This is a genomic window from Nonomuraea helvata (genome assembly GCF_039535785.1).
GTDB classification, from domain to species: domain Bacteria; phylum Actinomycetota; class Actinomycetes; order Streptosporangiales; family Streptosporangiaceae; genus Nonomuraea; species Nonomuraea helvata.
The window spans coordinates 221724-666509 of sequence record NZ_BAAAXV010000012.1 but is presented as its reverse complement, the minus strand read 5'-3'; the positions used below and the strand labels follow the sequence as shown (position 1 = coordinate 666509).

The 444786-nt window shown below is 69.3% G+C and carries 447 protein-coding genes, 4 tRNA genes, 20 pseudogenes and 1 riboswitch (2 of these 472 running past the window's edge); of the genes and pseudogenes, 232 read left to right on the top strand and 239 right to left on the bottom strand.

Annotated elements, in window-relative coordinates; translation table 11 throughout:
- Positions 1 to 405, top strand: partial view of a GNAT family N-acetyltransferase gene (locus ABD830_RS53475; RefSeq protein WP_345003335.1) — the 3' portion only. 174 nt of this gene lie to the left of the window's left edge; 405 of the gene's 579 nt are visible here — the last part of the coding sequence; its start codon lies beyond the left edge, outside the window; it ends in the stop codon at positions 403 to 405.
- 33 nt (positions 406 to 438) lie between these two features.
- On the opposite strand, the pseudogene ABD830_RS53470 reads toward ABD830_RS53475, so the two are convergent.
- Positions 439 to 872: pseudogene (locus ABD830_RS53470) on the bottom strand (SDR family oxidoreductase).
- Between ABD830_RS53470 and ABD830_RS53465 the strand changes: the two are divergent.
- On the top strand, positions 816 to 1259 hold the full coding sequence (locus tag ABD830_RS53465) for a PQQ-dependent sugar dehydrogenase (RefSeq protein ID WP_345003479.1): 444 nt from the start codon (positions 816 to 818) through the stop codon (positions 1257 to 1259). The pseudogene ABD830_RS53470 and the gene ABD830_RS53465 overlap by 57 nt on opposite strands.
- 172 nt (positions 1260 to 1431) lie before the next feature.
- Here the strand turns inward: ABD830_RS53465 and ABD830_RS53460 are convergent, their stop codons facing one another.
- Positions 1432 to 1842, bottom strand: a complete 411-nt coding sequence (locus ABD830_RS53460) for a phosphotransferase (protein ID WP_345003334.1) — start codon at positions 1840 to 1842, stop codon at positions 1432 to 1434.
- Positions 1843 to 3212: 1370 nt separating this feature from the next.
- Here ABD830_RS53460 and ABD830_RS53455 point away from each other — a divergent pair.
- The 7 genes and pseudogenes from ABD830_RS53455 to ABD830_RS53435 all read left to right on the top strand — a co-directional run bounded on the left by ABD830_RS53455 (position 3213) and on the right by ABD830_RS53435 (position 8079).
- Positions 3213 to 3851 carry a hypothetical protein gene (locus ABD830_RS53455; RefSeq protein WP_345003333.1) on the top strand — a complete coding sequence of 213 codons (639 nt, stop codon included), beginning with the start codon at positions 3213 to 3215 and terminating at the stop codon, positions 3849 to 3851.
- A gap of 161 nt (positions 3852 to 4012) precedes the next feature.
- A pseudogene (locus ABD830_RS54625) lies at positions 4013 to 4240 on the top strand (DUF2278 family protein); the annotation flags it as partial.
- Between the two features lie 121 nt (positions 4241 to 4361).
- Positions 4362 to 4541 carry a DUF2278 family protein gene (locus tag ABD830_RS54620; protein ID WP_378520874.1) on the top strand — a complete coding sequence of 60 codons (180 nt, stop codon included), beginning with the start codon at positions 4362 to 4364 and terminating at the stop codon, positions 4539 to 4541.
- A 568-nt stretch (positions 4542 to 5109) separates the two neighbouring features.
- The gene (locus ABD830_RS53450) at positions 5110 to 5982 is read left to right on the top strand and encodes an SDR family NAD(P)-dependent oxidoreductase (protein ID WP_345003332.1); all 873 of its coding nucleotides are present in this window, start codon (positions 5110 to 5112) and stop codon (positions 5980 to 5982) included.
- Between the two features lie 19 nt (positions 5983 to 6001).
- Entirely contained in the window at positions 6002 to 6475 is a 474-nt protein-coding gene (locus tag ABD830_RS53445) for a MerR family transcriptional regulator (protein WP_345003331.1), read from the top strand.
- 293 nt (positions 6476 to 6768) lie between these two features.
- Positions 6769 to 6927, top strand: coding sequence for a hypothetical protein (locus tag ABD830_RS53440; protein WP_345003330.1), 159 nt, complete (start codon positions 6769 to 6771; stop codon positions 6925 to 6927).
- 852 nt (positions 6928 to 7779) lie between these two features.
- Positions 7780 to 8079: a DUF4193 domain-containing protein gene (locus ABD830_RS53435; RefSeq protein WP_345003329.1), complete on the top strand. Its 300-nt coding sequence runs from the start codon at positions 7780 to 7782 to the stop codon at positions 8077 to 8079.
- Between the two features lie 104 nt (positions 8080 to 8183).
- Here the strand turns inward: ABD830_RS53435 and ABD830_RS53430 are convergent, their stop codons facing one another.
- The 5 genes from ABD830_RS53430 to ABD830_RS53410 all read right to left on the bottom strand — a co-directional run bounded on the left by ABD830_RS53430 (position 8184) and on the right by ABD830_RS53410 (position 13805).
- Positions 8184 to 8777, bottom strand: coding sequence for a CAP domain-containing protein (locus tag ABD830_RS53430; protein ID WP_345003328.1), 594 nt, complete (start codon positions 8775 to 8777; stop codon positions 8184 to 8186).
- A 546-nt stretch (positions 8778 to 9323) separates the two neighbouring features.
- Positions 9324 to 10250: a sulfotransferase domain-containing protein gene (locus ABD830_RS53425; protein ID WP_345003326.1), complete on the bottom strand. Its 927-nt coding sequence runs from the start codon at positions 10248 to 10250 to the stop codon at positions 9324 to 9326.
- A gap of 297 nt (positions 10251 to 10547) precedes the next feature.
- Positions 10548 to 11099 (bottom strand): EF-hand domain-containing protein, encoded by a 552-nt coding sequence (locus ABD830_RS53420; RefSeq protein WP_345003325.1) that lies wholly within the window; start codon positions 11097 to 11099, stop codon positions 10548 to 10550.
- A gap of 134 nt (positions 11100 to 11233) precedes the next feature.
- Positions 11234 to 13546 (bottom strand): molybdopterin-dependent oxidoreductase, encoded by a 2313-nt coding sequence (locus ABD830_RS53415; protein ID WP_345003324.1) that lies wholly within the window; start codon positions 13544 to 13546, stop codon positions 11234 to 11236.
- Between the two features lie 70 nt (positions 13547 to 13616).
- Positions 13617 to 13805 carry a hypothetical protein gene (locus ABD830_RS53410; protein ID WP_345003323.1) on the bottom strand — a complete coding sequence of 63 codons (189 nt, stop codon included), beginning with the start codon at positions 13803 to 13805 and terminating at the stop codon, positions 13617 to 13619.
- 1177 nt (positions 13806 to 14982) lie between these two features.
- Between ABD830_RS53410 and ABD830_RS53405 the strand changes: the two genes are divergently transcribed.
- Together ABD830_RS53405 and ABD830_RS53400 are read left to right on the top strand one after the other, a co-directional pair.
- Complete coding sequence (locus ABD830_RS53405) at positions 14983 to 17577, top strand: RICIN domain-containing protein (RefSeq protein ID WP_345003321.1); 2595 nt, start codon at positions 14983 to 14985, stop codon at positions 17575 to 17577.
- Between the two features lie 121 nt (positions 17578 to 17698).
- Positions 17699 to 17965, top strand: a complete 267-nt coding sequence (locus tag ABD830_RS53400; protein ID WP_345003320.1) for a hypothetical protein — start codon at positions 17699 to 17701, stop codon at positions 17963 to 17965.
- Here the strand turns inward: ABD830_RS53400 and ABD830_RS53395 are convergent.
- Positions 17917 to 19434 carry a non-reducing end alpha-L-arabinofuranosidase family hydrolase gene (locus ABD830_RS53395; RefSeq protein WP_345003478.1) on the bottom strand — a complete coding sequence of 506 codons (1518 nt, stop codon included), beginning with the start codon at positions 19432 to 19434 and terminating at the stop codon, positions 17917 to 17919. The two genes, ABD830_RS53400 and ABD830_RS53395, sit on opposite strands and share 49 nt — an antisense overlap.
- A gap of 516 nt (positions 19435 to 19950) precedes the next feature.
- On the opposite strand from ABD830_RS53395, the gene ABD830_RS53390 reads away from it, so the two are divergent.
- Positions 19951 to 20412: a group II truncated hemoglobin gene (locus ABD830_RS53390; protein WP_345003477.1), complete on the top strand. Its 462-nt coding sequence runs from the start codon at positions 19951 to 19953 to the stop codon at positions 20410 to 20412.
- A gap of 219 nt (positions 20413 to 20631) precedes the next feature.
- Here ABD830_RS53390 and ABD830_RS53385 read toward each other — a convergent pair whose 3' ends face one another.
- The 3 genes from ABD830_RS53385 to ABD830_RS53375 are packed head-to-tail and all read right to left on the bottom strand — an operon-like array spanning position 20632 to position 23059.
- Positions 20632 to 21942, bottom strand: coding sequence for an FAD-binding oxidoreductase (locus tag ABD830_RS53385; RefSeq protein WP_345003319.1), 1311 nt, complete (start codon positions 21940 to 21942; stop codon positions 20632 to 20634).
- Positions 21943 to 21981: 39 nt separating this feature from the next.
- A complete protein-coding gene (locus ABD830_RS53380) occupies positions 21982 to 22386 on the bottom strand; it encodes a DUF4267 domain-containing protein (protein ID WP_345003318.1) in 405 nt (134 codons plus the stop codon).
- Between the two features lie 34 nt (positions 22387 to 22420).
- On the bottom strand, positions 22421 to 23059 hold the full coding sequence (locus ABD830_RS53375) for a hemerythrin domain-containing protein (protein WP_345003317.1): 639 nt from the start codon (positions 23057 to 23059) through the stop codon (positions 22421 to 22423).
- A gap of 102 nt (positions 23060 to 23161) precedes the next feature.
- On the opposite strand from ABD830_RS53375, the gene ABD830_RS53370 reads away from it, so the two are divergent.
- Positions 23162 to 26395 (top strand): ATP-binding protein, encoded by a 3234-nt coding sequence (locus tag ABD830_RS53370; RefSeq protein ID WP_345003316.1) that lies wholly within the window; start codon positions 23162 to 23164, stop codon positions 26393 to 26395.
- A 126-nt stretch (positions 26396 to 26521) separates the two neighbouring features.
- Here ABD830_RS53370 and ABD830_RS53365 read toward each other — a convergent pair whose 3' ends face one another.
- The 3 genes from ABD830_RS53365 to ABD830_RS53355 all read right to left on the bottom strand — a co-directional run bounded on the left by ABD830_RS53365 (position 26522) and on the right by ABD830_RS53355 (position 29497).
- On the bottom strand, positions 26522 to 26824 hold the full coding sequence (locus tag ABD830_RS53365) for a hypothetical protein (protein WP_345003315.1): 303 nt from the start codon (positions 26822 to 26824) through the stop codon (positions 26522 to 26524).
- A gap of 125 nt (positions 26825 to 26949) precedes the next feature.
- On the bottom strand, positions 26950 to 27945 hold the full coding sequence (locus ABD830_RS53360; protein WP_345003314.1) for a LacI family DNA-binding transcriptional regulator: 996 nt from the start codon (positions 27943 to 27945) through the stop codon (positions 26950 to 26952).
- Between the two features lie 706 nt (positions 27946 to 28651).
- Positions 28652 to 29497 (bottom strand): hypothetical protein, encoded by an 846-nt coding sequence (locus ABD830_RS53355; protein WP_345003312.1) that lies wholly within the window; start codon positions 29495 to 29497, stop codon positions 28652 to 28654.
- Positions 29498 to 29584: 87 nt separating this feature from the next.
- On the opposite strand from ABD830_RS53355, the gene ABD830_RS53350 reads away from it, so the two are divergent.
- Positions 29585 to 30613 carry an NAD-dependent epimerase/dehydratase family protein gene (locus ABD830_RS53350; protein ID WP_345003311.1) on the top strand — a complete coding sequence of 343 codons (1029 nt, stop codon included), beginning with the start codon at positions 29585 to 29587 and terminating at the stop codon, positions 30611 to 30613.
- A 482-nt stretch (positions 30614 to 31095) separates the two neighbouring features.
- Here ABD830_RS53350 and ABD830_RS53345 read toward each other — a convergent pair whose 3' ends face one another.
- Positions 31096 to 31284, bottom strand: a complete 189-nt coding sequence (locus ABD830_RS53345) for a hypothetical protein (protein ID WP_345003310.1) — start codon at positions 31282 to 31284, stop codon at positions 31096 to 31098.
- A gap of 188 nt (positions 31285 to 31472) precedes the next feature.
- On the opposite strand from ABD830_RS53345, the gene ABD830_RS53340 reads away from it, so the two are divergent.
- The 3 genes from ABD830_RS53340 to ABD830_RS53330 all read left to right on the top strand — a co-directional run bounded on the left by ABD830_RS53340 (position 31473) and on the right by ABD830_RS53330 (position 35024).
- Entirely contained in the window at positions 31473 to 32030 is a 558-nt protein-coding gene (locus ABD830_RS53340) for an ABC transporter ATP-binding protein (protein ID WP_345003308.1), read from the top strand.
- Complete coding sequence (locus tag ABD830_RS53335; RefSeq protein WP_345003307.1) at positions 32027 to 34357, top strand: YhgE/Pip family protein; 2331 nt, start codon at positions 32027 to 32029, stop codon at positions 34355 to 34357. Before ABD830_RS53340 ends, ABD830_RS53335 begins: the two co-directional genes overlap by 4 nt.
- Before the next feature lie 67 nt (positions 34358 to 34424).
- Positions 34425 to 35024, top strand: a complete 600-nt coding sequence (locus ABD830_RS53330) for a TetR/AcrR family transcriptional regulator (protein WP_345003305.1) — start codon at positions 34425 to 34427, stop codon at positions 35022 to 35024.
- Positions 35025 to 35089: 65 nt separating this feature from the next.
- On the opposite strand, the gene ABD830_RS53325 is transcribed toward ABD830_RS53330, so the two are convergent.
- From ABD830_RS53325 to ABD830_RS54615, 4 genes are all read right to left on the bottom strand, one after another.
- Positions 35090 to 35728 (bottom strand): response regulator, encoded by a 639-nt coding sequence (locus ABD830_RS53325; protein WP_345003304.1) that lies wholly within the window; start codon positions 35726 to 35728, stop codon positions 35090 to 35092.
- Position 35729: 1 nt separating this feature from the next.
- Entirely contained in the window at positions 35730 to 36911 is a 1182-nt protein-coding gene (locus ABD830_RS53320; protein ID WP_345003303.1) for a sensor histidine kinase, read from the bottom strand.
- A gap of 193 nt (positions 36912 to 37104) precedes the next feature.
- Positions 37105 to 38502 carry an alpha/beta fold hydrolase gene (locus tag ABD830_RS53315; RefSeq protein ID WP_345003302.1) on the bottom strand — a complete coding sequence of 466 codons (1398 nt, stop codon included), beginning with the start codon at positions 38500 to 38502 and terminating at the stop codon, positions 37105 to 37107.
- The gene (locus tag ABD830_RS54615) at positions 38402 to 38929 is read right to left on the bottom strand and encodes a hypothetical protein (RefSeq protein ID WP_378520875.1); all 528 of its coding nucleotides are present in this window, start codon (positions 38927 to 38929) and stop codon (positions 38402 to 38404) included. The genes ABD830_RS53315 and ABD830_RS54615 overlap by 101 nt, the downstream gene beginning before the upstream one ends.
- Between ABD830_RS54615 and ABD830_RS53310 the strand changes: the two genes are divergently transcribed.
- The 6 genes from ABD830_RS53310 (at position 38825) to ABD830_RS53285 (ending at position 43414) form a co-directional block, all read left to right on the top strand.
- The gene (locus ABD830_RS53310; RefSeq protein ID WP_345003301.1) at positions 38825 to 39046 is read left to right on the top strand and encodes a hypothetical protein; all 222 of its coding nucleotides are present in this window, start codon (positions 38825 to 38827) and stop codon (positions 39044 to 39046) included. The two genes, ABD830_RS54615 and ABD830_RS53310, sit on opposite strands and share 105 nt — an antisense overlap.
- Before the next feature lie 299 nt (positions 39047 to 39345).
- A complete protein-coding gene (locus ABD830_RS53305; protein ID WP_345003300.1) occupies positions 39346 to 39885 on the top strand; it encodes an AAA family ATPase in 540 nt (179 codons plus the stop codon).
- Between the two features lie 699 nt (positions 39886 to 40584).
- Complete coding sequence (locus ABD830_RS53300; RefSeq protein ID WP_345003299.1) at positions 40585 to 41358, top strand: methyltransferase domain-containing protein; 774 nt, start codon at positions 40585 to 40587, stop codon at positions 41356 to 41358.
- Between the two features lie 132 nt (positions 41359 to 41490).
- Positions 41491 to 41766, top strand: coding sequence for a DUF4158 domain-containing protein (locus ABD830_RS53295; protein WP_345003298.1), 276 nt, complete (start codon positions 41491 to 41493; stop codon positions 41764 to 41766).
- A gap of 47 nt (positions 41767 to 41813) precedes the next feature.
- Positions 41814 to 42614, top strand: a complete 801-nt coding sequence (locus ABD830_RS54610) for a DUF4158 domain-containing protein (protein ID WP_378520876.1) — start codon at positions 41814 to 41816, stop codon at positions 42612 to 42614.
- 2 nt (positions 42615 to 42616) lie between these two features.
- Positions 42617 to 43414 carry a maleylpyruvate isomerase N-terminal domain-containing protein gene (locus ABD830_RS53285; RefSeq protein WP_345003476.1) on the top strand — a complete coding sequence of 266 codons (798 nt, stop codon included), beginning with the start codon at positions 42617 to 42619 and terminating at the stop codon, positions 43412 to 43414.
- Positions 43415 to 43587: 173 nt separating this feature from the next.
- On the opposite strand, the pseudogene ABD830_RS53280 reads toward ABD830_RS53285, so the two are convergent.
- A pseudogene (locus tag ABD830_RS53280) lies at positions 43588 to 43902 on the bottom strand (Tn3 family transposase); the annotation flags it as partial.
- A gap of 114 nt (positions 43903 to 44016) precedes the next feature.
- Positions 44017 to 44232 (bottom strand): hypothetical protein, encoded by a 216-nt coding sequence (locus ABD830_RS53275; protein WP_345003295.1) that lies wholly within the window; start codon positions 44230 to 44232, stop codon positions 44017 to 44019.
- A gap of 258 nt (positions 44233 to 44490) precedes the next feature.
- Between ABD830_RS53275 and ABD830_RS53270 the strand changes: the two genes are divergently transcribed.
- From ABD830_RS53270 to ABD830_RS53255, 3 genes are all read left to right on the top strand, one after another.
- Positions 44491 to 44907: a WD40 repeat domain-containing protein gene (locus ABD830_RS53270; RefSeq protein WP_345003294.1), complete on the top strand. Its 417-nt coding sequence runs from the start codon at positions 44491 to 44493 to the stop codon at positions 44905 to 44907.
- Positions 44908 to 45338: 431 nt separating this feature from the next.
- Entirely contained in the window at positions 45339 to 46331 is a 993-nt protein-coding gene (locus ABD830_RS53260; RefSeq protein WP_345003293.1) for an L-threonylcarbamoyladenylate synthase, read from the top strand.
- A gap of 302 nt (positions 46332 to 46633) precedes the next feature.
- Positions 46634 to 46819 (top strand): hypothetical protein, encoded by a 186-nt coding sequence (locus ABD830_RS53255; RefSeq protein ID WP_345003291.1) that lies wholly within the window; start codon positions 46634 to 46636, stop codon positions 46817 to 46819.
- 87 nt (positions 46820 to 46906) lie between these two features.
- Here ABD830_RS53255 and ABD830_RS53250 read toward each other — a convergent pair whose 3' ends face one another.
- Positions 46907 to 47380, bottom strand: a complete 474-nt coding sequence (locus tag ABD830_RS53250; RefSeq protein ID WP_345003290.1) for an STAS domain-containing protein — start codon at positions 47378 to 47380, stop codon at positions 46907 to 46909.
- A gap of 756 nt (positions 47381 to 48136) precedes the next feature.
- On the opposite strand from ABD830_RS53250, the gene ABD830_RS53245 reads away from it, so the two are divergent.
- From ABD830_RS53245 to ABD830_RS53215, 7 genes are all read left to right on the top strand, one after another.
- Entirely contained in the window at positions 48137 to 50986 is a 2850-nt protein-coding gene (locus ABD830_RS53245; RefSeq protein ID WP_345003289.1) for a glycosyl hydrolase family 95 catalytic domain-containing protein, read from the top strand.
- 409 nt (positions 50987 to 51395) lie between these two features.
- Complete coding sequence (locus ABD830_RS53240) at positions 51396 to 52391, top strand: LacI family DNA-binding transcriptional regulator (RefSeq protein ID WP_345003288.1); 996 nt, start codon at positions 51396 to 51398, stop codon at positions 52389 to 52391.
- 122 nt (positions 52392 to 52513) lie between these two features.
- Positions 52514 to 54850, top strand: a complete 2337-nt coding sequence (locus ABD830_RS53235) for a glycoside hydrolase family 2 protein (protein WP_345003287.1) — start codon at positions 52514 to 52516, stop codon at positions 54848 to 54850.
- Positions 54840 to 55751, top strand: a complete 912-nt coding sequence (locus ABD830_RS53230; RefSeq protein WP_185070310.1) for an ABC transporter permease — start codon at positions 54840 to 54842, stop codon at positions 55749 to 55751. The genes ABD830_RS53235 and ABD830_RS53230 overlap by 11 nt, the downstream gene beginning before the upstream one ends.
- A 2-nt stretch (positions 55752 to 55753) precedes the next feature.
- Positions 55754 to 56632, top strand: a complete 879-nt coding sequence (locus tag ABD830_RS53225) for a carbohydrate ABC transporter permease (protein WP_345003286.1) — start codon at positions 55754 to 55756, stop codon at positions 56630 to 56632.
- Positions 56633 to 56666: 34 nt separating this feature from the next.
- Positions 56667 to 58298: a type 2 periplasmic-binding domain-containing protein gene (locus tag ABD830_RS53220; RefSeq protein ID WP_345003285.1), complete on the top strand. Its 1632-nt coding sequence runs from the start codon at positions 56667 to 56669 to the stop codon at positions 58296 to 58298.
- Entirely contained in the window at positions 58295 to 60553 is a 2259-nt protein-coding gene (locus ABD830_RS53215) for a glycoside hydrolase family 95 protein (protein ID WP_345003283.1), read from the top strand. Before ABD830_RS53220 ends, ABD830_RS53215 begins: the two co-directional genes overlap by 4 nt.
- 109 nt (positions 60554 to 60662) lie before the next feature.
- Here ABD830_RS53215 and ABD830_RS53210 read toward each other — a convergent pair whose 3' ends face one another.
- The 5 genes from ABD830_RS53210 to ABD830_RS53190 are packed head-to-tail and all read right to left on the bottom strand — an operon-like array spanning position 60663 to position 67240.
- Positions 60663 to 62081 (bottom strand): cellulase family glycosylhydrolase, encoded by a 1419-nt coding sequence (locus tag ABD830_RS53210; RefSeq protein ID WP_345003282.1) that lies wholly within the window; start codon positions 62079 to 62081, stop codon positions 60663 to 60665.
- Positions 62082 to 62101: 20 nt separating this feature from the next.
- Complete coding sequence (locus ABD830_RS53205) at positions 62102 to 62953, bottom strand: ABC transporter ATP-binding protein (RefSeq protein WP_345003281.1); 852 nt, start codon at positions 62951 to 62953, stop codon at positions 62102 to 62104.
- A complete protein-coding gene (locus tag ABD830_RS53200) occupies positions 62950 to 64674 on the bottom strand; it encodes a dipeptide/oligopeptide/nickel ABC transporter permease/ATP-binding protein (RefSeq protein ID WP_345003280.1) in 1725 nt (574 codons plus the stop codon). Before ABD830_RS53200 ends, ABD830_RS53205 begins: the two co-directional genes overlap by 4 nt.
- Complete coding sequence (locus ABD830_RS53195; protein ID WP_345003279.1) at positions 64671 to 65663, bottom strand: ABC transporter permease; 993 nt, start codon at positions 65661 to 65663, stop codon at positions 64671 to 64673. The genes ABD830_RS53200 and ABD830_RS53195 overlap by 4 nt, the downstream gene beginning before the upstream one ends.
- 11 nt (positions 65664 to 65674) lie before the next feature.
- A complete protein-coding gene (locus ABD830_RS53190) occupies positions 65675 to 67240 on the bottom strand; it encodes an ABC transporter substrate-binding protein (RefSeq protein ID WP_345003278.1) in 1566 nt (521 codons plus the stop codon).
- Positions 67241 to 67499: 259 nt separating this feature from the next.
- Between ABD830_RS53190 and ABD830_RS53185 the strand changes: the two genes are divergently transcribed.
- The 3 genes from ABD830_RS53185 to ABD830_RS53175 are packed head-to-tail and all read left to right on the top strand — an operon-like array spanning position 67500 to position 71972.
- Positions 67500 to 68663, top strand: a complete 1164-nt coding sequence (locus ABD830_RS53185) for an ROK family transcriptional regulator (RefSeq protein ID WP_345003277.1) — start codon at positions 67500 to 67502, stop codon at positions 68661 to 68663.
- A gap of 31 nt (positions 68664 to 68694) precedes the next feature.
- Positions 68695 to 71133 (top strand): glycoside hydrolase family 2 protein, encoded by a 2439-nt coding sequence (locus ABD830_RS53180; protein ID WP_345003276.1) that lies wholly within the window; start codon positions 68695 to 68697, stop codon positions 71131 to 71133.
- Positions 71130 to 71972 (top strand): LacI family DNA-binding transcriptional regulator, encoded by an 843-nt coding sequence (locus ABD830_RS53175; RefSeq protein WP_345003275.1) that lies wholly within the window; start codon positions 71130 to 71132, stop codon positions 71970 to 71972. The genes ABD830_RS53180 and ABD830_RS53175 overlap by 4 nt, the downstream gene beginning before the upstream one ends.
- On the opposite strand, the gene ABD830_RS53170 is transcribed toward ABD830_RS53175, so the two are convergent.
- Positions 71959 to 72945, bottom strand: coding sequence for an ROK family protein (locus tag ABD830_RS53170; RefSeq protein WP_345003274.1), 987 nt, complete (start codon positions 72943 to 72945; stop codon positions 71959 to 71961). The two genes, ABD830_RS53175 and ABD830_RS53170, sit on opposite strands and share 14 nt — an antisense overlap.
- A gap of 166 nt (positions 72946 to 73111) precedes the next feature.
- On the opposite strand from ABD830_RS53170, the gene ABD830_RS54605 reads away from it, so the two are divergent.
- Together ABD830_RS54605 and ABD830_RS54600 are read left to right on the top strand one after the other, a co-directional pair.
- The gene (locus ABD830_RS54605; protein WP_425567282.1) at positions 73112 to 73429 is read left to right on the top strand and encodes a transposase domain-containing protein; all 318 of its coding nucleotides are present in this window, start codon (positions 73112 to 73114) and stop codon (positions 73427 to 73429) included.
- Positions 73321 to 73647, top strand: a pseudogene (locus ABD830_RS54600) (site-specific integrase); the annotation flags it as partial. The gene ABD830_RS54605 and the pseudogene ABD830_RS54600, both read left to right, overlap by 109 nt.
- Before the next feature lie 35 nt (positions 73648 to 73682).
- On the opposite strand, the gene ABD830_RS53160 reads toward ABD830_RS54600, so the two are convergent.
- Positions 73683 to 74900 (bottom strand): poly(ethylene terephthalate) hydrolase family protein, encoded by a 1218-nt coding sequence (locus tag ABD830_RS53160; protein WP_345003273.1) that lies wholly within the window; start codon positions 74898 to 74900, stop codon positions 73683 to 73685.
- 516 nt (positions 74901 to 75416) lie between these two features.
- Between ABD830_RS53160 and ABD830_RS53155 the strand changes: the two genes are divergently transcribed.
- Positions 75417 to 75545 (top strand): hypothetical protein, encoded by a 129-nt coding sequence (locus tag ABD830_RS53155; protein WP_345003272.1) that lies wholly within the window; start codon positions 75417 to 75419, stop codon positions 75543 to 75545.
- Positions 75546 to 75684: 139 nt separating this feature from the next.
- Positions 75685 to 76464 carry a neutral zinc metallopeptidase gene (locus tag ABD830_RS53150; RefSeq protein ID WP_345003271.1) on the top strand — a complete coding sequence of 260 codons (780 nt, stop codon included), beginning with the start codon at positions 75685 to 75687 and terminating at the stop codon, positions 76462 to 76464.
- Between the two features lie 358 nt (positions 76465 to 76822).
- Here ABD830_RS53150 and ABD830_RS53145 read toward each other — a convergent pair whose 3' ends face one another.
- Together ABD830_RS53145 and ABD830_RS53140 are read right to left on the bottom strand one after the other, a co-directional pair.
- On the bottom strand, positions 76823 to 77515 hold the full coding sequence (locus ABD830_RS53145; RefSeq protein ID WP_345003270.1) for a hypothetical protein: 693 nt from the start codon (positions 77513 to 77515) through the stop codon (positions 76823 to 76825).
- Between the two features lie 3 nt (positions 77516 to 77518).
- The gene (locus ABD830_RS53140; protein WP_345003269.1) at positions 77519 to 77785 is read right to left on the bottom strand and encodes a hypothetical protein; all 267 of its coding nucleotides are present in this window, start codon (positions 77783 to 77785) and stop codon (positions 77519 to 77521) included.
- 268 nt (positions 77786 to 78053) lie between these two features.
- Here ABD830_RS53140 and ABD830_RS53135 point away from each other — a divergent pair, with 268 nt between their 5' ends.
- From ABD830_RS53135 to ABD830_RS53125, 3 genes are read left to right on the top strand one after another with little or no spacing between them, the layout of a single operon-like run.
- On the top strand, positions 78054 to 78353 hold the full coding sequence (locus ABD830_RS53135; RefSeq protein ID WP_345003268.1) for a YciI family protein: 300 nt from the start codon (positions 78054 to 78056) through the stop codon (positions 78351 to 78353).
- Entirely contained in the window at positions 78350 to 78511 is a 162-nt protein-coding gene (locus ABD830_RS53130) for a hypothetical protein (protein WP_345003267.1), read from the top strand. Before ABD830_RS53135 ends, ABD830_RS53130 begins: the two co-directional genes overlap by 4 nt.
- Before the next feature lie 31 nt (positions 78512 to 78542).
- The gene (locus tag ABD830_RS53125; protein ID WP_345003266.1) at positions 78543 to 79133 is read left to right on the top strand and encodes a dihydrofolate reductase family protein; all 591 of its coding nucleotides are present in this window, start codon (positions 78543 to 78545) and stop codon (positions 79131 to 79133) included.
- Between the two features lie 147 nt (positions 79134 to 79280).
- Here the strand turns inward: ABD830_RS53125 and ABD830_RS53120 are convergent, their stop codons facing one another.
- The gene (locus ABD830_RS53120) at positions 79281 to 79508 is read right to left on the bottom strand and encodes a hypothetical protein (protein ID WP_345003265.1); all 228 of its coding nucleotides are present in this window, start codon (positions 79506 to 79508) and stop codon (positions 79281 to 79283) included.
- A gap of 200 nt (positions 79509 to 79708) precedes the next feature.
- Between ABD830_RS53120 and ABD830_RS53115 the strand changes: the two genes are divergently transcribed.
- Both ABD830_RS53115 and ABD830_RS53110 read left to right on the top strand, forming a co-directional pair.
- The gene (locus ABD830_RS53115; RefSeq protein ID WP_344987792.1) at positions 79709 to 80167 is read left to right on the top strand and encodes a hypothetical protein; all 459 of its coding nucleotides are present in this window, start codon (positions 79709 to 79711) and stop codon (positions 80165 to 80167) included.
- Between the two features lie 184 nt (positions 80168 to 80351).
- Complete coding sequence (locus tag ABD830_RS53110; protein ID WP_344987790.1) at positions 80352 to 81896, top strand: ISKra4 family transposase; 1545 nt, start codon at positions 80352 to 80354, stop codon at positions 81894 to 81896.
- A 13-nt stretch (positions 81897 to 81909) separates the two neighbouring features.
- On the opposite strand, the gene ABD830_RS53105 is transcribed toward ABD830_RS53110, so the two are convergent.
- A complete protein-coding gene (locus ABD830_RS53105; RefSeq protein ID WP_345003475.1) occupies positions 81910 to 82461 on the bottom strand; it encodes a PHP domain-containing protein in 552 nt (183 codons plus the stop codon).
- Positions 82462 to 82745: 284 nt separating this feature from the next.
- Between ABD830_RS53105 and ABD830_RS53100 the strand changes: the two genes are divergently transcribed.
- From ABD830_RS53100 to ABD830_RS53090, 3 genes are all read left to right on the top strand, one after another.
- Entirely contained in the window at positions 82746 to 83231 is a 486-nt protein-coding gene (locus tag ABD830_RS53100) for a hypothetical protein (RefSeq protein ID WP_345003264.1), read from the top strand.
- Between the two features lie 182 nt (positions 83232 to 83413).
- Positions 83414 to 83992, top strand: a complete 579-nt coding sequence (locus tag ABD830_RS53095; protein ID WP_345003263.1) for a recombinase family protein — start codon at positions 83414 to 83416, stop codon at positions 83990 to 83992.
- Positions 83993 to 84046: 54 nt separating this feature from the next.
- On the top strand, positions 84047 to 84169 hold the full coding sequence (locus ABD830_RS53090) for a hypothetical protein (protein WP_345003262.1): 123 nt from the start codon (positions 84047 to 84049) through the stop codon (positions 84167 to 84169).
- Between the two features lie 49 nt (positions 84170 to 84218).
- On the opposite strand, the gene ABD830_RS53085 is transcribed toward ABD830_RS53090, so the two are convergent.
- A complete protein-coding gene (locus tag ABD830_RS53085) occupies positions 84219 to 84455 on the bottom strand; it encodes a hypothetical protein (RefSeq protein ID WP_345003261.1) in 237 nt (78 codons plus the stop codon).
- 290 nt (positions 84456 to 84745) lie between these two features.
- Here ABD830_RS53085 and ABD830_RS53080 point away from each other — a divergent pair, with 290 nt between their 5' ends.
- On the top strand, positions 84746 to 85294 hold the full coding sequence (locus ABD830_RS53080; protein ID WP_345003260.1) for an RNA polymerase sigma factor: 549 nt from the start codon (positions 84746 to 84748) through the stop codon (positions 85292 to 85294).
- Positions 85291 to 86247 (top strand): CU044_5270 family protein, encoded by a 957-nt coding sequence (locus ABD830_RS53075; RefSeq protein ID WP_345003259.1) that lies wholly within the window; start codon positions 85291 to 85293, stop codon positions 86245 to 86247. The genes ABD830_RS53080 and ABD830_RS53075 overlap by 4 nt, the downstream gene beginning before the upstream one ends.
- Positions 86248 to 86582: 335 nt before the next feature.
- Here ABD830_RS53075 and ABD830_RS53070 read toward each other — a convergent pair whose 3' ends face one another.
- The 4 genes from ABD830_RS53070 to ABD830_RS53055 form a co-directional block, all read right to left on the bottom strand.
- Positions 86583 to 87569, bottom strand: a complete 987-nt coding sequence (locus ABD830_RS53070; protein WP_345003258.1) for a recombinase family protein — start codon at positions 87567 to 87569, stop codon at positions 86583 to 86585.
- Between the two features lie 458 nt (positions 87570 to 88027).
- Complete coding sequence (locus ABD830_RS53065) at positions 88028 to 88267, bottom strand: helix-turn-helix domain-containing protein (RefSeq protein WP_345003257.1); 240 nt, start codon at positions 88265 to 88267, stop codon at positions 88028 to 88030.
- A 98-nt stretch (positions 88268 to 88365) separates the two neighbouring features.
- Entirely contained in the window at positions 88366 to 88665 is a 300-nt protein-coding gene (locus tag ABD830_RS53060; protein WP_345003256.1) for an ArsR/SmtB family transcription factor, read from the bottom strand.
- On the bottom strand, positions 88607 to 89353 hold the full coding sequence (locus ABD830_RS53055) for a transcriptional regulator (protein WP_345003255.1): 747 nt from the start codon (positions 89351 to 89353) through the stop codon (positions 88607 to 88609). Before ABD830_RS53055 ends, ABD830_RS53060 begins: the two co-directional genes overlap by 59 nt.
- Positions 89354 to 89408: 55 nt before the next feature.
- On the opposite strand from ABD830_RS53055, the gene speB reads away from it, so the two are divergent.
- Positions 89409 to 90497 carry an agmatinase gene (gene speB / locus ABD830_RS53050; RefSeq protein ID WP_345003254.1) on the top strand — a complete coding sequence of 363 codons (1089 nt, stop codon included), beginning with the start codon at positions 89409 to 89411 and terminating at the stop codon, positions 90495 to 90497.
- Positions 90498 to 90646: 149 nt separating this feature from the next.
- Here the strand turns inward: speB and ABD830_RS53045 are convergent.
- A pseudogene (locus tag ABD830_RS53045) lies at positions 90647 to 90811 on the bottom strand (Tn3 family transposase); the annotation flags it as partial.
- Positions 90812 to 90914: 103 nt separating this feature from the next.
- Here ABD830_RS53045 and ABD830_RS53040 point away from each other — a divergent pair.
- The gene (locus tag ABD830_RS53040; RefSeq protein ID WP_345003253.1) at positions 90915 to 91466 is read left to right on the top strand and encodes a S1 RNA-binding domain-containing protein; all 552 of its coding nucleotides are present in this window, start codon (positions 90915 to 90917) and stop codon (positions 91464 to 91466) included.
- Positions 91467 to 91535: 69 nt separating this feature from the next.
- Here ABD830_RS53040 and ABD830_RS53035 read toward each other — a convergent pair whose 3' ends face one another.
- Genes ABD830_RS53035 through ABD830_RS53025 form a run of 3 tightly spaced genes read right to left on the bottom strand, consistent with a single transcriptional unit; the run spans position 91536 to position 95342 of the window.
- Positions 91536 to 91961, bottom strand: coding sequence for a DUF6262 family protein (locus ABD830_RS53035; RefSeq protein WP_345003251.1), 426 nt, complete (start codon positions 91959 to 91961; stop codon positions 91536 to 91538).
- The gene (locus tag ABD830_RS53030) at positions 91951 to 94119 is read right to left on the bottom strand and encodes a tyrosine-type recombinase/integrase (protein WP_345003474.1); all 2169 of its coding nucleotides are present in this window, start codon (positions 94117 to 94119) and stop codon (positions 91951 to 91953) included. The genes ABD830_RS53035 and ABD830_RS53030 overlap by 11 nt, the downstream gene beginning before the upstream one ends.
- Complete coding sequence (locus ABD830_RS53025) at positions 94119 to 95342, bottom strand: tyrosine-type recombinase/integrase (protein ID WP_345003250.1); 1224 nt, start codon at positions 95340 to 95342, stop codon at positions 94119 to 94121. The genes ABD830_RS53030 and ABD830_RS53025 overlap by 1 nt, the downstream gene beginning before the upstream one ends.
- 109 nt (positions 95343 to 95451) lie before the next feature.
- Here ABD830_RS53025 and ABD830_RS53020 point away from each other — a divergent pair, with 109 nt between their 5' ends.
- The gene (locus ABD830_RS53020; RefSeq protein ID WP_345003249.1) at positions 95452 to 96990 is read left to right on the top strand and encodes a hypothetical protein; all 1539 of its coding nucleotides are present in this window, start codon (positions 95452 to 95454) and stop codon (positions 96988 to 96990) included.
- Between the two features lie 237 nt (positions 96991 to 97227).
- Here ABD830_RS53020 and ABD830_RS53015 read toward each other — a convergent pair whose 3' ends face one another.
- The 3 genes from ABD830_RS53015 to ABD830_RS53005 are packed head-to-tail and all read right to left on the bottom strand — an operon-like array spanning position 97228 to position 99585.
- Positions 97228 to 98412 carry a cytochrome P450 gene (locus ABD830_RS53015; protein ID WP_345003248.1) on the bottom strand — a complete coding sequence of 395 codons (1185 nt, stop codon included), beginning with the start codon at positions 98410 to 98412 and terminating at the stop codon, positions 97228 to 97230.
- Between the two features lie 34 nt (positions 98413 to 98446).
- Positions 98447 to 98845, bottom strand: coding sequence for a hypothetical protein (locus ABD830_RS53010; protein WP_345003247.1), 399 nt, complete (start codon positions 98843 to 98845; stop codon positions 98447 to 98449).
- Positions 98842 to 99585, bottom strand: a complete 744-nt coding sequence (locus tag ABD830_RS53005) for an SDR family oxidoreductase (protein WP_345003246.1) — start codon at positions 99583 to 99585, stop codon at positions 98842 to 98844. The genes ABD830_RS53010 and ABD830_RS53005 overlap by 4 nt, the downstream gene beginning before the upstream one ends.
- A 268-nt stretch (positions 99586 to 99853) precedes the next feature.
- On the opposite strand from ABD830_RS53005, the gene ABD830_RS53000 reads away from it, so the two are divergent.
- Positions 99854 to 103021 carry a Tn3 family transposase gene (locus ABD830_RS53000; protein WP_345003245.1) on the top strand — a complete coding sequence of 1056 codons (3168 nt, stop codon included), beginning with the start codon at positions 99854 to 99856 and terminating at the stop codon, positions 103019 to 103021.
- A gap of 60 nt (positions 103022 to 103081) precedes the next feature.
- On the opposite strand, the gene ABD830_RS52995 is transcribed toward ABD830_RS53000, so the two are convergent.
- Positions 103082 to 104674 carry a carboxylesterase/lipase family protein gene (locus ABD830_RS52995; protein WP_345003244.1) on the bottom strand — a complete coding sequence of 531 codons (1593 nt, stop codon included), beginning with the start codon at positions 104672 to 104674 and terminating at the stop codon, positions 103082 to 103084.
- 32 nt (positions 104675 to 104706) lie between these two features.
- Positions 104707 to 104940 (bottom strand): hypothetical protein, encoded by a 234-nt coding sequence (locus ABD830_RS52990; RefSeq protein WP_345003243.1) that lies wholly within the window; start codon positions 104938 to 104940, stop codon positions 104707 to 104709.
- Positions 104941 to 105032: 92 nt separating this feature from the next.
- On the opposite strand from ABD830_RS52990, the gene ABD830_RS52985 reads away from it, so the two are divergent.
- Positions 105033 to 105674: a TetR/AcrR family transcriptional regulator gene (locus ABD830_RS52985; RefSeq protein WP_345003242.1), complete on the top strand. Its 642-nt coding sequence runs from the start codon at positions 105033 to 105035 to the stop codon at positions 105672 to 105674.
- Positions 105675 to 105922: 248 nt separating this feature from the next.
- Positions 105923 to 106858 (top strand): tyrosine-type recombinase/integrase, encoded by a 936-nt coding sequence (locus ABD830_RS52980; RefSeq protein WP_345003241.1) that lies wholly within the window; start codon positions 105923 to 105925, stop codon positions 106856 to 106858.
- Between the two features lie 50 nt (positions 106859 to 106908).
- Here the strand turns inward: ABD830_RS52980 and ABD830_RS52975 are convergent, their stop codons facing one another.
- The 5 genes from ABD830_RS52975 to ABD830_RS52950 form a co-directional block, all read right to left on the bottom strand.
- Entirely contained in the window at positions 106909 to 107808 is a 900-nt protein-coding gene (locus tag ABD830_RS52975) for an RNA polymerase sigma-70 factor (protein WP_345003240.1), read from the bottom strand.
- A 273-nt stretch (positions 107809 to 108081) separates the two neighbouring features.
- Positions 108082 to 111237, bottom strand: coding sequence for a Tn3 family transposase (locus ABD830_RS52970; protein ID WP_345003239.1), 3156 nt, complete (start codon positions 111235 to 111237; stop codon positions 108082 to 108084).
- 387 nt (positions 111238 to 111624) lie between these two features.
- Positions 111625 to 112929, bottom strand: a complete 1305-nt coding sequence (locus ABD830_RS52965) for an IS256 family transposase (RefSeq protein ID WP_345003238.1) — start codon at positions 112927 to 112929, stop codon at positions 111625 to 111627.
- 39 nt (positions 112930 to 112968) lie between these two features.
- Positions 112969 to 114351: an IS256 family transposase gene (locus ABD830_RS52960; RefSeq protein ID WP_425567281.1), complete on the bottom strand. Its 1383-nt coding sequence runs from the start codon at positions 114349 to 114351 to the stop codon at positions 112969 to 112971.
- Between the two features lie 1004 nt (positions 114352 to 115355).
- On the bottom strand, positions 115356 to 115676 hold the full coding sequence (locus ABD830_RS52950) for a hypothetical protein (RefSeq protein WP_345003237.1): 321 nt from the start codon (positions 115674 to 115676) through the stop codon (positions 115356 to 115358).
- A gap of 235 nt (positions 115677 to 115911) precedes the next feature.
- Here ABD830_RS52950 and ABD830_RS52945 point away from each other — a divergent pair, with 235 nt between their 5' ends.
- Both ABD830_RS52945 and ABD830_RS52940 read left to right on the top strand, forming a co-directional pair.
- Complete coding sequence (locus ABD830_RS52945) at positions 115912 to 116565, top strand: heavy metal-binding domain-containing protein (protein WP_345003236.1); 654 nt, start codon at positions 115912 to 115914, stop codon at positions 116563 to 116565.
- Complete coding sequence (locus ABD830_RS52940; protein WP_345003235.1) at positions 116565 to 116942, top strand: hypothetical protein; 378 nt, start codon at positions 116565 to 116567, stop codon at positions 116940 to 116942. Before ABD830_RS52945 ends, ABD830_RS52940 begins: the two co-directional genes overlap by 1 nt.
- A 384-nt stretch (positions 116943 to 117326) precedes the next feature.
- Here the strand turns inward: ABD830_RS52940 and ABD830_RS52935 are convergent, their stop codons facing one another.
- Positions 117327 to 117818: a recombinase family protein gene (locus ABD830_RS52935; RefSeq protein ID WP_345003234.1), complete on the bottom strand. Its 492-nt coding sequence runs from the start codon at positions 117816 to 117818 to the stop codon at positions 117327 to 117329.
- A 190-nt stretch (positions 117819 to 118008) separates the two neighbouring features.
- Between ABD830_RS52935 and ABD830_RS52930 the strand changes: the two genes are divergently transcribed.
- The gene (locus tag ABD830_RS52930; RefSeq protein WP_345003233.1) at positions 118009 to 118200 is read left to right on the top strand and encodes a hypothetical protein; all 192 of its coding nucleotides are present in this window, start codon (positions 118009 to 118011) and stop codon (positions 118198 to 118200) included.
- A 73-nt stretch (positions 118201 to 118273) separates the two neighbouring features.
- Here the strand turns inward: ABD830_RS52930 and ABD830_RS52925 are convergent, their stop codons facing one another.
- On the bottom strand, positions 118274 to 119281 hold the full coding sequence (locus tag ABD830_RS52925) for a LacI family DNA-binding transcriptional regulator (protein WP_345003232.1): 1008 nt from the start codon (positions 119279 to 119281) through the stop codon (positions 118274 to 118276).
- 177 nt (positions 119282 to 119458) lie between these two features.
- Between ABD830_RS52925 and ABD830_RS52920 the strand changes: the two genes are divergently transcribed.
- Positions 119459 to 122398: a glycoside hydrolase family 2 TIM barrel-domain containing protein gene (locus tag ABD830_RS52920; protein ID WP_345003231.1), complete on the top strand. Its 2940-nt coding sequence runs from the start codon at positions 119459 to 119461 to the stop codon at positions 122396 to 122398.
- Positions 122399 to 122456: 58 nt separating this feature from the next.
- Here ABD830_RS52920 and ABD830_RS52915 read toward each other — a convergent pair whose 3' ends face one another.
- The 9 genes from ABD830_RS52915 to ABD830_RS52875 form a co-directional block, all read right to left on the bottom strand.
- Positions 122457 to 124151 (bottom strand): cellulase family glycosylhydrolase, encoded by a 1695-nt coding sequence (locus ABD830_RS52915; protein WP_345003230.1) that lies wholly within the window; start codon positions 124149 to 124151, stop codon positions 122457 to 122459.
- Positions 124152 to 124243: 92 nt separating this feature from the next.
- On the bottom strand, positions 124244 to 125710 hold the full coding sequence (locus ABD830_RS52910) for a glycoside hydrolase family 43 protein (RefSeq protein ID WP_345003229.1): 1467 nt from the start codon (positions 125708 to 125710) through the stop codon (positions 124244 to 124246).
- Positions 125711 to 125724: 14 nt separating this feature from the next.
- Entirely contained in the window at positions 125725 to 126630 is a 906-nt protein-coding gene (locus ABD830_RS52905; protein ID WP_345003228.1) for a glycoside hydrolase family 36 N-terminal domain-containing protein, read from the bottom strand.
- On the bottom strand, positions 126627 to 128609 hold the full coding sequence (locus tag ABD830_RS52900) for a beta-galactosidase (RefSeq protein WP_345003227.1): 1983 nt from the start codon (positions 128607 to 128609) through the stop codon (positions 126627 to 126629). The genes ABD830_RS52905 and ABD830_RS52900 overlap by 4 nt, the downstream gene beginning before the upstream one ends.
- Positions 128610 to 128705: 96 nt before the next feature.
- Positions 128706 to 129743, bottom strand: a complete 1038-nt coding sequence (locus ABD830_RS52895; protein ID WP_345003226.1) for a LacI family DNA-binding transcriptional regulator — start codon at positions 129741 to 129743, stop codon at positions 128706 to 128708.
- A 4-nt stretch (positions 129744 to 129747) separates the two neighbouring features.
- Positions 129748 to 130647 (bottom strand): carbohydrate ABC transporter permease, encoded by a 900-nt coding sequence (locus ABD830_RS52890; RefSeq protein WP_345003225.1) that lies wholly within the window; start codon positions 130645 to 130647, stop codon positions 129748 to 129750.
- On the bottom strand, positions 130644 to 131504 hold the full coding sequence (locus ABD830_RS52885; protein ID WP_345003223.1) for an ABC transporter permease: 861 nt from the start codon (positions 131502 to 131504) through the stop codon (positions 130644 to 130646). The genes ABD830_RS52890 and ABD830_RS52885 overlap by 4 nt, the downstream gene beginning before the upstream one ends.
- A gap of 35 nt (positions 131505 to 131539) precedes the next feature.
- Entirely contained in the window at positions 131540 to 132484 is a 945-nt protein-coding gene (locus ABD830_RS52880; protein WP_345003222.1) for a type 2 periplasmic-binding domain-containing protein, read from the bottom strand.
- The gene (locus ABD830_RS52875) at positions 132469 to 133041 is read right to left on the bottom strand and encodes a twin-arginine translocation signal domain-containing protein (protein WP_345003221.1); all 573 of its coding nucleotides are present in this window, start codon (positions 133039 to 133041) and stop codon (positions 132469 to 132471) included. The genes ABD830_RS52880 and ABD830_RS52875 overlap by 16 nt, the downstream gene beginning before the upstream one ends.
- Before the next feature lie 275 nt (positions 133042 to 133316).
- On the opposite strand from ABD830_RS52875, the gene ABD830_RS52870 reads away from it, so the two are divergent.
- From ABD830_RS52870 to ABD830_RS52855, 4 genes are all read left to right on the top strand, one after another.
- Positions 133317 to 135935 carry a glycoside hydrolase family 3 C-terminal domain-containing protein gene (locus tag ABD830_RS52870; RefSeq protein ID WP_345003219.1) on the top strand — a complete coding sequence of 873 codons (2619 nt, stop codon included), beginning with the start codon at positions 133317 to 133319 and terminating at the stop codon, positions 135933 to 135935.
- 197 nt (positions 135936 to 136132) lie between these two features.
- The gene (locus ABD830_RS52865; protein ID WP_345003218.1) at positions 136133 to 136981 is read left to right on the top strand and encodes a hypothetical protein; all 849 of its coding nucleotides are present in this window, start codon (positions 136133 to 136135) and stop codon (positions 136979 to 136981) included.
- Positions 136978 to 137385, top strand: coding sequence for a beta propeller repeat protein (locus ABD830_RS52860; RefSeq protein ID WP_345003217.1), 408 nt, complete (start codon positions 136978 to 136980; stop codon positions 137383 to 137385). Before ABD830_RS52865 ends, ABD830_RS52860 begins: the two co-directional genes overlap by 4 nt.
- A complete protein-coding gene (locus tag ABD830_RS52855) occupies positions 137382 to 138593 on the top strand; it encodes an alpha-L-fucosidase (RefSeq protein ID WP_345003215.1) in 1212 nt (403 codons plus the stop codon). Before ABD830_RS52860 ends, ABD830_RS52855 begins: the two co-directional genes overlap by 4 nt.
- A gap of 307 nt (positions 138594 to 138900) precedes the next feature.
- On the opposite strand, the gene ABD830_RS52850 is transcribed toward ABD830_RS52855, so the two are convergent.
- Positions 138901 to 139080 (bottom strand): hypothetical protein, encoded by a 180-nt coding sequence (locus ABD830_RS52850; RefSeq protein WP_345003214.1) that lies wholly within the window; start codon positions 139078 to 139080, stop codon positions 138901 to 138903.
- On the opposite strand from ABD830_RS52850, the gene ABD830_RS52845 reads away from it, so the two are divergent.
- Positions 139079 to 139540 (top strand): tyrosine-type recombinase/integrase, encoded by a 462-nt coding sequence (locus tag ABD830_RS52845; RefSeq protein WP_345003213.1) that lies wholly within the window; start codon positions 139079 to 139081, stop codon positions 139538 to 139540. The genes ABD830_RS52850 and ABD830_RS52845 overlap by 2 nt on opposite strands.
- Positions 139541 to 139626: 86 nt before the next feature.
- Here the strand turns inward: ABD830_RS52845 and ABD830_RS52840 are convergent, their stop codons facing one another.
- Complete coding sequence (locus tag ABD830_RS52840) at positions 139627 to 139860, bottom strand: hypothetical protein (protein ID WP_345003212.1); 234 nt, start codon at positions 139858 to 139860, stop codon at positions 139627 to 139629.
- Between the two features lie 11 nt (positions 139861 to 139871).
- Here ABD830_RS52840 and ABD830_RS54595 point away from each other — a divergent pair.
- Positions 139872 to 139970 (top strand): annotated as a pseudogene (locus ABD830_RS54595) (hypothetical protein); the annotation flags it as partial.
- A gap of 131 nt (positions 139971 to 140101) precedes the next feature.
- Here the strand turns inward: ABD830_RS54595 and ABD830_RS52830 are convergent.
- The 5 genes from ABD830_RS52830 to ABD830_RS52810 form a co-directional block, all read right to left on the bottom strand.
- Positions 140102 to 141925: a glycoside hydrolase family 127 protein gene (locus ABD830_RS52830; protein ID WP_345003473.1), complete on the bottom strand. Its 1824-nt coding sequence runs from the start codon at positions 141923 to 141925 to the stop codon at positions 140102 to 140104.
- 58 nt (positions 141926 to 141983) lie between these two features.
- Complete coding sequence (locus tag ABD830_RS52825; protein WP_345003211.1) at positions 141984 to 142112, bottom strand: hypothetical protein; 129 nt, start codon at positions 142110 to 142112, stop codon at positions 141984 to 141986.
- 413 nt (positions 142113 to 142525) lie between these two features.
- Complete coding sequence (locus ABD830_RS52820) at positions 142526 to 143761, bottom strand: GDSL-type esterase/lipase family protein (RefSeq protein WP_345003210.1); 1236 nt, start codon at positions 143759 to 143761, stop codon at positions 142526 to 142528.
- Between the two features lie 297 nt (positions 143762 to 144058).
- The gene (locus ABD830_RS52815; protein WP_345003209.1) at positions 144059 to 144406 is read right to left on the bottom strand and encodes a hypothetical protein; all 348 of its coding nucleotides are present in this window, start codon (positions 144404 to 144406) and stop codon (positions 144059 to 144061) included.
- A gap of 21 nt (positions 144407 to 144427) precedes the next feature.
- Entirely contained in the window at positions 144428 to 144970 is a 543-nt protein-coding gene (locus tag ABD830_RS52810) for an HNH endonuclease family protein (protein ID WP_345003208.1), read from the bottom strand.
- Between the two features lie 448 nt (positions 144971 to 145418).
- On the opposite strand from ABD830_RS52810, the gene ABD830_RS52805 reads away from it, so the two are divergent.
- The 6 genes from ABD830_RS52805 (at position 145419) to ABD830_RS52780 (ending at position 152618) form a co-directional block, all read left to right on the top strand.
- Positions 145419 to 148448, top strand: coding sequence for a Tn3 family transposase (locus ABD830_RS52805; protein ID WP_345003207.1), 3030 nt, complete (start codon positions 145419 to 145421; stop codon positions 148446 to 148448).
- Positions 148449 to 148717: 269 nt separating this feature from the next.
- Positions 148718 to 149248: a PadR family transcriptional regulator gene (locus tag ABD830_RS52800; RefSeq protein ID WP_345003206.1), complete on the top strand. Its 531-nt coding sequence runs from the start codon at positions 148718 to 148720 to the stop codon at positions 149246 to 149248.
- A 93-nt stretch (positions 149249 to 149341) separates the two neighbouring features.
- The gene (locus tag ABD830_RS52795; RefSeq protein WP_345003205.1) at positions 149342 to 150358 is read left to right on the top strand and encodes an alpha/beta hydrolase; all 1017 of its coding nucleotides are present in this window, start codon (positions 149342 to 149344) and stop codon (positions 150356 to 150358) included.
- Complete coding sequence (locus tag ABD830_RS52790; protein ID WP_345003203.1) at positions 150355 to 150801, top strand: nitroreductase family deazaflavin-dependent oxidoreductase; 447 nt, start codon at positions 150355 to 150357, stop codon at positions 150799 to 150801. Before ABD830_RS52795 ends, ABD830_RS52790 begins: the two co-directional genes overlap by 4 nt.
- A gap of 316 nt (positions 150802 to 151117) precedes the next feature.
- Positions 151118 to 151987, top strand: a complete 870-nt coding sequence (locus ABD830_RS52785; protein ID WP_345003202.1) for a recombinase family protein — start codon at positions 151118 to 151120, stop codon at positions 151985 to 151987.
- A 160-nt stretch (positions 151988 to 152147) separates the two neighbouring features.
- Positions 152148 to 152618 (top strand): hypothetical protein, encoded by a 471-nt coding sequence (locus ABD830_RS52780; RefSeq protein WP_345003201.1) that lies wholly within the window; start codon positions 152148 to 152150, stop codon positions 152616 to 152618.
- 28 nt (positions 152619 to 152646) lie between these two features.
- Here the strand turns inward: ABD830_RS52780 and ABD830_RS52775 are convergent, their stop codons facing one another.
- Both ABD830_RS52775 and ABD830_RS52770 read right to left on the bottom strand, forming a co-directional pair.
- A complete protein-coding gene (locus ABD830_RS52775) occupies positions 152647 to 152940 on the bottom strand; it encodes a helix-turn-helix transcriptional regulator (RefSeq protein ID WP_345003200.1) in 294 nt (97 codons plus the stop codon).
- 446 nt (positions 152941 to 153386) lie between these two features.
- Positions 153387 to 153599 carry a helix-turn-helix domain-containing protein gene (locus ABD830_RS52770; RefSeq protein ID WP_345003199.1) on the bottom strand — a complete coding sequence of 71 codons (213 nt, stop codon included), beginning with the start codon at positions 153597 to 153599 and terminating at the stop codon, positions 153387 to 153389.
- A 48-nt stretch (positions 153600 to 153647) separates the two neighbouring features.
- Between ABD830_RS52770 and ABD830_RS52765 the strand changes: the two genes are divergently transcribed.
- Both ABD830_RS52765 and ABD830_RS52760 read left to right on the top strand, forming a co-directional pair.
- Entirely contained in the window at positions 153648 to 154052 is a 405-nt protein-coding gene (locus tag ABD830_RS52765) for a hypothetical protein (RefSeq protein WP_345003198.1), read from the top strand.
- Complete coding sequence (locus ABD830_RS52760) at positions 154049 to 155716, top strand: carboxylesterase/lipase family protein (protein ID WP_345003197.1); 1668 nt, start codon at positions 154049 to 154051, stop codon at positions 155714 to 155716. The genes ABD830_RS52765 and ABD830_RS52760 overlap by 4 nt, the downstream gene beginning before the upstream one ends.
- Before the next feature lie 154 nt (positions 155717 to 155870).
- Here the strand turns inward: ABD830_RS52760 and ABD830_RS52755 are convergent, their stop codons facing one another.
- From ABD830_RS52755 to ABD830_RS52740, 4 genes are read right to left on the bottom strand one after another with little or no spacing between them, the layout of a single operon-like run.
- The gene (locus ABD830_RS52755; protein WP_345003196.1) at positions 155871 to 156371 is read right to left on the bottom strand and encodes a GNAT family N-acetyltransferase; all 501 of its coding nucleotides are present in this window, start codon (positions 156369 to 156371) and stop codon (positions 155871 to 155873) included.
- The gene (locus tag ABD830_RS52750) at positions 156368 to 156790 is read right to left on the bottom strand and encodes an arsenate reductase ArsC (protein WP_345003195.1); all 423 of its coding nucleotides are present in this window, start codon (positions 156788 to 156790) and stop codon (positions 156368 to 156370) included. Before ABD830_RS52750 ends, ABD830_RS52755 begins: the two co-directional genes overlap by 4 nt.
- Positions 156787 to 157551, bottom strand: a complete 765-nt coding sequence (locus ABD830_RS52745) for an aquaporin (protein ID WP_345003194.1) — start codon at positions 157549 to 157551, stop codon at positions 156787 to 156789. Before ABD830_RS52745 ends, ABD830_RS52750 begins: the two co-directional genes overlap by 4 nt.
- A complete protein-coding gene (locus tag ABD830_RS52740) occupies positions 157548 to 157931 on the bottom strand; it encodes an ArsR/SmtB family transcription factor (protein WP_345003193.1) in 384 nt (127 codons plus the stop codon). The genes ABD830_RS52745 and ABD830_RS52740 overlap by 4 nt, the downstream gene beginning before the upstream one ends.
- A gap of 88 nt (positions 157932 to 158019) precedes the next feature.
- Here ABD830_RS52740 and ABD830_RS52735 point away from each other — a divergent pair, with 88 nt between their 5' ends.
- The 3 genes from ABD830_RS52735 to ABD830_RS52725 all read left to right on the top strand — a co-directional run bounded on the left by ABD830_RS52735 (position 158020) and on the right by ABD830_RS52725 (position 160560).
- On the top strand, positions 158020 to 158493 hold the full coding sequence (locus tag ABD830_RS52735) for an ArsI/CadI family heavy metal resistance metalloenzyme (protein WP_345003192.1): 474 nt from the start codon (positions 158020 to 158022) through the stop codon (positions 158491 to 158493).
- A gap of 346 nt (positions 158494 to 158839) precedes the next feature.
- Positions 158840 to 159613, top strand: a complete 774-nt coding sequence (locus tag ABD830_RS52730; RefSeq protein WP_345003191.1) for a class I SAM-dependent methyltransferase — start codon at positions 158840 to 158842, stop codon at positions 159611 to 159613.
- A gap of 452 nt (positions 159614 to 160065) precedes the next feature.
- Positions 160066 to 160560: a site-specific integrase gene (locus ABD830_RS52725; RefSeq protein ID WP_345003190.1), complete on the top strand. Its 495-nt coding sequence runs from the start codon at positions 160066 to 160068 to the stop codon at positions 160558 to 160560.
- Here ABD830_RS52725 and ABD830_RS52720 read toward each other — a convergent pair.
- From ABD830_RS52720 to ABD830_RS52695, 6 genes are read right to left on the bottom strand one after another with little or no spacing between them, the layout of a single operon-like run.
- Entirely contained in the window at positions 160557 to 161258 is a 702-nt protein-coding gene (locus ABD830_RS52720) for a beta/alpha barrel domain-containing protein (RefSeq protein WP_345003188.1), read from the bottom strand. The genes ABD830_RS52725 and ABD830_RS52720 overlap by 4 nt on opposite strands.
- 9 nt (positions 161259 to 161267) lie before the next feature.
- Positions 161268 to 162017, bottom strand: a complete 750-nt coding sequence (locus ABD830_RS52715) for a cyclase family protein (protein WP_345003187.1) — start codon at positions 162015 to 162017, stop codon at positions 161268 to 161270.
- Entirely contained in the window at positions 162014 to 162988 is a 975-nt protein-coding gene (pdxA, locus tag ABD830_RS52710; RefSeq protein ID WP_345003186.1) for a 4-hydroxythreonine-4-phosphate dehydrogenase PdxA, read from the bottom strand. Before pdxA ends, ABD830_RS52715 begins: the two co-directional genes overlap by 4 nt.
- Positions 162985 to 164121, bottom strand: a complete 1137-nt coding sequence (locus tag ABD830_RS52705; protein ID WP_345003185.1) for a four-carbon acid sugar kinase family protein — start codon at positions 164119 to 164121, stop codon at positions 162985 to 162987. Before ABD830_RS52705 ends, pdxA begins: the two co-directional genes overlap by 4 nt.
- The gene (locus tag ABD830_RS52700) at positions 164118 to 164534 is read right to left on the bottom strand and encodes a thioesterase family protein (protein ID WP_345003184.1); all 417 of its coding nucleotides are present in this window, start codon (positions 164532 to 164534) and stop codon (positions 164118 to 164120) included. The genes ABD830_RS52705 and ABD830_RS52700 overlap by 4 nt, the downstream gene beginning before the upstream one ends.
- A gap of 27 nt (positions 164535 to 164561) precedes the next feature.
- Positions 164562 to 164936, bottom strand: coding sequence for a cupin domain-containing protein (locus tag ABD830_RS52695; protein ID WP_345003183.1), 375 nt, complete (start codon positions 164934 to 164936; stop codon positions 164562 to 164564).
- A 99-nt stretch (positions 164937 to 165035) separates the two neighbouring features.
- Here ABD830_RS52695 and ABD830_RS52690 point away from each other — a divergent pair, with 99 nt between their 5' ends.
- Both ABD830_RS52690 and ABD830_RS52685 read left to right on the top strand, forming a co-directional pair.
- A complete protein-coding gene (locus ABD830_RS52690) occupies positions 165036 to 165971 on the top strand; it encodes a LysR family transcriptional regulator (RefSeq protein ID WP_345003182.1) in 936 nt (311 codons plus the stop codon).
- 41 nt (positions 165972 to 166012) lie between these two features.
- Entirely contained in the window at positions 166013 to 166222 is a 210-nt protein-coding gene (locus tag ABD830_RS52685) for a hypothetical protein (protein ID WP_345003181.1), read from the top strand.
- A gap of 18 nt (positions 166223 to 166240) precedes the next feature.
- Here ABD830_RS52685 and ABD830_RS52680 read toward each other — a convergent pair whose 3' ends face one another.
- Positions 166241 to 167602, bottom strand: coding sequence for an FAD-dependent oxidoreductase (locus ABD830_RS52680; RefSeq protein ID WP_345003180.1), 1362 nt, complete (start codon positions 167600 to 167602; stop codon positions 166241 to 166243).
- 47 nt (positions 167603 to 167649) lie between these two features.
- A complete protein-coding gene (locus ABD830_RS52675; RefSeq protein ID WP_345003179.1) occupies positions 167650 to 168285 on the bottom strand; it encodes a PadR family transcriptional regulator in 636 nt (211 codons plus the stop codon).
- Between the two features lie 329 nt (positions 168286 to 168614).
- Between ABD830_RS52675 and ABD830_RS52665 the strand changes: the two are divergent.
- From ABD830_RS52665 to ABD830_RS54590, 3 genes and pseudogenes are all read left to right on the top strand, one after another.
- A pseudogene (locus ABD830_RS52665) lies at positions 168615 to 169944 on the top strand (DUF4158 domain-containing protein).
- On the top strand, positions 169856 to 170293 hold the full coding sequence (locus ABD830_RS52660; RefSeq protein WP_345003176.1) for a Tn3 family transposase: 438 nt from the start codon (positions 169856 to 169858) through the stop codon (positions 170291 to 170293). The pseudogene ABD830_RS52665 and the gene ABD830_RS52660 overlap by 89 nt, the downstream one beginning before the upstream one ends.
- A gap of 6 nt (positions 170294 to 170299) precedes the next feature.
- Positions 170300 to 170440, top strand: a pseudogene (locus ABD830_RS54590) (Tn3 family transposase); the annotation flags it as partial.
- 2 nt (positions 170441 to 170442) lie between these two features.
- On the opposite strand, the gene ABD830_RS52655 reads toward ABD830_RS54590, so the two are convergent.
- Positions 170443 to 170832 carry a hypothetical protein gene (locus ABD830_RS52655; protein WP_345003486.1) on the bottom strand — a complete coding sequence of 130 codons (390 nt, stop codon included), beginning with the start codon at positions 170830 to 170832 and terminating at the stop codon, positions 170443 to 170445.
- On the opposite strand from ABD830_RS52655, the gene ABD830_RS52650 reads away from it, so the two are divergent.
- Complete coding sequence (locus ABD830_RS52650; RefSeq protein ID WP_378520905.1) at positions 170756 to 171307, top strand: DUF4158 domain-containing protein; 552 nt, start codon at positions 170756 to 170758, stop codon at positions 171305 to 171307. The genes ABD830_RS52655 and ABD830_RS52650 overlap by 77 nt on opposite strands.
- A 374-nt stretch (positions 171308 to 171681) precedes the next feature.
- On the opposite strand, the gene ABD830_RS52645 is transcribed toward ABD830_RS52650, so the two are convergent.
- Genes ABD830_RS52645 through ABD830_RS52635 form a run of 3 tightly spaced genes read right to left on the bottom strand, consistent with a single transcriptional unit; the run spans position 171682 to position 174038 of the window.
- The gene (locus ABD830_RS52645) at positions 171682 to 172647 is read right to left on the bottom strand and encodes an NAD(P)-dependent alcohol dehydrogenase (RefSeq protein ID WP_345003174.1); all 966 of its coding nucleotides are present in this window, start codon (positions 172645 to 172647) and stop codon (positions 171682 to 171684) included.
- A 24-nt stretch (positions 172648 to 172671) separates the two neighbouring features.
- A complete protein-coding gene (locus ABD830_RS52640; RefSeq protein WP_345003173.1) occupies positions 172672 to 173703 on the bottom strand; it encodes a permease prefix domain 1-containing protein in 1032 nt (343 codons plus the stop codon).
- Positions 173700 to 174038 carry a PadR family transcriptional regulator gene (locus ABD830_RS52635; protein ID WP_218156036.1) on the bottom strand — a complete coding sequence of 113 codons (339 nt, stop codon included), beginning with the start codon at positions 174036 to 174038 and terminating at the stop codon, positions 173700 to 173702. The genes ABD830_RS52640 and ABD830_RS52635 overlap by 4 nt, the downstream gene beginning before the upstream one ends.
- A 338-nt stretch (positions 174039 to 174376) precedes the next feature.
- Between ABD830_RS52635 and ABD830_RS52630 the strand changes: the two genes are divergently transcribed.
- Positions 174377 to 175300, top strand: a complete 924-nt coding sequence (locus ABD830_RS52630) for a recombinase family protein (protein WP_345003172.1) — start codon at positions 174377 to 174379, stop codon at positions 175298 to 175300.
- A gap of 221 nt (positions 175301 to 175521) precedes the next feature.
- Positions 175522 to 175917, top strand: coding sequence for a hypothetical protein (locus ABD830_RS52625; protein WP_345003171.1), 396 nt, complete (start codon positions 175522 to 175524; stop codon positions 175915 to 175917).
- On the opposite strand, the gene ABD830_RS52620 is transcribed toward ABD830_RS52625, so the two are convergent.
- Positions 175903 to 176502 carry an SMI1/KNR4 family protein gene (locus tag ABD830_RS52620; RefSeq protein WP_345003170.1) on the bottom strand — a complete coding sequence of 200 codons (600 nt, stop codon included), beginning with the start codon at positions 176500 to 176502 and terminating at the stop codon, positions 175903 to 175905. The two genes, ABD830_RS52625 and ABD830_RS52620, sit on opposite strands and share 15 nt — an antisense overlap.
- Positions 176503 to 176914: 412 nt before the next feature.
- On the opposite strand from ABD830_RS52620, the gene ABD830_RS52615 reads away from it, so the two are divergent.
- Both ABD830_RS52615 and ABD830_RS52610 read left to right on the top strand, forming a co-directional pair.
- A complete protein-coding gene (locus tag ABD830_RS52615; RefSeq protein ID WP_345003169.1) occupies positions 176915 to 177457 on the top strand; it encodes an MFS transporter in 543 nt (180 codons plus the stop codon).
- A gap of 371 nt (positions 177458 to 177828) precedes the next feature.
- Complete coding sequence (locus ABD830_RS52610; protein WP_345003168.1) at positions 177829 to 178167, top strand: WYL domain-containing protein; 339 nt, start codon at positions 177829 to 177831, stop codon at positions 178165 to 178167.
- A 163-nt stretch (positions 178168 to 178330) separates the two neighbouring features.
- Here ABD830_RS52610 and ABD830_RS52605 read toward each other — a convergent pair.
- Positions 178331 to 178540: pseudogene (locus ABD830_RS52605) on the bottom strand (M55 family metallopeptidase); the annotation flags it as partial.
- A 152-nt stretch (positions 178541 to 178692) separates the two neighbouring features.
- Entirely contained in the window at positions 178693 to 179724 is a 1032-nt protein-coding gene (locus ABD830_RS52600) for an NAD(P)H-dependent flavin oxidoreductase (RefSeq protein WP_345003167.1), read from the bottom strand.
- 160 nt (positions 179725 to 179884) lie between these two features.
- On the opposite strand from ABD830_RS52600, the gene ABD830_RS52595 reads away from it, so the two are divergent.
- Positions 179885 to 180169 carry a winged helix-turn-helix transcriptional regulator gene (locus tag ABD830_RS52595; RefSeq protein WP_345003166.1) on the top strand — a complete coding sequence of 95 codons (285 nt, stop codon included), beginning with the start codon at positions 179885 to 179887 and terminating at the stop codon, positions 180167 to 180169.
- Positions 180170 to 180802: 633 nt separating this feature from the next.
- Here ABD830_RS52595 and ABD830_RS52590 read toward each other — a convergent pair.
- The 4 genes and pseudogenes from ABD830_RS52590 to ABD830_RS52575 all read right to left on the bottom strand — a co-directional run bounded on the left by ABD830_RS52590 (position 180803) and on the right by ABD830_RS52575 (position 184788).
- A complete protein-coding gene (locus tag ABD830_RS52590) occupies positions 180803 to 181669 on the bottom strand; it encodes an oxidoreductase (protein ID WP_345003165.1) in 867 nt (288 codons plus the stop codon).
- A 255-nt stretch (positions 181670 to 181924) separates the two neighbouring features.
- Positions 181925 to 182280 (bottom strand): annotated as a pseudogene (locus ABD830_RS52585) (Tn3 family transposase).
- Positions 182281 to 182800: 520 nt separating this feature from the next.
- Positions 182801 to 184300, bottom strand: coding sequence for an MFS transporter (locus tag ABD830_RS52580; protein ID WP_345003164.1), 1500 nt, complete (start codon positions 184298 to 184300; stop codon positions 182801 to 182803).
- Complete coding sequence (locus ABD830_RS52575; protein ID WP_345003163.1) at positions 184300 to 184788, bottom strand: DUF2231 domain-containing protein; 489 nt, start codon at positions 184786 to 184788, stop codon at positions 184300 to 184302. Before ABD830_RS52575 ends, ABD830_RS52580 begins: the two co-directional genes overlap by 1 nt.
- A 104-nt stretch (positions 184789 to 184892) precedes the next feature.
- Here ABD830_RS52575 and ABD830_RS52570 point away from each other — a divergent pair, with 104 nt between their 5' ends.
- The 3 genes and pseudogenes from ABD830_RS52570 to ABD830_RS52560 all read left to right on the top strand — a co-directional run bounded on the left by ABD830_RS52570 (position 184893) and on the right by ABD830_RS52560 (position 188509).
- Positions 184893 to 185786 (top strand): LysR family transcriptional regulator, encoded by an 894-nt coding sequence (locus tag ABD830_RS52570; protein WP_345003162.1) that lies wholly within the window; start codon positions 184893 to 184895, stop codon positions 185784 to 185786.
- A gap of 243 nt (positions 185787 to 186029) precedes the next feature.
- A pseudogene (locus ABD830_RS52565) lies at positions 186030 to 186405 on the top strand (Tn3 family transposase).
- A 139-nt stretch (positions 186406 to 186544) separates the two neighbouring features.
- Positions 186545 to 188509 (top strand): glycoside hydrolase family 71 protein, encoded by a 1965-nt coding sequence (locus tag ABD830_RS52560; RefSeq protein ID WP_345003160.1) that lies wholly within the window; start codon positions 186545 to 186547, stop codon positions 188507 to 188509.
- Positions 188510 to 189166: 657 nt separating this feature from the next.
- Here the strand turns inward: ABD830_RS52560 and ABD830_RS52555 are convergent.
- The 5 genes and pseudogenes from ABD830_RS52555 to ABD830_RS52535 form a co-directional block, all read right to left on the bottom strand.
- A pseudogene (locus ABD830_RS52555) lies at positions 189167 to 189388 on the bottom strand (transposase); the annotation flags it as partial.
- Positions 189389 to 189556: 168 nt separating this feature from the next.
- On the bottom strand, positions 189557 to 189922 hold the full coding sequence (locus ABD830_RS52550; protein ID WP_345003159.1) for a hypothetical protein: 366 nt from the start codon (positions 189920 to 189922) through the stop codon (positions 189557 to 189559).
- Positions 189883 to 190995 (bottom strand): DUF418 domain-containing protein, encoded by a 1113-nt coding sequence (locus ABD830_RS52545; protein WP_345003158.1) that lies wholly within the window; start codon positions 190993 to 190995, stop codon positions 189883 to 189885. Before ABD830_RS52545 ends, ABD830_RS52550 begins: the two co-directional genes overlap by 40 nt.
- Positions 190996 to 191773: 778 nt before the next feature.
- Positions 191774 to 194809 carry an NACHT and WD40 repeat domain-containing protein gene (locus tag ABD830_RS52540; protein WP_345003157.1) on the bottom strand — a complete coding sequence of 1012 codons (3036 nt, stop codon included), beginning with the start codon at positions 194807 to 194809 and terminating at the stop codon, positions 191774 to 191776.
- A 269-nt stretch (positions 194810 to 195078) separates the two neighbouring features.
- Positions 195079 to 195966, bottom strand: coding sequence for an IS5 family transposase (locus ABD830_RS52535; RefSeq protein ID WP_378521066.1), 888 nt, complete (start codon positions 195964 to 195966; stop codon positions 195079 to 195081).
- Between the two features lie 186 nt (positions 195967 to 196152).
- On the opposite strand from ABD830_RS52535, the pseudogene ABD830_RS52530 reads away from it, so the two are divergent.
- The 3 genes and pseudogenes from ABD830_RS52530 to ABD830_RS52525 form a co-directional block, all read left to right on the top strand.
- A pseudogene (locus ABD830_RS52530) lies at positions 196153 to 196719 on the top strand (transposase family protein); the annotation flags it as partial.
- 235 nt (positions 196720 to 196954) lie between these two features.
- The gene (locus tag ABD830_RS54660; RefSeq protein WP_486348601.1) at positions 196955 to 197071 is read left to right on the top strand and encodes a GNAT family N-acetyltransferase; all 117 of its coding nucleotides are present in this window, start codon (positions 196955 to 196957) and stop codon (positions 197069 to 197071) included.
- Between the two features lie 148 nt (positions 197072 to 197219).
- Positions 197220 to 198929, top strand: a complete 1710-nt coding sequence (locus ABD830_RS52525; RefSeq protein ID WP_345003155.1) for a lectin — start codon at positions 197220 to 197222, stop codon at positions 198927 to 198929.
- A 41-nt stretch (positions 198930 to 198970) separates the two neighbouring features.
- On the opposite strand, the gene ABD830_RS54585 is transcribed toward ABD830_RS52525, so the two are convergent.
- From ABD830_RS54585 to ABD830_RS52515, 3 genes and pseudogenes are all read right to left on the bottom strand, one after another.
- Entirely contained in the window at positions 198971 to 199336 is a 366-nt protein-coding gene (locus ABD830_RS54585; RefSeq protein WP_425567275.1) for an alpha-galactosidase, read from the bottom strand.
- Between the two features lie 23 nt (positions 199337 to 199359).
- A pseudogene (locus ABD830_RS54580) lies at positions 199360 to 199494 on the bottom strand (alpha-galactosidase); the annotation flags it as partial.
- A 96-nt stretch (positions 199495 to 199590) separates the two neighbouring features.
- The gene (locus ABD830_RS52515; RefSeq protein ID WP_345003152.1) at positions 199591 to 200643 is read right to left on the bottom strand and encodes a LacI family DNA-binding transcriptional regulator; all 1053 of its coding nucleotides are present in this window, start codon (positions 200641 to 200643) and stop codon (positions 199591 to 199593) included.
- 486 nt (positions 200644 to 201129) lie between these two features.
- On the opposite strand from ABD830_RS52515, the gene ABD830_RS52510 reads away from it, so the two are divergent.
- From ABD830_RS52510 to ABD830_RS52500, 3 genes are all read left to right on the top strand, one after another.
- Complete coding sequence (locus tag ABD830_RS52510; RefSeq protein WP_345003151.1) at positions 201130 to 202320, top strand: coiled-coil domain-containing protein; 1191 nt, start codon at positions 201130 to 201132, stop codon at positions 202318 to 202320.
- Positions 202321 to 202486: 166 nt separating this feature from the next.
- Positions 202487 to 202759 (top strand): hypothetical protein, encoded by a 273-nt coding sequence (locus tag ABD830_RS52505; protein ID WP_345003150.1) that lies wholly within the window; start codon positions 202487 to 202489, stop codon positions 202757 to 202759.
- Positions 202756 to 203826 carry an FAD-dependent oxidoreductase gene (locus ABD830_RS52500; RefSeq protein WP_345003149.1) on the top strand — a complete coding sequence of 357 codons (1071 nt, stop codon included), beginning with the start codon at positions 202756 to 202758 and terminating at the stop codon, positions 203824 to 203826. The genes ABD830_RS52505 and ABD830_RS52500 overlap by 4 nt, the downstream gene beginning before the upstream one ends.
- Positions 203827 to 204282: 456 nt before the next feature.
- Here ABD830_RS52500 and ABD830_RS52495 read toward each other — a convergent pair whose 3' ends face one another.
- The gene (locus ABD830_RS52495) at positions 204283 to 204966 is read right to left on the bottom strand and encodes a GbsR/MarR family transcriptional regulator (RefSeq protein WP_345003148.1); all 684 of its coding nucleotides are present in this window, start codon (positions 204964 to 204966) and stop codon (positions 204283 to 204285) included.
- Between the two features lie 150 nt (positions 204967 to 205116).
- Here ABD830_RS52495 and ABD830_RS52490 point away from each other — a divergent pair, with 150 nt between their 5' ends.
- The 6 genes and pseudogenes from ABD830_RS52490 to ABD830_RS52470 all read left to right on the top strand — a co-directional run bounded on the left by ABD830_RS52490 (position 205117) and on the right by ABD830_RS52470 (position 209136).
- Positions 205117 to 206322 (top strand): cytochrome P450, encoded by a 1206-nt coding sequence (locus tag ABD830_RS52490; RefSeq protein ID WP_345003147.1) that lies wholly within the window; start codon positions 205117 to 205119, stop codon positions 206320 to 206322.
- A gap of 5 nt (positions 206323 to 206327) precedes the next feature.
- Positions 206328 to 207272 carry an ATP-binding cassette domain-containing protein gene (locus tag ABD830_RS52485; protein ID WP_345003146.1) on the top strand — a complete coding sequence of 315 codons (945 nt, stop codon included), beginning with the start codon at positions 206328 to 206330 and terminating at the stop codon, positions 207270 to 207272.
- Positions 207269 to 208027, top strand: coding sequence for an ABC transporter permease (locus tag ABD830_RS52480; RefSeq protein ID WP_345003145.1), 759 nt, complete (start codon positions 207269 to 207271; stop codon positions 208025 to 208027). Before ABD830_RS52485 ends, ABD830_RS52480 begins: the two co-directional genes overlap by 4 nt.
- Before the next feature lie 356 nt (positions 208028 to 208383).
- Positions 208384 to 208689 (top strand): Rossmann-fold NAD(P)-binding domain-containing protein, encoded by a 306-nt coding sequence (locus ABD830_RS52475; RefSeq protein WP_345003144.1) that lies wholly within the window; start codon positions 208384 to 208386, stop codon positions 208687 to 208689.
- Positions 208598 to 208834: pseudogene (locus tag ABD830_RS54575) on the top strand (hypothetical protein); the annotation flags it as partial. The gene ABD830_RS52475 and the pseudogene ABD830_RS54575, both read left to right, overlap by 92 nt.
- The gene (locus ABD830_RS52470) at positions 208825 to 209136 is read left to right on the top strand and encodes a darcynin family protein (RefSeq protein ID WP_345003143.1); all 312 of its coding nucleotides are present in this window, start codon (positions 208825 to 208827) and stop codon (positions 209134 to 209136) included. The pseudogene ABD830_RS54575 and the gene ABD830_RS52470, both read left to right, overlap by 10 nt.
- 107 nt (positions 209137 to 209243) lie before the next feature.
- On the opposite strand, the gene ABD830_RS52465 is transcribed toward ABD830_RS52470, so the two are convergent.
- Positions 209244 to 209639 carry a VOC family protein gene (locus tag ABD830_RS52465; protein WP_345003142.1) on the bottom strand — a complete coding sequence of 132 codons (396 nt, stop codon included), beginning with the start codon at positions 209637 to 209639 and terminating at the stop codon, positions 209244 to 209246.
- Positions 209640 to 210016: 377 nt separating this feature from the next.
- Positions 210017 to 210223, bottom strand: a complete 207-nt coding sequence (locus ABD830_RS52460) for a hypothetical protein (protein WP_345003141.1) — start codon at positions 210221 to 210223, stop codon at positions 210017 to 210019.
- Positions 210224 to 210283: 60 nt separating this feature from the next.
- Between ABD830_RS52460 and bla the strand changes: the two genes are divergently transcribed.
- Positions 210284 to 211303: a class A beta-lactamase gene (gene bla / locus ABD830_RS52455; RefSeq protein WP_345003140.1), complete on the top strand. Its 1020-nt coding sequence runs from the start codon at positions 210284 to 210286 to the stop codon at positions 211301 to 211303.
- A gap of 426 nt (positions 211304 to 211729) precedes the next feature.
- On the opposite strand, the gene ABD830_RS52450 is transcribed toward bla, so the two are convergent.
- Positions 211730 to 212326: a TetR/AcrR family transcriptional regulator gene (locus tag ABD830_RS52450; RefSeq protein ID WP_345003139.1), complete on the bottom strand. Its 597-nt coding sequence runs from the start codon at positions 212324 to 212326 to the stop codon at positions 211730 to 211732.
- A 66-nt stretch (positions 212327 to 212392) separates the two neighbouring features.
- Here ABD830_RS52450 and ABD830_RS52445 point away from each other — a divergent pair, with 66 nt between their 5' ends.
- From ABD830_RS52445 to ABD830_RS52435, 3 genes are all read left to right on the top strand, one after another.
- Positions 212393 to 213307 carry an NAD-dependent epimerase/dehydratase family protein gene (locus tag ABD830_RS52445; RefSeq protein WP_345003138.1) on the top strand — a complete coding sequence of 305 codons (915 nt, stop codon included), beginning with the start codon at positions 212393 to 212395 and terminating at the stop codon, positions 213305 to 213307.
- Positions 213308 to 213357: 50 nt separating this feature from the next.
- Entirely contained in the window at positions 213358 to 213441 is an 84-nt protein-coding gene (locus ABD830_RS52440) for a hypothetical protein (protein WP_425567280.1), read from the top strand.
- 174 nt (positions 213442 to 213615) lie between these two features.
- The gene (locus ABD830_RS52435; RefSeq protein ID WP_345003137.1) at positions 213616 to 214680 is read left to right on the top strand and encodes an LLM class flavin-dependent oxidoreductase; all 1065 of its coding nucleotides are present in this window, start codon (positions 213616 to 213618) and stop codon (positions 214678 to 214680) included.
- An 88-nt stretch (positions 214681 to 214768) separates the two neighbouring features.
- On the opposite strand, the gene ABD830_RS52430 is transcribed toward ABD830_RS52435, so the two are convergent.
- Entirely contained in the window at positions 214769 to 214972 is a 204-nt protein-coding gene (locus ABD830_RS52430) for a helix-turn-helix domain-containing protein (protein WP_345003135.1), read from the bottom strand.
- A 22-nt stretch (positions 214973 to 214994) separates the two neighbouring features.
- Positions 214995 to 215162 (bottom strand): hypothetical protein, encoded by a 168-nt coding sequence (locus ABD830_RS52425; RefSeq protein ID WP_345003134.1) that lies wholly within the window; start codon positions 215160 to 215162, stop codon positions 214995 to 214997.
- A gap of 405 nt (positions 215163 to 215567) precedes the next feature.
- Between ABD830_RS52425 and ABD830_RS52420 the strand changes: the two genes are divergently transcribed.
- Both ABD830_RS52420 and ABD830_RS52415 read left to right on the top strand, forming a co-directional pair.
- Positions 215568 to 217403, top strand: a complete 1836-nt coding sequence (locus ABD830_RS52420) for an ABC transporter ATP-binding protein (protein ID WP_345003133.1) — start codon at positions 215568 to 215570, stop codon at positions 217401 to 217403.
- Entirely contained in the window at positions 217400 to 219172 is a 1773-nt protein-coding gene (locus tag ABD830_RS52415; RefSeq protein ID WP_345003132.1) for an ABC transporter ATP-binding protein, read from the top strand. Before ABD830_RS52420 ends, ABD830_RS52415 begins: the two co-directional genes overlap by 4 nt.
- A 110-nt stretch (positions 219173 to 219282) precedes the next feature.
- Here the strand turns inward: ABD830_RS52415 and ABD830_RS52410 are convergent, their stop codons facing one another.
- The 5 genes from ABD830_RS52410 to ABD830_RS52390 form a co-directional block, all read right to left on the bottom strand.
- A complete protein-coding gene (locus ABD830_RS52410; protein ID WP_345003472.1) occupies positions 219283 to 219735 on the bottom strand; it encodes a GtrA family protein in 453 nt (150 codons plus the stop codon).
- A gap of 245 nt (positions 219736 to 219980) precedes the next feature.
- Positions 219981 to 221126, bottom strand: a complete 1146-nt coding sequence (locus ABD830_RS52405) for an RNA polymerase sigma factor (RefSeq protein WP_345003131.1) — start codon at positions 221124 to 221126, stop codon at positions 219981 to 219983.
- On the bottom strand, positions 221123 to 221530 hold the full coding sequence (locus tag ABD830_RS52400) for a YciI family protein (RefSeq protein WP_345003130.1): 408 nt from the start codon (positions 221528 to 221530) through the stop codon (positions 221123 to 221125). Before ABD830_RS52400 ends, ABD830_RS52405 begins: the two co-directional genes overlap by 4 nt.
- Before the next feature lie 177 nt (positions 221531 to 221707).
- On the bottom strand, positions 221708 to 222208 hold the full coding sequence (locus ABD830_RS52395; RefSeq protein ID WP_345003129.1) for a pyridoxamine 5'-phosphate oxidase family protein: 501 nt from the start codon (positions 222206 to 222208) through the stop codon (positions 221708 to 221710).
- 77 nt (positions 222209 to 222285) lie between these two features.
- Entirely contained in the window at positions 222286 to 222711 is a 426-nt protein-coding gene (locus ABD830_RS52390; RefSeq protein ID WP_345003471.1) for a VOC family protein, read from the bottom strand.
- Between the two features lie 184 nt (positions 222712 to 222895).
- Here ABD830_RS52390 and ABD830_RS52385 point away from each other — a divergent pair, with 184 nt between their 5' ends.
- Together ABD830_RS52385 and ABD830_RS52380 are read left to right on the top strand one after the other, a co-directional pair.
- Positions 222896 to 223786, top strand: a complete 891-nt coding sequence (locus ABD830_RS52385) for an alpha/beta hydrolase (RefSeq protein ID WP_345003128.1) — start codon at positions 222896 to 222898, stop codon at positions 223784 to 223786.
- Positions 223773 to 223985 (top strand): hypothetical protein, encoded by a 213-nt coding sequence (locus ABD830_RS52380; RefSeq protein WP_345003127.1) that lies wholly within the window; start codon positions 223773 to 223775, stop codon positions 223983 to 223985. Before ABD830_RS52385 ends, ABD830_RS52380 begins: the two co-directional genes overlap by 14 nt.
- A 42-nt stretch (positions 223986 to 224027) precedes the next feature.
- On the opposite strand, the gene ABD830_RS52375 is transcribed toward ABD830_RS52380, so the two are convergent.
- Positions 224028 to 224924, bottom strand: a complete 897-nt coding sequence (locus ABD830_RS52375; protein WP_345003125.1) for an AraC family transcriptional regulator — start codon at positions 224922 to 224924, stop codon at positions 224028 to 224030.
- A gap of 100 nt (positions 224925 to 225024) precedes the next feature.
- Here ABD830_RS52375 and ABD830_RS52370 point away from each other — a divergent pair, with 100 nt between their 5' ends.
- A complete protein-coding gene (locus ABD830_RS52370) occupies positions 225025 to 225816 on the top strand; it encodes a phytanoyl-CoA dioxygenase family protein (RefSeq protein ID WP_345003124.1) in 792 nt (263 codons plus the stop codon).
- 174 nt (positions 225817 to 225990) lie between these two features.
- On the opposite strand, the gene ABD830_RS52365 is transcribed toward ABD830_RS52370, so the two are convergent.
- Together ABD830_RS52365 and ABD830_RS52360 are read right to left on the bottom strand one after the other, a co-directional pair.
- Positions 225991 to 226341, bottom strand: coding sequence for a GNAT family N-acetyltransferase (locus ABD830_RS52365; protein ID WP_345003123.1), 351 nt, complete (start codon positions 226339 to 226341; stop codon positions 225991 to 225993).
- 196 nt (positions 226342 to 226537) lie between these two features.
- The gene (locus tag ABD830_RS52360) at positions 226538 to 226990 is read right to left on the bottom strand and encodes a hypothetical protein (protein ID WP_345003122.1); all 453 of its coding nucleotides are present in this window, start codon (positions 226988 to 226990) and stop codon (positions 226538 to 226540) included.
- Between the two features lie 404 nt (positions 226991 to 227394).
- Between ABD830_RS52360 and ABD830_RS52355 the strand changes: the two genes are divergently transcribed.
- The gene (locus tag ABD830_RS52355) at positions 227395 to 227865 is read left to right on the top strand and encodes a MarR family winged helix-turn-helix transcriptional regulator (RefSeq protein ID WP_345003121.1); all 471 of its coding nucleotides are present in this window, start codon (positions 227395 to 227397) and stop codon (positions 227863 to 227865) included.
- A 216-nt stretch (positions 227866 to 228081) separates the two neighbouring features.
- On the opposite strand, the gene ABD830_RS52350 is transcribed toward ABD830_RS52355, so the two are convergent.
- The 5 genes from ABD830_RS52350 to ABD830_RS52330 all read right to left on the bottom strand — a co-directional run bounded on the left by ABD830_RS52350 (position 228082) and on the right by ABD830_RS52330 (position 233956).
- Positions 228082 to 229710: a multicopper oxidase family protein gene (locus ABD830_RS52350; RefSeq protein WP_345003120.1), complete on the bottom strand. Its 1629-nt coding sequence runs from the start codon at positions 229708 to 229710 to the stop codon at positions 228082 to 228084.
- Positions 229703 to 230083: a hypothetical protein gene (locus ABD830_RS52345; protein ID WP_345003119.1), complete on the bottom strand. Its 381-nt coding sequence runs from the start codon at positions 230081 to 230083 to the stop codon at positions 229703 to 229705. The genes ABD830_RS52350 and ABD830_RS52345 overlap by 8 nt, the downstream gene beginning before the upstream one ends.
- A gap of 284 nt (positions 230084 to 230367) precedes the next feature.
- Positions 230368 to 231021 carry a response regulator transcription factor gene (locus ABD830_RS52340; protein ID WP_345003117.1) on the bottom strand — a complete coding sequence of 218 codons (654 nt, stop codon included), beginning with the start codon at positions 231019 to 231021 and terminating at the stop codon, positions 230368 to 230370.
- Positions 231018 to 232280, bottom strand: coding sequence for a sensor histidine kinase (locus ABD830_RS52335; protein WP_345003116.1), 1263 nt, complete (start codon positions 232278 to 232280; stop codon positions 231018 to 231020). The genes ABD830_RS52340 and ABD830_RS52335 overlap by 4 nt, the downstream gene beginning before the upstream one ends.
- A 71-nt stretch (positions 232281 to 232351) precedes the next feature.
- Entirely contained in the window at positions 232352 to 233956 is a 1605-nt protein-coding gene (locus tag ABD830_RS52330) for an FAD-binding oxidoreductase (protein ID WP_345003115.1), read from the bottom strand.
- A 251-nt stretch (positions 233957 to 234207) separates the two neighbouring features.
- Here ABD830_RS52330 and ABD830_RS52325 point away from each other — a divergent pair, with 251 nt between their 5' ends.
- From ABD830_RS52325 to ABD830_RS52300, 6 genes are all read left to right on the top strand, one after another.
- The gene (locus ABD830_RS52325; RefSeq protein ID WP_345003114.1) at positions 234208 to 234642 is read left to right on the top strand and encodes an ester cyclase; all 435 of its coding nucleotides are present in this window, start codon (positions 234208 to 234210) and stop codon (positions 234640 to 234642) included.
- A gap of 350 nt (positions 234643 to 234992) precedes the next feature.
- Positions 234993 to 236258, top strand: coding sequence for an FAD-dependent monooxygenase (locus ABD830_RS52320; RefSeq protein ID WP_345003113.1), 1266 nt, complete (start codon positions 234993 to 234995; stop codon positions 236256 to 236258).
- 73 nt (positions 236259 to 236331) lie between these two features.
- A complete protein-coding gene (locus ABD830_RS52315; protein WP_345003112.1) occupies positions 236332 to 236724 on the top strand; it encodes a GntR family transcriptional regulator in 393 nt (130 codons plus the stop codon).
- Positions 236721 to 237566 (top strand): ABC transporter ATP-binding protein, encoded by an 846-nt coding sequence (locus ABD830_RS52310; protein ID WP_345003111.1) that lies wholly within the window; start codon positions 236721 to 236723, stop codon positions 237564 to 237566. Before ABD830_RS52315 ends, ABD830_RS52310 begins: the two co-directional genes overlap by 4 nt.
- The gene (locus ABD830_RS52305) at positions 237563 to 238525 is read left to right on the top strand and encodes a hypothetical protein (RefSeq protein WP_345003110.1); all 963 of its coding nucleotides are present in this window, start codon (positions 237563 to 237565) and stop codon (positions 238523 to 238525) included. The genes ABD830_RS52310 and ABD830_RS52305 overlap by 4 nt, the downstream gene beginning before the upstream one ends.
- Positions 238526 to 238933: 408 nt before the next feature.
- Positions 238934 to 239680 (top strand): class I SAM-dependent methyltransferase, encoded by a 747-nt coding sequence (locus ABD830_RS52300; RefSeq protein ID WP_345003109.1) that lies wholly within the window; start codon positions 238934 to 238936, stop codon positions 239678 to 239680.
- Positions 239681 to 239704: 24 nt separating this feature from the next.
- On the opposite strand, the gene ABD830_RS52295 is transcribed toward ABD830_RS52300, so the two are convergent.
- Both ABD830_RS52295 and ABD830_RS52290 read right to left on the bottom strand, forming a co-directional pair.
- Positions 239705 to 240133, bottom strand: coding sequence for a transposase (locus ABD830_RS52295; protein WP_345003108.1), 429 nt, complete (start codon positions 240131 to 240133; stop codon positions 239705 to 239707).
- A gap of 154 nt (positions 240134 to 240287) precedes the next feature.
- A complete protein-coding gene (locus tag ABD830_RS52290; RefSeq protein ID WP_345003107.1) occupies positions 240288 to 240962 on the bottom strand; it encodes a hypothetical protein in 675 nt (224 codons plus the stop codon).
- 273 nt (positions 240963 to 241235) lie between these two features.
- On the opposite strand from ABD830_RS52290, the gene ABD830_RS54570 reads away from it, so the two are divergent.
- The gene (locus ABD830_RS54570) at positions 241236 to 241751 is read left to right on the top strand and encodes a transposase (RefSeq protein ID WP_378520934.1); all 516 of its coding nucleotides are present in this window, start codon (positions 241236 to 241238) and stop codon (positions 241749 to 241751) included.
- A gap of 46 nt (positions 241752 to 241797) precedes the next feature.
- Complete coding sequence (locus tag ABD830_RS52285; protein WP_345003106.1) at positions 241798 to 242376, top strand: dihydrofolate reductase family protein; 579 nt, start codon at positions 241798 to 241800, stop codon at positions 242374 to 242376.
- On the opposite strand, the gene ABD830_RS52280 is transcribed toward ABD830_RS52285, so the two are convergent.
- The 3 genes from ABD830_RS52280 to ABD830_RS52270 form a co-directional block, all read right to left on the bottom strand.
- Positions 242358 to 242984 carry a helix-turn-helix domain-containing protein gene (locus ABD830_RS52280; protein WP_345003105.1) on the bottom strand — a complete coding sequence of 209 codons (627 nt, stop codon included), beginning with the start codon at positions 242982 to 242984 and terminating at the stop codon, positions 242358 to 242360. The two genes, ABD830_RS52285 and ABD830_RS52280, sit on opposite strands and share 19 nt — an antisense overlap.
- 126 nt (positions 242985 to 243110) lie before the next feature.
- Positions 243111 to 243743, bottom strand: coding sequence for a cysteine hydrolase family protein (locus tag ABD830_RS52275; RefSeq protein ID WP_345003104.1), 633 nt, complete (start codon positions 243741 to 243743; stop codon positions 243111 to 243113).
- A gap of 132 nt (positions 243744 to 243875) precedes the next feature.
- Positions 243876 to 244232, bottom strand: coding sequence for a hypothetical protein (locus ABD830_RS52270; RefSeq protein ID WP_345003103.1), 357 nt, complete (start codon positions 244230 to 244232; stop codon positions 243876 to 243878).
- 127 nt (positions 244233 to 244359) lie between these two features.
- Between ABD830_RS52270 and ABD830_RS52265 the strand changes: the two genes are divergently transcribed.
- From ABD830_RS52265 to ABD830_RS52255, 3 genes are all read left to right on the top strand, one after another.
- Positions 244360 to 244998, top strand: a complete 639-nt coding sequence (locus ABD830_RS52265; protein ID WP_345003102.1) for a LysR family transcriptional regulator — start codon at positions 244360 to 244362, stop codon at positions 244996 to 244998.
- Between the two features lie 93 nt (positions 244999 to 245091).
- Positions 245092 to 246645 (top strand): serine hydrolase domain-containing protein, encoded by a 1554-nt coding sequence (locus ABD830_RS52260; RefSeq protein ID WP_345003101.1) that lies wholly within the window; start codon positions 245092 to 245094, stop codon positions 246643 to 246645.
- 162 nt (positions 246646 to 246807) lie between these two features.
- Positions 246808 to 247593, top strand: coding sequence for a MerR family transcriptional regulator (locus ABD830_RS52255; protein ID WP_345003100.1), 786 nt, complete (start codon positions 246808 to 246810; stop codon positions 247591 to 247593).
- Positions 247594 to 248169: 576 nt separating this feature from the next.
- Here ABD830_RS52255 and ABD830_RS52250 read toward each other — a convergent pair.
- Together ABD830_RS52250 and ABD830_RS52245 are read right to left on the bottom strand one after the other, a co-directional pair.
- Positions 248170 to 249123: a CU044_5270 family protein gene (locus ABD830_RS52250; protein ID WP_345003099.1), complete on the bottom strand. Its 954-nt coding sequence runs from the start codon at positions 249121 to 249123 to the stop codon at positions 248170 to 248172.
- Positions 249116 to 249715, bottom strand: a complete 600-nt coding sequence (locus ABD830_RS52245) for an RNA polymerase sigma factor (protein ID WP_345003098.1) — start codon at positions 249713 to 249715, stop codon at positions 249116 to 249118. Before ABD830_RS52245 ends, ABD830_RS52250 begins: the two co-directional genes overlap by 8 nt.
- A gap of 79 nt (positions 249716 to 249794) precedes the next feature.
- Between ABD830_RS52245 and ABD830_RS52240 the strand changes: the two genes are divergently transcribed.
- The 5 genes from ABD830_RS52240 to ABD830_RS52220 all read left to right on the top strand — a co-directional run bounded on the left by ABD830_RS52240 (position 249795) and on the right by ABD830_RS52220 (position 254215).
- The gene (locus ABD830_RS52240) at positions 249795 to 250334 is read left to right on the top strand and encodes a TetR family transcriptional regulator (protein ID WP_345003096.1); all 540 of its coding nucleotides are present in this window, start codon (positions 249795 to 249797) and stop codon (positions 250332 to 250334) included.
- A gap of 123 nt (positions 250335 to 250457) precedes the next feature.
- Positions 250458 to 251342, top strand: a complete 885-nt coding sequence (locus tag ABD830_RS52235; protein WP_345003095.1) for a DUF2268 domain-containing putative Zn-dependent protease — start codon at positions 250458 to 250460, stop codon at positions 251340 to 251342.
- A gap of 10 nt (positions 251343 to 251352) precedes the next feature.
- Positions 251353 to 252111: a MerR family transcriptional regulator gene (locus ABD830_RS52230; protein WP_345003094.1), complete on the top strand. Its 759-nt coding sequence runs from the start codon at positions 251353 to 251355 to the stop codon at positions 252109 to 252111.
- A gap of 208 nt (positions 252112 to 252319) precedes the next feature.
- Positions 252320 to 253795 carry an MFS transporter gene (locus ABD830_RS52225; RefSeq protein ID WP_345003093.1) on the top strand — a complete coding sequence of 492 codons (1476 nt, stop codon included), beginning with the start codon at positions 252320 to 252322 and terminating at the stop codon, positions 253793 to 253795.
- A 30-nt stretch (positions 253796 to 253825) separates the two neighbouring features.
- Positions 253826 to 254215, top strand: a complete 390-nt coding sequence (locus tag ABD830_RS52220; RefSeq protein WP_345003092.1) for a cupin — start codon at positions 253826 to 253828, stop codon at positions 254213 to 254215.
- Here ABD830_RS52220 and ABD830_RS52215 read toward each other — a convergent pair.
- The 4 genes from ABD830_RS52215 to ABD830_RS52200 form a co-directional block, all read right to left on the bottom strand.
- On the bottom strand, positions 254212 to 254790 hold the full coding sequence (locus tag ABD830_RS52215; protein WP_345003091.1) for a TetR/AcrR family transcriptional regulator: 579 nt from the start codon (positions 254788 to 254790) through the stop codon (positions 254212 to 254214). The two genes, ABD830_RS52220 and ABD830_RS52215, sit on opposite strands and share 4 nt — an antisense overlap.
- Before the next feature lie 80 nt (positions 254791 to 254870).
- A complete protein-coding gene (locus tag ABD830_RS52210) occupies positions 254871 to 255101 on the bottom strand; it encodes a DUF6289 family protein (RefSeq protein WP_345003090.1) in 231 nt (76 codons plus the stop codon).
- 134 nt (positions 255102 to 255235) lie between these two features.
- Positions 255236 to 256141, bottom strand: a complete 906-nt coding sequence (locus ABD830_RS52205) for an LLM class flavin-dependent oxidoreductase (protein WP_345003089.1) — start codon at positions 256139 to 256141, stop codon at positions 255236 to 255238.
- Between the two features lie 82 nt (positions 256142 to 256223).
- Positions 256224 to 257318 (bottom strand): NAD(P)/FAD-dependent oxidoreductase, encoded by a 1095-nt coding sequence (locus ABD830_RS52200; RefSeq protein WP_345003088.1) that lies wholly within the window; start codon positions 257316 to 257318, stop codon positions 256224 to 256226.
- Between the two features lie 157 nt (positions 257319 to 257475).
- Between ABD830_RS52200 and ABD830_RS52195 the strand changes: the two genes are divergently transcribed.
- The 3 genes from ABD830_RS52195 to ABD830_RS52185 all read left to right on the top strand — a co-directional run bounded on the left by ABD830_RS52195 (position 257476) and on the right by ABD830_RS52185 (position 260901).
- On the top strand, positions 257476 to 257886 hold the full coding sequence (locus tag ABD830_RS52195; protein WP_345003087.1) for a VOC family protein: 411 nt from the start codon (positions 257476 to 257478) through the stop codon (positions 257884 to 257886).
- Positions 257887 to 258057: 171 nt separating this feature from the next.
- The gene (locus tag ABD830_RS52190; protein WP_345003086.1) at positions 258058 to 258414 is read left to right on the top strand and encodes a VOC family protein; all 357 of its coding nucleotides are present in this window, start codon (positions 258058 to 258060) and stop codon (positions 258412 to 258414) included.
- A gap of 96 nt (positions 258415 to 258510) precedes the next feature.
- On the top strand, positions 258511 to 260901 hold the full coding sequence (locus ABD830_RS52185; protein ID WP_345003085.1) for an ATP-binding cassette domain-containing protein: 2391 nt from the start codon (positions 258511 to 258513) through the stop codon (positions 260899 to 260901).
- Positions 260902 to 260909: 8 nt separating this feature from the next.
- Here ABD830_RS52185 and ABD830_RS52180 read toward each other — a convergent pair whose 3' ends face one another.
- A complete protein-coding gene (locus tag ABD830_RS52180; RefSeq protein WP_345003084.1) occupies positions 260910 to 261476 on the bottom strand; it encodes an MmyB family transcriptional regulator in 567 nt (188 codons plus the stop codon).
- Between the two features lie 179 nt (positions 261477 to 261655).
- Between ABD830_RS52180 and ABD830_RS54565 the strand changes: the two are divergent.
- A pseudogene (locus tag ABD830_RS54565) lies at positions 261656 to 262016 on the top strand (cyclophilin-like fold protein).
- A gap of 467 nt (positions 262017 to 262483) precedes the next feature.
- Here ABD830_RS54565 and ABD830_RS52160 read toward each other — a convergent pair.
- Positions 262484 to 262906 carry a MerR family transcriptional regulator gene (locus ABD830_RS52160; RefSeq protein WP_345003081.1) on the bottom strand — a complete coding sequence of 141 codons (423 nt, stop codon included), beginning with the start codon at positions 262904 to 262906 and terminating at the stop codon, positions 262484 to 262486.
- A gap of 83 nt (positions 262907 to 262989) precedes the next feature.
- Between ABD830_RS52160 and ABD830_RS52155 the strand changes: the two genes are divergently transcribed.
- On the top strand, positions 262990 to 263610 hold the full coding sequence (locus tag ABD830_RS52155; protein ID WP_345003080.1) for a class I SAM-dependent methyltransferase: 621 nt from the start codon (positions 262990 to 262992) through the stop codon (positions 263608 to 263610).
- A gap of 18 nt (positions 263611 to 263628) precedes the next feature.
- Here ABD830_RS52155 and ABD830_RS52150 read toward each other — a convergent pair whose 3' ends face one another.
- Positions 263629 to 264180 carry a TetR/AcrR family transcriptional regulator gene (locus ABD830_RS52150; protein WP_345003079.1) on the bottom strand — a complete coding sequence of 184 codons (552 nt, stop codon included), beginning with the start codon at positions 264178 to 264180 and terminating at the stop codon, positions 263629 to 263631.
- Between the two features lie 97 nt (positions 264181 to 264277).
- Between ABD830_RS52150 and ABD830_RS52145 the strand changes: the two genes are divergently transcribed.
- Positions 264278 to 265018 carry an SDR family oxidoreductase gene (locus ABD830_RS52145; protein ID WP_345003078.1) on the top strand — a complete coding sequence of 247 codons (741 nt, stop codon included), beginning with the start codon at positions 264278 to 264280 and terminating at the stop codon, positions 265016 to 265018.
- Between the two features lie 19 nt (positions 265019 to 265037).
- On the opposite strand, the gene ABD830_RS52140 is transcribed toward ABD830_RS52145, so the two are convergent.
- On the bottom strand, positions 265038 to 265709 hold the full coding sequence (locus ABD830_RS52140; RefSeq protein ID WP_345003077.1) for a response regulator: 672 nt from the start codon (positions 265707 to 265709) through the stop codon (positions 265038 to 265040).
- A complete protein-coding gene (locus ABD830_RS52135) occupies positions 265694 to 266920 on the bottom strand; it encodes a sensor histidine kinase (protein ID WP_345003470.1) in 1227 nt (408 codons plus the stop codon). The genes ABD830_RS52140 and ABD830_RS52135 overlap by 16 nt, the downstream gene beginning before the upstream one ends.
- 165 nt (positions 266921 to 267085) lie before the next feature.
- On the opposite strand from ABD830_RS52135, the gene ABD830_RS52130 reads away from it, so the two are divergent.
- The 3 genes from ABD830_RS52130 (at position 267086) to ABD830_RS52120 (ending at position 270928) form a co-directional block, all read left to right on the top strand.
- On the top strand, positions 267086 to 268039 hold the full coding sequence (locus tag ABD830_RS52130) for an ABC transporter ATP-binding protein (RefSeq protein WP_345003076.1): 954 nt from the start codon (positions 267086 to 267088) through the stop codon (positions 268037 to 268039).
- Complete coding sequence (locus tag ABD830_RS52125) at positions 268036 to 270297, top strand: alpha/beta fold hydrolase (protein WP_345003074.1); 2262 nt, start codon at positions 268036 to 268038, stop codon at positions 270295 to 270297. The genes ABD830_RS52130 and ABD830_RS52125 overlap by 4 nt, the downstream gene beginning before the upstream one ends.
- Before the next feature lie 106 nt (positions 270298 to 270403).
- Positions 270404 to 270928 carry a pyridoxamine 5'-phosphate oxidase family protein gene (locus ABD830_RS52120; protein WP_345003073.1) on the top strand — a complete coding sequence of 175 codons (525 nt, stop codon included), beginning with the start codon at positions 270404 to 270406 and terminating at the stop codon, positions 270926 to 270928.
- Here ABD830_RS52120 and ABD830_RS52115 read toward each other — a convergent pair.
- Positions 270889 to 271689: a pyridoxal-dependent decarboxylase gene (locus tag ABD830_RS52115; RefSeq protein ID WP_345003469.1), complete on the bottom strand. Its 801-nt coding sequence runs from the start codon at positions 271687 to 271689 to the stop codon at positions 270889 to 270891. The two genes, ABD830_RS52120 and ABD830_RS52115, sit on opposite strands and share 40 nt — an antisense overlap.
- On the opposite strand from ABD830_RS52115, the pseudogene ABD830_RS52110 reads away from it, so the two are divergent.
- From ABD830_RS52110 to ABD830_RS52100, 3 genes and pseudogenes are all read left to right on the top strand, one after another.
- A pseudogene (locus ABD830_RS52110) lies at positions 271609 to 271815 on the top strand (DJ-1/PfpI family protein); the annotation flags it as partial. The gene ABD830_RS52115 and the pseudogene ABD830_RS52110 overlap by 81 nt on opposite strands.
- Positions 271816 to 271869: 54 nt before the next feature.
- Entirely contained in the window at positions 271870 to 272292 is a 423-nt protein-coding gene (locus ABD830_RS52105) for a GlxA family transcriptional regulator (protein ID WP_345003468.1), read from the top strand.
- 134 nt (positions 272293 to 272426) lie between these two features.
- Positions 272427 to 273623, top strand: a complete 1197-nt coding sequence (locus ABD830_RS52100) for an FAD-dependent monooxygenase (RefSeq protein ID WP_345003072.1) — start codon at positions 272427 to 272429, stop codon at positions 273621 to 273623.
- A 127-nt stretch (positions 273624 to 273750) separates the two neighbouring features.
- On the opposite strand, the gene ABD830_RS52095 is transcribed toward ABD830_RS52100, so the two are convergent.
- Together ABD830_RS52095 and ABD830_RS52090 are read right to left on the bottom strand one after the other, a co-directional pair.
- A complete protein-coding gene (locus ABD830_RS52095) occupies positions 273751 to 274608 on the bottom strand; it encodes an SMP-30/gluconolactonase/LRE family protein (protein WP_345003071.1) in 858 nt (285 codons plus the stop codon).
- A gap of 14 nt (positions 274609 to 274622) precedes the next feature.
- On the bottom strand, positions 274623 to 275018 hold the full coding sequence (locus tag ABD830_RS52090; RefSeq protein ID WP_345003070.1) for a type 1 glutamine amidotransferase family protein: 396 nt from the start codon (positions 275016 to 275018) through the stop codon (positions 274623 to 274625).
- Between the two features lie 55 nt (positions 275019 to 275073).
- Here ABD830_RS52090 and ABD830_RS52085 point away from each other — a divergent pair, with 55 nt between their 5' ends.
- On the top strand, positions 275074 to 275700 hold the full coding sequence (locus tag ABD830_RS52085) for a TMEM175 family protein (protein ID WP_345003069.1): 627 nt from the start codon (positions 275074 to 275076) through the stop codon (positions 275698 to 275700).
- Positions 275701 to 276153: 453 nt separating this feature from the next.
- Positions 276154 to 277668, top strand: a complete 1515-nt coding sequence (locus tag ABD830_RS52080; protein WP_345003068.1) for an alpha/beta fold hydrolase — start codon at positions 276154 to 276156, stop codon at positions 277666 to 277668.
- Between the two features lie 491 nt (positions 277669 to 278159).
- On the opposite strand, the gene ABD830_RS52075 is transcribed toward ABD830_RS52080, so the two are convergent.
- A complete protein-coding gene (locus ABD830_RS52075) occupies positions 278160 to 279035 on the bottom strand; it encodes a MurR/RpiR family transcriptional regulator (protein WP_345003067.1) in 876 nt (291 codons plus the stop codon).
- Positions 279036 to 279261: 226 nt separating this feature from the next.
- Positions 279262 to 279888, bottom strand: a complete 627-nt coding sequence (locus tag ABD830_RS52070) for a TetR/AcrR family transcriptional regulator (RefSeq protein ID WP_345003066.1) — start codon at positions 279886 to 279888, stop codon at positions 279262 to 279264.
- Between the two features lie 93 nt (positions 279889 to 279981).
- On the opposite strand from ABD830_RS52070, the gene ABD830_RS52065 reads away from it, so the two are divergent.
- Complete coding sequence (locus ABD830_RS52065; RefSeq protein WP_345003065.1) at positions 279982 to 280656, top strand: hypothetical protein; 675 nt, start codon at positions 279982 to 279984, stop codon at positions 280654 to 280656.
- Here ABD830_RS52065 and ABD830_RS52060 read toward each other — a convergent pair.
- Genes ABD830_RS52060 through ABD830_RS52055 form a run of 3 tightly spaced genes read right to left on the bottom strand, consistent with a single transcriptional unit; the run spans position 280636 to position 281432 of the window.
- Positions 280636 to 280926, bottom strand: coding sequence for a hypothetical protein (locus ABD830_RS52060; RefSeq protein WP_345003064.1), 291 nt, complete (start codon positions 280924 to 280926; stop codon positions 280636 to 280638). The genes ABD830_RS52065 and ABD830_RS52060 overlap by 21 nt on opposite strands.
- A complete protein-coding gene (locus ABD830_RS54560; protein WP_378520928.1) occupies positions 280853 to 281101 on the bottom strand; it encodes a hypothetical protein in 249 nt (82 codons plus the stop codon). The genes ABD830_RS52060 and ABD830_RS54560 overlap by 74 nt, the downstream gene beginning before the upstream one ends.
- Positions 281070 to 281432: a VOC family protein gene (locus tag ABD830_RS52055; protein ID WP_345003063.1), complete on the bottom strand. Its 363-nt coding sequence runs from the start codon at positions 281430 to 281432 to the stop codon at positions 281070 to 281072. The genes ABD830_RS54560 and ABD830_RS52055 overlap by 32 nt, the downstream gene beginning before the upstream one ends.
- A 93-nt stretch (positions 281433 to 281525) precedes the next feature.
- Here ABD830_RS52055 and ABD830_RS52050 point away from each other — a divergent pair, with 93 nt between their 5' ends.
- Entirely contained in the window at positions 281526 to 282515 is a 990-nt protein-coding gene (locus tag ABD830_RS52050; RefSeq protein WP_345003062.1) for a helix-turn-helix transcriptional regulator, read from the top strand.
- Positions 282516 to 282645: 130 nt separating this feature from the next.
- On the opposite strand, the gene ABD830_RS52045 is transcribed toward ABD830_RS52050, so the two are convergent.
- The 5 genes from ABD830_RS52045 to ABD830_RS52025 all read right to left on the bottom strand — a co-directional run bounded on the left by ABD830_RS52045 (position 282646) and on the right by ABD830_RS52025 (position 287526).
- Entirely contained in the window at positions 282646 to 284097 is a 1452-nt protein-coding gene (locus ABD830_RS52045; protein ID WP_345003061.1) for an amidase, read from the bottom strand.
- A 636-nt stretch (positions 284098 to 284733) separates the two neighbouring features.
- Positions 284734 to 285231, bottom strand: coding sequence for an ATP-binding protein (locus ABD830_RS52040; protein ID WP_345003059.1), 498 nt, complete (start codon positions 285229 to 285231; stop codon positions 284734 to 284736).
- A gap of 46 nt (positions 285232 to 285277) precedes the next feature.
- Entirely contained in the window at positions 285278 to 285652 is a 375-nt protein-coding gene (locus tag ABD830_RS52035; RefSeq protein ID WP_345003058.1) for an STAS domain-containing protein, read from the bottom strand.
- A gap of 283 nt (positions 285653 to 285935) precedes the next feature.
- The gene (locus tag ABD830_RS52030; protein ID WP_345003057.1) at positions 285936 to 286886 is read right to left on the bottom strand and encodes a helix-turn-helix transcriptional regulator; all 951 of its coding nucleotides are present in this window, start codon (positions 286884 to 286886) and stop codon (positions 285936 to 285938) included.
- A gap of 157 nt (positions 286887 to 287043) precedes the next feature.
- Positions 287044 to 287526: an RrF2 family transcriptional regulator gene (locus ABD830_RS52025; RefSeq protein WP_345003056.1), complete on the bottom strand. Its 483-nt coding sequence runs from the start codon at positions 287524 to 287526 to the stop codon at positions 287044 to 287046.
- Positions 287527 to 287616: 90 nt separating this feature from the next.
- Here ABD830_RS52025 and ABD830_RS52020 point away from each other — a divergent pair, with 90 nt between their 5' ends.
- The 3 genes from ABD830_RS52020 (at position 287617) to rox (ending at position 291288) form a co-directional block, all read left to right on the top strand.
- Complete coding sequence (locus tag ABD830_RS52020) at positions 287617 to 288816, top strand: MFS transporter (RefSeq protein ID WP_345003055.1); 1200 nt, start codon at positions 287617 to 287619, stop codon at positions 288814 to 288816.
- Positions 288813 to 289355 (top strand): GNAT family N-acetyltransferase, encoded by a 543-nt coding sequence (locus ABD830_RS52015; RefSeq protein ID WP_345003054.1) that lies wholly within the window; start codon positions 288813 to 288815, stop codon positions 289353 to 289355. Before ABD830_RS52020 ends, ABD830_RS52015 begins: the two co-directional genes overlap by 4 nt.
- A gap of 445 nt (positions 289356 to 289800) precedes the next feature.
- Positions 289801 to 291288 (top strand): rifampin monooxygenase, encoded by a 1488-nt coding sequence (gene rox / locus ABD830_RS52010; protein ID WP_345003053.1) that lies wholly within the window; start codon positions 289801 to 289803, stop codon positions 291286 to 291288.
- 132 nt (positions 291289 to 291420) lie between these two features.
- Here rox and ABD830_RS52005 read toward each other — a convergent pair whose 3' ends face one another.
- A complete protein-coding gene (locus tag ABD830_RS52005) occupies positions 291421 to 292242 on the bottom strand; it encodes an NAD(P)H-binding protein (RefSeq protein ID WP_345003052.1) in 822 nt (273 codons plus the stop codon).
- 66 nt (positions 292243 to 292308) lie between these two features.
- Positions 292309 to 293718 (bottom strand): MFS transporter, encoded by a 1410-nt coding sequence (locus tag ABD830_RS52000; RefSeq protein WP_345003051.1) that lies wholly within the window; start codon positions 293716 to 293718, stop codon positions 292309 to 292311.
- 137 nt (positions 293719 to 293855) lie between these two features.
- On the opposite strand from ABD830_RS52000, the gene ABD830_RS51995 reads away from it, so the two are divergent.
- Positions 293856 to 294290 (top strand): MarR family winged helix-turn-helix transcriptional regulator, encoded by a 435-nt coding sequence (locus ABD830_RS51995; protein WP_345003050.1) that lies wholly within the window; start codon positions 293856 to 293858, stop codon positions 294288 to 294290.
- 17 nt (positions 294291 to 294307) lie between these two features.
- Here ABD830_RS51995 and ABD830_RS51990 read toward each other — a convergent pair whose 3' ends face one another.
- The 3 genes from ABD830_RS51990 to ABD830_RS51980 form a co-directional block, all read right to left on the bottom strand.
- Complete coding sequence (locus ABD830_RS51990) at positions 294308 to 294706, bottom strand: RidA family protein (protein WP_345003049.1); 399 nt, start codon at positions 294704 to 294706, stop codon at positions 294308 to 294310.
- Between the two features lie 11 nt (positions 294707 to 294717).
- Positions 294718 to 297660: an aminotransferase class III-fold pyridoxal phosphate-dependent enzyme gene (locus ABD830_RS51985; protein WP_345003048.1), complete on the bottom strand. Its 2943-nt coding sequence runs from the start codon at positions 297658 to 297660 to the stop codon at positions 294718 to 294720.
- A gap of 117 nt (positions 297661 to 297777) precedes the next feature.
- Complete coding sequence (locus ABD830_RS51980) at positions 297778 to 298212, bottom strand: Lrp/AsnC family transcriptional regulator (RefSeq protein WP_345003047.1); 435 nt, start codon at positions 298210 to 298212, stop codon at positions 297778 to 297780.
- Between the two features lie 139 nt (positions 298213 to 298351).
- On the opposite strand from ABD830_RS51980, the gene ABD830_RS51975 reads away from it, so the two are divergent.
- Together ABD830_RS51975 and ABD830_RS51970 are read left to right on the top strand one after the other, a co-directional pair.
- On the top strand, positions 298352 to 299869 hold the full coding sequence (locus ABD830_RS51975; protein ID WP_345003046.1) for an alpha-N-arabinofuranosidase: 1518 nt from the start codon (positions 298352 to 298354) through the stop codon (positions 299867 to 299869).
- Between the two features lie 354 nt (positions 299870 to 300223).
- Entirely contained in the window at positions 300224 to 301642 is a 1419-nt protein-coding gene (locus ABD830_RS51970; protein WP_345003045.1) for an amidase, read from the top strand.
- 112 nt (positions 301643 to 301754) lie between these two features.
- Here ABD830_RS51970 and ABD830_RS51965 read toward each other — a convergent pair whose 3' ends face one another.
- On the bottom strand, positions 301755 to 302471 hold the full coding sequence (locus tag ABD830_RS51965; RefSeq protein ID WP_345003044.1) for an aspartate/glutamate racemase family protein: 717 nt from the start codon (positions 302469 to 302471) through the stop codon (positions 301755 to 301757).
- A 76-nt stretch (positions 302472 to 302547) separates the two neighbouring features.
- On the opposite strand from ABD830_RS51965, the gene ABD830_RS51960 reads away from it, so the two are divergent.
- From ABD830_RS51960 to ABD830_RS51950, 3 genes are all read left to right on the top strand, one after another.
- Complete coding sequence (locus ABD830_RS51960) at positions 302548 to 303507, top strand: LysR family transcriptional regulator (RefSeq protein ID WP_345003043.1); 960 nt, start codon at positions 302548 to 302550, stop codon at positions 303505 to 303507.
- A gap of 85 nt (positions 303508 to 303592) precedes the next feature.
- Complete coding sequence (locus ABD830_RS51955) at positions 303593 to 304435, top strand: alpha/beta fold hydrolase (protein WP_345003042.1); 843 nt, start codon at positions 303593 to 303595, stop codon at positions 304433 to 304435.
- Between the two features lie 12 nt (positions 304436 to 304447).
- Positions 304448 to 305671 (top strand): FAD-dependent monooxygenase, encoded by a 1224-nt coding sequence (locus tag ABD830_RS51950; RefSeq protein WP_345003041.1) that lies wholly within the window; start codon positions 304448 to 304450, stop codon positions 305669 to 305671.
- Positions 305672 to 305726: 55 nt separating this feature from the next.
- Here ABD830_RS51950 and ABD830_RS51945 read toward each other — a convergent pair whose 3' ends face one another.
- From ABD830_RS51945 to ABD830_RS51925, 5 genes are all read right to left on the bottom strand, one after another.
- Positions 305727 to 306284: a hypothetical protein gene (locus ABD830_RS51945; RefSeq protein WP_345003040.1), complete on the bottom strand. Its 558-nt coding sequence runs from the start codon at positions 306282 to 306284 to the stop codon at positions 305727 to 305729.
- A 91-nt stretch (positions 306285 to 306375) separates the two neighbouring features.
- Positions 306376 to 307308, bottom strand: a complete 933-nt coding sequence (locus tag ABD830_RS51940) for a MerR family transcriptional regulator (RefSeq protein ID WP_345003039.1) — start codon at positions 307306 to 307308, stop codon at positions 306376 to 306378.
- 520 nt (positions 307309 to 307828) lie between these two features.
- On the bottom strand, positions 307829 to 308314 hold the full coding sequence (locus ABD830_RS51935) for a hypothetical protein (protein WP_345003038.1): 486 nt from the start codon (positions 308312 to 308314) through the stop codon (positions 307829 to 307831).
- A 275-nt stretch (positions 308315 to 308589) separates the two neighbouring features.
- Positions 308590 to 309060 carry a hypothetical protein gene (locus ABD830_RS51930; protein ID WP_345003037.1) on the bottom strand — a complete coding sequence of 157 codons (471 nt, stop codon included), beginning with the start codon at positions 309058 to 309060 and terminating at the stop codon, positions 308590 to 308592.
- 155 nt (positions 309061 to 309215) lie between these two features.
- The gene (locus ABD830_RS51925) at positions 309216 to 309608 is read right to left on the bottom strand and encodes a hypothetical protein (protein ID WP_345003036.1); all 393 of its coding nucleotides are present in this window, start codon (positions 309606 to 309608) and stop codon (positions 309216 to 309218) included.
- Between the two features lie 104 nt (positions 309609 to 309712).
- On the opposite strand from ABD830_RS51925, the gene ABD830_RS51920 reads away from it, so the two are divergent.
- From ABD830_RS51920 to ABD830_RS51910, 3 genes are read left to right on the top strand one after another with little or no spacing between them, the layout of a single operon-like run.
- A complete protein-coding gene (locus ABD830_RS51920; protein WP_345003035.1) occupies positions 309713 to 310339 on the top strand; it encodes a TetR/AcrR family transcriptional regulator in 627 nt (208 codons plus the stop codon).
- Positions 310336 to 311013: a VC0807 family protein gene (locus ABD830_RS51915; protein WP_345003034.1), complete on the top strand. Its 678-nt coding sequence runs from the start codon at positions 310336 to 310338 to the stop codon at positions 311011 to 311013. Before ABD830_RS51920 ends, ABD830_RS51915 begins: the two co-directional genes overlap by 4 nt.
- 5 nt (positions 311014 to 311018) lie before the next feature.
- The gene (locus ABD830_RS51910) at positions 311019 to 311738 is read left to right on the top strand and encodes an SDR family NAD(P)-dependent oxidoreductase (protein ID WP_345003467.1); all 720 of its coding nucleotides are present in this window, start codon (positions 311019 to 311021) and stop codon (positions 311736 to 311738) included.
- Between the two features lie 80 nt (positions 311739 to 311818).
- Here the strand turns inward: ABD830_RS51910 and ABD830_RS51905 are convergent, their stop codons facing one another.
- Positions 311819 to 311956 (bottom strand): hypothetical protein, encoded by a 138-nt coding sequence (locus ABD830_RS51905; RefSeq protein WP_345003033.1) that lies wholly within the window; start codon positions 311954 to 311956, stop codon positions 311819 to 311821.
- On the opposite strand from ABD830_RS51905, the pseudogene ABD830_RS51900 reads away from it, so the two are divergent.
- From ABD830_RS51900 to ABD830_RS51885, 4 genes and pseudogenes are all read left to right on the top strand, one after another.
- Positions 311955 to 312158 (top strand): annotated as a pseudogene (locus tag ABD830_RS51900) (DJ-1/PfpI family protein); the annotation flags it as partial. The gene ABD830_RS51905 and the pseudogene ABD830_RS51900 overlap by 2 nt on opposite strands.
- A gap of 164 nt (positions 312159 to 312322) precedes the next feature.
- Complete coding sequence (locus ABD830_RS51895) at positions 312323 to 312529, top strand: helix-turn-helix domain-containing protein (protein WP_345003466.1); 207 nt, start codon at positions 312323 to 312325, stop codon at positions 312527 to 312529.
- A 13-nt stretch (positions 312530 to 312542) separates the two neighbouring features.
- A complete protein-coding gene (locus ABD830_RS51890) occupies positions 312543 to 313529 on the top strand; it encodes an NAD(P)H-dependent flavin oxidoreductase (protein ID WP_345003465.1) in 987 nt (328 codons plus the stop codon).
- An 87-nt stretch (positions 313530 to 313616) separates the two neighbouring features.
- The gene (locus ABD830_RS51885) at positions 313617 to 314201 is read left to right on the top strand and encodes a hypothetical protein (RefSeq protein WP_345003032.1); all 585 of its coding nucleotides are present in this window, start codon (positions 313617 to 313619) and stop codon (positions 314199 to 314201) included.
- Here the strand turns inward: ABD830_RS51885 and ABD830_RS51880 are convergent.
- Positions 314191 to 315411, bottom strand: a complete 1221-nt coding sequence (locus ABD830_RS51880) for a cytochrome P450 (RefSeq protein ID WP_345003030.1) — start codon at positions 315409 to 315411, stop codon at positions 314191 to 314193. The two genes, ABD830_RS51885 and ABD830_RS51880, sit on opposite strands and share 11 nt — an antisense overlap.
- Before the next feature lie 81 nt (positions 315412 to 315492).
- On the opposite strand from ABD830_RS51880, the gene ABD830_RS51875 reads away from it, so the two are divergent.
- Entirely contained in the window at positions 315493 to 316068 is a 576-nt protein-coding gene (locus tag ABD830_RS51875) for a TetR family transcriptional regulator (RefSeq protein WP_345003029.1), read from the top strand.
- An 11-nt stretch (positions 316069 to 316079) separates the two neighbouring features.
- Here ABD830_RS51875 and ABD830_RS51870 read toward each other — a convergent pair whose 3' ends face one another.
- Both ABD830_RS51870 and ABD830_RS51865 read right to left on the bottom strand, forming a co-directional pair.
- Positions 316080 to 316619 (bottom strand): hypothetical protein, encoded by a 540-nt coding sequence (locus tag ABD830_RS51870; RefSeq protein WP_345003028.1) that lies wholly within the window; start codon positions 316617 to 316619, stop codon positions 316080 to 316082.
- An 87-nt stretch (positions 316620 to 316706) separates the two neighbouring features.
- Positions 316707 to 317039: pseudogene (locus ABD830_RS51865) on the bottom strand (STAS domain-containing protein); the annotation flags it as partial.
- Positions 317040 to 317167: 128 nt separating this feature from the next.
- Here ABD830_RS51865 and ABD830_RS51860 point away from each other — a divergent pair.
- Positions 317168 to 317605 (top strand): helix-turn-helix domain-containing protein, encoded by a 438-nt coding sequence (locus ABD830_RS51860; protein ID WP_345003027.1) that lies wholly within the window; start codon positions 317168 to 317170, stop codon positions 317603 to 317605.
- Between the two features lie 137 nt (positions 317606 to 317742).
- Positions 317743 to 318909 (top strand): erythromycin esterase family protein, encoded by a 1167-nt coding sequence (locus ABD830_RS51855; protein WP_345003026.1) that lies wholly within the window; start codon positions 317743 to 317745, stop codon positions 318907 to 318909.
- A gap of 43 nt (positions 318910 to 318952) precedes the next feature.
- On the opposite strand, the gene ABD830_RS51850 is transcribed toward ABD830_RS51855, so the two are convergent.
- From ABD830_RS51850 to ABD830_RS51840, 3 genes are all read right to left on the bottom strand, one after another.
- Complete coding sequence (locus tag ABD830_RS51850) at positions 318953 to 319369, bottom strand: DUF6223 family protein (RefSeq protein ID WP_345003025.1); 417 nt, start codon at positions 319367 to 319369, stop codon at positions 318953 to 318955.
- Positions 319370 to 319558: 189 nt separating this feature from the next.
- Entirely contained in the window at positions 319559 to 320359 is an 801-nt protein-coding gene (locus ABD830_RS51845; protein WP_345003024.1) for a sulfotransferase family protein, read from the bottom strand.
- 20 nt (positions 320360 to 320379) lie between these two features.
- Complete coding sequence (locus tag ABD830_RS51840; protein WP_345003023.1) at positions 320380 to 320781, bottom strand: DUF6223 family protein; 402 nt, start codon at positions 320779 to 320781, stop codon at positions 320380 to 320382.
- Between the two features lie 272 nt (positions 320782 to 321053).
- Here ABD830_RS51840 and ABD830_RS51835 point away from each other — a divergent pair, with 272 nt between their 5' ends.
- Together ABD830_RS51835 and ABD830_RS51830 are read left to right on the top strand one after the other, a co-directional pair.
- Complete coding sequence (locus ABD830_RS51835; protein ID WP_345003022.1) at positions 321054 to 322310, top strand: sensor histidine kinase; 1257 nt, start codon at positions 321054 to 321056, stop codon at positions 322308 to 322310.
- Complete coding sequence (locus tag ABD830_RS51830) at positions 322307 to 323005, top strand: response regulator transcription factor (protein WP_345003021.1); 699 nt, start codon at positions 322307 to 322309, stop codon at positions 323003 to 323005. The genes ABD830_RS51835 and ABD830_RS51830 overlap by 4 nt, the downstream gene beginning before the upstream one ends.
- Before the next feature lie 40 nt (positions 323006 to 323045).
- Here ABD830_RS51830 and ABD830_RS51825 read toward each other — a convergent pair whose 3' ends face one another.
- The 5 genes from ABD830_RS51825 to ABD830_RS51805 all read right to left on the bottom strand — a co-directional run bounded on the left by ABD830_RS51825 (position 323046) and on the right by ABD830_RS51805 (position 324490).
- On the bottom strand, positions 323046 to 323867 hold the full coding sequence (locus ABD830_RS51825; RefSeq protein WP_345003020.1) for a nitroreductase/quinone reductase family protein: 822 nt from the start codon (positions 323865 to 323867) through the stop codon (positions 323046 to 323048).
- A gap of 227 nt (positions 323868 to 324094) precedes the next feature.
- Positions 324095 to 324165, bottom strand: a tRNA-Cys gene (locus ABD830_RS51820).
- A 69-nt stretch (positions 324166 to 324234) separates the two neighbouring features.
- Positions 324235 to 324309 (bottom strand) — tRNA-Arg (locus ABD830_RS51815).
- A gap of 17 nt (positions 324310 to 324326) precedes the next feature.
- Positions 324327 to 324399 (bottom strand) — tRNA-Glu (locus ABD830_RS51810).
- 20 nt (positions 324400 to 324419) lie between these two features.
- Positions 324420 to 324490 (bottom strand) — tRNA-Ala (locus tag ABD830_RS51805).
- A 227-nt stretch (positions 324491 to 324717) separates the two neighbouring features.
- Between ABD830_RS51805 and ABD830_RS51800 the strand changes: the two genes are divergently transcribed.
- Complete coding sequence (locus tag ABD830_RS51800; RefSeq protein ID WP_345003019.1) at positions 324718 to 325470, top strand: MerR family transcriptional regulator; 753 nt, start codon at positions 324718 to 324720, stop codon at positions 325468 to 325470.
- Here ABD830_RS51800 and ABD830_RS51795 read toward each other — a convergent pair.
- Positions 325454 to 326161 carry a TetR/AcrR family transcriptional regulator gene (locus ABD830_RS51795; protein ID WP_345003018.1) on the bottom strand — a complete coding sequence of 236 codons (708 nt, stop codon included), beginning with the start codon at positions 326159 to 326161 and terminating at the stop codon, positions 325454 to 325456. The genes ABD830_RS51800 and ABD830_RS51795 overlap by 17 nt on opposite strands.
- 95 nt (positions 326162 to 326256) lie before the next feature.
- Here ABD830_RS51795 and ABD830_RS51790 point away from each other — a divergent pair, with 95 nt between their 5' ends.
- Positions 326257 to 327333, top strand: coding sequence for an FAD-dependent oxidoreductase (locus ABD830_RS51790; protein WP_345003017.1), 1077 nt, complete (start codon positions 326257 to 326259; stop codon positions 327331 to 327333).
- Positions 327334 to 327349: 16 nt separating this feature from the next.
- On the opposite strand, the gene ABD830_RS51785 is transcribed toward ABD830_RS51790, so the two are convergent.
- Positions 327350 to 328231, bottom strand: a complete 882-nt coding sequence (locus ABD830_RS51785; RefSeq protein WP_345003016.1) for a LysR family transcriptional regulator — start codon at positions 328229 to 328231, stop codon at positions 327350 to 327352.
- Positions 328232 to 328323: 92 nt separating this feature from the next.
- Here ABD830_RS51785 and ABD830_RS51780 point away from each other — a divergent pair, with 92 nt between their 5' ends.
- The gene (locus ABD830_RS51780) at positions 328324 to 328689 is read left to right on the top strand and encodes a YybH family protein (RefSeq protein WP_345003015.1); all 366 of its coding nucleotides are present in this window, start codon (positions 328324 to 328326) and stop codon (positions 328687 to 328689) included.
- A gap of 54 nt (positions 328690 to 328743) precedes the next feature.
- On the opposite strand, the gene ABD830_RS51775 is transcribed toward ABD830_RS51780, so the two are convergent.
- From ABD830_RS51775 to ABD830_RS51765, 3 genes are read right to left on the bottom strand one after another with little or no spacing between them, the layout of a single operon-like run.
- Positions 328744 to 329139: a DUF742 domain-containing protein gene (locus ABD830_RS51775; protein ID WP_345003014.1), complete on the bottom strand. Its 396-nt coding sequence runs from the start codon at positions 329137 to 329139 to the stop codon at positions 328744 to 328746.
- Between the two features lie 6 nt (positions 329140 to 329145).
- Positions 329146 to 329544, bottom strand: coding sequence for a roadblock/LC7 domain-containing protein (locus tag ABD830_RS51770; protein ID WP_345003013.1), 399 nt, complete (start codon positions 329542 to 329544; stop codon positions 329146 to 329148).
- Entirely contained in the window at positions 329541 to 332219 is a 2679-nt protein-coding gene (locus ABD830_RS51765) for a sensor histidine kinase (protein ID WP_345003012.1), read from the bottom strand. The genes ABD830_RS51770 and ABD830_RS51765 overlap by 4 nt, the downstream gene beginning before the upstream one ends.
- A 378-nt stretch (positions 332220 to 332597) precedes the next feature.
- On the opposite strand from ABD830_RS51765, the gene ABD830_RS51760 reads away from it, so the two are divergent.
- Positions 332598 to 333587 (top strand): ABC transporter substrate-binding protein, encoded by a 990-nt coding sequence (locus ABD830_RS51760; protein WP_345003011.1) that lies wholly within the window; start codon positions 332598 to 332600, stop codon positions 333585 to 333587.
- Here the strand turns inward: ABD830_RS51760 and ABD830_RS51755 are convergent.
- Both ABD830_RS51755 and ABD830_RS51750 read right to left on the bottom strand, forming a co-directional pair.
- Positions 333584 to 334591, bottom strand: coding sequence for a nitrilase-related carbon-nitrogen hydrolase (locus ABD830_RS51755; protein ID WP_345003010.1), 1008 nt, complete (start codon positions 334589 to 334591; stop codon positions 333584 to 333586). The two genes, ABD830_RS51760 and ABD830_RS51755, sit on opposite strands and share 4 nt — an antisense overlap.
- Positions 334588 to 335385: a DUF1838 family protein gene (locus ABD830_RS51750; protein WP_345003008.1), complete on the bottom strand. Its 798-nt coding sequence runs from the start codon at positions 335383 to 335385 to the stop codon at positions 334588 to 334590. Before ABD830_RS51750 ends, ABD830_RS51755 begins: the two co-directional genes overlap by 4 nt.
- A gap of 304 nt (positions 335386 to 335689) precedes the next feature.
- On the opposite strand from ABD830_RS51750, the gene ABD830_RS51745 reads away from it, so the two are divergent.
- Genes ABD830_RS51745 through ABD830_RS51730 form a run of 4 tightly spaced genes read left to right on the top strand, consistent with a single transcriptional unit; the run spans position 335690 to position 337758 of the window.
- Positions 335690 to 336328: a TetR/AcrR family transcriptional regulator gene (locus tag ABD830_RS51745; RefSeq protein WP_345003007.1), complete on the top strand. Its 639-nt coding sequence runs from the start codon at positions 335690 to 335692 to the stop codon at positions 336326 to 336328.
- Positions 336329 to 336331: 3 nt separating this feature from the next.
- Entirely contained in the window at positions 336332 to 336622 is a 291-nt protein-coding gene (locus tag ABD830_RS51740) for a DUF6204 family protein (protein WP_345003006.1), read from the top strand.
- 27 nt (positions 336623 to 336649) lie between these two features.
- Positions 336650 to 337216: a helix-turn-helix domain-containing protein gene (locus ABD830_RS51735; RefSeq protein ID WP_345003005.1), complete on the top strand. Its 567-nt coding sequence runs from the start codon at positions 336650 to 336652 to the stop codon at positions 337214 to 337216.
- 14 nt (positions 337217 to 337230) lie between these two features.
- Entirely contained in the window at positions 337231 to 337758 is a 528-nt protein-coding gene (locus ABD830_RS51730; RefSeq protein WP_345003004.1) for a GNAT family N-acetyltransferase, read from the top strand.
- Here ABD830_RS51730 and ABD830_RS51725 read toward each other — a convergent pair.
- Positions 337742 to 338581, bottom strand: a complete 840-nt coding sequence (locus tag ABD830_RS51725; protein WP_345003003.1) for a MurR/RpiR family transcriptional regulator — start codon at positions 338579 to 338581, stop codon at positions 337742 to 337744. The genes ABD830_RS51730 and ABD830_RS51725 overlap by 17 nt on opposite strands.
- A 65-nt stretch (positions 338582 to 338646) precedes the next feature.
- On the opposite strand from ABD830_RS51725, the gene thrC reads away from it, so the two are divergent.
- From thrC to ABD830_RS51675, 10 genes are all read left to right on the top strand, one after another.
- Positions 338647 to 339711, top strand: coding sequence for a threonine synthase (gene thrC, locus ABD830_RS51720; protein WP_345003002.1), 1065 nt, complete (start codon positions 338647 to 338649; stop codon positions 339709 to 339711).
- 129 nt (positions 339712 to 339840) lie between these two features.
- Positions 339841 to 340467: a biotin transporter BioY gene (locus ABD830_RS51715; protein ID WP_345003001.1), complete on the top strand. Its 627-nt coding sequence runs from the start codon at positions 339841 to 339843 to the stop codon at positions 340465 to 340467.
- Positions 340458 to 341825, top strand: coding sequence for a class I adenylate-forming enzyme family protein (locus ABD830_RS51710; RefSeq protein ID WP_345003000.1), 1368 nt, complete (start codon positions 340458 to 340460; stop codon positions 341823 to 341825). Before ABD830_RS51715 ends, ABD830_RS51710 begins: the two co-directional genes overlap by 10 nt.
- 1 nt (position 341826) lies before the next feature.
- Positions 341827 to 342996 (top strand): thiolase family protein, encoded by a 1170-nt coding sequence (locus ABD830_RS51705; protein WP_345002999.1) that lies wholly within the window; start codon positions 341827 to 341829, stop codon positions 342994 to 342996.
- 31 nt (positions 342997 to 343027) lie between these two features.
- Positions 343028 to 343702: an energy-coupling factor ABC transporter ATP-binding protein gene (locus ABD830_RS51700; protein WP_345002998.1), complete on the top strand. Its 675-nt coding sequence runs from the start codon at positions 343028 to 343030 to the stop codon at positions 343700 to 343702.
- Complete coding sequence (locus tag ABD830_RS51695) at positions 343699 to 344304, top strand: energy-coupling factor transporter transmembrane component T family protein (protein WP_345002997.1); 606 nt, start codon at positions 343699 to 343701, stop codon at positions 344302 to 344304. Before ABD830_RS51700 ends, ABD830_RS51695 begins: the two co-directional genes overlap by 4 nt.
- Positions 344305 to 344354: 50 nt before the next feature.
- On the top strand, positions 344355 to 344699 hold the full coding sequence (locus tag ABD830_RS51690) for an ArsR/SmtB family transcription factor (protein ID WP_345002996.1): 345 nt from the start codon (positions 344355 to 344357) through the stop codon (positions 344697 to 344699).
- Positions 344699 to 345310: an SRPBCC family protein gene (locus ABD830_RS51685; protein ID WP_345002995.1), complete on the top strand. Its 612-nt coding sequence runs from the start codon at positions 344699 to 344701 to the stop codon at positions 345308 to 345310. Before ABD830_RS51690 ends, ABD830_RS51685 begins: the two co-directional genes overlap by 1 nt.
- Before the next feature lie 745 nt (positions 345311 to 346055).
- Positions 346056 to 346514: an SGNH/GDSL hydrolase family protein gene (locus ABD830_RS51680; protein WP_345002994.1), complete on the top strand. Its 459-nt coding sequence runs from the start codon at positions 346056 to 346058 to the stop codon at positions 346512 to 346514.
- A gap of 32 nt (positions 346515 to 346546) precedes the next feature.
- Positions 346547 to 347182: an NAD(P)-dependent oxidoreductase gene (locus ABD830_RS51675; RefSeq protein ID WP_345002993.1), complete on the top strand. Its 636-nt coding sequence runs from the start codon at positions 346547 to 346549 to the stop codon at positions 347180 to 347182.
- 3 nt (positions 347183 to 347185) lie between these two features.
- Here ABD830_RS51675 and ABD830_RS51670 read toward each other — a convergent pair whose 3' ends face one another.
- Entirely contained in the window at positions 347186 to 348376 is a 1191-nt protein-coding gene (locus ABD830_RS51670) for an SWIM zinc finger family protein (protein ID WP_345002992.1), read from the bottom strand.
- Positions 348373 to 351342, bottom strand: a complete 2970-nt coding sequence (locus ABD830_RS51665) for a DEAD/DEAH box helicase (RefSeq protein ID WP_345003463.1) — start codon at positions 351340 to 351342, stop codon at positions 348373 to 348375. The genes ABD830_RS51670 and ABD830_RS51665 overlap by 4 nt, the downstream gene beginning before the upstream one ends.
- Positions 351343 to 351453: 111 nt before the next feature.
- Between ABD830_RS51665 and ABD830_RS51660 the strand changes: the two genes are divergently transcribed.
- The 4 genes from ABD830_RS51660 (at position 351454) to ABD830_RS51645 (ending at position 354275) form a co-directional block, all read left to right on the top strand.
- Positions 351454 to 352071, top strand: coding sequence for a DedA family protein (locus tag ABD830_RS51660; protein ID WP_345002991.1), 618 nt, complete (start codon positions 351454 to 351456; stop codon positions 352069 to 352071).
- Positions 352055 to 353140 (top strand): sensor histidine kinase, encoded by a 1086-nt coding sequence (locus tag ABD830_RS51655; protein ID WP_345002990.1) that lies wholly within the window; start codon positions 352055 to 352057, stop codon positions 353138 to 353140. The genes ABD830_RS51660 and ABD830_RS51655 overlap by 17 nt, the downstream gene beginning before the upstream one ends.
- Complete coding sequence (locus ABD830_RS51650; RefSeq protein WP_345002989.1) at positions 353131 to 353775, top strand: response regulator; 645 nt, start codon at positions 353131 to 353133, stop codon at positions 353773 to 353775. Before ABD830_RS51655 ends, ABD830_RS51650 begins: the two co-directional genes overlap by 10 nt.
- 98 nt (positions 353776 to 353873) lie before the next feature.
- Positions 353874 to 354275, top strand: coding sequence for a hypothetical protein (locus ABD830_RS51645; RefSeq protein WP_345002986.1), 402 nt, complete (start codon positions 353874 to 353876; stop codon positions 354273 to 354275).
- A gap of 145 nt (positions 354276 to 354420) precedes the next feature.
- Here ABD830_RS51645 and ABD830_RS51640 read toward each other — a convergent pair whose 3' ends face one another.
- The gene (locus ABD830_RS51640; protein WP_345002985.1) at positions 354421 to 355299 is read right to left on the bottom strand and encodes an MBL fold metallo-hydrolase; all 879 of its coding nucleotides are present in this window, start codon (positions 355297 to 355299) and stop codon (positions 354421 to 354423) included.
- Between the two features lie 13 nt (positions 355300 to 355312).
- Positions 355313 to 355375: riboswitch (guanidine-III (ykkC-III) riboswitch) on the bottom strand.
- Positions 355376 to 355533: 158 nt separating this feature from the next.
- On the opposite strand from ABD830_RS51640, the gene ABD830_RS51635 reads away from it, so the two are divergent.
- A complete protein-coding gene (locus tag ABD830_RS51635) occupies positions 355534 to 356520 on the top strand; it encodes an alpha/beta hydrolase (protein ID WP_345002984.1) in 987 nt (328 codons plus the stop codon).
- 603 nt (positions 356521 to 357123) lie between these two features.
- Here ABD830_RS51635 and ABD830_RS51630 read toward each other — a convergent pair.
- Complete coding sequence (locus ABD830_RS51630; protein WP_345002983.1) at positions 357124 to 357870, bottom strand: dienelactone hydrolase family protein; 747 nt, start codon at positions 357868 to 357870, stop codon at positions 357124 to 357126.
- A 367-nt stretch (positions 357871 to 358237) separates the two neighbouring features.
- Positions 358238 to 358801, bottom strand: coding sequence for a dihydrofolate reductase family protein (locus tag ABD830_RS51625; RefSeq protein ID WP_345002982.1), 564 nt, complete (start codon positions 358799 to 358801; stop codon positions 358238 to 358240).
- Between the two features lie 146 nt (positions 358802 to 358947).
- Between ABD830_RS51625 and ABD830_RS51620 the strand changes: the two genes are divergently transcribed.
- Positions 358948 to 359094, top strand: a complete 147-nt coding sequence (locus ABD830_RS51620) for a hypothetical protein (protein WP_345002981.1) — start codon at positions 358948 to 358950, stop codon at positions 359092 to 359094.
- A gap of 276 nt (positions 359095 to 359370) precedes the next feature.
- Here the strand turns inward: ABD830_RS51620 and ABD830_RS51615 are convergent, their stop codons facing one another.
- From ABD830_RS51615 to ABD830_RS51600, 4 genes are all read right to left on the bottom strand, one after another.
- Positions 359371 to 359727, bottom strand: a complete 357-nt coding sequence (locus ABD830_RS51615; RefSeq protein WP_345002980.1) for an ArsR/SmtB family transcription factor — start codon at positions 359725 to 359727, stop codon at positions 359371 to 359373.
- Complete coding sequence (locus ABD830_RS51610; protein ID WP_345002979.1) at positions 359724 to 360638, bottom strand: ketopantoate reductase family protein; 915 nt, start codon at positions 360636 to 360638, stop codon at positions 359724 to 359726. Before ABD830_RS51610 ends, ABD830_RS51615 begins: the two co-directional genes overlap by 4 nt.
- A gap of 237 nt (positions 360639 to 360875) precedes the next feature.
- Entirely contained in the window at positions 360876 to 361013 is a 138-nt protein-coding gene (locus ABD830_RS51605) for a hypothetical protein (protein WP_345002978.1), read from the bottom strand.
- A gap of 197 nt (positions 361014 to 361210) precedes the next feature.
- The gene (locus ABD830_RS51600) at positions 361211 to 361780 is read right to left on the bottom strand and encodes a TetR/AcrR family transcriptional regulator (protein WP_345002977.1); all 570 of its coding nucleotides are present in this window, start codon (positions 361778 to 361780) and stop codon (positions 361211 to 361213) included.
- 90 nt (positions 361781 to 361870) lie between these two features.
- Here ABD830_RS51600 and ABD830_RS51595 point away from each other — a divergent pair, with 90 nt between their 5' ends.
- On the top strand, positions 361871 to 362836 hold the full coding sequence (locus tag ABD830_RS51595) for a ketopantoate reductase family protein (protein ID WP_345002976.1): 966 nt from the start codon (positions 361871 to 361873) through the stop codon (positions 362834 to 362836).
- A gap of 420 nt (positions 362837 to 363256) precedes the next feature.
- Here ABD830_RS51595 and ABD830_RS51590 read toward each other — a convergent pair whose 3' ends face one another.
- Together ABD830_RS51590 and ABD830_RS51585 are read right to left on the bottom strand one after the other, a co-directional pair.
- Positions 363257 to 363985: a response regulator gene (locus ABD830_RS51590; RefSeq protein WP_345002975.1), complete on the bottom strand. Its 729-nt coding sequence runs from the start codon at positions 363983 to 363985 to the stop codon at positions 363257 to 363259.
- Complete coding sequence (locus tag ABD830_RS51585; protein WP_345002974.1) at positions 363982 to 365184, bottom strand: sensor histidine kinase; 1203 nt, start codon at positions 365182 to 365184, stop codon at positions 363982 to 363984. The genes ABD830_RS51590 and ABD830_RS51585 overlap by 4 nt, the downstream gene beginning before the upstream one ends.
- 86 nt (positions 365185 to 365270) lie before the next feature.
- Between ABD830_RS51585 and ABD830_RS51580 the strand changes: the two genes are divergently transcribed.
- The 3 genes from ABD830_RS51580 (at position 365271) to ABD830_RS51570 (ending at position 366788) form a co-directional block, all read left to right on the top strand.
- Positions 365271 to 365396: a hypothetical protein gene (locus ABD830_RS51580; RefSeq protein ID WP_345002973.1), complete on the top strand. Its 126-nt coding sequence runs from the start codon at positions 365271 to 365273 to the stop codon at positions 365394 to 365396.
- Positions 365393 to 366208 carry a hypothetical protein gene (locus tag ABD830_RS51575; protein ID WP_345002972.1) on the top strand — a complete coding sequence of 272 codons (816 nt, stop codon included), beginning with the start codon at positions 365393 to 365395 and terminating at the stop codon, positions 366206 to 366208. The genes ABD830_RS51580 and ABD830_RS51575 overlap by 4 nt, the downstream gene beginning before the upstream one ends.
- A gap of 94 nt (positions 366209 to 366302) precedes the next feature.
- Positions 366303 to 366788: an enediyne antibiotic chromoprotein gene (locus tag ABD830_RS51570; protein ID WP_345002971.1), complete on the top strand. Its 486-nt coding sequence runs from the start codon at positions 366303 to 366305 to the stop codon at positions 366786 to 366788.
- 39 nt (positions 366789 to 366827) lie between these two features.
- Here ABD830_RS51570 and ABD830_RS51565 read toward each other — a convergent pair whose 3' ends face one another.
- Complete coding sequence (locus ABD830_RS51565; RefSeq protein WP_345002970.1) at positions 366828 to 367766, bottom strand: hypothetical protein; 939 nt, start codon at positions 367764 to 367766, stop codon at positions 366828 to 366830.
- Between the two features lie 217 nt (positions 367767 to 367983).
- Positions 367984 to 370089 carry an MFS transporter gene (locus ABD830_RS54555; RefSeq protein WP_378520767.1) on the bottom strand — a complete coding sequence of 702 codons (2106 nt, stop codon included), beginning with the start codon at positions 370087 to 370089 and terminating at the stop codon, positions 367984 to 367986.
- A 250-nt stretch (positions 370090 to 370339) separates the two neighbouring features.
- Here ABD830_RS54555 and ABD830_RS51550 point away from each other — a divergent pair, with 250 nt between their 5' ends.
- The gene (locus tag ABD830_RS51550; RefSeq protein WP_345002969.1) at positions 370340 to 370840 is read left to right on the top strand and encodes a MarR family winged helix-turn-helix transcriptional regulator; all 501 of its coding nucleotides are present in this window, start codon (positions 370340 to 370342) and stop codon (positions 370838 to 370840) included.
- Between the two features lie 66 nt (positions 370841 to 370906).
- Here the strand turns inward: ABD830_RS51550 and ABD830_RS51545 are convergent, their stop codons facing one another.
- Positions 370907 to 371458 (bottom strand): aldo/keto reductase, encoded by a 552-nt coding sequence (locus ABD830_RS51545; RefSeq protein ID WP_345002968.1) that lies wholly within the window; start codon positions 371456 to 371458, stop codon positions 370907 to 370909.
- A gap of 73 nt (positions 371459 to 371531) precedes the next feature.
- Between ABD830_RS51545 and sigJ the strand changes: the two genes are divergently transcribed.
- Positions 371532 to 372467, top strand: a complete 936-nt coding sequence (gene sigJ, locus ABD830_RS51540; protein ID WP_345002967.1) for an RNA polymerase sigma factor SigJ — start codon at positions 371532 to 371534, stop codon at positions 372465 to 372467.
- 12 nt (positions 372468 to 372479) lie between these two features.
- Here the strand turns inward: sigJ and ABD830_RS51535 are convergent, their stop codons facing one another.
- Together ABD830_RS51535 and ABD830_RS51530 are read right to left on the bottom strand one after the other, a co-directional pair.
- Positions 372480 to 373103 carry a TMEM175 family protein gene (locus ABD830_RS51535; RefSeq protein ID WP_345002966.1) on the bottom strand — a complete coding sequence of 208 codons (624 nt, stop codon included), beginning with the start codon at positions 373101 to 373103 and terminating at the stop codon, positions 372480 to 372482.
- Position 373104: 1 nt separating this feature from the next.
- Entirely contained in the window at positions 373105 to 373989 is an 885-nt protein-coding gene (locus ABD830_RS51530) for an FAD-dependent monooxygenase (protein ID WP_345002965.1), read from the bottom strand.
- Positions 373990 to 374106: 117 nt separating this feature from the next.
- On the opposite strand from ABD830_RS51530, the gene ABD830_RS51525 reads away from it, so the two are divergent.
- Positions 374107 to 374928: a phosphotransferase family protein gene (locus tag ABD830_RS51525; RefSeq protein WP_345002964.1), complete on the top strand. Its 822-nt coding sequence runs from the start codon at positions 374107 to 374109 to the stop codon at positions 374926 to 374928.
- 38 nt (positions 374929 to 374966) lie between these two features.
- Here the strand turns inward: ABD830_RS51525 and ABD830_RS51520 are convergent, their stop codons facing one another.
- Positions 374967 to 375491 carry a PadR family transcriptional regulator gene (locus ABD830_RS51520; RefSeq protein WP_345002963.1) on the bottom strand — a complete coding sequence of 175 codons (525 nt, stop codon included), beginning with the start codon at positions 375489 to 375491 and terminating at the stop codon, positions 374967 to 374969.
- Between the two features lie 47 nt (positions 375492 to 375538).
- On the opposite strand from ABD830_RS51520, the gene ABD830_RS51515 reads away from it, so the two are divergent.
- Positions 375539 to 377029: an FAD-dependent monooxygenase gene (locus ABD830_RS51515; RefSeq protein ID WP_345002962.1), complete on the top strand. Its 1491-nt coding sequence runs from the start codon at positions 375539 to 375541 to the stop codon at positions 377027 to 377029.
- Between the two features lie 9 nt (positions 377030 to 377038).
- Here ABD830_RS51515 and ABD830_RS51510 read toward each other — a convergent pair whose 3' ends face one another.
- The 5 genes from ABD830_RS51510 to ABD830_RS51490 all read right to left on the bottom strand — a co-directional run bounded on the left by ABD830_RS51510 (position 377039) and on the right by ABD830_RS51490 (position 381236).
- On the bottom strand, positions 377039 to 377644 hold the full coding sequence (locus tag ABD830_RS51510) for a response regulator transcription factor (protein ID WP_345002961.1): 606 nt from the start codon (positions 377642 to 377644) through the stop codon (positions 377039 to 377041).
- Entirely contained in the window at positions 377641 to 378843 is a 1203-nt protein-coding gene (locus ABD830_RS51505) for a sensor histidine kinase (protein ID WP_345002960.1), read from the bottom strand. Before ABD830_RS51505 ends, ABD830_RS51510 begins: the two co-directional genes overlap by 4 nt.
- Complete coding sequence (locus ABD830_RS51500) at positions 378840 to 379853, bottom strand: sensor histidine kinase (RefSeq protein ID WP_345002959.1); 1014 nt, start codon at positions 379851 to 379853, stop codon at positions 378840 to 378842. The genes ABD830_RS51505 and ABD830_RS51500 overlap by 4 nt, the downstream gene beginning before the upstream one ends.
- A gap of 211 nt (positions 379854 to 380064) precedes the next feature.
- Positions 380065 to 380565 (bottom strand): SRPBCC family protein, encoded by a 501-nt coding sequence (locus tag ABD830_RS51495; protein ID WP_345002957.1) that lies wholly within the window; start codon positions 380563 to 380565, stop codon positions 380065 to 380067.
- A 143-nt stretch (positions 380566 to 380708) separates the two neighbouring features.
- The gene (locus ABD830_RS51490) at positions 380709 to 381236 is read right to left on the bottom strand and encodes a winged helix-turn-helix transcriptional regulator (RefSeq protein ID WP_345002956.1); all 528 of its coding nucleotides are present in this window, start codon (positions 381234 to 381236) and stop codon (positions 380709 to 380711) included.
- A 69-nt stretch (positions 381237 to 381305) separates the two neighbouring features.
- Between ABD830_RS51490 and ABD830_RS51485 the strand changes: the two genes are divergently transcribed.
- The 3 genes from ABD830_RS51485 (at position 381306) to ABD830_RS51475 (ending at position 383713) form a co-directional block, all read left to right on the top strand.
- Complete coding sequence (locus ABD830_RS51485) at positions 381306 to 381905, top strand: dihydrofolate reductase family protein (protein ID WP_345002955.1); 600 nt, start codon at positions 381306 to 381308, stop codon at positions 381903 to 381905.
- Positions 381899 to 382705: an MBL fold metallo-hydrolase gene (locus ABD830_RS51480; protein ID WP_345002954.1), complete on the top strand. Its 807-nt coding sequence runs from the start codon at positions 381899 to 381901 to the stop codon at positions 382703 to 382705. Before ABD830_RS51485 ends, ABD830_RS51480 begins: the two co-directional genes overlap by 7 nt.
- A 120-nt stretch (positions 382706 to 382825) precedes the next feature.
- Entirely contained in the window at positions 382826 to 383713 is an 888-nt protein-coding gene (locus ABD830_RS51475; RefSeq protein WP_378521066.1) for an IS5 family transposase, read from the top strand.
- A gap of 8 nt (positions 383714 to 383721) precedes the next feature.
- Here the strand turns inward: ABD830_RS51475 and ABD830_RS51470 are convergent, their stop codons facing one another.
- Together ABD830_RS51470 and ABD830_RS51465 are read right to left on the bottom strand one after the other, a co-directional pair.
- Positions 383722 to 384819 (bottom strand): winged helix DNA-binding domain-containing protein, encoded by a 1098-nt coding sequence (locus ABD830_RS51470; protein WP_345002953.1) that lies wholly within the window; start codon positions 384817 to 384819, stop codon positions 383722 to 383724.
- A 62-nt stretch (positions 384820 to 384881) separates the two neighbouring features.
- A complete protein-coding gene (locus tag ABD830_RS51465; RefSeq protein WP_345002952.1) occupies positions 384882 to 386012 on the bottom strand; it encodes an epoxide hydrolase family protein in 1131 nt (376 codons plus the stop codon).
- Between the two features lie 62 nt (positions 386013 to 386074).
- Here ABD830_RS51465 and ABD830_RS51460 point away from each other — a divergent pair, with 62 nt between their 5' ends.
- Positions 386075 to 387061, top strand: a complete 987-nt coding sequence (locus ABD830_RS51460; RefSeq protein WP_345002950.1) for a helix-turn-helix transcriptional regulator — start codon at positions 386075 to 386077, stop codon at positions 387059 to 387061.
- A gap of 206 nt (positions 387062 to 387267) precedes the next feature.
- On the opposite strand, the gene ABD830_RS51455 is transcribed toward ABD830_RS51460, so the two are convergent.
- Positions 387268 to 388512 carry a hypothetical protein gene (locus tag ABD830_RS51455; RefSeq protein WP_345002949.1) on the bottom strand — a complete coding sequence of 415 codons (1245 nt, stop codon included), beginning with the start codon at positions 388510 to 388512 and terminating at the stop codon, positions 387268 to 387270.
- A gap of 7 nt (positions 388513 to 388519) precedes the next feature.
- The gene (locus tag ABD830_RS51450) at positions 388520 to 388999 is read right to left on the bottom strand and encodes an SRPBCC family protein (protein WP_345002948.1); all 480 of its coding nucleotides are present in this window, start codon (positions 388997 to 388999) and stop codon (positions 388520 to 388522) included.
- Between the two features lie 24 nt (positions 389000 to 389023).
- Here ABD830_RS51450 and ABD830_RS51445 point away from each other — a divergent pair, with 24 nt between their 5' ends.
- Positions 389024 to 390523, top strand: coding sequence for an MFS transporter (locus ABD830_RS51445; RefSeq protein WP_345002947.1), 1500 nt, complete (start codon positions 389024 to 389026; stop codon positions 390521 to 390523).
- Between the two features lie 7 nt (positions 390524 to 390530).
- Here the strand turns inward: ABD830_RS51445 and ABD830_RS51440 are convergent, their stop codons facing one another.
- Positions 390531 to 391103, bottom strand: coding sequence for a TetR/AcrR family transcriptional regulator (locus ABD830_RS51440; protein ID WP_345002946.1), 573 nt, complete (start codon positions 391101 to 391103; stop codon positions 390531 to 390533).
- 71 nt (positions 391104 to 391174) lie between these two features.
- On the opposite strand from ABD830_RS51440, the gene ABD830_RS51435 reads away from it, so the two are divergent.
- Complete coding sequence (locus ABD830_RS51435) at positions 391175 to 391672, top strand: FBP domain-containing protein (RefSeq protein ID WP_345002945.1); 498 nt, start codon at positions 391175 to 391177, stop codon at positions 391670 to 391672.
- A 4-nt stretch (positions 391673 to 391676) separates the two neighbouring features.
- Here the strand turns inward: ABD830_RS51435 and ABD830_RS51430 are convergent, their stop codons facing one another.
- Positions 391677 to 392093: a DUF6010 family protein gene (locus ABD830_RS51430; protein WP_345002944.1), complete on the bottom strand. Its 417-nt coding sequence runs from the start codon at positions 392091 to 392093 to the stop codon at positions 391677 to 391679.
- Positions 392094 to 392215: 122 nt separating this feature from the next.
- Between ABD830_RS51430 and ABD830_RS51425 the strand changes: the two genes are divergently transcribed.
- Complete coding sequence (locus ABD830_RS51425) at positions 392216 to 393166, top strand: GlxA family transcriptional regulator (RefSeq protein ID WP_345002943.1); 951 nt, start codon at positions 392216 to 392218, stop codon at positions 393164 to 393166.
- Positions 393167 to 393270: 104 nt separating this feature from the next.
- Here ABD830_RS51425 and ABD830_RS51420 read toward each other — a convergent pair whose 3' ends face one another.
- Positions 393271 to 394185: an NADP-dependent oxidoreductase gene (locus ABD830_RS51420; protein ID WP_345002942.1), complete on the bottom strand. Its 915-nt coding sequence runs from the start codon at positions 394183 to 394185 to the stop codon at positions 393271 to 393273.
- Positions 394186 to 394300: 115 nt separating this feature from the next.
- Between ABD830_RS51420 and ABD830_RS51415 the strand changes: the two genes are divergently transcribed.
- Positions 394301 to 394684 (top strand): winged helix-turn-helix transcriptional regulator, encoded by a 384-nt coding sequence (locus ABD830_RS51415; protein ID WP_345002941.1) that lies wholly within the window; start codon positions 394301 to 394303, stop codon positions 394682 to 394684.
- A 28-nt stretch (positions 394685 to 394712) separates the two neighbouring features.
- Here the strand turns inward: ABD830_RS51415 and ABD830_RS51410 are convergent, their stop codons facing one another.
- The 9 genes from ABD830_RS51410 to ABD830_RS51370 all read right to left on the bottom strand — a co-directional run bounded on the left by ABD830_RS51410 (position 394713) and on the right by ABD830_RS51370 (position 403391).
- Positions 394713 to 396044, bottom strand: a complete 1332-nt coding sequence (locus tag ABD830_RS51410) for a serine hydrolase domain-containing protein (RefSeq protein ID WP_345002940.1) — start codon at positions 396042 to 396044, stop codon at positions 394713 to 394715.
- Between the two features lie 51 nt (positions 396045 to 396095).
- Positions 396096 to 397310: a cytochrome P450 gene (locus tag ABD830_RS51405; RefSeq protein WP_345002938.1), complete on the bottom strand. Its 1215-nt coding sequence runs from the start codon at positions 397308 to 397310 to the stop codon at positions 396096 to 396098.
- 942 nt (positions 397311 to 398252) lie between these two features.
- On the bottom strand, positions 398253 to 398987 hold the full coding sequence (locus ABD830_RS51400; protein WP_345002937.1) for a chorismate mutase: 735 nt from the start codon (positions 398985 to 398987) through the stop codon (positions 398253 to 398255).
- A gap of 38 nt (positions 398988 to 399025) precedes the next feature.
- Entirely contained in the window at positions 399026 to 399544 is a 519-nt protein-coding gene (locus ABD830_RS51395; RefSeq protein ID WP_345002936.1) for a hypothetical protein, read from the bottom strand.
- Positions 399541 to 400368 (bottom strand): MerR family transcriptional regulator, encoded by an 828-nt coding sequence (locus tag ABD830_RS51390; RefSeq protein WP_345002935.1) that lies wholly within the window; start codon positions 400366 to 400368, stop codon positions 399541 to 399543. Before ABD830_RS51390 ends, ABD830_RS51395 begins: the two co-directional genes overlap by 4 nt.
- A 49-nt stretch (positions 400369 to 400417) precedes the next feature.
- Positions 400418 to 400762 (bottom strand): histone-like nucleoid-structuring protein Lsr2, encoded by a 345-nt coding sequence (locus tag ABD830_RS51385; protein ID WP_345002933.1) that lies wholly within the window; start codon positions 400760 to 400762, stop codon positions 400418 to 400420.
- Positions 400763 to 401098: 336 nt separating this feature from the next.
- A complete protein-coding gene (locus ABD830_RS51380) occupies positions 401099 to 401374 on the bottom strand; it encodes a hypothetical protein (protein WP_345002932.1) in 276 nt (91 codons plus the stop codon).
- Positions 401375 to 402002: 628 nt separating this feature from the next.
- Complete coding sequence (locus ABD830_RS51375; protein WP_345002931.1) at positions 402003 to 402542, bottom strand: hypothetical protein; 540 nt, start codon at positions 402540 to 402542, stop codon at positions 402003 to 402005.
- A 261-nt stretch (positions 402543 to 402803) separates the two neighbouring features.
- Positions 402804 to 403391 carry a TetR/AcrR family transcriptional regulator gene (locus ABD830_RS51370; RefSeq protein ID WP_345002930.1) on the bottom strand — a complete coding sequence of 196 codons (588 nt, stop codon included), beginning with the start codon at positions 403389 to 403391 and terminating at the stop codon, positions 402804 to 402806.
- Between the two features lie 95 nt (positions 403392 to 403486).
- Here ABD830_RS51370 and ABD830_RS51365 point away from each other — a divergent pair, with 95 nt between their 5' ends.
- Positions 403487 to 404527 (top strand): NAD(P)-dependent alcohol dehydrogenase, encoded by a 1041-nt coding sequence (locus tag ABD830_RS51365; RefSeq protein WP_345002929.1) that lies wholly within the window; start codon positions 403487 to 403489, stop codon positions 404525 to 404527.
- A 181-nt stretch (positions 404528 to 404708) separates the two neighbouring features.
- Here ABD830_RS51365 and ABD830_RS51360 read toward each other — a convergent pair whose 3' ends face one another.
- Positions 404709 to 405350 (bottom strand): TetR/AcrR family transcriptional regulator C-terminal domain-containing protein, encoded by a 642-nt coding sequence (locus ABD830_RS51360; protein ID WP_345002928.1) that lies wholly within the window; start codon positions 405348 to 405350, stop codon positions 404709 to 404711.
- 112 nt (positions 405351 to 405462) lie between these two features.
- Here ABD830_RS51360 and ABD830_RS51355 point away from each other — a divergent pair, with 112 nt between their 5' ends.
- Together ABD830_RS51355 and ABD830_RS51350 are read left to right on the top strand one after the other, a co-directional pair.
- Positions 405463 to 405906, top strand: coding sequence for a hypothetical protein (locus ABD830_RS51355; protein WP_345002927.1), 444 nt, complete (start codon positions 405463 to 405465; stop codon positions 405904 to 405906).
- A 76-nt stretch (positions 405907 to 405982) separates the two neighbouring features.
- Complete coding sequence (locus ABD830_RS51350; protein ID WP_345002926.1) at positions 405983 to 406747, top strand: NAD(P)-binding domain-containing protein; 765 nt, start codon at positions 405983 to 405985, stop codon at positions 406745 to 406747.
- A 76-nt stretch (positions 406748 to 406823) separates the two neighbouring features.
- Here the strand turns inward: ABD830_RS51350 and ABD830_RS51345 are convergent, their stop codons facing one another.
- Positions 406824 to 407315 (bottom strand): hypothetical protein, encoded by a 492-nt coding sequence (locus tag ABD830_RS51345; protein WP_345002925.1) that lies wholly within the window; start codon positions 407313 to 407315, stop codon positions 406824 to 406826.
- Between the two features lie 233 nt (positions 407316 to 407548).
- Between ABD830_RS51345 and recD2 the strand changes: the two genes are divergently transcribed.
- The 3 genes from recD2 (at position 407549) to ABD830_RS51330 (ending at position 411581) form a co-directional block, all read left to right on the top strand.
- A complete protein-coding gene (gene recD2 / locus ABD830_RS51340) occupies positions 407549 to 409753 on the top strand; it encodes an SF1B family DNA helicase RecD2 (protein WP_345002924.1) in 2205 nt (734 codons plus the stop codon).
- 122 nt (positions 409754 to 409875) lie between these two features.
- Positions 409876 to 411084 (top strand): L,D-transpeptidase, encoded by a 1209-nt coding sequence (locus tag ABD830_RS51335; RefSeq protein ID WP_345002923.1) that lies wholly within the window; start codon positions 409876 to 409878, stop codon positions 411082 to 411084.
- On the top strand, positions 411084 to 411581 hold the full coding sequence (locus tag ABD830_RS51330) for a GNAT family N-acetyltransferase (protein ID WP_345002922.1): 498 nt from the start codon (positions 411084 to 411086) through the stop codon (positions 411579 to 411581). Before ABD830_RS51335 ends, ABD830_RS51330 begins: the two co-directional genes overlap by 1 nt.
- Before the next feature lie 59 nt (positions 411582 to 411640).
- Here ABD830_RS51330 and ABD830_RS51325 read toward each other — a convergent pair whose 3' ends face one another.
- Together ABD830_RS51325 and ABD830_RS51320 are read right to left on the bottom strand one after the other, a co-directional pair.
- Positions 411641 to 412369 (bottom strand): phytanoyl-CoA dioxygenase family protein, encoded by a 729-nt coding sequence (locus tag ABD830_RS51325; RefSeq protein ID WP_345002921.1) that lies wholly within the window; start codon positions 412367 to 412369, stop codon positions 411641 to 411643.
- An 80-nt stretch (positions 412370 to 412449) separates the two neighbouring features.
- Positions 412450 to 413595 carry an FAD-dependent monooxygenase gene (locus ABD830_RS51320; protein ID WP_345002919.1) on the bottom strand — a complete coding sequence of 382 codons (1146 nt, stop codon included), beginning with the start codon at positions 413593 to 413595 and terminating at the stop codon, positions 412450 to 412452.
- A 60-nt stretch (positions 413596 to 413655) separates the two neighbouring features.
- Between ABD830_RS51320 and ABD830_RS51315 the strand changes: the two genes are divergently transcribed.
- Positions 413656 to 414240 (top strand): TetR/AcrR family transcriptional regulator, encoded by a 585-nt coding sequence (locus tag ABD830_RS51315; RefSeq protein WP_345002918.1) that lies wholly within the window; start codon positions 413656 to 413658, stop codon positions 414238 to 414240.
- Positions 414241 to 414373: 133 nt separating this feature from the next.
- Positions 414374 to 414700 carry a hypothetical protein gene (locus ABD830_RS51310; protein ID WP_345002917.1) on the top strand — a complete coding sequence of 109 codons (327 nt, stop codon included), beginning with the start codon at positions 414374 to 414376 and terminating at the stop codon, positions 414698 to 414700.
- Positions 414701 to 414800: 100 nt separating this feature from the next.
- Here the strand turns inward: ABD830_RS51310 and ABD830_RS51305 are convergent, their stop codons facing one another.
- On the bottom strand, positions 414801 to 415397 hold the full coding sequence (locus tag ABD830_RS51305) for a TetR/AcrR family transcriptional regulator (RefSeq protein ID WP_345002916.1): 597 nt from the start codon (positions 415395 to 415397) through the stop codon (positions 414801 to 414803).
- A gap of 81 nt (positions 415398 to 415478) precedes the next feature.
- On the opposite strand from ABD830_RS51305, the gene ABD830_RS51300 reads away from it, so the two are divergent.
- Positions 415479 to 415757: a putative quinol monooxygenase gene (locus tag ABD830_RS51300; protein ID WP_345002915.1), complete on the top strand. Its 279-nt coding sequence runs from the start codon at positions 415479 to 415481 to the stop codon at positions 415755 to 415757.
- 72 nt (positions 415758 to 415829) lie between these two features.
- Here the strand turns inward: ABD830_RS51300 and ABD830_RS51295 are convergent, their stop codons facing one another.
- Positions 415830 to 416102 carry an aromatic-ring hydroxylase C-terminal domain-containing protein gene (locus tag ABD830_RS51295; protein WP_345002914.1) on the bottom strand — a complete coding sequence of 91 codons (273 nt, stop codon included), beginning with the start codon at positions 416100 to 416102 and terminating at the stop codon, positions 415830 to 415832.
- 41 nt (positions 416103 to 416143) lie between these two features.
- Positions 416144 to 417121 (bottom strand): radical SAM protein, encoded by a 978-nt coding sequence (locus ABD830_RS51290; protein ID WP_345002913.1) that lies wholly within the window; start codon positions 417119 to 417121, stop codon positions 416144 to 416146.
- Between the two features lie 107 nt (positions 417122 to 417228).
- Between ABD830_RS51290 and ABD830_RS51285 the strand changes: the two genes are divergently transcribed.
- The 6 genes from ABD830_RS51285 (at position 417229) to ABD830_RS51260 (ending at position 420405) form a co-directional block, all read left to right on the top strand.
- Positions 417229 to 417552, top strand: a complete 324-nt coding sequence (locus tag ABD830_RS51285; RefSeq protein ID WP_345002912.1) for a DMT family transporter — start codon at positions 417229 to 417231, stop codon at positions 417550 to 417552.
- Complete coding sequence (locus ABD830_RS51280) at positions 417549 to 418142, top strand: TetR/AcrR family transcriptional regulator (protein ID WP_345002911.1); 594 nt, start codon at positions 417549 to 417551, stop codon at positions 418140 to 418142. The genes ABD830_RS51285 and ABD830_RS51280 overlap by 4 nt, the downstream gene beginning before the upstream one ends.
- A gap of 20 nt (positions 418143 to 418162) precedes the next feature.
- Positions 418163 to 418717, top strand: a complete 555-nt coding sequence (locus ABD830_RS51275; protein WP_345002910.1) for a GNAT family N-acetyltransferase — start codon at positions 418163 to 418165, stop codon at positions 418715 to 418717.
- Entirely contained in the window at positions 418714 to 419016 is a 303-nt protein-coding gene (locus tag ABD830_RS51270) for a DUF952 domain-containing protein (protein WP_345002909.1), read from the top strand. The genes ABD830_RS51275 and ABD830_RS51270 overlap by 4 nt, the downstream gene beginning before the upstream one ends.
- 71 nt (positions 419017 to 419087) lie before the next feature.
- A complete protein-coding gene (locus ABD830_RS51265; protein ID WP_345002908.1) occupies positions 419088 to 419462 on the top strand; it encodes a nuclear transport factor 2 family protein in 375 nt (124 codons plus the stop codon).
- A gap of 676 nt (positions 419463 to 420138) precedes the next feature.
- Complete coding sequence (locus tag ABD830_RS51260; protein WP_345002907.1) at positions 420139 to 420405, top strand: hypothetical protein; 267 nt, start codon at positions 420139 to 420141, stop codon at positions 420403 to 420405.
- Between the two features lie 257 nt (positions 420406 to 420662).
- Here the strand turns inward: ABD830_RS51260 and ABD830_RS51255 are convergent, their stop codons facing one another.
- Entirely contained in the window at positions 420663 to 421574 is a 912-nt protein-coding gene (locus tag ABD830_RS51255; RefSeq protein WP_345002906.1) for a M1 family metallopeptidase, read from the bottom strand.
- A gap of 354 nt (positions 421575 to 421928) precedes the next feature.
- The gene (locus tag ABD830_RS51250) at positions 421929 to 425786 is read right to left on the bottom strand and encodes a Pls/PosA family non-ribosomal peptide synthetase (protein WP_345002905.1); all 3858 of its coding nucleotides are present in this window, start codon (positions 425784 to 425786) and stop codon (positions 421929 to 421931) included.
- 403 nt (positions 425787 to 426189) lie between these two features.
- Here ABD830_RS51250 and ABD830_RS51245 point away from each other — a divergent pair, with 403 nt between their 5' ends.
- The 4 genes from ABD830_RS51245 to ABD830_RS51230 all read left to right on the top strand — a co-directional run bounded on the left by ABD830_RS51245 (position 426190) and on the right by ABD830_RS51230 (position 430959).
- Positions 426190 to 427905 (top strand): enoyl-CoA hydratase-related protein, encoded by a 1716-nt coding sequence (locus tag ABD830_RS51245; RefSeq protein WP_345002904.1) that lies wholly within the window; start codon positions 426190 to 426192, stop codon positions 427903 to 427905.
- A 16-nt stretch (positions 427906 to 427921) separates the two neighbouring features.
- Positions 427922 to 429451, top strand: coding sequence for a helix-turn-helix domain-containing protein (locus ABD830_RS51240; protein WP_345002903.1), 1530 nt, complete (start codon positions 427922 to 427924; stop codon positions 429449 to 429451).
- A gap of 81 nt (positions 429452 to 429532) precedes the next feature.
- Complete coding sequence (locus tag ABD830_RS51235) at positions 429533 to 430627, top strand: tyrosine-type recombinase/integrase (protein ID WP_345002902.1); 1095 nt, start codon at positions 429533 to 429535, stop codon at positions 430625 to 430627.
- 80 nt (positions 430628 to 430707) lie between these two features.
- A complete protein-coding gene (locus tag ABD830_RS51230; protein WP_345002901.1) occupies positions 430708 to 430959 on the top strand; it encodes a helix-turn-helix domain-containing protein in 252 nt (83 codons plus the stop codon).
- A gap of 215 nt (positions 430960 to 431174) precedes the next feature.
- Here ABD830_RS51230 and ABD830_RS51225 read toward each other — a convergent pair whose 3' ends face one another.
- Positions 431175 to 431840 carry an RICIN domain-containing protein gene (locus ABD830_RS51225; RefSeq protein WP_345002900.1) on the bottom strand — a complete coding sequence of 222 codons (666 nt, stop codon included), beginning with the start codon at positions 431838 to 431840 and terminating at the stop codon, positions 431175 to 431177.
- Between the two features lie 60 nt (positions 431841 to 431900).
- The gene (locus ABD830_RS51220) at positions 431901 to 432152 is read right to left on the bottom strand and encodes a DUF4242 domain-containing protein (RefSeq protein WP_345002898.1); all 252 of its coding nucleotides are present in this window, start codon (positions 432150 to 432152) and stop codon (positions 431901 to 431903) included.
- Between the two features lie 556 nt (positions 432153 to 432708).
- Here ABD830_RS51220 and ABD830_RS51215 point away from each other — a divergent pair.
- Genes ABD830_RS51215 through ABD830_RS51205 form a run of 3 tightly spaced genes read left to right on the top strand, consistent with a single transcriptional unit; the run spans position 432709 to position 435228 of the window.
- Positions 432709 to 433377 carry a HEAT repeat domain-containing protein gene (locus tag ABD830_RS51215; protein ID WP_378521067.1) on the top strand — a complete coding sequence of 223 codons (669 nt, stop codon included), beginning with the start codon at positions 432709 to 432711 and terminating at the stop codon, positions 433375 to 433377.
- 7 nt (positions 433378 to 433384) lie between these two features.
- Positions 433385 to 434392, top strand: a complete 1008-nt coding sequence (locus ABD830_RS51210) for a HEAT repeat domain-containing protein (protein WP_345002897.1) — start codon at positions 433385 to 433387, stop codon at positions 434390 to 434392.
- Complete coding sequence (locus tag ABD830_RS51205; protein ID WP_345002896.1) at positions 434389 to 435228, top strand: alpha/beta fold hydrolase; 840 nt, start codon at positions 434389 to 434391, stop codon at positions 435226 to 435228. Before ABD830_RS51210 ends, ABD830_RS51205 begins: the two co-directional genes overlap by 4 nt.
- A 118-nt stretch (positions 435229 to 435346) precedes the next feature.
- On the opposite strand, the pseudogene ABD830_RS51200 reads toward ABD830_RS51205, so the two are convergent.
- Positions 435347 to 435564, bottom strand: a pseudogene (locus tag ABD830_RS51200) (response regulator); the annotation flags it as partial.
- Here ABD830_RS51200 and ABD830_RS51195 point away from each other — a divergent pair.
- Complete coding sequence (locus ABD830_RS51195) at positions 435548 to 435946, top strand: Tn3 family transposase (protein ID WP_345002895.1); 399 nt, start codon at positions 435548 to 435550, stop codon at positions 435944 to 435946. The pseudogene ABD830_RS51200 and the gene ABD830_RS51195 overlap by 17 nt on opposite strands.
- 154 nt (positions 435947 to 436100) lie before the next feature.
- Here ABD830_RS51195 and ABD830_RS51190 read toward each other — a convergent pair whose 3' ends face one another.
- From ABD830_RS51190 to ABD830_RS51170, 5 genes are all read right to left on the bottom strand, one after another.
- Entirely contained in the window at positions 436101 to 436421 is a 321-nt protein-coding gene (locus ABD830_RS51190; protein WP_345002894.1) for a hypothetical protein, read from the bottom strand.
- Entirely contained in the window at positions 436415 to 436738 is a 324-nt protein-coding gene (locus ABD830_RS51185; protein WP_345003461.1) for a hypothetical protein, read from the bottom strand. The genes ABD830_RS51190 and ABD830_RS51185 overlap by 7 nt, the downstream gene beginning before the upstream one ends.
- A gap of 153 nt (positions 436739 to 436891) precedes the next feature.
- Entirely contained in the window at positions 436892 to 437374 is a 483-nt protein-coding gene (locus ABD830_RS51180; RefSeq protein ID WP_345002893.1) for a hypothetical protein, read from the bottom strand.
- Positions 437371 to 437895, bottom strand: coding sequence for an RNA polymerase sigma factor (locus ABD830_RS51175; RefSeq protein ID WP_345002892.1), 525 nt, complete (start codon positions 437893 to 437895; stop codon positions 437371 to 437373). The genes ABD830_RS51180 and ABD830_RS51175 overlap by 4 nt, the downstream gene beginning before the upstream one ends.
- Positions 437896 to 438420: 525 nt before the next feature.
- A complete protein-coding gene (locus ABD830_RS51170) occupies positions 438421 to 438825 on the bottom strand; it encodes a LysR substrate-binding domain-containing protein (protein ID WP_345002891.1) in 405 nt (134 codons plus the stop codon).
- Here ABD830_RS51170 and ABD830_RS51165 point away from each other — a divergent pair.
- Together ABD830_RS51165 and ABD830_RS51160 are read left to right on the top strand one after the other, a co-directional pair.
- Positions 438809 to 439321 carry an aromatic-ring hydroxylase C-terminal domain-containing protein gene (locus ABD830_RS51165; RefSeq protein ID WP_345002890.1) on the top strand — a complete coding sequence of 171 codons (513 nt, stop codon included), beginning with the start codon at positions 438809 to 438811 and terminating at the stop codon, positions 439319 to 439321. The genes ABD830_RS51170 and ABD830_RS51165 overlap by 17 nt on opposite strands.
- Before the next feature lie 18 nt (positions 439322 to 439339).
- Positions 439340 to 439741, top strand: coding sequence for a VOC family protein (locus ABD830_RS51160; RefSeq protein ID WP_345002889.1), 402 nt, complete (start codon positions 439340 to 439342; stop codon positions 439739 to 439741).
- Between the two features lie 32 nt (positions 439742 to 439773).
- On the opposite strand, the gene ABD830_RS51155 is transcribed toward ABD830_RS51160, so the two are convergent.
- A complete protein-coding gene (locus ABD830_RS51155) occupies positions 439774 to 442464 on the bottom strand; it encodes an ATP-binding protein (RefSeq protein WP_345002888.1) in 2691 nt (896 codons plus the stop codon).
- Positions 442465 to 442787: 323 nt separating this feature from the next.
- On the opposite strand from ABD830_RS51155, the gene ABD830_RS51150 reads away from it, so the two are divergent.
- Entirely contained in the window at positions 442788 to 443282 is a 495-nt protein-coding gene (locus ABD830_RS51150) for an ATP-binding protein (protein WP_345002887.1), read from the top strand.
- Positions 443283 to 443465: 183 nt separating this feature from the next.
- Here ABD830_RS51150 and ABD830_RS51145 read toward each other — a convergent pair whose 3' ends face one another.
- Positions 443466 to 444786, bottom strand: partial view of an ATP-binding protein gene (locus tag ABD830_RS51145; protein WP_345002886.1) — the 3' portion only. It continues 1019 nt past the right edge of the window; only the last 1321 of its 2340 coding nucleotides appear in the window; its start codon lies beyond the right edge, outside the window; its stop codon occupies positions 443466 to 443468.

Below are 444786 nucleotides of genomic sequence, written 5' to 3'. Positions count from 1 at the left end.
CTGTGGCAGGTTCGGCTCGACCAGATGGCCGCCGATCCCCGCCACGCGCGGTGGATGGCGCGGCAGGCGGTGACCGGGCCTGAAGGTGTCGTCATCGGTCATGCCGGATTTCACGGACCGCCCGATGAGGCGGGCATGGTGGAGATCGGCTACGCCGTCGCTCCTGGCTTCCGCCGCCAGGGCTATGGCCGAGCCATCCTGATCGAGCTGTTGCGCCGGGCCGCGGCCGAACCGGAGGTCAAGACCGTACGGGCGACGATCAGTCCCGACAATGTGGCGTCCCTGGCCACGATCGCCGGCTTCGGCTTCGTCCAGGTCGGCGAAGATTGGGACGAAGAGGAAGGTCTCGGACTCATCTTCGAAGTCCCCGCCAACCGCAGCCGCCAGGCGCGACCAACCCGGTGAAGGTTCCCGGTCACAGCAGGACCCTGGGTGGGGTCAGCGGGCGACGTAGCCGCCATCGACCGGGAGGGCGACGCCGATCACGAAGCTCGCGCCCGGGCTGCACAGCCACAGGACGGCCTGGGCGATCTCCTCGGCGGTGCCGAGCCGGTTGATGGGCATGTCGGCCTCGGCAAGGTCGAGCTCGCCCTTGGCGATCATGTCGGTGACCATCGGAGTGTCGATGGTGCCCGGGCAGACCGCGTTGATGCGGACGCCGCGCGGCGCGTACTTAGGGCGGCGCTGGTGGTCAGGCCGATGATGCCGTGCTTGGAGGCGTGGTAGGAAGCACGGCCGGGGATGCCGACCAGGCCGCCGGGGGAGGAGCGGTTGACGATCGCACCGCTGCCCTGCTCGCGCATGTGCCGTAGTTGGTGCTTCATGCTCGCCCACACGCCGCGCAGTTTGATGGCATTGACCCGGTCGAACACCTCGATCGCCTCGTCGGCGGCGTCGCTGGGCGGGATCTGGATGCCGGCGACCGCACCGTCGCCCAGGACATGAACGTGCTCGCAGGCAAGATCGTGCGCATGACGCCGGAAGGAAGGGTCTTCTCGGACAACTCGTTCCCCGCTTCCCTGGTCTACAGCTCCGGCCACCGCAACCCTCAAGGCCTCGCCTGGGACGAGCTCAACGTCATCCGGCCAGGCGGCAACTACGGCTGGCCCGAAGTCGAAGGCATCGCCAACCGGAACGGCTTCACCGACCAGCAATGGCCACCGGCCGAGGCGAGCCCCAGCGGCATGGATATCACGAACGGGAGCATCTACTCGGCCGACCTGCGTGGCAGGCACCTACGGCAGATCCCGCTTGACTGATAGCTGGCCATGATCATATCTATCGCTAATTTCTGCACTCAGACTCCTCGCGGGCCTACCCTGCGACTCGCCATCCCTTTGGCCTGGGGCTCGCAAGGTAGGTCTGCAGCCCGTTGCCAACGACCGTTCAACCTGACCTTGCGATTTCGGAGGCGGCGGGCTGCGCACGCGTTCATGTATCCGGGAAGTCGGCCAGTTCGTTCACGGCCGTCTCGAGCGCGGCGTCAACGCCATGTTTCATCATGTTCTGGTAGACCGGGTCTCCTGCTGCCGCAACGCGTCGGATACCTTCGGCCGAGGCGCTGACCCGCTGGCGGACGATGTCGATGAACTGCCCGACCGGTCCGCTCCAGCCGTAGGTGTCGAGAAACAGCCGCAGTCTTCGGGGTCTGTCGGCGAACGCGGTGAAGCCTTCCGCCGTCACGACGTCGCGGGCGTGCAGTGGCACCCAGGCGAAGGCGGTGAAGGCAAGGTCCCACTCCGGTGTGACCGGTGCGGCGAAGTCCCAGTCGAAGAAGCCGACAAGGCGTCCATCGGCCCAGGCCGCGTTGTAGGGGGCGGCATCGTTGTGGCCGACGATCATGCCGGGCCGCCAGGTCCCTCCCTCGCGCCAGACCGCGTCCGCAGGAGGGACGAAGGTCGTCACGGCGGCGTGGAAGTCGCGAAGCCAACGGCCCACCTGGCAAAGCGCGTCCTCGCTGTGTACCCAACTGGGCCACGGCCGTGTAGTCCCGACCGTTTCACCGGGTACGAAAGAGAGCACTTCTCGGCCCTGATCGTCGAATCCTCGTGCTCGTGGAGCTCCCTCGAAGCCGACAGCTTCCAGGTGTTGGAGTAGTGCGTGCACGGAGGGCGTCCATCGACCGGGGACACGGCGGACGGTGTCACCGATCCGAACCGCTCCGCCGGCGTTCCCCCCGAGAAGGCGTTGTTCCTCGAACATGGTTCCATCCTGGCGTACGGAGTGACCCGATTCTGAGTGAGACAGCCCTCGCCACATCGACTGCGACCTCACAGCATCCTCCTGATGCAGGGTTTGTCCGAACGTGGCACGGTTGTTCGCAAGGTAGCAGCCGGGCGGCCTCGGCGTGCCCTGTCGATCGGCTTCTCGTTCTCGGCACGACGCGTCCGCTTGTCTCGCCAGGGTATTGAGCGTCTTGCAGCGCCCAGCCGCCTCGTCGCAGTGTGCCTGAGCCCGATGGACGCGCAAGCGGCGCTTGTTCCTGGCTGGCGAAATCGGGGCCGGCCTACAGCACTGACGCGCTTGGAGGGCTGCTGCGTCAGCTGACGGACTGAAAGGGCGAACCGGTTCTGCGGGAGAGCTGCTGGCCGACTGTGAACAGCACGCGTGGGTGGCCGCCGCTGTTGGCAGGAGCCGAGCTGAGGCGAGATCCCGTCAGCTTTAATTAATCTACAATGTAAAGGCGTCCGGTTTATGCAAAATCCTAGCCCCCAAAATCATCAAGGGCACGGGCTTCGCCCGTACATCACCCAAAACAGGCCTGTCCGAGCTGTCGCGCCGAACGACGGTCTCTTCTCGCAGGTCAGAGCGAAATGATCTTTTAAGGCACGTCAGGCACGTTGGCTGGCATTGAGGGCATGTTGCATCGGTGGGGGAGCCGATGTCGGCGCGGGGGCTGGCTTAGTCGGCGAGTGCGTCGCCGCCCAAAGTCCGGGTCGCGGCGGGGACCCGGACGAGGAGCGGACGAGGAGCGGCAGCGCCGGGCCTGGCGCAGCCGGACGAGGTCATCGAGGGTCGGCCATGCCACGATCGAGGACGTGGAGATCCGGGTGGTGGCGCTGATCTGCACGTGCGATCTCGCTGGACTTAACGCCATGCTGAGCCGCATCGTCAGTGCGTGCCAGCCGGGCGTTCGCAACCGCCGCAAGCCGCCCGGACCATTGCAAGCCGGGCTCAATCCCTGCGCAAGGCGGCGCCCTTAGTGTCGTAGCGTGTTCAAACGACTGGTCCTCGGCGCCGCTCTCACTGCGGCTGCGACACTGACGCTCGCCTCTGCCGGCCCCGCCTTCGCCGCTTCCGCCTCGGCTGGGACGCCTGCGCCCGGCAAGGTGGCGAACAAGCTGTTCCGCGCCTGGCTGGCCGCCGACCGCGCGGCCGCGGCGAAGGCGGCCACCCCCTCTGCGGTCAAGACGATCTTCACTTATGTCTACCGGGCGCCCGATCGCTTCGACGGCTGCTCCAGCAACGTGTGCCGGTTCGTGCATACAAGCGTGCGCGTGCCCGGCGGGCTTGACGGCATCGCGATGGTGGTTACCGGCTCGAAGGTCAGCAAGGTCTACCTGTCGCGCCGCATCACCGAGCCGCCCATCGTGGCCAAGCATCTCTTCGCGGCCTGGAAGCGGGGCGACGAGTACGGCGGGCTCGAGGTCGCCACTTCCGCCACGGTGCGGAAGCTGTTCAAGGTCACGTACGACCCGCGCGGCGTCACCCATTTCTTCCAGGGCTGCAGCAAGGAGCCGCAGGGTTACTCGTGTGCCTACTCCTATGAGGGTGGTGCGATGTTGATGCATGTACGCGGCTCCAGGAACGCCGGCTACGAGGTTCGCTCGATCTCCTACCTGGCTGACTGAGGGGAGAACAGCGTCAGGGGCTTGCCAGGGCGACTTCAGGCGGCGATACGCGATCGAAGACCTGCCCGGACGACTGGTTTCGACGATAGGCGTCCGATGCCGCGATCTGGCGGTTAGCCTCTCTGCCCGGGTACGCCGCGTCAACCGGACCGGCACGGGACGTGATCGTCGTTCTGGAGGAGTGGACTTATGCCCCTGTAATCCTATGGTGTGCTGGCCGGGCGCGCGGTCGACCGGCGTCGCGAAGGGGGGCAGACACCCCGCATTACCAGATCCACGTCACCGACGCCGCAGGGACCGATTACAGGGTGGCGGTGGACATGCAATCGCAGCAGGCCCCCTCCGAGCTGCTGTACCTGGCGGCCGAGGACTTCCGCCACCCCGTCGTTCAGCTGCTTCCGGCCGCCGGCAGCGGGTGGACGTCGCTGGCGTCCGCGCCCGGCGGGTTGCCTTTGATTTCATCCGCGGCAACCTGTTCGACCCTGCCGCGATGCGGCCGCTGCCGCCCGACTGCCCGGGGCCGACAACGACCTGGCCGACCGGCTCGACCACTTCGTGCAGCGGGCGATCAGCGACCCCGACGCGCAGGTGTTCGTGTTTGGCGAGCGGTGGGGTCCCGAACCCAGCGCCCCGGACAGGTCTTCGGGTGCGGACCAGGCCAACCGTGAAGGGTGGACCATCGTTTTCTGACGTCCCGCAACGAAGGGCAGGCGCCCCCGTCCCTCAACGCCGGGCGGGGGTGTTCGTTGTCTGGTGGCCCGTTGTGGTCGGCGCATGCCGCCCTCAAGGGCGGCGACCTTCGCCAGGCCGACCACCGAGGGCCCCTTGCTGTGCCGCGCCACCTCATCTCTGGGCCTCCCTTTATATGCAGTTATCTTGGGTTCTTAGCCTCTGTGGTCTTGTCAGGTACGTGAGGCGTTGGCTGCGTTGCACGGCATGTGCTCCCGGGGGAGGGAGGGAGGCCCATGCAGGCGATCGGGCCGGCCGTGTCTGTGAGCGTGTCAGCGCGACACCGGCTGGACATCAGAGCGGTCCGCGACCTAACGACCGTAAGCGTTCAGTGATGGTGGCCGCGACGCCGCGTAAGGCGTAGGAGGACAAGATCGTCCTGGACGGCATCGGCCTGCGCCGCACGCTGTGGGGCCTGCGGGCCCGCTACGACGTCATGTTTGGGAGCTTCGTGGCCCTCGGCATCATCGTTGCACCGCCGGAAAGCCTGCTTGCCTTCGAGCGCGCTCGAATGTCTATCTTCGCCGTCATGACTACGACAAACGGGACCAAGACCTGGATCATCACCGGTGCGAGCTCCGGGCTCGGCCTGGCGTTGGCCGAGGCGGCGCTGGCCGCGGGCGAGCAGGTGGTCGGCACGGCGCGGCGGGCCGGCCGGTTCGACGCGCTCCGGGCTCAGTACGGTGACCGGCTGCTGCCGGTCGAGCACGACGTGCGCGACACGGACGCGGCCGCGGCGGTCGTACGGCGCGCGCTCGACGCATTCGGGCACGTCGACGTACTTGTCAACAATGCCGGAGCCGGGCAGGTGGGCGCCGCGGAGGAGGTCACGGACGCGCACTTGCGCGACATGCTCGAGCAGCACCTCTTTGGCCCGGCCGCCTACGTGCGCGCGGTGCTGCCGCACATGCGTGCGCGTCGTTCCGGTGCGATCGTGCAGATGAGCAGTCAGGGCGGCCGGATGTCCTTCCCCGCCGTCGGCAGCTACTCGGCCGGCAAGTTCGCCCTTGAAGGCTGGTCGGAGGCGCTGGCGGGCGAGGTCGCGCCGTTCGGCGTCCGCGTCCTCATCGCCGAGCCCAGCCGCTTCCGCACCGCCTTCAATTCCGCCGAGGTACTCAACACTGTGGACCAGCACCCGATCTATGACGAGGTGCTCGGCGCCGTCCGCGCGAACATGGCCGAGGCCGACGGCATCCAGGAGGGCGACCCGGCACGCGCCGCCTCGGCCATCCGCGACATGCTCGACACGCCCGACGCGCCGCTCAGGCTTCCGCTCGGCGCCGAGGCCGTGCGCAATCTCACCCGCAGCTACAGGAACGCGCTCAGCGACGTCGAGAAGTGGGCGTATGTAAGCCAGACGGCCGACTTTCCCGGCATGCCGCCGGCGCTACGCGCGTTCTGAGCTCCGTACCCTGTCGACCATGGCCACCGAAGATCTGATCGAGCGCATCCTCGCCGCCGACGAAGAACCGTCCGCGTCGGTCATCGATGCGCTGCACGAAATCCTCGACGACACCACGATCGAGACCTCGGCGACGCCCAAGAGTGTCGCCGAGGCCGCCCGCCTGATCGGCCTGTCCCCCCACACCCTCCGCTACTACGAGCAGGAGGGACTCCTGCGGCCGGCACGCAACGCCTCCGGTTACCGCGAATACTCGGCGTTCGACCTGCGCCGCCTCATCTTCCTCACCCGGATGCGGCTGTCGGGAATGACCATGCAGGATCTCAAGCGCTACATCGCCCTCGTCGAGCATGGCCCGAGCACCATTTCGGAACGTCGGCGCATCATGCTCGACCAACGCGACCGCATCGTGCGACAGATCCGCGAACTCACTCTCGCCCTGGAGACGACCGAATACAAGATCCGCGTCTACGACGGGCACCCAGAAGGCTGACCGGCGGCCGGGGTGACCGCGCAACAGGCCCTGACGAGCCTTCTCAGGCGCTCCTGGACCGGTCCGGTCTCTTCACAACAGGTCCACAGGCCCCGGATCCTCACTGTGGCGAACGTGCCTGACAACCCTGGGTAACGTGTCAGGCACGTCTGTTGGAGCGCATTTGCCTGACGTGCCTGACGCTTCAAAAAGACCGAGGATAAATGCAGCTGCCGCAGAGTCTGGAGCGACGTCTGGAGGAGAGGTGAACGACCAGCTGTGTGGTCTGGGCATCAGGTTGCCGGCGCGCTCGTGTGCCTCTGCCGCCAGCCGATGTCGACCCGGCACCGGCCTGGCCCGGCACCGGCCTGGCCCGGCTGTTCGGCCGGCACTCCGGCGAGGTGCTCGAGTCCGCAACCGCCGAGCTGCCCGGCAGGCAGCGGACGCTGCACCAGTTGCGGAGCGGCACTTGAGCCGACGCGCCCGCCTACGGCTGATACGAACCACGGCTGGTGCTGAGGGGGCCGATGCCGTCCGCCTCGTCTGGCAGGTGCGTCACGGCATGTAAGGCTGCGCAGCCTGGAGTGTGAACCTGCGTGACGATCACCCCGTTATCCACCCAAAGCACCACGGCCATGCTTTCGGCGTTCCTGGGCGTCGCCTTGCAGGAGAAACACCAGCGCCTTTCCGTCTGGGGCCGATCAGCAGTCACGGCCACCGCCACCATGCGCGATCCGGAATATCACGGCCCCACGCTACGATCACCGCGCCCATGCTCGGGCCCGTTAGTGCTGCGGCCCTGCGATCGCGGCTTTGCGGCGTGTTGGCTCATCGGGAATGGGACGGCATTGGCGCGTCAGAGACGCGTGGGCGTTTCAGGGTCGGGTAGGGCTCCGCTCGTGCGATGCCCAGCGTGCGGCAGGGCGCTTCCTTCGTGCGGGCCGGCCGCCCTGACGACGGCGACGATAGCGGAGACCACCGATAACGCCTCTACTGCCGAATCGCGCGGATCTTGCCATTCCGAACGTAGCGGAGCTGGCTGACAAGCGACGGGCTCCTGTGCGCGCGGTGGTCAGATCCACACCATCACCGACTCCGAGGCCAGTACAGCAAGGGTAGGCGTCTACATCGACGGCACAGCTGACGCGCTGGCCGCCGACTGCGCCCTGGCTCCTACGGATTGCCGGTCTCCCTGACAGGTCCCTAGCGCCCGGAGTCGGAAGGTTCGTTGTGGATTCGTGCGGGCACGGATGGGAATCTCCCAGCGGGTCGGGCAGCAAGACAGGCGGCCCCGCGAAGACATTGAGATGAGGCGGATGAACAGCATGGCGACCGACTACGACAGCCCACGTAAGATCGACGACGGCTCCGGGGAGGAGAGCCTCCAAGAACTCCAGACTCGCCGCGCCGACACGTCGTCCGGCAGCATCGACGTCGACGAGACCGACCTGGCCGAGTCGCTCGAACTGCCTGGCGCGGATCTGTCGAATGAAGAGCTGTCCGTGCGGGTGATTCCGCCTCAGGCGGATGAGTTCACCTGCTCGAGCTGCTTCCTGGTGCACCACCGTAGCCAGCGCGCCTCTGAACGGAACGGTCAGCAGGTCTGCCTGGAGTGCGCCGCCTGACCGGGACGACGATGAGGCCACGGCCGCGCCGCCCATGGCCGCTTCCGGATGCACTCCAACGGCGATCCTGTGGACACCGAGGCGGCCGTCGGCACGTCGCCGGCCTATCGCTGGCAACGCCCGAAGTCGACAACGTACGTCCCGCCGCCTGCGGCCCCCGCGCCGGCCGGATCCGCCGACCCGGCCGCGACCCCGATGCCGAGGTCTGTCAGCGTCGGGCTCAGGACGATCTGGCGGTGGCCGTACGTGCTGATGTTCACCCACCAGTTGACGGCGGCCCGCGCGGTTCCGTAGCCGGTGCCCCAGCCGGTGTAGGTGGTCTCGGAGTAGGCCCACGACACCGGGTTCGGGCAGTAACCCGCGCCGGTGATACGGCTGTACGGCGTAGAACCGGTCTGCGGGTTGGTGTGCGAGTCGGCGCCGGGCCGCCACCACTTCAGGCTCGCCGCCGCAGCGGCGTGCGATCTCGCCGCCGAGTCGAGCGAGCTGTTGCGGGTGAGCGCGGCCAGCCCGACCTTGGCGCGTTCGGCGTCGATGAGGCAGTGCACCGCCTGGCCGACCATGGCGAGGTTGCTGCTGGTCGGAGCCACGTCGTAGTACGCTGCCGCGGCGGCGCACCCCGGCGCGGCCGCGTACGCCGGGGCGGCGCTCACGAACGGGACGGCCATTAAGGCTGCCAGAGCTACGGTGCGCATCATAGTGATCTCCTTCGGCGATGGGATGCTCATGCCCTTCTAGCTAAAGGGCGGCCCCCGGGTGCGTACATGAGTAGCCCCTTACTCAGCCGCAGCGATGGGCCGGCCACCGTCTCCAGCGTTGTCGTGGCCAGTCCGCCGAGCAGTTCCGCGGACTTTGCCGGGTGATTATGTTCGCGACAACGGACCGCGTGTGCTCGCCAGTTTCGACCGCGATCTTGGGCCTGGAGTCGGGCCCGTTGTTCGTGAGAGCTGACCGCACTCACCGGCCCGAGGTCATTCGCACCGAGGAGGGGCGGGGCGGCGGCGCAGTGTCGGCGGCCATCCGGATCTGGCCGCTGGCGGCAAGGAAGAAGGCGCTATGACCATCACAGAGTGTGACCAGATTCGCTAGCCGACGCGCTGCCACCCTGCCCCGATCGCCGAATCCGGCGTCGGTTGAGGCGCAGACCCCTGATGTTGGTCCCGAGCGCGGATCGGCAGTTATGGGCGGCGGGCGGCGCTGACGATCAGCTTTGGGTAGTGCGGGGATACCGCCGGACGGGGATCTCAGTCGATCGGCTCGCGATGCACCCACTCGACGAGATCGTCGGACGCGAGCGCCCGCACGCGCGCGGCGTACCGGGCGAGGTCGGCGTCGTCGAGGAGGTCGCGCCACTGGCCGCTCGTGCCGCGGCTGAAGAACGCGGTGGGATCGATCCAGTGCTCCGGACCGCCGGCGGGGACGGTCGTGTCGGCCCTGTTGCGCATCGACTCGAACGTCGCCGCCTGGACCAGGCGGGGCCATCGGTGTTCGTCGACGTCGATGCCGAGGCGGGCGGCCATCTGCCGCATCTGCCCCTCCAGGTCGGCCTTGAGGTCGTCGTAGTGCACGTACATGATGTCGAGATCGTCGGCGGCGTCCCGGAACGTCTGCAGGTGCTCTACAGTGCGCCGCAGCGACGACCCGACCTGCGTCGATGGCGTCTCGTCGTCGACCCACTGCCAGAAGCGGTCCCGCTCGCCGTCGGGGCGCGGCCGCGGTGGCCGCAATGGTCCGAGCTCGATACCGTCGATCGCGGCCGCCCGTTTGCGTTGGCTGAGGAACGCGCCGATGTCGGTGTTGTCGATATGGCGGTCGATCGACAGCCCCACGTCGCGCGGGTCCCGCCCGACGCAGATGTACGTGACCGTCGGATCGTTGGGTATCCCGTCGAGCGGCGTGTGGGTCTTGATGAACCGGCGGTGCGTCTGGGCTTCCAGGTCAGCGAACACGTCTGTGCGGGCGCGAGTCACCATGTCGATCCACGGCGAGAGCGTGTCCAACGGGAGCGGGAGCTCCGGTTCCTGCAGTATGAGCAGGGCGCAGATCATCTGCGTCCACGTCGTCCCGCACTTTGGCGGGGTGCTGATGATGATGTCGCCGGGGCGGAGCTCGAAGCCGTCCCAGCGGTTGCTGTCGTACATACTCGTCTCGTAGCGGCGCACGGCCGTCATCCTTGCAGCGGATCCGATCCCGTGAGGCCCAGATGATTCACCGCACGACATCCTGCCGGTAGCCGGTTGCGAGCGCTCTCAGTGTTCTCGGCGAACCAAGCGTCGATGTCGTTCTGCGAGCAGGAGGCGAGAGTGTGGCCGCGGTTATCGAGACAGCCGAGGAACGAGGTGGCGGATCTGACCTGATCGCCGGCTGAAGAGGCGTCGTTAGGGGCTGCCTGGCCTGGGGTCTTCACGCCGCACGCCCACACCGGCAGTGGTGTGGGCGTCGCGGGTCCCGGGCCGCATCATGGGCCGTCAGCCGGCGACCCTGCCGAACAGGTGGTTGGCGGGAGCGTCCGGGTCGTTGCCGTAGAAGAACTCCGTGACCGCCTGGTGGAATTCAGCGCGGTCCAGCACACCAGAGCCGTCTTGGTCCAAAGCGGCGAAGACCGCGGCGCAGTCCTCGCCGGGAACGCCGCCGACCGAGTCGAACATCTGCTGGAACTCCGCCTGGTCGATCTTGTCGTCTCCGTTGAGGTCGGCGAGGTCGAAGAAGCAGTTGGTCACCGGCTCGATCTGTTCCGGGTACAGGGCGGGGTCGGTCAGGACCCGCCTGAACCCTTCGGTCATCTCCCGCAGATCGACCTTCCCGTCACCGTCGTGATCCATCGGGGCGATCACGTTCGTCCAGAACCCGTCCATCCTCTCGGTGAGCAGGCGGGCGGTCTCGGAGTCCGGCGCGGCGCCGCGGGCGGCGATGTAACGCTCGCTCATCATTCGGACGTCCCGCTGGGTGATGAACCCGTCGCCGTCGACATCGGCGCCCCTGAACCATCGGCCGTACTTGAGGTTTTGAAGTGCAGTCACAATTACGCAAAGTATTCTATTGATTACGCAGGCGCAAGTGAGCGGGTAGACCGTTCTTCGGCGGTCAAGGCCAGCCTGTACGCGCTGGACGATGTGCAGGCGGAAACTTGCTCGAAGAGGCAGCAGGTTGCGTGTCAATGCTCGAGGTGTGGTGGGGTGAAGGCGAGCACATCGAGATCAGGGCCGCCGTAGAGCTCAACGTCGACCAGCGCACTGAGAGCACTCGGTCCTTGGGACAGGCGCGAGCACGGCCGATCCGCCGTGAGGACGTTGGGATTGCCGTGGCGGTCCAATGTTCCGCTCAGGCCTGGCTGGACCGGATCCCACCACGCTCCGGTGGATAGTTGTACGACGCCTGGCATGACGTCGTCCGATAGGACTGCGCCCGCGAGACAGCTACCTCGGTCGTTGTAGACGCGTACGATCATGCCGTTCTCGATGCCGCGCGACGCGGCGTCCAACGGATTGATCGCCACGGGCTCACGGCCACGGATCTTTGAATTGAGGCTGTGGCCACCGTTGTCGTACTGGCTGTGCAGGCGTGAGGCGGGCTGATTCGAGATCAAATGCAGCGGGAATCGGCCCGACAGATCGGCGCCAAGCCACTCCACTGGTTCGAACCACATCGGATGCCCGGCACAGTCGTCGTAGCCGAATGAGTCGATCTCCTCGGAGAAGATCTCGATCCGGCCCGACGGCGTCGGCAGGGGAAAACGCTGGGGATCTGAGCGGAGCGCCTCGAAGCTACCGGGAAACGGTCCGGTCAACGCCGGCAGCTCAGCGGTGGAGCTTCGCCAGAAGTCGTCGAAGCTCGGTAAGGCGGCATCGTCGTCGAGCTTGGCGCTCGTCTGCTCGTACAGGTGTCGGACCCATTCGATCTCGGAGCGCGACTGCGTGAACTCCTGCTCGTATCCGAGCCGGGAGGCCAAAGCGGTGAAGATGTGGTGGTCGGTGCGCGACTCTCCCGCCGGCTCGCGGACCTTAGGCATCGCGACGAGGTGAGGATCCGAGAATCCGGCGGCGAAGTCGTCGCGCTCCAAGCTGGTGGCGACGGGAAGGACGATGTCCGCGAACTTGGCCGTGGTGTTCCACCAGGCTTCGTGAACCACCACCGTGTCAGGGGTTTGCCAGGCTCGGGCCAGCCGATGGAGATCCTGGTGGTGGTGGAACGGGTTCCCCCCGCACCAGTAGATCAGGCGAAGCTCCGGCAACGTGAAGCGCCGGCCGTCGTAGTCGATGGTCTTACCCGGATGCAGCAGCGTGTCAGCGATCCTTGCGACAGGGATGAAATCCGGGACAGGGTTGGAAACCCCGGGGACGGACGCCACGAAGGGGCGGCCTCTGGCAACGCCGGTCGCGTCCATCGTCGCGTAACCTGCACCCCAGCCGCAGCCAGACCGACCCATCGAGCCTGCCATGGCGGCCAGCACAACAGACATCCAGATCGGCTGTTCGCCGTGGTCTGCCCGCTGCACCGCGTAGTTGACCATGATGAGAGAACGTCGCGCGGTAAGGCGGCGAGCGAGGTCGATGATCGCGTCGCGACTGATACCCGTGATCCTCGCTGCCCAGGCAGCGTCCTTGGGGACGCCATCGTGCTCACCGGCCACGTAGGAGGCGAAGCGGTCGAACCCGACGCAGCACCGGCGAAGGAAGTCCTCATCGTGCCACCCGTTGACCAGCATCGTGTGGGCGATGCCAAGCATCGCGGCGGTGTCGGTGTTGGGGATGGCGGGCAGCCACTCGGCGTCGAGGAAGCCGGCGACGTCGCTGCGTATGGGGCTGACGTTCACGAACCGCACCCCGGCCTCACGGCACTGTCGCTGCAGGTTCTCCGTCTGGTGCCTGGCCAGCCCACCCGGGTTGATCTGGCTGTTCTTGAGGGCCAGCCCTCCAAACGCCACCACAAGCTCACAGTTGTCGGCTATCTCGTCCCACATCGGCATCCGCGACTGGTAGCTCCACGGATGCCCGCCGATCACATGGGGAAGGATGACCTCCAACGCCGCAGTGCTGTAGGTGTTGCGAGAATCGGTGAATCCCCCGCCCAGCGCCAGGAACCGGTGGAGTTGACTCTGCGCGTTGTGGAACACGCCCGCACTCGCCCAGCCGTAGGACCCGCCGAACACCGCGCTGTCTCCGTGCTGTGAACGCACTCGACGGAGTTCATCGCTCACCAGCGTGATCGCGTCGTCCCAGCTCACCTCCACGAAGGCGTCCGCGCCTCTGGCCGCGTCGCGGATACGCGGCTCGCCGTTGAGCCAGCCCTTGCGCACCGCGGGGCGCAGCACGCGAGCGCCGTCGTCGGCAGCTGTCACCATTCCGGGGCCGATAGGCGAGGGCACGGGGTCCTCGCCCCTCGGCTCAATTCGTACTAATCGACCGGAATCGACCACTGCGATGAAACTGCCCCAGTGCGTCGCAACCGACATGCGTCGTTCCACCATGCATCAACTCCATCCCTGAAGTTCCCCCTGCTTTCGACCGGCGGTTGCTTGCGTCGCAGGGGCCTCCACTTCAGTCGACGGCCCGCAGGACGGAGATTTCCCCTATGCCCTGCTGCTCAACCCCGTCAGTGCGCACCGGCTCGCTCGGCGACCTCCGGCTCGTGATCGACACCTTGCCCGCGTTCTTCCCTGTGGCGATCGTCAGCTTGGCGGCGATCTCGGGAACCGGCAGGCCCTTGATCCCGGCGGGATCGGCCATTCACCCCTCCCTTGCGGAGGCGGTTTCCGGTTCGGCTCTTCGGCTGCGTTCGGATCCTCAGCATGCCTGCTGTCTGTCACCTGCGCGCCCTCATTCCCGTACACCGAGCGCTACGCGAACTCCTGTGCCAACTGAAAGCACTCCAGCAAGAGCCCTCAGCCAGCAGGCTTCTGATCTCCCGGAATCAGACAGCATCGGACACAGAAACCTACGTGTCCTGTGAAACGTTGAAGGCCAGGATCTGGCGGCCCCGCCAGCACATACGTCGAAGACGAGGCAGGGAGGGCAGACATGCCCGAGCTCCATGGGTCTGACGCTGCGGACGTGGCAAGGAAGGTGAGTTCAGGGGCCGCCCGCCTCGGCGCAACATCATGTGGGGCATGACGAGCATCCGAACGAAAAGTCCCGTTAGCGTCCCTGGTGACGGCCGCCTCCACGGCCCTCCGCTCGCCGGGTAGCCAATCCAGGATGCTTGACCGCATGCGCGCTGCGCCGTTCCCTCCCGGCGGCGGTTCGGACACCGGCCTCCGCATCAGCAGGCCGAGTCCCGCGCGTTCGACCAAGCCCCACTGCCCGATGACATCGAATCGATTTGCTGGAGATGTCCGACGCAGTTTGGATATTCCTGCCGCATGCGCTTCCGGTTCTCGATCTCGAAACCGCTGACACATCCTATGTACGAGGCATCTGACGCGGGCTGAAAGTTACATAACCTCGGAGTCGCCGACTGTGAAATGGCGGTAGTGGAACCGTATGGCCAAAGTGATCCCATCTCTGCGGAACTGTGAGCCTTGACAGGAGGGACCCGGGGGCGTACGTCTGATGTCCGGCCATGCCGTCGAATCGATACGACTCTCCCCTTACCAGGAGACAGTGTGCCCCCATCAAGCCGTCGGTTATCGCAGACGAACGGCGACGGCCTGAACAGCCGGCAGTGGCGCCTGCAGGGGGACAGCACGATCACCGCGAGCGTGACGGACGGACGCCTGGACGCCGCCGCTGGATGGCGTCCCGGGCCGGCGACCGGACCGAGAAGCACATCACCCAAGGGATTCACCCGAAAGGATTACCCATGAAGCGGAGCGATCCCTCCTCCCGTCCTCGACGTTCGGTGAGCAGGTGGCCCGCTGTGATGGCGGTCTTCCTGGTCGCGATGTTTGGGACTCAGCCGGCTGCGGTGGCACAGCAGTCTGCGCCGTCGGAGTCCACCGCGACGGTTGCCGCCGCCGCTGGGGACATCGACGGCTTCACCGCGGGCAATGCCGCGATCGCCTCGGTTGATCTCGCCGGGACGTGGAGCTTCACCCCGGCGGGCCGGTCGACGACGTCGATCAAGGTGCCCGGAGGCGGCTGGTACAAGCAGGGTTTCACCGATGTGTCCCAGGCGGTGTACTCGCGTACGGTGACGGTGCCGGACTCAGGGCAGCCGCAGTCGACGTGGATCGAGTTCGGCGCCGTGAACCACCAGGCGACCTTGTCGGTGGACGGCCGGGTGGTCGCGACGCAGACCACGGCCTTCACCCCATCGAAGTTCGACATCAGCGCCTACGCCGCCCCGGGCACCACTCATACGATCACCGTTGACGTGAAGGGCCGCGGCGCGCTGAAGAACCCGGCGAACGGCAAGTACATCGTGCCCGTGGCCGCCGACTGGTCCGAGGCGGTCCCGCAGGGCATCTTCCGCTCCGCGTTCCTGCGGGTGTATCCGGCCGTGTACGTCAGTGACACGTTCATCCGCACGTCGGTAGCGAATCAGACCCTCGGCTACGACGTGTGGGTGACCAACACCTCGAGCAGCGCTCGATCGGTGACGGTGACCGGCGAGCTCTCCTCGGACGGCGGCGGGACGTTCAGTTACCCGGTGCCGACGGCCCGCACCGTGACCGTGGGGGCGCGGTCGACGGCCAAGGTCACGGTCGATTCCCTCCCGTGGGACCTCGGCAGCACCTCGTACTGGTGGCCGAACGTCCCATACCGATCGGGGTATCGAGCCCAGCTTCACCGTCTTAAGGTTCGCGCGGCGACCGACGACGGCCGGACAAGTGACGCGACGTACCGGTTCGGGTTCCGGGAGACCACACAGAACGGCGAGTACTACTACATCAACGGCGTCCGGGTGAACTTCCGTGGTGACAACCTGCAGGGTGCGGACTACGACCGGGTCGACAACGGGGGCAAGGGCGACGCTTACGACACGCTGCCCGGCTTCCTCCCGCCTTCGGCGAGCAACGGCGGCTGGCCGCAGGCCGTGGACAACTACCAGCGGCTCAACTACAACGTGGTGCGCATCCACCAGGAGCCGGCCAGCCCGTACATGCTCGACGTGGCCGACGAGATGGGTCTGATGATCATCGACGAGACCGGCATCCGCGGCAGCGCCCAGGACTTCGTCGCAGGGCACGACCACATGGTCGCGCACGCCCGCGCACTCACGTTGCGGGACCGCAATCATCCCGCCGTCATCCGCTGGAGCCAGGCCAACGAACCGACCTTCGGCAATGACTCCGAGCAGTTCGAGCAGGATCTCTACGCGGCGATGAACGGCAACGACGGCACCCGCCCGGTCAGCCTCGACGCCGCGCCCGGCGCCGACTCGCCCAGCAGGTACCCGAACATGAGGTACTCCAACTTCGCGGTCTTCTCGCACTACCTCGACGGCGTCGGACAGTACGGTGAGCGGGTGGCGCCCGTCACCGGCCGACCCGACGGCGAGGGCGAGTACATCTGGAACAAGTGCAACACCAAGCAGGGCTTCATGTGGTTCGCCACGGCGACGGCCGCCAAGCGTGCCAAGGACGCCGCCGACCTGCGCCCGTACACGCTGCTGTCCGCGTGGGCCAGTGTCGTGCCCGGCGTTCGTACCACGGACTTCGTGCCGGAGGAGGGCGGCCGCGCCGTCTACGGCGCGGACAACCTGCCCGATCCCTGGAGCAACCCCCAGATCCAGCGCGTCCAAGCCGCGTTCAATCCGGTCGCGGCGATCGACCTGCCCTACTGGTCGGCGTCCGGGATCTCCGACGCCAACGGCACCTTCCCGCTGCCGCAGGCCGTGAGCACCTACCCCCAGAACACCTCCGTGACCCGCGACATCACCGTCTTCAACGACGACCTCCGCAGCACCTCAGTCGGATTCTCCTGGTCGGCGCGGCTTGACCGGCCCGAGGGCACCGTAATCGCGTCGGGGCAGACCACACTGAACATCCCGCTCGGCTCACGGGTCACCCAGCCGATCACCTTCACCACACCTACCGGCGGCTCACGGGTGTACCTGATACTGACGACCACCAAGTCGGGTGCCACGACGTTCACCGACGCGGTCGAGTACTTCAATCTCGGGTCCGGTTCGGGCGGCCCGGTGTCGGGCGCGGCCTACCGTATTGTCAACCGCAACAGCGGCAAGCCGCTCGCCGTGGCCGGCGGCTCTTCCGCCGACGGCGCCAAGGCCGTACAGCAGTCCGGCTCCGCCGCGTGGACCGTCACCAGCGGTCAGGGCGGTGCGTACACCCTGCGCTACGTCCCCACCGGCAAGGTCCTCGACGTCAACGGCGGCAGTACGACCGAAGGGCTGCAACTACAGCAGTGGACCTCCAACGGCGGCGCCAACCAGCTGTGGTACCTGCGCTCCACCGGCGACGGCTATTACACGATCGTCAGCTACAGCAGCGGGCTGTTGGCAGACGTGTACGGCGCGTCGACCTCCGACGGTGCCCAGGTCGTGCAGTGGACCTCCAACGGCGGCGCCAACCAGCAATGGCAGTTGGTCCCGGCCTGAGACCACCTGGGGCGGCCAGACGGCTGCGGGAGTGTTATGGCTTCGCGTCTTGATCAAGAATGCTGCCAGGAGGCTCTGACCTGGTCTTTCTCGTTACTTTGGGCAATGGCGGCTCAACGGCGTGGGCGGCGGCCGCTACCAGATCATCGACCGCGGCACCGGCACCGCGCTGGACGGCGCGGGCAACGCGACCGTCGGTCCGGACGTCGTGTGGATGCCGAACGGCAGCACGAGCAATCACGGGACCATCACCGTCGCCTGGCGGCACGAAGACCATCGGGCCGGCACCCCACCCGCGAGGGTGGGGTGCCGGCCCGGCGGGGTTGGCGCGTCAGGCGGTCAGCGCTGGAGCGTCAGCACGCCCGGCCGCCAGGGCAGGGAGTTGTAGGCCGTGCCGTCGGAGCGCGGGTCGCGGCCCTGGTAGAGGAGTTGGAGGTTGCAGGGGTCGATGGTCTTGGTCTGGTCGGGGTTGGTGCGCACCAGGTCGCCGTGGCTGATGTCGTTGGTCCACGTCGCGCCGCTGTTGGCCTTGCCGGCGAACGGGTTGCTCTCGGTCGCGGCCTGCGGGGTCCAGGAACCACTCAGGCTGGTTGCCGTGAACGAGCGGAAGTAACGCCCGTTCGCGCCCATGGCCTCCACGAGCATCAGGTACTGGTTCTGGTCCTTGACCTTGTAGACCTCGACCGCCTCGAACAGGTTCGCCGTCGTGTCGCTCATGATCGTCGTGTAGGACGTGCCGAAGCTGCCCGGGAAGTTCCCGATCGGCATGCTGGCACGGTAGATGTTCCCGTTGTCACCGGCGAAGAACAGGTACATGTTCGTGCCGTCGCCGATCAGCGTCTGGTCCAGGGCGCCGCCGCCGGGGATGTTCCCCGAGAAGAGTTCCTGCGGCGCGGACCACCCGTTCGCGTTGGTGGGGTCGCTTGAGGTCCGGTAGCTGAACGTGGTCGGACCCCACTGGTAGGTGAGCACCCAGATGTTCTTCGGGGCGAAGTAGAACAACGTGGGCGCGACGGTGCCGAGATTCATCGTGTTCTGCGGGGCCGAGGCCATGTCCGACCAGTTCGTGAACGGCCCGAAGTTCATCGAGCCGTAGTGCTGCCCAGCCGAGTCGACTGTCGACCCGTAGACCACGTGCTTGCCGTTGTAGACGACGTTGGTGAAGTCCTTGAGCGAAACCCAGCCCGCCTTCGGCGTCGCCAGCGCGCCCGTCGAGGACCAGCGGTACGTCGACGGAAGAGAACACGTCCCCGGCGTGGTGCCGCCCACACGGACCAGTTGCCACTGCTGGTTCGAGCCGTTCCAGTCGCCGTACTGCACGACGGCCGCCCCGTCCGCGGTCGACAGGCCCGTCACTTCCACGGCCTTGCCGCTGTTGCGGTTGATCAGCCGGACATAGCCGCCATCGGAGTCCACGAGCCGGAACTGCTGGTTGGTGCTGTTGTTGTCCGTCCACTGCTGGACCTTCGCGCCGTCCGCGGTCGACCAGCCGTCGACGTCGAGCACCTTGCCGGAGTTCTTCGACTTCAACCGGTAGTAGCCGCCCCCGGAGTCCACGAACTGCCACTGCTGGTTCGCCCCGTCGTGGCGCGCCCACTGCTCGATCACCGCCCCGTCGGCCGTGGAGGCAGCCGTGACATCCATCGCCTTGCCGCTGTTGCGGTTAACCAGCACGTACCAGGCGTTCGTGTCGACGGTCGCCGCCGACGCCGCACCGGGGGTGAGCACGAGCGCCGACGCAGCGGCTAAAACGATCGTGACCGCGGTGATCAGGACGGACGTGAAACGGCTGCGTCGAACGCGACCCGCATGCCGGCGCACCGCCGGCGGTGACACGCCCGCTCCGGCCGAAACCATCGAACTCAAGGCGATTCTCCTTCGGTGTCAGCGCCCGCGTGAGGCGCGTTATGCGTCGCAGAAGAGCCCGTTCCCAACTCCGGGTTTGGTCGCCATGGGAGGCTGCCGTTGTTGCACTCCGACTCGCCGTGGGACGTCATGGAAGCTTCTCGTCAAGGACGATGTTAGCGCTAACATTCGTACCGCAAAACGGCTCGCACCAATCAGGATATGGAGGGGAAGGGTGACCACCTGTCGCTCGTGAGGCTGCCAGATTATTTAGGGACATTCAAGAGGTAACCGTCGACGAACTCCGGTCCGCCCGCACCGAGCGAATGTTCGTTCCCAACAAGACCGAGCGAACCGAATTGCGCTCCTCGACACTTCCCGGTCTCAATTGGGTGTGCTCCGCCAGCTCCTCCGGACGATCGCGTCGCGGTCCCCCTGGCAACACGGGCGGGGGAAATCGTGGGCCGAGGTAGAGGATACGCGGTAGGCTTCGGGAGCGATCTTCGATTCGACGCAGGGCTGGTGGCGATGACCAGTTTGTACGCGCACGCTGGCGGCGATGAGGGCTTGCACCGCTTGGAAGAGATCTTCTACGCCAAGGTGCTCGCGGACCCGCTGCTCCAGGCGCTCTTCCCCGAGGCCAAGCCGCACCACGTGCGGAACTTGAGCTGGTTCACAGCCGAATCTTTCGGCGGTCCCGACCGGTTCACCCGCGACCTGGGGTTCAAGCACATCATCGACGTGCACCGGCACCTGCGGATCACTGAGGAGCAACGGAAGCGTTTCGTCGATCTCTACATGGAGGCTGTCGACGAGGCTGAGCTGCCGGCTGACCCCGCCTTTCGGAAGGCGGTACGCGAGCACGTGGAGTTTGGCTCTCTGGTCGCTATGCAGAACTCCCATGCCGAAAACGACGCCGACCTGTATCCCTTGCACGAAGTCCCGCGCTGGACGTGGGCTGGAGACGATCAGCAAGAACCGGCCCCGTAGGACCATCGGCGCGCTGGATCGGGCAGCTGGGCGTGCTCACGCAGGGGCGACGGCCGGCCACGCTGAACATCGCCACGGTGCACCGGATACCTCTCATTGTGCGAGTCCTTCCTGTGCGGGTGTGCCCTTCACAGTGCTCGCGGCGACATCTGTCACGCGGGTTCGGTGCGGCCCCGCCGCCCCGGTGGGCGGAGGGGCCGTGATCTGCTGGGAACCGATCTATCCGAGCACCGGGTAGTTCGCGCGGAACACGTTGTGCGGGTCACGGGCCCGCTTGATCTCCCGCAGCCGCGCGAGCGTGCTGCCGGAGAAGGACTTCGCCGCCGTGTCGCCGGGGGACAGCACCGTGTACGGCTTGCGGCCGCTGATGTAGGCCTCCAGGTCGGCCACGACCTCGGCCTGCTTGGCGCGCGTCGCATCGGCCGTGTGCGGCAGGCCCAGACCCAGCAGGCCGAGCAGGTACGGCTCGGCCACCGCGCCGCTCGCCCCGGCCCCGCCGCCCGGCTCGGCGAGCGCCCCGCCCAGGTGCCTGATCTGCACGTTGATGAGCGGTTCGACCGGCTTGGCCAGCAAGAGCTCCACCGCGGCCGCGTCCAGGCCGGTGAGCAGCTCCGCACGCGCGATGGACGGGGCCGGATCGATGGGCTCGGCGGCGATGCCACCCAGGTCGGCGACCGGGACGACGCCGCGGCTGTCGGAGATCGCGCCCTCGATCTTGTCGATGCGCGCCAGCAGGTCCTCCCCTTGAGCCGCCTCACCCAGGTAGGCCAGATCCAGCGTCACCATCGGCGACGCGCCGGGTGGCTGGAGCCGGTTGATCCAGACACTGAGCTCACGCGGCGCCTCGGCGGTGATCTCCAGGAACGCGTCGTACACCTCCCTGGTGCGGTGCTCCGGCCAGATCACGCGCCCGCCGTACAGGACCGGCACCGGATACAGCTCGAGTTCGAGGGCGGTCACCACCGCGAAGTCCCCACCGCCGCCGCGCAGCGCCCAGAACAGCTCGGGATCGGACTCGGCGCTCACCCGCCCCGGCTCGCCATCGGCGTCCACGATGTCGATGGCCCGCACGCTGTCGGAGGCGAAGCCGTACCTGCGGCTGAACCAGCCCACCCCACCGCCCAGGGTGTAGCCGGTCACGCTGACCCCCGGCGCGCTGCCGGCCAGACCGGTCAGACCCAGCGGACCGGCCGCCGCCAGCACCTGCCCCCACCTCACGCCCGCACCCACCCGGACCACACGCTCCCGCGCGTGTACCTCCACCTCGTCCAGCAGGCCGGTACGCAACAGGATCAGGCCGTCCACATCACCCGAGGCGCCATGCCCGCTCGGCTGCGCGGTCACCGTCATACCCGCCCGCCGCGCGTAACGCACGAGCGCCGCCACGTCATCGGCATCCGCGGCCTCCACCACGGCCGCCACCGGCTGCCTGACGGTCAGATTCCACGCGGCGGCCGCCTGCTCGAAGCCGTCGTCACCGGCCAGGAGCACGCGCCCCTTCAGGACACCACGCAAACCGTTGATCGTCATCGTCGTCTCCCTTTCTCGAGTTCTCAGAAAATGCGGACGTCAGGCGGGCTGCGCGGCGGTCGCCGGGGTGGTCCTGGTCTCGCGGAGGGTCAGCAACCCCGTGACCGCGATCAGCGCCGCGGTCAGGCCGTGGATGCCGAGAGCGGCGGCCGTGGATCCGTGGTGGGCCAGGACGTTGACCATGTCGCCGAACGGGGCGACGGCCACCATCAGCAGGACCCAGCCCAACGGGCGGCGGTGGCCCGTCACTAGCAGGATGCCCATGGCCAGGCCCATCGCGATCTCGCGGCTGCCCTTCACGATGGAGAAGCCGCTGCCGTCAGAGGGCCAGTTCGCCAGCCCCGGGAAGGTGGTCCCGAGGGGCAGGACGAAGGACAACCCGAGGTAGAGGGTGAACAGGACGACGACGGCGGCCAGGACGGTGTTGAGCTTCTTCAGCGACATGGTCGTTCTCCTTGTATGTACGGACGGGCAGGGTTCAGCCGCGGACACGGCGGATGTGGCGGGCGTAGCGGGGGCGGCCGATGACGTGCCAGATGACGCGGACCGGGCCGGGAAGGCCGCTGAGGACGATGGCGCGCTCGGCCGGGTTCGCGTCCTCCAGGACGGCGCCGAGGAGCGTGAACAGGGTGAGCTTGGGCGTGTTGTTCACCAGGTGGTCGCCCAGGGAGGCCCACTCCTGTTGGGTGATGTGCTTGGCCGCGAGCGGGAGGAGGGTGGCCTCCTCGTCGTCGAGGTGTTCCAGCAGGACCGCGCGGTGCTCGCAGAGGGCGGCCGCCAGGGTGTCGCGTTCGTCGGCGCCCGCGCTGGCCTCCCAGGCGGGGAGCGCGGCGTCCAGCCTGCTCAGGGTGACCGCGACGCGCTCGTGCTGGGCCTGCATGCGCAGGACGATGTCGGCCTCCAGGTCCACCCGGGAAAGGAGTGGCGGCCACAGCAGCTCGTCCTCGCCCTCGTGATGGTTGTGCAGGCCCATCCGGTAGACGCGGAAGTGGTCGGCGATCACCTTGGCGCGAGCGGTGTCACCCGGGGCGACGGCCGCCACGAGCTCCACCAGCAGCCGTGACTCACGGCGGAGCACGCGGTGGACGATCTCCATGTCCCGGGTGTTGACGCTCATCTGTTCCCGCCCCTTCATCGGTTGCGATGTGTTCAGGCTGCTCCTGGGTGTTTGGAGGGGATTTGGAGGGGACTTGGAACGTCCACGTAAGATGTGCGGATCATGGTCTTCATCCGGGTGCTGGGCTCTTTCGTGGCCGAGGTCGGCGGCGAGCCCGTTCCCTTGGGCGGGCCGCGGCAGCGGGGCGTGCTGGCGTTGCTGGTGGCGGCGCGTGGGCAGGTCGTGCCGGTCGACCGGATGATCGAGGATCTGTGGCACGGGGAGCCGCCCGCGCGGGCGCTGATGTCCCTGCAGGCGTACGTGTCCAACCTGCGTCGGTTGCTGGAGCCCGGACGTCCGCCACGCACGCCGGCCCGGCTGCTGGTGAGCGCGTCGCCCGGTTATGCGCTGCGGCTGCCACCGGAGGCGGTGGACGCGTGGCGGTTCGAGGGCCTGCTGGGCCAAGCGCGTATGGTCACGGACCCGCGCGCCGTCCAGGCTCGGCTCGCCGAGGCGTTGGGGCTGTGGCAGGGACCGGCGTTCGCCGAGGTCGCCGACGAGCCGTGGGCCGCCGCCGAGACGGCCCGGCTGAACGAGTTGCGCCTGGTTGCCACCGAGCTGCACGTCGCGGCGGGTCTGCGCATCGGCGACCCCGTTGCGGTGGTTCCCGAGGCCGAGCGGCTCACCCGCGACGAGCCCCTCCGCGAGGAAGGCTGGCGGCTGCACGCCCTGGCACTGTGGAGCAGCGGCCGCCAAGCCGACGCGCTGGCGACGCTCCGCCGCGCCCGCGGCATCCTCGCCGAGGAGCTCGGGCTCGACCCTGGCCCGGACCTGACGGCGTTGGAGGAGGCGATCCTCACCCAGCGCACAGACGTCCTACGCGCGACCGTGCCCCCGCCCCCGCTGACCGCCCCGCTGCCGCAGGTGGCCCCTCTCCCGGGGGTGGCTCCGACCGTCGAGGCGCCGTTCGTCGGACGCGAGGCACAGCTGTCGGCACTGGTCACGGCCGCCACCGGGGCTGCCACCGACGGAGCCCGTATCGCCCTTGTCACCGGCGAGGCCGGGCTCGGCAAGTCGGCGCTGCTGGAACACCTCGGCAGGCGGCTCGAACGTGACGGGTGGCTGGTCGTCACCGGCCGCTGCCCCGAGGTCGACAGCGCGCCGCCCGCGTGGGCCTGGACTGAGGCGCTGAGAGCCGTCGCCGCGTCCAGGTCCCCGGGCGAGTTCGCGGACGACCTCGCGCCGCTGCTCACCGACACCGGGCCGGTGAACGCCGACGCCACCGCTGGACGGTTCCGCCTGCGCCAAGCCGTGTGGAAGTGGCTCGCGGCGGTCGCCACGGAACGCCCGGTCGCCGTCGTGCTGGACGACCTGCACTGGGCGGACGCCGCCACGCTGGAACTGCTCGGCGGCGGCCTCGGCATGCGGGCCCCGATCCTGGTCGTCGCCGCGTACCGCGCGGACGAGAGCGGGCACCTCACCGAAACGCTGGCCTCCCTCGCGCGCGCCACGCCCCTGCGCCTGGCGCTGCCGGGGCTGAACGACGAGGCCGTCGGGGAGCTCGTACGGGCCGAATGCGAGGCCGACGAGGAGACCATCGCAGGGATCGCCGAGCGCACCGGCGGCAACCCGTTCTACGTGCGCGAAAGCGCCCGGCTGCTGAACGGTGAAGGCGCGCTGGTCGCCCTCTCCGAGGTCCCCGAAGGCGTACGGGACGTCCTGCGCCGACGGCTCGCGCGGCTGCCCGAGGGAGGCGTGTCCGTCCTCCGGCTGGCCGCGGTCGCAGGCCGGGAAAGCTCCGTGGACGTCCTGGTAAAGGCCGCCGACACCGACGAGGACGGGGTGATGGACGCGCTGGACGCGGGCGTCATCGCCGGGCTCCTCGACGAGCCCGGCCCAGGCCTCATCCGCTTCGTCCACGCCCTCGTCAGGGACACGCTCATCGCCGACGTCAGCAGATTGCGTGCTACCCGGATGCACGCCCGGATCGCCGCCGCTCTTGAAGGCACCGACGACATCGCGGCGCTGGCCCACCACTACGCGCGCGCCGGCTCACCGAAGGCCGTCGGCTACTGCGTCCAGGCCGCCGAGCGTGCCGAGGCCCGCTACGCCCACGACGTGGCGGCCGACCTCCTCACCGACGCCGTCATCAACTCGACCGGACCGGACGAACGCGTCGAACTGCTCGGCAGGCTGCTGCGCGCGCAGATCCGGGCGGGAGCCGTCGCAGCCGCCCGCGAGACGCGCCGTGAAGCCGTGGAGTACGCAGAGTCCCTGGGCCGCGACGACCTGATGATCGCCGCATTCACCGCGTGGACAGAGCCGACCTTCTGGCAGGCCCGTACGTACGGCACGGTAGACCGGCCCATCGTCGACCGCCTGAGGCGCCTGCTGAAGCGCGAACTGACCCCTTCGGTGCGGTCCCGGCTCCTGACGGCGTACGCCAACGAACTGATCGGCGAGGACGACCCGACCGTTCTGGAGGCAGCGCAGGAGGCACTCGACCTCGCCACCGGACCCCGACTGCGGGCCGCGGCGCTCCAGATCCTGGCCGAAGTCCACGGCGACGCCGAGCTCTGCCGGGAACTCGTTGAGATCGGCACCGAGCACGACCTGCCGGTCTACCGCGTCACCGGGCTGATCAACTATGCCGCCGTCGTCGCCGCCGCCAACGACCCGGTGAGCACGCACCAGGTGATCACCCAGGCCCTGGAACTCGCGCGCACCTACCGAATGCGCGAGGCGATCGCCGCCGCCGAGATCGTGCTGGCGAGCCTGGCGCTCATCGAAGGCCGATTCGCCGACGCCGAACTCCTTTACATCAAGGCCGACGAAGGCATGCGGCGCGCCGGATCGCTGCACGCCACGGGCTTTCTCCAACTCGCCCTGGCCACGATCTGGCTGAACGACGGCACGCTCGGCGCGCACCTGGACGACGTTCGCGCCCTCCACGCCGCGCTCGGCCCCATGACCTCCGACCTGCTCGCGCTCGCCCTCCACGCCAACGGCCTGGACGCCGAAGCCCGCCAGGTTCGCGCGTCACCCAGCCCGATCCGCCCCGACTTCTTCTTCACCTTCTTCACAACGTTGCGCGCGATGGCCATCGTCGCCTTGAACGACCGCGACGCCGCCGAAGAGATCTACGCGACGCTGCTTCCGCATCGCAACGGCCCCCCGGCGGGCGCCACGAGCCTGTCGGTGGCGGTGCGCCCGGTCGCCCACACTCTCGGTGAACTGGCCGTCCTCCTCGGCCGCGACCACGAGGCCGCCGCCCACTTCACCCAGGCCGCCACCATCGCCGACCAATGGAACGCACCCCACTGGGCCGCCGAGGCCCGGTCGCGAACGACCACCTAGCCTCTGCCCACGGCGCCGCACATCTGTGACACAGAACCTGCATTATCTGTCACATGGGCGGCCTTGGGGCCGTGTCCGCCCAGCTCGGCGTCTGCCGCCACGACGGCGACCCGGCTACATCATGTGTCACATCGCCTGCCCGGAGGACGTCCGTGTCCGTCGTGTCCTTCCCCGGCCCGCCGGCACCGACACGCTCTGGCTCAACCGCGGGACCGGCTCGCCGGTCAGGTGGATCTCGGCGGTCAGGTCGCCCTCGAAGTCCGCGCCGCCGTCGTTGGCCAGCTCAGTGGCCACCTCGATGACGGCGTCGCCGTCCAGCAGGCGTCGGGTGGTGACGAAGGTGCCGTACCAGGCGATGCGAGCGCGCTCGGCCACGATCAGCGCGGCGTCGCGATAGACGCCGCGGCCGACGTAGAAACCGGTCTCCATGAAATACGGGATGCCGAAGGAATGCGGCAGGCCGACGTCGTAGAAGTCTCGTCGTCAAAGTCTTCGGCGAGCGCGCCGACGGGGTCACCATAGGCCAACTTCTACGCCCTGTTGATGAGTGTGCGTCAGGCGGATTCGCGCCACAGCATGCGCGGGCGCACCGTTCGCCGCATCGGTGGCAGTTCGGCGAAGTCGGCGGCGGCCAGCGCGTCGGCGATGTCCAGGGCGTTGGTCACCAGCGCGTGGCGATCGATGGAGACCGTGGTCAGCGTCGGGTGCACGGCCTCGCCCAGGGTGAGACCGTCGATGCCGCAGATCCGCACCTGGCCGGGCACGTCGATGCCGAGGGCGTGCGAGGCCTGCACCGCGCCGATCGCCATGAGGTCGTTGAAGACCAGCACCGCGTCCATGTCCGGATGGGCGCGGACGAGCTCGGCGAACGCCTGGCCGCCGCCGGCCATGGACTCCTCGTCGAACGCGATTCTCTTCGCCGACTCGGGACCGGCGAACTCCGCGAAGTACCCGCACCGCGGCGAGGGAACGTAGGTGGGGGAGTTGCGCAGGGAATAGGCGGAGTCGATCATGCCGATGCGCCGCGCGCCCGCGCCCCGCAGGGCCTCGATCGCCTCGCGCACGCCTTCGCGCATGTCGACTTCGACGGAGTGCATGCCGGGCAGGCAGCCGGTCCGCTCGAGCATCACGAGCGGGAGACCACGGCCGGCCTTGACGAGGTCGCCATCGTCCTGGCCGAAGTGCCCGATGAACAAGTCCACCTGACCGGAGAGCATGTCGAGCGCGCTCGCCTCGTCCTCCGTCTCCGTGGAGGCCATCACCACGTGCCAGCCGCGCTCGGCGGCGGTGCTGAGCAGGTCGCCGGCGATCTCGGTGAAGTACGGGTTACGGAAGGAGGCCACCAGATAGCCCATCGCGCGGGTCTTCTTCCGCACGACCAGATTGCGGGCGAACCGGCTCGGCCGGTATCCGAGCCGCTGGCAGGCTTCCAGTACGCGCTGCTTGGTCTGTTCGCTGATCTCTCCCATGTCGTTGATGGCCCGGGTCACAGTCTGCCGGGAGACCCCCGCGGCCTGGGCAACATCGTTGATCGTCACACGTTTCGCCATCTGGCCGTCCTAGGTTCGTTGCTTGAGTTGTTCACGGCGCTGATTCCCGTCCCTGCAACCTGTGTCCACGACCTCAAGGCGAGACTGCGCCCCAGTGCTCTCACTGTCCTGCCAGGTAGTGGGGGAGCGCGCGGATCCCATCCATCATCTTCCATGGGCCGGTAGAACATTGTCTTTCAGTGAAGCAGTCCGAAACGTCTCATCCTTCGAGCCAGGCGCAGGTCGCCTGAAGCCCCGTGCCAGATCGGCAGTAGCGCCGAGCACGGGCAGGCGCGGTTCGGAAGGCCCGCGTAACAGTGCGGTGACCTTTCGATCGGCGGCTGAGGAAGTCACCACGCGCTCGTTTCATCCGAGGGCTGCTCAGGTACGAAACCGCAGGAGCGGGGGCTGCAGTCAGCCTCGTGATCGTGCCGCCACCGACGGGTGCCGCGTTCGGTCGCTCGGGCGAGGTGGACCAGGCGGCGTTGTCGGCTTCTGGAGAGGGTGGATGGGAGCGCGGCGAAGGTCTGGGGGTCAGTACTGGCAGAGACCGTTGATCGAGTGATCTGCATTCGCCTGTGCGGGCAGATCCGCGGTCACTTCGTGTGGTCGCCGGCCGGGCTGAAGCGCGCGATCGGCCCGCTCGTGCTGGGCCGCGACGATCTCATCCGCGAGGGTTCGCCGCAGCCCTGCACCCTGGGCCCGTGCGCACTTACCGCCGCCCTCGTCAGCCTTCGCCGTACGCCTCGGCGAACACCGAGAGCGCGACGTCTGGCTGGCAAGCGGCCACGATCCTGATGTCCGGCTGCCCAAGAGCCTCTATGGCGTGCTCACGGCAGGCCGATACGGGCTGGTGACCGAAGTCAGGGTGCCAGAGTTCCACAATCGGCTCCGAGGCGCAGTCGTCGGTCCCGCAGGCGAGGTCCTCGCGGATCACCAGGGACGAATGGCTGTTCACGGCCGCGTACGCGTCAGCAGTCAACGCCGCGAGCAGCCCGTTCGCACGCGCCGCGGTGCGCTCGACAGGCGAGGGAGCACCCACCGCCACCGCATGCGCGTCCACCAGCGCCATGTCGAAGACGTCGAGGCGTTGCGCCGGCGATGTCTGCTCGATCTCGTCGAGCCGGTTGCGAAGGGCGGCTAGGCGTGGCGCTTGTTCTGATGTCTCCTCTGATGCCATGAGTACGGCACGGACACACTGCGCGAACTGGTCTCCGCGGCGCTTCCACCAGGTGAGCTTGCGCTGTCGTTCATCACTCAGCCCGGCCAGCCCCGGCCACTTGCGCCGGGCGCCTTGCCTGGTCATCCCGGCCGCGTCCCCGATCGCGGGATAGTCGGCGCCGTACTGTGCCGCCGACAGCGCGGCGGACGCCGCAAGTTGGTCCGCGCTGTCGCGGATCGCCAGCAATGAGGTCAGCGTGGCCAGCCACATCTGCCGCACGTCCGCGTCCGGCGCATCGGAGCCAGGCCCCGCATCCGGTTTGAGCTGCAACATTTCCCGCACCGCGGTCCACGCAAGCTGCTCAACGGCGGTGGTCAAATCGGCGCGTTGCGCGTCGGACGTGTCTCGCACGGCGACCCCTTGACAACATTTGTTTACGACACCACCATGATGCGGGCGACAACATCTGTTGTCAACGGGCGACCAGAAGGTAGAAACATGAGATTACTGGTCATTGGCGGAACGTCGTTCGTCGGACGCACCATCGTGGGCGACGCCCTCGGCCGGGGACACGAGATCACGACCTTCAACCGCGGGCTGACCGGCAAGGACATCGACGGCGTCGAGGCGCTTCGCGGCGACCGGTCCACAGACGAGGGTGTCCAGGTACTCGCCGGGCGGAGCTTCGATGCGGTCATCGACCCGGGCGGCCAGGTGCCGGCGCACGTCCTGCGCACCGCACAGGCAATGGCCGGCTGCGCCCCCTTCTACGCGTTCGTCTCGACCACCGGCGTCTACCAGGCCTGGAACACTGCTTCGCTGGACGAGTCGGCCGCGACCTGGCCTGGCGTCCCGGACCAGGACGGCGACCCTGCCGACCTCGAGAAATTGCGCGTTCACAAACGCGGCTGCGAACTGGCGGTCGAGCAGACCTACGGGCTTGACGCCAGCCTGGTCGCGCGCGCCGGGTCGATCGTGGGACCGCACGACAACCTGGGCCAGCTGCCGTGGTGGCTCACCAGAATCGCCGAGGGCGGCCGGGTGATCGCGCCCGGCGACCCGGGGCGCGGCCTGCAACTCATCGACGTGCGTGATCTCTCGGCCTTCGTCCTGGACCAGGTCGAGGCGCAGGCAGGCGGCATCCACAATGTCGTCCCGGACGGGCCGAACACCACGATGGGCCGGCTGGTCGGCGGCTGTGTGCAGGCAACTGGTTCGGACGCCGACCCTGTGTGGGTGGATGAGGGTTTCCTGCTATCGCAAGGGGTGCTGCCATGGGCCGAGCTTCCCCTGTGGATCCCGGACGTACCGGACACCGCCGGTTTCTGGGCCGTGTCCGGCGCTTCAGCGAAAGCAGCAGGACTGCGCACCCGCCCGTTCGGCGACTCCGTCCGAGACACCTGGCAGTGGCTGCGGTCAGGCGGTGAGGTCCGCACCGCGCCCGGCGCCCCGCCACTCGGCCTCGCCGGCGAGAAGGAACAGCAGGTGCTGGCCGCATGGGACGCCCGACTGTCCGAAGGCAACTGAGCTCCCCAGTCGGAGGCCGGCCGTCCGGAACGGGCGACGCGAGAACTGCGCCGCCCACCACGGCGAGGAGATCGGCCGGCTGAACGCCGCACCGGTCCGGCTACCTGGCCGAGCTCGCCAAACCGTCGCCGGCCGGCCGCCAGCGCAAGCGCGCCGCGATGCGGAACGAGCGGGCGGGGTCGGCGACGCGGATGATGTCGCCGACGGCGGCCTCGTGCAGCAGCGTGATGAAGCCCGCGCGGCCTGATGCGGCTACGCGGTGATCCCCAGGGGGGCTACTGGAGGGCGCTGGGGCTTCAAGGTCCTCGACCACGAGACCGGCCACATCTTCGGGCTTCCCGATCTCTATGCCTTCGCGGGGGAGACCCACGGGGCGGTACCAAGCCGGCCGTCGTCCGTACCGGTCCCACGACGGCTTATGTCGCCGAATCGCGCAGGGCCGAAGGGCTCGACTCCACCGCGTGCTCCTCCGGCGTACTGATCTACAAGGTCGACTCCGCGACGCCGACCGGAAACGGGCCCCTGCGCGTCCTGGACGCCACGCCCGGCTCCACGCCGGGGTCCGGCTGCGCGCCGCTCGACGACGCCGCCCACCAGCCGGCGCAGTCCTTCACGGACGCGACGGCCGGCGTTCGCATCGACGTCGTGAGCTCGCCGAACGGAACAGACATCGTCCGCATGCGCCGGACGTAGAGAACCGATAGCCCCGAGGCGAGGGGAACGACCGCGCTCTGAGGCGTCGTGGCGGGCCTGCACCTGTGCTTGAAGGTGACGAATGCCACCACATCTCCTGGAGCGCGGTCTTCTGCCTGGGTCTATCTTTGTACTGACTGGTCAGTACAAAGATAGAGGAGTCGAGTTGATCATTGCGGAGGGGCTGGCGGTCGAAGGCGTGTATCCGCAGGTCTCGTTGAAGGCCGGGGCCGGCACGCTCACGGTGGTCGCGGGTTCGGCGGGAAGCGGGCGGACGAGCCTGCTGTTGACGCTGGCCGGGCGGATGAAGCCCACGAAAGGCACTCTGAACGTCGCCGGGCACGTCAGGCGCCGCGCCATCCGCAAAGCCGTGGCGCTGGCGCTGGTCGACGGCGTGACCGATCTGGACCGGTCGCTGACGGCCGGGGAACACCTGGGGGAGCGGCGGCGCCGGCCGGACCAGGAGGTTCTGGAGCGGGTCGGGCTGGCGGGCCAGGAGCGGGTGCCGGCGCGGGAACTGGACCGGGAGCAGCAGGTGCGGCTGGGCGTCGCGCTCGCGCTGCTGGACGAGCCGGAGGTGATCGTCGCTGACAACGTGGACGCGGGGCTGCCCGCCGAGCGGCAGCAGGCGCTGTGGGACCTGCTGCGCGACCTGGACCAGACGGTGGTGGCCGCCTGCGTGGCGCCGCCCGCCCGCTTCGACCAGCTCGTGGAGCTGTCGTGAAGGGCCTGTTGCGGTCGCGGCTGACACGGGCGGCGCTGGCGGCGGTGGTGTTGCTGCCGCTCCTGTACGCGGGATTGTATTTGTGGTCGTTCTGGGACCCGCAGGGCAATCTGGAACGTGTGCCGGTCGCGCTGGTCGTCGAGGACCAACCGGCCCAAGCCGCGGGGAAGACCCTGCACGCGGGCCGCGACCTGGCCTCCGAGCTGCTGAAGCGCGACGTGTTCGGCTGGCACGAGGCCACCGCGCGGGAAGCGGCCGACGGGGTCGCGGACGGCACCTTCTATCTGTCGCTGACCGTGCCCGCCGATTTCAGCGCCAAGCTGGCCTCACCCGCCGACGATGACGCCGCTCCGAGCCCGGCGCGGCTCGGGCTGCGCGTGGACACGGGCCGCAGCTACGTCATGGGCAGCGTCTCGGACGCGGTGTTCAACGAGGTACGGGCGGCGGCCGAGCGCACGGCGATCCACGACTACTTCGACAACGTCTTCGTCTCGATCGGCGACATCCACGACAAGACGACGGAGGCCGCCGACGGCGCGGACAAGCTGCACGACGGCGCCGTGCGACTCGGTGACGGCGTCTCCCGGCTCAGCAGCGGCCTGGGCACGGCCGAGAACGGCGCTCGGCGGCTCTCCGCCGGCCTGGGCAGCGCCAACACCGCCACGGTCCGACTGCGTGACGGCTCGGCCCAGGTCACGCGGGGCCTCACGCAGGCGCAGCAGGCGATCGGGCAACTGCGCGACGGCCTGAACAAGCTCCACACGCAGGGAACTGCTCCGCTCAGCTCCGGCGCGAGGCAGGCATACCAGCAGGTCCACGCTCAGACCCGCACGATCAACCAGCTCGCCGACACGTACGTCCCCGTCCTGGACGAATGGGGCCCAAAGATCTCCGAGGCCGCCGAGGCGGTCGCCGCCGCCGCCGACAAGGTCGCCGCCGGCGGCGGACCGACCGGCGCCGCTTCGACGAGTGCGGACAGCGTCCGCGTGGCGAACGCCCAGGCGAGCAGCGCGGCCGACAGCGCCAGGGAGGCGAGCTCGCAGGCACAGGCCGCGATCGACCGCCTCGGCGCGGACGCCGACCCCCAGGTGCGCGAACTGCTGCGGAACACGGCAGCCGCCGCGCGACGGGCCGCCGCTGAAGCGGACCGAGCCAAGGACGCCGCCCGGACGAGCGCAGGCAGCGGTACGGGAAGCGACGCCGACGCCGTCGCGGACCTGAGGAACCAGGCGCGGGAGCTGGCGAAGCAGGCTCGCGAGATCGCGGCCGCGGCGCCCGGGCTCGGCTCCAGGCTGGACCACGCCAGGGACCAGCTCAACGCCCTGGACGCAGGCCTGGGCAAGCTGGCCGGCGGCACCGCGAAGGTGCACGCGAGCCTCGGCGCGGCCGCTACCGGCGTGGACCGGCTCTACCAGGGCGCGACCGCGCTGGCCGATGGTTCCCGCCAGGTCACCGACGGTATCGGCCGGCTGAACGGCGGGCTGGTCAGGCTGAGCGACGGCGCGAGCGAGTTGCGCACCGGCGTGGATCGGCTCCACGACGGCGCGGGCCAGGTGGACAAGGGCGTGACCAAGCTCGCCGAGGGATCGAAGGAGCTGGCGGGCGGGCTCGGCGACGGCGCCGCCCGGATACCCGACTACGACAAGGAGCAGCGCGACGCCCGCGCGGACGTGATGAGCGACCCGGTCCGGCTGGCCAAGACCGTCGACAACGAGGTGCCCAACTACGGCACCGGCTTCGCGCCGTTCTTCCTGCCGCTGTCGCTCTGGGTCGGTGCGATGATCGCGTACATGGTGCTGAAACCGCTGAACCAGCGGCGGCTGGCGGGCACCACGGGCGCGGTGCGGATCGCACTGGCGGGCTGGCTGCCGGGGGCGGCGCTCGGGGCGGCGCAGGTGGGCGTGCTGGTGGCGGTGCTGCGCTTCGGGCTCGGGCTGCAGGCCGCGCACTGGGCCGGGGTCATCGGGCTGCTGCTGCTCGCGGCGGCCGCTTCCATGGCGGTCGTGCAGGCGGTGAACGCGCTGCTCGGCCCGCCCGGGCGGGTCGTGGCGCTGGCGCTGCTGATGCTGCAGCTCACCTCCGCCGCCGGGACGTACCCGATCGAGACGTCGCCCGGGTTCTTCCAGACGATCTCGCCGTGGCTGCCGATGAGCTGGACGGTGTCGGCATTGCGCAGGCTGATCAGCGGTGGCGATCCGACCGTGGTGTGGCAGGCTTGCGGCGTGCTGTCGGCTTTCCTCGTACTCGGGCTCGCGCTCACCACGCTCGCCGTGGAGCGTGGCCGCATCTGGTCCGTCAAGCGCTTGCACCCGGAGCTGGCACTGTGAGCGAGCGGAGCGAGCGAACCAATAGGCACAGCAGCGTTTCGCTCACAGGCCTGACGAAGGAGGGCCTGTGAGCGAGGGGAGCGAGCGCATCGCCAGACGCGGGAGCCGGCAGGACACACGGCTGAAGGTGTTCAGGTCGGCTGTGGAGCTGATCGCCGAGCTGGGGTACGCGGCCACCACGGTCGATGCCATCGCCGAGCGGGCCGGGGTGGCCAAGGGCACCGTGTTCTACAACTTCGGCAGCAAGGAGGGGCTGTTCGAGGCGCTGCTGGAGCACTCGATCAGCAAGCTCGCCGAGGCGCTGGCCGGCGCCGACACCGGGGAGAGCGCGCTGGACGCGCTCGACTCGGTGGTGCTCGGCCAGCTCAGGTTCTTCGAGGAGCACGGGGCCTTCGCGCGGGTGCTGCTGGCCGAGATGTGGCGCACGGTGTGGCAGGAGGCGGTGGCACGGCTGCGCCAGAGCGCGCTCAGCGTTTACGCGAACGTGCTGCGCAGGGCCGTCGCGAACGGCGAGATCCGGGCCGACCTGGACGTGGAGACGGCGGCGACGGCCGTGTTCGGCATGGTCCTGACGGTTGCCATCGAGCGTCGCGCCCTGTATCCGGACCGGCCGATCGAGCGGACTCACGCGACACTGGTCGAACTCCTGCACGGCCGCATCAAGTAGGCCCGTTCAGCCACGATGATCCGTCACGTGGTTGCCGCTGCCGCGTGCTCGGCCGCATGCAGGGGTCAGAGGCGATGCCGGTGGGCGTAGATCACGGCGTGTACGCGGGTGCGCAGGCGGAGCTTGGCGAGGATGCGGTTGACGTGCGTCTTGACCGTGCCCTCCTCGATCCAGAGTTCTCGGGCGATCTCGGCGTTGCTGAGCCCTTGCGCCAGGTGGTGGAGCACTTCCCGCTCGCGGGCGGTGAGTTGGTCGTACGCCGGGGTGACCGGTTTGGGGCTGAGGGCGGCGAAGCGGTGGATCAGCCGTCTGGTCACCTGGGGATCGATGAGTCCGTGGCCCTGGTGGGCCGCGCGGACGGCGTCGAGCAGCAGGCGCGGGTCTGTGTCCTTGAGCAGGAATCCGGCAGCTCCTGCTTGGAGCGCGCCGAACAGGTACTCGTCGAGGTCGAACGTGGTCAGGGCGATGATCGTGGGTACGGTACCCGCGCCGGTGAGGGTTTCGATGGCGGCCAGGCCGTCCATGAGCGGCATGCGGATGTCCATGATGACGACGTCGGGTCGATGCCGGTGCGCCGCGCGCACGGCCTGGGATCCGTCGCCCGCCTCGGCGACCACTTCGATGTCCGGCTCGGCGTCGAGGACGAGCCGCAGCGCGGAGCGGACCTCGGGCTGGTCGTCGGCGATCAGTGTCCGGATCGTCATGTCATCCTCCGCTGTGGGTGGGCAGGACGGCCTCGACGCGCCAGCCGTGCGGGGGGCGGGGGCCGATGTCGAGCCGTCCGCCGAGCAGGTGGGCGCGTTCCCGCATGCCGCGCAGGCCGCTCCCGGCCAAAGGGCGGCTGGACGGCGGGCGGTCCTGGCCATCGTCCTCGACGATGATCGTCACGGTGTCCAGGTCCTGGTGGATCCGCACGTCCACGCGGGTCGCGGCGGCGTGCCGCACCGCGTTGGTCAGGGCTTCCTGGGCGAGGCGGTAGCCGGCGTGGTCGACCAGGGCGGGTAGGGTGCCGGCCGCTCCGTGCCGGTCGATCGTGACGTGAACGCGGCAGCCGGGGGCCGACAGCCGGTCGGCGAGTGCGGGTACGTCGGCGAGGGTGACGCCGGTGGGCCGGTGTTCGTCGCGCAACGCCGCCAGGAGCAGGCGTACGTCGCGTAACGCGGAGGCGGACAGATCCGCCACCGTGCCGAGGGCGCGTACGGCCGGTGGAGGCGCGTCGGGCAGGACGTGGCGGGCGGCGTTCGCCTGCATGCGGATCGCGGTCAGGTGGTGGCCGACGGCGTCGTGGATCTCCCTGGCGATCCAGGCCCGTTCCTCGGCCACGACCCGGGCCGCCTGGGCCTGGTGCAGCAGAACCTGTTGCTCGGCGCGTTCCCGGTGCAGGCGCAACGCGTATCCGACAGCGATCGGCGCGACGGCGATCAGCACGCCCTGCGCCAAGGGTGTGGGGCTGACCCGGACGGGAAAGCCGGGCGGCCAGGCGCCGCCCGGGAGCGGGGTGGCGAACAAGACCGGCGTCAGGGTCGATGCCACGGACAGGAGAAGCAGGACAGGGGCTTGCCGTGGCCGATGATAGGTGGCCGAGCAGAGCGCGACGGCCGCCACCAGCCGCCCCGGCCATCCAGGCACCCCCGTGCCGAGCAGTGCCACCGCTACCGAGACGAGCGCCACGCCCACCGGGAACCGGCGCCGCAGCGCCAGCGGCGCGGCCACGCCCACGCTGAAGGCGGCCAGCACCAGGGGAATGCCCACGCCCGGCCCACCTGGCACAGGCGGCGCGGTGACTCCTCCACTCGCCCCGCTCAGGTCCCACAGTGCCCGCTCCCAGCTCGCCGCCGCGTAGACGGCGATCGCGGAGGCGAGCGCCAGCAGGGCATCCGCAGCCATCGACGGGATGCCTGGGATCACCGGCAGAAGCCGCCACCTTCGCGGGCGGCGGCTCCCGTCCGCCGGCCGGCGGGTGGGCTGCGGAAGGCGACGGGTGCCCGCAGGCATGCGGAACGTCCGGAGCCGGCCTCTGTGCTCAAATGGCATGCAGCTCACCCTGGGCCACACCCGCCTGCCAGGGCAAACCTGGGCATCAGCATTCGGTCCCGGGAGCAGGGAGGATCCTGTCGACGAAGTAGGCGTTCACCTTCTCCGTGACGCAGGCGTTGCCAGAGAGGTAGATCTCGTGGCCCGGCCCGTCATGGTAGATCGTCCGGCTTCCCCGTACCTGGCGGACGACCCGCTCGGTGCCCGGGAAGTCAACCCAGGTGCCCGCGCCGAGCAGCGGCGGCACGGTCTCGGGCAGCGGCCCGGTGGGGAAGGTCACCGGCGATGGATAGCCGAGGCAGCGAAGTCTGGTCACCGTCGTGCCACCCGTCCCGGTGTTGGGCGCGACGGCGCGCAGCCGCTTCATGACAGCCTTCAGCGCGGCATAGTTGGCAGGTCGCGGCATGTCCTGACACGCGATGACGTCCGGGCTCGGTCCACCGAGCGCGGGGAAGGCGGCGAACTTGGACGCGTCGCCACGTCCGGCGGCGGCGATGGCCTCGGCGATGGCCGGCCACCGCTCGGGTCCTTGGGAGATCAGCGCTTGTCCGAGGTAGTCCTGCAGTTTGACGCCGTCGAAGCCGCCGGGCTGGAGCGGCGCACGGTCCGCCTGCGCCACCAGATCCTGCCACAGGCGCGGTACGTCCTTGCCCCGCAGCACGCAGGAGGGCTCGTCCGCGCACCACGCGATGAATCGCCGCAGCCGCCGCTCGCTGTCGCGCGCCCGGGCCGCGTTCTCCTTTTCCGGATCGCTCATGTTGCCTGTCCCGTCCAGGACCATGGTCCGGATGCGCTTCGGGAACAGGTGAGCGTACGCCTGCCCGAAGGTGCCGCCGTACGAGCCCATGAAGAGATTGATCTTTGACTCGCTGAGGGCGCGTCTGATCGCCTCCATGTCGCGGGCGTGCGTGACCGAGCCGATGCTGTCGAACAGCTGGGGATCGGGATCGTGGCAAGGGGCGGCGTCCGCCCGGTTGCCAGCCGCGATTCTGTCGAATCCCGCCTGATCGTCAGGCAGCTCGGGATCGGTCTTGCTCTTGATCTGGCAGGGCAGGGGCGTGCTGTAGCCGTTGGTGTAGCCGCGCGGGTCCCAGGTGACGATGTCCATGCTCTGCCGGAGCTGCGTGAACGCGGTCGACACGCCTGGCACGTCGCGAAGGTAGGCGATCCCCGGTGCGCCCGCGCCGAAGTTGGCCAGCACCGTCCCCTTGGCCGGGCGGGATCCGGTGGCGGCCAGCAGGCCCAGCTTGAGCTCGATCGTGCGGCCGCCGGGCTTCGACCAGTCCACCGGAACCCGCATTGTGGCGCAGCGCATGCCCATGGCGCCGCCACCTCCCGGGCAGTCAGCCCAGCTCAGAGTGCCTTCCCTGGCAGCGGCTGTGGCGGCAGACTGGCAGAAGGCCACCAGCGTGACTGCCGCCGCCAGAGCGCGTGTGATGTTCATGTGCCGAGCCTGTCGCGGACCAGCCTACGGATGCGTCACACCTTCGATAGACATTTCCGGCGCGACCGGTCGCTCGGAAAGCCAGGCCGTCCCCGGCTTGCATGTCTCCATGCACCGGGCGCTCCATGTGCATGGCCCACCGATCCGGAGCCTCCGCCCGGCACCCCTCTCGCGACTCATGGGTACGGTCAGCAGCCGATCTCCCGCCGATGCGGCCGCCGCGGTGGTTGAGGAACACCGCGGTAGTGCCGGCGCCATTCCAGTCGGCGCGGGCGTGGAGCCAGTCCTGAAGTGCCTGGCGTAGGTCGGAGTGGACGGGCAGATGGCGGATCTTGCCGCTATCGCGGCCCTTGCCGCAGATCCGCAACTCGCCTTTACGGGCCGAGAGACGGACGTCGGCCAGGTCGAGGCCGACGACTTCGGCGATGCGCACCCCGGCGAAGTAGGGCAGCAGGGACAGCGTCTTGTCGCGCGGGCCGGCGACCGTGGACCAAATGCCGGCGATTCCGAAGCTGGCGCCCCACTGCGCCTCGGTGATCGCTGAGCCGAACCCTGCACGGTGAACAGAGCTCCGGCTAGGCCGACCCGCCTCATCGACCGCAATCACCTGAGGGCGCCTTACGAGCGCGACGCCAGGCTGCGTCCGTCACACCACGTCCGCCAAGACGCCTTCCAGAGGCGCTAGACGTCCACCGTCAAGCCTGGCGTGTGATGTCTTCACCGCTGGCGTCCGCAGCGGCCCTCAGCCGGTTGCTCTATGCGAGCGGGTCCTTGCGTGCCCCTGGTGACGGCGACCCGAGCGCCGAGCCCTCAATGCCGGCGGCGACCCTGTACCGTCGTACGGTGCTCACTGGCTCACCGAACACGGTCTTGATCGTGATCCGCGGCAACTCCGGATCCGGCAAGTCCACTGTGGCCCGGACCGTGCGGGAAACGTACGGCCAGCGCGGCATGGCCCTCATCGGTCAGGACATGGTACGCCGCGAGATCCTGCGCGAGCTCGACGAGCCTGGCGGCGTGAACATCGGGCTGCTCGACGTCATGTGCCGCCACGCCCTGAACGCCGGCCATCACGTCATCCTCGAGGGCATCCTCGCCCGGAGCCGCTACGGAGAGATGTTGCAAGCGCTGTTTCGCGATCATCGAGGCACAAGCCGTGGCTATTACCTGGACGCTTCCTGGGAAGAGACGCTCCGCAGACACGAGACGCGGCCTCAGCACACCCGGTTCGGCCCCGATGACATGCGGCAGTGGTACCTCGAGCAGGACATCCTCCCCGGCGCAACGGAGACGATCATCAACGAGAGCAGCACACTGCCCGAGACCGTCGGGCTGATTCTCCAGGACACCGGTCTAGTGGCTGGCGAGGCGACCCGCCTGTGAGCAGCCGGGCTGCCGGCCCTGAGCAAAGCTGTCGAACGGCTCCCACTCGCGCGGCCAGCGCCGAGACGGTCCGTGGTGGGCGGCCTGGCTTCAGCATGACGTCCTCCAGCGCCTGGACCGAAGGCTGGATGGCAGCCACCACCAAGACATGACGCCGGAAGCCAGATGCCCTGCGGGAACAGAGGCACGCCACGGACCGCCGCTCTCGGCTGTTCCAGCAAGGTCTGCTTGCGTGGACGCTCTTGCCGAGCGGCGATGGCACCACGCGACCCGCAGCGCGCACACACCGGCAGCTGCTTTTGACGTCACCACAGGCGACGAGCAGCTGTCTATGAGGGCGATGGCGCGTTCTTCAGACGCCGCACAGTCTGCATTCTGGAACCGGTCCGGGGTGGGGCCCCACACCGTGCGCCTGCGGTCGGCGCGTTTTTGGCGTACTTCGACCGCATTCGTTTTGTAGTGGCGCGGTGCCAAAATCTGGTCCGATCCACCAGGCCCGGAGGCCGTCTGGTTTCATTCCATGTCGCGCTGACACAGCACGCGGAAGGTCGTGAGGATGTAGGCATGAGTTCATCGCAGCCCCTCGCTCACCCCGGGTCCGAGCCGGACACAACCTCAGGCGGGGCGGTGAATACTGCCGGTGCGGGGTCCGGCCCCCCATCGCCGCACACCCCTGGGTCTGCCCCGGGTCACCGCTACTTGCTCGACAACGCCCGGGTGGAGGCGGGCGAGCGGTTCACCTGGCTGGCCGAGCTGTTCGACGGTGTCACACGGGGACACTTCGACCGGCTCGGAGTGAAGGCGGGCTGGCGCTGCTGGGAAGTCGGTGCCGGAGGCCCCAGCATTCCCGAGGCACTCGCCACGGCCGTCGGACCAACCGGTTACGTGCTGGCCACGGACATCAATCCGGCCTGGTTGGACCCGCACGGCGGGTACGAGGTGCTCCGGCACGACATCGTCGGGGACCCGCCGCCGCAGCCAGGCACGTTCGACCTGGTACACGCCCGGCTCGTGCTCGTCCACGTGCCCGACCGGGCCCGGGCGTTGGCGACAATGGTGGCGGCGCTGCGCCCCGGTGGCTGGCTGTTGGTCGAGGACGCCGATACCGAGCTGCAGCCGCTGGCCTGCCTCGATGAGGTTGGCCCGGCACAGCAGCGCGCCAACCGGCTGCGGCGCGCTGTCCGGGAGTTGATGACCCGCCGCGGCGCTGACCTGCGTTACGGCCGTACGCTGCCGCGGGTGTTGCGTGCGGCCGGCCTGGTCGATGTCACGGCGGCCGGCTGCTTCCCGGTCGGCGGGGTAGCCTGCGACCGGCTGGAGACCGCGACGGTGCGCATGGTCCGCGCCGAGTTGCTCGCCGCTGGGTTGGCCAACGACGCCGAGATCGACGCGCATCTGGCGGCTATCGATGCCGGCGAGCTCGACCTCACCCTCGCGCCGCTGATCTCGGTATGGGGACGCCGCCCAGGATAAGGCCTCGGGGATCAACGGAGCAGCTGTTAGCGCTAAGGTCCGATCGGGCCGCCTACCACGGTGATCGTCTTCGGGGCGGGGTTTCGGCGGAAGATCGTATGAGCGGGTCGGCCGGGGATTACCGTCGGCCGCGTGCCGGTGGAGTTTCTGACTGATGAGCAGGCCGAGGCGTACGGACGGTTCGTTGAGGAGCCGACGCGCCCGGAGATGGAGCGGTTCTGCTACCTCGATGACGTGGAGGGGAGGTTGATCGGGAAGCGGCGGGGTGAACACAGCCGGCTGGGCTTCTCGTTGCAGATGTGCACCGTCCGGTACCTGGGGCTGTTCCTGGAGGGCCGCTGGACGTGCCGTGGCCAATGGTCGCGTACGTGGCCGAACACCTGGGCGTCGAGGACCCCTCGGTGGTGAAGCGGTAGACCGAGCGGCAGACGACGGCGTACGAGCACGCCTGGAAGATCCGGGACGCCTACGGCTACCACCAGTTCGAGGAGGCGGAGTGGGGCCGGGATTTCCGCACGTTCCTGCACGGGCGGGCGTGGACGCACGCCGAGGGGCAGGTGGCGCTGTTCAACCAGGCGGTTGGGTGGCTGCGGCGCCACCAGGTGCTGCTATCCGGGGTGCCGGTGCCGACCCGGCAGGTTGCCGAGGTGCGGGCGGTCGCGGAGAAGCGGCTGCACGCCACGGTGGCGAACGCGACCAGGCGGGCGGACAGCGCGCTGCCCGGGGCCTGGTGGCAGGTGCCGGAGGGACGCCGGGTGTCGGAGCTGGAGCGGCTGCGCCGGCCGCCGACGCGGACGACGGGCACGAGCATGGCGAAGGCGCTGGAGCGGGTGGACGAGATCTCCGCATTCCGGCTGGGCCGGGTGAAGGTGGACCTGGTGCCGCCGAACCGGCTGGCGACGCTGGCCGGGGTCGGGCTGGGCCTCCGAGGAGGACGGCGAGGACGCCAAGGGCTGACCCGGACACCGGTGCGCCGGTCAGCACCACGGCCCGGCGTCGTCGCCGTGCTCACCGGCCTCCCGTCCGGTCGGTGCCTCAGCTGCCGCACGCGCAGCCGGCGGCGGCCTTCGCCTCGGCCGGGCTCTGGGCCGGGTCGAGGGCTTCCTCGTCCCGGGTGCAGCAGGCGGTGGTACCGCAGCAGGCCTCCGGTGCGCTGTCGGCGCTCCTTTCTCCGCGGTGGTGAGGGTCCGCCCGCGACGGCGGCTGTGAAAATCGCTGTCCGATTGTCGGAACGCAGTGATAGAGATTCGGGGTGACAATGACGCTCGAGTTCCCCGTTCTGCTGCGACTGATCGACGAACGGTCGACTGCCTTCCGCGCCGCGGTCGGCTCCGCGCCCAGCCTCGACGCACAGGTGCCGACCTGCCCCGAGTGGACGCTGTTCGATCTGGCGCAGCACATCGGCGAGGGGCGCCGCGACTGGGCCGCCACCGTCGCCGCAGGGCCCGCTCCGGCCAAGTCCGCAGCGGAGGGCGCCCCGGCTGCGCCTCGGGAGCGCGAGGCCCTGCTGGCCTGGTTGGCGGAGTCCACGGAGCAACTGCTGGACGCATTGCGGAAGGCCGGCCCGGACCGCGGTTGCTGGACGTGGTGGGGGACGTCGCAGTCGCCGCAGACCTCCGGTGCCGTAGCTCGGCACCAGCTCCAGCAGATGGCAGTGCACACGTACGACGCCCAGATCACCGTAGGTGCCCCGCGGCCGCTGCCGGACGAGGTGGCGCTCGACGGTGTCGACGAGTTCCTGTCCACCTGCGTCGCAACGACAAGTGCCTGGCCGCACAAGCCCGCTGCCCTCGACTTCCACGCCTCCGAGGGCCGCTCCTGGCGCCTCTCGCTCTCCGCCGACGGCGCACGGACCGTTCGCCTCCCCGGGCCCGGCACCATGCTGGCCACCGCTGCCGGCCAGGACCCGAACGCGCCTGCCGCCTTCTTCTCCGCTCGGGGCACGGCCAGCGAGCTGGTCCTCATCCTGTACGACCGTATCCCGATCGACTCCCTGCAGCTCGACGGCGACCGACGTCTCTTCGCGCAGCTCAGCGCCTGGGACCCGGATGAGTAGGACGTGACGATGCGCCACCTCGTACGCCCCGGGGCATGCCTCCCGCCAACGGCTACAACCACGCCGTGGTGGCCTCGGGGCCGCGGGTGGAGCAGACCGTCACGGCTGCGAAGCGGCTGACCAAGGCGGCGGCTAACAAGCTGATCGGTGCGCCTGGTCGGCACCTGACGCCGTCAGTTCTCAGCGCCGTCCTCGTCGTCATCGAGTCCCGCCGCGTCCGGGTCGCGCAGCGGGCGCAGGGTGCCGCCCGCCGGCTGGGTGGTGGTGAAGCCGTAGCGGCCCAGGACGTTGAGGTTCTTGTGCTTGAGCGGGGACAGCCGGGCCACGTCCTCGTCACGGATCTCATGACCCTCCGCGCGAAGCTGGACGACGGCGGCGTCGATGTAGCGGGTCGTCCAGAGCACCACGGCGTTCAGGATCAGGCCGAGTGAGCCGAGCTGGTCCTCTATCCCGTCCCGGTACGGCTGGTGGATGGTGCCCACTCCACCATCCATCGCATCATCCACGGCCAGAGACCTCCAGGTAGGGAGATCACACACCGAAACCGGATGTCACGCTTCGATCAAGATCATTCTAAGTGCCAACGGCTGTTCCTGGGTTCCTCAACCCCGGTGTTGGTCCGCCTCCCCCCTCGCGGTAGCCCGCAGCTCATTCGCCCGCGTCTCATCCATGTTGCCCAGCAGCCCATCGACCGGCTCCGGGGCCATCCTCGTCAGCAGTATGCTCGCCGGCGCCCCACCCATCCTCGCCAGCAGCTCGACCGCCAGCTCCAGGTCCATCGCCGCCACTCGCTCGGACGTGCTCCCGCCGACGTTCATCAGACGCTCGTTAGATGAACACCCAGACGCCGGCGCCGATGCCCCTCCGAGCCCATGGCCTTCTCGTGGCTCGCGATCGCCTGAATCCTATTTGGGGCGGGGACGCTTCGGAGAGCAGAGCGCTGCGCCGGGGTTGTTGTTCCCCGATGGGGCACCGGAGCCGTCCTGCAGCTGACCGGCACCGCGCGCATCCGACTGGGGTCCTGCGCGTGCCGCCAAGCCTGGGACGTCCTGAGCGGCGAGCAGGTCGGCGCGGACTTGCCGGGACTTGAGTCTCCCGTCGGCGGCATCGCGATCACCGAGGTGGAGGGCCGCGCCGTGGTGCTGGCCGGCGACGGCCCCGGGCTACGCATCTGGGACCTCGCAGCCCAGGAGCCGATCGGGGCGCCGCTGACCGGGCACATCGGCAAAATCGAGCGCGTGGTCACGGCGACCGTGGGCGGCCGCGCAATCGCCCTGACCGGGGGCTACCCCGATCCCAACGATCCGCGTAGGGCCACGACCCTCGTGTGGGACCTGGCGCGCGGAGAGCAGATCGGCGAGCCGCTCACCGGCTACCTCGAATCGGTCACCGAGGTCGCGGGCACGCCGGCCGCCGTCACGCGGAGGTCGGACGGCACCGTCCCGTTCGGTCATCGGATCCACCTGTGGGACCTGACGCCGACAGCCCGCTGATCAGAGCCCCCTCCGGCGGCGGAGTGAGACGGTCGGGTCGGAGGCGACGGTGCCGGACAGTTCGGGCTGGGAGCGCAGCATGGTGATGCCGGCACGGCAGTCTCCGCCGAGCGCCAGGGGAGGGCCAGATCGGTGATGATCTTTGCGGGGTCGTGGACGGCGCGGCTGGGCCGCCGCCGCTCCAGCCGCTCGGATAGGGCTTTGTCCAGTCCGGTGATGCGCAGCGTCTGCACCAGCAGCAGACCTCCGCCTGCCTTGCCGTGGGAGCAGGCCCGAACGGCTGGGCAAGCAGGGCCACGGTGCGTAGGCGCGGGGTAGGGCTGGGCACGGCTGGGTGGCGGCGCTGCTAGCCGTCCTACCTCGCTGGGTGGGGCACCGGTTCGTCATCGTGCGCGGAATGCAACGGCAGAAACAGTGGGAGGATGGTGAGGGTGACGGCAAGACCTGGTGACATGGACAGCGCGGCCATCGACAGGGCGGCCGGGGTGCTGCGCGGCGGAGGTCTGGTGGCCTTCCCGACCGAGACCGTCTACGGTCTGGGCGCCAACGCCGCCGACGGCGCCGCCGTCGCGCGCGTCTTCCAGGTCAAGGGGCGTCCGCCTTCCCACCCGCTGATCGTCCACCTCGGCGGCGCGGGGCAGCTGGGCGATTGGGTCGAGGAGGTGCCCGCCACCGCGCGGCTGCTGGCCGAGCGTTTCTGGCCGGGGCCGCTGACGCTGGTCCTGCGGCGCGGCCGCCGAGTGCCCTTGGAAGCGACGGGCGGCCTGGAGACGGTGGCCGTGCGTGTGCCCGCCCATCCTGTCGCGCTCGCGCTGCTGGCGGCCTTCGGCGGCGGCATCGCGGCCCCGTCGGCCAACCGCTTCGGCTCGGTCAGCCCCACCACGGCTGGCCACGTCCGCGCCGAGCTCGGTGATGCCGTCGACGTCGTGCTGGACGGCGGGCCCTGTCAGGTCGGCGTCGAGTCGACCATCGTTGACGCCACGGGCGAGGCTCTGAGCATCCTTCGGCCCGGCGGAGTGACGCGCGAAGACCTCGAAGCGGCGCTGGGGCGCCAGCTTGCGGTCCCGGTGACGAGCCACGTCCGGGTGCCCGGCCAGCATCCCTCGCACTACGCCCCGCGTGCCCGGGTCGTCCTGGTCGCGCCAGAGAAGGTGGTCGCCGAAGCGGAACTCGCGCAGGAGTCGGGGCATCGGGTGGGCGTCCTGCTTCCTCCCGCCTTCGCCGACACCGAGGTGAAGGCGCACGCCGTGGTGGCGGTCCCCGCTTCGATTCCCGCCTACGCGCGCGGGCTATACGCCTTCCTGCGCGAACTCGACCAGCGAGGATGTGACCTCATCATCGCGTCCCCTCCGGCGGAGCAGGGGCTGGGCACCGCGATCGCCAACCGGCTGCGCCGGGCCGCAGGACCTCGGCCTGCCGCGTGATCGGCACCGACGCCACCCCTCTGTATGACAATGACCGGCCGGGCAGACGTGGACAGCCCCTCGCCCGTCAGTCCAGCTTCCGGCGCGAGGTGTCCGGTGACTCTTCTTCGGCCTCTGCGCCACGCTGCACCGCGTCAGGGCCTACGACGGTACCGGCGAACAGGTCGATGAGCCGTTGCACGGGAACGGTGTTCTGGCTGGGATGACGCAGATGACGGCCCGGGAACGATCACATAGCGGTTACGGCGGCCCTCGCGTACCCGCTCCACATAGCCCTCCTGCACCAGATCGTTGATGATCCCGTGCGCGGCGCGTTCGGTGACGCCGATCGTTTCCAGCAGCGCACCGCGGTGCCTCCACCGATCGCCGCCCATGGTTACGGGCTGTGGGTGATCGCCCGGTTATCCGACCAGGTCCTCATCGACCATTCCGAAGGCGGATGCCCCCTGCGCCTGCGTTTCACCCGGCGCCTTCCCCGCATCAACTGACGCGCTGCCCTGGGCCGCGCCGCCGTGACAGGTGTTGCTACGAGCGGTGCTGCGGTCGGCGGCGGGTGGCTCGCGGCCCCTGGTGTGTCAATCGCGAGCGGGCCAGGCCGGGGCTTGCGTCAGATCGCTGTAAGGGGGGAACAGATCCACCAGCTGGGTGACCGTGAGCAGCCGGGCCAGGCTGCCCTGCACACCGATCAGCCGCAGCGCCCCGCCACGTTTCTCGGCCCGGCTCTGGGCGTCGATGAGGACCCACAGGCCATGGGAGTCACAAAACTCCAGCTGCGCGGTATCGACCACGATGCGCGGCCGGGAAGCGGTCAACAGCCCATCCAGCGCGTGCAGCAGGGCGGGATGGGTCTGGTGATCCAGCTCTTCCTCCAACTCCAGGAGGGCGAAGCGGGGACGCTGCTTGATAGTGATCGTTAACTGTGTCATGCCTTTCGGATGCCGAGCGGGCGCGTTCCTGGCGCTCGAAGCCTGGCGCGGCCGGCGTCCGCCGTCACAGGTCTCAGGTCGTATCCCGGCCCGGTGCATGCGCAGGTCTTCGCCTTCGGTCATCTTCCGCCTTGATAGCCATACCCGCTTTGCGAGTCGACCGGTAGGCCGAGTGCCCGGCACCTGGTGGTCGCCCTTGGGCCGGTGCACCCCATTGACGGGACAGGGGTCTTCGCGCCCGCGCCTGCTCGGCCCGGGCCGCCTGCTGAGGCTCCATCCGCTCGGCGCGCTCGCGCAGCGCCGCCAGAACCTGCCTGCGTGCGCCCACCCACAGGGTCATCTCGTCCCCCGACCTCCTCTACGCGCATCCCAACCCCAGCCCCTGCGACCAAAATCGTTAGTCAGCAGGCTCTTACAGAGGTGGGACGATTTCTGCTGGCCACCGGCTGCGTTCACGGATGACAGGCGGAAGTAACGCGCGAACCCGAGCTCGCCGCAACCGTCCTGACACCTGGTCTTCTGCCGGTGAAAATTTCACGAATGGTCCAGAGAAAACGCCGGTCATCCGCAGGATCCGAGGCCGGGTTGCGCGGCATCGCGAGTCCCCCTTGACGCCAGACATTGGACGTCATACGTTTCGGCGAACCTATTCCTTGTCGGATGCCTTATCGCGTTGACGAACCACATCGTTTCAATCAGGTCCGGGTCGACGTTCTACCGCGTGCCCCACATCACGGTGTTTCGTCGAACGGCACCCGGTGCGGAGCGATGAACCAGCCGTGGCGGCACGGGCGGCATTAGGCAAAACCATCACCTACCTCGCCATCAGGAGTTTCGATGAGCACGCCGATGAACCGTCGACACTTCATCGCCACCACTGTGGCCACCGCCGGCGCTGCCGGGCTGCCTCCGGCAATCTTCAATGGCCGAGCGGCTGCTGCCGTGCCGCCGCAGCTGACGCTGCCGCAACGCGGCATCTACGATACGGCCGCCGCGGCAGGTTGGACCGATGCCTTCCTGACCGGCAACGGTGAGTACGGGGCCATGCTCTACGGTGCGCCCAGTCTGGAGAAGGTGGTCTTCACCCATCATCGGTTCGTGCTGCCCAACGGCACCCGTAACGTGACTCCGCCGGTGCTGTCGGGCCGATTGGCGGGGGTCAGGGACAAGGCGCTTGCCGGCGACTTCAACGGTGCCACCAGTGACTTCACCTCCGGCTGGTCGTTGCGCTGGACCCAGACCTTCCATCCGGGTTATGAGCTGCAGATCAGCGCCCCAGGGGTGACGACGGTCAACGACTACGCCCGGATCACCGATTTCAGGACCGGTGAGGTCACCTCGACGTGGACCGACGGTTACGGTACGTGGAGCCGCCGGGCTTTCGCTTCTCGAGCCGACGGGGTCATCGTCCACGAGCTCACTCCCGCGCCGGGCCGGACGATCGACACCACGCTGAGCGTCAACACAGGCCTGAGCGGCGTGCCGGGGTCGGTCGGCTTCACCACCCTGGCCACGGTCGCCAACGGTGATGGCTACCTGAACCTGCGGGGCAGATACCCCGCCGGGCAGGGGGCTTTCGGCTATGAGGGCGTCACCCGGGTGATCGCGACCGGCGGTTCGGTACGGGTGAGCGGGTCGGCCATCGTGGTGGCCTCGGCGACCAAGCTCGTGCTGCTGACCAAACTCGACCGCTACGAGTCGTCCACCGCGTGGGACGCGAAACCGCTGCACACGGCGCTGGCCGCGCTGAGCGCCGACTACACGGGCTTGCTCACGCGGCATACTGCCCTGCACACCGCGCTGTACGACCGTTCACGCCTCGACCTGAACGTCAGCGCCGCCGATCGGCAATTGTCGACCAGCGAGTTGATCGCGCGGCAGAATGCCAACCGCAATGTCATCGACCTCGCGTTGTTGGAGCGGATGTACGACTCCGGCCGTTACCTGTTCCTCAGTTCCAGCGGCATCCTGCCGCCCCGGCTGACCGGCCTGTGGACGGGCGCCTGGGACGCGGCATGGGCCGGCGACTTCACCACCGACGCCAACGTCAACTTCCAGGTCGCAGGCGGCAACATCCTGTCCCTCACCGAAGCCATGGACGGCTACTTCAACCTGATTCTCGGCCAGATCAACGACTGGCGCACCAACGCCAGAAACCTCTACGGCGCTCGCGGCCTGCTCGCTCCCTCCCGGACCGACGGCGAGTACGGCAAGATGCTGCACTTCGACGGCGGGTTCCCCGGGCACACCTGGATTGGCGGCGCCGACTGGCTGCTCTATCCGCTGCTCGAGTACTACCAGGTCACCGGTGACGCCACCTTCTATCGCACCAAGCTCGCTCCGGTCCTGATCGAGCTCGCGTCGTTCTACGAGGACTTCCTCACCCGCACCGACGCCAACGGCAAGGTCATCTTCGTGCCGTGCTTCTCCATGGAGAACAGCCCCGGCAACACGGGCAGGCAGTTGTCGATCAATGCGACCGGCGAGATCGCCGCGGGCAAGCACGCGCTGCAGGCCGCCATCGAGGCTGCTAACTTCCTCGGCACCGAGCAGGGCCCAGGCCAAGGCGTGCAACGCTGGACCGCCTTGCTGGCCAAGATGCCCGATTACCGGATCAACGGCGACGGGGCGCTCGCGGAATGGTCGTGGCCCAGCCTGAGCGACCGATACAACCACCGTCACGTACAGCACATGTACCCGCTCTGGCCGCTGCACGAGATCAACCCCGAAGACAAACCCGACCTGATCCGCTACGCGAGCCGCGCCCTGGATCTGCGAGGGGACGAGGCAGGGGAGGCTCACGGCGCCATCCACCGCAGCCTCGCCCGAGCCCGGCTCAAGGACGGCGCCGGCGTGTACACCAACGTGCGGAAGATTCTGGGCAACAACATGATCTTCCGGTCGTTGATGACCTCGCACAACCCGAACCTGGCGATCTACAACGCCGATGCCGCCAATTCGCTGCCCGCGATTCTCGCCGAGGCATTGATCTACACGAGGCCCGGCATCCTAGAGTTGCTGCCCGCCCTGCCCGATCAGTTCGCCAAGGGCACGATCACCGGGGTGCGCGGCCGCAACCGCATCCGGATCGAGTCCCTCACATGGGACATCGGCGCCCGGACCGTCACCGCCACCGTCGTCTCCGACATCACCCAGACCGTAACGCTCATCTCCCGGCGCGGGATCGCTTCCGTTTCCACCGGTGCGAGCGTCGCCGCCTCGCCGTTGGGCAGCTACGCCAGGCAGGTGTCACTCACCGCAGGTACGACTACCCAGATCACCGTCGAGTTGGGCGCCGGCGGCCCGTCCACCGGCGTCGTCCGCCTGGTCAACCGCAACAGCGGTAAGGTGCTTGACGTCTCGGGCGCCTCCACCGCCGACGGCGCCGCCATCGTCCAATGGCGCTGGAACGGCGGGCCCAACCAGCAGTGGCGGATGTTGCAGAACTCCGACGGCTCCTTACGGCTGTCCGGTGTCGGCAGCGGCAAGGTCCTCAGCAGCCCGAACGCCAACCAGGGCGCCGCACTCGTCCAGGCGACCGATAACAACGGCGCGAACCAGCAGTGGAAACTCCTTCCCGCAGCCACAAGCGGCTACTACCGACTCGTCAACATCGGCAACGGATTGTGCGCGGACGTCGAAGGGGGCTCCACAACCGACGGCGCCCGAATCATCCAATGGCCTGGCAACAACGGCGCCAACCAGGAATGGCAGATCGTCACCATATGACACCCCGGAGCCCACCCACGCGTTCCGTCGCACTACCTCGCTGCCGAGGCTGTCACTTCAGGTGTGTAAAGATCATTTCTTTACTTGATTCGGCCTGGATAGGCGATGTCGAGTTCGATGGTGCCGCGCGCCGGCCGATTGTGCGCTCTCCCTCGATCAGGCGGGCGGGTGCTGGGCGAGTTCTTGAGCGGGCGATCGGCTGCTCGCCGAGATCGCGGTGCCCGACACCGGGGGGCACTACGGGTGGACGACCGTCGCCCCGGATCTGGACTCGGCACCTGACGGCGTTCACGACCTTCGGATCGGCCTGCACGGGGACGTCAGGCTCGCCGCATTCCGCTTCTGCTCCTGAGCTTCGTATGACCGGCTCTTCACTACGATCAGCTTCAGTACGGACCTGAGGATGGCGATGGCGAAGCGTGTGACGATCAACGATGTGGCCCAGGCTGCAGGGGTTTCCCGGCAGACCGTGACCCGCGCGATCAACGGAATGGGAGAGATCAACGAGCAGACGAAACAGCGTGTCCTGGAGGCGTGCGAGCGCCTCGGCTACCGGCCGAGCCGGTTCGCCCGCAATCTCGTCGCCAGGAAGAAGACCCGCGCGATCGGCTACCTGGTCGCCTCGTTCCGCAACCCGTACTACACCGAGATCGCCGGGGACCTGCTCAACGCAGCCGCGGCTCGGGGCTGGCACGTGCTGATGGCCTCGACGGAGACGGAGGAGGAGTCGGCGGCCATGGAGATGCTGGCGGGGGAGGTGGACTTGTTCATGGGCCACTTCTTCCTGCCGGACGACGACCTCGCGCAGGTCTGCCGGGGAGTTCCGCTGGTCATGGTGGATCGCCTGATGGACCGGTCCGGCATGCACTCGGTGGAGATCGATCTGCGTGAGGGTGTACGGCATGCGATCGAGGCGCTGCGAGCCAGGGGCGTACGGCACCTCGGGATGATCGATTCCGACTTCACCATGCGGGACTCGCCGACCTACCATCCCTCGCTCCGGCGGGAGTGGTTCGAGGAGCTGGCGGGCGCCGAGTCGGCACGAATGATCACGGTCGGGGAGGAGTCGCTGGCCGGTGGCGGGAAGGCCTTCGCCGAGCTCGTGGCCGCCCACCCGGAAGTGGATGCCGTGCTCGTCTACAACGACCTCATGGCCATCGGCGCCGTGCAGGCCTCGCACGCGCTCGGCATCGAGGTGCCCGGGCGGGTCAGGATCTGCGGTATAGACGGGCTGAGCCTGGGCGAGGCGGTGCTCCCGCGGCTGACGACGTTGTCGATGGGGCGTGAGGCCGTGGTGAAAGCCGCGCTGGACATCGCCGAAGAGCTCGCCGCGGCCGACTTCGCTCCGCTGCCGCCCATGCGTCGGGTTGTCAACCCGTGTCTGATCTGGCGCGAATCCGCCTGACGAAGTTCCCCATTGACATGGAGCCACCCCGCTCCGTAGCGTGACGTTTCCAACAGATGTCGTGAGCGTTCACGGCCGTGACGTGAACGTTCACGCTCCCTTCTCTCCGAGAGCGCGCCATCGTGCCTTCCACCTGCAAGAGCCTGATCAACCGGTCATGGAAGTTCACCTACGGAGACCCGTCCGGCGCCACCGAGCCCGGCTATGACGACAGCGACTGGTACGACGTCGGCCTGCCGCACTCCTTCGGCCAGCCGTACTTCATGGAAGCCGGCTTTTATGTGGGTCGTGGCGTCTACCGGCGGGACTTCGTCGTCGAGCACCCGGACAAGCGCGTCGCCCTGGAGTTCCAGGGCGTGTTCCAGGACGCCGAGGTCTATGTCAACGGCCACCGCGTCGGCCGGCACCTGGGCGGCTACACCGCTTTCGAGATGGACATCTCCGAGGCGGTCCGGCCCGGGATGAACCAGCTCACCGTACGGGTGAGCAACGAGTGGAACCCGCGTCTGGCGCCGCGGGCGGGAGAGCACGTCTTCAACGGCGGGATCTACCGCGACGTGTCGCTGATCGTCAGTGAGAAGGCCCGCTTCGCCTGGTACGGCACGGCGGTCACCACCGACGGCAACCGCGTCGAGATCGCCACCGAACTCGTCAACGACGGGGACACCCCCTTCGAGGGGCAGCTCGACGCCGTGGTGAGCCTGGACGACGTCGAGCTAGCGACTGTTAGCGCTCACATCAGCCTGGATGCGGGCGAGGCCACTACCCACCGGACGCAGCTGCTGCTCGACGAAGTCCGGCAGTGGCACCCTGCCACCCCGGTCCTCTACCAGCTCGACCAGCGACTGAGCAACGGTGAGCAGGCGAGCACGACCTTCGGGTTCAGGACCGTCGAGTTCACCACCGACGGCGGCTTCTTCCTCAACGGCGAGCACTACCTCATCAACGGCGCCAACGTCCACCAGGACCACGCCGGCTGGAGCGACGCGGTGAGCCACGCCGGCATCCGCCGCGACGTCGCGATGATCAAGGAGTGCGGCATGAACTTCATCCGCGGCTCTCACTATCCCCATCATGAGCAGTTCGCCGCCGAATGCGACCGGCAGGGCCTGCTGTTCTGGTCGGAGCTGCACTTCTGGGGCGTCGGCGGCCACGACGCGGAGGGCTACTGGAACGCCAGCGCCTACCCGCCGCACGAGGAGGACCGCGCCGAGTTCGAGGAGAGCTGCCTGCGCGCGCTCACCGAGATGATCCGTGTCAACCGCAACCACCCCAGCATCATCGTCTGGAGCGTCAGCAACGAGCCCTTCTTCACCGACGCGGAGGTGATGCCGGCGGCCAAGAAGCTCATCACCCGCCTGGTGGACCTGGCTCACCAGCTCGACCCGACCAGGCCTGCCGCGGTCGGCGGCGCGCAGCGGGGCGGCTTCGACGAGCTCGGCGACCTGGCCGGCTACAACGGCGACGGCGCGGCCCTCTTCCACCAGCCGCCCTGGCCCAGCCTGGTCACCGAGTACGGCAGCGCCATCGAGAACCGGCCCGGCGTCTACGGTCCGCGCTACACCGACGGCGTCGAGATCGACCACCCCTGGCGGGCCGGGATCGCGCTGTGGTGCGCCTTCCACCACGGCAGCATCATCACCGACATGAGCCGGATGGGCTTCATCGACTACTTCCGCGTGCCGCTGCGCTCCTACTACTGGTACCGCAACAAGCTGCGCGGCATCGAGCCCCCCGTCTGGCCGAGCGAGGGCACCGCGCGAGCCTTACGGCTGAGCTCCGACACCGAGACGATCGGCACGGACGGCACCGACGACGCCTACCTCCGGGTCGAACTCGTCGACGAGAGCGGCGCGGTCATCTCCGACGAACGCACGGTGACCATCGAGGTCTTGGAGGGCGGCGGCCTCTTCCCGACCGGCACCTCGATCGAGCTGCCCGTCGTGGACGGGATCGGGGCGATCGAGTTCCGTTCCCACTATGCCGGGGTCAACGTCCTGCGCGCGAGCGCCGAGGGTCTGGAGCCCGCCACCCTCACGATCCTGGCGACCGGTGGCCCCGAGTGGACCGGTCAGCCGCGCAAACTGCCCTCTGGGCCGCCGAGCCGGCGCTATCGGCCCGGCAGCGAGCGGCTGCTGTCGGCCAACCGGCCGGTGTTCAGCAGCGGATCACCCGCTCATAACGTCACCGACTACAGCACCGAGCACGGCTGGAGCGGCGAGTGGGTCCGCGTCGACCTGGAGGGTGCGTGGCGGCTACGGCGGATCGAAGTCCGGTTCGGTGAGGGGGCCGACGTACCGTTCGTCATCGAAACCGACGACGGCGCCCAGGTGGCGGCCGGTCTGACCGGAGGCGGCCCGGCCCGCGTGGAACTGGACGCCCTGCTCGCCCACGAGGTGTCGGTGCGCTTCCCCGCCGGGCCGGCGGAACTGATCGAGGTGAGGGTGTATGGCCACTAGCACGCGCCTGCGGCGCATCCGCCGGAACTGGCAGCTCTACCTGCTCGTCGCGGTGCCGGTGGCCTATTTCGCGATCTTCAAGTACATCCCGATGGCCAACGCGGTCATCGCCTTCAAGGACTACAGCGTCCTGGACGGCATCTGGGGCAGCGAGTGGGTCGGCTTCCGGCACTTCCGCGCCTTCTTCGACAACCCGGTCTTCTGGACGCTGGTCAGCAACACCTTCATCCTGTCGGCCTACTTCCTCCTCGCCAGCTTCCCGATCCCGATCATCCTGGCGCTGGCGCTCAACGAGGTCCGGCGCGGGTTCTTCCAGCGGACCGTGCAGCTGGTCACCTACGCGCCGTACTTCATCTCGACGGTCGTGGTCGTCTCCATGACGATCCTCATCCTGTCGCCCAGTGTCGGGCTCGCCAATGACGCGCTGGGGCTGTTCGGCATCCCCTCGATCGACTTCCTCGGCAATCCTGACTACTTCCGGCACATCTACGTGTGGAGCGACATCTGGCAGACCGCCGGTTACTCCGCCGTCGTCTACATGGCCGCGCTGTCCGGAGTCGATCCCGGGCTGTACGAAGCCGCCCGGGTGGACGGCGCCTCCCGCCTGCAGAAGATCATCCACGTCGACCTGCCGGGCATCATGCCGACCGCGGCCATCATCCTGATCCTCGGCGTCGGCAACATCATGGCGGTCGGCTTCGAGAAGGCGTTCCTGCTGCAGAACCCGCTGAACCTGAGCAAGTCGGAGATCATCGCCACCTACACCTACAAGACCGGCCTGCTCAACGCCGACTTCAGCCAGGCCACCGCGGTCGGCCTGTTCAACTCCGCCGTCAACCTCGTCCTGCTCATCGTCGTGAACAGGGTCGCCAAGCGCGTCTCCGGATCGGGGCTCTGGTAACCATGGTCAGGGAATCGCGGACGGACCGGCTGTTCATGGTCGGTGTCTACGTGCTGCTCGCCACCTTCCTGGCGGTCGTGCTGCTGCCGCTGCTCTACATCCTGGCCAGTTCCCTCAGCGATCCGAACGCGGTCAGCTCCGGCCGGGTCACCTTCTGGCCGGTGGACTTCACCCTGCGCGGCTTCCAGGTGGCACTGTCCGATCCGCAGATCCTCGTCGGTTTCGGCAACTCGCTCTTCTACACGGCCGTGGGAACGTTCGTCAGCGTCAGCCTCACGCTCATGCTGGCCTATCCGCTGTCCCGCAGGGATTTCGTCGGAGGCGGGCTCCTCACCCGGCTGATCGTCTTCACGATGCTGTTCGGCGGCGGCCTCATCCCCACCTACCTGGTCGTCAAGTCTCTCGGCATGATCGACACGCGGTGGGCGCTGATCGTCCCGAACGCGATCGCCGTCTGGCAGGTGATCATCGCGCGCACCTACCTGCGCCACTCCATCCCCCGCGAGTTGTTCGAGGCCGCCGAGATCGACGGCGCCAGCCACTTCAGGGTCCTCTGGTCGATCGTGCTGCCCCTGGCCAAGCCCATGATCGCGGTGATCGCCCTGGTCTACGCGATCAGCAACTGGAACTCCTACTTCGACGCTCTGCTCTATCTCAAGAGCGACGACCTCTATCCGCTGCAGCTCGTGCTGCGCAACATCCTCATCCTCAACACCCAGAGCAACGGCATGGACGTCGCCACCGCCATGGAGCGCCAGCAACTCGCCGATCTGCTCAAGTACTCGCTCATCGTGATCTCGACCGTACCCGTGCTCCTCATCTACCCCTTTGTCGCCCGGCACTTCACCAAGGGCCTCATGATCGGCTCCGTCAAGGGCTGACGCACCCCCCACCTACAGACATCGAGGTATCACCGTGTCCGTCAGAGTCGTCGTCGCAGCACTCACCGCCGGTTTCCTGGCCCTGGCCGCCTGCTCCGCCGAGAAGCCCAAGCAGGAGCAGAAGGCCGGCACCATCAAGATTTTCGCCCAGCAGAACGCCGACCAGCACCTGAGCAACAGCCCGTTCACCAAGCGGGTGCAGCAGAAGCTCGGGGTGACCCTCACCTTCGAGACCACCACCTGGGACAGCGCCGCCGCCAAGGAGAAGCGCCAGATCTCGCTGGCCAGCGGCGATCTCCCCGACGTCTACATGCTCATCCCGTGGGTCGACGCGTTCTCCCCGGCCGAGCTGATCCGCATGGGCAAGCAGGGCGTGCTCGTGCCGCTCAACGACCTGATCGACAAGTACGCCCCCAACGTCAAGAAGGCGCTGGAGTCGATGCCCGACTTCAAGCGGCTGGCGACCGCGCCCGACGGGAAGATCTACGGCATGCCGCAGTGGAACGACTGCTTCCACTGCTCCTATCCCTCCAAGTTCTGGATGAACTCGGCCTGGCTGAAGAAGCTCGGACTCAAGCAGCCCACGACCCCCGACGAGCTGCGCGAGGTGCTGAAGGCGTTCAAGGCCAAGGATCCCAACGGCAACGGCAAGGCCGATGAGATCCCGCTGAGCGCGAACACCGCCAACCCGCTCCTGCCGTACCTCATGAACGCCTTCGTCTACGACCCGCAGGCCACCGGCGCGTACGGCTCCACGCTGGCGGTCAACGCCGGCAAGGTGCAACTGCAGGCCGTGCAGCCCGGCTGGCGCGAGGGCCTGCGCTACATCGCGGGGCTGTACAAGGACGGCCTGATCGACCAGGCGGCCTTCACCCAGAACGGGGACGCGATGAAGGCCAAGGGCGACAAGGCCGGGGCGAGCGTCGTCGGCGCGGCGACGGTACACCACCCGGCCCAGCTGGTCACCCTGGGCCAGAAGGACCGCCGCGACAGGGACTACGACGCCGTGGCCCCGCTGACCGGCCCGTCCGGCGCGCAGTATGCCACCTACATCCTGCCCAGCCTGCCCGGCGCCTCCTTCGTCATCACCTCCAAGGCGAGCGAGGCGACCCAGATCGCCGCGATCAAGCTGCTGGACTACCTGTTCACCGACGAGGGACACGTCCTGGGCCAGGTCGGCGAGGAGGGCAAGGACTGGGCCAAGGCGGGCCCCGGCGACGTCGCGCTCGACGAGAGCCTCAAGCCGTCGTTCAAGACGCTGACGCAGCCCGAGGGCGCGCCGAAGAGGGAGGGCGCCTGGGGGCCGATGGCGGAGTACGACAACACCAAGGAGTTCCGCAACGCCCAGGTGACATCGACCGACATCTACGACCAGGCGGGCTACGAGCGCCGCCTCTTCAAGGCCGCCGAGCTGTACGCGGGCAAGGAGCCCAAGGACCAGGTCTTCCCGATCTGGCACACCAAGATCGCGCCGGAGGAGGCAGGCGAGCTGGCCACTCTGCAGACCAACATCGACAACTACGTCAACCAGTTCAGCCTGCAGTTCGTCACGGGCCAGAAGAACATCGACGACGACTCCGCCTGGCAGGCTTACCTCGACGGGCTCAACGGCCTGAGCCTGACCCGCTACCTCCAGATCCAGCAGAAGGCATACGACGCGCTGTGACGACCAGACATCTCCTCCGGCTCTCCACACCCGCCGCCCACTTCCACGACGGTTTCCCGCTCGGCAACGGCCGGTTGGGCGCGATGGCGTACGGCGGGCCGGAGGTGGAGCGTTTCGACCTCAACCTCGACACCTTCTGGTCGGGCGGTCCCCAGCCGCCCCCGGAGGGTCCTTCTCCTGCCGGGCTGCTGCCAGAGCTGCGTGCCGCGATCGCCGCGGGCGACTTCGAGCGCGCCGACGAGCTGGGCCGCCGGATGCAGTCCGGCGGCTGGACCCAGGCCTACCAGCCGCTGGGCTTCATCGAGTGGCGTCATACCGCCGCCGGTGAGCCCTCCGGCTACCGCCGAGAGCTCGACCTCGCCCGTGCGGTGACCACGGTGAACGGTCTACTGACCAGCTTCGTCTCCGCCCCCGCCGGGGTGCTGGTCGCGTCGGCTCGCGGGCCGCTCGAACTGCCCGAGTTCACCTCACCGCACCCGGTCGAGGTGATCCGCGACGGAGAGTGGCTTACCATCACCGGCCGGGCGCCCGCGAACGTGCTGCCCGACTACATCAACCGGGAGCCCGCCGTCGTCTACGGCGCGGACGCGCCCGACGGCGATGGCACGGTCGCCGCCGGCATGGGCTTCGCCGTCGTCATCGCGGTCCAGAGCACCGGATCCGGCGAGGTGCGGATGGTCGCCGCGGCCGCCGACGGCTTCCGCGGCCATGCCGTACGGCCCAGCGCCGACACCGCCGAGCTGGCCCGCCGGGCACGCGCGCAGGTCGAGGCGGCACTGTCCCGGAGCACGGCGGAGCTGCTGGCCGAGCACGAGGCCGACTACCGCGGCTACTTCGACCGGGTTGACCTGTCGCTGCCCGACGAGCGCGCCGAGCTCTACTACCATTTCGGCCGCTACCTGCTGATCTCCAGCTCCCGTCCCGGCACCCAACCGGCCAACCTGCAGGGCATCTGGAACGCCGACGTGCGGCCCGGCTGGAGCAGCAACTACACCACCAACATCAACGTCCAGATGAACTACTGGCCCGCCGAGCCCGCCGGCCTGCCCGACCTGCACCAGCCGCTGTTCGAGCTGATCGGCGGCCTGCTCGATACCGGCCAGGACGCGGCCCGGCACTACTACGGCGCCGCCGGAGCCACCACTCACCACAACACCGACCTGTGGCGCTTCAGCGCCCCGGTCAACGGCGATCCGCAGTGGGCCAACTGGTCCTCCGGCCTGCTCTGGCTCACCGCCCACCTCTGGGACCACCTCGAGTACGGCGGAGCACCCGAGCTGCTCCTGCCCGCTCTGCGCAGCGTCACCTCCTTCGCGCTGGACTTGCTGGTTCCCGACGCCCACGGCAACCTGGTGATGAGCCCGTCGACCTCGCCGGAACACCATTTCCTCACCGACGCAGGCAATCCGGCGGCCATCTCGGCGGGCGCGGCCATGGACCAGGAGCTCGTCCGCGAGGTCCTGACCCGTTACTGCTCGCTGGCCGACGACGAGCTCGCCGTACGCGCGGGGAAGGCGCTGTCACAGCTGCGTCCGGTCGCGATCGACGGCGAACTGCTGGAGTGGTATGACCGGCGGCCCTCCCAGGAGCCCGGCCACCGCCACCTGTCCCACCTCTACGGCCTCTACCCCGGCACCCGGATCACCGAGTCGGGGACGCCGGACGACTTCGAGGCGGTACGGCAGGCGCTGGCCACCCGGCTGCACCACGGCAGTGGACACACCGGCTGGAGCCAGGCGTGGATCCTGTGCCTGGCCGCCCGGCTGCGCGACCCGGAACTGGCCGAGCGCTCGATCGCGATCCTGCTCGACGAGCTGGGCTCCGTCTCGCTGCTGGACCTGCATCCCCACGGCGGCCGGCCGTCGGGCTACATCTTCCAGATCGACGGCAACTTCGGCGCTGTCGCGGGGATGACCGAGTTGCTCGTGCAGAGCCACGAAGGCGCGGTCAGCCTGCTGAAGACGCTGCCGGGGAGCTGGGACACGGGATCGGTGCGCGGCATCCGCTGCCGCGGCGGGCACACCGCCTCCGTGGCCTGGTCCGCGGGCATGCTCACGTCGGCGGCGATCACCGCCGGGTCGGACGGACGGCTCGTCGTCGAGGTACCCGGCGACACTCCGCCGCTGACCGTCACGTGCGGCGAGCGAGCGGTCCCGGCCCGGGAGGTCTCCGGCGCGCTCGCGGGGCGCCGGCGCATGACCTGGGACGCGACGGCGCTCACCCGCTACACGCTCGTCCCCGAGGGTTCCCTGTGAACGCGCGCGCGATCGCGAGCACGGCGGCATGCGCCGCCGTGCTCGCCTCCCGCCGCCAAGGGCTGGGCCTCGGCACGTCAGCCGAGGCCCAGCCGGCTGGCAGTCATGATCAGGCGTAGGGATCCTGGGTCAGCAGGTGCGCCTTGTACCCCTCGCCGATTCCCGGCTCAGGCGTTCCGTTCCAGTCCTTGATGAGCACACCTCCTTGGGTGCAGCCCCACGGGTTCCACGTCCAGGCGAGGTACGACAGGCCGTGCGTGTCGGCCCACTTGGTGAGCGCGTCGACGTAGTCGTAGCCGCAGTTGTCCGCGCCCATCTCGCCGATCACCACGGGCACCTGCGCCGCGAGCGGGGCTATCTCCGTGTTCCAGCAGTCGACGGCGGCACACCGGTTGAAGCTGTAGGAGTGCCAGGAGGCGACCAGGTTGCCGGTGGGGTCGTGCGGCTTGTACTGCGTCCACTCGCGAAGGTCGTTGGTCCACTCGAGCCCGCCGACCATGACGATGTTCGTGGCTCCGGTCGATCGGACGGCGTCGAGCATGCTCTGCATGCCCGCGACCTCATAGCTGAAGCCGGCGCAGGTGCCTCCGTCGCGCAGGCACCGCCAGCCCGCCTCTCTGTCGACGGTGCCGAATTCCGGCCACGGCTCGTTGAACAGGTCGAAGACCACCGCGTTGTTGCCCTTGAAGGCGTTGGCCACGCCGGTCCAGAATCGCGGGGCGTTGCGAGCGGACGGGATCGGCTTCTGGCAGGTCGCGGTCACGTCCTTGCACGCCCAGTCGACGCCGGTGAACTCTCCCCAGGTCCAGTGGAGGTCGAGGATGGGCGTGATGCCGTTGGCGACCAGGAGGTTCACGTAGTCCTTGACCTGCTGCTGGTATGCGGCGCCGCTGGGCGAACCGTTGGTGCCGAGCCAGCACTCCTCGTTCAGCGGGATGCGGAGGGCGTGGATGTTCCAGGTCTTCATCGCGTTGACGGAGGTCTGGTCGACCGGCCCGCCGTCCCACATCCCCTTGCCCTGCACGCAGGCGAACTCGCCGCTCGAGCGGTTCACGCCCAGCAGCCGGTACGGCTTGCCCTGCGCAGTAACGATCTTGTTGCCCTGGACGTGCAGCTGCGGAGCCGGCGTCTTGGGCGGGTCGATGATGGTGCCGTCGCACTTCACCCCGTTGACGGAGATAGAGGCGGGTACGGGATTGGCGTCGCTCCACGAACCGTTGAAGCCGAGGCCCACCGAGCCCTTGGTCGCAACCTCGCTGTTCCAGCTCAGGCTCTTGGCGGTGACGTGGGTGCCGGACTGGGACCAGTCGGCGCTCCAGCCCTGATTGACGCGCTGGCCGGCGGCGGGGAAGTCGAACTCCAGAGTCCACGTTGTCAGGCGGTCACCCAGGTTGGTGAAGGAGACTTCGGCTCCGAATCCACTTCCCCATTGGCCGGTGACGGTGTATTTGGCCGTGCAGCCGGTGGCGGCGGTCGCCGCCGGGCCGGTGACGAGCCCGGCGACGGTGAGGGCGGCAGTCGCCACCACGGATAAGATCGTGCGAACTTTCATCGGGGGGTGTCCTCTCTGTGGTCGTACGGCGGTGCGGAGCCGGCGGCGACCACGTCCGCCGGGTCGAAATCGAAGGTGCGGCCGCGCGCGTCCGGGTCGGGTGAGGCGGCGGCCAGCAGCTTGGTGTAAGGGTGGCGCGGATCGAGGATCACCTCATCGGCCGGCCCCCGCTCCACGACCCGCCCTCGGTAGAGCACGAGCATGTCGTCGGCGAAGTGCCGCGCGGTGGCCAGGTCATGGGTGATGTAGAGGATGGCGAGATCCTCCTCCTGCTGCAGCCGGGCCAGCAGGTTGAGCACGTCGAGCCGGATGGAGACGTCCAGCATGGACACCGGCTCGTCGGCCACGATCACCTTCGCGCCGGGTGCGAGGGCGCGGGCGATGGCCACCCGCTGGCGTTGCCCGCCGGAAAGCTCGTGGGGGCGGCGCTGCGCCAGCTCCTCCGCCGGCAGGTTGACGCGCTCCAGCAACCGCGCGACCTCCTGCCGGGTCTCGGCCCGTGTCCGCGCCCGGCCGTGCAGTCTCAGCGGCCGGGCCAGGTGGTGTTCGACGGTGTGGAAGGGGTTGAGCGAGGCGAAGGGGTCCTGGAACACCATCTGCACGTGGTCGCGGTAGTCGCCGCTGCCTGCGCCGTTCAGGACGACCGTGCCGGACGTGGGTCGCTCCAGGCGGGCGATGATCCTGGCGACCGTGGATTTGCCCGAGCCCGACTCGCCGACGAGTGCGGTGGTGCGGCCGGGTGTGAGCGTGAAGGAGACATGGTCCACCGCCCGCAGCCGCGTACGGCGCATGCCGTCGCCGCGCACGCGGTAGTCCTTGACCAGGTCCGCTACCTCGAGAGTGGTCACCGGGCACCTCCCGATCGCACGAAGGCGCCGCGGTCGCCGGTGAGGCTGGGGAAGGAGCCGAGCAGGCGCCGGGTGTAGGGGTGGCGTGGCTGCTTGTGGATCTCCTCGGCGCTCGCGCACTCGACGATCTCGCCGTGCAGCATGATCGCGATTCTGTCGCTCACCTCCAGGAGGAGGGGGAGGTCGTGCGTGATGAACACGACCGCGAAGCCCAGCTCGTCCCGCAAGCGCAGGATCTCTTTGAGGATGCCGCGCTGGACGACGACGTCGAGGGCGCTCGTCGGCTCGTCCATGATCATGATCTGGGGTTCGAGGAGGAGCGCCATGCCGATCATGACCCGTTGCCGCATGCCTCCGGAGAGCTCGTGCGGGTAGGAGCGCAGCCACCTAGGGTCCACCCTGACCAGCTCCAGCGCCGTGGCGCAGCGGGCCCGGCGCTCGGCCGCCGACAGTCGGGGCAGGTGGGTGGTGAGCACGTCCTCCAGCTGGGCGCCGACGGTCATGACGGGGTTGAGCGAGTCCATCGCCCCCTGGAACACCATGGAGAGCTTCGCCCATCTGAAGGTACGCAGCTCGTGCGGCGGCAAGGCGAGGACGTCGACGGCTGTGCCGGCGCGGTCGTGGAAGGCGACCGTGCCGGAGGTGATCTCCGCCGGCGGCCGGTGGAGCCGGCTGATCGCATAGGCGAGGGTGGTCTTGCCGCTGCCCGACTCGCCCGCCAGGCCCAGGATCTCGCCTCGCCGTACCGTCAGCGAGATGTCCTTGACGGCCTGTACGGGCCGTTCGCCCCGGTAGGTCACCGACAGGTTGGCCACGGTGAGAACGGCGTCGTCGGCGGCCTGGTCGACACGCCCCGCCTCCTGGCGGCGCGTATCCGCCAGGCGGGCGGCCGGAATCCGGAGCTTCGGGTTGATGATCTCGTCGATGCTGAAGTTGATCAGCGCCAGGCCGCAACCGAGCAGGGCGATGATGATGCCGGGCGGCGCGAACCACCACCACGCGCCGAGTTGCAGCGCGAAGCCGTTCTGCGCGTAGTAGAGCATGGTCCCGAGCGTGGCGGAGTTGGATGCGCCCAGGCCGAGGAAGGACAGGCCGGCTTCGCTGAGAATCGCGGCGATGACCGCGAACACGAACTGGGAGGCCAGCAGGGGCAGGAGGTTCGGGAGGATCTCCACGCCGATGATGCGCCACGGCCGCTCCTTGGCCACGCGGGCGGCCAGGACGTACTCCCTGTTGCGCAACGACAGCGTCTGCGCGCGGAGCACGCGAGCCGAGCCGGCCCAGCTGGTGATCGCGAGCACCAGCGCGATCGTCCACCAGCCGCGTTGCTCCGCCGGGACGAAAGCGGAGATCACGATCACCAGCGGGAGCCCGGGGATCACCAGCATCACGTTGGACAGCAGCGAGAAGGCCTCGTCCACCAGACCACCGGCGTAGGCGCCGACGATGCCGAAGAGCGCCGACAGCAGTGTGGCCATGACGCCCACGAGCGCGCCGATGACGAGCGAGCCCCGGGTGGCGTAGGTGATCTGGGACAGCACGTCCTGGCCGGTCTGGGTGGTGCCCAGCAGGTGCTCCCCGCCCGGCGGCGTCAGCCCCATGTCGTTGATCGCGTCCGGGTCGCCGGCGAGGAGCGGTCCGACCACGCCGATGGCGGCGATGACCCCGATCAGGATCAGTCCGATCACGAATTTCGGGTCCCGCCGGCTGATTGCCGTCATGTGGCCGCCCCCGCTCGCGTCCGCGGATCGACGATGCTGTAGAGCAGGTCGACCACCAGGTTGGCGCCGAGGACGGCGACCGTGATGACCAGGAAGATGCCCTGCATGAGCGCGTAGTCGTTGTTCTCAACAGCCTGCAGGAGCTTGGAGCCGATGCCCGGATAGGAGAAGACCTGCTCGGTGACGACCGAGCCGGCCACCACGAACCCCAGTGAGATGGCGAATCCGGCGATGGAGGGCAGTGCCGCGTTGCGGGCCGCGTACCAGACCATGATGCGCCGGTTGCGCAGTCCTTTGGCGACAGCCGTACGGACGTAGTCCTCCGCCATCGTCGAGACCATCATGTTGCGCATGCCCAGCAGCCAGCCGCCGATCGAGGAGATCACGATTGTCGCGGCGGGGAGGATGCCGTAGTACACGGCCGAGGCGAGGAACTCGCCGCTCCAGCCGGGGGTGAGGTTGACGTCGTAACCACCCAGCAGCGGGAACCAGCCGAGCGCGGAGGAGAAGACGGCGACCAGGACGAGGGCCAGCCAGAAGTACGGCACGGCCGACAGCACCGTGGTCGCGGGCACCAGCGAGTCCAGCCAGGTGCCCCGGCGCCAGCCCACCAGCGCTCCCAGCGTGATGCCGGTCAGCACTGACAGCACGGTCGCCAGGCCGACCAGGACGACGGTCCAGGGCAGCGATGCGGCGATGACCTCGGAAACGGGAGCCGGGAAGGAGCTCACGGATATGCCGAAGTCGCCGCGGGCCATGTTCCTCAGGTAGAGCAGGTACTGGGTGAACAGCGGCTCGCCGGTGTCGGTGCCGAGCATCAGCTCGTAAGCGCGGCGCGCGGCGGGGTCGACTCCGCCGCGCTGCTGCGCCTTGGCCAGCAGGATGGTGACCGGGTCACCGGGCATCATGCGGGGGATGAGGAAGTTCAGGGTCACCGCCGTCCAGAGGGCGACCAGGTAGAAGGCGATCTTGCGCAGGTAGTACAGCATCGGTCACGCGCTCATTTCCCGGTGGGCTTGAGCCGTCGGAAGATCTCCGAGTTATCCGGCGACTGCCAGGCGGCCGGGAAGGCGTAGAGATCTTCCTTGGTCGGCCAGCCGGTGAACTTGGTGGCGTTGTAGACGCTGATCGTGCCCTGGGTGAGCAGCGGGATGTACGGCATGGCCTGTTCGATGCGGGTCTGGATGGTGTCGAACTGCGGCTGCCGTGCGGCGGTGTCCTTCGGGTCGATCTTCTTGAGCGCGGCGATGGCGGCGTCGACCTGGGGATCGGTGAAGCGGCTGACGTTCGTGCCGGCCTGCTTGCCGACCTTCTCGGTGGTGTCGGAGCCGTAGAAGTAGCTGTAGACGTAGAACGGGTCGGCGGCCGGGCCCTGGGAGAGGGAGTCGATGATCAGCTCGTAGTCGCCGCGCCCGCGGGCGTCGGACCATTCGTTGAAGGACAGCTGCTGCGCGGTCACCTTGATGCCGGCCTTCTTGAGCTGCTGGGAAAGCGCGTTGACCGCGGTGATGTAGTCGGTCCAGCCGGAGACGGTCTTGAGGGTCAGCTGCAAGGGCTTGCCGTCCTTGGCGTAGATGCCGTCGGCCCCCTTGGCGTAACCGGCGCCCTCCAGGATCTGCTGGGCCCTGGCCTCGTCGGGCTGCATCGGCGCGACCTTGTTCTGCAGCCGACCGGAGATGAACGCCTGGTCTCGTTCCAGCAGGGCAAGGCTGGGCGAGATCTCGCTGGAGGTGTTCTCGAAAGCCAGCGCGTTGAGCTGGGTCCGGTTGACGGCGTAGTAGATCGCCTGGCGGACGGCGGGGTCGGTCTGCGGTCCCTTGCAACCGAGGTCCGGGTTGCTGCAGGTGTCCAGCACCATTTGGTTCACCGGAGTGATGATGACCTTGTAGCCGGGGTAGGCCTGCTCGGCGTTCTTGACATTCGGCACGGGCCCGGTCTGCCAGTCGATCTGGCCGGCCCTGATCGCCGCTGCTCCGGCCTGGTTGCCTGACAGCGACAGGACGCGGACGCGCTTGATCGCGGGTTCCCCGCCCCAATGGCTCGGGTTGGCCTTCACCGTGTATGCCTGCGGCTTGACGTCGTCCTCAAGGTAGGGCCCGGTGGCGACGGGGTTGCGCATCTGGGCGGTCGTGGGGTCGGCCACGGACTTCCACACGTGCTCAGGCACGATGTAGATGCGGCCGAGAAGCTGCGGACCGTCCACGAACGACGGCTCGTCGAACTTGACCGATACGTGGGTGTCGTCCACCGCGGTCGCCTTGCCGCGGTAGCCGGTGGTGTTCAACGCCTTGTTCTTGGCGAGCAGGTCGAGCGTGAAGACCACGTCCCTGGAGGTGAACGGCTGGCCGTCGGACCATTTCACGCCTTGGCGGAGCGTGATCGACAGTTGCGTGCCATCGGCGTTCCACGAGAACTTCTGGCCCAGCCGTGGCTGGGGGGGATCGGCCCGAGCGGTGTTGTAGAAGAAGAGGGGCTCGTAGATCGGCCCGGTCGACGGGCTGCCCGGGGTGAAGGGATTGAAGTTGACCTGCATGTCGCCGGTGGCGCCCGTGTAGATCACGAGCATCGGCGGTGCCCCCGTGGCCGCCGGTGCCCCGGTCGATCCTCGCGGTGAGCTGCCGGACGAGGAACATCCGGTGATGGCTAAGGCCAACGCGGCCAGCCCGGCCCCGGCTCTCATGGTTAGTGCATTCCTCACCGACATCACGCGGAGTCCTCTCGAGCGGTGATGTAATTGTCGGCGCGCCGATTCCGATTGTTAACTCAGCAACTTAAGTAAGTCAACAGCGTCTGTACCCTCGCAGTGTCGAGCGGATGGAGGGCCCATGAACGCAGCAGCCAAGACCAAGCCGCATGCGAGCAGCAAGGCTGTGGTCCTGGACGCCATCAGAGCCGCGGGTACGATCAGCCGGGCCGGCCTGGTCGGAGCCACCGGGTTCACCGGCCCGACGATCACTGCCGTGGTCCGCAAGCTCATCGAGGAGGGCCTGGTCGTCGAGTCCGGCCGCGCGGAATCCACGGGTGGCAAGCGGCGGATCCTGCTCCGACTCGATCACTCGGCCAGGTACGCGGTTGGCGTGCACCTCGATCACGGCGGCATGGTCTACGTCCTGACGGATCTCGCCGGCGCCGTCGTCACCCGGATGGCCAAGCCGGGAGTGGGAGTGGAAGAGCCACGCGCCGCGGTGGAGGCCATGGCCCGGGAGATCTCCGGGCTGATCGACAGCGCCGGTGTGGAGCGCCATCGCGTGCTGGGAGTCGGGGTGGTCTTCGCGGATGCGGGATTCCCCCTCTCCGAGTCGCTCGAGCAGGCGACCGGTCTGCCCGTGGTGCTCGACAACGACGCCACGGCCGCGGCCCTGGGCGAGCACTGGGCCGGCGGATTCGGGGGTGCTTCCGCCGCCGCCGCGCTCTATCTGGGCACCAGGATCAGCGCGGGCCTGGTGATCAACGGCATCACCTATCGCGGTCCCGGCGGGAAGGCGGGCGACCTCGCGCATGTCTGTGTCGAAGCGGACGGTCCGAGGTGCCGGTGCGGTGCCCGAGGCTGCCTCGATGTGCTGGCCGGTCCCGCCGCGGTCGTCGCGGCGGCCCGTGCGGACCTGCTCGTCCCCATGCTCCGCTCGCGAGAGCCTTCGGTGGCGGCGGACTTCGCCGCCCTCAGTCGCTCGGCGCGCAGGGGCGAGCCGAGGGCGCTGGCCTTGCTGGAACGCTCCGCCCGCTACATCGCGGCGGCGGCCAGGACGCTCTCCGCGATCATGGATCTCCAGGTGCTCGTGCTGACGGGCCCTGGATTCTCCATCGCGGGTTCGGTCTATCTCCCGGTGATAGAGAAGGAACTGTCGCCCGCGGTGGACGTGCGGCTCTCGCGGCTGGCCGCCACGGCCTCGGCTGTGGGTGCGGCGGCGCTGGTGCTCGAGTCGGAGCTGGTACCTCTCAGCCTGGGGGCCCGGTTGCCCGAGAATCTGAGCTCGGAGGCGATCCATTGACTTTCTTTAATTCACTACGTAAGAAAGGTGCGTGACTTTAGTTGAGGGCTGGCGGCTGCGCGCCGTGGACGGGCCGGTGCCGAAGTCCATCGCAGGCCGGGAGGTGGACGCCCGCGTACCGGGCAGCACACACCTCGATCTGCTCGAAGCGGGACTGATCCCGGATCCCTATCTCGACCGGAACGAAACACTCCTCTCCTGGATGCATCACACCGACTGGTGTTACTCCACCACCTTCCAGTCGACATCCGCCCGCCCGGGCGAGCGGGTGGACCTCGTCTTCGACGGGATCGACACGGTGGCGAGCGTCCACTTCAACGGCGAACTCCTCGGACATACCGCCAACATGCACCGCGGCTTCCGCTTCGACGTGGCCGGCCTCCTGCGTGACGGCCCGAACGAGCTGGTGGTCAACCTCCGCTCGGCGCTGCGCCACGCCGAGGAACTGGAGGCGAGACTGGGCCGACGCCAGCGCGCATACCCCCACCCCTACAACGCGATCCGCAAGATGGCCTGCTCGTTCGGCTGGGACTGGGGCCCCGATCTGCAGACGGCGGGCATCTGGAAGCCGGTGCGCCTGGAACGCTGGGACAGCGCCCGTCTGGCGCAGGTACGCCCGCTGGTGACGGTGGACGAGGATGGCACCGGACGCGTCGAGGTCCACGTGCGGCTCGATCGAGCCAGAGACGACGCCTACACCTTGGTGGCCAGGGTGGGCGGCCACGAAGCCCGGACCACCGCGTCCGGGGAATCGGCCGTGCTGACCGTGCTCGTGCCTCAGGCCCGGCTGTGGTGGCCGGCCGGCCACGGCGATCAGCCGCTGTACGAGCTGACCGTCACCCTGCTGGACCGCGACAACCCGGTGGACGAGGTACGGCGGCGCCTCGGGTTCCGCACGATTACCGTGCACACCGAACCGGACGAGGTCGGCACGCCGTTCACCTTCGTCGTCAACGGCAAGCCGATCTTCGCCAAGGGCGCCAACTGGATCCCCGACGACCATTTCCTCACCCGCATCACCCGCGAGCGGATCGCCCAGCGCGTCGACCAGGCCGTCGGCGCGCACATGAACATGCTGCGGGTCTGGGGCGGCGGCATCTACGAGAGTGACGACTTCTATGACGTCTGCGACGAACGCGGCATCCTGGTCTGGCAGGACTTCCCCTTCGCCTGCGCCTTCTACGCCGAGGAAGAGCCGCTGTGGAGCGAGGTCGACGCCGAGGCGCGCGAGAACGTCGCACGACTGACCAGCCACCCTTCACTCGCGCTGTGGTGCGGCAACAACGAGAACCTGGTGGCGTACACCGACTGGCCCGGCTGGCGTGACAGCCTGGAGGGCCGCACCTGGGGGCAGGCCTACTACACCGAACTGCTGCCCGGGATCGTGGCCGAGCTGGATCCCACCCGGCCGTACGCGCCCGGCAGCCCGTTCAGCCCCGGCACCCTGCCGCCCAACGATCCCGACCATGGCACCCGGCACGAGTGGGCGGTGTGGAACGTCGTGGACTACGTCCATTACCGCGACCACATTCCCCGCTTCTGCGCTGAGTTCGGGTTCCAGGGCCCGCCGGCCTCGGCCACGGTGGCCCGCTGGATCCACGACGAGCCGCTGACGCCGGCTTCCCCGGTGTTCCTGCAGCACCAGAAGGCCGTCAACGGCGACCACAACCTCGATCGGGGGCTGCGCCCGCACCTGCCCGTCCCCGGCACGTTCGCCGACTGGCACTGGGCGACGCAGCTCAACCAGGCAAGAGCGGTGGCGCTGGGTGTCGAGCACTTCCGCTCCTGGTGGCCCCGGACGGCCGGTGCGCTGGTGTGGCAGCTCAACGACTGCTGGCCGGCCATCTCGTGGTCCGCGGTGGATTACGAGGGGCGGGCCAAGCCGCTCTACTTCGCCCTCAGGCACGCCTTCGCGCCCCGCCTGCTGACCCTCCAGCCCAGAGACGGTCGCTGGGTCCTGGTCGCCGTCAATGACCATGACGAGCCATGGCGGACCGTGGCGACTGCATCCCGCCAGACGTTCGACGGCGAGGAACTGGCCGGACGGCAGCTGGAGCTCGCCGTACCGCCTCGATCGGTCGCGCCGGTCGAGCTGCCGGGTGAGCTCCTGAAGCCGGATGACCAGACCAGGGAGGTGCTCACGATCGTGACAGGCGAGGGCACGCGTCTGTGCCATCTGTTCGCCGAGGACCGCGATGTCGCCTACGATCCGCGGCCGTTGACCGGCACTGTTCAGCCTGTCGACGGCGGCTACCGTGTCGAGGCGCGAGCCACCTCCTTCGCACGTGACGTCGCCCTGCTGGCAGACAGGGTGATACCCGACGCCGTGGTCGACGAGATGCTGGTGTCGTTACCGGCGGGGGCGTCGCAAGTCTTCCTCGTGCGCACGCGTTCGGTGCTGGAGTGGCCGGATCAACTGGCCGCCCCAGAGGTGCTGACCAGCGCCAACGGGTTGAGTGCGGTGACATGAGCATCGCCGACGCGGTTGGCCTCGTCCTGGCAAGACCTTCCCGGCTCCTGGGCGCCGAGCCGTTCTTCATGGAGTTCATCGCGGGCATCGAAGAGCGGCTCGCAGAACACGACCGGTCTGTGCTGCTGCACGTCGTGACCACACACGAACAGGAAGTGGCGGCATACCGCCGATGGGCCGCCCACCGCACCGTCGACGCCGTCGTGCTGGTGAACAGGGCCGTTCACGACACCAGGCCTGCCGCCCTGCGGGAGCTGGGCATACCCGTCGTGGTGGCGGGCGAACCGGCCGGTGACGCCCCCACCGTGCGGACCAACGACGAGGGCGCGGTTCACCAAGCCGTCTCCCATCTGGATGATCTCGGTCATCGCCGGATCGCACGGATCAGCGGTCCGAACACCCTGCTCCACACCCGGACCCGCACCAGGGCACTGCTCCAGGCCGCGGGTGCGGCAGGTATCGAAGCGATCGTCGAGGAGGGAGACTATTCGGAGGAGTCGGGCGCCAAGCTGACGGAGATGTTGCTGAACCGGCCGGATCCTCCCACAGCGATTGTCTACGACAACGACCTGATGGCGGTCGCGGGGCTCAACGCCGCAAAAGAGCTGGGTGTCCGGGTGCCCCACGAGCTCAGCCTGATGGCCTGGGACGACTCCAGCCTGTCCCGGCTCACCTCGCCCGCGCTCACCGCCATGAGTCTGGACGTCCACCTCTTCGGGCAGATGGTGGCGGATTCGACGCTGGATCTCATCGCAGGAGCACCTGCGGCGGATCGATGGTGCCCGACTGCCACCCTCGTCACCCGGGAGACCAGCGCGCCCGCCCTCACCGCGAGGTGAAGAGGCTCTGGAGGCTCACGGCAGCGGCGCCGCGTGCCCATTCCTCGAACGGCAACGGCCGGATGACCAGCGGACACTTTCCAGCGGCGCCGAATGCCTGCGCGGTGAAGGTCTCCCTGATGTGTTCCTCGAACAGGTCGTACGCGGCCAGCCCCTCGCCGGTGACGACGACCTTCTGCGGGCCGACCAGGTTCACCATTGCCGCGAGACCTCGCCCGATGGCTCGCCCGGCGATCGCGAAGACCTCCCGTACAGCCGGATGCCCGGCATGGGCCAGATCAACGGCTCCGGGAAGATCGATCCCTATGTCGCGGGTCACCGCCCGCGCCTGCGTGACGATCGCCGGTTCGGAGGCGATCGCCTCCAGGCAGCCCCGCCCCCCGCAATAGCAGGCCGGTCCGGAGGCTGAGACCGGGATATGCCCGATCTCGCCTGCGACACCGTATCCACCCGTGACCAGAGCGCCGTTGATCACCAGGCCGCAGCCGATGCCAACCCCTACGGTCACGACGGCGAACGTGGTCGTGCCGACCCCCTCGCCAAACCACTGCTCGGCCACGGCGAGGGCATTGACGTCGTTCTCGACCGTCACCGTCAACCCGGTGGCAGTGGCGGCGAGGTCGGCAAGCGGTACGTCCTGCCACCCCATGAAGGGGCTGTAGCGAACCAGGCCGCTCGCCTGGTCCACGTCGCCGGCGACCGAGATGCCCAGGCAGTGTGTCTGCTCGCCTCCACCGGCCAGATCGGTCACGACCTGCGCAACGGCCTCCACCACGGCGGGCACATCCTTGGTCGCGAGGGGCAGGTGCCTCGCGCTCCGAACCTGAGCGCGAAGGTCGGTGAGCACCGCGATCAGCTCGGTCTCAGTGATCTTCACACCGACGAAGTGCTCCCGGTCGGCCCGGACGGCCAAGGGCGCGACCGGACGCCCCAGACGGGCGCCGGTGCGGCCATCGCTCGGGAGTTCGTCCAAGTATCCGGCCTCCAGGATGGGTCTGGCGACCTGGGTGACCGCTGCGGACGAAAGTCCGGTGATTTTCGCGATGTCTCTTCGGGAGATCGGCCCGTGGATAAGAACCGTGGTGAAGACCGCGGTCGCGGCGGGCGTGGTAGTCACCGGATGTGGGCGCATATGAGTCATAAGGCTATCCCTGCTAGCCCAGCTCACCCGGCAGGTGCCGTTCGAAATGGTCGACGAGGTGCCGGCCGAGACGGGTGGGATGCAGGCACGGGTGCGGGCGCTGCCGTCGCGGGTGGTGGTCTACCTGCTGCTGGCCGGATGTCTGTCCGCGGAGTCGGGGTATCAATCGCGGCGCCGGGACGCGCCGGAAGCGGGCGGGAGACGGGCGTGGACGACGACGGACAGGCGCTGTCGGCACCGGCGGTGGGGGAGCGGCCGCCTATTTTCGCGCTTCCAGAAAATGGCGGCACGCATACCGTCGCCGACTTCACGTTGAGCGCCCGGACCCAGGCGCGGATCGCCGACGGCGTGCCGGCCAACACCCGCCGCGCCTACGCCCGCCAGTGGGCGCTCTTCACCGCCTGGTGCGCTGCCCACGGCCGGATCGCGCTGCCCGCCACCCCCCACACGCTGGCCGAATACACCTCCCAGCTGTGTGAGGCCGGACGGGCCCCGGCCAGCATTGAGCAGGCCATCGCCGCGGTGCGCACCATGCACCGCCTGGCCGGGCACAGGTCATCATGTTGTGGTCACGGGCTGGTACACGTCAGGGACGGGGTGGACGGGGCACCGTTGCCGAGAAAGCCGAACGTGGTCGTGCCGGAGGCCGGGATCGAGGCGTTGTACGAGGTGTTCGACACCGTCACCGCGGAACTGTTGCCGCTCAGGGTGCCGTTCCACAGTTGGGAGATCGACTGACCGCTGCTCAGCGTCCATCTGACGGTCCACCCGTTGACCGCCGAGTTGCCTGCCTTCACTGTGACCTCGCCCTGGTAGCCGCCCGACCACGAGTTCACAGTGCGGTAGTTCGCGGTGCAGGCGCCTGTGGGCTGGGGTGATGGGCTGGTGGAGGGCGAGGGTGACGGGCTGGGTGACGGGCTGGGTGACGGGCTGGGTGACGGCGACGGCGTGTACGGGCACTTGTTGCGGTACATGGAGATGCCGGTGGGATCCATCAGCGGGCACAGGAACTGGGTGTACCGCGTGTCGTTGTCGACGAAGATCTTCAGCCAGGGGATCAGCACCCGCATCTCGGTGGTGTTCGCCCGTGTCGCGAACAGGTGGTCCACACCGGTTATCTCTACCCAGGCGCTAGGTGTCGTGGCGGGAATAGTGGTGTATATCCCGTTCAGATAGGCCTGTGTGACCGTCGTGTCCCGCTGTCCTGAGATGAACATCGTCGGTACCCGGTCGTTGGACAGATTGTAGTTCCCCACAGGGGAGCCGGGCGCGAGTCCGACCGCGGCTTTCAGCGCGGGGCGCCGGAGTGCCGCAGTGAGGACGCCGCCGCCTCCCGCGGAGTGGCCGATGATCGACAACCGGTTGGGGTCGACCCGGTCGCGCACGGAACTGCGCTGCGTGAGGTAGTCAAGCGCGGCGAGGAGTTGAGTCGCCCGGGCATCCGCGCTGTCGGTGCGGCTGACGGTCTCGATTCCGATCACGACGAATCCGAAGGATGCCAGCCAGTGACCCATCCAGGCCTCTTCGACGGAGAACAGGGCGGAGTAGCCGGGCACGATCGCGACTCCGCCGAAAGTCTGGCTGGTGTCCGTCGGGTAGTAGATCACTCCACTGCCGAAGCCGTTCCCCGGCACGGTCATCTGCGCGGTGGCGAAGGTCCCCCTGGTGGCCGCCACGCTGCTCAAGGTCGGGTCGGGGCCCCGCTGGTAGGGATTGTCGTCGGCCGATGCCGCTCGAGTCGCGACGGTCATCGCGAGCAGTCCGAGGAGGGCCACCACTGTGGCCATGACGCGTTTGGTCAACCACGCTCGAGAGCCAGGCTGCGGTCGCGGCCCGCCGACAGCATCAGGTGCCGGTGACTCACTCACACGTCGTCGCACTTATGTTCCTCCACTCATGCACTTTCGGCGCCGTCCCCCGGCGTCGAGGAATCCGCGGTCAATGACCGGTGCCGGTGACCTGGCTGCGTTCTGGTCATGGTTCAGCGCATCTCGGGGGGTCGAGTGTCCGGCCATCGCCAAGGCGTTCGTCAGGAGAAAGTGCAGGGGCCCGTTCAGGGGAGTACGGGCGCCGCCCTGCGCCAGCTTTTGTTAGCGCTCACATGCATCCTCTGCCGAGTCCCCTCTCCTCGGATGACTGAGGCGGTGTGACAGAGCAAATACGAGGAGAAAGCCGCTGTCAACGGGTGTCGGGTGCCGGTAGCGACAGCGTGCGGGGTTGAGGGCGCTTATCTGGGATATCGGGATTAATGCACCTTGACGACGAGAGCCTGTGGTGAAAATTTCACCACCGCACCTCGGATCATGGCCGGTCTCCGCAACCTGGCCATCGGCCTGGCCCGCCTGATCGGCCGGACCGACATCGCCGCCGCCACCGACCACTACCGCAGCCACCCCGCCGACGGCCTCCAGCTACTCGGTCTTACAACATGAGAACGCTTCGACCCTGGGTCCGCCGGTGAGGGCTTAGCCGTTTCGTTCGGCGGGCGGCGTGCGTCGCGGATCAATGGCTCCAGCTCCAGGCCGGTGCCGATATGGTGCTCCAACTCCGCGAGCCCTATTCTCACCCATCGTGAAGCCCCTCAAGATCGCGGCACTCGCCTGCGCCCTCCTCACCCCCTTGACCGTCACGGCGGCCGCGCACGCCTCGGCGTATCCCGTGAAGAACCCCGTGCTCGTCAAGAACGCGTTATATCAGGCCGGGCCGCTGCCCACCACGACCTGTAACGACCTGCCGGACGAGCCCATGACGCCCGCCGAGGCCCGTACCTACATCAACGAGGCCCTGCGCTGCCTGGAGAACACGTGGGGACAGCACCTGAAGAAGGCCGGCCTGCCCTATGAGCCGGTCAAGGTGCGGTACGTGACCCGCCTGCCCAAGAACTACTGCGCGTCCGAGGACGGCGAGACGATCCAGCCGTCCACGGTGTGGTACTGCGACTGGGACCGCACGCTGTCCTTCAAGATCGGCAAGTACTGGCTCCTCGGGCCAATGACCGGCCTCGACCTCTTCAACACGATCGCCGTCACCTACGGTTACCACGTGCAGAAGCAGGCCGGTCTCTACGACGCCGGCGAGGACCTCAGAGCCGGCAGTAAGGCCGAGCACCTCGAGCAGGGGCGGCGCATGTACCAGCAGGTCGAATGCCTGGGCGCGGCCTTTACCAAGAGTGGCTGGCCGCTGCCGGGCAAGACCGCGCGGGATTGGGAGAGGGTCGCGTCGTCCTTCTACCGCGACTCCGCCGAGTACGGCAAGGCCGCCAACCGCAAGCGGTGGGTCAAGGCCGGTTTCCGCACCGCCGACCCGGCCTCCTGCAACACCTGGGCGGCAGCCTCGTCCAAGGTCTCCTGACGCGATCGACCCCGGTCTGGCCGGCCAGAATGTCCTGGTCGCCGCAGGGGCGGGCGGCATCGGCACGGCGATCAGTCGGGTGCTCGCCACCCATGGCGCCCGCGTGGCGATCCGCTACCTCGAGCGGGCCGCCACACCGCCGACCTGCCCAACATGCCGTACGGACCCCCAGATAGGGGTTCTCGACACCGAGACGACGGGGTCGACTGTGTGGTGACGACGGTCGTGACTGGGGCGGTGCCGGGCGCGGGCAAGCGATCGCTCTGCCGGTCGTTGGGAGCCTCTGTCAGTCCTTCGCGGTGAGGCAGGAGACATGGGTGACGGAGAGTCGGGTCGCCGTCACCCGGGCGTCGGGATGCTACGCGGGCGGCTGGAGGACGGTGACCACGTGGGTGGTGCTCGCTGGCTCGATGGTCGAGTTGCCGAGCAAGTTGACTGTGTACATGTGTTCGCCGGCCCCGTCGGCGCCGAAGGTTCCACTGAAATCGAGTCGCTCGCCGACGTTGCCCGTCGCCGGTCCGGTCGCGGTGAGCGTCGGCTGGTACCTGGCCACCGTGACGGTCACCGAGGAGCCGCTACCCCGGAACCATGAGTTGCCCAGCCAGTACACCTGATACTTGAACGCCCCGGTGGACGGCGGGGCGTCGGTGAATTGGTAGGTCCCGTCCGCCGCCGTGGTGATCTCCTGGAACGGCCTGGAGGTGCCGTCGGGGAGCCGGCGGTACAGCTCGAGCGTCTGTATGCCGGGTGGCAGTCCGCTGCTCAGCGTGAGTCGTCCGCTGAAAGTCGACTGCTTGAGCGCGGTCACCTTGGAGGGAGCCGTCAAGGTCAGCGTGGAGGAGTGGTAGGGCGAGGGAGGCAACCGCCAGAGGTGCATCCGCCCGGTGCCGGGCTCTTTCAAAACCGCGAAGGTGAGTGTGCCGTAGAACTCGATGCTGCCCGCCACCACCGCCTTACCCTGGTGGGCGGCTGTGTAGATGACCTCCGCGGTGGTCGTGTCGTACACCACGATCTCCGCCGCGTCGCCCGCGGAGGAGTTCCAGCCGCCCACGACCTAGGCGCCGTCCGGGCTGGCCGCGACGGCGGTGGGGGAGCCGTGCTCGCCGCTGTCGTAGGCGCGGGTCTTGGCATTGGTCGTCGTGTCCCAGGCGTCGAAGCGGTGAGTGTCGGCCAGCGCCGACAGCGCCGCTGACCCGTAGTCGGCGAGGGCGAGGTCCCGCAGGGACGTGTCAGCGCGGATCTCACCGCGCGGGGTGGCCGGGGTGGTGCTGACGTCATACACCCTGATCGAGGCGGGGTCCGCTCCCGGCTCTCCCGCCACCAGAGTGCTCCCGGCGACGGCGACCAGCGGAGGCTGCGTCGTGCGTGAAGCTATATCAGCTCGCCATGATCGAACCGGAGAAGGCGGAAAGCCCCAGCACCCAGGCCACGACCGCACCATCGGGGGGACACGGAGCTGATCGGGAAATCAGGGGTTATTTCTTAATTGGGCGGCGTTGCGCCGCCCAATTCGGGCGGGCGGTGGCGTCTACCCGGTTGGAGGCGGTCCCAGTCCGGGGCGCGCCCGGACACAGGACAGGACCGGGATTATGGCCAAGTACGTTTTCTCCTTCCGCGTGCCTGCCGAGTACGCGCCCCACGCCGGGACGCCGGCCGAGTGGCAGGCCTGGTTCGGCGGGCTGGGCTCGGCCCTCGTGGACGTCGGCAACGCGGTGACCGATTACGCCTCGCTCGGGGAGGTCGGCGGCAGCGGCTCCCGGATGGTCGCCTACTCGGTGGTGTCCGCCGAGGACATGGACTCCGCGCTGGCGCTGGCCAAGGACGTCCCGGTGATGCGGGTCGGCAGCGGGGTCGAGGTCGGCCCCGTGATGGAAGCCGCCGGGTCGTGAGCGACGCCATGACCGCATCGACGGCGCCGCCGGAGGGGTCGTTCCTGGCGACCGGGCGCGGCAAGGTCACGCTGGCGCTGCTGACGTTCCTGGACGTCGAGGACGGCTCGATCGTGAACGTCGTGCTGCCGACCACCCGTACGCATCTAGGCCAGTGATAGCCGACAACATTGTCAAAGGAGCACGGAAATGGGAAAGATCGTCATCAGCTCAAATGTCACACTCGATGGAGTGGTCCAAGACCCGGACGGCCAGGAAGGCTTCGAGGGGGGTGGCTGGTTCCACCAGTTCGTGGGGGGCAAGGATCTCGAAGACTGGGCCGCCCGCGAGACTGAGGAAGCGCTGGATGCCGAGGCGCTACTGCTGGGCAGGCGGAGCAGTGAGTGGTTCGCGTCCCGGATGCCATCGTTCGGTGCCCGCGTAAGCCGCAGGTGGGCGGACAGAATGAACAGCATTCCCAAGTACGTCGTGTCGTCGACTCTCGAAGATCCTCAGTGGAGCAACGCCACGGTCCTCAACGGCGATGCGGTAAAGGAGATTTCGGAGCTGAAGCGGAAAGTGGACGGGGAAATCCTGGTCTACGGCAGCTATCAGCTCGTGCGCATACTGACAGAACAGAACCTGGCCGATGAACTGCGGCTGGTAGTTTTCCCGGTCGTGCTGGGAACCGGCCTGCGTATCTTCGACGAGACCAGCGACAAGACGCCGCTGCACCTGGTCAACACACGAAAGATGGGTGACGGCCTGGTGTTCTGCACCTACGAATTCGTGCAAGGCTAGCGGGTAAACCCTTCCAGGGCAGCGTGCAGTTCCTCCTTAGCTTAATGGGTGTTGAACAACCTCTGATCTTGGCTGGAGCTGCGTGTTGAGCGCGGAGATTCTGGGCTCTGGCCCACTCTCTCCGCGCCGGGAGCCCCCATACTCGTGTCAGTCCGCCCGGCCCCAGATGCCCAGCAGGTCCTTGCCCGGGCGGAAGCCGTGCGCCTCCGCCATGTGCGCCGCCTCCTTGAACCCTTGGGCCACAGCCGACGGCATATGCGCGTCGCTCCCGAACGTCACCGCCTGCCCGCCCTCCTCGCGCCACCAGCGCAGGATGGTCGAGTGCAGCGGCAGGCGCGTGCTGATCTCCAGAGCTCTGCCCGACTCCGCCGTCACGCGCAGCGCGTGCCGAAACTCCTCCTCGAACTTCAGCAGATCGAACGGCCCGGCCTGCTCCGTCGGCCAGTAACGGATCGGATAGTCGATGGGTGCGGCTCTCCCTCAGTGAGTGCCTGAGCTGGGCTTTTGTAGACATGACTGTTTGATCCGGGAACCGCCTTTTACTGTGAGTGCAGACCCGTGAGGCGGTGGTGGCCATGAGCTCGTTGCTCGAGGAACTGGCACGGCGCGAAGCCGCTGCCCGCCGGCGAATCGAGGAGATCCGCGAGCAGATCGCCGCGCTCACCTCACAGATGCAGGACGAGCAGGACCGCTTGTCACGGCTGACGATCACACGGGAGACCGTCGAGGAAATCCTGGGCGAAGCGGCCCAGCTGCTCGATGAGCCCAAGGGACAGGCCGAGGCCGCCGACGCGGCCGGCACCGCGCCGTCGGCACAGCCGCCGGTGCTGGGTGTGGTTACGGTGCCGCACTGGCAACCCGGCATGAATACGGCGGTGCTGCCGCGCGCGTACCGGGACGCGGTGGAGATCATGGCCGATGCCGGGCGGGCGATACGGGCCGGGCAGATCGCGGTGGCGATGGGACTGCCGGATGAGGCCGCCAAGCGGGAAGGGCTGCGCTCTAAGCTGAAGCGGCTGGTGGAACGCGGCTAGGCGAAGGAAGAAGGGCCGGGACTGTTCACGGTGACCGATCCGGTGGCCCGTGAGATGGCCGGGCAGGATGGCGTGGCGTCACGGGACGCAATCGCGTCGTCACCGGGCGGGTGATTGTGGCGGGGCTCTCCCGCCGTCAGGTTCGAAGGTGCCACCCAATCGACCCCGACGAAGGAAGAGCCCTGTGCAGGCACCGTACGACACCGAGGCCACCGCTGACGTCTTTGCGAAGGCGAAGAACACATTCAACTGGCTCATCGGACACCTCACCGACGCGCAGACCGGGACGCTTGCCCATAACCGGCTGGAGGAGACCATCACCGAGCAGGGCCGGGAGCTGCAGCGCCTGCTGCTGCAGGCCCACCTTGACCTGCGCGCGCTGCGCGAGCTGGAGCAGGTACGCCACGCCCGTCACCAGGACGTCGGCGCTGCCGGGGTGATCGGCGCGGACGGGGTGCCGCGGCGGCGGGTGGAGCTCGGGCACCACCGCCTGCTCGCCACGGTGACCGGGACGGTGACGGTCACCCGGTGCGCGTGGCGGGCCCCGGGCGTCGGCAACGTTTATCCGGCGGACGCGGCGTTATCGCTGCCGGCGGTGCGACACTCGGCCGGGCTGGCGAAGCTCGCGGTCATCGAGACGGTGCGCGGCTCGTTCGACGCCGCCCTGGCGGCGATCACCACACGGTGCGGTCAGGTGATCGGCAAACGGCAGATCGAGCAGCTGGTCGCCCAGGCCGCGGCTGACGTCGACGCCTTCTACGCCGCGCGGACCGTGCTGCCGTGCACGGCGTCCACGGTGCTGGCGATCAGCGTGGACGGCAAAGGCATCGCGATGCGCCCCGAAGCGCTGCGGCCCGCGACCGCGAAGGCCGCCGCCCGCGCCCGAGCCACGTTCCGGACGCGGCTGGCGGCCGGGGAGAAACCGGCGCGCAAACGGATGGCGACGCTAGGGGTGGTCTACGACGCCGAACCGGCGCCGCGGCGGCCGCACGATGTGATCGCCGTCCCGGGCGGGCGATCCGGCCGGCGTCTGTCACGGGCCCGGCCGAACGCGACGCGCAAGTGGCTGTGTGGCTCGGTCATCACCGGCCCCGGCCCTGTGATCGCCAAGGTGTTCGACCATGCCGAGGCCCGTGATCCCGCGCACGCCCGTCCCTGGGTCGTGCTCGTCGACGGGGCCCGCCACCAGCTCGACCTGATCATCGCCGAAGCCGCCCGGCGCCGCATCCGCGTCCACATCGTGATCGATTTCGTGCACGTGCTGGAGAAGTTATGGGCTGCTGCGTGGAGTTTGCACCCGCCCGCGGCGCCGGCCGCGGAGGACTGGGTCGCCGGGCATGCCCTGGCCCTGCTGGCCGGGCACACCGGCCAGGTCATCAGCACGCTGACCGCGCAGGCCGCCACAGCCGGCGCGCAGCACCGTGACGGCATCGACGCGTGCATCCGCTATCTGTCCAACAACGCCGAGCATCTGCGGTATGACCAGGCGCTGGAAGCGGGATGGCCAATCGCGACCGGGGTGGTCGAGGGCGCGTGCCGTCATCTGATCGCCGACAGGTTCGACCTGGCCGGGGCGCGGTGGGGCCTGGCCGGGGCCGAGGCGGTGCTGAAGCTCCGCGCGCTGGTCGCCAACGGTCATCTGGAGGAGTACTGGACTTTCCATCTCGCCCGGCAACACGAGCGCGTCCATCAGACCGGCTACCAGGACGGATACGCCCTTACGGCTTGATCGCTTCAGTCACTCAGGAGGAGCCGCACCCATAGTCGATGTGCGCCAGTGCTGTGAACACCTCGCTCTGCTCGATCAGCCGGGGAATCTCCGCCAGATAGTCGCGCATGACCTCCGCCGCAGGTCGCTGCGCGAACTGCCCCGGAGGCTCGGTGAACCTGCCCCCGCTCGGGAGGCAGTGCAGCGACCCGATCAGCCGATCGAACTGCCCGACCGCGAGCAGCTTCCCGATCTCCTCGGCATGCCAGTGCGGCTCCCCCAGCTCCATGCCACTCAGGATCCGCAGCTCTGGGAAGCGCTCCCGGCACCTTTCGATCGCCTCCAGGTATCCAGCCGCGTCGAACCGCGGCGGAGTCAGCTCGCCATCCGGCGAGCACATGGTCGCCAGATGGTCATCCGGGTGCAACACGTCGAGGTTGACCATCCACACGGTGTGGTCGACGTGCTCGGTGAAGGCGATCGCGGGCAGGCCGAGCTCTACTGCCTTCTCACAGGTGCGTTCCATCGAGCCCAGCGGCGCGTCCCAGGACCACTCGCTGTGCACGTGACTGTCCGCAGGCAACATCACGAAGCTCACCTCTCGTCGACCGCAAGATCACCGCACAGCGTACGCGGTGGCGACGAGGGCGAGAGGCCTGGGCGAGGGCACATGATTCCGCAATTCCCGACATGGGGTCTTGGGACTATCCGGCCGGAATTGAACGATAAGCCTCCGCCACAGGTCAGGCAGGGTTGCGAAGGGGGCGTGGGGTGGATGGGGGCGCCCACGATGCGACACGCCTGTCCTATCTGTAGGTCATCGGCCTGGAAACGACCGCTACGATCGGGAGAAGATCACGAGGAGACTGGTTGAGCGACAGTGGGGCCGCCGATGCTGAGGACGAGGCCGGCGAGGCAGCGGCTGCGCCGCCTCCGTTCGAGCCGGTGCGGGTGGTGCCGACTCGGCCGGATGGCTGGCCTGACTGGCTCGGTCGTAGGCCGATCAGCTCTGTCGACCGGGACAGGATCCTGAAGGATCTGACTGCCGATCAGGAAGAGTTGGACGCTGTCAAGCGGCGGGACGGCCTGCGTCTCGCACCGCTGTTCTCGTCGGTGACGATCGAAGGGTTCGGCGGGCAGGGTGATCCACGGAAAGTGGCCCGGCTGCGAGCCGCCATCAACGCGGCGTGCCGGGTCGCGGCGGGGGGTCGGCGGACCAGTTATCACGCGACCGGTGAGCGCATCACGATCGGGATCGCGGGGCCGGACGCGCGTGAGCGGATCGCGGTGCTGCGTCGGCAGCTTGCCAAGATCGGCGGTAGCCGCGGCTGGACGATCACCGAAGATCTGAACTGACCCAGTTCTCACGGTGAGTGAGGGTGGTGACTGTGTGTGGGTCGCAGAAATGAACGTTATCAAGACGCGAGCAGTCGATCTTGCCGCTTCCGCGACGCCCCAGGTCGATCATTCTCAAAAGCCGTGCCCGAAAACAACGTCTCACTACGGAACAAGGTCACCGTTTATGACACACTTCTCGGATGAGCAAGATCGGCTATGGGCGGGTCAGCACTCGCGACCAGAATCCCGACAGTCAGCGCGACGCGCTGGCGGCTGCGGGGTGTGACCGTGTCTTCATCGACAAGGCGTCCGGCAAGCTTGACCGGCGGCCCGAGTTGGACAAGGCCCTGGACTACCTGCGGCCGGGTGACACCTTCGTCATCACGCGCTTGTCCCGAGCGGCCCGTTCTTTGAGGCACTTGCTGGACCTGGCGGCCGACTTGCGCGGGCGTGAGGTCGACCTGCTGGTGCTCAAGCAGGGCATCGATACCTCCACCCCGACCGGGCGGCTGCAGTTTCACATGTTCGGCGCGTTCGATGAGTTCCTGCGTGAGCTCATCGTCGAGGGCACACTCGAAGGGCTGGCCTCTGCGCGAGCTCGCGGCCGTGTCGGTGGCCGGCCGCGGGCGCTGGACGCCGATGGAATCGAGATGGCCCGAGCGCTGTATGAGATGAAGAGTCAAGACGGAAAGCGCAAGTACACCGTCCAGCAGATCGCGGACCGGCTCGGCGTCGGCCGCGCCACCATTTACCGGAATCTCGACGCCGAGCCCACGTAAGGGCCCAGTCAGGCGCCGAACCACCAACCTCCGCCTCAACAGAGGAGTCCAGACATGAGCACGATGGAGGAACCGGACCTCGGCAGCATCATCGCGGTCAATTGGAGTTATCCCAACCAGGTGATCTGGGAGCACGTGTCCGGGGCTGAGGAACCCAGGAACAGCAGTTGGCGCTGAGAATGATCTTGAGCGAAATGTTGACGTCCGGCTTCGGCGTGTGATCGCCCTACCTGGAGGCCTCTGGCCCGTGGATGATGCCTTCGACAGCGCCAGATGAGTAGGGCAGGGCGAGTCCGTTCAGGACGGCGGCGTGGTCGCGTTCGAGACCGTTGGCGAACGTGTGCAGGTAAGGCAAGTCGTCAGCGCGGATGGTGGCGATCCAGGCGTCAAGACGCTCGCCGTGCCGCCCGGTCAGGTTCTCGATGCTGGACGGCATGTAGTCGACGACCCGCAGGTAGATCAACGGGCGGATCTTTCAGACGATCTGGCGGCGGCTCGCAGGGCCGTACCCGGATCGAGGCGTTGCCGGTGGTCGGGCCGGGCGGCAAGAGTGATCTGGACCGGTTGAAGAAACCGGCGCGGCGTGCCCCGGCATCCTGGACGCCCTGCGCGAGTACATGACCACCCTTGACCGCCGCGCGGCCGAATTCGCGAAGCCCGCGAGATCCTCGCCCGCACCGCAGAGGGGGTGTAGAGATCCCAGCACTCCTGGACATCTCTGGATGAACGAGAAGTCAGAGGAAAGGGGTAGCTGTGCCGGAAGCGGACGATGAATTCGCCGCGTTATGGGACGCGCACTATGACGATGTTCTGGGCTATGCCGCCCGCCGAGTCGACCACGAGACGGCGCGTGACCTCGCAGCGGAGACGTTCCTGATCGCCTGGCGGCGTAGGGCCGACATCCCCATGGACCGGCCGTTCCCATGGCTGCTCCACGTGACCATGAACGTCCTTGCCAACGCGGCGCGCGGGCATCGGCGGCGAAACCGCCTGTGGTGGCGGATGCGCGAGGACCGTGGCCTGAACGAACCGGTCGCCGACGTCGCGACCAGGGTGGTGGAAGACGGCCGCATCGGTACGGCCCTGCGGCGCCTTTCGCCCCGCGACCGCGAGGTCCTCCAGCTCATCGGCTGGGAGGAACTCGACGTCAATGACGCGGCAGTCGTCATGGGCTGCTCGGCGAAGACCTTCTCGGTCCGTCTGCACCGAGCCCGCCGCCGCCTGTCGGACGTTCTCGCCGAACTGGATGCCGAAGGCCAAAGCCGGCCCATCCCGACCCTGCAGAGGAGCTCGCAGTCATGAACGACGACATCCAGGAGATCCGGCGACTGCTCGCGCCAGCCAACCCAAGCCCACGCGGCGTCCTCGCCGGCGCCGGCGAGGACGCCATCGGTCGCACCGCCTTCAACCACATCACGCGCGCCAAGTCGGTCAGGCGTGGATTCCTGTCTCGCCGTGCCACCGTGCGGCTCGTTACTATCGGCGGTCTGGCGCTCGTGCTCGCGGCCGGAACGACGGTGGCTCAGGACCTCGTTCCCGCAGGTCCGGTAGCGAACGCACAGGTCGTACTCACCCAGGCGGCCAACGTCGCCCAGCAGCGGACCTTCACCGCCCCCCGCCCGGAGCAATGGGTCTATACCGAGACGCAATACAAGAGACTGGGTAACCCCGGCAAGGGCGAGGTGCTGACGGCGGAGTCGCCGCTGAGGACCGAGCTCGACCGGCTGTGGATCCGGGCGGACGGCAAGCGCCTCGCTACCTTGGTGGACGGAAAGGTGCAGGTCTCGCCCACCGGGGGCGGAGTGCCGCCCGTCGACTACGCGTCGGTGGCGGCCCTTCCGCGCGACCCGGACAAGCTGCTCGCCTGGGCTCGCGAGAACGGAGGACCTATCGCGGAACCCGACGTCAGGCCGTACAAAGTGCTCTTCGGGTTGATGTTGAGCAACGGGGTGCTGCCTCCAGACCTGGAGGCTGCCACGTACCGTGCCCTTGCACTGATCCCCGGTATCGAGGTGGACCAGGCCGCCGTGGACGACACGGATCGCCCCGTGGTGTCCATCTCCATCACGGTCGAAGGTTATCTGAAGGAGGAGATCCTCCTCGACCGGACCACGTACGCCTACCGGGGGCATCGCACCACGGTCATCAAGGACCACACGTTCCCGGAAGGCGGGACGTACAAGGCGGGCACCGTCGAGAGCTACTCGGTCCGCCTGGCGACCGGAATCGTCGACCACTCCGGCCAACGCCCCTGACTTGAGCCCCCCGGGTGTGACGTGCCACGGTCACCCCGGGGGTTCCTCGCTCGCTCAGCGCGGGTGCGCACCCGCCTCCGGCCCAGATCCACCAGGTTAGAGCCGGTGTCCAGTTGAGTGATGCAACGACGCCGGCTCCTCACGTACTCCTGGGCGATGGCGGTGGCTGGTGCTGTGTGCCCCAGTCCCAAGCTGCTCGGCTCCCTGCTCAGCAACAACGTCGTCCCGCCGGCCCAGGAGGCCGCCGTCTACCAGGCGATGGCCAAGGTCACGAGATCCTGCTGGACCCAAACCACCTACACATACCTGGGTGCGCGCGACGTCGCCATCGCCGACTACACATCCCGGGGGATGTCGTCGGCGTCCTGGAGGCTGGCGAAGTCGGCGTGCGCCTGGGCGACGGCCTCGGGGTAGGCCTCGTGCTTCTCGTGCTCGGCGAGCGCTCGGTAGATGCTCGCGACGCTGGGGGCCAGGCCCTTGCGTTTGCCGGTGGGGATGATCAGGTCGGGCTGGATCTGCTCGACCGATTCCCCGTTCGCCCGGCGGCGGAGCACGGTGTGCAGCATGTCGTCGGTGATGACGGGCGGCCGGCCGCCATGCTTGCCCTTGCGGGCCGCCGCGTCGAGTCCTTCGAGGGTCGACTCGCGGACGTTCTCCCGTTCGGTCTCGGCCATCGCCGCGAAGAACGCGAACAGCAGGCGGCCGGGCCCGCTGGGGTCGTACATCCCGGGCAGGGGCCCGGCGAGCATCTCCAGGACCAGGCCGTGCGCGGTGAGGTGATCGGCCAGGGCGGTGAGTTCGGCTGCATCGCGGCCCAGGCGCTTCATCTCGTAGACGGTGAAGATGACCCGGCAGTGCGGGGCGTGGGCCTTGATCTGGCGGGCCAGCGCGAGCGCGGCCTCGAACTGTGGCCGGACGCGCACCCGGGTGCTGATCTTCTCGGAGAAGATCTTCTCGCGGCCGATGCCGTGCGCCGATAGCGCGTCCAGTTGCGATTGCAGCTCCTGGGTGAGCGAGCTGCACCGTGCGTACCCGATGCGGATGTCGGCGGTCGGAGCGTCCGGTGCGAGGGCGAGCGGAGGCGGGGTTCCGGGGCGCCACGGTTGGCCGGGTCCGCGGTCGGCGGGGGTCGGCACACGCAGGAGCTTGGCGAGCCGACCCACCTTGGTGAAGCGGCCGGTGTGGTAGGTGCCGGCGACCGCGCCGGAGCGCGCGCGGCACGGCGAGCCGGGCTCGGCCGTGCAGCGCGGGCAGGGGTGCCGCTCGACCTCGTCGGCATCGCGGTCGGCATCGCTGGGGGATGTCTCTTGAGGGGCCGTCATGCCCATGGATACTGTCACAAACGTTTCTCAGAAGTGCCCGAACCCATCTTTGCGTGAGAACGAGTTCTGCGAACCGAACCGGGGCTTCGCGATCTCCGCGCAGCTCTTTTTGATCTTGCTCTGGGAATGGATTTCGTTTACGAGAAATCCGGGTTGCTATTCCCGGCAGGGGGAGATGACCCTGCCTGCCAGGCCTCGCTGTAGTCCTGGGGAAATTTCCAACGGATTTGCCTGACCTGCGACGATGTGCGGCTCTGTGACTGCGGTATCGGTTCGCCTACGGTGTGATCATGAGCGACGACAAGCCGGAGTTTGGGTACGGCGCGGGCGGTCGGCCGCTGTGGACCGTGCGGGATCGGGACGTTGAGGATTTCATGGGGTCCCGGTAGTAACGGCCGCGGAAACAACGGATACCGCTGACCAGCAGGGGTGTGTGCTCTGGGCTGTGGTCAGCCTTCCTAACTGACTTGTTCGCGGCTGGTGCTCTCGCGGTGTTTGCGCAGTTCCCGATACAGCGTGGAGCGGCTTACCCCGAGTTCGGCGGCGACCTGTTCGGGGATCGCGCCCTCCTTGATCCGCTGGGCGGCTCCGGCGCGGGTGGTCGCGTTGAGTTTCGCCGGCCGCCCGGTCGGCAGTCCGCGGGCCTGCTTGGCGGCGCGGGCACCGGCGGCGCGCTCCAGCATGTAGATCCGTTCCATTTGCGCGAACATCGCCAGTCGGGGACGGGCTTACGACACAGCGGTCACGCTGGTCGGCGCCATCCCGCATTCGGCAATGGGGGCATTGAGGAGAGGGGTTATGCGACCGGAACCCGGTGGGCCAGTTGGTCGCCGAGAGAGCTACGGCGGTACAGGACCTGTCGTCCTTGGCGCGCCCGGGTGACCAGGCCCGTGGCGTACAGCACGCGAAGGTGCTGGGACACGGCGCTCGGGGTGACGCCGATGCGGCGGGCGATCTCGGTCGTCGCCAGTGGTTCCTGGAGGATGCGAAGCAGTGTGGCTCTGGGCGCGCCGAGCAGGGAGGCGAGAGCCGTTGCGTCAGGGGGCGATGTCGGGGCCCAGAGCGTCGCTACTGCACGGCTGGGGTATGCCAGCACCGGTGGATCGTCCGGGTGGATGGGGGGGCGCCGGCTTGTGTGCGAAGACGGACGGTATCAGCAGTAGCCCTCGACCGGCGGCCGTGATGCGGTGCTCGCCGGTCACCTCGTCGATGTGCAGCACTCCGTCATGCCAGCGCAGGTTTGGGTGCATGTCGCTGAAGAGCAGGCGCGCGCCTCCTTTGGCCAGTTGCCGCGCGCGGTAGGTCATGTCGGCTTCCAGCGTGAGCCGTATCTGCGGCCACATCGGTTTGATGGCGCGTTCCCAGTAGCGGCCCAGAACTTCGCAGAGGGTGGCCGTGAGCCTGACGACCTTCGCGTCGGTGGCAGTGGCGTCGCGAAGAGCTTCGGGGAGCGGTCCTGGCGCGTGTGGGGCCAGCAGGTCGCGTCGGACCAGATCGAGGGAGGTTTGGCGGGCGATGGCCAGTTCGTCGTCGAAGGCCGGGGCGAAGCGTTCTGGTCGTGGGGTCAGGAAGTCGGGAAGGAGGTGGCGCCTGCCGACCAGGGACGTCAGCAGTTCCGTGTCGAGCGTGCCGAGCCTGGGGAGTACGGACCTGTGCCACGGCAGATGCAGGGCGGACAGACCCGGATCACGTAGCACCCGCAGGCTGAGCACGGTCTCCTGCAAGGGCGAGACGGCAAACCGGGTGTCGGCGAGGTCCTCGACACCGAGCACGAAGCTGATCATTAAGCCGTAGGCTACATCTTTTGCCCCGTACGCGGCGCTGCCGTGGACTTGACCAATGACACACGAAACCCAAGAGCAACACATTGCGATGGCCCACGGGCAACCGATCGTCACGGGCGCGGCACGTGGCGTCGATGTCGTGACAGTCGGTGATCGACCCGCTCTTCCCCCTGGCATGCGGGCCCAACTCAATGCGGGCTCATTGATGGGCGTGCCGACGTTCGGCCTGCGGCCCCACCTGACCGAACCGGAGGAACTCGACGCGTGGAAGCCTGATGTCGCTGTGATCGGCGCGCCATGGGACGACAACACGACCAACCGCCCTGGCGCTCGTTTCGGTCCCCGGGCGCTGCGCGCCAACGCCTACGATGCGGGCAGCTACCACCTCGATCTGCAGGTCGAGATCTTCGACCACCTTCACGTCGTCGACTACGGTGACGCGATTGTCTCACCTGGCATGTGGGATCTTTCGCGTGATGCCATCTACCGTCGGGTATCGGATGTGGTGAGCCGCGGCATCATCCCCGTAGTGATTGGGGGTGACCACTCGGTGACGTGGCCGAGCGGGATGGCGGTCGGCGCGCATCACGGCCACGGCCGCATCGGGATGATCCACTTTGACGCGCACGCTGACACGGCTGACATTCTGCGCGGCAACCTCGCCAGTCACGGAACTCCGATGAGGCGGCTGATCGAGTCCGGAGCGATCGCCGGAAGAGACTTTGTACAGGTGGGGCTTCGGGGTTACTGGCCACCGGCCGATGTACAGGAGTGGATGCGCGAGCAGGGTATGCGCCATCACACGATGCAGGAGATCTGGGAGCGCGGCATCAAGGAGGTGATGGACGATGTCATCGCCGAAGCGATCGACGGCACGGATGGTGTCTACGTCTCGATTGACATCGACGTGCTGGACCCGGGGTTCGCCCCGGGGACGGGGACGCCCGAGCCTGGTGGTCTCGCGCCGGTCGACCTGCTCAGAGCCGTTCGTCGGATCGCTGTGGAGACCAACGTGGTCGCGCTCGACGTCACCGAGGTCTGTCCTCCGTACGACCACGCCGACCTGACGGTCAACAACGCCCATCGGCTGATCTGGGAGACACTCGCCGGCCTGGCCTACAAGCGTGCCCGACGAACTGAGTAACCCCATGAGCGACGGCATCCTGTCGATCGTTCCTCCAGCAGACCGACCTGGAATTCTGCTGTTGACGCCGGCAGAAAGAGGCGGCGGGACCTGTTGTCTGCGGCGCGCGGGGGGCCACAGTGCCTACGACTGGCGCGGGCGGCGCGCCCTCAGCGGCCGATACCCGGTCGGGTCGAGCTTGGCCAGCTCGGTGTCGACCTCGATTTGATGGTGCCGAAGAAGTTCACGTTCTCGCTGTGGGCCGGGGAGATGTGCGCGAGGACCTCGTCGTCGATCGCCCGGCCTTCGGCGCGCATCTGCGCGATGGCCAGGCCGTAGTACTCGGTAGTTCATGTCGTATCCGGCGTTGCGATCATGAAGATGACTGCCATTGCAGGTTGATCGCTTGCGGTCGCGTCCGCATGAGAACGTGGAGGCATGCACCAGCCTGCTCTCAGCAACTCGGAGAAGACCTTCCTGGGCACGTTGCGCCAGGGTCAGCGCATCGAAGGAAAGGTGATCGAGATCGCTGACTTCGGCGTCACCTTTGTTGATATCGGCGGATTCACCGCGATGATCAACATTCCTGAGCTGTCGTGGCGTTACCTCAATCACCCCGGTGACGTCGTTTCCGTCGGACAGCAGGTCACCGCCGAGATTCTTGACGTGGATATCGAACGCGGGCGGGTGGCGCTGTCACTGAAGGCGCTGCAGGATGATCCGTTGACTGAGCTTGAGCGGCAGATCGGCTCGCTTGTCAGTGGACCGGTCACCAAGATCGTGCCGTTCGGGGTCTTCGTTCGCGTCGAGGACAGAGACGACGGCTTCGAGGGTCTCGTGCAGAACACAGAGCTCGCGGGCAACCAGGTGGAGGTGGGCGACATCCTTATGGTGAGGATCAGTCTCGTCGATGTTCCCCGGCGGCGGATCGGCCTGACGCTTGCGCAGACTCCAGCTGGTCTCAGTGATGCCGACGACGACCCTGCGTGACTTTGCGCGATCGATGCTGACTGCTGTTCGGATGTCTGGTCACCGAGTGGAAGCAGCCGGCCCGGGTCGTTATTTGCCGGGAGCGGAGCCTGTTTCTCGCAGCCCCAGACGTCTGCGCAGTTCAAGGTTCTCACCGTGTGCGGCTTCCAAGGCTCGTTTGAGTGCGGAGACTTCGTCGCGGTGACGGCGCTTGAGGTCGGTGAGTTGGGCGGTGAGGGTGCGGACCACGCTGCTGGGCTGGTCAGGGTCGACTTGCTGAGATCGGATTGCGGGAGGCGTCCCTCGCTGTTGGTCTCGGAGTTGCTCAACGCGCTGGCGGATCTCGGCGTTGCGATAGAGGAAGTCGAGAGAGACTCCTGCGGCCTGAGCCAGGCCGCGGAAGGTGATCGAGTCACCTCGGCGGATCATGTCACGCAGCCCTTGCTCGGCGCACTGGATGGCGCCGGCCTTCTTGGCCGCGGCGGCTCTGCGCAGGTTGTCGGGGTTACCGCGCATTGTCACGGGTCTCCTCTGCTTTGGCGGCGCGGGCGTCGGTGCGCGCCGAGACACCGGCGCCGCGAACGGCCTGGGTGGTGCTGTCGGCGAGGCGAGGCTGCTCGAGCTTGACGATGATCCGTCCGAGGGCGTCGTGTTCTTGGAGCCGTCCGGCGAGCCAGATGTTGTCGGCGCCCATCGGTTGGCCGGTGCGGGCCTGGAAGGCCTGCTGCCGCTCGGTGATGAGCTGTTCGGTGCGGTGCCGCTGGTTGTGGAGCTCGGGCAAGAAGGTGGCGTCACTGGTGAACTTTTCGCAGGTCAAGCAGGCGTTGCCCTTCTCACAGACCTGGCGGGGAGGCAACAGGCACCAGCCATTGGGCAGGATCCGGTCGGTGCGCTTGTCCAGTTCCAGCATGTCGTAGAGGTCACGTGGGTCGGTCTGCAGGTCGCGGCCGTCGGCGGTGACCTTGCGGTAGCGCAGGAACTCGGCCTCGTGCGTGGCGGCGAGGGTTTCGGCGTACTCCATGGTCATGGTTGGAGACAGGTGGCCCATGTAGCGCTGCACGACGTGCAGCGGGACTCCGGCGTTGAGCAGGCTGGTGGCCTTGGTGTGGCGGAAGCGGTGGGTTCGGTTGAAGTCGACCAGTCGCCCGGCGCTGTCGCGGATGTCGAGTCGTTGGGCGAAGTCGACGACTTTCTGGTGGATGGCCTCGACGGTGTAGGGCTTGTCGGCGTGTCGGTTCATCTTGTGTGCGAGAAACAGGTACTTCGGCCTCGTGCCGGGCGCCCAGCGGGGCGCCAGGTGGATGTCGGCCCACTGCTGCTGTTCGCGGATGATCGCCACGATCTCGGCGTCAACGAGCATGGTGTCCGGGGCCTGCTCGATCTTCGTCTGCTGGTAGCGGAGCTTAGCGACGAACGCTCCGTCGGCGGCGTCCTGTTCGCTGGGTGGGGAGAGCTGGTCGAGCGGGAACAGCGGGTCGCGGTCGAGCATGCGGATCTCACTGATCCGGCGGCCGGTTCGGGCCACCAACATCATGATTCGCATGATCTGCTCGTCGTCGAATCCACCGTCGTCCTCAGCTGCGCCGAGTAGGTGAAGGTTCGTCATGATCTGGGAGAAGGCGGTGTCGTCGATGACCTCCCGGCGTTCTGGCCGGACCTTGGCCCGGCCTTTCTCCCCGTGCCGCCACAAAATGGCATGGTAGGGGCCGAGTGCGAGCCAGCCTGGTTCGTCCAGGACCCGGGCGGCGGTCTCGCGGTGGTCGGTCATGAACGCGTAGAACTTCTCAATATCGGTGAGGATGTCGTTCACCCGCAGTGGGGACAGCGGCTTGCCGAGGTTCGCGCCGGTGCTGGCGGTCTGAGCGCGGACGTGGGCGAGGTAGTCCAGCATGAACGCTCTGACCGCAGCCGGATCGTCGCGCAGGCAGGGCGGTGGAGCGGCCTGCTGCGCGGTGATCCAGTCGCCGAAGACCTGCAACCCCGATCGGCGAGTGCGGATCGTGCTCCATGTCAGGTCACCGGTCTCCAGCGAGATCTTGAAATACCACTGGGTGGCGCGGCGGAACCAGAGCGGCTGGAGTTGCTGGAAGTAGATGCTGTAGTCGCCCTGCGGTTCGTGCTCGCGCCGCGGGATCTGCGGGTCGAGCCCAGGGTCCCAGACCTCGCGCTGCCACCAGGGCCGCTGATCGTAGGCGGTCCAGAGCATCTGGTAGCACCGTCGCAGCAGCCTGGCGGTGTTGAGCAGCCAGTGCTTGCCGGGCAGACGTCCCTTGTGGCGCGCCCAGGTCGCGGCGAGCGTTTGTTCCCACTCCCGCGGTGTCGCCGTCATCAACGACCCGCGCAGCTCCGGATGATCCTTAACCGTAGCGGCCAGCCAGCGAATCAGCGAGCTGAGCGCCCCGACCGGGACGCGGCCGCCGAGTTCGACGATGCGCCAGCAGCACCAGGCCATCTCTCGGTCCATCGGCTCGGACAGTTGCCCGAACCACAGCCGGAAATTCTGATGGCGGCCGCTGATGGAAAACCCCGCCGCCTCCTCGTGTCCCAGGTCGACCGAGGCCAGCTCGATCGTGCGGAATCGGGCGGGAATCGCCGCCCACAACACCTCCAGGACCTCGCTGTGGAAACAGCCAGAGGTGTCTCGCATGTTCTCCAGCAGCAGTTTGGATCCCATCAGCACGGCCCGATCTGAGTGTCGTCAGCCGTTGCCGCGCGCCAGCCGGCGGTGAGTCTGGTCCAGTCGGCGACGGCCCGCAGCTCGGCATCGTCGGTGACGTGTGCGTAGGTGTTTAGCGTGGTCTGGACGTCGGCATGTCCGAGCCGACGGCTGACCACGTGCACCGGCACCCCCGAAAGCAGCAGCGCCGTCGCGTGGGTGTGCCGGAACCAGTGCGGCGTCCACCCGTCGGGGACCTGCCCCGCCAGCTCACGGCGCAGCCGGTCCACCAGGTCGTAGACGCTGTCAGGTTTCCAGGGGGCAAAGCGCGGCTCGCGCTCCAGGTTCACGAACACGCAGGTGCTGTCGAAGTCGTCGGTGACCAGGTCGGCGCCGGCCTCGCAGAGCTGCCACACGTACTCGCCATAAAGCCGGTCGAGGTCGTCGGAGATGAACAACCGCCGGTAGCCGCTCTTGGCCCGCACCTGGTGCGCATGCTCGCGCGGGACGACCTCGAGAAACGGGGTGTCGCCGCAGCCGGTGTGCCAGTCCCGGTGCTGCAGCCCCAGCGCCTCGCCCAGCCGCAGCCCGGTTTCTGCAAGCAGACACCACAGCAGCCGGTTGCGGACCGAGCCGCGCCATTCCCGGACGTCATCGTCCCAGCTCGCGGACACCTCACAGATCCGCTCGATCTGCCCGGGGGTCAACGTCGGCGGCACCGAGCGACGCCGCCGGACCCGGATCACCGTCCGGCGACGGCCGGATCGCCGCGCGATGTGCTCCAGCAGAGGTTTGTAGGCGGTCCCGCCTCCGTGCACAACCCGGTGCAGGTCGGCGCCGACGCTGACCCCGTTGAGCAGGTGATAGCCGTAGAAGGAGACCACGGCCCGCAGCCGGACCTCGATCGTGGACTCGGCAAACCGGGACGGGCGCGGCTCGATCGACGCGACATGCGGGCCGTTCCTGGTCCGAAGCCAGGTCAAGAAGGCGCCGAAGTCCTGTAGCGCCACCTGCGTCCAGCCAAGCTCGAACTGCCCGAGATAGTCCCACCACAGGGCCAGCGCCCGCGCGTAGGACTTCACGGTGTTCGGCGAGCACCGCTGAGTCCGCAGGTACTCCAGGTACTCCTCTGCGGGCCCGACCGGCAGATGATCGCTGCCCAGCACCGTCCACGTCCGCTCCCCACTCGGCAGCGCCACACGCTGTGCCCGGCAGAGACCAGCGACTGTTCCCGTCGTCACCTTGCGTAGCGTAGAGACGTCAGATAGTCCGTACGTGAGGAACGGCGAGACCTCCTGAAAAGCCACTTACGCTGCGTTACAGACGGCTTCTTCCCGCCCCAGATAACAGGTGACTACCGAGTTGGTCAGCAAGGTCAGGCACCACGCCTGCTCGGTCTGCGCGGCCAGGTGGCGGTGCCGGATCGCCCCCTCATGCGCGTACTGGAACAGGTCCGCATCAGTGCAGGTCAGGCAAATCCGTTGGAAATTTCCCCAGGACTACAGCGAGGCCTACGTGTGCCGGACCTGCGAGGAAAAGGCGCTGCTGACCCGCGGGACCTGCCCTGGCTGCCGAGTCGATCGGGCGTTACCCGGCCGCACCACCGATGGAGCGTCGATCTGCGGGGACTGCGCGGGGATCACCCGCAGCTACCTCTGCGACCGGTGCGGCTACGAAGGGCCGCTACACACCGGGCGGCTCTGCACCCGATGCACCCTGTCCGACCTGGTCCACGGCTTCTTCGACGACGGCACCGGCCGGATCAACCCAGCGTTGAGCACGCTTGCGGACAAACTGATCGCCTCGCCCAACCCCAAGTCCACCTGGATGTGGTTGCGCCGTCCCCACGTCCACAACCTCATCAGCGACCTGGCCACCGGAGCCCTCCCGCTTACCCACGAAGCCCTTCACGAGCTTCCGAACTGGCGGACCGTCGCCCACCTGCGCGACCTTCTCATGGCCGCCGGAGCCCTGCCCGTGATCGACAAGCTGCTACTCCACCACCAGACCTGGCTGACCCACCGCCTCAACGAACTCCACGACGATCCCCATCAGCGCCTTCTCCGCACCTTCGCGACCTGGCACCAACTCCCGCAGCTCCGCGCCAAGGCCGCCGTCAAGCCACTGACCTCAGGATCTCGAAGAGCCGCCGGCGAGCAGTTTCAAGCGGCGCGCATCTTTCTGACCTGGCTCGATACAACTGGACGGTCTTTAACCTGCTGCGAGCAGGCCGATCTCGACGCCTGGCACGCCGCTCACGGTCCTCGCCAATCCCACACACTGCGGACGTTTCTACGCTGGGCCATGGACACAGGGCACATACCAAAGCTGCGGTTGCCCGTCCTGGAGAACTCGAAGGCCACTCCCATGTCCCAACAGCACAGACTCCGGTTGATCCGCCGAGCGGTCACCCACGACGAGCTCCCTCTGACCACCCGAGTCGCAGCCTGCCTCGTGCTCCTCTACGCCCAGCCCGTCACCCGCCTCGTCAGGCTCACCGTCGACGACCTCATCCAGGACCAGGACGAACTCCTCCTTAAGCTCGGAGACCCGCCCACTCCCGTGCCCGAACCCTTCGCCAACCTGCTTCGAGAACTGGCCGACGACCGGCCCCACCTCAACACCGCGACCAACCCCGACGCGCGCTGGCTGTTCCCCGGCCGGCGAGCCGACCAGCCCGCCCATGCCGGCACCATCCGCGAGCACCTCCGACTCGCCGGCTTCGCCGCCGGAACGGCCAGAGTCTCCGCGCTCCGCCAGCTCGTCCTGCAAGCCCCCGCACCAGTGATCGCCAACTCCCTGGGCTTCCACCACAAGACCACCACCCGGATCGCCGCAGACGCCGGAGGATCCTGGACTCACTACGCCCCCAGCGACCACGCCCAGTGATCAACTGAACGAGCAACCCAACGAATACCGATCACTCGATCAACGACTCCTGCCAGTCTCAACCCCGGTGTCCCCCGGCCCATGGTCCGGAGCTGTTCGTAGACGGCGAAGGCAGCGGCGCGAGCAGCCGGTCGGCGTCGTCCACATCCGCGACGCCTACCTGGCCCGCAAGTGTCCAACCACCACGACCGCAGCCGACCTCGCCTACCGTCCTGGTCGATGATGATTTTCATGTGATCACCAGGTCACCGGGAGGGAGAGCACGCCGTTGACGGGTGCCAGCTCGCGGTAGCGCAGCTCCTCATGCGGCACGGCGAGCCGTAGCGTGGGAAAGCGGCGCAGGAGGGCCGGCAGGGCGACGCGGAGCTCCATGCGTGCCAGCTGCTGGCCGAGGCATTGGTGGATGCCATGCCCGAAGGCGACGTGCGCGCTGGGGCGGCGGGTGACGTCGAAGGTGTCGGGCTCGGCCATCAGCGCCGGGTCACGGTTGGCCGAGGGCAGGGAGACCGCCACCCGCTCGCCCTCGTGGATCACCTGGCCGGCGAGGGTGAACTCCTCAGTCGCGGTACGGATGGCGCCGTTGTTGACGATCGACAGGTAGCGCAGCATCTCCTCGATCGCGCCGTTGACCACCTCGGGCTCCTCCCGCACCAGCGCGAGCTGGTCGGGGTGACGCAGCAGGAGCAGGGTGCCAAGGCCGAGCATGTTGGCCGTGGTCTCGTGCCCGGCGATCAGCAGGAGATTGCCGATGCCGATCAGGTCGTCGTCGCTGAGCTCGCCGCCGTGCTCCCGGACCAGCATGCCGAGGATGTCCGCGCCGGGATTCTCGCGATGGGCGGCCACCAGGCCGCCCATGTAGGTGTGCATCTCAATGGCGTTGGCGAACTGCTCCTCCATTGTCAGACTGAGGTCGAGCATGGTGTCGCTGTGCCGTTGGAAGTCCGCGCGGTCCTCATACGGGACGCCGAGCAGCTCGCAGATCACCAGTGACGGCAGCGGCAGCGCGAAGGCGGTCATCAGGTCCACCGGCCCCCCGGCCTTTTCCATCCGATCCAGGGCTTTGTCGACGAGCTCGACGAAGCGGGGGCGGAACGCATTGATCCGCCGGACGGTGAACTCGCCGGTCAACAGCCGCCTGACGCGGGTGTGGTCAGGCGGGTCCATGGCCACCAGGAAGCCGGCCTGCTCACCGATCAACTTCCTCAGCTTGGCATCCGGGCGGCTGCTCAGGTGCGAGCAGGCCAGCGCTTCGCGGGCGGCGCCGTACCCGGTGACCAGCCGGACGTCCACCACGTCGCCGGTCGGCAGGAGCGCCTGGGAGGCCGAGACGGGATCGGTTTCACGTCGCCGGGCCATCTCCGGGTCGGGGCTGAACGGGCAGGCCGCGTCCCTGCGGATCGGCAACGGAACGTTTTCGGGCATAGCAAAGACGCCTTTCTGCGGAAATTTCGAGGAATTACGCCTTTTCGAGCCGGCTGGTGAGCGGAAGCAGCACCAGCGGGATCACGACGGCTGCCGTGAGTGCGGTCAGCAACGGCACGCGCTCGCCGGGTGTGAGATGGTGCAGCAGCTGGATGTGGATCGCCAGGTGCGGCGCGGCAAACACCAGGTACACGGCAAGCGCCGTACGGGCCATGCTCCGCCGTACGATGAAGACGCTCACGCCCAGCACCACCGACGTGGCCAGGCTCATCGCGCCGTAGTCCATCATCAGATGCGCGTTGTACGGCATGCGCATCCCCACCCAGGGGATGTCGAAGAACGAGCGGGGGAACAACAGCGCCCAGCCCCCCACGGCGAACTGCGCCACGGCCAGGAAGGCCAGGCCCGCGCGCAGCCAGGTGTGGGCACTCATGCGGCGAGGAACTGGTCGAAGGTGATCCGTCCGTCGGCGTGCTCAGGGGTCAGATGTCCCCCTTCGCGGTAGCCGCGGATGCCGACCCCGGGCATTGGCACCGACACCACCGGCCGGCGGCTGGAGCGCGAGCGAGCGTACGCGCGGGCCAGATCGGCGGCGGGGCGCACCTCGGGCCCGCCCATGTCTGGCACCCGGCCGGCTGGCGGCGCACCGGCCAGCGCGGCCAGGCGGGCGGCCACCTCGCCGGCGTCGACGGGCTGGAAGCTGACCCCGCTGGGCATCACGATCACCGGAAGCCACCGCTGGCTCGTGCACATCCAGACGATGAGCTCGTGGAACTGGGTCGTACGCTGGATCGTCCACGGCAGGCCGGAGCGCTCCACGAGCTGCTCACAGGCCAACTTCGCCCGATAGTAAGACACGTCCACCCGGCCGACGCCGACGATGGACACGTACATCAGATGCGGGCGCCCGGCTCGCACCGCCACCTGGATGAGGTTGCGCGTGCCATCGATGTCCGCACGGCCGTTCCCGGTCGCGCAGTGGACAATCACACCGACGCCGTTGACCGCCTCCTCCAGGCCCTCACCAGTGAGCAGGTCACCGCGGCACGTCTGCTCGTGCGATGGCGGCTTGCGGCTCAGCACGCGGACGGCATGACCGGCCGACAAAAGCTGTGGAACGAGCGCGCGGCCGAGCCGGCCGGTACCGCCCGTCACCAGGATCTGGTTCGTCACGGGTAGAAACCCCCACCGAGAGCGCGATGCCGGGGTGTTCCGGCCTCGCGCGGCTGTCAGGTCACCGCCTCACGCCGGGTCCTGGCGCTCGCGGTCACCCATTAAGAACCGGATAGGCCCCCGGAATGTGACAACGGGGGTGAGGAACCGGCGGACAGCCGTTGGCGCTGAGAACGATCAAGACGCACTCACGGGTGAAACATCCTCACTTGTAACGCATCGATCACTATGAGTTGATCCCCGCCGATATGGTCCTACCGTGCGGGCTATGCCTGCGGAATTTCTGTCTGCCGAGCACAGGGCTGCCTACGTCTCGTTCATCGAGGTGCCGTCGCTGTCAGACCTGGAGAAGTTCTTCTTCCTGGACAGCTTCGACCGGAATGTGATCGCGCAGTCGAGAGCCGATTCTCACCGGCTGGGCGTCGCCGTCCAGATCGGGACCGTCCGGTACAAGGGGCTGTTTCTGGAGGATCCGCTCGCGGTGCCCTGGCCGGTGGTGGACTACCTGGCCGAGCAGCTGGGCATCGGTGACGCGTCGCAGGTCAAGAAGTACGCCGAGCGGCCCAAGACGACGTACGAGCACGCGTGGATGATCCGGGACGCCTACGGCTACCACACCTTCGATGACACCGATAGCTGGAGCGAGCGGCAGCTGACGCGCCAGTTCCGGACCTTCCTGCACGGCCGGGCGTGGACGCACGCCGAGGGGCCGGTGGCGTTGTTCGAGCAGTCGGTGGCGTGGCTGCGGCGGCATCGGGTGCTGCTGCCCGGGGTGACCGTGCTGGAACGGCTGGTGGGCAGCGTGCGGGAACGAGCCGACGTCCGCATGTACACCGTGGTGGCCAAGCAGGTGCGCCGTGCCGATCCGGATCTGCCGGCCGCGTTGTCGGGTCTGCTGGTGGTGCCGGAGGGATCGCGCGTCTCGGAGTTGGAGAAGCTGCGGCAGGCGCCCAAGCGCACGTCAGGGACGGAGATGGTGCGGGCGCTGCAGCGGGTGGACAATCTCGCCGGCTTCGGGCTGGGCCTGGTGGCGGTGTCGAAGGTGCCGGTTCGGCGGATGAAGACGCTGGCCAAGTACGGGGCGGGCAGTAAGGCGCCGGCCCTGGACCGGCTGGTCGAGCCGCGCCGGACGGCGACGCTGCTGGCGGTCACCCGGAGCCTGGAGGCCGAGGCGATCGACGACACCCTCGATCTGTTCGCGCTACTGATGACCACTCGGTTGATCAGCCCGGCCCGCCGTAAGTCCGCCGACGAGCGGCTGCGGATGCTGCCCCGGCTGGAGCGGGCCTCCAAGCTGGTGGCCAAGGCCAGCCGGGTGCTGGTCGACCGGCTCGACCTGGTCGGCCAGGAGGGCGTCGACCTCGATGTGGTGGCGATGTGGGCCGCGGTGGCCGAAATCGCCGGTGCCAGCAAGGAGCAGGTGCGCGCGGCGCTGGACATGGTGGAGGAGCTGGTCCCCGAGTCCGACGGCGCGGCGGAGGCGGCGATGCGGGCCGCGCTGGTGGAGAAGTACAACACCGTGCGTCCGTTTCTGCGGCTGCTTGGCGAGTCCAAGGCGCTGGCTGCGGCACCGGGCGGGCGGCGCGTGCTGGCCGCCGTGCGCCGGCTGCCGGAGCTGTCGCGACGGCAGGTCAGTAAAAGGCCGCTGCTGCCCAAGGAGATCGACGCCGCGCTGGTGACCGCGTCGTGGAAGCGGGCGGTGTATGCCAACCCGGACCTGCCGCAGGGCTCGGTGGATCGTGACGCGTACGTGGTGTGCGTGCTGGAGCATCTGCTGCGGGCCCTGACGATCCGGGATGTGTTCGCCTCGCCGTCGCTACGATGGGCCGACCCGCGCGCGCATCTGCTGGCCGGGGCGCAGTGGGAGGCGATCGCCGAGGACGTGCTGGCTTCCCTGTCGCTCACCGATCCCGTCCAGAAGCATCTGAACGACAAGGTCCTGGCCCTGGACGCGGCCTGGAAGCAGATGGCCGCCCGACTGGAGGAGGCGGGCGAGGACGCGCTGGTCTCGGTGGTGACCCCGGCCGGCGGCGGGCGGGCCCGGCTGTCGGTGGAGAAACTCGGCGCGCTCGGCGAGAGCGAGTCCCTGGCATGGCTTCGAGCCGCCTGCCAGGCCATGCTGCCCCGCATCGACCTGCCCGAGCTGCTGCTGGAGGTGCACGCCTGGACCGGGTTCCTGGACGCCTACGTGCACCTGGCCGACATCTCCACCCGCATGAACGACCTGCCCAGATCGCTGGTGGCGCTATTGATCAGTGAGGCGTGCAACGTCGGATTGACGCCCGTGATCAAGGCCGGGGATGAGGCGCTGACCCGTGGTCGGCTGTCCCACGTGGATCAGAACTATGTGCGCGCCGAGACGCACGCCGCGGCCAACGCGATCCTGATCGAGCACCAGGGCAAGGTGCCTATCGTCACGGCGTGGGGCGGCGGCCTGCTGGCCTCGGTGGACGGGCTGCGGTTCGTCGTCCCGGTCAAGACCATCAACGCCGGGCCCTCGCCCAAGTACTACGGCTACAAACGCGGTATCACCTGGCTCAACGCAGTCAATGATCAAGTGGCGGGGATCGGGCAGATGGTCGTACCGGGCACCCCACGCGATTCTCTCTACATCCTGGACTGCCTGATCAACCTGGACGCCGGGCCGAAACCCGAGGTGGTCACGACCGACCAGGCCAGCGACAGCGACATGGTGTTCGGGATCTTCTCCATGCTCGGCTACCGGTTCGCGCCCCGCTTCGCCGATCTGGGCGACCAGCGGTTCTGGCGCGCCGAGCTGCCCGACGGCACCACCAGCGCATACGGGGTGCTGGAGGCGATCGCCCGGAACAAGCTGAACCCCAAGAAGGTGATCACCCAGTGGCCAGACATGCTCCGCGTCGCCGGATCGCTGGTGACCAACCAGGTACGCGCCTACGACCTGCTGCGCATGTTCGCCCGCCAAGGTTCTCCGACACCGCTGGGGCAGGCGTTCGCCGAGTACGGCCGCATCGACAAGACGATGCACCTACTGAGCATGCTGGACCCGATGGATTCCAGCTACCGCCGGAGCCTGGGCAAGCAGTTGTCGGTCCAGGAGTCCCGACACCGCCTGGCCCGCAAGATCTGCCACGGCAACTCCGGCCGGATCCGACAGGCATATCGGGAAGGCCAGGAGGATCAACTCGCGGCGCTTGGACTTGTCGTCAATGCCGTCGTGTTGTGGAACTCACGGTATCTGTCGGCGATCGTGGACCAGTTGCGCGCCCAGGGTGTGCCGGTCAAGGACGAGGACGTGGCCCGGCTGTCCCCGCTGGGCCACGCCCACCTCAACTGCCTGGGCCGCTACGCGATCGCCTCCTCGGCCCCGGACAAGGGCCTGCGGCCGCTCGGCGCGGCGGCACTGCCCGAGGCCAGTGCCGCCAGCACCACTGTCGTGGACGATGACGGTGTCTGAACCGCTGACCGATGACCTTCTAAAGGACAGCCCAGTTCATGGGCTGGAGCTGCAGCTCTTTCACTTGCGCGTGTCCCAGAAGCGGCAGTGGTGTTCGGTGGAGCCGTCGCCATTGCTTCGGGCCGAGGAAAGGAAGCGGACATGGTTCGCGCTCTTGCTGGTCAGGGGCTTCCATCGGGGCAGGCTCGGGTCGTTGGGATCGCCGGTGGCGGCGAAGCGGGTCCAGTGGGCGATCATCTGGTCGGCCAGGCGGCGTTGGCTTGTCGAGAGGGGCTGGTCGGTGGCGGCGCCGGGGCCGTCGAAGAGGTAGGGCAGTTCCCCGCCGTGGTAAGCGCCCAGGGGGAAGGCGGCAGGGACGGGAAACCCGGCCGGTCTGGGAGCAGTGCGGTCGGCGAACTCGTATTGGTAGACGGGGGTCTTGCGGGCGAGCAGGCGGTTGCCCACCCGGGTGGGGCAGGTCCAGCCGCGGTCGGTGGCGATGGCAGCCCACGCCAGAGAGGGGGAGGCGTGTGTGCTGACGGGATATCTGGCCGCGACCCGCGGGGCGTCCTTGCCGAAGGCGGTGCGCAGGAACTGCTGATAGGTCTGCTGGCTCAGGGGCTGGCCGGGACCGTCGAAGTACATGGCCACGAAGTATCGAGCCTCGTGCGCGGTGGTGCCGACCATGAGCGGCACCGGGTGGATGCGCCCCTCGGCCACTGCCCGGCGCGGGTCGAGCGGCAGCGTGTCACTTCCGTACGAGGGCGCCCAGGTGGCGGGAATCTTCTGCTGCGCGGCGAGCAGGGCCGCCACCGGGGCCCGGCGCAGGCAGGCCATCGTCTGAGCTGCGTCGGTGCATCCGATCTGCCCGGCGGCGGCCGCGGCGATCTGTTCGCCGGACTGCCGTGAGGGCCACACGGTGTCGCCGCCGGCGGGGTCGATGCCCATCTGGCGCATCGAGCAGCTGCCGCTTTGGATGATCGCCTTGTCGAACAGCCCCGCCGCTGCGGGGGACGTCAGCTGGGCGCAGGTGCTGAACGCGCCCGCGGACTCGCCGAACAGGGTGATGTTGCGCGGGTCGCCGCCGAAGGCCGCCGCGTTGTGCCGTATCCAGCGCAGCGCGGCCTGCTGGTCGAGCAGGCCGAACGCGCCCGAGCCGGGCAGGGCGGGGTGGCCGAGGAAGCCGAAGATGCCCAGCCGGTAATTGACGGTCACGACGACCACGCCCGCTTCCGCCAGCCGCCGGGCGTCGTAGTCGCCGCCGGCGCCCTGGGTGAAACCCCCACCGTGCAGCCAGACCATCACCGGCAGCCGCCGCCCGGCGGGCACGGCCCCGGGGGCGGTGACGTTCAGGTACAGGCAGTCCTCGGTGGTGCTGGCCGGGTTGGAGTCGGCGGGATTGGCGTTCTGCGGGCAGCGCGGGGCCGTGCGGGTGCCGTCCTTGACGCCTTTCCACGCTTGGACGGGCTGCGGCGGCTGCCAGCGCAGCGTTCCGGTCGGTGGCGCGGCATAGGGGATGGCGTTGAACCGCTGCAGGTCCCGGCCGATGTGGGCGCCGGCGACGGTGCCGGACGAGGTGTGCGCGACAAGCCGGCGCGGGCTCGATGCCGTACCGGTGGTGCTCGCGCAGGCCGCGATGACGGACAGGCCGGCTACCGCCGTGACCAGTCGCATGCGCGCAGCCCTCCGCGTTATCGCTCGGAGTGTCATCGGCGCACCGCCCGATACGCCGCCAGGAGCAGGAACACGGCTCCGACGGTTCCCAGGACAAGATCGGCCCAGCCGGGAACGCCGACGGCACGCAGGATGCCGGCCACCCCGAAACTCGTGCCCCACTGCGCCTCGGTGATCGCCGAGCCGAACCCCTGCACGGCGAACAGGGCTCCGGCCAGCCACAGCGCCTTGTCGACTGTTCGGTTGCGTGTTTGCGAACGACTCATGTGGTCCCCCTTTGTTCTGATGCGTACGCATCAAATAAACCGGAAAAGTTGATATGATGCAACCGCATCGAAACGATGACGGAAGGAACGCCATGCCCAAGCAGGTCGACTACGAGACGCGACGCCGCGACATCGCCGAAGCGGTCTGCGACCTGATCGACCGGCACGGCCCCGAAGGCGCGACCCTCCGGGACGTGGCGCAACAGGCCGGCGTGTCCATGGGAGCGGTGCAGCGCTGCTTCGCCACCAAGGACGAGATGCTCGCCTTCGCCCTGCACCACATCACCGAACGCATCACCGCGCAGGGCCAGGATGAGATCGGCGCCTCCGCCGCCAAGGAGTCGGCGGTGACCCTGCTCACCGCCACCCTGCGTACGCTCGCCCTGATCGAGCCGCACCAGCGACGCGACGCCAGGATCCTGGTGGCATTCACCGCCCACGCCACGGCCATCCCATCCCTAGCGGAAATCCTGCGCGAAGCCCACGCCAAAACGCGAAACCTGCTGGCTTGGCTGATCCGTTATGGCCAGCGAACCGGCGAGTTCCGCGACGACCTCGACGCCGACCTGGAGGCCGAGACCCTCCTGCCACTCGTCGAAGGGCTTACCTCGCTCGCCCTGCTCGGGCACCGCCCCACCGTGCCCGCCCAGGACATGCTGACCCGCCGTATCGACGGCCTGCTCCTGCAGCCATCCCGGCCAAACCGACCGGCCTCATCGACCGCGAGCGCGTGAAGGCGCCTGGCGAGCGCGACGCCAGCGCTGCGCCCGTCACACCACGTACGCCCCGACCTTCAGCCGGTGGCTCTGTGTGAGCGGTGCCTTGCGATATGAATCAGCAGGATGGAAGTGTTGCGGGATAACTGTTGTTATCGGGCAAGATAGCGATGACGGGCGTGGCGCGAGCTGGGCGACCGCCGTTCGGCGGGGACGCTTCGTTTCCCGGTTATCTGGCAACCCGGCCGATGGTGGAGGTCGATACGGTGGATTCGGTCATCGCCGAGCAACTCGGCCGCGCCCACCCGCTCTCCCGCCATCTCGACGACTTCCTCACTGACCTGGCCAACGCCGGCGCCTCCGTGCACACCCGGCGCGCCTACCGCGGCGACCTGATCGCCTTCGCCGCCCACCACGGAGAGGAGATCGCCGCGCTGACCGCGACGCCGATCCGCGCCTACCTAGCCGAGCTCGCCGACCTGTCGCCGGCCAGCCGCAAGCGCAAGCGCGCCGCGATCGCCTCCTTCACCAAGTGGGCGGTCCGCCACGACCTGCTGCAGGCCAACCCGGTGGACCGGATCGACACCGTCAAGGTGCCCAAGACGCTGCCGCGCCCGGCCAGCGCGGCCGACCTTGTCAAGGCCTTCGCGGCGATCTGCTCGCGGTGGCCGCGCAAGGACGTGCCGCTGGACCGGTTGCGCGACCGGGTGCTGTTCGAGACCGCCTACGTCTGCGGCGCCCGCGCCTCCGAAGTGTGCGGTCTCTACGTCGAAGACCTGGACCTGCGGCTGGACGACGAGCATGTCCGGGTCCACGGCAAGGGCGGCAGCGTACGCACCGTCCTGCTGGACGACCGCGGCTACGTCGCCCTGCTCAAGCTCTACCTTGCCCGCGCCGGCTACACCGCCGGGCCGCTTTTCCGCGCGACCATCAACGGCCGCGGCGGACCGCTGTCCTACGACGCCGCCCACCACCGCTGGCAGACCTACTGCGCCGCCGCCAGGGTCGACATCGACATCCACCAGCTGCGCCACGCCCACGCCACCGAACTCATCAACGCCGGCGTCTCCATCGAGGCCGTCCGCCGCCGCCTCGGCCACGCCTCCACCGAGACCACCCAGCTGTACGCGTTGCTCGACGACAAGGTCGCCGACGCCGAGATCCGTGCCGCACGCCGACGCCGGGATTGGGCGACGAGCTAAGGAAGCTCCGCAACCAGGAGCAGCCGCACTCACTGCAATCAAGATCCTTCTCAGCGCCAACGGCTGTCCGCCGGTTCCTCGACCCCGGACAACCAGAGTTTGTCCGGATTGGCGATGATGCGAATCCCGCTGATCCGGCCGTCCGACGTCTCCGGCACCAGCACGCCGACCAGTTCCTCGCCAGCCCGGGCCAGCAGCCCCAGTGCGCCGTTCACCTCCGTAGCCGACAGCCTCACCCCCTGACCGGCGATGCTCAACGATCCCACCAGGTAGCGCGCCACCTGGGAGACGCCGGAGATGGGCCGCCGGGCAGCGCCGACCCTGCCGCCACCGTCCACCCACACGGTCACGTCCTCGGCCAGCACCTTCTCCAACCCTGGCAGGTCCCCCTGTTCCGCGGCTGCCAGGAAGCTCTCCACCAGGTCGCGGGGGCAAGCCTGGTCCACCCGGCGATCGGAACTGCCACGCGCCTCGGCCAGGCGCCGGCGAGCTCGGGTGTACAGCTGCCGGGAGTTCGCCTCGGACGAGTCGATGACCTCGGCCACCTCCCGATGGCTGTAGTCGAAGGCTTCACGCAGGACGAACACCGCGCGCTCCAACGGGTTGAGCCTTTCCAGCAGTACCAGGAAGGCCAGCGAGACGAGCTCCCGCTGCTCGGCGCTTTCCAGCGGGCCCAGAGCGCCGCCCGCGGTCAGCACCGGCTCCGGCAGCCAGAAACCGACATAGCTCTCCCGGCGCGCACGCGCGGACGCCAACCGGTTCACACACAGGTTGGTGGCGACCTTGGCCAGCCACGCCCACGGCGACTCGACAGCGCTCGCCTGATGCCAACGCAGGAAGGCGTCCTGGACGACGTCCTCGGCCTCCTCAGTCGAACCCAGCATCCGATAGGCCAACCCGAACAGCTTCGAGCGGTGCCGCTCGAACTCCTCAACCGCATCAACTGCCACGCCCACCAGCCTCCCAGGTCGCCTTGCGGGCCCGGTCGCCTGGATGGCATGAGCGGCGTCGCTCTCCCTGCTGGCAGCGATCGGGGACGCGGTGTGCGAGTCGTGCGGTTCGTTGAGCGGAGCCGCGCGGCGGTGTGGAACAGATGCTGGGATACAGGCCCGAGCGGGTCGTGGAGGCCACCCTCGGCGCACCCTCCTCCGCCGAGCACGCCAAGGCCTACGAGAAGTCTCAGACCCCAGCCCCGGTAGTCAGCGCCCACGGCGCGCTGATCGTCACAGCTCCGGGTCGTCGGCGGCGGTGGGGTCGCGCAGCTCCCGCAACCGGCCGGGCAGTTCCGGCCGGTTGAACGGGTACGTCCCGTGGAAATTGATGTGTTCCCACTGCAGCGGCGACAAGGCAGCCCTGATCTCCGGGCCGATCTTCATGCCACCGGCGGCGAGTTTCTTCACCGCGGCGTCGATGTACAGGCTGTTCCAGAAAATGATCGCGTTCAAACCGAGGCCGAGCGCGCCGAGTTGGTCCTCCATACCGCGTTCATAACCCCTGCGCAGCTGGCCGTGGTGGGCGAAGAACACCGCCCGCGCCAGGCCGTTGCGGCCCTCCCCGACGTTCAGCTGGGCGCCCATCATCCTGCGGTAGTCCTCCAGGTGGGCGACGTGCAGCAGGTGCATCGACTTGAAAATTCGGCCGTAGTGGGCGAACGCGTGGCCGAGGCCGGTGGTGCGGCCGTCGGCCGTCATCATCTTGATCAGGTCGTAGGCGCGGACCTTGTTGGTCACCAATGATCCGGCGACCTGGAGCATCTGCGGCCAGTGCTGTTTGATCAAAGCGATGTTGACCCGGCGCAGGTTCAGCTCGGTCAACCGTCCGTACCCGGCGGCCGCCGGGGTGGTGCGCTTGTCGGCCGCTCCGACGTCGGCGGGGTCGATCCACCACTGCTGAGCGTCGCTGATGTCGGCGATCCGGGGCGCGAACTGGTAGCCGCAGATCGCGAACAACCCGAACACGATGTCGGAATACGACGCCGTATCCGTCGTCAGGACCTCCGGCTGCTCCTTGGCGTCCAGCCGGTGCAAAGCGTCCAGGATGAACAGCGAGTCCCGCATCGTCCCCGGCACCAGCAACCCGCCCAGGCCCATCACCCGATCGGAGACGACCGCCAGCCACGTCGCGCCCTTGGACCGTTTGGACTGGCCGAAGTAGTGCGGGTTCGGCCGCCCGTACAGGGAGCGGACCGGGACCACGAACCGCAGCCCGTCGGCCGAGGCGACCAGCCCGCCGCCCCAGTCCTCGCGGGCGATGTCGATGCCGGCCTGCTTCTCGATAAGCTTCCCCGACGCCAAGCCCATGCCCTCGTGGTGGAAGTAGCCCTTCTCCGCGCTGATCAGCCGATGGATGCCCAGCACCGGGTCGCCGGGCTTGGCCACCGGCCCCAAGCCGAGGTTGCAGGAGCGCGCCACCATCAGCGCGGTCAGGCTGATGTCCAGATCCGCACGCCGCGACGTCGAACCGGAGATGTGGGTGAACGCGTCGAACATGCCGGTGTGGCCGTGGACCTCCAGCAGCAACTCCGGATAGTCGATGCGCGGCAGCATGTTCATCACCGCGTCATGCACCGCCTGGTAGGCCTCCGGTAGCGGGGCGGCCTCCAGCCGGGCCAGGTTCAGCCGGCCGTCCTTGATCGTGATGGCGGGGTTGGCGTCCAGGCTGTCGGCCAGCTCGCGATAGATCCCGCCCAGGTCGCCGGACAGTTTCCGGAGATGCTCGGCCGGGTCTGCGGGAAGGCCGAGTGCGGTCAGGATGCTCGGCGCGTGCACGCTCCATAGGGCGTCCGGGATCAGCTTGGCCCGCGGGTCGCCGGACTTGTCCGCGCCGACGGCGTACACATCCTTGCAGCGCAGAGCCGACCACAGCGCCTCCAGGACACAGAAGGTGTAGGCGTGCCGGTCGATCAGCCGGTCGCCGAGCTCGGGATTGTCATACACCAGCCGCCGCCACGACCCCGCCACCAGATCCTTATGCGCCTCGATGTGCTGCACCCCGGCATGCTTGCCGTACGCCAGCACGCGAGGCAGACCTCGCAATGCCGCGATCACGCCGGCACCGGCGTCGGTACCGCCCCAGGGGATCGTGTCAGCCAGCAGCTCGACGAACCCGCGCACCGAGGCGAACCGGTTCGTCAGCTCCGCCCGCCACGCCAGATCCTCATCCTCACCCGCCGGAGGCACCAACTCCTTGATCACCGCGAGCGCCGCCTCCAACTGCTCGATCGGCACCACCGACGCGATCCGTGCGATCATCTCCGACGCGGTCGTCTCCCGCACCACCGGCCCCGGCCCGGCGCTCTCCCCAACCACCTGGTCGTCGGGCTGCGGGGACTGTTCCTGCTGGGTCATCGGGGTGTCCAGCGCCGCTCGCAGCGCCGACTCGGCCTGCAGCGCGGCCTTGCGCAACTTGGGCAGAGACTTCAGCTTGGCGTTCTTCTCATCCCGGCTCGCCCTCGCCAGCAACTTCGTGGACATCAGTAGATCGAACAGCAGCAGGGCGTCATCGACGGACACACCCTCCAGATGCCGCATCGTCGCCAGCAACGTCGCGACCCGCCGGCTCCCCTTCAACTGCCCGATCTTCGGTGCCTTCGCCGACATCCCGTAGGCGGCCAGCTCCGTCAGCTTCACCGGAGCGACCCCACCCACGTCGACCGCGCCCGCACCGAACGCCCACACCGCCACCGACCGGTTCAACGCCTCCTTCATCCCCGCCCCGGACAACAGCGCCACCGCTGTGCGCATCCACTCCAACGGCGAGACCTTCTTGCCCGTCGGCACGACCAGGGTCTCCAGCAGTTCCCGCCGCATCTCCACCGGCGTCTGCTCCACCAGATGGTCGTTGACCGCAGCCAACTGTTCCGCCCGCACGTTCGTGACCAGCGCCGCCAGCGTCGTGATCCCCGGCAGCAACACCCGGTTCTCGATCAGCCACACCACCGCCCGGTCGAACAGCTCCCGCCGCGAATCCCGCGTCTGCGCCGCCCGCGACGCCACGAACACCCGCAGCTCCGCCTCCGCGTCCACGAACTCCCGCAACTCCAACAGCTTGCGGATCTCCCGCGCGTGCTCATGCTGGGTCGGCAGCCGCTCCGCGTAGTTCTTGATACACGAAGGGTCCGCCACCCCAAGCTGTTCGGCGACGTAGTCGACCGCCACATGCGGGACATCGCCAGGGTCGGCCAGGAACGTGCCGAGCATCCGCGCCGTCCCCCACTGCAGACCCCAGCCGAGCCGGTTGTGCGGGCCGCGCTTCTTCGCCACCTCCGCCAACGCGTCCGCGTCCAGGTAGAAGAACCGCTCCAGATCCTCCGGCGACGGATCCGTCAAGAACCGCCGGTAGCGGGCCCTCTGCTCCTCTGACAAGTACTGAAACGACATAAGCCGCGACGGTATGAGATCAATGACCGTCTACCAGACGGTACGCCCAAACCGAGATCAACCCGTCCGCGACGCCTCGGCCCGCAACCCCCTGACCTGCGGCGGAGGCTTACCGTTCAATTCCGGCCGGGTAGTCCCAAGACCCCGACATAGACGGCCTCAGCAGGACTCTCATGCTTCATGAAGCGGCGCACATCGAGCATTGACACGACATCTACGCATCCGCTGACATTCTCTTCCGCGCTCAACACTGCGGGTGGTGGAGAAGATGAGCTTGTCACTTCAAGTGTGTAAAGATCCTTTCTGGGTGATGGAGAACCCTCTTTACCTGATCCGTCCTGGGTAGGCGGGACTGTCTAGATAACGGTGTTTCTCGATCTTGATTAGTTATCGGGTGGTCGGGGTCAGCCGGCCGTCGAAGGTGATGGCGAAGGCGTTGAGGCCGGCTTTCCAGCGGGTGATCCAGCGTTTGCGCCCCTTGCCTGTCGGGTCCAGGCTCATGATCGCCATGTAGACGCACTTGAGCGCGGCCTGCTCGTTCGGGAAGTGGCCGCGGACCTTGACCCCCCGCCGGATCCGGGCGTTGACCGACTCGATGGCGTTGGTCGAGCAGATCACCCGGCGGATCTCGGTGTCGAAATTGAGGAAGGGCACGAACTCGGCCCAGGCGTCCTCCCACAACTTCACGATCGCCGGATACTTACCGCCCCAGAGCTCGGCGAACTCCAAGAAGCGCTCGAGCGCGGCGGCCTCGGTCGGGGCGGTGTAAACGGGCTTGAGCGCCTTGGCGACGGCGTCCCAGTGCTGGCGGGCGGCATAGCGGAACGACGCCCGCAGCAAGTGCACCACGCACGTCTGCACGACCGCCTGCGGCCAGACACTTTCGATGGCCTGCGGCAGTCCCTTCAGCCCGTCGCAGACCACCATCAGCGCATCACCGACGCCGCGGTTCTTGATCTCAGTCAGCACGTGCAGCCAGAACTTGGCGCCCTCGCCGCCGTCGCCGGCCCACAACCCGAGGATGTCGCGCTCGCCGTCGACGGTGACGGCCAGGGCGATGTAGATCGGCCGGTTGGCGACCTGGCCCTCGCGCAGCTTCACGTGGATGGCGTCGATGAAGATCACCGGGTAGACCGGGTCGAGCGGCCGGTTCTGCCACTCGGCCATGCCGTCCAGCACCTTGTCGGTGATGGTGGAGATGGTCTGCTTGGATACCTCGGCGCCATAGACCTCGGCCAAATGCGCGGAGATCTCCCCGGTGGTCAGGCCCTTGGCGGCCAGCGAGATGACCATCTCATCGACGCCGGACAGGCGCCGCTGCCGCTTGCGCACGATCTTCGGCTCGAAGCTGGCGTCGCGATCGCGCGGCACGCTGATCTCGACCGGGCCGACGTCGGTGAGCACGGTCTTGGACCGGCTGCCGTTGCGGGTGTTGCCGGTCTCGTTGCCGGAGCGTTCGTGCTTATCGTGGCCGAGATGGTCGGTGATCTCGCCCTCCAGGGCGGACTCCAGGACCAGCTTGGTCAGCCGGCCCAGTAGCCCGTTCTCACCGACCAGCTCCATGCCCTCGGCACGAGCTTGATCGACCAGCCGGGCAACCAGCTCCCGATCCGTCGAGTCTTCCGGCTTCTTGCGCGCCACCGCGGCGTCCTCCAGGTCGATCTCCGTCGATGCCTGGATCACAGTACTCATCAGGGGTGTCCTCCATGATCAGGAGTTACACCGTTGTTCTTACAGTCCCGGGTAGGCGAGATCGAGTTCGATGAGTGCTTCTCTCCAGCCGATGGTGCGTTGCCCCTCGATGAGGCGGGCGGTGCTGGGCGAGTTCTTGATCTTGCCGGTTTTCTCCTTGTGGGAGGCGCGTTCGCGGGCGCGTTTGTCCTCGATGTTGATGATGGCCAGCCACAGCAGCTTGACCACGGCGTCGTCGCCGGGGAAGTGCCCGCGGGCCTTGGTGACCTTGCGCAGTTGGTAGTTCAGGGACTCGATGCCGTTGGTGGTGTAGAGCAGCTTGCGCACCGCGGGGGAGAAGGCGAAAAACGGGGTGAACCGGTCCCAGGCGGCCTCGAACACGCGGGCCGCTTGCGGGTATTTCGTGCCCCAATCGGAGGCGGTGAAGTCGGCCAGGGCGTCGAAGGCGGCCTCGGCGCTTGGCGCGGTGTAGATCTTCTTCAGTTCGGCGGCCACCCCCGCGCGGTCGCGGCGGGCCACCGGCCGTAGCGCATTCCTGATCATGTGAACGACGCAGGTTTGCACGGTGGTGTACGGGAACGCCGCGTGGATGGCGTCTTCGAAGCCGGCCAGGCCGTCGGTGCAGGCGATGAGGATGTCGCGCACGCCGCGGTTGCGCAGATCGGTCATCACCGCGTTCCAGAATCGGGACGACTCGCCGGCGGTGGCATGGTCGAGCGGGGTCTTGGCCAGCCAGATGCCCAGGACGTGCTTTTCGCCGTCGGCGTCGATGCCGATGGCCAGGTAGGCGGGTTTGGCCTGCACGCTGTGGTTGTCGCGCACTTTGACCACGATGGCGTCCAGGAACACCACCGGGTAGATCGCCTCCAGTGGCCGTGCCTGCCAGGCGCGGACTTCTTCCAGCACGGCGTCGGTGATGTTGGAGATAGCCTCGTGCGACAGTTCGACCTCATAAATCTGGCGCAGGTGGTGCTGGATGTCGCGCACGCTCATGCCGTGCGCGTACAGGCTGATGATCATGTCGTCCAGGCCGCCGGAGATGCGGCCGGCGCGTTTGGGCACCAGCACCGGCTCGAAGGTGCCGGCCCGATCGCGTGGCACGGCCAGCCGGACCGGGCCGACCCCGGTCTGCACGGTTTTGCCGATCTTGCCGTTACGTGAGTTGCCCGTCCCGTGGCCGACCGGATCGTGCTTGCCATAGCCCAGATGGCTCGACAGCTCGGCCTCCAGCGCGCGTTCCAGCACCGCTTTGACCAGCTCGCCCAGCATCGAGCCCTCGCCGGTCAGGCGCAGCCCGCCCTTGCCGTCTTTCGATCGCTCCAGCAGCAGGTCCAGCACCTGATCGCCGAGCAACTCCCGCAGCGGCACCTGACCTTCAAGAAGGGGGGATTTTTCCCCGCCATGATGAGCAGCCCGTGCCAAGCCTCCCGCCTGCTCGTGGTCTGGTGTGAAAGTGGTACTCAGAGCCGATGATCCCCGCGTGTTCGTCATGATGGACGCTCCCCCCGAAGCGTTAAGATGATCTACCTTGGCTCATTTACCCATAGTGATCGTTTCCACACTTAGAGTGATACCCCCGAGAAGATCAGGCGCGGTAGTGGCGGGAGGCGGTGCCGGCGCTGACGTCGAGGATGGCGGAGATCTCGTGCCAGGTGGCGCCCGCGGAGCGGTCTGCGGCGACGGCTGCGGCCATGATGGTGCGGGCCTGGCTGAGCAGGGGCAGGGCTGCGGTGGTGTAGCCGGCGATGGGACCTTTGGTCCAACCGGTCTGCTGGATCGGGCTTGCCAGGTCTTCTTCCCGCAGGCTGAATGAGCTGGTTGGTGGTGTGGGCCAGGCGTTCGGCTTGCTGGCGGAGGTGTTGTCGCCGGTGGCGGACCGAGGCCTTGCCAGGCAGCCAGGAGGGTTTCCTGTAGAACGTCCTCCGCGTCGGACAACGACCCGAGCATCCGGTAGCAGTGCACCCTCAGCTCCCGCCGGTACGGCTCGATCAGATCCCGGAAAGCGTCATCGTCCCCGGCCCGCGCCCTGGCGATCAGGTCGGCTGCCACCATCCTTACATCACCCTCTTCCCACGCCTGCCACGCCCACATCTCATCCAGACGCCAGCCTGGACCCGAACTGGGCGGCCGGCGGCTTGCCAGTTCGCGGCACCCGGTCCGGAGCGCTCACCCACTAGCCTCAGCCGACGCGGCACAAGCACTCATGGTGGCTTGTCCGCGGCCAGCAGCGCGTAGCAAGATCAGGCGGCGGCCAGCTCCAGAGTGCGAAGTCGATCTCTTTGAGCACCGGGTTGAACGCGGCGGGGGATAACCGCTAGTTCGTCGGTGGCGTAAGCACCGAACCGGGTGATGTGGGATCTCTGGTAGGGCGACAGGTCGGCGGTGATGGTCCAGTCCAAGCCGTCCCCCCGAGGCGCTCGCCGAGCTCACGAGCCTGCTCGCGCGTGGCGGCGGCAATCGCTGAGCCGCGTTTCCTGGTCCTTCTCGGTGGCAACGGCGGAGGCGGACAGGAGCGTCGCACCAGCAAGGCTGCCCCAGAGAGCGGCCGAGCCGTGGGAGGCAAGAGCGGTGATCACCGCCGGGGAGACGGCGAGGCCGAAGCCCGTGGAGAGCTGGAAGCGGGCCAGGGCGCGTCCCAGGACATGCGCCGGGGCAAGCGCGGTGACTAGTGCGAGCCGGAACGACGCGGACCGGCCATGACGAGCCCGCCGTGACCTGCGGCCGCTGTCCACCTGCCCCGTCTTCACGGATGCCCACCATGAATGGTCGCTCACGTCCTGGTCGCGCTCTGAAAGGGCGGCCGGCCCGGTACCTTTCAAGGATTTTTGAGATCATCACCGACGCCGGCGCCAACTTCGGGACGACACCGGCCTGACCATGATCCAGTACGACTACGTAAGCGGCTGATCAATGATCGTTCCTCGTGGATCGGCCTCACCGCCACCGAGTCGATCACCTGGTCGGTGCGCCAGCAGCGCCACCTTGACCACCGCCCGGCATCAGCCGGCCCCCGGTGCCAGAAGCCGTAGCTCGCCACCACTCACCCAGTTAACCGAGGCGATGTACCATGCTCGCGACCTGGCCATGGCCCGGATGGAGGCCGAGGCCGATCAGCTGGGAGCTGACGGGATCGTCGCAGTGCGTCTTGCGGTGGAGTTTCGTGAATTCGGGGAGCACATCGCGGAATTTGTGGCGATCGGCACCGCGGTCAAGGCGGATGAGCCCGGCCAATGGCGCAACAACAAGGGGCAGCCCTTCACCTCCGACCTGTCGGGCCAGGACTTCTGGACGCTCATCCGCGCAGGCTACGCTCCGCTCGGCATGGTGATGGGGACCTGCGTCTGCCACATCGCTCACCGCCGGATCGGCGCCTTGTTGGGTACCACCGGGCGGAACGTGGAGATCCCAGAGTACACGCAGGCCCTCTACAACGCCCGCGAACTGGCGATGGCCCGCATGCAGGCCGAAGCGAAGGAGCTGAACGCGGAGGGGATCGTGGGTGCCACGCTCGATCACCATCACCACAACTGGGGCTCGCACACGACGGAGTTCTTCGCCATCGGCACCGCCATCCGGCCGCTCCGGCCCGATCACGTGATCGAGCGCCCCCAGCTCGTCCTCCCGCTGGACCGCTGATGGACCTGCACCTGGTCGCCGCCGCGCTCCGCCGCGACACGTCCGATCTCAACCTCTACGCCGGGGTGCTGCTGAACACGCTCCGCGAGGCACTGCCACCCGACTGCGTCACCGTGGAGCGAGGGCGTTGGGGCCTCCGCCGGGTCCGGGCGCTCGCCGTACGGCTCAATGAGCGGGTGCTGACCCTCACTGCGAGCGACCCCGGGCTGGTGGCCGTGATCAGACACGAGGTCCGCGGCGTCATGCTCTCCCGCCGCACGGTCGCGCTCGACACCTGGATCGAGGAACTGAGCAGGCAACTCATTCAGCGGGCCGAGTTGGACGCGGCCGCCGCGGCGGCGCTGAGGAGGCTCGTGGACCCGCAGGATTTCGGCTAGAGACTGTGGTGACCCCTGCTACGACCCGCGAGGACATCCTCAGAGCCGCCGACATCTACCTGGACGGAGGCCGAGCGCGCCAAAGGCCGACCTGGGGCCTGAACACCATCGCCTCCTTCCACACCCACGGCGCCCCACCCATCACCCCCCAGTGAGACCGGGGGCGACGGACTCGGTGGCGGTGCACCACATCGCCAGGCGACGACGTCAGCAGTGCGCCATGAACCCCGGCCCTGGGGGCAACGGTGCGCCGTCAACCCCCCCCGTCATGACTCCGATCGAACGAACCCGGGGTTGAGGAACCGGCGGACAGCCGTTATCGATGAGAATGATCTTGCTAGGGCGCCCCAGGCCGGAATTGGAATGCGGGTGAATAGTTGCTGGTCAGCGTCCCGCGAGTGCCGCGTAGGCGGTGGAGCGGCCGATTTTGAGGGTGCGGGCGGCCTCGGCGATCGCGATACCATCGTCGACCAGGCGGCGTAGTGTGACCAACTCGGCGGGGCCGATGACGCGCGGTCGCCCGGTCTTCTTCTTGCCGGGCAGCATGGCACCGGTGGCCTCGCGGCGCTTGGCGGCGGCTGTCCCCTCGGCCTGGCGCTCGGCGCGCAGCTCCAGCTCGTATTCCGCGGCTGCGGCCAGGACCGCAAACATGAACCGGCCCTCTTTGGTGGCCAGATCGAGTTCTCCGTCAGTGACACCACGGTGATGCCGCGGTCGCGCAGCTCGTTGACGGTAGTCAGCACGTGCCCCGCTGAGCGGCCCCACCGATCGGACTTCCAGAACTTCAGTGTGCCCCCCGGCCTGCGGCAGCGCCAGGAGCGCCTCCCACGCCGGTCGCGTGACACCAGTAGCCGCCGCTCCTCTGATCGACCTCAACAATCCAGTTCAGACAGTCCCAGCAGACTCACCCTCACGGCCTTGTAGCGATCACTAGCGGCTCGACACCGCACATGATCACTTAAGGCCGTCTTGCTGTCCGCGAGAGGATGAAGAACAAGCTGACCTGGGGTTTCGCCTCGCGTCAGGGGAGAGCTACTCTCGTCCATCCGAGCAAGCAGCAGTTCTCATGGTGGATCTCGAGATGGTCAATCACACTCAGAGGATGAGCGCGGAAGGTAGTCAGTATGCCTTCGTGATCCAGACGAGGGACGACCTCGACCGATCGTGGTCATGGATCATGGATCACGGCAACGGGGACAAACTGGTGGCGGGACGCGGCATGGTGGATGATGTCTCGGGAACCCCGCAAGACTTCTGAACCGACTCCGTGGGCACGCACCTCTGCGCCCCTGCTGTCATCGGCGGGCGGTAGGCGGGGTCGCGTTACGAGTTCAGCTCCTCGGCGGTGCCGTACTCTTGCGGATGGTGAGAACGGTGGCGATCTCCAGCCCGACCTGGCGAACCGGTTCACCGCGGCCGAGGGTGAACGCCAGGTCGGTGGCAGCGCTCGCCATCTCGAACAACGGCTGGTGGACCGTCGTCAGAGGCGGGTCGGCCCAGTCTGAGACGACGATGTCGTCGAAGCCCACCACGCTCAATTCGCCCGGGATCGACAAGCCCAGCTCCCGAGCGGCGCGATAGACCCCGAACGCCTGCATGTCGTTGGAGGCGAAGATCGCAGTCGGCCGGTCAGGGCGGGAAAGCAGTTCGAGGGCCGCGGCGTAGCCGTGCTCGCGCGTGAGGAACGTGCGGACCACCAGCGAAGAATCCGCGGCGACGTCGGCTTCGGCCATCGCCGAGAAATATCCGGCCATGCGCGCCTGGCAGAACGGATAGTCCGGCCCATTGATCATCGCGATGCGCCGGTGGCCCAGGTCGAGCAGGTGCCGGGTGGCCGAGTGGCCGCCCCGCCAGTTGGTGGTGCCCACGAAGGGGACGTCATCCGGCAGCTCGCCGGCCGGGTTGATGACGACGAACGGGATGTCCTTTGCCTTCAGCTTCGCCTGCTCGGGCGCCGAGATCTCGGAGACGAACAGGACGAAGCCGGGGCGGCGGCCGATCGTCTCGTCGATGGAGGTGGCGGGTGAGGAGTCGGGGCCCAGCTGCGACACCAGGACGCCGATCCGGTTCTGGCGCGCCACCCGTTCGACCCCGCGGATGATGTCCACGGCCCACGTGCCCTCCATCTCGCGGAAGACGATCTCCACGGTGCTGCCCCGGCTGCCGGAAGGGCGGCGGTAGCCGTACTTGTTGATCAGACCCTCGACCCGGGCACGGGTCTCCACCGAGACGCCCGAGCGGCCGTTGAGCACCTTCGACACGGTGGGGATCGAGACGCCCGCGGATTCAGCGATGAACGCGATGGTGACCGCGGGCGGCCCCGAGGGATTGTCGGTCACGTTCGCCTTTCCGCCGCCATGGTGTGTCCATGGAAACTATAGAGCAACTCCGAGGAAACTTTCTCAGCCCGTCCGGCCTGCCAAAGGCCGAGCGTAGAGCCGGTTCCGTGCCTTGCCGCAACATGCGTTCGATACTACGGTTTCGCGCGAAACTTTATAACTGGAAGAGGAAAGCGCGTGTACCTTGAAGACTTCTCCCCAGGTTATGGCAAGCTCGCGCCGCGAGCCGTCCTCGCTTCTGACGCCCCGCGGCTCGACCTGAACGGTGACTGGGCATTCCGCTTCTCTCCCATCGGCCTCGGCGAGCCGGACGGCTTCCCCTGTCCCGACTTCGACGACGAGCAGTGGGATCGGCTCGCCGTCCCTTCGCACTGGCAGCTCCACGGGTACGGCAAGCCCGCCTACCTGAACATCCCCTACCCGATTCCGATAGATCCGCCGTTCGTCCCGGACGAGAACCAGACCGGCGACTATCGCCGCGTCTTCGAGCTGCCCGAAGAATGGGGTGACACCCCTGCCGTGCTCCGCTTCGAGGGTGTGGACTCGTGCGCGCGGGTCTGGCTCAACGGGGTGGAGCTTGGGGTGACCAGGGGCAGCCGCCTGTCGACGGAGTTCGACGCCACGAAGGCGCTGTGCCCGGGCCGCAACGTCCTGGCCGTCCGGGTCCATCAGTATTCCTCTGGCACCTATCTGGAGGATCAGGACACCTGGCGGCTGTCCGGGATCTTCCGGGACGTAGCGCTGCTTGCGCGGCCCGTCGGCGGAATCCAGGACGTCTTCGTGCACGCCGACTACTCCGATGGAGGCGGGCGGGTGCGATTCGACGTGGCGGCGGACGGGCCTGTCGAGGTCGGCATCCCCCTGCTCGGGGTGGAGGCCGCCGCCGCCACGCAGACGTTCGTCTTCGACCGGGTACGGCCCTGGAGCGCGGAGGATCCCTTCCTCTACGAGGCCGTCATCGCCACCCCGAGCGAGCGGGTACGCGTGCGGTTCGGCTTCCGCACGGTCGAGATCAACGGAGACGGCGTGCTGACGGTGAACGGCCGGCGGATCGTGCTGCGCGGTGTCAACCGGCATGAATTCGACCCCGATCACGGGCGCGCGGTGAGCCTGGAGCTGATGCGCCGCGACGTGGAGCTGATGAAGCAGCACAACGTCAACGCCGTCCGCACCTCGCACTACCCGCCCCACCCCGCTTTCCTGGACATCTGTGACGAGCTGGGCCTGTGGGTCGTGCTGGAGTGCGACCTGGAGACGCACGGGTTCGAGCAGCCGCGGCCGGAGCTCTGGACCGGCAACCCCTCAGACGATCCGCGGTGGCGCGCGGCCTACCTGGACCGCATCCAGCGAACCGTCGAACGCGACAAGAACCACCCCAGCGTCATCATCTGGTCGCTCGGCAACGAGGCGGGCGACGGGGACAACCTCAAGGCCATGGCTGACTGGATCCACGAGCGCGACCCGTCGCGGCCGGTCCACTACGAGGCCGACCGGCTGGCCCGATACGTCGATGTCTATGGCGAGATGTATCGCACCCCCGCCGTCGTGCGCCGCATCGGCCAGGGCGCGCTGCGGCCAGGGGAGCTGTTCTATCCGCTCACCGAGGGGGCGGGTGACCCGGCGGATGACCGGCGCAACCGCATGCCGTTCATCCTCACGGAGTTCGCGCACGCGATGGGCAACGGCCCGGGCGGCCTGGCGGAGTACATGCGGCTGTGCGAGGAGTTCCCGCGGGTCCAGGGCGGGTTCGTGTGGGAGTGGATCGATCAGGGTCTGCGCACCACCGACGCTCAGGGCAGCGAGTACTTCGCCTACGGCGGCGACTTCGGAGAGGAACTGCACGACGCGAACTACATCTGCGACGGCCTCATGTTCCCCGACCGCACACCGTCCCCGGGCATGCTGGAGTACCAGAAGGTCAACGAGCCCGTCGTCATCGAGCCCGGCCGCCCCGGACACGTCACGATCCGCAACCGTTACGCCTTCCTGGACCTGTCCCACCTGCGCTTCACCCATTCCCAGGGTGAGCTCGCGGTGCCGCCCGCCGGACCGGGGGAACGCGTCGAGGTCCCCGTCCCTGACGGCGTGACCATCCAGGCCGAACTGGCGGAATCCACCGCTTGGGCGCCCAAGGGCCACGTCGTGGCCTGGGGCCAGCTCCCGCCTGCCGCGCCCGCTCCTGCTGTTCTCGCAGAGGCACGGCGGGCCGCCAGGCAGTCCGCCGAGCACGTCCACCTCGGCCCCGCGCGTTTCGACCGGCGAACGGGGAGCCTGGTCGGCCTCGGCGACCGACCGCTGCATGGCCCGCGGCTGGCACTGTGGCGCGCGCCCACGGACAACGACCGCTCATGGGGGCAGGGCGACGCCGAGTACTGGAAGGCCCGCGGCCTGGATCGGCTGCTGCACAGGACCGTCTCCATCGAGGCAGGCGACGCGGGCCTGACCGTCGTGGTCCGCAGTTCGGCGGCCAATTCCGGCTGCGGCTACCTCAGCACGTACCGCTGGGACAGCGACGGGGAGCGCCTGAGGCTGCGGGTGCACGCCGAGCCGGTCGGCTACTGGCCGGAGCGGAGGTTCTCCTTCGACGAGGAGATGGTGGACCACAACCTGCCGGAGGAGGAGCGCGAGGAGCTTCTCCGGCGCCACAGAGCGCCATCCCTGGCGCGGATCGGTCTCGTGTGGCACCTTCCTGAGGAATGGTCGCGGGTCCGGTGGTTCGGAGCCGGGCCCGGTGAGGCGTATCCCGACTCCCGGCAGGCGGCGCGGATCGACCACTTCCACGCCACGGTCGACGAGCTGCAGACGCCGTACGTCCGCCCGCAGGACAACGGCACCCGCGCCGACGTGCGGTGGGCCGAGATCACCGACCCGGCGGGCACGGGAATCCGCATCGAGGGTGAGCCGCTGTTCAGCCTCGCCGCCCGGCGCTGGAGCGACCGGCAGCTCGCGGCGGCCCGGCACCAGAGCGACCTGGTCCCCGAGCCGCTGATCTACCTGCACACCGACCACGTCGTCCACGGTGTCGGATCCGGGGCGGTCGGTCCCGGCGTCCTTCCCCGGTACCGGCTCGACGTCCGGGCCGCCGACTTCGCCTTCATCCTGTCGGCGACGTCCTGAACAGAAAGCCACCGCCCCCTGCGCATGCGCGGGGGGCGGTGGCATCAGATCAGAAGAGTCAGGACGCGATGCCGGTGACCGTGTCGCCGGACCTGGTCACCTGGTAGGTGACCTTCGCGCCACTCCAGAAGTGGAACGTGAGCGTCAGGGGCGCGCCCTCGCGCATGACGCCAAGGAAGTCCTTGAGGAGGCGGATGGAGTCGCCGGCGTAGTCGGGGGAGTAGGTCCTGCCGTACTCCTTGTAGGACGTCCAGTCGTGGGGTGCGGCGTTGGTGCCGTCGGCGTACGTGGCCTCCATCGTGGCGACCCGGTCACCGTTGAACCGGGTGGGGATGGTCAGCGACTCCGTGGTGCCGCTCGCGTTCGACAGGACCGGCGTGTCGTAGCTGATCACATAGATCTTCCACGGGATTCCCGAGGAGAACCGGGCCTGGATCGTCGCGTTGACGCCGTGGGACCGGTCGCCTGCCAGCCGGGTGAGGGCCTCCGCCGTGAGCGTGAGCTGGTCGCCGGAGACCGTGTAGTCCCGGCCCGGGTGAAGCCTGGTGGCGCCCTGCCAGAGCCCGCGGAACGAGGTCCCGTTCAGGTTCAGGGTGAGCGTCCGGGCTTCGATCGCGCCCGACTTCGGCAAGAAGATCGAGTCACTGGAAGTGGTGCCGGAACGGGTGGTGAAGCTCGACTTGATCTGGGCGAACAGGCCGGGGTCCGTCCACTCCCGCAGGGTCTGCCGGTTGAGGTGCTGGCCGTTGTCCCACCACATCGTGGTGAGCTTGTTGATCCGCGCCTGGTGACCCAGCAGCTCGAAGAACTTCAGTTTCTCGCCCTGCTGGACGGCGTTCGGGTCCACGTCGAAGCTGAGCAGGCCGTATTCACCGACGATCACCGGGATGCCGCGGTCGACGAAGGTCTTGGCCGACCGGTCGAAGTAGCCGATCAGGTCCTGCTGGGTCGTCTCGTCGAGGGTGGTGACTCCGGCGATGTTCACGCTGAACGGCCAGTAGCCGTAGAAGTGGACGGTCGCGGCCAGGTTCTTGTCGTTCAGCGCGGTGATCTCGCTGGCGAGTCCGTCCAGGTACTTCTGGTCCGCGCTGGTGTGCACGGTGGGCAGGACGAGGATCCGATCGGCGTTGCGGCCGCCCGAGCCGCGGACGATGGCGTGGAAGGAGCGGTTGAGCTCGGCGAGGAGGCTCATCTTCGCCTCGTCGGTGGCGTTGTCGAACTGCGGCTCGTTGACGCTCTCGAAGAGCACCTTGCTCGGCGCGTCACGGAATGCGCCGGCGATCTGGGTCCACGAGGCGTCGAAGCGGGCCATCACCTCGTCGTGGTTGGTGGGCATCTTGGAGATCCACTGCCACGAGTCGTGGTGGACGTTGATCAGGACGTAGAGGCCGGAGGCGAGCGCCAGGTCGACGACCTCCTTCACCCGGTTCATCCACTTCGCGTCGATGGTGTACGGCGCGGTGGCGGACTGGTGGTCGGTCCAGGTGACGGGGATGCGGACGCTACGGAAGCCCTGGGCACGGATGGTGTCGAACAGGGCCTTGGTGGCCGGCGGGTTGCCCCATGAGGTCTCGTCGGGGAACGCGTCCAGCGTGTTGCCCAGGTTCCAGCCGGGCTGCATCGCCGCCACGACGTCCATCGCGCTGCGGACGCCCTTGTCGGCCGAGGCCGCGGTGGGGCTGCTGACCAGCCCCACTACGCTGATCAGCGCGATGAGGAGGCTCGCCGCGCGCGAGAGGGGGGTTTTCCTCATTTCTTCCCTTCCATGAGTCGCCACTGCGTCTGCTGCGCCGTGGGGTGGATGCGGTGGTGAGCAGCTTCGGATCCTGGTTCGGCGCCGCCCATTCATGGCCTGCCCTCGTAGTCGAACCAGTCGAAATGCACGGCGCCGGTCGCGGCGTACATGCCGACCACCCGACCGGTGAAGCCGCCCGCCACCTCGGTGGAGAGGTACCGGCCGTCGAGGGAGGCGAGCACGGTGAGGGCGCCGGCCTCGGTCTCGACGCCGAACGAGAGTGCGTCGGGCGCGGAGCGCGGGCCGTGCGGCGGCAGCGGTTCGTCCGTCTGGACAGCCAGCACCAGCGAGCCGGCGGGCGCCGGATGCCCGGCCACCACCGTCCGCACCGAACCGACGCGGGCGACTACCCGCACCTGCCCGTCTCCAGCCTCGATCTCGTAGTGGTGTCCCTCGTCGAGCCGGACGGCCAGGCCGCCACGGCCCTGTGCGGGGTCGATCATGGTGCGGGCGCGCCACCTCAGGTGCTGCGGGCGGCGGCCGAGGAAGGTCACGTCGGGCTCGTCCAAGGAGGCGCCGCGGGCGCGGAGCGTCAGCCAGCCGGCCCGCTCCTTCGTGGTGCAGAGCTCCGCCGGGCGGCTCCGCACCGAGATCCAGCACGCCTGGAGCTCGGTCAGGTCGAAGTCGTCCCTGTTCGATGCGTTCGGCACGCCGGGCACGAGCTCGCCGATGACAGGCCAGCCGTCCACCCAGGTCACTGGGGCGAGGAAGGTCTCGCGGCCCAGGACGTGCCAGCCAGGAGTGCCCCCGCCGGGCCGTACCCCGAGAAGGACCATCCACCAGGATCCGTCGGGAGCCTGGACGAGATCCGCGTGGCCGGTGTTCTGCACCGGGTGTGTGGTGCTGCGGTGCGTCAGGATCGGGTTGCCGGGGCAGGGCTCGAACGGCCCGTCGGGCGCGGGACCGCGGGCGATCGACACCCCGTGGCCCCGCTCGGTGCCACCCTCGGCGATAAGCAGGTACCAGTACTCGCCGATCCGGTAGAGGTGCGGCGCCTCCGGGGCGGCGGCGCCAGGGGTGCCGGACCAGAGCTTGTGCGGCTCTCCGAACGTCTCGCCCGTCCGCGGATCGATGCGCACCTGCCCGACCCCGGCGAACGTGCACCAGCACGTGCCGTCCTCGTCCCAGGCCAGATCGGGGTCGATTCCGGGGACGCCGGGCAGCCGGATCGGGTCCGACCATGGTCCGGCGGGGTCGGTGGCGGTGTACAGCATGTTGTTGAGGCCCTCGGCGGTCACGATGGTGACGATCAGCCAGAACCGCCCGTCGTGGTAGCGGATCGTGGGCGCGTAGACCCCGGCCGACGAGGGGGTTTCAGCCGACAGGCGCAGCTGGCTCGGCCGATCCAGGACGTTGCCGATCTGCGTCCACCGCACCAGGTCGCGGGAGTGGAAGACGGGCACGCCGGGGAAGTACTCGAAGCTGGAGCAGACGACGTAGTAGTCGTCGCCGGCACGGCAGATGCTCGGGTCCGGATGGAACCCGGCGACGACTGGACTGGGGGTAAGGTCTGACACCCCGTGCGGTCCTTTCATAGGAGGCGGAGCAGCACTGCTGACGGAGCGGTGGGCAGGGTCACGGTGAGCTGCGGACCCTGCCCGATCACCGCCTTGCTGCTGGAGGGATAGAGCAGTTCCGCGCGGTGCGGGTACGGCAGGCGGAGGGTGGCTTCGGCCCCACGCCGCCAGACGGCGAGATAGGTGGCCGTCGGGGCCTGCATGGCGAGCGCGACCCACGGGTCGTCCCAGCCGGGGAGGCCGAGTGGCCAGGAGGGTACGCCCTGCGGCAGGTCGGCCCGGATGGCCTTGTAGACGGCGACGGCCTCGTGGACGAGGGCGCGGGCGTCGGGATCGAGGTCCGCGAGGCGGCCGGACAGGTGGATCCGGCCGAGGAGCGCGCTGATCATGGTGAAGGCCACCTCATCCAGCGAGTCCTCGGGCTGCGGATAGGCCCAGACGGCGCCCTGCGAGGTGAGGCGCAGCGGCCTGCGTTGCCACCGGTATTCGGCGAGCCAGTCGTTGTCGGCCCACAGCAGGTCCGTGGAGTCCACGGCGAGACCACCGACCACGAGCGAGGTGACTGACTCCAGGATCAGCGTGTGCTCGCCTTCGTTCCGAAGGATCGCCTCGCTGCGAAGCACAGGCAGACTGTCCGGCGACCGGTAGATCACCTCTGCGGCAAGACCGCTCTCCGGGTCGTGCAGCTCGACGGTGAGCACGTCGTCGGTGGCGTGGTGCCGCCGGTAGCGCATCCGCGCGCCGATGGCGGTGTCGATGAGCCGGTGGCTGGACCAGTGGTGGCCGTGCCCGGTCGCGATCACCTCCAGCAGGGGCAGCGTCGCTCGGTGGCGCTCGCCGCCGGGCGGGCCGACGTAGGTCAGGCGAGCGTCACTGATCTCGAGTCGTAGGGCGTCATGGCCCCAAGTGATGCTGGTCACTGGCTCTTCCCATGCTTCAGTACGGCGCAGCCGCCTGGTGGCAGCTCGTCCACGGGAGCGCCCGTCAGCAGGTCGTGGGCGGGCTCGGGCAGGCTGACGGCGTAGGCGTCGTGGTTCAGGACGAACTGCCACCGGGTGCCGTCCGGAGCGTGCCGGGTGACGGATTCGAGGCCGGGAAGTTCGGGGTTGACCCCGGTCTCGTCGAGAAGTCCGCCGATCAGCACGGCGTACGGCGGATCGTCGAGACGCGTCGAGAGGTACCATCCCCGGCCCGCGCCGAAGTGATGGCGCGTCAGCGCGGGCTTCCCTGCGAGCATGCCGTGGGTGTAGGTGACCAACGCCTCGGCGCCTTCAGTGCGCAGGGACTCGCTCCAGATGGTGCCGTGTGTGCCGTCCGACAGGACGATCCGCTCGTCCCGCCGTAGCGGCCGGTGTTCCTCGACGCGAATGCCCAGCGCTTCGCGCAGCGGCATGGCGGGGTAGCCGCCGAGGCGGGCATGGAGGCGGTCGTCGACGAACCCGTTGCAGTATTGGACGAGCAGCGTCCCGCCGTCTGCGACGTAGCGGCGCAGGTTCGCGGCACCGGCGTCGGTGAGCAGGAACAGGGCTGGAGCGACGACGAGCCGGTAACGGCTGAGGTCGTGTTCGGGGTGGGCGAAGTCGACCGTGGCGCCGGCGTCCCACAGTGCCCGGTGGGCGCGGCGCAGGGTCGCGTGATAGTCGAGGTCCGCCGACGGCAGGCCGTCGGCCTCCAGCGCCCACCAGGCGTCCGAGTCGTGCAGCACGGCCACCTGCGCGGTGACCACCGACCCCGCGAGCTCGCCAAGACGTGCGACGGCCTCTCCGGCCGCCTGGACCTCACGGAAGATCCTGCTGTCCGCGCCTGCGTGGGGGAGCATCGCCGAATGCCACTGCTCGGCCCCGGCACGGGACTGCCGCCACTGGAAGAACAGTGCGCCCTCCGAGCCGCGGGCGATGTGGCCGAGCGTGTGACGCAGGATCTCGCCCGGCTCCTTGCCCAGAATGCGGTCGCCGTCGTAGACGGTGCTGGTGCCCTGCTCCATCAGCAGCCAGGGACGGCCGCCCGCGAAGGAGCGGGCGCGGTCGGCGCCGAAGGCGGTGTCCGCGGCGGCGTCCAGACCCGGCGCGCTCGGGTAGTGGTCGATGGTGACCAGGTCGACCTCCCGGCCCAAGGCCCAAAGGTCAAGGTTCTGATAGCCCGGGAGCATCATGTTGGTCGTCACCGGTCGGCCGCTGCGAGCGCGGATCGCGTCGCGCTGTTCCCGGTACGCGGCGAGGACCGTGTCGGACCAGAAGCGCCGGAAGTCCAGGGCTTGGCCGGGATTGCGGTGCCACTGGGTGACCCGCGGAGGCAGCACCTGCTCCCAGGCGCTGTAGCGCTGGCTCCAGAAGGTCGTGCCCCACGCCTCGTTGAGCGCCTCAAGTGAGTCGTGGCGGGCACGCAACCAGTCCCGGAAGGCGACGGCGGTGTGGTCGCACCAGCAGAGCGTGGTGTACTCGTTGTGCACGTGCCACATCGCGACCGCCGGGTGGTCGCCGTAGCGCTCGGCGAGGGCCGTGGCGATGCGCACCGCAGCGTTGCGGTAGGCAGGGGCGGCCAGACAGTAGGTGTCGCGGCTGCCGTGGGTGAGCCGGGTGCCGTCCGGTGCGACCGGCAGGGCGTCCGGGTGGGCCAGGGTGAACCACGGTGGCGGGGAGGCGGTGGGGGTGGCCAGGTCCACGGCCACGCCGTTGGCGTGGAGCCGGTCGAGATGGGCGTCGAGCCAGGCGAAGTCGTAACGGCCCTCCTCCGGCTCCAGCAGAGCCCAGGAGAAGACGCCCACGGTGGCCAGGTTGACCCTGGCGCGGCGCATCAGCGTGTCGTCTTCCTTCCAGACCGGTTCGTCCCACTGCTCGGGGTTGTAGTCGCCGCCGAAGGCGAGGCCGCCGAGCCGGTCGATCAGGTGGCGGGTCGTCATGCCTGATCCTTTCGGATCGGAAGCCGGGCTCCGTCGCGGAAGTGCGGGGACATAGAGTGCTCCTGGTTCCTCGGGTCTGAGGCGGCTGGGATGAGCTCACCGGGGACGGCTCTGCTGCGGGGCCGGGCCGGTGCTCTCCCGGATGGTCAGGGCGGGGGCGAGCAGCACCAGTTCGTCCGTGGGCTGCTCGCCGCGCATGGACGTGGTGATCCGGGACACGACCTGCTCGACAGCGATCCGGCCGAGCTCCTTCGCCGGGCCGGTCACCGCTGTGAGGGCCGGTGCCTGCTGCTCAGCCAGGTGCTCGGGGCACAGGGCGATCACCGACGCGTCCTCGGGAACGGTGCGCCCGCTGGTGCGCAGGAGGCTGATCAGCGGCCCGATGGCTCCCTCGTTCTGCACTACGAAGCCGGTCGTGTGAGGCCTATCGGACAGGATGCGGCCGAGCGTACCTGCGGTGCCCTCATAGGTTCCCTCGCAAGTACGGTGCAGGAAACGCAGACCGCGCTCCTTCGCACGCGCGCGGAACCCTGCGAGGGTGCGCTCGGCGTATCCCGCGTGCCGCCGGTAGATACCTGAGCCGTAACCGATGAAGGCGACGTCACGGTGGCCCAGGTCGGCCAGATGATCGGCGCACAGCGCGCCGGCGGCGGAGAAGTCGTGGTCGACGCAGGACAGCCCTCGGGGGTCGTCGGGCAGGCCGATGAGCGCCGCCTGGGTCCGCAGGTCTCCCAGCGTCGGGATGCGCTTGTCATCCAGCTCGACGTCCATGAGGATGACGCCGTCGGCCAGGCCGCTCGTCGCGAGGCGGCGGATACCGTCGGGGCCCTCGTCGTTGGTGATCAGCAGGACGTCGTAGCCATGCTTGCGGGCGGCCACGGTGACGGAGGTGGCTATCTCCAGCATGATCGGCACGTACACGTCGGTGCGGAGCGGCACTGCCAGGGCCATGATGTGCGAGCGCTTGCCCGCCAGTGCCCGGGCACCCGCGTTCGGGTGATACCCGAGCTCGCGCACGGAACGCTCGACGCGCCGCCGGATCTCGGCGGAGACCCGGCGCTTACCGCTGAGCGCATAGCTGACCGTGCTCGGGGAGACGCCCGCCGCCTTGGCCACATCGGCGATGGTCACCATTGGTTCAGCCCTTGATGGCGCCGGTCAGGACGCCGGTGCGGAAGTGCTTCTGCACGAAGGGGTAGACGATCACGAGCGGCACCAGGGTCAGGACCACCACGGCCATCTGCAGCGAAAGCGGGGCGGTCTGCGCGTGCTCCATGCCGAAGCCGGAGTTGACCGAGCCGGGCATGCCGACGCCGCGGTTGACGTAGGTCAGCAGCACGTACTGCAGCGGCCACTTCTCACTTTCGGTCGGCATGTAGAGCATGACGTTGAAGAAGGAGTTCCAGTAGCCGACTGCGTAGAACAGGGAGATCACCGCGGTCACCGCCCGCGAGGTGGGCAGGACGATCGACCAGAGGATCCGCCACTCGCTGCCGCCGTCGATCCGGGCCGCGTCGATCAGCTCGGCCGCGGTGCTCGAGTAGAAGGAACGCAGGATCAGGATGTTGAAGACCGAGACCGCGCCGGGCAGGATCAGCGCCCACCACTGCCCGTAGCCGCCCAGCCCGGTCACCACCAGGAAGGTCGGGATGAGGCCGCCGCTGACGAACATCGTGATGATCAGCAGCACCAGGATGAACCGGTGCCCGAACGAGTTTGACCGCGACAGGCCGTAGGCGCACAGGATCGAGACCACCATCGAGATCGCCGTGCCGACAATAGTGATGCCGAAGCTCACCAGGAGGGCGGTGCGGACAGTGGAGTCGGTCAGCATCTCCTCGTACGCCTCGAAGGTGAGACCGTCGGGCCAGATCACCAGGCCGCCGGCCCGGTTGATGGCGCCTTTGGTCGACAGGCTGGTCAGCACGACGATCCAGAGCGGGACCAGCACCATGAGCAGCACCCCGCCGAGGGTGAGGCCCTTGGCCGACTGGCCGGCCGGGGCCGGCGGCTCCTGCCAACTTGGTCGTTGCGTCATTTCCGGTACAACCCGTCCTCGCCGAAGGAGTGCGCCAGCTTGTTGGCGCCCCAGATGAGCAGGAGCGAGATCACGCTCTTGAAGAGCCCCGCCGCCGCGCCGAAGCTGTAGTTCGTCGTGGCGATGCCGTAGTAGAAGGCGTACGTGTCGAGCACCTCGGCGGCGTCGTGGCCGACCGCCTCACGCTGGATGAGGAACTGCTCGAAGCCGACGGACAGCGCTCCGCCCAGGCGAAGCACCAGCATCAGCACGATCACCCCGCGCAGGCCCGGCAGGGTGATGTGCCACATCCGCCGGAAGGGTCCGGCGCCGTCGGCGGCCGCCGCCTCGTACAGGCCGGGGTTGATGGCGGCCAGCGCGGCCAGGAAGACGATGATCCCCCAGCCCGCCTCCTTCCACACGCCCTGGAAGGTGACCAGGAGCGCGAAGGTGTCCGGATTGGTCATCACGTCCCAGGTACCGAGGTTGTGCGAGCGCAGGAACTGGTTGAGCGCGCCCGCGCCGCCCAGCATCTGCTGGAAGATCGTGATGACCAGCACCCACGAGAAGAAATGCGGCAGGTAGACCACGGACTGGACGAAGTTGCGCACCCGCTCGCTGAGCACCGAGTTGAGCAGCATCGCCAGCGCGATCGGGATCGGGAAGAACAGGATGAGCTGGACGAAGCTCAGATAGAGCGTGTTCGCCAGCGCGTCCCAGAAGCGCGAGTCGGCGAAGAGCTGCTGGAACTGGTCGAGGCCTGCCCAGTCGCTGTCCCAGATCCCGATCAGCGGGTCGTAGTACTGGAAGGCGGTGATGACGCCGACCATCGGGACGTAGTTGAAGATCAGAAGCAGGACGACCGCCGGCACGACCATGATCAGCAATGATCGGTCGCGGAGAAGCCTCTCTTTCACTGGCCCGTGCCGTACTTGTTGAGCACGTTCTCGGTCATCCACCCCTTGAGCCGGTCGAGTCCGCTCTTCTTCCAGGAGTCGATGACCGACTTGACCTCGGCGACTGTCTTCTTGCCGCGGACGCAGCTGACGATGGCGTCGTCGATGGCCTGTGAGGTGTTCAGCAGGGCGATCTGCTGCGGCATGCTGATGTTCATGCTCCAGAACGCCGGCTTGTAGAGAGCGTTGACATTGGCGGCCTGCCAGGCGGCGTAGTCCTTGGTGACCTGGTCGGCTCCGAGGTTGCTGATCACCCCGGCGGGTCCCGCGAGGAAAGGGAAGGTCGCCGCCTGGACGAACTTCTTGCCGTCCTCCGTGGCCGTCGGCACCCCGTCCTTCATCGTGTAGTGAACGCCCTCCACCCCGAAGGTGATCAGCTTGTACTCCGCCGAGCCGTACGGCGCCGCCAGGTAGTTGGCGATCGCCAGACACTCCTCGATCTGCTGCGGCGTCAGCTTGATGTTGAGATAGCTCACGATGCGGGCCGCGGCGTCCATGAACATCCGCGGAGGGCTCTGACCGTCGTGGGAGATGTAGTTGAACGCGCCACGCCGGTAGTTCTTCTGGGCCGCGACTCCCGACTGGTAGTCGGCCAGGTTCCAGCCGCCGGTGCCGCCGCCCTGGATCAGCTCCTTGCCCGAGTAGAAGCGGGCGTTGCTGTTGGCGTTCTGGCCGGCCAGCGCGTCCGGGTGCACGTAGCCCGACTTGGCCAGCTGGTAGTGCCATTCGAGCGCCTCCAGCAGCTGCGGCAGCTCGTACTTGTGCAGCAGCTTGCCGCCCTCGACCTTCCAGTTGGGCGGCAGGTCCCAGGAGAAGGCGAGGTAGGTCCAGACGTCGCCGAAGGCCCACACGCCACGCTTGGCGTCGGTCAGCTCCTTGCCCAGGTTCATGTAGTCGGCCACGGATTGGGATACTTCTTGACCTTGTCACCGGCCAGGTAGGGGGTCAGGTCGGCGAGCTGGGTGCCGACCAGCCGGTCGGTGCCGAAGGGGGTGTTCCACCAGATGGGGAGTTGGATCCAGTCGGGCAGCTTCTTGGCCGCCGCCATCGGCGGGACGATGGTGTTGTAGTTGTTGCCGTCGGCGGGCTTCATGGTGAGGTTGGCGCCCAGGGCCTTGTTCATGGCCTGGTAGAAGGAGTTGTTCGCGGGCGGAACCGTGCCCCAGAGTGGGGTGATCGCGGTGTAGCTGCCGCCCTTGCCCGGAACGCCGGTGACGGTGGCGACCGGGTCGGCCGGGTAGCTCAGGAAGCCCGGGTCGGTGACGCCTCCGCCGGAGCCGGTGAGTGAGGGGATGTCCGGCTTGACGGCGGTGCTCGGCACGTAGGCGGGGAGCGCGGCCTTGAGCCCGGCCTTGGAGTTCGTGCCGACCTTCTGCGCCGACTGGGGAGTGTTGCTGCTGCAAGCGACGAGCAGGGGAGTGATCGCGGCTGCGCCGAGGAAGCCTCTGCGGTTCAACATGGAAGGTTGCCCTTCGAAGCGCTTCAATGTTGCCGTGAGACTAATGACCTGTTTCGGAAGACGCAAGGGAAAGCGTTAAGAGAAACTTTCCATCTTGTTAGCGTTGACATTGTTTTGCGGATGTGTCAGCGTCGATGCGCTTCGATCTCTTTTACCTTCCTGCCTGGTGAGCTTTCCCTGTGAGCGATACCTTTCCTTTCAACGATCCGATGCTGCCGATGGACATGCGCGTCGACGACCTACTCGGGCGGTTAACGCTCGACGAAAGAATCGCGATGCTGCATCAATACGCGCCCGCCATACCACGTCTGGGCGTGGCCCCCTTCCGCACCGGCACCGAAACCCTGCACGGCGTGGGATGGCTGGGCGTGGCGACAGTGTTCCCGCAGGCAGTGGGCCTGGGGACGACATGGGATGAAGATCTGGTACGGCTGGTCGCCGAGGCCGTATCCGTCGAGCTGCGCGCCTTCCACCGGCACCGCCCGCCCGCGATCGGTTCCGGCGCCAACAGTCTGCAGGCGTGGGCGCCCGTGGTGAACCTGCTGCGCGACCCGCGCTGGGGACGCAACGAGGAGGGCTACTCCGAGGACCCGATGCACACCGCGCGGCTCGGTGCTGCCTACTGCCGGGGACTGGTCGGTGACCACCCGTCCTACCTGCGCGCCGCACCGGTGCTCAAGCACTTCCTGGCCTACAACAACGAGGACGACCGGTGCGTCACCTCCTCCGGCCTGCGCCCCCGGGTGCTGCGGGAATACGACCTGGCGGCATTCCTGCCGATCGTCGCCGGGGGCCTGGCCACCGGCGTGATGGCCGCCTACAACCTGGTCAACGGCCGTCCCTGCCACGTCAGCCCGCTCATAGAGACCGAGCTGCGGCGCCTGAACCCGGACCTCTTCGTGGTCAGCGACGCCGAGGCACCCTCCAACCTGGTCGAGCTGGAGCACTACTTCGACGACCACGCCGAATCCCACGCCGCCGCGCTCAAGGCCGGCATCGACAGCTTCACCGACCACGGCGAGGAGAGCGAGGTGGTGATCGGACGGCTGCGGGAGGCACTGGAACGCGGGCTGATCGACGAGGACGACATCGACCGCGCCGTGCGGCGGCAACTTTCGCTGCGGTTCCGGCTCGGGGAGTTCGACCCCGATCTCGACCCGTATGCGGACATCGGCCCCGAGGTGATCGACTGCGCCGAGCACCGGGCTCTGGCCCTGCGCGCCGCGACCGAGTCGGTGGTGCTGCTCAAGAACGACGGCCTGCTGCCCTTGGCCGGCACCCCTCGCGTGGCCGTCATCGGGCCGCTGGGGGACACCCTGTTCGAGGACTGGTACAGCGGCACCATGCCGTACCAGATCAGCGTCGCCGACGCGCTGGAGGAGGCGCTCGGCGAGGTCGTCCGCGTGGAGGGCTGCGACCGGATCGCGCTGCGCTCGCGCTCGGGTGCCGAGCTGGTCGCCGATGTCACCGACTGGGGCGCCGGGATGCTGACGTTGCGCAATCCCGACACCGGCCGCTACTACAGCCTCCAGGAGGACGGCTCCCTGGCCGCCGACCGGGAGGTGATCAAGACCTGGTTCGTCAACGAGACCTTCCACCTCGAACCCGCTCCAGGCGGCGTGCTGCTCCGCAACGTTCGCACCGGCCGCTACGCCGCGGCCGACGGCCGCTTCACCGCCTCATCCGCCGCCGACGCCGAGTGCTACGAGCGCGAACTGCTCCACGACGGTACGGCCGAGGCCCGCGCCGCCGCCGTTGCCGCCGACGTGGCCGTCGTGGTGCTGGGCAATCACCCGCTGATCAACGGCCGCGAGACCGAGGACCGCCGGGACCTCGCGCTGCCCGAGGGGCAGGAGGCTCTGCTGCGCGCGGTCGCCGAGGTCCGCCCCGAGACCGCGCTCGTGGTCATGAGCAGCTACCCCTACGCCCTGGACTGGGCCGATGAGCACCTGCCCGCCGTGGTGTGGACCTCCCACGGCGGGCAGGAGACCGGCAGGGCGCTGGCCGCCGTGCTGCTCGGCGCGGCCGACCCGGGCGGGCGGCTGCCGCAGACGTGGTACCGAGGCGAGCTTCCCGATCCCCTGGACTACGACATCATCAAGGCGGGCTGGACCTACCAGTACCACCGGGCCGACCCGCTGTATCCCTTCGGCCACGGGCTCTCCTACACCGAGTTCGCCTACAGCGACCTGCGGGTCTCCTCCGAGGAGGTCTCGGTGAGGCTGACGAACACCGGGAGCAGGCCGGGATCGGAAGTGGCGCAGCTCTACGTCCGCGCGTTGAACGCCCGCTACGAAGCGCCCCGGCTGCGGCTCGCCGACTTCCGCAAGGTCTCGCTGTCTCCCGGCGAGAGCCGCGAACTCATCTTCCGGCTGTCAGCCGAGCACCTGGCTCATTGGGACGTGGCCACCGGCGATTTCGCCGTGGACCCCGGCGACTACGAAGTGCTGGTGGGCCGCTCCGCCGGTGAGCTGGTTCTCGGGACGACGATCGCCGTGGACGGTTCCGTCCCCGGGCCCCGCGCTGTCGTCGACCGGCGCACCTTGGCCGCGGACTTCGACGACTACACGGGCATCACCGTGGTCGACGCCGACCGTACCACCGGAGACGCGGTCGCGCCCGCACGCCACGACCATCCCGCGACGCTGCTGTTCCGCTCCTGCGATCTGACGGGCGCGGTCCGGGTCGAAACCGAGGTCGCCGCCCTGGGCGAGGGGCGGCTGGAGGTCTGGGCCGGCGAGGTGCTGCTGGCGGAGATCCCGCTCCCGCCGACCGGGGGCCGGTACGCCTGGGTGAGCGTCGCAGGCGACCTGGGCTCACCCCTGGCGGGCGTCCACGACCTGCGGATCACGCTGCGGGGCGACGTCCGCCTCGCGACCTTCCTCTTCACCTGAACAGGGGGCACGCGCATGGAAACGATCACCTGGAAGCGACGCGAAGACGGCGTCACCCTGACGGCCGACGGGTTAGCCGTGCGACGGTCATCACCGAGTCCGACTGTCTGCTGTCCGGACTCATCCGCTGTCAGCACTGTGACAAGGCCCATATCGGCGCCGCCGCCCACGGCTGGACCGAACGATGCCGCTCCCACGTGTGCTTCTCCCGCCAGCGCTTTAGCAAGGCGACCTGCGCCGCCGACCGCATCATGTGGGGCACCGGCGCCATGATCTGGGGCACCGAGGAACTGACGCGGTGGGACACCCAAGGCGAGCTGATCGGCCATAACGAGGCCGGCGAGCGGATCGCCCTGCCCATCGAGCAGTTCACCGTCGGCGTGCGGGCCCAAGGCGTCGAAGAGACCTGGGTCCGCGACATCGCCGCTCTCGGCGGCACCCTCGTCTCCGCCATGGGCGACGTCAGCGGCTTCGTCCACACCGACCTCGACCGGGCCGGGCCGATGATCCGCTCCGGCTGGGCCGGCAGCAGCCTCGACTACGCCCAGTCCAACCCGGACGTCATCGTCGGCAGCGGCGAAGTCAACGCGGACGTGGACGCTCACGTCATCGTCTTCTCCGACCGCGGCAAGACCTGGAAGTCCGCGGCGCGACTCGCAGGCGTCCCGGCGGCGGCTCCGGCGTCGTCGCGATCAGCGCCGACGCAACCGCACTCCTGTGGTCCCCCAGCAACACCGACATCACCCCGGTCTACAGCACCGACCTGGGCGCGACCTGGAACCCGGTCCAGGGCCTTCGGGCAGGGGCCCGGATCCGGTCCGACCGTGTCAACCCGTCGGTCCTGTACGCCTTCGCCGGCGGCACGTTCTACCGCAGCACCGACGCTGGCGCGACGTTCTCCGACACCGGAGCGACCGGCCTGCCCGCCGAAGGCGTCGACGACTTCAGAGTCGTCCCAGGCCGCGAGGGCCACGTCTGGCTCGCCGGGCGCAGCGACAAAGCGGAGATCGCAACCGGCTTGTGGCGCTCCGCGGACGGCGGCGTGACCTGGGAGCGCATCAGCGCGATCGACTTGGCGATCGGTGTCGGCGTCGGCAAGGCCGCGCACGGTTCACGGCATGAGGCGAAGCGCGGGGGCTACCCGGCGATCTACACCTCGGCCACGGTCGCAGGCCAGGACGGCATCTTCCGCTCGACCGACGGCGGCGCCACTTGGGTGCGCATCAACGACGACGACCACCAGTGGGCCTTCGCGGGGTCCGCTATCACCGGCGACCCGCACATCTTTGGCCGCGTCTATCTGTCAGCACGCGGCGTGATCTACGGTGACATCGCCGACGAAGCAGGCCGCCCCGTGCGACGCGGGGCGGCCTCCAAGCCGAAGGCCGGCGCCAGCGGCCACATTCGGCCTGACTGGATTGAATACCACGTTAGGGAGAGCCGATCATGACCGGAACCCACCGCGAGAGCCTGCCCGGATGGGCGAAGGAGGCGAGCCTGGGCATTTTCATCCACTGGGGACCGTACGCGGTTCCCGCCTGGGCCGAGCCGGAACATGTGGCAGGCGAGCCCGAGCCCGAAGGCGGGTGGTTCAAGCACTCCTCCTATGCCGAGTGGTACGCGAACACGATCCGCATCGAAGGGTCGCCGGCGGCGGCGCACCATGCAGAGGTCTACGGGTCGGCGCCTTACGAGGACTTCCTCGACCGGTGGAAGGCCGAAGCTTACGACCCCGCCGCATGGGCGCGGCTGTTCCGGGCACTCGGGGCGCACTACGTCGTGCCCGTCACGAAGCACCACGACGGGGTGACACTGTGGGACGCCCCCGGCAGCGAAGGCTTCAACACCGTCGACCGCGGCCCGAAGCGCGACCTGCTCGGCCCGCTCGCGGAGGCCGTACGTGCGGAGGGTATGCGCTTCGGCGTCTACTACTCCGGCGGCCTCGACTGGTCGATCACCGACAACCCGCCGATCGTGGAGGCCGACGACATCTGGCGATTCCGCCCCAACGACGCAGCCTACGCCGCCTACGCCACCGCGCACGTCCGGGACCTGATCGACCGCTACGCGCCCTCCGTGCTCTGGAACGACATCGAATGGCCCGAGGCGGGCAAGGAAGACGGCTCGCTCGTCGACCTGATCGCCTACTACCGCGACGCGGTCCCCGACGGGATCGTGAACGACCGATGGGGCGCCGACGTCTGGGACTACCGCACGAGCGAGTACTCGATGCACGCCGACCACGAGACCGGCACCGGCTGGGAGCATAACCGCGGACTCGGATCCTCCTTCGGCTACAACCGTGTCGAGGACGAATCGCTCACCCTCAGCCCCCGCGAGCTGGCGAAGCACTACGCGGACGTGGTCTCCCGTGGTGGCCGGCTGCTGCTCAACGTCGGACCCGATGCCTCCGGCCGCATCCCCGACGTCCAGCTCCGCACTCTCGAAGGCGCGGCCGCATGGATGACCGGGGTGAAGCCGTACACCACCGACCGGCGGTTCCCGGGTGACGCTGAAGTCACCGTGTCCGGCGAGGCCGACAACTGGTACCGGACCTGGGCGAGCGGCGACAAGCTCGTCGTGATCGCCGACCGGCCCGAAGCCGTCCGCGTCACGGCGCCAGGCTACGAGACCGTGGCCATCGCCCTGCCCGAATAGGAGCGGTGAACAGGGCCGCCCGCTGCGACGCGCTCCGCGTTTCCGGCCTCGCCAGTCAGACCCCGGTCCGTCCGCGGGGCTCTACGCCCCGGGTGGGGACCGGTCCCGCATCCGCGCTCATCCCGGAAGGACACCATGAAACGCTCACTTGCGTGCTATCAGGTGGCGATGCCAGCGCAAGATTGTCGCCGGGGCGACCGGAAACACCTCCACTCATCGGCGGCGACGCCCCTGACCCCCCTTCAACGCACCAAAACCACGACACACCGATGAAGCGCCGACAGACCGCGTGAACGGCTTGCCCAGGTCAACGAGCCCGTAGAGCGCCCCGCACCTCCTGCAGCGCACCGACCTCGACCTGATCACCCGCCATCTCCTTGCAGGCGTCGACCGGGGTCGTGCGCGCGATGGCGAGGACATAAGACTGCGACCACGGCCACGGCAGCTGGCTGAAGATCGGCCTCGGGAAGCTGGAGACCGAACGCATGGTCCCCCTCGATGAGGAGATCCTCGGCCTGATCGACCGCATCATCGAGCTCCGAACGCATGGCAGACCCATGCCGCATCCCCGCTACCGGCATCCGGCGCAGTTCCTGTTCATCCACCACGGCCGCTGCCTCGGCCAAGGCGCCGTCCGCGCCGAACTCGATCGCGCCGCTCAGCAAGCCGGGCTTGGTCACATCACCTCCCACCAGCTCCGCCACACCTACGCCACGGCCCTGGTGAACGCCGGGGTCTCGTTGCAGGCGTTGATGGCGTTGCTCGGACACGCCTCCGCCGAGATGAGCCTTCGCTATGGACGACTGTTCGACACCACCGTCCGCTCCGAATACGAACGAGCCCTCGACCTGGCCAAACAACAAGCCCGCACCCCGCCTCCCGGGGGTGTGTCCACCTGCCCCTGGCCGACATCACCGGCGGCAAGGACTGGAAGGACACTCCACTGATCAAATCCAGAATGGCCGGCGGCTTCTGCCCACGCGCACCCCCCAAGGCGCCTGTCACCTTCATCGCCGTCGCCCACCTCACCGGGCTAGGCCGCACCACCCTCTACCGCAGCCCCAGCCTCCGCGCTGTCATCGAGGAAAACCGCCGCCGCGCCGCCACCAACGGCACCCTCACCGGCCTCCTCGAGGAAATACGAAACCTCCACACCGCCCTGGAAGCCGTCGCTGCACGCGTCCGGCGCCACGAAGAGCAACTCCGCCGACTTACTACCCGGGTCAGCTGAAAACGTTAACCGGCCAACGCCCAGAACCAGCGTCATTAGCTGGATAATCGGCCGATAACGCCCTCGCGGAGTCGTTCAGCGCCACGCTCAAACGCGAAGTCCTGCAAAGACGCCGGACCTTCGCAACCGCGCGGGAGGCTCGGTTCCAGGTCGAACCCTGGATCCGCGGCTACAACACGATGCGGAGGCACTCGTCTCTGGACTTCCGTCCGGACACGCCCGGATCGACAAGAGGCGGATGCGCCCGCAGTGTCGGCCGCACCGGCTTCCTACTCGATCAGCTGATGGGCATCCAGACCCTCATGGCGGCCGCGCCTCTCGTGTCCCTCAACCGGAACGGCACCAGCAATATCTCGACGGGTTCGCCCTCGGGTCGAGGCGCGGCCGTCCCGTACGGCCACTCGGCGGCGCGGTCGTTGATGCGGCCGCGGACTTTGACGCGTCCGTCACGCACTGTCAGCGGCGCAGTGGTGTCGACGGCAAGGTCCGCGAAGTCGGCTCCTTCGGGGAGGTCGACGCTCTCGACGCACCACACCTCGGGCCCGCGTTCGACTGCGGCACAGCCGCGCAAACCGTCGATGCGCGGGTCCGGATAGGTCCAGCGCGGCGCGAGCGGCAGGTCGAGGCGGATCTCGTCGCCGTGAGCGAATGCGGCGGTGACGTCGGCGAGCTCGCCGGCAGCCGCGGGGCGGGCCGTGCCGTCGGGGCTGGTTACCGTGGCGCCTTCGGCCCAGTGCGGCACTCGGAACGACACGGTGCGCTCGCCGCCGTCGTTGGCCTCCACTCGGATGATGACCGTCCCGTCGTCCGGGTAGGCGGTCGTCATGGTGAGCGCGAAGCGCGAGCCGGCCACGACCGTGTCGATCGCGGCAGGGGCGTACTGGTGGAGTTGGACGCCGCGGTCGTCGGCGGTGGCGATGTAGGCGGCGAACTGGGCGAAGGTGCGAGCGAGGTTGGTCGGGCAGCAGGAGACTTCGAACCAGTGTCCGCGGCGGCCGCCCGCGCTGAGGTGCGGGAGGGCGCCGTCGCGCGGCGGTTCGGGGTCGGCGGTGACCTGGTGGAGCGGGTTGGCGTAGAAGAACGACTTCCCGTCGGGGTCGACCGCGCCGGAGAGGACGTTCCAGGCGATCCGCTCGATCATGTCGCCGTGGCGGGTGTCGCCGGTGGCGAGGAGCAGGCGCCATGCGGTCATGACCGCGGCGACGCCGGCGCACGACTCGGAGTAGGCCTCGGCGGGGTTGAGCGCGAAGTCGCGGCCAAATGCCTCGTCCGCGTACTGGGAACCCATGCCGCCGGTGAGGTGCGTTCGGCGGGCGACGGCGCGGTCCCATTGGCCCCGCACAGCATCGAGGAGGTCGGCGTCGCCAGCCTCGATGGCTACGTCGATCGCGCCCGAGGCGAGGTATAGGGCCCGCACGGCGTGGCCGCGCAGCACTTCGGCCTCGCGCACCGGCACGTCGTCCTGGTAGAAAACGCCCTTCTCCGGGAGAGTCTTCCGGCCGTGGCGCTCGATGAAGAGCCGGGCCTGCTCGAGGTAGCGGGCTTCGCCGGTGGCGCGCCCGAATTCGGCCAGGGCCACTTCGATTTCGGCGTGGCCGCAGATGCGTTCGTCGGCGCCGGGCCCGAACACATTGCACACGTGGTCGGCGGCGCGGCGGGCAATCGCCGTGAACGCGTCTTCACCGTGATTGCGCAGCCGTGCGACGGCGGCCTGGAGAAGGTGGCCGAAGCAGTACAGCTCGTGGCCCCATTCGAGGTCCGAGTAGCGGGGCGGTTGGCCGGGGTTGCCGAAGGCGGTGTTGAGGTAGCCGTCCTCGTGCTGCGCAGCGCTGATGCGTGCTGTCAGCTTGACGAACCGCGCTTCGAGGCCTGCGTCTCCGGTGCGCCCGATCTCCCAGGCCATGGCCTCGGCGAGCTTATAGACCTCGGAGTCGGAGAATTGGGGGCCGGTCCGCTCGAACTCCTTCCCTTCGGCGGCGCGGTCGAAGTTGGCGGTCCAGCCGAGCGCCTCGAGCCAGCGCAGGCAGTGCTGAATGGTTCCTTCGGCGTTGACCGTCTGCCGCTTGCTCCAATGGCCGCCGTTTATTCGGACTTCGTCCATTCCCAACGGCTGCAGGGTACCGGTCGAGGGCATGACAGGTGTTCTCACTGCTTGTGCCTTACGAGGGGAGTGTGTCGATCAGGGGTTCGATGCCGCGTGTGGTGGCGCCTTCAGGAGTCCACTGGCGCAGCAGCCGGGTGTCGTGGGCCGGGTCGCACAGGCTGACTGCGACGTCTTCGGCGGGCACGTCGGTGCCCGCCACAGTCGCGGGGGCTGGTGCGGCCCGGAGCGACCGGTCGAGTGGACGGAAGTCCGCGGGCTCGGCGTCGGCCCTGTCTGGCCGGAGCCAATTCTGTGGATAGGAGGTGCACCGATTTTCTTCGATGAGGTGGAAAAGCTAAAACGAAGCGTTACGCGTGTTGATCGGCAAAAGTAACGATCGAGGCGCCCGCCGTCAAGTTCTTCGGTCGCACCCTTGTCGTCGTCGACAGACCAGGACCTTCACGCCGTTCCCGGGCGAGAGCCCCTCCCAGACCGCGGAGCGCACCTCGGCGCGCACCGCAGCGTCACCATCGCCGCCATGTCTACCAGGATCACCGCCACTGGCGCCAAGTACCGGATGCTTGCCAGCACCTGGCCGATCGCTGGCTGTGCGGGGGATCACGTCTGACTCCTGGGCGCGCCCGCGTCGCAGGGCTGGGTGCCGGGATTGCGGTAGCGGGCCAGCAGGCAGCGGCCGAGCGCCTGCTGGCCGAACGCGTTGGGGTGCATGGCCTCCTGCTGGTGTCCCTGGCTGATCCTTGCGCCGGCGGTGCCGTACCGTATCCACTCCATCGTGTCGCCCAGTTCGGTGGCGTCGTCCAGCGGGCCGGCTTGGCGTGTGCCCTGCTCGCACAGCGCGTGGCCCTCCACGGCACCGAGCAGGCTCAAGAACTCCGCACCGGTCGCGGTGGCGGCCCGCCGCAGCATGGCGTCGATCGCGGGTGCGAGGGTGTCGTGCATCAGGTCGAAGTCGGCGTCCCACAGGGGGCAGCCCCCCACGAGCGTACGCTTGGCGGTCTTGCCGCCGCCGCCCTCGCCGTAGCGCACCCGGGCCGAGGAGGGCACCGGAGAGGGATAGGACTGCAGGATCAGCCGGTAGCCGGTGGAACGGGCCGATGCCTGGCTCATCACCTGGCGGATCTTCTGCACCGCCAGTGTCACCTGCTGCTCCACCGCCGGTAGCGCGGCGAGAAACCGGTCGCCCTCGCCTGTGGAGGCGCAGGAGTTCTTGTCGCCCGCGATGTACATCTCGGCGCAGCGGCGCAGCATTCCGGACAGCTCGAGGTCGTTGCCGCCGATCGACAGCACGACCACCTTGACCTGTTGGGTGGCGGCAACCTGCGCAAGTAGTTCGGCTTGGGGGGCGGTGTTCTCCTTGAACGCCTCGCTGATGACGTGCCGGGTCTCCGCCCCTGAACAGGCCAGGTTCACCGGAGTGAGCGCGGCCTGGCCCAGCCCGGTGATCTCGGCCACATCGGAGCGGTGACATCCGGTGCCCTCTCCGTGCACGGCGGTGCCGTCATACACCCGCTGGGGGTCGTAGCGGCAGATCAAATGCTTGCGATAAGCGGCCCGGTCGGTTCCGCCGCGGGTGCAGCCGGCAGCGGCGGACACCGTGCTGTTACCCCACCACCGGCCTGCCTCGCCGGAGATGAAGCTGTCCCCCAAGGACACCGCCACCTGCTCGGCTGCCTGGGCCTGGGCGGGTGCGGGAACGGCCAGGGCTGTCGCGCTCAGCGCCAGGAGTGCCAGAACACGACCGGCATGCCCGGCACGGCGCGGGCGACAGGGGTGGCAGAGGCGGCGGGGGGCGGCGGGAACGCTGCCGGGATGCTGCGGGAAGATAGCGCTCACTGCTGTTCCTTCACTGTGAGTGGGAGCCGTCTTTTGAGTCGGCCCCCGGGGGCGTGGAAGAACGGAAACGAATGCCTGACTCCGGTGTTCGGGGCCACTGGAGATTCGGTGGGTTTCTCGTCAGATGAGTGGTGTGTCGCGAAGGCGCCCTCCAGCGCCCGGTACAGCGTCGAGCGGCGCGCTCCATCTCGGCGGCCATCGCGGCGGCCAGGAACGGCATCTTGTTGGCTATGGACTGCCCGGCCGGTCGGGGGAGGCCGCGCTTCGCGAGCCGGAGGCTTTCGGCCGCCGTGTCAGTCAGTCACACGGTCCGCGTCGAGCGGCGCGGATGATGAAGCCGAAGTCGTCGGCGACCTGCCCTGGGGCGAGTTCTCGGCGGTCGCCGCCGTAACCGAACCAGTTGTAGAAGCACCAGGGGTCGCTGCTGTAGTTGGCCGCCCGGACGATGGGCGGGATGATGTCGGCTTCGTCGTCGTAGAGCACCCTGAGGTTGTCGTCCACGTCGTAGGCGCAGATGCCCAGCACGGGCGGGCATGGGAAGTCGGCTGCGGCTGGTGGAGCGGTCGCGGCGGCAGCGGGCAGGGGCAGGCCGGTAACGGCCATCGCCAGTGCCGCCATGGCGGCGGCCTTGCGGAGGGTGGGCATGTGGCCTTACTCCTTAGGAAGTCAGCGGGCAGGCTGCGTGGGCAGCGGCGCGTTTGGGCACTGGGCGGCGATGGAGGTCAGTTCCTGTTTCTCCCTCTCGTCGACGGTCAGGCTCCACTGGCGTTTGACCGTGGTCCATTCGGCGATGTAGTGGCAGCGGACGGTCTCGATCGGCAGCCGGTCGGCGGGGTCCTGGTCGGCCTTTTGGCGGTTGGAGCGGGCGGTGACGGCGACCAGGTGCTCGGGGGCGTCGAGGTAGTTGGCGTAGGCTTCGCGCTGGGCCGCATCCCAGGCCGACGCGCCGGAGTCCCAGGCTTCGGCCAGCGGGACTAGATGATCAACGTCCAGTTTCGACGCATCTGTCACGATTTGATCGTCATAGTACGAATACCAGACGCCCTCGGCCAGGGCGCATTTCGCGCCGACCTCGGGGGCGTCGATGGCCTCGGCGATCAAAGCCTCCTGGCGGGCGTTGCAGGCGTCCCCGTCAGCGTCAACCCAGTGCTTGAAGCTGGTGCGCTTGTAGCCTTCCCGATTCTCGGTGGCGACGGTCAGGTCAGCCACAGTCGCTCGCAGCAGGGGCGGGGTGCGGCGTGGCGGGTTGCTTGCGCCTGGGCGGGCCCGGCGGCGGTGAGGGGGGTGGCCAGGAGCGCCACGGCAAGTGCCGCGTGTCGCAGGGGAGACGCATTGACCCTCCAGAACAATCACTGAATGCAATTGATTGAACACTCAGAGTAGTTATATGAGGTCGGAGAGTCACTGCCATGGCGGTAAGAGCCCCGTGCCCTGAGACTCGGACGTTCAGGCGGGGCGGTTCCACAGCAACGGCGGGTTCGTCATCCTGCCGAAGCCGCTGTGATCACCCCTTGGGGTCCCAGTGGCAATGACGAAATTTTCAACGAAGTAGCGTCTGACCTGCGGGAATGGAGGAGTTGACCTCCTGTGGCGGGTTGATGATCACTGCCGCTACGTTCGTTCCGGTTTTGTCCGGAACGGCACGTGGAGTGGTGCGTTGTCAGAGAAGATGTTCTCCGAGGAGCAGCTGCGTTCGTTCCCGGAGATCAGCGCAGATGAGTTGATCCGGTATTTCACGCCGACGGCGGCTGACGCGGCGTTCGTGAGTCCCGGCGGGCGGAGCCCTGTCGATCGGCTGGGCATGCTGGTCCAGCTCTGCACTCTGCCGTGGCTCGGGTTCGTGCCCGACGATGTGGCCTCGGCGCCGCCGGCGGCCGTGGCCCGGGTCGCGGAGCGGCTGGGCGTGGCGTCGGCGGCGCTGCGGCTGTACGGCAAGCGCGATCAAACCCGCTCGGACCATCTGGGCCTGATCGCCAAGTACCTGGAGTGGCAGACCGCTCCGGCGGGCAGCCAGGCGATGAAGGAGCTGGAGCAGTTCCTGCTGGACCGGGCGATGGAGCACGACTCGCCCACGTTGCTGTTTAACCTGGCGCGCGAGTATCTGATGGCGGCCAAGGTGATCCGGCCCGGCGCGCTCATCTTGGCCAAGATGGTCGGCACGGCCCGCAAGGCGGCCTCCGATCTGACCTCGCAGCTGGTGGGGCACCTGCTGACGGCGGAGGTCCGCGCCGATCTGGAGCGGATGCTGGTGGTGGATGCGGGGCTGGGGATGACCCGGCTGGAGTGGCTGGTCAGCCCGGCCCGGGACGCCTCGGCGACCTCGGTGAAGACCGCGATCGACAAACTGACCTGGCTGCGCGCGATCGACGCCCACCAGATGGATGTATCGGTACTGCCGAACGAGCGCCGCCGGTTCCTGGCCCAGGTCGCACGCCGCTCGACCAACCAGGGGCTGGAGCGGCGCAAGGAGCGCAAATTCCCGATCCTGCTGGCGTTCGTCGCCCAGGCCGCGGTCGACCAGCTCGATGAGGTGGTGGCCCTGTTCGACCAAGCCGTGTCGGCTCGCGAGTCGCGGGCGAAGTCCAAGACGGACGAGGCGCTGGTCGAGCGGGCCAAGAAGGGCGAGGCCCGGCAACTGGTGATGGAGACGATCCTGCCGGTGCTGGCCGACCCGTCGATCCCGGACGATGAGGTGGGCGGGATGCTGCGCGAGCGGATCGGCATGCAGCGGCTGCGGGAGATCACCTCCGATGCGTGGAAGCCGCTGCCCAGAGATCACGGTCGGCTGTCGGAGCTGGAGTCCTCCTACACCTACCTGCGCCAGTTCACCCCGAACGTGCTGGCCGCGATCGACTTCCAGGGCGGGCCGGGCACGGCCGAGCTGATGGAGGCGGTGGCCATCTTGAAGGAGATGAACCGGCTCGGCGGCCGGAAGGTACCCGCGGGGGCGCCGACCGGCTTCGTGCCGACCAAGTACGCCGACTACCTGGCCAAGGCCCGCAAGTCCGGGGAAGACACCGCCTACCGCCATTTCTGGGAACTGTGCGTGATCTTGTGCCAGCGGGACGGGCTGCGCTCGGGGGATGTGTTCGTGCCCGGCTCGCGCCGCTACGCCGACCCGGCCACCTACCTGTACACGCCCGAGCAGTGGGCGCCCCGACGAAGCGAATACTGCCGCCTGGTGGGCAAGCCGCCGAACGCGGCCGAGGCGCTGGAACAGGGCAAGGAGGAACTGCACGCTGCCCTGCAGGAGCTGGAGCAGACCCTGGCCAGCGCCGCACCCGACGACACCGGCATGGTCCGGCTGGATGAGGACGAGCATCTGGTGGTGCCGCCGCTGTCGGCCGAGGACGTACCGGCCGAGGCCAAGGCGCTGAAGGACGAGCTGGCCGCGATGCTGCCGTTCGCGCCGATCGCCTCGTTGCTGATCGAACTGGACGCCCGCACGCACTTCCTGGACTGCTTCACTCACGCCGGCGGGCGCAAGCTCACCACGTCCGTGGAGACCAAGCGCAACATCCTGGCTGTGCTCATCGCGATGTCCACGAACCTGGGCCTGGCCCGGATGTCGGAGGCCTGCGGGGTGTCCTACGACGTGCTGGCCTGGACGATGGAGTGGTATGTGCGGGAGGAGACGCTGCGCGAGGCCAACACGGTCATCGTCGACCACCACTACGGCCTGGAGCTGGCCAAGGTGTTCGGCGGCGGCACCATGAGCTCATCCGACGGGCAGCGGTTCCCCGTCCGCGGCAAGACCCTGAGCGGCCGGACCATGGTCATTCACGGCGGTCAGGTGCTCTCCACGTACACCCATGTCTCCGATCAGTGGTCGACGTACGGCACGAAGATCATCGTGCCGACGGCGCGGGAGGCGCACTACGTCCTGGACGACTTCCTGGGCAACGCGACCGATCTTCCGATCGCCGAGCACGCCACCGACAGTCACGGAGCGACGTTGATCAACTTTGCGCTGTTCGACCTGGTCGGCAAGGCGCTCACCCCGCGGCTGCGGGACCTGACCCGGGTCACCCTGGTACGGGACGACACCCCGACCGAGATCGCCAAGCGCTACCCGCACGCCGGGCCGCTGCTGGGCGCGCGCTGGAACGAGGATCTGGTGGCCGGCTGCTGGCCGGACCTGCTGCGGATGGCCGGGTCGCTGAAGTACGGCCAGGCCACCGCCTCCCTGATCGTCGGCAAGTGGTCGGCCGCCTCCCGGCAGAACACCCTGGCCGCCGCGTTGAAGGAGTGGGGCATGCTGCGCAGGACCGTGCACCTGGCCAAGTACCTGTCGGACCTGGCCTTCCGCAGGAAGATCTCGCGGCAGCTGAACAAGGGGGAGAGCCTGCACGCGCTGCGCCGCGACCTGCACTACGCCCAGCAGGGCACAATCACCCGCCCGCACCTGGAGCAGCAGACCGAGCAGGCGTGGTGCCTGACCCTGCTGACCAACTCGGTGGTCGCCCGGACGACCGAATATTATTCTAGTGCGGTGCTGGAGCTGCGTTCGCAGGGCCGGGAGGCGAGCGACGAGATCCTGTCGCACATCTCGCCCGGGCACAGCGACAATATCAACTTCTTCGGGGTGATCAATGTGGATGTCGAGGCGGAGCTGGCCAAGCTCGACACCAGCGGCTGGCGGCCGCTGCGGCCCGCGCAACTGCGTGAACTGGGACTGACGCCCTGACAAGCCCTGCGCCGCGCTCGGTGGAGGAGGTGGCGTAGGCGGTGATCGTCGGGGGTGGTCTGCGCCGGGCGCTGGCCACCCCCTGGTGCTTACGGCCCGTTCTGGGTGAGCGCGACGATGACTTTGGAGCATGCCGTAGGCGGCCGTCATGGTCTCGGCGTCGAAGGCGACGCTGCCTCGCCCATCACCTTCTCGCCTCCACGGGCACGACAGATAGCCTGTTCGGCAGGGCTTTGACGGGTGCCGGGCCCCGGCGAGTGAGGGAGACGATGTCGGCGACGCGACTGCTGGTCCTTGGCGTGGTGCGGCTGCACGGTCAGGCACACGGCTATCTGGTGGGCTCTGAACTGGAGTCGTGGGAGGCCGGGCAATGGGCAGGGCTCAGGTCGGGCTCGATCTACCACGCGCTGCGTCAGCTGGCCAAGGAAGGTCTTCTGGACACCAGCGAGGTGCACGAATGGCCGGGGCGCGTCGATTACGCCATCAACGACAAGGGCGAGGCGGAGTTCCTCGGGCTGCTCAGAAGCGCCCTAAGGGTTCCCGATCGGCGTCCGGAACTGCTCAACGCAGCCCTTGTGCTGCTACCCGCGCTGCCCGAGGAGGAGGTGATCGCGCTGCTCAAGGAGCGGGTGCGCGCTTTGGAGGCCGAGCGGGCGCAGATCATGGTCACGGCCCAGGAGGGAAAGCGCTCAAGGAAGGTGACAGAGTTGTTCGCCCTGCGCGCGGCGCAGGCGACGGGCGAGGCGGCATGGATCCGTGACTTGATCGGGCGGTTGGAACGCGGCGAGGAGCCGGCCTGATCGGCCGGAGACCGGTTTGACGGTACGAGGGTGGATGAGCCATAGTTCGATACCCAAATTTGGTTACCCAAATTTGGGTATCGAAGGAGTCTTATGCGCATCACGACAGCGGTACTTCTGGCACTCGTCTCGATCCCCGTAACCTCGATCCCTGTAGCGGCGAACGCCGCCCCCGCCTGCCGGGCAGTCAGCGCCAAGGTGGCGATGACCTCCAGCGGCCCCGCCGACCAGCGCGTCGCCGGCACTTTGTGCCTGCCGCGCGGCCATGCCGCCACCGTTCAGCTGCTCATCCCCGGCGGCTTCTATGGCCAGGCCTACTGGCGGATGCGCGGCGACCGGCAGCGCCCCTCCTACGTGGAGACGATGACCGCCGCCGGGTACGCCACGCTGGCCATTGACCGTCTCGGTACCGGGGCGAGCTCCTACCCGCCGAGCGCCCGCTTCGGGCAGGACACCCACCAGATCGTCATCCGCCAGCTCATCCGGCAGTTGCGCGAGGGCCGTCTAGGCGGGGGCCGGTTCGCCAAGGTCGTTCTGGTCGGCCACTCGCTGGGCTCGACCCTCGCCCGCACTGTGGCCGCCGCACATCCAGCGGAGGTGGACGGCGTCATTCTGACCGGCGAGTCGAGCGTGCCGAACGAGGCCGCTTTCGAGCAGATGGGCGCGGGAATCTACCGCGCCGCCGACGACCCCCGCTTCGCCGGGCGCGGGCTCGACGACGGCTACCTCACCACCCGGCCCGGCCTGCGGGCCACCTGGTTCTACCACCGGCCCAACGCCGACTCCAAGGTCATCGCCGCCGACGAGGCCACCAAGACGACCGATGTCTTCCCTCCCGGCGACTCCTACACCCCACCCTCGATCAACAAGCACATCCAGGCCCCCGTACTGATCGTCAACGGCGAGCACGACAAGCTGCTGGCCGGAGCCCGCTCCTCCTCCGCCGCGCTGCACGCCCAGGAGGCCCCCTTCTACAGTCCCCGCGCCAAACTGGAGACCCTCCTGGTCCCCGGCACCGGGCACGTGCTCAACGGCCACCGCACCGCACCCCACTGGTTCGCCCAGGCACGCGCGTGGGCCGACCGCCGCGTGGGCGGAGCGGCGCGATGAGCCAAGAACCGATCGACAGCCCGACCGGGTGGGTGGCCAGGCACGTCAAGAGCTACGCCGAGTCCGGCGGCACTCGCGGTCACCTCTTCCACGGCGCCCCCACGCTGCTGATCACGACGATCGGCCGCCGCTCAGGACTTCCCCGGCGCACCGCCCTCATCTACGGCCGCGACGGCGACCGCTACCTCGTGGTCGCCTCCAACGGCGGTGCCGCCGACCATCCGCTCTGGTTCCACAATCTGCTCGCCCAGCCACGGATCAAGGTGCAGGTCGGGGCCGAGGTGTTCGACGCGGTGGCCCACCTGGCGGCCGAGGACAAGCGGCTCCGCCTGTGGGAGACGATGACCGGAATATGGCCGCGCTACACCGGCTACCAGCGAGAGACGTCAAGACAGATCCCGATCGTGATCATCGAGCGGGCGGCGATGCCAGACCTTGGCTGACGATGATCTGCAGCCACGCTCCATGCACATCTCGTTGACCGCACGCACGACGTTGAGCGTGATCTTGGCCAGTCTTGAGATCGCTTTCTACGTCTCGAACCCCAATTTTCACGATCATCACCATGTGGGGTTGAGCTTATGCGTGCTGGACCCCATCCGCTGTTTCATAGGCGTTCGCCTATGAAACAGCGGACCGGCGTCCGGCCGTCCAGGGCATTCCCGCCCCGATCCTGTTCCATGAGTCGTTTCAAATCACTGGAGCCTTGAAACGCATCCATGAAACGATCGCGGGGTGAGCGACGACGACTTTTCCCGCGTGGAAGCCTTTGACTGCCCGATGTCCTCCTGCGCCGCCCCGGCCGGATCACCCTGCCGCACCGGCCGGGGCAAGGTGGCCGCCCAGTACCACACCGCCCGGTTCCGGCTCGTGCCGTCCCTGGCCAAGGTGCTCAACGTGCCGACCCCGGCGCTGCGCAAACCCGGCACCGCATGGGTGGAACTGCCCCGCCCCGCCGCCGGCGCCCAGACGTCTGGACACGCCAAGATCGGCTACGCCCGCGCCTCGACGGTGCGCCAGTCGCTGCAGACCCAGCTCGACTCCCTCAAGACCGCCGGGGTCACCCGGGTCTTCTCCGAGAAGATCTCCACCCGCGCCACCCGGCGCCCCGAACTCGAGCGGGCCGTCACCCTGGCCCGGGAGATGCGCGCCTCCGGCGTCGCGGTCACCCTGGTCGTCCACGAGCACAAGCGGCTCGGCCGCGGCCTGGCGCTGGCCGAGCTCGCCGAACAGCTGCGCGCCTGCGACGTCGGCCTGGAGTTCCTCACCGGCGAACTGCAAGGCAGCCACGACCCATCCGGTGTGGTGTTCACCGTGCTCGCTGCCCTGTCCGGGATGGAACGTGAATACATCCGCGACCGCACCCTGGAAGGCCACGAGAGCGCCCGCAAGAACGGCAAGGCCATCGGCGGCGCCACCGTCACCGACGAAGCCATGCTGTCCATGGCCCTGCATCTGCGCGACCAAGACCTCAGCCTCCGCGAGATCGCCTCCCGCCTGGTCATCACCCGGGGCACCAAGAGGGGCCGGCCCCCCTCCCCGGCCACCGTCATGCGCATGCTCCGCGACCACGACACCAGCATCACCGAGCTGGGCGCCGGAGCCGACGATGCGAAGCAACGGCCGTAGTCCCTGGCCGATACCCGAGCCGCGAACTGTCCTTGGTCATGATCCAATACCGTGATCAAACCGGGACCTCAGCCGGAGGCTCCTGCGTTATCGCAGGTCAGACGCAACTTCGTTGAAAATTTCGTCATTGCTACTGGGACCCCCCTTGGGACGCTGACCGGTGGACGCGCCATCGATCACCGACTGGATCAGCGCCGTGGGAACCGCGGTCATCGGCCTTCTCGGCTTCTTCATCACGGGGTGGCAGTGGCGGGTAGCCGGCTTCGTCCCCAAGATGCGGGTGCGCGTGGACCACCATCGTGAGGCGATCGAGATCGTGATCGTCAACAGGGGGCGCGCGGCCGGCATCGTCGACCAAGTCGACATCATCGCGCCCAGCGGCCAGATCATCGAGGGCATCGAATTCGAAGACTTCCCCGACTCCCGGTTCAAACTCCTGAGGCTGCCCGCCCTGGCCTCCATGCGCATCGTTCTGCAAACGCCGGAGAACCGCACCTTCCCCAAGGACGCCTACGCGCTGATCGGCATCGGCAAGGCCCGCCCGAAACGGCGCCGTCTCAAACCAACACCGCCTCATGTCGGGCTCTTCGGACTTTCCAGCGTTTTACCGCCAGGAACCTTTCCCTCATGAATCTTCGCACAGCTCGTCGGCGTTGGGGTCATGCTGGGTGAACAGGCCCAGGAGGGGCCTGGACGGGGATGGTGCGCTGGCTGGGATGGCGCAGGTGCTGGCCCGGGACGATCGTGTAGCGGTTGCGCCGGCCTTCGCGCAGCACGTCGATGTAGCCGGCGTCTTTGAGATCGTTGACGATGCCCATGGCGGCGCGCTCGGTGATGCCGATCGTTTGGGCGATGTCGCGGATGCGCGCCTGGGGGTTGTCAGCGATGAGGCGCAGTACCCGGGCGTGGTTGGTCAGGAACGTCCAGGTGGGCTGCCGTTCGGTGTCGTTCATGCCCGCGTTGTCCTCTCCTTGCGAGGGGCCCGAGCGAGCTCCAAATCCATTTTCAGGGGATCCCATTCGCGGCGATCCGGTGCGAGCCGGGGTCGTGCGCGTGTGCATCTGTCCACGGGTGTCAGCCCACATAAGCCCAAACCCACATTGAGTGGATCTTGCGTGGTTCCCCGCTGGTGGACAGCCGTTTCACCGAGTAGGGGTGTCAACGGGCAGAACGGGATCAGGGTGGGAGACAGCCCGCAGCCAGCCGGTCTTCTTCTTACCGGGCAAGCATGGCGCCGGCGGCCTCGCGTCGCTGGCGGCGGCCTGCCGCTCAGCGCGCAGCTCCAGCTCGTACTCGGAGGCGGCTTCGGTTACGCCAGGCGGATGATCCCGCGCAACGACCTGCTCACCTCGGTGGCCGGGCTGGGGTCGTGGCCGTCCCAGCAGCTTGATGCGCCCGCTCAGTTGTCGAAGGCCCATACTGCGGCGGCGAGCGGCTCGAGCCCCGCGGCCAGCTCGTCGGTGAGCGCCTCGATCCGCTGCCTGGTCTCCCGGCCGGCGTCGGTGAACCCGCCGGCGGCGTCCACGAGACCGCGGCCGCGCATGGCGGGGCGCGACCATCGCCGCACACGCAGGGTGAGCTTCAGCCATCGACCAAAGTCGGAGCCGGTCACGACTTTGGCTCACTGCGGCCCGCACACCGGTGTCGCAAGTGTGGTGCCATGGACGAGCGAAAGGCGCCATTGGCGCACGGCACGTACGCCGGCTCCACGGCCGACGAACCGGCCGGGCGAGGCCGGGGTGATCGAATCGCGGCGGGAGCGGACCAGGGTGTGCTGTTCCCCCGCCGTGGTCAGGTGGTGCTCCGCGCCGACCGCCTGGTGATCAGCGGCTGGGACGGCACGACCGATCTCATCCTCCGCCCCGGTGAGGTGACCTCGGTGAGGAACGAGTACACCGACCTTTACGGACGTTTCGTGGGCGGGCTGCTGAACTCCTGCAAGCCCTTGGTCCTCGGCACCGCCGCCCATGGCGAGGTCTATCTCATGGTCAACCATCGGCGCTTCCTGGAGACCACCGACAACCGCGCCTGGGCCCGGCTGCTGAAGGACTGGATCGCCGCATGAGGCGGCTGTCAGCAAGGCTGCCGGCGCGGGTGATGGCGGCGTTGGCGGCGCTTGCGCTGGTCATGTCGATGTGCGGGGCCGCGGACGCGAGGGACCCGGTTGCGCAGACCGACCTGGGGCCGGTGCGCGGCGTCGCCGAGCAGGGCGTACGGGTCTATCAGGGAATTCCGTACGCCCAGCCGCCGACGGGGGCACGGCGCTGGACCCTCCCGGTGCGCCCCCGGCCCTGGAGCCAGGTGCGTGACGCGCGACGCCCCGGGCCGGCGTGCGCGCAGCTCGACGAGCAGGGCGCGGTCGCGGCACGCTCATCGGAGGACTGTCTCTACCTGAACGTCACCACCCCCAGCGGCAAGAGCGCCGGGCGGCGGCCGGTTCTGGTCTACCTGCACGGCGGCGCGTTCAGCTCCGGCGCCGGCAGCGACTTCGACGCCCGCCGCCTGGCCGCCACCGGCGGCGTGGTCGTGGTGACCGTCAACTCCAGGCTCGGCGTGTTCGGCTTCTTCGGCCACCCGAAGTTGCCCGGCTCGGGATCCTACGGCCTGGCCGACCAGCAGGCCGCGCTGCGCTGGGTGCGAGCCAACGCCGCCGCGTTCGGCGGAGACCCGCGCACGGTCACGCTGATGGGCCAATCCTCCGGCGGAGCGAGCGTCTGCGCCCAGCTCACCTCGCCCCAGGCGGCGGGCCTGTTCCACCGCGCCATCATCCAGAGCGGCTCCTGCCTGCAACGCTGGCCCAAGAACGTCATGGCGCCCGGCCTGGAGGCCATCACCTACTGGGCCTCACGCGCGGACATCGAGGCTCGCGGCACCAAGGCCGCCGGGGAACTGGGCTGCGCGGGAGCGCGAGCGACCACGTGCCTGCGCAGCCTGGACACCGGGAAGCTCCTCACCCTCAACGGCCGCTTCACCCAGCCCGCCTACGGCACCCCGGTGCTGCCCGCCGACCCGGCCGCGGCACTGCGCTCGGGCGACTTCCACCGCGTGCCCGTGATGCAGGGCAACACCCGCCACGAGCACCGCCTGTTCACCCGGCTCTTCGAACTGGAACAACCGATCGACGACGCCCGCTACCGGGCGCTGCTGACCACCACCTTCGGTGCCCGCCAGGCCCGGCGTGTGTACGCCGAGTACCCGCCCCGCGCCTACACCCGCGACTCCACCGGCCCCGATGGAGCCGGCTCCGCGGCTGCGCTCGCCTGGGCCGCCGTCGGCACGGACGCCGGCTGGGTGTGCCCCACCCTCACCGCGAGCAAGCTGCTGGCCCGGCACGTGCCCGTCTACGGCTTCGAGTTCGCCGACCCTGACGTGCCGGACATCCTCGGCCTGTTCCCCAAGGGCTACCCGACCGGCGCCTACCACGGCTCGGAGCTCCCCATGCTCTTCGACATCGAGAGCACGTCCATCGCCCTCAGCCCGGCGCAGCGGCACCTGTCGGCGCAGATGATCCGCTACTGGAGCACGTTCGCCGCCACGGGCGACCCCAACCATGCCGGCCTGCCCCGGTGGCAGGCGTACCCGTCCACCCAGGCCCTCGACTCCGCGCCCCGAGGCATCTCACCCGTGGACGCGAGCACCACCCATCACTGCCGGTTCTGGGCCACCGCACCCAGGCTGGACGGAGGAGCTAGGCCCACTGGTAAGAATCGCGTCATACGGCCTAAATGAGCGGCATCGCCGGAGGTCACGGCTCCTCGAAACTGCTAGGGCTCCAGCGGGCCGCCACAGCGCCGGACACCCACGGAGACACTGCTCTACTGGTCGTAAACGTGCGGGAACCGGGGCTGGTTTTTCACAAGTTGCCTGGTTAGCGGGCCCCTCTTCAGGAGATGCGGGGGCTGCGGCGTTCGATGAGGACGACGTCGCGCCAGACGCCGTGGTGGCAGCCGATCCGCTCGCGGGTGCCGATGACGCGGAAGCCGGCGCGGGCGTGCAGGGCGAGGCTGGCGGTGTTCTCGGGGAAGATCCCGGACTGGATCGTCCAGATTCCGGCAGCCTCGGTCGAGGCGACCAGAGCGCCGAGCAGGGCCGTGCCGGCGCCGCGGCCCCGGGCGTGGTGGTGGACGTAGACGGAGTGCTCCACGACGCCGGCGTAGGCGCATCGGTCGGAGACTGCGGTGGCCGCGACCCAGCCGAGCACCTGCCCGGTGTGGTCGAGGGCGACGTGGCGGTGTGCGGGCAGCTTGGCGGCGTCGAACTGGTCCCAGGTGGGGGCTTGGGTCTCGAAGGTGGCGTGTCCCTCGTCGATGCCGAGCTGGTAGATGGCCAGGACCTGGTCGGCGTGCTCGGCCGTCATGGCGGTGATCTGGACGGTGCTGGTCATGCCGGGTCTCCCATGTCAGGCAGGAGGTCGCGAATCAGGGCGTGGACGCGGGTTTCAATCTCGTCGCGGATGGGCCGCACGGCGGCGATGCCTTGCCCGGCCGGGTCGTCGAGCTTCCAGTCCTCGTAGCGTTTGCCGGGGAAGATCGGGCAGGCGTCGCCGCATCCCATGGTGATGACGACGTCGCTGGCCTGGACGGCCTCGGTGGTGAGCACCTTGGGCAGTTCGGCGGAGATGTCGATGCCGGCCTCGCGCATCGCCTCGATCACGGACGGGTTGACCTGGTCGGCGGGGGCCGATCCGGCGGAGCGGACGCGGATGCGGTCGCCCGCCAGGTGGGTGAGGAACGCGGCGGCCATCTGGGATCGGCCGGCGTTGTGCACGCAGACGAACAGCACGGACGGGACGGCAGTATTCACGGGCGCGACCTTTCCAGCTCGGCGACTGCATCAGCGGCGGCAGGTTGGGCCGCCAGGGCGGTGGTGGCGGCCTGGGCGCCGTCGGGGATGGCGGGGAACAGCAGCGCGACCAGGCTCACGCCGATGAGGCAGCCCAGCAGTTGGGCGGCGATGAACGGGCCGACCGAGGCGGGGGTGATGCCCGCGTAGGTGTCGGTGAAGGCCCGGCCGATGGTGACGGCGGGGTTGGCGAAGCTGGTGGAGGAGGTGAACCAGTAGGCCGCCCCGACGTAGCAGGCCACAGCCGGCGCCGCCACCTGTGCCCGGCCGGTCCGGGCAAGGCCGAAGATGAGCAGAATCAGCCCGGCGGTGGCCACCGCCTCGGCCAGCCACAGGTGGCCGGCCCAGCGCTCGCGGGTCGACCAGTCCACCACCGGCAGATCGAACATGGCGTTGGCCAGCAGCGCCCCGGCGACCGCCCCACCTGTCTGCGCACCCGCATAGGCGGCCACCTCCCGCAGCGCCAGGCCGGCGGGCTCGCGGCGGCCATGCCACCAGGCGGCCAGGGACACCACCGGGTTGAAGTGCGCACCGGAGACCGGGCCCAGCAAAGCGATCAGCACACCCAGGCCCAGCACCGTGGCCAGCGCGTTGGCCAGCAGCTCCACGCCGCCATCCGAGCTGAGCCGGTCGGCCTGGATGCCCGAGCCGACCACGACGGCCACCAGTAGCGCGGTGCCGACCGTCTCGGCGGCCAGGCGCCGCCCGAGCGGCAGGTTCACGCGCCCGACCCTGTCGGGATCGACATCTGCGCGGGGGTCTGGAGTAGACCGGACAGCCGGTTCAGCGCGGTCGGGATCACCCAGTAGTACACCCACGTGCCGCGCCGTTCCGAGCCGACCAGGCCAGCCTCGCGCAGCACCTTGAGGTGATGGGAGATGGTCGGCTGGGACACGTCGAACGGGCCGGTCAGGTCGCACACGCACGCTTGGCCGCTCTCGTGTGAGGCGATCAGGGACAGCAGCCGCAACCGGACCGGGTCGGACAGCGCCTTGAACATCCGTGCCAGCTCGGCGGCGTCGTCCTCGGCCAGCGGCTCGCGGACCATTGGGGCGCAGCAGCCCGCATCGGCGGGGAACACCGGCAATATCTGATTCGACATACGTCTATGTTGACAGTCGTCTAATCACGGTGGCAACCTCCCCTATATCGACCTCTGTCGATATAGCCCGCTTCGAGGGGAGATCACCATGTCCCGCGTTCAACTCGCCCTGCGCGTCGGCGACCTGGAAGGCTCGATCGCCTTCTACACCAAGCTGTTCGGGGTCGAGCCGGCCAAGCGCCGCCCCGGCTACGCCAACTTCGCCATCGCCGAGCCCCCGTTCAAGCTCGTGCTCCTGGAGGGCGAGCAAGGCCAGGAGACCGTCATGGACCACCTCGGCGTCGAAGTCTCCTCGACCGACGACGTCAGCGCCGCCACCGAGCGGCTCAAGCAGGCCGGCCTGGCCACGTTCGCCGAGAACGACACCTCCTGCTGCTACGCCCTACAGGACAAGGTCTGGGTGCGCGGCCCGGGCGCCGAACCCTGGGAGGTGTACGTGGTCAAGGCCGACGCCGGCACCCTCGGCAAGTCCGCCGTCACCACCGAGCCCGCCGCTCCGTGCGCCTGCGGCCCGGCCGACGGCCAGATAACGCCGGCTACCACCGGAGCTGGCTGCTGCTGACTGGGCCTGCCCGTAACGCGACCAGGCCCCGTCGCATGCCGCAGCGGGGCCTGGCGCTGTACCCGGCAGTGAGGCGCTCCGCAGAAGCCTCAAAGGTTACTTGTGGGAGCGCTCGTTCTCGCAAGCGGGCCGCCGCGTTTGGGCTGTGTGACGCGATTCGTACTGGCACCCCTAACCAGAGCGACCGGCACCGTGGGCAGGCACGTGGTCGATCGGCTCGTCGCGGCCGGACGGCCCGTGCGGGCGCTCACCCGCAGCCCGGTGACCGCCGGGCTGCCCTTGCGAAAACCATTTGTGGACCGACTTGCTCCGCCGATGTACTGACGTCCCACCGTGAGTCTGCCGCGTGACGGAGGTAGTAGTTGTGACGGGTTATAACGCGCTTGCCGAGGTGTACGAGTGGCTCATCTCGGATGCAAAGTTGGCTCCGGCCGAGTTCGCTGCGTCGTTCGATGACGTCCTCAGTCTCCTCCCGTCGAACGCTCACGTCCTCGATTGTTCGTGCGGAACCGGACAGTTGGCGGTTGGCCTCGCCGGTCGTGGCATGCAGGTTGTCGCAACGGACGCCAGCGAAGCGATGGTTCGTCGGACTGCGGAGTTGTCTGAGCAGTTCAAGGCATCTGTCCGGACAGTGCGGGCGGACTGGCAAGAGTTGCCCGACCACTTCGAGGACGACACGTTCGACATGGTGTTCTGCGTTGGTAACTCGCTGCACCATGCCGTGGGCGCGAGAGGCAGGGGTGCTGCTCTGGAGTCGATGTCACGGCTTCTGCGCCCTGGCGGGCGCTTGGTGCTCACCTCCCGCACTTGGGAACTCGTGAGGGCCAGAGGTTCCCGGCTGGACATCAGTGACCGACTCGTCCGCCGGAACGGTCGCGATGCCGTCGTGGTCTACCGCTGGGAGATTGCGCCGCATTGGGAGGAAGAGCACCACATCGAGATTGCGATCGCGCAAGTTGATGCGACTGGGCTGGTTCTTGTCCGCTCGGAACTGCTGTCCTGCTGGCCCTACCGGTACGAGGAACTCGAAGTCGAGTTGCACCGGGTCGGACTCCGGACGGAAGTGAGCACGTTCGATCTTGAGGCCGAGAACTACATGGTGGTCGCGAGCAAGGTATAGGCACCGGGCTCGCAGTCCCTGGCCGGACCGCGCGGTTGCTCGCGGGAGACTTGAGCCCTCTCATCGGCAGATCCGGTAAACGGCTCGCAGCCTTGGACGGCGAATAGGTGCACCCCCGGTCAGACTGTCAGCGGTATGTCATCGACGTTCTGACCTGCCTGAACATCGCTGATCTATGCGGTAGCTACAGATACTACGTGGTCGACGTCGAGCCGGGCAGCGTCGTCGACGGTCTGGTCGTCGTAGTAGGAGTGCCAGGATCCGCCCGACAGCCGACAGCCGACAGCCGGCCGCGATCTGTGGCGGGGTGACGGCCTCATCGATGAGCACTTCGGCACGGGTTATCTGCATCGCCTTGCAGGGGTGCATCACGTGTGCCACAGGTGCACCGATCCGCTGTGCCTCATGAATGTCGATCATGAAGTGAGGCACAAGACGACCCAGGAGTCTGGATGTTCTACATGGAGCGGGCCGTGTCCCCGAGCACGGGCGCCGTGACGTTCGTTGTGGTCGATGACCAGTCCTATGTAATCCACAAGGAAGCCTGCGACTTCTCGCTGCACCTGCGAGCGCGTGGGCGATCGCCCCACACCCAGCGGAGCTACCTCCCGCGGGTGGGCCGGTACCTGAACTGGTGCAGCACACGAGGAATCGACTGGCGAACGGTGTCCCTAGGCGATCTGGCCCGATACAAGTTGGGCCTTGAGCAGAGCAGAGTCCGTCGCAGTCAGCACCTGCTCACGGGGAAGACGGTGAATGCGCACCTCACCACGGTCTGCGAGTTCCTGCGCTTTTGCGCCGCGCAGGGTCGCATTCCGCGGGAGGTCGCCGACCGGTTGGTTGAGCCCCGCTTCCTTCGCTACGCGCCGCGTGGTTGCCAGCGCGGCGAGCATGGCGAGCACAGCATGATCCGGGCGCGTGTGCTGAAGGCCGTTTTCGATGCCTAAGGTGATGCCTCCGCGCTTTGACGTGTGGCGGCGGTTCGGGTGACGTCGAGGATGGCGGTGAGTTGCCCATTCAAGGTTCCCGAGCGGGGTTCGAAGGCGCCGGTCGTCGCGCCGGAGCCGATCGTGAAGGCGTCGGCTCCGGCTGCGGCCAGGTCGTGGATCTGGCCGGGGCTGCTGATGCTGCCGGCCACGACGAGGCGGCCCGAGGTGGCCCGGCGGGCGGCGCGTACGAGATCGAGTGGGGCGGCGTCGGTTGCGCGGTAGGCGAGCAGGTCGACGCCGGCGCAACCGGCCTGCTCGAAGCGGCGGCAGTGTTCGGCTACTTGCTGTGGGGTGCCGCCGAGCCGGGTGGGATGGCCGGTCGGGGTTCCTGGGAAAGGCAGGTAGCCGATGCCGGTGCCGTCGAGGAGTTCGAGCGTTTCGGGTATCCAGGTGCCGCCCATGAGCCAGTCGACGCCCAGGTCGACGGCCATCCGGGCCGAGTTGAGGGCGCGGTCGCGGCTGGTGCTGACCACTTCGAGGTAGCTGGCTGCGCCGGTGTCCTTGATGCGGCGGTGTAGCCGGGTGAGGGTGGCGGGGTCGACGCCGACGTCCTTGAAGCCCAGGTGCGCGAGGTGGAGATCGCCGAGACTGTCGAGGAGTTCGAGGCAGTCGCGTACGGTCATGTCGTCGCGGGTGAGCATGAAGATGAAGTCCATGGGGCTCCCTCAGGGGCAGATGGCGAAGGCGCGGGCGGGGAAGCCGGAGCCGTTCTGTGCCTTGGGCCAGGTGGCGACGATGACGGCGCCGTGTTCGGGGATCTGATCGAGTCCGGTGAGCAGCTCGATCTGGTAGCGGTCTTGGGCCAGAACGTAGTGCTCGAGAGGCGCCTGTCCCTGACTGACGATGATTCCGGGGTCGGTGTCCGTGGTCTCGTGTCCGCAGGCGGTGACGTCGCGTTCTTCGAACAACGTCACGAGCACCTCGTGGCTCCAGCCGGGGTAGTGGTAGATGCCGTCGGCGTCGGCGTTGATCATGTGTTCCTGGCTGGGCCAGCGGTGGGACCAGTCGGTGCGCAGGGCGACGAATGAGCCGGGCGGCACGGGGCCGTGCCGGGCCTCCCAGCCGGCCAGGTCGGCGGCGGTGACGCAGTAGTCCGGGTCGGCCGCGGCCTGTTCGTGGATGTCGAGGACGACCAGCGGCAGGATCATCTCGGTGACCGGTATCTGGTCCTGGAACCGCAGGCCCGGGACGAAGTGCGCGGGTGGGTCGACGTGGGTGCCCCACTGGCCGACGTGCCGGTACTCGTGGGCCAGGAACCCTGACCCGCGTGTGCCGTTACGAGGCGCGTGGTCGTAGACGACGGTGCGTTGTTCGGGTTCGAAGCTCGGGCAGTGCGGGATGCCGGGGTGGAAGGCGTGGGTCAGATCGACCCAGTGGCCAGCCCGCAGGATGTCGAGCGCTGCGAGCGGCGTCATCGGTCACCCGCCAGCGTGCGGGCGTGGCGCAGCGCGGTGAGCAGGCTGGTGTGGTCGGCGACGCCTTTGCCCGCGATGTCGAAGGCGGTGCCGTGGTCCACGCTGGTTCGTACGAAGGGCAGGCCGATCGTGACGTTCGTGCCGTGATCGAGGCCGAGGTACTTGATGGGGATGAGGCCCTGGTCGTGGTACTGCGCGACGACCACGTCGAACTCGCCGTTGCGGGCGCGCATGAAGACGGTATCGGGTGGCCATGGGCCGCTGGCGTCGATGCCGTCGGCTCGGGCGGCTCGTACGGCGGGCGCGATGATGTCCTGATCTTCGCGGCCCATGAGGCCGTTCTCGCCCGCATGCGGGTTCAGCCCGGCAACCGCCACCCGCGGCGCGGCAACGCCGGTCCTGCGCAACGCGTCGTACGCTAGCCGGATTGCGGTGCGCTCGGCCTCGACGGTGATGCGGTCGAGCGCGGCGCGCAGCGGTTCGTGGATGGTGACCAGCACGACCCGGATCTCGTCGTTGATCATCATCATGGCGTAGGCATCGCTGCCGCTGAGCTCGGCCAGGATCTCGGTGTGTCCGGGGTATGCCAGCCCGGCCAGCCGCAGCGCCTCCTTGTTGATCGGCGCGGTGACCAGGGCTCCCACCCGGCCGGCCAGAGCCAGTTCGATGCCCTTGGCGACGTATTCATAGGCGGCCCTCCCAGCGCGGGCGTCGATCTGCCCCCAGGACAGGTCTGGCAGCGTCGTCACCGGGAGCACCTGCGCGACGCCGGAACCGGGTGCCAGGTCCTCGGGTGAGGTCAGTGCCCGGATGGGCACGTCCAGACCGGTGACGGCGGCGGCGCGCGCGAGCACGCCGCCATCGCCGAGGACGACGACGGGGACGTCACAGCGTTCGTCGGCGATGAGCTTCACAACGATCTCCGGGCCGATCCCGGCCGGGTCGCCCATCGTGATCGCTATGGGAGTCATGGCAGCCTCTCCGATGTCATGGTCAGCCGGTTGTGCAGGCGTACGAGCGTGCCGGGGTCCCCGAAGCCGCCCGCCTTGATGACGACGGGCAGGGGCTGCGGGCCTTCGATGAGGCCGAGCGGGATGCCGGGCTCGAGCTCACCGGCCAGTGCGATGGACCGGGCGCCGAGGGCGAGCAGGACCGTACGAGCGGTCTCGCCCCCGGTGAGCACGAGCGCGTCGAAGGCCCGGCTCTGCTCGAGCTGGGCGGTCGCCCGCGCCAGCGTCGCCGGGACCGGCGCTCCGTCGATGCGGTGCCGCGGCCCGCACAGGATGGCCATGCCGTGGCGCGCCAGCAGCCGCCGCGCACGCTCGACCGCGTCGGTGTCGGCGGCCTGCACCGGCCGGGAGCCGGTGGCGGCGCCGAGCCGGGTGAGCTGTCGGTCGGTGGCCGGGTTCAGGCTGCCCGCCACAACCAGCAGCCGTGATGCGGCCTCGAGGACTACCGCCGGGTTCGCCGCCGAGGCCTGGGGAGCGAGGTGGCGGGCCAGCGCCGCCGCCAGCCCCGGCGATCCCACCCACAACACCTCCTCGGCTCGAGGTACCGCGGCCACCAGCAGGTCGAGGTCCCGATCTGTTACCGCATCGCCGACGATGTACTGGGCCGCACCGACCAGATTTGCCACCTGCGTGCTCAGCACAGCACCCGGGAACAGTTCGCACAGGTCCGCGCTCCGTATCGGATGGACGGGATCGCGAGCGAACCACGTCTGATCCACCGGCCGGCCCTCGACGTGCTGCACGCCGCTCACCGTCGTCCGTCCCTGACCGGGGAAAGCGGGCGCCACGACGGCCGTATGCCGCCCGCTCGTGGACAACGCCGCCTCGACTTCCGCAACCAGGTGGCCGCGCAACGTGGAATCGATGGTCTTAACCAGAACGTCCGCGCCCGCGTACGCGGCTGCCGCGCGAGCGCTCCGCCTTGCCGCCTCGGCTACAGGACGAGCGCGGGTGTCGATGTCGACTGCTGTCACACCGGGCCGCCTCGGCCCGTCCGCGAGCATGACCACGGCCGGGAAACCGGCATCCCGGAACGGCGCCGCGCCGTCTCCGGCGCTGGTCAGGTCGTCGGCGACGATCGCGATCCCGGTCACGGGCCGTTTCGCCTGTCCAGCCGGGCACGGAAGCGTGCGGCGTCGATGACGGCGCGGCGGTGAACGCCTGGGCAGATGGTGGCGGCGTCGTCGAAGGCGTGCACGGTGAAGGTGAGGTGGCGGCCCTCGACCACGGTCAACTCGGCCTCGACGGTGAGCAGGCCGTCCGGCGGAGTAGGCGCCTCGTGTCTGAGGTCGACGTGCACACCCAGGGTCTGCTCGCCCTCGTCCAGATACTCGTCCAGGACGCGCATGCACGCCCATTCGACGGTACCGACCAGGTAGCCGGTGGCCAGCACGGCAGGTAGCGCGGTGAAGTGGCTGGGCTCGGGCAGCAGATGCGGCACCGTACGCTCGGCTGGCACGGTGTAGTCCAGCCGCGCAGTCAATCCTGGTCGCAGTGAGGGCCGCACGACTTCTCCTTCCTAGGCGGTGGCCGATCAGTCACCGGTGGCGACGACGCCCGCCTTCTCAATCATCAACACGGCGCTGCGGACCGGTACGACCGGCCGGTGCAGCATCCCGGCGGGAACCGAGTACGCCTGCCGGGGACCGAGTTCGACTGTGTCCCGCCCCTCGATCTCAATGCGGAACAGCCCGTCGAGGACGAAGAAGAACTCATCCTGCTCATCGTGCTTGTGCCAGTGGAACTCGCCCTGCATGACGCCCAGCCGGACCAGCACGTCCCCGATCTGGATCAGGGTCTGGTTGTACCAGGGGTCGTCGACCTGATCGATCAGAGCCTGGACGTCCATCGTCTGCAGTGTGGTGAACAGCGGCGCGTAGTGAATGGCGTAGTCCTGCTCTTGCGACATGATCCCCTCCGGATTGCTGTGAGCAAAACTCACTATGTTCGGAAATCCCCTTGAGGACAATCGATAAATAGTCACCCCACGTGTGCGAAACTCTCACACATGACATGGACGGACCTGCCGCCGCTCGGCACCCTCGTGGCCTTCGAGGCCACCGTCCGGCACGGCGGCGTCAGCAAGGCCGCCGCCGAACTGCACCTCACTCATGGGGCGGTCAGCCGCCAGATCCAACAGCTCGAACGTGCCCTGGGCACCGTCCTGTTCGAACGCCGCCACCGCGCGATGACGCCGACTCCGTCGGCCACCGCTTTCGCCGCGGCCGTGGCCGACGCCCTGACCCTGCTCAGCTCCGCCGCCAGGCGGGCAGGGCAGGCCGCTCGGCCGGTCCCCTTGGTGCTCTCATGCGAGCCCACGCTTTTGATGCGATGGCTGATCCCGCGGATGCCCGCGCTCGCGCAGACCGCTCCCGAGCTGAAGCTGCACCTGTCCGCCGCCGGCGGCCCTGTTCCTTTCGACCGCGAGGGGATCGATCTGGCCATCCGCCGCAATGACTTCGAGCTGCCGCCCGGTGTCCACGCGCTGTGGCTGTTCGACGAGTTGACCGGCCCCGTCTGCACCCCCGAGCTGGCCCGCACGATCGGCGAGCCTGCCGACCTCGCCGAACCGCCTCGCCTGCACACCCGAACCAGGCCGAGCGCATGGGCCGACTGGGCCTCCGGCCGGAGCACCGCCCTCCCGCCCGCCCCCGAGCAGACCTTCGAGCACTTCTACCTGAGCCTCCAGGCTGCGGCCGCCGGCCTCGGCATCGCCATCGGATCACACGCTCTCGTCTGCGACGACCTGAGCACCGGACGACTTGCCGCACCCTTCGGATTCCAGCCCGACGGCAGCGCCTACTTCCTCCTGACCCGCACACCCGACGCCCCCTGGATCGCCACGCTGCTCGCTTGGCTACGAGACCAGGCCCGAGAACTTCACCAGCGGCAGAACGGGGCCTCCACCACCACCGCGCGATCCCGCACCTGGAGCCATACCTGACAAGGCCGCATTCCCGAGCCTCGGGACTCCACCGGCCACTCATGGGAAAGATTGTGCGGACGACAGCATCCCCGTTCGGCCGCGGGCTCGCCGGTGACAAGCTCGTGCACGACGGCGTCGACCTTGCCGCGGCCGAAAACAGCAGCATCGCCGCGACGAACTCCTCCATCGGCTCGCCCGGTAAGCGCCCTAAATCACCGCTGCCAAGGAGCCCGGCGGAGCGCCTAACGTCGGGCGATCGTTGGCGGTGACGGATGGCCCTGCGCCTTCTAGGCTTCGTCGTCGCGTCCGGTGCCGCGGAAGGTCGACTCGGCGGCGACGATCCTGCGTTTGACCGGCGGAAGGTGGTCCATGGCGCGCATCGCGGTGCGCATGCCGGCTCGTGCCAGGCCTCCGGCCAGGCCGTCTTTGTGCAGGATGGAGTGGCCGTCCATCTGGGCGCGGGACTTGATGACCGCGTCCCAAGCGTAGGCGGTCATCGTTGTCTCATAGTCGTGCACCGCCTGCAGCAGCGGCAGCTCGCCCCGATAGGCCTTGAGCAGATTGCGGGTCAGTAGGCGCGCGTCGCGCAGTGCGGTGTTGGCGCCGACGCCGCGGCCAGGTGTCATGGTGTGGATGGCGTCGCCGATCAGGGTGACGTTGCTGGTCTGCCACTGCGGGATCGGCTCGGAGGTGCGGATGGTGAGCGGGAAACTGCTGCCAGGGTCGCCGAGGGAGAAGATCGTGCGCAGGCTGGGGTGCCAATCTTGGGTCATCTCCAGCACCAGGCGCTGGATGTCGGCGCCGCGCATGCCGGAGATGCCTTGGGGGAGCCACCGTTCGGAGGCGGCGAAGCCCCACATGATGTAGTCGCGGCTGTTGTCATAGAGCATGCCGGGCCAGGCAGCGATGGCCTCGGCATCGGCGGCGCCGATGCCCGTCCTGGGCCTGCCGTCGGCGTCCCATTTGAAGCGCATGACATGGATGACGCACATGAACCCCTTGGGACCGTGCACCATGCTGACTCCTTCGATCATCCGCTGGGGCAGCAGTGCGGCGGTCTGCGGGGTGAGCGGAGTCTTGCCGGTTATGCCAATCAGGCCGGTGTCGACGAGCTTGGCGTGCGGCAGGTACTGTGCCCGCACCTTGGAATGGGCGCCGTCCGCCGCCACCAGCACGTCACCGGTCGCCGTGGTGCCGTCGGTGAAGTGGGCCGTCACCTTGCCGCCGGCGTGCTGCTCGTAGTGCGAAAACTCCTTGTCGAAGTGCACGACGTCCTCGACGCCGGTGAGCAGCACCTGGCGCAGGGTCATTCGGCTCACCGACTCGTCCAGTTCCTCCTCCGATGGGCGGTCCTCGTCCTTGAGAACCTCCGGGCCGGCCGAGAACAGGAAGTTCAGCTTATGGGTGAGCTGGTTGCCATAGCGAGGCCGCTGGGCGCAGGTGGCGAGGAACGTGTCGTACAGCTCGGGTGACAGGTTTGCTTTCAGGGCTCGCTTGCCGTCGGCGTCGATGCCGACGCGGTAGCCTTGCAGGCCGTCGCGCCGGGTGCGGTCGCGCTCGTAGACGGCAACGTTGACGCCGGCTTGCTTGAGCCCTTGGGCCAGGCAGAGCCCGCCGGTTCCGGCGCCGATGATGAGAACGTCGAGCATGGTGACACCTTTCTGATCGTGGAAGGGACGAGCGACGGTGATCGCGCTCAGCGGGTGTGGTTCTCGTCTTGGTGCTCAGAGGCCAACCCGGTCAGTGAATCCCGGGTCCAGGAGATCTGGTTGGAGCGCAGGTCGTCGGCGACGGAACGCACCCACTCCAGTTCGGCCGCGGTGGTGGCGCGCAGGTACTCCATCTCCAGCACGAACAGCCGCCCCCACTGCGCCCCCTCGGCCACGATCGCCTGGAGGCGAGCCAGCTCGGCGGCCAGATTGCCCTCGCGTCGCTCCAGGTGTTCCAGCACCTCGCGGGAGTCGAGCAGGGGGATGAAGGAGATCGCCGCGGGGAACTCCGGGTACTTCCGCGTCGGGTTGGCCAGCGCATCCAGCATCCATTCGCGCCATACCTCCCGTCCCTTGCCGGTGAGCGCGTACAGAGTCCGTTCGGGCCGGTTGGCCTCGCGGCCGCTCTCCCGTACCTCGATCAATCCGGCTTTGTGCAGCCGCTCGATGGTGCGGTAGAGGCTGGCGCGCTGCCCGACGTTGACCACCTCGCCCTTGCCGCGGTCCCTGATCAGGCGCTGCATCTTGTACGGATGCATCGCGCCTTCCTGCCGGTACTCCGCCTCCCGCAGAAGGGACAGCACGGCCAGCCCCAAGGTTGACCGCTGTTGGAATGTTGCCATAGTTGCCAGGATACCAGTTTCCTGGCAACTATAGCCGCTCCTGGGCCCACCTCATGGGATCCCGGACGAGTACGGATCCTTCTCAGGGGTTGGCTGAGCTGGCATGTTGCGGACGAGCAGTGCCAACTCCGGGTGAGGCACAGCGGAGCGCGTCTGCCATAGTCGGGGTCTCAGGAGCTAACGAGCAGAATCCAACGAACCCGCTCCCGACCTGCTGCTATATGGCCCGAAGAGCGCTTGACGATCATTGCCACTACGTTTTGTCCGGGTTTCGGTATGGTCGTGGAGGTTGATGAGCGTTGGCGGTCCAGTTCTTTTCCGACGAGCAGATGGAGCGTCTCCGGTCGTATCCGGACATCGGCAGGGAGGAGTTGATCAGGTTCTTCACGCTTACGCGGAAGGATCTGGGGTTCATCGACAACTTGAGCCGAGGTGGGGGCCGGGGATCAGCGGCGCGCTTGGGGCTGGCGATTCAGCTGCACGTTGCCGTGGCTGGGGTTCGTGCCGGACGACGTCTGGTCGGTGCCCCAGGCGGCGGTGCAGCGGCTGGCGAACCAGCTGGCGGTGTTTCCGGGGGCCCTGCAGCAGTACGGGCGACGGGCGCAGACCCGGAGCGACCATTTGAAGCTGGTGCTGAAGTATCTGGACTGGAAACCGGTTCCGACCAGGGGCGAGACGCTGAAGGAGTTGGAGCAGTTCTTGCTGGATCGGGCGATGGAGCATGACACGCCGTCGCTGCTGTTCCACCAGGCGGCCGAGCATCTGATCAGCTCGAAGGTGGTGCGGCCGGGTGTGGTCGTGCTGATGAAGATGGTCGGGTCGGCGCGTAATGCGGCGGGCGCGTTGACGTCGGAGAAGGTCGATCATCTGCTGACTGGGCCGATGCGCGCGGATCTGGGTCGGCTGCTGGTGTTCGATGAGGAGCTGGGGATGGCTCGGCTGGCGTGGTTGACGACGCCGGCGATGAAGGCGACGCCTGCGGCAGTGAAGGGCTCGATCGACAAGCTGCGGTACCTGAGCGGGTTGGACGGCCATCAGCTGGATCTGTCGATGCTGCCGGCGGAGCGGCGCCGATTCCTGGCGACCTTGGGGCGGCGCTCTACGGTGCAGGGGCTCCAGCGGCGCGGTGAGCGCCGCTTTCCGATCCTGCTGGCGCTGGTCGCCCAGTCGGCGGTGGATCAGCTGGACGAGGTCGTGGCGTTGTTCGACCAGGCGGTGTCGGCGCGTGAGTCTCACGCCAAGGCCAAGACCGATGCCGCCCTGGCGGAGCGGGCCAAGAAGGGCGAGGCCCGCCAGTTGCTGATGGATGTGATCCTGCCGGTGCTCATCGATCCGGGCGTGGCCGATGAGCAGGGTCGATTTCCGGGTGGGCCGGGCACCGCGGACCTGATGGAGGCCGTGGAGATCCTGAAGGAGCTGAACCGGGTCGGTGGCCGGAAGGTCCAGGCGGGGGCGCCGATGTCGTTCGTGGCGGCTCGGTACGCCGATTACCTGGTCAAGGCCCGTAAGGCAGGTGACGACACGGCGTTTCGGCACTACTGGGAGATCTGCACCATCCTCGCGTTACGCGATGGTCTGCGGTCGGGGGATGTGTTCGTACCCGGGTCACGCCGGTACGCCGACCTGGCACCTATCTGTTCACCCCCGACTGCTCGGTAACGCCACCGACCTGCCTATCACCGAGCACGCCACCGACACCCACGGCGCAACCCTGGTCAATTTCGGGTTGTTCGACCTGGTCGGCAAGGCCCTCACCCCGCGCATCCGTGACCTGGGGAAGATCACCATGCTGCGGGTGGAAGCCCCCGGCCTGACGAACGCTCGTTATCCACACGCCGGGCCGCTGCTGGCCGACCGGTGGAACGAAGATCTGATCAGCGAGTGTTACCCGGATCTGCTGCGGATGGCCGGATCGCTCAAGTTCGGAGAGGCGACCGCGTCTTTGATCGTGGGGAAATGGTCGGCGGCCTCCCGGCAGAACACCCTGGCGGCAGCGTTAAAGGAGTAGGGGCGGATGCGCCGGACCATCCACGCCGCCCGCTATCTGTCCGATCCGGTCTACCGCCGCAAGATCTCCCGGCAGCTCAACAAAGGCGAGAGCCTGCACGCGCTACGCCGCGACCTGCACTACGCCCAGCAGGGCACCATCGTACGGGCTTACCTCCAAGACCAGACCGAGCAGGCATGGTGCCTCACCCTGCTCACCAACGCCCAGATAACACCTGGACCACCGAGTCCTACGGCAAGGCGATCGGCGAGCTTCGCGCCCAGGGCCGCGACGTCGGCGACGAACTGTTGTCGTTCATCGCCCCCGGCCACCGCGAGAACATCAACTTCTTCGGGTTCATCACCGTGGACATCGAAGCCGAACTCGCCAAGCTCATCGAGGGTTGGAGGCCGCTTCGTCCGACCAGAGTCCACGACGCGCGCCTGCCCTTCCTGCTCGGCGTTGGCTGCGACCTGTGCGGGGGTGCCGGTGGCGACAATCCGGCCGCCTGCTTGTCCTCCGCCGGGGCCGTACGAGCATGCCACGAAGATCCGGATCATGCTGGGCTATCGCGAGTTCTCGGCCGCCGAGGGGGAGGTGGCGACTTTCATTGCCTCGCGGGTGCGCAAGAGCCGGGACTCGCGCCGGGAGCTGTTCGATCGGGCGGTGCTGTGGCTGATTACCAACCGGGTGCTGCTGCCGGGTATCACCACCTTGTCCCGGCTGGTCACCGAGGTGCGCCGGGCCGTGCTGGAGTTGATCAACCGCGGCCTGGCGGAGGCTGCGCCGCCGCTGATGCGGGCCGAGCTGGTGGCGACCCTGCAGGTGCCGGACGGTAAGAAGGTCTCCACTCTGGAGTGGATGCGTACGGCGGTGACCAGGCTGTCGGGCACCGGGATGGAGCAGGCGCTGGATCGCGCCTCGTACGTGCTGGGGCTGGGCACGGGGGCGGTGGACTGCACTGCGGTGGCGCCGGTGAAGCTGTCCGAGCTGGCCCGCTTCGGGATGATGGCCAAGGCGTTCCGGATCGAATAGCTGGAGAAGGACCGCCGCCTGGCCACCCTGCCGGCGCGTCGAAGTACCGCGCGTTCGCGGATGTGACCTCCGCACCGGTGAACAACTCGGTCAGCCGGACGGCACCGGCGATCAGCGGGACGACGGTGAGCGCGATCAGCCCGGCGGGCACGAGCCGGCCGTCGCCACGCCGGGAGGCACGCGGACGCGGCCGCGGCGCGGTGGCCGCCACCTGGGAGAGCCTCGGATTCGAGTGCTCGGTCATGGATCGATCCTGCGACGAGAGGCGGGGACGGCTCATCGGGCCACCGGCCCGACCTGCGCCCGCCCCTCGGCCGACCGCGATCTCGTACTTTCGGCCAGGCCCCGGGCCCTGGGCACCCGGCCTCCTCGTCCTACGCCAGAAGGACGATCTTGCCGCGGGCGTGCTCCCGCTCCAGGAGCCGGAGGGCGTCGGCGGTCTCACTGAGCGGATACGTGCGTTCGATCACCGGTGTCACCTTGCCGTCGGCGACGAAGCCGGCGAGCGTCCGCAGGTCCTCGGCGGTGCTCCGGGAGGTCAGGACGCGGAGCCGCTGTCGGACGAACGGCGTCTGCGCGACCGTGGCCAGCAGCCGGGGAATGGGCCCGAGCACCGGCCCACCCGCGCTGTTGGAGGCGATGTAGATGCCGCCGGGGGCGAGGAGCCGGCGCAGCGCCGAGATCGGGTGGTTGCCGACCATGTCGATCAGGACGTCGAAGCGGCGTGTATCCCGGGTGAAATCATCGCGGGTGTAGTCGATCACGTGGTCGGCGCCGAGCGAGCGCACCAGCTCGGCGTTGCGGGTGCTGCACACGCCGGTGACCTCGGCGCCGAGTGCCTTGGCGAGCTGCACGGTGAACGTGCCGACCCCGCCGGAGGCGCCGTTGACCAGCACCGTCGTGCCGGGGCGCGCGGCGCCGAGCCGCAGCGCCTGCAAGGCTGTGATCCCGGCCACGGGTAAGGTGGCCGCCTGCTCGAACGTCACCTGCTCCGGCTTCCTGGCCAGGCGTTTCGCCGGGATCGCGACGTATTCGGCGAAGCCGCGCTGGGCCGCCTCGCCGAAGACCTCGTCGCCGACCTGGAGGTCCTTGACGTCCGGGCCGATCTCCGCCACCGTGCCCGCGACGGCGCGTCCCAGGACGGTGGCCTTCGGCCGCCGCACCCCGAACGCCAGGCGCAGCAGGAGCGGCGTGCCGCGCAGGGTGAGCAGGTCGGCGTGGTTGAGCGCGGCGGCGCGCACCCGGACCAGCACCTCACCCGCGGCCGGGGCGGGACGGTCGACGTCGGCGTGACGCACGACGTCGGGCGAGCCGTACTCCTGATAGACGATCGCTTTCATGCCGGTCTCCTGATTCGTGTGGGTTCAGCGACGCGTGGCTCGGGCGATGCCGTCGATGACGGCGAAGACGATCGTGAGGGCGGACACGACGATGAGCGCGGTGTTGATCCAGGTGGTTGCGCTCTGCGGCCAGGCGGCGGCCTGGGTGAAGCCGGGGTTGAGCAACCGGTCACCGGCGGCGAGCCAGAGCAGCGCGATTGGGCAGGCGATCTCGACCAGTGTCCCGGCCACGGCGAGCGGAACGCTCCACCGGGCGTAGTGCTTGGCGTAGGCGACGGCGAGGTTCAGGGTCACCAGGGCGATGAACGCGTACACGAAGCCGGTCTGCCACAGCCACGGCGCGAACACGCCGATGGGGGCGCCGTGCGCGTCGGTCTCGGTGCTGATCACCGGGGAGAGCAGGATGAGGGTGGTGAACAGGACCATCGCGACGGTGTAGATGATCAGCTCGCCGTAGCGGGCGCGGCGGGTGGGTGGCTCGGGGAGCGCGTCGGGCGTCCAGCGCCTGGCGGGCGTGCGGCGTCCCGCGGCGCCTCCGGTGACGCGTCCGGCGACGCGTTCGATGGTCGCGAACAACAGCGTGGTCCAGCAGACCAGGTGCGTGGCGGTGGTGAGCGCCGCACCGAGGGTGTCGCCGATCAGGTCGAGCGCGCCCGCCCCGCGCAGTCCCTGCACGAGCCCCACCGCCACGGCCACGGCGGGCACGATGGTCACGAGCAGGGCGGTCAGTAATCGCGTGTAGTCGAGGTAGAGCGCGGGGCCGATGAGCTGGAGCGGACGGTCCGCGTAACCGGCCGCCAGCCGCGCCGGGTCGCCGAGCTCGGTGAGCACCGCGAACTCGGCCTCGGCCCGGTCGGCGCCGGCCTCCACCCGGCCGTCGACGGCGTCGGCGATGGAGGCCCGCAGCTCGCGTTCGATGTCGATGTCGGGCCGCTGGTCCTCGGGCCGCTGGTCCTCGGATCGCCGGCTCCCGCTTCGCCGGCTTCCGGGCAGGTGGCGCAGGACCGCCGCGACATAGCGGTCGGTGAGCGTGTTGGTGGTGGCAGTAGTGGTCATGACGCGCCTTTCAGGGAGCGGAGTACGGTGTCGAGCTCGTCCCAGTCGCGACTGAGCGCGGCGGCGAGCGCGGCGCCCCTGTCGCTGGTGCGGTAGAACTTGCGCGGCCGGGATTCTTCGGTGTTCCAGTCGCTGGTCACCAGACCCTGTTTCTCCAGGCGGCGCAGGAGGGGGTAGAGGGTGTTGGCGTCGACGGCGAGGCCCGCCCGGGTGAGACGGTCGAGCAGCGCGTAGCCGTAGTCGGGGCGGTCGAGCATGAGCAGGCAGGCCAGGACGACGGTGCCCCGCCGCAGCTCCTGGAGATGGGTGGCAAGCAGCTCATCGTCATCGTGCACATGGCACACAATACTGTGCGTCACACACTATTGCAACGGGCACGGCATAAAGCTGAACCATTCAGGGTGGCGCGACAGCGCTCGAAGGGCTCGACAGGGCCTCGACAGGGCCCCGTCACCGCAAGCCACGTAGCCCACAAACACGGCTTGGAGTTCGGCGCGGACCTGGCTGACCGGCTTCGACGGCACCCCAGATCACTCCGCTCTGGCCATCCAACTGACCACTATCCACCAGCGTGACGGCGAACCGGCAAGCCCTCGAATCCCCCTCAAAACCTGGTCTCACGCAAGTGGTCGATCCCTCATGTTGTGAGAAATGTTTGTGAGAGGGTTCGGGCATGGCCGACGCCTCACGCCCCCGCGAACGTTCGGATCCCGCCGCCGAGTCCGCGGACAATAACACCCGCGACGCCGATGAGGTGGAACACCACCCGTGCCCGCGCTGCGGCGTTGAAGCCGGTTCGCCCTGCCGAGCACGGTCGGGGGCGGTCGCCGGCAGCTATCACACCGGCCGGTTCACCAAAGTGCCGCGGCTGACCAAGCACCTGCGGGTACTCACCCCCACCGACCGGGGACCCGGCCGGCCCTGGCGGCACGGTACCCCGCCGCCGGCCCCGGTCGACCCCGACGCCCGGACCGCCGACATTCGCATCGGCTACGCCCGCTGCTCCTCCCTCACCCAGGAGCTGCAGTCCCAGCTCGACGCGCTGGCCGCGCACGGCATCGGCCGCGACAAGATCTTCGCCGAGAAGGTCTCCACCCGGATCAAGGTCCGGCCCGAGTTCGAGAAGGCTCTCGCGACCGCCCGGCAGATCAAGGCACACGCCCCGCACTGCCGCGTCATCTTGACGGTCTACGAGATGAAGCGGCTGGGGCGCGATGCCGCAGAGCTCACCGCCCTGGCCGACCATCTGACCGCGCACGGTCTGGTCCTGGAGATGCTCGCCGGGCCGCTCTCCGGCATCTACGACCCGGCTGGGCCTGGCCGGATGCTATTCGCGTTCTTCGCCGCCATGTCCGAAACCGAACGCGAAGCCATCCGCGAGGCAACGCTGGAAGGACTGGACGCCGCAGCCCGCAAGGGCCACCACGGAGGCCGCCCCACCGTCATCACCGACGACATGATCCACACCGTCCTACGGCGCCGCGCAGCCGGCGAACCCATTGACAAGATCCGCAAGGACCTGATCATCCCCACCGGCAAGCGCAAGGGCCATAACCCCTCCCTCGCCAGCATCTACCGCGCCCTCGCAGAACACTAGAAGGCCCAGCGCCATCTCGACGCCGTCGAACAGGCCCGCGACGAGTACGCCGCCCTGCACCAGGAGCTCTGATCTCGCTCAACTCGCGGGATCAGGCTCTCAACGCCACAGTCAGGGCGCAGCTCCTCCTTCCTCCTCAGCACTGAGCACTACCCTCACCGCAGGTCAGAAGCGGGTTCGTTGGATTCTGCTCGTTAGCTACTGAGACCCCTAGTCGGTAGGTGAATCACCGCTCCCGCTCCTGGATGCGGCAACGGCTGCGTTCGCTGACGTGGCTCGAGTTGCTCAACATCACGCTGCAGGCGGTGATCTGCTTCGGCGTCGTCGGGTTTCCGGTGACAGCGGCGAACGGCGTGGGCTTCGCGCTGTTCGCGCTCGTCCTGCTGGAGGGAGCGGGTTACTGGTACGCCAAGCTCCGTCGGCTGGCCACGCGCCGCGGATCCCTCCCTAGAGCCGGAGCCTTCGCGGTCGCCCGCAGGACCAACGTCGCCGTCCTGACCGTCGGATTGCTCTTCATCTGTCTGGACCGTGGTGACCGATCCGCGAGCAGGCAGCTGGCCAGGTCTGGCGTTCGGGTTCTTCGCTGCGCTGGAGCATGTGAACTAGTGGTCGGCTGATCGTGGCAAACCGGAGTCGGGGTCCAATCCCGCTTTCCAGCGCTTCTGTGCTTCGAGCCAGTGCACGTAGCGCGGCGAGGCGTCACGCAGGTCGATGCTGAGGGGGTAGGGGTCGTACTCGTCCAGGAGCAGCTTGCGGAGGAATTCGACCATGCCGCAGGGGAAGAGTGTGAAGTCCTCGCGGGTGTGTCGGCCGCAGACCAGGACGGGCCACTGGTCGGGGTCGGGGTCGGTGGTCAACCAGCACAGGATGTCGGGGCCCGAAGTGATGCCCCAGGCGAGGATGTGGTTCGGGTCGATGTCAAGGCCTTCTTGACCGCCCAGCATCTCCCATGTGTCACGGGCGTTCTCCGTCTCCTCCTCGAAGGTCCCGGGGTCCCACTGGATGTACTCCTTGGGCAACGGCATGAGGATGCCGACCTCGGCGAACGAGCCGGCGCCATAGATGGACATGAAGGCCATGTAGTCACGCGGGAATCGCGTGCCCCACCGCGCCTCTGCTGCCGACCAGTCGATTTCCTCGTCCGCGCCGAGATCTGAAGGAAGGATCTTGGTCAGCGCTGCGATACCTGTCGGGTCTTCCACGGCAATCCCTTCGACGACGTGGCCGGGGAGTCTACGAGGTCACACCGACACAACGCCGCAACGGGGTCAGACGCACCAGCGAGTGTGCCCAGCACTTTCGCAACAGGCGCTAAACTTGCCATTTAACCTCTGATCTGCATAAACGTCGCAGATCGTGACGATGCGAACGTTTCGCCGTTTAGCGGATTGTTGCTGTTTGGGTACGGCGTGTCGCCGTGACGTGAGACGGTCACCATCTCATCTTCGGGCTCGTGTAAGAGTTTCCGAGGCGAGGCGGTGACCGCGATGTCCACTCTGGCATGCGTGACGGCTACGCGAACCGATAGCTGCGAAATCCACCCTGACAGCGACGGCGTGGCCGCTCTGTCACGGTTCCGGCAGGCGTTCTACGGGTGCCTGAGCGCGCGCGGTGATGAGCTGTTCGAGCTGGCCGAGGCGGTGTTATGCACCGAAGGGCCGGTCAAGACACTGGTGGATCTGGCGCTGGCACCTGGCGTTCCTGCCGCACACCTTCGCCATCATCGTCGCATCCAAGGCCACGCCGCGGCTGGCCGGCCGGGTCGGCCTGCGTCCGCTGCTGGTCGCAGGCGCGCTGATCTCGGCTGCGGGTTTCGCCTGGCAGGCCACCAACACACCCGAAAGCGGCCTGCTCACCGGAATTGTCCTGCCGGGCTTGCTCATCACCGGCGGAATGGGCCTCACCTCCGCGCCGATCGCCCTGATCGCCACGGCCGGAGTCGGCCCCGGCGAGGCGGGGCTGGTCTCCGGCATCCTCAACTCCTCCCGCCAGGTCGGCGGCTCGCTCGGCCTGGCCGCGCTGACCACCCTGGCCGCGGCCCACACCGGCGCGCCGACCTCCGGGTATGCCCTGGCGTTCGGGGTCTGCGCCGGCGTCGTGGCCGCCGGGGCGGTGGCGGTGCTCGCTCTTCCGAAGACCTCGAAGGCATGTGACTGATGCGCGCTATCGTCGTCATGGGAAGTGAGGCCAGCGTCGCCGCGATCTTGCCAGTAGGCGAGGCGGTCAGTTACTGGGAGCTCTCTGAGGGTGAATTCTTTGATCCCTGGCGGACAGAATCGGTCCGCCCTCTCTGACAGAGCGGGTCATATGGACCGGGCAAGCGGTGACAAGCGGGGCACGACGGAGCGGGTGCTCACCCCGCTCGGGCTGTTGCAGCAGCGCCAGGTCCGGACCGGGGCACGACTTGCCGCCGCTGCTGCTCGACGACGAGGAGGCGATCGCCACCGGTATCGCGTCTTCGTCGGCGGGGTGGCGCGAGCGCCGGCGCCAGTGACGCCGCGCTGCGGGCGCTGGCCAAGCTCGACCGGGTGCTGCCCACCCGGCTGCGCCACGAAGTGCGCGCGCCGGTCGACGCCGCCGTGGTGTTGATGCCGCTGGTCAGAGCCTGCCGCGACGAGGTCGAAGCCGGCTCCGACTACTTGTCCGGTAGCGAGGTACGACGGAGGCGGGTCGAGCCCTACCACCTGGTCGCCTCCGGGCGGCGCCGGCATCTCCTCGCCTACGACCTTGATTGCGACGACTGGCGCAGCTGCCGCGTCGACCGGATGACCGCGGTGTCCGCACCGGACCTGGCGCTTCCGTCCACGCGCGGCGCCCGATGCGGGGGACTCCGCCCGAACAGCACCATCAGCTGGATGATCCCGTAAGCGGCCGCCATCTTCTCGCTTTGAACGCCAAAGTGCTGCCGTGCCTGAAGACTCCCGGGCCGCGTGCGGCGCGGTCCGCCGCACGCGGCTGATGCATGTCCACCTCGACATCCATCGCCTCAGGAACGGACGCCGGCGGAGCATTTGTGTGCGGCCGCAATGCCTAGGCCGCACCCTGCCGCAGGCGATTCCAGGCTTCTCCCGGATGCAACGTATCGGCGGCGTTCTGGCCCAGAGCCCACTTCACCAGCATGGTTACGGCCTGCGGCACGAGCTCGCTGAACTCCTTGCATGCGGTGTTGTCTCCGCTGGCCAGCACGACCGGCACTCCGTAGGAACCCGCTAAGGTCGGGTGGCTCGGAGAGGTCTCACCTGCGGGCCTCCCGACCTAACGGTGGACCTCAACAGGACACTGCGCTTGCCGAAAGCTCCATTCGTGCAATCGTCCAGGACGACCGTCAGGCTCCCGCCGCGCCGTCACGGAGGCAGGCGTTGACGATGCTGACAGGACACGACCAACGTCGTTCATCGCTGTTCCGCTCGATCCGCGACATGCCGCGTCGCGTGGCCCAGCTGCTCGAATGCGGCGGCGGCCTGCGCCGCGATGTCACGGACCACCTGCCCTGCCGGACGTACATCGTGGACCAACTGGACCGACTGTCCAGCGTAAAGAGCCATGTCGGCGACGTCACCGGTCATGCCGGGCAGCGGCATCAGATCCTCGTACCTGTGGTGGGTCCGGCCGGCGGCGTCGATGGCGACGGTGTCGCCTTCGCCCGGCCGCCGCGGCGCCGGAGGCGATCCGGCCTTCTCCCACCGTTGCAGGGTCTCGTTGCGCAGGGCGCGGTGCGGCGCGTCGGGCCATCCTCCGTCGAAACAATGGGTGTATGTGGCGTCCTCGGCTGCGGCGCTCAGGACATGCTGCCGGTACGCATCGTGGGTGAAGGCCTCGACGGTGGCCACGAAACGCGTACCGAGCCACACGCCCTGTGCGCCGAGGGCCAGCGCGGCGGCGACTCCGCGACCGTCGCCGATACCACCCGCGGCCATGACGGGAATCGGACCCACCGCGTCGACAACCGCCGGTACCAGGACCATCGTGGTGGTCGTGCCGCGCACATGGCCGCCGGCTTCCCAGCCCTGGGCGACGATGACGTCGACGCCGTGATCAGCGGCGGCGACGGCCTCCGCCACGCTGCCCACCGTGTGCATGTGCAGCGCTCCCGCCTCATGGATCTGTCGGCTGACCTGCGCGGGATCACCCCAGAAGGTGGAGATGATCGGCACGCCTTCGTCCAAGCAGACGGAGAGCGTGTCTGCCACCGGAAAGTCCAGCACCAGGTTGGCGGCGAACGGCCTCCCGGTCAGTCGGCGCACCAGGCCGATGTCGTGGCGTGCCTGCTCGGGTCCGCGCCACGTCAACGCCAGCATGCCGAGACCGCCGGCCTCGGCGACCGCTGCAACCAGTTGCGGTGCCGCAGCGGAGCCGATCGGCGCCTGAACGATCGGCAGCTCGACACCCAGCCGCTCGCACAGCGGCGTGTACAGCACAGTCATCCTCGACTCTCCCCGTTCTCCCATGTGCTTCGGAAACAGAATCACCGGCAGGGCGTTACTGTATCGGAAACCGAAGCGCTGAGAAGAGGTGGGAGGCGACATCATGGCAGCGCCGAAGCCCGGAAGACCGGTCCGCGGATCAAGCACCGGACGTCCCTTGATGGCTGCGCTCGACCTGTTCGGACGCCGATGGAATCTGCGCATCGTCTGGGAACTGCAACACGGTGCGCTCGGCTTCCGGGCACTTCAGCAACGCTGCGACAACATGTCGTCCAGTGTCCTGCGACAGCGACTGACCGAACTGCTCGACACCGGGATCGTCGAACAGCAGCCCGACACCGCCTACCGCCTCACCGAGCTGGGCCGCGGCGCCTACCGGGCGCTACGCCCGCTCGTCCGATGGTCCGGCGAATGGGCGGCCGCGTTGGCCGACGAGGACCGATGAAGACCACAAACGGGTGACGGCGAGTCGGGAGGCGCTGGGCCGCTCCCGGGGCGGCCTGTCTACGACGATTCATCTGGTCGCCGACCGGCGCTGCCGTCCGATCACCGGGCTCACCAGCCTTGGCCAGCACACCGACTGCCCGGGCTTCATCCCACTGATGAAGTCCATCCGGATTCTGCGCCGCGGCCTCAGGCGGCCCCGTACCCGCCCGGCCCGCGCCACGGCCGACAATGCCGACTCCTCCCGCGCCAATCGGTTCTACCTGCGCCAACGCGGCACCAAGCCGGTTATCCCGATCAATAAGGACCAGCAGGCCAACCGCGCCAGACTCGGCTCCAGGGCGGACGGCCACCAGCCTTCGACCGAGACCGCAACAAGGAGCGCAACACCGTCGAGCGCTGCGTCAACAATCTCCGCCAGCGTCGCGCCGTGGCCACCCGCTTCGACAAGCGCGAGCGCATTTACCAGGGCATTCTCGACATCGCCTCGATCCGCATCCGGCTCCGTGACCCAGTCGCGTGACCGCGCCATGCCAGGTAGCTGCCTCACAGGTGGCAGGCCGTTCTGGCGTCAGCCGTCACGAGGTTCCTGCGCCCGTCAGGCGGTGCCGGGAGTGTCCACCATGGCCCGTCCTTACCCGACGAGTTCGGCGATGTCTTCCGTGCTCAGCCTCAGCTCGCCGGCGGCGATGTTCTCTTCGAGGTGGTCCAGTGAGCCGGTGCCGGGGATGAGCAGAATATTCGGAGATCGGGTCAGCAACCAGGCCAAGGCCACTTGCGGCACGGTGGCGCGGTGGCGGGCGGCGACGGCGTTCAGGTGCTCCGCCGTGAGCGGCTGGAAGCCGCCGACCGGGAAGAAGGGGACGTAGGCGATGCCGGCCTCCGCACAGGCGTCGATGAGGGGGTCGTCATCGCGCCGGGACAGGTTGTAGAGGTTCTGGACGCAGGCGATCGGCGCGATCTTGCGGGCTTCGGTGAACTCAGCGGCGCTGACGTTGGAGATGCCAAGATGGCGGATCAGGCCCTCATCACGCAGCGCGAGCAAGGTCTCCAGGGGTGCGGCCAGCGGTGTCTGGCTGCGGTCCAGGTCGCCCATCCGCAGGTTCACCACGTCCAGGCGGTCCACGCCGAGCGTGCGCAGGTTCGCCTCGATGCCACGGCGCAGGTTGTCGGGGGTGAGGCCGGTCTTTTCATCTGCTGGGAGGGCGAGGTCGGAGCCCTCGACCAGTGCCCCCACTTTGGTCACGATCACCAGGTCGTCCGGGTAGGGATGCAGTGCCTCTCGGATCAACTCGTTGGCCGCTACCCCGTCGCGTGCGTAATAGTGCGAGGTGTCGAGGTGGTTCACGCCGAGATCCACGGCCCGGCGCAGGATGGCCAGGGCTGTTTCCCGGCTGGGCCGGTCGCCCTTCGGCCAGCCGGTCAGCTTCATTGCGCCGTACCCGATCCTCGCGACGCTCAGGTCGCCGCCCAAATCCCATCGTTCCATCGCCACGATCACCCACCTTAGATGTTTACGCCATTCGTGCCGGCACTCGTTCGCGTCGAAGATGACCCACCCCAGGTCAGCGGGGTCGTCGGCGGATCGACTCCACCGGCAAAGGCATGAAATGCCGCTTCGCACAACGAGATAGATGTCTCAATGCTCATCCTGTTTCTCGCCGACCACAGACTATTCGCCCGACCGCTGGCCACAGCGCGCGGGGATTGTCCAGTAAACGGGGTAACTCATTTTGCATGCGCGGCGTGTCGCAGATCAGGCGGCCAGGTCGACTTCGGTGAAGTCGACCTCCTTCAGGAAGGGATCGAACGGGTCGCGCTGGCGGCGGAGGTTGTCGGTGGCGTAGGCGCCGAAGCGGCTGATGTGGGCGCGCAGCCAGGGCGCGATCTGGCCGAGTTGATCGGCGGTGATCTGCCGGCCTTCGGCGACCAGGTTGCGCACGATATCGGAGATGTCCAGGGCGTTGTGGAAGACGACCAGGTTGGCCAGCAGGGTGTTGAACTTGATCAGTTTTCCTGCTCTTCGGGGGCGTTGTCGGTCAGCACGCCGCCGAACCCGATCCACTTGGAGAATCCGTTGTAGGACTCGACCTTGTCGGTCGCCGCGGTCACGCGCGCCCGCAGTGCCGAGTCGGCCAGGTACCGCAGGCGGGCGACGGGGGTGTGGCCGTGCCCGACATCGCCCGCAAGCTGGTCATTTCCACCGGCAAGAGCAAGAGCAAGCACCCGTTGGTGGCCAGCGTCTACCGGGTTCTGACCGATGGTGATGCGACGGGGTCACCTGAGTGCGCTGGCCGCCCGCATACATCCCCGGCGGCGGCCGCGCCGACCGAGCAGATGACGATGCCCTTGGCGAGGTCACGTACGTGAAAGCCGAGGGGGCGGCGAGTGGTGGGTCAGGGAGGTCAGCACGGTTGGGCGTACCTGCGGGGGTTAGGCGAGGGTTGCTTGCAGGTGGGCCGGCCGGGCGGCCAAGTCTGATGGCCGGATGCGGCGACGTCGTGGCGGATGCGGTTGACGCTGTGCCGTTACAGCGGGAGGAGTTCGTGGCCGAGCAGGTCGGCGGCCGGAGAGTCGACCACGACGTCCGCAGGTTCAGTTGCGTCCGCTCCACGCCCGAGGGTCGTTGGCATCAGGAAGACGACCGCGGCCGAGCCCTCTGGGGCATGGTGGCGAGCGCCACGATCATGGCGACCACGACCGCCCCGGCACCGGCGGCGAACGCCACATGAGTGGCCGAGGTGAAGACCGCGCGTGCGGCTTGGCCGCCGGCCATGATCAGTGTGGCCGGATCGGCCTCGGGGTGCGGCACGCGGTGCTCGAGCCCTGTACGGGTGAGGGTGGTGGTCAGCGAGCCCATGACGGCGACGCCGAGTACCGCGCCGAGCTGGCGGGACGCGCCGACCGCGGCGGAGGCGACTCCCGCCTGGTCAGGTGGCATGGTGTCGATCGCGACGCCGGTCAGGGGTGGGTTCAGCGATCCCCAGCCGGCTCCGATCAGCAGGTAGGCGATGACCAGGAAGGGGGGTGATGTCGAGGGCGTCGTCCCGGCGAGCAGGGCGAGCCCGCCCGCCAGGAACACGGTCGCGGTGACGACCACCGGCCGGGGGCCGTACCGCGCGGTCAGCCTGCCGGCGAGGGGACTCGCCGCGGCGAGCGCGACCGATGTGGGCAGCAGCATCGCCCCGGCGGCCAGCGGGGACAGGCCGCGCACCTGTTGCAGGTAGAGCGAGCTGAGGAACTGGGCGCCCATTATGGCCAGGTAGGTGAGGACCGCGATGCCGGCCGCCCCCGCGAAGGCCCGATCGCGGAAGTACCGCGGCTCGACCAGCGGACGGTCCGTGCGGAACTCGACGGCGACGAAGCACAGGGCGCCGAGTCCGGCGCCGGCGAGCAGCGAGAGGGTCGGCGTCGAGGCCCAGCCCACGCGTGGCGCCTCGATGAGCGCGTAGCTCAGCGCGGCCAGTGAGCAGCCGAGGAGTGCCTGCCCCGGGATGTCCAGGGAACGCCGTTCGGCCGCGCGGGACTCGGTGACGTACAACCTGGTCAGCGCCAGGGCGAGCGCCCCGACCGGTACGTTGATCCAGAAGATGGCCTGCCAGCCGAGCGCGGATGTCAGCGCGCCTCCGATGAGCGGCCCGACGCCCGCGGCGACGCCGCCCGCGGCCATCCACGTGCCGATCGCACGGGCACGGGCGGCGGGTGCGATGAACGTATTGGTGATGATCGACAGGGTGACCGGCATGAGCATGGACGCGCCGGCCGCCTGAACCATACGGAACGCGATCAAGACACCGAGAGCCGGCGCGAGACCGCATCCCAGAGACGCCAGGCTGAAGACGATAAGCCCGATCCGGTAGACGCGGCGCCGACCGTACCGGTCACCGATCCCGCCCCCGGACATGCCGAGACAGGCGAGCACCAGGACGTAGGCGTCCACCACCCACTGCAGGTCGCTGATCCCACCGCCGAGATCCTCGCCGATCGACGGCAGGGCCACGTTCACCGCAGTGGCGTCCAGTTGGGCCATGAACAGGCTGAAGCAGCATGTCAGCAACGTCAGGCGTGACTTGTCCAGCGGCCCGGGCGCCGGCTGTGATGCCGACGCCCGGCTCACAATGCCGTTGTTCATCAGCTGCGCGGTGCCGGCGCGATCGCATCGCCACGAACGCCGACGCCCGCCCGATAGACCAGGCGGCCCCCGAGCTCCCCGCCGACCGTGACGAGGGCGAGCGCGAGGACGCTCAGCCCGGTGACGACGGCGGGCGTCGCATGGGCATCGGCATAGACGTTCCGGCGCAAGGTGATCTCCAGTACGCAGACGACGGCCAGCGCGGTCATGAGCGCCGCGTGCACGTCGGCGCCCTGGCGTGGGCGAGAGGACGCCGCGGTCAATCGGCGCCGGTCGATCACGCCGGCGATGATCGCGAGAAACATCACCCCCATGCCGGTCATGAGGACATACGTGCCGGTGTGGAAGAGATCACGTGCCCACGGATGAGCCCCGCCATCGATCACCGAGATCACATCGAGCACGGTGGCGATGAGGATGGCCCCGATCGGCGCGTGCGTCAGGGGCGGGTGCAACGGACGTGGCGTCGCGGACAGCTTGGAAACCATTGGAGCACCTCACATGGTGTACGAGCAGGAGCGGTCCTCACTTTGCGGGATGGGCATCGAGAAGTCCAACATATGATCGATATCACGACCGATAAGGAATGCTTATGGAACTACGGCAGCTCCGCTATCTGGTGGCGACAGCGGAGGAAGCGAGTTTCACCCGCGCCGCCGCCCGCGTCCACGTCGCCCAACCGGCGATCAGTCAGCAGATCGCCCAGCTCGAGCGCGAGCTCGGTCAGCAGCTGCTCGACCGATCCGACCGGCGCATCCGGCTCACTCCGGCCGGTGCAGCCTTCCTCCCGTACGCGCAGGCCGCGCTGGACGCCGCCGCCGCCGGACGGGACGCGGTGGACTCGCTGCGCGGAGTCCTCGCCGGCAAGCTGGCGATCGGAGCCGTCCAGTCACCACCCGAACCCCTCATCGGGCTGCTGGGCGACTTTCAGCGGCGGCATCCGAGAGTGGACATCACCCTGCGTATCGGCCACCCCAAGGACCTGGCGGCCGACGTCGCGAGCGGGACCGTGGACGCCGCGTTCATCGGCATCACCGGACAGCAGCTACCCGCCGTGCTGGCGACCCGCGACCTCTACACCGAGCCGCTCGTCGTCGCCGTCGCCGACGACCACCCCATCGCCCGGCACGCGGACACGACGCTGAACGCTCTCAGGGACGAGCCGATCGTCACGCTCACCCACGGCAGCGGGCTACGGAACCTGCTCGACACCGCATGTGTCAGGGCCGGATTCACTCCGCACATCCGCGCCGAGACCGACGACGTCACCCTCCTGGCCGACCTCGTCCACCATGGACTCGGCATCGCACTGCTACCTAGTTCGGTCGCCGAACGTTCCACGCGACAACTGACGACGGTCGCACTCCGCTCACCGGCCCTGCAGCGACGGATCGTCCTCGCCTGGCACCGGCACCGCAGCACCGAACCCGGGCGTACCTTCCTCGAATTCGCCGAGACATCGAGCCGGTTGGAAACCATCACGTAATTGAAGCGATCCCTCCAATAGGCTTGTGCGGTCGGCCCGGGGCGCGGTGTCGGTGTTGCCACCGGTCCGTTTCCCCGAGCCGCCGTCCCGAATCCGGCGTGCCCGTCTCCGAGCACCGGGCTCACCACGTGTCTTGCCCAGCGGTCAGCTTGTGGCTGCCGGTTCGATGCTCCACGGAGTGGGGATGGCCGCTCCGCGGTATCGGTAGCGGACGATCGTGACGCTGGATGCGCGCAGAAGACCATCTTTGTCGCCCGTTACCTGCGCCTGCGCGGGCTCCAGCGGGAGATTCAGGAAGGGCTTAACGTGGTGGAGTCCTCCACTGATCTTCTACGGCAAGGGCGGCGACATCGCCACCAACCGGCGCGAGGAGCTGGAGATGAGCGTGTTGTGCCTGCGCATCCTGCAGACCGCGCTCATATACATCAACACCCTGATGCTGCAGGACATCCTCGCCGATCCGGAATGGGCCAAGCTGCTCAAACCCGCCGACCGGCGCGGACTGACCCCGCTCTTCTGGCAGCACGTCCAGCCCCACGGCGAGGTACGGCTGGATGTGGCCAAGCGACTTACGCTCGGCGGCGCTGCGCAAGCTCCGGAGGCGGGCAACCCGGCTTAGCTGGACCGCGCGGTGCAGCGGCTGACCTCGCGGGTGCGGGTCGAACTGGCTGACCGCGGTCGCGTTTGACCTTGATCCATAGTTAATCATGCAGGACGGCTCCGCTGAGGCGGGCCGTACTATGAACCAAGGGAGTTTCATGGCCAACCGATATCGGACTTTATGGGCGGTCGTGGCGAGCGTCGCCACGCTGGCGGCCGCCGCGGTCGCACCGGCGCAGGCGTCCGCCGTCGCCCCTGTCAGCCTGACGTTCGCCGCGGCGGAGGACGTGTTCGTCAGCCAGGCCGAGCCGGCCAAGAGCTTCGCGACCGCGACCTGGGTAAGCGTCTGCGGCACCGGGTGCGGCAGTGCCACCGCGGGGCAGCGCGTCGGCCTGACCCGTTTCAAGGTCACCGGCATCCCGCGGGACGCCGAGGACGTGAAGGTCACGCTGGACGTGGTCTCGGCCAGAACGACGGACACCACCGTCTCCGTCCGCCCGGTGACGGGCGCCTGGACGGAGGCCGCCACCACCTGGAACACCCGTCCGGCGCTGAGCGCGCCGGTCATCGGCTCGCACACCGGCTTCACTGCGGGCGCGGCGGCCAGGTTGGACGTCTCGTCGGCCGTCAAAGCTGATGGCACGTACGCGTTCGCTCTCACCGGGACCGATGCCACCACGACCGTCTTGATGTCCTCGCGCGAGAGCGGGAACCGGGGACCGAAACTCACGGTCACCTACACCGAAGGCACCGAAGGCACCGAAGGTGAGCAGACCGACGGGCCGCTCCCCTTCACCCTGGCGGGTACGGCGGCGCTGCGGTCCTCGGCCAAGAAGGTGTTCGCGCACTACTTCACCCCCTTTCCGATCTCCCTCGACAATCAGGCTCCGGGCGGCGACTACTACGCCAGGAACTACCTCAAGCCGGACGGCGAGAGCGGCAAGCACGCCGCCTACGGCGGGTTGCTCCGTGATCGGCCGCTGGGACGTGACCCGATCGCGGGCGACTACGCGCTGGCCGATCTCAAGACCGAGGTGAGGCAGGCCGTCGCCGCGGGCCTGGACGGCTTCACCGTCGACATCCTCTCCGTGACCAGCGCGCAGTGGACGCGGGTGCAGAACCTCATCAAGGCGGCCGAGGCCGTGGACGCCGGCTTCAAGATCGTGCTCATGCCAGACATGAACGGTCTGGCCTCGACCGACAGCGCCGCCTTCGCCACCGCCATGGCCAAGCTCGCCGCGTCGAAGTCGGTCTACCGGCTCGCCGACAACCGCCTCGTCGTCGCGCCCTTCAAGGCCGAGGCCCGCACCGCCGCCTGGTGGTCGGACTGGATGAAGACCATGCAGACGCAGCACGGCATCAAGGTCGCCCTGGTGCCCACGTTCGTCGACTTCAACAGGTACCGCGACGCCTTCGCCTCCATCAGCTACGGCTTCTCGAACTGGGGCAACCGCAACCCCGCGGCCAACGCCGGCCTGACGGCGAACATCGACCGCGCCCATGGCCTGGGCAAGATCTGGATCCAGCCGGTGTCCGTTCAGGACGAGCGTCCCAACCAGGGCGTGTTCGACGAGGCGGGCAACACCGAGAACCTGCGGGCCACCTGGAAGGGGGCGATCGACGGCAAGGCGGACTGGGTGCAGCTCACCACCTGGAACGACTACTCGGAGAACACCCAGTTCGCCCCCTCCAGGAACGCGGGCTGGACCTATCTGGACATCAACGCCTACTACCTGACCTGCTACAAGCTCGGCTGCCCGAAGATCACCAACGACACGGCGTACCTGACCCACAGGATCCAGCCGGTCGCGGCCGCGCCGTCGTACGCGCAGACCAAGCTCATGAAGCTGCGCGCCGGCAGTACCGCGGCCCGCGACACCGTCGAGGTGCTCACCATGCTGACCGCGGCAGGCAAGGTGTCCGTCACGATCGGCGGCACGACACAGACCTACGACGCGCCCGCGGGGGTGTCCGCCAAGACGTTCCCGCTGAAGGCGGGCGCCGCATCCGCCACGGTCACCAGGAGTTCGGCCGTGGTGGCAAAGGTGGCCTCGCCCCACGCGATCACCGCGACTCCGCAGGTGCAGGACCTGCACTACCGCGCGGCCTCCAGCGAACGCTGACGCTGCGCGCCTGATCCCCGGGCCGGGTGCTCCGGGGATCCGGCGGGCAGGTCGACTGGGATACCCCAGCCGAGCGTCTCGCTAAGCTCCTGACCGAAGCCAGCTGACAAGCCGTGTTGCGACGACCCCTGGAATCCGCCCTAGAACCCGAGCATCGTCAGGGGGGGTCAGAATTCGAATTCGGCCGTCGTCGACAGTTCGATCTCCACGAGAATGCCCGGGCTGACCAGGCGCTTGAGCTTGGCGCGGGTGTTCTCGATGTTCTTACGCGCCAGAGGCAAATCCAGGGGCCAAGCAGAGGTCACGCGCTAGTGAGGGCTGGCCGGTGTGGGCCATGAGGGTGAGAATCTGCTGGTAGGCGGGATGGTCGGGCGCTGCGGGCGCCGGCGGTGGCGGGGATGCCGGACCGGGCTCGCCAGCGATGACCAAGGGCTTGCGGGTGATCCGCAGATGATCGAGGTCCTGGTCGAGGTCCCGCAGGCGGGCGGTCAACTCCTCGATCTGAGCTTGGAGCTGTTCGATGTGGCCGGTCAGCGCCTTCTCTCGCGTCCACGAGCGCGTGGCGTCGATCCGGTCCAGCAGCCACGCGCCGGGGTCCGGAGTGCTCACGTGTTGCGCAAGGCGGGGGCGGAAGGGCCGGTCAGCCGGCGGGTCATGCAGGTAGCTGGTCGCGATCACGCTGATCAGCGCCTGCTCGGCCCGCCTCCGGCGTTCCAGCAGCCAGTCGGGGAAGTACGAGCCTTCGCGCAGCTTGGGAATGGCTAGCTCGATTGATCCTGCGCGGGCGTCCCACTCGCGGGTGCGGTAGCCGTTGCGCCGGTTGGTCCGCTCACTGCTGCGTTGGCCGTAGCCGGCCCCGCACAGGCTGTCGGCCTCGGCCGACGGGCCCTGCCCCACACAAACCACAGCAATCTCGTCCACTGGCCCCGACATCAATTCTGACGAAGTCAATTAGTGGCGGCATGACGCCATGTCGCCGCCTCGTCTCACGACCGCCGCCCGGGCCGAGACCACAGTCTTCACCATGGTGCCTGGCCCAGGGCCCGATCACCCGGTGGAGATCGCCAGGGGCAGCGGCCTGTTCTCCGCGGCGGTGACGTTCATCGACCACTTCCAGATCGACCGGCCGCTGAGAGCCACGCGAGATCTCGGTCGTCGAACTCGACGATCCTGCGCACCGCCACGGCTCCGCTGCACGAGCGGAGGCTCGACGGCGTCGTGAATGGCGGAGCTGTGCGCGAGCGTCGGCGTGTCCATGGAGACGCCCCACCGGCACTCCGGCTCGAAGAACGGGCTCGTGCAGGCCGTGCCGGAGGCCCGCAGCGACCACGTCGTGCCCTGGCTGCGGGAGGCCGCGGCCGTGATGCGCGTGCTCAGGTCCGACGGGCCGGTGACGGCGCCTGATAGGCCCACTGCCAGGCAAGTTCCAGTGGCCCGCGGCTGAACCTGCGCAGCCACAGCGAGGACAGCACCAGGAACAGCAGGCAGATCCCGGCCCACGCCAGCGGCACCCACCACGGACGGAACGAGTCGAGCCGGTCGGCCAGCCCCAGGCCCCAGCCGTAGCAGAGGATGCTGGCCGCCAGGTTCTGGAAGACGTAGCAGGACAGCGCCGTGCGGCCGACGCCCGTGATCCCCCGGCGGAGCATGCCCGGCGCGTCGCGCATGCCGAGCACGACCGAGGTGATCAGTCCGAGCAGGCCCAGGGCGACCATCGGCGCCAAGAGGTAGCGGTCGACGGCGAACCACTCTGGGCCGGCGAAGGAGGTGGCCAGGTTGAGGGGCACACCGAGACCGAGGCCGACGGCGATCAGCTTTCTGCGCAGGCCCGCGCCGTGCTCTTCGAAGACCCCCGCGCGCAGCAGGCGCGCGCCGAGGAGGAACAGGACGATCCCCATGGGAACGATGAAGACCAGCTCGGTGCGGAAGACGACGACGTTCTGGAGGCGGAACGCGACCTGGTCGAGCCAGCCGAGCCGGGCGTAAGGGAGGGTGTCGCCGCCGCCCGGCCCGGTCATCATCAGGGCTGCGGTGGTCAGGGCCACCATGGCGACGTGCAACGTCCCGGCCGCGACCATCCACGCGGTGACCACTCGCCGGCTCCGGCCGATGAGGTAAGCGACGATCATTGACGTGATCGCGTAGCCCATCAGCACGTCGAACTCGAAGACCAGGACGAAGTGCAGGGCGCCCTCGACGAAGAGCAGCGACGCGCGCCACAGATACCTGCCAGGCCAGGCCAGGCCCTTGCGGAGCGCGCTGCGGTGCTGCAGTTCGAGGCCGACGCCGAAGAGCAGGGTCAGCAGGCCGAGGAACTTGCCGTTGGACAGGAAGCGCAGGAACGTCTCCACTACACCGGGGTCGCCGCCGAGCTGAAGGAACTCCGCTGGCCCGCCCGGCGCGGTGAAGATCCAGATGTTCGTGCCGAGTGTGCCCATGATGGCCACGCCACGCAGCACGTCGAGGGCGTCAATGCGTCTGGTCATGCCTCCAAGCCTGCAGGCGCGAACGCCGTACTTGATCGTCCCGTCAGGCGAAATAGCCAGTACATCGATCGATGTACTGGCTTACATCTTTAGCTTGTCTTTTAAACTCTGATCTTCGCATTTGTCCTGTTTGGTACCGATGGTGATCTATCACGCATAGCGGGCTGTGGCGGTGAGGCCTCGTCGATTCGGGAGAGGAGAAGCGGCCACCGACTCATCGTCGAGATGTGAAGAGCTCAAGGAGAGGCGGTGGCCGTGATTATCTTGGGTGGCTCCCAGTCGTGCAGCAAGTACTTCAAGTAGTGCAAGCGGCTACTTGGCGCACAGTTTCTTGGGGTCCGTACGGCATGTTGGACGGGCCAGATGTGGTCCGGCGGCGGGTCAGCGCGAACGGCGCGTTCGCCATGGCACGGCAGCCCCAGGCGATCCCGGTGGACGAGGTCACGATTCAGCTCTATGTGCACTGCCAATTCGAGCGGACCAAGATCGTCCAGGACGCCGAAGACATGATGTTTCTGAACCTGTTCCACGCGCCGCTGGGCAAGGCCATGTCGTACGGCCCGACCTGTAATAACCCGAACGGGGGTCCAGGAAACGTTTCGGCCGGAACGTTTCCTGATAACCCCGCGTTTGGGAAGGCTGCTCCCGACCTGGGCGTCAGCGCTCTCGGCACGAGGTCGTGCAGAGGGGATACCCGCCGGGATCTCAGTTTCGACGAGGTGACCTTCGGCGGTGTCGCCCGGTTCAGCGAGGCGAGAGGGCTGGAGCGCGGTTCTTCCTACTCGACGGCCGGATTCAGGAGGGCGTCCAGGCTCAGGATGTGGAAGGTGCCCTCCAGGGTGCCGAGGGCGAGACAGCTTCGCGTGGGGTGGAAGGCGGCGCTTGCCACGGGGCTGGAGCCGGGAATGCGCACGCGGCCAGAGGGATCGGCGGGGTCGGTGACGTCCCAGACGTTCGCGCCGCCCGCGAGCGAGCCCGTCGCCAGGAGATCGCCGGAGGAGTCGAACGCGACGGTGTAGGCCGCGTTGATCGGGATCCGGGACAGGAGCATCGAGCTCTCGGTGCTCCACAGGCTCACCGCCTGACGGCCGCCGACGGCCAGAACGTCACCGGACGGATCGAACGCCAGCGCGAGGATCCAGTCGACCTCCGCCGGCAGCCGGTGCACGAGCCGAGGGCGGGCGATGTCTCGGATGTCCCACAGCAGCACAAGGCCGTCGCGGCCGCCGACGGCCACGACGTTCCCGCCGGGATGGAACGCCACGGCTCGTACGGCTTGCTCATGAGCGTCCAGGGTGGCCAGCGGCTCAAGAGCGCCGGCGTCCGCGACTCGCCACAGGCGTACGTCGGTGTCCATGCTCGCGCTGGCCAGCAACGTGCCGTCCGGGCTGAAGGCGAGGCCCGCGACGAGGTCGTTGTGGGCTCGCGCCGTCGTCGACAACAGAGTCGGACGGGACGGGTCGGACAGATCGAACAGGCCGATGCCCCACGTCCAGGTGCCAGTGGCGAGGAGCTTCCCGTCCGGGCTCAACCCCAGCGCGTCGATCACCGTGGTGACTCGCCCCTCCGGCTCGTGGAGGATTGAGGCCGCCACGACCGGCGGCGTACGGTCGGCCACGTTCCAGACGAGCGCCCGCTCGGTTCGTCCTCCGGCGACGACGTGCCGGCCGTCGGGCAGGAACGCCATCGTGATGATGGGTGCGGCGTGGCCGGTGATGGCCGGACGGAGCCGTTCCTGCAGCAGCGCGTGCCTGAACTGGAAGAGCGGACCGACCTGCCGCAAGACGTTGCGCTGCTGGGCGTCCTCGAGGAAGGCCAGCAGCCGCAGCGGGGTTCGTTGTTCCAGGCGCCACCAGACGCGGGCCAGGACGAAGCGGCCCCAGGCGCTGTTGGTCAGGGAGACTGAGCCGATCGTGATCCCCAAGGGCAGCCCGTGCGCGGGGATGATCTGCAGGGCCAGGCCTACCAGTGTCCCGGACAGGAATCCTTCGAGCGTCTGGATGAAGGCGAGCCGGCGGTCCCAGACGAGCGCCGTGCGAGGCGTGGCGAGGGCGATGTCAGCGGGGGCGTCGAAGTTCAGCATCGCGCGCAGCGGGCCGGGCAGCCAGTTGGAGAAAGCGATGAGCCCACCCGCCAGGAGTGCCGCGTGCCAGCCCCGGTCCAGGCCGGCGCGCCAGCCGTCCGTCCAGCCGGTGAGCACGCCGAGAACCACTCCCACGCCGAGTCCGAGTTCCAGGCCACTGGTCACGGCGAGGCGGAGATTGACCCGTAGCGAGGCCGCGGTCGGCGGTTGCAGCACCACGCGACGGGGCTGCCCGTCCGCCACCAGAGTCGGGACGCTCGAACTGGCCCAGCGGGATCGCGAGACGAAGAACGCCAGCACTGCCATGAAGAGCGCGATGACCGGCCCTTCAAACGCCAGGACGACCAGATAGGTGATCACGGCAACGAACCAGCGGTCGAATTCGCGAGGGTTCTTGATTGCGCGCTGGAGCTGCCACCAAGCCAAATCATGGGTGCGGGTCCGGTCGAGCTCTGCCGCCAGGGCCGACAGGGTCTCCCGCGCGCGCTCCGCGTCCCGTTCGCCCCGCAGGCGCTGGTTGGTGCCGGCAGGACGCCTGTACGCGGCGGCGAGGAAACCGCCGAGCAGGTGGTTCTGGACGCGCTCGGCGGTGGGGAAGCGTTCGAGATCAAGGAGTTCGGCAGGATCGGCCAGAACGGTGTCGTCCCTGACGCGCCGGGGGACCGGGTTGTAGAGGAACCGGGCCAGACCGAGCATGAGCGGGGTGCGCAGGGCCTCTGTGACGGGGGCGGCCACTGAGTCACGCAGCCGTTCCAGAACCGGCTCCCAACGCTGGGCGGAGGCCGCGCCGGAAGCCCCGGCCCGCAGATAGTCGATCATCACATCAGAGGGCAGGTCGTGCAGCTGGACGACCGCCGCCCCGTTGAGCCGGACCGGAAGGCCGCGTTCCTCCGGATCGACGGCCGATGCGTACTCACTGGTGCGACTGGTGACGATCAGCGCTGACCCAGGGCGCAGCGCCTCGTTGATCGCGGCGATGGCGAAACCACGGACCGCCGGATCGAGCTCGTCCAATCCGTCCAGGACGGGTAGGACCAGCTGATCGTCGACCAGCGCCTGCGCCAGGCTGGCCCTCTCGCGCTCGGCGTACGGCGCGCCGAGACCGCTGTAGGACAGAGTGAGCCTGCCGACGATCCACTGGCCGAGCGGCTGCGTCTCGGGATTCCAGGAGGCCAAGCCGAGAACGACCGGAACGGGGTCGTCACCGCGGCGCTCGTCAAGGAGTTGCCTGGCCAGGTGCGCGGCCAGCGTGCTCTTCCCCGCGCCGGGACTGCCAAGGATGACCAGGCGATTTGTGGGGATGCGCATGAAGGTCCGGGTGATGTCGTCCAGCGTGCCGGTGAGCTCCTGGGGACCGCGGATCCGGGAGCCCTTGCGACGAAACGGCGAGCGCGCGGTACGGGCAGTCCGCTCCAGATCCGGCCAGTCCACGCCGAGTACGGCGACGTCGTCCGCGGAGTAGCCGACCGGCAGCCGCCACGGCGCGTCGGTCTCCTGTCGCCCAGCCTCGGCGTCCAGTTCCGCCCGTACGACCGCCTCGAGATCCTTGGCGACGGCCACCAGCGTGCGCGGCGGCTTCATCGCCTGGTAGGAGGCCCACTGCACCCACGCGGCGGTGACTGCGGCCGACAGCGACACTGCCGCAGCGATGCCCCCGACAACGTCCGCGTCCCAGCTCTTCCAGGCCAGCGCGGCCAGTGCTCCGGCCGACAGCGCCACCACGGCGGTCACGGTGACAACCGGAATTCGCTTACGGCCTTGACCGTTCAAGCCGTCCCATCTCCCTGTGCCCGGAGGTACTCGCCCCTATGCGGAGATCGTCGTACAGGGAGAAATGTTTCGCCGGTCCGTCGTCCTGGTCAATAAAGGGCTCGTCACGGAGATGCCAGGCCAGCGTGGCCGGAGCCAGCGCCTTGCCACCGCGGTTCAGGGCCGCTGGCGATGCCTGAACGACGTAGCACCCAACTGCCAGCCAAACAGCCCGACCGCTAGGTCGTGTTTCATAAGGCATTGAGCCACTGGTTGATCGCAGCGATGATGACGACGGCTTCGTAGCGTACGGCGAGCTTGTCGTAACGGGTCGCCATGCCGCGGTTGCCTTTGAGCAGGTTGATGCCGCACTCCACAGCGTGACGCAGCCGGTAGAACGCGGGGTCGAAGGCGGGCGGGCGACCTCCCTTCGATCCCTTGGCTCGCCGGTGAGCGTCCTGGTCGGCCTTGCTCGGAATGCACGCCTTGATCCCACGCCGGCGCAGATGAGTCCGGTTGGCCTTGCTGGTGTAGGCCTTGTCGGCCAGGACCCGGTCCGGGCGGGTCCTGGGACGGCCACCGCCGAGGCGGGCCACCCGGATCTTGCCGAGCACCGGTATGAACTGCGGGCTGTCGCCCCGCTGCCCGGCGGTCACCACCGCAGCCAGCAGCTTGCGGCCCTGCTCGCAAGCCAGATGGGTCTTGGTGGTCAGCCCGCCGCGCGAGCGCCCCAGGCCATGATCGGCCGGCTCGCTGTGCACCCCGCCGGGTGGTTCCTTTTGCAGGTGACCGTCCCGGCGTGCTCCGGCCGCGTGCTGGTGAGCCCGGGTGATGGTGGAGTCCACGCTCACCGTCCAATCGATCTTCCCGGCGGCGTCCGCACACGCCTGCAAGGCCGCCAGGATCCGCGCCCAGATCCCCTCCCGCTGCCAGCGCCGGAACAAGCCATACACGGTGAACCAGTGGCCGTAGCAGGCAGGAACGTCCCGCCACGGCGCCCCGGTCCGGATCCGCCACCGGATCCCGTCGATCAACTGACGCTTGCTCCACTTCGGCGGACGCCCCTTGCCCGATGCGGCAGGCAGATGCGGCTCCAGCGCCGCCCACTGCGCATCAGTGAGGTCGTGCCGCCTCGTCACCACTACGCTGGTCACGAGGTCTCCGGTATTTCGTTCTTCTTGGTCGTTGAACCACCTACCGGAGACCTCTTCGTTCAACGATCACCGACACGCCTCACACACGTGATCTTTCGAAACACGGCCTAGACGAGTAAGTCCTAAGTCGTTCGGAGTGCAGACACGACGAAGGGTGTCGAGGATCGATGTGTGACGAACGACCTCAACACCCTTCTGACCGCACTGTACGTGAGGATCGACGACTGGCTGGGCGAATCACCCCGGTTAGGACGACCACCCCAGCTGACCGACGCCGAGCTGCTGACTTTGGCGGTGGCTCAGGTCCTACTCGTCGTGCATTCCCAGGCCCGCTGGCTGCGCTACGTACCCGCACATCTGCCCGGCGCCTTTCCGTACCTGCCCAGCCAGTCCGGCTACAACAAGCGCCTGCACAAGGCCTTGCCCCTGCTCAAACGGGCCATCCGGGCGTTGGCCCACGACACCGACCTGTGGGATGACCCGGTCTGGGTGGCCGACTCCACCCCGGTCGAGTGCGGTCGTTCCCGCCCCACCGCCCGCCGTTCCGAGCTGGCGGGGTGGGCCGGCTACGGCTACTGCCGCTCCCACTCGCGCTGGTTCTGGGGCCTGCGCCTGCACCTGATCTGCACTCCGGCCGGACTGCCCATCACCTGGGCTCTGGCCACCCCGAACATCGACGAACGCCAGGTGCTGATGGCCGCGACAGCGTCCACCGCGCGGTGTGTCAGCCCGCGCCCGCCCTGCTCGGCCAGCACCTCGATGGCCGCGTCCCGTAGCCGATCCCGCCGGTCCTGATTCGTCATGGGCGCGACATTACCGCGCGTGGTACCACAGGTGGGGTGATGCTCGTGCTCCTATCGCTGCCCGCCGCCAACCGCGACCCTGCTGCGCCGCTTTCCCGGCCTCGCCCTGGCCGACCCGGACGGTACGGGCGCCGCCCGGCACGCGTGTGCCGCGGAACCGACCATGCGGCATGCTGGCCTCGCACCTCCATGTGGCCGAGGCCAACACCGGGGCGCTCGCCCTCTACGAACGGCTCGGCTTCGATACCCGCAAGCAGGTGACGTTCCGGGGGTTCCGCACGCCGTGACGCTGATCTTTGTTATCGATAACCTTTGATCGCCACAGCGTGAAGGCGGGCAGCTCACGCTTGGGTCTTGACATGGCGCGGGGCACGATCAACGGTGATGTTATCGATAACTCACATTCCGCCGCCCGCACGCGCAAGGAGTACAACCATGCATGCACCCGCCCGGTTATCCGTCCACGTGAGGGGCCGGCGCCGTCGTCCTCCCGCGGTCGTGGCCGCGTGCCTGCTGACGGCGGTCGTCACCGCCCTGTCGTGGGCGGTGGCGCTGCCGGCCTCGGCGGCGCCCGCCCCGCTGGTCAGCGCCTCCTCCCAGCGATGCCTCGACGTGAAGGGCAACGTGGACACGCTGGGCACGGCACTCGACATCTGGGACTGCAACGGCCAGGCCAACCAGGGATTCGAGTTCACCTCGGCCGGTGAGCTGCGCACCCTGAACGGCACCCGCTGCGTCGATGCGGACAGAGGCCAGACCACCCCGGGAACCATCGTGCTCATCTGGTCCTGCAACGGGCAGGCGAACCAGAAGTGGCGCAAGAACACCGACGGCTCCATCACCGGCACCCAGTCCGGGCTCTGCCTCGACGTCAACATGGCCGGCACCGCCAACGGCACTGCGGTCATCCTGTGGACCTGCAACGGCCAGAGCAACCAGAAGTGGAACGGCACGACCGGCGGCGGCAGCACGCTCGTGGTGGACGCCGCCACTGCCGTACGGCCGGTCACGCGCGTCGGCTCCGGCACCCTGTACGGGCTGTCCGACGCCAACACTCCACCCGTCTCGATCATGCAGCCGCTGAAGCTGCACCAGCTCCGGCAGCCGCCCCCGCTGCACCAGCACCGGCCCAACGGGTCCCCCGTCCCGATCGGCGACACGCTGGACATCGCGGCCAACGCCAAGGCCATCGGCGCGGTGATTACCGTCGACATGGCCGACAGCTTCGACGGCTTCCCCTACAACTGGACGAACTGGGATGACTGGTACAGCCGCATCGACAAGATGATCGCGGCGGTCAAGGCGCGCCCGGACATCACCAACATCGACGCCTGGGAACCGTGGAACGAACCCGACTGGACCTGGCCGTCCTCGGCGGGCAGCTTCAACGACGGGTGGGTCCGCACGTACCGGCGCATCCGCCAGAGCGAGCCCAATACGGCGATCATGGGCCCGAGCGAATCGCACTGGGACGTCAACCGGATGCGCTCGTTCCTGACCAACGCCAAGGCGACCGGCACCCTGCCGCAGATCGTGTCGTGGCACGAGCTCAGCGGATGGCAGCAGGTCACCGCCAACGTCCAGGCCTACCGGGCGCTGGAGCGCGAGCTCGGCATCTCCGCCCTGCCGATCTCCATCAACGAGTACGCCACCCGTGACGAGATCGACGTGCCGAGCAGCGCGAACCACTACGTGGCCCAGTTCGAACGCTCGGGCGTGCGCGACGCCGAGCGGGCGTTCTGGTTCGAGGCCGGCACGCTCAACGGCCTGCTGTACAACGGCCGGCCGACCGCGTCGTACTGGATGTACAAGTGGTACGCCGACCAGAGCGGCAGCATCGTCAAGGTCACCCCGGCCGCCTCCAACGACGGCGTGGCCGCCTACGACGCCGGCACGCGCACCTTCAGCCTCGTCTTCGGCGGCCAGTCGGGCAACAGCACGATCCGGGTCGACGGGCTCGGGGCGCTGGGCTCCTCCGTCACCGGCACGCTGGAGTACGTGCCCGGCTCGGGACGCACCACGAACGTCTCCGGCGCGACCCAGCTCTCGTCGGCCGCCTACACCGTGACCAACGGCAGCGTCACCGTTCCGGTCAACGGCCAGGACGCCAACGGCGCCTACCGCCTCACGCTGACGCCCCGGTAGGCCACCCCGTGAGACCGCCGGCGTCCGGGACGCCGGCGGTCTCACCCACCGTCAGGGCTCTTCGCGGACCAGGTGGACTGCACGGCCGACAGCTCGCCGTCCGGCGGCAGCAGGCGGTACTGCCGGCCGTGCTGGACCAGCGGGCGGATCCGCTTGTAGGCCGCGACCAGCTCGGCGGCCCGGCCCAGATCGGCCTGGCTCCACTCGGCCAGGTCCCCGCCGACGGCCAGCACGCCTGCCATGGCCACATGGAAGCGGAAGTCGAGCGGGACCTGGCGCCCGGTGCAGGGGTTGGGGCTGTCGGTGACCCAGCGCCCATGACCCGGGCCGGGTAGAGCTGCGAGAAGCCGTGCTGGATGTCCAGCCGGTCGAGCACGTCGTACAGGATGCGGACGTGGCCGAGCCACAGCCGCTCGTCCGGGCCGGCCTCGGTGAAAGGGCGGTTCATGTCCCACTTCAAGAAGTCGATGGCGTTCTTGGTGAGCAGTTCGTCCATCGTGCGGTAGAGCCAGGCGGCCACCTGCGGCCTGCTCAGATCGAGCACGAGCTGGTTGCGGTGCTCGATGCGGGCGGTGGCGGCGGGGCGACCCGCCCGCCCGGGGCATGGCGTGCCTCTTCTGCCCCTCCCGGATCAGGCACGGCAGGGGCCGGGAAAGGGGGTTCAGAAGGTGGAGCCGGGCGCGGGGGCGCTGCTCTCCCTGACGATGAGTTCGGGCTCGCTCCAGGCGGGTACGGCCGGGGCGTTCTGCGGGTCCAGCCTGCGGTGCAGCAGGCCGAAGCAGGCCCGGCCGAGCCCTTCGAAGTCGAGCCGTACGGTGGTGAGCGAGGGGTTGAGGTAGGCCGCGGGAGGCGAGTCGTCGAAGCCGACGACGCTGAGGTCGCCGGGGATGTGCCGGCCGGCCTCGCGGGCCGCCCGCATCACGCCCAGCGCGAGGTCGTCGTTGCCGCACAGGATCGCGGTGACCGAGGGGTCGGCCGCCAGGGGGCGGACGGCCAGGTAGCCCGAGCGCGGGCTCCAGCCGCCGTGCAGCGGTTCGGGCAGCGGCCGTCCCGCGGCGCGCAGCGCGTCCGCCCAGCCCTGGGTGCGCTGGGGCAGATCGCTGGTGGAGGAGGGGATGGCCACGTAGTGCACGGTCCGGTGACCGAGGCTGAGCAGGTAGCGGGTGGCGTGCGCGGCCGCCGCCCGGTCGTCCAGCCACACCTGCCAGGGGTCGGGCGCCTCGGCGCCGGGGCGGCGCTCCACGGCCGCTGCCATCGGGACGTCCGGTGGCAGCGACGCGAGCGCCCGCACCCCGGCGTCGTCGTAGGCGATCACCATGACCGCCTCTCCCGGCCGGTTGAGCCGTTCGGCGACGTCCCGCTGGCCGGATCCGGGCTCCAGCACGCTGATCCCGACCGAGAACCCGGCCGTCCTGGCCGCCTCCTCCATCCCGCGCAGCGTGGCGGCCGCGCCGTACAGGGAGGTGTCGGAGGTCAGCACGGTGACCGAGCGCACCGGGCCGCCGGCCAGCATCCGGGCCAGCTTGTTGGGCCGGTAGCCCAGTTCCTCGATGACCCGCAGGACCTTGGCCCGCGTCTCCGCGCTGACCCGGCCCTTGCCGTTGATCACGCGGGAGACGGTCTGCTGGGAGACACCGGCCACTCGGGCGACGTCCCAGATGCTCGCGGAGCGGCGGGGGACGTCCTCGCCGGAGATGTGACCGGTAACTTCCACAGGAGGGACCTTACTTGATGGCGGCATTGGCCTCATTGGTGATCTTAGTCGCGGCGTCCTGCGGGGACGTCTGCCCCAGCCAGACCTGGTTGAAGAGGTCGAGTGCTTTGACGTTGTAGGTTGTCCGGATCGCTGAGAGAGCTGCTGCGGCTCTTGAGAAGCGAAAAGGGCCGAGCCAGAGGCGATGAGGTGAGAGTTACCGATAACATCCCTCGCGTCAAGGGCTTGGAGCTGTACATGGGGTGGCGCCGGAGTACGGCAGACATGGGCCGCGCCGGGGGCCTGCGCCGTTCCCGGAACGGCGTACTCGCAGATTCCTGCTGACGTATCGGTGCAGATTTGCAGACAGCTCCGGGGTCCCTCACACCCGACCGTAACTTGCGGGAATGTTGCCTTCTCGCAAGTTACAGCGAGAGCGTCGTGGTGCAACGGATCCTTATTTCTGATTTCCATTTTCTAGAAAATCGAAAATGGTAAGCTGTCGCAGTGACTGTGGAGACCAGCGTGGTGACGCCCTGTAAGCACTGCGGAGCGCCGATCGAGCAGCGGCGGGGGAGAGGGCGTCCCAAGGCGTACTGTCCCGAGAAGGACTGTCAGGCAGCTGCCAAGCGGGAGCGGGAGCTACGGCGCGCCACGCCGGGGCTCGAGGGAGCCCTGGCCAGGGCCGAGCAGTTGTACGACCGGATGGAGAGCGGGCTGGCGGCTGCCATCGAGCCGCTGGCGCGAGCGCTGGCCGAGGAGTTGAGCCCGGCGGGGGTCGAGGCGAAGCTGAGCGCGGTGCAGGCCGAGGCGCACACGCGGGTCGCCATCGCGCGCACCGAGCGGGAGCAGGCATTCGAGCAGGTACGGCTGGCGCGCGAGGCCGCCGAGCACGCCCGCAGGCAGACGGCCGAGATGCGGGCACGGCTGGAAGAGGCGGAAAGCGAGCGGGAGACTGCGCTGGGGGATGCCGAGCGAGCGAGGGAGCAGGCGCTGGCGGCGTTGCGGGAGGCGGCGAGCACCGAACGTCAGGCGCTGCAGACGGCCGAGGAGGCGCAGCGGCGCGCGGAGGCGGCAGAGCAGCTGGCCGAGGAGGCTCTCCACCAGGTCGAGCTGACGGAGCAGGCCAGGGATCAGGCCGTTCAGGAACTGGCCGAACGGGCGGAGTTGGCGGAGCGGCGTACCGCCGAGGCTCGGGCGCAGGCCGTACAGAGTCAACAGGACGCCGACCAGGCGCGGGAGGAACGTGATCGAGCCCGCGACGAGACGGCGGCGGCCGTGCGGGCGCGCGAGCAGGCCGAGCGGGCGGCGGTCGGCGCGCAGGCCCGCGCCGAGGCGGCGGCGCAGGAGCGGGACCGGGCGGTGGAGCGGGCCGTCATGTCCGAGCGCGCGGCGGCCGAGGCGGAGCGGGATCGAGCGGTGGCGCTCAAGGACGCCGCTCGGGCGACGGCCGAGGTGGAACGGCTGGAGGAGAAGGCGGCCGAGTCCGCGGCGGCGCTGTCCCGGGAGCGGAAGCAGGTGTCCCGGGAGAAGTCGCGGGCTGACGCCGCGGCGAAGGAGCAGGATCGGCTGCTGGGGGAGTTGAGGCTGGAGCGGATACGGCTCGAGGACATGCGGGCGGAGCTGGAGGCGGTACGGGCGGAGGCGGCGCAGTTGCGGGAGCGGGCGGTGGCTGCCGAACTCCGTTCGTCGTCGTAGAACCTGGAAGGGCTTCCGATTTCCAGGTGGGTAGACGAGAGTGCTCCGCGTAGATGGAGGGCTCCCCGTAGGTTTCGGGAGTCTTGCCGAGGCGGAAGGCCGGGCCGCGCCACCCCTTCGTCCGATTGACGCAGGGTTGTTCTGCCGTGGTGGGGAGGAGCTCAGCGTGGACCTCGTCCACCACGAGGTCGAACAGCTCTTCCTTGGTGGAGATGTATCCGTACAGCCGCACCGGGCCGACCTCCAGGCGGGCGGCGACCTTGCGCAACGCCCTCGCCTCCAGCCCGGCCTGGCCGGCCAGCGCGATGGCGGCGAAGACGATGCGCTCCCGGTCGAGGGGCAGAGGGCGAGTCGGCGGCTCGGGCCGGTCCCACACGGTCATGGCTACATCGAACTGTTGCGCTACATCGTCACAATAAAATACAGCGTATCGGCATGAGACGCCGTATCGCTGCGGTCGGGGGAGGTCCCGGCGGCCTTAGCTTCGCCCGTGTCCTGCACCACCATGGGCACCCCGTCACCGTCCTCGAACGCGATCCTGCCCCCGACGCCCGCCCCCCGGGCGGCACGCTGGACCTGCACAAGGGGATGGGCCAGCTCGCACTGGAGAAGGCAGGGCTACTGACGGAGTTCCAGGAACTGTCCCGTCCCGAGGGGCAGGCCATGCGCATCCTGGACACGAACGGGACCGTCCTTCGCGACTGGAAACCCCGTCCGGATGAACGGGCCAACCCCGAGATCGACCGCGGGCACCTCCGCGACCTGCTGCTCGGCCCCCTCGACGTCCAATGGGGGCGGCACGTGACGGAGGTGGTGCCGCAGACCCATGGCGGCGTGCTCGTCCATTTCGCGGACGGGCGACAGGAGACGTTCGACCTCGTGATCGGCGCGGACGGCGCCTGGTCCAGAGTCCGCCCGGCAATCTCGTCCGCGACGCCGCACTACACCGGCGTCACCCGGGTCGAAACCTCCCTGGACGACATCGACACCCGCCACCCTGACCTCGCCCGGTTGATCGGCGACGGCTCCGTGGCTGTGTACGGCGTGAACCGCGCCCTCGTCGCCCAGCGCAACAGCGGCGGCCACGTCAAGGTGGGCGCCCAGTTCCGCGCGCCGCTGGACTGGCACACGAACCTGGACCTGGCCGACGTCGAGGCCGTGCGATCAAGCCTGCTGGCTCTGTTCGACGGCTGGGCCGCTCCCGTCCTCGACCTCCTCCGCCATGGCACCACTTTCGTCCACCGTCCCCTCTACGTCCTGCCCGTCTCCCACACCTGGACCCACGTCCCCGGGGTGACGCTGCTCGGCGACGCCGCCCACCTGATGCCCCCATTGGGGGCGGGCGCGAACCTCGCGATGCTGGAAGGCGCCGAACTCGCCGAGTCCATCGCCGCCGCCCCCCACCCTGGAGATCTGGACGATGCCGTCCGCGCCTTCGAGGAACAGATGTGGGCACGAGCCGGCAATGGGCGAAAATCACGACGGCCGGTCTGGAACGCCTCGTGAGCCCGGACCCCACTCAAGCCCTCGCCGTCTTCGACGAAGTCCAGCCATCCTGACCGCCGAGCGCGAGAGCACCAGCATCGGCGACCGCGGCGGACCGCTGTCCCACCACGCGCCTCTCCGAGCCCTCGGAGCAGGCGCTCTGGCAGCACGTCCAGCCCTACGGCGAGGTACGACTGGACGTCGCCAAGCGGCTGGCGCTGAGCGGGGATGTCGCGCAGCCGGGCAATCCGGAGTAGGCCGCGATCGCGTCGTAGTCCGACGCGCGAACTCGGCAGGCGGTTGAGCAGGAGCGGCGGCGACGTTCCGTCGCAGGCCGGCTGACGGTCAGCCTGCATTCGGGAGCCTCGCAGGGGGTTCCGGCTGGGAGCGGGGGTTTCGTTACGCGGGTCGAACAGGGTCTCGTGGGCATTGAGGGAGCTCTTGCACGACAGCACTTGACATCCGCCTGCGGTCTGATCATGGCGGGAGGTCGCGCCAGCGTTCGGCCGACTCCAGAGCGTCCAGGCTGATCCGCTCCAGGAACGCGCCGCCCCTGGCCAGGCGGCGTCCCACGGGTGTGTCGAGCCCGAGCCGCCGCCCCGCCGCCTTCGTGAGCTCAGCCGCCTCGAGCGTCTGCCTCGAGCTGATCACCGTCGAGTGGTACCAGGCGTCGTCGTCGACCACATAGATGTCGTGCCGCCGCTGCGGATCACGTTCGCGCCTGATCAGCCCCTGCTGGGTCAGGTAGCCCACTGCCATGGAGATCGAGGCGGGACTGACGTTCAGCCCACGCGACAGCTCGGCCGCGGTGAGCCTGCCGTCCTCGCTCAGCCACAGGCCGATGAGCACGCGCGCCATCATTTTCGGCAGGCCCATCCCGACCGCCATCTCGACGGCTTCCTCTTGCACCTCGACGACCTTGCGGTCCTGGGGTTCGGCCTCGGGCGAACGTGCCGGGGTGCCGCGCCGCGCCCGCCGCGCTGTCGCCTGGTGCGCCCGCTCAGGGCGGTAGTCGCTGGGGCCGCCGTTGCGGCCGACCTCACGGCTGATCGTCGAGGTCGGCCGGTTCAGCCGCCTGGCGATCTCGGCGTAGGAGCGGCCTTCGGCGAGGCCGGTCGCGATGCGGTGACGGTCCTGCAGGGTCAACCTTCCTTCTGACATGACACCACTATTGCGTTCGGGGGCCACACAATGCAATGTTTCATTGCATTCAGTTTCAGCGTCAACGCATCAATTTATCGGCTCTGGCCTGGGATGATGTGCCTCACCTGATTGACATAATTTCTGAATGCAACGTAGCTTTCAGTTGTGATGAACACGTACTATCGCGATGAGCCGGTCGCTCCGTCCCTCGACCGCTCACCCGCCTGTCCCTTCGATCCCGCCCCTTCGCTCACCGCCCTGCGCGCAGAGCAACCCATCGCCCGCCTGGCCGTGCCCGAGGGCGCCCCCGGCGTCTGGATGATCACCGGATACGACCTGGTCCGCCAGATCCTCGCCGACCCACGGTTCAGCTCCCGCTACGAAACCCACTACCACCCCCTGGCGGGCGGGCACCTGCCGCCGGCCCCCGTCGGTGACCTGACCGGCATGGACGCACCCCAGCACACCCGCTTCCGCAGGCTGCTGGCGGGCAAGTTCACCGCCCGCAGGATGAACCTGCTCACCGAGCGGGTCACCGAGATCACCCGTGAGCGGCTCGACGCGATGGAGCGGCAGGGGCCGCCCGCCGACCTCGTCGAGGTCTTCGCGCAGCCCGTTCCAGCGCTGATGATCTGTGAGCTGCTCGGCGTACCGTACGAGGACCGCGACCAGTTCCAGAGCTCCACCCAGGCCCTGTCGGACGCCGGGACCGCTGAGGCGCAGTACGCCGCCTTCGTCGAGCTCGGCACGTACCTGCGGGAGCTCGCGCTCGCCAAGCGGGCCAAGCCGACCGACGACCTGCTCAGCGACCTGGCCACCGGCGGCGACCTGACCGACGAGGAGCTCGGCGGCGTGGCCGCGTTCCTGCTCGGCGCCGGGCTCGACACCACCGCCAACATGCTCGCGCTCGGCGCCTTCGCCCTGCTGCGCAACCCGGCCCAGCTCGCCGCCCTGCGCGGCGACCCCGACCTGGCCATCGGCGCCGTGGAGGAGCTGCTGCGTTACCTGTCCGTCGCCGCCACCGGTATGCGCGGCGTGCTGGAGGACGTGGAGCTCGGCGGCAGGCAGCTCAAGGCGGGCGACACGGTCATCATCGCGATCAACGCCGCCAACAGGGACCCGGCCAGGTTCTCCGACCCCGACGTGCTCGACCTGAGCCGCTCGGCCGCCGGGCACCTGGCCTTCGGCCACGGCGTCCACCAGTGCCTCGGTCAGCAGCTTGCCCGCGTCGAGATGCGTGTCGCGTTTCCCGCGCTGCTCATCCGCTTCCCGACGCTGCGACTCGCCGTACCGGCTGAAGAGCTGTCACTGCGCACCGACCCTTCGCAGGTGTACGGCGTGCACAGCCTGCCCGTCACCTGGGATCGGGGGTGAACGCGATGCGAACCTTCGTTTCGGTGACGGGGCTGCGTAAGTCCTACGGCGCCCACCGCGTCCTGGACGGCATCGACCTCAGCATCCCGCAGGGCACCGTCTTCTCGCTGCTCGGTCCGAACGGCGCGGGCAAGACCACCACAGTGCAGATCCTGTCCACCCTGATCAAGGCCGACGCGGGCGAGATCTGGGTGGCCGGGCACGACCTGGCCAAGGAACCCGACAAGGTGCGTGCCGCGATCGGCGTCACCGGCCAGTTCTCCGCGGTCGACAGCTTCCTCACCGGCGAGGAGAACCTGCGACTCATGGCCGACCTGCTCCACCTCGGCCGCGCCAAGGGCGGCGGGCGCGTCCGCGAACTGCTGGAGCGCTTCGACCTCACCGACGCCGCGCGCAAGCCCGCGGTCACCTACTCGGGCGGCATGCGCCGCCGGCTCGACCTCGCCATGACCATGGTCGGCACGCCCAGGCTCATCTTCCTCGACGAACCGACCGCAGGCCTGGACCCCCGCAGCCGCCGCATCATGTGGCAGATCGTCCGGGACCTCGTCCAGCAGGACGGCGTGACCATCTTCCTGACCACCCAATACCTGGAGGAGGCCGACGAACTCGCCGACCGCATCGCGCTGCTCAGCCAGGGCCGGCTGGTGGCCGAGGGCACCCCTGAGGAGCTCAAGCGCATGGTCCCCGGCGGCCACATCGTCGTACGATTCGCCGACCCCGACGGGTACCGCAGGGCGGCCGGCCACGTCGGCGCCACCTCCAGCAACGACGCGGCGCTCACCGTGCAGATCCCCGACTCCGGCGGAGTCAGGACGCTGAGGAAGCTCCTGGAGTGGCTGGACACGCATGCCGTCGACGTCGCCGAGCTGTCGATGCACACCCCCGACCTGGACGACGTCTTCCTCACCCTGACCCAGGAGCCCTCGACCAAGGAGCCCTCCCGATGAGAGCGGTCACCGACTCGGCGACGATGCTGCGGCGCCAGGTCAAACACATCTGGCGTTACCCCACGCTGATCCTCACGTTCGCGTCCGTGCCCGTGGTGTTCCTGCTGCTGTTCGTCTACGTCTTCGGCGGCACCATGGGCGCGGGCATCGGCGCCGACCGCGCCGCCTACGTCGGTTACCTCATCCCCGGCATCATGATCACGACGATCGTCGGCGCCGGGCAGGGGACCGCGATCTCGGTGGCGACCGACATGACCGAGGGCATCATCGCCAGGTTCAAGACCATGGCCATCGCCCGCGTCTCGGTGCTCACCGGGCACGTGCTCGGGGCGATGGTGCAGACGTTCCTCGCGATTGCCATGGTGAGCGCGGTGGCGTTGCTGATCGGGTTCCGCCCGTCCGCCTCGGTGCCGGACTGGCTCGGCGTTGTCGGTGTGCTGGCCATGTTCACCTTCGCGATCACCTGGCTGTCGGTCGCGCTCGCCCTGGTCACCAAGAACGTGGCCACGGCCAGCAACCTGCCGATGCCGCTGATGCTGCTGCCGTTCCTCGGCAGCGGCTTCGTCCCGACGGAGTCGATGCCGACCGGTTTGCGCTGGTTCGCCGAGCACCAGCCGGCCACCCCTGTCATCGAGACGCTGCGCGCGCTGCTGGCCGGGCGTCCGGCCGGGTCCAGCTTCCTGGAGGCGGCTATGTGGAGCGCGGGCATCGCCCTGGTCAGTTACCTGTGGGCACGCAGGCTCTACAACCGGTGAGGTTCACTGGATTCGGTCCAGGATCGGACAGGTCACCGTAGGCCGCCTCCAGCTCGGCGCGTGCATGCGATGTCGACGAAGTTGCGGTCGCAACCGGTCCCTGTGAGGGCGTCGCACCGGCTGTCGGGGTTGCGGTCGGCAGCCGGCACGGGTGGAGGTAGCGGTGGACGGCGTCCGCCTCACTCTCCTGGCGCACCGAAACGTTGCCGAGTCGACTCCCGCCTGTCTGTCCGCGAGCCGGGCAGCGTCATCGCGGCTTCTCCTGCGATGGGCCATCTCCATCGGCGAGCCATCCGGTCGCCTCCAGCCGCCGGAAACGGCTGCCGTGGAAGACGGCGCCGGGTTCGAGGACGGACTTGTCATCGCGCAGGACTTCGCGGTCGCTGACCTGGGCCGCGCGCAACACCGACGCCTCGGCCTCGGACCTTGGACCGGGGGAGCTCGGCCGCCCCGTCCGCTATGAACGCCAGTCGCTCGACGAGCTGCGCGCCGACCTCGTCGCCTACGGCCTCGACGAGGCGTTCGTCCAGGGCGTCGTCGACATGAAGCGGGCCAAGGACGAGGGCCTCGATGCCGGCGTCGCCCGCACCCCGGACACCACCGGCCCCACCACCTTCGAGCACTGGTGCGCCCAGACTCTCAAGCCCGCCGTCCTGTCCTGAAGCCACCAGCCCTTTTGCCGTCGCACATGGCGCCCACGGCGTCAAGACCACCCACCACTTGGGAGACACCATCATGCCCGTTGAGGAGACCGAACCGCTGGTCACCGCGTTCATGCTCGTGAAGACCACGCCCGAGTGGCTCGCACTGACCGTCGCGGAGCGGATCGACGCCTTCACCACCCAGGTCGTCCCCACGATCGCACGATCGAGGCCAGGACCAGCGGCGTCCGGTCACGCTTCTACGACACGGAGTTCTACTCCGCACGCGTCACCGACGTCTGGGTCTGGGAAGCGGCCGATCACCACGCCTACCAGCTCCTCATCGACGCACTGCGCGAAACCCCGTTCTGGGACCGGTACTTCGAGGTCGTCGACATCCTCGTCGGTACCGAGAACGGCTATGCCCGCAACTACCACGTCGAGCCCGCTGCCACGATCAGCACCTGACGCACTGCTCGGGACAGTAGGAAGGTGTCATCGATCCCGAGTGCAAGATCGTGAACGGGGCGGCTGGGTGGGCAACACCGCCGGAAAGACCTTGTTCGCAGGGAACATCATCGAGGGCGATGTGCCCGGATATCTACGGGGCGTCCATCGGGATCGCGAGCCGTCATCGTACATTGCGTGGGCAATGTCTCGATCTGTCCGACTGACCGCCCAGCATCCAGAATCCGTTCGCGAAGCTCACACAGTTGTTCATATGTGCCCACGCGCAGGCCCCAACCCGCCCGGTTCAGAGGATCAAGACCGAGGGAGGGGACAGTAGCGGTTTCGACGATCATTAGATGGTCGGCCCCGCCGACATCGAGGACTGCGATCCGAGGGGCAGTAGAAGTTGCAGCGCGCTCGAACGCGAGCGTTGCTCCGAGCAAATCCGTGTAGAACGCCACGAGCCGGTCGAATCTGGTCGTGGACAGGGTCAGATGGTTGATTCCGAGCAGATCGGCCATGATCGACCGATCGTAGCTCAGTCGCATCGCGATCTTGCGCTCGCGCTTGAAGACGCCCTCTCGTCAGGGGATCCATTTCCGTACGAGGGCAACGGGTGAACACCACGGGGCATGACGAGCATCCGAACGAAAAGTCCCGTTAGCAGAACAGACTTGAGCGGCTTGCCGTGACTTTCCGTTCGAATGCGTCTCGCCGAAAGGGTTTACGCAGGTAATGAGCCATGCAGGTGGGTTGCCCGGACGACCGCGACACGGGCGAGCTTCGGCGGCCACGAGTTGGCCAGGAACGAAGCCTCGGCCACCGCGATGCTCCACGACTTCTTCGAAGCCCTGCTCGCCAAGCACCCTTTCACGGTGCCCTGATCTGACCGGCACCCTCACCACAACCAGATCTGACTGGAGGCGCGGCACGAGAACCGCCACCCCCGCCGTGCGGAGATCGGCGGCCGCCACCGGGGCGGGAGAGAGGGGTGCGTGGCCCGGTCGACGCTCGCCTCGACCGGGCCGGTCGCCGCAGCGAGCGCGGAGTCGTACTCCAGCGCTCGATACAGCGTGGAGCGGGCGATGCCGAGGCCACTCTGCACACACTCACCGGCGCCATCTGCCCTTGAGGCGCCCGCTGATATCCATATCGATATGGCTGAATGATCAATATCAATATTGGACACCCCTGGCCGGTTTCTGATCTGCTCTCCGCCATGACACAACCCCTCCTGCGTCTTGGGATCGCGACATTGACCACTTCTATGCTGCTGAGCGGCCCCGCCACTGCCGCGGATGCCACCACCGGCGAGAGGAGCACCTCCAGCGTCGACTCCCGGACTGGCACCACCGCCCCCTCCGACTCCGACCTGGACAAGACGCTGCAGGAACTCGAGAAGTCCTACCAGGGGCGTATCGGCGCAGTCGGCATCGACCTGGGAACTGGTAAAACGGTCGGCTACCGAGCCGATGAGCGCTTTCCCCTCAACTCCATGTTCAAGGTGTTCGCCTGCGCGGCAGTACTGCACAAAGCACGCACCAGCGACCCCGGGCTGATGGACAAGGTGGTTCGCTGGGAGCCCGCCGAGATAACCGGGCTGACCACGAACTCCCCAGAGACCACCGAATACACCGACACCGGCATGACACCTGCGCAGCTGTGCCGCGCCGGGATCACCAAATCCGACGGCTTCGCAGGCAACACGCTGCTGAAGCAGATCGGCGGACCGCGCGGGCTGACCGAGTTCTTCCGCGCCACCGGTGATCGGACAAGTCGGCTGGACCGACCGGAGCCCACCCTGACCGAGTGGAAGCCGGGTGAAGAGCGCGACACCACCACCCCCGCGGCGGCCGCACGGACCTTCACCAAGCTCACCACCGGTAAGACCCTCCATCCCCGCGACCGGGCGCGGCTGGTCGGCTGGCTGAAGGCCAGCCTCACCGGTGCCAACCGGATCCGGGCCGGACTCCCCAAGGACTGGACGGTCGGCGACAAGACCGGCACCGGCGGCGCGAGCAACTACGGCACCGCCAACGACCTGGCGATCGTCTGGTCGCCGGGGTCCAACGCGCCGATGATCCTTTCGGTGTTCACCAACCGTAACTCCGACAACACCACGCATGACGACAAGGTGATCGCCTCTGCCGCGACCGCGCTGGCCAAGGCCCTCGGCCGGCTCTGACGGGCCTGTCCGTTCGCAACCGCGATCGTGAACCAGATCGTGCGCTCTCCAGCCACAGAAAGCCGGCAGGGGCTGTACGCAAACGAACAGACGCATGCCCGCTCCGGCACCTTTGACGACGTCGGCGGGCGCGGCCGGGGCAGGGCAGGCTCTTGGGCACCTTCGCGATGTCGATCCGGTCCATCGGCTTGGCCTGCAGCAACTCGTGCCGGACGGCCCACTTGGCGAAGGAGACGATCGCGGCGCGCTTGCGCTTACGGCCGGCCGGTGACAGCTCGGCGAACTCGGCCAGGAACGCGCGAACCGGCACGGCGGTCAGTGCGTCGATCTCCTCGCCGTGGTGGGCGGCGAAGGCGATCAGGTCGCCGCGGCGGGCGCGCCGGATGTGCGGTACGGCGGTGAAGCAGACGTCGTCGACATCTGCCCTCACCCCGCGCGCAGCCCTCGCACCATCGTGTCGAAGGCACGGTCCCAGTGACGGCGGGCCTCGGTGGCGTCGCCGAGGGCGCCGCGCAGGTCGAGGCTGCACAGCCCGTGCGCGAGCGCGTTGATCCCGACGGCGAGGTCAGCGGGCTCGGCGAGAGAGAAGGCTCCTTCCCGTACGCAGCGCGCGACGGCGGCGATGAGCGTGTCGAAGGTCGGCTGGATCTGGGCGGCGGCTTCGGCGTCGGGCTGGAACTCGGGGATGGGACGGCCGAACATCAGCTCGTAGAGGTGCGGGTTGGCCAGGGCGTTGGCCCGGTAGGCGTGCCCGAGCGCCAGGAGGTCGGCGATCGGATCGCTGGTGTGCGGGACGGCGGCGAAGGCCGTGGCGAGCCGCTCGAACCCGGCCAGGAACATCTCGCGCACGAGACCACCCTTGTCGCCGAACACCTGGTAGACGGCCATGGTGGACACGCCCGCCCGCTGTGCGACGCGGCGGGTGGTCAGCGCCGCCGGGCCCTCGGTGGCCAGGAGCCGGCCTCCGGCGTCCACCAGCTCGCGGCGAAGCTCGTCGTAGTCGCGGTTTCTCGGTCTTGCCATGGATGGGATAGTATCATAACGTTGTTATATAACGATGATTCGAAATGACCTCGCAGGAGTGATCACATGTCCGACCTTCATGTAGTCCTTGGAGCCACCGGCGGCATCGGCGCGGCCGTCGTCGCCGAGCTGACCGCGCGCGGCCACGAGGTCCGGGCCGTCAGCCGAGGAGGCGCCGCCTTCAGGGCCGACGTCACCACCACCGAGGGTGCCGTCGCCGCCTGCGAGGGCGCCGCCGTGGTCTATCAGTGCGCACAGCCGAAGTACGAGCGCTGGGCCAAGGAGTTCCCCGGCTTCATCCGCACGGTCCTGACCGGGGTCGAGACCGCCGGGGCGAAGCTGGTCATGGCCGACAACCTGTACGTCTACGGCCCGGTCGACGCCCCCATGACCGAAGACCTGCCGCACGCCGCCACCAACCCCAAGGGCCGGGCCCGCGCCGAAGTGGACCGGCTGATCCTCGACGCCCACCGGACCGGGCGCATCCGCGCGGCCCTGGGGCGGGTCTCCGACTATTACGGCCCCGGCGGGGTCAACACCACCATCGGCCCGACCGTTTTCGCCGCCGCGCTGGCCGGCAAGACCGCCCGCTGGGTCGGCGACCTCGACCAGCCGCACACCGTCGCCTACCTGCCGGACATCGCCGCCGGGCTGGTCACGCTGGGCGAGCACGCCGAGGCCGACGGCCGCTCGTGGCACCTGCCCGCCGCCGAAGCGGTCACCGGCCGGGAGTTCCTCGGCCTCGTACGGACCGCGGTGGGAGGCGAGCTGAAGGTCGCCGGGCTCGGCCGGGGAATGCAGCGCCTGATCGGGCTGCTCAACCCGACCGTGCGCGCCCTCGGGGAGACCTGGTATCAGCGTGACCGCCCCTTCATCGCCGACGACTCGGCCTTCCGCCAGGCGTTCGGACCGGTCAAGGTCACCCCGCACGCCGACGGCATCGCCGCGACCCTCGACTGGTTCCGCCGCAACGCCGCCTGAGATTGAGAAATCCGGTCCGCCGGATCGGACGCCCGGACGAGATCGCCAATGTGGTGGCTTTCCTCGCCTCTGACCAGAGCAGCTTTTTCCTCGGCGCCAACTTGGTCGTGGACGGGGGCGAAACGCACATCTAACGGCTGTCGTCCTGCCTGATACCTGCCGACTGTTCGTCCTCGGCTTCGCCTGCCGCCGGGCGATGCTCGCAACCGCTCGGCGCCGACTGTGCAATCGACTTCGACGTGCTCGATCCACCTTCTGATGTCAGGCTGAGTACGTTCGAGCCGATCCTTTGCGCCTTGGAGGTTCTGATGCGTGCAGGCGTCGTGGTCACCGCACACCCCGGTGTGGAGGATCTCGCCGTGCAGGCCGAGGAGTTGGGCCTGCACAGTTTCTGGGTGAACGACACCCCGATGGTCCACGGCGACCCCTTCGTCGCCCTGGGGCTGTGTGCGAAGGCCACCAGCCGCATCAGGCTCGGCATCGGCGTGACCTCACCGGCGCTGCGCTCTGCCCCGGCAGCCGCGAGCGGGTTCGCCAGCCTCAACGCCCTGGCGCCGGGCCGGATCATCTGCGGCGTCGGCACCGGGAACACCGCCCGGCGCACGCTGGGCATGCGGCCGACCACGGCGGCCATGATGGAGAACTTCACCGCCACACTGCAGGACCTGTGCGCCGGACGCACCATCGAGTTCCGGGAAGGTGACCGGGTCCGCGACGTCCGGTTCCTGCACGCCGGGGCGCACGTGAACACGGCCGAGCCGGTCGAGTTCGTCGTGGCCGCGCTAGGACCGAAGGTCGCCGCCGTCGCCGGCCGCCGCGGCACCGGCCTGATCTCCTTCGGCCTGCTGGACCCCACCGCCTGGCATGCACTGCACGACGCCCGCCGCCAGGCCGCTCACGGCACACCCCGCGACCCCGGCTCTCGTACGGACTCCTATCTGGTCACCGCGCTGCACATACTCGACGAGGACGAGGACCCCCACGGCGATGCGGCCCGGGACGCGACCGGCCATATCGTCCTGTCGCTACTGGCCTTCGCCGCCGACACCGCCGGCGAAGCGCGCGCCTTCGCCGAACAACTCGGCCCCGAGGAACGCGAGGCGGTGCGGCGGCTTCTCGACCGGCGCGGCACCACCGCCACCGCACCCGACCGGCACACCAAGCTCTACCCCAACTACCTCGGACGCATCGCGCCGGAGGATCGGGACCTGATCCTGCCCTCGCTGATGAACACCCTGGCCCTGGTCGGCACCCGCGACGACCTTCGCACCCGCATCGCCACCCTGGAACAGGCCGGTATCGACGAGCTGCTCATCCAGCCGGTGATCGACCCACCCACCGAGATGGCGCAGTTCGCGAAACTCCTCACCTGAGCGGAGCTTTCGGTCGCATGCACGCGAGACCTGAATGACTCCAGCCGAAACCACGGGCTGCAGGCCACGCAACGTCTTCGATCGCGAGCTACGGCGCGAGAAGGTGGGCCGCGTGGTCGAAGCGCACCAGTCGGGCGGCGCGTTTGGGCGTGATGCCGAGCTGGGACCGGAAGCGGGACCACAGGCGCTTGCGGCTCCGGCCGACCTCGTCCGCCAGGCCGTCGGCCCGCACCCGCCCCCGGCCGGCGAGCATCCGCCGCCAGATGTAGGCGACCTGCGATGCGCCGAACAACGCAGCGCGCCGCTCACCGGGTCTACCGCCCCGGCTCAGCATCGAGGGCGGCGACCTCGCGCAGGCGTCCGTGCTGGTCCGGGCGGTGGAAGGGGTGGGAGCCGGGGCAGTTGATGTGCTCGAACAGCAGTGGTGACAGGCGCGCGCGGATCTGCGGGCCGGTGGCCGGCGACCCGGCCACTGGAACCATGTCGTCCCATGCGCGGACGATCGCTACTCCCGAATGGCTCGTTGAAGACAGTGCCCTCGACGAGCCAGTGCAGGTCGGAGACCTGAGCGGACATGCTCAATCGCAGGCTCCACCAGGAGTACGCGGCCACAGCCGCTCAGCCGGACGGGCATGGTCGCCGGTTCCGGCGGATCAGCCAATTTAATTGCATTGCCGTGAGGCGAACGCCAGTGTCACCATTTCGGACACTCGTCGCCTCGCCTCGCCGGGCTGGATCGAGTTCGGTGGGGGAGCTGTCACAGCCCTTTCCGATCTGGACGAGAATTTCGAGCGCCCGCGGTACCGGCGACAGCGTCGACCAGGAGGAAAGATGAGCGCCCAGGTCCGGGGCACGATCGCCCGTAGCCTCGACGACGAGGAGCAGGCGTGACCGCGGACACGAGTCGGCTGCCGCCCCCGGCGACGCGGTGGGTGATACCCGCCCTGGTCGGCTACTCCTTCTCCGTGGCACCGGCCTTGAGCACCCTGACCGCGGTCCTGGCCGTCCTCGCCGGTGCGGCGCCGGTCGGCATCACCGTGGGGATCGGTGAGCTGGTGGACGGGCTCACCTCGGCGATCGGCCAAGGGCTGGGCACCCCGGCGGCGCAGGAGTGCTATCGCTGGGTCGTCCTCATCGTCGTGCTGTTCTTCCTCACTCATGTCACCGAGTCCGCGCGGACGGCTCTGGGCCAGGCACTCGGCCGCCGGGTCACCGGCCGGCTCGGCGAGCGAGTGATGATGGCCGCCTCCGAGCCGGCGACCATCGGCCACCTCGAGGAACCGGCCTACCTCGGCCGGCTCGGGCGGGCCCGGGGCGACGGGACCATCGACATGCCGCCCGGGGAAGCGATCTTCGGCTTCTCCACCAAGGCCTCTCTGTGGGTGAGCAGCATCGGCTCCGCGGCTCTGCTGACCCGGGTCACCTGGGGGCTGGGGCTCGTCGTCTTCGCCGTCTTCGTCGCGATCCACTCCCGGCTGGTCCGGAACTACCGGATCGCCGTCATCGAGACCGTGAGTCAGACGACGAAGCTCCGCCGTACGTCCTACCTGCGGGACGTGCCGACCACGCCGGGTCTGGCCAGGGAAGTCCGCCTCTTCGGCCTCGCGGCTTTCTTCCGCGATGCTTACCAGTCGGAGTGGCGCGTGAACATGACGGAGGTCTGGCAACGGCGGCGCGAGCATCGCTTGTTCGTCGTCGTTGTGGTCGTGGTCACCGGTGTCACGGTTGCCGCGGTTTTCTACTACCTGGGGCTCCGGGCGGCAACCGGAGGTTCGACAGTGGGTGACCTGGCGCTCGGCGGCCTTGCCGTCCGGGCACTCCTCCAGATGCTCCGGGCGGACGAGGACGACCTCCGCATCGGCTTCGGTTCGAAGGCGGCCGCCGAGGCTTTCGCGTTCCCGGTCGAGGCGACGCCGGTCGGGCCGGACACCGATCCCTGGCCGGCGCCGGTCGCGACCATCTCCTGCGAGAATCTGCGCTTCCGCTACGGCGGCGCCGCCGACGAGGTGTTACACGGCATCGACCTCGCCGTTCCCGCGGGTCAGTCGCTCGCCGTCGTCGGGCTCAACGGGGCCGGCAAGACGACGCTGGCCCGGCTCATCGCCGGCCTGGACGCTCCGAGCGGGGGCTCCGTGCGCGCCGGTGCGATCCCGATCGACGACGCCAACCGCCGGAGCTGGCAGCGTCAGGTGGTCGCCGTCTTCCAGGACTTCGGCCGCTATGAGCTGACCGTACGGGACAACATCGCCTTCGGTTCCCTGGCCCATGCGGACGACGAGGAGGGCCTGCGTACCGTGGCGCGCCAGGCCGGGCTGCTGAAGTTCATCGAGGGGCTCCCGAACGGCTGGGACACGGTGATGTCCAGTGGCTTCACCGGTGGGGTCGACGCGTCGGGCGGCGAATGGCAGCGCATCGCCATCGCCCGGGCACTGTTCGGCCTGCGGCACGGCGCACAGCTGCTGATCATGGACGAGCCGGCCGCGAGCCTTGACGCCCGCGCCGAGGCTCAGCTCTATGACACGTTCCACGAGCTCACTGCGGGCGCCACCACCATCGCGATCTCGCATCGGTTCGCGACCGTGCGCAAGGCGGAGCGGGTGGTCGTGCTCGATCACGGCCGAATCATCGAAGACGGCACGCACGACGATCTGATCACTGCCGACGGCCGGTACGCCGAGCTGTTCCGCCTGCAGGCGAAGCGTTTCGAGGAGGCACCGTCTTGATCAGCGCCCTGCGCTTCGCCCTCACGATCGGACCCCGCATCCACCCGGGCCGGTCCCTGCTCGTGGTGGCGGTGGCGATTCTCGAACAGGCCACCGGGATCGGCCTCGCAGCGCTCCTCGGACTGTTCAGCGAGGCGGCGAGCCGGCATGCGACCAGCGGCGTGGTGACCCTCGCGCTGTGTGTGGCGATCTTCGTGATGCTCACCCAGGGCACCTTCATCGCCGGCTATTTCACCCGCCTTCGCCTGCAGGAGGAGATCCAGAACGAAGTCGAGCGCCAGTTCATCGACGTGGTCGGCACGACGCCGACGCTGGAGGTCCACGAGCGTTCGAGCCGCTCCGACAAGGCGGCGGTGGTCCGTGGTGCGCGGGGCGAGATCGGGCCGGCCTTCGACCGGCTGCTGTGGCTGGCCGGAGCCGCGCTGTCCCTGATCGCCTCGGCCGTCCTGATGGCCTCGGTCGTTCCCGTCCTCGCCGTACTGCCGCTCTTCGCCGTCCCCGCGGTAGCGGCCACCCGGGCGGCAGACAAGAAGCGCGGTCAGGCCGTGCAGCGCGCCACGCCCCGGACCCGGCTGGCCGGTCATCTGTTCACGCTCGCCACCACGGCGGCACCCGGTCGCGAGATCCGCCTCTTCGGACTGGCGAGCGAGCTGCGGCGGAGGCACCGCGAGGAGTGGGAGGCCGGAGGCCAGGACATCGCCAGGACTGATCGACGGGCCCGGGTACCGGTCGCGCTGGCTTGGCTGTTCTTCGTGCTGGCGTACGCGACCGCCATCGTCCTGATGGTGCGGGCCGGCCTGGCCGGCGACGCCTCGCTGGGCCTCATCGTCGCGGCCATCGCCGTCAGCAGCCAGATCACCGGGCAGGTGCAGGCCTTGTTGACCTCGACCTTCTGGGCGCTGGAGTCACTTCGGGCAGTCCGGGCGTTCCTCGACGTGGTGGAGTACGGCGCCGTGGAGCGGGCAGCCGTCGTGCCGGCCGCGCCGGCGACGGTGCCGGCCCGGCTGGACGGCAGCATCAAGGTGGAAGGTCTCAGCTTTCAGTACTGGAACCGCGATCGGCCTTCACTGAACGACATCAACCTCGAGCTCCCGGCCGGCGCCGTGGTGGCCCTGGTCGGCGAGAACGGCGCGGGGAAGTCGACGTTCGTCAAGATGCTCAGCGGTCTCTACCGGCCGAGCGCGGGGCGCATCCTGGTGGACGGGACCGATCTCGCGCAGTTCGCGCCGGAGGACTGGCGTGCCCGGGTCACGGCGGCCTTCCAGGACCCGGCACACATCGAGATGTCCCTGAAGGACACGATCGGGCTGGGCCGGCTAGAGCATCGCGACGACCCGGAGCGGATTCTCGAGGCGCTGCGGACGGCCGGCGGCGACAGGCTCCTCGCTTCGCTGCCCGAGGGCCTGGAGACCCGGCTCGGGCGAAAATCCTGGGACGGCAAGGGGCTGTCGGGGGGCCAGTGGCAGACGGTGGCCAACGCCCGGGCGGCGATGCGGCAGGCGCCGCTGCTGCGGGTGCTGGACGAGCCCACCGCCAGTCTCGACGCACGGGCCGAGGAGTGGCTGTTCGCGCGGTATTCCGACCTGAGCCGCCTGGAGGGCGGCGTGACAATCCTCGTCACGCACCGCCTCACCACCGCCCGGGCTGCCGATCTCATCGTGGTTCTGGACGGCGGCCGGGTCGTCGAGGTCGGCACCCACGACACGCTGAGTGAGGCCGACGGACTTTACGCCGAGTTGTTCCACCTGCAGGCCCGGTACTTCGTCTGAGCGCGTAGTCACGTACGGTCTTCGTCGGTCATCCGCGGGGCCGGGCTCGTGGGGCGCAGCGGCGGCATGAAGCAGTCCAACCGCCGAAACGGCTTCTGGATCCGCTGCCGTCAAGCCGCCTCGTCCGTGGAATCGGGAGCGGGAGCCAGCCGCACGCTGACGGACCGGGGCTTCTCGTCGGGGAAGACCCACTTCCGGAGCGCCCAGAAGCGGAAGACCATGGCGATCAGCGTGCCGATGATCTGCGCGCTCATGAAGTCGGCGATCTCCTGGGTCACCAGGCTCACATCCGGGGTCTCCAGGCGGAACACGTACCGGGAGATCCATAGCGGCGCGGAGCTGAGCACCAGACCGACGCCACTGACCAGGAAGAACAGCGCCGCCTCGTGACGGCGCTCGCGGCCGCCCCTGGTCCGGAACGACCATTCGCGGTTCAGCACGTAGGACACGATCGTCGCCACGAGCACCGCGATGATCTTCGCGGTCACCGGCTTCGGTTCCAGAATGGTGAGCTTCAGCCCATAGAACACCGTGTTGTCCACTAAGAACGTTGTTCCACCCACCACCGCGAACTTCAGCAGTTCACGATGCTTCAGCGCAAGTGCGTGCAGCGGTTTCGGCAACCTTGCGAGTACTGCGTTTGCTATTCGGAGCACCCCCGATCTTCTCACCAGTCGAACACCCTGGTGACAAGATTGACGGACACGGCTTGTCCGGCTGGAGCCGTACCTGACGACCACGCGGGCCGCCCGTGGGCCGCCGTAGTACGCGGGAAAAATCGGGTGGTGAGTCCTGGCGCGTCCGCCGCTCAACTGCGCAGTCGCGCATTGAGCCGCGCGGCCTGTCGCGTGAGGTGGTCGCGTTCGGGGAGACTGGGCGCTGATCGGGCGGCTTCCGCGTAGAGCCGCGCCGCGGTCACCGGGTCACCGTCACGCTCGTGCAGGTACGCCGCGACCGCGGTGTGGCGGGGCAGCGCGGGGTCGAGCTCCGCCAGAGCGGCCAGACCGGCCCGCGGGCCGTCGGCCTCGCCGACCGCGACCGCCCGGTTGAGGCGGGCCACCGGGCTGCTGGTGAGGCGCACCAGCTCGTCGTACCATTCGACGATCTGCACCCAGTCGGTCTCCTCAGCCGTCGGGGCGTCGGCGTGCAGCGCGGCGATGGCGGCTTGGGCCTGGAACTCGCCCAGGCGGTCGCGGGCGAGGGCCGTCTGGAGCACGTCGACGCCCTCGGCGATCAGGCGGGTGTCCCACAGGCTGCGGTCCTGCTCGGCGAGGGGTACGAGGCTGCCGTCGGTGCGAGTCCGTGCCGGGCGCCGGGCGTGGTGCAGCAGCATGAGCGCGAGCAGGCCCGCGACCTCCTCGTGGAGGGTCTTGGCCGCCAGTTGGCGAGTGAGCCGGATCGCCTCGGCGGCGAGGTCGACGTCGCCGGAGTAGCCCTCGTTGAAGACCAGGTAGAGCACGCGCAGCACAGTGGCGACGTCACCGGGCTGGTCGAGCCGGACGCCCGAGATGGTGCGCTTGGCCCGGCTGATCCGCTGGGCCATGGTCGCCTCCGGCACGAGGTAGGCCTGCGCGATCTGACGCGTGGTCAGGCCGCCGACCGCGCGCAGTGTGAGCGCGACGGCCGAGGCCGGTGTCAGGGACGGGTGCGCGCACAGGAAGTACAGCCGGAGCGTGTCGTCCACCGCCTCGCCCGGGCCGGGCGCGGGCTCGGTCTCGACGCGTACCTCGCGGTGCCGTCGGGAGGTGTCGGCGCGGGCGGCATCGAGGAACTTACGCCAGGCCACGGTGACCAGCCAGCCCTTGGGGTCCCGCGGCGGGTCGTCCGGCCACACACGTACGGCCTCGACCAGGGCGTCCTGCACGGCGTCCTCGGCCGCCGCGAAGTCGGCTCCGCGACGGACGAGAACACCGATCACCGCAGGCACCAGCTCCCGCAGCAGCGAGTCTTTCACTCGGTGATCATGCACGACACGGCCATGAAGGGGCGCACCTCGAGCCACTCGTGGATCGGCTTCCCACCCGCACCCGGAGCCGCGGACAGCTCTCCGGCCAGCTCGAGCGCCCGCTCGTAGCTCTCGACGTCGATCACCATCCAGCCGGCGATCAGGTCCTTGGTCTCCGCGAACGGGCCGTCGGTGACCGGCGGCCGCCCCTCGCCGTCGGAGCGGACGAACGTGCCCTCCGGTGAGAGCTCCTGGCTGTCGACGAACTCGCCGGTGCCCTCGAGCCGAGCGGCGAAGTCACGCATGTACTGCACGTGGGCCGAGACCTCCTCCGGCGTCCACTGCTCCATCGGCACGTCGTTGACCGCTGCCGGCGCGCCGCGGTAGTGCTTGAGCAGCAGGTACTTGGCCATCGTGTTTCTCCTTGGTCGGTACAGGCCCATTCTGGCCGTGTTCGCTCCTGGGACGGAGCCGCGCGCGGGTTCTCGACATCCTTTCGCGGCATTTTCCGGTGGATTTCATAGACTCCGCGTACCGCGGTGGGGGTTGAGGAGTGGGTGACCCATCCCAGGCGAGCGACCTCGCGCCGCTCAGGCGCGCTGACGCTCCTCCCGCTGCCGGATCAGCTCATCGACCGCGCTTGGCAGAGTCGTCTCGAAGTCGATCAGCTTCGCCCAGGTCGGGGTCACCACGATCCGGACCATGCCGTCGCGGTAGAGCGAACGCACCTCCGCCTCCCACTCGACCCGTTGCTCGGGCGTCATCTCGTAGGTGCTGGTCGCCTGGAGGTACTCGTCCGGGATGCCGTCGACGTAGTCCAGCTCGGCCCGACCCCGGATGAGCAAGATCTTGGGCGGGTGCACCTCGGTGTCGATCGTCAGGGCGACCATCGGGTTCTCACGCAAGGACCGAAGCTTCGGAGCGTTCTTCGGCGTGGACATGACGATCTCCGCGCCGTTCCAGGCAAAGATGATCGGGATGTTGCGGGGTGTGCCGTCCTTGGCGACGTAGGCCAAGCGGGTCACGTCGCGAGCCAGCAGCTCCTGGCTGATCGGTCGGTTCAGTACCTCGGTGATCTCGTTCGGTAGCACGGTCACTCCTCTCGTTGGGGTTCTCGGTCCATTCAGCGGATCGTTCTGATTGGTCGCAGGTCGGCCGCGACGGGCCGTCAGCCGAGCTCCTCGGCCAGTGCGACGACGATGCCCTCGGGGCCGCGGAGGTAGCAGAGCCGGTAGCTGTCCTTGTACTGCACCACCTCGCCGACGAGTTCGGCGCCGTGGGCGCGCAGGCGGGCCGTGACGTCGTCGATGTCGTCGACCGCGAACATGATGCGGCGAATGCCCAGCGTGTTCGCGGGGGCGTCCTCCGGTACGCCGCTGATCGCCTTCGGCGTGTGGTACTTCGCCAGCTCGATCCGCCCGTGGCCGTCCGGGCTCCGCATCATCGCCACGTCCACTCGCTGGTCGTCGAGCCCGACGAGACGCGCCGCCCAAGGCCCCTCGACCAGTGCCCGGCCCTCCAGCTCCATGCCGAGTTCCACGAAGAACGCGATTGCGGCGTCGAGGTCGTCGACGACGATGCCGACGTTGTCCATCCGCTGAATCGTCATGGTGGTTCTCCTTCTTCGTCGCGCGGCCCCTCGTGGCCACTGGTGGACCTGGGACGGAGTCACCGCCACATTCTCGACATCCGGAAACGTGCTGATTTCAAACGAGGCTCTGCCTCGGACCGACGGTGTCCCCCCTCCTGTTTTTCCATTTCTGGTACTATTCCCAAATATGGAAACGCTAAGAGCGGCCACCAGCGGCCCAGCGGTCATCTTTCTGGCCGGCGGCGGTGCGGTCGGCCGTGACTACTGGAACGTGCACCGCAAAGCGGCGGAACTGGCCACCAGTGTGATTTACGACCGCGCGGGCACAGGCGACGGCGCACCCGCCGAGTTGCCCCGCACCAGCACCGAGGTGACCGACGAGCTGCGGGGGCTGCTACGCGACGCGGCCATCGACGGCCCATACGTGCTGGTCGGCCACTCACTGGGCGGCCTGTACGCCCGCCACTATGCGATCCGGTTCCCCGCAGAGGTCGCTGGGCTGCTCCTGCTCGACCCGGCACACGAGGACTACAACGCCTACATGCCGCAGGAACTGCGGGAGCGGTGGGAAGGTTTCGACGCCGCGGAGGCCGCAGCGGCATTCGAGAACCTGCCCGATGGGGTGGTGCAGCTATACCGTGGCCTGTTCGCCCAAGAGCTGGCCGGCTGGCCCGCCGAGGTCCGCGAGCCGCTCATTGACTACCACGTCAGCCCGCACGGCCTCAAAGCCGGGTTCCAGGAAGCAAGTAACGTCGAGCAGCTTTACGCCGAGGTACGCGCAGCCGGCCCCCTGCCGGACGTCCCGCTCCTCGTCCTTTCCTCCACCAAGGTCGACCCGTTCAAAGAGGTTGTCTCCCAAGGCATCCCCGAGGCCCTACTGCAGGAGGAAATCGACGCCAAGTTCCGGCTCTACACCGACTTCGCCAATTCCGTACCCCGAGGAGAAATCCGGTCGGTCGAAGCCGGCCATGTCACGATCCACCTACGCGGCGAACAGGCAGTGCGAGACGCGATCGCAGACCTGCTCACCAGCAACCAGCCGACGGCCGGCGGAGAAGTGCGGCATGAATCGCGATGATTACCCGGCCATGCTCGGGATCGCGGACGGCGACCCGGACGCTGTCGGCCAGCTCGTCGAACTCGCAGCCGAGCACGGCGACATGGAGGAGCTGCGCCGCCTCGCCGACGCGGGCAGCAAAGACGCCGCCGATCAGCTCGTCGAGCTCGCGCAAGAACGAGGCGACGTTGGCGAGCTGCGCCGCCGACCCCGTCGATGAAGAGCGGTGGCATTACTACCGGTTGTTGGCCGCACCGGTACGTCAGGAGAGCGCCTCGGGGATGTCGAGCTGCGTAGGGGCGGTTGATCGAGTATGTTGCCGGTACTCGGTGGGCGTCAGCCCGACCAGCGTACGGAAGCGGCGGGCGAAGTACGTCGGGTCGTCCCAGCCGACGGCGGCGCCGACGCGGGCGGTCGGCAGGGTCGAGTGTGCCAGCAAGGTGGCAGCGCGTTCGGCCCGTAGCCGGGCCAGGAAGCCCAGCGGCGTCAACCCGACGTACCGCCTGAACAGCCGTCCGAGATAGGCGGGGTCGAGGTTGACCGCCTGGGCGAGATCATCCAGCCGCCAGGGATGGGCAGGCGCTGCCTCGAGACGGGCGATGGTGGCGGCGACGGCGGGGTGGATGGCGGACTCGAGCGTCTTCTGTTCGGGGTCACGGCCGTCGGCCAGGATGCCGAGCACGGTGATCAGCCGGCCCAGCACGCGTCCCGGCCGGTCGTGATCAGCCTTGAGGTCACGTTCGAGCAGGCCGATCTCCGCGATGGCCTCGTCGGCGGCGGCCGGATCGACGGTCATGATCGCCACGCCGTGCGTGCCGGATGCCACCGGATCGGTCCACAGCATCCGGCGGAGCATCGGGATGTCGTACAGCGCCGCCAGTTCGGCCCGCAGCGCCTGGGCGGACAGGCAGCAGTTGGCGACGGTCAGGTCGGTGCTGTCCCGGAACCCGTGCCACGCGCCGGGCCGGAGCACGATGACGTCACCGCGCCGCAGCGGGTGCTCGCCCCGGCTGGTCACGTGCCGGCCGTGACCGGTCCCGACCACCGCGATCTCGAGGAAGTCGTGCGCGTGCGGCTCGATGTCGGGGTTCAGGTGGTGGACACCTGCGAAGACCGGGCCTCCGGCGAACAGCGCGTGCTCGTGCAGCGTGGCGGGCATGTCGGGATCGTACGAGTACTGGCCGGGATCGGCCTAGCCCACAGAGGCATATCACGACGACGCTGGAGGGGTTCCAACGGGAAGAATTTGGAGGTCAATGATGACAACGACCACGAGCGAGCAGTCCGGCAGCGACGTCGGCGCCGACGGCCGGGTGTCGGAAGAGCTGGTGGCGGCGTACCGCGAACACGGTTTCGTCCGAGTACGCGGTGTTCTCGAGCCCGACCAGGTCGAGCGCTTCCGAGCGAGTGCCGAGGCCTTCCTCGAGGCGCATCGCGCGGAGAGCCTGGAGAAGGAGGGCGTCTTCAGTCAGCTGGTCAACGTCTGGCAACGCGAACAGACGCTGAGAGAGCTCACGTTCGACCCGCGGCTCGGCCGGATCGCCGAACAGCTCGCCGGGTTCCGGCTGCGGCTCTGGCACGACCAGATGCTGGTCAAGGAGCCGCACAACAACGCCGCCACGGAGTTCCACCAGGACCGTCCGTACTGGCCGCATGCGAATGATCGGCTCCCGCTGTCGGCGTGGATCGCGCTGGTCGACGTTCCGCCGGAGCGGGGCTGCATGACCTTTCTGCCTGGCACCCAGCATCGCACCGGCCTGCTCCCGCAGGACCTCCACCACGAGGAAGACCTGTTCACGATGGACCCGTCTCTGCGCTGGATCCCGCGGGTCACCGTACCGCTGCGCGCCGGCGACTGTACCTTCCACAGCGGCTACACCGGGCACATGGCGCTGCCCAACCGGACTGACCAGGCCAGGTTCGCGCACGTCATCATTTATATGGATGAGGCGACCACCTACCACGGGACCGGGCACATCGTGACTGATCCTCTCGGACTCGCTGTGGGCGACCGGTTGGACGGCGACGCCTTCCCCCGTCCCTGGGCTTAGGTGGCGTCAGGCGGGCTCCTCTGGGCGTCTTAGGCCTCGCCGGCCGCAGGACCTGGGCAGACGGCGGCTCGCACGGTTGAGCAGTACGCCCCGACTTCCGCCGGCGGGCATCAACCTTCTCCGTCTTGCCGATCACGACATTCCAAGCGGCAGAGCCAAAATCGCGTAGCCCCATCACGTGGCCGGGGGCCGCAGGCCGAGCCACTGCTCGGCGTCCCAGGCCTGGAACCGCTCGACCTCGGCGAACCCCAGCTTTGCCGCGAGGCGCATCGAGCCGACGTTGGCGCTCTGGGTGGTGAGCACCACCGGCTCGCCGGGAAGGACGCCGTCAAACCAGTCGAGTGCCGCCGCGCACGCCTCGGCGGCGTACCCGTGCCCCCAGACCTTCGGCAGGAACAGGTAGCCGAGATCGACCTTCCCCACAGCAGCCGGGCGACGGTGCTCGGCTGCTCTCCTGAGCAGAATCTGGCCGCTCATCGCCCCGTCGAGCTCGACGACGAAACTTCCGGGCCATCGCGCGGGCACCTCGGGCATCTCACGCTCAAGCTCGTCACGTGGGCGGGGACCGCCGAGGCGCGCAGGCTAACAACCCTGTAGGACGACGTTCAACGCGGGCCTGAACGCATGGCTCACCGGCCGAAAGGGGACAGTCAGCGGCGCGGCCGGTTCGGCCGGGGTGAGGTCCTCCTCGGCGAGGGGGATGAGGGGCAGGCCAACGGCGCTACACGCTGGTGGTGCGTCCTACGCAGCGCATGTCTCTGCCTTTCTTCACTAACGTGGAGTCGACGACGAGATAGAGCCTCTCCTTGGCCGGGACCTTGACATCGACGATGATGTCGTAGGAGAGGTCGGTGGACGCGTGCTTCTCATGGAGCGTCTCGCCGAAGACCTTCTTGTCCTTGCCCCGTCGTTCGACCGTCAGGCGAAGGTGCGCGGTCTTCAGGCGGATCGGCACCTCGGAGCTCCATCGGTAAATGATGTCGGAGACGCGGTGATACCCGCCGAACGTCCTGTACTTCATCTCGAAGTCCATCTTGTGGCCGTCATTCATCGTGCAGCTCGCTTTGACGCGACGCGTGGGAGCTGCGGTGGCGTGCGCGGCGGAGGTCAGAAGGACGAGTGACAAGCCGGCCCCGCCGAGCACTGCCCCAGCTTTCCCGATGATGTGCGTCATTTCGCAATCTCCTTCACGTAGCTGGTGCCTTGCCATGGATGTTAGGGCGGGGCCGTTGAGCATTTGTTGAGGATCTGTTGGAGCAAGCCGCGGATGGTTATGTCGGTTGACATGCGACAGCGATTGCCGATCTGCTGCGACAGCGATCGGTTGTGCTTCGCGGAATGAGGTGGCGCTGGTGATCATGCGGCGACGTGGCACCAACGCTTCTCGCAGAGAGAAGCGCGCCGACGACTACTGACGGGGCGTTTCAACCGCCAGAGCGTCAAGGTGGGTGGCGACCCGCTGGAGCAGTTCCATCAACACTGTGTGCTCTTCGGACGAGAGGCACTCCATCATCCGAACCCTCAGGGCTCCGGACTGGTCGGAAATCCGCTGGTGCGCCCGTCGGCCCTCGCCGGTCAGTGCCACCGCGCCATGACAGGGCGATCGCCGACGTCGAACGGGCCATGGTGGCGATCCGCCGCAGCCAGACCCGCCGATCGCTGGGGCGGTTGGCGCCGCCCGACGGCGGCAAGCCGATCGACCCCACGCTGTTCAACGTGTTGGACGTCATCGAGGACCGCGACAAGCCGTGCTCCGTCTCGGACGTCGCCACCGCGCTGGGCGTTGATCAACCGAGGGCGAGCCGACTGGTGCTCCGCACCGTCGAGGAAGGGTGGCTGGACCGCAGGGCCGACCCTTCCGACGCCCGGCGCACACTGCTCGCCCTGACCGACTCAGGGCGGGAACAGCTCGAACGCACACACCGGTTCCGGCAGGAGATCTTCGCGCGGGTGATGGCGGATTGGTCGGACGCCGACCGGTCCGAGTTCGCCCGGCTTATCACCGCGTTCGTGACCTCGTTCGCCCAGGTGGTCCCCGAGGCCGAATGAGCTTCTCGGCGCGCATTCGTCGTCCTGGCCGAACTCGGAGATCTCGACGCTAGAGCCGTCGTGGCCTTGAAGATAGGGGCGTCCAGGTGCTCCGGGTGTCGGCGGCGTAGCCCGCGTCGCCATCGGCGGTGATGGCCGCGGCATCAACCGAACGCCGGCTTGTCGTCGCCCATGGTCCACACCGTGAGCGAACCGAGACCTGAGCCAAACAGGCCTCTAGATGATCTCGAGGTTGGCCATCATGCCCATGTCCTCGTGCTCGGCGTTGTGGCAGTGGAAGAGGTAGCGGCCGCGGTAGCCGTCGAAACGGGTGATGATCTCCACCGTTTCGCCCGGCCGTAGGGAGACGGTGTCCTTGAGTCCCGCGTCGTGCGGCAGTGGCGGCCGGCCGCTGCGCGAGAGCACCCGGAAGCCGACCAGGTGCAGGTGGACGGGATGATGGACGTCGGCGACCAGCCGCCACACCTCGACATCGCCCAGACCGACGGTGACGTCGGAGCGGCCGGGATCGAACGGCAGCCCGCCGATCAGCCACCCGTGACCACCGCGCATCCGCCCGGTGCGGAAGGAGAACTTGCGCACCCTGACGGCGTCCGACCTGCGCCAGGCCGGCAGATCGTCCGAGAGCACACGCGGGATGCGGCTGCCGTCGGTGGCGTTGCGCGCGACCCGGAAGGCCATCACATCGCGGGTACGGCCGGAGCCGAGCCGGTTGACGACTCTGACACGGCTGCCGATCGCGACGCCGGAGAAGTCGACGATCACGTCGTAGCGTTCGGCCGGAGCCATCGGCAGGACATGGTGGGTGACCGGCGCCGCGAGCAGTCCCTGGTCGGCGCCGATCTGGACGAGATCGAGCCGGCGTCCGTCGTCGGTGACCGCTTCGAGTTCGTAGTGCCTGGCGTTGGAGGCGTTCAGGATGCGCAGCCGGTAGCGGGCCGCGTCGACCTCGTGCACGGGCCAGGGGGCGCCGTTGACCAAGATGACGTCGCCGAGGACACCGGCGAGATACGGGTCGCTCACGCCCGGCTGCTCCCGCAGGGTGGGGTCGAGGGCGGGGTAGGCGAGGCTGCCATCGGCGGCGAACGCCCGGTCGGCGATCATCAGAGGTAGTTCGCGCTGCCCCGCGGGCAGGCCGAGTGCGTCCTCGGCATCGTCGCGGACGATCTGCAGCCCGGCCAGGCCGCGCCAGATCGCGGGGGCGGTGAAGTCCATCCGGTGGTCGTGGTACCACAGCAGCGTCGGCCGTTGGTCCAGCGGGAAGGTGTAGTCCCGTGTCAGGGTGCTCACCACCGCACGCGGATCGTGCATGCCTTGCATGCTCTGCATGCTCTGCATGCCTTGCATGCTGTGTCCGGAGGCGGGCTGCACGTGCGTGGCCGGCTCGTGCCAGCCCTCGGGCAGGACGAGGTCGGTCGGGTATCCGTCGGAAGCCGCCGGGGTCCGTCCGCCGTGCAGGTGCACCACGGTCGGTACGGGCAGCTCATTGCGGTGCGTCACGGTGACCGGCCGGCCGCGACGCGACTCGATCGTCGGCCCCGGGAAGGTGCCTTCATAGGTCCACAGCGGTGTCCTGACACCGGGCAGGATCTCCGCGCTCGCTTCGCGCTGAGTGATCGCGTAACGGTCGACGCCGCCCGAGGTGCTGACGGGCGCCAGTACGGAGGGAATCGGCAGCGGCACCTGGAAAGGCGGCGGCAGCGGTACGGCACTGCGCAACTCGGCGCCGGTGATCGACGGCCTGCGCGCCAGCGCCGCCGAGGCCGACAGCCCGGTGGCCGCCATCAGCCCGAGCGCCCCGCCGATGCCCAGCGCCTGCCGCCGGGTCATGCCACGCTCACGCATCGCGGGCCTCCCGCGGTCGCCGCAGCAGGGGCCGGCGCCAGACGGCGATGAACAGCACGACGAGCGCGACGATGGTCATCACACCCAACGGGATGTGCAACCACAGTGCGCCGTCCAACCCGGCGACGTACTGCACGGTCTCGGCCGTCACCACCGCCATCGTGGCAAGGAACGGCCAGACCTGACGCAGCCCGATCCACACCACGATCGCCACGATCACCTGCAGATAGCCGATGGAGGTGACCACGTCGGCGCCGACCGCGTGCCAGCGCAGACTGTCGAAGTCACCGGTCAGGTACGCACCGGCGAACACCGGCTGGCCGACGATCGCCACCACGTGCGCGCTGGCGACGGCCCGTAGCACCCATCCCACCGGTGTCGTCCGATGCGCAGCATCGAATCCCCGGGTAAGCACGAGGGATCCTCCTCACTCTGTCTCTTGGAAACGCCTCGACACTATGGCTCCAGAGTGATGTTGTCTAAGATCAATATTGCTATGCTGTTATGTGCGGAGAAGCATGAGCGAGCCCCGCAGGGGCTTGGCCTAGGTGGGCCTGCCCCATGTACTCATGGATTTGCCGGTCTCCGGCGCATGAGGTGCTCGTCCACCTGGTCGGCGTCGCTCCGGCCCGCAAACCGTGCCGAACTGCTACGGCGTCAGGGTTGTTCCGGTGATCGCGGGACGAGCAGTCCACGGTTGAACGCCTCGGTGACGGCGGCGGCACGGTCACCCACACCGAGCTTGCCGTAGATGTTCAGCAGGTGAGATTTGACCGTGGCCTCGGTGATGAACAGCCTCGCCGCCGCTTCCCGGTTCGTGGCCCCCGCCGCGACCAGTTGGAGCACTTCGAGCTCGCGTCGGCTGAGCGGCCCCGAGGAGGAGGAGCGTACCCGGCTCATCAGCAGGGCCGCCGCCGACGGCGCGAGCACCGCCTCGCCCCGGGCCGTTGCCCGGACCGCCCGCAGCAGCTCGTCACGGGGAGCGTCTTTGAGCAGGTAGCCGGTAGCACCTGCCTCGATCGCGGGCAGCACGTGGCTGTCGGTGTCGTACGTGGTGAGCACCAGCACACGCACGCCGCGCCCGGCCAGCTCTCTTGTCGCGCTCACGCCGTCCATCCCGGGCATCCGCAGATCCATGAGGACCACATCCGGCCGCAGGGTGTCGGCGAGCCGGACCGCCTCGGCCCCGTCGCCGGCCTCGCCGACCACCTCGAACTCCGGATCGCGCGCGAACATGCTGCTCAAGCCGTCTCTGACCACCGGATGATCGTCGACGATCAGCAGCCTGATCACGGTATCGGAGCGGCTCATGCGGGGGACTCCGCCCGCTCGGAGGGGACGCGGGCCGAGATCCCCGTCCCGGCGCCGGGCTCCGACTCGACCTGCAGCGTGCCTGACAGGCCCTCGATCCGCTGTCGCATCGCGATCAGCCCGAATCCAGGGTGAGCTGCATGCGGGCCATCGGCGACATCATGGGCAAGCCAGGCCGGATCGAAGCCGCAGCCGTCGTCGCGCACGTCCAGAGCCACCTCGTCTTCCAGGTACGACAGCGTCACCCCTACCCGGCTCGCCCGCGCGTGCTTGGCCACGTTGGCCAGCGCCTCCTGCGCGGTTCTGAGCAGCGCGACCTCGGCCTCCGGCCGCAGGGGCCGCGCCGTGCCGGTCGTCGTGATCTGAACAGGGATCTCCTCAAGCGCCGACCAGCGGCCGGCGACGCTCGCCAGCGCCTCGCTCAGCCGTGCCGTCTCCAGCGGTTCGGGGCGCAGCGCGTGCACCGACCGCCGCGCCTCGGACAGGCTCTCCCCGGCCAGCTTGGTCGCGGCCTCAATGTGCCGGCGCCATTCCGCCGGGTCGTCGCCGGAGTGCTCGGCCGCGCGCAGTTGGGTGATGATGCCGGTCAGCCCCTGCGCCAGGGTGTCGTGGATCTCCCGCGCCATCCTCCGGCGCTCGTCCTGCACGCCGGCGTTCCGTGCCTGCACCAGCAACTGCTCGTGCAGGGCCGCGTTCTCCGCCAGTGACGCCGCCAGCTTGCGGTTCGCCTCGCGAGCCTCGCGGAGCGCACGCTCGCGCTCCTCGTTCCGCTGGGCGTCGCGCCGGGCGTACCAGGCGAAGGCGCACATGGGGATGACGTTCGCGGCCACGACGGCGCCGTAGGTGAGCAGGCCGACGGCCGTGGACTTGTCCACGCCGTACGCCTGAGCCGTGCCCGCCACCACCGCCACCGCGCCGACGCCGATCGGCTCCCAGGGCCAGCGCAGGACCCGGAAGGCGAAGACATACGCCGCAGGGGTGAAGAAACCAAACCACGGGTCTCTGATCACCAGGATCGCCGTGAGCAGGAGCAGCACGGTGAAGAACGCAGCCATCACCGGCTCCCGCTCGCGCCAGGCAGGACGGAGCGTGAAGACGCCCAGCATCCACGCCGCCATCAGCGCACACAGGACCAGGTCGATGAGCAGCGACGCGCCCGCCGAGCGCTTGGCGGCCACGGTGACGCCGGTCAGCAGGGCCAGCAACGCATACGGCCCGACGGTCACCGGCACGGGCCACCGTGCCGCTGGATCGCTCACTCGCGTCCTCCTCGCCGGCGCTTGCCCTCAGCGGACAATCTAATCTGTGCACCGGCACGTCCTGATGTCGATCAGCCGGCCTGTGGAGGCTCGATGGCCAGAGCGTGCCGGAAGACGTTGCGCGGGTCCCACCGGGCTTTCACCCGTTGGAGGCGCGGGTAGTTGTCCTTGTAGTAGAGCCGGTGCGCGGACACGCCTGAGGTGTTCCATGCCGGGTCGGCCAGGTCGGCATCGGGGTAGTTGATGTAGGAGCCGTCGTTGACCTCGCCGGGCACGGGCACACCGCCGGTGGCGGCGTACACGTCGCGGTAGAAGCCGCGGACCCAGGCGAGGTTGGCCGCGTCGTCCGCCTCGTCGGCCCAGATCGTCTGGTAGACCGCCTTCATCACCGCGTCCCGCTGGGCGATCGCGGTGGCCCCTGGCGCTACCGCGCGGACCTGGCCGCCGTAGCCGACGAGCAGCATGCCGGCGTCCGGGCCGCCGGTGGAGTTCGTCAGGTTGCGGTAGACGGCCGCGAGTTGGGTGTCGGTGAAGCCGCGTCGCAGGTAGGCGGCCTTTATCTTGTACCGCCGGTTGAGCACGTCACCCGGCTCGCCGGTGCCCGGCCAGGTCATCCGGTGCAACCATGGCATCGTCCGCCGGATGTCGAGCGCCGGTGTGAGGTCGGTGCCGGCGGTCACCGCGGCCAGGAAGTCGGTCACCATGCTGTCGGCGTTGGGGAGGTCCGCGTCGATCTGCGCGACCAGCATGACGGTTCCGCCGGCGCGGTGCGACGGCTGGAGGATCCCGTACAACCCGGCGTACGGAGAGCCGGGCGCGCTGTTGCGCTCATGCCAGGTCCCGAAGTTGCGCAGCAGTCCGGTGAGCGCCTGTTCGGTCATGTGCTCCCAGGACCAGAAGACCACGTGCTGCAGCATCCGCTGTGGTGCCGCCGGGAGCAGCTGGGACGGGTCGGCGCCGGTGACGCGGGGCGAGCGCAACCAGTACCGGGTGACCACGCCGAAGTTGCCGCCGCCACCGCCGGTGTGCGCCCACCACAGATCGCGGTGCGGGTCGCCCGGCTCGCGGGTGGCGACCACCGTACGGGCGGTGCCGTCGCGGTCGACCACCACGACCTCCACGCCGTACAGGTGATCCACCACCGAGCCGTACCGCCGGGACAGCGGCCCGTACCCGCCGCCCGCGAAGTGCCCACCGGCACCCACTTCCGGACAGCCGCCGCCTGGGATCGTCACGCCCCAGCCCTTGAACAGCGTCCGGTACACGTGCCCGAGAGTGGCACCGGGTTGCACCGCGAACGCCTGCCGATCAGCGTCATAGCCGACCTCGTCCATCGGGGAGAGGTCCAGCAGCACCCGCACCGCCGGATCGGCGGTGAAGTTCTCGAAGCAGTGCCCGCCGCTGCGCGGCGCGATCCGCCGGCCGGACCGCACCGCCTCCGACACCGCACGCACCACCTGATCGGTCGACCCGACCACGCGGATCTCCTCCGGCCGGCCGACGTACCGGAAGTTGTTGCCACGCAGCAGGTTGTCGTAGCGAAAGTCGCCCGGCCGTACCGTCACCGGCCCGAATCCCGTCGTCTCCGGTACGGCCGCGGCGGCGGCACCGGTACCGGCGCCCAACACGGTGACCGTCGCGGCACCCGCACCGGCGAGCAGCCCACGACGGCTCACCGTTGCGCGTGTACTCCCGTCGCTCATTTCTGGCATGTGTCTCGTTCCTTTCCTGCGGGAGGAGTCAGCGTCTCAATCCGGGAGCCAGGCACACATCAACCCATGTGCTGAATCGACGGCTGAACCCTCCGCCCCACCGAACGGCTGATCCACCGCGGAACTTGACGACGCGCCGGCATCACAATCCGAGGGGCCGTCTCGTCGTAACTACCGAGACGCTGTTTTCACCAGCAGAGCCAAGGAGAGGCGACATGTCAGCAGACCAGGAAGCACGTAACAAGGAGACGTACCACCACTTCCACGACGCCATCAACAGCGGCGATCTGGAGGTCATCTCGAAGGCGATCGACGAGTACGTTCACCCGGAAGGGCGGTTCCACACGGCGGAGCGGACCGACGTGCCCGCGGTGCAGGCACAGAAACGCATATGGGAGACCCTGCTGCGCGCGTTCCCCGACATTCACGTGACGGTCGAGGACCTGCTCGCCGAGGGAGACAAGATCGTCGTCCGGCAGACGGTCACCGGGACCAACTCCGGTGAATACCGGGGCATGCCCGCGACCGGCAGATCCGTCACCTACAACGAGATCTTCATCGTCTGCTTCGCCGACGGCCAGATCACCGACCTCTGGGGAGTCGTCGACGTCTACTCCCAGCTGCGGCAGCTCGGCCTCATCCAGGCGTAGTACCTCGTCGACGCGCACGCGGCGGACCTTGCCGCCGAGCCGCCCCGAGAGGAACCGCTTGTGCCCGCGCCCCGCCGCCGGCAGCTCCGATCTGGATCAAGTCCAGCCCTCGCTACACCGAGGAACCCTGACACGGTCGCGGACCGCGATCGCGCTCGTTCCCGATGAGCGTTCCTGCCCGCTGAACCGCTGCCCTGCCTGCGGACAAGCGGGCGACAGGTCTCTCGGACGACGTCGTCGTCCCGCATCTTCAGGGGGCAGGTTCGCCCCCTCGTCACTGTCACATGAGACGCAATGAGTACTCCGGCTTCGCGGCCGGAGTCGTCAGCAACCCTGCAAGGAGAAATCACATGGATGCGAGGCACAACGGTGGCCGCCGGGCTCTGGTGGTCGGGTTGGGCATCAGCGGGATCGCGACCGCGCTGCGGCTGCGGCAGATCGGCTGGACGCCGGTCATCGTCGAGCGGAGCGCCGGCAGGCGCTCCGGTGGATATTTCATCGCGCTGTTCGGCGCGGGCCGTGCCGCCGCCAGACGCCTGGGCATCCTGGACAGGCTCGCCGATCGAGGCCCGGACGGCGCCGCCTACGACATCGACCGGGCCGGGAATCGCCGGCCGGGGCTGGGCTTCAAGGACTTTCCTGGCCGGCCGTGGATGATGATGCGGGGAGACGTGGAGGAGGCCGGTTTCGCCGCGCTGCCGTCCGATGTCGAGATCCGTTACTCCACCGTGCCGACCCGGATCGAGCAGGACCCCGACGGGGTTGATGTGACGCTGGCCGACACCGCCGACGGAACCTCGGTCACCGAGCGTTTCGATCTGGTCGTCGGTGCGGACGGGTTGCGCTCCACGGTGCGGCGGCTGGCATTCGGGCCGCACGAGGACTACTTGCGCCGGATGAACTACATGCTGGTCGCGTATCAGCTGCCCGGCGCGCTCCCCGGCCATGACCAGACCGATTCCGTCATCCTCGCAGAACCCGGACGGTCGATGTGGATCTTCCCGTTCAAGGACCGTCCGCCGACCGTGCTGCTGAGCTACCACACCGACGATGTGGACGCCGAGTTCACCGGGCCGATGATCGATCGGGTGCGCGCGGTGTTCGGCCCGGAGCCGGCCGGCCCGGTGCTGGGTGCGGCGCTGGACGTGCTGGAGTCGGCCGAGGAGGTGCTGTTCGACTCCGTCGAGCAGGTGCACATGGACAGCTGGCATCGCGGCCGGGTGGTGCTCGTGGGTGACGCGGCCTGGTGCGTGACCCTTTATGCGGGGATGGGCGCCTCGAGCGGGATGGCCGGGGCCGACCTGCTGGGCACCATGCTGGCCCGCCATCCCCGCAGCGTGACGCAGGCACTGGCCGAATGGGAGCAGCAGTTGCGCCCCTCCATCGGCTACCTCCAGGGCAACGGGATGCAGATGCGCAGCCTGTTCGTCCCGGCCACCCGCTTCGAACTCGCGCGGCGCAAGGCGATGGTCCGCATGAGCAAGATGCCGGTCACCTCCCCGCTGCTGCGCCGGTGGCGGACCAAGGGCAAGGCGGCCCGAATGAAGGACATGGACTTCTCCCACCCTGACTTCGCCCGCCCAGGCCTCACCGGTCCCGCCCGCGTACACGCTTGAGGGCCGATGGCTTGACAGCGGGCGGCCGAATCCAGCACCCTTTCACTAATCAATTAGTGAAAGGGTGCTTTGGTTGATCGAGTTCAACCTGGACCGCGGCTCAGGCGTTTCGACGTACCTGCAGCTCGTTCACCAGGTCAAACAGGCGCTCAGGCTCGGTACGCTGCGGCCCGGCGACCAGTTGCCGACCGCCCGCGAGGTGGTCGAGAGCCTGGCCATCAACCCCAACACCGTGCTCAAGGCGTACCGGGAGCTGGAGCGCGAAGGGCTGGTCGAGGGGCGGCCGGGGATGGGGACGTTCGTCCGGCAAGGCATCGCGGGGGCGACGCTCGCCGAGCACACGCGGCTGCGGCGCGGTCTGGAGGCGTGGGTGCGCGACGCCCTCGCGGCCGGGCTCGATCAGGAGGACCTGCGGGCGCTGTTCACCGTGGTACTGGCCGACGCCTCGAAGGAGGGCGTGGCATGAGTCCCGCATTGGAGGCGACCGGGCTGGGGGTCCGCTATCGCCGTACGTGGGTGTTGCGCGACTGCTCGCTCTCCGTGCCCGTGGGACGCGTGGCGGCGCTCGTCGGCCCCAACGGCGCGGGCAAGACCACGTTCATGCACGCGGCCGTGGGCCTGGTGCGGCCGGCGCTGGGCAGCGTCCGCGTGACCGGCGAGGCGGCGTTCGTGGCGCAGGACAAGCCGCTGTACGACAACTTCACCGTCGCCGAGATGCTCACCTTCGGCCGACGCACGAACCGGCGCTGGGACGACGCCGCCGCTGCCGACCGGCTCGCCGGGCTGGGCATCCCGCTGGAGCGGAAGGTGAGCGGACTGTCGGGCGGCCAGCAGGCGCAGGTGGCGGTCACGCTGGCGCTGGCCTGCCGGCCCGACCTGCTCGTGCTGGACGAACCGCTGGCCAACCTCGACCCCCTCGCCCGCCACGACGTGATGCGCTCGATCATGGCGGAGGTGGCCGGGCGGGAGCTGACCGTGCTGCTGTCCTCGCACGTCGTCTCCGACCTGGAGGAGACCTGCGACTGGCTCGTCGTGCTGAACGGAGGCCGGCTGCAGGTCAGCGGCGACATCGACGAGCTGCTCGACGGGCATCTCGTCCTCACCGGGCCGGACGAGGCGTCGGCGGCGGGGACGCAGGTGGTGGGCGCGAGCCGTACCGGCAGGCAGGTCAGCATGCTGGTCAGGGGCGCGGCCCCGCCCGATCCGCGCTGGCAGGCGCGGCGCCCCGGGCTGGAGGAGCTCGTCATGGGCTACCTGCGCAGCCCCGAGTCGGCGGCGCTCCCGGGACTGACGGCGGTGGGCGCGTGATCTGGGTGACGTGGCGCCAGCACCGGGCGCAGATCCTCGTGACGGCGGGCCTCCTGGCGCTGCTGGGGGTGCTGCTGCTGGGTTCGGGGGTGGAGGCGAGCCGGTACGTGGCCGAGCACGCCCCGCCGGGCTGCCCGGGGCCCGCTGTGGCGTGCGGAGACCTGGCGCTGGCGCTCGCGCAGCGCTACGACGCCGTGTACTCGATCTTCGGCTGGATGCCGCTGGTGGCGCCCGCGCTGATCGGGGCGTTCTGGGGCGCGCCGCTGCTCGGCCGCGAGTACGAGCGCGGCACCCACCGCCTGGCCTGGACCCAGGCCGTGCCCGTGTGGCGGTGGCTGGCGGTCAAGCTGTCGGTCCTGGGCGGGGCGGTGGTGACGGGTGGGCTGCTGCTGTCGCTCATGGTGAGCCTGTGGCGGCCGGTGTTTCGAGCGGGGGTCGACTCCACGTTCGGCAATATCGGCGTGTTCAACATGGTCGGGGTGGAGCCGGCGGCGTGGTGGCTGTACGCGTTCGCGCTGGGCACCGCGGCCGGCACCCTGTTCCGACGTACGCTGCCCGCGATGGCGCTGGTCGTGGCCGGTGTGACGGTGACGATGTTCACGCTGTTCCAGCTGAGCGACTACTACGCCGAGCCGACGCGTACCGAGTTGTCCGGCACCGTGCTGCTGGACGATCCCGACGCCCGGCTCGTGAGCGCCGCCTGGGTGGAGCCGTCCGGGAGAGAGGTCGCCGAGCCGTCGGTCAGCGGCTGTCCGCGTCGGGTGGACGTGGGGCAGAGCGAAAAGAACGCCAGGGCGTGGCAGGCGTGCCTGTTCGGCAAGGGGTACCGGTACGCGGTGTACTACCATGCGCCGTCCAGGTTCTGGCGCTTCCAGTGGACCGAGGCAGGGATCCTGGCGCTCGCGTCGGCGGCCCTCGGCGGCCTGGCCGTACGCCGCACCCTTCGTCGCCCCGGCTGACAGGCCGGTTCTGCGAGAAGGCGGTCCGGCGCAGATCGGGGTGTCAGTAAGAGTGCGCTGTCCCCAGGTGCACGCGCTTGCGTCAACCCAGGTCAGTGGCCGCCTGTTGGTAGCCGATCGTGAATCTCGGCGGATATCCGCAAGTACTTCGGCTTTCGCGAGTGCTCGGTCGCCGACGCCGAGTAGGCCGCGCAGTGGCTGACCGTGAATGCGTGTCATAAGGCCCGCCAGTAGCTTCCAGCAAAACCAACGATCAGCTTTTGATCTTGGCGTGGCAGGTCATCACCGCGGCGAAGCGGAGGTTGGCGCGGATGACGGTAAAGCTGTTGTCGCGGCTGTGGCGTACACGCTTGAATCAGCAGGCCACCACGGCCGACTGCGGATGAGCCGGAAAGGGGGAGGCGCTTCATGAGTGAAGCGTTCTACTCGCACGCGAGGCTGTACGACCTGATGTTCCCGGGCGGCGGGCCCGCGGTCGACTTCTACCGGGCCGGCGCCGATCGGCACGGCGGGCGCGTGTTGGAACTCGGGTGCGGCACCGGGCACAAGCTGATCCCCATCGCGTCCGACGGGCATCCGTGCGTCGGCTTGGACTTCTCGTCAGACATGCTGGCTGAGGCTCAGCGTAAGGCGGACGAGCGCGGTGTGGCGGTGGAATGGGTGCAGGGCGACATGCGGGCCTTCGATCTGGGCCGCACATTCGACTTCGTATTCATCACGGCCAATTCCCTACTGCATCTGCATGATGCTGAGGATCTGGTGAGCTGCTTCCGGTCGGTTCGACGACACCTGGCGCCTGGAGCACGGTTCGTCTTCGATGTGTTCAACCCGAGCGTGCGCCTCCTTGCCGAAGCCGATGGCGTGCGGCGCACCCGGGAGTCGTTCATGGATCCTGACCGTGGCAACGTCAGCGTCGATGTCGCTGAGATCTACGATGCGCCCGCGCAAGTCACCCGCGGGACGTGGTACCTCTCGACTGACTCCGAGCCCGACTTCGTCGTCGCACCGCTCGAAATCAGGAGCATCTTCCCGCAGGAGTTGCCGCTGCTCGTCTCGCTCGGCGGCCTTCGGCTCGTCGAGCGCTTCGGCGACTGGTCCGGTCGGCCGTTTGCCGTGGATGCGCCGCTTCAACTCTGCATCTGCGAGTCCGCGTGATGGAAGGCGGGAGCACAGTCTCGGTCAAGCAGAACTCGCCCCGGCGAACGACACGCATCCCGCACCGTCGACAGCCCGCCCGTACACGTGGCAGAACACCCGCTCGGCGCTGGTCGCGGCGTCCGAGCGCAGCCACGGGCCGACATCGACCGCCAGCACGATCCGCCCGTCGGCGGCCCGCGGCAGCGGCAGAGCCGACAGCGATCGGCGTAAGCGGGCCCCCTCGATCCGACCGCTGTTCAATCCGTCGTACAACGCACCGTGACCACGCCGGTGCTCGGGTGCCAATGCCAGCTCCACCAGCGTCTTGACCGGACACTCGGTGCACAGCAGCGCTTCGGCCAGCTCGAACAACGCATCGGTCCGCGCAGGAAGGCAGCCATAGAAGTCGGTCCGGAACCGGGACGACACGGCCAAGGACTCGACACGGGCAGCAGCGTTCAGCACACTCATCCTCACGGCCTTGGCAGTGATCGGCAGTGTCTTCAGCGGCGCACATGATCACGTCAGGGCCGTCTCACTGTCCCGCGAACGACCAAAGTCCCCAGCTTGACGAGCCGCTCGAAAAGCACAGATTTGGACCAAGCTCAGCCCAGGCCTGCAACGACTACTCCGGGGTCGGCGAAAACCCGGCGGCGTCCAATGCCTGTTCGGCAGCGCGAAGGCTGACGTACTCGGCCGAGTCCGTCTGCCACCACAGGGTCCAGAACGCCTCGATCCTGAGCAGGATGTCGCCGTACTCCTGGCGCCAGACCAAGGCGACCGGTGGTTGCAGGCGGTACCCCAAAGCGTCGATCGGCCCGACCGCCCAGCGTTCGCCGTCGAGCACGACCACTGGCACGTGGTGTGATGGCAACTGCTCGATCGTCAGGTCGGTCTCGGAGACGCGCGCCGCGGTGACCGTGGCCCGGATCGTCCCAACGTCCCAGTCCGGGTACGGCGGCGTGAGCGCGCGCGCCACCACGTCGGCGGTGAGTTCGTCGACCAACTCGATCTCGGCCGGCTCCGCGTACGCCGACTGGTTGGCGACGCCTGCCGGGATGGCCGGCGTCGCGAGCCTGCGAGTCGCGGTCTCGGGGAACACAGCGAACGTCTCGGGATCGAGCGGGCCGAACGAGATCTCGAGCGCAAGCGGACGGACCACCGGAGAAAGGATTTCCAACGTACGCATCACCGCGGCACGGCGCTCAGCGACTCCGTCGAGCACCTGCGGCGGACCGTAGCGCGTGATAAGGAGCCCGCGGTCGGCGATGGCGAATGTCGACTGGTTGGGTGCTTTCATGGCTAGGAACAGTAACCAGAGTGGATGTGAGGACTCTCGCGGCCGTTGATAGCCTGGCCAAACCCGGCGTACCGCTTGAACCGCTACACCTCGTAGCGCCATCTATTTGAGGAAAGTCCCGAATGTGAGGATCTGAGGTTAAAAGACAAGCTGAGTGAGTATTTGAGAAGTTCTCGTGTAGACGGCATGGCGGCACGACGGCTGGTATCAGGCTCGGCAGGGTGTCCGGGTGTCATCGCGCCGCGGCTACCCGTCTGACTTGACTGGCGCCCAGTGGGACCTGGTCAAGGACCTGCTTCCCGACTCGCGGCTTCGTGGCAGGACCGCGACGGCGGTAAGACCGCCCTTCTCGGTACCACGCTGAGCAGCCCGATCCGTCACGTCTTCGCTGATCAAGGCTTCGCCGGCCGGTTCGTCGACTGGGCGAACACCACGCTCAAGACCATCGTCGAGATCGTGCGCAAACCCGCCGAGCAACGTGACTTCGCCGTTCACCCGCGCCGGTGGGTCGTGGAGAGAACCCTGGCCTGGCTCACGGCGCTCCGCCGGCTGGCCCGCGACTACGAACGACACCCCGAGACCTCGGAAGCCTCATCCGCTGGGCCGCCATCAACGGCATCCTCCGTCGGATCACCCGCGGACAACCTGCCCGCCGACAGCCCCACCGCACCTTCACCTGGACCTGATCAACATCTCACACTGGCCAAGGACGAGCTGGTCGCGGCGGCGTTCAGCGACGCGTTTTGGACCCGCTGTCGTTTCCGTCCAAGACAGCTACCGCGGCCGTGATCTAGCGTGGACCCGGCAGCCCGCCCGAGCATGAGGAGACGGCACAGTGCGTAACTTGGTCTACACCGGTTTCATGTCGCTCGACGGCATCGTGGACTCGCCTGGCGGCGGGCCGGGGGAGGGACACCGCAGCGGCGGGTGGGTGTTCAAGGACCTCGAGTTCGTCCCCGAAGCCTGGTCGCTAAAGGGTGAGGAGCTCACCGACACGACGGCGCTGATGTTCGGCCGTCGCAGTTACGAGGCGTTCGCGGCGACCTGGCCCGGCTCGGAGGACCACGCCGACTACAAGGAACTGCCCAAGTATGTGGTGTCGACCACGCTGTCCGACGACGCCATCGTCGACGGATGGGGGCCGACCACGATCCTGCGCTCGACCGAGGACGTCGCGGCGCTCAAGGAGGGTGAGGGCGGTGCGATCTTCATCCACGGGAGCGCGGAGCTGGCCCGGCGGCTGTCGGACGCGGGGCTGATCGACCAGTACAACCTGCTTGTCTTTCCCGTGCTGCTCGGTGCCGGGAAGAGCCTGTTCGGCCGGGCCGACCGGGACAAGCACATGCTGACCCTGCGGGAATCGGAGAGCTACTCGAACGGGATCCTGAAGCTGGTCTACGACGTCAGGCGCTGATCCAGGTCGAGGGCGATCGCGCCGCCGGCGCCCTCGCGCAGCTGCCTGACGGTGCGTCCGACGTAGGAGCGCAAGGCGCGGGCCAGGTGCGGCTCGTCGCAGTAGCCGAGCTTGGCGACGACGTCGGTGGCCGGGTCGCCGGCAGCCAGCAGCTGCGCCGCCGTGCGGGTGCGCTCGATCTGCCGGACGGTGCCCTGCGTCAGCCCGGTCGCGGCGCGGAACCGGCGTTCGACCGTGCGCCCCGAGACGGATGGGCGGTGACCCCGCAGTACTTCGACGCAGAGCAGGTCACGGACCACGATCCCGGCCCGGACGAGACGTTTGACCAGAGCCTCGGCGTCGTCGGGGCCGGGCGTCTCCCAGCGCGTGCCGTCCAGCCGGAACGTCCGGCGCGTGGTGTCGGGGAGCCCGATGCCGCCGTCGACCAGCGCCGGCGTGGGCACGGCCCGCAATGAGGTGCCCACAGCGAACTCGATGCCCGTAAAGGTCGCGCCCTCCGGCACCGGCGCCGTGCCGGTCCGTGTCTCGGGACCGGTGATGCCCGTGTACGCCCGGCCAGCGTGTTCCCAGAACACCAGGCCCCAACGCACTCCTGCGACGGACGTCATTGCAGTGACCTGCTCGCTCGTGCATGTCCACACGGGCTTGCCGTGGCGCAAAGCCGCATAGCCGGGCAAGCTACCGAGAACGCCGCTGACAGCGATCCCCTGACGGTCGCTGATCATCATTGACGGTCATGCCCTGCCGGTCTTTTCCCGATCAGGATGACTTTCGTGCAGGAGCGACCGCAGTTCGGCGGTGTCGATGATGTGGGCCAGTCTCGGGAAAACGCTGGTCATCAGCGTCTGGTGGACTTGCGGGTCCGGGTCGGTGACGCCGTCGGAGAGGACGTAGAGCTGGTAGTCGCGGTCGGCGGCGTCAGCGACGGTGGACAGGACGACGCCGCTGGTGGTGATGCCGGCGATGACCAAGGTGGTGATTCCGCGATCCCGCAGTTGCCGGTCCAGGTCTGTCGTGGACAGCGCGCCGTAGCGGGTCTTGCGGACGGTGATGTCGCCGGGCTCCGGGGCAAGCTGAGCGTGAAAGGCGCTGTCAGGCTCCTCGTGGTGCATGAGGTGCTGCCGGCCGAGAAAGGAGAAGGTCTTGTTGGCCGGTGGGATCGCCGCCCAGTCGGCTTCGGTGAATCCGACCCGCACGTAGGCGATGGCGGCGTCGTGCGCTCGCATGTCGGCGATGGCACCGGCCACCCGTGACAGCAGTGCTTCCGGGTTGGCCAGGCCGGGGAGCGAGGCCAGGATTCCCTGCTGGTAATCCATGACGAGCAGTGCGGCCGTCCGGGGGTCCAGCGGCGGCGGCGTGACGGTCATTTTTCTCTCCTTGGGCGATGAGGGGTGCCCTGACACGCGAGAGCGCGCGCCGGGGCCGACTACACGTTGGGCACGTGAGCCACGATGTGCCGCGCCGCGACCCCATCGGCCACGGCGCGAAGGCCGTCACGCTCATCTCCGAGTTGTACGCGGAGAGGCGAGCCGCTCCGAAGGGGCCGTGGCCCGATCGCGGTGACGGCTGTGGCGGCCTGTCAGGTGCGGCTGAGTGTCGGCTCCGGTTCGGGGAGAGGGACGGCCGGGCGGCGGGGGAACAGCAGTGGGGTCCCACGGACCCAGCGGCACCGCCACGGCCGCTCCCACCACGGCCCCCACGCAGGAGAGCGCGGCGACCTCGGCCGGTCCGGCATGCAACACCTGGATGGCGATCAGTGGGAAGGCGCCGAAGGCGAGCCATGTGCCGAGCGCGCTGGTCCCGTACGCTCCCCAGAGCCACCCGAACCGCCGCCCCAACCGGTGCCCGCTTCTCATGCCCGACGCCCCCTCGCTCGCACAACCGATCCGTGATCGCAAGCATCAAAGCGCGCGCTGGACCAGGGGATCAAACAACTGCGGGGCCATCGGCCACAACGAGCGGTTGTGTCCGCAGGGTGTCGGCATGGACCTCGACACCGTACGGACCTTCGTCGCCGCCGCCGACGCGGGGCAGTTCCAGGAGGCCGCCGCCGAGCTGGCGGTCACCCAGCAGGCCGTCTCCAAGCGCATCGCCGCGCTGGAGCGCAACCTCGGCGTGCGGCTGTTCACCCGCACCGCCCGCGGCGCCGAGCTCACCATCGACGGGCAGGCGTTCCTGCCCCACGCCCGCGAGCTGCTGCGCGTCGCCGAGCGCGCGGTCGCGTCCGTGCGCACCGGCAGCCGTCCGCTGCGCGTCGACATGATCGCCTCGCGCAGCGCGGCCTCGGGCCTGATGCGCGCCTGCCACCCGCGTCCGCTACCCGGCGGCCCGCCCACTGACCCCGACTCTTCACCGAACGCTGGGTACACGAAGCCGGCCAATCCCGCCGCCCTCAACGAACGCTTCATCCAGCCTCAGGCGGCCAACACCCTGGCTCGGCTCCAGGCCGCCAAGGAGCAGGGGCAACTCGTCCCCGATTTCGATGAGGACCTGGGCTTCGAGATCCTGTCGGGACCGCTGTACGTCCGGCTGCTGATCACGCAGCAGCCACTGACACCCGCCTACTGCGATCGCCTGCTCCAAGCGGTCTTCGTCGGCATGGGAGCTCAACCTGTGAGCTAGATCACGGTTGAGGTTGACCTTAGGTCAGGGTGGAAGCTCTTCGCAGCGGCGCGACGCCGACCGGACATAAAGGATTTCAAGGAGCAAACAGCCATGTCCATCACCCTTTCCGACCAGGACAAGAGCACCCTGCGGACCGCCGCGTACGGCGCCGTGTCGCTGATGGCCGCCGCCGGTGCCGCCGGCAAGCCCCACAAGACCGCCGCCAACGGCAGCATCGCGCTGGGCTCGGCCACCGGCCTGGTCGGTCACGTGCTCGCGGAGTATCCCAAGGGCAAGGACCTGACCGGCAGGTCCGTGGCCGAGATCGCCGACCGCGTGCTGCCGGCCCTGACCGCGGCCATGAAGCTGCTCAAGAAGCAGGATCCGGCCGAAGCCGACAACTTCCGCAGCACCGTCCTCGTCGCTGTCGAAACCGCCCAGATCCACCAGGGTCGGCCGAGCCCCGCCACGGCCGAGATGGCCCGCAAGATCACCACCGCCCTCGACGCCGCTGCGGACAGCGGGACCGTGCCGGCGGCTGCTGCTGGGCAGGATCGCCCGGAGCTGCAGAAGGCGATCGAGGAGATCGTCGATTCCGGTTTCGTCGGGGTCTCGCTGCGTGTGAACGATGAGCTGGGGGAGTGGGCCGGCAGCGCCGGGGCGGCCGAGCTGGGCGGGTCCGCGAAGCCGCCGACGAACGGGCATGTCCGGATCGGCAGCAACACCAAGACCTTCACCGCGACCCTGGTGCTGCAACTGGTGGCCGAGGGCAAGGTCGGTCTGGACACTCCGGCGGCGGACTACCTGCCCGAGCTCGGGCTGGACGAGCGGATCACGGTGCGGATGCTGTTGCAGCACACCAGCGGGGTGTTCAACTTCAGCGGCGAGGTCAACGGCGACGGGACGATCACGCCGGGGATCCCCATCCCCTACGGCACCACAGGCAAGGAGTGGATGGACAACCGGCTCAAGACCTACCGGCCGCAGGAGCTGGTGGAGCTGGCGTTGTCCAAGCCGGCGCGGTTCGAGCCGGGGACGGGCTGGAGCTATTCCAACACCAACTACGTGCTGGCCAGGCTGCTGATCGAGAAGGTCACCGGCCGTTCGGTCGCCGAGGAGATGCAGCGGCTGATCCTGGGGCCGCTCGGGCTGTCGGGCACCGTGGTGCCGGACGCCTCGCCGGAGATCCCCGAGCCGTACGCCCACGCCTATTACCGGTACGAGGACGCCGGTGAGCAGAAGACGATCGACATCACCCGCCAGAACCCCTCCTGGATCTCCAGCGGCGGTGACATGATCTCGACCACCCAGGACCTCCACACGTTCATCTCCGCGCTGATGGGCGGCAAGCTCCTGCCGGCCCCGCTGCTGGCCGAGATGTGCACCCCGTACCCGACGGGCATCCCGAACATGGACTACGGTCTGGGCGTGTTCGTGGTGAACACGGATGGCGGCGGCACCGTCATCTCCCACAACGGCGCCGCCGTGGGCCACGCGGCGCTGATGTACAGCACACCCGACGGCAGCAAGACCCTGACCGCCGCGCTGAACTGCGTGGACGACGCCGACCTGTCCATCGCAACGGCATTCCAGATCGCCCAGCAGAGGCTCGTCAACGAGGTGTTCTGCGGTGGGCAGGCCGATCCGGCTCAGCCGACCGACTGAGCGCCTGTGATCCGTACACCTCGAGGGGCGACCCCTTCCGGTCGTACGTCAGGTCGAACCCGAAGCGGGGCCATGCCGAGCTCAACGGGCTCGGCATGGCCCGTCCATATGCTCGGCTGGGGTGTGTAGTCGCCGAGCTCGAACACAAGGCAGGCTGAGCAGATGAGGAACGGAGTCACGATCGGGCAGGCGGCGGCATTCGTCGGCGTCACGGTGAAGACGGTGCGGCACTACCACAAGCTCGGCCTGGTCGAGGAGCCGGAACGCGACAGCTCCGGCTACCGGCGGTACGGATCGGACGACCTGTTGCGGCTGGTGCAGGTCCGGACGCTGGCCGCCGCCGGGGTGCCGCTGGCCGAGATCGGGCCGCTGCTCGACGCCGATGCCGCGCTGTTCGCCGCCGCGCTCGCGGACGTCGAGCGGCAGCTCACCGAACGGATCGAGGAGTTGACCGTACGGCGTGACACGCTGCACCGGCTCGCCGACGGCAACCGGGCTCTGCTGCCCGACCGTGCTGTGGCGCTGCTGGAGCGGATGTCGGGCCTCGGATTCTCCGCGGACGAGGTGGCGGCCACCAGGGAGGGTTGGGTGCTGGCCAAGGCCCTGGTCCCAGAAGGCTTCGACGACTACCTCACCTCTTTCGAGCACGCCCTCGAAGACACCTGGCTCGTCGACTTGGGCAAGCGCGTGGCCGAGGCCGCGGCCTGGGAACCGGACGACCCCCGCATCGCCGAGTTCGCCACCGCCGCGGCCGACCACTACCTCGCCAACCCCGCACTGCTGGAGACCGTGACCGGCCTGCAAGCCCGCACCGATACCGCGACCCGGTACACGCTGATCGCCCACCACGGCGAAGAGCAGACGCCGGCCGCGGCGCGGCTGACCGAGCTTTTCGAGGCCAAGCTCCGCGCCGCCGGCATCCATATCCCCAGACCCGATTCCCACTGACCGCGCCGCGCTCCGGCCTTCCGGCCCGGCGACCGGCCGACCGCCACGGCTGATGGAGACCAGGCAGGTTGTGCCGATCTGGTGCGAACCCCGCGTTGGCCGCCTCGGTGGCGGCCTGGGGATAGGGCGCCACCGAGGTTGGTGCTGCCCCGCGACCGAAGGATCTGCTCGCGGGGCGATGAGTCGTCGGCAGCGTCGGGCTTGAGCACAGCGGCGGAGGACAGCACGACGTGTTCGACGCCGTTCGTGCCGGCGGCGTCGATGAACTCGGCGATGTGCGAGGCCTGGGCGTAAAGGAAGACCGAGGTGATGCCGGACAGAGCGACGGCGAATGTAGCGGGGTTCTTGAGGTCGCAGGCAGTGGTCGGGACGCCGTCGGGGCAGCGGCCTGGTCAGGTCATGGCTGTTTCGAGCGCCACAGCGCGGCCCAGGCGCCGGCGGTGTGCGGAAGGTTCCGCACACCGCCGGCGAGTACGGTCACCGCCGGTCGCGAGCTCTCTGGTCGGCGAGCAGGAAGATGAGGACGAAGGTGACGCCCACCACGGCGGCCACCGCGCTCTCTGGTCACAGCGCCGGCTAGGGGACCTCGCCGGGCTTGTCGACGATGCCGGCCGCCAGCCACACATCAGCGAAGACCGCACCCTTCCGGAATGCCACCTCCCCGTTGATCACCTCATCGCGCAGCCAGATCGACTGGTCGGCCATGACCCGATACGTGCGAGGATCGAGGATGAGGTAGCGGCGTTCGTTTTCTTCCCCGATAGTGGACCGGAACAGGCCGAGCCCCGTTCGTCCGGTCGCATCCCTGACGTTCTGTTCGATCTCCACCCCTGGGATCTTCGCCAGTGCGCGGAAGATGGCCGCCTCGAGTTTGGGCGGCATGACCGCCTGCTGCTTCAGGTATAGGGAGAGAATGCGGTAGGCACGCGAGTCCGGGTCCTCGACCAGCTTGGACTCCTCCTTGGGATAGTCGATCCAGTGCCGGTCGCCAACGACGTGGGCGAGCAGCTTGTCCGGATCGGTGGGGAGCTTGAGTAGTTTCTCCCGGTATTGCTGGGGCGACAGGTCGTCATCCCCCGGATCGGGTGGAACATCCCGCACGTGGAAGTTCCCCTCTGGATCCCGTCCGGCGCTCTGCTTGCCGTCATAGCGCAGCCAGCTCTCGTACGTCATGGTCCGACCGTCCGCAGGCTGGACATTGAGGATCTTGGTGTACTCCCACTGATCAGGCCGGGGCTCCGGCGCGGCGGCCCGGCTCTCAACGGTCTTGGCGGCCCGCTCGAGCACCGTCTCCGAGTTCAGCAGGATCGTCTCCACGGCGGGCAGGGGCCGTATCTCCGGCGGACGCTTGAGCGCCGAGACTGCGACGACTGCGATCGCGACCGCCGCCACGGCTGCGACCAGCAGGGATGGCATGATCACGAACCTCCGCCCGCGCCGTGTCACCCGGCGGCGGAGCCTGCGCAGCCGCTCGGCCTCCGGTAGCGGCGCGTCTGCCCGCATCTTGGCGAGGATCTCCAGGTCATCCACGCTCTGCCTCCTCCTCATCCAGAACGATGGCGGACGGATCAACGCCGCCCAGCGCCGCGCGCGTCTTCTTCCTGGCGCGATGCAGCCGCGAGCGAACCGTGCCGATGGGTATGCCTAGGGCCAGTGCCACTTCCTCGTAGCTGAGATCCGCCCAAGCGATCATCAACAGCACCTCGCGGTCCTCCGACGACAACACCGCGAGCGCCCCCGCGAGATCGCGCTGCGCCGCCGACGCCGACACCCGGGCCTCGACCCGATCGGCGTAGCTCTCCGCCACCTCATCGACGCCGGTCCTCGCCAGGGCCAGGTAGAACCGCTGTTCTGTACGACGGTGCTTGCCGATCAGGTTGGCCGCGATGCCGTACAGCCAAGGACGGGCGTCGGGGTGACTGACGTCGTAACGGGCGCGACGCCTGAAGGCGGTCAGGAACGTCTCCGCCACGACGTCGTCGGCCAGCGAGGCACCCAGCCGCCGCGTCACATAGCGGTGCAAGGCGGGGGCGTGCCGGTCAAATAAGGCCGCGAAAGCGGCGGGATCGCGCCCAGACCGCTGGATCAGCTCGGCGTCCTCCAGGCTCCTGTCAGTTGTCAAGCCTGTGCTCCGTTTCCGTGGTGTCGTCACCCTCTTTCACCCGAAGTGCCGACTCGGGTTCTCGCCCGTATGAGAAGGGTTGGAAGAGCGGACGACCATCGCCGAGATCGCCGCCGCCCGCGTCGCCGAGAAGACCGTCACCAACTGCTTCCCGCGTAAGGAAGACCTGGCTCTGGACCATCAGGAGGAGTTCGCCGCCTCCCTTGCCCGTGCCGTCACCGCACGACGCCCAGGAGAATCAGCGCTGGCCGCGCTGCGCCGCGCGTTCGCCGATGCCGTGGCCGCCGAGGACCCGGTCGCCGGATTCTCCGGCCAGGGGTTCGCCCGCATGATCGCCGACAGCCCCACCCTGACCGCCTGCCTGCGCGGGCTGCACGACCAGCGGGAACATCACCTCGCCCAGGTGCTCGCCGACGCCACTGCCGCCCAGTACGACGACATCACCGTGCAGACCGCCGCCGCCCTGCTGGGTGCCGTTCACCGCGTGCTGTTTCACCGCATCCAGACCCTCACGCTCGCCGGACACCCCAACGACCAGATCGCCCACACCATCGCCGCCGAAGCCAGCCAAGCCTTCGACTTGCTGGAGCCCGCCCTGGGCGACTACGCCTCCGCCTGAGCTGAGCCTTCGGGCCTGCTGTTCGGGCAGGCTCGGCGCAGGCAGTCGCCGGCGGCGCCCGGGCAAGGCGAAAAGCGATGCTGGTTTGACCTTGACGCTGCGTCAACTTCTAGCATCGGGGCCATGTCGATCACAGTTCTTGACACATACTCCGCCATGAAGCGGATCCTGCTGGCCCCGGTCGCGGACCGCGTTGACCTGCTGCGTTCGATGCTGGAGGCCAACAGGGGCATGTACCGCTACAGCCCCGGCGAGGTCGACCTGGTGGCCCTGCACCTCCAATCGGCTGGGTTCCCTATCGACCGCGACGAGGAGCGTTGCCTCGACGCGCTCGAAACCCTGGCGGCTGCCGGAGCCTGGGAGCGGATGCAACGCGCGCTCGACGACGCTCTCACCGTACTTCTGGAGGCGACGCCGGGGCTGGAGGCCCCGGACATCACCGTGCTGTTCGTCCTCGGCGATCCGGGTGACGAACACTTCATGGGTCCCTGCAAAGGATTGACCGGGTTCGGCGGCATCTCTGGCAACATCGCCATCACGTTCTGGCCCTTTCCCGAGAACGTGGACCGGCTGGAGGCCACCGCCGTGCACGAACTCAACCACAACCTGCGCTACAGCCCGGGCGGGGTCGTGTGGAACCCGATGACCGTCACGGTCGGCGAGCACATCGTCGGCGAGGGTCTGGCCGACGCCTTCGCCCGCCAGCTCTACGGCGACGAGCTCGGCTACGCCCGCATCGGCGCGCCGCACCTGCACGACGACGAGGTCTTCAGCAAGGTGCTCACCGGGCTCGACGTGACAGGCATGCAGAACTTCACTGCCTGGGTGCACGGCGACCCCAGCGCCGAGCGCTTCGGCCTCACCCCGGTGGGACTGCCGATGGGCGCCGGGTACGCCGCAGGCAACCGGCTGGTCGACACCTACCTGGCGGCGACCGGGCAGACGGCGGCGCAGGCCCTGCACGCCGACAGCTCGGAGATCATCGCCGCCACGCTCCGCCGCGGGTGACACTGGAACGATGGAGTGGACGATCCAGGAACTCGCGACGAGGGCCGGCATCAGCAGCCGCACCCTGCGTCACTACGACCGCGTCGGGCTCTTGGCCCCGTCCCGTGTCGGCGCGAACGGGTACCGCTACTACAACCCCACCGCGGTCGCCCGGCTACAGCGGATCCTGCTCATGCGCCGGCTCGGCATGGGCTTGCCGGCCATCGCCGAGGTCCTGGCCGACGAGGTGGACACGTGCGAGGGGCTCCGCGCCCACATCACCGCATTGGAAGAGGAACGGGACCGCATCGAACGGCAGATCCGCTCTGTGCGTCACACGCTCGAGGCCCTGCAGACGGGGGCGGAACCGCGGATGGACGTCATGCTGGCGGGGTTCAACGACCACTACGAGGAGGAGGTGATCTCACGATGGGGCGAGCGCGCGTTCCAGGCGAGCAACGACTGGTGGCACGGCAAGACCCTTGACCAGCAGCAAGCCTGGAAGCAGGCCACCGAGGACCTCGTCGCCGCATGGGTCGCCGCAGCGAAGGCCGGGGTTTCTCCGGCATCCGACCACGCTCGGTCCCTGGCTGCCCGGCACGTCGAGTGGCTGAGCCAGATCCCGGGCACCCCCACGGCCGAGGGTGACCGGGAGCGCTCGATCGAGATGGTGAAATGCCTGGGGGACATGTACGTCGACGACCCCCGCTTCGCCGGCATGTACGACGACGCCGCGGGGGCGATGTTCGTCCGCGACGCACTGCAGGCGTACGCGCGGACCCGGATGTAGCCCGTGCGGTTCGCAGAACTGACCAGTCCTGCGAGCACCCTGTTCCTCCTGAAGGTCAGCCGGCCGGGCCCGGAGCCGTGACGCCTCCTCGTCCTGCGGGAGTACTCCCGGCGTCGTAGTCCTGCCGGCCGTCGGTCCCGATGTGGTAGCGGCAGGTGACTTCGCGTGTACGACGCCTCCGAGCAGAGGCAGGACGACGATTGCGGTCATGAGAACCCCAGTCGGTACATCCGGAAGCACAGTCATCGAGTCGGGTGCGCGGCCGGGCCTCACCCTCGCCGCGGTGGCCGTCGTGCAGTTCATGGTCTCGCTGGACCTGTCTGTCGTGAATGTCGGACTGCCGCAGATCGCCGCCGGCCTCGGCTTCAGCGCAGTGGGCCTGACCTGGGTGATCCACGCCTACGCGCTCACCTTCGGCGGGCTGCTCCTGCTGGGGGGCAAGGCCGCCGACCGGTACGGCCGCAAGCGGATCCTGCTGCTCGGGCTCGGCCTGTTCGGCCTCGCCTCACTCGTCGGCGGCCTCGCCCAGGTACCCGGCCACCTGGTCGCCGCCCGAGCCGTACAGGGCATCGGGGCCGCCGCGCTGGCTCCGGCGGCGCTGGCGCTGCTGACCACGACGTTCCCCTCGGGCAGGGCCCGCATCCGGGCCTTCGGGATCTGGAGCGCGATGAACGCCGCCGGGGGCGCTCTCGGCGTCCTGATCGGCGGCCTGCTCACCGAGTACGCCGGCTGGCGCTGGGTGATGTTCGTGAACGTGCCGATGGTCGCTTGCGCGCTGGCCATGGTCTGGCGGGGTGTCGCCGCCGGGCCGACCCCGGTTCGCAGCGGCCGTCCGGACATCCTCGGCGCCGTCCTGGCCACCGCGGGCATGACCCTGCTGGTGTTCGGCATCGTGCGCACCGACCAGTACGCGTGGACCTCGCCGGTCACCCTGACGACTCTGGCGGTCGCCGCCGCGCTGCTGGCCGCGTTCGTCCACCTCGAACGGACCACCGCCCGCGAACCGCTGCTCCGGCTCGGCCTGTTCGCCAACCGCTCGGTCGCCGGCGCGAACGCCTACAACCTCCTGGTCGGCGCGGCCATGGCCGCATCCTTCTACTTCGTCTCCCTCTACCTGCAACGCGTACTCGGAACCGGGCCGGCCCTGGCCGGGATCGAGTTCCTGCCGTTCGCCCTCGGTGTGATCGCCGGCTCCGTGCTCGCCGTCAAACTCGGCTACCGCCTCGCGCCGCGGACCCTTCTGGTCATCGGCGGGCTGCTGACCGCGACCGGCTTCGCCTGGTTCGGCCTGATCAGCTCGGACGGCTCCTTCGCCGCCGACGTCCTGGGACCCTCGATCGTGGTCGGCGTCGGCTTCGGGCTCTGTCTCGGACCGGTGGTCTCCACCGCCACCGCCGGCGTCGCACCCCATGAGACCGGCACCGCCTCGGGCCTGCTCAACAGCTCACGCCAGATCGGCGCCTCGCTCGGACTCGCCGTACTCGGCACCGCGGCCCACCACCGCACCGGCCGGATCGCCACGCCCGAGACCCTCAACGACGGATACGCGCTCGGCCTGACCCTCGGCGCCGCGCTCCTGGTCGCCGCCGTCCTCATCGCCCTCACCGTACTGCGCCGGACCAGCCCGCCACGGCCTGAGCAGGCTGCGCAGACCGATGACCGCGATCCGCTCCCCGCCAGCTGAAAGATCACCCCTCAGGAAGGTCGTTCCGGCATGACTGTCACTCCGATCGATCTGTTCGCGTCCTCGTTCCGGCTCCACCAAGGCGGCGAGATCCACGCCGGAAAGAGGCCGACGGGCTCCGACCAGGACGGCTGGCAGGTGAGGGCCTTTCATGCGAAGACCGACGCCGACGTCCACGCCGACCACTGGGAGGTCCACCCCGAGGCAGAGGAGGTCGTGTCCTGCATCATCGGGAAGATACGCCTCTACCTCCGCCCGGAGCGGCCGGGACAGGAGGAGGAAGAGATCAGGCTGACGGCCGGAACCGCCGCCGTCGTCCCGCGCGGGCGATGGCACCGCATCGAGCTGGACATCCCCAGCAACATCATGGCCGTCACCCTGCCGCGTGGCAGCCGGCTGGAGAAGCGGACCGAAGCCTAGGCCGGGCCGGCGTCGTCAGGGAAGTACCGCAGAACCATCTCGACCAGCGCGGTGACGTCGGCGTCGGACATCGGCTCGCCGGTCATGCCCATCCGGTGGAGCAGGGTTCCGACGACGACGTCGATGAAGAACAGGACCCGGTCCTCCGGCTCGCCGAGCGCGTCCTGGAGCGCGAGCCGGTACGGGTCCTGCAACCGCCTGGACAGCACCTCGCGCAGGGCCGGATCGCTGACGGCGTCACTGAACACGCCGGCGAACGCGTCGCCCACCCCTGGCTCGCCGATCTTCGCCGCGATCCAGCGGATGGCCGAGGACATGAGCTCGGCTCGACCGGCGCCCTCCAGCGGCACCGGACCGAACGCGTCAAGGAGGCACTCCACGATCAACGCGCCCTTCGTCGGCCAGCGGCGGTAGATCGTCGTCTTGGCGATGCCGGCCGTGGCGGCGATGCGGTCGACGGTGGCACGCGCGTAGCCGAGCTCGTGGACCGTGCTCAGCGTCGCGGCGAAGACCACGGCGTTGACGCCGGTACGCGGGCGACCGGGTGGTCGTGCGGAGGTGGTCGCTCGGGTCATGCCCACACGATAACCGATTGCGCTACCGCTGGTATCGATACCCTGAGGAGAACCCATGAGCGAGGGGGAGCGGTCCTGGTTCAGCAGGGGGTTTCGAAGAACTCCGGATACGACCCGCGCCTGCCCACCCACGACTCATCGCCGACGCAGTTCTCGTACTTGATCCCCACCAGCGTGGTGTGGTCGGAGTCGCTGTAGTAGTACGTCTCGCAGTGGAAGTCGATCCTGCAGGCGCGGGCGTGTGCGGGTGAGCCGATGACGGTGAGGGTGCCGAGGGCGAGCAGGACGGCCAGCGATGCGCGGCGAATCATCAAGATCCTCCCGGGGGGGGTGAGAAGCTCTACTGCCCTCATGATCGATCGTCGAAGCAAACGGATCAATAAGGTCAATACCGGTACTCAAAGGGTCATAACCACTGTCAGAATGCCGTTCGGGGGGAGCGGCACTACTTCGCGATCGCCTCGCGTACGGACGGGACGATCTCCTGGGCCCAGCGGGCCAGAACGGTGAGGTCGGGAGCCCCGTGGTCGGCGGAGAAGAGCGTGAAGCCCGACGCGCCGTGCTCCAGCACGGCTCCGGTCAGCTCCTCGACCCACTGGCCGACGGAGCCGCCGAGCCAGCGGCCGTCGTGGTCGCGGGTGGCGGGCAGCGGCCGGTCGGTGATGCGTCCTGGGAAGTTGAAGACCGTGCGGATCTCGCTCGGGTCGCGGCCGACGGACGCCGCCGCCTCGTCGATGATCGGCCGGGAGGTCCGATAGCGTTCGCTGAGCCAGTCGGCGGCGTGGCCGGGGATCCAGCCGTCGGCCACGCGGCCGGTGGCGGCCAGGGACTTCGGGCCGACCGATCCGGTCCACACGGGAGGCGCGGTGACGGGGGCGGGCTCGATCCGGTGCACCTGGTAGTGGTTGCCCTGGTAGGTGACCGGAGGGCCGCCGCCCGACAGCTTCTTGACCAGGACGATCGCCTCCTCGAAGGCGTCCACGGCGTCGCCGGCCGTCAGCCGTGGCACGCCCATGTCGGCGATGCGGTCCCACAACCCGCCCGCGCCCATGCCGAGCACGATCCGGCCACCCGACAGCGCCGACAGTGACGTCACCGTCCGGGCCAGCATCGGAGCGGGCCGGGTCGGCAGGTTGGTGACGTTGGCGAAGCCGGCGATGTGCTGAGTACGCCCGAGGATGAAGCCGAGCGCGGCATAGGCGTCCACGCGCCCGCCGATGTAGGGATGGTCCGACAAGGTGAAGAGGTCAAGCCCGTCCCGGTCGGCCTGCTGGGCCATGCGCAACAACTCGGGTATGTCGTCAATGCCGGAATGAGCGCCAAAACCGAAGACGACGTTATGTGCGGACAATGTTCTGCCTTTCCAGCTGACTTTCCCTGCAAATCTTTTCGTACGCCTGCCCGGGCCCGTAGTCCGGGCCGCGGGGAGCACGTCAGGCGACGGCGCCGAACTCCTCGGTGAAGCGCCCGGTGAACAGGTCGGCCCCCTTGTACGCCGAGACGGTCTCGGCCGGGACGACAACCGGGCCGTCGGGGGTGGGCAACTGGCCGACACCCGCGCGCGGTCCGAGCGGGAGCAGGATCATGGGATGGGGGAGCGGCTGGTAGGTGGCCGCCGGCTGCTCGCCGCGCAGCTGGGCGATGATGTTCTGGGCCACCACCTCGGCGTGCTGCATCGCGTACCCGGCCATCTTGGTCTCGGCGACGTCGGTGATGTCGCCGATGGCATAGACGTGGTCGTATCCACGGACGTTGAGGGTCTCCGTGACAGGCACCTGTCCCTGCGGTGTACGGGTCGTCAGCCGGCCGTCGGCGAGGTAGTCGCTGTTGACGCGTACGCCGTGCGCGCGGAACCAGATGTCGGCGGTGATCTCCTCCCCGCCGGTCGTGGTGACGGTGAACGTCGCCGCCTGGCCGGGCTCGGTCCCCGGAGGCGCGGTCAGGGTGGCGCCCAGCCGCAGGTGGACATCCAGCTCGTCGAGCTGGCGGCGCAGCTCCTCGCGCATCTCCGCGGGGAAGGCGGTCAGCAGCTGCTCGGCCGGGTCGACGATGGTCACGTGCTTGTGCGGCCAGACCTCCTTGATCTCGCCGGCCAGCTCCAGACCGACCGGTCCGGCGCCGAGGATCAGCACCCGCTCGGATCCCGCCAGTTCCTTGTGGGTCCGGAGCAGGTCGTCCAGGACCTCGTCCGTGGAGTCGGAGGCGGGCTTGGCCGGGTAGGCGTAGCTGGAGCCGGTGGCCAGGACCAGGTAGTCGGCCTCGACCCGCCGGCCTGAGGCCAGGGTGACACCGCCGGGGTCCACCGAGACCGCGCGCTCACGCACCACCGTGCCGCGCCTGAGCCACTGGTCATAGGGGAAGAACATGTTGTGCGCCCAGTCGGGCTGGGTCAGCGCCCGCAGCGAGCCGGCCGAGTTGACGAACGCGTCACGGGGGTCGATGAGAACGACATCAACCTCGGCGTCCAGCGCCTTGGCGACCGCCGAACCGCCATAACCTCCGCCGACGACCACGACCGTACGACTCATGATTCACACTCCAACGCGACAAAGAGTTAAGTTCGTACCCCGAACCATATTAGTTCGTAGACCGAACCGCAACTTCCCCTCCTCGGCTTCGGCGCGCGCGAAGAACGGTCAGGAATCGAGAAGCGCCGGCCCTCGAGCCGCGCCTAGCGTGATCGCCATGGACATCACCATCCACTGGACCTTCCTCCCGCACGACGACCCGGACGCCTCCCTGGCCTTCTATCGCGACGCCCTCGGTTTCGAGGTGCGCAAGGACGTCGGGAACGGCGCGATGCGCTGGATCACGGTCGGCCCCACCGGCCAGCCCGGCACGTCCATCGTCCTGCATCCGCCTGGCGTCGATCCCGGCGTCACTGACGACGAGCGCCGCACCATCGCCGAGATGATGGCCAAGGGCACCTACGCCGGCATCGTGCTGGCCACCTCCGAGCTCGACGACGTCTTCGCGCGGCTGAAGGCCGACGGCGCCGAGGTCGTCCAGGATCCGACCGAGCAGCCGTGGGGCATTCGCGACTGCGCCTTCCGCGATCCGGCGGGCAACATGATCCGCATCAACGAGCTGTCCTGAGCAGACCGGCTCAGGAGCCGGTGACCAGACCGGTCAGGAATCGAGAAGCGTCGTCAGCCGAGCCGCGGCTAGCGTGAGCTGGGCCGGGTCAAGACGAACGACCGTCCGAGTCGTTCGTCTTCGTCTTCAAGCCCGGCCAATCCCACCAGGCTTATGACTTCAGGAGCGACCATGACCGGCTCTTCCACCCAGGGAATCAAGACCGTGCTGCACCCTGTCTCCGACGTGGCGAAGGCCAAGGCGGTGTACGCCGCCCTGCTCGGCGTCCAGCCTCAGGCCGACGAGCCCTACTACGTCGGCTTCGAAGTCGAGGGCCAGCACATCGGCCTGGTGCCGGGCGGTGGGGCGCAGGGCATGACCTCGCCCGTGGCCTACTGGCACGTTCCGGATATCGAGGCGAAACTGGCCGAGGTGACCGCCGCGGGGGCCACTGTGAAGGAGCCCGTGCGCGACGTCGGTGGCGGCCGCCTGGTGGCCACCGTCCTCGACCCCGATGGCAACGTTCTCGGGCTGCTTCAGGACCGATAGGAACAAAGAACCGGACATTTGCTCGCAACTGGTTAAATCTAGCCACCGACGCCGACGGGGGCCGCGAAGGCGGCCTCACGTACAGATGGAGACACGATGAGCACGGCCACGAGGACGGACACGGATTCGTCTGCGGTGCACGTTGCCGACAGCCACGATCTGATCCGCGTGCACGGCGCGCGCGAGAACAACCTCAAGGACGTCAGCATCGAGATCCCGAAGCGCCGCCTGACGGTGTTCACCGGTGTCTCCGGCTCAGGCAAGAGCTCGCTGGTGTTCGACACGATCGCCGCGGAGTCGCAGCGGATGATCAACGAGACCTACAGCACCTTCGTACAGGGCTTCATGCCGACGCTGGCGCGGCCCGAGGTCGACGTACTCGAAGGGCTGACGACGGCGATCATCGTCGACCAGCAGCGGCTGGGCGCCGACCCTCGCTCCACGGTCGGCACCGCCACCGACGCCAACGCGATGCTGCGCATCCTGTTCAGCCGCCTCGGGCAGCCGCACATCGGCTCGCCCCAGGCTTTCTCCTTCAACGTCCCCACGGTACGGGCGAGCGGTGCGATCACGGTCGAACGCGGCGCGCGCAAGGCCGAGAGAGCGACTTTCACCCGTATCGGCGGCATGTGTACGCGCTGCGAAGGCCGCGGCACGATCTCCGATCTCGACCTCACCCAGCTCTATGACGACTCCAAGTCGCTCGCCGAGGGCGCGTTCACCATCCCCGGCTGGAAGTCCGACAGCTTCTGGACGGTGCGGGTCTACGCCGAGTCGGGCTTCGTCGACCCGAACAAGCCGATCCGCGAGTACACCAAGAAGGAGCTCCAGGACTTCCTCTACAAGGAGCCGACCAAGGTCAAGGTGGATGGCGTCAACCTCACCTACGAGGGTCTGATCCCCAAGATCCAGAAGTCGTTCCTCTCCAAGGACCGGGAGGCGATGCAGCCGCACATCAGGGCGTTCGTGGACCGGGCGGTGACGTTCACCACCTGCCCCGAGTGCGACGGCACCCGGCTCAGCGAAGGGGCCCGCTCCTCGAAGATCAACGGCATCAGCATCGCCGACGCCTGCGCGATGCAGATCAGCGACCTGGCCGAGTGGGTCCGCGGCCTCGACGAGCCGTCGGTGGCGCCGTTGCTGGCCAAGCTGCTGCACGCCCTCGACTCGTTCGTGGAGATCGGGCTGGGCTACCTCTCGCTCGAGCGGCCGTCGGGCACGCTGTCGGGCGGCGAGGCGCAGCGCGTCAAGATGATCCGCCACCTCGGCTCCTCGCTCACCGACACCACGTACGTCTTCGACGAGCCCACCATCGGCCTGCACCCCCATGACATCCAGCGGATGAACGACCTGCTGCTGCGGCTGCGGGACAAGGGCAACACGGTGCTCGTCGTGGAGCACAAGCCGGAGACGATCGCGATCGCCGACCACGTCGTCGACCTCGGCCCCGGCGCCGGTACGGCGGGCGGCACCGTCTGCTTCGAGGGCACCGTCGAGGGGCTGCGGAGCAGCGGCACCATCACCGGCCGCCATTTCGACGACCGGGCAGCCCTGAAGGAGACGGTGCGCAAGCCCACCGGCAAGCTGGAGATCCGCGGCGCCGGCACCAACAACCTGCGGGACGTCGACGTCGACATCCCGCTCGGGGTGCTGGTCGTCGTCACCGGCGTCGCCGGCTCCGGCAAGAGCTCGCTCCTGCACGGGTCGCTCCCCGCCGGGGCGGGTGTCGTCTCGGTCGACCAGGGCGCGATCAAGGGCTCGCGACGGAGCAACCCGGCGACGTACACCGGCCTGCTCGACCCGATCCGCAAGGCGTTCGCGAAGGCCAACGGCGTGAAGCCGGCGCTGTTCAGCGCCAACTCCGAGGGCGCCTGCCCCAACTGCAACGGCGCCGGGGTCATCTACACCGACCTGGCGATGATGGCCGGCGTCGCCACCACCTGTGAGGAGTGCGAGGGGAAGCGGTTCCAGGCATCGGTGCTGGAATACCACTTCGGCGGCCGCGACATCAGCGAGGTGCTCGCGATGTCGGTGACCGAGGCCGAGGAGTTCTTCGGCGCGGGCGAGGCGCGTACGCCGGCCGCGCACGCCATCCTCGGCCGCCTCGCCGACGTCGGGCTCGGCTACCTCAGCCTGGGCCAGCCGCTCACCACGCTGTCCGGTGGCGAACGGCAGCGGCTCAAGCTGGCCACCCACATGGCCGACAAGGGCGGCGTCTACGTCCTCGACGAGCCGACCACCGGCCTCCACCTCGCCGACGTCGAGCAGCTGCTCGGCCTGCTCGACGGGCTGGTCGATGCAGGCAAGTCGGTCATCGTCATCGAGCACCACCAGGCGGTCATGGCGCACGCCGACTGGATCATCGACCTCGGTCCCGGCGCCGGTCACGACGGCGGCCGGATCGTCTTCGAGGGCACGCCCGCCGACCTCGTCGCCGCCCGCTCGACCCTCACCGGCGAGCATCTCGCGGCCTACGTCGGCGCCTGACCCCGGCATCACGACGGGCTCGGCACCACAGGCACGGCATCGGCCGAGGGCGGTCGCGCCGCGGAGCCGGTTTCCTGGGAGGCGGCCCAGGAGGCGAGCAGGCGTAGCGCGTCCTCGGATGGGGAGCCGGGTTCGGCGGCGTAGAGCGTCATGGTGAGGTCGGGCTCGGCACGCAGGTCCATGCTCTCGTAGGAGAGGGTGAGGTCGCCGACGATGTGATGGCGGAAGTGCTTGATGCCGGTGCCGTGGATGCGGACGTTGTGGGCTCCCCACCGGCGGCGGAAGTCGTCGCTGCGGGTGGACAGCTCCCCGACCAGGTCGTGCAGGCCTTTGTCATGCGGGTCCTTGCCGGCCGCGGTGCGCAGGTTGGCCACGGTCATGTCGGCGGCCAGGTCCCAGTCGGGGAAGAACCGGCGGGCCGCGCTGTCGAGGAAGGTGAACCGGGCGAAGTTCGGCGTCCTGGTCGGATCGGCGTAGACGTCGTCGTACATGGCCCGGCCCAGGTGGTTGGCGGCGAGCAGGTCCATCCGGTTGTTGCCGATGATCGCCGGGGCGGTGGCGATGGCGTCGAGCATCCATTGCAGGCGACGGGCATGCCCGCCTGCTCGGGGGTGATCTTGGCGCGCCGCGAGGTGAGGAATTCGCGCACTTCGGACCGGTTGTCCATGACACGACGGTACGGCAAACCTCTCACCAGGTGGGATGTACTGCCGGACCTGCATCGCCGTCGGGCACGGCGAGCGCTCCGTCGGGCATGCCGGTGGTGCTGCGGTTCGGCGACCATGCCGTCGCCGCGACGCTGAACGACACGCCACCGGCACGGCAACTCGCCGCGATGCTGCCGTTGACCGTGCGGCTGGCGGACGCGTGGGGGCAGGCGAAGTCAGGGCGGCTGCCGCGCCTGCTCACGGTCGAGGGCGGCACGCCCGTCCATGATCACCCCGGGGGACATCTACTTCTGGTCCCCGAGCGGAGTGATCGCCATCTACTACGACGACCTCGGCCAGGCGGTGCCCGACCCCGGCCTGATCCGCCTCGGCGTCGTCAAGGCCGGTCTGGAGAGCCTCGCCGACGCGGGCGACCAGGTCACGGTCCGGATCGATCCGGCCGCCTGAACCGACCACCATCACCTACCAGGAAAGCGTTCCACTCATACGTGTTGCCGTCATGACCGCCCCCGGGCAGGTCCACGTCGAGGACCGTCCCGAACCGCAGATCGTCGAGCCGACCGATGCGATCATCCGCCTGTCTGCGACCTGCGTCTGCGGCCCGGCCAGTTCGCGGTCGGCTCGTTCTTCGCCTCCGACAACACCTGCGAGATCTGCCGGGCCGGCTACCAGAGCTCCTGCATCCACCGTCAGGGCGTGAGCGGCGCCCAAGGACAGTACATGCGCGTCCCCCTCGCGGACGGCACCCTGGTCGCCACGCCGGACCTCCCGCCGGACGACCTGATCCCCGGCTTCCTCGCCGCCTCCGACGTGCTCGGCACCGGGTGGGCAGTACGTGGATCTCGCCGTCGAAAGGCTCGCCCGCTTCTTCGACAAGAACCTGAGCAGGGCGGCCTAGAGGGTTCTCGTGCCTGTCACCGATGAGCCATTTCGTGAGCCTCTTCGAGGGAAGATCCCGCCAGGAACGCCGCGACCCCGCCGGTGAAGTTGGGGCACTCGAAGATGTCCTCGTGCGGGCAGGCCAGACCATGGGCGATGGCGGTGCGTGCCACCTGAGCCTGGGCAATCCGTTGCTCCAGCTCGGTGAGCTTGCGCTGGTACAGCTCCCGCCAGCCGTCGCCGGCCGGCGTACGAGACGCGATGAACGCTTTGACCTCTCGCAAGGTGAAACCGACATCTCGCAGCAACAACACCACACCGACCAGCCTGACCGCCGATGGCGGATAACGCCGTTGGCCTGAGACCCGGGCCGGCGCCGGGAGCAGGCCGAGCTCCTCCCAGTAGCGCAGAGCGGAGGTGGCGACACCCGTGCGGCTCGCCAGCTCGCCGATCGTCAACTGCTCACTCATTTGACTTCAAGCATACTTGAAGTCGTTGACTGACGATCATGCAGACAGCAGGTACATCTCTCCAGCAACGCGTGATCAGATACTTGGTGGGCCAGGCCCGTCGCCCCCGGGGCCTCGTCGGGTGGGCGAACGGCTGGATGTTCGCTCACCGCCCCTCCAACCGGAAGCGCAACATCTGGGCGGTGTCGCTGCTGGACGTGCAGCCCACCGACCGGGTGCTCGAGATCGGCTTCGGCCCCGGTGTGGCCATCTCCGAGTTCGCCGGTCGCGCCACTCGGGGCCACATCTTCGGCGTCGACCACTCGCAGGCCATGGTCCGGCAGGCCACCCGCCGCAACGCCGCCGCCGTCCGCGCCCACCGCGTGCACCTCACACACGCCTCCGTCGAGCAGCTGCCGAGCTTCGGCGATCCGCTGGATGCCATCCTCGCCGTCAACTCCGTGGGATTCTGGCCCGCCCCGGTGGAGCGGCTTCGCGAGCTGCGCCGCCTGCTCCGCCCCGCAGGGCGCATCGCGCTCGTCAGCCAGCCCCGCTGCCCCGGCGCCACCCGGGACACCACGGCCCGAGCCGCCCAAGAGCTCCAGGACCTGCTCACCCAGGCCGGCTTCGCCCATCTCCGGGTCGAGACCCTCGAACTCGACCCGCCCGTCGCCTGTGTGCTTGCCGACAATCCGGCCGGCCTGCCGTCATGAACGCAGACAACACACCGGCTAGGGGCGATGGCGCAGCCCGTCGAGGACGATGTGGAGCAGATGCCGGGCTTTGGTGTCCCACTCACCCTGCTCAAGACGTGTCAGACAGCCGATGAGGAGGATGACGTCCCGGGCGTCCACGTCCGGGCGGACGGTTCCGGCGGCCTTGCCGGCGTCGAGGAGGGTGGTCAGCGCGCCGCCGATCGGGCCGAGGCTGTGGGCCGAGAGGTCCTGCCACACCCCCGCCTCCACCGCGGCGAACACCCCGCGCTTGACCTCCGCGTAGTCGGCCACCCGGTCGAGCCACCGGGCCAGGGCGGTGATCGGGTCGTGCTCGGCCAGCAGCTTCGGAGCCGCCGCCACGAGCTCGTCCACGTCCTGCCGGTAGACCTCGGCGAGCAGGTCCTCCCGGGTCGGGAAGTGGCGGTAGAGGGTGCCCTGGCCGACACCCGCCCGCTTGGCGATCTCGTTGAGCCGCACCTCGTCCGTATTCGCGACAACCTCTCGTGCGACCTGGACGATCCGGGCGCGGTTCTCGGCGGCGTCGGCCCGGCGGCGGGGTGCGTTCATCTGTTCTCCGCATGACGGCTTGGCTAAACGGACACATGTCCGCTACGGTGACGCACATAAGCGGACACGTGTCCATTTTACCGTGGAGGAATTCCTCATGTCAGCGATCAACGGCAAGGTCGTCGCCATCACCGGAGCGAGCAGCGGCATCGGCGAGGCCACCGCGCGCCTGCTCGCCGAGCGGGGCGCGGCCGTCGTCCTCGGCGCCCGCCGGACGCGGCGCCTCGACGAGATCGCCCGGGACATCCGCGACCGGGGCGGGCGCGCCGTCACGCGGGCCGTCGACGTCTCCCGCCGCGAGGACCTCGAAGGGCTCGTCGGGAATGCTGTGACCGAGTTCGGCCGGCTCGACGTCCTGGTGGGCAACGCCGGCATCGCCAAGATCGGCCCCGTGGCCGACCTCGACGTGGACGGCTGGTCGGCGATGATCGACGTCAACCTCCGCGGCATACTCCACGGCGTCGCCGCCGCGCTGCCGGTGTTCCGCCGGCAGGGCCACGGCCACCTGGTGGCCACGGTGTCGACCGCCGGTCTGACGATCACCCCGACGATGGCGGTCTATGCCGCGACGAAGAACGCGGTACGCACTCTGCTGGAGGGGCTGCGGCAGGAGTCGACCGATGGCGTGCTGCGCACGACGGCCGTGTCGCCGGGCTTCGTCCGGACCGAACTCGCCGGCTCGATCGACGACTCTCAGGTCCGCGAGCGGATCCTCCACAACATGGAAAAGATCGGCATCGCGCCAGAAGCCGTCGCCCGGGCCATCGCCTTCGTCATCGAGCAACCCCGGGACGTCGAAATCAGCGACATCACCATCCGCCCAACTGCGCAAGGTTAGCCGCCGCCACCGACGATCCCTATATCGGTGATCTTGGAGGTGCGGGCGTGGCCTGGAGATAGGTCAGGACCGCCATCACGCGCCGGTTGTGATCGTCGGACGGAGGAAGGTCGAGCTTGGCGAAGATGTTGTTCGTGTGCTTGCCGACTGCCTTGTCGGTGACCTGGAAGCGGGCGGCGATGGCCAGGTTGGACATCCCCTCGGCCATGAGCGAGAGCACCTCCCGCTCCCGGGGGGTCAGCGCGGCCAGCGGTTCGTCCCTGCCGTGGCGGGTGAGCAGCTGCGAGACCACCTCCGGATCCATCGCCGTCCCGCCCTCGGCGACCTGGCGTACCGCGTCGACGAAGCGGTCGACGTCGCCCACCCGGTCCTTCAGCAGGTAACCCACCCCGCCGGAACGGTCGGACAGCAGTTCCCTCGCGTACAGCTGCTCCACGTACTGCGACAGGATCAGCACGGGCAGCCCCGGAACCTGGGCGCGCGCCTCCAGCGCGGCGCGCAGCCCCTCGTCGGCGAAGCCGGGCGGCAGCCGTACGTCGATCACGGACACGTCCGGGCGGTGCCGGACCAGCGCCGCCAGCAGCATGGGGCCGTTGTCCACCGCCTCCACCACAGTGAAGCCGTTCGCTGTCAGCAGGCGGACCAGCCCGTCCCGCAGGAGCGCCAGATCCTCGGCTATGACAACGCGCACGGAACCTCCATGGTCAGTTCGGTCGGGCCGCCCGGAGGGCTGCTGATGGTGAGCGAGCCGTCGAACGCGGACAGACGGTCCTCGATGCCGCGCACGCCGGTGCCCCCGTCGCGGCGTACCGTACCGTGACCGTCGTCGCCCACGGTCAGGCGCAGCACGCCGGCGGTGTGCCGCAGCCGTACCCATGCACGGGAGGCGCCGCTGTGCTTGGCCACGTTGGCCAGTGCCTCGGCCGCGGCGAAGTACACGGCGGACTCCACAGGCGGCTGCGGTCGGCCGGGCAGGTGGAGGTCGAGATCGACCGGCATCGGGCAGAGCAGCGCGGACGCCTCGATGGCGCCGTCCAGGCCCCGGTCGGCCAGTACCGGGGGATGAATGCCGCGCACGAGGTCGCGCAGGTCCGTCAGAGCCTGGCCGGCGACGTCCCTCGCCTCGTCGATCATTCGCACTATCTCGTCGGGGTCGCGGGAGCCGCGGGCCAGCCCCAGGTGCATGCGGATGGCGATCAGCTTGGCCTGCGCGCCGTCGTGCAGGTCGCGTTCGATACGGCGTAACTCGGCCGCGCGCGCGTCGACCACCGCGGCCCGGGACGCGGTCAGCTCCCGAATCCGCGCATCCGGTGCGGGGCCCGCGTCCAGCAGCCGTCGCGCCAGCCGCGCCTGGCCGCCACGGAACAGGGGGACGGCGATGAGAACGACCACCGCGATGGCCACGATGGACAAGCTGAGGGCGAAGGTGTTCAGCCTGCTCGTCTCCATCGGATTCAGCCGGAACCAGACGTAGTGCAGAGCGGACAGCATCGCCCACACCGCCACCACGGGGGCGGGGCCCGTGACGCCGTGCAGGGCCAGCCAGCCCAGCTCGCGCCAGGTGCCGGGGTGGCGCAGCGCCGACGCCAGACCGGCCCGCCGCCTGCTGCCGGTCTCGTACGAGTGGCCGGGGTCGCTGTCCAGGCCGAGCACCTGACCTGCCCAGCGGCGCTGGAACCCGGCCAGGCGGCGGACGAGGACGAGCACGCGGGCGAGCGGCGCCAGCCCGAGACCGGCCACAGGCACCAGGGCGACGCTCGCCAGCACCAGGACGAGCAGCACCAGCGCCGCCAGACCGGTGACCGCGTTCAGCGCCAGGCCGGTCACCCCGTTCAGCGCGTACGCCGCCAGACCGGTCGCCGCCTTCCGCGTCGGCCCGCCGGTCGCGGGTCGTATCCCCATCACAGATGCAGTTTGCCCTGTCAGTGAGGAGTAAGGCGGTAGGGCCGGACCTACCCCCGAGGGTGGCGATTTCCCACCCGCCCGGTGGGGCCGCACCCATGGAGGCCGAGGCTGCGGACCGCGAGGCTGGCCGGGCTCGATCAGACAGGCGAATGAGGGTGAGACGTGATCGAAGTGAGGGGACTGACCATGCGGTACGGCGGCACGCTCGCCGTGGACGACCTGACCTTCACGGTGAAACCGGGCCTGGTGACCGGGTTCCTGGGCCCGAACGGCGCCGGCAAGTCCACCACCATGCGGGCGGTACTCGGGCTGGAGATCCCCGCCGCGGGCGCGGCGCTGGTGGACGGGCGCCCCTACGCGTCGCTGCGCCGACCCATGCACACGATGGGGGCGCTGCTCGATGCCGGGGCGGTGCACGGCGGCCGCACGGCCCGCGCCCATCTCGGCTGCCTGGCACGCAGCAACGGCATCGGTCCGCGGCGGGTGGCCGCGGTCCTCGACCAGGTCGGCCTGGAGGACGTCGCGGACCGGCGGATCAGCGGATTCTCCCTCGGCATGAAGCAGCGGCTGGGCATCGCGGCAGCGCTGCTCGGCGACCCGCCGGTGCTGATGTTCGACGAGCCGCTGAACGGGCTGGACCCGGAGGGCATCCGCTGGATCCGCGACCTGCTGCGCTCGCTGGCGGCCCAGGACCGCACTGTCCTGCTGTCCAGCCATCTGATGAACGAGCTGGCGCTCACCGCCGACCACGTCGTCGTCATCGGACGCGGCCGGCTGATCTCCGACACGACCACGGACGCGCTCGCCGAACGCTTCCAGCGTGACGTGCTGGTGCGCGCGACGCGTTCCGAACGACTGGCAGAGATCCTGCGCGCGCACGGCGCGACCGTGACCGCAGAACACGTGGACCCGACGACGCCCGACAGGCCCGGGGACGGCGGCCTGTCAGTGCGGGGCCTGGACGCCGCCGGGATCGGCGATCTGGCGCTGCGGGCCGGAATCGCGCTGCGGGAGCTGACGCCGCGCAGCGCCTCACTGGAGGAGGCGTTCATGGAGCTCACCGCGGACAGCGTCGAGTACGGCAGCCGCCCCGCCACCGCGGAGGTGGCCCGATGATGGACGCTGTCGCCTCCGAGTGGCACAAGCTCCGCTCGCTGCGCTCGAACGCCTACCTGCTGGCCGTCTCCCTGCTCGCCGTGCTGGTCTGCGCGGGAGTGGCGTACCTGATGGTCCGGGGGTCGGACCATCAGACGGCGGAGGAGCGGCTGCGTTACACCAGCAACGGGAACGGGCTGGGCACCGGGCTGCCGGTCGCCTACTTCGTGTTCGGCACGTTGGGCGCGCTCACGATCACTTCCGAGTATTCCACCGGGATGATCCGCACGAGCCTGGTGGCGGTGCCGCGGCGGCAGCTGTTCCTGTTCGCCAAGATCCCCGGTCTGGCCGCCGTCGCCTTGGCCGCCGGTCAGCTGCTGGCGTTCGCCATGCACCTGGCCGCCCAGGCCATGCTCGGCGAGCGCGCCGGTCAGCTGCTGCTCGACGGAGGGACCCTGGGGACTCCGCTCTCGGACCCGGGGGTGCTCGCCTCGGTGGTGGTCGCCGGGCTGTCCATGGCGGCTGCGGCGCTGATCGGGTTGGGGGTGGGTGCGGCGCTCCGCTCCACTCCCGGGAGTCTGGTCGCGCTCGTCATGATCTTCCTGGTACTCCCGGTCGTCGCCCAGGCCCTGCCGTCGCCGCTGCGGGCGCAGGTCGGCTCGTACATGATCGCGAATCTGCCGGCTCAGATCGCCGGGGTGGGCGGCGGCCTGCTGTCGCCACCGGCGGCGACCGCGCTGCTCGTCGCCTGCGTCGCCGCCGCGCTGACGGCGGGCGCGGCGGTCACCGCGCTGAAGGGACACAAGATCAAGGTCATGGCCGTCGGCGTCGCCGCGACGCTCCTGACAGGCCTGGTGGCGGTGCCCGCCGCCGGCGACTCGGCGGACACCGGCCCGTCCTCCCTGGCCTGGCGGCCGTGCGACGACAAGGACGCCCCTCGGGACATGCGGTGCACCTCCGTCCAGGTGCCCCTCGACTGGAAGACGCCGGGTGGGCGGAAGATCACCATCCCGGTCGGCATGCTGCCCGCCTCCGGCGCGGAACGCCGGATCGGCACGGTCCTCTCCGTCCCCGGCGGGCCCGGCGCGTCGGGCATCGACGACCTGAAGCAGTTCTACGGCAGGTTCGTCCAGCTGCGTGACCGCTTCGACGTGATCAGCTTCGCCCCGCGCAACACCGTCAAGCCCGGCGGCGTGCTGCCGTACGAGTGTCTCGCCACCGGCCCGTCGATCACCCTGCCGGCCAACCGTGCCGAGTACGCCGCACTTGGACGGGCGAACCGCGAACACGCGCAGCGGTGCCGCGCCGCCGACCCGGAGTTCTTCGACCACATGGACTCGGCCTCCGTCGCCCGGGACATCGAGGCCGTCCGCGTCGCCCTGGGCGAGCGACAGCTCAGCTTCCTCGCCAACTCCTACGGTGGAACGCCCGCAGCGGCCTACGCCCGTCTGTTCCCCTCCCGAATCCGCGCCATGGTCATGGACGGCACCGTGGGCCACCTCGAGGACCCCGCCGCCGGCGAGCCCCGCATGTACGCGCGGGCTGAGCAGCAGATGGAGCGGTTCGCCGCCTGGTGCCGTTCGGCCACGGCCTGCGCCCTGCACGGCCAGGACGCCGGCCAGGTGTGGCGCAGGCTGGTGACCGCCGCGGACCGCTCACCGGTGCCGGTGAAGAACGATCCATCCGGAGCCGCTTACACCGGGTTCGACCTGAAGGTCGCCGCTGCGCCCAGTTTCACCTCGCCCGGCCAGGAACCTGACGTCCCGCGCTGGGTCCAGCTGGCCGACGCGATCAAGAAGGCCGCCGATGGCGACGCCTCCGGGTTCGCCGACTACGTCCGGCAGGCCTCGGGCAGCCCCAAGCTCCCCTCGCTCGTCGGGCAGAACATGACGCACTGCCTGGACGGCAAGGGGTACGGGAGCTACGCCGCCTACCGCAAGGCGCTGCGGAGGGCGCAAGAGCTGTCGCCGAACTTAGCGGGGCAGCGGGCGTGGTGGCCGCTGGCCTGCGTCGGCTGGCCCGCTCCCGTCACCAACCCGCCGGCGCCGCTGCCCACCCGTGGGCTGGTGCCGTTCCTGGGGATCGGGAGCTGGACGGACCACGACGAGGTCGCCGACATCATCCGCCACGTGCCGGGTTCGTCGAGCGTCCGGTACGAGGGGCACGGCCACATGCTCTACATCTACGGCAAGGGCGGCTGCATCACTGCCCACGTCAACCGCTACCTGACGAGCCTGAGGCTCCCGCCGCCGGGCACCACCTGCCAGGCCACCGGGTGAACACCGGCGTAGAAATATGACAGACGGTGTCGGGTTTTGGGGCAAGCATGGCTTCACCGGCCGGCATCACTGGCGGACGTGCCCCTACGAACAGATAAGGCCCTCAATGCAGGAAACACCAGAAGATCTCAAAGAGCTGCAGGCCCTTCTTGACGCCTCCCTCTCCGGCTCCACCTCGCACCTCCGTTCGATCATCAACGCCGAGCGCACCCTGACCGCAGAGCAGCTCACCCACGTCCTCACCGGCATGTGCACCCTCGCCCTGTCAACCGTGACGGCGAAGGGCGAGCCACGGATCAGCGGCGCGGACGGGCACTTCCTGCACGGCAAGTGGCACTTCGGCACGGCACGCGACGCCGCCAAGGCCCGCCATCTCGCCGCCCGCCCCGCCGCCAGCGTCGCGCACATGCGCGGTGAGGACCTGGGCGTGTTCACCCACGGCAAGGTGGAGATCCTCAACCCCCAGGACGGCGAGCCGGCCGCGGACTGGCCGGACCTGCTCGCCTACTTCAAGGACTTCTACGGTGACGACTCCTTCGACTGGGACAACGACGTGGTCTACTACCGGCTGCATCCGCAGTGGATGACCGTCTACGCCCCCGATCTCGCGAAGCTCACCTCGGCTTCCTGATCGGCGGCACGGGCGACACCGGTCGTCAGCGATGCTTGCGGGCCTGTCCGAGGGCGGTCACCACGGCCTCGACGTCGTCCTCGGTGGTGCGATGGCTGGTCAGGCAGAGGCGGATGGCGGGACGCCCGGCCGGCTGTACGGTGCTGACCCACGCCTGCCCGCTGCTGACCACGTGATGGACGGCGGCGGCGTGCCAGGCCGTGCTGAGCTCCCGGCCGACCGGCGATGGCCAGCGCGAGGAACACCTTCAACCCCGCGAAGCGGCGCGACCACTGCACGCTGGTGACGTACGGATCGGGAAGCTCACCGCTTTCCGCCGGCATGTAGGAGGTGGCCACCCGGAAGCTCTCCGCCAGCGCCCGGGCGTGCGGGGTGCGGTCGGAGAGCGCGACCGCGCCCGCCCATGCGGCATCGACGTGGAAGTGCACGCCCCACTGCCGGGCCAGGGCGGCCAGTTCGGGCAGCCGGTCGAGCACACCGCCCGCCGTCGTGCCCGCGGTGCCGACCAGCAGGAAGGGCTCCAGGCCCGCGGCTAGGTCGGCCTCGTACATCTCGCGCAATCTCCGCGGGTCGAGCCGATGCGCCCATCCACCGGCACGAGTCGTACGGCTTCGCGGCCGAGCCCCGTCATGTGCGCGATCTTGAGCCAGGCGAGGTGACTCTCGGCGGCCAGCAGGGGAGCGCGGATCGCCGCCCTGTGCTCCGGCGCCTTCGTCCTGGCGGCCGCGGGCCTGCTTGACGGCCGCAGGGCCGCCACGCACTGGATGCACGCGGACGAACTCCAGAAACGCTATCCGCGGGTCAGTGTCGACCAGCGGGCGCTCTACGTCGACGAGGGAGACATCCTCACCAGCGCGGGGACCGCCGCGGGCATCGACCTGTGCCTGCATATCGTCCGCCGGGATTTCGGCGCCGCCGTGGCCGCCGAGGCGGGCCGCCGGATGGTCATCTCACCGCACCGGGAGGGGGATCAGGAGCAGTACGTGTCGCCCACCCCGCCGGTCCCGGCCAGGGACACGGGCCTGGCGCCGGTGCTGGACTGGGCGCTGGAACGCCTGCACGAGCCTCTCACCATCCCGCTGCTCACCGAGCGGGCCCGGATGAGCACCAGAACCTTCGGCCGCCGCTTCCAGCAGGAGATGGGGCTCACTCCCATCCGATGGCTCACCCAGCAGCGCATCGCCAGGGCGCGCGAGCTTCTGGAGACCACCCGCCTGCCCGTGGACGCCGTCGCCGAACGCGCGGGATTCGGCACGGGAAACGGGCTTCGCCCGCATTTCACCAAGCTCGTCGGCGCCACCCCCGCCGCCTATCGGCGCACTTTCCAGGGCGGGGGATCTGTGCCCTCGCGCACGAGGCCGTGAGAGTGAGATTTCCCGGGCGGATATTCGGACTTACGGTAACGGTGATAGGGGTGTTATTTATCCCCACGAGTCGCGCCAGAGCGGGCGTTCGTACACAATGAGGGTCGGATTTGGGGGAAGATCAAGGGAGAGCCATGGGCTTGCGGGTGGCGGTCGTGGGTGGCGGACTCGGCGGGCTGGCGGCGGCGATTCATCTGCGCCGGGCCGGCGTGGACGCCGTCGTGTACGAGCAGGCGCCGGTGCTGCGCGAGGTCGGTGCCGGGGTGATGATCGCGCCGAACATGGTCCGGCTGATCAACCGGCTCGGTCTGGGCGACGCTCTCGCCCGGTGCGCCGTCTGGCTGGAGGCGGCGTGGGAGTACCGGCGGTGGGAGGACGGAGAGGTCCTCTTCTCGCAGCCGTTGGGAGAGGCGTGCGAGCAGATGTACGGCGCCAACCTGCACACCGCGCACCGTGCGGACCTGCATGCCATGTTCCAGAGCGCGCTGCCCCCTGAGGTCGTCCACCTCGATCACCGCCTGGTGGCGCTCGATCAGGACGACGCGGAGGTGGAGCTGACCTTCACGCATCGGACGGGCGGCGAGACCAAGGTGCGCGCCGACGTGGTGATCGGAGCCGACGGCATCCATTCGACCGTCAGACCGTTGATCGTGACCGAGGTGGAGCCGCACTTCTGCCAGCTGAGCGCCTTCCGCGCGCTGATACCCGTCGAGAAGGCACCCGAGTACGCACGGCGGCCGGTTCAGTCGCTCTGGCTCGGCCCTGCGCGGCACCTCGTGCACTATCCCGTGTCGGGCGGGAAGCTGGTGAACGTCGTCGCCGTCGTGCCGTCCGACGAGTGGCTGCTCGAGTCGTGGACGGCGGACGGGGATCTGTCCGACTTCGCCCGCGAGTTCGCGACCTGGGACGAGAACGTACGACAGCTGATCGCCGCCGCTCCGAGCACGAAACGGTGGGCGCTCTACGACCGCAGTCCACTCGAGCGGTGGACGAGCGGCCGCGTCACCCTGCTCGGCGACGCCGCGCACGCGATGCTGCCGTTCTTCGCCCAGGGGGCCGGGCAGGCGATCGAGGACGGCGCCGTCCTCGCCCGCTGCCTGCGCGAGGCCGACCGCGACTCGGTGCCGAAGGCGCTGCTGTCGTACGAGGCGACCCGCCGGCCGCGCGCCAGCCGGGTGCAGCTGATGAGCCGGGGCCGGGCGGAGTACAACCACATGCCGGACGGGCCCGCGCAACGCGAGCGCGACGCCGGGCTGCGCGACGGGGACTTCCTCCGGCACAGCGCCTGGCTCTACACGTATGACGTGGACACCGAACCCCTGCTGAGCTGAACGGACGTGATGGTGTGTGCTCGGGAAGGGTGACCTCGCCGAGCACACGCAGCGCGTTCAGCGTGCGCGGGTAACCGATGAACGGGATGAGCTGGGGCTCGGAGGGCAGCTCCGTCGATTCGGGGTGTCAGCGGGGCATTCGCGGACGGGGCAGTGCGGGAGCGGCGACGTCCAGGCTGAGACGCGCGATGTTGGGGTCATGACGCGAGCCGAGCATTCCCAGGCTGGTCACGAGGAGCCCGTCGTCGATGACGGCGATCGCGCTCGGGCCGTCGAGGCCGTCGGCCTCGGTCGCGAGGGTGGTCATGGCGCCGTCCGGGGTGATGCGCAGAACGGTGTTGCGCGGGTGGACGGCAAGGTAGAGCGTGCCCGAGCTGTCGAAGGCGAAGTCGTCGGCGGGTATGCCGGAGTACATCTGTTCCACCTGGCCTGGGCGTCCCGCGTCGATGCCGATCCGCAGGACGGTGCCCTGGGCCGTGTTGGTCGCCCATAGGGCGCCGTCCCAGACCTTGAGCCCGTTCACGCCCGTGGACGACACCGCGTCGTCCGGCGACACGGGCGCCAGACGCTTGTCGGCGAGCCAGAGCCGTAGTGTGTCATCGCCAGGGGCGCAGCAGAGGATCTCACCGTGGACGGAGTCCGCCGCGAACAGCGTGCCGTCATCGGCGAAGGTGATGCCGTTGAGCCCCGCCCGGGTTTCCGAGGCGGCGAATCGAACCCAACGACGGGGACCCTCGCGCCGCCAGATTCCCGCAACGGTGCCGGTCGCGCTCCGCACGGCGGCGTACAGCCGGTCCTCGGCATCCGAGGCGAGGCCGACCACGAGCGCGTCGGCCGGCTCCGGGACCACTTGTTCCGGCTCACTGCCGGACAACCAGACGGCACCCGCCATCAGCAGCGTCGCACAGATCGTGCCGTCCGCGAGTACCACGATGTTCTCCGGCATCTCGCCGGCGCTGTGATCGAAGGCTTTGAGAATCCGCATACCAGCAGGATGTCTCACCTCCCGCGCTGCCGCTGGTCGGCAGGGAAGAAGCCGACCTCGACCGCACCAGCCAGGCCTACCGGGCGATCAGGCGCCAGATCATCGACCTGCCGCTGCCGCCCGGCAGCAGCTTCGGTGAGGCGTCGCCCGCGCAGCAATGGAGCATCAGCAAGACGCCGCTGGGGAGGCGCTCGCGCGGTTGAGGCGTGGCGGGGCCGGGCGGTGTAGCCGGCGAAGGGCGATACGCCGTGGATCCTGGTCGCCAGCATCGCGGCGGGGGCGTGGCAGACGAGGGCGAGAGGCTTGCCGGAGGCGAGCGCCTCGGTCAGCAACCGGCCGGCGTCGGCGTCGACGCACAGGTCCTCCATGGGGCCGTGACCGCCCGGGAGGTAGACGGACCTGCCCGTCATTTGACGACTTTGCCCCATCGCTACGATACGCGGCGTGAGCGATGACTCTTCTGTGATGAGTACCGGGCGCCTGGAGGCGTTCAGCGATGGCGTGTTCGCCATCGCGATCACCCTGCTGGTGCTCGAGATCCGGTTGCCCGAAGGCTGGGAGGAGGACCTCGGGGGTGCGCTGCTCGGCCTGTGGCCGTCGTACCTCGCCTACGTGGTGACGTTCCTGCTGGTGGGGATGATCTGGATGAACCACCATCGGATGTTCCATTTCATCCACCGGACCGACGGCCTGCTGCTGGCCCTCAACGTGCTTCTCCTGATGGATGTCGCCTTCCTGCCGTTTCCCACGCATGTGCTGGCCGAGGCGCTGCACGCTGACCACGGCACCCAGATGGCCGCCGTCTTCTACGGACTCGTGCTGGTGATCGGCGGCATCTTCTACAACGCCGTGTGGTGGTACTCCTCGTCAGGGCACCGCCACCTCGGCGGGCACATCACCCCGGCCGAGGCGCGCGCGTTGCGATTTCGCTGGGGCATGGGGCCGGTGCTCTATCTCGTCGCTACCGTCATCGGCGCATTCAGCGCGATAGGTGCCCTCGGGTTCTACGTGTTGCTGCTCGTCTTCTACATGTTCGACATGCGCCCCAGGCGACAGGCCGGGGAGCGCCCCACGGTGACTGCCGGAGGGTGAAAGGCCGGCTTCTCGGGTTCACCGTCGGGATGAGGAACTCTTCGGCCCGTGCGCCCGTCCCGTACAGAGCGAATTGACTATATTCTGTTGAACGGAGTATGGTCACTCATATGATCAAGAGATCAACTCTTGCTGTGGCCGTACCGTGCCCTGCCACGACAGCGACCGCAAACGGCAAGTTGGACAAAACCGCATAGGTTTCAGTCGATCGTCGTCGCCCGTATGAAACAGAACGGCTTCCGTCACGTCGCGGGGGTCCTGCGGCCCAAGCCCGAGACAGACATTGGCAAGGCCGCCATCACGAGCGACGACGACCCTGACGCCTCGAACGGGAAGTCGCTGAACGCCTCCACGCGCCTGGTGCAATCTGCCCGCGCAGTATCCCGGCCCCGTTCGTCGCGCGCTTGATGCGTTGTTCGACCAATGATCAAATCTCCGACGATTGGATGCTCTGTGCGAAGACACATCGCGCTCCTGGCTTCTTTATTCGCGCTCACCGTCCCGCTCGCGCCCATGGCGCCGGCTGGGGCGAGCACGACGGCGATCTCGTGGCAGCCATGTACGGAAGATCCAGCGGTCGATTGCGGGACGCTGACCGTACCCCTCGACTGGGGCAACCCCGGTGGCGAGAAGATCCAGCTGGCGCTGGCGCGGCGCAAGGCCACCAACCCTTCGGCGAGGATCGGCTCGCTGGTCGTCAATCCCGGCGGTCCTGGCGGCTCGGGCAAGCAGATAGTGCTGCGTGACCGGCTCCCCTTCTCCTCGGAGATCACCAGCCGGTTCGACATCGTGGGCTTCGACCCGCGCGGGGTGGCAGGCAGCCATCCCATCCAGTGTTCGCAGGAACTGGCCTCGCAGGCGCCCGATCCGTTCCTGAAGAGCCAGGCCGACTTCGAGCGGCTGCTGGCTTTCAACGAACGGTACAAGCAGGACTGTCGAGCCCGCACCGGCCCGCTGTTCGACCACGTGGACACCGGCAGCGTCGTGCGCGACCTGGACACCATGCGCCAGGCTCTCGGCGACGACAAGCTCTCCTTCTACGCCATCTCCTACGGCACACTGATCGGCCAGATCTACGCCGAGCGTTTCCCCAACCGGGTCCGTGCCCTGGCGCTCGACAGCAACATGGACCACAGCCTGGGCACCAGGGGCTTCCTGGACACCCAGGCATGGACGACCCAGGACTCCTTCAACGAGTTCGTGAAATGGTGCGACAAGACCGCGTCGTGCGCCCTGCACGGCAAGAACATCCGTACCTTCTGGGCCAACCTGCTGACGCGCGCTGATCGCGGCGAACTGCACTATCCGGGCCAGCCGGACACTCCCCTCACCAAGCTGCTGCTCATCTATGAGGCCACGGGTGCGTTCTTCGGCCCCGACTGGGCCGACCTGGCCGAGTTCCTGGTGGCGGTCGACAGCGGCGAGGGCGAGGCGAAATCGCTGCTCACACCTCTGCCCGACCAGGAGGTCGTCAACGACGCGACTCAGGTCTTCTGCCTGGACTATCTGCTGCCGGTTCGCAACTATGACGAATACGCGGCGCACCTGGCGAGTTCCCGCCGCATCGCTCCCGACATGCGGGCCGGTCCTGAGGCCCTCGCCACGATGGCCGCGTGCCTGGGACAGCGGGCCCCAATCCCCAACCCTCAGCACCGCCTGCGCGTGTACAGCCCCACGGTCCTGGTGGCCAACGCCCTGCACGACCCCGCCACCGGCTACAACTGGGCAGTGAGCACAGCCCAGCAGCTCGGCCGCGCGGGAAGGCTGTTCACCTACGAAGGCTGGGGCCACCGCATCTACGACCATGGCCAGTGCGCCGTCAACGGCATCGACCGCTACCTGGTCTCCCTCCAGCTCCCGGCCGAGGGCGCCAGATGCCCCGCCATCCCACCCACCCAGTCCAAGGTTTCCACGTACAAGCCGCTCCCCGGCCCCATCCCCGGCCTCCCCGGCTGGGTGAGATCGTGACCTCGTAGCGCGAGCCGTGCCCGCTTCTCGTCGGGCACGGCTTTCGTCAATGCGATGGATACGGGGAGCGGGTCCTGCGCGTGAGCGCGCTGGGCGACGGCCGGTTGGCCGCGGTCCTTTCCGCCCAGGACCATGTACGGCGAGGATGCCTGTCGGCTCGTGATCAGCGCGCCGGTCAGGTGGCAGCGCGAGGTGGAGCTCGCCGACCGGAATAACCGGCTACGCCACCACGCGCGGCCTGCTCTTCTCCGGCCGCTGCCCGGCCCGCGATGTCACCCTGCCCGAGACCCGGTCCGACCGCGTAGGCGCGGCCGTCGCGGTGTTCCGGGCTTACGGCGCAAAGCGCGCCGACCTCACGGAACCCCACCGGCAGGAAAGCTGACGGACCGTACGCGTCTTGATGGTGCAGGACCAGACTGTCTCCACGCCGTTGCCGGCTGCCGCGGCCGCATTCTGGGCACCATGCCCGAATGATCCCTGGCGAAGGCGGGCTAGACCGCACTCCCGGAGGCGGTGCGGTCGGCCTTGCCGATCTGGTGGGAGCGCACCGCTTCCGTCGTGATGGCTATCGCCTCCCTGGTCTGCTCGTACGTACGCTGCGCGATGGCTATGTACAGCACGTCCAGCACCGCCAGTTGGGCGTGCCGGGCGAGGATCGTCTCGGTGCTGAAGCCCAGCTCGCGCACCCCGGTCGCGAGCACCAGCTCGGACCGGTCGGCGACGGGGGAGGCCACGTCGTTGGTGATGGCGATCGTCGTCGCGCCGTGCGACCGAGCCTCCGCGACCAGGTCGCGCACCTCTTGCGTGCGCCCGCTGTGTGAGATGGCGACGACGGCGTCGCCGCGTCCCATCAGCGCGGCGCCGGTCAGCGCGACGTGCACATCCGTGTGGATCCAGGCGGGCACGCCGATCTGGTACAGCCGTTGCTGGAACTCCAGGGCTGTCGCCCCGCTCCCGCCGATTCCGTAGATCATCGCGCGGCGTGCGGCAGCCAGGACGCCGGCCGCCCGCTCGACCGTGGGCAGGTCGAGGTTGGCGAGCGCCTCGGCGACGACATGTCCGATGTTGGCCGAGATGACGTTGGCGACATGGCGGATGTCGTCGCCCTCGGTCAGCTCCGTGCCTACGTGAGCGGCCCAGGTGCCCCGGACATCGGCCCGCCCACTGTCGGAGGCCAGCGCGATGCGCAGCGCCGAATAGCCGTCCACGCCCAGAGCACGACAGAGCCTGGTGATCGTGCCCGTGGACACCCCGCACTGCTCCGACAGCTCCACAATGGTCATCCGCGCCGCGGCGGCCGGATCAGCCAGCACCAGCTCGGCCAGCGACCGCTGAGCCTCCGGCATCGTGGGCAACAACTCACGCATCCGGTGTATGACGTCGCCCCGCGGGGGATTGGGTGACATACCAGCTCCTCTCAGTGGAGAATTATTCTTCATCCGCGGCCGACCTCAATGACTCAGCGAACCCTCACGCTACCGGGCATGAGCCTGTTCCTGACATGGATGGGCTTCCTTTTGGGAGCTTCGTACGGGAAGAAAAATTCTCTGCAAGACAGTGAATCCCCTCCCACGTGAGGAGCCCCGCCGAGGCTCAGCTCTTGATGAGGGCGTCGAAGGCCACGCACAGGAGACGGATGCTGCGCCGGAACTTCTCGTCCTGGCCCGGGGGCGGAGTCTCCGCGAAGACGCGCGGAAAGCGTTCCCGCAGGTCGGCATAGGTCGCCGGGGTGACGTCCGGCGTTGGGGACGTGCCCTGCTCCTGCAGGACGAACCCGGTGACATGGCTGAGGAGGGTGTCGGCGGCGATGAGGCGGTGCTCGGCGGGGACGCCGGCCGCCGCGAGGGTCCGCAGGAGGCGTTCCAGGAGGGACAGTGCGCCGGGGCTGAGCATTCCGGGACTGTCGGCGAGCAGGATGGCGCCGCCGGGGTGCTGCCGGATGCTGCCGCGCAGCGCGGTGGCCTGGACCTCGATCTCGTCCTGCCAAGTGGATGGGGACGGAAGGGCGGCGAGGGCGGCGGTGCCGGCGTCATAGGCCTGCTGACAGACGCGGTCGGCCATCATCGCGAGCAGCTCGTTCTTGCTGCGTACGTGGTAATACAGGCTGCCCGCGTGCGCGCCGAGCCGTTCCGCCACCTGGCGCATGGACAGGCCGTGGTATCCGACCTCGGCGAACGTGGCCATGCCGGCGTCGACGATCCGCTCCTTGTTGAGCTTCATGACCCTACCGTACCCCAGTTTTTGAACGCTGTTTGAATCGTGTGCTAGCGTCGACGACAGCGGTTTCGAACACTGTTGGAAAAGGTGAGCGCCATGGACGGGCTGCTGTTCTACGCGACCACGGCCGCGTTGATGGTGATGATGATCAACAGCGGGTTCGGCGCGGTCGGGCGTGGCTCGGTGCGCGGGCGTCCCGTCCCGTGGGTCGCGGTGGGCCTGACCACACTGGCTCTGGCCGGGGTCGTCCTGCAGCTGTACTGGGCGGGGGCCATGGCCGCGCTCGACCACGATCCCGCCAAGACCGGCTGGTGGCGGGTGTTCACCTCGGTCTTCATGCAGAACGGCGGCGTCGCCGGCGCTGTCTGGAACATCGCCACTCTCGCCGCCGTCGCCGCGCTCGCCCAGTGGTTCTGGGGCGGCCGGCTGACCGTCGTCCTCTTTCTCGCGGGCGTCCTGCTTCCGGAACATCTCGACGTCCTGCTCGGGCTGGGAGGCCCCAGCACCGATCCCCGCGACTTCGCCGGAAGCTCCGGCGCCACCTACTTCCTCGGTGCGAGTCTGGCCCTGGCTCTGCTGACCCGCACCAGGATCAGGAAGGAGCAGGTCCTGGCCACCGGCGTCCCCGTGCTCGGGCTGGCGATGTGGTTCCTGCAGGACAACGGCCACGGCCTGGTCGCCGTGTACGGCTTCGCTCTCGCCATCCTCGTCTGGGCGGCCCGCCGATGGATGCGCTCCGCAGCCAGACGATCATCGCGACCCACCGCCTAGAGCCGGGTTCGCAAAACGCCCCGAAGGCGGAGAAGGTGGCGGGTGCCGGCCCTTCTTGGTGCCTTGGGTGATGACGAGGCGGGCGGCGATCTCGCGAAGACTGAGGTCCTGCTCGCGCAGGTGCACGGCCATGGACAGCATGGCAGGGTCGATGACCGTGGCGCCCCTGATGACCTTGCCGTTCTTGTGGGCGCTCTCATGGCCTTCCAGAGTGCGGTCGCGGATGTATTCGCGTTCCACCCCGGACCGGGCGGCCGGCACGGTGAGCACCTTGGCCAGAGTGGACAGTCGCCTGCGCGACCGTGACCCCGTGCAACCGCTGAAGGTCGGCGGCGAGCCGCGCGGGCCCGTGCTCGGTCTGCCGCCGCAATGCCTCCACCAGGTCAGCGATGTCCTCGGCAATGCGGGCCGGGTTACTGGCGGGACGGGAGGAGTGGTCGAGCAGGTCGTTCTCGCCGTGCGCGCGCCAGCGGGCGTACCACGCCCCAGGGCATCGTGGTGGGTTCGGTGACGAAGCCGGTCAGGTTCTGGTGAACGCGGTCCACGTCGTCGACGCGGAACTCGATGATCACGCTGCGGTTGTCCGCCGGGTGGGCAGAGCCCGGGGCGAACAGCGGGACGGTGCGGGTGCCGGCGATCGCGAGGGCGGCCTTGGGGGTCTTGAGTTCGGCGAAGTCCTCGGTGGCCCACATCGCCCGCACCCCTGTGGCTCGCTCGTAGAACTCGACGAGGCGCGCGACGTCGCTGGTGATGATGCGGATCGAGACGAAGTCCATGGGGATCTCCTTGGCTGTGATGAAGGCGTGCACGTCGCAGACTAGGAGAAATAGTGGACAGAATCGGTCCACTATTCGCGTTAGGCTGCGAACATGCCCCGACCCACCGGCCGCGTGCTGACACTCCTGGAGCTGCTGCAGTCGGGCGGCACCCGGACAGTGGCCGAACTCGCCGACCGGCTCGGCGTCGAAGGGCGCACCGTGCGGCGATATGTGGACCAACTGATCGACCTGGACGTGCCTGTGGAATCGGTACGCGGCCGCTACGGCGGGTACCGGCTCGCCCCCGGCTACCGTCTGCCTCCGCTCATGCTCAGCGACGACGAGGCGCTGGCCGTGCTGCTCGGCCTGGTCGCCGGCCGCCGAGCAGGGCTGACGACGACGCAGCACACGGCAAGCGAGACGGCCTCGGCCAAGATCCGGCGGGTGCTGCCCAAGCACGTCGCCCGCCGGCTGGACACGCTCCTGGAAGCCCTCGCCTTCACGGATCAGCCCGGTGAGTCCGCCACCCCGGACGCCGGGGTCCTGCTCACCATCGCCGATGCGGTGCGCCACCGCCGACCGGTCTCGATCCGCTACACCGACCGCGACGGGCGGCGCAGCGAACGCACGCTGCACACGTACGGGATCGTCGCCCATGCGGGCCGGTGGTACGTCACGGGCAAGGACCCCGACATCGGCGAGGACCGAACCTTCCGGCTCGATCGCATCGCCGACGCGAGGACCTTGCCCGGCTCATTCGAGGCGCCCATGGGTCCCGATCCGGCACAGCGCGTGTTGTCAGGGTTCGCCACGGCTGAGTACCGGCATGAGGTGACCTTGCGGATCCACGGGACAGTTGAGCAGATCCGCGCCCGCCTTCCCGCCAGCGTCGCCAGCCTGGAGGAGCACGAGCCCACGGCAGACCAGGACCGGGCGGCCGAGCGCTGGCTGCGCGTCGAACTACGGGCGGAGCGGCTCGACTGGTTGCCTCCGGCACTCGCCGCACTCGACCGCCCGTTCGTCATCGAGCGCCCCGACGAACTGCGCGACCTCGTCACCGCGCTCGCCGACCGCCTCGCGTCCCACGCCCGCCAAGCCTGACAGCGAGGAACCAATGTCATGAGATGGCACATCTAGCCCGTCCGCTGCCGATGGCCGGCGCAGGGCGCGATGGCGGCATCATCGAGGGGGTGCCGGCGCCGGATGGCCGGCACCGTGGATTTCCTAAGCGCTATTTCGGTGCGTGGAAGCCGCCGATCTTCTGCTCGAGCAGTTCGGCCAGCCGCAGCGGGGTGCGGTCCTCGAACATCGGACCGATGAGCTGCACTCCCACCGGCAGGCCCTCGGGGGACCGACCCGCTGGTATGGCGGTGGCGGGCAGGCCGGGCATGGTGGCCAGGCCGGCCCAGACGAGCTGGTCGAAGTACGGGAACTCGACGCCGTCGATGTCGATGCGCCGTGCCAACGGATTGGGGTCGTGGTCGTGCGGGAACGCGGGCGTCGGCGTGATCGGGCAAACCACGGCGTCGAACTCGGCGAACAGCTGCCGCCAGCCGTGACGGTGGACCTCTCGGCGGTTGTTCGCCTCCATCCAGTCGAGGTGGCTGAACAGCATGGCGCGCAGCCGCACGGCGTCAAGGCTCTGGTCGTCCGCGCTCAGTCCGGCGACGCGGGTCCGCAGCTGCTCGTGCGATTCGATGGGAAAACGCGCAACGGACCCCGAAATCAGCAACTGCATGTAGAGCGTCGCGGCTTCGCTCAGATCGGGCAGCAGCGGACTGTGCCGTTCGACGCGGGCGCCGCCGTCGACAAGCGCGTCGGCCACCCGGTTCACGCCCGCCCGCACGGCGGACCCGGTCGGGATGAGCGGATGCTCCTCGAGGACCAGGACTCGGAAGTCGCAGAGCCGCTCGTGGCGCGCGGGCGGCAGCGTCACGTCGTACGCCACGCCGTGCGTCAGCGGGTCCGGTCCGGCCATGATGTCGAGCAGGAGCGTGAGGTCGCGGGCAGTGCGCGCCATCGGACCGACGACGGCGAGGTCGAGGTCGACCGGCAACGGCGGCGCCGGCGGCGCGACCATGCCACGGGTCGCCGCCAGCCCGAGCGTCGGCTTGTGCGCGTAGACGCCGCAGAAATGCGCGGGGGTGCGCAACGAGCCGGCGAGGTCGGAGCCGATGGACAGCGCGCCGAAGCCGCACGCCAGAGCCGCCGCTGATCCGCCCGAGGACCCACCCGACGTGCGACCGTGATCCCACGGGTTGTTGGTGGTGCCGTAGATCTCGTTGAAGCTCTGGATGTCTTGCAGCCCCACCGGCACATTGGTCTTACCGAGCACCACCGCGCCCGCGGCCTTCAGCCGCGACACCTGTACCGCGTCCTCGGCCGGCATGAAGTTCGCCTGCGGCGGCATGCCCCAGGTTGTGGGCAGCCCGGCGATGTTGTAGGACTCCTTGACCGTCACCGGAATACCCAGCAGCGGCCGGTCCTCGCCGCGGGCGCGCGCCTGGTCGGCAGCGTGCGCGGCGGCCCGCGCACGGTCGAAGTCCGGCACGCAAATCGCGTTGATCACCTTGTCGTCCCGCTCGATACGGGCGATCGCCGCGTCGGTCAGTTCCACCGAGCTCACTTCACCGGCACGCAAGGCGGCCGCGAGTTCTTCGGCCGCCTGAAAATTCCATTCCATAAATTTGACTCTAACGGCCTGCGGCAGACGCTCGTCCCCACACAAGTCGCCCGCATGCGCCGGAAAAACCTAAACGGCTACCTTCGCTGGGCCGAAGTCGCGCACTCATTCTGCCGCCTAAAATGTCCCGCCCCAGGTCAGCATGGTCGATGGCGGGTCGACCCCACTGGCAAGGGCATGAAATTCAGCTTCGCGCAACGAGATAGATGTCTCCATGCTCATCCCGTTTCTCGCCGGCCGCCGACTATTCGCTCGGACCGCTGGCCACAGTGCGCGGGGATTGTCCAGTAAACGGGGTAACTCATTTTAAATTTGTTCTATCGAGGTGGCTGAGGGTCAGGCGGCCTTGGAAGCGGGCGCGGCCGGCTCATGCACCCGGCGCGCCGCATCGGCCATCACCGCAGACCGAGGCTCTCGCCGGGGACGGCTCAGGGCGTCAGTCCCAACTCGCGCAACGAACGCCAGCCCGTGCACGGCTCGGCCACGGGAGCCGCGTCCTGCTCGGCGGCGATGCGGCCGGCGCGGGCGAAGGGGTGGTCGTGACCCGCCCCGCCCCGAGGCCGGCAGGTGCCCTCAAACCGGCGTCTTCAAGATCCACCCATGGCCGGTACTACCCGTATCTCGGCTGGACCGGCTCTATGAGGTGGACCGTGCCGGTCGCCGCCGTGCCGGCGTGAACCCGGGCGCGGTGGGTCCGGTAGCCCCGCGCCCGCTCTTTCGCCCGGCGCGGTGCTCAAGCGGGAGCAGGGCGGCGGGACGGCCGCGGAAGTACAGGCTCAGCACCGAGCCAGAAGCGGTGCGCTCCAGGGTGACGTCGTCACACAGACGCTGGATCACCCACAGGCCGAACCCGCGCGAGCCGGTCGGGTCCACCGTGGCGGCGGCCAGGTGCTCCGGGGTCAACCGGCCGCCGATGTCGAGGATCTCGATGATGACGCCGTGCTCGTGGCCGCGCGCGGTGACCCGGCCGGCCTTCCCGCCGTGGTCGAGCACGTTGGTGACGGCCTCGTTGACCGCCAGTACCAGGCCCTCCAGTTGCTCGCCGTTCAGTCCGTGGTGCTCGCCGTGGATGCGCACCAGTTCGCGGATGTAGCGCAGGTCGGGGCTGATGGGGCAGCGCAGCTCGAAAGTCATTGATCTCCGAGCCCGCCGGCCGACAATAGGAGGAAGGAATGCGAGCTCACGACTCTTTTTCCGGCTGGTCGATCGTTAAACACCGCATCGCGGCGGCGGCCTGCTCGGCATCGGGATGGATGACCAGGATCGGCCACACGCCGGTGATCTGCAGGAGGCGCGCGGGCCTGCCTCGCACGGCGGCCAGGCGGAGGATGCCGCCCTGGTCGTGTACGGAGGTGTTCAGCCGGAGCAGCACATGCAAGCCGCGGCTGTCCAGGAAGGTCAGCTCGCCCAGGTCGAGGATCATGCCCAGGCCGGGCCGGTGATGCTGCTCGGCGTAGGACTCCAGCCGGTCGGCGTTGGTGGCGTCGAGCTCGCCTGTCACAGTGATCAGCACGCCGCCGGGCAGCTCCCGGCAGGTCAGGTTCAGGGGCGACATAGCGCGCCGCTGCTGTGTCCGAAGCCTGAGCCTGGACTCAGTCCTGCGGATCTCTTCCAGCCCGGGGTCACCCATCACCCTCGCTTCTCCATGCCGCCGATCGGTTGCCGCCCTCACACTCTTGTCCCCGCCGTCGTCGCCGACCAGCACACCAGACGAAGAATTGTCCTCACCGCTGTCCAGTAAACGAAATCGGTCGGCTGGGGAGCGGCCGGCGTCACCCTGTGCTTGGGCAACCGGACGATGCGTCAGGCTCCGCTCAGCGGTGGTGACGCGGTTCGGCTCAGGCGTGCAGGGTGTCGCTGGGCGCGCACCCGTAGGCTGCTCTGTAGGAAAGGGCGAAACGCCCCGGGTGGAAGAAGCCCCAGCGGGCCCCGATCGCGGCCACCGTGGTGGCGGCCGGATCGCTGATCTTCAGCTCGTCGTGCGCTCGGGCCAGCCGGACCTGGCGCAGGTGGCCCAGCGGGGTGGTGTTCAGGTGCCGGCGGAAGGCGTACTGCAGGGCGCGAGCGCTGACCCGGGCCGCGGTGGCGATCTCGGCGATGCCCATGGGCATGTCGGCGTGCTCGTCGATGAAGGCGAGCGCGCGGCGCAGCATCTGGGGATGGGCGTCGTGACGGTCCATGGCGGTGGCCTCGGTGCCGGCGTTGCTGGGCAGGGCCGCCAGCACGCTCGCGGCCAGCAGTTGCCCGGCGGTGGAGACCAGGAGAGGTTCGCCGGCCAGCTCCGGATCGGCCAGGACATCGTCGCGCAGGTAGGCGATGGTGCGCTGGAGATGCCGGCCGGTGGCGGCGGAGACAGGCCGGTGTCCCAGCAGCCGTACCGGTTCCGGCCGGCGACCCGGAAGGGTGCCGGCCACCTGCTGCAACAGCTCCGGGTCGAACATGACGATGTTGTAGCGCGAGCGGCGGATCTCACCGGCGTAGGGCAGGTCCGGGGGCGCGAACAACACCGCGTCCCCCGGCCCGAACACGTCCTGCTCGCCGCCCGCGACCTGCTGGACGATGGACCCGGACTCCACCGTGCACAGGCATACTTTGCCGAGCGGGTTCACGTCGTAGCTCATGGCGTATTCGAGGTCCAGCCGGTCGACGCTCACCGTTCCCATGCTCTGACGCGAGATCCTGGTCCGCGGGCGGTCGATGTCGGAGCCGATGCGCATCTTGGCGTAGGCCTTGCTGAGGAACTCCTCGGTCTTCCCCAGATCATTGCTGTCGAAGGTCAACGGCTCCATGGCATCCTCCGATCGCCGCCAGACCCGCTGCCACACCCGCGAGTCTCGCGTACGGGCGCCGGGGCAAGGTGCCTGATGGGCCGACCATACCGCGGCCACATGCGGCATCGCCGCTCCCTGAAGTCCCGAGGCTCTGTCTTTCATTCCCGGGCGGTGGTCAGCCAGCGGCGGTGGTCAGCCAGCGGCGGACGTCGGCCATCGCGGTGCCGTCGCTGTCGGCGTCGATCGCGGCGGCCAGGTCCGCGACGGAGATGCGGGCGAGCGCGAGCGACCAGGCGTCCTGGGCGGCCGCCATGGCCCGGGCGATGGCGCATGGTCGCGAGCATCGTTCGGCGGGGATGCCGAGCGGCCCCCGCTGTCTGATCTCGGCACATCGGTAGGCCGGCTCGTCCCCGTCGACGGCCCGGACCACCTCCAGCGCGCTGATCTCCGAGGCAGGTCTGGTGAGGGTGTAACCGCCGATCTGGCCCGCGGTGGAGTGCACGATGCCGGCCCGCGACAGCGCTTGCAGGTGCTTGGCCGTGTACGCCGGGGGAGTGCCGTGCAACTCGGCCAGCCGTGCCGCCGGCACCGGCTCCTGGGTCTGGCTGAGCGTGACGCAGCTGTGCAGGGCCCACTCCACGCCGTTCGACATCCTCATGCCCCCACCTTACTCATCGCGGACATGCGCTATCCGAGTTGTGATACAACTCGGATATAAATCATCCGAGATCAACTTTCCGGGATGCTCATGACGTACACAGAAGATCCCTCGCCTGCCACCCGCGTGCCCTTGGGGGCGGCGGTCGTCGCGCTGTTCGCCGCCGCGGCGAACCTGCGACCGGCCATCGCCGCCGTCTCGCCGCTGGTGGACCGCATCCGCGGCGACCTGCACCTGTCGGCGACGGGAGTGTCACTGCTGACCACCATCCCGACGCTGGCCATGGGGTTGTGCGCACCCCTCGGCGCGTACGTGGGCCGCAGGTACGGGCTGCAGCGCGGCGTGCTGCTCGGGCTCGTGGTCATCGCCGTCGCCACGGCGGCCCGCCTGTTAGGCGGATCCACCTGGCTGCAGCTGAGCAGCGCGGCGATCGTCGGCACGGGGATCGCGATCGCCCAGACGCTGCTGCCCGCCGTGGTCAAGACGCGCTTCGCCGCGCACGCCGGACTGGTCACCGGCCTCTACACGGCCGGACTGGGCCTGGGCGGCGCGGTCGCGGCCGGGGCAAGTGCGCCGCTGGCCGACGCCGTCGGCTCCTGGCCGGGAGCGCTGGCCTCCTGGGCGGTGCTCGCGCTGGTGGGCATCGCGTTGTGGGCGGCCGCCAGAGGCTCCCTCAGCCTCGACGACGTCAGTGCCCCTGCCGGACCGGCGGCCCGGGGCCTGCCCTGGCGCAGCGGCACGGCCTGGAAGATCACCGCGCTGTCGGCCGTCAACTCCGCTCTGTACTACTGCGAGCTGGCTTGGGTGGTGCCGCTGCTGCATGACGACGCCGGTCGCAGCGCCGCGGCGGCCGGTGTCATGCTGACCGCGATGATCTCCATCCAGGTCGTCGCCATGCCGGCCGTTCCGGCACTGCTGGGGGAGCGCCTGGACAAGCGTGTCGGCCTGGCGCTCACGATGACGCTGACCGCCGCAGGATTCCTGGGACTGGCGTACGCACCGGGCACGGCGGCGTGGCTGTGGATCGCGGCGCTGGGCGTGGGGCACGGCGGCCTGTTCACGCTCGTGCTGACCCTGCCCGTGGTGGCCGGCCGGGACCCGCAGGAGGCCGGGCGCATCAGCGCGATGGCGTTCTTCATCGGCTACGCCTGCGCCGCGCTGGCCCCCCTCCTGGTGGGCGCGCTACGCGACTCCACGGGCGACTTCCGGCTCGCCTTCGGCCTGCTGGGCGGCCTTGGCCTGTTGATGCTCGCGCCCATCGCGCGCCTTCGCGTCAAGGCCGACGCATGAAGCTGGAACGGCTCACCGGCGAAGAGGCGCTCGCCCGGTCCGCCGAACTCATCGAGATCTACCGCATCGCGTTCAGCGGCCCGCCCTGGTACGAGGACGGGTACGGCACGGCCGACTTCGTCAAGCGGCTGACCACAGACGTACGCCGCCCCGGTTTCACTGCGGTGCTCGCCACTCATGACGGCAGCCCCGCGGGATTCGGCACGGCATGGCCGACGCAGGCCCCCTTCCCCGAGGGGCGCGCCTATGACCGGGTGCGCCTCGAGCTCGGCGGCCAAGTGGAGAAGCGCCTGGTGGGAGCGTTGGAGGTGGACGAGCTCGCGGTCAGCCCGCACGCCCGCGGTCAGGGCCTGGCGGGCCGCATCCTCGACCTGCTCTGCGAGGACGCGACCGACTGCTGGCTGCTGACGGCGCCGCAGGCGCAGGACGCGATCAGACTGTACGAACGGCTCGGCTGGCAGCGTCTGACCAGACCTGCGACGAACGTCGTGGTGTTCATCCGGTCTCAGGACGGCGTCCGGCAGCACCAGCAGCTCTGACCTCATCAGAGCGACAACGCGGCCATGAAGGCCATGCCGACCGCCATTCCGGACGGAGCGACGGCGAGATGGGGTCCGCCGAACGCCGTCAGCACCAAGAGGAGGAACATGACCACGAAGTCCTGGATGTGATGACCGGTCTCGGCGCAGCGGGAGGGGGAGAGACAGCCCGGCAATCTGTGACGGAACGAAGCAGGCGCCTGGCACCTTCGCCGTCGAGGGCGCGTTTTCTCACTTTGGAGCCGTGATCACGTGGCAGGTAAAGGGTTGGACAGGATGATGTTCGGGCTTGTAGCTTGCAGGTGACCGTGACACCGCCCGAGGAGGTGAGCCCCATGAACGCTGTATCGATGTGGGTGCTCCCCCTTCCCGTCACGGCTGGGCGATTGACGTAGGTGTCGCCGGGAGCGCCTCGCCAACAAGGCACTCCCGAAAGGCAACACCTATGCACTCTCAGCAGGTCACCGCCCAGCCACCGTCGAACGACGGGGTCGGGCGCGCGTCCCTCGTCTTCGACGTGATCATTGCCGGGTGCGGGCCGACCGGCGCGATGCTGGCCGCCGAACTGCGCCTGCACGATGTGCGGGTACTCGTTCTGGAGAAGGAAACCGAGCCCGCGTCGTCCGTCCGCATAGTCGGTCTGCATATTCGCAGTCTCGAGCTGATGGCGATGCGCGGACTGCTGGATCGCATTCTCCAGCAGGGAAGAAAGCGTCCGGCCGGCGGTTTCTTCGCCGCCATCCCCAAACCCGCGCCCAAGGGCCTGGATTCCGCGTACGCCTATCTGGTGGGCATCCGGCAGCCGGTCATCGTTCATCTGCTCGAAGAGCATGCGATCGCACTGGGTGCGCAGGTCCGGCACGGTTGCGCGGTCGCCGGTCTCGAGCAGGACGACGAGGGTGTGACCGTCGAGCTGGCCGACGGGGAACGGCTGCGTTCGCGCTACCTCGTCGGCTGTGACGGCGGGCGCAGCACGGTGCGCAAACTGCTCGGCGTCGGCTTCCCCGGCGAGCCCTCACGGACCGAGACGCTGATGGGCGAGATGGAAGTGGGCGTGCCGCAGGAGGAGATCACCGCCAAGGTGGCCGAAACCCGCGAGTCCCAGCAGCGATTCTGGCTCCGGCCCTTCGGCGAAGGGGTCTACAGCGTCGTGGTCCCCGCCGCGGGAGTCAGCGACCGCACGGAGCCGCCCACCCTCGAGGATTTCCGACAACAGTTGCGCACCATCGCCGGAACCGATTTCGGCGTGCACTCCCCGCGCTGGATGTCCCGCTTCGGGGATGCCACCCGGCTGGCCGAACGTTATCGGGTCGGGCGGGTGCTGCTGGCCGGCGATGCGGCACACATCCATCCACCCACCGGCGGACAGGGACTCAACCTGGGCGTTCAGGACGCGTTCAACCTCGGCTGGAAGCTGGCCGCACAGATCCGCGGCTGGGCGCCGGAGACACTGCTGGACACCTACCATGCCGAACGTCATCCGGTCGCCGAGGACGTGCTGGACAACACCCGCGCCCAGATGGAACTGCACTCCACCGAACCGGGCCCGCAGGCCGTGCGCAGGCTGCTCACCGAACTGATGGACTTCGAGGAGGTGAACCGCTATCTGATCGAGAAGATCACCGCGATCGGCATCCGCTACGACTTCGGCGAGGGCCCCGACCTGCTCGGCCGCCGCCTGCGCGACATCGACGTGAAACAGGGCCACCTCTACGGTCTGCTGCATCGCGGCCGCGGCCTGCTGCTGGACCGCACCGAACGCCTGACCGTCGGCGGCTGGTCGGACCGGGTCGACCACCTCGCCGATCCCACCGCGGCACTGGATGTTCCGTGCGTCCTGCTACGCCCCGACGGCCACGTCGCCTGGATCGGCGACGATCAGCAGGACCTGGACGACCACCTCTCCCGCTGGTTCGGCAAGCCCGCCGACTGATTTCGCCCGCGCAGCCGAAAAGGGCCGCGAGGACGGACCCGCCGGCATGGGAGATTGATCAACTGCCCTGGGCGGGCAGTCGGTCGGCGTGGGAGCGCCGGGCGACTGCCCGCCCTGGGAGCCGCGGGCCCGTCAGGGCTTGAAGGCGGCCGCGTGGTCGTGGGCCCAGGCGGCGAACGTGCGGCCAGGCCGTCCGATCAGCCGCTCGAGGTCCGTGGTGATCTCGGTCGGAACGCCGTCGTTCAAGCGCTGCCAGTCCAGGATCGCGTCGGCGATGGGCCCGGACACGTATTCGGCCATCTCCGCCTTCCACTCCTCGCGGGTGACGTTGCGGATGATGATGTCCCGGCCGGTGACGCGGCTGAGGATGTCGATCTGCTCGGCGCACGTGATCGACTCAGGCCCGGTCAGCGTGTACGTCCGGCCGCTCAGGGTGGGGTCGGTCAGGACGGCGGCGGCCGCCTCGGCGAGGTCGGCCTCGTGGATGGGATCGGTGTACGTCCCCGGGTAGGGCAGGCTCACCGGGGCCCCGGCCTTGATGGGCCAGGACCAGGCCAGGGCGTTACCGGAGAAAGCGCCGGGACGGAGCATCGTGCTGCGGACGGGGGCGGCGGTCAGGGCGTGTTCGACGTCCAGATGGGACTTGGCCAGCGGGTTGGCCTCGGGGTTCGGGGCGAGCACGGCGGACGACGAGAGCACCACGATGTGCTCCACTCCGGCGGTGACGGCCTCCTTCACGAAGGCGTCGATGTGCGACGGCTCGGCGTACAGGAAGACCGAACTGACGCCCGCCAGGGCGCCGGGAAAGGTGGCCGGGTCGGTCAGGTCGCAGGTGGCGATCGACGGGTCGCCCGGACGGCTCGAGGCCGGGCGGACCGGCAGGCCGCGCTGACGCAGGAGGGCGATGAGCTCGGTGGCCACAGCGCCACGGGCGCCGGTAACAAGGGTGGTCATAGTAGGTCATGCCTTTCTGAATGCTGAAAGCCGGACGGTGCTGTGTCCGGGCGGGGTTGGGGTTGTTCAGGGGGCGTGGTGGGGCTGAGCCTTGCGGGGGAGCAGCCGTACCAGGCCGCAGCAGACAATCGTGGCGACGATCACGATGAGCAGGCTGCGCGTGGCGGCCCCGTCCTGGTCGCCGGCGCCGAAGTAGACGGTGGTCACGACCGCGGCGCCGACGGCGTTGGCGAGTTGCTGGATCGCGGTCAGCGATCCGCTGGCGCTCCCGGTCTGGCGCGGGTCGATGTCGCCCATGGTGACGTCGAAGACGGTCCCGAAGCAGGCCCCCATGCCCAGCCCCAGGACGAGTGCCGGTGGCACGAGCGACCACACGTCACGAGGGGTGCCCGAGGCGGCGAACAGCAGCCAGCCGGTGCCGGCCAGCGTGGTGAGCAGCCCGATGAGGATCAGGTCCCGGCCGAGCCGGGCGATGAGCCGGTGACAGGCCACCGAGGCGACGACGATGCCGGCTGCCACCGGCACCAGGCCGACCGCCGCCTTGACGGGGGTGAACCGCAGGTCGTACTGCATCAGCAGCGACATCACGTACAGCAGGCCAGAGACGGCGGCGAAGAAGACCACGCCGAGCACGAGCCCGGCGGTGAACCCGCGGTTGCGCAGCAACGACGGCTCGATGAGTGGGCTGGCGGCGGTGCGCTGGCGCACACAGAACAGGCCGAAGAACGCCACCCCGCCGGCCAGGCACAGGTACGCGACAAGGCCCCAGCCATGGGCGGATCCGTCGATCAGCCCGTACAGGAAGGCCACCATGGCCACCCCGAGCAGGCCGGCGCCGATCCCGTCCACCGACACCTCCGGCGCATCGGAGCGCGCTCCGTCGGTGGGCAGGAGTCTCGCCGCGGCGAGGAACGTCGCTCCGCCGAGCACGATGTTGATCAGGAACATGGCCCGCCACCCGAGTCCCAGCAGATCGGACTGGATCAGGAACCCGGCCAGCACCGGCCCGCCGACCGACGAAGCGCCGAGCGTCGGTGCGAACGCGCTGAAGGCCTTGCCGAGCTGGTCACGCGGGAAGGCCGCCGTCACGATGCCGAATCCCTGAGGGATCATCAACGCTCCGAACGCCCCCTGGACGATCCGGGCGGCGATCAGGGTGCCCGCGCCGCCTGCGATCCCGCAGGCCACGGATGCGATCGTGAAGCCGCCGATGCCGATCAGGAAGAGCCGGCGCCGCCCGTACTTGTCGCCGAGCCGTCCTGCGGGGACCAGCAGCACGCCGAGCGCCAGTGCGTAGCCGGCGCCGAGCCACTGGATGAGGGTCTCGCCTCCGCCGAGGTCGGCCGCGATGGTGGGCGCGGCGAGGTTGGTGATCGTGGCGTCGAGGAGGTCCAGTACGGCGGAGGCGAGGATGACGGCCAGAACGGCCCAGCGCCTTCCTGCCTGGACCGGCGCGGCGCGGATGGGTGCGGACATGCGGTCCCCTTCCAGGGGTTGACGACAGTAAGATAGGGGCGTGACACAAAAAGTGCGTCACGCAAAGATTGCGTGACGCAAGTAAATGTGAGGTATGGGGCTGTCCTGTGTCAAATCGAGCCGAAACCTTGAAGCGGATGATGGACGAGAGTCAGCGGCACTATGCGGCGTACGTGCTGTTCAACCAGGCGATGGCCGATCATCTGCAGATTCACTCCACCGACCTCCAGTGCATGGGACTGCTGGGTATGGAGTCGAGGCCGGTGAGCACCGGTGAGATCGCACGGCTGACCGGCCTGACGCCGGGCTCCGCCACCCGCATGGTGGATCGACTGGAGAAGGCGGGCCTGGTGGTACGGCAGCCGGACCCTGCCGATCGCCGGCGGGCCTTGGTCACTTTGACACCTTTGGCGCGGGAGAGGGTCGGTGCGGCCTGGGACGTACCGGGCAAGGCATTCGCCGAAGTGCTGGAGAAGTACGACGACGCGGAGCTGGCCGTCATCGCCGACTACCTGCACCGAGCCGCCGAAGCGGGCCGCGCCCAGGCCGACCGCCTCACCAAGGAGGCCTGAGTCTCCACCCCAGGCGATCAGCCCGCCGCGATGGCTTCGATCTCGAGCAGCCAGCGCTTGTCGAAGATTTCCGAGATGATCACCGTCAGCGCTGGGCGATGAGCGCCGAGGATTTCACGGCGTATCGCCGAGTTGGCGTCGGCATACTCACGCTTCGAAAGAAACGTGGTGACCTTCACCAGGCTGGATACTCCAAGCCCCGCACCGGTCAGGCACGCCTGAATGTTGTGCCACACGATCCGGCACTGCGCCTCGAAATCATCCGGCACGTGACCGTCGGGCGACTGGGGGATCTGTCCGCTGACGAAGACCAGCCGTGAGGCGCCGGCCACGGCCAGCGCTTGGGCGTATCCTCCCATCGCCGGTGGAGCGTCGGCCGGCTGAATCGGGGTCAGAATGATGTTTTGTGCCATCATGGTCGGTCCTCTCAGGTTGTGACGTCGCCGACCATGGCCAGCACTCGGTCCAAGGTCGCCAAGGCGGTTTCGGCGTCCGCGCGGGTGAGCACCATGGGTGGTTTGATCTTCAATACGTTCCCGTGCGGGCCGTCAAGCGACAGCAGCACCCCGCCCTCGCGGGCCAGCTCCACGACGCGCGCTGCCGCTTCAGTCGCAGGACGCTTGGTGGCCCGGTCCTCGACCAGGTCCACTCCGAGGAACAAGCCGCGCCCCCGTACGTCGCCGATGATCGAGTGCCGCGTGGCCAGCTCCGTCAGCCCTGCGGCAAGGCACGTCCCGACCTCGGCCGCGTGCGCCATCAGCCGCTCGTCGCGGAGCACGTCCAGGACGGCGAGTCCGGCCGCGCACGAGACCGGGTTGCCGCCGTAGGTGTTGAAGTACTCCATGCCGGTCTGGAAGGCGCGTGCGACGGCCGGTGTGGTGACCACGGCGCCGAGTGGGTGACCGTTCCCGATCGGCTTGCCCAGTGTCACGATGTCGGGGATCACCCCGTGTGCCTCAAATGCCCACATGTGGCTGCCGACCCGGCCGAATCCGCACTGCACCTCGTCGGCGATGCACAGGGCGCCTGCCTCGCGCGCGGCGGCGTACGCCGCCGCGAGATGTCCCGGAGCCGGCTCGATCTGACCTGCGCAGCCCAGGATCGACTCGTGCAGGAAGGCAGCCGGGGGTGCGTCGGCGCAGTGAGTGGCGACGTCGGCCGCGTACCGCGGGCCGTCGGCCCCGTACCGTCCCCGGTAGGGGTCGGGCAGTTCGCACACGCGCACCCGTGGCCCAGGCCCGTCGCCACCGGCCCGGTTGAACTTGTACGGGCTCACTTCCACGAGAGAGCCGAGATTGCCGTGATAGGCCCAGTCGAGGACGAGCACGTGCTCTCGTCCGGTCGCCGTCCTGGCCATCCGCAACGCGAGGTCGTTCGCCTCGCTGCCGGAGTTGGTCAGCATCACCACCGACAAGGGGTCCGGGAAGGTGGCGGCAAGGCGACGGGCGTACTCGATGATCGTCCCGTGCAGGTAGCGCGTGTTGGTGTTCAAGAGTTCCGCCTGCGCGGCCAGCGCGCTCACCACGCGCGGGTGACCATGGCCGACGTGCGCGACGTTGTTGACCAGATCGAGATAGCGCCTGCCGTCCGCGTCGACCAGGTACGCGCCGTCGCCGGCGACGATGTGCAGCGGATCGGCATAACTGAGCGACAGGGCCGGCGCCAGATTCGCGCGACGACGACGGGCCAGCTCCTGCTTGCTCCGGTCCCGAGCAGGCACATGCGACACGGGTATCCGGAGCAGCAGATTGGGGTCGGGGGAGATGCTCTCCCAGACGTCGATGTCATCACGCTCGATCACCCCTGGCAGGTCGGTCGAGCGGCCGAGCAGCGTGACGAACAACTGAACGTGCACGTGCGGCGGCCAGTTCCCGTTCTCCGCAGGCACACCGACCCGGGCGATCCGCTCGCCACGCCGTACCCGCTGCCCGGGCGCCAGGCTCGACACGACCTCCCGGCCGAGATGGCCGATCAACAGCCAGAACGGCTCGCCGTCGTCGGTGGCGTGCTCGAGGAGCACGACCCCGCCGTAGTCGTAGGGGTCGGCTCGGTACTCGACGGTGTGCACCGTACCGTCCAGCGGTGCGAACACCGGTTCACCCTCGGGGACGAACAGGTCCACTCCCAGGTGTACGGTCCGGGGCGGCCCCTCCGATCGGGACGAGGTGTACGCGTCCGAACGGTAGACATCGCGGTCCTCCCGATATCTGCCGAGGCCGAAGGTGTGGCCACTGGCCGCCACCTGGGAGTTCACCGCGGCCACCGTCGTCGGATCCGTATGCGTCCAGTCCAGGACCAACGGCGGATCGGCGGCAAGGTTCCGGTCGATGACCGGGGCAGGATCGCAGGCGGCCGACTGCAGCCAGGCCACGATCCTTCGCTCACGGGGGATCGGCCGGTAGCCGCAGGCGTCGCGAAAGCGCGCCTCCCGCAGTTCGCGGGGCTCGCGCGTGATCGCCCCGATCGCTCTGCGTACCTCCGTCTGACTGATGGTGAGGTATGAGTTGTCCGGGTCGGAACGGCGCTGCACGGCGGCGTTCACCACGCTCATCGCAAGCCTGGTGTCGACCAGATCCGGCAACAACGCCAGCTCCTGCGGCCTGACCGGCGACTCGGCGTGGTAGCCGGCGAGCACCGGCAACGCGGCCGCCATGGGGTCGGCGTGGCCGAGCTGGGCGTAGGCGAGCGCGACGGCGAGCCCGCACACCCGTGGCGCGCGGACCACGTCCCCCACGTCGAGCAGCCCGGCGACGCCGCCGTCCGGGCCGACCAGGACGTTGTGCTCGTTGGCGTCGTTGTGGATCGCCTGCTGAGGAAGGGCGCCCAAGGCGGGCAGCAGCTCATCGAGCCTGTTGAGCGTGGTGTGCACGAACGGCCGGAGGGCATCGTCCACGAACGGCGCGTTCCCGAGCAGCGCCACCGCCTGCTGCATGTTCCAGCGGTACGGCCGGTCGAGTGCCGGATGATCGAACCCGGCGAGCGCCGCGTCCAGGCGCGCCACGGCTGAACCCAGCGCACGCAAACGCGTTTCATCGGGCGGGCCGGCATCGGCCCACACGGTCCCCGGGAGCCACTCCAGCAGGCGGGCTCGCCGGGCGTGCCCGCCGAAGCTGACACCGGCCGTCGCGACGAGACGCGGTACCGCGAGTTCGGGTGCGGTCCGGGCCAGGTGCGCCAGGATCTCGTCCTGAAAGTCCAGCACCGACGGGTCGGTAGCCGGATGATGCACCTTGAGCACATAGGCCGGGACGCCCTCCACATCCAACCGGGCATTCCAGTCGAGCTCCCCGGGCAGCAACGTGGCGGACGCCGGGACACCGAAAAGCTCCGTGGCCCAGGAGGCCAGCAGCGCGGCAGAGGGCTGAGTCATGCCAGGAATGCTAAGCACCACAGCTACACAATGTCGAACAATTCGCCGCTATCCTGCGTCTCCGCGCAAGAAACCTTCATGCCAAGGCGCACAGATCGCAGATTGTTCGAGCCACCCTCAGTCGCCCCGGTTGATCAATTCTGTGAGCAGCAACTGCGTCCGCGTTCGAGCGACGCTGCCGGTCTGTTGCAGCCGCACGATGACCTGCTCAAGGTGGCTGACATCACTGACCCTCACCAGCGCCAGGGCATCAGCATCACCCGTCACCGTCCAGGCACGGACTATCTCGGGCTGCGCCGCCAGGGCATCGGTAAGGGGACCGCGCTGGGTGCCTTCCACGGCAGTGATCTCCATGAGGACCTCGAGGCGGTTCCCGAACGCGTCGGGAGCCAGCAGGACCGTGTATCCCCGGATCACTCCTGATCGTTCCAGACGGTCCATGCGGCGCTTGACGGACGACGGAGCGAGGTTGGTGGCACGCGCGAGCACCTCGAGAGAAGTCCTGCCGTTCGACGTCAGTTGCCGAAGAATCGTGCGATCAGCAGCATCCACACGAAGGATTCTTGCATAAGGCCCGATCGTCGGCAGTGTACGCACGGCCCGGGTGCTCCGGCGGCTCCCTTGACACGCGCTTATGTATCGATAAAGTTGCGAGCGCTTTATCGGTATATAAGGTGAAGGGTCGCCCCTCATGAGTAACGTCGTCGTGCCCGCCATCGTCAATGTCGATGTCGAGGGTCCGTTGATCAGTCGGCATCTGTACGGTCATTTCGCCGAGCATCTGGGCCGGTGCGTCTATGGCGGGTTCTACGTGGGCGAGGACAGTGACATCCCGAACGCGGGCGGGATCCGGCTGGATGTGGTGGAGGCGTTGCGCGCGCTGAACATCCCGAATCTGCGCTGGCCGGGTGGTTGTTTCGCCGATGAGTACCACTGGATGGACGGGGTGGGGCCGAAGGATCGGCGTCCGGCGATGGTGAACACGCACTGGGGCAACGTCGAGGAGAACAACCACTTCGGGACGCACGAGTTCATGGCCCTGTGCGAGTTGCTCGGCGCTGAGCCGTACATCAGCGGCAATGTCGGGTCCGGCACGGTCAGGGAGATGAGCGACTGGGTGGAGTACCTCACCCGTGAGGGTGACTCGCCGATGGTGCGGCTGCGTAAGGCCCATGGGCGGGACGAGCCGTGGCGGGTGCGTTTTTGGGGGCTGGGCAACGAGGCGTGGGGCTGTGGCGGGCACATGACCGCCGGGCAGTACGCTCATGAGGCGCGCCGGTTCGGCACGTACTGCCGTGATCACGGTGAGAACAAGTTGTACCGCATCGCCGCCGGGGCGAACTCCGATGACTATGCCTGGACCGAGACGCTGATGAAGCAGCTCGGCGACCTGGGCTGCGCCTACCGGCCCCAGCCCTTCTACCAGGCGCTCTCGCTGCACTACTACACGATCCCGGGTACCTGGCAGGACAAGGGCGACGCGACGGTGTTCGACACCGGGGACTACTACCGGACGCTGGTCCAGGCCGCGCGGATCGACGAGCTGATCACCCGGCACTCCAACGTGATGGACTGCTACGACCCGGGCAAGAACGTGGGCCTGGTCGTGGATGAGTGGGGCACGTGGTGGAACGTCGAGCCCGGCACCAATCCCGGCTTCCTCTACCAGCAGAACACCCTGCGTGACGCGCTGGTGGCCGGCGTGCATTTCGACATCTTCCACCGGCACGCCGACCGGCTGGTGATGGCCAACATCGCCCAGACGGTGAACGTGCTCCAGGCCATGATCCTCACCGATCCCGACTCGGGCGCGCTCGTGCTGACGCCGACGTACCACGTGTTCGAGATGAACAAGGGTCACCAGGACGCGGCCTCGCTGCGGGTCGACCTCCCCGCGGGGGTGCCCACCCGTGAGACGTTGCAGACCGTCTCGGTCTCGGCCAGCCGCAAGGACGGGCGTGTGCTCGTCTCGCTGTCCAACCTGGACGCGGCCGAGCCGATCGACGTGGACCTGGACCTGCGTGGCGGCGCGGTGGCCGACGTCCGCGCCCGCATCCTGACCGCCGACAAGCCGCAGACCCACAACACGCCCGAGGCGCCCGACGCCGTCGCGCCCCGCTCCCACCAGCAGGTCACGCCCACCGCCTCCGGACTTCGGGTCCACCTGCCCGCACACTCCTTCGTCACCGTGGAGGGGCGCCTCGCGTGAGCGCCTCCGCCCATGAAACGGCCGGGCCGGAGTCAGCGATCAGGTCCGCCGCCCGGTGATGAAGGCGGTCCGCCAGTCGGGCTACCGCGTCAACGTCTCCGCCCGGACCCTCAGATCCGGGCGGACCGGCGTCATCGGGCCGGCCGTGCCGAGTACACCGCGCCCTTCGAGCTGAAGGCCCGCGAGTCCACTCGCTGACGGGAAATTCGGTCGACGGCGGGGCACGGCCGCTGCGAGCATGGGCCGTGATGTACCGAGCGTAGAAGCACTTCGATCACTGACAGGGGACGCGCCACGGAGCGCGTCGCCCCCGCTGTCATGCAGCACTTCCATCTGTGATCGAAAGGACTTTCCGTGAAAATTCACGAGTACGCGAGGTATGACGCTGTCGGCATCCGCGACCTGATCAGGGCGGGCGAGGTCACCGCCGACGAGGTCGAGGCCACCGCCCGGCAGGCGCTGGAAGCGGCCAACGCCAGAGTGAACGGCCTGGCGCTGCCGCTGTTCTCCCCGGCGCTCGCTCACGCGGCCGACGGGCCGCTGTCCGGGGTGCCCTTCCTGATCAAGGACCACGGGCCGGTGGCCGAAGGGGTGCCGTTCACCCTGGGAAGCCGCGCCCTGCCGGGCGTCGTCGCCTGGCGCGACACCGATCTGATGACCCGCTTCCGTGCTGCCGGCCTGGTCACCTTGGGCCTGACCACCGTGCCGGAGCTGTGCGTCAGCTTCGCCACCGAACCCCTCAGGTACGGCCCGGCACGCAACCCATGGGACCTGGACAGGGGCGTAGGCGGGTCGAGCGGCGGCGCCGCCGCTCTGGTCGCCGCGGGCGCTGTGCCCGTCGCGCACGCCAGCGACGGTGCCGGCTCCATCCGCGTCCCGGCTTCCTGCTGCGGCCTGGTCGGTCTCAAACCGAGCCGGGGCCGGATCACGCCCGGCCCCGATGCGGGGGAGCCGATACTCGGCATGTCCTACGAGTTCGCGCTGACGCGCACCGTCCGCGACGCCGCTCACCTGCTGGACGCCGTCCAGGGGCCGGGGATCGGCGACAAGTACACCGCGCCGCCACCGCGCCGGGCGTACGCGGAGGAGATCGGGGCCGACCCCGGCCGGTTGCGGGTGGCGGTGACCACCGAAGCCTGGGCGGGGACGCCGGTCGATCCCGAGGTGGCCGCGGCGGCGATCCGGGTCGGCCGGGTGCTGGAGCAGGCGGGACACACCGTCGCCGAGGCGAGCCCGGTCGTCGATTGGGAGGCCGTCATGCGGGCCTGGGTGTGCGAGGCGGTCGCGATCGCCGCCACGCTGCTGCTGGCTCCACGGATACCCGACGAGTCCCGGATGGAGGCCGTCTCCCGGCGCTTCCTGGCGGCGGCCAGGGAGTACAGCGGGCTGGACATGCTGGCCGCGTTCGACGCGCAGAACCGGGTGAGCCGGTCGGTGGGCGCGTTCTTCGCCGAGTACGACCTGCTCATCACCCCGACACTGGGCCGGCTACCGGCCCCGCACGGCACCCTGCGGTTCGACGATCCCGGCCACACCCTGACGAGCTGGCTGGAGTCGCTGGCCGAGTACGGGCCGTTCACTCCGGTGTTCAACGTCACCGGCTCACCGGCGATCAGCCTTCCCCTCGCCCACAGCGAGAACGGGCTGCCGATCGGCGTGCAGATCGTCGCCGCCTACGGACGGGAGGACCTGCTGTTCCGGATCGCCGCTCACCTGGAGCAGGCCATGCCATGGAAGGAGCGCGTCCCGCCGGTCTTCGCCGGAAACCTCTGACAGGCGCCGGGCGCTTTCTGCGGCACGGTCCGCAGCGTTGACCGGGTGATGGCGGGCAACGCTGCGGACCGCCTCTGACCGGAGGGTTCAGTTCGTCCCTCGATCTGCTCTTTCACTTCGTGGCTGGATCGGGTTCGGCGTGCAGGGCCAGGTCGACGGCCGTCTCGACATGGATGCGGGTGGAATCGAACACCGGCAACGAGCTGTCTCCTGGCCCGATCAGCAGCGTGATCTCGGTGCATCCAAGGATCACCGCCTGAGCACCTCGTCCCGCGAGCTCGGCGATGATGCGGCGATACTCCTCGCGAGAGGAGCTTTCGACCCGGTTCTGCGTGAGCTCCTGATAGATCACGTCGTGGACGAGCGTGCGGTCCGGTTCGTCCGGGACCACGATCTCCACACCGTGCTGTCGCATACGGGAGCGGTAGAAGTCCATCTCCATCGTGAACCGGGTGGCCAGCAGCCCCACCGTGGTGAGCCCCGCGGCGGCGACGCGGCGCGCCGTCGCGTCGACGAGATGCACGAAAGGCACGTTGATCGCCGCCTCGATCTGGTCGGCGACCCGGTGCATGGTGTTCGTGCACAGCAGCACCATGTCCGCGCCCGCCTGCTCCAGGCTCTTGGCCGACTCGGCGAGGAGCAGCCCGGCGCGTTCCCACTCCCCGCTGCGCTGCATGGCCTCGATCTCGGCGAAGTCGACGGTCACCAGCACGCTCCTGGCGCAGTGGTGCCCGCCCAGCCGCTGTCGCGCCTCCTCGTTCAGCAGCCGATAGTACTCGGCGGAGGATTCCCAGCTCATGCCGCCGATCAGCCCGATGGTTCGCATCATGGCACCAGCGTGCCGGGCCGCCCGGCTCATAGGTAGTCCTGGCTTTCTTGGCCGACCGCCAAGCAATACTTATGGCATGGACGTCCAGAGGCTGCTGATTTTCCGGGAAATCGCCCGTACCAGGTCGATCGGCGGCGCCGCCCGGTCGCTCGGCTGGACCCAGCCGGCGGTCAGTCAGCATCTACGCCACCTCGAACGTCAGGCGGGCACCCCCCTTGTGCTGCGCCGGCCACGCGGTGTCCAGCTCACGGAGGCGGGACAGGCGCTGCTCCGTCACGCCGACGCCATCGCCGCCCGCATGCAGGCCGCGACCGAAGAGCTCGAAGCGCTGGTCCATCTGCGGGCGGGCACCGTGCGGCTGGCCGCGTTCCCCTCGGCGGGAGCGACCGTGGTCCCCGCCGCGATGAGCCTGCTCGCCCAGCGGCATCCGCATCTCGACGTACGCCTGCGCGAGGCCGAGCCCCCGCAGGCCCTCGACCTGCTCGCCGCCGGCGACGTGGACGTCGCCCTGACGTTCGGTCACGCCGGGGAGAGACCGGCCGGCACCGACGAAATGGTGCGGATGCCGATCGGCGAGGATCCGCTGCGGCTCGTGCTGCCCCGTTCGCATCCGTGCGCGCAACCGTCGGATGTACCGCTGCACCTGCGGGAGCTGGCACAGGACAAATGGACCGGAGGTTGCGAACGCTGCACAGACCACCTTCGCCAGGCGTGCGAGTCAGCGGGTTTCACGCCGGACATCCGTCACGGCACGGACGACTATGTGCTGACGCAGGCGCTCATCGCCCGTGGGTTGGCCGTCGGGCTGCTTCCTCAACTGGCGCTCGACGCGGCCCGCGACCCGGGCGTCGCCGTGCGCCCGGCCGCGGGGGTACGGCCGAGAGTCCTGTACCTCGTTCACCATCGCGAGGCCGACCAGATTCCCGCCGTCCGCAGCGCCGTACAGGCTGTGGCCGACATCGCCGCCCGAGCCGGCCACATGGCCGCGAGTCCTGCCACCGCCGCAGGTGGCGCATGGGATCCGGGATCGGCGTAGCCGCCGTGCGAAACCCGCGTTCTTGGACGAGGGCGGGGAACATTTGTCCAATCCGCCGGCACGCGCCGGCGGCGACAGTGGGCTCATGACCATTCCTGACGACGGGCCGCGCGTGAATGGCGGCCCCGAGGCCACTGAGCATTCGACCCTGCCCCTGGACGACGGCGACATCTACGTGTGCGAAGACGGCCCCCGTGACGCCCCCGCACTCCTGCTCATCCACGGGTCCGCCTCCTCGACCCGCTCGTGGGACCCGCTGGTCCCGCTGCTGACCAGGTCCCATCGCGTCATCCGGATCGACCTGCTCGGGCACGGCCGGTCGGCCAAACCGGCCGGCCCCAGCTACGCGACCCCCGAACAGGCACGCCGGGTCGGCATGGCGCTGGACCGGCTCGGCGTCGAGCACGCCGTCGTGGTCGGCCATTCCAGCGGCGGCGCGGTCGCCACCGCACTCGCCGAACAGCGCTCCGACCTGGTGACCGCGCTCGCGCTCGTCAACACCGGACCCAACCTGGACGCCTTCATCCCATCAGGGTCCGCCGCCATCGAACTCTCGCAGTGGCCGCCGAGCGACGAGCAGCTCCGCCGGCTCGCCGGCACCGCTTTCAGCCGCGCGGGCTACGAGGTCCCGCAAGAGCTCCTGGACGAGGTACGCCACATGACCCCCCACACGCTCACCACGACGATGCAGGCCACCCGCGACTACATGGAGCAGCGGCCGCTCCCGGACCGGCTGGCGACTCTTGGCAAGCCACTGCTGGTGATCTTCGGTGCGGACGACCGGAGATGGCGATCCTCATCCGCCGCCGACTATCACGCCGTTCCGGGCGCGAAAGTCGAGTTGCTGCCCGGCCTTGGACACTCACCGATGCTCGAGGATCCGCCGCGGACCGCCGCGGCCCTTCTTGCCTTCAGCGCGATCCACTAAGGAGATGTGCTCATGCGGATCCTCATCTCCGGCGCCAGCGTCGCCGGTCCGGTGCTGGCGTACTGGCTCACCAGGCACGGCTTCTCCGTCACCGTCGTCGAGCGCGCGCCGGCCCTGCGCAAGACCGGCGGCCACGCGGTCGACCTGTTCCGGCCCGCGATGGACATCTCGGAGAAGATGGGCGTCCTCCCGCGCGTCGAGGAGCGGGCCACCGGCACGAAACGGATGACCCTCTGCCGGGAGGGCGCGCGGCGTCCCGTCCGGGTGAACCTCTCCAAGATCTTCAGCGCCACCTCCGACCGGCACGTCGAGATCATGCGCGACGACCTGAGCGAGATCTACTACGACGCCGCGTGCGACGACGTCGAGTACGTCTTCGGCGACTCGATCACCGAGATCTCGCCCGACGGCCAGGTGCGGTTCGAGAACGCCGCGCCGCGCCGCTTCGACCTCGTCGTCGGCGCGGACGGGCTGCACTCCAACGTGCGCCGCCTCGTCTTCGGCGAGGAGTCCCGCTTCAGCGCCTTCGCCGGGGCCTACCTCGGGGTGCTCACCGTGCCCAACACCTCCGGCCTCGACCGTGAGCTCCTCATCCACGTGGGCGTCGGCCGCACGGCCGGCGTGTACGGCGCGCGGCACCTCGGCGACGCGCGGGCGTTGTTCCTGTTCCGGAGCGAGCGCGAGCTGGACTACCACCACCGCGACGTGCCCCGGCAGAAGGAGCTGCTGCGCGGCGCGTTCGACGGCCTGCACGCCGACGTGGACCGCTGGCTGGACGAGCTCGAGCGCACCCCGGCGTTCTACTTCGACTCGATCACCCAGCTCCGCATGGACACCTGGTCGCGGGGGAGGGTGACGCTCGTCGGCGACGCGGGCTACTGCCCCGGCCCGGCCGTCGGCGGCAGCACCACCCTGGCCGTCGTCGGCGCGTACGTCCTGGCCGGGGAGCTGGCGCGGGCGGGCGGCGACCACGAGCGCGCCTTCCCCGCCTACGAGCGCGCGATGGCCGAGCACGTGCGCGGCAGCCGCGCGGTCGCGCTCAGCGCGGCGAAGACCCTGATCCCCACGTCCCGTCTCGGCGTCTCGGGGCTGGCCCAGGGCGCCCGCCTGATCTCCGCCCTGCCCGCGGGGCCCAGCCGCGCCCTCCTCCGCCTCACCACCAAGAGCGCACGCCTGTACAACTCCATGACCGTCGACGACTACCCGCCGTCGCCCACCACGGCCGGCGTCTGCTGATCGGTCGCGTGCCGGCCGGGCGGCCGATCTCGTACGTGCGACCAGAAGCAGCGGATCAAGCTGAGCGCTCGTGGCGAGGCAGCGGACCCGCCCGGTTCGATGCCGGGGCGATGGTGGTCTGATCAAAGGTGGGGGTTCCGAGCGCGGCTTCGGCGGCGATGGCCGCCGATCGGGCCACGTCGGGTTTGTCGAGGCTGGTACGGAGGGTGACCGGCTCGAGCAGGACGGCGGCGACGGCGGCGCAGATGACGAAGACGAGCCCGGTGGCGTCACCGTAGGCCATCCGGACGATCTCCTGGGCGGCGGGCGGCAGCGCGCCGGCGGTCAGGCCGCCGTCGTCGAGGCCCGAGGTGGAAAGGTCCGCGGCGGTGAGGCCGTGGGCGATCTGGCTGCTGACGTGGCGGGCCAGGACGGCGCCGAGGACGGAGACGCCGATATGCCGCCCAGGGAGCGGAAGAAGGCGACCGTGGAGCCGGCCGCGCCGATGTCCTTGAGGGGGACGGCGTTCTGCACGACGAGGACGAAGTTCTGCATCGTCATGCCGACGCTGGCGTACGGGCCCCGACCTGGACCGGGCGAGCGCGGCCCACCTCCCGGAGAGCAGGCTCGTCATCGGCGAAGCCCTCACCCTGCCGTCCGGATATCGCCTGCAGCTGCCGTCGTCGTGAGCAGATACTGGCGGCACCCAAGGTTGGAGAGCGACCTCACCGACCCGCACGCAGGGCCTGAATGAACCAGCTGAACAGCGGCGCCATGCTCGGCGGCACCGGCCAGCCATTGATAACCGCGAGCAGCTGCAGGTAACGCTCGGCGAACGGTTCGTCGGCCGCCTGCAGGCGGTCCAGCATCCAGTCCCGCAGGTTGGCGTCGTCGGCGCGGCCGAAGGTCTGCGCGTATCGGGTGGCGAGGGCACCGACGATGGCGGCCGCCTGCGGCGAGGCGGGGTCCACGCCCGCGGCCACCGCCGCGCCGACTCGGCCGCGGACCTCCTCGGTGAGCTCGTGGTGCAGCCCCGTGGTGTCGCCCTGGGCGCGTTCGGCCGCCTGGTATTCGGCCAGCCGGCGGACCGCCGCGCGGAACTGCGGGTCCTGAACCAGTTCGGCCAGCTCCACCCAGGCGTCCACCTGCGCGGGGTCAGGGTCGTCGGGCAGGTCCGGCATGGCCGAGCGCATCATCGCGACCCACTCGGGATTGGCGTCGAGATCGCCCAAGACCTCGTCGATGAAGTCGGTGACGAGGCGGTGGCGTTCCTCGTTGGAGAGTTTGGCGAGCCTGTGCATGAGTTCCGTCTCCTCTAACGTCGATCCCCGTCTGGCCACCGCGCGTAGCACGGCTCGGCGCAGCCGCAGGATGCGGATCTGCACGTCCAGCGCCTCGGCGTACTCCACGGCGACCTGCGCCACCGGAAGATCGCGTTCCAGCAGGCGCTGCACGGTGGGCAGATCGATCCCCAGCTCGCGCAGCGCGCGCACGAACTCCAACCGGGCCAGCGCGCCGACGTCGTACAACCGGTAGCCAGCGGGACTGCGGGTGGTGGGCGGTACGAGCCCGCGGTCGGAGTAGAACCTGATCGCTTTCACCGTGAGCCCGGTGCGCCGGGCCAGGTCTCCGATCGTCAGCAGCACGTCGCCGTCCATGCGCATACTCTGCCGTCTCCCCTCAGGGGAGACTCAACCGCAAAAGCCGGGATCTTCACCCCGCCCTCGGGGTGGCCCTGGAATCCTGCCGGGCCTTCCACCAGACGTCGGTGTTGGCGCGGACGGCACGGTAGGTGCTGGCCCAGGCGGGGGTCAGGTAGGGGAGGTCCTGGCGGAACTTGTCCAGGTGGCCGAGGTCGTCGGGGTGCAGGGTGATGGACTGCTGGCGGCAGATCTTGGGCCGGTCGTCGGGTCGCTGGCCACGGGCGGTGGCAGGATGCGGGGCTTGGCCGAGGGGGCGGCCTGCTGGCGGGCGTCGGTCAGATCGATGGGGGCCGGTCGCAGGGCTCTTTCTCCTTCTCGGCCGTATCCGGTCTGCCTTGACGTACGTTCTCTTACCGCTGTTCCTCGCGGGCCGACCAAGTACTGATTTTCGGCGCCGTGCCGGCGTCACGTATTTCGTGCCTGCATGTGAGAAGGCCACCCGCGGTGAAAGCGGAGGGCCTTCTGGAGCAGGAGCTCAGCTGTACGAGTAGGACTGCGCGCTGCAGCCGGTGATGTAGGGCCCGGGGTAGACCTGCTGGGTGGAGCAGCCCCAGGTGGCGTTCAGAGTCGTGGCCCAGGAGGGGATGCTGATCGCCGGTCCGTTGGTCCAGCCGACCTGGTCCCACTGGTGACCGCCGCTGCAGATGGCCGACACGCTCACCGCGGTACTGCCGCCGGGCAGGCTGATCGTGAACGACCACGAGTGGTTCGCCGGGTTCGCGACCATCGAGCTGTAGGGCACAGCCACGCCGTATGAAGGAGGCGCGGAGCTGACCGCGACGTATGAGGCGTACCAGTCCCGGGTGTCGCCGGAGTAGTCGACGTTGAGGCAGTCCACTGTGCCGTTGAGCGTCAGGGCTGAGGCGGCGGCGGGCTGCTGCATGGTCACGACCATCGCGGCGGTGGTGGCCAGCATCGCGCCGACCGCCAGTGCCCGGCGGATCAGGTTGCCGGCAATCATGGGGTTCCCTTCTTCGCGCCGTTGACTGTGGAGATTTCACCGGAGTGCCGGCCCGTCATCCGCGACGGCCGCGCCGCCCTGATCGGGTTGAGGCGGACCCGCAGGCGAGGTCCGAGGACCGGCAGCGATCACCCTCCGCAGCCGCCTCGTAGCGGGGTGACTGCGGACAAGTATGGACAGCCGGCGCCGAAATCCGACCTGGAAGCATTTCGGCATCGGTTGTTGCGGACGATGTACGTCGGTGAGGCTGATCGAGTGTCGGACTCAGATGGAGCTCAGGTGCAGGTGATGGCGACCGGCGTGGTGGCGACACGCTGGGAGAAGTCGGGTGCTCCGCCATCGAGGTTGGCGAATCCGTAGCCCATGACGTGGTAGTTGCCGGGCACGCACGACACCATATTGATCTTATAGGCGTAAGCCACATTGTTCTGGTAGGTCTCGGCGTAGCCCAGATAGGTACCGTCCCGGTACAAGGAAAGGTATCCGCCGATGAACGAAACTCTCTGGTTGCAGTTGACCTCGACATAGGCGTAAACGGAGGTCGTGTACAACTGGATCGGGTTGCTGATGGTGATGGCGCAACTGAGCGCCGCGGCGCTCACGCTGGACGCGGTCGCCGCCTGAGCGGGGGGCGCGCCGAGCACCAGGGCCGCCGCCGCGCCTAATGCGAGGGCGCGCATTCCATGAAGGGATTTCAAGTAGCCATCTCTCCCTACCGCCGATGGCAATTCGAGCGCGCGGACCACGCGCCCGATACGCCGCAGGAAATGTCTTCTCGAGGGGAGGATCACACAACGGCCATGGACCGGACAGACCCCATATGGAGCACGGCCCTCCGAAACAAGCGGTGAATCGCGGTTTCCGCACGGCCCGTAAAGGGGCGGCGACCTCGCCCCGCTAATCAACAGGCTGGTCGCAGGACATGAGACGCCGTGGGATGTGGCGGTCGCACCCTCGTCATCACAGTCGTCCGCGCGACGGTGTTAGTGAAACTTTCAACACGGGGACGCCTGGCGGCGGGCGAGGGGGTGCGTTCGACGGCGCGCAGGTAGCGCTTCTGCTGGCGGGCGTCCAGGGCGCGGGGCGCGAGCCTGGGGGCGTCGTCGCGGCGGACGACGGCGGGGCCGAGTCCGAGCTGGGCGAAGAAGTGGTCCAACTCGGTGAGGTGGGCGTTGACGGTAGTCGACGCGCGGCGCAGCACGGTCTTCATGTGGGTCTTGTAGTCGCGGATGGCGAAGTCGCGGGAGGTGGAGTGTCCGGTCTCATCTGACCCGAGGCACGTCTCGCTGATCATGAGGTATTTGCTCCGATGCCTCAGATGCATGAGACGCCCCACCACGCCGACGGCGTGGCAGCGCGCTCGACAACACATTTATCTGGTTGTACCATTTTTTATCTATGCAGATAAAGAAGCAGTCGAGGGACAGCGTCACCAACGCCGCACGCCGGACGCAGATCGTCCGAGCGGCCATCGAGACCATCGCCGAGCTCGGCTACGACAAGGCCACCTTCGCCACCATCACCGAGCGCGCCGGCCTCAGCAGCCCCCGCATGATCTCCTACCATTTCGCGGGTAAACAGGACCTCATCCGACAGATCGTCGAAGACGTCTACCTCGCGGGAGCGGCCTTCATCCTGGAGCGAGTCAAGGCCCAGGCCACCTCCGCCGGACGGCTGCGGGCCTACCTGGAGGCGAACCTGGAATTCCTCCGAGAGCATCCGATCGACCTGGCCGCTGTGACCGAGATCGGGCCCCATCTGCGGGATCAGGCCGGTGAGCCGTACTCCACCACCGGCCATCAGGAGCCGAGCGTCCAGGGACTCGTCATGGTGCTGGAGGAGGGGCAGCGCAACGGTGAGTTCGGCGACTTCGACGCCCGGTCGATGGCCGTGATGATGCGCGCCGCCATCGACGTGGCGGCCCCGAGGCTGCGCGGCGAGCACGCGTTCGACTTCGACGCCTACCGCAGGACCGTCGTCGACACCTTCGCCAGGGCCGTACAGCGGGCTGCGGTGGAGCGGTGAGCGGGGTGCACCGCGGCCTCATCAGCGTCGCGGCCCTGGAGCTCGCCGGGCCGCTCGCGATCTTCTACGGGCTCAGGGCGGCCGGGGTGAGCCAATGGATCGCGCTGCTGGCTGCCGGCGCGCTGCCCGCGGCCCGAGCCGTTCACGACCTGGTCGTCGTGCGGCGCGTCAGCGGGATCACGGTATTCGTGCTCGGCGCGATGGTGCTCACCGTGGCCATGTCGTTCGTCGCCGGCAGCCCGCGCGTGCTGCTGATCCGCAACGCGTGGGGCACCTGCGCGCTGGGTGTGTGGGCATTGATCACGCTCTGCGGACGGCGCCCGTTCCTGTACGAAGCCATGCGCGCGATCTCCGATCGCGACAAACAGCAGCGGTGGGAGGCGAACTGGAGTGAGCACCCGCCGTTCCGCCAGGTGCTCCGGGTCGCCACGGCGGTGTGGGGCGCCGCGCTGCTGGCCGATGCGGCCCTACGCGTCGTCATGGCCGCCACGCTACCCATCGACGCGGTGCCGCTGCTGGACGACGTCCTGCTGGTGGTCACCCTCGGCGCTCTGCTCGCCTTCCAGCGTCTGTACGGCCGCGCCTACCTGCGCCGTCACGGCTTGCGACTTAGGGGCGTCGAGCTGGTTCGCCTGCCGGCCGAAGGGTCCGGCCTGCCCGGGGAGTCACGTTGACCGTGATGCTGATCACCGGCGGCGCCAGCGGCATCGGCGCCGCCGTAGCACGGCGCATGGCAAGCAAGGGGCGAAAAGTGGTCATCGCCGACAAGGACCGCTCGCGTGGCGAGGAGGTCGCCGCCGAGATCGGCGCCCGGTTCGTGCCGACCGACGTCTCCCGCCCGGAGGGCAACGAGGCAGCCGTGGCCGAGGCGATCTCGGCCTACGGCAGGCTCGACGTGGCCGTGCTCAACGCCGGCATCCCCGGCCAGTGCGGATGGGACAACTTCACCCCCGTCGCCTATCGCACCACCATCGCCACCAACCTGGACAGCGTCGTCTACGGGATCCACGCCTGCCTCCCGCACCTGCGCCGAGGCAGCTCGATCATCGTCACCTCCAGCCTGGCCGGCCTCAAGGAAGCTCCCGACCCGTTCTACGCCGCGAGCAAGCACGCCCTGGTCGGCCTCGTCCGGTCCACCGCCACGCTCCTGGCCCGCGACGGCGTCACGGTCAACGCGCTCTGCCCGGGCCTGGTCGACACCCCGCTGGTCGCCCCGTTCCGCGAGTTGCTCGCCGAGGCGGGACACGTCTTCGCCAGCCCGTGCGAGGCAGCCGATGCAGTGGAGGCCATCCTGGTCGGCGGGCGGAGCGGACAGGCCTGGATCGTCCTGAACGGGCGGTCCCCTTACCCGGCGCGATTCCCCGACGTGACCATAAACGCAGAGGTGGATAATCGCTGAGGCCATCAAGGCCGACGAAAGCCCTGCTCAGACACGGTTCGGCGGCTCATCGCACAGTTCTTGACGGCATCCCAGATCGGTCAACGGCGCATCCGACAGCGCAGGTGAAGCACCCGGGTGCCCTGAATCACCATGTCAGGATCCTCCAACAGGTGCTGCGCGTGGACCGACCCGAAGTAGCGCTTGCCGGACCCGAACACGACGGGTACGACGTCCATGCGCACCTCGTCGATCAGGCCCGCGGCCAGCACCTGGCCACCGACGTCGCCGGCGGCGACCTCGCGGCGGGTCGCGTCGGTGTGCACCGGGGCGACCGTGCTGGCCGCCGCCGGTCTGCTCGACAACCGCCGGGCCACCACGCACTGGTACGAGGCCGGCCGGCTCGCCACGAGTTTCCCGCAGGTCCGGGTCGACCCGACGCCGATCTTCGTCGGGGACGGCGCGGTGGCGACGTCGGGCGGGGTCACGGCCGCGCTGGACCGCACGCTCTCCTTCCCACACCCACACTGGATGGGCCGCCGCAGCCTGTTCCCGTCAATGCACGCTCGCGCCCTGACGGGCACTCCCGCGCCGGGCTTACCCCCATGGCTGAAGCCAGGGGTCCGCGCCCGGCATCCTCGATCGCGACGCGCGAGCCGATCGCGGCCGTCGCCCGCCGCTGCGGATTCGCCTCCGCCGAGTCCTTCCGGCAGGCGTTCGTGGCCTGGGTCGGCATCTCGCCGTCGCGGTTCCGCTCCAGCCGGACCGGCCGCGAGCCCGATCCCGAGGCACCGAGCACGGTGCCGCGGTGACAAGGTATCGGTCATGGCATTGTCCACGATGTTCACGGAATTGTTCGGTCTGCGGCACCCGATCGCGCTGGCGCCCATGGGCGGGTCGGCCGGTGGTGCGCTGGCGTCGGCGGTCTCCAACGGCGGAGGGCTCGGCCTGCTCGGTGGCGGCTACGGAGATCTGGACTGGCTGGCCCGGGAGCTGCCGATCGTCGCGGAGAGCACCGGGAAGCCATGGGGTGTCGGCTTCCTGAGCTGGGCGATCGATGTCGGCGCGGTCGAGCGTGCGCTGGAGTGGAACCCCAGGGCGGTGATGCTGTCGTTCGGCGACCCGACCCCGTTCGCCGAACGCGTCCGCGAGGCCGGCGCCGCACTGATCATCCAGGTCATCGATGCGGAAGAGGCCAGGCAGGCCGTGGATCTGGGCGCCGACGTCATCGTCGCGCAGGGGACCGAGGCCGGTGGGCATGGTGCCCGGCGCGGGCGGTCCACGTTGTCGTTCGTGCCGGTGGTGGTGGACCTGGTGGCTCCGGTGCCGGTGCTGGCGGCCGGCGGGATCGCCGACGGGCGCGGCGTGGCCGCCGCCTTGGCTCTCGGCGCCGCGGGGGCGCTTGTCGGCACCCGCTTCCAGGCCACGGCCGAGGCCCTCGTCGATCCTTCGGTCACCAAGGCGATCATCGAAGGACGCGGGGAGGACACCGAACGCAGCCGCGTGCTCGACATCGCTCGCGGCTCCAGCTGGCCGTCCGAATACACCGCCCGTACGCTCGGCCACCCGTTCCTCGATCAATGGCGGGGGCGGGAAGCGGAGCTCGCCGCGGACCCGCAGGCCAAACAGGCCTATCACGAGAGCGTGGAACGAGGCGAGATACCCCCGCTGCCGGTGTGGGCGGGGGAAGGCATCGATCTCATCAACGACCTGCCGTCCGCAGCCGATCTTGTCGGCAGGATGGCCAAGGAGGCCGAGGACGCTCTGGTCCGAGCGGGTTCGGCCTCGAGCATGCGCCGGCCGGGGGAGTGATCTCCCCCGTATAGGGGATGAGCGACGCTCGGGACATGCGTGATCCTCAAAGGCGCCAACCCCTGACGTCGTTCGAGGAGAACTCCCATGACCGTTTGGAGCAGGCTGCACGGCCGGACGGTGGCCGGCGTGCCCCGCTGGGCCGTGCTGGCCGCCTACGCCATCCCGCTGGTCGTGCTGCCCTCCAGCCTGTGGCGCATCGCGGGTTTCGTCTTGTATGTGCCGCTGGTGGAGTTCGGGCCCACACCTCCGGGCAGCCTGGAGGGGCTGGCCGGCGGGTGGTGGTACATCATGCTTCTCAGCGTGGTGAGCGAGGCGGCGGCCTTCCTCGCCGTCGGGCTGGTCAGCGAGTGGGGTGAGACCTGGCCGGGCTGGGTGCCGGTCCTGCGCGGCCGCCCGGTGCCGGTCATGGCCGCGGTCATTCCCGCCGGTCTCGGCGCACTCGCGTTGCTGATCTTCCCGTACGCGATGACCATGTACATCTTCGGCCTGAAGATCAACGGGGATCCCGAGGGGCTGGTCACGCACGGCTGGCAGACAGTGATCTTCAACATCACGTACTGGCCGCTGGCCGCCTGGAGCCCGCTGCTCGCCCTGGTCACCGTGCACTACTACCGCCGCCGCACCGCCTCACCCCGCCGGCCGGCCGCGCCTGCGTGTCTCACCAGGTGACCGGCAGCCGCCACACCCCGTAGACGATCGAGCTCTCCCGCATCGGGACCTCCTCCACCGGAATCGCCAGGCGCAAGGTGGGGAAGCGCTCGAACAGCGCGCGGTAGGCGATGCGCATCTCGATGCGGGCGAGCTGTTGCCCCAGGCACTGGTGGACGCCGTGCCCGAAAGCCAGGTGCTGCCGGGCGTTGTCGCGGTCGAGCCGCAGAGCGGCGGGATCGGCGAACCGCTCCGGGTCGCGGTTGATCGCGGGCAGCCCCAGAACCACGGTCTCGCCCTTGCGGATCAGCCTGCCGCCCAGTTCGACGTCCTCCAGGGCGGCGCGGTTGGGCGCGCCCACGTGGACGATGGTCAGGTAGCGCATCAGCTCCTCGACCGCGGTGTCGGTCAGCGAGGGGTCGGCGCGGAAGGCGTCGAGCTGCTCGGGGTGGCGCAGGAGCGCGAGGGTGCCGAGGGCGAGCATGTTGGCGGTGGTCTCGTGACCGGCGACGAGCAGAGCCAGGGCGATGTTGGTCAGCTCCTCATCGTCCAGGTCGCCGTCGTCGATCAGGCCGCTGAGCAGGTCCTCCGCCGGTCGGGAGCGCTTGTGCCCGACCAGGTCGCGCAGGTAACCGGCCAGGTTCGCCAGGGCGGTCATGGCCTGCGCCTCGGAGTTGCCCAGGTCGGCGAGCAGGGCGGTCTCCTTCTCGAAGAACGCGTGGTCCTCGTACGGCACGCCGAGCAGCTCGCAGATCACCAGGGAGGGGATCGGAAGCGCGAACGCCTGCACGAGATCCACGGGCGGACCGGCCTCGGCCATCGCCCGCAGCCGATCCGCGACGATCTGGGCGATGCGCGGCTCGAGGCCCTTCATCCTGCGGACGGTGAACTGGCCGGTGAGCAGACGCCGGTATCCGGTGTGGTCGGGCGGGTCCATGCTGGCGAACCAGCCGGGCGCGGCCGGCTTGTCATGTCCGCCGGGGCGGACGTTCGGCCGGGGGAGCGGGGAGTGCCGGAGCTCCGGCCGGACGCTGAAGCGGGAATCGGACAGGACCGCGCGGGCGAGGTCGTAGCCGGTCACGAGCCAGCCGACGTGGCCGTCGGGGAATCCCAGCCGGGCCAGCGGCTGGGAATCACGGTGCCGCTCCAGCTCCGGCGGCGGGTCGAACGGACAGCCGGGCTCGCGCCGGACGGGCAGGGTCACCGGGGTTTCGACGTTCTGATCGCTCATCGAGGCACAGCTCCCTCAATTGTGACAGATAGCTCTTTTTTGAGAGTACACCATCAGTTTTGAGTACGGCAGAATGAGCACATGAGCAACGGCGGGCTACGCGAGCGCAAGAAGGCCAGGACCAGGGAGGCGATCCTGCGCGAGGCGTTCCGGCTCTTCCGCGAGCGCGGCTACAACGCCACCACCACCGAGCAGATCGCCGAGGCGGCCGAGGTTTCCCCCGCCACCTTCTTCCGCTATTTCCCGACGAAGGAGCATCTGGTCACGCTCGATCGGTTCCCGCCGCTCATCGAGGGACTCGCGGCCCAGCCGCCGGGCGCGCCGGTCACGGTCCTGCGGGGTGCGTTCCGTACGGCGTTCGCCTCCTTGACCGCCGAGGAGATCGCGGCCGGACACGCACGGGAGGTGTTCGCGACGACCGTCCCCGAGCTGGTGGCCGCCAACCTGCGCAAGGCCTCCGGCCTCATGGGGGAGATCGCCGAACTGCTGGCCGACAGGACGGGCTACGGGCGGGACGATCCCCGGCTGCGGAACGCCATGGGGGCGGTTCTCGGGATCGTGGCCCTGGTCTGGGTGGAGTGGGCGCACGACGCCGCGATGGACGGGCCCGCCGAGATCGACAGGGCGCTGGAGCAACTGGAGGCGGGACTGAACTGAGCGGGCGTCCGTCAGGGCCAGACGACGTCGTCGAGGAAGGTCTCCACGGCGGCCGTCACCCGACCGAGGACCTCGGCGCTCCTGGAGAGCGGCCCCGGCAGCAGCATGCCGTGGCCGGCGCCCTCGACCTCGAGCACGTACGGCGTCAGCTCCCGCGCCAGGGCGCCGTCCCAGAAGTCGTCCGCGGTGCCGCCGACCAGCAGGAACGGCTGCGTGGCCCGGCGCAGCGCGGCCACGCACGCGGACATCGTGAGCAGCGGCGTCAACCAGACGCCCGGCAGGCCGCGCTCCGCCGCCACGGCGGCGGCGAGCGAGCCGAGCGACTTGCCCATGAGCAGCGGCGCCGCGAGGCCGTCCACGATGGGCGCCACCTGCTCATGCACCCAGGGCGGGCGCTCCTCCAGCGGCCGGCCCGACGGCGGCGTCCACGAGATCAGCTCGAGGCGGGCTCCCCGGCGAGCGGCCGCTTCGCCCACATAGGCGAGCAGCCCGGCCAGCGGTCCGTGGTTTCCGCCGGGGATGACGACGGCGTGCTTGGAGGCGGCGATCATGGATCAGGACAGGCCGTGCGTCCGGCACCATTCGTCGACGCTCCCTGCCCTGGACTCGACCGCCCGCCGGGAGCCGGGATCCGCGGCGATCGCCTCGGAGACCGAGGCGTGGGGAGGCAGCACGGTGACGAGCCCCGTGATCCGGAAGACGCGCAGGATGCGCTCCGCGTCGGTGACCAGGGTCAGCGTGCCATCGTGGTTGCGCTGCCGCTTGAGGCCGCCCACCAGGACCCCCAGGCCGGTCGAGTCGAGGAAGTCGACTCCGCCCAGGTCGGTGATGACATGGCGGATGCCCTTGCCCGCCAGGTCCACCAGCTGCTCCCGAAGTTTGGGAGCGGTCTCCACATCGATCTCGCCCGCGACCTTGAGCACGGCGCAGTCGCCGATCGGGCCGATCACCTCTAATTGAAAGTCTCGCATGGGGCGACACCCGCTTGTCATCGGTGGAAGTGACAGGTAAATCTGTAGCGGTACAGTAGCTCCGCCGAGAGGCCGCTGTCAATGCCGACATATCTATGTCATTGCCCACAATGACACCAGGGGGACGGATGCGGGTGGAAGAGGCCATCGGCCGGCAGATCGCGCGCCTGCGCGCGGAGCGGCGGCTGTCGCTCACGGAGCTGGGCGAGGCTCTGGGGCGCTACCTGGACAAGCCGTGGAGCCGGCAGGCCGTTCACCAGGCCGAGCGCGGCCAGCGCTCCTTCACGGCGGCGGAGCTGACCGCCCTCGCCCTGGCGCTGGACACGTCCATCCCGGCGCTGTTCCGGGTGGAGGACGGCGGAGTCGAGTTGCCCGGCGGGGCCGTCAATCCGGAGGAGTACAGGGGCGTCCTGCTGAACAGGGAGCGGGAGTCACCCATCGACGGGCTCGAGGAGCTGATCCTCGCGTTGCACGACATCAGGGCCGTACTCTCCCGGCCCGCGCTGGCACAGCTGGCGAGGATCGGGAGAGTGGCCGATCAGGTGGCGGGCCCCGAGCAGCCGTAGAGGCCCTCGACCCCCGGCCCGACCCGGTGGGCTGCAGCGCCCGAGCCGATGCATCGCCGATTTAAGGTCCATCGCCATAGCAGTGGAGGTTTTCCAGAGAAAGTTTACACCGAGTGTTCAACGATACCGTTGAAGCCATGGACATCAAGGACATGGCCCGGCCGCTCGACGGCGCAGGCATCTCGGCATTTCTCCAGTCGCTTCCCGCCAAGCCCCTGCTGCTCGGCCTGGGAGAGGCCAGGCACTTCGTGGGAGAGCTGGGCGAGCTGCGCAACGAGATCTTCCGGCATCTGGTCGAGCACGAGGGCTACCGGTCGTTCGCCATCGAGAGCGACTGCCTCATGGGCCGCGTGGTCGACGACTACATCACGACGGGCGCGGACACGCTCGATGGCGTCATGGAACGCGGCTTCAGCCACAGCTTCGGCGAGTTCCCGGCCAACCGCGAGCTCGTGCGATGGATGCGGGCGTACAACGAGGAGCATGACGAAAAGCTGCGGTTCTTCGGGTTCGACGGCCCGCTGGAGTACTGGGCGGCGAGCCCGCGCCAGGCGCTCACCGCCCTCTACGACCTCCTCGACGGCCCGCTGCCCTGTACCAGCGAGACCCTCGACACGCTGCTCGGCCCGGACGAGCCGTGGTCGAACGAGGCCGCGGCCATGGATCCGTCGCAGTCGATCGGCCAGTCCGCCGACGCCCAGCGGCTGCGGCTGATCGCCGACGACCTGGTGGCGCTGCTCGAGACGCAGGCGCCGCGGCTGAGCGCGGAGGACAGGGAGCGGGCGGCACTGTACGGGCGCACGGCCGTCGGCCTGCTCCGCTACCACTACTGGATGGCCGACGCGTCCCCGGCACGGTGGACCCGGCTGTCGGCCCTGCGGGACGCGATGATGGCCGCCAACCTGCGTGCCGTCGCCGAGCGCGGCCCGGCTCTGGTCTTCTCCAGCAACCTCCACCTGCAGCGGAACAAGAGCGTCATGTCGTTCGGCGACCAGCAGTTGGAGTGGTGGAGCGCGGGGGCGATCACCGCGACGCATCTCGGCGACCGGTACGCCTTCCTGGCCTCGGCCTTCGGCACGGTCGGCGACGACGCCCCGCCCCCGGACACCGTCGAGGGCGTCCTGTCCACGCTCCCGTGGGACCATTCCCTCGTCGACGCCCGCCGCCTGGCCGAGGCCATCACGAAGCCCGACCCGCGCGTCTCCCGCGATTTCGCCTATTTCCCGCTGGACCCGGCCCAGCTCGGCATGATCGACGGCATCGTCTTCCTCAAGCAGGCCGTCAAGCTGAAGAAGCTGGGTTGAAAGGGCGCGTGCGTGGCAGGCTCCGGCTGACGCGCACGCGCTGTCAGCCGGCGCGGCGGGCGCGGGTCAGGGTCAGCCCGCCGAGGATCATGGCGATCAGCCCTACCACCAGGGCCACGTAGCCTCCGACTATCCCGTAGCCAGTGCCGGGACCGCCTTCGGCGGCGGCCACGACCAGTCCGCCGATGACCATGCCGGCCAGTCCCGCCGCCAGGGCCACGATGGCTCCCCTTCTCCCGGTGCCGGAGCCGATGCGGCCGGTGGAGCGGGCCAGAGCCAACCCGCCGATGACGATGCCGGCCAGTCCCAGCGCCGCGGCCACCAAGGACCAGAGACGCCCGGCGGTCATGGTGTAAGCACCGACGGGCTGGACCAAGACCTGCGCGGCCGCCGGTGTGGCGAGCCCCACGATTGCGAGCGGGGCCGCTGCGGCGGTGGCTAGCAAGTGACGGACGGACATGAGGAACCTTTCGGTCGAATGACGGGTGTCGTCAGCGCGTGGAGCGAGGCGGATCGCCTATGCCGGTCGAGGTGCCGGTGACGGGCGCGAGCGCCTGAGAGGGATTTCACGGAATCGCCCTGACAGGGGCGAGGACGGCCTCCGTGCCTTTCCGCAGGACGGCCCTGCGGAAAGGCACGGTGATGCCGTTCAGTCGTGCGTCCCAGAAATGAGAGCCGAGTCGATGGTGCCATCGGTCAACAGTTGTTGCAGCGCGCGCTGCATCGTCTCGGAGTCGTTGAGGTGCGGGAACGGCTCGCCGGCGGGAGCCTCGACGCCCAGGAACCGGCAGAGCGGCTCCCAGCCCTCGCGGACGTCGAACACCAGGAGGCGATCCGCGGGCAGGCTCTTCTGGACAACGGCCACGTGACGGTGGAATGCCGCCACCGCGATCTCTTCGTCGGGCATGCCGCGCTGGAAGTCCCAGGTGTCGCCGAAGGTCGACTCTCCGATGAGGTCGAGAACCGGGCGGAGCCTCTCCATCGTCCTGAGTACCGCGGCCCCCGCTTCAGGCAGGTCCGGCGGCAGGTCCCGGCGGGTGGCGATCAGAGCCTGCATGCTGAGATACCAGCGATGCGGATCGCGGACGGTCAGGACGACCTTCGCGTCCGGATACGTCTCTGCCTGCTCGCGCCAGAAGAAACTGGCCGGCCAGTCCTGGGTGGATCGGTAGCCGTTGAGCACGCTCTGCCAGTCCAGCGGCAGGCCGGAGGCGGCCGGCAGCCACCGGTCGACGTGGTCGGGATTGCTCCCGATTTCGGCCATGTGGTAGCAGGGACCGAATCCCAGCCTTTCCAGCGCGGCCTTCATCGATCTGGTTCCGGTGCGCGGGAATCCCGCGCCGATCACGTGTAACACGTCAGTCTCCTGCTGTTGCGGCCGCGGTGTTCGCCTTCGGCAGACGTTGACCACGCCCTTGGCATAGGTGTCGGATGGGTAGGGCAGCCACACTTGTAGATGGACAGCTGCGGTCAGCCGCTCGGCTGGGTGCGGCGGGCGCGGTCCAGAGCCAGTCCGCCGAGGACCGCACCGGCCAGCCCAAGCGCCAGGGCCAGGGCCGCCCCGAACACTCCGTTGCCGGTGCCGAGACCGCCGTCGGCGACAGCCAGTTTGACCGCGCCGTTGAGCCCGCCGATCAGCCCCACCACCACAGCCGCGATGGCTACCCTCTTCGCGCCGTCGCCGCTACGACGGACGGAGCGGAGCGCCAGCCAGCCGATGACCACGCCGCCCAGCGCCACCAGTGCGGCCACGCTGGCCCAGATTCGCGCAGGGGTCCCGAGGAAGGTGTCGACACCCTGGCCCGCGCATTCTGCCGGCGTCGTACAGACTGGCGAGGCCGCCTGTGCGGCAAGCACCAACAGGGCTGACATTGAGGATCCTCTCGGTCGAATGGCGGGCGTCGGCAGCGTGTGCAGCGCGGTGACTCGGCCTATGCAGGTCGAGGTACCGGTGACGAGTGAGCGCCTGGAAGGGGTTCACGGGATCGATCGTCGCGCCGTAGAGGCGGCCGCGGCCTCCGACAGCGGGCGGCAGCGCCTACGCAGTTCCGCGTAGACGACTCATGCCTCGGTACGCCCGTCGTCGTAGGCGATCGCGCATCTGGGCGGAGTGTTCTCGCGCGCGCGACCCGTAGGATCGCGGCATGAAACACCGCGCCGTGTCGTTGCGCCTGCCCGCGCTGGCGCAGGACGTGTTGCTCGCGCTCTTCATCACCGTGATGCAGGTGCAGGGCACGATCGTCCGCAACGCCGGCGAGGTGGTACAGCGTCCCCTCACCGACCTTGGAAACCTGGGATATGTCCTGCTGATCCTGAGTGGTGTGGTCGTCGCCGTCCGCCGCCGGTGGCCGCTGCCGGTGTTCGTCACCGCCGCGCTCGCCAGCTTGGTCTACTACGGCCTCGACTTCCCGGACGGGCCCGGCTGGCTCGGGCTCTTCGTCGCCCTGTACACCCTGGCCGCCTACGGCGACGGGCGCCGGTCGCTGGTGATCGCCGGCGTGGGCACCTCGGTGCTGGCCATCGTCTGGCTGGTCGCCGCGGCCGACATCGAGCCACGCGCCGCCATCGGCTGGGTGTTCTTCCGGATCGGCGCGTCCGTCATGAGCGCCGCCCTTGGCGAGTCCGTCCGGTCCCGGCAGGTCATCGCGGCAGAAGCTCAGCAGCGGGCTGAGCTGGCTGAACGCACTCGTGAGGAGGAGGCGCGGGCGCGGGTCGACGCCGAACGGCTCCGGATCGCGCGCGAGGTCCACGACACCGTCGCGCACGCCATAGCGATCATCAACGTCCAGTCCGGTGTCACCGCGCACGTGCTCGACAAGCGGCCGGAAATGGCGCGCAAGGCGCTGCGTGCCATCGAGCAGACCAGTTCCCGGGCACTGCGGGAGATGCGGGCCATCCTCGGGGTGCTGCGTGACGACGACGGTGACGACAACGAGGGGCGGGTGCCATACCCCGGGCTGGGGCAGGTCGACGGGCTGGCCGCGAAGGCACGCGAGGCGGGACTCGACATCAAGCTCGAGGAGACCTCGCCGGCGGCGCCGGTCCCCAGCGCGGTGGGAAGTGCCGCCTACCGAATCGTTCAGGAATCGATCACCAACGTGGTCCGCCACGTCGGACCGACTCGGGTGACGGTAGCGCTGCACCCCGGGGTCGAGGCCTTGGAGATCCGCGTGACCGATGAGGGCCGCCGTGCCGCGCCAGGTCATGACTCCGACAATCCGCGCCTACCAGCCCGGCATCCGAGCGGCACGGGCAGCCCGGCCAAGCCCGGCCGCGGGATCGTCGGCATGCGCGAGCGCTGCCAACTGCTGGGCGGCGAACTCGACGCCGGGCCAACCCCCGGCGGCGGGTTCGAAGTCAGGGCAAGGCTGCCCCTCGCCCCGACCGGGTCGCGCCTGTGAACGCGGCGGCCACCTCCCCGTTGAGCAACGCTCCGATCAAGGTGTTGCTCGCCGATGACGAGGGCCTCGTGCGATCGGGGTTCAAGGTCCTGCTCGACCTCGAGGAGGACATCACGGTGGTGGGGGAGGCCACCAACGGCGCCGAAGCCGTCGAACGGGCCCGCGCCACCCGCCCTGACGTCGTGCTGATGGACATCCGCATGCCCAAGATGGACGGGATTCAAGCCACCGCCCAGATCGCCGAGACACGCGGGTTGGAGCAGGTCCGGGTCCTCATCCTCACCACCTACGACACCGACGAGTACGTCTTCGATGCCTTGCAGGCCGGAGCCAGCGGCTTCCTGCTCAAAGACGCCGGGCCGGCCGAGCTCCTGCATGCCATCCGGGTGATCGCCGCCGGAGAGGCGCTGCTCGCGCCGCGGATCACCCGACGCCTCATCGGCCAGTTCACCGCGCGACGAACAGCCGCGCGGGCCGCGGAGGACCGGCTCGCGGTCCTGACCGACCGCGAGCGCGAAGTCCTGGCCCTGGTGGGGCAGGGCCTGAGCAACCACGAGATCGGTGCCGAGCTGTTTCTCAGCCCGGCCACCGCGCGCACCCATGTAAGCCGTGCGATGGCGAAACTGGGTGCGCGCGACCGTGCACAGCTGGTCGTCATCGCTTACCAGACAGGACTGGTCAGCCCTGCGATGTAGAGCACGGCCACGCCCCGTTCGCGGCCGCGCGGAGCCGGGCTCAGCCGTGGTTCAGCAGAGGTACGAGGTACTCCTCCTCGTAGTCCAGATGCGCCTCGACCTCCCGAGTGAGGCGGTTGACCTCGTCCAGGAGGAGGGCGGGGTCCGCGTCGTCGGCGGCGAGGAGGGTCTGGAGCTGCTGGAGCAGTTGCTGGACGGTCTCGTGCTCGGCATGCAGCCGCGCCATGACGGGGGCGAGCTCCGGATACCGGTCCTCCAGTGCCGGGATCATGGACCCGTCCTCGCGCGAGTGGTGCTCGTGGAGGTTGCGGCACATGGTCAGGCAGTTGACGCGCAGCTGCGCGCCCAGGCGCGGGCCCGACGCGGCGACCTCCGCGCGGATGCGGGCCAGCTCCCTGCGGAAGGCGTCGTGGACCTGCTTGAGCGCGTCGCCCAAGGGACCGGTCGGCGGGCCGAAGGCCGGGATGAGCGCCACCACGGGCAGGGTCCGGCCGGAGGTGTCCTGGTAGCGGCCCCATCCGGGGTCGGACTCGACGGCGCGGGCGAACATGCGCTCGCGTTCGTCACCCTCCAGCACGACCGCCTTCGCCTGGTAGGTGAAGACGCCGTCCTCCACGGTGACCTGTGGGTTGGCGACGAGGTTGTGGTACCAGGCCGGGTGCCGGGGCGAGCCGCCGGCGGAGGCGATGATCAGGACGCGGTCGCCGTCGGGCAGGTAACCGAGCGGCGTCGTGTGGGACCTGCCTGTCTTCGCTCCGACGGTCGTCAGCAGGAGCAGCCTGGCTCCTTCGAACGGGCCGCCGACCTGACCGCGGTTGGCCCGGAATTCGTCAATGATCTGCTGGTTGAAGTCAATGGGCATGCGTGTATTCGCTCCAAGGCGGGATGGATGTCGATGACGTGGGAACCTCGCGCGAGAAAGGCGCGGCAGGCCGGGTGCGCTCAGGCACGTCCGGTGATGTGTGAACTCACGGCGTCATCCCCCTTGATACGGCGCCTCCATGCCGCCGCCGTCCTCCGGGCCGGCGTCACGCGACGCGACGGCTATTACACGCGGAGCCCGGAAAGATGTCAACCCGGGGGACGGAGAGACGCAGGCGAGAGTCGAACTCGCACGAGCGGGATTTGCAATCCCGCCTCCGCGACCGGCGAACTGCGCCAAGCCGCCCCGGCCCCCGTCAGGTCGAGGCGGAAGTGCGCGAGGACGGAGTAAACCGCCACATCGGCAGCGGCCCCAGCAGGATTCGAACCTGCAACAGACCCGGCTTCGTAGGCCGGCGCTCTCTCCATTGAGCTATAGGGCCATGAAATAGACAGTTCGTACCCCGTACCGGACTCGAACCGGCGATTTCCCGGGTGAAAGCCGGGCGTCCTGACCGCTAGACCAACGGGGCTTTGGGAACATGCTCTGACGTGGACCGACAGGATCTCGAAACCTGAACTCCTGCTTGCAAGGCAGGTGTGATGCCTTTTCACCATCAGCCCGGGGAGAAGCTCGAAAGAAAAAGGCCGTCCGGTGGGTGTCCGGCGGCCTCTGGAAGCTCGTGCGCGAGAGTCATCCAGAAGCTTTTCGGGCGAGCGCCGCCGCGCGGCGACAGGAGGCGCGTTCGGCTGCGAATCGCATGGCGGGACCCTTTCCTTTCGTTCATCCGGCGTACCCTGACGGTAACCGGTGGGGCTCGGCCAACGCCAATGATTTATTGTGCGGAAGTATGCGAATCGGAGAGCTCGCCGCGCTGCTCGGGGTGTCCACGCGTACCGTGCGCCACTACCACCAGCAGGGCATCCTGCCGGAGCCGCCGCGCCGGGCCAACGGCTACCGCGAGTACGGCGTGCGCGACGCGATCGCTCTGGCCCGCGTCCGGCGCCTCGTCGAGCTCGGGCTGAGCCTGGAGGAGGCGCGCGACGTGATCGCGGACGACCGCTCCAGGGCGTTGTCCGAGATCCTCGCCGAGCTCGACGCGGATCTGGCCAGGCAGGAGCACGAGATCCGGCTGCGCCGTGCCCGTCTGGCCGAGGTGCTCGAGGGGGCCAGGACCGGGACGCTGGGCCCCGACGAGACGGCCTCGCCCGAGCTGGTGGCTCTCCTGCGCGCGGTGGACCTGCCTGCCTCTAAGGCGGCGGCCTGGGATCGCGACCTGCTGGTGCTGATGGACAGCATGGGGACGGACGCCGATCGGGAGCAGGCGTTCGGGATGTTCGGCTCGCTGGCCGCCGATCCGGAGGTGACGGCGCGCGGGCACGAGTTCTACCGGCGGCTCGACGAGCTGACGGACGCCTCGCCGGACGATCCGAGGGTGGCGCCGCTGGCCGCGATGCTCGCCGACTACAGCGTGGAGCACCTGCTGGCGCACACGGGCCTGCACGACTGGGAGCCGGGGATGATGGAGCCGTTCCTCGACGGGCTCGCGCCCGCCCAGGCCGAGGTCGTACGGCAGGCGATGCGCCTCATCGCCCGCCGCTGACGAGCGGGGCCACTCCGTCGAGCACGCGCTCCAGGCCCTCGTCGAAGTCGGGCTCGGCGTCCGCGCCATGGACGAACCTGGCCACCGCGGGGTAGCGACCGGTGGCCAGCATCCGGACGAGGTAGGGCCCCTTGGCGACGTGCCACGCGTGCTCGTCCATGCCGGTGGCCCGCTCGGCCCGCAGCTCGGTGACCTCGCGTCTGACCGCGCCGAGCACGTACGCGTTCACGGTGCTGACGACCTGGACCACGGCGCTGAGCGGAGTGTCGCCCAGACTAGCCAGGGCGGCTTCGAGGTACGCCAGCGCGTTGGGCCCGAGCTGCGGCCGCCCGCCCAGCAGGTCGGCGAACCACTCGTGGCGCAGGGTGGCCTGCCTGGTGCGGCGCGCCAGATCCCGCAATGCCGCCCGCCAGTCGTCTCCGGCGGGCCCGGAGGGGACGATCTCGCCGTAGACCTCGTCCACCATCAGGTCCAGCAGCTCTTCCTTGGTGGACAGGTAGCCGTACAGCCGCATCGGGCCGGCGTCGAGCGCGGCGGCGACCTTGCGCAGGGAGACCGCGTCGAGCCCGTCGCGGTCGGCGAGGTCGATGGCCGCGCGGACGATCCGCTCCCTGCTCAGCGGGCTGGGCGCCGGCCGGCTCGGCGGCTCGGGCCGCTCCCAGATGAGCATCGGCTCCTGTGGTGCCGTCATCGCATCGCGCCTTCCAGTAGGACTTGCAACCCGAGAATACAACGTCCACTCTGATACGCTGTATCGTAAAATACACCGTATCGAAGGAGCGTCTCATGACCTCTCCCCGCATCGCCGTCGTCGGAGCCGGGCTCGGCGGCCTCACTCTCGCCCGGGTCCTGCAGGTGCACGGGCTCCCCGTCACCGTCTACGAACGCGAGCCGTCCCCGGACGCCCGCTCCCAGGGCGGCACCCTCGACATGCACGCCGGCTCGGGACAGACGGCGCTCGAGAAGGCCGGCCTGCTCGACCGGTTCCGCGCCCTGGCCCGCCCGGAGGGGCAGGAGCGGCGGATCGTCGACGAGACCGGCGCCATGCTGCGCCACGAGGAGCCCGCCGACGGTGACGAGAGCATGCCGGAGATCGACCGGGGTCAGCTGCGCGGCCTGCTCATCGACTCGCTCGCCGAGGGCACCGTCCGCTGGGGCCGCCCCGTGGACGCGGTCACCGGCGAGGGCCGCGTGCTCTTCCCCGACGGCACCGGCGAGGACTTCGACCTGGTCGTCGGCGCCGACGGAGCCTGGTCCCGGGTACGTCCGAGCCTGTCGAAGGAGGTGCCCTCCTACACCGGCGTCACCTTCGTCGAGACCGGCTTCGACGAGGCGCGCCATCCCGAGCAGGGGCGCCTGGTCGGCAACGGCAGCTTCTCCGCGTACGGCCCGAACAAGGCCCTGCTCGCGCAGCGCAGCAGCAACGGCCGCATCCGCGTGTACGTCGCCTTCCGCGGCCCGCAGGACCTGCCGGTCCCGGAGGTGCTGGCGTTGTTCGACGGGTGGGCGGAGAGCCTGCGCGACCTCCTGCGGCACGTCGACGACGAGTTCGTCACGCGCTCGCTGTTCGCCCTGCCCGTCGGCCACTCCTGGGAGCACACCCCGGGCATCACCCTGCTGGGTGACGCGGCGCACCTGATGCCACCGCTCGGCGTGGGCGCCAACCTCGCCATGCTCGAGGGCGCCGAACTGGCCGACGCCCTCGCCGCCGCGGCCGACATCGATGAGGCGGTCCGCGCTTACGAGAGTGCCATGCTGCCCCGCGCGGCGCGCTGGGCCCGGTTCACCACGGACGGGCTGGCGGCCCTCTTCTCACCCGAAGGCGTCAAGGGGGCGCTGCGCCTTTTCGACTCGATGAAGTGACTCCGGGACCACCGGCTCAACCGAGCGCGAAGGCACGGCGCGCGTGCGCGAGCAGTTCGCGTACGGCGGGGCGGTGCCCGGCCCGCCACACCAGCGCGACCAGGGCGGGGGCTTCGACGTCGGCGATGGTGCGGGCGGTGAGGCGGTCGGCGTGGCGGTCGGCCATCGAGGCGCTGAGGATGCCGACGGCGACGCCGCGCGCGGCGAGGTCGGCGATGGCGTCGGCGGCGCTGGCCTGCAGGGCGATCACAGGGCGGAGGCTCTGCGCGGCGCACGCCTGGTCAAAGACGGCGCGCAGCCCGGTGCCGGGCGGCATGCACACGATCGGGTACGTGCTCAGGTCGCGCAAGGTGACCTGGGGGAGCGCGGCCAGGGGATGGCCGGGCGGGACGGTCACGACGAGGCGCTCGCTGATGATCGTGAGCGCCTCCAGCCCTTCGAGGGCGGCGGTGGCGGTGCCGACGAGGGCCAGGTCGAGGGTGCCGGCGCGGACCGCTTCGACGAGGCGGTCGGAGTTGTCCTCCAGCAGGCTGATCTCCACCCCGGGATGCGCCCCGTGGAAGGCGGCGAGCGCGTCGAACAGCGGCGTGATCGTGCACCCGATCACCATCCCGAGGGTGAGCCGCCCTCGGATCAGGTCGGTGACCTCGCCCACCGCCTCGCCGACCGCCCCCGCGGCGGCCAGCGCGGCCCTGGCGTGCTCGAGCGCAGCCTTGCCCGCGACCGTCAGCGTGGCAGTGCGCCCCGACCGGTCGAACAGCTCGGCCCCCAGCTCGCGCTCCAGCTGGCGGATCTGCGCGCTGACGCCGGACTGGCTGATGTGCACCCGCTCGGCGGCCCGCGTGAAGTTCTGCTCCTCGGCGACCGCGACGAAGTACTCCAACTGCCTCAGCTCCATGACTGCTGATTCTAGTTCCCATGAGAACCATCTGTTGGACTTCTAGTCGAGGCGGCGGCAGGCTGGACGCAGTGAACGCCTGAGGAGGAACCATGACGGAGTACGCCAAGGCCATGCGGCCCGAGGACATCACACGCCTGTTCGTCGAGCGGTCCAACGCCGGCGACGCGGCCGGCGTCGCCGCGCTGTACGCGGAGGACGCGGTGCTGGCCTACCCGCCCGGCAGTCAGACGGTGGGCCGGGAGGCGATCCGCGAGCTGTGGGAGAAGGTGCTGGCCGGGCGGCCGCACTTCGAGCCGGAGGAGCCGCTGCCGACCCTGGTCTTCGGTGACATCGCGCTCACCTCGACGCCGCCCAAGGACGGGACCGGCGCGCGGGCGCAGGTCGTACGGCGCCAGCCGGACGGGAGCTGGCTACGCATCATCGACCAGCCCGAGTTCGTCCCGCCCGCCGGCTGACCGCCCGCCGGCTGACCATCCGCCGAGAACAGGATCGTCGAGGAGCAGGCGGGTTCAGAGCCGTTGCAGGCCGCTGAGCACCCGTTCCAGCAGGCCGGGGTCCGGCCGGCCGCCGGGCAGCCGCGGATGGTGCAGCCGCAGGAGCCCCTCGGCCGTCATGTCGGCGATGAGCACGCGGGCGACGCCGAGCGGGATCCGCAGCACCGCCGCCACCTCGGCCACCGAGCGGACCTGCCGGCACAGCTCGCTGATGGCGGCGTACTCGGGGGTGATGAGGGCGAAGGCGTGCGGCGGGGCGTCAGCGGAGCAGACCAGGGCCTCCATCGCCAGCTCGATGCGCGGCGCGGTGCGCCCGCCGGTCACCGCGTACGGCCGGACGGGCGACTCCTGGTCCTGCTCGTCGGGGTCGGACGGCGGCTGCCAGCCGCCACCCCCGCGGGGGTCGGTCATGCGCGCTCACCTGATCTGCCGGGAGCGCAGCGCCGGGGTGAGCACCTGCCCGGCCCGGTCGGCCAGGAGGGTCATCTGGTACGCCACCACGCCCATGTCGCAGTCCGGGGCGGCCAGTACGGCCAGGCAGGATCCGTCACTGATCGAGACGTTCAGCATGAGCCCGCGCTGCATCTCGACGGCGGTCTGGACGACGGGGCCGCCCCCGAACAGCGAGGCCGCGCCCTGCGTCAGGCTGGCCAGCCCCGAGGCGACGGCGGCCAGCTGGTTGGCGCGCCCGGGAGGGAATCCGGCCGAGACGGCCAGGGGCAGCCCGTCGGAGGAGACGACGGCGGCGTGCGCCACACCGGGGACGGAGCGGACGAAGTCGGTGATCAACCAGTCGAGGTTGCTGTTGCGGGTCATGGGCCTTCCTCGCGGGACGTGCTCCCTGATGTGAAGGGAGGAATGCTGCGCATGCCGATCTCGTCGCGTGCGGCTCGGAAGCCCCGCTGGTAGCCGGCCATGCGGTCGCGGACCTCCTCGGGGGAGACCTGCGGGATGGGGGCGACGCCCTTGGGCACCGAGGAGGTGTCGGCGCTGCCGGGCACCAGGTTGGCCTTGGGCACGCGTTTGGGCAGGCCGGAGGCGGTGGTGCCGTCGTTGGCCGGGGTGGCGGCGGCCTCGGCGGCGCTCCACCCGGCGTCGGCCTGGGGCGAGCCCCAGCCGCTGTCGGATCTGTCGCGGTTGAACCAGGCCGACTCCACCGCGGCGAAGATCGGCAGGTAACCGTCGTCGGCGGACCCGGCGGCCGGACCGTCCAGAGGGCCGGAGAGCGGGTCACCAGGCATGGCGGCCAGACCGTAAGGGCTGCCGGAGACCGGATCGCCAGGGAGGGCGCGGCCGTTGGAGAGAGGGAAACCGCCGCTGACGTGGCCGCCCGGGCTCGAGCCGTTGACGATCGGGCCGCGGAAAGCGGCGTCAGGGGTGGGGATGCCGCCTCGCAGGAGGTCGAACCGCGCCCTCGCGCCAGGCGTGTCGAACGTGTCGTACCAGCCGGACCCGCCCGTCACCTTCTCCGAATCGGTGGCGAACGACGGCCAGTCGGCCAGGTCCGGGGTGCGCTGGCGCGGCGGCTGAGCGTCCCAGGACCCGGGGAACGGCCGGTCGAAGGACGGGGCCGGGCCCGGCGTCGGGTAGGCGGGCAGCTGAAGCAGCGCCTCCGGCAGGAACACCGTCGCGGTCAGGCCCCTGACGTCGTTCCGGCTCAGCCGCACGCGGACGCCGTGGCGGTGGGCCAGGCGGGCGACCACGAACAGGCCCATGCGGCGGGAGACCGAGATGTCCACCGTGGGCGCGCGGGACAGGCGCTCGTTGGCCTGCGCGAGCTCGTCGGGGACCATGCCGATGCCGGTGTCAGTGATGGTCAGCATGATGCCGCCACCCGCACTGGCACCGTCGATGGCGTCGGCGGCGACGACGACCTGGGCGTTCTGCGGCGAGAACGACAGCGCGTTCTCCACCAGCTCGGCCAGCAGGTGGATGATGTCGTTGACCGCCTGCCCGGAGACCGCGCTGCGGGTGGTGATCCTGGCCTGGACCCGTTCGTAGTTCTCCACCTCTGACAGGCACGCGCGTACGACGTCGGCCACGCTGACCGGCCGGTTCCACCGGCGGGGAGGCGCCTGCCCGGCCAGCAGCAGCAGGTTCTCATTGTTGCGCCGCATGCGTGTGGCCAGGTGGTCGAGGGTGAACAGGCTGGCCAGGCGCCGCTCGTCCTGCTCGCCCCGCTCCAGCCCGTCGATGAGCTTGATCTGCCGCTGCACCAGGGTCTGGCTGCGCCTGGACAGGCTGACGAACATGGCGTTGACGTCGGCACGCAGCCTGGACTCCTCGCCGGCCAGCCGGACGGCCTGGCAGTGGATCTCGTCGAAGGCCCGGGCGACCTCACCGACCTCGTCCAGTGAGTCGACCCCGATGGGGACGATGGGCACGGTGGACGCGTCTCCGGTCTCGCGCAGTGTGCGCACGGTCCTGGGCAGGCGGACGCCGGCGATGTGCAGCGCCTCCGTGCGCAGCCTGCGCAGGGGCCTGACCAGCGACCGGGCCATGATGGCGGTGACGATCAGGACCGCGAGCAGCAGCAGCAGGCTGTAGGTCGCGGCCAGGAGCGCCTCGTGGCGCGCGGTGTCCTGTAGCGTGCGGCTCTGCACGATGATCGACTCGCCGAGGCGCCGCTGCACCGTCCACATGCCGTCGACGGTGCCGCTGATCGCCTCGAACCAGCGGTCGGCGTCGTCGTCGCCCTCCGGGTCGATGTCGATGCGGCCGCCCTCGGTGACCTGGGCCAGCGCGCGCAGCCTGATCACCTCGGCGCGGTCCACGAGTGTGCCGGTGACGGTGTCGTCGTACGTCTGCAGCTCCTCCAGCGTGGCCACCGACCGGAACACGGCGACCTCGCTCTCCTGCTGGGCGCGGGCGGCCATGAACCGGTCGAGCTCGCCGCTCTGGAAGCGGCCCACGGTGGCCACCGCCGCGAGCAGGCCGCGTTGCTGCGAGGCGGCGTCGTGCGCCTTGGACAGGGCCGACAGCGCCCGGACGCTGTTGGCCAGGGCCTCCTGGTCGCCGCCCTGGCCGATCTGGTCGTGGAACTGGTCGAAGGCGTTGATGATCTGGGAGTACTTCGTCAGCGCGGGCAGGGCGAGCAGCTGGGTCTTCAGCACGGTGTCGCGGGTGGCGGCGATCTCCGGCAGGCGGCTGAGCATCTGCTGGGTGATGGTCCAGGCGCCCTCCCCGTGGTCGGGGGTGATCGCCCGGGCCTTCTCGCGGACGGCGGCGGCCGCCTGGTCGACGGGGGCGAACTCCTCGCGCAGCGGCTCTACGCGCTCGGGCGTGCGGCCGGCGGCGATGAAGTGCACCGCGAGGTCGCGTTCGTGGGCGAGCCGGTGGGTCAGCTCGATGATGGAGTCGCCGAGCACAGCCTTGTCCAGCACGTTCTGGTACTGGCCGGCCGCGGCCCACGAGGTGATGACCTGCTGCGCGCCGACCACGACGCCCACCACGGTGGGGATGACGATCAGCGCGACCAGGCGCGCGCGCACCCGCCAGTCCCGCAGTCGCAGCCTGCGTCTCCTGCGGGATCGGGCTAATCGAGGGCGAGGGCCGGGCGCGGTCGGTTCCTTCGTCACTGGCTCCCCACTCTTTCGCCTGAATGCGCGCCGGCATGCGAGGCGCGTGATGCGCGCCCGGAGACGACGAGCAATTTGAGCACACGCCGACGAGCTAGGCCAACCTTACAAAGCACGTGACTCCCATTGGAATGGTTGATTGACCCCGAATCCGGCTGCCGGACATTTCATAGCTATTACCGCAAACTCTGCTGTACGATCATCGACTGTCCGCGTGACTGCCACCGGTTCTCGCTTGTCAGGGCGTTGAGCGCGGTCTTTCGTCCGCGTGACCTGCCAAGGAGAAACCGAATGGAATCCGGCTCTGTTTTACGCGCGTTCCTGGCGTTCCTGGCCGTCGCCACCCTCGCCGCGTGCGGCGGCACCGGCTCCGTCGCCGGCCCGGCCCCGCAGGGAAGCCTGGAGAAGACCACGCTGACCATCGGCGTCAGCCCCACGCCTTCCTCGGCGCCGGTGTTCATCGCCGACCGCAAGGGGTTCTTCAAGGCCGAGGGCCTGACCGTCAAGACGGAGATCATCCAGGCGCCGCAGGCGGTCATGCCGAAGATCCTCAACGGCAGCATCGACATCTTCAAGGGCAGCTACGTCTCGCTGATCAACATCCAGGACAGCGGCGCCGCCAGAATGAAGATCATTTCAGACAGCCTGCAGGCCGCGCCCGGCATCGCGGGCGTCGTGGTACGCAAGGACTCCCCGCTGCAGACGCCCAGAGACCTCAAGGGCAGGACGATCGCGGTCAACTCGCTGAACAACCTGGGCACGATGTCGACGAGCGCGCATCTGAAGGCGCACGAGGTGACGCCGGAGCAGGTGAAGTTCGTCGCCATCGACTTCCAGGCCCAGCTGGCCGCGCTCACCAGCGGACAGGTGGACGCGGCGTGGATGGTGGAGCCGTTCCTGTCGGCCGCCCAGCAGGCCGGCGCCCGGTTGCTGCTCGACACCAACACGGGGCCCACCGACGCGCTGCCGATCGACGGCCTGGCCGCCACGGACGAGTGGGTGGCCCAGCACCCGAACACCACGGCCGCCTTCCAGCGGGCGGTCGCCAAGGCGCAGCGGCTGGCCGCGACCAACCGCGCCGAGCTGGCCGAGGTCGTCCCGCTCTACACGCAGACGCCGAAGCAGGCGGTGATGACCATGGCGATGGGCACCTTCCCGACCTCGCTCAGCGCCAAGCGCATCCAGCGGGTGGCCGACCTGATGTACGAGCTGGGCTACCTGAAGTCGAAGGTGGACGTGGCCTCCATGGTGGTGCCCGAGCCCGGCCGGACGGCGGGTTAGCCGGAGCCGTACAGGCGCTCGATCGTCTCCGCCTGCCGGGCCGTGAACCATGCGCGCTCGCGTACGCCCTGCGCCAGGCCGTCCGGCCGCTCGCCGTCGTGCCTGGCGTACTCCTCGGCCCACAGCCCGGTCTTCACCCGGCTCAGCAGGTTGCCCATGCCGGTCCGCCGCCGCAACCGGCGCAGCGCGTCCACGTCCAGGTCGGCGGCGGCCACCAGCGACTCGCCCGCGCCCGCCCGGGCGAGCACCCGCCCCTGATGGTCGAGCACCTCCGAGCCGCCGTTGGTGGAGTCGCCGGGGATCGCGATGCCGCGCAGGCCGCCGCTGTTGGCCGAGACCACGTAGGCGAGGTTCTCGGCGGCGCGGGCGCGGCGGGCGATCGCCTTCGGGGTCAGCTCGGGCGAGGAGGCCTCGGAGGTGGGGTGGCAGAAGACCTCGGCGCCGCGCAGGGCCAGCGCGCGGGCCAGCTCCGGCATGAGGATCTCCTCCGAGGCGAGCGCGGCCAGGTTGCCGATCTCGGTGCGGGCCACCGGCAGCACGCCGTCGATGCCGTAGATCTCCAGGTAGCGCTCCCACACGTCGTACGGGCTCGGCGTGAACATCGAGTGCAGCCTGCGGTACCGCAGCACCGCCTCCCCTCGCGGGGAGAGGATCACCGAGGCCTGGAAGTACAGCTGGGGGAAGTGCTCGTCGCGCTCATAGGCGTTCACGCAGAGGAACACCTCGTGCCGGGCGGCGATCGCGGCCAGCGCCTCGTACTCGGGGCCGCCCGGGTCGAGCGCGGCCTTGTCACGCCACTCGGCGAGGCTCTCGCGCATCGGGAAACCGGTCATGACGTACTCGGGCAGCACCACCAGGCGCAGGTCGCGGCCGAGCCAGGCCTTGCTGCCGCCGACCTGCTCGCCGATCCGGTCGATGGCGGCGCGGATGGCGGCGCGCGGATCAGACGCGGCGTTGACGGCCCTGGTCTCCATCTGGAGCGCCAGGGCCGTGTACGCGCTCACGGGCGCCCGTTGGCCGCGCACCAGGAGGTCCAGGTGGTGGCGCCCTTGCCGAGCTGCTTGTTGTAGAAGGAGCTCCAGGAGTTCTCGCTGGCGCCGGGCGCGCTGGGGGCGGCCGTGTAGAGCGGGTGGTTGGCCTCGACCTCGGTACGCAGCCACGGCTCGATCTCGGCGTAGGAGTTCAGCGACCAGCTGCGGGCGTGGTAGGTGAGCTGGCCGCGCACCTCGCTCTCCGCCAGGCACATGAACGGCGCCCACGGGCTCGTACGCGCCCAGCTGATCTTCGTCTTCATCGCGCCCGAAGGAACGGTGCCCGGCCTGGTCCTGGCGGCCACCTCGCGGTCGTCGACGGAGAAGTCGAACATCTCCTGGGCCGCGTACACGCCGCCCACGAGCCCGAACCGCTCGCCGAGCGCGGTGCCGAAGTCGGCGCGTACGGGGATGTCGCTGGTCCACACGGTCTCATCATGCATCGTGCGCACCGGCGGGCCGACGTAGGAGGAGGTGACGTTGAACGGGCCGAAGTTCACCGTGTCGTTGTTGATGGGAATGACCGGATAGGTCTTCTGGTCGATCGGGTTCTTCCATTCCCGCAGGATCCGGGTGGGGTCGGCCGGGTCGGTGTAGAACACGATCTCGCGGGATAGCTGGTAGAGCTGCGTCGTGTCCGGCACCCGGTACAGGCGCCTGATGTTGTAGCCCTCGATGTTGAAGAGTTTCTGGCCGTGCCGGATGGCCGGGTCGAGGCTGTTGCCTTCGACGTTCGCGTACACGCTGCCCGAAATCCGGAAAACCATATCCTTGCCGTCGGGCCGCCCAAAAGTTTGGAGCGAGAGAAGGCCGCTTGGGTCGGTGACCGTTTTGTAGACCGGTCCAGGAAATGTCGGATTATTGGCCCCGTCGTCCGCCGCCGCCCCCGCGGCGCTCACGCTGACGAAGAGCGCTGCGACAACCAAGGATCTGATGATTCTGCGCCTGAGCATGGGTGCACTCCGGACCGTCAAGGGGACTGAGGGAGCCCATTGTGATCATGCCCCGAGCGGCGCTGTCCACCGCCGCATGAAACTGCAGTCCACTGAAACTTTGACGTAGACTCCAAGCATGGGTGAAGGGCTGCGGGAGCGGAAGAAGCGGCAGACCAAGCAGCGCATCTCGGACGTGGCCGTGCGGCTGTTCGTGGAGCGCGGCTTCGATAACGTCACGATCGCGGAGGTGGCCGAGGCCGCTGAGGTGTCGGTGAACACCGTCTACAACTACTTCGCGGCCAAGGAGGATCTCGTCCTGCCGCCGGACGAGGCCTCGCCGGATCGGCTGGCCGGCATCGTACGGCAGCGGCCGCCGGGCCAGTCGGCGGCCGCCGCGGTGCTGGCCCGGCTGCGCGAGGAGGTGCGCGGGCGCGAGCGCAGTGTCGGCCTGACGCCGGGCTTCGGGCCGGTGCTGGAGATGATGCGGGCCGCCCCCACGCTGGCCGCCCGGCTGCAGGACGTCGGTCACCAGATGACGGAGGCGCTGGCCGCCGAGCTGGTCGCCGAGACCGGCGCGGCCGGGGACGACCCCTTGCCCAGGGTGATGGCCTGGCACATCGGAAGCCTGCACTCCCTGGTCTACGCCGAGATCGGCCGGCGTACGGCGGCGGGGGAGCGGGCCGACGCGATCGCCGCGGCGGTCCTGGAGTTGCTGGATGTCGTGGAAGGCGTGCTGGGCGAGCAGGTGCTGGCCTATGCCGTACGAGAGGAGTGAGTGGTGTTCAGGGTGACGATCAGGGGCAAGTTCAAGGGGCTTGACGAAGCCGGGCGGGAGGCCGTGCTGGCCGCGAGCGGCGCCGCCTACACCGAGGCCGGGACGTTCACCCATGACGAGGGTGTCACGGCGTTCACCTTCCGGTGCCAGGTGCCGGCAGAGCCGGACGACGGCGAGGACGAGGCGGCGCTGGGCGCGATGGCCGCGCTGGAGGCGCACGGTCATCCGCACGAGATCCTGAAGCTCGCGGTGACGGACATGCGCGACATCAAGGTGCGGCGTAGGCGCCGCTGATCCCGTATATGGGATATGTTCCCTGATGTGAGACAGGCTGAGGGAGTGACCGCCCGGCTCGCCGGGCGGCTCGCGGAGCTGCGGCTCGAGCGTGGCTGGTCGCTGGAGGAGCTGGCGAGCCGGTCGGGCATCAGCCGCTCGACGCTGTCACGGCTGGAGCGGGGCGAGATCAGCCCGACCGCCGCGCTGCTCGGCAGGCTGTGCAGTGTCTACGAGCGGACGATGTCGCGGCTGCTGGCCGAGGTGGAGGCCGAGCCGCCGGAGGTCGTACGGGCGAGGGCGCAGGCGGTCTTCAGCGACGAGGAGTCGGGGTTCGTCCGTCGCTCGGTGTCGCCGCCGCATCCCGGGCTGCGCGGCGAGGTCGTGGAGGCGACGCTCCGGCCAGGGGCGGACATCTCGTACGACGCGCCTCCGGTGCCCGGGCTCGAGCAGCACATCTGGGTGCTGGAGGGCGCGGTGGAGATCACCGCGAACGGCCACACCCACACCGTCGAGGCGGGCGACTGCCTGCGTTTCCGGCTGTGGGGCGCCTCCCGCTTCCGCTGCCCGGGCCCGGGTCCGGCCCGCTACGCCATCCTGGTCGTCCTCCCCTAGCGCTGAGGAGCCGCATGCACACCATCGAACGCCTGTCGGCCGAGGAGTTCGACGCCTCGGTCAAGGACCTGGCCGCACTCCTGGTCGACGCCGTGGACAGCGGCGCTTCCGTGGGGTTCCTGGCGCCGTTCGGCCATGAGGAGGCCGCCGCCTGGTGGCGGGCGCAGGCGCCGTCGGTGGCCGAGGGCGGCCTCCTGGTCTGGATCAGCCGCGAGGACGGTGTCGTCACGGGCACCATCAGCCTCGCCCTGGCACGCAAGCCGAACGCCCGCCACCGCGCCGAGATCGCCAAGCTCATGGTCCACCGCGACGCACGCGGCCGGGGCCTGTCACGCGCCCTGCTGGCCGCGGCCGAGCGGGCCGCCCTGGACGCCGGCGCCGACCTGCTGCTTCTCGACACCGAGACAGGAAGCCTGGCCGAGAACGTCTACCTCACCGGCGGCTGGACCCGCTACGGCATCGTCCCGGAGTACGCCGGATCCCCGGACGGGACGCTCCAGGACTGCAGCTTCTTCTACAAGCGGCTCACAGTGTCTGCCTGAGCGCCTCGAGATCGGCCAGGCGCCGGGCGGGCGCCAGCCGCGCGGCCGCGGCGACGAGCAGCAGCTCGGTGACGGCGATCTCGTGCGCGAGCGGCGCTATCGGCCCGGCGGCCTCGCGCGGCAGCCTGATCAGCACCTCCGCCTCGGCCGACAGCGGCGACTCCCACGCGTCGGTGACGAGCAGCAGCCGCGCTCCCCGCGTGCGTGCCGCCCGCACGAAGCGGGCGATGTCCGGCGAGTACCGCCGGAAGTCGTAGGCCACCACCACGTCCGAGCCGTTCAGGTCCAGCACCGTGCGGGCCCTGGCCTGCGCGGAGTCGGGCACCCGATGCGCGCCGGGGCGCAGGCTGGCGAGCTGGCGGATCAGGTACTCGGCGGCCAGCTCGCTCAGCGGCCCGCCCAGCGCCCACACGGTCCCGGCCTCGGCGAGCAGGGCCGCTGAGGCTTCGAGCAGCGGGCCGGTGGCGGCGGCGAGCGTGCCGTCCAGGCCCGTACGCAGGTCCTCGGCAGCGCGTCGCAGCTCCGGGGCCGCGGAGCTGTCGGCCGCGCCGGGCGATCCCGTGACGAACTCCAACAGCCGCGACCGGTCCCGCGCCCCGTCACGCACGGCGGCCTGGAAGTCGGCGAATCCGGCGTACCCCAGGCGATCGAACAGCCGTGACGCCGTGGGCGGGCTCACCTTCGCGCGCTCGGCCAGCGCCCGCAGCGAGCCCAGCGCCGCGAACGGATAGTCGTCGAGCAGCACCCGCACGATCGCCCGCTCTCCGGGCGGCAGCTCGGGATAGACCGCGCTGAGACGGTCGGCCACCGGATCGTTCCCCACAATGACAAATGTTACATCAATCCCCTGTTGCCAAGTGACGTGAAACGAGTGTTACGGTTCGGGGCATGAGAACCTGGCATGGCCTGATCGACAGCGACTACCGGCGCTGGCTGCCGGTCACCGCCGACACCCCGTCCGTCTCGCTCAACGAGGGCAACACCCCGCTCCTGCGCTCGGCGCACCTGTCGGAGCTCACCGGCTGCGAGGTCTGGCTGAAGGTCGAGGGCGCCAACCCGACGGGCTCGTTCAAGGACCGTGGCATGACGGTGGCGATCAGCCGGGCGGCCGAAGCGGGCGCGCAGGCCGTCATCTGCGCCTCCACCGGCAACACCAGCGCCTCGGCCGCCGCCTACGCCGCCCGCGCGGGGGTGACGGCCGCCGTCCTGGTCCCCAAGGGGCGGATCGCGCTCGGCAAGCTGGGCCAGGCCGTACGGTACGGCGCCGAGATCGTCGAGATCGACGGCAACTTCGACGACTGCATGCGCGTGGCCCGCGAGCTGGCCGCGCACCACCCGATCGCGCTGGTCAACTCCGTCGGCAACGAGCTGCGCCTGGCCGGGCAGCGCACGGTCGCCTACGAGATCGTGGACGCCCTCGGCGACGCGCCCGACGTGCACTGCCTGCCGGTGGGCAACGGCGGCAACATCACCGCCACCTGGGGCGGCTACCGCAACTACCACGGCGCGGGCCTGGCCGGGCGGCTGCCGCGCATGTGGGGCTTCCAGGCGGCGGGGGCGGCCCCGCTCGTCCACGGCGCGCCCGTGGCCGACCCGCGTACGGACGCCACCGCGATCCGCGTCGGCAACCCGGCCACCTGGGACGGCGCCCTCGCCGCCCGCGACGAGTCCGGCGGGCTGATCGCGGCGGTGACCGACGAGCAGATCTTCGCGGCGTACCGGCTGCTGGCCCGCCGCGACGGCGTCTTCGCCGAGCCCGCCTCGGCGGCGGGAGTCGCGGGTCTGCTCGACCGGCACGCGCGGGGCGCACTGGAGCCGGGGCTGCGGATCGTGATCACGCTGAGCGGCAACGGGCTGAAGGACCTGGACGCCTCCCTGCGCGACGGCTACACCTCGACGGAGACGTCCTCGTCCACCTCCGACGTGGCCCGGGCCCTCCGCCTGGCCGCCTGACCCCGCACGCCGTCGCGGCTGGGAGGGGTCGGTTGTGGGATCGGTATCGGTCGTTCGCAGATGAACGACCGGAAAGTTGTGGGATACCTCCATGCCTGAAGCAGGGTGTTCTGGTGTGGGATCGACGTCATGAAGGATGAAGGGAAGCGGCGCAGGTTCCCCACGGGCGACCTGGCGCGAGTGGCCGTGTTCGCGGCGCTGATCGCGGTGCTCGGCCTGCCGGGCTCACTGAACCTGTTCGGCGACGCGGTCCCGATCACGCTCCAGACGTTCGGTGTGATGCTGGCGGGCGCGATCCTCGGCACGTGGCGGGCCGCGCTGGCGGTCGCGGTGCTGCTCGTCCTGGTCGCCGCGGGTCTGCCGCTGCTGGCCGGCGGGCGTGGCGGGCTGGGCGTGTTCGCCGGGCCGTCGGCCGGGTTCCTGATCGGCTGGCTCCCCGGGGCGGCGGTGACCGGCTGGCTCGTCGAGCGCGCGGGCCGCAACCCGGGCATCGTCCCCCTGGTCGTGGCGTGCCTGGTGGGCGGCGTAGGCGTGGTCTACCTGTTCGGCGTCCCCGTTCAGGCCGCACTCACCGGCATCTCCCTGGGCAAGGCGGCGCTGCTCAGCATCCAGTTCCTGCCCGGTGACCTGCTCAAGGCGGTGTTCGCGTCCGTCGTGGCCCGGGGCACGCAGCGGGCGTACCCGGACGCGGTGCCCGCCGTGCATCGGGAGCGGTTGCGTACGGGCGGGGGGGCACTGACCTCCCGATGCCGGTAGCAGACCATGTGATGCGGCACGCCGCCGAGCGCCCTTCGCGCCTGGCGGTGTGCGGCCCCGAGGGAGAGCTCACCTACGCCCGGCTCGCCGAACGCGTCCAGGGCGCCGCCCGCCACCTGCTCGGCCTCGGAACGGGACCGGGCACGCTGGTCGCGATCGGCCTCGCGGAGCCGGTCGAGGCGCTCGTCGCCGTGCTCGCGGCGGATCTGGCGGGCGCGACGCCGCTGGTGGGCGATCCCACGTGGGACCGGGAGCGGTGGTCGCGCGTCGCCCCGGCGTCACCGTACGCGGCTCATGTGGACGCGCCGCTGCCGTACGTGCCGGGTCCCGACGTGCGGCATGAGCCGCGGCCCGGCGATCGGGCGTGGGCGTGCTTCACCTCGGGCAGCACCGGCAGGCCGCGCGCCGTCGTGCGCTCCCGCGCGTCCTGGACGGCGTCGTTCCCGCATCTCAGCGACCTCGCCGGGATCGGCCCCGACGACGTCGTGCTGGTCCCCGGCCCGCTCGTGTCGAGCCTGTACGCCTTCGCCGCCGTGCACACCCTGGCCACCGGCGCGACGGCCCTGCTGCCCGGCCGCCGGCCGTCCAGGACGCTGGGCGACCTGCTGACCAGGGCCACCGTCGTGCACCTGGTGCCGCACCGGCTGCCCGACGTGCTGGCACGTCCGGGGAGGCTGCGCACGGCCGTGGTCGGCGGGGCGGCCCTCGACCCTGACGCGTGGGCCGCGGCCGGGCGGGCGGGGATCCGTGTCGTGTCCTACTACGGGGCGAGCGAGCTGTCGTTCGTGGCGGTCGACGCCGACGGGGGTGGACTGCGCCCTTTTCCGGGCGTCGAGATCGAGGTCCGGCCCGCGCCCGACAGGTCGTTCGGGGAAGTGTGGGCGCGTTCGCCGTGGCTGGCCGACGGCTACCTGGGTGACGCCGCCGGGCCGTTGCGGCGTGACGGCGACGGCTGGGCGACCGTGGGCGACCTGGCGGAGCCGTACCGGGCAGGCGAGGTGCTGCGCGTGCGGGGCCGCGGTGACGGCGCGATCCAGACCGGCGGCGCCACCGTCGTGCCCGAGGACGTGGAAGAGGTGCTCAGGAAGGTGCCCGGCGTGGGCGACATCGTGGTGATCGGCTCTCCGCACCCGTCGCTGGGCTCCGTGGTCACCGCGGTCATCGAGGCCGAGCGCGCCTCGCCCCCGCCGCGCGCGCTGCTGGAGGCGACGGCCAGGGACGGCCTGGACACGGCGCAGCGCCCGCGCCGCTGGTACGCGGTGCCGAGCCTGCCGCGCACTCAGGCGGGCAAGCCCGCGCGCGCCCTGGTCGCGGCCCGACTGGCGGACGGCGACCCGGACATCCGGCGGCTGGCCTGACATGCGCGACGAACCCATGACCGCGCTGACCCGGCTCGACGAACCCGTCATCGTGGCGGCGCGGCGCACCGCCATCGGCACGGCCGGGCACGCGTTCAAGGAGCTGAGCGTCGACCGGCTGGCCGCGCCCGTGATCGCGGCCGTGGCTCGTGACCTCGCCGGGCGGAGGGTCGACGACGTGGTGCTCGGCAACTGCATGGGCCCGGGCGGCAACGTGGCCAGGGTGTCGGCGCTGGCGGCGGGCCTGGGCGACGAGGTGCCCGGCCTCACGGTGGACCGGCAGTGCGGCAGCGGCCTGGCCGCGATCCTGGTCGGCGCCCAGGCGGTACGCGCGGGGGAGATGGACCTGGTGATCGCCGGAGGGGCGGAGAGCGCCTCGACCGCGCCCCTGCGTACGCGTCGAGGCTCCGCCGGGCCGTACCCCAGGGCGCCCTTCACCCCGGACGGACGGCCCGATCCCGACATGGGGCCGGCCGCCGAGGCGCTGGCGGCGGCACGCGGCATCGGCCGGGCGCGCCAGGACGCCTACGCTTGCCGCAGTCACGCGAGGGCGCTGGCCGCCCGGGAGGCGGGCCGGTTCGTGGAGGAGATCGTCCCGATCGGCGGGCGCTGCGACGATCAGCGGCCCAGGCCGCTGCGGGCGGCGTCGTTGGCCCGCCTGCCCGCGGCGTTCGTGGCGGAAGGTACAGTTACGGCCGGTAATTCCTCCCCGGTCAGTGACGGCGCCGCGGCCGTGGCCATCGTGCCCGAGCGGCTGCGCGCGGGCCTGCCGGGGATGCGGCTGGTGGCCGGGGCCGTCGTCGGGTGCGATCCCGAGCTGCCCGGCTGGGGCCCGGTGCCCGCGGTGCGGCGGGTGCTGGCGCGTGCGGGGGTGGAGTTGGAGCGGGTCGCGGCAGTGGAGATCGTGGAGGCGTTCGCGGCACAGGTGCTGGCGGTCACCGACGCGCTCGGGCTCGATCCCATGGGCGACGAACGGGTGTGCGCCGACGGAGGCGCGCTGGCCCTGGGGCATCCGTGGGGCGCGAGCGGCGCGGTCGTGGTGACCAGGCTGTTCAGCCGCCTCGTCCGCGCGGGCGCCCCGCCGGGGACGCTGGGTCTGGCCGCGGCGGCGGTCGGGGGCGGGCTCGGAGTGGCCGCCCTGTTCGAGGTGGTCGGTGGAGGGTCGGCGTGAGCAAGGGTTCTGACGGTCCGGGTGGTACGGCGTGATCGAGTTCGCCGACGTGCACGTACGGCTCAACGAGCGGGACGTCCTGCGCGGCATCACCGCCGCGCTGCCCGAGCGCCGCGTCGGCGTGGTGGGCGCGAACGGCTCGGGCAAGAGCACGCTCGCCCGCCTGATCAACGGCCTGGCCCTGCCCACCTCGGGCAGTGTCACGGTGCTCGGCCTCGACACCCGCCGCCAGGCCGCCAGGATCAGGAGGGCCGTCGGGTTCCTGTTCACCGACCCGGACGCGCAGATCGTGATGCCGACGGTGGCCGAGGACGTGGCCTTCTCCCTGCGCCGCAAGGGCCTGGCGCGCGAGGAGGTCGAGCGGCGCGTGCACGACGTCCTGGCCAGGTACGGCCTGGACGACCACGCCGACCACCCCGCCCACCACCTGTCGGGCGGCCAGAAGCAGCTGCTCGCCCTGTGCGCCGTCATGGTCCTGGAGCCGGACATCCTGGTCATGGACGAGCCGACCACGCTGCTCGACCTGCGCCACTCCCGCCAGGTTGCCGACCTGCTGCGCGAGATGCCGCAGCAGGTGGTGGTGGTCAGCCACGACCTGCCGCTGCTGGCGGACTTCGACCGCGTCCTGGTGCTCGACCAGGGCAGGATTGTCGCCGACGGCACCCCGGACGAGGCCGTCGCCCACTACCGGAAGATCATGGCGTGAACGGCCTGACGGGGGCTTACGTCCCCGGCGACTCGCCGCTCCATGGGCTGCCGGCCGGGGCCAAGCTGGCCGGGCTGGCGCTGGGATGCACGGCGCTGGTGCTGTTGGGCTCGCCGCTCGCACTGGCCGGGGCGGCGGCCGTCGTGGCAAGCCTGTACGCGCTGTCGCGGGTCGGCGTGGCGGCGGCCTGGGCGCAGGTCAAGCCGGTGCGGTGGTTCGCGATGACGCTGTTCGGGATGCAGTGGGTGTTCGTGGACCTGCAGGGGGCGGTGTCGGCGACGCTGCGCGTGGTGCTGGCCGTGGCGCTGGCCGGGCTGGTCACGCTCACCACCCGGATGTCGGCCATGCTGGCCACGCTGGAACGCTGCCTGGCCCCGGCGAGGTTCGTCGGCCTGGACCCGTTCCGGGTGTCGTTGCTCCTGTCGCTGACCGTGCGGAGCGTGCCGGTGGTGGCCGCCCTGGCCACCCGGGTCCGCGAGGCCCAGCGGGCCAGGGGCGTCGAACGCAGCCTGCGTGCCTTCGCCGTGCCGCTGGTGGTCAGCTCGCTCCGGCACGCCGACGCCCTCGGCGAGGCACTCAGCGCCCGCGGCCTGGACGACTGACTTCTATACCGGGTTTGACTTATATAAGCTAATCCTGAAACACTCGGGCGGTGCACGCATTCGACGTCCTCGGCGATCCGGTCCGACGACGGATCCTGGAGCTGTTGGCCGGCGGCGAGCAGAGCTCGGGCGAGCTCACCGCCGTCATCCAGCGTGAGTTCGGCATCTCCCAGCCGGCCGTCTCCCAGCACCTGCGGGTGCTGCGCGACAACGGCTTCGCCAGTGTGCGAGCCCAGGGCACCCGGCGGCTCTATGCCGTCGATCCAGGGCCGCTGCAGGAGGTCGATCTCTGGTTGGAGCGGTTTCGCGGCTTCTGGAGCCAACGGCTGGATGCGCTGGCGACGGAGCTGGCCCGCGGCAAGCGCGAGCGCCGCATGAACGAAAAGGACACGTGATGGACTTTGTCGACGAGCTGCTGAAGGCTCAGCGCGAGCTGAAGGACGGCGACATCAAGACCGTGGTGCTGCGACGGCACTTCGACGCCGAGATCAAGGACGTGTGGGACGCCTGCACCGACGCCGAACGGCTGAACCGCTGGTTCCTGCCCGTGACCGGCGACCTGCGGCTCGGGGGCACGTACCAGCTCCAAGGCAACGCGGGCGGCGAGATCCTGCGCTGCGAGCCGCCCAGCCTGCTGAAGGTCAGCTGGCTGTTCGGCCCGAACCCCGGCTTCTCCGAGGTGGAGGTGCAGCTGTCCGCCCAGGACGGCGGCACGCTGTTCGAGCTGCGCCACAGCGCCGAGATGCCGCCGGAGATGTGGGATCAGTACGGCCCCGGCGCGACCGGCGTGGGCTGGGACCTGGCGCTGCTGGGGCTCGGCCTTTACCTCGCCACCGGCAGCAAGGGCGGGATCGACGAGAACACCTTCCACGAGACCAGCGAGGGGCGGCGCTACATCACCGAGAGCAGCCGGGCCTGGGGTGAGGCCCACAAGGCCGCAGGCGGGGCGCCTGACCAGGTGGCCGCCGCCGTCGCCGCCACCACCGCGTTCTACGCCCCCGAGTAGGGCGCCCGCGCGCAGGGCTCCGGCGTGGGCGGGAGCCGGGCGATGGCTTCGCGGGCACGCCTTTCCTCGCTCCGGTTGCTCAGCTCCACGGCCAGGTCGAGAGCCGCGGTGTGCAGGCGTACGGCCTGGCCGGGGTCGCCCCAGGTCGCCGCGATCTCAGGCAGGGTATGAACTGTTGCCGGCGCTCGCTACGCGAACCTGTAGTTGCCCGAAGAATTGTGATCGGCTTTTCTGGGCTGATCGACTGCGACTGAAAGTAACCAGAAGATAATGTTCGGTCACAGCCGGGTGCCCGACTGGCGCCCGGTCCCCGCCCCCATTGGTGTCCGCACCAACGGGACAGCGTCCGGCGGGGCGGTGGCCCAAGAGCCGCACTCCTTCCAGGAATGCGGAGTCAGGCCCCGACAACGCGGTTCTCAGCCACGGTCCGCCCGGCTCGCCGGACGGACGCGGCATCGGCTTCCACCGGATCGCTTCCCGGCCTCGGTCGGCAAGCGACGAGGCCACGCTGATGTCCGTTTTACTCAGGTAAACACAGAGAGCCGAAGACGCTGTTGAGTGCCTTGGCCTCGCCCCGCAGACGCCGCGCGCGAGCTGTCGGTGTGGATCAATCGGATGGCCCCGCCGCCGCCCGCCCCGCCGATGGTCTCCGTGGACGTGACCTATCTCGGCAACGAGGCCGAGGCCAAGGCGCTCCTGGCCGCCTGACGAGATCGGCGGCGGCCTCTCCGACAGCCGCGGCCTGATGGACATCGCCGGCCTGGGCACGATCGCGGCCGAGCTCACCGGCGAGGCCGAGACCGTCCGTGACACGGTCAACGCGTGGATCCGGACCAGCGGCGAATTCGACGCGGTCGCGGACTTCGCGCGCGCCGTCGCCGATCCCGACGCCCCCGACCGGATCCGGCCGGCCTTCGACAGCGGAGACCACCTCCACCCCAACCCGGCCGGTTACCGGGCGATGGCGGACGCGGTGGACCTGCACCCCTGTGAAGCAGCACAGCGCCGAGCACCCCGAGACTCACCATGCTGGGGTGCCCGGCTCAGTCTGAGCGTACGAGTCCGCCTCGCGGACGCCGCCTCGCGCAAGGGCAGGCGCAGGAAGATCTTTGAGCGTCACGCCGCGGTCGGAATCTCACCACAGGCATACCGCCGTACCTCTCAGGCCGCAGTCTCCCCCCGATCCGGCCGCGAGGTATGGTGAGTGAATACTCACAAACTCTGGAGGCGACATCGATGAGGCTCGCGGTCTTCGGAGCGACCGGTGGCACAGGGCAGCAGCTCCTGCGCCAGGCACTCGACCTCGGCCACGAGGTCACCGCCGTCGTACGCGACGCGTCCAGGCTCCCCGCCGACCTGCGCGGGCGCCTGGACGTCGCGCAGACCGACGTGATGGACCCCGGCGCAATCGCCTCCGCGGTCAAGGGCCGCGACGCGGTGCTGTCGGCGATGGGCGCGCGCGGGCGCGGCCCGACCACCGTGCAGTCCGGTGGCATCGCCGCCGTGATCAAGGCCATGACGCAGACGCAGGTCCGGCGCCTGCTGATGGTCAGCGCCAGTGGCCTGGTCAGCGGCGCCGACGACGGCCCGTTCACGCAGTACGTGCTCAAGCCGCTCGTGCAGCGCATGTTGCGCCACCCCTACGCCGATCTGGCCGAGTCCGAGCGACTGCTGCGCGCCAGTGACCTGGACTGGACGATCGTCCGTCCCTCGCGCCTGACCGATGAAGGGCGCAGCGCCCGCTACCGCACGGCCCTCGACCGCAACATCAGGGGCGGCCTGAGCACCACCCGCGCCGACCTGGCCCACTGCATGCTCGGCCTGATCACCGACCAGGGCTCCGTCCGCCGCGTCGTCTCGGTGGCGTCGTAGTCCCTATCCGGTGACCAGTGCCGAAGGGTCGCGCTCGGGCGGGCCGGCGGGCCACCATGCGCCGTCGCGCATCGTGAAGGGGTACCAGCGGCCGTCGCGGCCGTAACGCAGTTGCAGGGCACCGAGGGTCCAGCGGTTGCGCCACGCCTCCACCTGCGGTGGGCTCTCGCCCTCCCATCCGGCTTCCAGCAGCGCCTGCGCCCTGGCCAGGTCCTGGCGGGGCGGCGTCCAGGCGCTCTCGAGCACGTCGACGCCCTGCGGGCCGCCGTACCTCCAGGCCTGCACCGCCGCCTCGAGCCCGAGGTCGAGGTCGTGGTCGGCGGCCAGGCGCACCCGGTCCTGGTACTCGGTGAGCTCCGGCAGGCGCCCGTGCAGCAGCACCTCGCGTGCCCGGGAGGCGGCCGAGGCGGCCAGCACCCGCAGGGCGGCCACGTCCACGCCGGACGCCCGGCCGGCGGGCGCGTCCGCGCCGGTCGCCCGATCCGCGGGCGCGTCCAGGGCGGGCGGGGCGAAGGCGACCTCCAGCGGCGGGGGATCGGGCAGCGGTGGCACGCGGGCCGCGAACGCCTCGGCCACCGCCACACCGCCGGCCGCCCGCGCGGTGTCCTCGGCCGGTGCCTCGTCGCCGGGAGCGCCGCGGCGCTGGAGCGCCTCGATCAGCTCGCGCTCGCCGCGCCCGCGCATCAGCAGCAGCACGAACGGGTCCGCGTCCAGCAGCCACGACGCCTGGTAACACAGGGCGGCGGCATGCTTGCAGGGATGGCCCCAGTCGGGACAGGAGCACTCGGGCTCCAGGTCGCCGACGGCGGGCAGCAGCGGCACGGCGGCGTCCTCGGCGGCTTCGACCAGGTCATGGGGCATGTCGCGGTCGAGCAGCGCGGCTATGTGGCCGCTCTTGGCGGCGACCTGGTCGAGGAAGCGTTCCCAGGCGGCGTCGGTGAGCTGCTCGACGCGTACGACGGTGTCGTACTCGCTCTCGGCGACGGCGGCGAGGCGCCCGGGGCTGACGGTGATGGGGCCGATCTGCCCGGTCTTGGCGTAGCCGCGGCCCTTGCGCAGCAGGCCGTGATCCAGCGAGGTGTCCTCCATGGCCTGGACCCAGGCGCGCCCCCACCAGGAGGTGGCGAAGCGGGCCCCGGCGCGCTGCGGAGGGAAGGCGGGGAAGCCACGTGCGTCGTCATTGCTGATGTTCATCTGAGCTCCACAAGCGCGTCAAGTTCGGCGTCGGTCAGCTCGGTGAGGGCGGCTTCGCCGGAGGCGAGCACGGCCTCGGCGAGCGCGCGCTTGGCGGCGAGCATCTCGGCGATGCGGTCCTCGATCGTGCCCTCGGCGATCAGGCGGTGCACCTGGACGGGACGGGTCTGGCCGATCCGGTAGGCGCGGTCGGTGGCCTGGTCTTCAACGGCCGGGTTCCACCAGCGGTCGTAGTGGATGACGTGGTCGGCGCGGGTGAGGTTCAGGCCGGTGCCGGCGGCCTTCAGCGAGAGCAGGAACACCGGGGCCCGGCCGTCCTGGAAGCGGGCGACCATCTCCTCGCGGCGGGCGACCGGGGTGCCGCCGTGCAGGAGCTGCGTGCTCACGCCCCTGGAGGTCAGGTGCCGTTCCAGGAGGCGGGCCATGGTGACGTACTGGGTGAAGACCAGCGCCGCGCCGTCCTCGGCGACGATGGTGTCGACGAGCTCGTCCAGCAGCTCCAGCTTGCCCGAGCGGCCGGGCAGGCGCGGCTCGCTCTCGTGCAGGTACTGGGCGGGGTGGTTGCAGATCTGCTTGAGCCCGGTCAGGAGCTTGACGATGAGCCCGCGCCTGGCCATGCCGCGCGCGTTGGCGATCTGGGCCATGATCTCGCGTACGACGGCCTGGTACAGGCCGGCCTGCTCGGTGGTGAGCGCGACGGGACGGTCGGTCTCGGTCTTGGGCGGCAGCTCGGGTGCGATGCCGGGGTCGCTCTTGCGGCGGCGCAGCAGGAACGGCCCGACCAGCCGCGACAGGCGCTCGGCCGTCTCGCCGTCACCGGACTCGACGGGCTTGGCCCACCGTGCCCTGAACCTGGCCAGCGGGCCCAGCAGTCCCGGCGTCGTCCAGTCGAGGATGGCCCACAGCTCCGACAGGTTGTTCTCCACGGGGGTGCCGGTCAGCGCGACGCGGGCGGCGGCGGGGATCTCCCGCAGCGCCTTGGCGGTGCCGGAGGCGGGGTTCTTGACGTGCTGGGCCTCGTCGGCGACCAGCAGACCCCACGGGTGCGCGGCCAGGCGGGCCGCGTCCATGCGCATGGTGCCGTACGTGGTCAGCACGAACCCGTCCTCGGCCAGCGTGCGGCTGGACCCGTGGAAGCGGCGCACGGGCACGCCGGGCGCGAACCTGGCGATCTCCCGCTCCCAGTTGCCCAGCAACGAGGCCGGGCACACGACGAGCGTGGGGCCGTTGCCTGAGCGGTGCAGATGCAGGGCGATGAGCGTGATCGTCTTGCCCAGGCCCATGTCGTCGGCCAGGCAGCCGCCCAGGCCGAGCGAGGTGAGCCGGGCCAGCCAGCGCAGCCCGGCCAGCTGGTAGTCGCGCAACATGGCGGCCAGCCCGCCTGGCGGATCGACGTCGGCGGGCTCGGACAGGCGTTCGCGCAGCTCGCGCAGCCAGGCGGTGGGCTCGACGGCGACCTGTTCACCCTCGACCTCGACCGTGCCGGTCAGGGCGGCGCCGAGCGCCTCGATGCCGGTCAGAGGCTTGAGGTCGCGTTGGCGGGCCTTGCGGGCCAGGTCGGGGTCTATGAGGACCCACTGGTCGCGCAGCCGTACGACGGGGCGGTGCGCCTCGGCCAGCCGGTCCATCTCCTCGGCGGTCAGGCGCCGGCCGCCGAGTGCGAGCTGCCAGTCGAAGCTCGTCAGGTGCTGCCCGCCGAGGAACGACGGCAGGTCCGACGGCTTGCTGTCGCGTTCGCCGATGACGGCGCGGGCACTGAGGCCGCGTACGAGGGCCTTGGGCCAGTGCACCTCGACTCCGGCGGCGGCCAGGCGCTCGGCGGCTCCGGCCAGGAGGTCCTCGACGTCGCCGTCGGTGAGCGTGAGCTCGTCGGGGACGGCGCTGTCGAGCAGGCGCTCAAGGCGGGGCCAGGTACGGGCGGCGCGGCGTACGGCCAGGGTGGCCTCGATCCTGGCGCGGGGGCCGAAGCCCCGGTCATGGCCGCGCCACAGGTCGGCGGCGTCGACGACGAGCGAAGGGTCGGCCAGGCTGTGCAGCTGGGCGACGGCGCGGAACTCGGCGGCGGCCAGGTCGTCGGCCTCCAGGCGCAGCGACAGCCGTACGCCGGAGTCGAGCCCGGCCGCCATCTCCTCGGCCCAGGGGCGCAGGTGCGGGACCTTGACGGGTTTGGCGGCGGCGTAGGCGGTCAGGCCGGTGGCCCGTACGGCGCCGGGGGAGCGGGGCATGGCGTCGGCGACCGCGTCGAGGAACGCCCGCACCAGCGGCTCCGCCTCGGGCAACCGCACCTCGCCCGGCTGCTCGTCACCGGCACGGCCACCCGTCTCGTCTCCGGAGTGGCCACTCGTCTCGGCCATGTGGGCGGCCTGTGCCGGATCCCCGGCGCGGAGCTCCGTCACGCCCGCGGCACGCGGCGTGTCGGCGTCGGCGGATGCCGGCCCGCCACTCGTGGTCGGTCCGCCGCCGGGCGTGGAGGCGGGCCGGTCGTTGTGGGTCGGGCTCAGGACGTCCCGTGAAGTCGCGCTCAGGTCGCGGCCTGCGGCCCCGGGGTCGGGTGAGGTCCCGTCGGGATGGAGGGGGAGGGCGCGAGCCGAGGCAGGCATGGCGGCGGCCAGCTCGCGGATGCGCTGGATGTCGGCCGCGTCCAGCGGCCCCGCGCGCCAGGAGTCGTGGTCGCCCGCCGTCACGCCCGGCAGGATGCGGCCCCGGGTGACGAGCTGGAGTGCCACCAGCGCGACCGCGCCCCAGAAGCGGGCCGCCGGGTGGGCCTGCTGGTCCATGCGCGCCCTGGCCAGCGCCGCAACCGCCTCGCCCACCGGGACGAGCGTGGCCGCGACCTGCCGGGTGTCCCCGTCGGGCCGGGCCACCGTCACCGTGGACGGCCCGTCCGGGTCGAGGAAGACCATGTTTCCGGACCTGGGCGGGTCGCCGGGTTGGAAGACTGCCGAGTGCCGTACCAGATCCGTCATAGAGGTCACGGCCGTACAGTGTACGGTACGGCGAGGGTGTGGTTTACCACACCAAGCGATCAGAAGCCCGCCTCATTCCCGGCATATCCGACCTTCCATAGCCTGGGGCCCATGACTGATTGGCTGGTTGGACTGATGGACAGTCTCGGAGCGCCCGGGGCTGGGCTCGCGATCGCGCTGGAGAACCTGTTCCCGCCCCTGCCCAGTGAGGTGATCCTGCCCCTGTCCGGCTTCACCGCCGCAAGGGGCCAGATGGACCTGCTGGACGTGCTGGTGTGCACGACGCTCGGCTCGGTCATCGGGGCGCTGGCGCTGTACTGGGTGGGGGCGCTGCTGGGCAGGGAGCGCACGCTGGCCATCGCCGCCAAACTGCCGCTGGTCAAGCCGTCCGACATCGAGAAGACCGAGGCGTGGTTCCTCAAGCACGGCCGCAAGACGGTGTTCTTCGGCCGGATGATCCCCCTCTTCCGCAGCCTCATCTCGATCCCGGCGGGCGTGGAGCGGATGCCGCTGATGACGTTCACGCTGCTGACGACCGCCGGCAGCCTCATCTGGAACACCATCTTCGTGATGGCCGGGTACCTGCTGGGCGACAACTGGGAGCTGGTGGAGACCTATGTGGGCGTCGGCACCAACATGGTGATCGCGCTGGTGGCGCTGGCCGTCGTGGTGTTCGTCGTCGTGCGGCTGGCCGAGCGGCGCAAGGGCCGGCATGCGTCTCGCCGCTGAGGGGCTGCGGCTGCTCGGCGCGGTGGCGCTGGGCGCCGTGACCGCGCTGATCGAGCTGGCGTTCCTGCTCCTGACGCTCCCGTCCCTGGGCAACCCGAACGTCGGCGCGGCGGCCCGGCGGCTGGCCCGACTCGAGGCCCGCCGCCTGCGCCTGGACTTCGATGCCCTGCGGGAGGGCGGCCCGCTGCCCTACCTGGCGGCCCGCGCCCCGGTGGGCGTCCTGGGCGGGCTGGTGATCGCGTTGCTCGTGTTCGGGGCGCACATGGGGGTCCTCGTCCTCGCGGCGTGGGCGCGTGGCGAGCCGTTCGACGGGATGCGGCCGTCGGTCCCGCTGGTCGCCTACTTCGGGGTGGGCGGGGTCGTGCTGCTGTTCCTCGAGCTGTCGGGCGTGGTCGGGGTGCACGCGCTGGAGCGGCGGCTGGCGCTGCGCATGCTGGGTCCAGACCCGACGCGGGCGCTGGAGCGCAGGATCGCCGAGCTGGCCGAGAGCCGGGCCGGGATCGTGGCCGCGGTCGACTCCGAGCGCCGCCGCATCGAGCGGGACCTGCACGACGGGCTGCAGCAGCGCCTGGTGGCGCTGTCGATGCTGATCGGCCGCGCTCGGCGGGGCCGGTCCGAGCTGCTGGAGCAGGCGCACCAGGAGGCCCAGCAGGCGCTGGCCGAGCTGCGCGAGGTGGCCTGGCGGGTCTACCCGAGCGGCCTGGACTCCCTGGGCCTGGAAGAGGCCCTGGCAGGGGTGGCCGAGCGTTCGGGCGTGCCGGTACAGGTAGCCTGCGACCTGCGGCGTCGGCCGCCCATGGCGGTGGAGACGGCGGCGTACTTCGTGGTGTGCGAGGCGGTCACCAACGCCGCCAAGCACGCCGGCGCCACGCTCATCACGGTCGAGGTGCACGAGGAGGACGCCACGGTGGTCGTACGGGTGCGAGACGACGGCGCGGGCGGCGCCCAGGCGACGGGCGGCGGCCTGTCCGGGCTGGCCAGGCGGGTGGCGGCGCTGGACGGCGGCTTCGAGGTGAGCAGCCCGGCGGGCGGGCCGACCACGGTCACGGCGGTGCTGCCGTGCGGGTGATCCTGGCCGAGGACTCCACGCTGCTGCGCGAGGGCCTGGTACGGCTGCTGCTCGAGGAGGGCCACAAGGTGCCGGCCGCGGTCAGTGACGGCGACGCCTTGGTGGCGGCCGTGGCCGAGCACCGCCCGGACGTCGTGGTGGTGGACGTACGCATGCCGCCGACCCACACCGACGAGGGCCTGCGCGCGGCGCTGGAGATCAGGCGGCGCTGGAGCGAGGTCAAGGTGCTGGTGCTGTCGCAGTACGTGGAGAAGCGGTACGCCACCGAGCTGATGAGCGCGGACGTCGAGGGCGTCGGCTACCTGCTGAAGGACCGGGTGGCGCAGGTGGGCGACTTCCTGGACGCGCTGGAGCGGGTGGGCGCGGGCGGGGCGGCGTTCGATCCGGAGGTGGTGCGCCAACTGCTGGCCCGCACGACGCAGGTGGACCCCCTGGCGCGGCTGACGGCGCGGGAGAGGGAGGTGCTGGAGCTGATGGCGCAGGGGCTGACCAACGCCTCGATCGCCCAGGCGCTGCACGTGTCGCAGAGCGCGGTGGAGAAGCACGTGAACTCCCTGTTCGACAAGCTGCGGCTGTCGCACACCACCGGCTACAGCCGCCGGGTGCTGGCCGTCCTGCACTTCCTGAAGTCCTGACAACTGAAGTCGTCTTGACAATCTTATTTGTCGGTGGAATGGTTGAGGCATTCCACCGACAGTTTGGGCATTTCGCCGACAAAGGAGCTGAACAGGTCATGAGCAAGACCGTCGCGGCCAAGCTGCTCATCAAGCCGGAGGCCAGAGTGTGGATCTCCGACGCCGCCCACCTGCCCCTGGTCGAGCCGCTGCCCGAGGGCGCCCGCCACGTCGAGGACCTCAAGGAGGCTGACGTTGCGCTCCTCTTCGCGCCCGACGCCGCCTCGGTCCGGCAGATCCTGGACCGGCACCGCGACCAGGTCACGGAGCCGCCGGTCGTGTGGGTCGCCTACCCCAAGGGGAACAAGGCGGACATCAACCGTGACACGCTCTGGCCGATCGTGGGCGAGTACGGGCTGCGTCCCAACGGGCAGGTGGCGGTGGACGAGGTGTGGTCGGCGCTCCGCTTCCGCGCGCTCAAGGAGGGCGAGGCCCCGTTCACCGGCGGCAGGCAGGGGTAGCCGCGCCCGTAGGCCACTGCAGGAGATTGGCGGGGTGCCCTCAACACTCCACTGTCCCTGTACGAACGCGTGCCACTGCACGAAAACAGGTGATCGGGGCGTTCGATCCTGCCCGGCCTCCGGTGCGGCAGTGTCACCGGCCGACTCATAGGTTCGGCCAGAGGATGAAAAGAGGGTAGGCACGCCGGCTGGGCCGGTCGCCGATCTCCTTGATCGCCGCACGGATCTCGTGCAGGTGACCGGTGGTCATCTGCAGTGGGGGCTCGTCAGGCTGGTAGGTGGTGCGGACCGGGTAGTCCACGCCTGGCTGCCTGGTCATCTCGATGTGGCAGCCGAGCACGTGGGTGACCGGCCGGCGGGCGGAGAAGTCGATCAGGCGGTCGATGGTCTCGGCGAAGGCCGGCCAGTCCTGGATGTAGAGACGGCCCGGGTAGACCGTGTCGCCGGTGAGCAGGAACCCGGTCCACCGGTCGTAGAACGTGACCGCCGCCTCATGATGGCCCGGGGTGGCCAGGCACTCCACCACACGGCCTCCCAGGTCGACCTGCGCCACGGCGTCGGGATCCGCGCTGAACCCGAAGTACTCCCAGGCGGCGACCAGGTCCGCGGCGACCACCGTGGTGTCGGAGCGGTCGCTGAACTGACCGTCGCCCGAGACGTGGTCGCCGTGCGGGTGGGTGTGCAGCACCAGCAGGTGGTACTCCTCCCGGGGGTGGCGGGTGAGCCAGCCGGCGACGAGCTCATCGACCACCCGGCGCAAGGGGAAGAACTCGGCCGATGCCGTGGCCCCGGTGTCGATCAACACCGCGCGTGCGTTCCCGAACAGCAGGAACAGGAACGGCGCCTCGTAGTTGATCGCCATGTTCTGCCGCAAGATGAACGTGTGCTCGTCGTACGCGTGCACCTGGATGTCCGGATCGGTGTTGTGCTTGGCCGACGGCGAGCCGTGAATCCACCGGACGTCCAGCGCGCGAGGCCGTGGAGTCACTCCGGCGAAATCGATCAGGGGCCTGCCCGCATCCATGACGTCTCCTTCGAGTGCGTCGTCTTCGCAGGCCGGGTACGGCGCACATCTCGTCCGGGGCAAGCACTTGCGGGCTTCCACGGCGAAGCTACCACGACAGCGATCAGCCGCTCTCCGCCGCCGCGGATCGTCCTGGGTGTCGGTTCCCGCCTCCCCTTGCACACCCGCCTCCCATTTTCGCTACCATAGGTATCGATACTTTCAGTAGCGAAACTATCCGACCCAGGAGAAGACATGAGTAAGATCATCGAGAGGAAGCAGCCGCCGGCCGGCGTCCAGCTGCGCGGCCAGGCCGGGGGAGAGGCGCCGGACTGGCTGGCGATGACGGCCGAGGAGCTGGTCGCGTACCGCGACGAGGAGAACCGCAGGCGGGCGTCCCCCGCGGCGCGGGCGATCACCGGCGATCCGGACCCGGGCACCGCGATCCAGTGGCAGGAGATCGCGCTGTCCGGCCGCGAGCTCCGGGTCCGGGTGTACCGGCCCTCGCCGGAGCACGTCGACGGGGCCGGCCTGCCACTTGTGCTCCATGTGCACGGAGGCGGGTTCGTGGGCACGGCGGTGCAGAGCGACTGGGTGAACAGCCACCTCGCCGCCCAGCTGCCCGCGGTCGTCGTCTCGGTCGAGCACCGCCTCCTCGACCCCGAGACCCCGCTGGCAGCGGCGGCCGACGACGGCTGGGACGTGCTCCGGAACGTGGTGCGGCACGCCGCGCAGTGGGGCGTCGACCCATCGCGTACCGCCGTCTTCGGCGAGAGCGCCGGCGCGTTGATCAGTGCCCTGGCGGCGATCCGGGCCAGAGAGTCCGGCCTGATCCTGCGGGCGCAGGTGCTGGTCAACCCCGCTGCCGACCTGACCGAGACGATGTTCGACCACGCCTCAGTCACCGAGTACGCCGACAGCCCGACCCTCACCGTGCCGCAATTGCGGCTGTTCCACCGGTTCGCCGTTCCGCCGGGAACCGATCCTCGTGCGCTGTCGCCGCTGTATGCCGACGACCTGAGCGGGCTGGCCCCGGCGCTCGTGGTGGTGCCGACCCACGACCCGGTGGCCGATCACGGCCGCTGTTACGCCGAACGACTGCGCGCGGCCGGCACGCCCACGCGGCTCACCGAATATCCCGGAGCGGGGCACGCGTTCCTCAGCATGCCGAACGTGGTGCCGCAGGCCAAGGCCGCGCGGGAGGAGATCCTCGCGTTCCTCCGAGAGGCCCTCACCGGGTGACGGCTCCCGGTCTGCCGGGGTGCGCTCCACGCTGCCACGGTCCCGCGCGAGCGGCGGACCGGAGCCGAGCCTGCTGCCGGTGGCGGCGCCCGCCTGTTCACCGGCGGCCCGGCCGTTCACCGACAGCCCGCCCGTTCGCCGGCGGCCCGGCCGGCCTCCTGCTGGTCGCCGGCCGCCGCCGACAGCGGCGTGATCCACCGGCCGTACGACCGGGGCCACACCTGCGCCCGCAAGGGCAAAGTAGTGGCTGAACCGCCGACTGCGCCCCAGCCGTTGCGGGGTGCCGTCGTCCGTCCTCAACGCGCAACCAGTTCGCGGTCCGGCTGGGGGACGGTGCCCTGCGAGATCCGCAAGTGGGCCGGCAAGCTCACCGAGGAGGACCGGCGTGCGCTCAGCCCGCTGTTCTGGGCCCATGTAAACCCCTTACGGCCGGTTCCGGCCGTAAGGGGTTTACATGGGCACCCGGCTCGACGGCAATAGGGCAGGGGCGACGGCTCGCTCTGGAGGAACGCTGTGATGGCGGCGGCGTCGCGCTCGTTGTTGTCGTCGAGGCCGTTCCACGTGCGGTGTCCTTGACGCCGGGCATGTATTGGGCACCGGTGGTCAGGAGCTACTCAGGTGCCGAGCGAAGAATCGGATCGAGCTGTCGATTTCGAAAGACGGGATTCGGAAATGGCCGCCGGGGTTGGCATGCAGGGTTTTCTCGGCGGAGCCGAGTGCGTCGAACAGCTTCATGACCGAGTCCCGCGGAGCGCCTTCATCGTCCCACTGCAGTACGAACTCGACCGGGATCGTGATCCGCGCCGCGATGTCGATGAGCCAGTCGCTTCCGACGAGGCCCAAGACCGCGGCTGTGATCCGAGGTTCCGCCGCGACGAGGCGGATGCCCATCTCACCGCCCTGGGACAGGCCGTAGTACCCGACGGGCTGGCTGTCGCCGACGGAATCCAGTTTCTGGAGCGCGTCGAGGGTGGTCTGCCAGTCGGGGATGAGCTGCGCCGCCACGGTTTCGTTGAGGGCGGGCCACTCCGGGAAGGACCGGAAGGGCTCGCCCGCGGCCTCGTGTTCCTGGAGGAGTGCGACGAGCCGCCGGATTTCCGGGTGTTCCGGCCTGTCGCCGGTCCCTGGGGCGTCGATCGCGGCGACCGCGAAGCCGCAGGACGTGACGTAGGGGAAGGCCCGGGAGACGACCTCCCATCCCTTCTTGTGCTGGCCGCCGCCATGCCCGATCAGGACCAGTGGGCGGGGACCGGTGCCCTCGGCGGGCGTCCAGAGCACCCCAGGGATATCTCCAATGGTGAAGAGTTGTTCGCGGATGCCGTCGGTGCACGTTTCCGAGGTGATGCGCATGGCGGTATTAGACCGGCATTCCCGCTGACGCGCGAGTCGATTATCTGCCCGTCATTAACCGGCTGCTAGGAAGGACATCCGAGGGTCATTGGCCCACATGACACTAGCGGTAGGCCGTTCTTCAGAAGGCGATCGATGGGAGCGGCTTGGGGCGGAAGTCCGGCCGGCGCGCTCTTCGCCCAGCAGTCATGGCAGCGGCCGCACCGCAGATGGCAAGGCAGCCCGGAACAGAACCACGTCTGCCCGTACGTGACTGTCTATTACATACACGGCCTGTGATCCGGGGCGGGTATCACGATTGCCTCGGAACACAGCGCCACGAGATCCTTGGGTGGCCCGAAGCACGGGCCGATCCGAGGTTGGGTACTCAGCGTCTGGTCTCGTACCTGGTCAGGAGTACGCCGTCGGGGAACGTCCGGGTCTCCATCAGAGTCAGGTTCACCCAGTTGTCCAGGGCCGTAAAGAACGGCGTGCCGTTGCCCACCAAGACCGGTGCGGTGACCAGCACGTACTCGTCGATCAGCCCTGCCCGCATGGCCGCTGCGGCGAGTGTGGCGCCGCCGATGTCCATGGGGCCACCGTCCTCGGCCTTGAGCCGGGTGATCTCGGTGACCGCGTCGCCGGTGACCAGGCGGGTGTTCCAGTCGACCGTGCTGGCCCTCGAGGAGAACACCACCTTCGGCATGTCTCGCCAGCGGCGGGCGTACTCGATCTCCGCCGGTGTGGCGCCAGGATGCTGGTCGGCGGTCGGCCAGTGGGAGCTCATCATCTCCCACAGTTTGCGCCCGTACAGCGCCAGGCCCGTCGCGCCCACCCGGTCGGACCACCACTGGAACAGCTCGTCGCTCGGTACGCTCCAGCCGAGGTCGTCACCGGGTGCGGCGACGTAGCCGTCCAGGCTCAGGTTCATGGCAAAGGTCAGTTTCCGCATGGCGTCAGCCTCCTGTGAGTCGGTACTCGGTGTACAGACCAACACGACGAGGAAAATCATCGGTCAGGCCACAGCGAGGGCCGGTTCACCACCACGCCAGTCCGCCGCGAGAACACCAGCCGGTGCCTGCCTGACGGGCCCAGGCCATGAACACCCCGAACCCGGCTCGGGCCGCCAGGCGGCAGAACAGCTCGTGGGCGCGGAGTGCGACGCTGATGGGTCGTCCGATGCTGGGGCCGAACGTCCTGGCGCGCACCGATTTCCTGCACGCGACGCTGACCGCCGCCGCCTAAGGACTGTCGCACTTTGTGATCGGGGCCACGGTCAGCCAGGTGCCATGGCGCAAAAAGGACGAGTCGACCATCCGCGACGCCGCTGACAAATCCTGAGGGCGCAGCGCGCCGCGTATCCGACGCTGGCCGCGCACGGGCATCCCAGCGACAACGAGCTGGGACGACGCGTTCCACCGCGGCCTGGGCTGCCTGATCGACGGAATCCGCGCGAACACCGTCAGGGCCGCGTAGCCAGATTCAACCCCTGCCCCCTTGGAGGATGATCAGCGCATGTCGCTACTGGCTGCTCGGCTGTTCCTCCAGGCCGGAAGCACAAGAGATGATCAGCGTGATGAGGTCGCGCATCGGGGTCAGGAGGTCCGGGTAGGCCTTGGCGTTGAGGTCGTACAGGCGCAGGGCGCCGTTGCGCCGTACCGTCAGCAGATCCGCGTCGCGCAAGATCTTGAGATGGTGGGAGGTGGCGGGCTGGGACAGCTCCAGGTGCGCGGCGATGTCACCGACGCTGCGTGGGGCCGCGGACTCCAGGAGGAAGACGACGATCTCCTGCCTGCGCTCATCCCCCAGGGCGGTGAACAGCGGCCGGGTCCGCGCGAACTGCGCGAGGACGTCCTGGGCCTCGATCGAGCCGCTCATGCGGGCAATGAGTCACGCAGAGCGGACAGATGGCCGACCGGCAGCGTCCTGGCGGCGCCTTCGGCGATCCAGCCGTCCAGCATCAGCCGCGTCTGCGCGCTCACCTTCGTGAAATGCGTCTCCAGGTAGCTGCGCAGGTTGAAGGGGAGCAGCCATGGCAGCACGCGCAACGCCAAACCCACGGCCCAGGACGGGACGGAGACGGGAGCGCGCAGCCCGTGCTGAGCGGAGACCACGGCGACGGCCTCCCGGACGGACGCGGTAGCGCCCCGCAACCGTGTGCTCGACGCGGGCAGCCTCCAGCCGGAAGCCTCCAACTCGGCGATGTAGGGGATCATGCGGGCGGCGGCGAGCTCCCCCGCACCGGCCCGCGTCACCCGTTTGGCCCGCACGCCACCGGCCTGAAGCGCGGCGACGACCTGCGGGGCGCGCGCTCCGGTGACGCCCGCCGCCGAACCGGGTGGCACCCAGTACGCCACCCCCGGCGCGGGGACCTCTCGCTCCAGCGGCGCCTGGTAGGCGAGCAGCGTCGGGGTCACCTGGACGATCTGCTCCTGTGGCCAGACCCGGGCAAGGGTGCTCAGATCGCCCGGGTCCTGGCCGATGGTGACCACCGTCGCCGCTCCGGCCGCCGCGCGCAGCGCACGCGTCCACTCGCCTCGCAACGCGGGCGAATCCACGCAGAGCCACACCATGTCCCACTGTTCGCGGCGCGGCTCACTGATCACCTCGTACGGCACAATCCGCTCGCTCACCGGCGCTCGCCCCCGCCTGAGCCGGTACAGCGAAGCCCCTTCCCAGCTCTCCCAGCCCGGCCTCACCAGATAGCTGACCCGGGCCCCGGCCGCGGCCAGCCACAACCCGAAGACCTGCCCCAGCGCCCCGGCCCCGACAATCAGCACCTTTGACATCGCTGCTCCATATATCTAAATATTTGGATATGTGGAACATTATCATCGCAGAAGTCCCCAGCTTCCGCAGCGACCAGCGTGCCCTTGCCGGCCGCGGCGTCAGCCCTCGTCTCGCTCCCCGCCTACGCGGCCACCGCTGACCATCCGGCCGGCAACGGCGCCCGCAACCGCCACCGGTCGGCGCAGGCCGTACGGCAGAGCACGCCACAGCCGGTCGCGGCGCCGCCGGACGGCAAGCTACCGCATCATCGCCATCAGCTGCGGCAGGCTCGGGCTCGACCAGTCCACGCCGTGCTCCGTGCAGTGCGACAAGTACAAGGCGATCCGGGCCGCGTACGTCTTCTCGGTGTTGAACGCCCGGCCTGCCCCGCGCACACCCGCCAGATACGCCGTGGCTATGTCAACAGGCAGGGTGTCGCAGACAGAGCCGCGCCCTCATCGCTCTCGCACACATCCTGAAACTTCACAGGTGTAGCCGGCATCAGCCGGGTGACCACCCCGGATCGCATCGTCGCCGCGGTACCACTGACCGGATCCTTGGCTCGCGGCATGCGACCTCGTGTCGCACCTTGTCATAGCGGGCGGCGCAGCCCGTCCAGCACGAGGGTGATGACGTCGTCGGCCTCGGCCCGCCAGTCGGGGCGGTCATGGGCCGCGCCGATGCCGTGCAGCGCCATCATCACGGCCCCGGCACCCACGTCGTCGCGAACGGTGCCGTCCCGCACGGCGGCGGCCACCAGGTCGGTGACAGCCTGCTCCAGCGCCCGGCTGCCCTCGGCGAGGACGCCCGAGCGATCGGCCATGAGCGTGGCCAGCGTCCGGGCCAGGCCCTGATGGGCATCCATGTGGTCGACCATGCCGCGGAGGAAGGTCGCCAAAGCCTCCGCTGCGGGCAGCGTGGCCTGTAGCTGGCGGGCGCGGTCGCACAGCGCGGCGACTTCCCCGTGGTAGACCGCCTCGGCCAGTGCCTCCCGGGTGGGGAAGTGGCGGTACAGCGTGCCCGTGCCCACACCGGCCAGGCGGGCGAAGTCATCGAAGCGCAGGTCGAAGAAATCGCCGGCGTCGAACACCTCCCGGGCGGTGGCGAGCAGGGCCTCGCGCTTGCGCTGGGCGTCGGCCCGCAGCGGCTTGTCGGCGGTCATGCGCTACCTCGCGTTGACAAGTGGAGATGACCTCCATATTTTGAAAAGTGGAGATGACCTCCAAATCGATCGTACCCCACGAGGTGCAGCGTGAAGATCCTGATGTTCGGCCGAGGCGTGATCGCCACCATCTACGGCTGGGCCCTGCGACAGGCGGGACATGACGTCGAGTTCTACGTCCGGCCGGGTCGGGCGGCGACGTACGGGGACGCGGTGGACCTCGACCTGTTCGATACGCGGCGCCGAGTGTGGGGGCAGCGCGTCGCCGAGAAGTGGCCGGTGCGCTACCGCGAGGCGCTGGAGCCGGACCACGACTTCGACCTGATCGTGCTCAGCGTGCCGCACCACCGCCTCGCGGGCGCGACGGCCTTCCTGGCCCCGCGTGTCGGCCAGGCCACGGTGCTGATCTTCGGCAACATCTGGACCGAGCCGCTCGCCGCGATCGGCGCACTCCCCGCCGACCAGATCGCCTGGGGCTTTCCCCAGGCCGGTGGCGGTTTCGGCGCGGACGGCGTGCTCCACGGGGCATTGCTGCCGTCGGTCATCTTCGGCACCCTCGGCCGGCCCCCGACCGACCGGGAACGGGCCGTGCGCCAGGCGTTTCGCGAGGCCGGGCTCCGGATTAAGGAGCAGCCTGACTTCCGCGGCTGGCTGTGGGTCCATTTCGTGTCGGATGCCGGCCTGTTCTCGCAGGGCCTGCGGCTGGGTTCCCTGTCCGAACTGGCCGGGGCAATGGGCGACCTGCGCGAGGCGCTGCTGGCCGGCCGCGAACTGCTGCCGCTCCTCCAGGCGCGCGGCCTCGACCTGCGACGGCACCGGGGCGGTGTGCTGCTGTTCCGGGCGCCCACCTGGCTGACGGCACCCGTGCTCGCCTGGCTGACTGCTCATGTCGCGCCCGCGCGCGTGAGCCTCACGGCGCACTCCGACCCCGACGCCGAGGAGCCGCGCGAGGTCTGCCGGGACACCCTGGCCGAAGCACGACGGTTGGGCATCTCGGTACCGCGACTGGAAGCGGCGGAACCGAACTTCGCCCGCGAGGGGACGGGTCGAGTCTGAATCCACAACGGACCGCCCGGCCCGGCCGCCGGCCCACCGCAAGACGCGCCGCTGCGCGATCGTGAGCTGCGCATACGACCGCGACTGGCCACCCGCGACCAGCGTCAGCGAAGAACGGCCAGCGGACCGCACCTCCACCCACGACCTCCGATCGGTGCACGCGCCTGCCGAATGCCGACGCTCGACCGCGTTGCGCTCACCATGCCGACCACGCCACGCCGGATCCAGCGCTCCACTGGGCAACTGACCCCGGAGACCGACATCCCGCCACAGCAGATAGTCCTCATAGGACAGAAACCGCACTTCAGTCGAGTCCTCGTACCGCCCGTCTCCACGCCGACCAGCTCGGCTGCGAGTACGCCGAGTTCCCCGGCAACCATCTCGCCTTCATCTTCGACCCGCCGGCCTTCGCCACCGCCCTCATCCACGTCCTGGACCAGCTGGTCGACGGCGGCCATCCGGGACAGTGACGAGCCCTCCCTCGTAGGCGGCGATGACGAGCTGGGCCCGGTCCCTGGCGTGCAGTTTGGCCAGGAGACGGCCGATGTGGGTCTTGACCGTGCCGACGGTGAGGTGAAGGTGCCCGGCGATCTCGTAGTTGGACATTCCCTTACCGATGAGGGCGAGCACCTCACGCTCGCGTTGGGTGATCTCGTTGAGGTCTCGCACGGCCGGGGCGGGCTGAGGGCCCTGCAGGAACTCGGCGATGAGCCGGCGGGTCACGGTGGGCGCGAGCAGCGCCTCGCCGGAGGCGACGATCTGGATGGCGGCCAGGAGCTCCGTCGCGGTGGCGCTCTTGAGGAGGAAGCCGCTCGCACCTGCCTGTAGTGACGCGTACACGTATTCGTCGAGATCGAACGTCGTGAGGATCAGCACGCGGACGCCGGCACAATCCGGGGCAGCGCAGATCTTCCGTGTCGCCTCGATGCCATCCATATCGGGCATGCGCACGTCCATGAGAACGACGTCGGGCCGCCGCCGGCGGGCCAGGAGCACGGCCTCGGCGCCGGTGCCCGCCTCGCCCACGGTCGCCATCCCTGGCGTGGTGTCGATGAGGACTTTGAAGCTGTCGCGTACCAGAACCTGGTCCTCGGCGAGCACGACCCGGACGGGCGGGGGCGGGTGGTGCGAGGCGGTGTCGTCGGTCATGCCTCGGTGCCCCTCGGGTCGTAAGGCAGTCGAGCCGACACGCGAAAACCGCCTTCAGGCCGGCGGCCCGCATGGAACGTGCCGCCGTACATCTTCACCCGTTCGCGCATGCCGATGAGGCCGTGGCCGCCGTGGCGCGCTCGCGGCGGCCGGCCATGGCGGGAACCGTCGTCGACGACCTCGATCACGGCTTCCCGCCCGTCGATGTCCACGGTGACCGAGCAGCGGGTCGGTGCGGCATGAGTGATGACGTTGGTCAGAGCCTGTTGCACGATTCGGTACACCGACACCGCGACCGCAGGAGGTAACGCGGTCTCTTCGCGGACGGTCAGGTCAACCTCGACTCCGGCCGAGCGGGCGTGAGCGGCCAGCTCGGGCAGGTCCGCCGTACCGGGAACGGGCATTGGGGCCTGCTGGGGATCGCCGTCGGAGCGCAGGAGGTCGAGCACTCGGTGGATCTCGGTGAGCGTGCTCCGGCTGGTCTGCTCGATGACGGCCAGCGCGGCGCGTACCTCCTGCGGCCGGGCCTCGGCGACGTGGTTGGCCACGGTGGCCTTGACGGCGATCAGGCTCATGCTGTGGCCGATGACATCATGCAGCTCCCGGGCGATGTGCCTGCGCTCGTCGGCCACCGCCGCCTCGGCGAGATGGCGGACGAGGCGAGCGGTCGTGTCCCGCTTCCAGCGGACTGCCGTCCCGATGGCCCATCCGGCGGCCAGCAGCACACAGACCAGGCCGATCTCGATCGGCCAGGCCGGCGGCACCTCGCTGGGCTGCGCCGCGGGCGCGAGGCCAGGGAAGATCCGCTCGTAGAAGATCAGGACCGCGGTGACCGCGGCGGACGCGCAGGCCGCCAGGCCTACCACCGACCAGGCGACCGGGGTGGTGGCGGCCAGCACGTACAGCACCAGCACGGTCGGTACGAACGACAGCCAGATCGTGCCCGCCGCGACGGCGCCGGCCACGGCCGCCAGCCCGGCCGCGGCGCTTGCGAGAGCGAGCATGGCCCGCGGCCGGCGCCGCCGGACGGCGACCGGAAAGCTGACGACCGCAGCCACCGGCCAGGCCGACCAGGCGGGCCACCACGACGACGCCCCTGGCGGGTCGACGATGGCACACCCGATGAACAGCGCCAGGATGACCGCCACCACCGCATCGGCGACACCCTGTCCGCCGAGCCGCCGGCCAGCCCACTCCATGACCGGACGTTATCGCCTCGGCAGATCACCCGGCATCTGCCCACGGTAGGACTTCCCGCGTCCGCCCTGGGTCGTACCACTCGCCCGTGACCGGCGACCAAGATGCGACCCGAGCCGGACGCGCCCGCACCGCGCCGCCCATCACCATGCTGGTGCGCCGGCACACCGGGCCGAGACGCGCCGACATCGACCAGGCGGGCAGGAACCCATGAACATTGATCTCCGGGGGCGAATCACACGATGGCGACAGGCCGCCGCGGACCGCCGCGCGGCCAACGCGGCGGCCAGCGCGGCGGCCAACCTGGGCCGGCCACACCCGTTTCCCGGACGATGGGTGAGCGCCATCTCGCTGATCGGCGGCCCCGTACTGATCATGACCGGGACTCTCCTACGCTCCCCGTTCCACTTCTTCGTCCCTCACCAGCTTGTCGCCCACGCCGGGCACCCCGCCCTCATCACCGCCGCCTATACCTGCTTCGCCGCCGGGTTCGTGATGCTGTGGCCGGCGGTCATGACGCTGGCGCAGAGGATCGCCGCCACCAGCCCGCTGTGGGGGCTGTGGGGCGGCTGCCTGGTGATCGTCGGCCTGTTCACCCGGACCTTCCAGTTCGGCACCGATCACCTGGCCTTCCACCTGACTGACAGCCTCGGCCTGCGGACCATGCTCGACGGCATCGACGACTACTACGTGGCGTGGGGGGACACGCGCTGGCATCCGTTCAAGGCCATGTCCGGACCTGCCTTCTTCGGCTGGGTCGTGCTGGCCGTCGGCGCCTACCGCTCCGGCGTCCTGGGGCCGGTCCGCTCGGTCGCGCTCGGCCTGATGTCGGCGCTCGCGCTCGGGACGCTCAAAGGCACCCAACCGCAGTCCTTTATCGCCGTGGGCGGCCTCTGCGTCGCCCTCATCCCGCTGGGCATCTCCCTGCTGCGCAGCGGGCCCCCGCCGACCAGGCGCGCCATGGTCTGGGTCGTCGTCCTCGCCGTCGTGCACATCGTCATGACGGTCTACGGCCCACGGGGATGAACGGTGCCGGGGCGACGGTCAGCCACTCCGCGCTTGACAGGAAGTGGAAATGGCTGGACAACTTGCGGCCATGCATTTCTCTGGTTAGACCGATGTGCGTGCCGCAGAGTTGTTCTCGCGGGAGCGGATCAAATCGCCAGAGAAAGGAAATGAGCAAATGAAGATTTTCGCCAGGTTCGGTGTTGCCGCCGTCGTCGTGGCCGGCGGCCTGACCCTCGCGGCGCAGCCCGCGGCTTTCGCCGCCGCGGCGCCCGGCGTCTCCGTGACGCCGTCCACGGGTCTGTCCGACGGTGGCACCGTCACGGTGGCGATCACCGGTGCGGGAGCGAACGAACAGTACCTCGTCTCTCAGTGCGCGACCGTCAACGACAAGCTCGCGTGCAATGTGGAGGCGGGAAAGACGGTTACCACGGACGCCAGTGGTTCGAGCAGCGCGTCGCTCACCGTCAGAAAGAGTTTCCAAGGCGTGACGCCCGAGGGCACCCCGGTGGGCACGGTGGACTGCGCCACCACGACCTGCTCCGTCGGCGCCGGGAATCAGACCGTATATCTCGGTTCCCAGCAGATCTCTTTCAAGTGATACCGGCTCCACGCAAATAACCGGGATCCCGTCCGACCGTCAGGATCGGACGGGATCCCGTCGTTTTACCGGCGGCTGGTCGACGCAGCCGGGAATGGTGTTCTTCGGACTGCAGTTATCGGGAATGTTGGCGCGGACGACCGAGCGCTGGAGGCTGACGTCGGTGCTGGCGGTGGCGATTCCGCCGCCGGCGGATCCTTTGTTCCGCATGACCACGACGCGATCGAGCGTGGTGGTTCCCAGGTTGGAGACGCCTCCTCCCAGGCTGCCGGAGGTGTTGTCGGTCACTGTGCTCCGGATGACGTGCGACACGCCGATCGACTGGGTGTTCAGCCCACCGCCGTTGACCGGTGCGCTGTTTCCGGTCACGACGCTCGCGGACACCGTCAGCGTCCCGAAGTTGACGATGGCGCCGCCCCCGACGCTCGCAGTCGAGTTCTCGCTGAGCACGCTGTGGGAGATCGTCGCGTTGGCGCCCTCGCTGTTGGCGATCGCGCCACCGTTCCCTGCGTGGTTGCCGGCCATGATGGTCTGCTCCAGAACCACGGTGCCCGCGTTGAGGATTCCACCGCCGGGGCCCGCCGTGCTTCCGCCCAGGATGGAGATCCTCTGGACATGGAGCGTCGCCCCGGATGCGACCTGCAGGACGCGGAAGGCGTCGGTCGCGGTCGGATCGCGCCTGATACTTGTGCCCGAACCGCCCACCAGGGTGATGTCGCCCGTGATGATCGGGAGTGCGTCGCCGGAGTCGGTCGCGGCGGTGTAGTTGTAGACGCAGTCCGGCGAAAGCAAAAGGGTGCCGGCTCCGTTCCCGTTGGCTGCTGTGATCGCCGTGACGAGCGCGTCAGGGTCGCACGGGACGTTCACGGCCTTCGCCAGAGCGGGCATCGCCTGTGCCGCCTGCGGCATCGCACCCAGCGTGATCCCCGCGAGCGCAGCGGCCCCCATGCCGCCGATGATTCTAGAAAAAGAGCCCATCGGGCCGCCCCTATATAAAATGGACATTTGCCCTGTCGGCATCGTCGACAATAGGGAAACATGCCTGAGCTGAGGGAATGTTCGGGGAGCATCTCCGTTCAGAACAGTTGACCAAGATTTACCGGCGCCTTTCATGGCGCCGCTGCAACGATGGGTCTGCCCTTCCCCGCCGGCCATGGCCATGACGGCGGGGAATCGGCGTGCCTGGAGGACAGGCTCATCTACTGGTGGTCAACTCACGGTCGGGGACGGTGCGTGAGGTCTTCCGGCCGGTGCTGAGCGTGAGCAGCAGCGAAGCCGCTGTCAGCGCCACACCGAACCAGACGGCGCTCGGGACACCGAGACGATCGGCGAACAGTCCACCGAAAAGCGCGCCGAGCGCAATGGATGTGTTGTATCCCAAGGTGTTGATCGACATGGCGGCTTCAAAGGTGTCGGGCGCGGCGGCGAGCGTCATGTTGATCTGGCACAGGTTGGCGGCGCCGAAGGAAACTCCCCAGAGGGCCAGGGAGACGATCGCACCGACCTGCGAGTGACCGATCGTGAGCAGCAACAGCAGGGACACCACGAGTCCTGCGCAGGCGGCGATGAAGCTGCCCCTCAGGCTCTTGTTCACCGTATATCCGGCGATGAAGTTTCCGGCCGCGCCGCCGACGCCATAAATTATCAGCAGGCTGGCGATGAAGGCGGGCGTGGCGGCTGAATTGTCCTCCATGAAGGGCCGCACAAACGTGTACGCCCCGAAATGGCCGAGCACGTACAGAATGACGGCGAACATCACCAGACGGAGTCGCACGTTCGTGCGGGGGAGTCCGAAGACCTCCCGCACCGGGACCGCGTTCTGCGACGGCAGTGAGGGAATCACGGTGGCGACCGCGAGGAACACCAGCGCGCTGAGGCCGCTCCAGATGAGGAACGTGGTCCGCCAGCTGGTGAGGCTTTCGAGGAAGGTCCCCAGTGGTATGCCCACGACCGTGGCGATCGAGATGCCGGACAGCGCGATCGCGGACGCCCTGTTCGCGTGGCGCTCCGGAACGAGGCGCATCGCCATGCCCACGCCTATGGCCCAGAACACCCCGTTGGCGAATCCCATGAGCAGCCGCGCCGTCAAGACCAGCGGATAGTTCGGCGAGACGGCCGTGACCAGGTTTCCGAGGGCCAGTATCGCCAGAAGTGCGGACAGCAGCGCGCGTCGGTTGACGCGCCTGGTCCAGGCCACGATGAACGGCACGCCGAGCCCGGCTGAAACGCCGTACAGCGTGACCATCAGCCCGGCGACGCCCACGGACACGCTCAGGCTCGAGCTCACCGGAGTGAGCAGGCCGACGGGCATCAGCTCGGTGGTGACGAAGACGAACAAGCTGGCTGTGATGACGGCGACGCCCAGCCAGGATCTCAGGGTCGAGTGTGGATGATTGTCGTGTGCGGTCAATTTCTTCTCTCTCATATGGGTGTGCAGCGGGTTGACCGGTCGGAGCTGCGCCAGCAGCGCGGCACCGATGATCACCAGGACTCCGGCCAGCTGCGGCATCGACAGCGTCTGATGCAGAAACAGGTAGCCGAGGAGGGTCGCGACGATCGGGCTGCACAGGGCGAGGACGGAAACCGCCAGTGCCGGCAGCCGCTCGATCCCGCGGAACCAGATCGCATAACTGATGACAGCGCCCAGGGACATGAGGTAGCCGAATCCGATGAGGTTGGCCCCGCTGATGGTGGCCGGCAGACCTTCGACGGCCAGCGTGAAGGGCGACAGCACGAGTCCGCCCGCGATGAGCTGCCAGGCGGTGAAGGGGAGCAGCCCCACTCCGTCCGGGCGTCCCCACAGTTTGGTCAGCGTGATGCCGACGGCCATGCAGGCCACCCCTGCCAGTGCCGATGCCACGCCGACAAGATCCAGTGCCGCCGTTCCCTTGGAGACGAGTAACACGACACCGCCCGCGCCGAGGACGCAGGCTGTCACGTGCGCGTACCGGATCCTGTCCCCGATGAACAGCGCCGCCAGGACCAGGACCAGCATCGGCTGCGCCGACATGATCATTGCGGCTGTGCCGCCCGGTAGGCGATAGGCCGCGACGAACAACAGGAAGTTGAACGCGCCGATGTTGAGCGTTCCGAGCACCAGGGCGCGCCACAGCCAGATCCCGGCCGGCAGCGTACGGGCGAAGGCCAGCAGTATCAGGCCCGCGGGAAGCGCCCGCACGGTGGCGGCCAGCAGCGGGCGGTCGGGCGGCAGCCACTCGGTCGTGACCAGGTAGGTGCTTCCCCAGATCGCCGGTGCCAGCGCCGTCACACCCGCGGTGAGGAGTTGCCGGCCGCTCCTCATGCCGCGCCGCGCTCCGTGCCGAGGCGCCGGTCACCGGGGTCGCCGATGCCGGGCAGCAGATATGTGTTCACGTCCAGTCGTTCCTCGCGGAGACGACCATCCCGATCGCTCCTTATTGATAATCTCAACGTTGAGATAACAGCATAGACGTAAGCTCAACGTCAAGTAGATGAACGTTGAGATACTTTGTGTTGAGAGAGATGGCAGACTCGGCGGCGGATGACCGTCGAGCGGCCGGGAGGAGGCCCCGTTGGGCGACGCGGTGGACGTGATCATGACCCAGTGGCTGCGCGAACGGCCCGACGTCGACACCTGGCCCATGGGGATCGTCGGGCGGGTCAGCAGGCTGGCGCGGTTGCTGGATCGCGAGCTGAAGGAGTTCTTCGCCGCGCACGGGCTGGAACGGTGGGAGTTCGACGTGCTGGCCACCCTGCGCCGGTCCGGGGCGCCGTACGAGCTGACGGCCGGAGCCCTCAACCGGGCCGCCATGGTGACCTCCGGGGCCATCACCAACCGGATCGACAGGCTCGCGGCCAAAGGCCTGGTCGAACGGATGCCGGACGAGGGGGACCGGCGCTCGATCCGGGTCCGGCTGACCGGGCCCGGGCTGGCGAAGATCGACGAACTCGTCGCCCCGCACGTGGAGAACGAGGCTCGCCTGCTGGCCACGCTGGCTCCGGAGGAGCGTGATCAGCTGGCGGGCCTGATGCGCGGCCTGCTCGAGTCGCTCGGCGACACGACGGAGGAGTAGCCGCGCGCACCAGCGCCTGCCGCGTCCTGCGGGCGCGCTCCTGCTTGGGCTCGGCGGCGGGGCTCATCAGTGGCGCACCGGGTAGCCCGCCGGGTACCGCTCTCCGGCCACCGCGCCCGGCGGGACGGCCTCCTCGATCGCGGCGAGATCGCCGTCGGTGAGCACGACGTCGCGGGCGGCCGAGTTCTCCGCCGGCCGGGTACGGCGGCGCGTGCCGGGGATCACGGCTGTAGACGACCAGGCCGATGCGTCCGGGTCGATCCGGTGCTGGCAGTACAGGTCGATGTGGTCGACGCCGAGGCGCTTCAGCGAGGCGTCGCACGCGGCCCGGACATGCTCCGGCCGCCCGTTGAAGCGGTCGCCGCCGTCGGACCCGCGTTCCACGCCGAGCTTCGTCGCCAGCAGCACCTCGTCGCGCCGCCCGGCGACGGCCCGGCCGACCAGCTCCTCGTTGGTGAACGGGCCGTAGATGTCAGAGGTGCCCAGGTCGCGCGCACGGTGGATCGGCGCGATCGACTCCGCCTCGTCGTCGCGGCCGTCGTAGTAGTCGCTCATTCCCCTGCATCCCAGGCCCATGGCAGGGCTGGACAGGCCGTGGCCGAGTGCGCGCAAGGACATGTCACCTCACATTCCGAGGTGCTGTCTCGTCGGTCTGGTGAGAACAGATGCGACAGAGGAAAGTCGGCCACACATGACCACCCCTTCCGAGCCAGGAGCCGGCAGGCTCGATCCGAGCCTGAGCGCGATCATGAGCGAGCGGCGCCAGCTGATCAATCTCGCGTACCGGCTGCTCGGCTCCCTGGCCGATGCCGAGGACGTCGTCCAGGAGACGTACGCCCGCTGGTACGCCATGTCCCGGCAGCAGCAGGAGGCCATCGAAGCCCCCGGCGCCTGGCTGACGAAGGTCGCCAGCCGCGTCTGCCTCGACCTGCTCGGCTCGGCGCGGGCCCGGCGGGAGCGCTACGTGGGCGAGTGGATCCCCGAGCCGCTGCCAGGACGTACGGAATGGATCAGCGGGCGTCCGGGCGGCGCCACGGTCGACCCGGCCGACCGCGTCACCCTCGACGAGTCGATCAACATGGCCTTCCTCGTCGTGCTGGAATCGATGACCCCGGCCGAGCGCGTCGCGCTCATCCTGCACGACGTCTTCCGCTACTCCTTCGCCGAAGTGGCCGAGATCGTCGGCCGTACCCCGGCGGCCTGCCGCCAGCTGGCCTCCTCGGCCCGCACTCGCATCCGCGCCGCGCAGCCCCCCGCGACTCCGTCGGCCCAGCGCGCCGGCATCGTCAGGGAGTTCAAGCAGGCCTGGGAGGCCAAGGACATCGACGCCCTCATCGGCCTCCTCGCCCCCGACGCCACGGGCACCGCCGACGGCGGCGGCCTCGCCAGCGCCGTGCTCCACCCGGTGGAAGGCGGCGAACAGATCGCACACCTCCTGGTCGACATCGCCATCAAGGCGCCCGACCTGATCATCCTGGAGCGTACGGTCAACGGTCAGCCCGGCCTGGTGGCTCAGCAGGACGGCGTCACCGTGATGGTGATGGCCCTCGACGTCGCAGGGGACCGGATCCAGCACATCTGGGCGGTACGGAACCCCGAGAAGCTCCGGCCTTGGACGGCGGGCTGACCGCGACCGCGCTCAACTGAGCACGCGGTCGCCTTTTCGATTCCTGCGGATGTAGTACTCGGCGACAAGCCGCAGGCCGGCATAGCCGACCGGCCAAACGATCATGGTCCATCGCCCGAGGACGAAGCCGGCCGGGATGGACAGCGCGAACATGATCGTCGTCATCGCGGACCATGCCTGGATCCCGCTGATCACGCCGCGGGGCGCGGTGGGGTCCAGGAGCCCGGAGCGGACGACGTGCCGGAGGACCAGGAGCATGGTGGCGCCCAGGAACGTCATGGCCGTCGCGTAGACGATCACTCCTGCTCCGTTCGGCACCTTGCCGAGGGTCTTGCTCGCCCAGGGGATCAGCACGTACCCGAGCAGGGCCAGGAGGTTCAACGTGATGAGCTGCGGGTCGGTACGGCTGACGTGGACGAAGAGCATGTGGTGCGCGGTCCACGTGGCGGCGATCACGCAGAACGAGATCAGGAACGCGATGTACTCGGAGCCGTGCGCCGCGAGGGCCCCCCACAGGTGCAGGGGGTCGGGGACCTCCGGTACGGGCAACTCGACGGCCAGCAGGGTCAGCATGATGGCGATGACCGCGTCGGAGAAGAAGATCATGCGTTCCAGGCTGTGGGTCTTCGCGGTCAACTCAGTCGGCTCCGAGCATCTTGACCGCCTCGCGGCCGTGCTGCTGGTTGGCGGCGACAAAAGGGCTGACCCGGTACTGGTAGGCGGCGAACGCGGCAGGGTGATCGGCACCGGACGCCGCCAGTTCCCGGGCGAGGGTGTAGGCGCCGATGAGCGCCTGCGACGTTCCCATGCCGGACGGTGGCGCGGCGCAGTATCCGGCGTCGCCGACCAGCACGACCCGGCCCGTGTACCAGTGCTCCATCTCCACCTGGCAGGCCGAGGAGAACAGGAAGTCGGGCGCCGTGGTCATCTCCTTCAGCAGGCGGGGCACCTCCCAGCCCGCGCCGTCGAAGCTCGCCCGGACGATCTCCTCCTGCTGGCCGCGATCGAGCAGGTCCAGCTCGGGAGAGTCGGTGGCGAACGACAGGCTCACGGTCATCCGGTCGGCGTCGGCGGCGCTGAACAGGTAGACGGCTCGCCCCGGCTCGCTCTGCAGGATGCCTCGGTGGTCCAGGCCCAGATGGTTGCCGGTGGTGAAGCCGACTCCCGACATGCCCAGGTGCCGGACGAAGTTCCGGTGCGGGCCGAAGGCCAGCCGCCGGACGGTCGAGTACACGCCGTCGGCGCCGACGACCAGGTCGAACGTGCCCGGACGGGCGTGTTCGAACGTCACGTGCACACCCGCCTCGTCCTGGGCGAGAGTGCGGATGGAGTCGCCGAAGACGTACTGGACGTCGTCCTCGGTGAGGCGGTGCAGGATGGCGGTCAGGTCGCGCTTGGGCACCTCCAGTTCGCCGGCGAACGCCTCCGCGGGCAGCTCGCCGATCTTGACGCCTTCGGCGTCCACCAGGTCGGTACCGCGCATCCGGGTGTCGCAGGCGCGTACCTCGGCCAGGATGCCCATACGTTCACCGCTCCAGGTTCGGGCGAACCCGCCTCCCGAACAACGACGATCTCAGCAACGCACCGTTAACCGATACGTTCACGATCACAGATCACCTGACGAGAAGGCGACGTGCAGATGGCTGACCGATTCGGCACCCACCACCTCGAGTACGGCGACGGCGTCGTCGTCAAGCGCTACACGTCGTGGGACCGAGGAGAGCCCCATCGGGAATGGGCTGCGCTGACACTCCTGGCCGAGCATGCGCCCGGCCTTGCGCCCGCGCCGGTGGAGGCCGCGCTCGACGCCAATCCGCCCGTGATCGTGATGAGCAGGCTGCCGGGCCGCGTCCTGCGCGGCGTACATGCCACTGACGAGCAGATCCGCGCACTGGCCACCGTCTTCAACCAGCTGCGTCATGCGATCCCCACGCGGGTGGTGGAAGCGGCCGCACCCGCCCCGTGGGGACCTGCCACGGCCGTGGACAAAGTCCGCGCCTGGGCCGACAAGCGGCCCGACCTCGGCGAGAATCCCCTCGTGCGGCAGGCGTTCCGGACGGGAGCCGCCTGGCTGGCCACCGCCGCCCCGGACCGGCTCACCGCGAATCCGCTCCCGCCCGTCTTCGGGCTGGCTGACGGCAACCACGCGAACGTGCTGTGGGACGATCACGAGCGTCGCGTGCGGCTCGTCGACTGGGAAGACTCCGGTCGCAGCGACCGCGCCTTCGAACTGGGCGAGATAAGCGAGCACATCTCCCGCCTCGACGGCGCCCTGGACGCTGAGCGCCTGCTGGCTCACATCGATCTGGCCCCGGGGGAGGTCGAGCGGGTACGCGACTTTCGCCGCCTGATCGCGCTGGTCTGGTTTCTCCAGCTCGGGCCCGACGGGCCGGCGACGCCTCGCAACCCGGCCGGCACCCTGGAGCGCCAGGCCGCACGAGTGCTGCATCTGTTCGGCTGACGCTCCGTACATGGCGCGAGCTTCCGGCCGGTAGGCCCTCAGTCTTCCAGCTGTTCCAGTGCCCATCGGGCCCACTCACGCTGCGCCTCGTACTGGAAGATCCCGTACTGCAGCGCGAGCCGGCCGAAGCGCAGGCGGCCGCGCGGGTGGTCGCCCGCGTCGGCGGCCTCGGCGATGGACTGGAGCTCGGCGATCATCTGCTCGGCCGTCTCCAGATGCCCCCGCACGAGCGTGCTCGCCTCCAGCGGGTCCAGAGCCGACAGCAGGCACATGCGCAGGCCGTGCTCGTCGCGTACGGCGCGTGGTTTGGGCGGTGACAGCAGCCAGGCGCGCAGCTCCTCTCGGCCCGCGTCGGTGATCGCATAGGTACGGCTGCCGCGCGCCCCCTCCTCGGCGATGACGACCAGGCCCTCATCGGCCAGGCGCTTGAGCTCTGGGTAGATGTGGCTCTGCCGCGCGGTCCAGGTGTAGCGCTGCAGCGACCGCTCGAAGCGGACGTTGAGGGCGTAACCGCTGGCGGGACCGTCCTCCAGCAAGCCGAGCAAGGCGTATCGCAGTGACATACGTCTATCTTGACATATACGAACGGACAGGTCCTAATGTAGGCGTCATGACGGACGTACTGATCGTGGGCGCCGGACCGACCGGCCTGACCCTCGCCTGTGACCTGACCCGCCGGGGGATCGCCTGCCGCATCGTGGAGCAGGCCGCGGCGCCCGCCGCCGGCTCACGCGGCTTCACCCTCAAACCGCGCTCCTTAGAGGCGCTGGACGATCTCGGCGTCGCCGACCGCATCCTGGCGGCGGGCGACGTCCGCGGCTGGCTCCGCTTCCACCTCGGCGCCGACCGCCTCTTCGACCTGCGCCTGCCGCCCGCTGCGGCCGCCCCCTCGCGTCCGTACCCCAACACCGTGGGGCTGCCCCAGTGGCGTACGGAGTCGATCCTGCGCGACCGGCTCGCCGAGCTCGGCGGGAAGGTGGAGTTCGGGCGAGGGCTGACCGGATTCGACGCCGGCGACGAGGGCGTGACGGCGACGCTGGAGGGCGGCGAGCGGGTCCGCGCCCGCTACCTGGTCGCCGCGGACGGCGGCCGCAGCCTGGTCCGCCGCACGCTCGGCCTGCCCTTCACCGGCTCCACCGCCGAGGACATGCGGGCTCTCATCGCGGACGTGCGCATCGACGGCCTGGACCGCGACAGCGGCACGCACCTGTGGGTGACCGCCGACGGTCACATGCTGGCCGCCCGCCCCATCCCGCACGCCGACACCTGGCAGGTCGTCACGTCGCTGGAGCCCGGCCAGGAGGGCGACCTCGACACCGTACGCCGCGCGCTCGCCGGCAGGACCGGGCGCGCCGACCTCCAGGCGTCCGACCCTGCCTGGCTGTCGATCTGGCGCTACAACCTGCGGATGGTCGAGCATTACCGGGTGGGCCGGGTGCTGCTGGCCGGAGACGCCGCCCACGTGCACAGCCCGTTCGGCGGCCACGGCATGAACACCGGCATCCAGGACGCCTACAACCTCGGCTGGAAGCTCGCCCTGGTCGTCCAGGGCGCGGCCAGGGCCGAACTGCTGGACACCTACGAGGCCGAGCGGCTGCCGGTCGCCAGGGAGATCCTGGCCGACAGCGATCGCCTCATGAAGGGCAGGGTCCCGCCGCGTGCCATCCGCCCGGTGCTACGGCTGATCCTGAAGTCCGTCATGGCCCGCCGGCAGCGCCGTACCCGCAACGACCATCCCGTCTACCGCACCGGCCCGCTGACCCGGCACCTCACCGGCCGCCGCGGCCGCGTCCGTGCCGGAGATGTCGCCCCCGACGCTCCCGTCATGCTCGACGGCCGTCAGACCCGCCTGTTCGAGCTGCTCCGCGGCCCGCACTTCACCGCGCTGACCTTCGGCGCCGATGCCGGCCTCACCGACCCCCGGGTCCGCGCCTACACCGTCGTCCGTCAGGGGCAGGCCGGACTGGTCGACACGACCGGGCACCTGCACCGCATGTACGGCGGGCGCAAGGGCACGACCGTGCTGATCCGCCCGGACGGCTACATCGGGCTCATGGCCGACACCCCTGCCGAGCCGGCGGACTACCTCAAGCGACTATGACCTGCCCCGTCAGAGCCAGCCGGCGTCGCGGGATATGCGGATGGCATCGATGCGGTTGCGCCCGCCTACCTTGCTGATCGCGTTCGACAGGTAGTTGCGCACCGTGGCCTGCGACAGCGAGAGCTGGGTGGCGATCTGGGCGGTGCGGATGCCGCTCGCCGCGGCGCGCAGCACCTCGGTCTCGCGGGCCGTCAGCGGGCTGCTGCCCGTCTCGAGCGCCGCCGCGACGAGCTCGGGGTCGATCACCCGCTCGCCTCTCGCGATCCGCCGGATCCCGTCCGTGAGGGTCTGCGCCGGGGCGTCCTTCACGATGAACCCCTTCACGTGCACCTTCAGCGCACGCAGCAGGTTGCCCGGCTGGCTGAGCCCCGTGAGCACCAGAGTGCGGCAGTCGGGAAGCCGCGCGGACAGCTGCTCGGCCGCCGACAGCCCGTCCAGCCCCGGCATGTCGATGTCCAGTACGGCGACGTCGGGGCGCACCCGCAGCGCGGCGTCCAGCACCTCGTCCCCGCGCTCGATCTCCGCGACCACCTCCATGTCGTCCTCCAGCGACAGCAACGCGACCAGCGCGGACCTGATCATGTGCATGTCCTCGGCGATCAGCACGCGGATCACGCGACCTCCTCGGGGACCTCGACCGACAGCCGGAACCGGCCGTCGTGAACACCGGCGTCGGACGAGCCGGACGCGGCCTTGGCCCGCTCGGCCACCCCCGCGAGCCCGGAGCCATGCTGCTTGCCGTTGCGCGGTCCGTCGCTCAGGCCGTCGCGCGGTCCGTCGCTCAGGGCATGGCCGGCGACGCTGCGGACGCCGTCGTTGACGATGTCCAGCCGTATTCTCCCGCGCTGCCGGGAAAGCGTGATGGTGCAGGACCCGGCGTCGCTGTGGCGCAGCAGGTTCGTGGTGCCCTCTCTGATGGCCCAGGCCAGGGCGCTCTGCGCGGACGCGGGCAGCGGCGGCAGGTCGGCCACGTCGAGCCGGGTGTCCACCCCTGCGGCGCCGAGCAGCGCCGCGGCCCCGTCGATCTCCGTACGCAGCGACACGGTGTGCTGGTCGCGGGTGATCGCCCGTACGTCGTGCAACGCGTCGCGGGCCACGCCGGTCAGGCTCTCGATCTCGGCGCGGGCGGCGGTGGCGTCCCTGGTGAGCAGCCGCAGGGCCAGATCGCCCTTGAGGGAGATCGCCGACAGGCTCTGGCCGAGCAGGTCGTGCAGGTCACGCGAGACCCGGATCCGCTCCTCGCCGACGGCCGTGGCGGCCAGTTCGGTACGGGCGGCCTCCAGCTCGTTCAGCAGCCGGACCAGCCGGGCGCCGCCGACCAGGGCCGCGGCGAACAGACTGGGCACGACCACGGCGTACAGAGCCAGGATGACGACCTGCCAGACGCTGAAGCCCGGTGTCCGTACGGTCGCGATCACCTGGAAGACCACGTAGACCGCCAGCTGTGCGGCGGCCAGCGCCCACATCGTCCGGCCGCGCAGCAACATCACCGTCGAGGCCAGAAGGAGAATGCAGATGGCGATCCAGTTCACGTTCAGCACCCAGAGCGGCGCGTAGGTGAGCAGCAGGAGCGCCGCGAAGCTCCAGCGCCATCCCGCGGGTCGCTCACCCCGGGCGGCGGCCAGGCTGTGCCGTAGCTGAAGCCCGAGGATCGCGGCGGCGGCCAGGATCGCGGGCAGCGGGTCGGAAGGTGGCGAACCGTCCGTGCCGAGGCTGGTGTACACCGGCACCTGTACCGCCAGCGGCACGTGCAGGGCGATCAGGGGCCAGTGCGGGTGCCGCAGCACCCATCGCGGCGGAATCGAGAGGGTCATGCCGGCACCTCGATCGTCTCGACGGTGCCGTCGGCGCGCACCTCCAGCAGTACCCGGCCGTCCAGGTCGGTCGCCGTGATCGTGCAGGCGCGGGTGTGCCCCTCACGCAGCAGGCGGGTGACCGTCGCGCGCAGCGCACCTCGCTGCTGCGGGGCGATGGTGTCCGGGATGCCGGCGCGAGGCAGGTCCAGGCGGGTGACGATGCCCGCCGCGGTCAGCAGGGCGGCGGCGGTCTCCAGTTCGGTGCGCAGCGACGGCTGCCGGTAGCCGCGTACCCGCCGCCTGGCCTCGGCCAGCGTACGCCGGGAAGCGTCGGCGAGCCAGGTGAGCTCCTGCGCCGCGTCCGCCGGCTCGCCCCCTGCGGCCTTGGTCGCCGCCCGGTCGCCACGCGCCGCGATCGACTCCAGCGCGCTGCCGAGGCTGTGGCGCAGGTCGTCGTCGATCCTGCGCCGCTCCTGCATGACGGCCCGCTGAGCCAGCGCCTCCCTGGCCGTCTGCAACCGGGTCAACGCCGCGGCCAGCCATACCAGCATCAGCAGCGCCACGCTGCCGCACAGCACCGAGAACGTCAGCCACGGCGCGGCCGCCCACGACAGCCCGAGCGCGTGGGCCACCGGCGCCGCCGCGGCCACCAGCGCCACGCATCCCAGGTATGACCACGGCGCGGGCAGGATCAGCAGGGACGACACCACCAGGGCCGTGTACGCCCGCGGCCACATGTTCCCGGCCAGTGGGGTGGCCCCGAGGATGACCACGGCCATCACCGCCAGCGGCCAACCGCCGAGCGGCGTCCGGCGCGCCCGCGCCGCGTACCAGATGTGGCGCAGGTGCAGCGGAAGGTAGGCCGCGGTCGCCGCGATGCTCCACAGCCCGGTGCCGACGCCGTTTCCCACATAGCTGAACGCCAGCCCGACTTGCACCAGCGGCAGCAGGGCGCTGCAGGTGACCGCGCCGACTGGCGCCAGCCGGACGGCGCGGTCGGATCGCCACAGGTCCGCCAACCCTCTCACCGCCCGTCCTCGCATCCTGGCTGACCAGAGTAGAGGTCGCAGCCAGTCACCGGATCCGGCGGCCGGCCCTGCGAGAACAGGGGTCTCGGACACGCGAGCATGCCGACGCCCCGGATCAGCTCCGATCGTCCGTCGGCGGAGGCGGGGGCCGAGAGTGGCGGCGTCGTGGCCGTTCAAGGACGAGACAATGCGTACCACGAGCTTGACGAGATCAGGCGGGGCCTTCTCCTGCGTCGATGACCCGGCCGAGATTGTCCAGTTCGTTGGCGCGGCCGGCCGTCAGGCGCTGGGTCCACTCCTCGTCATGCATCGCGTCCATGGTCATGGTGACGCGGACGCCGTCACCTTCGGGCCGGATCTCGACCACGGTGAGGAAGTCGTACGGCTCCACGCCCGGGATGAAGTCGGCCAGCGAGGTGTAGGAGAGCCGCGCGGGCTTCTCCACGTCGACGAAGGTCTTGCGCGACTCGGTGCTCAACGGCAGCCCGGCGCCCTCCATGAACGCGATCTGCTCGGGCGCGGTCGCGGTCATCGTGTAGCTCAGCTCGCCGCCGGGCCGCAGGTCCAGCTTCCCGACGACCACCGTGAAGCCGTCGGGCGACCACCAGGACTCGATGCCCTCGCCGGTGGTCCACAGGCGCCACACGTGCTCGGGCGTGGTCGCATAGGTGCGCTCGATCCGGACGGTCTTGGTCTCAGGTGAGATGGTCATGAATGCTCCCGTTGAGGTGGGTTACGTGAGGCGATCCTCCACCTGAGGACCTGGAGCGAAACAGAAGCAAATGTCACGAGACGGGCGATGACTTTCGACACGGGATCTCCGGTCTGAGGCCCGGGCCGAGGGGAAGGGCCTCCTCAGGCGTCGTGCCACGAGTCTGTGCCTCTGGCGGCGACGTCTTCTTGCTCGGCGGCCGCGGCGTAGGCGGCGTCGAGGCGCTCGAACGGGCCTGGACCGTCGTGCGGCTTCGGCGGGGCGCCGAGGTGGCGGACGCGAAGCTCGTCCATGAGCTCCTCCATGAACGCCGGACCCTCATCGCGCATGAGCTGCTGCCGGCTCCGGAGCTCGTCGCTGCCCGGTCGCCAGTCGAGGCCCCAGTTGCCGAGGGCGTAGATGATCGGAAGAGTCTGGATACCGGCTTCGGTGAGGCTGTAGCGAGCGCGCTGCCCCCGCGCGGCGGTGCCGCGGGTGAGGATCCCCGCCTCGACGAGCCGCACGAGGCGGTCGGCGAGGATGTTCGAAGCGATGCCCTCGATCGACCCGGTGAGCAGCGCCCGAAAGTAGCGGCGGTCGCCGAAGATGACGTCGCGAAGCACGAGCAACGACCAGCGATCTCCGAGCACCTCGACGGCGGCGTTGATCGGACACCCGGACCGTGGTTCCACGATTCCTCCTTGACAGGTATTTCGCCCCACCTATAGTAGTTGCAAAATACAATCACTTTTTGGACGGGGATGATGGGTCGCTTCGTCTATTCGATGCAGGTCTCCCTCGACCTGCGGATCGAGCAAGTTCCCGGGGACAACGGCGCCGGCGAGTGGCTGCGCATCGACGAGGAACTGCACCGCGAGGCCAATGCGCAGACGCGGGCGCTCGCGCTCATGGTCCAGGGCCGGATCTACTACGAGACCATGGAGGAGTACTGGCCACGGGCGCACGAGGACGCATCGCTGCCGGACTACATGCGTGAGTACGGCGCGATCTGGACCGCCAAGCCCAAGGTGCTTGTCTCCCGCACCCGCCGCAGCGCCGATCACAACACCCGGATCATCGGCGGGGACGACGCGATCGAGCAACTCGCCGCCCTGCGGGCCGGGACCGACGGCAGCATCAGCGTGGGCGGCGCGGCGCTCGCGACGCAGCTGCTCCGGGCGGGGCTGCTCGACGAGCTGCTGCTCTTCACCCACCCGGCGATCCTCGGCTTCGGCAGGCCGCTGTTCGACGACTACGACGTGCCGATCGAGCTGGACCTGCTGGAACAGCGATCGTTCGAGCAGGGCGTCACGATGCATCGCTACGCCATCCGGGATGTGAAGGAGGCGAGCTCATGCTGAGGCAGGTCGCGGAGGGTGTGCTGGTCCACGAGAGCGAGTTCGTGCAGAGCAACGCCATTGTGGTGCGGGGCTGGGCCGGTGTGTTGCTCATCGACCCGGGGGTGACCGGCGCCGAGATCGACTGCCTTGCGGACGACCTTCGCGAGTTGGGGCAGCCCGTTGTGGCAGGGTTTTCTACGCATCCGGATTGGGATCACCTGCTCTGGCACGCCCGGCTCGGCGAGGCGCCCCGTTACGGCACGGCGCGCTGCGCGGCCACTGTCCGAGAACAGCTGTCGGACGCAGGTGCGAAGGCCCGCGTCGCCGACCACCTGCTCGAGACGGAAATCGCCGGGCAGGTACCGCTGGACCTGCTCGGCCTCATCACCGGCCTGCCCGCCGAGACGACGCGGATCCCTTGGGACGGCCCCGGGGTCCGGATCATCGAGCATCAAGCGCATGCTCCGGGCCATGCGGCGCTGTTGATCGAGGAACGCGGGGTTCTCGTCGCCGGCGACATGCTCTCTGATGTCCTGATTCCCATGCTCGACCTGAACGGCACCGTTGACCCGATCGAGGACTACCTCGCCGCGCTGCGGCTGCTCGAGGGCGTGGCGGGTGCCGTCGATGTCTTCGTGCCGGGCCACGGGTCCGTCGGCGGAGCTGACGAGCTACCTGCCCGGATCGACCAGGATCGGGGGTACGTGCACTCCTTGCGTGACGGCCGTGCTCTCAGCGACCCGCGGATCGGCCCATCGGCCAAGGACGGCTGGGAGTGGGTGGCCGGCGTGCACGAAGGGCAACTCCAGCGCCTCACCTAGGCCGTGTTTCGAAAGATCACGTGTCATGCGTGTCGGTGATCGTTGAACGAAGAGGTCTCCGGTAGGTGGTTCAACGACCAAGAAGAACGAAATACCGGAGACCTCGTGACCAGCGTAGTGGTGACGAGGCGGCACGACCTCACTGATGCGCAGTGGGCGGCGCTGGAGCCGCATCTGCCTGCCGCATCGGGCAAGGGGCGTCCGCCGAAGTGGAGCAAGCGTCAGTTGATCGACGGGATCCGGTGGCGGATCCGGACCGGGGCGCCGTGGCGGGACGTTCCTGCCTGCTACGGCCACTGGTTCACCGTGTATGGCTTGTTCCGGCGCTGGCAGCGGGAGGGGATCTGGGCGCGGATCCTGGCGGCCTTGCAGGCGTGTGCGGACGCCGCCGGGAAGATCGATTGGACGGTGAGCGTGGACTCCACCATCACCCGGGCTCACCAGCACGCGGCCGGAGCACGCCGGGACGGTCACCTGCAAAAGGAACCACCCGGCGGGGTGCACAGCGAGCCGGCCGATCATGGCCTGGGGCGCTCGCGCGGCGGGCTGACCACCAAGACCCATCTGGCTTGCGAGCAGGGCCGCAAGCTGCTGGCTGCGGTGGTGACCGCCGGGCAGCGGGGCGACAGCCCGCAGTTCATACCGGTGCTCGGCAAGATCCGGGTGGCCCGCCTCGGCGGTGGCCGTCCCAGGACCCGCCCGGACCGGGTCCTGGCCGACAAGGCCTACACCAGCAAGGCCAACCGGACTCATCTGCGCCGGCGTGGGATCAAGGCGTGCATTCCGAGCAAGGCCGACCAGGACGCTCACCGGCGAGCCAAGGGATCGAAGGGAGGTCGCCCGCCCGCCTTCGACCCCGCGTTCTACCGGCTGCGTCACGCTGTGGAGTGCGGCATCAACCTGCTCAAAGGCAACCGCGGCATGGCGACCCGTTACGACAAGCTCGCCGTACGCTACGAAGCCGTCGTCATCATCGCTGCGATCAACCAGTGGCTCAATGCCTTATGAAACACGACCTAGGCGGTGAAGCGGATCTCGTGCGAGGTGCCGGGGGCGAGGAGGTCCAGCAGGCCGCCGCCCTCGACGGTCAACGCGTCGCGGTCGGCGGCGGACAGCGGTGCGAACGGGTGCACAGTCAGTGTCGACGTGCCGTGTGCGGTGGCGAACGTCCAGGTCGCTGCGGTGAAGCCGTCGAGGAGCACCAGGCGAGGGACGGGCCCGTGCGGTTTGAAGTTCTGCCGGCGGAGGCCGTCGGTGATCACCCTGGAGCGGTCGTGGTGTGACAGCAGCAGGTTGTCGAAGTCGTACAGGAACCGAGCGGGCGCACTGACCTGCGGATCGGGCCGGGGCGCGTCGGGCAGGTCGAACAGTTCCGCGCCGTTCTCGTCGCGGAAGGTGACCAGGCGGGGCCGGAGCCGGTCGAGCACCTCCGCCAGCCGGGTCAGGCCGCACCAGGTCTGCACGTCGCGTACGGTCGCCGGGCCGAACGCGGCCAGGTAACGCAGGACCGTCCGGTCGATCGTGTGGTCGGTGCGCAGCGGCGCGCCCACCCACGACTCCAGAGGCGCGTGGACGGTCCGGCCGCCGGCGCCCCACACCCCGCGGGGCGGGGTCTGCACGACCGGCAGGAGGTTGCGCACCGCGTAGGCGAGGCTCGCCGGGTTGCGGTCCGGCCACCGCTGGGCCAGCAGCCGGCCGACCTCGCCCGGTGTGCGGGGCTGCTCGTCGAGCAGTTCGCGACCCGCGGCCACCACCTGGCCGGTGTCCAGGTCGCGCATCGCCCGGCCGTGCGTGTGGTTGGCGAACAGGTCGCGGTCCAGCACCGGCTGCACGAGCGGGCGCAGCGCGAGCGCGTCGGCCGTGCTGACGAGGTGGATCGTCGAGCGCATGAGGGCGATCCGCACGGCCTGGCGCTGGGTGAGCAGCGCCGCGACCTCCTCGGGCCGGCACGCGGCGAGCCGGCTCCACAGTCCCACGTACCAGGTGTGCGGGGTCTGCGCCTGCAGGCCCACCAGGTGCTCGACGGCCTGCAGCGGGGTGAGGTCGGCGCGGCGCAGGAGCAGTTGCCGATCGAGGGTGGCGCGGTTGAGGGCGCGGCGGGTCAGGGTCTGCATGGAGGTACTCCCGGAAGTTCGAACCGAGGGTGCGCGCGGCGCGCACCCCCGCTCAGCACGGTTCAGCGCAGCCGGCGGAAGAAACCGCGGAGGTCGTCGATCAGCAGGTCGGGCACGTCGTGTGCGGCGAAGTGGCTGCCGGTGCCGTAGACGTTCCAGGACACGATGTTCTTGTGGTCGCGTTCGGCGAGCGGGCGGATCGACGGGAAGTCCCAGGCGAAGTTGGCCAGCCCGAGCGGCACGGTGGTGGGTTCTGCCGGCTTGTCCTCCGCGTGGAAGTCCTCGTAGTACAGGCGTGCGGCCGACGCGGCGGTGTTGGTGAGCCAGTAGATCATGGTGTTGGTCAGCACGTAGTCCGCGTCGAGGTTCGGGCCGAGCAGCTGCGCGTTCCAGCCCAGCTGCCCCACCGGCGAGTCGGCCAGCGCGTGGGCCAGAGTCTGTGGCGCGGTGGACTGCAGCTTGTCGTAGGCGCCGCTGTTGTCCGTCCACCACTGCAGGAACTGGACCTTCTTCTGGTCCTCCTCCGACAGCCCGGCCAGCTCGGCCGGGTCGCCGGAGGGGAAGGAGAAGACCTGGGTGACGTGCACGCCGATCACGTGCTCGGGATCGCAGCGACCGACCTCGGGCGAGATGTGTGAGCCGCAGTCGTTGCCGTGCGCGCCGTAGCGCGCATAGCCGAGCCGGCGCATCAGCTCGGCCCACGCTCTGGCGATCCGGTACCGGTCCCAGCCCCGCTCGGCGGTTGGCCCGGAGAAGCCGAAACCGGGGATGGACGGGATCACCAGGTGGAAGGCGTCGGCCGGGTCGCCGCCGTGGGCTCGCGGATCGCTCAGCGGGCCGATGACATCGAGGTACTCCACGACGGTGGTCGGCCAGCCGTGCGTGAGCAGCAGCGGCGTGGCGTCCGGCTCGGGCGAGCGGACGTGCAGGAAGTGCACGTTCTGCCCGTCGATGGTCGTGGTGAACTGCGGGCAGGAGTTGAGCTTCGCCTCCCACGCGCGCCAGTCGTAGCCGTCGCGCCACCGCTGCACCAGGCTCTGCACGTACGGCAGCGGCACGCCGTAGTCGCCGCCGGCGCCGGGCAGCTCGTGGGTCCAGCGGACCCGGGCCAGCCGCTCGGCCAGGTCGTCCAGGTCGGCCTGCGGGATCTCGATACGGAAATCACGGATCTCGGCCGTGTCGATCTCGGTCATGGCATCGATGCTGTCGGACCATTAGGACGATATCGCTCCTAATGGTCCGGCATGCTTGAGGAATGTTGGACACCTCGGCCCGCCTCCTGCGGCTGCTCTCCCTCTTGCAGACCCCGCGCGAGTGGACCGGCTCCGAACTCGCCGAACGCCTCGGGGTGAGCGGGCGGACCGTGCGCGCCGACGTGGAGCGCCTGCGCACCCTCGGCTACCCGGTGCTCGCCACCCGGGGTTCCGCCGGCGGCTACCGGCTCGGCGCCGGTGCCGTGCTGCCGCCGTTGCTGCTCGACGATGAGGAGGCGGTCGCCGTCACCGTCGGCCTGCGGACCGCGACCGGTGGCGCCATCGCGGGGATCGAGGAGGCGTCCCTGCGCGCGCTGGCGAAGCTGGAGCAGGTGCTGCCGTCGCGGCTGCGGCGCCGGGTCGGCGCCCTGCAGGCCTACACGGTGCCGGTGCCCCGCGGCGACGCCGGGCCCAGCGTCGATGCGTCGGTCCTGACCACGCTGAGCGCGGTCTGCCGCGATCGGGAACGGCTCCGCTTCGACTACCACGACCACGCCGGCGCGGCCACCGTGCGCACTGTCGAGCCGTACCGGCTCGTCATCTGGGGCCGCCGCTGGTACCTGCTGGCCTGGGACGTCGAGCGGGACGACTGGCGCACCTTCCGTGTCGACCGGATCCGGCCCCGCACCCCGACCGGCCCCCGCTTCACCTCACGGGACCTGCCCGACGACGACGTCGCCGCGTACGTGTCGGGCCGGGTGTCCGCCGCCGCCTGGCGCTACCGGGCGCAGGTCACCGTGCATGCGCCGGCGGAGGTCATCGCCGATCGGATCGGCCCGGCGGCCGGTACGGTCGAACGCCTCGACGACCGTACCTGCGTCCTGCACACCGGCGCCGACACGATCGAGACCCTTGGCGTCCACTTGGGCCTGCTCGACGCGGACTTCGACCTCACCGGGCCGCCGGAACTCCTCACGCACCTGCGCCGGCTCGCCCACCGATACATCCGCGCGACCCCCTCGTCCGCACCCGATGATCCAACCGGGTGAGCGCCCCGTCGCCATGGTGTGCGGGGCGAGTCGTTCCGGTCGGCGTTCTGTGCCCGGTCAGAGGGTGACCTCGCCCAGGCGGCGGGTCAGGTGCGGCGGCGGTAGGCGAGGACGGCCAAGGGGGCGGGCCGGCTCGGCCCCCGTCGCCGTGCCGGCCCTGCAGACGGGAGGTCATCCGGCGGTGCGCCGGCCCCGAGGGCGTGAGGTCATCCGGCGGTGCGTTCGGCGTGGCGAAGGGCGCGCAGGCCCGGGAGCGTCATGGCGCCCAGGCGGGCGCCCGTGCGCGGCTCCAGACGCAGCACCTGCTCACCTGCCCCGGCCAGCAGTTCGTCTTCCAGGTACGCCAGCCCGCGGGCCTGCCCGGGCAGGTCCCAGGCAGCCTGGGCCGCGAGGGTGGCGCCGTCGGAGGCCAGCAGCCGCCGGCCCGCCGCCAGGTACAGCCGCCCGCCGCCCGCCACCGCGAACGCCTCACCCGTCCCCCCGTCATCGGCGACCGGGGTGGGGCTCGTGAGCCTGCCCAGCCGCGCTGTCCGGGTGATCGTCAGGTCTCTGGTGGAGGCCAGGATCACGCGTCCGGTGGAGGCGTCGAACACGTACAGCCGTGCGTCGTCCACTGCCAGCGTGTGCGCCTCGGGCGGGCCGAGCCCGAACGGGGCCGGCAGGTCCAGGCAGTACGCCCAGCCCTGGTCGAGGTGGAGGACGTGGACGAAGGCGTGCACCCCCGGGCTGAGGTCCTTGCCCGCGGCCAGGTCCCGGGTGTGCAGGTGGGCGTCCTGGTGGGTGTAGAGGGTGTAGAGGATGTTCTGGCCGGGGTCGAGGACCGCCTGGCGGCCCTGGCCGTGCATCTCCTCCTCCTGCCCGGGCGGGATCTGGCGTTTGTCGCGCGTCACCAGGGCGCCCATCGTGCCGCGGGCCACGTCGTACACGCGTACCCGGTAGCGGTCGGGCGCCCGTGGGGGCAGGCGGTCCAGGACGTACATCATGCTGCCGTCGGCGGAGAACGCCTCCGGCTCGATGTTGCCGTCGAGCTCGAGGGTGCGCTGCCGTCCGCCGGTGGCCAGGATGATCGTGGTACGGGTGCGCGGGCCGGGCGGCGGCCCGATCGCGGCGACGCCGGTGGTGACGGCCTTGACCTGCCGGGAGGACGTTCGCGCGATCGGCAGGTCGTCGACGAGGGTGCCGTCGGCGGCCCGGTAGGTGCGCAGGTGGCCGTCGTGCAGCTGGTAGAGCCTGGCCCAGCGGTGGTCGGCGACCGCGCCGGGGTAGGTGGCGCGGACCGTGCCGCGGGCCAGGTCGGCGACGGTGAGCCCGGCGGCGGTGTCGGCGTACAGCCGCCCGGATGGCGGGGGCTTGGCGGGTGGAGGGTGGGGGCGCTCGTCCGGGGCGCAGGCCGACAGGACGGCGGCGGCGCCGCACAGGATGAGCGCTCGGCGTCTGGTGTAGGGAGCCATGTCATGGCTACACCGGCCGCCCCTCGAAGGTTCCCTGGGCGCGGGGGAGCAGGGTGGCGAGTTTGTTCAGGCAGTGGCGGAGGATGGCGGTGAAGACGGGGCGGGCGAGTGGCCACAGGGTCCGGCCCAGCGGCCCGAACGGCAACCGCAGCCGTTCGGCCCAGATGACGCGGCTGCCGCCGTCCTGGGCCCGTACCCGGATGACGCCTTCGCCGCGCACGACGCGGCCGGTGTGGGTGACCCGCACCAGGGACGGCGGCTCCCAGCGGGTGATCGTCATCGTGTCGAGGAACCCGAACGGCCGCAGCCCGGTGTAGGCCTCGACGGCGTGCTCGCCCACCTGGCGGGCGTCGGTCATGAACATCCACTCCCGGTGCCGGTCCCAGTCGGTGATCAGGGCGAACACCTGCTCCGGTGGTGCCGGGACGTGGACCGCTGCGGCCACGTACGTCCAGGAGGGCCCTCGCCGCTGCTTGACTTCGAGCATGCTCTAATTTCTAGCGTCGTCCTTATGACTGCTTCAACGCGGGTGAAGGTTGTGAGCGGCGTGGCCGAGCTCAGCCGGCGCCGCCGGCTCCTGGTGCTGGCGATCTGCTGCGCCAGCATCGTCGTCGTGGTGATGGACGTCTCCATCGTCAACGTGGCGCTGCCGGAGATGCGCCGGGACCTGCACGCCTCGGTGTCCGGCCTGCAGTGGACGGTCGACGCGTACACCCTGGTGCTGGCCGGTTTCCTGGTGCTGGCCGGGTCCACCGCCGATCGGGTCGGCCGCCGACGGATCTTCCAGGTCGGCCTGGCCACGTTCGGGCTCGGCTCGCTGCTGTGCAGCCTGGCGCCGAGCATCGGGTGGCTGGTCGCGGCGCGTGCGCTGCAGGCCGTCGGCGGCACGATGTGCAACCCGGTGGCGATGGCGATCATCGTGACGGTGTTCCCGGAGCGGGCGGAGCGGGCCAGGGCCATCGGCGTGTTCGGCGCGATGACCGGCCTGTCTCTGGGGCTGGGGCCGATCCTCGGCGGCGCTCTGGTGGACGGGCTGGGCTGGCGGTCCATTTTCTGGATCAACGTGCCGATCGTGGCCGCCGCGATCGTGTGCGCCGCGCTGTTCGTGCCGGAGTCGCGTGCTGCCCGGGCGCGCCGGTTCGACCCGGTGGGCCAGACGCTGGTGGTGCTGGTGCTGGGCAGCCTCGTCTACGCGATCATCGAGTCCGGCCGGTTGGGCTGGACCTCGCCGGTCATCCTCGGCCTGCTCGCCGTGACCGTGCTGGGCGTGCTGGGCATCCTGGCCTACGAACCGCGCCGGGTGGACCCGCTGCTGGAGCTGCGCCTGTTCCGCAGTGTGCCGTTCGGTTCGGCGATCCTGATGGCGCTGTTCGCCTTGTGCGGGTTCGGGGCGTTCCTGTTCGTGACGACCCTGTACCTGCAGGACGTGCGCGGCATGTCGGCGCTGGCGGCCGGGCTGTGCCTGCTCCCGGCCGGGCTGCTGATCGTGGTGCTCTCCCCGGTGACCGGCCGGTTGGTCGGCGGGCGCGGGCCCCGGCTGCCGCTGGTGGTGGCGGGGGCCGCGCTCGCTCTGGGCGGCGGCGCGTCGCTCTGGCTGGGACCGGCCACCCCACTGCCGGCGGTGCTCGCGACGTACCTGCTGTTCGGCCTCTGCCTGGGCACCGTGAACCCGCCGATCACCAACACGGCGGTCTCCGGGATGCCCGCCTCGATGGCCGGGGTGGCCGCCTCGGTGGCCTCCGTCGGCCGGCAGAGCGGGATGACCCTGGGCATCGCGATCTCCGGGACGATCGTGGGGCCGGCCCTGGCCCGCGGCGGGACGGCGTTCACCGGCGCGGCGCGTACCGTGTGGTGGCTGGAGCTCGGGCTCGGCCTCGCCATCCTGGCGCTGGGGCTGCTCAGCACCGGGCGCTGGGCCGCCGGCACCGCCGCGCGGGCGGCGGCGCTGTTCGAGGGGGTGGACAGCGGGGCCGGCCGCGGTGCGCCGTCGGGGGACGTTCTCAGTCGATGACGGGGCGTCAGGCCGGTGGCCAGTGCCGGAGCAGCACGTCGAGCGCGTCCAGGGCTCTGGACCACGACGCGTCCACGTCGCGCGGGTGGCGGTCGAACCGGCCTGCCGTCTCCAGGGACACATATCCGTGGAAGATGCTGCCCAGCAGTCGCACCGCGTCCGTCTGATCGGGGTCCGACAGCTCGTAGCCGCGCAGGATCGCCCGCGTCATCTCCGCGTTCCGGTGTGCCGAGCTGGTGGCCGCCGTCTCCGGGTCGAGCTCGATCTGCGCCGCGGCGTAGTACCTGCCGGGGTGCTGCTTGGCGTAGTCGCGGTAGACGTGGGCGAAGGCCACCAGCGCGTCCTTGCCCGATCGGCCGGCCAGCGCGGCGGCGGCCCGGTCGGCGAGCTCGGTCAGGGCCAGCTCGGCCACCCTGACCCGCAGGTCCTGCAGGTCCTTGACGTGGGCGTACAGGGCGGCGGGTTTGACGTCGAATCCGCGTGCGAGCGCCGAGACGGTCACGTTCTGGAAGCCGATCTCGTCGGCCAGGTCCGCCGCCGCCCGGGTCAGGCGCTCCGCTGTCACTCCGGCGCGTGCCATGTGCCCCTTCCCAAACTTACAGCTTTTAAGTATTTGCATACTACCCTTAAGGACGGCTAGCCTCCACGCCCATGCAACCACTCACCGAACGCGACATCCGTACGTCATTCGTCAACTGCTCCAAAGGGGAGGTCAAGCGCCTCAACCTGCCCAAGGACTTTGCGGACAGCTCCTGGGAGGACCTCGACTTCCTCGGATGGCGAGATCCCGGCGCGCCCGAACGCGCCTACCTGGTGGCCGAACGCGACGGCGGCCTCGTCGGGGTCGCGCTCCGGGCGAACTCCGGCGGGTCGCGCGGTTTCACCTCGCGCAGCATGTGCTCGCTCTGCCTGACCACGCACACCAGCGGCGGCGTGACGCTGATGACCGCGCGCCGCACGGGGGAGGCCGGCCGCCAGGGCAACTCGGTCGGGCAGTACCTCTGCACCGACCTGGGCTGTTCCCTGTACGTACGCGGGAAGAGGCAGGCCGCGGGCGACGGAATCACCGATGAGTCCCTCACCCCGGCGGAGAAGGTCGCCCGCACCCGGGCCAACCTGCTCACTTTCCTGGACAAAGTGACCGGGTGACCAGTCACCCGGTCGGCGTCGCCGGCTTGTGGGACAGGCGGGCACGTACCCGGCCGAAGACGGACGGCCCGCCCGCGAAACACCACAGCGCTACCACCGGGTCGCATATGGCGCAGCCGAAGGAGGAATCGTCGGCGAACGGGAGGATGGGGCTGCCCTGGAGGTGGTGCAGGACGTCCCAGGCGGTGTGGAGCAGCCAGCCGACGCCGATCCAGGTCCAGCTGTCGAGCCCTCGGTAGGCGACGTAGGTCATGACGGCCGGCAGGACGAACTCCGCGTACCCGAGCCCGCCCCCGCTGAGGTAGGCGGCGCCCGCACCGCCGACCAGCACGGCGTTGACCAGGCGTCGATGCGGTTCGGGGATCAGGGACAGGAGGCAGACGCAGATCAGCCCGATGACGATCGGCATGATGATGGACATGGGTGCGGCAATCCGTTCCAGGTGAGAGTCGGTCTCGGTCGGCCCAGGCTAGAGCGGCCGTCCATGGCCGCCCCATGGGCTGGATCGACAATTTCCAACGGGTTCTCGCCTACCGTGTCGTCATGCACACGGTGGCGGTCCTGGCTCTGGACCATGTGGTGGCGGCCGACCTGGCGACGCCGATCGAGGTGTTCGGGCGTGCCCGGCTGGCCGACGGGCGCCGCCCGTACCGGGTCCTGGTCTGCGCCGCGACGCCGCAGGTGGCCGGCGGCACGTTCACGATCATCGCCCCGCACGGGCTGGAGGCGCTGCGGGAGGCGGACACGATCGTCGTGCCGGGATGCTCCGAGCAGGCCGCCCCGCCCGGCCCGGAGGTGCTCGACGCCCTGCGCGCGGCCGCGGCCGCCGGCACCCGGATCGCCTCGATCTGCGCGGGAGCGTTCACCCTTGCCGCGGCCGGGCTGCTGGACGGGCTGAGCGCGACCACGCACTGGGTGGCGGCCGGCCGGCTGGCCCAGCTGTATCCGCGGGTGGATGTGCAGCCGGATGTCCTGTACGTCGACAACGGCCAGATCCTGACCTCGGCCGGGGCCGCCGCCGGCCTGGACCTGTGCCTGCACATCATCCGGCGGGATCTCGGCTCGGCGGTCGCCGCTGACTCGGCCCGGCTGTCGGTGACGCCCTTGGAACGGGAGGGCGGTCAGGCGCAGTTCATCCTCCACGCCCAGCCACCTGTCCCGCAGGGGTCGCTGCTGGAGCCGGTGCTGTCGTGGCTCGAGGAGAACCTCGCCCACGAGGTGACGTTGGCGCAGATGGCCGTGCGCAGCGGGATGAGCGAGCGGACCTTCAGCCGCCGCTTCCGCGAGCAGACCGGCACCACCCCGCTGCAGTGGCTGCTGCGCGCCCGCGTGCGGCGCGCGCAGTTCCTGCTGGAGACCACCGACCACGGCGTCGAGCGCATCGCCGCGCAGGCCGGTTTCGGCTCGGCGACCGCGTTCCGTGAGCGGTTCAAACGCGTCGTGGGCGTCACGCCGCAGTCGTACCGATCGTCCTTCCGGGCGAACGGCTCCTGAGATTCCCCGACGTCGGCGAGCTCGGCGGCCGCGGTGGTGGCCGGCCGGCTCGCCGGCGCGCTCCCACCTCGCCCGCCCGCAACCGGCTTCGTCGGGCGCCTCGGTCAGATCGTGACGGCGAGCTTGCCGACGCTTCCCGCGGTGAAGTCGCTGATCGCGCGGGACGCCTCGGCCAGCGGGTAGGAGCGGGCCACCGGCACCCGAAGGCGTCCTTCGCCCGCCTCGGCGGCCAGGTGGGCCAGGGTGGCGGGGGTCGGGTCGGCCATGACCGCCGTGGCCGTGATCTTCCGATCGGATTCTTCGGGCAGGTAGTGCCGGCTCGAGGCCAGGCGCCCGCCGTCGGCCAGCAGGGCCGCCACGGCCGGCCCGTCGCCCGCCAGGTGCAGCGCGGCGGCCACGCCGCCGGGCGCGATCGCGCGTACCTGCGCCTGCAGATCGGTGTGGTCCACGGCCCAGGTGGCGCCCAGGCCGGTGACGAAGGCGGCTTCGGCTCCGGGCCGGGCGGTGGCGATCACGTGGGCGCCGCGCGCGGCGGCCAGCTGGACGGCGAAGGCTCCGACGCCGCCGGTCGCGCCCGAGATCAGCACGGTCTCGCCCGGTTCGGGGGCGACGGCGTCGAGGGCGTTCAGCGCGGCGGTCCCGGCCAGGCCGAGCGCTCCCGCGCGGGCGTGGCCGAGCCCTTCGGGGATCCTGGCCAGGCCGTACTGCTCGCTCACGACCACGTACTCGGCGAAGCCGCCCTGGCCGAGGGTCGGGCGCATGACCACGCCGAACACGTCCTCGCCCGGCGTCAGGCCGGTCACTCCCGGGCCGAGGGCCGCCACGGTTCCGGCGAAGTCCTTGCCGAGCACGACCGGGAACTCGTACTCGTACACGCCCTTGAGATTGCCGGCCAGCACACCGAGGTCGAAGCCGTTGACCGAGGAGGCCAGCACCCGGACCAGCACCTCGCCGGGGCCGGGCTCCGGCACGGGCAGTTCGGCGGCCTCCAGGGCAGCGCCGAAGTCGGTGAAAGCCATCGCACGCATGATGATCACTCCGATACTCGTCCCAACAGCACTTCCTGTGCGTTGGTTACTTGTTGTGCGCGCGTCGAGTTTGGTCCACAATGCCGCCATGGCGGAAGAAGGCACTTTGACCATCGCAAGGCACACCGATGTGCGTGAACCGGCCAACGGGGATCATCCGCGGTGCCGGCTGCGCGACATCCTCGACCGCGTCGGGGACAAGTGGAGCGTGCTGGTGATGGACCTGCTCGGCGGCGGTCCCAAGCGCTACTCCGAACTGCAGCGCGCCATCGAGGGCATCTCCCAGCGGATGCTCACTCTCACGCTGCGCAGCCTGGAGCGCGACGGCCTGGTGGAGCGCACGGTCACGCCCACCTCGCCGCCTCGGGTGGACTACGCCCTGACCCCGGTCGGGCGTACGCTCTCGGCCCAGGTCGCGGGGCTCATCACCTGGGCCGAGCAGCACCGTGAGTACGTGGCCGCCGCCCGCCTGCGCTACGACGCGCCATGACCGGCCTGGCACGCCGTCCGGGATACGGTCAGGCGTGCCAGCCGGTCACCCCGCCCGGCACCGGCGCGGCCGGGTCGTACGGGGTGCGGGTGAAGATGAACGTGTTGAGGTCCAGATGGTCGGCGGCCACCCGGAGCGTCTCCCCGGCGTAGTAGCCGTCCAGCCCCAGCCAGGTCCCGTCGGGCCGGGGCACGAATCGTGAGGCCCGCCCGCTGCCCCCGACCGGCTCCAGCGCCAGCCCGCGCTCGGGCAGCAGCCGCAGCGTGTACGGTTTGGGCCCCCAGTGCCACAGCCCGGTCAGCGCCAGCAGGTCGGGATCGGCCTCGGCCGGCTGCCACTCCTGGGGCAGGCGCGGCTCGTACTGCTGCAGGATGTCCAGCAGGTCGGTCAGCAGCGTGCCGCGCATCCCCGTGGTGGTGTTGGCCATGAACAGCACGCCCACCCCATCGGCGGGGTCGGCCCACACGGTGGCCAGGAACCCGGGCATCGACCCGCTGTGACCGGCCAGACGCCGCCCCGCGACGCGGGCCAGTTGCAGGCCGAGCCCGAAGCCGCCGGTCCAGGCGTCGCCGTCGTCCACGCCGACCGGCTCGCGCATCTCAGCGATGGTGTCGGGATCCAGCACCTCACCGGTGTCGCCGCCGACGAAGGCCGCCCACCGCGCCAGATCTTGCGGCGTGGACCACAGCTGCCCGGCCGGTCCCATCGCGTCGGCGTCGTGCTCGGGCTCGGGCAGCACGACGTCGGCGTACGGGTGGACGGCGTAACCGGTGGCGTGCGGGGCGCGCGGCCGGGCGGTGGTGTCGTTCATGCCGAGCGGGTCGAGCACCTCGGCCTGCAACGCCTTGAGCCAGGTGGTGCCGCGTGCGCGGGCGACGAGCTCGCCGAGCAGCGCGAAGCCGAGGTTGGAGTAGTGGAAGCGCCGTCCCGGCCGGTGTTTGAGCTCGCCGGGGCCGAGGCGGTCGATCAGGTCGGCGGCGGGGATGCCGGGGGTGCGCTCCCACCAGTCGGTGGGCGGCTCGGCGGTCAGGCCGGCGGTGTGCGACAGCAGCTGGGCGATGGTCAGGTGGCCCAGCTGCGTGCCCGGCAGATGCTCCTCCAGCGGGTCGGACAGCCGCAGCGCGCCCTCGTCGCGCAGCCGCATGACCACGACGGCGACCATGCTCTTGGTGATCGACCCGATCCGGTACTGGGTGGCAGGGGTGGGCGGCGCGCCGTCCACCTGGCCGCGCCCGCCGAACCACGCCGGCCGCCCGTCGCGCACGATCGCCGCCGTCAGCGACGGCACCCTGCATTCGGCCTGTTCGACGGCCAGCCTGCGCAGCAGGGCGCGCGCCGTCGCATCTCCCACCTGACTCATGGGCGACAAGAGTAGCGGTTGGACGGGCACGAGCCGCCCGCCGTGGTGCCCTCACCCTCCCTTGACCAGCAGCCGGACGGGCCGGTAGATGAGCCCGTCGTCGGTCCACCGCAGCGTCGCCAGGTCCTCCTGCGCCCGCAGGCCGGGCAGCCGCGTCGCCAGGGCGCGGAAGGCCTCCTGCAGCTCCATCCTGGCCAGGTTCGCCCCCAGGCAGTAGTGGGGGCCGTGGCCGAAGGCCAGGTGCGGGTTGACCGTGCTGGCGGCGAACCTGCGGATGTCGAACTGCTGTGGCTCGGCGAACGCCGCCGGGTCGTGGTTGGCGCCCGAGGGGTTGGGCAGCACGACGGAGCCCGCCGGGATCACGCCGCCGGACAGCTCGATGTCCTCGGTGACCAGCCGCAGCAGGCCGTTGCCTCCGGGACCCTCGTAGCGCAGGATCTCCTCGACCGCCGCCTCCACCAGCTCGGGTCGCGCCGCCAGCTGCGCGTACTGCTCGGGGTGGCACAGCAGCCGGAACGCACCCCGGATGATCATCGAGGCGGTGGTCTCGTGCCCGGCCATGATCAGCGTGAAGACCATGTGCGTCAGCTCGGCCTCGCTCAGCCGGTCGCCGCCGTCGCGCGCCTCGATGAGCAGGTCGATGAGATCATCGCCCGGCCTGACCCGGTGCTGCGCGATCAGCTCACCGGCGTACGCCATGAACGCGGCGAACCCCGCGCCCCTGGCCTCGCTGCTCGCCTCGGACGTGGACAGGAACATCTCCGTCCAGCCGCGGAACTGCTCGAACCGGTCCATCGGCACGCCGAGCATCTCGCAGATCACCCGCGCGGGCAGCGGCAGGGCGAAGTCGGCGACCACGTCGAACTCCTCGCCGGCCGCGTCGATCAGCTCGCCTGCGATCGCCGCCGCGCGAGGCCGCCAGCGCTCGATGTGCCTGGGGGTGAAGGCGCCCTGCATGATGCGGCGGTAGCGGGTGTGCTCGGGCGGGTCCTGGTTGATCAGCGCGGCGGGGTCGTCCTCCAGGGCGGTGCCGCTGACCATCCGGGGCAGTGCGGGGTCGCGCAGGTTGCGGCTGGCGGCCGGCGAGGTGAGCACGGCGCGGACGTCCCGGTACCTGACGATCATGGGTACGCGGTCTCCGCTCGGCATCGTGGTGAGCTCCATCGGAGCCTCGGCGAGCCTGCGGGCCAGCTCCGGTGAGGCGGTCCCGGTCGGGCCGGGCGGAAAGTCGGGCCACGGGCAGGTGGTGCTGGACTGTGCTGTCATGGTCGCCTCCAGGCGATGCCGTCCAACAGGCCCCCTGAACCTACGAACCAGCGCGTACGCGGTCAATGTCTCTTCGTGGCCACATCTCCCATGGGCTTGCCGGGCTTTCGCGTGCGCCCGGGTTCGGACACGATCGAGTCGGCGGGGGTGCCGCGACGGTGGCGGCCCCCGGGGAGGGCGGGAGGTGGCATGCCGGACTGGCGTGTGGTCGAGCGGGCGGTGCTGGCGAAGGCCGCGGGGCGCGGCGAGGATCGTCTGGTCGTTCTGGACGACGGCCGCGGTGTCCATTGCGCGGCGGTGATCGATGGCGTCACCGACAAGTCCGGCCGCGACTTCGGCGGGGCGAGCGGCGGAGCACTGGCCGCTGACTGCGTCGCTCGTACGCTCGCGGCCCTGCCGGCCGACGTCACCGTGGGGGAGGCGGTCGCGTCCATCACGGCGGAGCTGGCCGGGCTGCGCCGCACGTGGTCCGTCCCCGACGACGACCTTCGCGCTCCGGCCGCCGTCGCGGCGGTGGCCTGGCCGCGGCGGCGGCTGCTGTGGCGGGTGGGCGATGCCCACCTCGCCGTCGGCCGCCGAGACGGCGGACGGCTGCGATGGGACCGCCACGTGGGCGGCAAGCTGATCGACACGGTGCTGGCCGGCGCCCGGGCGGCCTACCTGCACTGTTTGCTGCTGGAGGGGGAGCACCCGGAGCATCTCGCGGCGACCGACCCGGGACGGGCCCTGATCCGGCCGGTGCTGGAGCGTCAGGCCGCGTTGGCGAACCGGGATGACGCCGGTCCGTTCGGGTACGGCGTGCTGGACGGGCGGCCGGTCCCGGAGCGGTTCGTCGAGACGTTCGCGCTGCCGCAGGACGCGTGGGAGGTGGTGCTGGCGTCGGACGGTTACCTCAGCCCGGCACAGAACCTGGTGACGGCCGAAGCGGAGCTTCGGGCGTCGTTACAGGCGGACCGGCTGCGCATCATGGACCATGCCGCCACCAAGGGGATGGCCCCCGATGCCCGGAGCTTCGACGACCGCGCCTATCTGCGGCTGTCGCGCGAGGAGCACGCCGGTGTTCCGGACGTTTAGACCGTCGCCGGTCTTGACGCTGTCGGAGGCGCATATCGGCGGCAGTGCCAGGCTCAGCGCGTCGCGGTGCAGCCGGTCCAGGCGGGCCCGGCTCTGCACGGTCGCACGCGCCGCTCTCAGCTGTGCCTGGCATCGGCCGGGGGTCATGCGGACGGGCGTGGTCTGCTTGAGCAGGCGCAGCATCCGGGGTGTGAGCCGGTCGAGGCGTGGGCGTATCTCGGTGGCCAGGTCGGGCCAGCGGCGGGGGCGCAGCGCCGGATGGGCCCGCCAGCGCTCGTGCAGCCCTCGCTGCACGAGCTTGGACGCCTCGATCTGAGCGCGGAAGAATCTGACGCCGGTCTCCGGTGCCAGGCCGGCCTGCGCCGACTGGGTGGCGACGGCGTCGAGCAGCTGCCGTTCGCGTGCCGGATCGGTGATGGGGCTCGCGTCGGCGAACTTCGCCGCCGCCACCTCGTCGGCCAGCAGGATGCGCCGCACGGTCAGCTCCACCAGCTCGGTCAGCTCATCCGGGGCTTTCGGGCGGCCGGGTGCGGGGGAGAGGGCCAGCAGGACGGCGGTGATGAGCGCGGCCTGGTGGCGTACGGCGGGTGCGCGGTGTGGCATGCGGCTTGCTCCCGGGCGGAGTTGGTCGTCGTGTTTCCTCACTCAGCGGGCCGCACCGGCTGGCGCAGCAGCGTACGCGGGGCCGGGTCGTCCAGGGCGCTCAGGTAGATCTCGTGGTGCAGGCCGTTGGCGATGAGCCCGTGCTCGGTCATGAAGTCCTCCATGACCTTCAGTGACAGGTGTTCCTCGCTGAACGGGCCCTCGTGCAGCAGTTCCACGCACTGGCCTTCGGTGACGGTGGCCAGGCGTACCCGGTCCACGGCCGCGTTCGCGGCGCGGCTGCGCTCGCGCGCCCGCTCCAGCGCGCCCTCCCGCTGCGGCGCGTCCGGGAGCGGCAGCAGCAGGTGCCAGCGCCACTGCTCGCGCGGCACCTGCAGCCCGTGCCGCTCGTCCTCCACCCACCACTGGCCCTCCAGCGGGCCGGTGCTCGCGCCCAGAGCGGCGGCCACGGTGTACAGGGCGCCGATGGCCGTGGTGTGCTCGCTGCCGCCGGGCTCTCCCATGCCGGTCACGCTCAGGCAGGTGACGGGGCCGTGGGTGGCGATCGTCGGGGTCATGGTCGTTCCTCCAGGGGGATCATCAGGTGGGTGACGAGCCGGTCGGGCTCGGTGGTGGCCGGGTCGGAGACGTACACCTCGCGGATGGGGCCGCGTAGCGGGTGTCCTCGTTCGGCGCACCAGGCCAGCACGGCGTGGGCGGTGAGCGAGATCTGGTCGTAGGGGCCGACGTGGGTGGCGCCGGCGAACGTCCCGCCGGGCAGCACCTCGACGCTGAGGCCGGCCTGCTGCCACGGTTCGGCGGCGCTGACGTGGTCGAGGACGAGTGCGGCGCGTACCTCGAAGGAGGAGTCGTCCAGCTCGATCGGGAACAGCCCGATCAGCTGCGGCGGCCCCGTGAGTGGCCCCGTGAGCGGCCCCGTGAACGACAGGGCGCGCATCAGGCGGGCGATCGCGGCCGAGGTGGCGCGGGCCACGTCGGCAGCCCCGGCCGCGCTTTCGCGGGCCATCGCCACCGGCCTGGCCGGTTCGGTGCTCACGCGTACGGCCGGTGCCGGCAGCCCGTCGGCCATCACGCGCTCGAGCGCCGCCAGCGTCCGCCGTCGCCGCGCCAGCTCGGCCTCGAGCGTCTCGCGCACCCCGCCCAGGGCGTCCGTCGCACCGGACAGCACCTCGGCGATGACCGGCAGCGGCACGTCCAGCGAGCGCAGCAACCCGATCGACAGCGCCTGCCTGGCCTGCGCGCGCCGGTAGTAGCGGTAGCCGGAGTCGGCGTCCACGTGCGCCGGCACCAGCAGTCCCAGCTCGTCGTAGTGCCGCAGCTGCTTGACGCTCAACCGGCTCAACCTGGCGAACTGCCCGATGGGCAGCAGATCTCCGTCCACGCACCCCAGCATGGTCTCTCCCACAGGGGGAGAGTCCATCGCGTCGCGCTCACTTGCGGTGAGCGGCCTCGTACTTCTCCACCACGGAGGAGGCGATGCGGCCGCGCTCGCTGACAGGCAGGCCGTGGGTCTTGGCCCACTGCCGGATCTCGGCAGACCTTTCACGGCTCATCACGCGGGTGCCGCCACCGGCTCCGCGCCGGCCGCGGGCACGCTCGGCGCGAACGGGGCGTGCCGCGTTGATGAAGGGAGCAAGTGCCTTCTCAAGTTTCTCCCGGTTCTTGCCCGACAGGTCGATCTCGTAGTTGGTCCCGTCGAGTGCGAACTTCGTGGTGCCCGACGCCTCGCTGCCGTCGAGGTCGTCGATGAAGATCTCTTGAATCTGCTTAGCCATGCCGACGCTCCCATATGACCGGTGCCACATGCTCCAATTTACGCTTCGCATTTTGCGGAAACCGGTCTTCAGGTGGTTCGTATCCCTCTCTTTACGGCTTGCAGGGCAAAGCGTTGGCGGAAAAGCGCTGCCGTGATCGGCTTCGTACGCCGTTCTGAGCGGTACGGCGATCACCGGGCCGCGGCGGCCGCTCCGGCGGGCCGCATTTCACGGCCGGAGGAGATAATCCGCTGGTTGAATACGCGCACCCCGCCGAATTCACCCGACACGCCGATGAGCCGGCGGCAAATCGGGTGATGAATCCACGCGTCCCGCCGGAAGGACGGCGCCACCTCGTTATGAACTCATCGCATTCCTGCCGGGGCGGGCGTCGAAGGCGGTTATGCCTTTCCCGTCACGAAGTGGTGTCCCGGCCGCCTGCGGCCATGAGCAGACGGCGGTGGTCATCGCCTTGAGCGAGGCCGGGATGACGGTGGCGGGGTCGGGGTTGAGGGCGATCGCGACGGCGGCCTGGCGGCGGCCGTCCGGGGTGCTGACGACGATGTCGGTGCAGCCGCGCATGCCGCCGATGTGGTCGTACACCGGGCCGCAGCCGAGGTCGTGGCGGTGCACGCCCAGGCCGAAGTCCGTGACCCACGGCAGGGGGTCGCCGGCGAGCGGGACCTTGGCCTGGGACGACGTGGTTGGTGTTGGAGTACGACGCCTGCGGCCCGCCGGGCGGGGTGGCCTCGAGCCTGGAGGCCAGAGCCGGCTTGCGGTCGTCGGTAAGGCGCTCGAGACGGTGCCGCTGGCAGTCGGCGGAGGTCTTCAGGTCGAGCGCGTCGTAGAAGTCGGGGCAGGCCGCTGGTCTGCCTGAGCAGGTCCCGTACGGTGATCTGATTGCGCCGCGATCACCTGTGGCGCGAGCCGTATCTCGTTCACGGCTCGCGCCCTACGTCTGCCCCTGCCCCTCACCCTCGGGGAACGGCATCAACATCGAGCACAAACGCGCCTGCGAAAATGCCGCCGTGCTGCTGTGGCCGCCGGCTTGGCGCGATATGTCGGACGCCTTGCGGAGGCCCTTCGACTTCTGTCCTTCCGAGCGTCATTTCGTGCTGCTGTCGGCATGGCCGGCTCCGGACCTTTGCGCGACGGGCCTGGAGCTGAAGGAACGGTAGTCAGCGATACCCGCATTCTCCAGGGCCTGGTCCGCCTCTTCGTTGGATATGTCGACAATCGCCCGGTTGTCATGACTCGGCCGTCATCTTGTCCAGCAGCCGGGGTTCCACGTGACGCTCTTGTTGCCGGAATACGTCCCCTGAGTGGTGTCGGCGATCTTGGTGCTTCCGTCGGGGTACTTGTAGATCAGCTTGACCTGGTACGTCTGCACGATCTCGGAGATCAGCGCCGAACGGTTCGGGCCCGTGGGCATCCAGTACGTGCATTTGGACTGCATGTTGTGCGGAAACCACTCCCCATGGGACTGCTCGATGATGTGGTCCCTCGCCATGGAGTTGTACTCGGTGCCCAGCCCATTCGCCCACGGGTTGAACGCCACCTCGCTGCTGGGATAGTTGCACACCTGATAATTGCCCTTGTCGAAGTCGGGGCTCTCCCTGCCGGCGGCCACTCCCCAGACTTCCGTGCCGCTGCAGGGCTCGTAGTAGCGCGCCGAACCGGTGGGAGTCACCTCCACCGAGATCGCCGGCCCGTCGGCCCTGGCAGCGGTGGGCGTACAGACCAATGCCAATGCCACGGTCATCGCCGCCGCCGCCGGACCGCGGCCGAAGCTGAAGGCCATCTGATCGTCCTTTCCTCTCGAGTGTCATCGCAGCGTGTTCGGCCCTGTGAAGGACCGGTTCTGAGACCGGCTCCCGGTGGAAGCGCTGTTCTCAGTGCCTGCACGACAGTAAGGAAGGCGACTTGTACCGCTCTGAAGCGGAACTCCGAGGACCTGAAAACGACTTGGCTATGGCTTGGCGGGCGAATTCCTCAAGGTGACACCCCGGTTCAAGGCCATGCGGCCCTGCCGGTCACCCTCGCCCTGCCGGGCAAGGTCGCCTCAGCCGGTCGCGGTGGCCCTTCGGACGCAGTCGCGGAGCAGAGCGCGGCGCTGGTCATGTACGTCATCGGGCTCTTGGCTACTGGCCGCGTATACGTTGCTGACCGGTGACCACGCCATGGACATGGCGATGACCATGGCCATGATGTCGAACGGGTCACCTGCGCGGACCCGCCCGGCGGCCTGGGCCTCGGCGATGGCCGCGAGCTTGCGGTCGTCGTAGTGCTGGTGGGTCTCGACGAGGTGCCCGGCAGGCCGGCGCTCCAGCCGGGTCCAGGTCGCCAGCCGGATGAGGTCGGGGCGGCGCAGGTATTCGTCGTAGAGGCGCACGGCCCAGTCCGCGAGGTCGTCGGCGTCGATGGGGACGACGTTGGTGATGCGCTCCAGCGAGCCGAGGAAGATCGCGTCGAAGAGCCGTTCCTTGTCACCGAAGTAGGCGTAGAGCTGCGCCTTGTTGGTGCGCGCTGCCGTCACGATGCGTTCGATGCGCGCCCCGGCGATGCCGTGCTGAGCGAACTCCTCGGTGGCGGCGTCCAGGATGCGCTGGTAGGTCGCGGCACCTCGCGAGGTCTGGGGCGGTTCCGGCATGGGATCAGCCTACCAAACAGAATGGTTTGTTTGTTTTGGTGTGTGGTCGCGCTTACCCTGAAATAGACCGAACAGTTTGTTTAAGGAGTTCACCTGTGCGCACCACCACCGGATGGCAGGCGACCGGCCCGATGACGCTGCGGCGCACATCGCTGAAGCGCCGTGACCTGCGCCCAGATGACATCGCGGTGCAGGTCGACTACTGCGGCGTGTGCCACACCGATCTGCACGCCCTGCACGACTACGACCAGCACGCGAAAGCACCCCTGGTCCCCGGTCACGAACTCACCGGCGTGGTGACCGAGACCGGCCCCGAGGTGACCGCCTTCTCGGTCGGTGACCGCGTCGCGGTGGGCAACATCGTCGACTCCTGCGGCGTGTGCGCCATGTGCGAAGCCGGACAGGAGAATTTCTGCCGCTCCTTCCCGACCCTGACCTACGGCGGCACCGATCGGCTGGACGGGTCGACCACCCTGGGCGGCTACTCCCGCGAGTACGTCGTGCGCGACACATTCGCCTACCCGCTTCCCTCCGGCCTCGACCCGGCCGCAGCCGCCCCGCTGCTGTGCGCCGGCGTCACCGTCTGGGAACCCCTACGCTCCCTCGGCGTGGGCTCCGGCAGCCGTGTCGCCGTGGCCGGGCTCGGCGGCCTGGGTCACCTTGCGGTCAAGATGGCCGTGGCGCTCGGCGCCACCACGACCGTCATCAGCCGCACGCAGGACAAGCGCGAAGACGCCCACCGACTCGGCGCTCACGACCTCATCGCCTCCACGGACACCCAGCGGATGGCCGCGGCACGCGACACCTTCGACGTCGTCATCGACACCATCTCCGCGCCCCACGACCTCGCCCCGTACCTGAAGTTGGTGGCGATGGACGGCACCCTCAGCCTCCTCGGATATCTGGGCCCGGTCACCGTCGAGGCCATGGACCTGCTCGTGGGCCGCAAACAGCTCAGTTCCGGGGGCAGCGGAGGCCGCCCCGCGACAGCCGAGATGCTCCAGTTCTGCGCCGACAACGGCATCGCCGCCGACGTCGAAGTTCTCCCCTCGTCACAGGTGGACACGGCGCTCGACCGCCTCCGGCGAAACGACGTCCACTACCGCTTCGTGCTCGACATGTCCGACCTGGACTGAAGAGACGACTGTCCGGGCCTTGGCGTGGGGCCCAGCCGTCAATGCGCCATCCCCGGCGCCCCGTCCTGTCACAGACGCCGCCGATCCCGCTGGCGACGATGTCACTCGTGACGCCGATGAGGTCGAACGCCGCCTGTGCCCGCGATGTGGCGTCGCGGCCGGATCGCCGTACCGGGCGCGGTCAGAGTGTGTCGAAGCCGCGCAGCATGGCCTCGAGGGCGAAGTCGAAGCGGGGGTCGGACCCGGAAGAACGCCGGGATCGGGTGGCCTGGGCCAGGAGCGGGGTCTGCCGCAGGTCCTGCTCCGGTATCGCCTGCATCCCTGTGGCCGGCAGGTGCCCGTCACGCCCGCCGGCCAGGATGGCGACGTGGCCGACGACGAACCCGGTCACGGCGTACAGCATGTCCAACGCCCGCTCCGGCGGCAGTCCCGCAGCCCGCAGCGTGTGGAGGGCGTTCTCCATGAGGCGGTGGTTCTGCGGCGTGATCGCGGGACGGCTCACCACCAGGGGGATGACGTTCGGGTGCGCGAGCAGGACGCGCAGCAGCGTGCGGGCGTACTCGCGCAGGCCCTCCTGCCATGAGGCCGCCTCGGCGAGCGGTGGCGCGGCCTGCGCGAAGATCTGCTCCACCAGCCCGTCCAGCAAGGCGTCCTTGCCGGCGACGTGCTGGTAGAGGGACATGGCCTCGACCCCGAGCTCCTGGCCGATGCGGCGCATCGACAACGCCTTCAGCCCGTCGCGGTCGGCCAGCGTCAGGGCCGCCTGGAGGATGGCCTGGCGGGTCAGCCCGGCGTTCTGGCCGCGGGTGCGGTTCGGGGACATGGTGGCCTTTCTCCCGCCAATGATTCTTACGTCGTAAGTATAGTGGAGGCATGGTAAACATACGCTGTAAGAATCGGAGCGGCCGATCCGCGCTTAGGGAAGGACTCACGCCATGACCACGCCGGCAACGACACCGGGGAAGCACGGAGCTCTCGCAACGCTGTACGCCGGCGCCGGGCTCACGGTGGCGGCCACCCTCGTGGCGTTGGCCGACCGGGCGGGCCTGGCCGATCACGTCCGGGCGGGTTACCCGGCCTACGGGCCGGGAGAGATCGACAGCGCCGTCACCGCGTATACGGTGATCCTGTCCGTGGTGGGGACGCTGGGACTGTTCGGCTGGCTCGGCACCGCCTGGGTGGTCCGCAGGGGCAAGGGCTCGGCCCGCTGGCCGGCAGGCGGCCTCCTGGCGATCGCGATCTGTGTCGCGTTCGCTGCTCTGACCGTCCGGGACACCAATGGCGAGGTCGGTCTTGCGCCGCTGCTGGGCTGGCTCCAGGTCCTTCCGTGCGCCGCCGGGCTCGCAGCGGTCGTGCTGTTGTGGAGAAGGCCGGGGTGAGCGCCGGGCATGTCGCCTGTCGCCGGGCCACGCCGCCATGGGTCAGGGCCACCACGCACGACAAGGAGCAGACACAGTGCAGCGAATCGGCATCATCGGGGTGGGCGAGATCGGCCGGGCCATCGTGACGGGCCTGTGTGACGGGGCTGATCCGTCGCCGGCGGTTTTCCTCTCCCCGCGGGGAGCCCGCACCGCCGCGGAGCTGTCCGAGCGCTTCGAGGGCGTGCAGGTATGCGCCGACAACCAGGAGGTGGTGGACCGCTCCGAGGTGGTGATCATCGCCGTCCGCCGCCTGGACCGGCACGAGGCGCTGGCCGGGCTGAGGGTGGACGGCGACAGGGTCGTGGTGAACGTGATGTCCGGGGTCGGCGACGACGACCTGCGCCGCACGCTCGCCACGGATGCTCCGCTGGTGCGGGCCATCCCCCTGCCCGCCGTACGGGAACGCCGCTCGGTCACGGTGACGTACCCGTCGCACCCGGTCGTGGACGCTCTGTTCGAGCGCCTGGGCGGGTCGCACCCGGTCGCGGACGAGGCGGCCTTCAACGTGTTCTCCGCGCTGACGGGGACGCTGACCACCCACTACCGGTACCTCGCCACGCTCACGTCGTGGGCCATCGGTCACGGCATCGCCTCCGACGAGGCGGACCGCTACGTTCGCAGCCTCTTCCAGGGCGTCGGCCGTGCTCTGGGCGACGAGACGCGCTCACTGCACCGGCTCGCGGCCGACCACGAGACCCCGAACGGGAACAACGAACGCATCCGCACCACATGGTTCACCGCTGCCAACTCCGAAGCCCTCGGCAAGGCTCTCGATGACCTCCTGGCCGATCTGACGTAACCCCGGCGAGCGGGACCGGCCGGTTGACGATGTCCGGCATGGCGGCCCCACGCGGAGCCGCCATGCCGGGCGTGCCCTAGTTGAAGCAGTCCTGCTTGCTGAGCGCGATGCCGTACTCGGTGACCTTGCCGTGCGTGACGCCGAAGCTGTAGTAGGCCTTCTTGTTGCCGGGGACCGTGGTCACGTAGAAGCCGTGGAAGTCCTTCTTGACGCGTGGGTAGGCCGCCTTCACCTGCTTGGCGGTGGAGCCGATCTTGATACCTTCCGGGGTCGTCATGCCCTTCGCGGCGAAAATGGCGGCCAGCCCCACGCGCGGCGAGATGTAGATGCCGACCGCGTCCTTCGGAGTGGGGAACTTCTTCAGGTCCCAGCCGGAGCAGCCGCCGCCGCCCGGCATCTTCTCGACCACGCCGCCCGTCGCCTTGGCCTGCTTGACCGTCATGCCGAGCTTGACCGCACCGTAACCGTAGGGGCCAAGCGTCGGCTTCGTCTGGGCGAGCGCCGCGGTGGAGCCGGAAACAAGCAGGGAGCCGGCGAGGAGCGAGGCCCCGATCATCGTCTTCATCATGTCTGCTTTGACTGCGAAGCACCGCTAAAAGTTTTAAAGTCACGATCAATCCCGTCAATATGGCCGATCGGTTGTCGCACTCGAGCCCGGCAAGCCAGGATGGCCCGCATGCCTACCGTGCCCGACGATCACGGCGCCTCGTAACGATCAAGCCCGGCGCCTCCCGCGAGGCGCCCATGAGCGGCGATTCCTCTACTCTGACCCGGGAAGCGGTCCATCGGGAGAGGTGAACGGTGAGCGACAGTGCGGCCAAGGCCCCCGGCACCGAGCTTTCGGCCGTACTTGAACGCATCACCTACGCCAACGAGGAGACCGGCTACACCATCGCCCGCGTGGCCACCGAGCGTTCCGGCCCCGACCTGCTGACCGTCGTCGGCCCGCTGCTGGGCGCGCAGGTCGGCGAGTCGCTGCGGCTGCTCGGCCGCTGGAGCTCCCATCCCCGCTACGGCCGCCAGTTCGAGGTGTGGTCCTACACCACCGTCCTGCCGGCCACCGTGCAGGGCATCCGCCGCTACCTCGGCTCCGGGCTGATCAAGGGCATCGGCCCCAAGATGGCCGAGCGGATCGTCGACCACTTCGGCACCGACACCCTCGAGGTCATCGAGCAGGAGCCGCAGCGCCTGGTCGAGGTGCCGGGCCTGGGTCCCAAGCGGACGAAGATGATCGCCGCCGCCTGGGAGGAACAGAAGATCATCAAAGAGGTGATGATCTTCCTGCAGGGTGTCGGGGTGTCCACCTCGATCGCGGTGCGCATCTTCAAGCAGTACGGCGAATCGTCGGTCTCGGTGGTGAAGACCCGGCCGTACCAGCTGGCCGACGACGTGTGGGGGATCGGATTCAAGACGGCCGACACCATCGCCCAGGCCGTCGGCATCCCGCACGACAGCCCCGAACGCGTCAAGGCGGGCCTGCGCTACACGCTGTCGCAGGCCGCCGACGACGGCCACTGCTACCTGCCCGCCCCCAACCTCGTCGCCGACGCCGTCAAGATCCTCGAGGTGCCCGCCGAGCTGGTCACCACCTGCCTGGAGGAGCTCGTCGCCGCCGAGGGCGTCGTACGCGAGCCCGTCCCGGCAGGCGAGAACGTCGTGCCGGCCGTCTACCTGCCGCCCTTCCACCGCGCCGAGCTCTCCCTCGCCTCCGGCCTGCTGTCGCTGCTGCGCTCGGGCCACGACCGGCTCAAAGCCTTCGCCGACGTCGACTGGGAGCGGGCCGAGAGCTGGCTGCACGGCAAGACCGGCGCCGAACTGGCCGCCGAGCAGCGCCAGGCCGTCCGCCTGGCGCTGACGGAGAAGGTGGCCGTGCTGACCGGCGGGCCGGGCTGCGGCAAGAGCTTCACCGTACGCTCCATCGTGCTGCTGGCCCGCGCCAAACGCGCCAAGGTCATCCTGGCCGCCCCCACCGGCCGCGCCGCCAAACGCCTGTCCGAGCTGACCGGCCACGAGGCCACCACCGTGCACCGGCTGCTGCAGCTGCGGCCCGGCGGCGAGGCCACCTTCGACCGCGACAACCCCCTGGAGGCCGACCTCGTCGTCGTCGACGAGGCCTCCATGCTCGACCTGCTGCTGGCCAACAAGCTCGTCAAGGCCGTCGCGCCGGGCGCGCACCTGCTGTTCGTCGGCGACGTCGACCAGCTGCCCTCGGTCGGGGCGGGGGAGGTGCTCAAAGACCTGCTGGCCGCCGAGGACATCCCGCGCGTACGGCTGACGCAGATCTTCCGCCAGGCCCAGGAGTCCGGCGTCGTCGTCAACGCCCACCGCGTCAACACCGGCCACCACCCGATCCTGCAGGGCATGAACGACTTCTTCCTGTTCCCGTGCGAGGAGCCGGAGGAGATCGCCGCCCTGACCGTCGACGTCGTCGCCCGCCGCATCCCCCGCCGCTTCGGCCTCGACGCGCGCCGCGACGTGCAGGTCCTGGCGCCCATGCACCGCGGCGCCGCCGGCGCCGGCGCCCTCAACATCGCCCTGCAGGAGGCCCTCACCCCGGCCCGCGAGGGCATGCCGGAGCGCCGGTACGGGGGCCGCGTCTTCCGCGTCGGCGACAAGGTCACCCAACTGCGCAACAACTACGACAAGGGCGCCGCCGGGGTGTTCAACGGCACCGTCGGCATTGTCACCGACATCCGGCCTGACGAGCACAAGCTGAGCGTCGTCACCGACGAGGACGAGACGGTCGACTACGCCTTCGACGAACTCGACGAGCTCGCCCACGCCTACGCCGTCTCCATCCACCGCTCCCAGGGCAGCGAGTACCCGGCCGTGGTCGTCCCGCTGGCCACCAGCGCCTGGATGATGCTGCAGCGCAACCTGCTCTACACCGCCATCACCCGGGCCAAGAAGCTGGTCGTCATCGTCGGCTCGCGCCGGGCCCTGGCGCAGGCCGTACGGACCAAGGGGGCCGGGCGGCGGCACACGGGCCTGACCCACCGCCTCTGACCAGAACCTCTTTCAGTCACAAGTGATTGAAATGTGACCGAACTTCCCCAATTATTTCGTCGTCTTACAGGTAGGAGCATTAAGGTTTTTGGGGTGCGTTTGGTGTTATGGGGGAAAGGACAGTGTTGAACGTCAGGCCCGCTTGGAGGAAGCCCGCCACCGCAGTCGCGCTGCTCACGGCGGCCACGTTGACGGCTTCATGCTCATCCGGCGGCGGCGGCAGCGCCGCCCAAGGGGGAGGGGGCTCGCCCGAGGGCACCACGTCCGCCACCCCTCAGGCGCCGACCGTCAAGATCAGCCCCGCGGAGGGCAGTTCCAAAGTCAGTCCTGAGAAGAAGGTCGTGGTCACCGCCGACGGCGGCGCTCTGGAGAGCGTGACCGTCGAGGCCGACGGCGAGGAGGTCGAGGGCGCCTTCAACACCGACAAGACCAAGTGGGTCTCCAAGACGGCGCTGAAGCCCTCCACCGGCTACACCGTCTCGGCCAAGGCCGGCGCCACCACCGCCTCCAGCACGTTCACCACGGTCAAGCCCGAACGTGAGCTGCAGATCGCCGACGTCACCCCCAACGCCAAGGGTGAGACGATCGGCGTCGGCGCGCCCATCATCGTCACCTTCAACCAGCCCGTCTCCAGCAAGGCCACCATCGAGCGCGCCCTGGAGGTCGAGGCGGAGAAGCCGGTCACGGGCGCCTGGCGCTGGATCAACGACACCGTCGCCATCTACCGCACCGCCAAGTACTGGCCGGCCCACCAGAAGGTCAAGCTCAACGCCCGCATCAAGGGCATCAAGGGCGGCAAGGGCCTGTACGGGGTCAAGGACTACTCCGCCACCCTCAAGATCGGCGCCAAGCAGATCAGCAAGGTCGACACCAAGAAGCACATGATGTACGTCTACCGAGACGGCAAACGCGTACTGACCATGCGCATCAGTGCGGGCATGGCGACCACCCGCGAATACACCACCACCTCCGGCGTCCACCTGACCATGGAACGCGGCAACCCCGTGCGCATGATCTCGCCCGGCCGCAAGAAGGGCGACCCCGGCTACTACGACGTCATGATCAACCACGCGGTGCGCATCTCCAACTCCGGCGAGTACGTCCACGCCAAGGACAACGTGTGGGCCCAAGGCGTGCGCAACGTCAGCCACGGCTGCGTCAACGCCCGCCCCGACCAGGCCCGCTGGTTCTACGACCACTTCCAGCGCGGCGACGTCGTCGACATCACCGGCACCACCCGCGAACTGGAGTGGAACAACGGCTGGGGCTTCTGGCAGATGCCGTTCTCCCAGTGGAAGAAGGGCAGCGCCCTGAAGAACACCAAAGCGTGATGCGCATCCGCGAAGGCCGCGACGGTGACGTCCCCATCGTCTTGGGCATGTTCGACAGCGCCGTCGCCTGGCTGACCTCCCAGGGACGCACCGGCCAATGGGGCAGCAGCCCCTTCACCGGCAACGAGCGGCGCACCCGCCAGATCACCGACTGGCTCGAGCTCGGCGGCATGCGCATCGCCGAGCTCGACGACCAGCCGGCCGGCTGCATCGTCGTCGGCGCCGCCCACGACTACGTCACCCCGGCCACCGAGCCCGAACTGTACGTGCAGGCACTGGTCACCGACCGCCGCCACGCCGGCCACGGCGTCGGCCACACCCTGCTGGACTGGGCCGCGGCCGAAGCCGGCCGGCGCGGCGTCGGCCTGCTGCGCGTCGACTGCTACGCCGGCGACGACGGCCGCCTGGTCTCCTACTACGAAAGCTGCGGCTTCACCCGCAGCGCCCCCTTCACCGTGGGGGAGTGGCCGGGCATGCTCCTGCACCGCCGGCTCTGAAACCGCCGCCTGTGAAAACCAGCGCCTGTGAAAACCAGCGCCTGTGAAACCAGGACAGGTCAGGACAGGCCGGCGGCCCGGCCCAGCGGTGTGGCATCGCCCGGCTTCAGCGGCGAGGTGAGGAACACCGGCGCCTGCGCCATGAAACGCGGCCGGCTGCCCCGATGCTCCTGCGCCGCGTGCACCGTGAACGGATGCACCACGTACACATCGCCGGGCGCCCCGGTCGCCAGCGCCACCGGCCGCTCCCATCCCGCCTCGTCGAACACCGGCCCCATCTTCATCGGGTCCTGCACCCGTTCGTCCAGCAGCGCCACCATGTCGCGCTGCGAGCCGGCCCTGATCCGCGTCGGCGCGTCCTGCGGCCCCACATGGGACAGCAGCACCAGCAGCAGCAGTGTCTCCGGCCGCGAGCTCACCCCGTAGGTGCCGTCGGGGCGGGCGGTGCTGCCGTCGATGTGCCAGCCCCGGTCGTCGGCCGCGGGCAGAACCGGGAACCGGACGGGAATGTTGCCCAAGCTCCCGCGCGGCATCCACCCGCCCTCGCCCGCCACGGCGTCCAGCGCCGCGCGCAGCCGCCCGCTGTTCATGATCTGCCCGAACGGCCCCTCGCCGGTCAGGTCGGCCGTCCACACCACCGGCTGGGTCCAGCCCGAGGGATCGTCGGGCGACAGGCCGATCCGCTCCCACAGCAGCGCCCTGGCCGCGTCGCCCACCTCGGGCGGCACCACCGCCTCGACCTTGACGAACCCGTCGGCCACGAACGCCTCAACATCGATGACATCCACGAACGGCACGCTAGCAGCGCCGTCCACCGGTTTTTCCGGCCCGCTTCCCAGCGCCCTTTCCGCCCCCTCACCTACGGACTTCAGGCGTGCCAGAGGGCGGCCAGCTGCCAGGTGGCCAGCCGGGACGGCACGGCGCGCAGCAGCGCGTCGCGCACCCAGGCAGCGGCGCCGGTCTGGGAGGTCAGCCGCGATTGCCGCGACGCCGCCCGCATCAGGCGGTTGGCGCGGGGCCTGCGCTCGGCGTCGTAGCGCAGCAGCCGCTCGGCGACGTCGGCCGGCTCGGCGCCGCTCAGGTGGCGGGTCAGGGCGGCCGCGTCCTCGAAGGCCTGGCTGGCGCCCTGGCCGAGGTCGGGCGGCATGGCGTGCGCGGCGTCGCCGAGCAGGGCGATCCTGCCGGCCGCGTACGACGGCAGGGGCTCGGCCAGGCGGGTGATCGCATCGACGTAAACGTCGGCGACCGGGGTGGCCTCGATCAGCGCCGTGACCACGGGATGCCAGTCGGCCATCAGGGACAGCATCTGCCGGCGCCCCTCCTGCGCACCGGGCGGTGCGCCGTGCAGGGCGGAGTCGGTGAACCAGTACAGGCGCTGCTCGCCGACGGGGAACAGGCCGAACATCGCCCCGTTGCGGCGGTCGACCAGCTGGCCGGCGAGCGGGTCCGTCGCCAGGCCGGCGGGACGGGTCAGCATGCCGCGCAGGTCCATCCGGCCGGTCCGGCGCAACCCGGCGTGGCCCGGGAAGAGCTGGGCGCGCAGCTTGCTGCCGATGCCGTCGGCCGCGATCACGGCCTCCGCTCTCGCGACGGGTCCGCCGCCGCTGATCACGTTCACGCCGGTGAGGTCGGGCTCCAGACGCTCGACCGGGGTCGCGGTGCGCACCACGCCGGCCGGCAGGGGAGCGCGTAGCTCCCGGTGCAGGTGTGCCCGTTCGACGATGGCCACCGTCCCGATCTCCTGCTGCGCCCGGACCGCGTCGGTGACCAGCAGCGGCCGTCCGTGCCGGTCCCGCAATCCCCAGTGGCCGAACCGCATGGCGTGCCGCCGTACGGCGTCGGCCAGCCCCAGCTCGTCGAGGGCGCGCTGCCCGTTGGGCATGATCGCGATCCCGGTGCCCGCCTCCCGGAGCTCGGCGCCTCGTTCGAACAGCGTCACCTCATGGCCCGCACGGTGCAGCCCCACCGCGGCCGCGACTCCTCCGAGCCCGGCGCCGACCACCACGATCCTCACGAGACCTCCCCAATCCATTCACTACGATCGTACTAGTACGATCATTGGTAGCATGGCCGCATGCCGCCCACCAATCCGGCCCGTCGCCGAGCCCTGACCGACGCCGCCATCGAGCTGCTGGCCTCCTGCGGCGCCCATGGGCTGACCCACCGGGCGGTGGAGAAACAAGCCGGCCTTCCGCCGGGAACGGCCTCCAACTACTTCCGCAGCAGAGAAACCCTGCTGGTGGCCGCCGCCGAACGCATCATCGAGCTGCACCACGCCGACACCGACCGCGCCATCGACCGCGCCATCGAGCAGCCCCCCACGCTGGCCGACCTGTGGACGGACTCACTGCTCACAGCGGCGACCACCCTGCGCACCCGCTATCTGGCGATCTTCGAACTGCAACTGGAGGCCGCACGCCGACCGGCGCTGGCCTCGGTGCTGACCGGCCTGCAGGACACGTCCTTGCAGATCACCGCCGCCCACCACGACAAGCTCGGCCTCACCATCGCGCGCGAGAAGATCCCCGCCCTGATCGCGCTCTACGGCGGCGCGCTGTTCACCCTGGTCACCGCGCCGCCAGGCAGCGTCACCCGGGACGTCGTCCAGCACGTGGCCCAGGTCATGGTGCACGGCTGCGCCACACCGTTGGAAAAGTAGAGGTTGCCCAGGCCCAGGCAACAAGGACCATAAGTACTTCAGGGCGATCAGCTCACAGGCGTACTCTGGGCTTTCTGAAAGAGCAATCCAGAGCCTTCGCGGCGAGGAGGGCTCTCCTTCGGAAGGAAAGTCCATGCATGGCAAGCAACGCACTTTCCTGCTTGCCTCGACACTCATCGTCGGCCTGGCCGGCGGGTCGATAGCGACTGCCGAGACAGCCACATCCGCCTCGGCCGCCGTCAAACCGGCGAGCATTTCCGCTGCCCAGACCGCGGCCGACCACCCGTCCCGGCCCCGCCCCTGCAGCACGATGAAGAGGCACAGAAAGCACTGCCGTCAGCTGCAGCAGGCGAGAAGAAAGGCCGGCAAGCCACGGTCGGACCCGGCCAAGGCGGTGCCTGCCGAACATCGGAAGCAGCCGCCCGACGTGCTCCTGCCGACCGGCATCAGATGGCCTTGACGCTGGTCGGCTTCCCCCGGCCTGAAGGCCGGAGCACTGCCGACGAATCTGGTAGCAGCCTCCTGAAGGGGCGACGCCGTTTGCCCTCAGATGCCGGCGCTCATTCCCTGTCCGGCAGCAGCGCTCCCGCCACCAGCGCGCGCAGCGCCCACAACGCCTGCTCGCGGTCCACCCGGCCGGGCGCCAGCAGCCATTGCTGATGGATGCCGATCCCGGCACCGATGATCGCGACGGCCAGCGCCTCGGCCGACAACCCAGGCGGCAGCGGCAGCCGCTCCAGCCACCTCCTGCAGTGTTCACGCAGGGTGTCGTGGATCTCGACGTAACGGCCGTGGATGGGGGAGCCCGGCTCCAGCGCCTCCACCAGGAGCGTGACGAACAGCTTGGTGGTGGGCAGCGCGAACAGGGCATGGGCACTGTCCATCAGGCGGTCGAACCCCGCTTCGGCCCCCTGCGCCGCGTCCGGATCCTCGGCCAGGCCGGTGCGGATCATGTCGAGCGAGCGTTCCAGCACGGCCAGCAGCAGACCCTCCTTGCTGCCGAAGTGCCACGGGATCGAACCCCTGCTGATCCCGGACCGCTCGGCCACGTCGGCGAACGTGGTCTGCCGATACCCCTTCTCCGCGAACAGCCCAGCCGCCGCCTGCAGGATCAGCTCCCGGCTCTCGCCGCTGGTCTGCTCTCGCCGTGTCGTCATGCCACTCCCGGTTTTCACCCCTATGTCGGCCACAATATTCTATGTTGACCAACACAGAAGTGGAACGCAGAGGAGATCATCATGAAGATCGGCATGGTCGCCAGCCACTACCCGCACGCCGCCCACCGCGAGGAATTCATCGCACGCGTCCACCGCGTCGCCGAGGAATTCCGGCGCACACCGGGATGCCTGTCAGCCGAATGCTGGCTCTCCGACGACGCCGTGATCTCGATCGTGCAATGGGAGTCCGAGAACGCCCTCACCGCATCACTCGCCACCGTGCAGGCAGCGGGACTCGACCTCGCCTACGACGAGCGCGAAGCCCGCCCACGCGAGATCGTCCGCCTCATGGCATCCTGACCCGCTTCAGCACGCCATCAGGGCCGAAGCCACAGACGACCGCGGCCGCCCCCGCATCCCGCACGAACCGCGTCACCCTGACGCCGCCCCCGCCGAAGCAGAACCCGCCGCCTCCACCCGCTCCGACAGGCGAGCGCGAGCGGCGATGTAGCCGTCAGGACGGACGAGCACAGCCGTGTCCTCCTGGACGCCATAGACGCCGTGCGCCTCGCCGCCGGCGTCGACCACCGTACAGGGACCCGCCGCCGCGGCATCGGTGGTGACCCGGACCGTACGCAGAGAAGTGGCCAGAGGCTCGACGATGGCGTCGTGCGGCGCGGGACGGCCGCGATCGAAGGTCAGCAACGTCCAGTGCGGGCCTCACCCGGACTCCACCTCAGACCGCCTCACACAAGCTCGAGCTGCGCCGCCTGCGGCTCACGCCGCTCAGCCGCAGGCGCACCACACCCCATCCCGTACACCTGGCACAACTGCGCGATCTGCCCCCTGATGCGCCCCTCATAATCCGGCGACGGCACCCCCGCCCGGTCATACAGCTCCTCATACCGCCCCACCAGCTGCGGATGCTCGGTCGCCAGCCACTCCAGGTACCACGAACGCGTCCCCGGCGGCAGCCGCAACACCACCGGCTCCACCGCCCGCGCCCCCGCCGCCGCGATCCGCCGCACCGTCGCCCCCAGCTGATCAGCCGCGTCACTGAGCAACGGCAGCACCGGAGCCATCAGCACCCGGCACCCCACCCCCGCCTCCACCAGCGCCGACACCAGCTCCAACCGCGCCTGCGCGGTCGGGGCGCCCGGCTCCACCGCCCGCCGGATCCGCTCGTCCACGAACGCGATCGACACCGCCACCCGCGCCCCCGCCCGCGCCAGCAACGCGGCATCCCGCACCACCAGCGCGCTCTTGGTGTAGACGGTGAACGGCACCGCCGCCTCCGCCAGCGCCCCGATCACCCCCGGCATCAGCCGATACGTCTCCTCGGCCGCCTGATAGCAGTCACCGCTGACCCCCACCGCCAGCTCCTGCCCGTCCCACCGCGCCAGCTCCGCCCGCAACCGGGCCACCACGTTCGGCTTCACCACGATCCGCGTGTCGAAATCACGCCCGGCATCCAACCCCAGCCGCCGATGCCCCGCCCGGGCACCACACCCACGACACGCATGAGCGCACCCACGGTAAGGAGACACAGCCCACTGCTGAGCGATGCCCGCCGCCTGCGGCACCCGCTCGATCACCGTACGGGCCTGCAGCTCGAAAAAACCGCCGCGCGCCACCGCACGCCGCTCGATCAGCGGCCGCTCATCGGCGGCCTCCTCGACAAGCGCAAGCGCGTCCCAACCCACACCAACCAATGGAACACGCATTCGACTCCCTTTTCAAGCAGTTCCCGCACACCCGCACACCACCCCCGCTAAGCCTCCCACGCTAAAATTGGCACACCCGTACCACTTTTCCGCACCGGAAGACCCCCATGCCCTGGCTCCTGCTCTCCCTCGCCATCGCCTCCGAAGTCCTCGCCACCTCCGCACTCAAACTCAGCAACGGCCTCACCCACATCCCCTGGACCATCGCCGTCGCCGCCGGCTACATCACCTCCTTCTCCCTGCTCGCCCAAGCACTCAAACTCCACCTCGACATGGGCACCGCCTACGCCATCTGGGCCGGCGCCGGCACCGCCGCCATCGCCCTCATCGGAGCCGCCTTCATGGGCGAAACCCTCACCCCACTCAAGATCGGCGGCATCCTCCTCATCATCGGCGGCGTCGTCGTCCTCAACCTCGCAGGTACCCATTGACACAGAACACGCCGGGGGAGCGGACCCACCCCACCACCCCCGCACCCACCCAGGCACGCGGACGCCGCCGCCGCGCCACCCTCCTGACCACCGCCGTCGACCTGCTCACCGAAGGCGGCTTCGCCGCCGTCACCCACCGCGCCGTCGCCCACCGCGCCAACCTCCCCCTCGCCGCCACCACCTACTACTTCGCCTCCCGCGACCAACTCCTCGCCGAAGCCTTCGCCCAACTCGTCGACACCGAACTCGCCACCACCCGCACCTGGATCACCGACCACGGCCTCACCGCCCTGCCCGACCAGCTCGACACCGCCGACCGCACCCGCCAACTCGGCCTCTGGGAGCTGTACGTCCACGCCGGCCGCGACCCCGAACTCCAGCACATCGCCCGCCGCTGGACCGACGGCTGCGTCCGCATCGTCGCCGACGCCCTCCGCCTCCCCGAAACCGACACCCGCGTCCGCCTCCTCTACACCACCATCACCGCACTCTGGCTCGAACACATCGTCGAACAACGCCCCCTCGACCACACCCGCGCCCTGCTCACCCACGCCGTCAAAACAGCAGAAAACGCATTGCCACCCCCCTGACCCCCACCTACACTGCCCCCGTGCTGAAACCCGACTACCCGATCACCACCCCCCGCCTCCTCCTACGCCCCTTCACCCCCGACGACCTCGACGCCCTCCACGCCTACGAATCCCGCCCCGACGTCGCCCGCTACCTCTACTGGGAACCCCGCGACCGCGACACCACCCGCACCTTCCTCGACAAAAAGATCACCCGCACCAGCCTCCTCGACGAAAACGACGCCCTCGACCTCGCCATCACCCTGCGCCACACCGGCCAACTCATCGGCCAGATCCTGCTCATCTGGACCAGCAAACAACACCGCCAAGGCGAAATCGGCTACGTCCTCCACCCCGACCACCACGGCCACGGCTACGCCCCCGAAGCCGCCCACGAAATGCTCCGCCTCGGCTTCGACGGCCTCGGCCTGCACCGCATCACCGGCCGCCTCGACGCCCGCAACACCGCCTCCGCCCGCGTCCTGGAAAAACTCCACATGCGCCACGAAGCCACCCTCATCGACAACGAATTCGTCAAAGGCGAATGGAGCAGCGAAACCATCTACGCCATCCTCGACAGCGAATGGACCCCATGACCCCCGTCATCCACCACCTCGCCCTCCGCACCGACTGGCACAACGCCCAGAAAACGGGGGAGTACCGCATCTCCACCCTCGGCCGCACCCTCGACCAAGAAGGCTTCATCCACTGCAGCCGCGACCTCACCCAGCTACGCGGCGTCCACACCACCTTCTACAGCCACCTCACCGAACCCCTGCTCATCCTCGACATCGACCCCACAGGCCTCGACATCCGCACCGAGAACGGCTTCCCCCACCTGTACGGCCCCCTGCCCATCACCGCCGTCACCGCCATCCACCCCTACACCCCCTGAACACCCGGGGGAGGGGAGCAAACAAAAAGGGCGGCGCGAACCACCTCCGCGCCACCCACACAATGACAACCATGGACACCCGAACGGCCGCCCAGCACTTCGCCGACACCTGGCAACATGGCTGGACCCACCACGACACCGACGCCATCATCGCCCTCTACCACGACGACGCCGTCCACACCAGCATGCCCTTCCGCCCACCCCACCAGGGCAAACACGCCATCGCCGCCTACATCCGATGGTCATTCACCGGCGAAACCGACCCCCACGTCACCTTCGCCACACCCATCGTCGACGGCGACCAGGCAGCCATCGAATTCCGCGTCCACGCCCACGACAACGGCCGCCCCGTCACCCTCGCAGGCTGCGTCTTCGCCCGCTTCGACCCCGACGGCCTCGTCACCCACACCCGCGACTACTGGCACACCACCGACGGCCACCCATAACCCACCGCACCGACCGGCCCCCACAACCGGCCACACACCGCAAACCCCCGACACACACCCGGCACCCGACCGGAACCGATCAGCGCGCCACCCGAACCGGCGCCACCGCAGACCGCACCGGCCCACGCGAACCCACAGACACCGGAGCCGGCTGCGGACGCACCATCTGCTGCGTCTGCTGCTGCGCCTGCTCCTCAGCACGCCGCTCGGCGCACCCACCCACGCAGTACCCGTTCGACAGGATCAGACGGCTTCGCAGCGTTGTATACGCCTCCTTACCCGAAGCCGGCAGAACCCCCTGACACACCTCACATAGCACCGACTGACTCCCCACGAGCTGCTCCTCTCGCAATGCGAATAGCAGGATCTCCAACACTAAAACGACACAACCCGCCAAGGACAGCGAATCAACAGAGCGTCAAAAGGCTGGTCAACGCCCGGGAGAGCCCCGCCACACCACCGCACCACGCCACGAAACCCCCGCTCAGCGCCCGATTCGCGTCTCCACGGAGATCACGGAGAGACACCGGAGCCGTTACGGAGAGAAATATCACACCAAACCCACCAACCCCACCCGCCGAGGGGAGCACCTCACCCCTCCCGGAACCCTTACTTGACATAATGTTCATTATCAAGCAATCAGCATAAACAGGCCGCACCCGGGCAGACGCCCACCATGTCCGCCCTCATGTCCGCCCTCGACATCAACGCCCCCGGCCTCGTCGCGCTCACCGCCGTAGCCGCCGCACTCGCCATCTGGCTGATCATCGTGGCGGCCCGGCTCACCCAGCGCCCACGCAACCGGCCCGGCATCCGCGTCGACCTCGTCGACCAGGCCCGCGAGCTCAAAGCCCTCGGCCAGATCCAGGAAGCCGTCTTCCTCGTACGCGGCGAGACCGGCATGAGCCAGCGCGCCGCCGCCCGCTTCGTCAACCGCCTCTGACCCCCACGCCGAATCCGACTTCGCACACGTAACCAGACAGAAGCTGGATTCTGTCTGGTTACGGACAAAGAAGCACATACTGGGGCAAAACGGCGCATGGCACTCTCCGAGCTCCACGTCGTCTCCCGCCTTGCAGCCCGGAACATCTCCCCCCGATGGCAGGCCCCCGTTTCTCGGAGCCGTCGCCGGACGTAAGCGCATGGTGACACGGCGACCGCTCCCCCACGGTTGGAGCTCCCGGACGGGGGCGCCCTCCTTCAGACGGCCGGCGGGAGGGGTTTGTCGTACAGCCAGGCGGACAGCAGCGGCCCCACCGGCCGTGCCGTGTGCCGTTGGACGTGCGCGGCCAGGTCGTGGGTGGTGACGTTGCCGTGCCGGTGCGCGGTGGTCCAGGCGCGCAGGGTGGGAAAGAACGCCTCGTCGCCCATTGTCCGGCGCAGGGCGTGTACGGTCAGCGCGCCGCGCTTGTACACGCGGTCGTCGAACAGTGTGTCCACGCCGGGGTCGGCGAGCACGAAGTCCTGCGGCAGTGCGGTGAGGCGCTGGTGCCAGCGGCGGGCGTGTTCGGCGGCGGGTGGGCCGCCGGATGCTTCGGACCACAGCCATTCGGCGTAGGTGGCGAAGCCCTCTTGGAGCCAGATGTCGCTCCAGCAGGACACGGTGAGGCTGTTGCCGAACCATTGGTGTGCGAGTTCGTGGGCGATCAGCCGTTCGGAGCCGCGGCGGCCGTCGGCGTGGTTCCGGCCGAAGATGGACATGCCTTGTGCTTCGACGGGGATGTCCAGGTCGTCGTCGGTGACGACGGCGATGTAGCCGGTGAACGGGTAGGGGCCGAATCGTTGGGTGAACGCGGTCATCATCTCGCCCTGCCGGGCGAAGTCGTGCCGGGCGCGGGTGGTCAGGCGTGCGGGGTGGGCGAGTCGGGTTCCGGCGATCTCGGTGAGCTGGTAGCGCCCGATCTGGACGCTGGCCAGGTAGGTGGCCATGGGTTGGGGCTGGTCGTAGGTCCATGTGGTGGTGCCGGCGCCGCGTCGGTGGGCGGTGAGTGTGCCGTTGGCGATGACGTGGTACGGGGATGGGGTGGTGACGGTGATCCGGTAGGAGGCTTTGTTGTCGGGGCGGTCGTTGCAGGGGAACCAGGAGGGTGCGCCGATCGGCTGGCCGGCCACCAGTGCGCCGTCGGTCAGTTCTTCCCATCCGAGGCCTCCCCAGGGGCTTGGTATGGGGGTGGGCCTGCCTGTGTAGCGGACGTCGATGACGGCTTCGGTTCCGGCCGGTAGCGGTGTGGGGAGGGTGATCCGTAGTTTGCCTTGTGCGTGTGTGGCGGGCGGGGATGCCGTTGACGGTGACGGTTGGGACGCGGAAGCGGCCGAGGTCGAGGTGGAGGGTGTTGAGGGGTTGGGTGGCGGAGACGGTGAGTCGGGCTGTGCCGTCGAGCCGGTTGCCTGTGACGCCGTATTTCAGTGTGAGGTCGTAGTGGGTGACCTGGTATCGGTGGTCGCCGTGTGCGGGGAAGTACGGTGTCATCGCCATGCCGAGATGGGGTTGCCGAACCATCGTGTGCGGGCGGGTACGGTTTCGCCGCGCATGACGAGTGAGGCTGGTCCGATGGTGGTGTGGGCTCCGATGTGGGCGGCGGGCAGGATGACGCCGTGGGGGCCGAGGGTCGCGCCTGTGTCCAGGGTGACGGTGTCGATGTTCATGACGCGGTCGTGGAAGAGGTGGGTTTGCAGGACGCAGCCTCGGTTGACGCAGGCGCCGTTCCCGAGTGTGACCAGATCTGCTTCTGGCAGCCAGTATGTGTCACATGTGACTCCATGCCCGATGCGTGCCCCGAGTGAACGTAGCCACGCGTTCAATGGTGCGGTTCCGAGCCATGGTTGGGCGAACCAGGGGGCTGCCAGCACTTCGACGAAGTTGTCGGCGAGTTCGTTGCGCCAGACGAAGGAGTTCCACAGTGGCCGGCTGCCGGCTGTGATCCGGCCGACGAGTGCCCATTTGGCGGCTGTGGCGAGGGTGGCGGCGAGGATGCCGGCGGCTGCCAGGATGACGCCGCCCAGGGTGAGGGCCGTGGCGAAGCCGTAGCCGGTGGCGAGCCATTCGAAGGCGGTGGCGGCCAGGACGGCGAGCGCGACTGTGCACATCGCGGGTACGACGCGGAAGGTCTCGACGAGCGCTCGGGCCACTTTGTAGCGGGCGGGCGGGTGGTAGGTGCGGCTGCGGTCGGCTTCTTCGGCGGTGCGGCGCAGTTCCATGGGTGGCATGCCCACGTAGGAGGAGCCGGATCTGGCTTTCTTCGGGGTGGCCGACAGTACGCCGACGAGGCCGTCTTTGGGGACTTTGCGGCCGGGTGCGGTCATGCCGGAGTTGCCGAGGAAGGCGCGTTTGCCGATGCGTGCGGTGGCGATGCGCATCCAGCCGCCGTCGAGTTCGTACGGGGCGACCATGGTGTCGTCGGCCAGGAAGGCGCCGTCTCCGACGGATGTCATGGTGGGCAGGGCCAGGACGGTGGACAGTTCGGTTCCGCGGCCGACTTTCATGCCGAGTGCGCGCAGCCAGGCGGGTGTCAGGACGCTGGCGTACAGCGGGAACAGCCAGACGCGTGCGGAGGCCATCAGGCGGCCTGTGGTCCATGCCTGCCAGGCTTGGCGGCTGTGGACGGGGTGGCGGCCGGCGTGCAGGCCTGTGCCGAGGAGTCGCACGCTGGCCAGTGTGATCAGCGCGTAGGTGGTCATGCCGGCGATGGTGGCCAGTGGCACGGCGGGCAGGGCGGCGGCGAGGGCTTGGCCGAGTGTGGGTGCGTCGGCGGCGGAGGCGGCCAGGACGGTGAGGGCGGCTGCGGCGGCGGTCGCCGGGAGCAGGCTGAGCGCGATGGCGGTCAGCGCGTACAGGGTGGCCCAGGTGCGGGAGCGGGCGGGTCGTTCGGCCGGCCGGGATCTGCGTGTTTTGCCCTGTCTGAAGGCTGGTGCGCCGGCCCAGAGCTGGCCTGCCGGTACGTTGCCGGCGACTGCTGAGCCGGGGGCGATCTGGGCGTTCTTCCCGATTCTGGTGCCGGGCAGGAGGGTTGATCGGGAGCCGATTCGCGCGCCGGCGCCGATTTTGATGTCGCCGATGTGGAGTCGGCCGCCGTCGTACCAGTGGCCGCGGAGGTCGACTTCCTGTTCGATCGAGGCGCCGCTGCCGAGTTTGAGCAGTCCGGTGATGGGTGGCGGGGAGTGCAGGTCGGCGTCGCTGCCGACGTGGGCGCCGAGCAGGCGGGCGTACCAGGCGAGGTAGGGCGCGCCGGCGAGGTCGGGGACGCCGAGTCGTTCGGCGAACCGTTCGGCGAACCACAGGCGCAGGTGGACGCTGCCGCCGCGTGGATGGCTGCCTGGTTGTACGCCGCGGAGCAGGAGGCGGGCCGTGGCCGCGGACAGGCCCATCCGTCCGGCGGGGGTGACGAACAGCAGGGCGCCGAGGGTCACCCACCACCAGGACAGGGTGGGGGCCCATGTGGGGGCCAGCAGGTTGCCGAGGGCGGCGAGCAGCACGATCCAGCGCATGGCGCCGATGGTGAGCAGGGGGATCATGAGTGCTGACTGGGCCAGCGCGGCGCGGGTGGGCATCGGGGTGACGGGCCGGCGTTCCGGTTCGGTCTCGCCTCGGTCCTGGAGCAGGCGCGCCAGTCCGCCGAGTGTCGGCTGTGCGTACACGTCGCCGACTGCGACGTCGGGGTGGTCGGCGCGCAGTGTGGATACGAGGCGGGCTGCGGCCAGGCTGGTGCCGCCGTCGGTGAAGAAGTCGGCGTCGCGTCCTTGTGGTGCGACGCCGAGGATGGCGGTCCACTGTTCGGCCAGTGCGGTCTCGGCGGGGCTCAGCCCGGTCTCGGGCCTGGTGGGCGTCGTGGGCGTGGTGGGTGCGGTCAGCGGCCAGGGCAGGGCGTCGCGGTCGACTTTGCCGGAGGTTCTGGTCGGGAGTGTGTCGATTGCTGCCAGGCGCGGCACCAGGGGCGCGGGCAGGGAGTCGGTGAGCAGGTCGCGGGCGTGGCCGAGGTCGAAGCCGGGTTCGGTGACGATGTAGCCGATGAGTACCTGGTGGCCGCCGCCGGCGGTGCGGACGGCGGCGGCGGCGCCGGTGACGCCGGGCAGGGTCCGCAGGGCGGCTTCGACTTCGCCGAGTTCGATTCTGCGGCCGCCGAGTTTGACCTGGTCGTCGGCGCGGCCGATGAACACCAGGCCTTGGGGGTCGGCTCGGACGAGGTCGCCGCTGCGGTAGGCGCGTTCCCAGCCGAGGGTGGGTAGCGGCGCGTACTTTTCGGCGTCTTTGGCGGGGTCGAGGTAGCGGGCCAGGCCGACGCCGCCGATGACCAGTTCTCCGCTCTCCCCCATGGCCACCGGGTGGCCGTTGTCGTCGATGACGGCGAGGTCCCATCCGTCGAGGGGCAGGCCGATGCGTACGGGTCCGTCGCCGGTGAGGGGTGCCGCGGAGGCGACCACGGTGGCTTCGGTGGGGCCGTAGGTGTTCCACACTTCGCGTTCGGGTACGGCGAGCCGTTCGGCGAGTTCGGGTGGGCAGGCTTCGCCGCCGAAGATGAGCAGCCGGATGCGGTCGAGGTGTTCGGCGGGCCAGAGCGCGGCCAGCGTGGGCACGGTGGAGACGACGGTGATCTGCTGCTGGGCCAGCCAGGGGCCGAGGTCCATGCCGGTGCGTACGAGGGCTCTGGGTGCGGGCACGAGGCAGGCGCCGTGCCGCCAGGCCAGCCACATCTCTTCGCAGGAGGCGTCGAAGGCCACGGACAGTCCGGCGAGTACGCGGTCGCCGGGGCCGAGCGGCTGGTCGCGCAGGAAGAGTCCGGCTTCGGCGTCCACGAACGCGGCCGCGGACCGGTGTGTCACGGCGACGCCCTTGGGCTTGCCGGTCGAGCCGGAGGTGAAGATGATCCAGGCGTCGTCGTCGGGGGTGGGCGGTGCCGGGGGTGTCGTGGGGTTGCCGCTCACGGTGAGTTCGCCGGAGATGACCGCGTCGACTTCTGCTTCGGCGAAGACGAGTGTGGCTCGTTCTGCGGGGTCGTCGGCGTCGACGGGGACGTATGTGGCGCCGGCGGCGAGCACGGCGAGGATGGACAGGTACAGGTCGGCGGTTCCTGATGCGACGCGTATGCCTACCCGGTGGCCGTGGCCGATTCCGGCTGCGGCGAGTTCGGCGACGAGGCGGTCGATCTCGGTGCGCAGGGAGCGGTAGTCGAGGCGTACGGTGCCGTCGTCGATCGCGAGGGCGTGCGGGTGGCGGCGGGTGGTCTCGTCGAGGATGTCGATGAGGGTGCGTGGCTGGGTCGCCAGTATGCCCGCGGGGTAGAGCGCGGTCGCGGTGGTGTGGCGTAAGTCGGCCTGGTGGGTGGGCAAGCGGTGCTCCTGTGGGTCGGCGGCGGCTGACATTGAAGGGTACGTGCCGTTCCTGTTTGATCGGTGGCGGCCGGCCGGGGCACGCGGGTGTGGAACGGTGTCGGCTGCTCCCGCGGTGGTTGGGGCTCCCGGATGGGGGGATTCGGTCGGGCGGGGTGTGCGGCCTGCCGCCCACCACAGCGGATGTTTCGGGCAAATCGGTCCAATTAGGGCCGGTCTGGGCGGGTTTTTTGCGGTGAAATGTCACCGGCAGTGGACGATCCATGTCAGCATCAAAGACATGTATGGGCCATATGGGACTGCCTTAAATGAGGGAGACGGGAGAGAACGCCCGTCCCGTTGAGCACTCCCCTGCCGTGCCCCCCGTTCCGTGTCGTCTACCTTGCTGGAAAGAAGTCCCCCGTTGCGTATCTTGCTGCTGTGCTCCTCGTTCAACGGCCTGACCCAGCGTTGCTGGCTGGAGTTGCGCCGCTCCGGCCATGAGGTGAGTGTCGAGCTGGCCGTCTCGGAGCAGGCGATGGCGGAGGCGGCCGAGCTGGCCAAGCCGGATCTGGTGATCTGCCCGTTCCTGAAGGAGCGGGTGCCTGAGGCGCTGTGGCGTTCCCACCGTACGGTGATCATCCATCCGGGGCCGCCCGGGGACCGGGGGCCGTCGTCGCTGGACTGGGCGATCCTGGAGGGCGAGACCGAGTGGGGCGTGACGGCGCTGCAGGCGGTCGAGGAGATGGACGCGGGCCCGATCTGGGCGTACCGGACGTTCGCGATGCCGTCGGACCCCTCAGGGGTGCCGCGCAAGTCGGCGCTGTACAACGGTCCGGTCGCCGACGCGGCGGTGGAGCTGGTGACGGAGGTGGCGGCCAACGCGGCGGATCCGTCGTTCGTGCCGGTGCCGCTGGACTACCGGGCGCCGGAGGTGCGGGGCCGGCTGCGGCGGGCGATGCGGCACTCCGATCGGGAGTTCTCCTGGGAGGAGCCGACGCAGGACATCCTGCGGCGGGTGCGGGCCGCCGACGGGGCGCCCGGCGGCCGGGCGATGCTGTGCGAGGTGCCGGTGCGGGTGTTCGACGTGTACCGGGGTCCCGATCTGGCGGGGCGGCCGGGGCAGGTGGCGGCGCGCCGGGAGGGCGCGGTGCTGGTGCACACCGGCGACGGCGGTTCGGTGTGGGTGGGCCATGTGCGGCTGGAGCAGGAGGGGGCGATCAAGCTGCCGGCGGCGCTGGCGCTGGGCGACCGGGTCGCCTCGGCTCCGGAGCGTTCGGGCTACAGCGAGATCACCTATGACCGCAGCGACGGCGTGGGAGTGGTGAGCTTCGACTTCTACAACGGGGCGATGTCGACCGAGCAGTGCCGGCGGCTGTCGTCGGCGTTGCGGTACGCGGTGGCGCAGGACACGCGGGTGCTGGTGGTGCGGGGCGGGGAGACGTTCTCCAACGGCATCCACCTGAACGTCATCGAGGCCGCACGCCAGCCGGAGCTGGAGGCGTGGCTGAACATCAACGCGATCAACGGGGTGTGCCGGGAGATCGTGGGCTGTACGAGCCAGCTGGTGGTGACGTCCATCGGGGGCAACGCGGGCGCGGGCGGGGTCATGATGGGGCTGGGCGCCGACCGGGTGATCATCCGGGATTCGGTGGTGCTGAACCCGCATTACCGGACGATGGGCCTGTTCGGCAGCGAGTACTGGACGTACGTGCTGCCGCGCCGGGTGGGCGCGGAGACGGCGCGCAGGCTCACGCAGCAGGCGTTGCCGGTCGGCGCGGTGGAGGCGGTCGAGATGGGGCTGGCCGATCGGATGCTGGGCGGGCCGCGGCTCGACTTCGAGCGCAGGGTGCTGGAGTACGCCGAAAGGCTGGCGGCGGATCCCGGTTATGATCGGCTGCTGGCGGGGCGGCGGCAGGCGCGTGAGGTCGATGAGCGGCGCAGGCCGCTGGACGCCTACCGGGCCGAGGAGCTGGCCGAGATGAGCCGCGACATGTTCGACGACCGCAACGAGTTCCGGGCGGCGCGGCGGGCGTTCGTGCACAAGGTGAAGGCCGCGGCGACGCCGGAGCATCTGGCGGGCCATCGGGAGTTGTCCGGCGCGTCGGCCCCGGCGGGCGCTGCGGCATCTCATATGTGAGATATGGTCTCCTGTTGTGGCAGATGACTATCTTGTGCGGATCGGCCGGCTGATCCGGGATGCGCGTCAGCATCGTGGATGGACGCAGTTGCAGCTGGCCGATGCTCTGGCGACGTCTCAGAGCGCGGTCAACCGGATCGAGCGCGGCAACCAGAACATCAGTCTTGAGATGATCGCCCGGATCGGTGAGGCGCTCGACAGTGAGATCGTCTCGCTGGGATATGCGGGGCCGATGCATCTGCGGGTGGTGGGCGGCCGCCGCCTGTCGGGCAGCATCGACGTCAAGACGTCGAAGAACGCGTGCGTGGCGTTGCTGTGCGCGTCGCTGCTGAACTCGGGCCGGACGATCCTGCGCAAGGTGGCGCGGATCGAGGAGGTCTACCGGATCCTGGAGGTGCTGGCCTCGATCGGGGTGCGGGCCCGGTGGATCAACGAGGGCAGCGACCTGGAGATCGTGCCTCCGGCCCGGCTGGAGCTGGAGGCGATGGACACCGAGGCGGCCCGCCGCACCAGGAGCGTCATCATGTTCCTGGGCCCGTTGATGCACCGCACCGAGCAGTTCCAGATCCCGTACGCGGGCGGCTGCGACCTGGGCACCCGTACGGTGCAGCCGCACATGTCGGCGCTGAAGCACTTCGGGCTAGACATCACCGCGACGGGCGGGTTCTATCACGCGCGGGTGGACCGGGAGGTGTCGCCGTCGCGGCCGATCGTGCTGACCGAGCGGGGCGACACGGTGACGGAGAACGCCCTGCTGGCGGCGGCCCGGCACGACGGCGTGACGGTGATCCGCAACGCCTCATCCAACTACATGGTGCAGGACCTGTGCTTCTTCCTGGAGCAGCTGGGCGTGCGGGTGGAAGGGGTGGGGACGACGACGCTGACGGTGCACGGGCTGCCCGACATCGAGCGCGACGTCGACTACTCCCCCTCCGAGGATCCGGTGGAGGCGATGAGCCTGCTGGCTGCGGCGGTGGTGACGTCGTCGGAGCTGACGATCTGCCGGGTGCCGGTGGAGTTCCTGGAGATCGAGCTGGCGGTGCTGGAGGAGATGGGCCTCGACTGCGATCGGGGCCCGGAGTACGCGGCGGCCAACGGGCGTACCCGGCTGGTGGACCTGACGGTGCGGCCGTCGAAGCTGGTCTCCCCCATCGACAAGATCCACCCGATGCCGTTCCCCGGGCTGAACATCGACAACGTGCCGTTCTTCGCGGCGATCGCGGCGTCGGCGCAGGGCTCGACGTTGATCCACGACTGGGTGTACGACAACCGGGCGATCTACCTGACGGAGCTGACGCGGCTGGGGGCGTCGGTGAAGCTGCTGGATCCGCACCGGGTCCTGGTCGAGGGCCCGACGCGGTGGCGCAGCGCGGAGATGATGTGCCCGCCGGCGCTGCGCCCCGCGGTGGTGGTGCTGCTGGCGATGATGGCCGCGGAGGGCACCTCGGTGCTGCGCAACGTTTACGTGATCAACCGCGGGTATGAGGATCTGGCCGAACGGTTGAACGCGTTGGGAGCGCGCATCGAGACGTTCCGCGACATCTAGCGTTCCTGTCGGTGCCGGCCGCTACGGTCGTCCTTGGATCTTTTCTCGTGCGCGGGACATTCGAGGGGAAGGTGGCGGCCGGTGCGGCCTGCGGAGCTCGAGCGGCTGACGGTGGCGGAGGCGGCTGACCGTTATGTGGAGCTGGTGCGGGCCAGGACGGTGACGGGGGCGCTGTCACCGTCGACGGCGGAGGTGTATGCGCGCGATGTCGCGACGCTGGTGGAGCTGGCCGGCGCCGAGGTGGTGCTCGACGATCTGACGGGCCAGGATGTGGACGCGTTGCTGCTGGCGTTCGCGCGCCGGCCGGACGGGCGGCGGCGCACGGCCGGCGGCGGGCAGTCGCCGTCGTCGCAGGCGCGTTTTCGCCGGTCGATCTCGGCGCTGTTCAAGCATGCGACGCTGGCGGGCTGGGTGCAGATCAACCCGATGACGGCTTCGACGGTGACGGCCAAGGAGCGCGGCGGGTTGCGGCCGCAGCGGCGGGCGTTGACGCGCGAGCAGGCGCAGGGGCTGATCGGGGCGGCGCGGGCGCTGCCGGAGGCTCCCCCGGCGGGCAAGCGTCGCGACCAGCGTACGGAGTTGCGCGACGCGGTGATCGTGCTGCTGCTGTCGACGGTGGGGCCGCGGGTGTCGGAGCTGGTGCGGGCCAACGTGGAGGATTTCTTCACCAACGACGGGGTGCGCTACTGGCGGATCTTCGGCAAGGGCGGGCGGACGCGGGACGTGCCGTTGCCGGACGGCGTTGCCGGGGTGCTGCAGGAGTATCTGGAGCGAGGACGGCCCACGGTGGCCGGCACGGTGGCCGGCACGGTGGCCGGCACGGTGGCCGGCACGGTGGCCGGCACGGTGGCCGGCACGGGGGCCAACCCGGGGGCCGACAAGGCGTTGCTGCTGTCGTGGCGGGGGCGGCGGCTGGCGCGGGGAGACGTGCAGGCGGTGATCGACCGGGTGCAGCGGCGGGTGGACCCCGATCAGCGGCGTTCGGTGACGCCGCACGGGTTGCGGCACACGACGGCGACGCATCTGCTGGCGGACGCGGTGGACATGGACGCGGTGCGGCGGGTGCTGGGGCACAGTGATCTGTCGACGCTCGGCCGCTACCGCGATGAGCTGCCGGGCGAGCTGGAGGTGGCGATGCGTACGCATCCGCTGCTGCGCGGCAAGAGCGGCCGGTGAGCGCGGTGTCCGCTCTCCCCCGCCGCTCACGACGGAGAATTCGATAACTATACCGGTATCACGGGTATAGAGTGGGTTACATGGTGCGACCTCCGCTGACTCCTGAGGAGCGGCTGCGCGGCGAGCAGCTGGGCTTGATCCTGCGCCGGGCCCGTGGCGAGCGCAGCATCGTCGAGGTCGCGGCCGCCGCCGGCATGTCCGCCGAGACCCTCCGCAAGATCGAGACGGGCCGGATCGCGACGCCGGCGTTCTTCACCATCGCGGCCCTGGCCGACGTGCTCGGCATCTCGCTCGACCGGCTCGCCACCCGTTCCACGCCGGCCCCTACCTGACCGGCTGCTCCTCCGGCCGTCGCCTGGACGGCCGCCGTCCCCGCCGAACACGCCTGAGCGGGTGCCCGTGGTCCCGGCCGGCAACCCGGCGAGCCTATGAGCAGAGGGAGCGGCTGCGCTGCTGCGCCGCCCTGTGCGGCGGTGTGACGACGAGGGCCTCCCCCAGCGGACAGGCCCTCATCGTCACGTACGGGCCCGGCGGCCGGACGTCACGGTCACTGGAAGCGCCACAGCTGCGCGTCGTTGGGCGTGGTGCAGGTGAAGACCTTGGCCAGCTGCCCGAGGGTGTCCAGGCACAGGGAGGGGTCCAGGGCCGACTTCAGCTGGCCGAAGCCCACCCCGGTGGACGGGATCTCCCCCTGGTGCAGCCAGCGCTCCCCGGCCAGGCGGCTGGGGTCGCAGGCGTGCTGCACCACCTGCGCGCCGAACGCGGCGGCCTCGTTCCTGACCTCGACGCACTTGCCGCTGCCCCGGTTGGACAGCTGGTAGACGAAGGCGCCGGAGCCGTCGATCGACAGCAGGGTCGGCAGCCACAGCTGGGCGTCGTTGCCCTTGCAGGAGATGCGCTGGAGTAAGGCGTTCTCGGCGGTGGAGGCGTCCTTGACGTCCAGGCACTTGCTCTGCTCGGCCTCCTGCACCTTGAAGAAGCCGCCGAGAGCCAGCGGGCCCGGGCCCGGCGGCGGCGCCACCGGCCCTCCGGTCGGCTGCACCGAAACCGGCACCGCCACCGGGGCCGGGGCCAGGGCCGGGGTGGGTTGGTCGGCGGCGTTCGCGGCGGCCGGCACGAGGCAGCCGGCCGCGGAGATCGCCACAGAGATCGCCGCGGCCAGCAGCAGCGGCGCGGTCGAGCGTCGTGCGCGGCCGGAGAGGGTCTGGTTCATGGGCGTTTGCTCGCTTCCTGTTGAGGGTTTCGATCCGTTACGTGAGGGCGCTGCGGCGGGTCAGCTGCCTTCCTGCACCTGGAAGATCTGGTCGGCCACCAGCCCGTGGGCCTCGCGGTGCACCGCCGCGGCCGCCTCTGCCGAAGGCGCCTCGACCAGGCAGAAGATCGTGCCCTGGCTCTCGTCGACCCAGTAGCGCAGATAGCTGACGTCGTGGCGGCCCTGATGCTGCAGGTCCGCCTTGTGCGCCTGGACGACGTCGGCCATCGCGACGCCTTGGGCGATGGTGTGGACGTCCATGTAGAGCGGCATGCCGGCCTCCCGTTCCGTGGTGAGTCCCGCCAACCGTAGGGACGCGGGCCGGGCAGCCGGATCGGGAACGGATCCCTATGTTGCGCCGCGCGTTCCCTAGATTGGGGTCCCGGTAGCAGCGGTCGCCACGGATGTTGCTGTCCACCGAGACGATGGCCCCCCATGCGGGGGCCGCATCGCCGCGTGTGGTGATCACTTGAGGGCGGGCTCAGGGTGTCAGTCCCAGTTGGACAGCACGTTGCGGAGCTGGTTGATGCGCTTTTGGGCCTCGGGGCCCTGGATGGGGGTCGATCAGCCCGAGCTGCATGCCTGGAACGTCGCGGAGCCTCGATGGAGGGACCGGTTCCGGGTCGGTCTCAATCTCGATGGCCAGGACACCTTGGGCTTGTTTCTCGGGGCCGTAGATGCGGCGGATGTTGGCCAGTTGCTGCTCGCGTGGGGCTGGTCGGGTTCACCCGCTCGGGGCCTCAGCGGGTGCCTGACGACCTCGCGACGTGGCCTCGGTTGACCTTGACACTGTGACAAGGCCTTCACTGGTGCCAAGGAGGTGGTCCCGATGGCTATGCCGAAACAGGACATGGATGCGTTCCCAGCTTTGCAGGCACTGGAGGCCGGCGACTCGTCAGTGCGGCTGCGGGCGGCGCTGGCGCTCGGCGCGAGCCCCGACCCGCGGTTCATCGACAAGCTCATCGAACGCTGCGCGATCGAGCCCGAGTTCTCTGTGCGTGACATGCTGACGTGGGCGCTCACGCGCCACCCGGCGTCAATGACGGTCCCGGCGCTTGTCGAAGAAGTTCGCTCGGAGCATGCGCAGGCACGAAGCCAGGCGTTGCACACGCTGTCCAAGATCGGGGATCGGCTTGCATGGCCGGCGATCACACGGGCGCTTCTGGGCGACGCCGACGATGAGGTGGCGCGCAGCGCTTGGCGGGCGGCGGTCGTGCTCGTGCCCGACGGTGAAGTGCCCGAGTTGGCCGCGGTGTTGTCGGCGCAGCTCGGGCGCGGCGGGCGTGAGATGTGGCTGAGCCTCAGCAGGGCGCTGGTCGCGCTCGGTGAGGTGATCGTGCCAGCGCTGCGCGCTGCGATGACGGATCCCGACCCACGGGTACGCGCGCACGCGATCGACACGGAGAAGCTGTTGCGCGACCCGGATGCCGGGGTGGCGTTCGCGATCGAGGAAGCCAAGCGTGTGGTGGCCCTCGGCGGCACCGGCGAGGAGGAGTGACGGGGCCGTGTTGATCGGTGATGTGGCACGGCGGTCCGGGGTCAGCGCCCGCATGCTCCGGTATTACGACTCGCTCGGCCTGGTGCGGCCGACGGGTCGCAGCGATGGCGGCTATCGAGAGTACTCCAGCGAGGACATCCGGCGGATCTTTCATATCGAGAGCCTGCGGTCGTTGGGACTGTCGCTGCGGGAAGTCGGGCGCGCACTGGATGATCCTGACTTCAGGCCCGTAGAACTCGTCGACGACCTCATCCGCCAGACGCGAGAACGCATCGCGGCTGAGACGCAGCTGCTCACGCGACTGCGCCGGATCGGCGCTGCCGAACCCGCGGGCTGGCAGGACGTCCTCCAGGTCGTCGCGCTCCTGCAAGCGCTGGGGTCGAAGAGCGCCGGCAGGCGCCAGCGCGCGGCCCTGTCCTCTGTCGAAGAGGGGCCGGTGCCGGTGGAAGCGCTGGTCGAGGCAGTGCTGAGCGAGACGGACCCGAACGTCGCCGGAGCCCTTCGATGGGCGCTGGCGCAATCGGGCGACGCCGGATTGGCGCTGCTTGCGGAGGGTCTCGGCTCACCGGTGGCCGAGGTGCGCAAGCGTGCCGTCCAGTCCATCGCCGAGATTTCGGACGCTACGGCGACCGCGCTGCTGCAGGAGACCCTCACGAGCCCCGACCTCGTGGTCCGCAGGTACGCGGCGCTGGCGCTGGGGGCCCGTGGTGTAGCCGAAGCCGTTCCGACGCTCATCGACATGGTTGTCGAGGGGACGCATGACGTCGATGCGGCCGATGCCCTGAGCGCGCTGGCGAGTCGTCCCGCGTCGGCGGATCGGATCGCTTCCATGCTCGTCGATCGCCTCGCCCATGACGCCGTCGAATCGTCGGCACGCCGACGGCTGACACAGGCGCTCGCGGACATCCCCGGAACCACAGCGTCACGAGCCCTCGTGGATCTGTCACATGACGAAGACCGTGCCGTTGCGCTTACCGCGGCATACATCCTTCGGATACGCAAGCAGGAGTCATGACGATGATCTACAAGTCCGAAGCCGGTAGACGCGAGCTCCTCGAACACTACCGGCAGGCACTGGAGGCCTGGCCGGTTCCCGCCGAGCAGCTACGGGTGCCAACCCGTCAGGGCGAGACCTTCGTCCTCGCCTCCGGCCCGTACGACGCGCCGCCCCTGGTGCTGCTGCACGGTTCGGGCGCGAACGCGTCGATGTGGCAAGGAGATGTCGTCACCTGGTCCCAGAACTTCCGTGCATACGCCGTCGACCTCGTCGGCGAGCCGGGTCTGAGCGCGCCCTCGCGCCCCGCCCTGGACTCCGACGCCGTGGCACTCTGGCTGGACGACGTGCTGGAAGGGCTCGGGATCAGCGACGCCGCGTTCGTCGCCACCTCCCTCGGCGGCTGGACGGCCCTGGACTACGCCATCCGCCGTCCAGAACGGGTGACCCGCCTGGCGTTGATGTGCCCAGGCGGCGTGGGACGGCAGAAGGTCGGCTGGATGTTCAAGGCCCTGCTGACCCGCCCGTTCCGGCGCGACGGACTGCGCGAGTCGGCGATGGCGGTCGCAGGACTGGACGGGGACAGGGACCGGCAGGCGCTTGACGCCGTCGTCCTGACGTTCACGCACTTCAACCCGCGCAGGGAGAGGCTCCCGGTGTTCCCCGACGAGGCGTTGCGCGCTCTCACCATGCACGTCCTCGTCATCGTCGGCGGCCGTGACGCGATGTTCGACTCCCACCAGACCGCGCGGCGCGTGCGTGAGTGCATCCCGCACGCGACCGTGCATCTGCTGCCCGAGGTGGGTCACGCTGTCTTCGGCCAGGCCGAGCCGATCGCCGCGTTCCTCAGGGCCTGAGGGTCGCCCGAGGGGATCTCACCCTCGGGCTCCGGGGCTGACCGGTAGGAGTCGTTGATCAAGTGGTCTGTATCCGAGCCAGTATGGCCTCCGGTTCCCGAAAACGCCGGCTCAAGGTTCACGCGTGGCCGTGTTCCCAGGCCCAGGCGGCGATGCCCACGCGGTTGCGCGCCCCGAGCTTGCGCTGGACGTTGGCCACGTGGGTCTTGGCGGTGCCGCTCGAATGCCCTCCACGAGGAGCACCGGTCCCGCGTGTTCAAGCGGAAACCCGCAGGCTCCTGCGCGGGGTGCGGCGTGCACGTACTGGTCGAGGCCGTAGGTGGTCACGACGTCTACCAGGCCATGCTGGAGGTCGGCCGGGCGCAGAAGACCTTTCCGCGAGGAGCAGCGGGAGATCCAGGAAGGGCTCAACGTGGTGGAGTCCTCCAACGGCGCCAACAGCGTCATCTTCTACGGCAAGGGCGGCGACATCGCCACCAACCGGCGCGAGGAGCTGGAGATGAGCGTGTTGTGCCTGCGCATCCTGCAGACCGCGCTCATATACATCAACACCCTGATGCTGCAGGACATCCTCGCCGATCCGGAATGGGCCAAGCTGCTCAAACCCGCCGACCGGCGCGGACTGACCCCGCTGTTCTGGCAGCACATCCAGCCGTACGGTGAGGTGCGGCTGGACGTGGCCAAACGTCTGGCTCCGGGTTCTCCAGACCGTAGCTGAGGCCAGCTCACCACGCAGGCGCTTCAGCCCAGCAGCACGATCACACCAGCGAGGAGTACCGCGGCGACGAGCACGGCCACTACGACCAAGACCGTCGTGCCGAGCCGTCGGCGGATGAATTTCGGGTTGTGGGCCATCGTGATCTCCTTCATGGTCAGGCTTGGCGTCGGATCACCAGGTAGGCGATTCCGGTCAGGGCGAGGGTGAGTGCCAGGTAGGCGGCCGTTTCGGTCCACTGCATGGTCCAGAAGGGCAGATCGAATCGTCCGCGCAGGGCCCGGCCGGCGAGTTGGCCGGCACCGACCAGGAGCACTGACAGCGGCATGGCGATGCGGGTGTGCCGGGTGACCGCGCCGAGTGCGACGCCGAGTGCCAGTGCGAACAGCGACCTGCCATAGAGGACCGGGCCGTGGCTTTCGTAGTACGGCCAAGCCATCGGATTACCCGCGCTGTCCGGCAGGGACCAGGTCAGCACCGCGGCGAGGACGGCGGTCGCGGCCAGGGCGCCGGCACCACCAGGTCGGCGCGCTTGCCGGCGGCCAGCGCGAGCGCGAGGAGCGTGCGCTGGCCGCCGGACAATCGGTCCACCCGCTCGCGCGGGCCGATGTCGTGCCCGGACAGCAGTGACTGCGCAGCCGCGCGATCCCAGCGGGGGTTGGTCGCGGAGCCGAAGCGCAGCAGGTCGGCGACGCTCCACCGGCGATACAGTGGCTTGTCCTGGGCGACGAACGCGACCGCGGCCTTCTCCAGCGGATGGCCGAAGACCTCTGCCCGTCCCGCGGTGGGCGTCAGCAGGCCGGATACCAGGTTCAGCAGCCGTGGACTTGCCTGCCCCGTTCGGCCCGACCAACGCGGCCCTGGCCCCGGCGGGCACCGCGATGGTGGCCTCGCGCAGCGCCCACCGCTGCCGGTAACGCTTGCCCAGGCCGCTGGTCTGCAGCGCGTTCACCGCTCTTCCCGGCCGGTCAGCTCGTGCATGCGGCGCAGCAGCGCTGCGCGCCGGGCATGGGCGCGCAGCGCCAGTGCCAGGGCCACCGCGACGAACAGGCCCCCGACCGCCAGGGCGGGCCCCGCCCCGGTGCCACGCTGCACGGCTACGACGGTCACGAGTGCCGTGGTGGCCAGCGAGGCGGCCAGGCCGATCCAGGCGGCGATCACCCGATCGGCGGCGAACAGCGGAACCCGGCGCGTCAGCAGCCACCCACCGTAGGCTGCCCAGGCCAGGCAGAACACGGTGAACAACGCGAACGCCACATGCGTGCGCCCGGGCAGCGGCCCTGGCTCCGACCACCACAACGTGCCCACGAACACCGCGCCGCCGACGCCGGACAGCAGTGCCGCCACCGCCCGGATCCGGACTCTCAGCGACAGCACCGGAGCCAGGTGCTCGATCATGTCCTGCGCCGACAGGCGCGGTTCGTCTGTCATGGCCGGTATCCCTTCTCCTCCAGGTGTTCACGCAGCAGACGACGGGCGCGGTTGAGCCGGGACTTGACCGTTCCGGCCGGGATCTGGCAGATGTCGGCGCACTCCTCCACCGGCAGGTCCTCCAGGTAGAACAGGACGAGGATCTCCCGCTCCAGCACCGGCAGAGCTGACAGCACGCTCACGAGCGCGGCGCGATCCACCATGGCCTCAGCCGGGTCTTCGACGACCATGTCGCCGAATCCGGACGTTTTCTCCGCCTTGGCGTACTCGCCGCGCAGCCGGTCGGTGACCGACCGCCGGGCGATCGTGAACAGCCACGGCGCGAACCGGCCGGGTTCCCTGAGCCGGGGCAGGCCGCGGACGACGGCCAGCCAGACCTCCTGCGTCACGTCGTCGGCCCGGTCAGCATCCAGCATGCGGCACACATAGATCCACACCGGTATTCGCCACCGAGCCAGCAGTTCGGCCAGCGCCGCGCGCTCTCCCAGCTGAGCGCGCACCACCAGCAACTCATCGGTCATCTCGTCCTCCCGTCATCTTGCACAGTCGGGCGAGAAGCCAAGAAGGTTCACGGTTCCCGGAATCACCTATGGAGCATGGTCCAGGAGCAGGACGACGCCGCCGGGGACCGGCAGGCCGGCGCTGCGGACCGGACCGCCGCCGCCGGCGATCGGCTGGCCAGCGGCCGGGACCGGAGCCCGGCGGCGCTGGACCGGCTGGAAGCGAGCACCGACCGGCAGATCGCCTCCGGATGGCGTACCCGCAAACGCATCACGTTCGACCAGAACCGGGCTGCCGGGTCATGCCGCCGCCGGCAGGCCCTGACGACGTACGCCTGGTCCAGGGTTCATGCGGCGGAGGCGGTGCGGCTTCGGGCGGCTGTCCCACCGTCGCGTGTTTTTCCTGGTCAGCCGTCTGGTCATCATGGTCACGGCGGCCCAGTTCAGGTGTGCCTCGCTGTGCTCGGACTTGCGTTGGTGTTATTCCGCTGCCGTGATTATCCCGATGGCGACGGCGATCGCGGTCGCTGTGGCGCCGAGGCCACCTCAAGGGGCAGGGGCCGGCGGAAGAGGGCCCAGATCGCGGATGACCCCAGCCAGGGCCCGGATGGGCTCGCTCTCAGCCTCGCTCCGCCACACCAGCGCGTACGACAGCGGCTCCATATCGGTGACCGGCAGGTAGGCGATGTCCGGCCGCACCCAGTAGCGGGTGACGTGGGCGGGGAAGAGCACGACAAGCCCGTCCATGCTGGCGAGGGTCATGGCCTCTTCCGCGTCCCGCACCACGGGACCGCGCTCGATCTGACGGCCCCGCCGGGTAAGGCGCGGGGCGTAGGCGTCGTACCAGTAGCCGGGCCCGGTGTCGGCGTGCGGGTGCTGGAAGTCGGAGACCATCTCCAGCGAGACCGACGCGCGCGGGGCGAGCTGGTGGTCGGTGGCGACGGCCAGCACGCGCTGCTCGGCGAACACGCATACCCGAGCGCAGGTAGCCCTGCGGCGCGGGCACGACGCGGCCGCCGAAGCACTCCGCGACGTCTTCGCCGAACTGCTCACCGACGAGCAGTCGCTACGCCGGATGGGAGCCCTCGTCGCCGGAACCGACATCCGCTTCCCGATGCCCGGCTCCCACCACCACCCGCTGACCGGCACCTTCGCCCCCGACCTCGCCCTGCACACCGACCACGGCGTCACCAGCGTCGCCGACCTCCTACACACCGCCCGGCCCGTCCTCCTCGACCTGGCCGACCGCCCAGAGCTCCGCCAGATCGCCCGGGACTGGCGGCATCTCCTCGACGTCCACACCGCCAAGACCGACGATCGGCCGGCTGACGCGCTGCTGATCCGCCCGGACGGCCACGTCGCCTGGGCCGCCGGCCTCGACGAATCCACGGACAGCGCCATGCCCCCGCTGCGCGAGGCACTCTCCGCATGGTTCGGAACGCCTTGAAACAGCGGGAAGAGAGACATGACCAGTAGATTCACCGAGTTGGCCGTCGACTGCCACGATCCGGAGAGACTCGCGGCCTTCTGGTGCGCGGTCCTGGACTTCAAGGTGATCGACCGGAACTCGGGCAAGGTCGAGATAGGCTCCTGGGAGCCGACCATCGAGGAAGTCCGGGCCCGCCAGATGCCGCCCACCCTGCTGTTCATTCAGGTGCCCGAGGGCAAGACCGTGAAGAACCGGCTCCACCTCGACATCAGCCCCATTGACGGCAGCACCGACGACGAGGTGACCAGACTGCTGGGCCTCGGCGCCACCAAGAGAGACGTGGGCCAAGGCCCAGACCGAACCTGGATGGTCATGGCCGACCCCGAGGGCAACGAGTTCTGCGTCCTGCGCACCCTGGCGGTGACGCGCCACGGTTAGCGTCCCGCCGCGACGGTGGATAGCGGGGAGTGTCAGCGTTCGATCATCTGCCTCTTCTGCTCGTTGTGGTCCGCGCCGGCGGCCGGGGGGAGGCTGCCGAGCTTCGCCGGCTGCTCGACGGTCAGCTCGATCGCGTCGGCGGCGTCCGCCTCGGTCAGGCCGAGTTGGACGGCCTGGTCGGCGGCGGCGGCGCGGCTGGGCGCGCCCAGCTTGGCGAGGATCGCCGAGACGTGGTGGCCGGCCGTCTTGACGGAGATGAAGAGCTTGGCGGCGATCTCGGCGTTGGTGTGCTGCGCGCAGAGCAGCGCGAGCACCTCCCGCTCACGCCGGGTCAGCCCGGAGGGGTGCTCCCGCGTGGCCGCGCGCGGCCCGGCCGGCAGCGAGCGGACGCCGAGCCCGCGCAGGCGCCGCCTGACGATGCGCGCCGCGGGCAGGGCGCCGAGGTCGGTGAGGATGCGCAGGGCTTCGCGCAGCTCCGGCTCGCCGTTCGTGCCGGACAGGGCCAGCGCGGCGTCGTAGTGGCAGCCCAGCTCGCTCCAGGCCTGCGCCGCCCCGGCCGGGTCGCCGTCGAGTTCCAGCCGGTACGGCTCGGGAAGCACCCCGTGCGGGGTGCGCGGGGAGCCGGTGCGCAGCAGCCAGACCGCGACCGCGCCGCGGTCCCAGGCGTCGGAGGTGGCGGCCACGTCGTGGGCCAGCTCCGCCTCGTGCCGCGCCTGGCTCGTCCTGCCCTCCAGCCAGTACGCCTCGGCGCGGGTCAGCCGTACCGGGACGATCTGCTGCGGCTCGCCGGTGCGGTCGGCCAGCTCGGCCGCCTCGTCGAGGTGCGGCCAGAGGCCGCCTTCGCCGCGGCGGGCCAGGACCGAGCCGATCCTGCGCACCGTGCACATGCGGTTGGACGGGGAGCGGCCCACCGTGGCCAGGATGGCGGAGCTGATGGCCAGCGACTCCTCCCAGCGTCCGGTGCGTTCCATGATGGTGGCCAGCTCGCCGCGCACGCAGGTGCCGTACGTGGGCAGGTCGTGCTCGTCGCAGTAGGCGATGCCCTCGGCCGCGCACCGTTCCGCCTCGGCGAAGCGGCGCCGGCCGCTGTGCATGGCGACCAGGTTCGTGTACGCCCGGCCCGCCTGGTCCTGGTGCCGCCCGGCCAGGGCGACCTTGAGCGCGCGCCGCATCTGCTCCTCCCAGGCGGCGCCGCGTATCCAGGCGCACGCTGCCCGGGTGTTGAGGGCGTCGCTGAGCACGTCGGTGGCGCCGAGCGGCTCGGCCAGCTCCTGCGCGCGCAGCGCCGACGGCTCGGCCAGGTCGTGCTCGTAGCGCAGCATCCGGTGGTTGGCCAGCGTGGCGTACGCCCAGGCCAGCTCGATGCCGGGGCCGAGCGGCTCCAGGACCGCCACGGCGGCCTCGGCGTCGGCGACCTCGCCGTGGCACAGGTTCCACTTGATGCGCGACAGCCGGCGCAGCGCGCTGCCCTCCCGCAGCCGCTCGCCGACCTGGCGCCACTGCGTCAGCGCGCGTTCGCACGCCTCGGCCGCGTCCTGCCACTGGTCGAGCAGGGCCGCCTCGTCGGCGAGCTCTTCGCACAGCTGGGCCACGGTCGCGGCGTCGGCCTCGGCGGCGAAGCGCAGAGCGCGCCGGTACTGCGCCGCCGCCTCGCGGTGGGAGGCCAGCCAGGCCGCGCGGCGGGCGGCGGCGGGCGCGTGGCGCAGGACCGCGGCGGCCTCCCCCGCCGCCTCGGCGTGGAAGGCCATCCGGGCGTCGTCGTCACAGCCCAGCGCGGCAAGAGCCGCCAAGACCAGGCCGTGGGTGACGCGGCCGCGGCGGGCGGGCAGCGCTCCCTCCACCGCCAGCCGGGCGATCTCGTGGCGGAAACGCAGCCATTCGCCGTCGCCGGTGAGGAGCCCGCACGCCAGCAGCTCGTCCACGGCCGGGGCCGGGCACGGGGTCACCGCCTCCAGCAGCCTCCACTCCACCCGGGTGCCCATCAGCGCCGCGACGTCGAGCACCTGGCGGGCCGCGCCGCTCAGGCGTGCCGCGCGCGCCAGCACCGCGTCCCGGGCCGAGCCCGGAACCTCGTGCATGCCGGCCTGGACGACCTCGGTCACGTAGAACGGGTTGCCGCCGGTCAGCCGGTGCAGCGCGCCGGCGTCGGCGTCGCTGCCGCCGGCCAGCTCGCGTACCGCCCGTGTGGACAGGGGTGCCAGGTCGATGCGCCTGGTCGAGCGCTGCGAGGCCAGGTCGCCCAGGGTGACGCGCAGCGGATCGGCGGCCGAAAGGCCGTCGTCGCGGTAGGTGGCCAGCAGCAGCAGCGCGCTGCCGCGCAGCCGCCGGCCGAGGAAGCGCAGCAGGTCGAGGGTGGCCTCGTCGGCCCAGTGGACGTCCTCCACCACGACCACGTCCAGCCTCGCCGGGTCGCCTACCTCGCGCAGCAGCCCCCGGAACAGCTCCTCGCGTCCGGCGCCGGCGCGGCACAGCTCCAGCAGCGGGCCGCCGAGCTGCTCGGCCAGGTCGAACAGCGGCCCCAGCGGGCGCGGGGTGAACAGGCCGTCACAGGCTCCCCATGACCATCGCGCCGCCGGCATGTCCTGCTGGAAGCGCTCGACCAGCGCCGACTTGCCGACCCCTGCCTCGCCCGCGACCAGGACCAGCCGTCCCTCCCCGCGCCCGGCCTCGGCCGCGTACCCGGCCAGCGACGCCAACGACGACTCCCGCTCCAGCAAGCGCATCCCCGTAGTATCCGCCACGACCGGGCGGCTGGTAAGGGATCTCTTTCGCGGGGTGGGCGGTGTTCGGGCTCCGTACGTACGGCCGCGTGCCGGGCGCGGGTGTGGTCTTCGGGCGCGGGCGGATCGCCGTTGGCCGTCTCCGCCGGGGGATCGGGCGGTGTGGGGCCGATGGGTTACCTACGTAGGGGGTACCTACACGGACCCGTAGTCGAATAGGTACCCATATGGGGATTTATCCCGTCTCGGTGTTTGGCGTGGTGCAGCAAGCTGGACGCGTGCCCTGTACACAGGCGCCGAACGGGGAGGGGAGATAAGTGCCAGCCATGTTGCAGCCGCAAGTCGAGCAGAGCGTCGTCCCGGACCAACCCGCGCTACGGATGGTGTCGTGGAACGGCCTCTTGGCCATGGCAGACGGCCTGGCCGTCCGCGCCGGGTGGACGAGGCAAGACCGCGCCGCCTCGTGGCTGCTGTCGGCACGGCCTTCGGCGGTGCCCAGCGCGCGGCGAATGACCGCCGTCCGGCTGGCCGCGTGGGGGTTGCAAGAGCAAGCCGAGGACGTCGACCGGCTGGTCAGCGAGCTCGTCACCGACGCCTTGCGGCACGCCACCGACAAGATCAGGCTCTCACTCTGGGTGGAGGAGGGCCTGTTGCGGGGTGAGGTTGAGGACGTCAGCACCCAGGCCGCGGCCACAGCCGCCAAGCCACGGCACGTCACGCTGCTGGGGCACCTGGTGTGCTGCTGGGGGATCGCCGGCAAGGTCGTGTGGTTCGAGCTCGTCACATCTGAGCGGGACTGCCCGCACGCCCACCCGGACTGAACCGACCGGAAGGAATGACGCATCGTGCGCCAGACAAGGATCCGCACGTCCAAGCGGCCACGCCGGCCCGCTCAGAGCACGATGGATCTGCGGACCCCGTCAGGTCGGCCACTGCCGTTCTGACACCTACGAAAAACGACCGGCGGAACCGGCGAGACCGGTTCCGCCTTCCTGACGGGCACCTCACTGACCGTCGGCCCGGGCGCGCTCCCCCACCCACACCGCGATCTGCGCCCGTGAATTGAACCCCAGCTTGGTCAAGATGTGCTCGATGTGACCTTCGGCGGTCCGCTGAGCGATCACCAAGGACGCCGCGATCTCCCTGTTCGTCAACCCTTGCGCGACCAGTTCGGCGATCTCCGTCTCGCGGCGCGTCAACGGCGGCGTCTCCCCCTTGGCCGCCCGCTCGGGCCTGTCCTCCTGCAGCGCGTACGCCAGCGCCTCGTCGACAGGCATGCCCGCGCCGCGCCGCACAGCCACCTCGAACGCCGCATCCCCCAACTCCTGACGCATCGCAGCCTGGCACTCATCGTGATAGCGGGCCAGATGCCCATACCCTGACAGCGGCACCCCGATCGGGCGCCACATCGTCTCCAGGATGCCGAGCAGGCGCGCCGCCCGCTGGTGATGGCCCTGGCTGGCGGCGATCCAGGCCAGCACCTCGATGTTGAGGCCGGCGCCGAGCCGGTCACCGAGCGAACGGTTGAACGTCAGGCTCTGTTTCTCCAGTTCGGCGGCCCGGACAAGATCGCCCTGCCGCCATACCTCCACGCCGAGCGCCATCATCGTGTACGCCTTGTGCCAGCCCTCCCCGTGAGCGTCGCACACCGACAGGCACTCCTCGCCCGCCGCGATGGCGCGCGAGGAGTCACCCAGGAACGAGTGGGCGAGCGTCAGCCGGATGAGCGACAGCGCGATCCCCACCGGGTCGCCGTTTCGGCGGTGGCGGGCCAGGGCGTCCCTGTATAGCTCGATCGCGGCCTCCGTTCGCCCCTCGCACATGGCCACCATCCCGGAGAACAGCGCCACGTAGGCCAGGACCGGCTCGTCATGCAGCCGCTCCCCGATCCGGCGGCTTTCATCCAGCATCGCAGTGGCGGCGGGACGGTCGGCCTGGATGACCGCCAGCCAACTGGCGGCCCACAACGCGCGGGCACGCTCCGCACTGGGTTCGGTGTCGGCGGCCAGCGCCCGTTTCAGCCAGTCGCGTCCCTCACCCAGGTAATAACTGGTGATCCAGTGGTACAGCAGATCGCCGGCCATGCTCAACGCCGCGTGGTCCTCGCGCGGCGAGCTCAGCCAGCTGTCGAGGGCGGCCCGCAGGTTGGCGTGCTCCTTCTGAAGCCGGCCGAACCAGGCGACCTGCTGGGGGCCGAACAGCTCCGCCCGCGCCTGCGCGGCGAGGTCGCGGTAATAACCACGGTGCCGCGCCAGCAGGCCGGCCTCGCCGCCGGAGCCGCTCAGGCGCTGGCGTCCGTACTGGCGCAGCGTTTCCAGCATCCGG

What these genes read in the sequence shown, in the direction of transcription:
- ABD830_RS53460 (WP_345003334.1), bottom strand. Translation starts at nt 1,842, where the DNA reads ATGATCGTCGGCCACAACGATGCCGCCCCCTACAACGCGGCCTGGGCC.
- ABD830_RS53450 (WP_345003332.1), top strand. Translation starts at nt 5,110, where the DNA reads ATGACTACGACAAACGGGACCAAGACCTGGATCATCACCGGTGCGAGC.
- ABD830_RS53445 (WP_345003331.1), top strand. Translation starts at nt 6,002, where the DNA reads ATGGCCACCGAAGATCTGATCGAGCGCATCCTCGCCGCCGACGAAGAA.
- ABD830_RS53435 (WP_345003329.1), top strand. Translation starts at nt 7,780, where the DNA reads ATGGCGACCGACTACGACAGCCCACGTAAGATCGACGACGGCTCCGGG.
- ABD830_RS53430 (WP_345003328.1), bottom strand. Translation starts at nt 8,777, where the DNA reads ATGATGCGCACCGTAGCTCTGGCAGCCTTAATGGCCGTCCCGTTCGTG.
- ABD830_RS53425 (WP_345003326.1), bottom strand. Translation starts at nt 10,250, where the DNA reads ATGACGGCCGTGCGCCGCTACGAGACGAGTATGTACGACAGCAACCGC.
- ABD830_RS53415 (WP_345003324.1), bottom strand. Translation starts at nt 13,546, where the DNA reads ATGGTGGAACGACGCATGTCGGTTGCGACGCACTGGGGCAGTTTCATC.
- ABD830_RS53410 (WP_345003323.1), bottom strand. Translation starts at nt 13,805, where the DNA reads ATGGCCGATCCCGCCGGGATCAAGGGCCTGCCGGTTCCCGAGATCGCC.
- ABD830_RS53395 (WP_345003478.1), bottom strand. Translation starts at nt 19,434, where the DNA reads ATGGTTTCGGCCGGAGCGGGCGTGTCACCGCCGGCGGTGCGCCGGCAT.
- ABD830_RS53390 (WP_345003477.1), top strand. Translation starts at nt 19,951, where the DNA reads ATGACCAGTTTGTACGCGCACGCTGGCGGCGATGAGGGCTTGCACCGC.
- ABD830_RS53385 (WP_345003319.1), bottom strand. Translation starts at nt 21,942, where the DNA reads ATGACGATCAACGGTTTGCGTGGTGTCCTGAAGGGGCGCGTGCTCCTG.
- ABD830_RS53380 (WP_345003318.1), bottom strand. Translation starts at nt 22,386, where the DNA reads ATGTCGCTGAAGAAGCTCAACACCGTCCTGGCCGCCGTCGTCGTCCTG.
- ABD830_RS53375 (WP_345003317.1), bottom strand. Translation starts at nt 23,059, where the DNA reads ATGAGCGTCAACACCCGGGACATGGAGATCGTCCACCGCGTGCTCCGC.
- ABD830_RS53370 (WP_345003316.1), top strand. Translation starts at nt 23,162, where the DNA reads ATGGTCTTCATCCGGGTGCTGGGCTCTTTCGTGGCCGAGGTCGGCGGC.
- ABD830_RS53365 (WP_345003315.1), bottom strand. Translation starts at nt 26,824, where the DNA reads ATGGAGACCGGTTTCTACGTCGGCCGCGGCGTCTATCGCGACGCCGCG.
- ABD830_RS53360 (WP_345003314.1), bottom strand. Translation starts at nt 27,945, where the DNA reads ATGGCGAAACGTGTGACGATCAACGATGTTGCCCAGGCCGCGGGGGTC.
- ABD830_RS53350 (WP_345003311.1), top strand. Translation starts at nt 29,585, where the DNA reads ATGAGATTACTGGTCATTGGCGGAACGTCGTTCGTCGGACGCACCATC.
- ABD830_RS53345 (WP_345003310.1), bottom strand. Translation starts at nt 31,284, where the DNA reads ATGTCTGTTCCGTTCGGCGAGCTCACGACGTCGATGCGAACGCCGGCC.
- ABD830_RS53325 (WP_345003304.1), bottom strand. Translation starts at nt 35,728, where the DNA reads ATGACGATCCGGACACTGATCGCCGACGACCAGCCCGAGGTCCGCTCC.
- ABD830_RS53320 (WP_345003303.1), bottom strand. Translation starts at nt 36,911, where the DNA reads ATGGCTGCGGATGCCCTGCTGGCGCTCGCCTCCGCGATCGCCGTCTAC.
- ABD830_RS53315 (WP_345003302.1), bottom strand. Translation starts at nt 38,502, where the DNA reads ATGAACATCACACGCGCTCTGGCGGCGGCAGTCACGCTGGTGGCCTTC.
- ABD830_RS53310 (WP_345003301.1), top strand. Translation starts at nt 38,825, where the DNA reads ATGGCGGATCTTGCCGCTATCGCGGCCCTTGCCGCAGATCCGCAACTC.
- ABD830_RS53285 (WP_345003476.1), top strand. Translation starts at nt 42,617, where the DNA reads ATGACGCTCGAGTTCCCCGTTCTGCTGCGACTGATCGACGAACGGTCG.
- ABD830_RS53275 (WP_345003295.1), bottom strand. Translation starts at nt 44,232, where the DNA reads ATGAACGTCGGCGGGAGCACGTCCGAGCGAGTGGCGGCGATGGACCTG.
- ABD830_RS53250 (WP_345003290.1), bottom strand. Translation starts at nt 47,380, where the DNA reads ATGACCGAAGGCGAAGACCTGCGCATGCACCGGGCCGGGATACGACCT.
- ABD830_RS53240 (WP_345003288.1), top strand. Translation starts at nt 51,396, where the DNA reads ATGGCGAAGCGTGTGACGATCAACGATGTGGCCCAGGCTGCAGGGGTT.
- ABD830_RS53230 (WP_185070310.1), top strand. Translation starts at nt 54,840, where the DNA reads ATGGCCACTAGCACGCGCCTGCGGCGCATCCGCCGGAACTGGCAGCTC.
- ABD830_RS53225 (WP_345003286.1), top strand. Translation starts at nt 55,754, where the DNA reads ATGGTCAGGGAATCGCGGACGGACCGGCTGTTCATGGTCGGTGTCTAC.
- ABD830_RS53200 (WP_345003280.1), bottom strand. Translation starts at nt 64,674, where the DNA reads ATGACGGCAATCAGCCGGCGGGACCCGAAATTCGTGATCGGACTGATC.
- ABD830_RS53195 (WP_345003279.1), bottom strand. Translation starts at nt 65,663, where the DNA reads ATGCTGTACTACCTGCGCAAGATCGCCTTCTACCTGGTCGCCCTCTGG.
- ABD830_RS53190 (WP_345003278.1), bottom strand. Translation starts at nt 67,240, where the DNA reads ATGCTCGTGATCTACACGGGCGCCACCGGCGACATGCAGGTCAACTTC.
- ABD830_RS53185 (WP_345003277.1), top strand. Translation starts at nt 67,500, where the DNA reads ATGAACGCAGCAGCCAAGACCAAGCCGCATGCGAGCAGCAAGGCTGTG.
- ABD830_RS53175 (WP_345003275.1), top strand. Translation starts at nt 71,130, where the DNA reads ATGAGCATCGCCGACGCGGTTGGCCTCGTCCTGGCAAGACCTTCCCGG.
- ABD830_RS53160 (WP_345003273.1), bottom strand. Translation starts at nt 74,900, where the DNA reads ATGGCCACAGTGGTGGCCCTCCTCGGACTGCTCGCGATGACCGTCGCG.
- ABD830_RS53155 (WP_345003272.1), top strand. Translation starts at nt 75,417, where the DNA reads ATGGCCGGTCTCCGCAACCTGGCCATCGGCCTGGCCCGCCTGATCGGC.
- ABD830_RS53135 (WP_345003268.1), top strand. Translation starts at nt 78,054, where the DNA reads ATGGCCAAGTACGTTTTCTCCTTCCGCGTGCCTGCCGAGTACGCGCCC.
- ABD830_RS53125 (WP_345003266.1), top strand. Translation starts at nt 78,543, where the DNA reads ATGGGAAAGATCGTCATCAGCTCAAATGTCACACTCGATGGAGTGGTC.
- ABD830_RS53115 (WP_344987792.1), top strand. Translation starts at nt 79,709, where the DNA reads ATGAGCTCGTTGCTCGAGGAACTGGCACGGCGCGAAGCCGCTGCCCGC.
- ABD830_RS53105 (WP_345003475.1), bottom strand. Translation starts at nt 82,461, where the DNA reads ATGTTGCCTGCGGACAGTCACGTGCACAGCGAGTGGTCCTGGGACGCG.
- ABD830_RS53095 (WP_345003263.1), top strand. Translation starts at nt 83,414, where the DNA reads ATGAGCAAGATCGGCTATGGGCGGGTCAGCACTCGCGACCAGAATCCC.
- ABD830_RS53090 (WP_345003262.1), top strand. Translation starts at nt 84,047, where the DNA reads ATGAGCACGATGGAGGAACCGGACCTCGGCAGCATCATCGCGGTCAAT.
- ABD830_RS53075 (WP_345003259.1), top strand. Translation starts at nt 85,291, where the DNA reads ATGAACGACGACATCCAGGAGATCCGGCGACTGCTCGCGCCAGCCAAC.
- ABD830_RS53070 (WP_345003258.1), bottom strand. Translation starts at nt 87,569, where the DNA reads ATGACGGCCCCTCAAGAGACATCCCCCAGCGATGCCGACCGCGATGCC.
- ABD830_RS53065 (WP_345003257.1), bottom strand. Translation starts at nt 88,267, where the DNA reads ATGGAACGGATCTACATGCTGGAGCGCGCCGCCGGTGCCCGCGCCGCC.
- ABD830_RS53055 (WP_345003255.1), bottom strand. Translation starts at nt 89,353, where the DNA reads ATGATCAGCTTCGTGCTCGGTGTCGAGGACCTCGCCGACACCCGGTTT.
- speB (WP_345003254.1), top strand. Translation starts at nt 89,409, where the DNA reads ATGACACACGAAACCCAAGAGCAACACATTGCGATGGCCCACGGGCAA.
- ABD830_RS53040 (WP_345003253.1), top strand. Translation starts at nt 90,915, where the DNA reads ATGCACCAGCCTGCTCTCAGCAACTCGGAGAAGACCTTCCTGGGCACG.
- ABD830_RS53035 (WP_345003251.1), bottom strand. Translation starts at nt 91,961, where the DNA reads ATGCGCGGTAACCCCGACAACCTGCGCAGAGCCGCCGCGGCCAAGAAG.
- ABD830_RS53030 (WP_345003474.1), bottom strand. Translation starts at nt 94,119, where the DNA reads ATGGGATCCAAACTGCTGCTGGAGAACATGCGAGACACCTCTGGCTGT.
- ABD830_RS53015 (WP_345003248.1), bottom strand. Translation starts at nt 98,412, where the DNA reads ATGCCCGAAAACGTTCCGTTGCCGATCCGCAGGGACGCGGCCTGCCCG.
- ABD830_RS53010 (WP_345003247.1), bottom strand. Translation starts at nt 98,845, where the DNA reads ATGAGTGCCCACACCTGGCTGCGCGCGGGCCTGGCCTTCCTGGCCGTG.
- ABD830_RS53000 (WP_345003245.1), top strand. Translation starts at nt 99,854, where the DNA reads ATGCCTGCGGAATTTCTGTCTGCCGAGCACAGGGCTGCCTACGTCTCG.
- ABD830_RS52995 (WP_345003244.1), bottom strand. Translation starts at nt 104,674, where the DNA reads ATGCGACTGGTCACGGCGGTAGCCGGCCTGTCCGTCATCGCGGCCTGC.
- ABD830_RS52990 (WP_345003243.1), bottom strand. Translation starts at nt 104,940, where the DNA reads ATGAGTCGTTCGCAAACACGCAACCGAACAGTCGACAAGGCGCTGTGG.
- ABD830_RS52985 (WP_345003242.1), top strand. Translation starts at nt 105,033, where the DNA reads ATGCCCAAGCAGGTCGACTACGAGACGCGACGCCGCGACATCGCCGAA.
- ABD830_RS52970 (WP_345003239.1), bottom strand. Translation starts at nt 111,237, where the DNA reads ATGTCGTTTCAGTACTTGTCAGAGGAGCAGAGGGCCCGCTACCGGCGG.
- ABD830_RS52965 (WP_345003238.1), bottom strand. Translation starts at nt 112,929, where the DNA reads ATGAGTACTGTGATCCAGGCATCGACGGAGATCGACCTGGAGGACGCC.
- ABD830_RS52940 (WP_345003235.1), top strand. Translation starts at nt 116,565, where the DNA reads ATGGACCTGCACCTGGTCGCCGCCGCGCTCCGCCGCGACACGTCCGAT.
- ABD830_RS52930 (WP_345003233.1), top strand. Translation starts at nt 118,009, where the DNA reads ATGGTGGATCTCGAGATGGTCAATCACACTCAGAGGATGAGCGCGGAA.
- ABD830_RS52915 (WP_345003230.1), bottom strand. Translation starts at nt 124,151, where the DNA reads ATGAGGAAAACCCCCCTCTCGCGCGCGGCGAGCCTCCTCATCGCGCTG.
- ABD830_RS52900 (WP_345003227.1), bottom strand. Translation starts at nt 128,609, where the DNA reads ATGACGACCCGCCACCTGATCGACCGGCTCGGCGGCCTCGCCTTCGGC.
- ABD830_RS52895 (WP_345003226.1), bottom strand. Translation starts at nt 129,743, where the DNA reads ATGGTGACCATCGCCGATGTGGCCAAGGCGGCGGGCGTCTCCCCGAGC.
- ABD830_RS52890 (WP_345003225.1), bottom strand. Translation starts at nt 130,647, where the DNA reads ATGACGCAACGACCAAGTTGGCAGGAGCCGCCGGCCCCGGCCGGCCAG.
- ABD830_RS52885 (WP_345003223.1), bottom strand. Translation starts at nt 131,504, where the DNA reads ATGGTCGTGCCGGCGGTCGTCCTGCTTCTGATCTTCAACTACGTCCCG.
- ABD830_RS52875 (WP_345003221.1), bottom strand. Translation starts at nt 133,041, where the DNA reads ATGTTGAACCGCAGAGGCTTCCTCGGCGCAGCCGCGATCACTCCCCTG.
- ABD830_RS52870 (WP_345003219.1), top strand. Translation starts at nt 133,317, where the DNA reads ATGCTGCATCAATACGCGCCCGCCATACCACGTCTGGGCGTGGCCCCC.
- ABD830_RS52855 (WP_345003215.1), top strand. Translation starts at nt 137,382, where the DNA reads ATGACCGGAACCCACCGCGAGAGCCTGCCCGGATGGGCGAAGGAGGCG.
- ABD830_RS52845 (WP_345003213.1), top strand. Translation starts at nt 139,079, where the DNA reads ATGGTCCCCCTCGATGAGGAGATCCTCGGCCTGATCGACCGCATCATC.
- ABD830_RS52850 (WP_345003214.1), bottom strand. Translation starts at nt 139,080, where the DNA reads ATGCGTTCGGTCTCCAGCTTCCCGAGGCCGATCTTCAGCCAGCTGCCG.
- ABD830_RS52840 (WP_345003212.1), bottom strand. Translation starts at nt 139,860, where the DNA reads ATGACGCTGGTTCTGGGCGTTGGCCGGTTAACGTTTTCAGCTGACCCG.
- ABD830_RS52830 (WP_345003473.1), bottom strand. Translation starts at nt 141,925, where the DNA reads ATGGACGAAGTCCGAATAAACGGCGGCCATTGGAGCAAGCGGCAGACG.
- ABD830_RS52815 (WP_345003209.1), bottom strand. Translation starts at nt 144,406, where the DNA reads ATGCCCACCCTCCGCAAGGCCGCCGCCATGGCGGCACTGGCGATGGCC.
- ABD830_RS52800 (WP_345003206.1), top strand. Translation starts at nt 148,718, where the DNA reads ATGTCGGCGACGCGACTGCTGGTCCTTGGCGTGGTGCGGCTGCACGGT.
- ABD830_RS52795 (WP_345003205.1), top strand. Translation starts at nt 149,342, where the DNA reads ATGCGCATCACGACAGCGGTACTTCTGGCACTCGTCTCGATCCCCGTA.
- ABD830_RS52790 (WP_345003203.1), top strand. Translation starts at nt 150,355, where the DNA reads ATGAGCCAAGAACCGATCGACAGCCCGACCGGGTGGGTGGCCAGGCAC.
- ABD830_RS52775 (WP_345003200.1), bottom strand. Translation starts at nt 152,940, where the DNA reads ATGAACGACACCGAACGGCAGCCCACCTGGACGTTCCTGACCAACCAC.
- ABD830_RS52765 (WP_345003198.1), top strand. Translation starts at nt 153,648, where the DNA reads ATGGACGAGCGAAAGGCGCCATTGGCGCACGGCACGTACGCCGGCTCC.
- ABD830_RS52760 (WP_345003197.1), top strand. Translation starts at nt 154,049, where the DNA reads ATGAGGCGGCTGTCAGCAAGGCTGCCGGCGCGGGTGATGGCGGCGTTG.
- ABD830_RS52755 (WP_345003196.1), bottom strand. Translation starts at nt 156,371, where the DNA reads ATGACCAGCACCGTCCAGATCACCGCCATGACGGCCGAGCACGCCGAC.
- ABD830_RS52740 (WP_345003193.1), bottom strand. Translation starts at nt 157,931, where the DNA reads ATGTCGAATCAGATATTGCCGGTGTTCCCCGCCGATGCGGGCTGCTGC.
- ABD830_RS52735 (WP_345003192.1), top strand. Translation starts at nt 158,020, where the DNA reads ATGTCCCGCGTTCAACTCGCCCTGCGCGTCGGCGACCTGGAAGGCTCG.
- ABD830_RS52725 (WP_345003190.1), top strand. Translation starts at nt 160,066, where the DNA reads ATGTTCTACATGGAGCGGGCCGTGTCCCCGAGCACGGGCGCCGTGACG.
- ABD830_RS52720 (WP_345003188.1), bottom strand. Translation starts at nt 161,258, where the DNA reads ATGGACTTCATCTTCATGCTCACCCGCGACGACATGACCGTACGCGAC.
- ABD830_RS52715 (WP_345003187.1), bottom strand. Translation starts at nt 162,017, where the DNA reads ATGACGCCGCTCGCAGCGCTCGACATCCTGCGGGCTGGCCACTGGGTC.
- pdxA (WP_345003186.1), bottom strand. Translation starts at nt 162,988, where the DNA reads ATGACTCCCATAGCGATCACGATGGGCGACCCGGCCGGGATCGGCCCG.
- ABD830_RS52695 (WP_345003183.1), bottom strand. Translation starts at nt 164,936, where the DNA reads ATGTCGCAAGAGCAGGACTACGCCATTCACTACGCGCCGCTGTTCACC.
- ABD830_RS52690 (WP_345003182.1), top strand. Translation starts at nt 165,036, where the DNA reads ATGACATGGACGGACCTGCCGCCGCTCGGCACCCTCGTGGCCTTCGAG.
- ABD830_RS52685 (WP_345003181.1), top strand. Translation starts at nt 166,013, where the DNA reads ATGGGAAAGATTGTGCGGACGACAGCATCCCCGTTCGGCCGCGGGCTC.
- ABD830_RS52680 (WP_345003180.1), bottom strand. Translation starts at nt 167,602, where the DNA reads ATGCTCGACGTTCTCATCATCGGCGCCGGAACCGGCGGGCTCTGCCTG.
- ABD830_RS52675 (WP_345003179.1), bottom strand. Translation starts at nt 168,285, where the DNA reads ATGGCAACATTCCAACAGCGGTCAACCTTGGGGCTGGCCGTGCTGTCC.
- ABD830_RS52660 (WP_345003176.1), top strand. Translation starts at nt 169,856, where the DNA reads ATGGTCTGCGGTCGGGGGATGTGTTCGTACCCGGGTCACGCCGGTACG.
- ABD830_RS52655 (WP_345003486.1), bottom strand. Translation starts at nt 170,832, where the DNA reads ATGATCCGGATCTTCGTGGCATGCTCGTACGGCCCCGGCGGAGGACAA.
- ABD830_RS52645 (WP_345003174.1), bottom strand. Translation starts at nt 172,647, where the DNA reads ATGAAAGCGATCGTCTATCAGGAGTACGGCTCGCCCGACGTCGTGCGT.
- ABD830_RS52640 (WP_345003173.1), bottom strand. Translation starts at nt 173,703, where the DNA reads ATGACCACTACTGCCACCACCAACACGCTCACCGACCGCTATGTCGCG.
- ABD830_RS52630 (WP_345003172.1), top strand. Translation starts at nt 174,377, where the DNA reads ATGGCCGACGCCTCACGCCCCCGCGAACGTTCGGATCCCGCCGCCGAG.
- ABD830_RS52615 (WP_345003169.1), top strand. Translation starts at nt 176,915, where the DNA reads ATGAGCTGTTCGAGCTGGCCGAGGCGGTGTTATGCACCGAAGGGCCGG.
- ABD830_RS52600 (WP_345003167.1), bottom strand. Translation starts at nt 179,724, where the DNA reads ATGACTGTGCTGTACACGCCGCTGTGCGAGCGGCTGGGTGTCGAGCTG.
- ABD830_RS52595 (WP_345003166.1), top strand. Translation starts at nt 179,885, where the DNA reads ATGGCTGCGCTCGACCTGTTCGGACGCCGATGGAATCTGCGCATCGTC.
- ABD830_RS52580 (WP_345003164.1), bottom strand. Translation starts at nt 184,300, where the DNA reads ATGAACAACGGCATTGTGAGCCGGGCGTCGGCATCACAGCCGGCGCCC.
- ABD830_RS52575 (WP_345003163.1), bottom strand. Translation starts at nt 184,788, where the DNA reads ATGGTTTCCAAGCTGTCCGCGACGCCACGTCCGTTGCACCCGCCCCTG.
- ABD830_RS52570 (WP_345003162.1), top strand. Translation starts at nt 184,893, where the DNA reads ATGGAACTACGGCAGCTCCGCTATCTGGTGGCGACAGCGGAGGAAGCG.
- ABD830_RS52560 (WP_345003160.1), top strand. Translation starts at nt 186,545, where the DNA reads ATGGCCAACCGATATCGGACTTTATGGGCGGTCGTGGCGAGCGTCGCC.
- ABD830_RS52545 (WP_345003158.1), bottom strand. Translation starts at nt 190,995, where the DNA reads ATGACCAGACGCATTGACGCCCTCGACGTGCTGCGTGGCGTGGCCATC.
- ABD830_RS54660 (WP_486348601.1), top strand. Translation starts at nt 196,955, where the DNA reads ATGCTGGCCTCGCACCTCCATGTGGCCGAGGCCAACACCGGGGCGCTC.
- ABD830_RS52525 (WP_345003155.1), top strand. Translation starts at nt 197,220, where the DNA reads ATGCATGCACCCGCCCGGTTATCCGTCCACGTGAGGGGCCGGCGCCGT.
- ABD830_RS52500 (WP_345003149.1), top strand. Translation starts at nt 202,756, where the DNA reads ATGAGACGCCGTATCGCTGCGGTCGGGGGAGGTCCCGGCGGCCTTAGC.
- ABD830_RS52495 (WP_345003148.1), bottom strand. Translation starts at nt 204,966, where the DNA reads ATGTCAGAAGGAAGGTTGACCCTGCAGGACCGTCACCGCATCGCGACC.
- ABD830_RS52490 (WP_345003147.1), top strand. Translation starts at nt 205,117, where the DNA reads ATGAACACGTACTATCGCGATGAGCCGGTCGCTCCGTCCCTCGACCGC.
- ABD830_RS52485 (WP_345003146.1), top strand. Translation starts at nt 206,328, where the DNA reads ATGCGAACCTTCGTTTCGGTGACGGGGCTGCGTAAGTCCTACGGCGCC.
- ABD830_RS52480 (WP_345003145.1), top strand. Translation starts at nt 207,269, where the DNA reads ATGAGAGCGGTCACCGACTCGGCGACGATGCTGCGGCGCCAGGTCAAA.
- ABD830_RS52465 (WP_345003142.1), bottom strand. Translation starts at nt 209,639, where the DNA reads ATGGCCGATCTGCTCGGAATCAACCATCTGACCCTGTCCACGACCAGA.
- bla (WP_345003140.1), top strand. Translation starts at nt 210,284, where the DNA reads ATGATCAATATCAATATTGGACACCCCTGGCCGGTTTCTGATCTGCTC.
- ABD830_RS52450 (WP_345003139.1), bottom strand. Translation starts at nt 212,326, where the DNA reads ATGGCAAGACCGAGAAACCGCGACTACGACGAGCTTCGCCGCGAGCTG.
- ABD830_RS52445 (WP_345003138.1), top strand. Translation starts at nt 212,393, where the DNA reads ATGTCCGACCTTCATGTAGTCCTTGGAGCCACCGGCGGCATCGGCGCG.
- ABD830_RS52435 (WP_345003137.1), top strand. Translation starts at nt 213,616, where the DNA reads ATGCGTGCAGGCGTCGTGGTCACCGCACACCCCGGTGTGGAGGATCTC.
- ABD830_RS52425 (WP_345003134.1), bottom strand. Translation starts at nt 215,162, where the DNA reads ATGGTTCCAGTGGCCGGGTCGCCGGCCACCGGCCCGCAGATCCGCGCG.
- ABD830_RS52400 (WP_345003130.1), bottom strand. Translation starts at nt 221,530, where the DNA reads ATGGCCAAGTACCTGCTGCTCAAGCACTACCGCGGCGCGCCGGCAGCG.
- ABD830_RS52390 (WP_345003471.1), bottom strand. Translation starts at nt 222,711, where the DNA reads ATGGACAACGTCGGCATCGTCGTCGACGACCTCGACGCCGCAATCGCG.
- ABD830_RS52385 (WP_345003128.1), top strand. Translation starts at nt 222,896, where the DNA reads ATGGAAACGCTAAGAGCGGCCACCAGCGGCCCAGCGGTCATCTTTCTG.
- ABD830_RS52380 (WP_345003127.1), top strand. Translation starts at nt 223,773, where the DNA reads ATGAATCGCGATGATTACCCGGCCATGCTCGGGATCGCGGACGGCGAC.
- ABD830_RS52375 (WP_345003125.1), bottom strand. Translation starts at nt 224,924, where the DNA reads ATGCCCGCCACGCTGCACGAGCACGCGCTGTTCGCCGGAGGCCCGGTC.
- ABD830_RS52370 (WP_345003124.1), top strand. Translation starts at nt 225,025, where the DNA reads ATGACAACGACCACGAGCGAGCAGTCCGGCAGCGACGTCGGCGCCGAC.
- ABD830_RS52360 (WP_345003122.1), bottom strand. Translation starts at nt 226,990, where the DNA reads ATGACGCACATCATCGGGAAAGCTGGGGCAGTGCTCGGCGGGGCCGGC.
- ABD830_RS52350 (WP_345003120.1), bottom strand. Translation starts at nt 229,710, where the DNA reads ATGCGTGAGCGTGGCATGACCCGGCGGCAGGCGCTGGGCATCGGCGGG.
- ABD830_RS52340 (WP_345003117.1), bottom strand. Translation starts at nt 231,021, where the DNA reads ATGAGCCGCTCCGATACCGTGATCAGGCTGCTGATCGTCGACGATCAT.
- ABD830_RS52325 (WP_345003114.1), top strand. Translation starts at nt 234,208, where the DNA reads ATGTCAGCAGACCAGGAAGCACGTAACAAGGAGACGTACCACCACTTC.
- ABD830_RS52320 (WP_345003113.1), top strand. Translation starts at nt 234,993, where the DNA reads ATGGATGCGAGGCACAACGGTGGCCGCCGGGCTCTGGTGGTCGGGTTG.
- ABD830_RS52310 (WP_345003111.1), top strand. Translation starts at nt 236,721, where the DNA reads ATGAGTCCCGCATTGGAGGCGACCGGGCTGGGGGTCCGCTATCGCCGT.
- ABD830_RS52300 (WP_345003109.1), top strand. Translation starts at nt 238,934, where the DNA reads ATGAGTGAAGCGTTCTACTCGCACGCGAGGCTGTACGACCTGATGTTC.
- ABD830_RS52295 (WP_345003108.1), bottom strand. Translation starts at nt 240,133, where the DNA reads ATGAGTGTGCTGAACGCTGCTGCCCGTGTCGAGTCCTTGGCCGTGTCG.
- ABD830_RS52290 (WP_345003107.1), bottom strand. Translation starts at nt 240,962, where the DNA reads ATGAAAGCACCCAACCAGTCGACATTCGCCATCGCCGACCGCGGGCTC.
- ABD830_RS52280 (WP_345003105.1), bottom strand. Translation starts at nt 242,984, where the DNA reads ATGACGTCCGTCGCAGGAGTGCGTTGGGGCCTGGTGTTCTGGGAACAC.
- ABD830_RS52275 (WP_345003104.1), bottom strand. Translation starts at nt 243,743, where the DNA reads ATGACCGTCACGCCGCCGCCGCTGGACCCCCGGACGGCCGCACTGCTC.
- ABD830_RS52270 (WP_345003103.1), bottom strand. Translation starts at nt 244,232, where the DNA reads ATGAGAAGCGGGCACCGGTTGGGGCGGCGGTTCGGGTGGCTCTGGGGA.
- ABD830_RS52265 (WP_345003102.1), top strand. Translation starts at nt 244,360, where the DNA reads ATGGACCTCGACACCGTACGGACCTTCGTCGCCGCCGCCGACGCGGGG.
- ABD830_RS52260 (WP_345003101.1), top strand. Translation starts at nt 245,092, where the DNA reads ATGTCCATCACCCTTTCCGACCAGGACAAGAGCACCCTGCGGACCGCC.
- ABD830_RS52255 (WP_345003100.1), top strand. Translation starts at nt 246,808, where the DNA reads ATGAGGAACGGAGTCACGATCGGGCAGGCGGCGGCATTCGTCGGCGTC.
- ABD830_RS52235 (WP_345003095.1), top strand. Translation starts at nt 250,458, where the DNA reads ATGTCGATCACAGTTCTTGACACATACTCCGCCATGAAGCGGATCCTG.
- ABD830_RS52230 (WP_345003094.1), top strand. Translation starts at nt 251,353, where the DNA reads ATGGAGTGGACGATCCAGGAACTCGCGACGAGGGCCGGCATCAGCAGC.
- ABD830_RS52225 (WP_345003093.1), top strand. Translation starts at nt 252,320, where the DNA reads ATGAGAACCCCAGTCGGTACATCCGGAAGCACAGTCATCGAGTCGGGT.
- ABD830_RS52220 (WP_345003092.1), top strand. Translation starts at nt 253,826, where the DNA reads ATGACTGTCACTCCGATCGATCTGTTCGCGTCCTCGTTCCGGCTCCAC.
- ABD830_RS52215 (WP_345003091.1), bottom strand. Translation starts at nt 254,790, where the DNA reads ATGACCCGAGCGACCACCTCCGCACGACCACCCGGTCGCCCGCGTACC.
- ABD830_RS52210 (WP_345003090.1), bottom strand. Translation starts at nt 255,101, where the DNA reads ATGATTCGCCGCGCATCGCTGGCCGTCCTGCTCGCCCTCGGCACCCTC.
- ABD830_RS52200 (WP_345003088.1), bottom strand. Translation starts at nt 257,318, where the DNA reads ATGAGTCGTACGGTCGTGGTCGTCGGCGGAGGTTATGGCGGTTCGGCG.
- ABD830_RS52195 (WP_345003087.1), top strand. Translation starts at nt 257,476, where the DNA reads ATGGACATCACCATCCACTGGACCTTCCTCCCGCACGACGACCCGGAC.
- ABD830_RS52190 (WP_345003086.1), top strand. Translation starts at nt 258,058, where the DNA reads ATGACCGGCTCTTCCACCCAGGGAATCAAGACCGTGCTGCACCCTGTC.
- ABD830_RS52185 (WP_345003085.1), top strand. Translation starts at nt 258,511, where the DNA reads ATGAGCACGGCCACGAGGACGGACACGGATTCGTCTGCGGTGCACGTT.
- ABD830_RS52180 (WP_345003084.1), bottom strand. Translation starts at nt 261,476, where the DNA reads ATGCTCGACGCCATCGCCACCGCCCCGGCGATCATCGGCAACAACCGG.
- ABD830_RS52150 (WP_345003079.1), bottom strand. Translation starts at nt 264,180, where the DNA reads ATGAACGCACCCCGCCGCCGGGCCGACGCCGCCGAGAACCGCGCCCGG.
- ABD830_RS52145 (WP_345003078.1), top strand. Translation starts at nt 264,278, where the DNA reads ATGTCAGCGATCAACGGCAAGGTCGTCGCCATCACCGGAGCGAGCAGC.
- ABD830_RS52135 (WP_345003470.1), bottom strand. Translation starts at nt 266,920, where the DNA reads ATGGGGATACGACCCGCGACCGGCGGGCCGACGCGGAAGGCGGCGACC.
- ABD830_RS52125 (WP_345003074.1), top strand. Translation starts at nt 268,036, where the DNA reads ATGATGGACGCTGTCGCCTCCGAGTGGCACAAGCTCCGCTCGCTGCGC.
- ABD830_RS52120 (WP_345003073.1), top strand. Translation starts at nt 270,404, where the DNA reads ATGCAGGAAACACCAGAAGATCTCAAAGAGCTGCAGGCCCTTCTTGAC.
- ABD830_RS52105 (WP_345003468.1), top strand. Translation starts at nt 271,870, where the DNA reads ATGGTCATCTCACCGCACCGGGAGGGGGATCAGGAGCAGTACGTGTCG.
- ABD830_RS52100 (WP_345003072.1), top strand. Translation starts at nt 272,427, where the DNA reads ATGGGCTTGCGGGTGGCGGTCGTGGGTGGCGGACTCGGCGGGCTGGCG.
- ABD830_RS52095 (WP_345003071.1), bottom strand. Translation starts at nt 274,608, where the DNA reads ATGCGGATTCTCAAAGCCTTCGATCACAGCGCCGGCGAGATGCCGGAG.
- ABD830_RS52090 (WP_345003070.1), bottom strand. Translation starts at nt 275,018, where the DNA reads ATGACGGGCAGGTCCGTCTACCTCCCGGGCGGTCACGGCCCCATGGAG.
- ABD830_RS52085 (WP_345003069.1), top strand. Translation starts at nt 275,074, where the DNA reads ATGAGTACCGGGCGCCTGGAGGCGTTCAGCGATGGCGTGTTCGCCATC.
- ABD830_RS52075 (WP_345003067.1), bottom strand. Translation starts at nt 279,035, where the DNA reads ATGCGTGAGTTGTTGCCCACGATGCCGGAGGCTCAGCGGTCGCTGGCC.
- ABD830_RS52070 (WP_345003066.1), bottom strand. Translation starts at nt 279,888, where the DNA reads ATGAAGCTCAACAAGGAGCGGATCGTCGACGCCGGCATGGCCACGTTC.
- ABD830_RS52065 (WP_345003065.1), top strand. Translation starts at nt 279,982, where the DNA reads ATGGACGGGCTGCTGTTCTACGCGACCACGGCCGCGTTGATGGTGATG.
- ABD830_RS52055 (WP_345003063.1), bottom strand. Translation starts at nt 281,432, where the DNA reads ATGGACTTCGTCTCGATCCGCATCATCACCAGCGACGTCGCGCGCCTC.
- ABD830_RS52050 (WP_345003062.1), top strand. Translation starts at nt 281,526, where the DNA reads ATGCCCCGACCCACCGGCCGCGTGCTGACACTCCTGGAGCTGCTGCAG.
- ABD830_RS52045 (WP_345003061.1), bottom strand. Translation starts at nt 284,097, where the DNA reads ATGGAATGGAATTTTCAGGCGGCCGAAGAACTCGCGGCCGCCTTGCGT.
- ABD830_RS52040 (WP_345003059.1), bottom strand. Translation starts at nt 285,231, where the DNA reads ATGACTTTCGAGCTGCGCTGCCCCATCAGCCCCGACCTGCGCTACATC.
- ABD830_RS52035 (WP_345003058.1), bottom strand. Translation starts at nt 285,652, where the DNA reads ATGTCGCCCCTGAACCTGACCTGCCGGGAGCTGCCCGGCGGCGTGCTG.
- ABD830_RS52030 (WP_345003057.1), bottom strand. Translation starts at nt 286,886, where the DNA reads ATGGAGCCGTTGACCTTCGACAGCAATGATCTGGGGAAGACCGAGGAG.
- ABD830_RS52025 (WP_345003056.1), bottom strand. Translation starts at nt 287,526, where the DNA reads ATGAGGATGTCGAACGGCGTGGAGTGGGCCCTGCACAGCTGCGTCACG.
- ABD830_RS52020 (WP_345003055.1), top strand. Translation starts at nt 287,617, where the DNA reads ATGACGTACACAGAAGATCCCTCGCCTGCCACCCGCGTGCCCTTGGGG.
- ABD830_RS52015 (WP_345003054.1), top strand. Translation starts at nt 288,813, where the DNA reads ATGAAGCTGGAACGGCTCACCGGCGAAGAGGCGCTCGCCCGGTCCGCC.
- rox (WP_345003053.1), top strand. Translation starts at nt 289,801, where the DNA reads ATGCACTCTCAGCAGGTCACCGCCCAGCCACCGTCGAACGACGGGGTC.
- ABD830_RS52005 (WP_345003052.1), bottom strand. Translation starts at nt 292,242, where the DNA reads ATGACCACCCTTGTTACCGGCGCCCGTGGCGCTGTGGCCACCGAGCTC.
- ABD830_RS52000 (WP_345003051.1), bottom strand. Translation starts at nt 293,718, where the DNA reads ATGTCCGCACCCATCCGCGCCGCGCCGGTCCAGGCAGGAAGGCGCTGG.
- ABD830_RS51995 (WP_345003050.1), top strand. Translation starts at nt 293,856, where the DNA reads ATGATGGACGAGAGTCAGCGGCACTATGCGGCGTACGTGCTGTTCAAC.
- ABD830_RS51990 (WP_345003049.1), bottom strand. Translation starts at nt 294,706, where the DNA reads ATGATGGCACAAAACATCATTCTGACCCCGATTCAGCCGGCCGACGCT.
- ABD830_RS51985 (WP_345003048.1), bottom strand. Translation starts at nt 297,660, where the DNA reads ATGACTCAGCCCTCTGCCGCGCTGCTGGCCTCCTGGGCCACGGAGCTT.
- ABD830_RS51975 (WP_345003046.1), top strand. Translation starts at nt 298,352, where the DNA reads ATGAGTAACGTCGTCGTGCCCGCCATCGTCAATGTCGATGTCGAGGGT.
- ABD830_RS51965 (WP_345003044.1), bottom strand. Translation starts at nt 302,471, where the DNA reads ATGATGCGAACCATCGGGCTGATCGGCGGCATGAGCTGGGAATCCTCC.
- ABD830_RS51960 (WP_345003043.1), top strand. Translation starts at nt 302,548, where the DNA reads ATGGACGTCCAGAGGCTGCTGATTTTCCGGGAAATCGCCCGTACCAGG.
- ABD830_RS51955 (WP_345003042.1), top strand. Translation starts at nt 303,593, where the DNA reads ATGACCATTCCTGACGACGGGCCGCGCGTGAATGGCGGCCCCGAGGCC.
- ABD830_RS51950 (WP_345003041.1), top strand. Translation starts at nt 304,448, where the DNA reads ATGCGGATCCTCATCTCCGGCGCCAGCGTCGCCGGTCCGGTGCTGGCG.
- ABD830_RS51945 (WP_345003040.1), bottom strand. Translation starts at nt 306,284, where the DNA reads ATGACGAGCCTGCTCTCCGGGAGGTGGGCCGCGCTCGCCCGGTCCAGG.
- ABD830_RS51940 (WP_345003039.1), bottom strand. Translation starts at nt 307,308, where the DNA reads ATGGACGGCGACGTGCTGCTGACGATCGGAGACCTGGCCCGGCGCACC.
- ABD830_RS51935 (WP_345003038.1), bottom strand. Translation starts at nt 308,314, where the DNA reads ATGATTGCCGGCAACCTGATCCGCCGGGCACTGGCGGTCGGCGCGATG.
- ABD830_RS51925 (WP_345003036.1), bottom strand. Translation starts at nt 309,608, where the DNA reads ATGATCAGCGAGACGTGCCTCGGGTCAGATGAGACCGGACACTCCACC.
- ABD830_RS51920 (WP_345003035.1), top strand. Translation starts at nt 309,713, where the DNA reads ATGCAGATAAAGAAGCAGTCGAGGGACAGCGTCACCAACGCCGCACGC.
- ABD830_RS51910 (WP_345003467.1), top strand. Translation starts at nt 311,019, where the DNA reads ATGCTGATCACCGGCGGCGCCAGCGGCATCGGCGCCGCCGTAGCACGG.
- ABD830_RS51905 (WP_345003033.1), bottom strand. Translation starts at nt 311,956, where the DNA reads ATGGACGTCGTACCCGTCGTGTTCGGGTCCGGCAAGCGCTACTTCGGG.
- ABD830_RS51895 (WP_345003466.1), top strand. Translation starts at nt 312,323, where the DNA reads ATGGCTGAAGCCAGGGGTCCGCGCCCGGCATCCTCGATCGCGACGCGC.
- ABD830_RS51890 (WP_345003465.1), top strand. Translation starts at nt 312,543, where the DNA reads ATGGCATTGTCCACGATGTTCACGGAATTGTTCGGTCTGCGGCACCCG.
- ABD830_RS51885 (WP_345003032.1), top strand. Translation starts at nt 313,617, where the DNA reads ATGACCGTTTGGAGCAGGCTGCACGGCCGGACGGTGGCCGGCGTGCCC.
- ABD830_RS51880 (WP_345003030.1), bottom strand. Translation starts at nt 315,411, where the DNA reads ATGAGCGATCAGAACGTCGAAACCCCGGTGACCCTGCCCGTCCGGCGC.
- ABD830_RS51875 (WP_345003029.1), top strand. Translation starts at nt 315,493, where the DNA reads ATGAGCAACGGCGGGCTACGCGAGCGCAAGAAGGCCAGGACCAGGGAG.
- ABD830_RS51870 (WP_345003028.1), bottom strand. Translation starts at nt 316,619, where the DNA reads ATGATCGCCGCCTCCAAGCACGCCGTCGTCATCCCCGGCGGAAACCAC.
- ABD830_RS51860 (WP_345003027.1), top strand. Translation starts at nt 317,168, where the DNA reads ATGCGGGTGGAAGAGGCCATCGGCCGGCAGATCGCGCGCCTGCGCGCG.
- ABD830_RS51855 (WP_345003026.1), top strand. Translation starts at nt 317,743, where the DNA reads ATGGACATCAAGGACATGGCCCGGCCGCTCGACGGCGCAGGCATCTCG.
- ABD830_RS51850 (WP_345003025.1), bottom strand. Translation starts at nt 319,369, where the DNA reads ATGTCCGTCCGTCACTTGCTAGCCACCGCCGCAGCGGCCCCGCTCGCA.
- ABD830_RS51840 (WP_345003023.1), bottom strand. Translation starts at nt 320,781, where the DNA reads ATGTCAGCCCTGTTGGTGCTTGCCGCACAGGCGGCCTCGCCAGTCTGT.
- ABD830_RS51835 (WP_345003022.1), top strand. Translation starts at nt 321,054, where the DNA reads ATGAAACACCGCGCCGTGTCGTTGCGCCTGCCCGCGCTGGCGCAGGAC.
- ABD830_RS51825 (WP_345003020.1), bottom strand. Translation starts at nt 323,867, where the DNA reads ATGCCCATTGACTTCAACCAGCAGATCATTGACGAATTCCGGGCCAAC.
- ABD830_RS51800 (WP_345003019.1), top strand. Translation starts at nt 324,718, where the DNA reads ATGCGAATCGGAGAGCTCGCCGCGCTGCTCGGGGTGTCCACGCGTACC.
- ABD830_RS51795 (WP_345003018.1), bottom strand. Translation starts at nt 326,161, where the DNA reads ATGACGGCACCACAGGAGCCGATGCTCATCTGGGAGCGGCCCGAGCCG.
- ABD830_RS51790 (WP_345003017.1), top strand. Translation starts at nt 326,257, where the DNA reads ATGACCTCTCCCCGCATCGCCGTCGTCGGAGCCGGGCTCGGCGGCCTC.
- ABD830_RS51785 (WP_345003016.1), bottom strand. Translation starts at nt 328,231, where the DNA reads ATGGAGCTGAGGCAGTTGGAGTACTTCGTCGCGGTCGCCGAGGAGCAG.
- ABD830_RS51780 (WP_345003015.1), top strand. Translation starts at nt 328,324, where the DNA reads ATGACGGAGTACGCCAAGGCCATGCGGCCCGAGGACATCACACGCCTG.
- ABD830_RS51775 (WP_345003014.1), bottom strand. Translation starts at nt 329,139, where the DNA reads ATGACCGACCCCCGCGGGGGTGGCGGCTGGCAGCCGCCGTCCGACCCC.
- ABD830_RS51770 (WP_345003013.1), bottom strand. Translation starts at nt 329,544, where the DNA reads ATGACCCGCAACAGCAACCTCGACTGGTTGATCACCGACTTCGTCCGC.
- ABD830_RS51760 (WP_345003011.1), top strand. Translation starts at nt 332,598, where the DNA reads ATGGAATCCGGCTCTGTTTTACGCGCGTTCCTGGCGTTCCTGGCCGTC.
- ABD830_RS51750 (WP_345003008.1), bottom strand. Translation starts at nt 335,385, where the DNA reads ATGGTTTTCCGGATTTCGGGCAGCGTGTACGCGAACGTCGAAGGCAAC.
- ABD830_RS51745 (WP_345003007.1), top strand. Translation starts at nt 335,690, where the DNA reads ATGGGTGAAGGGCTGCGGGAGCGGAAGAAGCGGCAGACCAAGCAGCGC.
- ABD830_RS51730 (WP_345003004.1), top strand. Translation starts at nt 337,231, where the DNA reads ATGCACACCATCGAACGCCTGTCGGCCGAGGAGTTCGACGCCTCGGTC.
- thrC (WP_345003002.1), top strand. Translation starts at nt 338,647, where the DNA reads ATGAGAACCTGGCATGGCCTGATCGACAGCGACTACCGGCGCTGGCTG.
- ABD830_RS51715 (WP_345003001.1), top strand. Translation starts at nt 339,841, where the DNA reads ATGAAGGATGAAGGGAAGCGGCGCAGGTTCCCCACGGGCGACCTGGCG.
- ABD830_RS51710 (WP_345003000.1), top strand. Translation starts at nt 340,458, where the DNA reads ATGCCGGTAGCAGACCATGTGATGCGGCACGCCGCCGAGCGCCCTTCG.
- ABD830_RS51705 (WP_345002999.1), top strand. Translation starts at nt 341,827, where the DNA reads ATGCGCGACGAACCCATGACCGCGCTGACCCGGCTCGACGAACCCGTC.
- ABD830_RS51685 (WP_345002995.1), top strand. Translation starts at nt 344,699, where the DNA reads ATGGACTTTGTCGACGAGCTGCTGAAGGCTCAGCGCGAGCTGAAGGAC.
- ABD830_RS51680 (WP_345002994.1), top strand. Translation starts at nt 346,056, where the DNA reads ATGGACATCGCCGGCCTGGGCACGATCGCGGCCGAGCTCACCGGCGAG.
- ABD830_RS51675 (WP_345002993.1), top strand. Translation starts at nt 346,547, where the DNA reads ATGAGGCTCGCGGTCTTCGGAGCGACCGGTGGCACAGGGCAGCAGCTC.
- ABD830_RS51670 (WP_345002992.1), bottom strand. Translation starts at nt 348,376, where the DNA reads ATGAACATCAGCAATGACGACGCACGTGGCTTCCCCGCCTTCCCTCCG.
- ABD830_RS51665 (WP_345003463.1), bottom strand. Translation starts at nt 351,342, where the DNA reads ATGACGGATCTGGTACGGCACTCGGCAGTCTTCCAACCCGGCGACCCG.
- ABD830_RS51660 (WP_345002991.1), top strand. Translation starts at nt 351,454, where the DNA reads ATGACTGATTGGCTGGTTGGACTGATGGACAGTCTCGGAGCGCCCGGG.
- ABD830_RS51655 (WP_345002990.1), top strand. Translation starts at nt 352,055, where the DNA reads ATGCGTCTCGCCGCTGAGGGGCTGCGGCTGCTCGGCGCGGTGGCGCTG.
- ABD830_RS51645 (WP_345002986.1), top strand. Translation starts at nt 353,874, where the DNA reads ATGAGCAAGACCGTCGCGGCCAAGCTGCTCATCAAGCCGGAGGCCAGA.
- ABD830_RS51640 (WP_345002985.1), bottom strand. Translation starts at nt 355,299, where the DNA reads ATGGATGCGGGCAGGCCCCTGATCGATTTCGCCGGAGTGACTCCACGG.
- ABD830_RS51635 (WP_345002984.1), top strand. Translation starts at nt 355,534, where the DNA reads ATGAGTAAGATCATCGAGAGGAAGCAGCCGCCGGCCGGCGTCCAGCTG.
- ABD830_RS51630 (WP_345002983.1), bottom strand. Translation starts at nt 357,870, where the DNA reads ATGCGCATCACCTCGGAAACGTGCACCGACGGCATCCGCGAACAACTC.
- ABD830_RS51625 (WP_345002982.1), bottom strand. Translation starts at nt 358,801, where the DNA reads ATGCGGAAACTGACCTTTGCCATGAACCTGAGCCTGGACGGCTACGTC.
- ABD830_RS51620 (WP_345002981.1), top strand. Translation starts at nt 358,948, where the DNA reads ATGAACACCCCGAACCCGGCTCGGGCCGCCAGGCGGCAGAACAGCTCG.
- ABD830_RS51615 (WP_345002980.1), bottom strand. Translation starts at nt 359,727, where the DNA reads ATGAGCGGCTCGATCGAGGCCCAGGACGTCCTCGCGCAGTTCGCGCGG.
- ABD830_RS51610 (WP_345002979.1), bottom strand. Translation starts at nt 360,638, where the DNA reads ATGTCAAAGGTGCTGATTGTCGGGGCCGGGGCGCTGGGGCAGGTCTTC.
- ABD830_RS51600 (WP_345002977.1), bottom strand. Translation starts at nt 361,780, where the DNA reads ATGACCGCCGACAAGCCGCTGCGGGCCGACGCCCAGCGCAAGCGCGAG.
- ABD830_RS51590 (WP_345002975.1), bottom strand. Translation starts at nt 363,985, where the DNA reads ATGACCGACGACACCGCCTCGCACCACCCGCCCCCGCCCGTCCGGGTC.
- ABD830_RS51585 (WP_345002974.1), bottom strand. Translation starts at nt 365,184, where the DNA reads ATGGAGTGGGCTGGCCGGCGGCTCGGCGGACAGGGTGTCGCCGATGCG.
- ABD830_RS51575 (WP_345002972.1), top strand. Translation starts at nt 365,393, where the DNA reads ATGAACATTGATCTCCGGGGGCGAATCACACGATGGCGACAGGCCGCC.
- ABD830_RS51565 (WP_345002970.1), bottom strand. Translation starts at nt 367,766, where the DNA reads ATGGGCTCTTTTTCTAGAATCATCGGCGGCATGGGGGCCGCTGCGCTC.
- ABD830_RS54555 (WP_378520767.1), bottom strand. Translation starts at nt 370,089, where the DNA reads ATGAGGAGCGGCCGGCAACTCCTCACCGCGGGTGTGACGGCGCTGGCA.
- ABD830_RS51545 (WP_345002968.1), bottom strand. Translation starts at nt 371,458, where the DNA reads ATGTCCTTGCGCGCACTCGGCCACGGCCTGTCCAGCCCTGCCATGGGC.
- sigJ (WP_345002967.1), top strand. Translation starts at nt 371,532, where the DNA reads ATGACCACCCCTTCCGAGCCAGGAGCCGGCAGGCTCGATCCGAGCCTG.
- ABD830_RS51530 (WP_345002965.1), bottom strand. Translation starts at nt 373,989, where the DNA reads ATGGGCATCCTGGCCGAGGTACGCGCCTGCGACACCCGGATGCGCGGT.
- ABD830_RS51525 (WP_345002964.1), top strand. Translation starts at nt 374,107, where the DNA reads ATGGCTGACCGATTCGGCACCCACCACCTCGAGTACGGCGACGGCGTC.
- ABD830_RS51520 (WP_345002963.1), bottom strand. Translation starts at nt 375,491, where the DNA reads ATGTCACTGCGATACGCCTTGCTCGGCTTGCTGGAGGACGGTCCCGCC.
- ABD830_RS51515 (WP_345002962.1), top strand. Translation starts at nt 375,539, where the DNA reads ATGACGGACGTACTGATCGTGGGCGCCGGACCGACCGGCCTGACCCTC.
- ABD830_RS51505 (WP_345002960.1), bottom strand. Translation starts at nt 378,843, where the DNA reads ATGACCCTCTCGATTCCGCCGCGATGGGTGCTGCGGCACCCGCACTGG.
- ABD830_RS51495 (WP_345002957.1), bottom strand. Translation starts at nt 380,565, where the DNA reads ATGACCATCTCACCTGAGACCAAGACCGTCCGGATCGAGCGCACCTAT.
- ABD830_RS51485 (WP_345002955.1), top strand. Translation starts at nt 381,306, where the DNA reads ATGATGGGTCGCTTCGTCTATTCGATGCAGGTCTCCCTCGACCTGCGG.
- ABD830_RS51480 (WP_345002954.1), top strand. Translation starts at nt 381,899, where the DNA reads ATGCTGAGGCAGGTCGCGGAGGGTGTGCTGGTCCACGAGAGCGAGTTC.
- ABD830_RS51470 (WP_345002953.1), bottom strand. Translation starts at nt 384,819, where the DNA reads ATGCAGACCCTGACCCGCCGCGCCCTCAACCGCGCCACCCTCGATCGG.
- ABD830_RS51465 (WP_345002952.1), bottom strand. Translation starts at nt 386,012, where the DNA reads ATGACCGAGATCGACACGGCCGAGATCCGTGATTTCCGTATCGAGATC.
- ABD830_RS51460 (WP_345002950.1), top strand. Translation starts at nt 386,075, where the DNA reads ATGTTGGACACCTCGGCCCGCCTCCTGCGGCTGCTCTCCCTCTTGCAG.
- ABD830_RS51455 (WP_345002949.1), bottom strand. Translation starts at nt 388,512, where the DNA reads ATGGCTCCCTACACCAGACGCCGAGCGCTCATCCTGTGCGGCGCCGCC.
- ABD830_RS51450 (WP_345002948.1), bottom strand. Translation starts at nt 388,999, where the DNA reads ATGCTCGAAGTCAAGCAGCGGCGAGGGCCCTCCTGGACGTACGTGGCC.
- ABD830_RS51445 (WP_345002947.1), top strand. Translation starts at nt 389,024, where the DNA reads ATGACTGCTTCAACGCGGGTGAAGGTTGTGAGCGGCGTGGCCGAGCTC.
- ABD830_RS51440 (WP_345002946.1), bottom strand. Translation starts at nt 391,103, where the DNA reads ATGGCACGCGCCGGAGTGACAGCGGAGCGCCTGACCCGGGCGGCGGCG.
- ABD830_RS51435 (WP_345002945.1), top strand. Translation starts at nt 391,175, where the DNA reads ATGCAACCACTCACCGAACGCGACATCCGTACGTCATTCGTCAACTGC.
- ABD830_RS51430 (WP_345002944.1), bottom strand. Translation starts at nt 392,093, where the DNA reads ATGTCCATCATCATGCCGATCGTCATCGGGCTGATCTGCGTCTGCCTC.
- ABD830_RS51425 (WP_345002943.1), top strand. Translation starts at nt 392,216, where the DNA reads ATGCACACGGTGGCGGTCCTGGCTCTGGACCATGTGGTGGCGGCCGAC.
- ABD830_RS51420 (WP_345002942.1), bottom strand. Translation starts at nt 394,185, where the DNA reads ATGGCTTTCACCGACTTCGGCGCTGCCCTGGAGGCCGCCGAACTGCCC.
- ABD830_RS51410 (WP_345002940.1), bottom strand. Translation starts at nt 396,044, where the DNA reads ATGAGTCAGGTGGGAGATGCGACGGCGCGCGCCCTGCTGCGCAGGCTG.
- ABD830_RS51405 (WP_345002938.1), bottom strand. Translation starts at nt 397,310, where the DNA reads ATGACAGCACAGTCCAGCACCACCTGCCCGTGGCCCGACTTTCCGCCC.
- ABD830_RS51400 (WP_345002937.1), bottom strand. Translation starts at nt 398,987, where the DNA reads ATGCCACACCGCGCACCCGCCGTACGCCACCAGGCCGCGCTCATCACC.
- ABD830_RS51395 (WP_345002936.1), bottom strand. Translation starts at nt 399,544, where the DNA reads ATGACCCCGACGATCGCCACCCACGGCCCCGTCACCTGCCTGAGCGTG.
- ABD830_RS51385 (WP_345002933.1), bottom strand. Translation starts at nt 400,762, where the DNA reads ATGGCTAAGCAGATTCAAGAGATCTTCATCGACGACCTCGACGGCAGC.
- ABD830_RS51375 (WP_345002931.1), bottom strand. Translation starts at nt 402,542, where the DNA reads ATGGCCTTCAGCTTCGGCCGCGGTCCGGCGGCGGCGGCGATGACCGTG.
- ABD830_RS51370 (WP_345002930.1), bottom strand. Translation starts at nt 403,391, where the DNA reads ATGCCGGAACCGCCCCAGACCTCGCGAGGTGCCGCGACCTACCAGCGC.
- ABD830_RS51360 (WP_345002928.1), bottom strand. Translation starts at nt 405,350, where the DNA reads ATGTCCCCGAACCGCACCCGCGGCCAGAACGCCGGGCTGACCCGCCAG.
- ABD830_RS51355 (WP_345002927.1), top strand. Translation starts at nt 405,463, where the DNA reads ATGACCACGCCGGCAACGACACCGGGGAAGCACGGAGCTCTCGCAACG.
- ABD830_RS51345 (WP_345002925.1), bottom strand. Translation starts at nt 407,315, where the DNA reads ATGATGAAGACGATGATCGGGGCCTCGCTCCTCGCCGGCTCCCTGCTT.
- ABD830_RS51330 (WP_345002922.1), top strand. Translation starts at nt 411,084, where the DNA reads ATGCGCATCCGCGAAGGCCGCGACGGTGACGTCCCCATCGTCTTGGGC.
- ABD830_RS51315 (WP_345002918.1), top strand. Translation starts at nt 413,656, where the DNA reads ATGCCGCCCACCAATCCGGCCCGTCGCCGAGCCCTGACCGACGCCGCC.
- ABD830_RS51310 (WP_345002917.1), top strand. Translation starts at nt 414,374, where the DNA reads ATGCATGGCAAGCAACGCACTTTCCTGCTTGCCTCGACACTCATCGTC.
- ABD830_RS51305 (WP_345002916.1), bottom strand. Translation starts at nt 415,397, where the DNA reads ATGACGACACGGCGAGAGCAGACCAGCGGCGAGAGCCGGGAGCTGATC.
- ABD830_RS51300 (WP_345002915.1), top strand. Translation starts at nt 415,479, where the DNA reads ATGAAGATCGGCATGGTCGCCAGCCACTACCCGCACGCCGCCCACCGC.
- ABD830_RS51290 (WP_345002913.1), bottom strand. Translation starts at nt 417,121, where the DNA reads ATGCGTGTTCCATTGGTTGGTGTGGGTTGGGACGCGCTTGCGCTTGTC.
- ABD830_RS51285 (WP_345002912.1), top strand. Translation starts at nt 417,229, where the DNA reads ATGCCCTGGCTCCTGCTCTCCCTCGCCATCGCCTCCGAAGTCCTCGCC.
- ABD830_RS51270 (WP_345002909.1), top strand. Translation starts at nt 418,714, where the DNA reads ATGACCCCCGTCATCCACCACCTCGCCCTCCGCACCGACTGGCACAAC.
- ABD830_RS51265 (WP_345002908.1), top strand. Translation starts at nt 419,088, where the DNA reads ATGGACACCCGAACGGCCGCCCAGCACTTCGCCGACACCTGGCAACAT.
- ABD830_RS51260 (WP_345002907.1), top strand. Translation starts at nt 420,139, where the DNA reads ATGTCCGCCCTCATGTCCGCCCTCGACATCAACGCCCCCGGCCTCGTC.
- ABD830_RS51230 (WP_345002901.1), top strand. Translation starts at nt 430,708, where the DNA reads ATGGTGCGACCTCCGCTGACTCCTGAGGAGCGGCTGCGCGGCGAGCAG.
- ABD830_RS51225 (WP_345002900.1), bottom strand. Translation starts at nt 431,840, where the DNA reads ATGAACCAGACCCTCTCCGGCCGCGCACGACGCTCGACCGCGCCGCTG.
- ABD830_RS51220 (WP_345002898.1), bottom strand. Translation starts at nt 432,152, where the DNA reads ATGCCGCTCTACATGGACGTCCACACCATCGCCCAAGGCGTCGCGATG.
- ABD830_RS51215 (WP_378521067.1), top strand. Translation starts at nt 432,709, where the DNA reads ATGGCTATGCCGAAACAGGACATGGATGCGTTCCCAGCTTTGCAGGCA.
- ABD830_RS51205 (WP_345002896.1), top strand. Translation starts at nt 434,389, where the DNA reads ATGACGATGATCTACAAGTCCGAAGCCGGTAGACGCGAGCTCCTCGAA.
- ABD830_RS51180 (WP_345002893.1), bottom strand. Translation starts at nt 437,374, where the DNA reads ATGACAGACGAACCGCGCCTGTCGGCGCAGGACATGATCGAGCACCTG.
- ABD830_RS51175 (WP_345002892.1), bottom strand. Translation starts at nt 437,895, where the DNA reads ATGACCGATGAGTTGCTGGTGGTGCGCGCTCAGCTGGGAGAGCGCGCG.
- ABD830_RS51160 (WP_345002889.1), top strand. Translation starts at nt 439,340, where the DNA reads ATGACCAGTAGATTCACCGAGTTGGCCGTCGACTGCCACGATCCGGAG.
- ABD830_RS51155 (WP_345002888.1), bottom strand. Translation starts at nt 442,464, where the DNA reads ATGCGCTTGCTGGAGCGGGAGTCGTCGTTGGCGTCGCTGGCCGGGTAC.
- ABD830_RS51150 (WP_345002887.1), top strand. Translation starts at nt 442,788, where the DNA reads ATGTTGCAGCCGCAAGTCGAGCAGAGCGTCGTCCCGGACCAACCCGCG.